This window comes from Variovorax atrisoli (assembly GCF_014195185.1).
GTDB lineage: Bacteria > Pseudomonadota > Gammaproteobacteria > Burkholderiales > Burkholderiaceae_C > Variovorax > Variovorax atrisoli.
In genome coordinates, this window is the sequence record NZ_JACIBG010000001.1 from 111563 (window position 1) to 552656 (window position 441094).

Below are 441094 nucleotides of genomic sequence, written 5' to 3' on the forward strand. Positions count from 1 at the left end.
TGATGCCGTATTCCTCGGCCAGCTTGAGTTCGTCGATCCAGCTGCCGGGCTCCAGCTCGCGGCGAAAGATCCGCTGGCGCAGCAGTTCAGCGACCTCTTCGTAGAGGGCGCGGGGGGTGAGGGTGACGGCGGACATGGGCCGGACTGTACTTCAAAAATGGCGTTTGAATTAATAATTATGGATCGGTTAGACTCGCGGCCGGCTTGCAGATCCCTGCAGGCGAATTTGCGAACACCCTGCAAGACACTGCGAACGGCCCCTTCATGAGCAGCAAACCCGAACCCTCCTACAAGCAAGCCGATCTCGAAGCCTGGGCCAAGGCCGCAGCCAAGTCCGCACCCGGCGGCGACCTGAGCGCACTGAACTGGATCACGCCAGACGGCATCACGGTCAAGCCGCTGTACACCGCCGCCGACCTGCAGGGCCTCAAGTACACCGACACGCTTCCCGGCTTCGAGCCCTACCTGCGCGGCCCGCAGGCCACCATGTACTCGGTGCGCCCCTGGACCATCCGCCAGTACGCCGGCTTCTCCACCGCAGAGGAGTCGAACGCCTTCTACCGCAAGGCGCTAGCCGCAGGCGGGCAGGGCGTGAGCGTGGCCTTCGACCTCGCCACCCACCGGGGCTACGACAGCGACCACCCGCGCGTGACCGGCGACGTCGGCAAGGCAGGCGTGGCGATCGACTCGGTCGAGGACATGAAGATCCTGTTCGACCAGATCCCGCTCGACAAGGTGAGCGTGTCCATGACGATGAACGGCGCCGTGCTGCCGGTGCTCGCGGGCTACGTGGTCGCGGCGGAGGAGCAGGGCGTGGCGCAGGACCAGCTCAGCGGAACCATCCAGAACGACATCCTCAAGGAGTTCATGGTCCGCAACACCTACATCTTCCCGCCCGCACCGAGCATGCGGATCATCGGCGACATCATCGAGTACACGGCGCAGAAGATGCCCAAGTTCAACTCGATCTCGATCAGCGGCTACCACATGCAGGAAGCCGGCGCCAACCAGGCGCTCGAACTCGCCTTCACTCTGGCCGACGGCAAGGAATACGTGAAGACCGCGCTGGCCAAGGGCCTCGACGTCGACGGCTTCGCCGGCCGCCTGAGCTTCTTCTGGGCCATCGGCATGAACTTCTATCTCGAAGTCGCCAAGATGCGCGCGGCGCGCCTCTTGTGGTGCCGCATCATGAAGGAGTTCGAGCCCAAGAACCCCAAGAGCCTGATGCTGCGCACCCACTGCCAGACCTCGGGCTGGAGCCTCACCGAGCAGGACCCGTACAACAACGTGGTGCGCACCACCATCGAGGCGATGGCCGCGGTGTTCGGCGGCACGCAGAGCCTGCACACCAATGCTCTCGACGAAGCCATCGCGCTGCCCACCGAGTTCAGCGCCCGCATCGCGCGCAACACGCAGCTCATCATCCAGGAAGAGACCCACATCACCAACGTGATCGACCCCTGGGCCGGCAGCTACATGATGGAGAAGCTCACGCAGGACATGGCCGACGCGGCCTGGGCCATCATCGAGGAAGTCGAGGCCATGGGCGGCATGACCAAGGCGGTCGACAGCGGCTGGGCCAAGCTCAAGATCGAAGCTGCCGCCGCGGAGAAGCAGGCGCGCATCGACTCGGGCAAGGACGTGATCGTCGGCGTCAACAAGTACAAGCTCAAGAATGAAGACCCGGTGGAGATCCTCTCCATCGACAACGTGAAGGTGCGCGAGCAGCAGGTCGCGCGCCTGCAGAAGATCCGTGCCTCGCGCGACGGCGCCAAGGTGCAGGCTGCGCTCGACGCGCTTACCGAGGCCGCCGAGAACAATACCGGCAACCTACTGGCGCTGAGCATCGATGCGGTGCGCCTGCGCGCCACGGTGGGCGAGATCTCCGATGCGCTCGAAAAATCGTTCGGCCGCCACCGTGCCGACACGCAGAAGGTCACCGGCGTCTATGCCGCGGCCTACGACTCCGCCGAGGGCTGGGAAACGCTCAAGACGGAGATCAACGCCTTCGCCGAGGAGCAGGGCCGCCGCCCGCGCGTCATGATCTCCAAGCTTGGCCAGGACGGCCACGACCGTGGCGCCAAGGTGGTGGCCACGGCCTTCGCCGACCTGGGCTTCGACGTGGACATGGGCCCGCTCTTCCAGACGCCGGAAGAATGCGCGCGCCAGGCCATCGAGAACGACGTGCACGCCGTCGGCGTGAGCACGCTCGCGGCCGGCCACAAGACGCTGGTGCCCGCCATCATCGACGAGCTGCGCAAGCAGGGCGCGGACGACATCATCGTGTTCGTCGGCGGCGTCATTCCGCGGCAGGACTACGAGTTCCTGTACGACGCCGGCGTCAAGGGCATCTACGGTCCGGGCACGCCCATTCCCGCCAGCGCCAAGGACGTGCTGGAGCAGATTCGCGCGGCGGTCACGGCCTGAGGCGCGCCGTCGTGAGCGATCTCTTGTCGCGGCTGTCGATGCAGCCGGTGGATTCCAGCGATTTCGAGGCCATGCTGGCCCTGCGCATCGACGCGATGCGCCCGAGCCTGGAGCGCGTCGGCCGCTTCGACATGGCGCGCTCGCGCGAGCGCCTGAGCGCGGGCTTCGTCGTTCCGTACATGCACCACATCGTGCTCGATGGCGACCAGCGCATCGGCTTCGTCACGCTGAAGCCCGAGGACAGCGACGCGCTGCGCCTCGACCATCTCTACCTGCGCACCGGCTTCCAGGGCCTGGGCATCGGCGAATGGGTGCTCGAATGGGCCAAGTCGCAGGCGCGCGAGCAGCGGCTGGACATCAAGCTCACCGCGCTCGTCAAGAGCGACGCCAACCGCTTCTACCTGCGCCACGGCTTCGTGCTCGAAGGCGGCGAGGGCGTCGACCTGCATTACCGCTGGCGCGTGGCGTCGGAGGCTGCGTGCTGAGCGACAAGGCAAAGTCCCTCGAGAACGCGATCGCCGGCACAGAAGGCATGCCGCAGCGGCGCGCCATCGCCAAGGCCATCACGCTGCTCGAATCGACGCGCGGCGACCACCGCGCGCAGGCCGACGAGCTGCTCACGGCGCTGCTGCCGCGCACCGGCAATTCGTTCCGCCTCGGTATCTCGGGCGTGCCGGGCGTCGGCAAGTCGACCTTCATCGAGACGCTGGGCCTGCTGCTGATCGGCGAGGGGCATCGCGTGGCGGTGCTCACCATCGATCCGTCATCGACCGTGTCGGGTGGCTCCATCCTCGGCGACAAGACGCGCATGGAGCGCCTGTCGGTGCACGAGCGCGCCTACATCCGGCCCAGCCCGTCGAGCGGCACACTGGGCGGCGTGGCCGAGAAGACGCGCGAGGCCATGCTGGTGTGCGAGGCCGCCGGCTACGACATCGTGATCGTCGAGACCGTCGGCGTGGGCCAGAGCGAAACCGCGGTGGCCGGCATGACCGACATGTTCGTGCTCATGCAGCTGCCCAACGCGGGCGACGACCTTCAGGCCATCAAGAAGGGCGTGATGGAGCTGGCCGACCTCGTCGTCATCAACAAGGCCGACATCGACAAGGACGCCGCCACCCGCGCGCAGGCGCAGATCACTTCGGCGTTGCGGCTCTTCGGCCACCAGGGCAACCCCGAGCACGCGCATGCCGTGCATGACGCGCACAGCGGCGCCGAAGTGCGCTTCTGGCTGCCCAGGGTGCTGCAGCTCAGCGCGCTGGCCAACACCGGCGTCGACGCCTTCTGGGACGCCGTCACGCAGTTCAGGCAACTGCAGACCGCCAACGGCCGCCTCGCGAAGCGCCGCGAGAAGCAGGCCACCGCGTGGATGTGGGAGCGCATCGACGCCGGCCTCAAGCAGGCATTCAGGCATCACCCCCAGGTGCGCGAGCTGCTGCCGCAGCTCACGCAGCAGGTGGCGCAGGGAACGTTGCCGGCCTCCACGGCCGCGCGCAACCTGCTTGCCGCGGCCGCCGTCGCGGCCGGACCATGAAGAAAAGACACGCAATCCAGGACCACAGCTTCGAAAGCACACCATGCAAGAACTGATCGAACAACTCGAAAAGCGCCGTGCCCAGGCGCGTCTCGGCGGCGGGCAGAAGCGCATCGACGCGCAGCATGCCAAGGGCAAGCTCACGGCGCGCGAGCGCATCGAGCTGCTGCTCGACGACAACACCTTCGAAGAGTGGGACATGTTCGTCGAGCACCGCTCGGTCGACTTCGGCATGGCCGAGCAGAAGGTGCCCGGCGACGGCGTGGTCACCGGCTACGGCATGATCAATGGCCGCCTGGTGTTCGTGTTCAGCCAGGACTTCACCGTCTTCGGCGGCGCGCTCAGCGAGGCGCATGCCGAGAAGATCTGCAAGGTGATGGACCAGGCCATGAAGGTCGGCGCACCGGTCATCGGCCTCAACGACTCGGGCGGCGCGCGCATCCAGGAAGGCGTGGCCTCGCTCGGCGGCTATGCCGACGTGTTCCAGCGCAACGTGATGGCCTCGGGCGTGGTGCCGCAGATCAGCATGATCATGGGCCCCTGCGCCGGCGGTGCCGTGTATTCGCCCGCCATGACTGACTTCATCTTCATGGTGAAGGACTCCAGCTACATGTTCGTCACAGGCCCCGAGGTGGTGAAGACCGTCACGCACGAAAGCGTGACCGCCGAGGAGCTCGGTGGCGCCATCACCCACACCACGCGCAGCGGCGTGGCCGACATGGCCTTCGAGAACGACGTGGAGGCGCTGATGATGCTGCGCCGCCTCTACAACTACCTGCCTTTGAACAACCGCGAGAAGCCGCCGGTACGCCTGGGCAACAACGGCCTGGGCGACCCGGCCGACCGGCTCGACTACTCGCTCGACACGCTCGTGCCCGACAACCCCAACAAGCCCTACGACATCAAGGAGCTGATCCTGAAGGTGGTGGACGACGGCGACTTCTTCGAGCTGCAGCCCGACTACGCGAAGAACATCGTGATCGGCTTCGCCCGCATGGAAGGCCAGACCATCGGCATCGTCGCCAACCAGCCGCTGGTGCTGGCGGGCTGCCTCGACATCAAGAGCAGCATCAAGGCCGCGCGCTTCGTGCGCTTCTGCGATGCCTTCAACATCCCTGTCGTCACCTTCGTCGACGTGCCCGGCTTCATGCCCGGCACCGGCCAGGAGTACGGCGGCATCATCAAGCACGGCGCCAAGCTGCTCTACGCGTACGCGGAATGCACGGTGCCGAAGATCACCGTCATCACCCGCAAGGCCTACGGCGGCGCCTACGACGTGATGGCCTCCAAGCACCTGCGCGGCGACGTCAACCTGGCCTGGCCGCGCGCCGAGATCGCGGTGATGGGCGCCAAGGGCGCGGTGGAGATCATCTTCCGCGAGGACAAGAACGACCCCGAGAAGCTCGCCGCCCGCGAGGCCGAGTACAAGGCCCGCTTCGCCAACCCCTACGTGGCGGGCGCGCGCGGCTACATCGACGACGTGATCCTCCCGCACGAGACGCGCAAGCGCATCTGCCGCTCGCTGGTGATGCTGCGCGAGAAGAAGCTCGAGAACCCGTGGCGCAAGCACGGGAACATTCCGCTCTAAATGGCTCGCCCCCAGTCTTCGCGCACTTCGTGTCGCTTCGCCAACCCCCTACCGGGGGCGACACCGGCGGCCCGGCAAAGCCGGTTCCGCGGTGTTCCCTTGAAAGACATTGGACGTAAATAGCATGTTCAAGAAAATCCTGATTGCCAACCGCGGTGAGATCGCCTGCCGTGTGATTCAGACGGCCAAGAAGATGGGCATCCTCACAGTCGCCGTCTATTCCGACGCCGACAAGGAGGCCCGCCACGTCGAGCTCGCCGACGAGGCCGTGCACATCGGCGCCGCGCCCAGCCGCGAGAGCTACCTGCAGGCCGATCGCATCATCGCGGCCTGCAAGAAGACCGGCGCCGAGGCCGTGCACCCGGGCTATGGCTTCCTGTCGGAGAACGAAGCCTTCGCGCGGCAGGTCGAGGAAGAGGGCATCGCCTTCATCGGGCCCAAGCACTACTCGATCGCGGCCATGGGCGACAAGATCGCCTCCAAGAAGCTCGCGAACGAGGCCAAGGTCAACACCATTCCGGGCTGGAACGACGCCATCGAGACGGCGGAGCGTGCGGTCGAGATCGCCAAGGACATCGGCTACCCGGTGATGATCAAGGCCTCGGCCGGCGGCGGCGGCAAGGGCCTGCGCGTGGCCTTCAACGACAAGGAGGCCTTCGAGGGCTTCACATCCTGCCGCAACGAGGCGCGCAACAGCTTCGGCGACGACCGCGTGTTCATCGAGAAGTTCGTCGAGGAGCCGCGCCACATCGAGATCCAGGTGCTGGGCGACTCGCATGGCAATGTCATCTACCTGAACGAGCGCGAGTGCTCCATCCAGCGCCGCCACCAGAAGGTGATCGAGGAGGCGCCGTCGCCCTTCATCAGCGACGCCACGCGCAAGGCGATGGGCGAGCAGGCCGTGGCGCTGGCCAAGGCGGTGAAGTACCAGAGCGCGGGCACGGTGGAGTTCGTGGTCGGCAAGGACCAGAGCTTCTACTTCCTCGAGATGAACACCCGCCTGCAGGTGGAGCACCCGGTGACGGAGTGCATCACCGGCCTCGACCTGGTCGAATTGATGATCCGCGTGGCCGCCGGCGAGAAGCTGCCGCTGACGCAGGAGCAGGTGAAGCGCGAGGGCTGGGCCATCGAGTGCCGCATCAATGCCGAGGACCCGTTCCGCAATTTCCTGCCTTCCACCGGCCGGCTGGTGAAGTTCCAGCCGCCGGGCGAGACCATGTTCGCGAGCGACACGCAGCACCTGAACGGCGTGCGCGTGGACACCGGCGTGTACGAGGGCGGCGAGATCCCGATGTACTACGACTCGATGATCGCCAAGCTCATCGTGCACGGAAAGGACCGCCAGCATGCGATCGCCCGCATGCGCGAGGCGCTCAACGGCTTCGTGATCCGCGGCATCAGCAGCAACATCCCGTTCCAGGCGGCACTGCTGGCGCATCCGAAGTTCGTCTCGGGCGACTTCAACACCGGCTTCATCGCCGAGCACTACGGCAAGGGCTTCCACGCCGAGGACGTGCCGCACGCTGATCCCTCGTTCCTGGTCGCGCTGGCGGCCTACGTGCATCGCCGCTACCGCGCGCGGGCGTCGGGCATCAGCGGGCAGCTCGAAGGGCACGGCGTGAAGGTGGGCGAGCAGTTCGTGGTGGTCGAGCTGGGGCCCGAAGGCAAGCACGTGCATCACCCGGTCTCGGTGACCGACTTCCACGGCAAGACCGGCGCGAGCTCGGTGACCGTGGCCGGCAAGACCTACAAGATCGACAGCAACTCCACCCTGGGTGCGATCCGCGTGCAGGGCATCGCCAACGACAAGCCCTTCACGGCGCAGGTGGAGCGCGGCGCGGGCAAGAGCCCGCTGGCGCTGCGCGTGTCGCACGACGGCACGCAGATCGAGGCGATGGTGCTGTCGCCGCTGGGCGCGCGGCTGCTCGAGCTCATGCCGTACAAGGCGCCGCCGGACCTCAGCAAGTTCCTGATGTCGCCGATGCCGGGGCTGCTGGTGGAGGTGTCGGTGCAGCCGGGGCAGCAGGTGCGCGCCGGCGAGAAGCTGGCCGTCATCGAAGCCATGAAGATGGAGAACGTGCTCTTCGCTGCGCAGGACGGCGTGGTGGGCAAGATTTCGGCGAACAAGGGCGAATCGCTCGCCGTCGATCAGATCATTCTGGAGTTCAACTGATGGGTGCCAACGACTTCCAACAAGCAGTCACGCTCCACCGGCCCGCGAAGATCGCGACGCCGCAAGGTCCGTGGTCCGTCGAGGCGATCCAGGCGCTGCTCGACAAGCCGCTGATGGAATTGCTGTTCGAGGCGCAGACCGTGCACCGCCAGCATTTCCCCGAAGGCGACATCGAGCTGGCCACGCTGCTGTCGGTGAAGACCGGCGGCTGCCCCGAGAACTGCGGCTACTGCCCGCAGTCGGCCGAGTTCGACACCGGCGTGAAGGCGCAGAAGCTCATGGAGGTCGAAGAGGTGGTCCGCGCCGCGCAGGCGGCCAAGGACGCCGGTGCCACGCGCTTCTGCATGGGCGCCGCATGGCGCGCACCGAAGGACCGCGACGTCGAGAAGGTCGCCGTGCTCGTCGAGGCCGTCAAAGGCCTCGGCATGCAGACCTGCGCCACGCTGGGCATGCTGGAGCCGCACCACGCGCACCAGCTCAAGGCCGCCGGCCTCGACTACTACAACCACAACCTCGACACCGCGCCCGAGTACTACACCGACGTGGTCGACACGCGTACCTACCAGGACCGTCTCGACACGCTGGCCAACGTGCGCAGCGCCGGCATCAGCGTGTGCTGCGGCGGCATCGTCGGCATGGGCGAGCAGCCGGTGCACCGCGCAGGGCTGATCGCGCAGCTGGCCAACCTGAATCCGTACCCGGAATCGGTCCCCATCAACAGCCTGGTGCGCGTGCCCGGCACGCCGCTGGCCGACTCGGAGCCGGTCGATCCCTTCGACTTCGTGCGCATGATCGCCGTCGCGCGCATCACGATGCCGACCGCGCGCGTGCGTCTGTCCGCCGGCCGCCAGCAGATGGGCGATGCGGTGCAGGCGCTGTGCTTCATGGCGGGTGCCAATTCGATCTTCTACGGCGACAAGCTGCTCGTCACCGGCAACCCCGACGTCGAGGCCGACACGGTGCTGCTGCGCAAGCTCGGCCTGAATGCGCGCCAGGTGCAGGAGCAGGCGGAAGGGTGCGCAGCATGACCGCCGTCACCAAGCGTCCCTTCAAGGTGCTGGGCATCCAGCAGATCGCTATCGGAGGGCCGGACAAGCTGCGGCTGCAGAAGCTGTGGGTCGACATGCTGGGGCTCGAGGTCACCGGCACCTTCAAGAGCGAGCGCGAGAACGTCGACGAGGACATCTGCGCGATGGGCGCGGGCCCGTTCAAGGTCGAGGTCGACCTGATGCAGCCGCTGGACCCCGAGAAGAAACCCGCCGTCCACACGACGCCGCTGAACCACGTGGGCCTGTGGATCGACGACCTGCCCAGGGCTGTCGAATGGCTCACTGCGCAGGGCGTGCGCTTCGCGCCGGGCGGCATCCGGAAGGGTGCGGCGGGCTTCGACATCTGCTTCCTGCACCCGAAGGCGAACGACGAGTTCCCGATCGCGGGCGAGGGCGTGCTCATCGAGATGGTGCAGGCGCCGCCCGAGGTGGTGGCGGCCTTCGGCGCGCTGGCCGCTACGCGTTGACGATCTTCCTGATGGGCGGCTTCACGTCCGAACTGCGCGGCGGCAGCATCGGCTGGTGCTCGCGCGCCGGGTTCAGGATGATCGAGGTCGCCGTCTCGGTCAGTATGCAGAACTTGGTGACCACCGCGTCGAGGTGGCTCACGTCGATCACCGCGATCTCGAGGATCCAGCTGTCCTCGCCGGTCACGTTGTAGGCATTGACGCATTCGGGCGTCTCCTGCACTAGCTTCACGACCAGGTCGTAGTCGGCACGGCCGACGCGGATGATGGCGCGGATGCCGTAGCCCAGCTTGCCGAGGTTGACGGTGGCGCGGTAGCCGCTGATGACGCCGGCGGCCTCCAGCTTCTTCACGCGCTCGGTCACGGCCGGCTGGCTCAGGTGCACGCGACGGCCCAGTTCGGCCATGGTCAGGCGCGCGTCGGCCTGCAGTTCGGCCAGGATGCGGGTGTCGTGGGCGTCCAGGGCGGGGTTCAAGGCGAAGTCCATGCAACTCCTTCAAATCGACGGTGGGAAGAGCGCAGAACCATGAAACATGCATGGCTGCGCCGGGTCGGCTTTCATACCATGACCGACGCCCCGAGACCAACCCGACATCGGGCGCCAGGACCCAAGACAAGAAGAGACACCTCGATGCCGACCCTCGCTTCTCCCGCACACGCCTCGCCCGGCGCCGCCCGGCCAGGGCTGCCGCCGCTGCTGTGGCTCTGCCTCGCCGCCACGTGGCTGGTGTGGGGCTCGACGTACCTCGCGATCAAGTACGCGCTGATCAGCTTCCCGCCTTTCCTGCAGATGGGCTCGCGCTTCCTGTTCGCGGGCGTGCTGCTCGCGGCCTGGATGCGCTGGCGCGGGGCGCCGTGGCCGTCGCTCGCGCAGTGGCGCAACGCCCTGATCGTCGGCGCGCTGATGCTGGGCGGCGGCATGGGCGGAACGGCCTACGCCGAGGTGTCGATCGGCTCGGGGCTGGTGGTGGCGTTCATCGCGGTGATTCCGCTGCTGATCGCGCTGCTCAACCTGATCTGGGGCGTGAAACCGTCGAAGCTGGAAGCAGCCGGCATCGCGCTCGGCCTCGTCGGCGTGCTGATGCTCACGCAGGGCAGCGGTTTCCGCGCGTCGCCCGAGGGGCTGGTGGCGATCTGCATCGCCACCGCCTGCTGGTCGCTGGGCAGCGTGCTGAGCCAGCGCAGCCGGCCGCTCGCGCCCGGCGCGATGGGCTTCGCGAGCGAGATGCTCTGCGGTGGCGTGGTGCTGATGGGGCTGGCGGCCGTCTCGGGTGAGACCATGAGCTGGCCGCCTCGGCCCGAGGCGCTCGCCGCCTGGGTCTACCTGGTGGTGTTCGGCTCGCTGATCGCCTTCAATGCCTACATGGTGCTGCTGGCGCGTGCGCCGGCCGGCCTGGCCGCGAGCTACACCTTCGTCAACCCGGTGATCGCGATGCTGCTGGGCGTGTGGATCGCCAACGAGGCCGTCACGCGCTTCGAGTGGTACGCCGTGGCCGTGGTGCTGGCCGGCGTGCTGCTGATGCTCTTCAAGCGCAGAGGTTGAACCGGGATTGCCAGGAACACCGCGGAACCGGCTTTGCCAGGCCGCAGGTGTTGCCCCCGGAAGGGGCTGGCGCAGCGGCACGAAGTGCGCGAAGCCTGGGGGAGAACTTGTTACGAGCCGGGGCGGCGCCACACGGCCAGCGTGGCGGCCAGCAGCCACATGCCGGCCGCGCAGCCGCGGTTCATCAGCCGGATGCCGCGCTGCGAGAGGAACCGCACGGCCTGCGTGCCGGCGCCCGCGTAGGCCAGCATCACGCAGGTGTCGAGCGAGACGAACACCGCGCCCAGCAGCAGGTACTGCGGGCCCTGCGGCTTCGTGATGTCGACGAACTGCGGCAGGAAGGCCGCGAAGAACAGCACCGTCTTCGGGTTCGACAGCGCCACCGCGAGGCTGCGCAGGAGGGCGATGCGCCCGTGCGGCCGCGCTTCGAGCGGCGACCTGGCCACCGCGGTGCGCAGGTCGGTCGCCTCGCTGCGCCAGAGCTTGATGCCCAGCCAAACCAGATAGGCCACGCCGGCCACGCGGATGGCATTGAAGAGCCATTCGGAGGCCGCCAGCAGCGACCCCAGCCCGAGCGCCACGACCGCGATCAGCGTGCTGCTGCCCAGCGACGCTCCCGCGATGCCCCAGCTCGCGCGGCGCATGCCGCCTTCGATGCCGTTGGACAGCGCCAGCAGCATCGTCGGCCCGGGAATCAGGGCCAGCGCCAGCGAGGCGACGACGTAGATCAGCAGGGTGTCGAGCGTCATGCTTTGCCAGCGGGAGGGCGTCGCTGCAGGGAGGTGGCGCGGGCGCGCGCCAGGGCGGCCTCGACGATGGAGCGCTTGCGGGCGTCGGCGTCCTGGGGGGCTTCGGCTTCGGGGGCTGTTTCGGCAAGGCGGGCGTCGGTGTTGCGGTGCCTGCCGTGCACCTCGTAGCGGGCGCGCGCGCTGTCGGCTTGCTCGGCCGACCAGGCCTGCCAGCCGCTGCGGCCCGGCGTTTCGACCTCGAGCGAGATGCAATCGACGGGGCAGACCGGAATGCACAGCTCGCAGCCCGTGCAATGGGCTTCGATCACCGTGTGCATGCGCTTGTTGATGCCCACGATGGCGTCGGTGGGGCATGCGTCGAGGCACAGCGTGCAGCCGATGCACCAGGCCTCGTCGATCACGGCCATGGCGCGCGGACCTTCGATGCCGAACTGGGGATCGAGGGGCAGGGCTGGGCGGCCGGTGATGCGGGAGAGCCGCTCTATGCCTTCGGCGCCGCCCGGCGGGCACTGGTTGATGCCGGCCTCGCCGTCGGCCACGGCCTGCGCGTAGCCTGCGCAATCCGGGTAGCCGCAACGTGTGCACTGCGTCTGAGGCAGTGCGTCGTTGATGCGTGCGGCGAGCCCGTTCACCTGGCTGTTGTCGTCGATGCGCGGCCGCCTCAGGAGGCGGCGCGCTTCTTCGCCGCCACGGTGGCGGTCTTCTTCGCCGGCGCCTTCTTGGCAGCGACCGAAGCGGGAATCCTGCGCCCGGGCTTGACGGTGTCTTCGGCGCCCAGGCCGCCGCGGCTGCTGGCGCGGCTTTGCGGCTGGTCATTGGCGGCGATGAACTTCAGCATCTTGGGGTAGACCAGTTCGCGCCAGCGGCGGCCGCTGAAGATGCCGTAGTGGCCGGCGCCCTTGACCTCGTAGTGCTCGCGTTTGTCGTTCGCGATGCCGGTGCACAGGCTGTGCGCGGCCTCGGTCTGGCCCGAGCCCGAGATGTCGTCGAGCTCCCCTTCGACGGTGAGCAGGGCGGTCGAGCGGATGTCCTGCGGGCGCACGCGCTCCAGCTGGCCCTTGGGGTTGCGCACATCCCACGTGCCGTTGACCAGGTCGAACTCCTGGAACACCGTGCGGATGGTCTCGAGGTAGTAATCGGCGTCCATGTCGAGCACGGCGTTGTACTCGTCGTAGAACTTGCGGTGGGCCTCGGCGCTGGCGTCGTCGCCCTTGATCAGGTTCTTGAAGTAGTCGTAGTGACTGCTGGCGTGGCGGTCGGGGTTCATCGCCACGAAGCCGGTGTGCTGCAGGAAGCCCGGATACACCCTGCGGCCCTCGCCAGGGAAGCCTTGCGGCACGCGGTAGATCACGTTGTTCTCGAACCACTCGAAGCTCTTGTTCATCGCGAGGTTGTTCACCGCGGTGGGCGACTTTCGAGCGTCGATGGGGCCGCCCATCATCGTCATGGTGAGCGGCAGGGCCTCGCCGCGGCTGGCCATGAGCGAGACGGCCGCGAGCACCGGCACGGTCGGCTGGCACACGCTCACCACGTGGCAGTTGCCGTATTCGGCCTGCAGGCGGCGGATGAATTCCTGCACGTAGTTGACGTAGTCGTCGAGGTGGAACTCGCCTTCGGCGAGCGGCACCATGCGTGCGTTCTTCCAGTCGGTGATGTAGACCTTGTGATCCTGCAGCATGGTGCGCACGGTGTCGCGCAGCAGCGTGGCGTAGTGGCCCGACAGGGGCGCCACGATCAGCACCACGGGCTGGCTCTTGAGCGTCTTGAGGGTGTGCGGATCGTCCGTGAAGCGCTTGAAGCGGCGCAGCTCGCAGAAGGGCTTGTCGAACTCGACGACCTCCTGGATCACCACTTCCGCGCCATCGACCTTGACCGACTTGATGTTGAACTCGGGCTTCTCATAGTCCTTGCCCAGGCGGTAGAGCAGGTCGTAGCTCGCGGCCATGCGCTGGGAGATTGGAAGCTGGCCCCACACGGCACCAGGGCTGTAGAGCTTGGAGGCCGCCTGTGCGAAGTCCGCAAACGGCTCCATCAGGGAACGCTGGGCTTCGTAGAGTTGATAGAGCATCGGAGGTCTTGGAGTGGAATGTTGCGGCGCAATATATCAGCGCATCCGCTGCGTTGCAGGAGGCCTAACCCCTACATTCACTCGCCGCCGGGGCTCTTCCGGGAAAGAGTGTGAAGGAATCGTCGCCCGTGGCGGATTCCCTCACACATTGCTGTCACCTAGATGACTTTGGCGATCGAAGCGCAGACGTGCTCGATGTTCTTGCTGTTGAGCGCGGCCACGCACATGCGGCCGGTGTCGGTGCCGTACACGCCGAACTCGCTGCGCAGGCGCACCATCTGGTCCTTGGTGAGGCCCGAGTAGCTGAACATGCCGATCTGGGTGGTGATGAAGCTCATGTCTTCCTTCACGCCGGCGGCCTTCAGGCCGTCGACCAGCGCCTGGCGCATGGCCTTGATGCGCACGCGCATCTCGCCCAGTTCCTTCTCCCAGAGGGCGCGCAGTTCGGGGTTGCCGAGCACCGCGGCCACCACGGCGCCGCCGTGCGTGGGCGGGTTGCTGTAGTTGGTGCGGATGGCGATCTTGAGCTGCGACAGCACGCGGGCGGCTTCTTCCTTGTTCTCGCACAGCACCGACAGGGCGCCGACGCGCTCGCCGTAGAGGCTGAAGCTCTTGGAGAACGAGGTCGAGACGAAGAAGGTCAGGCCGGCAGCCACGAACTTGGCGACGGCCGCGCCGTCTTCCTTCAGGCCGTAGCCGAAGCCCTGGTAGGCCATGTCGAGGAACGGCACCAGGCCCTTGGCCTTGACGGCGGCGACCACCTGGTCCCACTGGGCCGGGGTGATGTCGTAGCCGGTCGGGTTGTGGCAGCAGGCGTGCAGCACGACGATGGTGCCGGCGGGAGCTGCGTTGAGCGCGGCCAGCATGCCGTCGAAGTTGATGCCGCGCTTGGCGGCGTCGTAGTAGGGGTAGCTCTCGACTTCGAAGCCGGCGTTGGTGAAGAGCGCGCGGTGGTTTTCCCAGCTCGGGTCGCTGATCAGCACCTTGGCGTTGGGGTTGAGCTTCTTCAGGAAGTCGGCGCCGACCTTCAGGCCGCCCGTGCCGCCGATGGCCTGGATGGTGGCGACGCGGCCGGAGGTGACGGGTTCGCTGTCGGCACCGAAGACCAGAGCCTTGACGGCGTTGTCGTAGGCGGCGATGCCGTCGATGGGAAGGTAGCCGCGCGCGGTGGGCGCTTTCATCATGTTCTGCTCGGCCGCCTGCACGCACTGCAGCAGGGGCAGCTTGCCGTTGTCGTCGTAGTAGACGCCGACGCCGAGATTGACCTTGTTGGGGTTGGTGTCGGCTGCGAATTGTTCGTTGAGGCCGAGGATCGGGTCGCGCGGTGCCATTTCGACCGCGGTGAACATAGACATGGAAAGGTCCTTTGGGATGAAAGCTGCGCTGCAACCGGATGAGGCTTTATGCTTTCCGGTTGCCTTGAATTTTACCGGCGCGAGCGCCACCTGTCGGGAACAGCCATGCCAGAGAACAACGAAGCCATAGCAGACCTGAAGAAACTCGACCCGATCGGGCCGGCGAAACAGGGCGAATTCGTCAAATTTCCCGGCTCGCCCTTCGAGCTCTACCAGCCCTATCCGCCTGCCGGCGATCAGCCCGCGGCCATCGAGGGGCTGGTGGAGGGCGTGAAGGACGGCGAGTCGTTCCAGACCCTGCTGGGCGTGACCGGCTCGGGCAAGACCTTCACCATGGCCAACGTGATCGCCCGCATGGGCCGTCCCGCCATCGTGTTCGCGCCCAACAAGACACTGGCGGCGCAGCTGTACAGCGAGTTCCGCGAGTTCTTCCCCAAGAACGCCGTGGAGTACTTCGTCAGCTACTACGACTACTACCAGCCCGAGGCCTACGTGCCCCAGCGCGACCTGTTCATCGAGAAGGACTCGTCGATCAACGAGCACATCGAGCAGATGCGCCTGTCGGCCACCAAGAGCGTGCTGGAGCGGCGCGACACGGTCATCGTGGCCACGGTGAGCGCGATCTACGGCATCGGTACCCCCGAGGACTACATGGAGATGCGGCTGATTGCCCGCGTCGGCGACAAGGTCGGCCAGCGCGACCTCATCTCGCAGCTGATCCGCATGCAGTATACGCGCAACGAGCAGGACTTTGCGCGCGGCACGTTCCGGGTGCGCGGCGACACCATCGACGTGTTTCCGGCCGAGCACAGCGAGCTGGCGATCCGATTCGAGCTGTTCGACGACGAGATCGAGTCGCTGCAGCTCTTCGACCCGCTGACCGGGCGCATCCGGCAGAAGGTGCCGCGCTTCACCGTGTACCCGTCGAGCCACTACGTGACGCCGCGCGACAAGGTGCTGGCGGCGGTGGAGACCATCAAGATCGAACTGGCCGAGCGGCTCAAGGAACTGGTCGGCGCCGGCAAGCTGGTGGAGGCGCAGCGGCTGGAGCAGCGCACGCGCTTCGACCTGGAGATGCTGTCGGAAATCGGTCACTGCAAGGGCATCGAGAACTACACGCGGCACCTTTCGGGCGCCGCCCCGGGCGACCCGCCGCCCACGCTGACCGACTATCTGCCGAAGGACGCCCTGATGTTCCTCGACGAGAGCCACCAGATGGTCGGCCAGCTCGGCGGCATGTACAACGGCGACCGCGCGCGAAAGCTCACGCTGGTCGAGTACGGCTTCCGCCTGCCGAGCGCCCTGGACAACCGGCCGCTCAAGCTGGAGGAGTTCGAGGCCCGCGTACGGCAGTGCATCTTCGTGTCGGCCACGCCGGCGCAGTACGAGAAGGACCATGCCGGCAACGTGGTCGAGCAGCTGGTGCGGCCCACCGGCCTGATCGACCCCGAGGTGGAGGTGCGTCCCGCCACCCACCAGGTCGACGACGTGCTGGGCGAGATCCGCACGCGCGTCGAGAAGAACGAGCGGGTGCTGATCACCACGCTGACCAAGCGCATGGCCGAGCAGTTGACCGACTACCTGGGCGACAACGGCGTGAAGGTGCGCTACCTGCACAGCGACGTCGATACGGTGGAGCGGGTGGAGATCCTGCGCGACCTGCGGCTGGGCACATTCGACGTGCTGGTGGGCATCAACCTGCTGCGCGAGGGGCTGGACATTCCGGAGGTGTCGCTGGTGGCGATCCTCGATGCCGACAAGGAAGGCTTCCTGCGCGCGGAGCGCTCGCTGATCCAGACCATCGGCCGCGCCGCGCGGAACCTGAACGGCAAGGCGATCCTGTACGCCGACAGGATGACCGACTCGATGAAGAAGGCCATCGACGAAACCGAACGCCGCCGCGCCCGCCAGATTGCGTACAACGAGGCCAACGGCATCACGCCGCGCAGCATCGTCAAGCAGGTGCGCGACCTGATCGACGGCGTCTACAGCGAAAAGAGCGGCAAGGAGGCCGCCAAGCTCGACCTGGAACGCGCCAAGGTCGAGGACATGAGCGAGAAGGACATCTCCCGGGAGATCAAGCGGCTCGAAAAGCAGATGCTGGAGCACGCCCGCAATCTCGAGTTCGAGAAGGCGGCCCGCGTCCGTGACCAGCTGGCCCTGCTGCGGGAGCAGGCTTTCGGGGCTTCCGGCGGCGACAACATCGTCAGCATCGGGAAGTAGCGCGAACGTCTTCAAGCCCGGATCGGGCCGCGCTGGGGTTTACCCGAGCAGACCTCGGGGCCTTCTGTTATACTTGAGCGAAATACTCAACAACAACCAGAAGAACTTCGCGATGAAGGACCGACTCCTACCGACTGGTTCACCAGCGTCAGGGGCCGGGCAGGGCGGAGACGAAGTCACCGCGGTCCTGGACCAAGGTGTCGTTTCAACGGTAAGCACTTGAAGGAGCTTGCGATGCGTCTCACTACCAAAGGCCGTTTTGCGGTCACAGCCATGATCGATCTGGCGTTGCGTCAGAACACCGGTCCGGTCACGCTGGCCGCGATCAGCCAGCGGCAGCAGATCTCGTTGTCGTACCTCGAACAGCTGTTCGGCAAGCTGCGCCGCCACGAGCTGGTCGAGTCGACCCGTGGCCCCGGCGGCGGCTACAGTCTCGGCCGCAAGGCCGCGGACATCACCGTGGCCGACATCATCGTCTCCGTCGACGAACCTATCGACGCCACCCAGTGCGGCGGCAAGGAAAACTGCCTCGGCGAAGCCGGCCGTTGCATGACCCACGAGCTCTGGGCCTCGCTGAACCAGCGCATGGTCGAGTTCCTCGATTCCGTCACGCTGCAGAAGCTGGTCGACGACCAGATCGCCAAGGGCGTGCAGATCGAGAACAAGCCGGTCGTCAAGCGCGCGATCTCCGCGCAGCCGGTGGTCAAGCCGATTCGCGTGAACGCGCCGAATTCGGTGTTCGCGCTCGGGAACGCTTTCGCCAAGTCCTGATAGCGCCGAGTCAGAGTCCCGGCGGCGCCTTCGGGCGCCAGCCTGAGCAGCCCAGATCAAAGAACAACCCCCACGCCAGCACGAGCCAGCCATGGACGTAACTCCTCATTTCCCGATCTATCTCGATTACGGCGCGACCACGCCGGTCGACCCTCGTGTGGTCGACGCCATGATTCCCTGGTTGCGCGAGCACTTCGGCAACCCGGCGTCGCGCAGCCACGCATGGGGCTGGGAGGCTGAAGAGGCGGTCGAGAAGGCGCGCGGCCAGGTGGCGGAGCTCATCAACGCCGACCCGCGCGAGATCGTCTGGACCTCGGGCGCCACGGAGTCGATCAACCTCGCCCTCAAGGGCGCGGCCAATTTCTACAAGGGCAAGGGCAAGCACCTCATCACCCTGAAGACCGAGCACAAGGCAGTGCTCGACACCATGCGCGAACTGGAGCGCCAGGGCTTCGAGGTCACCTACCTCGACGTCGAGGAAAACGGGCTCGTCGACCTGGAGAAGTTCAAGGCGGCGATCCGTCCCGACACCATCCTGGTCAGCGTGCTCTTCGTGAACAACGAAATCGGCGTGATCCAGGATGTGGTCTCCATCGGCAACATCTGCCGCGAGAAGGGCATCGTCTTCCACGTCGACGCTGCCCAGGCCACCGGCAAGATCGACATCGACGTCACGAAGCTGCCCATCGACCTGATGAGCCTGGCTTCGCACAAGACTTACGGCCCCAAGGGCATCGGCGCGCTGTTCGTGCGACGCAAGCCGCGCGTGCGCCTGGAAGCGCAGATGCACGGTGGTGGCCATGAGCGCGGCATGCGCTCGGGCACGCTGCCCACGCACCAGATCGTCGGCATGGGCGAGGCCTACCGCATCGCCAAGCTGGAGATGCACAAGGACATCGAACACGCGCGCCGCCTGCAGAAGCGCCTGCTCGACGGCCTGAAGGACATCGAGCAGGTGTTCATCAACGGCGACCTCGAGCACCGCGTGCCGCACAACCTGAACATGAGCTTCAACTACGTCGAGGGCGAGTCGCTGATCATGGGCATCAAGGGCCTGGCGGTGTCGTCGGGTTCGGCCTGCACCTCGGCCAGCCTCGAGCCCAGCTACGTGCTGCGCGCCCTGGGCCGCAGCGACGAGCTGGCCCACAGCAGCCTGCGCATGACCATCGGCCGCTTCACGACCGAAGAAGAAATCGACTACGCCATTTCGACCATCAAGCACAACGTTGCCAAGCTGCGCGAGCTGAGCCCCCTGTGGGAGATGTTCCAGGACGGCGTCGACATCAGCACGATCCAGTGGTCGGCCCACTGACCCGGGAAACGACAGGTCAGGCCCGCACCTGGCACCACGATTGAACAAAGTTTGAGAGGTACACCATGGCATATTCTTCCAAGGTCATCGACCACTACGAGAACCCGCGCAACGTCGGCTCCTTCGAAAAGGGCGACGACTCCGTCGGCACCGGCATGGTCGGCGCACCGGCCTGCGGCGACGTGATGAAGCTGCAGATCAAGGTCAACCCCGAAACCGGCGTGATCGAAGACGCACGCTTCAAGACCTACGGCTGCGGCTCGGCCATCGCCTCGTCGTCGCTCGTGACCGAATGGGTCAAGGGCAAGACGCTCGACGAAGCGGCTGCGCTCAAGAACGCGCAGATCGCCGAGGAGCTGGCACTGCCGCCGGTGAAGATCCACTGCTCCATCCTGGCGGAAGACGCCATCAAGGCAGCGGTGAACGACTACAAGGCCAAGCACGGCGCGAAGACCGAAACCGGTGCCGCTGCCGAAGCTGTCCACTGACATGGCCGTCACGCTGACAGAAGCCGCTGCCCGACACGTCACCCGCTACCTCGGCAAGAGGGGCAAGGGGGTGGGTGTGCGGCTGGGCGTGAAAACCACGGGTTGCTCGGGCCTGGCCTACAAGCTCGAGTACGTGGACGAACTGGCGCCGGAAGACGTGGTCTTCGAAGACCACGGCGTGAAGGTGCTCGTCGATCCGAAGAGCCTTGCCTATATCGACGGTACGCAGCTCGACTTCGTGCGCGAGGGCCTGAACGAGGGCTTCAAGTTCAACAACCCCAACGAACGCGACCGCTGCGGCTGCGGGGAAAGCTTCCGCATCTGAGCTGATGCGCCGTCGCTGACTGCGACCACGGCCGCCAACACGTCATGTGCTGGCGGTTTTTTCTTGCCATGAACCTGAACGACACCGACTTTCAACTGTTCGCCGTCCCGGCGACCTTCGCGCAGGAACGCGAGGTGCTCGACGCGCGCTGGAAGGAACTGCAGCGCGAGGCCCACCCGGACCGCTTCGCCGCGCAGGGCGCTGCGGCGCAGCGCGTGGCCATGCAGTGGTCGGTGCGCATCAACGAGGCCTACCAGCGGCTGAAGGACCCGATCCGGCGCGCCAGCTACATCTGCGAGCTGAACGGCGCGCCGCTCGACGCCGAGAACAACACGGCGATGCCGCCCGAGTTCCTGATGCAGCAGATGGAGTGGCGCGAGTCGCTCGACGAGGTGGCTGACATCGCTTCGCTCGAACGGCTCCATGCGGAGGTGGAGGCCGGCCGCACGAAGGCGCTGTCGTCGCTCGACTGGCTCATCGACGAGAAGGGCGATTACCCTGCCGCAGCCAAGCAGGTGAGAGCCCTCATGTTCATTGAGCGCTTCGCACAGGACGTCGAAGCCAAGTTCGATCAGTTGGGACAATAGACGCATGGCTCTTCTCCAGATTTCAGAACCCGGCCAGGCGCCCGATCCGCATCAGCGCCGCATCGCGGTCGGCATCGACCTGGGCACCACGCACTCGCTGGTCGCCTCGGTGCGCAACGGCGTGGCCGAATGCCTGCCCGACGACCAGGGACGCCTGCTGCTGCCTTCGGCGGTGCGCTACCTCGAAGGCGATCGCCGCCAGATCGGGTACGAAGCGCTGGCTGCGCGCGCGCAGGACCCGGCCAACACCATCACCTCTGTGAAGCGCCTGATGGGCCGCGGCCTGGCCGACATCGCGAACCGTGAGTCGATGTCGTACCGCATCGGCAGCGGCGACGGCGGCATGGTCAAGGTGCAGACGCTCGCGGGCGAGAAGTCGCCGGTCGAGATCAGTGCCGAGATCCTTGCCACGCTGCGCTTCCGCGCGGAAGACACCTTCGACGACGAGCTCTACGGCGCCGTCATCACCGTGCCGGCGTACTTCGACGAAGGCCAGCGCCAGGCGACCAAGGACGCCGCGCAGCTCGCCGGCCTCAACGTGCTGCGCCTGATCAGCGAGCCGACGGCCGCGGCCATCGCCTACGGCCTGGACAACGCGAGCGAAGGCGTCTACGCGGTGTACGATCTGGGCGGCGGCACCTTCGACATCTCGATCCTGCGTCTCACGCAGGGCGTGTTCGAGGTGATCGCCACCGGCGGCGACTCGGCCCTCGGCGGCGACGACTACGACCATGCGCTGACGGATTTCGTGCTTGCGCAGACGGGCGTGCAAGCCGCCAGCGACGCCGACAAGGCCGCGCTGCTCGTGGCCGCCCGTGCCGCGAAAGAGGCGCTGACCGATTCGGAGACGGTCGTGTTCAAGGCCGAAGTCGCAGGCAAGACGGTTTCGCTCGACGTCACGCGCGAGCAGTTCTACTCGGTCACCCAATCGCTCACCGATCGCACCATTGCTGCCGTGCGAAAGGCGCTGCGCGACGCGAAGCTCAAGGCGGAAGAACTGAAGGGCATCGTTCTGGTCGGCGGCTCCACGCGCATGCCGCAGGTTCGCCGCGCGGTGGCCGATTTCTTCGGCCGCGAGCCGCTGGTGAACCTGAACCCTGATGAAGTCGTGGCGCTCGGCGCCGCCATCCAGGCCAACCAGCTCGCCGGCAACAACGGTGCGGGCGAACTGCTGCTGCTCGACGTGATCCCGCTGTCGCTCGGCATCGAGACCATGGGCGGGCTCGTCGAGCGCATCGTGCCGCGCAACCAGACCATCCCGACCGCGATGGCGCAGGACTTCACCACCTACCAGGACGGCCAGACCGCACTGTCGCTGCACGTGGTGCAGGGCGAGCGCGACCTCGTGGCCGACTGCCGAAGCCTCGCGCGCTTCACGCTGCGCGGCATTCCGCCGATGGCCGCCGGTGCGGCGCGCATCCGCGTGACCTTCACGGTCGACGCTGACGGCCTGCTGAGCGTGAGCGCGAAGGAGCAGACCAGCGGCGTCGAGGCCAGCGTGGCGGTCAAGCCCTCGTACGGCCTGTCGGACGACCAGATCGCGACCATGCTGCAGGAGAGCTTCTCCACTGCGCAGCAGGACATGCAGGCCCGCGCACTGGTCGAGGCGCGCGTCGATGCCGATCGCATGCTGCTGGCCACGCAGAGCGCGCTCGATGCCGATGGCGACCTGCTGAGCGACGAGGAGCGCGCGGCCATCGACGCATCGATGGCCCAGTTGCGCGAAGCCGCCAAGGGCGGCAGCGAGGCCGCCGCCATCGAGGCAGCGACCAAGAAGCTGGCCGACGACACGGAAGCCTTCGCCGCACAGCGCATGAACGCGGGCATCGCGCGCGCGCTTGCCGGGCGCAAGGTCGAATCTCTCTAGAACAACGACATGCCCACGATCAAGATCTACCCGCATCCCGAGTACTGCCCCGAAGGCGCAGAAATCACCGCGCCCGCCGGCACCTCGATCTGCGAGGCGCTGCTCGACAACCACATCGACATCGAGCACGCCTGCGAGATGAGCTGCGCCTGCACCACCTGCCACGTGATCGTGCGCGAGGGCTTCAACTCGCTGAACGAGGCGGAAGAGGGCGAGGAAGACCTGCTCGACCGCGCCTGGGGCCTGGAGCCGCAGTCGCGCCTGAGTTGCCAGGCGATCCTTGCGCAGGAGAATGTGACGATCGAGATCCCGAAGTACTCGATCAACCACGCCAAGGAAAACCACTGATGAGCAGGGAGAGCACATGAGTCGCCAGATCGTCCTCGACACCGAAACCACCGGCCTTTCCGCCGAGAACGGCGATCGCATCATCGAGCTCGGCTGCGTGGAGCTGTTCAACCGAAAGCTCACCGGCAACGACCTGCACATCTATTTCAACCCGGAGCGCGAGAGCCACGAGGACGCGCTCAAGGTCCACGGCCTGACGACCGACTTCCTGCGCGACAAGCCGAAGTTCGGCACGCTGGCCAACGACATCGTCGAGTACCTGCGCGACGCCGAGATCATCATCCACAACGCGGCGTTCGACGTCGGCTTCCTCAACAAAGAGTTCGAGCGCGTGGGCCTGCCGCCGCTGCGCACCTTCGTCAGCGAAGTGACCGACACGCTGGCGATGGCCAAGCAGGTGTACCCGGGCAAGCGCAATTCGCTCGACGCGCTGTGCGACCGCTTCGGCGTCGACCGCTCCAACCGCACCTTCCACGGCGCCAAGCTCGACGCCCAGCTGCTGGCGGACGTCTACATCAACCTCACGCGCGGACAGGATGCGCTGCTCATCGACGTGGCGGCCGCGGAGCCCGTGCAGGGGACGACCGTCGTTGCCGTCGACCTGAGCCAGTTCGAACTGCCGGTGATCATGGCGGCCGAGCACGAGCTGACCGCGCACGAGGCCGTGCTGGCCCAGCTCGACAAATCCAGCGGTGGCCGAACGCTGTTTCGCGAAAACATCGCAGTTTCTTGAAAGCAGCTGAAAAGCTATGGCATAATCTGAGGCTTCGCAGAACGCGATACGTTTTCTAGGCACTGAGGCAAAAAGCAGCGGTGCCAAGGGCGGTTAGCTCAGGGGTAGAGCACAGCATTCACACTGCTGGGGTCGGAGGTTCGAAGCCTCCACCGCCCACCAAATCAAAAAGCGACCTGGATTTCCAGGTCGCTTTTTTGTTTTGTGCGCCCAGCGCGTTGCGAGCTGTTCTCCGTGCCGCGTCTGGCTACTTCGTGTCGCCGAGCAGATCGCCGCAGTCGTCGCACGCGAAGTACATCTTCTGCTCGCCGCATTGCACCGAGCCCGTCGCGCCCGCTCGGATCTGCCAGTCGCACGACTTGCCGTGGCGCAGCAGCGTGCCTTCTGCATAGCAGGGCGCCAGTTCGTAGTTGTCATGCAGCGTCTTGTAGTCGACCTCACGGGCTTTCGAGAAGAACTCCCGCGCTTGCCCGTGGTTGCGCGGCACGTCCGAGCTGCGGCAGGTGGCCGGCGAGTCCGAGTGGAAGTCGGCGACGTAGATATTGCTGAACGCGGGGTCGCGCGTCGTCGCGCAGGATGCGAGGAGCATCGTGCCCACCGCGAGCCCCAGGGCACGGAGTCTCACTTCCATATCGCCGAGCTCGCTTCGCCAGGGTTCTTGTAGGACACCGTCGGGTGCCTGTAGACAGCCTCCGGCTTGAGGTTGAACTGCGCGTACAGCACGTCGATGAGCCATTGAAGCGAAGTGTTCTGCGCCGCGGTCACGGCCTCGTAGTTTCTGTCGTCGATGTGCATGCCGACCAGCTCGATGCCGATCGAATCGCCGTTCACCGGATAGCGGTCCGGGTAGGGCTTCGCGCGCTCGTGCGCGTCGATCGCGTTGATCTGGCTGACCCAAGACATCGCCAGCATCCTGGCCATGGCCCCGTGTCGCAGGTGCTCCTGTCGATGGTCAGGCACTTCGACTTGATGAGCTTGCCGACGTGGTAGCAGCGCGCGATGACGCTCGCCGTCTGGTAGATCTGGCCGTTCTTGTCGATGAGAAAGTGGGCGCCGTTGCCGCCCACCTGGAAGCCGTTGAGGCTGGATTCGGCAGTGGGCGAATCGGTCTGGTGGACCACGATGGCGGCCACGCCGGAGAGGGTGCCGTGTTCGATTCCTGGCGATCTTCGGAGGATCACCTTGGGGTCGATCAGCATCCCGTTTGCATCGATGGTGGACATTTTTCTCCCTGAAGAAAATGACGCGATGGCCGGTGCGATGACGCTTGTCTGCCGAAGGCGCCAGCAGCGCGAGGCAGTACAACACATCCGCAGTCGATGCCCAAGTCGCAGGAAGTAGTAACGCTGCCCTCGAGCGACGCTGCGGCAGCCCAGTCATGACCATGACATGAAGCCTCGATCTCCACTGTCGGCACGCGCCGACGGCAAGTGCAGCCGAGTGCTGTCGATCTTTTCTCCCGCGAGGCTTAGAACCTGAGTGAAAGGAGCACTGCCATGGCCACTCATCCCGACATTCCGCCGCCTGTCGCACCGGATCTGCCCGTAGAGCCCGACGAAGGGCCAGAGAAGCAGCCCGACGAGCCGACCGGTCCCGAGCCGCCGCCCTCGGTGCTGTGAGCCCGGGCGCGCCGCTGCCGGTGCGAGCCGCGCTAAGCTCGCGCGATGGACGAAATAGATTGCGCCGTCATCGGCGGTGGTGTGGTTGGGCTGGCTGTCGCGCGCGCGTTGGCTCTCGCGGGCCGGGAGGTGCTGGTGCTCGAGTCCGAAGGTGCCATCGGCACGGGAACGAGTTCGCGCAACAGCGAGGTCATTCATGCCGGCATCTACTATCCCCAGGGTTCGCTCAAGGCGAGACTCTGCGTGGAGGGCAAGCAGATGCTGTATGCCTATGCGGCCGAGCGCGGCGTGCCGCACCAGCGCTGCGGCAAGCTGATCGTGGCGACCTCTCCCGAGCAGGCGGCGCAGCTCGAAGCCATCCAGAAGAAGGCGGCTGCCAACGGCGTGGACGATTTGGTCCTGCTCACGGCGCAGCAGGCCATTGCCATGGAGCCGCAACTGCATTGCGTCGCGGCGCTCCATTCGCCGAGCACCGGCATCGTCGACAGCCACGCACTCATGCTGAGCCTGCTGGGCGACCTGGAGAACGCTGGCGGCATGCTGGCGCTGAAGTCGCCCATCACGCGCGCCGAATGCGGCGATGGCGCGATCGTGCTGACGGCGGAAGACGGCACCGTGCTGCGTTGCCGCAGTGTGGTCAATGCGGCGGGACTGGGCGCTCCTGCACTGGCGCGGCGCTTCGAGGGCCTGCCGGCATCGTCGGTACCGAAGGAGTACTTCGCCAAGGGCAACTACTTCACCCTGTCGGGCCGTGCGCCTTTCAGCCGCCTCGTCTACCCGGTGCCCGAGCCGGGCGGGCTGGGCGTTCATCTCACGATCGACCTGGGTGGGCAGGCCAAGTTCGGGCCCGACGTCCAGTGGGTGGCCTCGCCCGACGACCTGGTGGTGGATCCCTTGCGCGGCGAGGGTTTCTATGCCGAGGTCCGCAAGTACTGGCCCGCGCTGCCGGACGGGGCGCTCATACCGGGCTATGCGGGCATGCGTCCCAAGATTTCCGGACCTGGCGAGCCGGCAGCCGACTTCATGATCGACGGGCCTGCGTCGCACGGCGTGCAGGGGCTGGTGAACCTCTTTGGCATCGAGTCGCCGGGCCTCACGAGCAGCCTGGCCATCGGGCGACACGTCGCCAGCATGCTGGCCGGAGCGTGATCGAGGAGGCTTCGGATGTCAGACGATACCCATCGTGCGACAAAGTCTGCACATCTGTAGCGCCCGAGGGCCTTTCGAGCCTGTAACATGACACCACGCCACTTGCTGGCGCGAAGCCGCCGGCGCGGTGCCGGTGTCATCACGGAGGAAAGTTTCCAATGAGTGCATCCAAAAATCTTGAAGCAGCTGCCGAGGACATTGCAAGCGACGTGCGCGGCGTGCTGGCAAGCAAGGAGCTGGATTCGGTTCCCCACATCAAGGCGCTGCGCCAGCGCATCGACACCAAGCTGGCCATCGCACGCGAACTCGCGGCCGAGAAGAGCAAGCTCGCCGCCAAGAAGGCCCGCGAAGCGGCCAGCTCCGCCAACGCCTACGCCCACGACGAACCATGGCAGATCGCCGGTGCCGCACTGGCTGTCGGCGTGCTGGTGGGCCTGCTGCTTGGCCGCCGCTGACCTGGGAGCGTACGGCAGCAGCAGTACTTCCGTTCACCCGGGCATGACCGGAGCCAGCCGATGAGGCTGCTCTCCCTGTTCGGACTGAACGGCCGCATCCGCCGGCTGCGCATCGCCGCGGCCGAGGGCGCCCTGGCGGCCGAGGACCGGGTGCAACTGCTGCGCATGGCCTGGGAGGACGAGAAGCAGCGGCTCAAGCTGATGCTTCTTCTCGGGTTGGCCGTGCTGGGGCTGACCACTGTCACGGTGGCCTTGCTGTCCGTGGCGGTGGTGGTGAACTTCTGGGACACGCCTCACCGTGTCACCGCCGCCTGGTCGGTGGCCGGCGTGTGGATCGTGCTCTGGCTCGCCGCCATCGTCGGCCTGCTGTTGACGCTGCGCAACGCGTCCAACAGCTTCGTGCCCGCTCGCCAGGAATTCGAGCGTGACTGGGCCTGGGCCCGGGAGCGTTTCGGCCTCGGCAAGGATCCGGGGGAGGACGAGGAGGCACCGCGCCGCGTCCGCCGCCCGGCCACGCGCGAAGAACTGCTGGCCCGCATGGAGATCCAGCGCCAGCGCATCCAGACGATGCAGGGCGGACGCGAGACCCAGCCGGCGGACGAGGCGGAGGCCCCGCCGCCCAACGAGTCGGCTGCTGCCGCCGCACTGCGCATCGCCCGGGCGCATCCGGTGGCCACGGGCGTGGCCGCTGCGGCCGCCGTGGTGGTGATCCGGCCTAGGCGCCTGCTGCGTTGGGCCGCGGTCATTGCGCCGGTGCTCTGGCGCATGCGCTGAGAGACCGCGAAGAGAAGGCGCTCAGGCCTTGCTGCCACGATCGCGCAGCAGCGCCTGGGCCGCTTCGCGGACCAGCGCCGGGCCGCGGTAGATCAGGCCGGTGTAGATCTGCACCACGTCCGCACCTGCTGCGATCTTCGCCGTGGCGTCGGCTCCGCTGAGGATGCCGCCCACGCCGATGATCGGAAAGCCCGCGCCCAGTGCCGCGCGCAGCTGAGCGATCACGCGGTTGCTCGCCTCGCGCACCGGCGCGCCCGAGAGTCCGCCCGCTTCCTCCGCGTGGGGCAGTCCCTTGACCGCATCGCGCGCCAGCGTGGTGTTGGTGGCGATCACGCCGTCCATGCCATGGCGCTTGAGGGTGGCGGCGATCACCGCGACCTGCACTTCGTCGAGGTCGGGCGCGATCTTCACGAAGAGCGGCGAGCGCTTGCCGCCATCGCGCGTGGCCAGCGTTTCGCGCCGCTCGGCCACCGCGCCTAGCAGGGCATCGAGTGCTTCGTCGCTCTGCAGCGAGCGCAGGTTGGCGGTGTTGGGGCTGGAGATGTTGATCGTCACGTAGTCGGCGTGCGGGTACACGCCGTCGAGGCAGGCCAGGTAGTCGTCGACCGCTCGTTCGATCGGCGTGGCGGCGTTCTTGCCGATGTTCAGGCCCAGCAGCATCGGCGGCTTCGTTCCGCTGCCGTTCTTGCGGAAACGCGCCTTCTGCACATTCGCCAGGAAGGCGTCCAGCCCCTCGTTGTTGAAGCCGAGCCGGTTGATCAGCGCCTCGCTCTGCGGCAGGCGGAACATGCGCGGCTTGGGGTTGCCGGGCTGGGCCTTCGGCGTCACCGTGCCGACTTCGACGAAGCCGAAGCCCATGGCGGAGAAGGCGTCGATGCAGCGGGCGTTCTTGTCCAGGCCGGCCGCCAGGCCCACGCGGTTCGGGAAAGTCAGGCCGGCGACCTGGACCGGGTCGTCGACGCGCGGTGCCGAGTAGGCGCAGGCCAGAGGTGTGTTCTGGGTGCGCGCCAGCCCGTCCAGCGTGATTTCATGGGCATGTTCGGGATCGAAGCCGAACAGGAAGGGGCGGGCCAGGCCGTAGAGCGAGGAGGGCATCAGCAGGGGCATCGGATAATTCAGGGCTTCAATGAGCCAAGGATTGTCCGTGATGACCGCACCCGCCTCCCCAACCTCCTCCCAACCGCTTTCCCAGGATGAACTCAAGGCCCAGGTCGGCCGTGCCGCGCTGGCCTATGTCGCCAAAGGCGAAATCGTGGGCGTGGGCACCGGCTCGACGGTGAACAAGTTCATCGATGCGCTGGCCACCATCAAGGACGAGATCAAGGGCGCCGTCTCCAGCTCCGTCGCCTCGACCGAGCGCCTGCGCGCGCTGGGCATTCCGGTGTTCGACAGCAACGAGGTGGAGGAACTGTCGGTCTACATCGACGGCGCCGACGAGATCGATCACCGCGGCTTCATGGTCAAGGGCGGCGGCGCCGCGCTCACGCGCGAGAAGATCGTCGCGGCGCAGTCGCGCAAGTTCGTCTGCATCGCCGACGAGTCCAAGCTGGTGGAGGTGCTGGGCGCGTTCCCGCTGCCGGTGGAGGTGATCCCGATGGCCGCGCAGCGCGTGATGCGCCAGTTCGCAGCCATGGGCGGCATCGCCCAGGTGCGCGAGAAGGACGGTCTGCCGCTGGTCACCGACAACGGCCAGCACATCGTCGACGTGACGGGGCTGCGCATCACCGATCCGCTGGGCTTCGAATCGACCGTGAGCCAATGGCCGGGCGTGGTGACGGTCGGCGTCTTCGCGCATCAGAAGGCCGACGTGTGCCTGCTGGGCACCGCGGCCGGTGTGAAGACGATGGAATTCGGGGCCTGAGGCTCGGCCCAGGCCCATCGGCGGCCTAGAACTTGATGCCGGCCGGGTTGCTCGGCGTCGGCTCGCTCGATGCTGGCGGCGGCGCCACGGGCTGCGCGGCAGGTGCGGGCGCTTCGACTGCGCGAGGCGCCGGCGTCGCCTGCTGCGCCACCAGCGGCCTGACCGGGCCGTTGCGGTAGCCCGCGGGCAGGCTGTTGCTCTTGGGATAGCCGGCCGCGTCGAGGTACTGCGACCATTCCACGTCCGAGAAGCCCTTGAGCTGCTGCGAGCCGATCGTCAGCAGCGGCAACGCATTCTGGTTGCTCAGGCGCTGCAGGGCTTCGACGTCCGCGTTGCTCTTGACGGTGCGTTCCTCGAACGGGACGCCGCGCGTCGTGAGCAGCGTGCGCGCCGCCCCGCAGGGGCCGCATTCGTCCCCGCTGTAGAGGGTGACGGGATAGCGCTGCGAGACCAGGCGCAGTTCATACGGCAGGCCCGAGGTGTTGGCGGTGGAGGGCGGGGCGGAGCCCGGCTGGCCGGTCGGCGCCGGCTCGGTGCTTGCGCTCGGGGCGCGGTCGGAGAAAGTGACCTTGCCGTTCTTGTCCACCTGGCGGTAGATGGGTTGCGCCATCGCGCCCGCGGCAACGAGCACGAGGGCAAGGCCGGTCAGGCGATGCAATGGTGAGATTTTGTAAATCGTATGCATCGCCCGAGTATCGCAAGCTTCAGCGATGCATCAAGCCGGCTGGGGCTCGGCCATGCCCTGATGTCGCAGCAGCGCATCAAGCTGGGGCTCGCGGCCACGGAAGGCCTTGAACGAGTCCATGGCGCTGCGGCTGCCGCCGGCCTCGAGGATGGCCTGGCGGTACTTGCGGCCGGTCTCGATGTTCGGCTCGCCGTCGGCACCCACGGTTTCCTCGAAGGCGGCATAGGCGTCGGCGCTGAGCACCTCGGCCCACTTGTAGCTGTAGTAGCCGGCCGCATAGCCGCCCGCGAAGATGTGGCTGAACGTGTTCGGCGTGCGGCTGAAAGGCGGCGAGGGCATCACCGCGACTTCGGCACGCACGCGGCCCAGCAGCGCCATCACGTCGCCTGGCTTGGCGGTGGCGGCGTGGTATTCGGTGTGCAGCAGCATGTCGAACAGCGAGAACTCGATCTGGCGCAGCGTCTGCAGGCCGCTCTGGAAGTTCTTCGCGGCGGTCATCTTGTCGAAGAGGGCGCGCGGCAGCGGCTCGCCGGTGTCGACGTGGGCCGTCATGTGCTTTAGCACGTCCCACTCCCAGCAGAAGTTCTCCATGAACTGGCTCGGCAGCTCGACCGCATCCCACTCGACGCCGCTGATGCCCGAGACGTCGCGCTCGTTCACCTGCGTGAGCATGTGGTGCAGGCCGTGGCCGAACTCGTGGAAGAGGGTGGTCACATCGTCGTGCGTGAGCAGCGGCGGCTTGCCGTCGACACCGCTCGCGAAGTTGCACACCAGCTGCGCAACGGGCGTCTGCAGAACGCCGGTGTCGGGGCGCAGCCAGCGGGCGCGCACGTCGTCCATCCACGCGCCGCCGCGCTTGGCGGCGCGGGCCGACGGGTCGAGATAGAACTGGCCGACCTTCTGGCCGGCGCGTTCGATGCGATAGAACTCCACGCTCGGGTGCCAGGTGGGCGCCGAATCGCGGCGGATGGACACCTCGAACAGCGTCTCGACGATCTTGAACAGGCCGGCCATGACCTTCGGTGCCGGAAAGTACTGCTTCACCTCCTGCTCGCTGAAGGCGTAGCGCGCTTCCTTGAGCTTCTCGCCGATGTAGCTCCAGTCCCAGGGTTGCGGGTCGGTGATGCCCAATTGCTCTGCAGCGAAGACGCGCAGGTCGGCCAGGTCGCGTTCGCCGTAGGGCTTGGCCTTGGCCGCGAGGTCGCGCAGGAACTTCACGACCTGCTCGGGCGATTCGGCCATCTTCGGAACCACAGACAGCTCGCCGTAGTTCCGGTAGCCTAGCAGCCTGGCTTCTTCCTCGCGCAGCGCGAGGATCTCGGTGATGAGCGCGGTGTTGTCGAAGGCCGCGTCGCCGAACTCACTGGCGCGCGTGACGTAGGCACGGTAGAGCTTCTCGCGCAGCGCGCTGCTCTTTGCGAACTGCATCACCGGCAGGTAGCACGGCATCTTCAGCGTCAGCTTGTAGCCTTCCTTGCCGTCGGCCTCGGCGGCCGCGCGCGCGGCGCTCACCACGTCCTCGGGCACGCCTTCGAGCTCGCCGAGCGTGGCGTAGTAGGCGAAGGCATCGGTGGCATCGAGCGCGTTCTCGCTGAACTTCTGGCTCAGCTCAGCCAGGCGCTCCTGGATGTCGGCGAAGCGCTTCTTGGCCTCGCCCTGCAGCTCGGCGCCGCCCAGCACGAAGTTGCGCACCGCGTTGCTGTGTGCCTGGCGCTGCTCGGCATTGAGCGTCGTGACGTCGATGGCCTTGTACTTGGCGTACAGGCGCTCGTCGGAGCCCAGGCGGGTCCAGAAGGCGGTGACGCGCGGCATGGCCTCGTTGTAGGCGGCGCGCAGTTCGGGCGTGTCGGCCACGGCGTTGAGATGGCCGACTGCGCCCCAGGCGCGGCTGAAGCGCTCGGATGCCACGTCGAGCACCTTGGAGATCGCGTTCCAGTCAGCGGGGAAATCCGGTGCCGTCACGGTTTGCAGCGCAGCCTCGGCGTCGGCCAGCAGGGCGTCGACGGCTGGTGCGACGTGCTCGGGCTTGACTCGGTCGAACAGCGGGAGATCGGTGAAATCGAGGAGCGGGTTGGTCATTGGAAAAATCCTGTTCGAGCTGACGAGACCATTGCGGGAGCCACCACGGAGCCGGCTTCGCCGGGCCGCCGGTGGCGCCCCTTGAGGGGGAGGCGGCTACACGAATTGAGCAAGCAACAATGTGGTTCTTATCTTGCGGCGCGCTCTGCAGCTTCAAGGGTGTTGACCAGAAGCATCGCGCGCGTCATGGGGCCGACGCCGCCCGGCACGGGCGTGATCCAGCCGGCCACTTCCTTGACGCCATCGAAGTCGACGTCGCCGGCGAGCTTGCCGTCGGCCTTGCGGTTCATGCCCACGTCGATGACGACCGCGCCGGGCTTGACCATGTCGGCGGTCAGCAGGTCGAGCTTGCCCACGGCCGCGACGATCACGTCGGCCTGGCGCGTGATGGCGCCCAGGTCCTTGGTGGCGCTGTGGCAGATGGTCACGGTGGCGCTCTTGGCGAGCAGCATCATGGCCATCGGCTTGCCGACGATGTTGCTGCGGCCGATGACCACGGCATGCTTGCCGCGCAGGTCGTAGCCGATCGATTCGAGCATCTTCATGCAGCCGTGCGGCGTGCAGGGCCAGAAGCCGGGGGCGCCGGTCATGAGCGCGCCCGCGCTGGCGACGTGGAAGCCGTCGACGTCCTTGGCCGGCGAGATGGTCTCGATGACCTTCTGGCTGTCCATGTGCTTGGGCAGCGGCAGCTGCACCAGGATGCCGTGCACCTTCGGGTCGTCGTTGAGGGTACGGATGCGGGCCAGCAGGTCGGCCTCGCTCATGTCGGCGGGGTAGGTCTCGAGCGTGGCATCGAGGCCGGTCTGCGCGCTGTCGTTGACCTTGTGCTTGGTGTAGACCTGGCTGGCCGGGTCTTCGCCCACGAGGATGATGGAAAGGGCCGGGTTCACGCCACGGGCCTTGAGTGCGGCGGTGCGGCCGGACACCTCGGCGCGGATGGTTTTGGCGAGGGCGTTGCCGTCGATCAGTTGGGCGGTCATCGGTTTCGATTTTCCAAGTAAAAACGCCCGCTTTCGCAGGCGTGGGGGTCATTCGTCGCTATCGGGCGGATAGCTGCTTCTAGGCCTTGGCTGCTGGCGCCGCCTGACCCAGCGCGATCTTGAGCAGATCGGCCACGGTGTTGGCGTTGAGCTTTTCCATGATGTTGGCGCGGTGCGCCTCGACCGTCTTGATGCTGATGCCAAGGTCGTCGGCGATCTGCTTGTTCAGGCGGCCGGCGACGATGCGCTCGAGCACCTGCGCCTCGCGGCCCGTGAGCTTGGACAGGAGTGCGTCGCGGCTGGCCGACTGCTGGTGCTGCGTGAAGGCGCCGCGCGCATGCTCGAGCATGCGCTCGACCAGCGTGACGAGTTCCTCGTCGTTGAAGGGCTTCTGGATGAAGTCCATCGCGCCCTTCTTCATGCTGTCGACGGCCATCGGCACGTCGCCGTGGCCGGTAATGACCACGATGGGCAGCGGGGAGCGTCGTTCGATCAGCCGGTCCTGCAGCTCGAGGCCGGTCATGCCGGCCATGCGGATGTCGACGATCAGACAGGCGACTTCGCGCGGGTCGTATCGGGAGAGAAAGGATTCGGCGGAATCGAAGCAGCGGACTCTGTAGTCCTTGCCTTCGAGCAGCCATTGCAGCGAATCGCGTACGGCTTCGTCGTCGTCGACGACATAGACCGTGCCCTTCTTCGGAATCAAACTCATGCAGGTACCTTTGCCTCGTCGCTAGCTACGGAACTGATAGCGTCCAACACCGGAATCCAGAAGGAAAAACGGCATCCGATCACATCCGGGCCATTGTAGATGTTCTCCGCCTGCATCCGGCCGCGGTGCGACTCGACGATGGTGCGGCACAGGTTCAGGCCGATGCCCATGCCCTCGGGCTTGGTGGAGAAGAAGGCCTCGTAAAGACGGTCCATCACCTCGGGCGCCAGGCCCTTGCCGGTGTCCTGCACCGAGAACTCGATCGCGTTGTGGCCCTCGATCACCTTGGGCAGCACGCGCAGCTCCACGCTGCGGCGCGCCAGCGGCCGGTCGGCGAGGTCGATGGATTCGGCCGCGTTCTTCAGCAGGTTGACCATCACCTGCTCGATGAGGATCGGGTCGACCCGTACCACCGGCAGCCGCGCCGCCACGTAGTGGTTCAGGCGCACGTTGCGCCGGCGCAGTTCGATGCCCGCGAGCTCGACCGCCTCGCTCACCATGGTGGCCACGTCGGCCGGCGTGCGGTTGGGCTCGCTGCGCTTCACGAAGGAGCGGATGCGCTGGATGATCTGGCCCGCGCGCTGGGCCTGCTTGGACGTCTTCTCGAGCGCGGCCAGCAGGGCCTCGTTGTCGATCGACTGGCCCTTGATGCGCGACATCATCCCGTTGCAGTAGTTGGTGATGGCGGTCAGCGGCTGGTTGAGCTCGTGCGCCACGCTGGAGGCCATCTCGCCCATGGTGATGAGGCGGCTGGCGGCCTGGGCCTTGTCGGCCTGCGCGGCGGCCTGTTCCTCGGCATCGCGGCGCGGCGTGATGTCGGTGGCGATCACGAGCTGCGCGAGCCGGCCGTCCACCCAGGTCAGGTAGCGCGAGCGCACCTCGAGCCACTTGCCCAGGTGGGGCACGAAGATCTCGTTGTTGGCGGTCTGTGCGGCGGTGAGGGTGTCGATCGGCAGGCCGGCGTAGGGGTCCACGTCGTCCAGGCCCTCGTCGTGCGCGTTCGACGCAGGCACACCCGCCTGCGCCACCATGCCCAGGTGGCCCACGGTGTCGGAGCCGAACCAGAGGCGGTACAGCTTGTTGGCGAACAGCAGCTCCTCGCTGCCGATGGGGGCCACCGACACGGCCGCGTCGAGCGCCTCCAGCACCGTGGTGAAGCGCTCGTAGGAGGCCGAGAGCTGCTCGCGGATGCGCGTGGGCTCGGTGATGTCGGTCATCGACGTCATCCAGCCGGTCTGGTGGCCGCGGGCGTCGATCAGCGGAGAGACGTACAGGCGGGCATTGAACACGCTGCCGTTCTTGCGCTTCACCCGCACCTGGAAGCCGCCGGGCAGCGCGCGGCCGTGCAGTTCTTCCTCGAGCCTCTCGTTCATCACCTCGCGGTCGGATTCGAGCCAGTATGGGAAGGGCGGCGACTGGCCGACCAGTTCTTCCTCGCTCCAGCCGGTCATCGCGCAGAAGGCGGCGTTGACGTAGGTGATGCGGCCCTGCAGGTCGAGCACGCGCATGCCGGTGAGCATGGAGTTCTCCATCGCCCGGCGGAAGTTGGTCTCGGCCACCAGACGCTGCTGCGCCTGCAGCCGCCGGCGCGTGTGGCGCCAGGTGCCGATCAGCATCCAGCTCGTGAGCACGCTCAGCGCGCAGACCAGCCAGAAGAGCCCGTTGCCGACCACGCCCTGCGAGGTGCGGTAGGCCTGTGCCCGCAGCACCAGCGCATTGCCCACCGGCGACACCGGCACTTCATATTCGTTGGTGCGCTCGGACCAGGGCAGCAGGCGCGTGCCGCTTTCCTTCAGGTTGGCGGTGTTGCCGGCGATCACGTGGCCCTTGGCGTCGAGCAGCGACACCGCATAGCGCGCCTGCACCTCGGAAGGCATCCCGTAGCGCAGCAGCCCGTCGACCGAGAACTCGCCAAGCACGACGCCCGCGAACAGGCCCTGGTCGAAAAGGGGGATGTGCAGCTGAAGCATCGCCGGCGGGTCGCCGCCTGCCACGGGCTGCGAGAAGACCGGCTGGCGCAGTTCGCGCGCCAGGGCGTAGTTGCTCTCGATGTCGCCGGGGCGCAGCACGTCGCCGATCAGGTGCTGCTGCGCCGGATGGACGCTGGGCGCCGCATAGCCGGCCTTGAAGCGGCGACGGTCGTCGATCCAGGTGATGGTCTGCAGTTCGGGGAACTGGCTCACCAGCGACTCGGCGCGGCTGGTGAATTCGATCGGGTCGATCTCGCGGTTGGAGGCGTCGCGCGCGATGCGCATCAGCTGCTCCTGCCGCTCCAGCAGCCGCAGGCGCATGCGCTGCTGCGCGTATTCGACGTCGCGGCGCACCGATTCCTGCTCGCGCTCGACTTCCTCGGTGCGCAGGTACCAGAAGGCGGAAACGATGGCGGCAAGGAACAGCAGCACGGCCGCCATCGGAGCGAGCATGGCGACCGCGTCCTGCAGCACCGGGGTCTGGCGTCGCCACCACCTGCGCCACCAGGACAGCGGCGAGGCGTTCACGGCACTGCGGGCAACCGCCAGCGGGGAGGAGAGAGGCATGGGGCGGATTCTAGGCTTGCCCCCTCGGCTTGCCATGCCCCATGGGGACATCCGCTTCTGCTCCGATTTCCTTCAAATTTCACATTGAAAAATCAATGAGCACTATTTGAAATCACGATGTTTCTATGCGAAACTCCGCCGCGTTCGCTGCAGAGCGCACTTAAATTACTGCCACAGCCCTAAAGGAGACAAAGCATGTCGGCAAACCCCGAGAACCTGTTCGGCTCGGCCGCTAACGACGCGGACGCCCAGGAGACCCGTGAATGGATGGATGCCCTGTCTTCCGTCATCCAGAGCGAGGGGCCTGAGCGGGCTCACTTCCTCCTCGAGCAACTTCTCGAGCATGCCCGCCAGAACACGGTCGACATGCCGTTCTCGGCCAACACCGGCTACGTCAACACCATCGAACCTTCGCAGGAAGCCCGCAGCCCCGGCAACCTCGAGATCGAACAGCGCCTGCGCGCCTACATGCGCTGGAACGCGATGGCCATGGTGGTCAAGGCCAACCGCCATCATCCGGCCGAGGGCGGCGACCTCGGCGGCCACATCGGCTCCTTCGCCTCGCTGGCCAGCATGTTCGGCGCCGGCTTCAACCACTTCTGGCACGCCGAGAGCGAGAACCACGGCGGCGACCTGCTCTACATCCAGGGCCACGTCTCTCCCGGCATCTACGCCCGCGCCTACCTCGAAGGCCGCCTCTCCGAAGAGCAGCTGCTCAACTTCCGCCAGGAAGTCGACGGCAAGGGCCTTTCCAGCTACCCGCACCCCAAGCTGATGCCGGAGTTCTGGCAGTTCCCCACCGTCTCGATGGGCCTGGGCCCGCTGATGGCCATCTACCAGGCGCGCTTCCTCAAGTACCTGCATGCCCGCGGCATCGCCAACACCGAGAACCGCAAGGTCTGGGTCTTCTGCGGCGACGGCGAAATGGACGAGGTCGAATCGCTGGGCGCGATCGGCCTGGCAGCGCGCGAGAACCTCGACAACCTGATCTTCGTCATCAACTGCAACCTGCAGCGCCTGGACGGCCCGGTGCGCGGCAACGGCAAGATCATCCAGGAGCTCGAAGGCGAGTTCCGCGGCGCCAACTGGAACGTCGTCAAGCTGGTCTGGGGCAAGGGCTGGGACGCCCTGCTCGAGAAGGACCACGACGGCGCGCTGCGCAAGATCATGATGGAGTGCAACGACGGCGACTACCAGTCGTTCAAGGCCAACGACGGCGCCTACGTCCGCAAGAACTTCTTCGGCCGCGACCCGCGCACGTTGAAGATGGTCGAGCACATGACCGACGACGAGATCTGGAACCTGCAGCGCGGCGGCCACGACTCGCAGAAGGTGTACGCCGCCTTCCACGCTGCCCAGAACCACAAGGGCCAGCCCACCGTGCTGCTCGTGAAGACCGTCAAGGGCTTCGGCATGGGCAAAATCGGTGAAGGCAAGAACACGGTCCACCAGACCAAGAAGCTCGGCGACGAGGACATCAAGGCCTTCCGCGACCGCTTCAACATCCCGATCCCTGACAGCCAGATCGCCGAGCTGCCGTTCTACAAGCCGGCCGACGACACGCCGGAAATGAAGTACCTGCACGAGCGCCGCAAGGCCCTGGGCGGCTACCTGCCGCACCGCCGCGTGAAGAGCGACGAGAGCTTCACCGTGCCCGCGCTGGACACCTTCAAGGCAGTGCTCGAACCCACGGCAGAAGGCCGCGAGATCTCGACCACCCAGGCCTACGTGCGCTTCCTCACGCAGCTGCTGCGCGACAAGGCGCTGGGCCCGCGCGTCGTCCCCATCCTGGTCGACGAGGCCCGCACCTTCGGCATGGAAGGCCTGTTCCGCCAGGTCGGCATCTACAACCCGCACGGTCAGCAGTACACCCCGGTCGACAAGGACCAGGTCATGTACTACAAGGAAGACAAGGCCGGCCAGATCCTGCAGGAAGGCATCAACGAGGCCGGCGGCATGTCGAGCTGGATCGCTGCCGCCACCTCGTACAGCACCAACAACCGCATCATGGTGCCGTTCTACGTGTACTACTCGATGTTCGGCTTCCAGCGCATCGGCGACCTGGCATGGGCTGCCGGCGACATGCAGGCGCGCGGCTTCCTGCTGGGCGGCACCTCGGGACGCACCACGCTCAACGGCGAAGGCCTGCAGCATGAGGACGGCCACAGCCACATCCTGGCCAACACCATCCCCAACTGCGTGAGCTACGACCCGACCTTCGCGCATGAAGTCGGCGTGATCCTGCATCATGGCTTGAAGCGCATGGTCGAAAAGCAGGACAACGTCTACTACTACCTGACGCTGCTCAACGAGAACTACGCGATGCCCGGCCTGCAGCCCGGCACCGAGGAGCAGATCATCAAGGGCATGTACCTGTCGAAGCAGGGTCCCGCGATCAAGGCCGGCAAGGGCAAGGATGCGCCGAGCGTGCAACTGCTGGGCAGCGGCACGATCCTGCGCGAGAGCTTCGCGGCACAGGAACTGCTCGAGAAGGACTGGGGCGTTTCTGCTTCGGTGTGGAGCTGCCCGAGCTTCAACGAGCTCACCCGCGACGGCCAGGACGCCGACCGCTGGAACCTGCTGCACCCCGACCAGACCCCGCGCGTGCCCTTCGTGGCCGAGCAGCTCGGCGCCACGACCGGCCCGGTGGTCGCATCGACCGACTACATGAAGGCCTACGCCGAGCAGATCCGCCCCTTCATTCCGAAGGGCCGCAACTACAAGGTGCTTGGCACCGACGGCTTCGGCCGCAGCGACTTCCGCAGCAAGCTGCGCGAGCACTTCGAGGTCAACCGCCACTACATCGTGGTGGCGGCGCTCAAGGCGCTGAGCGAAGACGGCACCGTGCCGGTGGCCAAGGTGGTGGAAGCGATCAAGAAGTACGGCATCAATGTCGACAAGGTCAACCCGCTCTACGCCTGATCCCCAATCAACAACCAACCAACGAACGAACGGCGCCTGACGGCGGGAGACAACGATATGGCAGCAGTGGAAGTGAAGGTGCCTGACATCGGCGATTTCGATGAAGTCGCGGTGATCGAGGTGCTCGTGAAGGTGGGCGACACGGTGAAGGCCGAACAGTCGCTCATCACGGTCGAATCGGACAAGGCCTCGATGGAGATCCCGTCGTCGGCCGCCGGTGTGGTCAAGGAACTCAAGGTCGAGGTCGGCGGCAAGGTCAAGGAGGGCTCGGTGGTGCTCGTGCTCGAGGCTGAAGGCTCGGGTGCGGCTGCTCCGGCTCCGGCGCCTGCCGCGGCACCGGCTGCCGCCGCGCCTGCGCCGGCCGCGGCAGCGCCCGCGCCGGCTGCTCCTGCCGCTGCGCCGGCAGCTTCGGGCCCGGTCGAGGTCAAGGTGCCCGACATCGGCGACTTCAAGGACGTCGCCGTCATCGAAGTGCTGGTGAAGGTGGGCGACACGATCAAGGCCGAGCAGTCGCTGATCACGGTCGAGTCGGACAAGGCCTCGATGGAGATTCCGTCGTCGGCCGCCGGCGTGCTCAAGGAACTCAAGGTCAAGGTCGGCGATACGGTCAACATCGGCGACCTGATCGCCGTGCTCGAAGGCGCGGCAGGCTCCGCTGCAGCGGCACCCGCGCCGGCTGCAGCCGCCGCCGCTCCGGCGACCGCCACGGCCAGCGCTCCCGCTCCGGCGGCATCGGCTCCCGCGCCTGCAGCCGCTCCCGCAGCGGCGGCGCCGGCCCACAACCCGACGGTCGCGCCCACCGGCAAGCTGCCGCACGCCTCGCCCTCGGTGCGCAAGTTCGCCCGCGAACTCGGCGTGCCGCTCGAAGAGGTCAAGGGCTCCGGTCCCAAGGGCCGCATCACGCAGGAAGACATCCAAAGCTTCACCAAAGCGGTGATGAGCGGCCAGGTCAGCACCAAGGCCTCCGCGACCAAGGCGCCGGCCGGCGGTGGCGCCGATGGCGCTGCGCTGGGCCTCATTCCCTGGCCGAAGGTCGACTTCACCAAGTTCGGCACGGTCGAGCGCAAGGAGTTGTCGCGCATCAAGAAGCTCAGCGGCGCGAACCTGCACCGCAACTGGGTGATGATCCCGCACGTCACCAACAACGACGAAGCCGACATCACCGAGCTCGAGGCCTTCCGCGTCTCCACCAACAAGGAGAACGAGAAGTCGGGCGTCAAGGTGACGATGCTGGCCTTCGTCATCAAGGCGGTGGTCGCGGCGCTGAAGAAGTTCCCCGAGTTCAACACCAGCCTGGACGGCGACCAGCTCGTCTACAAGCAGTACTACCACATCGGCTTCGCGGCCGACACGCCCAACGGCCTCGTGGTGCCCGTGCTGAAGGACGCCGACAAGAAGGGCATCCTGCAGATCAGCGCCGAGATGGGCGAGCTCGCCAAGAAGGCGCGCGACGGCAAGCTCGGCTCGGCCGACATGCAGGGCGGCTGCTTCTCGATCAGCTCGCTCGGCGGCATCGGCGGCACGCACTTCACGCCCATCATCAACGCGCCCGAGGTGGCCATCCTCGGCCTCTCGAAGAGCGCGATGAAGCCGGTGTGGGACGGCAAGCAGTTCGTGCCCCGCCTCACGCTGCCGCTGTCGCTGTCGTACGACCACCGCGTGATCGACGGCGCCCTGGCTGCGCGTTTCAACGCCTACCTGGGCCAGGTGCTCGCGGACTACCGTCGAATCCTGTTATGACCACCGTAGTGGCCGTCCGCAAGGGCGGCCAGGTCACGATGGCAGCGGATTCTCTGGTGACCTTCGGCGACACGCGGCTCTCGCACCGTGCCGAGGCGAACCAGAAGATCTTCACCGTCGAGGACGCGGCGGGCTCCAGCCTGTTCGCCATGGCCGGCGCCGCCGCGCACTTCCTGGTGCTGCAGCACGCGCTGGCTGCCCAGCCGCGCGAGCAACTGCTGTTCGGCAGCAAGCACGAGATCTTCCGCACCTTCACGATGCTGCATCCGGTGCTGAAGGACTCGTTCTTCATGCAGACCAAGGAAGACGAGCACGAGCCCTACGAGTCGAGCCAGTTCACGATGCTGATGGCCAACCAGAGCGGCATCTACGGCATCTACAGCTACCGCGAGGTGTTCGAGTTCAAGGAGTTCTGGGCCATCGGCTCGGGACGCAGCTTTGCGCTCGGCGCCATGCACGCGGCCTATGACATCAAGTCGCGCACTTCGCGCGACGTGGCGGAGGCGGGCATCGCCGCCGCCTGCGAATTCGATCGCAATTCGGCCCCACCGGTCGACGTTCTCACACTCAAACTGAAAGTGTCCAAATGAGCGAACAACAAATCAAGGTGCCCGACATCGGCGACTTCGACGAAGTCGCGGTCATCGAGGTGCTGGTCAACGTCGGAGACACGGTCAAGGCCGAGCAGTCGCTGATCACGGTCGAATCGGACAAGGCCTCGATGGAGATCCCTTCGTCCGCCGCCGGCGTGGTGAAGTCGCTCGCGGTGAAGGTGGGCGACAAGGTCAGCGAAGGCTCGGTGGTGCTGACGCTGGAGGTCGATGGTGCTGCAGCGGCTCCCGCGCCCGCTGCGGCGGCGCCCGCCCCGGCGGCGGCAGCTCCTGCGCCGAAGGCGGCTGCCCCGGCTGCGGCCCCCGCTGCGCCGGCGGTCGCCATGTCCAGCTACGGCGGCAAGGTCGATGTCGAGTGCGACGTGATCGTGCTCGGCGCAGGCCCCGGCGGCTACTCGGCCGCCTTCCGCGCCGCCGACCTCGGCCTGAAGGTCGTGCTGATCGAGCGCTACGCCACCCTCGGCGGCGTGTGCCTGAACGTCGGCTGCATCCCGTCGAAGGCGCTGCTGCACGTGGCTTCGGTCATGGACGAGGTCAAGCACTTCGCCGACCTCGGCGTGAGCTTCGGGGTGCCCACGGTCGACCGCGCCAAGCTGCTCGGCCACAAGAACAAGGTGGTGGGCAAGCTCACCAGCGGCCTCACCGCCATGGCCAAGATGCGCAAGGTGACGGTGCTGCGCGGCGTCGGCAACTTCATCGACCCGCACCACATCGAGGTCGAGGAAACCTCCGGCACCAGCTGGGACACCACCGGCAGCAAGCAGACCGTGAAGTTCCGCAGCGCGATCATCGCGGCGGGTTCGCAGTCGGTGAGCCTGCCCTTCATGCCGAAGGACCCGCGCATCGTCGACTCGACCGGCGCGCTGGAAATGGGCGTGGATCCCAAGCGCATGCTGATCCTCGGCGGCGGCATCATCGGCCTGGAGATGGGCACGGTGTATTCCACGCTGGGCGCGCGCCTGGACGTGGTCGAGATGCTCGATGGCCTGATGCAGGGCGCGGACCGCGACCTGGTGAAGGTCTGGCAGAAGATGAACGCGCCGCGCTTCGACAACATCATGCTCAAGACCAAGACGGTCGGCGCCGAGGCCACGAAGGAAGGCATCAAGGTCACCTTCGAGGGCGAGAACGCGCCGAAGGAGCCGCAGGTGTACGACCTGGTGCTGCAGGCCGTGGGCCGCAGTCCCAACGGCAAGAAGATCGGTGCCGAGAAGGCCGGCGTCACGGTGAGCGACCGCGGCTTCATTTCGGTCGACATCCAGATGCGCACCAACGTGCCGCACATCTTCGCCATCGGCGACATCGTGGGTCAGCCCATGCTGGCGCACAAGGCGGTGCACGAGGCGCACGTGGCGGCCGAAGTCATTGCCGGCGAGCTCAAGGGTGACAAGGAACTGTCGAGCGCGGCCTTCAACGCCCGGGTGATCCCGAGCGTGGCCTACACCGACCCCGAAGTGGCGTGGGTCGGCCTGACCGAAGACCAGGCGAAGGCCGAAGGCATCAAGGTCAAGAAGGGCCATTTCCCGTGGACCGCCTCGGGCCGCGCCATCGCCAACGGCCGCGACGAGGGCTTCACCAAGCTGCTGTTCGACGCAGAGACGCATCGCATCCTGGGCGGCGGCATCGTCGGCACGCATGCCGGCGACATGCTGGGAGAGATCGCGCTGGCCATCGAGATGGGCGCCGACGAGATCGACATCGGCAAGACCATCCACCCGCACCCGACGCTGGGCGAAAGCATCGGCATGGCGGCGGAAGTGGCGCACGGCACCTGCACGGACCTGCCGCCGCAGAAGAAGGGCTGAGGAAGAAGCCGAGCGATCCGAGGGCGCCGTTTTTCAGGCGCCCATGAAAAATCCCGCCGAGGCGGGATTTTTTTCGTCCTGAAGACTAGGTGGTTGGATTTTGAGCGGGCTCAGTTGCCGGTGTTGGCGACTGCAGCTGCCTTCACTTCTTCCGCCGAGCCGCCGAGCACGCGGCGGGCACCGTCGAAGCGGCGCTGCCAGTAGCTGCCGTTCATGTCCTCGACGCGAACCTGGGCGCCGGAGCGGGGGGAGTGGATGAACTTGCCTTCGCCGACGTAGATGCCGACATGGCTGAAGGCGCGGCGCATGGTGTTGAAGAAAACGAGGTCGCCGGGCTTGAGCTGGCTGCGGTCGATCTTCTCGGTGGCTGCGGCCTGCTCTTCGGCGCGGCGGGGGAGCATGTGGCCGACCGTCTCGTTGTACATGGCGCGGACGAAGCCGCTGCAGTCGAAGCCGGATTCGGCGGTGTTGCCGCCACGGCGATAGGGGACGCCCAGGAATCCGATGGCGGTGACGACCAGGTCGGAAGTGCGTTCGGTGACGGTTTGGCGAACCTGCTTGAGCTGTCCGATCAGGCCTTTGTCGGCAAGCATTCGTGCCAGCTCGTCATCGGTTTTTTCCTGTTGGGGGGCTGCATGGACTGCAACGGCAAAGAGGAGGGATGCGGGTAGGACGAAAAAACGCATGGCGCGTAGGATATTGATGACGCGCGGTTATGTCAATTTAAACAGAATTAGCGGATCCCTCTGTAAGTCATTGATTTACATGAAAAATTTCGATCCGGTCAAAGAAAAAATGTAACGGCGAACGTTTATGGTCCATAAATGGTTGACGGCCGAAAGGCCTTCGGACCTCGGGTGGATCGACGCTCGTGCTGGATTCGGTCGCTATTTCTCGTCAAGATCGCTTCAACTTCACGGAAAAGCCATGAACTTGCCGCGCCTTCCTCTTTCGACATCCCTTTGCCGCTGGGCATTTGTCACGGTAATCGGGTTCTGCGGTCTCGCTGCCGCGCAGACCCGGCCCGAAACCGTGGCGACCGGGCTCGAAAACCCGTGGGGCGTCGCCTTCCTTCCAGGCGGCCGTTTCGTGGTGACCGAGCGGCCCGGCCGCATGCGGCTGGTCGGTGCCGACGGCAGGATCGGCGCACCCATCGCCGGCCTGCCTTCCATCGCGGCGGGCGGGCAGGGCGGCCTGCTCGACGTGCTGGCCGACTCCGGCTTCGAAAAGAACCGCACGCTGTATTTCTGCTTCTCCGAACCCGATGCGGGCGGCTCGGCCAACAGCACCGCGCTGGCGCGCGCCAACCTGTCGGCCGACGGCACGAAGCTCGAGGAGCTGAAGATCATCTTCAGCCAGCAGCCCAAGGTGGCCAGCCGCGCCCACTTCGGCTGCCGCATCGTCGAGGCGCGCGACGGCACGCTATTCCTCACGCTCGGCGACCGTTTCAGCCGCAAGGAAGACGCCCAGAAGCTCGACAACCACCTGGGCAAGATCGTGCGCATCGGCAAGGACGGCTCGGTGCCCAAGGACAACCCCTTCGTCGGGAAGGCGGGTGCGCTGCCCGAGATCTGGAGCTATGGCCACCGCAACGGACAGGGCGCCACGCTCGCGCCCGACGGCCGCCTCTGGATGACGGAGCACGGCCCGCAGGGCGGCGACGAGATAAACATCCCCCAGGCCGGCCGCAACTATGGCTGGCCCGTGATCACCTACGGCGAGAACTACGGTGGCGGAAAGATCGGCGACGGCATCACGGCCAAGGAGGGCATGGAGCAGCCACTGCACTACTGGGTGCCGTCGATCGCGCCATCGGGCATGGCCTTCCTGACTAGCGACCGCTACGGCGCCGCCTGGAAGGGCAACCTATTCGTGGGCTCGCTCAAGTTCGGCTACCTGGACCGCATCGAAATCAAGGGCGGCAAGGTGGCGGCCGAGCACAAGCTGCTGGCAGAAGGCCGGGCTCGAATCCGCGACGTGAAGCAGGGCCCGGACGGATTGCTCTACGTGCTGACCGACGAGGCCGATGGCAAGCTGCTGCGCCTGCGGCCGAACTGAGCCGAATTCAGCGCGATCGACGTTCAGCCGGGGCAGCCCGGCAGCGGCAATGTCGGAAGCATCCGGCGCCAGAGCCGGTTCCACTCGGGCCAGTCGTGGCCGCCCTCGGTCGTGAAGACACGCTCGGGCGGCAGCACGCCGGCCAGCAGACGGTGGCTGAAGGCGAAGCGGTCGTCGAGGCCGTAGCCCAGGTAGAGCGGGGGCCGGGCGCCCGCTGTGTTCGTGAAGCCCTCGTAGCCGCGCAGCCATTGCCACAGCTGCGTCTCGTCGGGTGTTCGCGGATTTGCCGCGGCCGGATCGACCAGCGGCCCCTTCCATCTGGCGAGGCCGCCGGCATTGGCGATGTCCGTGGCGAGCGTGCGTTCGCCGAGGTACGGGGCGAGCGCCACCAGGCCTGCGAGGTCGCCGGGATGCGTCTGCGCGTAGAGCATGCTGCCGAAGCCGCCCAGGGAAATGCCGACGAACCAGATGTGGCGGTAGCCCTGGCTGCGCGCCGGTGCCACCACGTCCGCGCCGAGGCGATCGAGGATGGTCTTGTCGTTGAAGTAGCCGAGATGGGAGTCCACCAGCATCACGTCCGCCGCGATGCGGTTCTCGCCGACCGCGCGCACGAAGCCCTCGCGCTCGAATTCGTCGATCGTCGAGTAGGCGCCGGGGAGCATCACCAGCAGCGTGTCGACGTTGCCGCGCGCGCAACTGCTCTTTTCGAGCGAGGTCGTCATCGGCACCGTGGTCTTGCGCACGCCGCCGCAGGCGGTGACGAGGAGGAGCGCGGCACCCAACCCCAGTGCCGCGAGGCAGAGCCTTTTCGATGAGAGCTTCATCCGCCGGAGTCTAGGCGCGTCGCGAGACGGGCAGCTCGACCATCACGGCCTGGCCAGGCGTGGTGCAGCCGGTGTCGCAGCACCTGCCGGGCTGGCGGTTGCGCGTGATGGCGCGGGCCGGGTCGTGCGGCGCGGCGGCGGGCGAACCATCGGCCGCGATGCCGCGTTCCAGGATGCGCTCCACCAGCTCGACCTTGGAGCCCACGGGGTAGTTGCGCCAGATCTCCTGCTTCATCGCCGCGGGCGAGCCGCCGCCGTGCAGGCTGATCACGCTGTACCAGCCGCCCTGGTAGCCGGCCGTCAGGTCCTCGATGAATCGGGCCGTCTCGATGCGCTGTTCGTAGGGAATGGCCGGGTTGGCCCGCAGCACGTCGGACAGGCGGGCGGCAGTCTCGGGGTTGTGGTCTTCGTCGGGGCCGGGCAGGGTGACGATCAGGCCGCCGCTCACGTAGTGCGCGATGCGGTGCATGTCGTAGATCTTCGTGGCCAGCAGCAGCTTGCCGATGTTGCTGAACACCGGATCGGGCATGAACACCTCGCAATGCTCGTCGGCCTTGCCGTAGACGCTGGCCGCCACGCCGCAGGCGAAGAAGCTCTCGGTGATGGTGATGAGCTCGACCATCTGCTCGCGCAGGTGGCTCTCCTTGCCCGGGTCGAAGCCATTGGCCTCGCACATCAGCGCGCCCGCGCCGATCAGCAGGTCGCCGAAGCCGGCGCGCGCGCCGATGCAGCTGTGGCGGTGGTGCGTGGCGTAGCTGTAGGTCAGGTGGCCGGAGTGCTCCCACTCGCCCGCGTAGAACACGCGCTCCCAGGGCACGAAGACTTTGTCGAAGATGCACACGCCGGTGCTCTGGCCGTACTTGCGGCTGAAGAGGGCCTCCCCATGCTCCAGCTTCTCGCCGGGCCTGCCCGCCGGGCGCGCGACGATGGCCAGGCCGGGTGCATCGAGCGGCACGGCGCAGCAGACGGCGAAGTCGGCGTCTTCCCTTCCCATGTTGCGGCAGGGCATGACGAGCAGTTCGTGCACATAGGGCGCGCCTGTCACGATCGCCTTGGTGCCAGAGATGACGATGCCGCGCGCGCTGCGCTCGACCACGTGCAGGTAGCTGTCGACGTTCGCCTGCTCGTGCGGGCGGCGGCTGCGGTCGCCCTTGGCGTCGGTCATGGCGACGCCGAGCGTCAGGTCCTGGTCCTGCACGCGGTGCAGGTACTCGTGGAAGCGGGCGGTGTGCTCGGTGCTGCCACGGGCGTCGTCGATGCGGGCCGACACCTGGGCGATGGCGTTGAGCGCGTCGTGCGTCAGGTAGCGCTGGGCGCAGCCCGTTTCCTGGCAGACCAGCCGCACCGCTTCGAGCTTGTTGAGCAGGTCGCCGGCGCTGGTGTTGATGTGGGAGAGCCTGTTGACCCGCTTGCCGCTGGTGTGCTGCACGGCGGTCATGAGCGGCTCGTACTCTTTCCTCAGCGCGTAGTCGTAGGTGAGGGCGATGGCATTGATGCCGGGCTGGAAGGCGGCTTCGTCGGCCACGCTGTCGACGCGGCGGCCGTCGACGAACACCGTGGGCTTGTAGCGGCGCAGCGATTCTCGGTAGTCGGCGCCGGACATGAGGGAGGCGCTGGAAAGCGGGGCGTTCATCGTGTCTGTCTCCTGGCTGTTGCCGGGATTTAAACACTGTTCAATTTTTCGATCAACGATCAGAAGACTGGATCGACGATCAATCGGAGGGCTATAGTCCCGCCCATGCATGCCAAGCTCCAACGCCGACAGGCGCTCACCGATGCCCGCCGGGCGCTCGTGCTCGACGCTGCACGGGCGGTCTTCCTCGAGGCGGGCATCGAGGGCGCGAGCGTTCGCGAAATCGCCAGGAGGGCGGGCTACACCCCGGGTGCGATCTATTCGTACTTCGAGAGCAAGGAAGCGATCTACGCCGCTCTGCTGAACGAGTCCATCCAGCGGCTGCAGTCCGCGGTGGCCGAGGCCTCTGCGTCGCAGGACGGCCCCGGACAGGCGCTCGCTGCGAGGGCCCGGGCCTGGTTCGACTTCTACGCAGCGAATCCGCGCGAGCTCGACCTCGGTTTCTATCTGGTGCAGGGCATGCGTCCGCGCGGCCTGACCAGCGAGCTCGACCACGAGCTGAACGACCATCTCTACCAGGCCCTGCGACCCTGCGAAGAAGCGCTGCAGGAACTGGGGCTCGACGCCGACGCGGCCCTGCGCGAGAACACCGCGCTCTTCGCGCACGGCGTCGGCCTGCTGCTGATGCAGCATACGGGGCGCATCCGCATGTTCAGGCAGTCGGCCGATGCGCTGTTCAAGTCCTACGTGGCGCAGCTCGTCGCGCGCGTGGCCGGCGGCTCGCGTCAGCCAGGTCTTTTCGGTGGTACGGTTCAGCCCGATTCAACCGATTCCTGAAGAAAGAACCTTTTCATGCTGCTCGACGCCTCGCAATCCCAACTCATCCTGGTCGACTACCAGGAGCGCCTGATGCCGGCGATCTTCGAGGGAGAAGCGGTTGCGCAGAACGCCGTGCGGCTCGGCAAGATGGCCAGGCTGTTCCAGGTGCCAGTGTTCGGCACCGAGCACAACCCCTCCAAGCTGGGCCAGAACCTGCCCGACATCCGCGCGCAGTGCCAGCGCACCCTGTCGAAGATGCACTTCAGTGGCGTGGAGGAGGGCCTCGGCGAGTGGCTGCGCGTGCCGGCCAAGGCGCCGCAGGGCAATGCGCGCAGCCTGCCCAAGCATCTGCAGAAGCCGCAGCAAGCCGCCGAGGAGCGCAACAGCATCGTCATTGCCGGCTGCGAAGCCCATGTCTGCCTGCTGCAGACGGCGCTCGACCTGCTGGAAGACGAGTTCGAGGTCTGGGTCGTGACAGACGCCTGCAGTTCGCGCACCGAGCGCAACCGTGATGCCGCCTTTGACCGCCTGGCTGGCGCTGGGGCCGAGCTGGTGACGACCGAGATGGTCGGTTTCGAATGGCTGCGCACGGCCGAGCATCCGGCGTTTCCCGAAGTGCTCTCGCTGATCCGCTGAGCCTGGGGGTGGAGTGAAGCCGGGTTGCCCCGGCTGTCAGCTTGCTGCAAGATCGGCCTCCATAATTATGAATTCAGTTTTGGCGCCGGCCAGGACGGAACGAATGACAGGAGACAAACCGAGATGAGCCGCTATGAAGAGTTCTATCGCCAGTCCGTCGACGCGCCCGAGGCCTTCTGGGCCGAGCAGGCGAAGCTGATCGACTGGCAGACGCCCGCGCAACAGATCCTCGACGCCAGCCAGCCGCCTTTCGCGCGCTGGTTCGTGGGCGGCACCACCAATCTCTGCCACAACGCAGTCGATCGGCACCTCGCGCAGCGGGGCGACCAGCCGGCGCTGATCTTCGTGTCCACCGAAACGGGTGTGGAGAAGAGCTACAGCTTCGCCGAGCTGCACGCCGAGGTGCAGCGCACCGCCGCCAGCCTCCTCGAGCTGGGGGTGGGCAAGGGCGATCGCGTGCTCATCTACATGCCGATGATCCCGGAGGCCGCCTTCGCGATGCTGGCCTGCGCGCGCATCGGCGCCATCCATTGCGTGGTGTTCGGCGGCTTCGCCAGCGGGTCGCTCGCCACGCGCATCGAGGACGCCGAGCCCAAGGTGATCGTGAGCGCCGACGCGGGCTCGCGCGGCAGCAAGGTCATCGCATACAAGCCGCTGCTCGACGAGGCGATCCGGCTGTCGAGGCACAAGCCCTCGGCCGTGCTGCTGACCGACCGCGGCCTCGCACCCATGGAGCTGACTGCCGGGCGCGACCATCTGGCCGCCGAGCTGCGCCGCAAGCACCTCGACGCCGAGGTGCCATGCACCTGGCTGGCTTCCACCGACATCAGCTACACCATCTACACGAGCGGCACCACGGGCAAGCCCAAGGGCGTGCAGCGCGACGTGGGCGGCTACGCGGTCGCGCTGGCTGCGAGCATGAAGCACATCTTCGACGGCCGGCCGGGCGAGACCTACTTCTCCACCAGCGACATCGGCTGGGTGGTGGGGCACAGCTACATCGTCTACGGCCCGCTGATCGCGGGCATGGCGACGATCATGTACGAGGGCCTGCCCACGCAGGGCATCGACCGGCAGCCCGACGGAGGCATCTGGTGGCGGCTGGTCGAGAAATACAAGGTGACGGTGATGTTCAGCGCGCCCACCGCCGTGCGCGTGTTGAAGAAGCAGGACCCGGCGCTGCTGAAGAAATACGATCTCTCGACCCTGCGCGCGCTGTTCCTGGCCGGCGAGCCGCTCGATGAGCCGACCGCCCGCTGGATCAGCGAGGGTCTTGGCGTGCCGATCATCGACAACTACTGGCAGACCGAATCGGGCTGGCCGATGATCACCATCGCCAACGGCGTCGAGCCCAAGCCCAGCAAGTTCGGAAGCCCCGGCGTGCCGATGTACGGCTACCGCATCAAGATACTGCACGAGTCCACCGGCGAGGAACTGACCGGCGCCAACGAGAAGGGCGTGGTCGTGGTCGAGGGGCCGACTCCGCCGGGTTTCATGCAGACCGTGTGGAAGGACGATGCGCGCTTCGTCAACACCTACTGGAACAGCGTGCCCGGCAAGATGGTCTATTCGACCTTCGACTGGGGCATCCGCGACGAGGACGGCTATTTCTACATCCTCGGGCGCACCGACGACGTGATCAACGTGGCAGGCCACCGGCTCGGCACGCGCGAGATCGAGGAGAGCATCTCGGGCCACTCCAACGTGGCCGAGGTGGCGGTCGTCGGCGTGGCCGATGCGCTGAAGGGGCAGGTCGCGATGGCCTTCGTCGTGCCCAAGGACGGCAAGGCCGTGGCCGATGCCGATGCCGCCCTGAAGCTCGAGGGCGAGATCATGAAGGTGGTGGCCGACCAGCTCGGCGCCCTGGCCCGGCCGGCGCGGGTGCGCTTCGTCTCGGGCCTGCCGAAGACCCGCAGCGGCAAGCTGCTGCGCCGCGCCATCCAGGCCGTCTGCGAGCACCGCGACCCCGGCGACCTGACCACCATCGACGACCCGGCCACCCTGCAGCAGATCAAACAGTTACTCACTTCGTCCGAATGAGCGGGGAATGAGCAACAGGAGGGCTTGCGAAGCCGGGTTGGACCGTCATATGGTTGACGTGGCACAATGCCAAGGTACTCAGGCCCTTCCCCAGCCACAGTCGCATCCGCCAATCGGTTCAGCCGTGTCGCGGAAGGTTTCTTAAACCAACTAGTGCTTCCCTCAGGGAAGCGAAGGTCAGCGGATCATGAGCGATTCTTCCACGCCCACGGCGTACACCGCCTATCAAGGCAACACGTACCTCTTCGGCGGCAACGCGCCGTATGTCGAGGAAATGTACGAAAACTACCTCGCCAACCCCGGCAGCGTGCCCGACAACTGGCGTTCGTACTTCGACGCGCTGCAGAACGTGCCTGCCGCCGACGGCTCCAACACCCGCGACGTCCCCCACCAGCCGGTCATCAATGCCTTCGCAGAACTCGCGAAGCAGGGCACGACCAAGGTCGTGCAGGCCAGCGGCGCCGACTCCGAACTCGGCCGCAAGCGCACGGCAGTCCAGCAGCTCATCGCCGCCTACCGCAACGTCGGCGCCCGCTGGGCCGACCTCGATCCGCTCAAGCGCGCCGAGCGCCCCTCCATCCCCGAACTCGAGCCCTCGTTCTACGGCTTCGCCGACGCCGACCTCGAGACGGTGTTCAACACCAGCAACACCTTCTTCGGCAAGGAAACGATGTCCCTGCGCGAGCTGCTCAACGCTCTGCGCGAAACGTACTGCGGCACCATCGGCGCCGAGTACATGTACACCACCGACCAGAACCACAAGCGCTGGTGGCAGCAGAAGCTCGAGAGCGCCCGCACCAATCCCAAGCTGAATACCGAGCAGAAGAAGCGCGTTCTCGACCGCCTGACCGCGGCCGAAGGCCTCGAGCGCTTCCTCCACACCAAGTACGTCGGCCAGAAGCGCTTCTCGCTCGAAGGCGGCGAGAGCTTCATCGTCGCGATGGACGAGCTCATCAACCGCGCCGGCGAGAAGGGCGTGCAGGAAATCGTGATCGGCATGGCCCACCGCGGCCGCCTGAACGTGCTGGTGAACTCGCTGGGCAAGATGCCCGCCGACCTGTTCGCCGAATTCGACCACACCGCCCCCGAAGAGCTGCCCAGCGGCGACGTGAAGTACCACCAGGGCTTCAGCTCCGACGTCAGCACCCCTGGCGGCCCGGTGCACCTGTCGCTGGCCTTCAACCCCTCCCACCTCGAAATCGTCAATCCGGTCGTCGAAGGCTCGGTGCGTGCGCGCATGGACCGCCGCGGCGACAAGGAAGGCGACTCGGTGCTGCCGGTGCTCGTGCACGGCGACGCCGCCTTCGCCGGCCAGGGCGTGGTCATGGAAACGCTGGCGCTGGCCGAGACCCGCGGCTACTACACCGGCGGCACGGTCCACATCGTCATCAACAACCAGATCGGCTTCACCACCAGCGACCCGCGCGACAGCCGCTCGACGCTGTACTGCTCGGACATCGTCAAGATGATCGAGGCGCCCGTGCTGCACGTGAACGGCGACGATCCCGAAGCCGTGGTGCTGTGCATGCAGCTCGCGCTCGAGTTCCGCCAGGAATTCAACAAGGACGTGGTGGTCGACATCGTCTGCTACCGCAAGCTGGGCCACAACGAGCAGGACACCCCCTCGCTCACCCAGCCCCTGATGTACAAGAAGATCGCCCAGCACCCCGGCACCCGCCGCCTGTACGCCGACAAGCTGGCCGCGCAGGGCCTGGGCGACACGCTCGGCGACGACATGGTCAAGGCCTACCGCGCCGCCATGGATGCCGGCAAGCACACCATCGACCCGGTGCTGACCAACTTCAAGAGCAAGTACGCGGTCGACTGGAGCCCCTTCCTCAACAAGAAGTGGACCGACGCCGGCGACACCGCCATCCCCACGACCGAGTGGAAGCGCCTGGCCGAGAAGATCACCACCGTGCCGCAAGGTTTCACCGTGCACCCGCTGGTGAAGAAGGTGCTGGACGACCGCGCCGCCATGGGCCGCGGCGACGTCAACGTCGACTGGGGCATGGGCGAGCACATGGCCTTCGCCTCGCTGGTGGCCAGCGGCTATCCGGTGCGCCTGTCGGGTGAAGACTCCGGCCGCGGCACCTTCACGCACCGCCACGCGGTGCTGCACGACCAGAACCGCGAGAAGTTCGACGAAGGCACCTACGTGCCGCTGCAGAACGTGGCCGACAACCAGGCTCCGTTCGTCGTCATCGACTCGATCCTCTCGGAAGAAGCGGTGCTGGCCTTCGAATACGGCTACGCCTCGAACGACCCGAACACCCTGGTGATCTGGGAAGCGCAGTTCGGCGACTTCGTCAACGGCGCGCAGGTCGTGATCGACCAGTTCATCGCCTCGGGTGAAGTGAAGTGGGGCCGCGTCAACGGCATCACCATGATGCTGCCGCACGGCTACGAAGGCCAGGGCCCCGAGCACAGCTCGGCCCGCCTGGAGCGCTTCATGCAGCTCGCCGCCGACGCCAACATGCAGATCGTGCAGCCCACCACGGCCAGCCAGATCTTCCACGTGCTGCGCCGCCAGATGGTGCGCAGCCTGCGCAAGCCGCTGATCATCATGACGCCGAAGTCGCTGCTGCGTAACAAGGACGCGACCTCGCCGCTGTCCGAGTTCGTCAAGGGCGGTTTCCAGACCGTGATCCCCGACAGCCGCGACCTGAAGGCCGAGAAGGTCAAGCGCCTGATCGCCTGCTCCGGCAAGGTCTACTACGACCTGGCCAAGAAGCGCGAGGAGAAGGAAGCCGACGACGTGGCGATCATCCGCGTCGAGCAGCTCTATCCGTTCCCGCACAAGGCATTCGCCGCCGAGATCAAGAAGTACCCGAATCTCGTCGACGTGGTCTGGTGCCAGGACGAGCCGCAGAACCAGGGCGCCTGGTTCTTCGTGCAGCACTACATCCACGAAAACATGCAGGAAGGCCAGAAGCTCGGCTACTCCGGCCGTGCCGCATCGGCCTCGCCGGCGGTGGGCTACTCGCACCTGCACCAGGAACAGCAGAAGGCGCTCGTCGACGGCGCATTCGCCAAGCTCAAGGGCTTCGTGCTGACCAAGTAAACCTGTCCTCTTTCACACGAACACCCTGAAGAACAAATCGGAGCCCACTCCAAATGTCTATCGTTGAAGTCAAAGTCCCCCAGCTTTCCGAATCCGTGGCCGAAGCCACCATGCTCACCTGGAAGAAGAAAGCCGGCGAAGCCGTCGCCGTCGATGAAATCCTGATCGAGATCGAGACCGACAAGGTCGTGCTCGAAGTGCCCGCTCCCTCGGCCGGCGTGCTGGCCGAAATCATCCAGCCCGACGGCGCCACCGTGGTCGCCGACCAGCTGATCGCCAAGATCGACACCGAAGGCAAGGCCAGTGCCGCAGCACCTGCTGCAGCCCCCGCCGCCGCGGCAGCCCCGGCGCCCGCAGCCGCTCCGGCAGCTGCAGCCGCCGCCACCGGCGGCTCGAAGGCCGACGTGGCCATGCCCGCCGCCGCCAAGCTGCTGGCCGACAACAACCTGAAGACCGGCGATGTCGCCGGCTCGGGCAAGGACGGCCGCGTGACCAAGGGCGACGTGCTCGCCGCGGTCGCTTCGGGCGCCAAGCCTGCCGCACCTGCAGCCACCATCGCCGTGCCGGCCGCAAAGCCCGCGCTGCCGCAGGTCGCCGCTCCCGCGAGCGCCCCCGACCTGGGCGAGCGCCCCGAGCAGCGCGTGCCGATGAGCCGCCTGCGCGCCCGCATCGCCGAGCGCCTGATCCAGTCGCAGTCGACCAACGCCATCCTGACGACCTTCAACGAGGTCAACATGGCGCCCGTCATGGAACTGCGCAAGCGCTTCCAGGACAGCTTCACCAAGGAACACGGCGTGAAGCTCGGCTTCATGTCCTTCTTCGTGAAGGCCGCCGTGCATGCCCTCAAGAAGTACCCGGTGCTCAACGCCTCGGTGGACGGCAACGACATCCTGTACCACGGCTACTTCGACATCGGCATCGCCGTCGGTTCGCCGCGCGGCCTGGTGGTGCCGATCCTGCGCAATGCCGACCAGATGAGCTTCGCCGACATCGAGAAGAAGATCGCCGAATACGGCAAGAAGGCCCAGGACGGCAAGCTGGGCATCGAAGAGATGACCGGCGGCACGTTCTCCATCTCGAATGGCGGCACCTTCGGCTCGATGCTCTCGACCCCGATCATCAACCCGCCCCAGTCGGCCATCCTCGGCGTGCACGCCACGAAGGACCGCGCCGTGGTCGAGAACGGCCAGATCGTGATCCGTCCGATGAACTACCTGGCGATGAGCTACGACCACCGCATCATCGACGGCCGCGAAGCCGTGCTGGGCCTGGTCGCCATGAAGGAGGCGCTGGAAGATCCGTCGCGCCTGCTGTTTGATATTTGATCCACCCCCGTTGCTTGCTCACTTCGTGTAGCCGCCTCCCCCCTCGAGGGGGCGCACCCGGCGGCCCGGCAGAGCCGGTTCCGCGGGTGCCTGCGAACTGGCCGGCGCTTCGCGCGGCCCTGTTTGAAAGCGGCACACCGAATTACGAAAGAACCTATGTCCAAACAATTTGACGTGATCGTCATCGGCGGCGGCCCTGGCGGCTACATCGCTGCCATCCGCGCCGCACAGCTCGGCTTCAACGTGGCCTGCATCGACGAGTGGAAGAACGGCAAGGGCGGCCCCGCACCGGGCGGCACCTGCACCAACGTCGGCTGCATTCCCTCGAAGGCGCTCCTGCAGTCGTCGGAGCACTTCGAGCAGGCCGGCCACCACTTCGCCGACCACGGCATCAAGGTCGAGGGCCTGGGCCTCGACATCGACAAGATGCTGGCCCGCAAGGACCAGGTCGTGAAGCAGAACAACGACGGCATCCTGTACCTGTTCAAGAAGAACAAGATCTCGTTCTTCCACGGTCGCGGCTCGTTCGTGAAGTCGGACGCAGGCGGCTACGAGATCAAGGTGGCTGGCGCCGCCGAAGAGTCGATCGTCGGCAAGCACATCATCGTGGCCACGGGCTCCAACGCCCGCGCGCTGCCGGGCACGCCCTTCGACGAGGAGAACATCCTCTCGAACGACGGCGCGCTGCGCATCGGCGCCGTGCCGAAGAAGCTGGGCCTGATCGGCTCGGGCGTCATCGGCCTGGAAATGGGCTCGATGTGGCGTCGCCTCGGTGCTGAAGTCACCGTGCTCGAAGCGCTGCCGACCTTCCTCGGCGCGGTGGACGAGCAGATCGCGAAGGAAGCCAAGAAGGCCTTCGACAAGCAGAAGCTCAAGATCGAACTCGGCGTGAAGGTCGGCGAGATCAAGTCGTCGAAGAAGGGCGTGAGCGTTGCCTGGACCGACGCCAAGGGCGAAGCCCAGACGCTGGAAGTCGACAAGCTGATCGTCTCGATCGGCCGCGTGCCCAACACCATCGGCCTGAACGCCGAAGCCGTGGGCCTGAAGCTCGACGAGCGCGGCGCCATCGCGGTGGACGACGAGTGCAAGACCAACCTGCCCAACGTGTGGGCCATCGGCGACGTGGTGCGCGGCCCGATGCTGGCGCACAAGGCCGAGGAAGAGGGCGTTGCCGTGGCCGAGCGCATTGCCGGCCAGCATGGTCACGTCAACTTCAACACGATCCCGTGGGTGATCTACACCAGCCCCGAGATCGCGTGGGTCGGCCAGACCGAGCAGCAGCTCAAGGCCTCGGGCCGCGCCTACAAGGCCGGCACCTTCCCGTTCCTCGCGAACGGCCGCGCACGCGCGCTGGGCGACACGACCGGCATGGTCAAGTTCCTGGCCGACGCCGCGACCGACGAGATCCTGGGCGTGCACATCGTGGGCCCGCAGGCCAGCGAGCTGATCTCCGAAGCCGTGGTGGCGATGGAGTTCAAGGCCAGCGCCGAGGACATCGCGCGCATCTGCCACGCGCACCCCTCGCTGTCGGAAGCCACGAAGGAAGCGGCGCTCGCCGTCGACAAGCGCACGCTGAACTTCTGATCCTGCCGATCTTTTGACCAGCGTCAAACAGGCCTACGAGGCGGAACTCGCTGCGCGCGGGTTCAAGAGCGATCCCGCGCAGCTGCGCGCCGTGGAGGCGCTGGATCGCTGCGCCAGCGAATGGGCCGAGTACAAGGCCCAGCGCTCGAATGCGCTGAAGAAGCTCATCAACAGGCCGGAGCTCCCGCGCGGCGTCTACATGTACGGCGGCGTCGGGCGGGGCAAGAGCTTCCTGATGGACCTGTTCTTCAACGCCGTGCCGCTGCGGCGCAAGACGCGCCTGCACTTCCACGAGTTCATGCGCGAGGTGCACCGCGAGCTGCGCGAGCTGCAGGGCACGGTCAACCCGCTCGACGAGCTGGGCCTGCGCATCTCCAAGCGCTACAAGCTGATCTGCTTCGACGAGTTCCACGTGGCCGACATCACCGACGCGATGATTCTTCATCGCCTGCTCGTGTCCCTGTTCGACAACGGCGTGGGCTTCGTCACCACCTCGAACTTCAAGCCTGACGACCTGTATCCGGGCGGCCTGCACCGCGACCGCATCCTGCCCGCTATCGAGCTGCTCAACGAGAAGCTAGAGGTGCTGAGCGTCGACAACGGCACCGACTACCGGCGCCGCACGCTCGAGCAGCTGCGCATGTACCTCACGCCCAACGACGGCGCGGCAGAGAAGGAGATGCGCAAGGCGTTCGACAGGCTGGCCGAAACGGCCGACGAGAACCCGGTGCTGCACATCGAGCAGCGCGAGATCCGTGCGCGGCGCAAGGCGGGCGGCGTGGTCTGGTTCGACTTCAAGACGCTGTGCGGCGGTCCGCGCTCGCAGAACGACTACCTGGAGATCGCGAGCCAGTTCCACACCATCCTGCTGTCCGACGTGCCGCACATGCCGGTGCGCATGGCTTCCGAAGCGCGCCGTTTCACCTGGCTGGTCGACGTCTTGTACGACCGGCGGTGCAAGCTCATCATGTCGGCTGAGGTTCCGCCCGAGGCGTTGTACACCGAGGGTCCGCTGTCGCACGAATTTCCGCGCACGGTCTCCCGGCTCACCGAAATGCAATCGAGCGAGTTCCTCGCCCTGGAACGCCGCGTCGTCGATACCCGACTCACATGAAAAAAATCGTTCTTGCCGTGTTCATGGCGCTGGCCAGCCTGCCGCTGTGGGCCCAGTCCAATGCCGCGGCGGGCAACGCCGACCTCGAGGCGGAGAAGCGCCGCCTGTCGGCCGAGCGCGAGGCGATAGAGAAGCGCTTCGTCGAGGAGCGCGCCGCCTGCTACAAGAAGTTCGCGGTGGAAGACTGCCTGCAGGAAAGCCGCAGCCGCCGCCGCAAGGAAACCGACAACATCAAGCGGCAGGAAACCGCCATCAACGACATCCAGCGCCAGCGCGCCGGCGCGGCCGAGCTGAGGAAGCTCGACGAGAAGGCGGGCACGCAGCGTCCGGCGGACACGCCCGAGAAGCAGCAGCAATCCATCCAGAACCAGAAGGACCGCGAGCAGCGCGCGGCCGATCACGCGGCCAGCCGTGCCGCCACCGCCGCTGAAGCCGCTGAGCGCGAGCGCCAGTTCCAGGCCAAGCAGCAGGCGCATGCCGACGAGCAGGCCAAGGCGGCCCAGCGTAGCGCCGAAATCCCTGAATCCGTGCGGCGCTTCCAGGAGAAGCAGCGACGCGCCGCCGAGCACAAGGCCGATCGCGAACGGCGCAACGCCGAGCGCGACAGGCCGCGCGGGGCGCCCCTGCCACCGCCGCCTGCCGAACCGGCAAAGCCCTGATAAAGAGAAAAAAGAGGCTTTTCGCGGCCCCGCGCTCAGGCGGCGGCTGCGGGAAGCGCGTCGAGCTTCAGGACGGCGATGGAAATGTTGTCGCCCGTTCCCCGTGCACGGCGGCGGGCTTCACCCACCAGGATCTCCACCGCATCGCGCGGCGGCTGTGCGAAGAGCACGCTGGCCAGCTCCTCGGGGCTGAAGTAGTGCCAGAGCCCGTCGCTGCATGCCATCAGCAGGTCGCCCGGGGCCATCTTCGGGATGTAGTAGGGATCGATGGGCGGCGGCGTGGTCGTCATGCCCAGGCAGCCCAGCAGGATGTTGCCCTGCGGATGGATGTTGGCCTCGGCCTCGGTGATCTGGCCGCGGTCGATCAGCACCTGCACGTAAGAGTGGTCGCGCGTGCGCTTGACGAGCTGCCCGTCGTGGAAGTGGTAGATGCGCGAGTCGCCAGCATGGATCCAGGCGCAGTCGCCCTTGGGATTCATGAGGAAGGCCGCGATCGTGCTGTGCGGCTCCTGCTCGGCGGAAACGGCGGTGAGCTTGATGACCGTGTGCGAGTCCTCGAGGATCCGCTTGAGCAGGGCTTCGGGGTCTTCCTTGCCGGGCTGGTAGCGCGTGAAGAGCTGCCGCGCCGTCATGAGGACCTGGTCGGAGGCCTTGCGCCCGCCGCTTCGGCCGCCCATGCCGTCCGCCACCACGCCCAATATGCAGCCTTGCACGCGCGGGTGGCTCATCAGCAGCACCTGGTCCTGCTGGTACGGTCGGTCTCCCTTGTGGAGTCCGGTGGCCGCTGCGAGTCGAAAGCCTTGGGTCATGAAGCAATGAGCGCCTGGGGCGCGGGTTCCTGTCTTCTCGGGGATTCGTGTCAGGACGTATTATCGAATGAACATGCGGCACGCAAACCACGCGTGCGCTTCCCACCGTTGGACTCCAATCTTCACTCCCTCTCCCGCCAGCTGATCGAACTGCGCATCGAGCATGCAGACCTCGACGCCACCATCGACAGGCTGGCCGAAGGCTCGGCCCAGGACGAGCTGCTGCTTCGGCGCCTCAAGAAGCGCCGCCTCGCGCTGCGCGACCAGATCGCCCGTCTCGAAAACATCCTCGATCCGAAAGAGCCGGCGTGACGGGTTCGCTCGAAGACAAGGTGCGCGACGCCTTCGCGCAGGACGGCGGCCTTTCCCGCGCCGCGGAGCAGTTCCGCGAACGCTCGGGGCAGACCGAGATGGCGATGGCCGTGGCCCGCACCATCGACAACGGCGGCATGCTGGTGGTCGAGGCCGGTACCGGCGTGGGCAAGACGTTCTCGTACCTCGTACCGGCACTCCTGAGCGGCGAGCGCGTGCTGCTCTCCACCGCCACCAAGACCCTGCAGGACCAGCTGTTCGGCCGCGACCTGCCGCGCCTCGTCGAAGCCTTCGGCCTGCCGGTGCGCACGGCGCTGCTCAAGGGGCGCGCGAGCTACCTGTGCCTGCACCGGCTCGACATGGCACGCCACGACGCTTCGCTGCCCGAGCGCGGCAGCCTGCGCACGCTCGCCAAGATCGAGCAATGGTCGAAGGCCACCCGCACAGGCGACCTGGCCGAACTGCCGGGGCTCGACGAGCGCTCGCCGCTCATCCCGCTGATCACGTCAACCCGCGAGAACTGCCTGGGCGCCCAATGCCCGCAGTTCAAACCCTGCCACGTCAACCTGGCGCGCCGCGAGGCGCTGGCGGCCGACATCGTCGTCATCAACCACCATCTCTTCTTCGCCGACCTCGCGGTACGCGAGACCGGCATGGCCGAGTTGCTGCCGACGGTGAGCGTGGTGGTGTTCGACGAAGCCCACCAGCTCAACGAGACAGGCGTGCAGTTCCTGGGCGCGCAGCTCGGAACGGGGCAGGCGCTCGACTTCGCCCGCGACATGCTCGCCGCAGGCCTGCAGCATGCACGCGGGCTCGTCGACTGGCAGAAGCTGGTGTCCGCGACAGAGCGCGCCGCGCGCGAGCTGCGGCTGGTGGTCGGCAAGCAATGGCCCGGCGCCAAGCTGCGCTGGCTGGGGGCGTCGCCCGACGGCATCGACCCAGACGCATGGCAGGGCGCGCTCGACGAACTGCTGCACGCATTCCAGGCGGCAGCGGAAGGGCTGGACACGGTCAGCGAGATCTCGCCCGATTTCGTGCGGCTTCACGAGCGGGCGCGCCAGCTGGCGAAACGTGCGTCGAAGTTCGCGTTGGCATGCGAGGTCGATTCGGTGCGCTGGGTGGACGTGGGTACGCAGCTGCGGCTCATCGAATCACCGCTGGACATCGCCGATGCGATGCGCAAGCGGGTCCTCAAGATCGCGGACGATGCCGATGAGGAAAGGTTCGACGGCGACGAGCAGGAGGATGGACTCGACGCCTACGGCGAGCAGCCGGCGCGATCCGGCAACGTGCGGGAAGAGGGCGGCCGCGCCTGGGTCTTCACCTCGGCCACTCTGGGCGACGAGCCTACGCTGCGCTGGTTCACCGAGCCCTGCGGCCTTCAGGACGCCGAGGTGCTGCGCGTGCAGAGCCCCTTCGACTACGCCTCGCAGGCCGCGATCTATGTGCCGCGAGCCTTTCCCAAGCCCAACGATCCCTCCCACAGCCAGCGGGTCGCCCAGCTGGCGGCGCGCGGAGCGGCGGAGCTCGGCGGCCGCACGCTGGTACTGACGACCACGCTGCGCGCGCTGCGCACCATCGGCGACGAAATGAGGCAGCGGTTCGAGCTGCTCGACGCGCAGCTGCGGCCCGAAGTGCTCGTGCAGGGCGAACTGCCCAAGCGCGTGCTGATGGATCGATTCCGCGAAGGTTCGAGCGCAGGGCGTGCCGGCTGCGTGCTGGTCGCCTCCGCCTCGTTCTGGGAGGGGTTCGATGCGCCGGGAGACGTGCTGCAACTGGTGGTGATCGACAAGCTGCCGTTCCCGCCGCCTAACGATCCGCTGGTCGAGGCGCGCTCGCAGCGCCTGGAGTCGCAGGGGCGGAGTTCGTTCGCCGACTATTCGCTGCCCGAGGCCGCGGTGGCGCTCAAGCAGGGCGCGGGCCGATTGATCAGGCGCGAGACCGACAGCGGCGTGCTGGCGATCTGCGATACGCGTCTGGTGGCGATGGGTTACGGGCGCCGCTTGCTGGCAGCCCTGCCTCCGATGCGGCGGCTCGAGACCGAAGCCGATTTCGATGCCGCGCTGGAGGCGCTCAAGAACTGAGCGGGAGGCTACGGCAGGGCGCTTGCGGCCCTGCCGGTTCAGGAAGGGTTCTGGCTTACCAGACCTTCCACCAGGGATCGTCCTTGCCCTTGAAGCCGTTGGCGAGGAAGGTGCTCTGCGGGTAGTTGGTGGTCAGCACTCGCTGGGCGTCGTCGCGCAGGTCCTTCATGCCGAGTGCGTCGTACGACTTGACCATGATGTACAGGGCCTCTTCGAGCGCCGGCACTTCGCGGTAGTCGGCCAGTGCGACCTGCGCGCGGTTGATGGCCGCCAGGTAGGCGCCGCGCGTGTAGTAGTAGCGGGCCACGTGAACTTCGTACTGAGCGAGCGAGTTCACGATGTAATTCATGCGCTGGCGAGCGTCGGGGGCATAGCGCGAATCGGGGAAGCGCGTGACCAGATCCTTGAACGCCTCGAACGATTCCTTCGCGGCCTTCTGGTCGCGCTCCGACAGGTCCTGGCGCGTCAGGAATGCGAACATGCCGAGGTCGTCGTTGAAGTTGATCACGCCCTTGAGGTAGAGCGCGTAGTCGAGGGCCGGGCTCGCCGGGTGCAGCTTCATGAAGCGGTCGACGGTGGCGATGGCTGCAGCTTTTTCGCCCGACTTGTACTGGGCGTACGCCTTTTCCAGCTGTGCCTGCTGCGCCAGGGGAGTGCCGGCCGCGCGGCCTTCGAGCTTCTCGTAGAGCGGGATTGCCTTGTCGTAGGCGCCGGAGCCTGCCTCGTCCTTGGCTTCCGAGTAGATCCGGTTGGGGCTCCAGGTGGCGGTCTTGTCGGCGGAGGGTGTCGACGAGCAGCCTGCTGCCAGCAGAGCCGCCGCGCTGAGCGCGATCCAGGCGGGGACCGATAATTTGGCGCGAATCATCACATACGGCTTTCGTGAAACAGTTGCCCTCAATTATATCGACCGACCCCCTGGGCAATATCCCCGACAGCCCGGAGGTGGCCGAGCACGAAGAGGGCGCGGACCCGGTCGAGGCCAGCGAGCAGCGGCCCTTCGTCATCGACCCGGCCCAGCACGGCCAGCGGCTCGATCGGGCGCTCGCCGCGCTGGTGCCCGAGTTCTCCCGCAGCTACCTGCAGCAGTTGATCGAGGCGGGCGTCGTCGAACTGCAGGGGCGTACGGTCACCAAGGCCTCGGCCCCCGTCAAGGCGGGCCAGTCCGGCCGCATCGAGTTGCGCCCGACGCCGCAGAGCCAGGCCTTCCGGCCGGAGGCGATGGACATCGTCACCGTGTACGAGGACGAGCATCTGCGCATTGTCGACAAGCCGGCCGGCCTCGTGGTGCATCCGGCGCCGGGGCACTGGAGCGGCACGCTGCTGAACGGCCTGCTGGCGCTCGACCCCAAGGCCGTGCTGCTGCCGCGCGCCGGCATCGTGCACCGGCTCGACCGCGATACCAGCGGCCTGATGGTGGTCGCGCGCACTCGCGCCGCGATGGATGCGATGGTGGCGCTGATCGCCGCGCGCGAGGTCAAGCGGCAGTACCTGGCCATCGGCCACAGGCAGTGGGAGGGCGCGGCGGCGCGGCATGTCGACGCACCCATCGGGCGGGACCCGCGCAACCGGCTGCGCATGGCGGTGGTCGATCTGGAACGCCACGCGGGCAAGACGGCCCGCACGCTGATCGAGCGGCTCGACAGCAACGCCGAGGGCTGCGCCGTGCGCTGCACGCTCGAAACCGGGCGCACCCACCAGATCCGCGTGCACATGGCCTCCATCGGCCATCCGCTGGTGGGCGATGCCCTCTACGGCGGCGCGCCGGCCGCCGGGTTGTCGCGCCAGGCGCTGCATGCATTCAGGCTGGCCTTCGTGCATCCCGTCACGCAGGCTGCGCTGGAGTTCCGCTCGCCGTTGCCGCAAGACCTCGTCCGGGCTTTGCATGCCTGGGGCCTGGATTACAATCGCGCCTGACGGCCCGAGGGCCGCGCCGGTCGCCCGAGACCGGCCTCGCGTTGCATCTGCCGCGTGCCTGCAGCGCCTACTCCTTCCATCCTTCTGAACAAGCGCCCCCAGGCGCCTTTTCCCGGATAACGCGAACCATGAATACGGCGGATGCCAAGCGCATTCTCGAAACCGCCTTGATCTGTTCGAGCCAGCCGTTGCCGGTGCGCGATATGCGCGTGCTGTTCGACGACGAACTGGGTGCGGACACCATCAAGTCGCTGCTGCTCGAACTGCAGGAAGACTGGGCGCAGCGCGGCCTGGAGCTGGTGAGCGTCGGCAGCGGCTGGCGCTTTCAGAGCCGGCCTGAAATGCGCGACCACCTCGATCGCCTGCACCCCGAGAAGCCGCCGCGCTACACGCGTGCTGCGCTCGAGACGCTGGCGATCATCGCCTACCGCCAGCCGGCCACGCGCGGCGATATGGAAGACATCCGCGGCGTGACGATCAATTCGATGATCCTCAAGCAGCTGGAAGACCGCGGCTGGGTCGAGGTCATCGGCCACCGCGAGACGGTCGGCCGCCCGGCGCTCTATGCGACCACGCGGCAGTTCCTCGACGATCTGGGGCTGGCCTCGCTCGATCAACTGCCGCTGATCGAGACGCCGGCACAGCAGGCGGCGCTGGTCGATGCGCTGGAGCAGGCCTCGGGCGAGCAGCAGGGGCTGCCGATCGATGCGGCTGCGGAACCCGAAGCCGCCACCGAGGGCGACGCCGATGCCTCGGGAATGGCGGAGCTGGGGCTTTCCTCCGCCGACGCGCCGGTGCCCGATGCCGAGATTGCGGCTTCGCAGCAAGGCGAAGAAGCCGAACCTGTGACGAACGCAGCCGAAGAGCCTGCCGCCGTCGACATCACGCCCGAAGTTTCCGAGGCGGCAGAAGCCGCCGAGGCGATCGAAGCCATCGAGGCTGCCCAGGCGCAGGTCGCCGAGAACGAGGCAGGCGCCGAATCCGCTGCCGCCGAGCAAGAACAAGAACCCGCGTCGGAATCCGATGCCCCGTCCGAGGACGAGGCCGATCCTCACGCTCCCTCTCCCGGAAAAACCTCATGAGCACAACCGACACCGAAGACGCAGCAATGCTGCCGGTCGAGCCCGAAGTCAAGAAGAAGAAAAGGGCGACCACGGCCAAAAAGGCTGCGGTTGAAGCTGTCGAGGCGGTTGCGCCCCCGGCGCCCGCATCCGAGGCCGTGGCCGAGGCGCCGAAGAAGCCGCGCGCGCCCCGCAAGAAGAAGGTTGTCGAGCAGCCTGCCGTCGAAGGCGAAGCGGTAGCCGCTCCGGCCGTCGAGGCCGCCGCCGAATCCGCTGAGCCGCAAGTTGCGGCGCCGGCCATCGAGCAGGCGCCAGTGGTTGCTGAAGCCGCCCCTGGTGATGTGCCGGCCGAGGCTGCCGTGGTGGCGGCCCAGCCTCCGGCGCCCGAGCGCGCCGGCGACCGCAACGACGAGGTGCGCGACGACGGCGAAGAGGACGAAGAAGACGAGGAAGAGCCCGACGAGGAGGAGGACGACCTCGACCGCGCGCGCCGCGCCGCCGAGCGTGAGCAGCGCAACGCGCCTCCGCCCGAGCCGATCCGGTTCGCGGACGTCATCTCCGGCCAGTTCGACGCCGACGAGGAAAGCCCCGAGGTCCCGCCGCTCAAGCGCGTGCTGCTGCCCGAGGCCGATTCGCCCAAGCTGCACAAGGTGCTGGCGCAGGCGGGCCTGGGTTCGCGGCTCGAAATGGAGCAACTGATCCTCCAGGGACGCATTTCCGTCAACAACGAGCCGGCCCACATCGGCCAGCGCATCCAGTACGGCGACCAGGTCAAGATCAACGGCAAGCCGATCCGCTACCGCATCGCACCGCCGCCGCCGCGCGTCATCGCGTACCACAAGCCCGTGGGCGAGGTGGTCACGCACGACGATCCCCAGAACCGCCCGACCGTGTTCCGCAAGCTCCCGCGCCTGCAGCAGGGCAAGTGGCAGTCGGTGGGGCGTCTCGACCTGAATACCGAAGGCCTGCTGCTGTTCAGCAGCTCCGGCGACCTGGCCAACCAGCTCATGCACCCGCGCTTCGGCCTGGAGCGCGAGTACGCGGTGCGCGTGCTGGGCGCGCTCACCGCCGAAGAGAAGCAGAAGCTGCTCGATGGCGTGCGTCTCGACGACGGCATGGCGCAGTTCGGGGCCATCGAGGACGGTGGGGGCGAAGGTTCCAACTGCTGGTACCGCGTGACCATCTCCGAAGGGCGCAACCGCGAGGTGCGGCGCCTGTTCGAGTCGGTGGGCCATGCGGTCAGCCGGCTGATCCGCATCCGCTACGGCGCCATGGTGCTGCCTCGCGGCCTGAAGCGCGGTGCCTGGATGGAGCTCGACGACCGCGACATCCGCGCGCTGTTCCAGGCTTCGGGTGGCGCGGTGGCGCGTCCGGGCCAGCAGCAGCGCGGTCCGGGGCAAGAGGGTGGCGGCAACGGCCGCGGCGGCCGCAACAAGAAGCGCCGCGGCAATCGCAACGGAGGCGGCGGCCAGGCCGCGCGCGACGGCGGCGGGCGCGAGGCGCCGATCCCGAATCCGCTGGGCGACGGCCGTCCGCCGCGCGGCGAGCGGGGCGGGCGTCCCAACCGCGGCAATGGCGGCAACGGTGGCCAGCCCCAGGGGCAGGGACGCCGCGGCAACGGCGGCCGCCAGGGTGGCGATCGCCAGCAGGGCGCCGCCAACCAGCCCGATCCGATGAAGACCTCGCTGGGCTACATCGGCGCAGACAGTTTTTCGCGCCAGCGCAAGGAGCAGCGCGGAGGCCAGCGCCGCGGCGGCGGCGGAGGCGGTGGTGGCGGCTTCGGAGGCCAGGGCGGCGGACGCCGCCGCGGGCGCTGAAAGGCTGCCGTCGCATCGCGGCCTTTCGCGGGGTTTTCACCAATCCGCAAGGCCGCGCCGGTTAAAATCAGAGGCTTTGTCGACAAGTGACGAAACAAACTCGTTGCAGTTGTGACAAAACAATTCAAAATCAAAGCTCCAGGAAGCATTTCAATGGCTATCGAACGTACCCTTTCCATCATCAAGCCCGACGCAGTTGCCAAGAACGTCATCGGCAAGATCGTTTCCCGTTTTGAAGCTGCCGGCCTCAAGATCGTTGCCGCCAAGCTGGTGCACCTGTCGCGCAACGAAGCCGAACAGTTCTACGCCGTGCACAAGGAGCGTCCCTTCTTCAAGGACCTCGTCGAGTTCATGATCTCCGGCCCCGTGTTCGTGCAAGTGCTCGAAGGCGAGAACGCCATCGCCAAGAACCGTGACCTGATGGGCGCCACGGACCCCAAGAAGGCAGCCGCCGGCACCATCCGCGCCGACTTCGCCGACAGCATCGACGCCAACGCCGTTCACGGTTCGGACGCTCCCGAAACCGCCGCGAACGAAGTCGCCTTCTTCTTCGCTGGCCTCAACGTCTACGCACGCTGAAGCCGGATCTCGCCTGATTCCATGACCACGGCCAACCTGCTCGATTTCGATCTCGAGGGGTTGGCTGCGTTCTGCGAAAAACTCGGCGAGAAGAAATTCCGCGCCACGCAGCTTTACCGCTGGATCCACCAGCGTGGCGCCAGCGACTTCACCCAGATGACCGATCTGGCGAAGTCGCTTCGCGAGAAGCTCGCGACCACCGCTCGCGTCGAGGCCCTGCCGGTCATCACGCAGCACGAATCCAAGGACGGCACGATCAAGTGGCTGTTCGACGTCGGTGACGGCAATGCCGTCGAAGCCGTATTCATTCCCGAGGACGACCGCGGCACTCTTTGCGTGTCGTCCCAGGCCGGCTGTGCGGTTGGTTGCCGCTTTTGCTCGACGGGGCATCAGGGCTTCAGCCGCAACCTGGGCACGGGCGAAATCGTCGCCCAGCTCTGGTTTGCCGAACACTTCCTGCGCAAGCACCTGAAGCGCGACGAACGCGTCATCTCCAACGTGGTGATGATGGGCATGGGCGAGCCGCTGCAGAACTACTCGGCGCTGGTGCCTGCATTGCGCACCATGCTCGACGACAACGCCTACGGGCTGTCGCGCCGCCGCGTGACGGTGTCGACCTCCGGCGTGGTGCCGATGATCGACCGCCTGGGCGCCGATTGCCCCGTGGCGCTCGCCGTTTCGCTGCACGCGCCCAACGATCCGCTGCGCGACGACCTGGTGCCGCTGAATCGCAAGTACCCGATCGACGAGCTCATCGAGGCCTGCAAGCGCTATCTGGCCCATGCGCCGCGCGACTTCATCACCTTCGAGTACTGCATGCTCGACGGAGTGAACGACCAGCCCGAACATGCGCGCCAACTGGTCGACCTGGTCCGCAAGCACGGCATCTCGTGCAAGTTCAACCTCATTCCGTTCAACCCGTTTCCGGCCTCGGGCCTGCTGCGCTCGCCGCAGCCGCGCGTGCTGGCGTTCGCCCGGACGCTCAGCGAGGCCGGCCTCGTGACCACCGTGCGCAAGACGCGCGGCGACGACATCGATGCCGCCTGCGGCCAGCTCGCCGGCGACGTGAAAGACCGCACCCGGGCGGCCGAGCGCATGGCGCAGCGCCGCGCGGCGGAGCAGCGCCCCGTCGTTTTGCACCCGGTCCGCAAGACCAAGACCGTCTCCCAGGAGCACTGAACCGATGAGCATGGCCATTTCGATGACGACCGCGAACGTGCAGCGGATGCTGACTGTGGGTTTCGCGGGCGTCGCCGTGTCGCTGCTGCTTGGGGGTTGCGTGAGCACGCGCACCACCACCACCAGCCTGGCCGACAGCAGCAATTCGCCCAAGGGCACCGAGATCGTCACCGAGTCCGACGAGTCCAACCGCCAGCGCCGCGCGCGCCTGCGCATGGAGCTGGCCGCCGGCTATTTCGAGCACGGCCAGACCACGGTGGCCCTCGACGAAATCAAGCAGGCGCTGGCCGCCGACCCCAACAACGCCGACGCGTACAACCTGCGCGGCCTCGTCTACATGCGGCTCGACGACGCCGGCCTGGCGGAGGACAGCTTCCGCCGCGCCATCGCGATCAATCCGCGCGACCCGAACACGCGCCACAACTACGGCTGGCTGCTGTGCCAGCAGAACCGCTATGGCGACGCCGCTGCCCAGTTCAACGAGGCCCTGGCGGTGCCGACCTACACCGAGCGCGCCAAGACCCTCATGACCCAGGGCGTGTGCGAGCTCAAGGCCGGCCAGCGGGAAAAGGCCGAGCGCACGCTCATGCAGGCCTACGAGATCGACGCCAGCAATCCGGTCGTCGCTTTCAACCTGGCGTCGGTGCTGGCGCAGCGCGAGGAGTGGTCGCGCGCGCAGTTCTACATCCGCCGCGTCAACAACAGCGCCGCGGCCAGTCCCGAGACGCTCTGGCTCGGCATCAAGATCGAACGCAAGCTGAACAACCGCGAAGCAGTCGCGCAGTTGGGAGGCCAACTGCAACGACGCTTCCCCCAGTCGCGGGAGGCAACAGCGTACGAGCGCGGGAATTTCAATGACTGATCGGGTTTCGGAGTTCGGCACTTCCGCCGCATTGCCACTGGAAACAGGCGATATCGCGAACAAGACGGCCGGCGAGCTGCTTCGCGAGGCGCGCGAGGCCCATGGCCTGCACATCGAGATGGTCGCGGCGGCCCTGAAGGTGCCGCCGCAGAAGCTCATGGCGCTGGAGGCGGACGACATCGCCTCGCTGCCCGATCCGGTCTTCGCCCGTGCGCTGGCCAGCAGCGTCTGCCGCGCCCTGCGCATCGATCCGGCCCCCGTGCTCGCGAAGCTGCCCACCACGCAGAAGGTGTCGCTGGCCGAGACCGACCGCACCCTTCGCTCGAACATCGGCTCGGGTACGCCGCGCTGGGGTGGCAGCAGCCGCTCCAGCGGGCTGCCTTCGCGGCCGCTGCTGATCGTCGTGTTGCTGCTGCTGATCGGCGCGGGTGCGCTGTTCTGGCTGCCGCAGTCGGCTTTCGACCAGCTCAGCGCTTCCGTGGCGCGGCTCACGGCGCGCAGCGAGTCCAGTGCCGAATCGGGTTCTGCCGGCGCGGCGGCTTCGAGCGGCGGTTCGGTGGCCGAGAGCGTGCCTACGCAGGCCGTGGCCCCCAGCGGTCCGGTGGCCGGCGATGCGCCTGCGGCAACCCCTGCTCCAGGTGCGCCTGCGGCTCCTGCTGTGCCCGCCGCTGCCGCGCCGGCTGCTGCGGCACCGGCAGCCACGCCCGTGGCCGCCGCTTCGAGCAGCCAGCCGCTCGTCTTCGTGGCTCGCGAGGAATGCTGGATCACCGTGACCGAAGCCGGCGGCAAGCAGTTGCTGCGCCGCAGCCTGCAGGCCGGCGAAACGGTGGGCCTGTCGGGTACGCTGCCGCTGTCGGTCGTGGTCGGCCGTGCGTCGAGCGTCGACGTGCAGGTCCGCGGCCAGCCCTTTGACCTGAAGCCCTTCACCAAGAGCGGTGGCGTGGCGCGTTTCGAGGTGAAGCCGTGACTTCCGCCAGCAGCAGAGATTGCCTTCCCGTCCCCATCGAGGCCGCGGCTCCCAAGCCGCGCCGTTCGCGCCAGGCCAGCGTGGTCTGGGGCCCGCGCGTGGTCACGGTGGGCGGCGACGCCCCGGTGCGCGTGCAGTCGATGACCAACACCGACACCGTCGATGCCATCGGCACGGCGATCCAGGTGAAGGAACTGGCCCAGGCCGGCTCCGAGATGGTCCGCATCACGGTCAACACGCCCGAGGCCGCCGCGCAGGTGCCCTACATCCGCGAGCAGCTCGACCGCATGGGCATCGACGTGCCGCTGGTGGGTGACTTCCACTACAACGGGCACCGCCTGCTGACCGACTATCCGGCCTGCGCCGAGGCGCTGAGCAAGTACCGCATCAACCCCGGCAACGTGGGCAAGGGCGACAAGAAGGACCGGCAGTTCGGCCAAATGATCGACGCCGCGATGCGCTGGAACAAGCCGGTGCGCATCGGCGTCAACTGGGGCAGCCTCGACCAGGAGCTGCTTGCCAGCCTGATGGACGCCAACAGCCGTCGCACCGAGCCCTGGGACGCCAAGCAGGTCATGTACGAGGCGCTCATCACCTCGGCCATCGAGTCCGCGAAGCTGGCCGAGTCGATGGGCATGGCCGGCAACCAGATCATCCTGTCGTGCAAGGTGAGCGGGGTGCAGGACCTGATTTCGGTCTATCGCGAGCTGGCCCGCCGCTGCGACTATCCGCTGCACCTGGGCCTCACCGAGGCCGGCATGGGCACCAAGGGCACCGTGGCGTCGGCCGCGGCGCTGTCGATCCTGCTGCAGGAAGGCATCGGCGACACGATCCGCGTGTCGCTCACGCCGCAGCCGGGCGAGTCGCGCACGCAGGAGGTGGTGATCGCCTCCGAGATCCTGCAGGCGCTGGGCCTGCGCGTGTTCGTGCCGAGCGTCACCGCCTGCCCGGGCTGCGGCCGCACCACCAGCACCACCTTCCAGGAGCTGGCCAAGCAGATCGACGACTACCTGCGGATGCAGATGCCGGTCTGGCGCAAGAAATATCCGGGCGTGGAGACGCTCAAGGTGGCCGTCATGGGCTGCATCGTCAACGGCCCCGGCGAGAGCAAGCACGCCGACATCGGCATCAGCCTGCCCGGCACCGGCGAGGCACCCGCAGCACCCGTCTTCATCGACGGCGAAAAGGCTCTCACGCTGCGCGGCGACAATATCGCCAACGAGTTCCATCAGCTCGTCGAAAACTACATTGAAAAGCGCTTCGGCCAGCCTCTCGCTGCCGACGTCGCCTGACCGCTTCCTCCTATGCCTGACAAGATAAATGCCGTCAAAGGCATGAACGATATATTGCCGGCGAGCGTGCCGCGCACCGACCGCCTGCCCGATTCGGCACTGTGGTCGTGGTTCGAACAGAAGGTGCGGCAGCTGCTAGCCCGCTATGGCTATCACTACATCGTCACGCCGGTCGTCGAGCCGACCGCGCTGTTCGTGCGCGGTCTGGGCGAAGTCACCGACATCGTCGAGAAGGAGATGTACTCCTTCACCGATTCGATGAACGGCGACAAGCTGACGCTGCGCCCGGAGGCCACGGCCGGCATCGTGCGCGCCATGGTCGAGCACAACGCGCTCTACAACGGCCCGCTGCGCCTGTGGACCATGGGGGCGATGTTCCGCCATGAGCGCCCGCAGAAGGGGCGCTATCGCCAGTTCCACCAGCTGGACGTGGAGGCGCTCGGCTTCCCTGGCCCGGACGTGGATGCCGAGCTCATCCTCATGGTGCGCGCTCTCTGGCGCGAACTCGGTCTCGTCGAGGGCGAGCACGTGCGCCTGGAGATCAATAGCCTGGGCCAGCCGGCAGAACGGCAGGCGCACCGCGAAGCGCTGATCCGCCATTTCGAGGCGCATGCCGACGCGCTGGACGCGGACGCGCAGCGCCGCCTGCACAGCAATCCGCTGCGCATCCTCGACACGAAGAACCCGGCGATGCAGGCCATCGTCGAGGCAGCGCCCCAGCTGATGGATTTCCTCGGTGAGGAGTCGCGCGCGCACTTCGACGCCGTTCGCGCCGTGCTCGACGCAGCGGGCCTGGCCTACCGCGTGAATCCGCGGCTGGTGCGCGGCATGGACTACTACAACCTGACAGTCTTCGAGTGGGTCACCGACCAGCTCGGCTCGCAGGGCACCGTCTGTGGAGGCGGGCGCTACGACGGGCTCATCGGGCAGATGGGCGGCAAGCCAGCACCGGCCGTGGGTTTCGGCCTCGGCATCGAGCGGCTGCTGCTGCTGATCCAGGAGCTGGGCCTGCCGGTGCCGTCCGCAGCGCCTGCGGCCTACGCCATCGTGCCCTCGGCCGCAGTGCTGCCGCAGGTCATGGTTGTGCTCGAGCAACTGCGCGCCGCAGGCGTCAGCGTGCTGCAGCACGCAGGCGGCGGCAACATGAAGGCGCAGTTCAAGAAAGCCGACGCGAGCGGTGCGCGCTACGCGCTGATCTTCGGCGAAGACGAACTCTCGCGCGGCGAGGTCACGGTCAAGCCGCTGCGTGATGCAGGCGGCGCACAGACCGCCCGGTCTCTTTCGGAAGTAGCCGCCTGGGCCGCCACCCTACAATCGCCGGCTCCCAATACCTGACACGCATGGCAACCCATCTCGACCTCGAAGAACAGGAACAGCTCGACCAGCTCAAGCATTTCTGGAATACCTACGGCACCCTGATCACCTCGGTCGTGCTGCTCGTTGCCGGCGCCTTCGTGGCCTGGAACGGCTGGCAATGGTATGGCCGCAACAAGGCGGCGCAGGCCTCGTCGCTCTACGACGAGATCGAGAAGACCGCGCAGGCGGGCGATCCGGCGCGCATCGCGCTCGTGCTCGACGACATGAAGAAGCGCTTCTCGGGCACCACCTACGCGCAGCAGGCGGGCCTGCTGGTCGCCAAGACCCTGTACGAGAAGGGCAACGCCGCTGGCTCGCGTGCCGAGCTCGAATGGGTGGCGCAGAACGCCATCGACCCCGGCTACAAGGCCGTCGCCCGGCTGCGGCTGGCGGCCGAGCTGCTCGACGGCAAGTCCTACGACGACGCGCTCAAGCAGCTCGACGGCAGCGTGCCCAAGGAATTCGAACCGCTGGTGGCCGACCGCAAGGGTGACATCTACCTGGCGCAGGGCAAGCGCGCCGAGGCGCAGGCCGAATACCGCAAGGCCTGGACCGGCCTGGGCCCCACGTCCGACTACCGCCGCCTGGTGGAGATCAAGCTCAATGCGGTCGGCGTCGATCCCAAGAGCCTTGCCCCCGTGATCACCGTCACTCCCGCAGCCCCCAAGACTCCCTGACCGCATCATGAATTTCAAGCGCCTCATGCCTGGATCCACCGCCCTGCGCGCGGGATCAGCTCTCGTTCTGGTAGCGCTCCTGGCGGCCTGCTCGGGCTCGTCCAAGCCCAAGCCGGATCCGCTGCCCGCCAATCCGGCCCTGATGGGTGTGCGCCAGGCGTGGACGGTGCGCATTCCGGAAGTGCAGTTCCCGCTGACCACCGACGTGAGCGGCGACACGATCACCGTGGCCGGCAGCGACGGCACCGTGGTCGCGATCGATGCGCGCGCTGGTCGCGAGATCTGGCGTGGCAAGGCCGGCGCTGGGCTGGCAGCCGGCGTCGGCAGCGACGGGCAGGTGGCGGCGGTCGTCACCACCGACAACGAACTGGTCGCCCTCGAGAACGGCAAGGTGCTGTGGAAGCAGAAGCTTTCGGCCCAGGCCTTCACTGCACCGCTGGTGGCGGGTCGCCGCGTGTTCGTGCAGACCGCCGACCGCAGCGTCAGCGCCTGGGACGGCCAGAGCGGCCGCCGCCTGTGGATCCAGCAGCGCGCTGGCGAGAACCTCGTGCTGCGCAAGTCGGGCGTGCTCCTCGCCGTGGGCGATACGCTGGTGGCCGGCATCGGCGGCCGTCTGGTGGGCATCAACCCCGCCAACGGTACCTCGCGCTGGGAATCGCCCATCGCGGCACCGCGCGGCACCAACGACGTCGAACGCCTGGTCGACCTGACCGGCAGCGTGAGCCGCTTCGGCGACACGATCTGCGCGCGTGCCTACTACGCCAGCGTCGGCTGCGTCGACACCCTGCGCGGTTCGCTTGTCTGGAGCAAGCCCGCCTCGGGCGCAGACGGCGTCAGCGGCAACGAGAGCTTCATCTACGGCACCGAGTCCGACGGCAGCGTCGTGGCCTGGCGCCGTGCTGATGGCGAGCGCGCCTGGCAGATGTCCCGCCTCAAGAACCGCGTCCTGACCTCGCCGCTGGCCGTGGGCCGTTCGCTCATCATGGGCGAGGACACCGGTACGCTGCACTTCGTGTCGCGCGAAGACGGTGCGCTGCTCAATCGCATCACGCCTGATGGCTCTGCCATCACCGTGGCACCGGTGCTCGCAGGCAACACGGTGGTCGTGGTGACCGCCAAGGGTGGCGTGTTTGGCTACCGCCCCGAGTAATTTCCTTTTCTCCGTTCTTTTCTCTTTCCAAGGCCCGACCATGAAAACCGCGCCCTCGAAAGGCCGGCCATGAAGCCGGTCGTGGCCCTGGTCGGGCGGCCGAATGTCGGCAAGTCGACCCTCTTCAACAGGCTGACGCAGACGCGCGACGCCATCGTGGCCGACTTCGCGGGCCTCACGCGCGACCGCCACTACGGCAACGGCCGCCTGGGCAAGCGCGAGTTCATCGTCATCGACACCGGCGGCTTCGAGCCCGATGCCGGCAGCGGCATCTACAAGGAAATGGCCAAGCAGACGCGGCAGGCCGTCGCCGAGGCCGACGTCGTGATCTTCGTGGTGGACGCACGCGAGGGGCTCTCTGCGCAGGACCACGACATCGCCAACGAACTGCGTCGCATCGGCAAGCCCTGCGTGCTGGTGGCCAACAAGGCCGAAGGCATGCACGATGGCACCAAGCTGGTGGACTTCTACGAGCTGGGGCTGGGCGAGGTGCACGGCGTGTCCGCCGCGCACGGGCAGGGCATCCGGGGCCTGGTCGAGCTGGCGCTGGAGCCGCTGAACCTTCCCGATCCCGACGACGAGGAGGAAGAGGACGAGGTCAACAAGCCGATCAAGCTCGCCGTGGCCGGCCGTCCGAACGTCGGCAAGTCGACCCTGATCAACACCTGGCTGGGCGAAGAGCGCCTCGTGGCCTTCGACATGCCAGGCACCACACGTGATGCCATCTCCGTGCCTTTCGAGCGCAATGGCCAGCGCTTCGAGCTGATCGATACCGCCGGCCTGCGCCGCAAGGGCAGGGTGTTCGAGGCGATCGAGAAGTTCTCGGTGGTCAAGACGCTGCAGGCCATCGAGTCGGCCAACGTGGTGCTGCTGCTGCTCGACGCCACGCAGGGCGTGACCGACCAGGATGCGCACATCGCGGGCTACATCCTCGAGAGCGGTCGCGCGGTGGTGATCGCGATCAACAAGTGGGACGCGGTCGACAGCTACCAGCGCGAGCAGATCCAGAGGCAGATCGAGACCCGGCTTGCGTTCCTGAAGTTCGCGGCGCTGCATTTCATCTCGGCCATCAAGCGCCAGGGGTTGGGCCCCGTGTGGCAGGCCATCGCGCAGGCCCACAAGTCGGCCACGCGCAAGATGTCCACGCCGGTGCTGACCCGGTTGCTGCTCGAGGCGGTGCAGTTCCAGGCGCCCAAGAGAAGCGGCATGTTCCGTCCCAAGCTGCGCTACGCGCACCAGGGCGGCATGAATCCGCCGGTGATCGTGATCCACGGGAATTCGCTCGAACATGTGACGGATGCTTACAAGCGCTTTCTCGAAGGGCGCTTCCGCAAGGAGTTCGATCTCGTGGGTACCCCCTTGCGCATCGAGTTCAAGAGCTCCCACAATCCCTTCGTCGACAAGGACGACTGACAGAATTTGGCGGCGGATGGCCGCCGTTGAGTCCCGGCCAGGGTTGAAGTTCCGGCTTTTGAGAGACGTTATTTTTCAAAGGCTTTTGAGCGCGATTGCTGCGGCGCGGAAACCCTGTGTTAAGGTCTTCTCCTCCAACAACTACTCTTGAACACGGAGAATATCGTGAGCAATAAAGGGCAACTTCTACAAGACCCGTTTCTGAACACCTTGCGTCGCGAGCATGTGCCGGTCTCCATTTACCTGGTGAACGGTATCAAGCTGCAAGGCCAGATCGAGTCTTTCGACCAGTACGTCGTGTTGCTTCGCAACACGGTGACGCAGATGGTCTACAAGCACGCCATTTCCACCATCGTGCCAGGCCGTGCCGTCAACTTCTCGGCTACCGAGAACGACGACAACGCCGCCTGATCGCGCGGAGCGCGGCGGCAACCCCGCCGCGCTTTTTCCCTATTTCTGATCCCGCTTGTCTGAACTGATTCCCCGCCAGGAAGGCGCCGCCGTTCTCGTCGGCGTCGATTTCGGGCTGCCCCATTTCGACAGCGAACTAGAGGAACTCGGCCTGCTCGCGCAGACCGCGGGCCTGACGCCCGTCGCCCGCCTCGCGTGCAAGCGCAAGGCGCCCGATGCGGCATTGTTCGTCGGAAGCGGCAAGGCCGAAGAAATCAAGGAGCTGGCTGCCCTTCATCGGGCGAGCGAGGTCATCTTCGACCAGGCCCTGAGCCCCGCGCAGCAGCGCAACCTCGAGCGCCAGCTCGACGTGGCGGTCTACGACCGCACCTTTCTCATCCTCGAAATCTTCGCCCAGCGCGCGCGTTCGCACGAAGGCAAGCTGCAGGTGGAGCTTGCCCGCCTGCAGTACCTCAGTACGCGGCTGGTGCGCCGGTGGTCGCACCTGGAGCGCCAGACCGGTGGCGCGGGCGTGCGCGGCGGCCCGGGCGAGAAGCAGATCGAGCTCGACCGCCGGATGATCAGCGAGTCGATCAAGCGCACGCGAGAGCGCCTCGCCAAGGTGCAGAAGCAGCGCGGCACGCAGCGGCGCCAGCGCGAGCGCCGCGACACCTTCAACATCTCGCTGGTGGGTTACACCAACGCGGGCAAGTCGTCGCTCTTCAACGCGCTGGTCAAGGCGCGCGCCTATGCGGCCGACCAACTGTTCGCCACCCTCGACACCACCACGCGCCACCTCTACCTGGGCGATGCGCGCAGGCAGGTGTCGATTTCCGACACGGTGGGCTTCATCCGCGACCTGCCGCACGGGCTGGTCGATGCCTTCAAGGCCACGCTGCAGGAGGCGGTCGATGCCGACTTGCTGCTGCACGTGATCGATGCCTCCAATCCGCACTACCCCGAGCAGATGGCCGAGGTGCAGTCGGTCCTGCAGGAGATCGGCGCGGACGCCGTGCCGCAGCTGCTGGTCTTCAACAAGCTCGACGCCCTTGAAAGCACGCAGCATCCGCTGCATCTGCAGGACGAGATGGAAATCGACGGCGTCCAGGTTCCGCGCATCTTCCTCAGCGCCAGGACGGGTGAGGGCGTGCCGCTGCTGCGTGCCGAGCTCGCCCGGCAATCGGGCTGCGCAACCGATACGATGACCCCTGCGGCGGACGCTGAATTGCACGACGCCACCGACGGATTGGGCACAATCCCGCCACTGACAAGAGAACGAAGCGAATGAATTCAAAGCCAGCGCGGAGAGGGTTTCTGGGCATGTTCAACCTGAACGACGGCCGATGGGGTCGCGGCGACGAGCCGTCCTCCTCCAGCGGCGACCGCCCGGCCGGAAACCGGCCCCCCGATGCCAATCCCCCCGGCGGCCCCACGCCCCCGCCACAAGGCAGCAATAGCGGCAGCAACAACGGCAACGACAACCGTCCCCGCGGCCAGGGACCCAACCAGGGCCCGCCCGACCTCGATGAACTCTGGCGCGACCTCAACCGCAAGCTCGGCGGCTTCTTCGGCGGCAAGGGCGGCGGCAACCGCCCCAACGGCGGCGGCGGTGGCAACGGCTACAAGCCCGACATGAAGAACGCCGGCTTCGGCATCGGCCTGGTCGCGGCGGTGGCGGTGCTGATCTGGCTCGGCACCGGCTTCTTCATCGTGAACGAAGGCCAGCAGGCCGTCATCACCCAGTTCGGCAAATACAAGAGCACCGTGGGCGCGGGCTTCAACTGGCGCCTGCCATATCCCATCCAGCGCCACGAAGTCGTGGTGACCACGCAGATCCGCTCCGCCGACGTCGGCCGCGACGCCATCGTGCGCTCCACCGGCCTGCGCGAGTCGGCCATGCTGACCGAGGACGAGAACATCGTCGAGATCAAGTTCGCCGTGCAGTACCGCCTGAGCGATCCGCGCGCCTGGCTCTACGAGAGCAAGTCGCCCGCCGACACCGTCGTGCAGGTGGCCGAGACCTCCGTGCGCGAGGTGGTCGGCAAGATGAAGATGGATGCGGCGCTCGCCGAGGAGCGCGACCAGATCGCGCCGCGCGTGCGTACGCTGATGCAGACCATCCTCGACCGCTACAAGATCGGCGTCGAGGTCGTGGGCATCAACCTGCAGCAGGGCGGCGTGCGCCCGCCCGAGCAGGTGCAGGCCGCGTTCGACGACGTGCTCAAGGCCGGCCAGGAGCGCGAGCGCACCAAGAACGATGCACAGGCCTACGCCAACAACGTGGTGCCGCTGGCCACCGGTACGGCCTCGCGCCTGAAGGAGGAGTCCGAGGCCTACAAGGCGCGGATCGTGGCGCAGGCTCAGGGTGATGCGGGCCGCTTCAGCGCGGTGCTGTCTGAATACCAAAAGGCCCCCCAGGTGACGCGCGACCGCATGTACACCGACGCCATGCAGCAGATCTACGCCAGCACGACCAAGGTGCTGGTCGACAGCAAGCAGGGTTCGAACCTGCTGTACCTGCCGCTCGACAAGCTCATGCAGATGAGCGGCGGCAACGCTGCCACGCCAGTCGATGCGGCCAGCCCCAGCGTTGCCGGCACGGCGCCGGCACAGTCCTCGGTCATCCCGGTGGCCCCCACCACCAGCGACGTGCGCGGCCGCGACGGCCGCTCGCGTGACCGTGACGTGCGTTGAGAAAGGCCCGCAATAACATGAACAGAATCGGATTCATCGCCACCTCGATCCTCGTGCTGCTCGTCCTGGCAAGCTCGATGCTCTTCGTGGTCGACCAGCGCCAGTTCGGCGTGGTCTACGCACTCGGCCAGATCAAGCAGGTCATCACCGAGCCCGGCCTCAACTTCAAGCTGCCGCCGCCGTTCCAGAACGTGTCGTACATCGACAAGCGCCTGCTGACGCTCTCCAGCGTGGACACCGAGCCCATGCTCACGGCTGAGAAGCAGCGCGTGGTGATCGACTGGTACGTGCGCTGGCGCATCAGCGACCCGCAGGCCTACATCCGCAATGTCGGCCTCGACGAGAACGCTGGCGCGATGCAGCTCAACCGCGTGGTTCGCAACGCGTTCCAGGAAAACATCAACAAGCGCACCGTGCGCGACCTGATCTCGGTGCGCCGCGAGGCCCTGATGGCGGACGTGCAGCGCGAGGTGCTGTCGGTGGTGAAGGGCAGCAAGCCCTGGGGCGTGGACGTTGTCGACGTGCGCATCACCCGAGTCGACTACGTGGAAGCCATCACCGAGTCGGTCTACCGCCGCATGGAAGCCGAACGCAAGCGCGTGGCCAACGAGCTGCGTTCCACCGGCACGGCCGAGGGCGAGAAGATCCGCGCCGATGCCGACCGCCAGCGCGAGGTGATCGTGGCGAATGCATACCGCGACGCCCAGAAGATCAAGGGCGAGGGCGATGCCCAGGCTGCTGCCGCCTACAGCGAGGCCTTCGGGCGCGACCCCCAGTTCGCGCAGTTCTATCGCAGCCTCGAGGCCTACAAGCAGAGCTTCAACAAGAAGAGCGATGTGATGGTGCTCGACCCGTCGTCGGACTTCTTCCGCGCCATGCAGGGCTCGGGCTCGAACACCGCCGCACCTCGCCGTTGACCACGCCAGGCCTCAGCCGTCCTCAGGAGCCGTGAGCGCCGATACTTTCTGGAGCGCGCTGGCGCTCGTCCTGGTGATCGAGGGCATCCTGCCTTTCGTGTCGCCGGGAGGGTGGCGGCGCGGCTTCGGCCAGCTCATGCAGCTGCGCGACGGCCAGCTGCGCTTCTTCGGGCTCTGCAGCATCCTTCTGGGGCTGGTCCTGCTCTGGATCCTGGCCTGATTCGGCCCGCCGATCGACGCCTGCGCCGGGCCGGTTGCCCGGTGCCGGTAGAATCCCGTTTTAATCACGCCCCCGATCCCCATGTCCGCCTGGGTCCTCCCGGATCACATTGCCGATGTGCTGCCCTCCGAGGCCCGCCACATCGAAGAACTTCGACGTCAGCTGCTCGACACCGCCCGTGGCTACGGCTACGAGCTGGTGATGCCGCCGCTGCTTGAGCATCTCGAGTCGCTGCTCTCCGGCACCGGCGAGGCGCTCGACCTCCAGACTTTCAAGCTAGTCGACCAGCTTTCCGGCCGCAGCATGGGCCTTCGCGCCGACACCACCCCCCAGGTGGCGCGCATCGATGCCCACCTGCTGAACCGCGACGGCGTGGCCCGCCTGTGCTACTGCGGCCCGGTGCTCCACACCCGCCCGGACCGCCCGCACGCGACCCGTGAGCCCCTGCAGTTCGGCGCCGAGATCTACGGCCACGCGGGCCTCGAGGCCGACACCGAAACCCTGCTGCTGGCGCTCGACTGCCTCGATGCCGCCGGCCTGCGCGAGGGCGTGATTGTCGACCTGGCCGATGCCCGCATCGTGCGTGCGCTGTTCGCCGGCGTGCCGGTCGACGGTGCCACCCTGGCGCAGGTGCATGCGGCGCTGGCGGCCAAGGACGCCAGCGAGCTCGAATCCCTCACCAGGAATTTCCCCGCCGCCTCGCGCGACGGCCTGCGCGCGCTCATCCAGCTCTATGGCGACGAGGCGGTGCTCGACGAGGCAGCCAAGGCCCTGAAGGGCACTCCCGCGGTCGGCACCGCGCTGGCCGACCTCAAGCAGCTCGCTGCGGGCCTGCAGGGCGTGCCCGGACGCCAGATCAGCTTCGACCTGGCCGACCTGCGCGGCTATGCGTACTACAGCGGCATGCGCTTCGGCATCTACGTGCCAGGCGCGGCCGATTCGCTGGTACGCGGCGGCCGCTATGACGAGGTGGGGGCCGTGTTCGGCCGCAACCGCCCGGCCGTCGGCTTCAGCCTCGACGTGCGCGAGCTGGTCGGCGTGCTGCCGGCCCGTCCGCTGCGCGCCGCCATCCGCGCGCCCTGGAGCGACGCGGCCGGCCTGCGTCAGGCCATTGCCCAATTGCGCAAGGCCGGCGAAACGGTAGTCTGCGTGCTGCCGGGCCATGGCAGCGAAATCGATGAATTCCACTGCGACCGCGAGCTCGTCGAGCAGGCCGGCCAGTGGAGTGTCCGAGCGATCTGATTTTTTGAAGTAATGGAACGAGCATGAGCGTAACCACCGGAAGAAACGTGGTCGTCGTCGGCACCCAGTGGGGCGACGAAGGCAAGGGCAAGCTGGTCGACTGGCTGACGGAGAGCGCCCAGGGCGTGGTCCGTTTCCAGGGCGGCCACAACGCGGGCCACACGCTGGTCATCAACGGGGTGAAGACCGCCTTGCACCTGATTCCGAGCGGCATCATGCGCCCCGGCGTCAAGTGCTACATCGGCAACGGCGTGGTGCTGTCGGCCGCCAAGCTGTTCGAGGAGATCGAAGGGCTGGAGAAGGCCGGCGTCGAAGTGCGTTCGCGCCTGCGCATCAGCGAGGCCTGCCCCCTGATCCTGCCGTTCCACGCCGCGCTGGACATCGCGCGCGAGGCCTACCGCGAGAAGGGCGGCATCGAGAAGATCGGCACCACCGGTCGCGGCATCGGCCCGGCCTATGAAGACAAGATCGCCCGCCGCGCGCTGCGCGTGCAGGACCTGAAGCATCCCGAGCGCTTCGCCGCCAAGCTGCGCGTGCTGCTCGAGCTGCACAACCATGTGCTGACCCAGGTGCTGGGCGCGCCTGCCATCGACTTCGACCAGGTCTTCGACGAGGCGATGAAGCACGCCGAGCTGCTCAAGCCCATGATGGCTGACGTCTCGCGCGAACTGAACGACGCCAACCGCAACGGCGCCAACCTGCTGTTCGAAGGCGCGCAGGGCACGCTGCTGGACGTGGACCACGGCACCTATCCGTACGTCACCTCCAGCAACTGCGTGGCCGGCAATGCCGCTGCCGGTTCGGGCGTGGGCCCTGGCATGCTGCACTACATCCTGGGCATCACCAAGGCCTACTGCACCCGCGTGGGCGGCGGTCCGTTTCCGACCGAGCTCGACTGGGCGACGCCCGGCACGCCCGGCTACCACATGAGCACCGTGGGCGCCGAGAAGGGCGTGACCACCGGCCGCAGCCGCCGCTGCGGCTGGTTCGACGCGGCCCTGCTCAAGCGCTCGGCGCAGGTCAACGGCCTGTCGGGCCTGTGCATCACCAAGCTCGACGTGCTGGACGGCCTCGAGAAGCTCGAGCTGTGCACCGGCTACGAACTCGATGGCGAGACTACCGACATCCTGCCCATGGGCGCCGACGAGATCGAGCGCTGCACGCCGATCTACGAAACGCTGGAAGGCTGGAGCGAAAGCACCGTCGGCGTCACGCAATACGACAAGCTGCCGATCAACGCGCGCCTCTACCTGCAGCGCATCGAACAGGTCACCGGCGTGCCGATCCACATGGTGTCGACCAGCCCCGACCGCGACCACACGATCATGATGCGCCACCCCTACCTGGCCGACTGATCGATCAGGCCAACCTCCCAGGCTTGCCCGCTTCGTGCGGCCGCCAAACCCCTTGCAGGGGGCAACACCAGCGGCCCGGCAAGGCCGGTTCCGCGGTGTTCCCAAAGAAGAGACATTGAAGGAAGACCCACGCTATGTTGACTGAAGACGGCAAGCATCTCTACGTCAGCTACGACGAGTACCACAACCTGATCGAGAAGCTCGCGATCAAGGTGCACCAGTCGGGCTGGCAGTTCGACACCATCCTGTGCCTGGCGCGCGGCGGAATGCGCCCCGGCGACGTGCTCTCGCGCATCTTCGACAAGCCGCTGGCGATCATGTCGACGAGCTCGTACCGCGCCGATGCCGGCACGGTACAGGGCCATCTCGACATCGCCCGCTACATCACCACGCCCAAGGGCGAGATCGCAGGCAAGGTGCTGCTGGTCGACGACCTGGCCGACTCCGGCCACACGCTGCACGCGGTGATGGACATGCTGCGCAACAACTACAAGCCGATCACAGAGCTGCGCAGCGCGGTGATCTGGACCAAGGCACTGTCGACCTTCACGCCCGACTACTCGGTCGAGTACCTGCCGACCAACCCCTGGATCCATCAGCCCTTCGAGGGCTACGACTCGCTCGGCGCCGAGAAGCTGATCGAGAAGTGGTCGGTCTGATCCGACCCTGCCGGCGCCCGGTCACCCGGCGTCGGTGAACATGGCGGTGTAGCGCCGCTGCATCTCCTGCGGCGTCAGCTTCTCGATGCTGTGCCCCACGTTCCAGCGATGGCCGAAGGGGTCGCGAAAGACGCCGGAGCGTTCCCCATAGAACTGGTCCTGCGGCGCCATGTCGAGCGTGGCGCCCGCCTCGATGGCCCGTGCCACGACGGCGTCTGCGTCGTCCACATGCAGGTGCAGCGTGACGGCCGTGCCGCCCAGCGTACGGGCGCTGTGGATGTTGCACTCGGCGAACTCGTCGGAAATCATCAGGATCGCGCCGTTGTGGAAGTCCAGTTCCGCGTGGCCGATGCGCCCGCTCGGCTCGGTGAGCCGGAAGATCTCCTTCACCTCGAAGACCTTGCAGTAGAAATCGATGGCTGCGCCTGCATCGTGGACGCAGAGGTACGGAAACAGTTCGTGGATTGCCATGGCCTGCGTGTTCCTGCGGTTGAGTGGAGTGGGCGCGATTCTGGTGTTCGTCGCGCGTGCCGTCTTGGACAAATTTGACCTGCCGCCACCCGGGGCTCAGTCTTTTGCCTCGATGCGCACGTGCCTCGGGGAAGCCGGCGCCGCACGCCGATAGGTCTGCGGCGACATGCCCGCGATGGCGCGGAAGTCGCGATTGAGATGCGCCTGGTCGGTGTAGCCGGCTTCCAGCGCCAGCTCGACCCAGGGTCGCTCGGAAGCGATCGCGAACTGCCAGAGCAGGCGATCGAAGCGCAGCATGCGCGCGTACTGCTTGGGCGCCAGCCCGGTCATGCCGCGAAAGAGCGCGATGAAGCGCCTGTGGCTGTAGCCGCTCTGTTTCACCAGCCGGCCGATGGCGATTGCCTGCCCGTCGTCGTCCGTGGCGCTCGCGCCGGACATCCGGGCCAGTGCCTGCGCCACCGCAGGATGCATTCCGTGCGCTGCGGAAGAGGCAAGGCGCGCTTCGAGCAGCGCGGCGACGATGTCGAGCTGACGCGGCAGCGAATCGGCCGCCTGCAGCCGCTCGAGCGCGAAGCCCGCGTCCGCGCCCCAGAGCGCCTCGAGCGGGGTGTGCCGCTCGGCCAGCGCGTCTTCCGGCGCTCCAAGCAGTGCCATGGCCGCGCCTGGCTGCAGCATGACGCCGACCGAGCGCGTCGCCACCGAGACGTCTCGCACGTAGAAGACCGAGCGGGTTCCGCCCACCATCGCGTGGCCCACCGTGAAGCCGAGCGAATCGGCATCGCCGCGAAAGAGGCGCAGGGAGGGCCCCGAGAGCCGGAAGACCAGGTGCATGCCGCCGGTGGGCAGCACGTGCTCCCGCGCGCCCGGTCGCTCCGCTGGCGCGCCGTCGGGCGATGAGGCCCACATCAGCCGCACGAAGGGCCGCAGGCGGGGAGGAGGAACGCGCGTCAGCTGCACTGTCTCGGGGCTTCCTTGATGAAGGGCGGAACGGGGCACCGGCCGATCCGCCCATTGTGCGACCGAAGCTTCGCGCAAGGGCCGCCGGAGGCCACCCAATAGGTCCCGGAAAGCCTCCAAGGCCGCTCGCGCTAGCATGCACCCATGAGCAAGCCTTCCACGAACCTGATCCATCACCCCTACGTCCCGCCCGCCACCTTCTCCGCGCCGCAGCCCGGCGTGTTCAAGGCATCGACCGTGTTCTTCGCCGACGTGGCCGCCATGCGCGCGCGCGACTGGCGCACCAAGGCCGGCTACACCTACGGCCTGCACGGCACGCCCACCACTTTCACCCTGGAAGAGCGACTGGCCACGCTCGAGGGCGGCACCGAATGCCTGCTCGTGCCCAGCGGGCTGGCCGCCATCTCCCTGGTCTCCTTCGCCTTTCTCAAGACCGGCGACGAGGTGCTGATCCCCGACAACGCCTACGGCCCGAACAAGGCGCTGGCCACCGGCGAGCTGGCCAACTTCGGCATCACACACCGCCTCTACGATGCGATGAACCCGGCCGACCTCGCCGCCAAGCTCTCCGATCGCACGCGGCTGGTGTGGCTGGAAGCGGCCGGCTCGGTCACCATGGAGTTCCCTGACCTGCCAGCGCTGGCGAGCATCTGCCGCTCGCGCGGCGTGCTGACCGCCCTCGACAACACCTGGGGCGCAGGCCTGGCTTTCGCACCCTTCGATTTCAACGGCAGCGGGCAGGGCGTCGACATCTCGGTGCACGCGCTCACCAAGTACCCCAGCGGCGGCGGCGACGTGCTCATGGGCAGCGTGACCACGCGCGACGAGCGCCTGCACCGCGCGCTCAAGCTCACGCACATGCGCATGGGCTTCGGCATCGGCGTGGGCGACGTAGAGACGCTGCTGCGCTCGCTGCCCAGCATCGCGCTGCGCTACGCGGCCCACGACCGCGCGGCGCGCGAGCTGGCCGGCTGGCTCAACGGCTGCGAGGAGATCGCGCAGGTGCTGCATCCTGCGTTCGAGGATTCGCCCGGCCATGCCCACTGGCGCGCGCTGTGCGGCGAAACCAACCTGGCTGCCGGCCTGTTCTCGGTGGTGTTCGACGAGCGCTTCAGCACCGAGCAGGTCGACCGCTTCTGCGACGGCCTGCAGCTCTTTCGCCTCGGCTATTCGTGGGGCGGGCCGATCAGCCTCGTCGTGCCCTACGACATCGGCCTGATGCGCGACGCGAGCGTGGCGCGCTGGCCCTACAAGGGTACGCTCGTGCGTTTTTCCATCGGCCTGGAGGACGTGGAAGACCTGCGCGCCGATCTTCGGCAGGCGCTGGCGCGGATGTAAGAAATCGCATCGCGCAGCCGGCGTCCTGTTGCCTCGATCGCGTCATGGGGTACCTCCTTGAGACTGCACCTTTATCGCTTACAGTAGGACACGGCAGTCAACCCGACCGCCTCGCCTCAAGGAGAAGCAGTGGCAACACCCAACTACGGCTACGAAAAGCGACAGAAGGAGCTGGCCAAGAAGAAGAAGAAGGAAGAAAAGCTTCGCGAGAAGGCGAACCGCAAGCTCAATCCCAGCAGCGAAGGGCTTGCGCCCGGAGATCCCGAAACCGACGTTGCCTCGCTCGAGCGCGATCCGCCCACGGTGCCGGACCTGCCCACCAAGAACGGCTGATCCACCCAGCTCGCCGATCCATCAAAAAAGCCGCCGCAGGCAATCGCCCGCGGCGGCTTTTTCATTGCTTGGGCAACATCTTGCGCAGCTCGGCCCAGACGTTGTCGAGCAGCTGGGGCTGCGCAGCCGCCGTCGGGTGGATGCGGTCGGCCTGGAACAGCGAGAGCGCATCGGGCGCGTCGGCCACGCCCTTGAGCAGGAAGGGCACGAGCGCCGACTTGGTCGCTGTGGCCACCTTGGAGAACACCGCCTCGAAGCGCCGCGTGTAGTCGGCCCCGTAGTTGGGCGGCACCTGGATGCCGACGATCAGCACCTTCGCGCCCGCGGCCTGGGCGGCCTTGGTGATCTGCATCAGGTTGCTCTCGGTGTCGGAAATCGGCAGCCCGCGCAGCGCGTCGTTGGCACCGAGTTCGAGCACCACCAGGCTGGGCTTGTGCTGCGCGAGCAGCGGCGCGAAGCGGGCGCGGCCGCCGGAGCTGGTGTCGCCGCTGATGCTGGCGTTGACCACGGTTGCAGAAATCTTCTGCTGCGCAAGCCTTTTCTCGAGCAAGGGTACCCAGCCTTCGCCGCGCTTGAGGCCGTACTCTGCGCTCAGCGAATCGCCGAGCACCAGGATCACCGGCTTGCCCGAGGCAGCCGTGGAAGACGAGGCCTGGGCCCGCGCCGCCGTCGTCCATATCCCCGCGCTGCCGAGCGCGGTGGTGGTCAAGATAAAGTCACGTCGATTCAAAACCAGAGCCTTTCCATGTCCCAACCCCCGTCTGATGCCATTGTCGCCGTCGAGCATGTGTTCAAGTCCGTCACCGATTCGGCAGGCACGCTGGACATTCTGCAGGACATCGATTTCACCCTCGGCGCGCGGGAAACCGCCGCCATCGTCGGCGCCTCCGGCTCGGGCAAGAGCACGCTGCTGTCGATCATCGCCGGGCTGGATACGCCCACGCGCGGCACCGTGAAGCTCGCGGGGCAGGACATCTTCGCCATCGACGAGGACGAGCGCGCCGCCGTCCGTGCGCAGCGCGTGGGCTTCGTGTTCCAGAGCTTCCAGCTGCTCGGCAACCTGAGTGCTCTCGAGAACGTGATGCTCCCGCTGGAGCTGGCCAACCGCAAGGACGCCCGCAAGGCCGCCACCGAGATGCTCGGCCGCGTCGGCCTCGGCCAGCGCCTGGGCCACTACCCGAAGGTGCTCTCCGGCGGCGAGCAGCAGCGCGTGGCGCTGGCCCGTGCCTTCGTCGTGCAGCCTGCGCTGCTGCTGGCCGACGAACCGACGGGCAGCCTGGACTTCGCCACCGGCGAGCAGGTCATGCAGCTGATGTTCGACCTCAACCGCGAACTGGGCACCACGCTCGTGCTCGTCACCCACGACCGCGGCATCGCGGCGCGTTGCGAACGGCGCATCACCATCGAGGCCGGACGCGTCGCACTTAATGAAAAAGTGGCTCTGGCGCCTGCCTGACAAGAGCAATAAGCTATTAAATAAATAGCAGGCCACATTCAAAGGAGATTGTTCATGGAGGAACTTCCGCCCGACGCCGTCCTGGCGCTGCAGCGGGGCAGGATGATCGAGGCCATCAAGATCGTGCGCGATCGCACGGGCATGGACTTGAAGTCGTGCAAGGAGGCCGTCGATCGTTTCGTCGATCGGCAGGAGGCGGGCGAAGGCGATCCCATGGTGGCAGGCGGTCACGGCGGCCCCACCGCGGCAAGGCAGGACCGCGGCTTCGCGTCGATGCCTTCCACTGCCCTCACGGCGCTGGCACAGGGCAACAAGATCGAGGCGATCCGCCTCACGCGTGAGGCCACCGGCCTGAGCCTCGCGGCGGCCAAGCGGCTGGTCGACAACCATGACGATCCGACCCTGGGCGCCTTCGGCCCCCTGACCCAGCACATGCCCCGGCGTCCCATGGACGAGCCGGGCCGCGTGCACGACAGCGGCTACAAGTGGCTGCCGGTGCTCATCGTCCTGCTGGCGGCGGTCATGGTGTGGCTGCTGTTCGGCCCGAAGGCCTGAATCGAGAAGACCCATAGATGATCGTTCCCCAGTTCTGGGCCGAAGGCCGCATCCAGGAGCGCGTGGCAGGCAAGCAGATCACCGTGCGCCGCTACGGTTGGTCCGACGAGAGCCCCGTGGCCGCGCAGGCGCATGCCGACCAGCGCACCCGCGACGCCTTCGACCGCATCGCCCACAAGGGCGAGGACCTCGAGCGTCGCGAGCGCAAGCTGGCATACAACGGCGCCGAGGGCGTCCCGATCCGCGAGGAGATCGTCGAGCGCCAGGGCGACGCCGTCGTCACGCGCAACGGCTACGGCGCGCGCTGCCTCAACACACCCGACGTGCTGTTCGTCGACATCGACTTCGAGGAGCCTCTGCGCGGCAGCGTTTTCGGCTTCGCATTGGTGCCGGCACTGATCGCAGGCGTGGTCGGCGGTTGGGCCGCCAGGACGTGGCTGGGCGGGCTGATCGCGGGCCTCATCGTCTTCGCCGTGGCCTGGTTCATCGGCCAGCGCAAGAAGCGCGGCGAGCCCAGCGGCAACCCGTCGCCCGAGAAGCGCGCCGCCGAGCGCATCGCGCGTTTCGTCCATCAGCATCCCGACTGGCACCTGCGCGTCTACCGCACACCCGCGGGTTTCCGGCTGCTGGCGATGCACGACGTGTTCAATCCTTCCGACACCGCGGTGGCCGACTGCTTCCACGCGCTGGGCGTCGACAAGGTCTACGCGCGCATGTGCCGCAACCAGAACTGCTTTCGCGCCCGCGTCAGCGCCAAGCCCTGGCGCATCGGCATCGGCGACCACATCCGGCCGCGGCCGGGCGTGTGGCCGGTGTCGCCGGACAAACTGCCCGTGCGCGACGCCTGGATCTCGCGCTACGAGAAGGCTGCCGAAGGTCACGCCGCCTGCCAGTACCTGGAGAGCGTGGGCAACGGCGCGAAGGTGCATCCGAAGGCGCAGGCGATCCAGGAGCTTCACGACGAGCGCACCCGCGCGCTCAGCGGCCTGCCGATCGCCTGAGCGGACAGGCGCACGGGGCCACCCCGAGGGGGCAGGGATAATCCACGGATGTCTTCCCCCAAAGTGATCTTCGGCTTCCATGCCGTGGGCGTGCGCCTCAAGACCGCGCCGAAGTCGGTGCTCGAAGTCCTGTTCGACGCCAGCCGCCGCGATGCGCGCATGAAACAGTTCCTGGCCCGCGCGCAGGAAACGGGCGTGCGCCTGATCGAGGCCGACGGTGCCCGGCTTTCCAAGCTCAGCGGCAGCCACGGCCACCAGGGCGTTGTGGCGCGGGTCGAGCCCGTCGCCCAGGTCCGCTCCCTGGACGAACTGCTCGAAGGCCTCGAAGAGGCCGGCACCGTGCCGCTGCTGCTGGTGCTCGACGGGGTGACCGATCCGCACAACCTCGGCGCCTGCCTGCGGGTGGCCGACGGCGCCGGTGCGCACGCGGTCATCGCCCCCAAGGACCATGCGGCAGGCATCAACGCCACCGTCGCCAAGGTGGCGAGCGGCGCGGCCGAGACGGTGCCGTACTTCATGGTCACCAACCTTGCGCGCACGCTGAACGAACTCAAGGAGCGCAACATCTGGTGCGTGGGCACCAGCGACGACGCGCCGGGCACCATCTACCAGAGCGACTTCAAGCGCCCGCTGGCGCTGGTGCTGGGCGCCGAGGGCGAGGGCATGCGTCAGCTCACGCGCAAGACCTGCGACGAGCTCGTCAGCATTCCGATGGCCGGGGCGGTCGAGAGCCTGAACGTCTCGGTGGCCAGCGGCGTGTGCCTGTACGAGGCGCTGCGCCAGCGAAGCGCCTAATCCATCGGCGATCCACCCTTGCGGTGGAAATAGATCAGTTCCGCCACCCGCCGCATCTGCGGCGTGCCCAGCAGGCGGTTGAACATCCAGTCGTTCTGGAAATGGTCGAAGGCCCAGCGCAGCGCGCGCTTGAGCCTGAAGCCAGGGTAGCCGCGCACGAACCACGTGGCCGGGTCGCCTACCTCGCCCCGGATGAACCGAGCCACCGCCTCGCCTGCACGCTGCCCATGAAGCAGGGCGGTGTGGATGCCGCCCGCAGTCACCGGCGACACCATGCCGGCCGCATCGCCCACCAGCAGCGCCCGATCGCGCGCCACCACGGGCAGCACCCCGCCGCAGGGGATCATGCCCGCGCGAACCGCGACGGGCGGCGCATCGCCGGGCGTGACGGCAGGGGCGATCTTTCGCAGCAGCGGATCGAGCTTCAGCGCACCCGCGTCGCTGTGCCCCACGCGACGTGCCAGCCCGATCTGGCTCACGCTCACGCCTTCGAGCGCCCAGCCGATATAGCCGGGTGCCAGCTTGCGGTCGATGAAGCAATGGAGCAGGTCGGGTGCCATCTTCGCGCCCTGGTACTCGTGTTCCACGCCGTAGAGAAAGCGCGTGTTGCGCGACAGGCCCAGCGCCTTGGCGACGCGCGAATGCGGACCGTCTGCGCCGACGAGGTATGTCGCCTTGATGCAGGGACCCTGCGTCAGCGGCACTTCCCAGTGGCCGTCGAGCCACAGCGCCTGTTCGAACAGCGTGCCCAGCCGCACCTCGACGCCGCAGTCCCGGGCCGAGTCCACCATCCAGTCGAGCAGCGCGGGTGCGTCGGTGGCCCAGAACCAGTAGCCCGGCGCATGCAGGTCGACGTGGTGCATGTCGGGGGCATAGAGCCGCACGCCTTCGATGCGGCGGACCAGCGCCGGAGGCACCTCGGCCAGCCATGGCACGCTGTCGACCGCGTCCTTGACGATGATGCCGGTGGTGTGGAGCTTGGCGCCCGCAGCGGTCTTCTTCTCCAGCACCATCACGCTGAGTCCGGCGAGCGCTGCGGCGCGGGCGCAGGCGAGGCCCGCGAAGCTCGCGCCCACGACGAGCAGGTCTACCTTGAGGGTTCCCGTGCCACTGCCGGCATAGGAAGCCGGTGCGGGTGCCGCGGAAGAGGCGGAGGGGAGAAGCGGGGAGAAGAGGCTGGTGGATGTGTGCATGGGGCCGCTGACTTGAAGCAACGCACACCGCTTGGTGCGATGCGCGCTGCGAAGTTAGCGGCCCGATGTGCGGGCGGCGTGAAGCCCGCGTGAACTCAGGACCAGGCTCAGGACGGGTCCTTGCCTCGCGTGCGGCCCACCGCGCTGAAGATGCCGATGCCCAGCAGGATCACCGCACCGATGCCGATGTAGAGCGTGGGCACGCCGGCCACCGAGGCACCCCAGGCGACGCCTGCCAGGAAGATCAGGAAACCGATCATGTAGAGCGCGAAAGACATCGTGTTCCTCCTAAAGTCTGGATGTCTCGCAGTATTCCCGGCGCCGCGGCGCGCAGCACCGGTGCGTGCCGGCTGTGCTTGTGGGAGGGTGCCTACCGAGTGGGTACGCGATTTCCGCGCGCTGCGGACCTACTCGGGGCTCGCCACCAGCAGGTAGCGGCAGGCGCTGCCGCCGAGCGCCTTGAAGACCAGCGGCCGGTTCACGCCGAAGTCCAGGCGGTCGCCCGGTGCGAGCTCGAAGCGCTCGTCGCCGTAGTCCACCTGCAATTCGCCTTCGAGCATCCAGAGGCATTGCCGGTACGGCTTGCCGCTCCAGCGTGGATAGTCGACCCGAGCCTCTCGCGGCAATTCGATCTCGACCATCTCGACTCCGCTGCCCGCCTGGCGCTCGGCGACCTGCCTCCGCAGGTAGCCTGCCTGCGGGTCGCGCCACACCTCCTGCTCGGCGCGCCTGCGCAGCCGCTGGGGCTGCGCCTTTTCCTCCGTCAGCAGTTGCGCCAGCGGCACGCCCAGCCCCGCGGCCAGCTTGCCAAGCAGCACCGCCGTGGGACTGCTCTGGGCGCGCTCCACCTTGGAGATCATGGCCTTGCTCACGCCCGAGCGCTCGGCCAGGTCCGAGAGGCTCAGGCCCTGCGACTGGCGCAGGGCCAGCAGCCGGGAGGCTATCAGCAGGTCGATGCTCTGGCCGGCAATGCCGACGGAAGCCGGATCAGGAGATGAATCGTTTCCCATATGAGATTATTATTCTCATATATTGAACGAAGTTTCAATGAAATCCGAACGAGGACCCGCACCATGCGTCTCATCACGTGCACCGAAGAAGCCCACGCCGCCGCGATCCTGGCCATCCTGAACGAGGCCATCGTCAACTCCACCGCCCTGTACGACTACAAGCCGCGCACGTCCGAGAACATGGTGACCTGGTTCGCCACCAAGCGCGCCAACGGCTTTCCGGTGATCGGGGTCGAGGACGAAAGCGGCAAGCTGCTGGGCTTCGCGAGCTACGGCACTTTCCGCGCCTTTCCCGCCTACAAGTACACGGTGGAGCACTCGGTCTACGTCGACAGCGCGCACCGCGGCAAGGGCCTGGGCCGCACGCTGATGGAGGCCATCGTCGAAGAGGCGGTCAAGCGTGACGTCCACGTGATGGTCGGCGCCATCGACGCGGCCAACGCCGGCAGCATTGCATTGCACCAGAGCCTGGGCTTCGAGCACTCGGGCACGGTGCGCCAGGCGGGCTTCAAGTTCGGGCGCTGGCTGGACGTGGCCTTCTACCAGCGCATCCTCGCCACGCCGCTGAACCCGGTGGACGGCTAGTTCAGGGCAAAGAAGCGCATCACCACCTCGGCCGGGTTGCGCACGCCGGCGCCGGTGAACATGCGCTCGTTGATCCACTTCAGCGACGCCGACGCGGTCTCGAAGCGCGGACTGCAGCGGAAGTACACCTGCGAGGGATCGACCGGCTCGCCGCGCAGCAGCCTGGCCATCACCTCGGGCGAGGCGCTGCGCATCGCGCTGTTGTGCACGTAGATCAGGTCGCCTGCGTCGGTCTCGAGGCCGTAGCGCGCGTCGAGCTCCGAGAGCGTGTCGCTCACGATCAGCTGGAAGTCGCTGCCGCCCGGCAGCACGCGCGCACGCCAGCCGTGGCCGATGGCCTCGCCGCCGAGGATCGGCACCACGCGGCGCAGCCCGCGCGGACTGCTGCCCAGCACCTGCGGCACGCCCACCTGGATGCTCAGGTCGGCGAAATGCTCCAGCGTGGGAGCGGCGATGGCGTCGAAGGTGCTCATCGGGTCAGGCCGCGGGCTTCGCCGTTTCGGCGCTGGCGCGGTCGAGCATCTCGATGGTGCCTGCGTCCAGCTTCAGCTGCGTCGCGACCACGAGCTCCTCGAGCTGCGCGATGGAGGTGGCGCTGGCGATCGGCGCCGTCACGCCCGGGCGCGCGATCTGCCACGCGATGGCCACCTGGCCCGGCTTGGCGTTGTACTGCTGGGCCACCTTGTCGAGCGCATCGAGGATGCGCAGGCCGCGCTCGTTGAGGTACTTCCTGGTGGTGTTGGCGCCGCGCGCGCTCTTGGACGCGTCGGCCTCGGTGCGGTACTTGCCCGTGAGGAAGCCTGCGGCCAGCGCGTAGAAGTTGATCACGCCCACTTCGCGCTTGATGCACAGGGGCTCCAGCTCGTCTTCGAACACCGCGCGATCGTAGAGGTTGTACAGCGGCTGCAGGCTCTCGTAGCGGGCGATGTCCAGGCGTTCCGACACGTCGAGCGCCTCGGCCAGGCGCGGTGCGGTGTAGTTCGATGCACCGATCGCGCGCACCTTGCCTTCCTTGATCAGCTCGTCGAAGGCGCCGAGCGTCTCCTCCAGCGGGGTGTTGGCGTCGTCGTCGTGCGACTGGTAGAGGTCGATGTAGTCCGTCTGCAGGCGCTTGAGCGAGGCCTCCACGGCTTCGCGGATGTACTTGGGCGCGAGGCCTACCTTGCCTTCGCCCATCGGCTTGCCGACCTTGGTGGCCAGCACCACGCGGTTGCGCTTGCCGCTCTGCTTGAGCCACTTGCCGATGATGGTCTCCGACTCGCCGCCGGTGTGGCCCGGCACCCATGCCGAATACACGTCCGCGGTGTCGACGAAGTTGAAGCCGGCGTCCAGCCAGGCATCGAGCAGCTTGAACGAGGCGGCCTCGTCGACGGTCCAGCCGAACACGTTGCCGCCGAAGGCGAGCGGGGAAACCTGGAGGCCGGAGCGGCCGAGCGGGCGAAGTTGCGACATGTCGATGTGTTCCTGATGAAGAGGATGGGAAAGTTCAGACGAAGCCCACGGCGCCCAGCACCGCGCCGGCGCCGAGCAGCCAGAGCAGGTGGATGCGCGTGCGCCAGACGAGCGCGGCAGCGCCGGTCAGCAGCCACAGGTGCCACGCGGGCGCATCGCCGGCATGGTTTCCTGCTGCCAGCACCCAGCCGGTGGCGATCAGCAGCCCGACCACCACGGGCGCCATGCCCTGCTTGAAGGCGCGGACCTCGCGCCGCGTGCGGTTGCGGTGGCCCCAGCGGGTGGCGAAGTAGGTGAGGGTGGTGCTCGGCAGCATGATGCCCAGCATCGTGACCAGCAGGCCGAAGAGGCCGAGCACCCAGGCATGCGGCCCGGCACCGATGCCGCCGCCGGCATTGAGCCCCACGTTCCAGCCCATCAGCGCCACGAACAGCACGTTGGGCCCGGGCGCCGCCTGCGCGATCGCGACCGAGGAGCTGAACTGCGCGTCGGTGAGCCAGCCGTGCTGCGTGACGAGGTAGCGGTGCATGTCGGGCACCGTGGTGATGGCGCCGCTGATCGACAGCAGCGACAGCAGCATGTACTGCCCGAGGAGGGCCAGCCAGTCGTGCCATTGCATGGCGATGGTCATGGGGCGATCCTCTTCCAGGTCCAGATGCAGGCCGCGCCGCCGAGCACCAGCAGCACCCAGCCCAGCGGAATCTTCAGCACCGCGATGGCCACGAACACCAGCGCCATGATGACCAGGCAGGTCGCGAAGCCCAGCGGGTGCTTGCGCAGCTGCGGCACCAGCTTGACGCCCGTGGCGGCGATCAGCCCGCCCGAGACGGCCCCCATGCCCCGCAGCGCCGCCGCCACCTGCGGGTTGCCCGCATAGTGCGCGTACAGCACGGCCAGAGCGAGGATCACCACCAGCGGAATGGTCAGCATGCCCGCGACCGCCGCCAGCGCGCCGCGCAGGCCGAAGTAGCGGTCGCCGATCATCAGCGCGAGGTTGATCACGTTGGGCCCCGGCATCACCTGCGCCACGGCCCAGTCTTCGAGGAACTGCTCGGGCGTGAGCCATTTCTTCTTCTCGACCATCTCGCGCTGGACGATGGCGAGGACTCCGCCGAAGCCCTGCAGCGCGAGCCAGGTGAACGAGACAAAAAGGTCGCGCGGCGACTGGGGATGGGCTGCAGGAGGAGACGGTTGCATGTCGAGCGATTATCGTAGGCAGGCATTCGACATGCCGGGCGCCGCCGCGACACGGCGGTGCCCGGCCGCTTCAAGGGTTTCAAGGAGGACATTCCAGCATGGTCACGCAACTGCGCGCGCTCTTCGATCTCTGCCGCCGGGCCTTCAATTCGTGGTCCAACGACTACGCCCCGAGCATGGGCGCCGCGCTCGCCTACTACACGGTGTTCTCGATCGCGCCGCTCCTGCTGATCGTGATCGCGGTGGCCGGGCTGGTCTTCGGGCAGGACGCCGCGCGCGGCGAGATCTTCGCCCAGCTCTCGGGCCTGATGGGCGAGCAGGGCGCGGCGGCGGTGCAGGGCATGCTGAAGGCCGTCAACAAGCCGGCCGAGGGCATCGTCGCCACGGTGATCGGCATCGGGCTGGTGGTGGTGGGGGCCACCACCGTCTTCGGCGAACTTCAGGACGCGCTCGACCGCATCTGGCGCGCGCCGGCCCGCGTCAAGAACAAGGGCCTGTTCAACATGCTGCGTGTGCGGCTGCTGTCGTTCAGCATGATCATGGGCATCGGCTTCCTGCTCATGGTGTCGCTGGTGGCGAGCGCGGCGCTCGCGGCGCTGGGCAAGTGGTGGTCGCCGATGTTCGGCGCCTGGGAGACGACGGCGCAGGTCGTCAACTTCGTCTTCAGCTTCGCGATGGTGACGGTGATCTTCGCGATGATCTACAAGATCATGCCGCGCGTGAAGGTGCAGTGGCGCGACGTGTGGGTGGGCGCGGCGGTGACGGCGCTGCTGTTCACCGTCGGCAAGCACCTGATCGGCCTGTACATCGGCAAGAGCAGCGTGGCCTCGGGCTATGGCGCGGCGGGCTCGCTGGTGGTGGTGCTGGTGTGGGTGTACTACTCGGCGCAGATCTTCCTGCTGGGCGCGGAGTTCACCTGGGTCTATGCGCGCACCTACGGCTCGATGAAGAACACCGAGGGCATCGCCGAGCTGAACCCTTCGCCCACGCGCGAGCTGCCGCTGCCGCACAACGACGACTGAGCGCCACCTCTACGCTTTGCGCGGGTCAGCCCGCGAAGCCGCCTTCGTCCAGGAACTTCTGCTCCTGCGCCGTGCTGGGGCGCCCGAGCATCCTGTTGCGGTGCGGAAAGCGGCCGAAGCGCGCGACGATGTCGCGGTGCAGCACGGCGAAGCGCTGGGTGTTGTCGTCGAGCGCGGCGTTGAGTTCCACCGAGCGCTCCTGCTCGGCCAGCACTTCCGAATGCATGAAGGGCAGGTAGAAGAAGCGTCTCAGTGCGGGGTCGCACTCCCGGTCGAAGCCTGCCTCGATCGCCTGCTTCGCCGCCGCCAGGGCCTTTCCGTCGGTGGCCAGCATGTGCGGATTGCCGCGCCAGGCGTTGCGCGGGAACTGGTCGAGCAGCACCATCAGCGCCAATGCGCCCTGGCCGTCGGCGGCCCAGTGGTCGAGTTCGCCGCGGGCTGCGGCCTGGTGGGCGTCGGCAAAACGGGTGATGAAGGCGGCGTCGAAGGCGTCGTTCTTGGCGAACCAGCGCTCGGGGCCCGCTTCGGTCCAGAAATCGACGACGTCGCGGGCCGTGGGAAGCGAGTTGGAGAGGGTCGTGGAAGCGGGGGAGGTCATCGACACATTCTCTTTCAGGTCGTGCGCGCAGCCCCAAGTCGGGGCGATGGCCGACAGGACAGATCCCGTGCAGCTGCCTATGCTGTCGTCGCATTCACAACCAGGAGATCACGCTCATGACCAAATATGGCTCTCTTTTGCGTGCGGCGCTCGTCGCCGGCGTTGCCGGTGCCGCGCTGGCCGGCTGCGGAATGATGTCGAAGTCGAACGTCGCGAGCTTCAGCGGTGCGATGAACGCGGCCAGCGAAGTACCGCCGAACATGACCCGCGGCAGCGGCATGGCGGAGGCCTGGCTCGACCGGGACACCAACGTGCTCAAGTACAAGATCACCTACACGGGCCTGAGCGGGCCGGCCACCATGGCGCACTTCCATGGCCCGGCCGCGGCGGGCGCGAATGCGGGCGTGGTGCTGCCCTTCGCCAACCCGGCGAGCCCGATCGAAGGCCAGGCCACGCTCACGCCGGCCCAGGCCGCGGACCTGTCGGCGGGCAAGTGGTACGCCAACGTCCACACGGCCGCCAACCCCGGCGGCGAGATCCGCGGGCAACTGCTGCCGAAGATGTGAGATCGTGCCGGGGGCGGCGACCCCTGGTCAGGTTTTTGTATCGGGAGTGGTGTCAAATGAACGCATGACGACGACACCCCCGAAGAAGAAAACCCGTGCCGCCTCCAAGCCCCTCGACCCCTTCGCCTCGCGCCGCGAGGACATGCGCACCGCCCGCAAGGCGCTGGTGCTGCAGGGCGGCGGCGCGCTCGGCGCCTACCAGGCCGGCGTGTACGCGGCGCTCAGCGAGACCGACCTGCAGCCGCACTGGATCGCCGGCGTCTCCATCGGCGCCATCAACGCCGCGCTGATCGCAGGCAACGCGCAGGAAAAACGGGTCGACCGGCTGCGCGAGTTCTGGCACCTCGTGTCCTCCGGGCCATCGCAGCGGCTGCCTTCATGGCTGGGCGACCGGGCCATGCAGAACCAGTACAGCGCGACCATGGCCTCCCTGGTGGGCATTCCGGGCTTCTTCGAGCCGCGCTATTCGCCGGCCTTCCTGCTCGGGGGCGCCGCGCCGCTGCTGAGCTACTACGACACCTCGCCGCTGAAGTCGACGCTGGAGCGCCTCGTCGACTTCGACCGCATCAACGCCTGCGAGGCCCGCTTCAGCGTGGGCGCGGTGAACGTGCGCACCGGCAACTCGGTGTACTTCGACAACACGCGCCAACGCATCGGGCCGGAGCACATCATGGCCAGCGGCGCGCTGCCGCCGGGCTTTGCGCCGGTGAGCATCGACGGCGACGACTACTGGGACGGCGGCATCGTCTCGAACACGCCGCTGCAGTACGTGCTCGACACGCACCCGCGCAACGAGCCGCTGGTGGTGCTGCAGGTCGACCTGTTCAACGCCCGCGGCGAGATGCCCCGCAACATGGCTGGCGTGATGGAGCGGCAGAAGGACATCACCTACTCCAGCCGCACCCGCATGAACACCGACGCGCTGGCCGCCAACATGAACCTGCAGCAGGCCATTGCAGACCTGATCTCCAAGCTGCCCGCCAACCTGCGCAACGATCCCAGCGTCCACGAGGTGCAGTCGCAGCTCACGCACGAGCCGATCGACATCTTCCACCTGATCTACCGCGACAAGCCCTACGAACTGGAATCGAAGGACTACGAGTTCTCGCGCGCCGCGGTCGAAGAGCACTGGGAGACCGGCGCGCGCGACATGCGCGTGACCCTGGCCCACCCCGAGACGCTGCGCGCCGATGCGACCGTGAACGGCGTGACCACCTTCGACCTCGGCGAGCACGGCTCGGGGCGCGTCAAGCGGCCGGGGCTGTCGCGATGAGCCGCCTGGGCGAGCGGCGATTCAGCCCCGGCTAAGAAACCAGCGCGAGACTGGGCCGTCAATTCAACGCTTCAGCTTCACCAGGAGGAAATGTTTGCATCATGAACATTGAAGACGTGCGACGAACGGCATTCGCGATGCCGCTGACCAGCCCCGCCTTTCCGCCGGGTCCCTACCGATTCATCAGGCGCGAATTCCTGATCATCACGTACCGCACCGACATCGAGGCTCTGCGCGCGGTGGTGCCCGAGCCGCTCGAAGTCGTCGAGCCGCTGGTCAAGTACGAGTTCATCCGCATGCCCGATTCCACCGGCTTCGGCGACTACACCGAGTCAGGCCAGGTCATTCCGGTGCAGCTGCGCACCGACAAGGGCGTGGAGAAGGGCGCCTACGTGCATGCGATGTACCTGAACGACCATCCGCCCATTGCAGGCGGGCGCGAGCTCTGGGGCTTCCCGAAGAAGCTCGCATCTCCGGTGCTCGACTACGAGACCGACGTGGTGGTCGGCACGCTCGACTACGGCAAGGTGCGCGTGGCGAAGGCCACGATGGGCTTCAAGCACCGCACGCTCGATCCGGCGCCCATCCTCGCGGGCATCGCGCAGCCGAACTTCCTGCTCAAGATCATTCCGCACGTCGACGGCACCGCGCGCATCTGCGAGCTGGTGCGCTATCACATGGTCGACGTGACGCTGCACGGCGCGTGGGGCGGGCCCGGCTCGCTCGAACTGCATCCGCACGCATTGGCGCCGGTGGCCGACCTGCCGGTGCGCAAGGTGGAGTCGGCGGTGCACTACATCGCGGACATGACGCTCGCGCTGGGCACCGTGGAACACGACTACATGAAATGAGCACGGCCACAGGCTGCGCGCACTTCGTGTCGCTTCGCCAATCCCCTCGCCGGGCGCGACACTTGCGGCCCGGCCAAGCCGGATCCGCAGTGTCTCCCGATTCGGAAACGGCGCAGGAATTCATCCTTCTCTCTCCTCAACCCTCAAGGACATCACCATGCAACTCAAGGACAAGGTCGCCTACATCACCGGCTCGGCCAGCGGCATCGGCAAGGAAATCGCCATCCTGTTCGCCCAGGAAGGCGCGAAGATCATCATCGCCGACCTGAACAAGGAAGCGGCCGACGCCACCGCGGCCGAACTCAAGGCCACGGGCGCGCAGGCCATCGGCGTGGGCGTGGACGTGACGAACGAAGACCAGGTCAACGCCTCGGTGGAAGAGGGCGCCGCGGCCTTCGGCGGCATCGACATCCTGATCAGCAACGCCGGCATCCAGATCGTGCATCCGGTAGAGGAGTTCAGCTTCGCCGACTGGAAGAAGATGCTCGCCATCCACCTCGACGGCGCCTTTCTCACCACCAAGGCCTGCCTGAAGCACATGTACGCGCAGGGCCGCGGCGGCAGCGTGATCTACATGGGCTCGGTGCACTCCAAGGAGGCCTCGCTGCTGAAGGCGCCCTACGTGACGGCCAAGCACGGCCTCATCGGCCTGGCCAAGACCGTCGCGAAGGAAGGAGCCAAGCACGGCGTGCGCGCCAACGTGATCTGCCCGGGCTTCGTTCGCACGCCGCTGGTGGAAAAGCAGATTCCCGAGCAGGCCAAGACGCTGGGCATCACCGAGCAGGAGGTCATCAAGAACGTGATGCTGAAGGAGACGGTCGACGGTGAGTTCACGACCACGGAGGACGTGGCGCGTGTGGCGCTGCTGTTCGCGGGGTTCCCGACCAATGCGCTCACAGGTCAATCGCTCGTGGTGAGCCACGGCTGGTTCATGCAGTGAGCCTTCTTCCTCCCCCTCTGGGGGAGGGCCGGGGTGGGGGCACGCGGCGTATCCATCGAAAGCTCTGCCTGCCCCCATCCCAACCTTCCCCCAGAGGGGGAAGGGGCCAGTCAGGCAGGGCCTGCTACAGCTTCAATTCCCAGGTCTCGCCCACCAGCGGCGTGCCGTAGCCCTCGTGTGGCTCGGAACCTGTGAGCTGGAAGCCGCGGCCGGCGTAGATGCCGCGCGCGGCCGTCAGGCAGCTGTTGGTCCACAGCACCATCTTGCGGTAGCCCTTCAGGCGCGCGAAGGCGATGCATTCGTCCACCAGCTTGCCGCCCAGGCCCAGCCCGCGCGCGCCGGGCGTGAGGATCAGGAGCCGCAGTTGCGCCACCGTGGCCGACTTGCGCACCACGAAGATCGAGCCGACCCGCTCGCCGTTGAGCTCGGCGATCCAGCAGCGCTCCCATTCGGGCTGGAACTTGAGCAGGAACTCGCCCGCGATGTTCGCGACGAGCGCCTCGAAGGTGCTGTTCCAGCCGTACTCTCGCGCGTAGATCTCGCCGTGCTGCTGCACCACCCATCCGATGTCGCCGGGGCCGGGCTCCCGCAGGATGGCGGCCTGCGGCCTCTCCGGCGGCGCCTGGGGATCGAGCAGCGACTGAACCGTTCCCATGGCGTGCACCAGCTGCTGGCGCTGCGCCGGGGCCAGCGAGGCGAGCAGGGCGGCTGCCTCCTCGCGCGACTTCTGCTGCAGCGGCGCGAAAGCGGCGTGGCCCGCCTCGGTCAGGCGCAGCACGCTCTGGCGCGCGTCGCGCGGATGCGGCTCGCGCACCAGCCAGCCTTCGTTCTCGAAGCGGCGAAGGATGCGGCTCAGGTAGCCCGCGTCCAGCCCGAGGTCACGTCCGATCTCGCTGGCGACGGGTACCTCGCGGTGCGCCAGCTCGTACAGGACACGCACGTCGGTCAGCGACATGGCGCTGCCCAGGTAGGGGTCGAGCGCGCCGATGCGGCGGGTGTAGAAGCGGTTGAACTGGCGGATCGCCTTGACGGCGGCGGTATCTATGGGAGGCGAATTCGTGGACATGGTTGCCATTGTCATTCGGTTGGTTGACTTTGGCAATCAAATTGTCGGCGCATGAGTCCTTCGGGAAAGTCCGGTCACAGGTAACGCAGGGCGACAGGCATGGTGGAAAACCCTAAAATCGAGGGTTGCCCACAACGGCGCTCCCGCGGCGCTGTCAACTCCCACCGATGAACGCTCCCGTCGACGTCTCCTTTTTCGCGCGTGCCGCCAAGCCGCTGACCAGCTACCGCAAGTACTGGGCGGCCCGTTTCGGCACGGCGAAATTCCTGCCGACCTCGCGCAAGGAGATGGAAGCGCTCGGCTGGGACAGCTGCGACGTCATCGTCGTCACCGGCGATGCCTACGTGGACCATCCCAGCTTCGGCATGTCGGTCATCGGCCGGATGCTGGAGGCGCAGGGCTTCCGCGTGGGCATCATCGCGCAGCCCGATTGGCAGAGCGCCGAGCCCTTCAAGGCGCTGGGCAAGCCGAACCTGTTCTTCGGCGTCACCGCTGGCAACATGGATTCGATGATCAACCGGTACACAGCCGACCGGAAGATCCGCAGCGACGATGCCTACACCCCCGGCGACGTCGGCGGCGCGCGCCCCGACCGCGCGGCCATCGTGTATTCGCAGCGCTGCAAGGAAGCCTGGAACGACGTGCCGATCATCCTCGGCGGCATCGAAGGCTCGCTGCGCCGCATCGCCCACTACGACTACTGGTCGGACAAGGTGCGCCGCTCCATCGTGGTCGACTCCAAGTGCGACCTGCTGCTGTACGGCAACGCCGAGCGCGCCATCGTCGAGATCGCGCACCGTCTGGCCGCCAAGGAGCCGGTCCAGCAGATCACCGACGTGCGCGGCACCGCCTTCGTGCGGCGCGAGACGCCGGAAGGCTGGTTCGAGATCGTCTCCACCAGCGTCGACGAGCCCGGCCGCGTCGAGGCGCACGTCAATCCGTACCTCATGGTGTCCGACCAGGCCAAGGCCAACGGCGCCACCTGCGCAAAGGAAGACGAGGCCGAGGCAGTCGCGAAGGCAGCCGAGGCGGCGGGCTCTGCGGCCGTCAACCCCGCCATCAAGCCGCTGAACTTCGTGCCCAACCCCGCGCTGCAGGGCAAGGGCAAGACCAAGGTGCCTCCGCGCGAGCGCTCGGTGATCCGCCTGCCGTCCTACGAGCAGGTGCGCAGCGACCCGGTGCTCTACGCGCACGCCAACCGCGTGCTGCACCTGGAGACCAACCCCGGCAACGCCCGCGCGCTGGTGCAGGCGCACGGCGAGGGCACCACGGCGCGCGACGTGTGGATCAACCCGCCGCCGATTCCGCTCACCACGGCCGAGATGGACCACGTGTTCGACCTGCCGTACGCGCGCAGCCCGCATCCGCGCTACGCCGACGAGAACGGCAGCCACGACGGCGCGACCAAGATTCCCGCGTGGGAGATGATCCGCTTCAGCGTGAACATCATGCGCGGCTGCTTCGGCGGCTGCACCTTCTGCTCCATCACCGAGCACGAGGGCCGCATCATCCAGAGCCGCTCCGAAGACTCGATCATCAAGGAGGTCGAGGCCATCCGCGATTCGGTGAAGGGCTTCACCGGCACCATCTCCGACCTCGGCGGACCCACCGCCAACATGTACCGCATCGGCTGCAAGTCGCCCGAGATCGAGGCCGCCTGCCGCAAGCCCAGCTGCGTGTACCCGGGCATCTGCCAGAACCTCAACACAAACCACGACCCGCTGATCAAGATCTACCGCCGGGCGCGTGCGTTGAAGGGCATCAAGAAGATCCTGATCGGCTCCGGCCTGCGCTACGACCTGGCGGTGCAGTCGCCCGAGTACGTGAAGGAGCTCGTGCAGCACCACGTGGGCGGCTATCTCAAGATCGCGCCCGAGCACACCGAGCAGGGCCCGCTCACGAAGATGATGAAGCCCGGCATCGGCAGCTACGACAAGTTCAAGCAGATGTTCGAGAAGTATTCGGCCGAGGCTGGCAAGAAGCAGTACCTCATTCCGTACTTCATCGCCGCGCATCCGGGCACCAGCGACGAGGACATGATGAACCTCGCGATCTGGCTCAAGAAGAACGGCTTCCGCGCCGACCAGGTGCAGACCTTCTACCCGAGCCCGATGGCCACCGCCACCGCGATGTACCACTCCAACCGCAACCCGCTGCGCAAGATCACGCGCGAAAGCGAGACGGTGGACATCGTGCGCGGCGACAAGCGCCGCCGCCTGCACAAGGCCTTCCTGCGCTACCACGACGCCAACAACTGGCCGCTGCTGCGCGAGGCCCTCAAGAGCATGGGCCGCGCCGACCTGATCGGCAACGGCAAGCACCACCTCATCCCGACCTGGCAGCCGATGACCGACGGCGGCTACACCAGCGCGCGCCGCAAGAACTCGACGGCGGCACCCGTTGCAGCCAAGGCCGCACCGGTCAAGCTGGCACCGGTGAAGCCCTCGAAGGGCCGCATCCTCACGCAGCACACCGGCCTGCCGCCGCGAGACAACGGCTCGGGTACGGGTACGGCCGGGCGCAAGCCTGCCGGCCCGGTGCGCGGCAACATCCGCAAGCCGCGCTGAGCCGGGTCAGAGTCCGTCAAAGGGCCGGCACGAGCCGGCCGACCCAGGCGCCGACGGCAGCCATGTGCGCCAGCACGGTGGCCCAGTAGACGGCCATGAAGCTTTTCTTGCTCACCTTGTGGCGGAACAGCCGTTGCGCGATCCACGCGCCCGGCCAGCCGCCGGCCAGCGAGAGCATGTGCAGGGTGCTTTCCGCAGTGCGCCACCGGCCCGCCTGAGCCGCGCTCTTGTCGAAACCATAGATGAACAGCGTCGACAGGCTCAGCAGCAGCAACACGCCAAGGGCGATCGGCGGGATCCGGCCGGTCCATACGCCATGGCCGAGCAGCACCGCGTAACCGACGAGCAGCAGCAGCGCCATCGGCAGTGATGACGATCCTGAAGACGAAGGGGCAGGGCCGCGGCGCGGGGGCTGCTGCTTCACGCGCCCTTGCGGACGCTGCTGCGGAGCGCCTGCCGCTCGGACCGCCACCGCGCGCGGACCCTTGCCGCCCACGTGGATCTCATCGAAGTCCAGCCGCATGCCGACCTGCGGTGTGGTGCCGCGGTCTGCGAAGTCGCGCAGGTGCACGAAGACATCGGCGGAGATTTCGGGGCAGCGGATGAAGCCGAAGCCCCGGTCTTTCTCCCATCGAACGAGCGTGCCCTGGCGTTTCATCGGCAGGATTTTCGCCGCTATGCGTACTGCATCTCCCCGTTGCCGAACGACCAGTTCTCCTTCGCCACCTCGACGAGGTTGATGAACACGTCCTCGCGCCGGATGCCCAGGCGGCCGTGGAGGTCGTCGGCCACCCGCTTGTAGAAGGCCTTCTTCATCTCGGTCGTGCGCCCCTGGTTCAGGGTGATCTGGATCAGCACGAAACCCGGCGAATACGACACGCCGAGGTAGCTTGCCGGATGCACCAGCTCTTGCGGAGCGTGGCGCGTGATGACCTGGAACTTGTCGTGCTCCGGCACGTTGATGGTTTCCCGCATGGCCTGGTAGACCAGGTCGCCGATGGCCGGGCCCAGGGTTTCGGGGGTGTCGCTGGAAAGGTCGATTCGCACGAGTGGCATGGGCCGTTCCTCGAAAAAGTCTTGGGCGCATAAGATACGCGACATGGCCCGCCATCTTTCTCCCCCGTCCGCCGTCCGCTGCTGAAGCGCGCTCGCGCTCGGACCCAAGCGGTTGCCGCCAGCCGTGCCCCAAGGGCCGGCCGGCGGCTCGGATGGTCACGCCCGCTGCCTGAACCCCGATCCTGAAGCGATCGGCCATAGGCCATGGCGGGCGTCATGGAGAAAGAACTTTCATCAATGAACGCAAGAACGTCTGCCGCCCTGGCCTGGGGCGGCGTGCTGCTGGCCGGCGCCCTCTGGGGCGGTGGTGCGCTGGTGGCGCAATTCCTGATCGATGGCGGCATCGCGCCGCAGAGCTTGTCGCTGGCGCGCTTCGCCCTCGGGCTGCCGCTGCTGTGGTGGCTGCACTGGCGGGCGCCTGCCATGCCGGGGACCGGCTGGGCTGACCTGGGCGGTCGCGAGCGGCTGCAGATGCTGGCCACGGGCGCCGCGATGGCGCTCAACGTGAGCTGCTGGTTCGCCGGCATCGTGCACCTGGGGGCGGCACTGCCGACGGTCATCTCGATCTGCTGCGCGCCGGTGATCGTCGCGCTGGTGTCGGTGCTGCGCGGCTATGAGCGCCTCGGCCCGAAGCTTGTCGCGGGGCTGATGCTCGCATTGGCGGGCGTGCTCCTGCTGGTGATGCCTGCGGGAGGATGGGGCCCGCTGGCGCCGGGGCATGCGGCCGGCGTGGCATGGTCGCTGGGCTCCGCCTTCTGCTACGCGATGGTGGTGCTGGGCAACGCGCGCATGCCCGCGCGGGTGCCGGCAGTCACGGCCTCGGCCTGGGGGATGACAGCGGCGGCGCTTTGCATGCTGGCCGTCGCCGTGCCCGCGGGCATCACCTGGCCGGCCGGCGGCGCGCAGTGGCTGGGCGTGGGCTACACGGGCGTGGTGACGACCTCGGTGGCTTATCTGGCCTTCGCCTGGGGCGCGCGGCGGCTGTCGCCGACGGCGGCGGTGGTCGGTACGCTGATCGAGCCGCTGGTGGCGGCCTTGCTGGCTGCGGCGCTGTTCTCGCAGGCGATGACGCCGCGCCAGTGGGCCGGGGCCTTGCTGCTGGCCGGCGCGATGCTGCTGCTGGTGCGGCGCAGCAAGCCGGCACAGTCCGACTGATGCCAAGGGTGGGGCGCTCCGTTGTATGGTGTGGCCCCATGAGCAGTTCGCCCCACTCGCCGGTTTCGTGGATGCGCATCCTGGCGGCAGCGTTGTCGCTGGTGCTTGCCTCGGCGCAGGCGTTCGCGGCCGCGCCCGGGGAGAGCTCCTCCGCCCAGGCGCTGCGCGACGTCCATCAGCGCATGAGCGACAAGCTCGCGCACAGCGGCTTCGGCCGGGCCATTCAGCTGGACTCGATGGAGACTGCCGACGGCCTGCAGGGAGACGTCCATGCAGTGGTCGAGCATCCGCTCTCCGAGATCGCGACCGCGCTCAAGGGCTCGGCCCACTGGTGCGACGTGCTGACCCTGCACGTCAACAACCGGCGCTGCCGCACCTCCAGCGGCCCGCAGGGGCGCGAGATGCTCACGCTCTACGTGGTGCGACGCTACGACAAGCCCGTGGACCAGGCCTTCGAGCTGCCCTTCGTCTACCGGGTCAGCAGCAGCTCGCCCGATCACCTGCTGGTGGAGCTCTCCGCCGAAAGCGGCCCCCTGGGCACCAGCAACTATCGCGTGACGCTCGAGGCCGTGGCGCTCGACGACCACAAGAGCTTCCTGCACTTCAGCTACAGCTACGACCACAACACCATGGTGCGCCTGGGCACCATGGCCTACCTGGCGACCTTCGGGAGCGACAAGGTGGGCTTCACCGTGGTCGGCAAGACGCCCGAGGGCCAGCCCGACTACATCCGCGGCCTGCGGGGGCTGGTGGAGCGCAACGCGATGCGCTACTTCCTGACGCTCGACGCCTACCTCTCGGCGCCTGGGCCGGATCAGGTCGAGCGCCGCCAGCGCCGATGGTTCGCGGGCGCCGAACAGTACCCGCGCCAGCTGCACGAGATCGATCTCGACACCTACCTCGCGCTCAAGCGCGAAGACCGGCAGCGCGACGGTCCCGCTCGCTGAGTCCTAGTCAGCCAGCGTGAGCAGCGGCACGTCGCGCTCGCGGCTCATCGCATCGAGTTCGGCGCGCGTGCGCGTCAGCAGCCAGGCCGCCAGTGCCTCGCGGGTGGCCGGCGCCAGCATGTCGTGCGAGGCGATCTGCGCGGCTTCGCAGAGCCGCTTCGCGAAATGCGGCTCCAGCGCCGCAACCGCCACGCGGCCATCGGCGCAGGGATAGACGCGGTACCCCGCATGCGCGCCTCCGACCGCGCCCGAAGGCTGGGTCAGGCCCCAGGTGCGGGGCAGGGCGAGCCAGTCGGCCGAGGCGTTCAGTGCCACCTCCAGGTAAACGCCGCCAGCCTTTCGGGAGCGCAGCAGCATGGCCTTGAGCACCGCCTCGCTCGCGAGCAGGGCGCCGCCCATGTCGGCGTAGAGCGTGGGCGGCAGTTCGGTGCCGGTGACGAGGCCGCTTTCGGCCAGGTAGGTCAGGTCGTGGCCCGGCTCCTCGGCACGCTCGCCGGGCGCGCCGACGATGGCCACCTGCGACAGCGAAGGGTGGCGCGCCTGCAGCGTGGCCCAGTCGAGCTTCAGCTTGGCGAGCGCCGAGGGCCGGAACGAGGTGAGCAGCACGTCGGTGGCCGCCAGCTCGGCGTGCAGCTGCTGCTGGCCGGCCTCGGTCTTGAGGTCGAGGGTACGGATCTCGATGCCCTCGTGCAGCGCGGCGTAGGCGGGCCGGTTGTAGAGCGCCATCGGGTCGCCGCCCGGCGGCTCCAGCTTCAGGCAGTTGGCGCCCATCCGGCGGCAGCGCAGCAGCGCGGCGGGCCCGGGCAGGTTCAGCGCGAGGCTGAGGACGCGAACGCCCTCCAGCGGTGCGAAGGCTTGGTCGTCGGCGGGGCTGGGCATCGGTCGTCGTCTCCGGAAATTTCGTTTCGCGCATTCTCGCCCCGGGGGCCGGAACCACCTCACGCAAGCCGCAAGGGCGCCGCGCGCGTAGCATGTGCCGGTGGCGGCGGGTGCCGCCTTTCCATCGACCAAGGAGACGATTCATGTTCGAGACTTCCCTCATGAGCGGCCAGCGCATCCTGGTGACCGGCGGCGGCACCGGCCTCGGCCGGGCGATGGCCGAGCGCTTCCTGAGCCTCGGCGCCGACGTGGCCATCTGCGGCCGGCGCCAGTCGGTGTGCGAAGAGACGGCGGCCGAATGGCGCAAGCAGTTTCCGCAGCGGCGCATCGACACCTTCGGCGTGGACATCCGCATCGCGCAGCAGGTCGACGAGATGGTCGAGAGCCTGTTCCAGAGCGGCGGCCTCACCGGGCTGGTGAACAACGCGGCAGGCAACTTCGTCTCGCCCACCGAGGCCCTCTCGCCGCGCGCTTTCGACGCCATCGCCAACATCGTGTTCCACGGCAGCTTCTACGTGACGCAGGCGGTGGGCAAGCGCTGGGTGGCGCAGGCGAAGTCGGGCGAATGGAAGCAGGGCGACGCCTTCCGCAGCGTGATGAGCATCATCGTCACCTGGGTCGACAACGGCAGCCCCTACGTGGTGCCCTCGGCCATGAGCAAGGCCGGCATCGAGGTCATGACCAAGTCGCTCGCGGTCGAATGGGCGCGCTACGGCATCCGCCTGAACGCCGTCGGCCCCGGCGAGATTCCGACGGAAGGCATGAGCAAGCGCCTGAACCCCGGCGAGGAGCCCGGCGCGCGCAGCAAGCAGAACAACCCGATGGCGCGCACCGGCCGCATGAGCGAGCTGCAGAACCTGGCTTCCTTCCTGATGGCGCCGGGCCAGTGCGACTGGCTCACCGGCCAGAGCATCATGATGGACGGCGGCAACGCACTGGCCACCGGCGGCAACTTCTACGAGCTGCGCCAGTGGAGCGACGCCGACTGGCTGGCCGCGCGCGAACGCATCGAGGCGCAGAACCAGAAGGACAAGGCGCAGCGCTGAAGGCTGCCGCCTATTTCTTCGGCGGCCTGGCCGCGTGCACGGTGACCCGCTTGTTCACGGGGCTCGATAGCACCAGCGACGTGGTCACCGAGCCATCGACCGCCAGCGCGTCCACCACCCGCTCCAGGTCGGCTGGCTCGGCGATCGCGCAGCGCACGAAGAAGCAGTCTTCCCCCGTCACGCGGTCGGCGCTCAGCACCTCGGGCATCGAGTCGAACAGCTTCAGGTACCTGGCAATGCCCGCATGCGTGGTGTCGATGCGAATGATCGCCTGCAGCCCCACGCCCAACGCGCGCAGGTTGACGCGCGCGCCGTAGCCCTCGATCACGCCCGCTTCCTCGAGCTTGCGCACCCGCTCGCTCATGGCCGGCTGCGACAGGCCGATGCGCTTGCCGATGGCGGCCAGGCTCTGGCGCGCGTCGGTCTGCAGCGCCTCGAGGATCAGGCGGTCTTTCTTGTCGATGTTCATGAGCGGAAGAGGGCAGGCGCGTGGCCGCCGATGGTTGATCGGTTTGCGGCCGCCATTTTCGATGTCTTGCCATTTGGCGCTGCCGCTGCGGCGGGTATCGTGGGCCGTCTTCCAGGAGAAAACATCCATGCAACTCGTCGGCATGCTCGACTCGCCCTACGTGCGGCGCACCGCCATCTCGCTGCGCCTGCTCGGTGTTCCCTTCGAACACCGCTCGATCTCGGTCTTCAGCACCTTCGAGCAGTTCCGCGCGATCAACCCGGTGGTGAAGGCGCCCACGCTGGTCTGCGACGACGGTTCGGTGCTGATGGATTCGACGCTCATCATCGACTACGCCCAGGCGCTCAGCGGGCGCAGCCTGCTGTCGCCGGACCCGGCGCGGCGGCTGCGCGAACTGCGGCTCACGGGGCTCGCGCTCGCGGCCTGCGAGAAGACGGTCCAGATCGTCTACGAGCGCCAGCTGCGCCCGGCCGAGAAGCTGCACCAGCCGTGGATGGACCGTGTGCGGGGCCAGCTCGCCGCGGCTTATTCGGCGCTCGAAGGCGAGCTCGCTGCCGAGCCGCTGTCGGCCAGTGAAGAGACGATGACGCAGGCCGGCGTCTCGACGGCCGTGGCCTGGGCGTTCACGCAGTTGCTGACGCCCGATGCGATTTCGCCGACCGACTTCCCGGTGCTGGCCGCGTACTCCGCGCAAGCCGAGCGGCTGCCGGTTTTCGTCGGCGCGCCGATGGTCTGAGCGGAATCAGTCGACGATCTTCGCGCCGCGCTCCGCAAGCAGGCTGCGCAGCACCGAGCGGTGGCAGCGCGATTCCTCCTCGCAGTAGCAGCCCACCGAGAGCGACGTGCCATGCGACAGCGCGGCCAGCAGGTCGAGGCTGCGGCTCGCATCGGGCTCGGCCATCTCGGCCTTGAACTTGCGCACGAAGGCATTCCACTGCGCGGGCGATTCCGCCTTCTGGGCTTCCTGCGCCTGCTTCATCGCCTCGACCGAGGGGGCGAGGTTGGGATACCACACGTCGTACCAGTCCTGCGAGGCGAACTCGGTCTTCGGAACGCCGCGCGGCGGACGGCGCACGGTGCCGACGCGAAGGCCCTCGTCGGGCGCGCGCGGTGTGCCGAGGCGGACGATGCGGATGCTCATGCTGGGGCCCTTCTGATTTTTTTGCGCCTGTTGGCTGTCTCAGGTGCCGACGATACCGCCATCGCGCCGGCGTATGGCCAGCGTCGCCGAGCGGGGCCGGGCGCTGCCCGGCGTCGTGCCGTCGGGCCAGGCGCTGTTGTGCTTCGTGTCGCCGTCGTCGCGCGCCTCGCCCGGGTGCTGGATGTTGACGAACAGCGTGCGCCGGTCGGGCGTGACCACGCAGCCGGTGATCTCGCAGCCGTTGGGCCCGGTGAGGAAGCGCTTGATGCGGCCGGAGGCCGGGTCGGCGCACAGCATCTGGTTGTTGCCCAGCGAGGTGTAGGGCGGCTTGCCGATGACCTGGCCGCTGAGGTCGGTCTGGATCCACAGCAGGCCGCCGCGGTCGAAGTGCAGCCCGTCGGGCGCACCGAATGCGTCGGCGCCGGCCGAGGGATAGCGCGCGCCGCTGCCGGGCTGCGCGGGGTCGCCGGCGAGCGCGAAGTGGTCCCACGAGAAGCCGTTGGAGGCCGCATCGCCCGCGTCCTCGCGCCAGCGCAGGATGCCGCCGAAGAGGTTGTTGGCGCGCGGGTTGGCCGCATCGGGAGCGGGCTTGCCGGCGTCGCCGCGCTGGCTGTTGTTGGTGAGCGTGACGTAGACCTCGCCGCTTTGCGGGTGGATGGCGATCCACTCGGGGCGGTCCATCTTCGTGGCGCCGACCTGGTCGCCCGCCAGCCGCGCGTGGATCAGCACCTCCGCCTGGTCGGCGAAGCCGTTCGCCGCGTCCAGGCCGTTGCGCCCGTGCGTGAGTTCGAGCCACTGGCCGCGTCCGCCGGCGTCGTAGCGCGCGGCATAGAGCGTGCCTTCGTCGAGCAGGTGCCGGTTGGCGGCGCGCGCTGCGGCGTCGGTGCCGGGGCGCACCTTGTCGCGGCTGACGAACTTGTAGATGTATTCGAAGCGCGAGTCGTCGCCCATGTAGACCACGAGGCGGCCGTCCTTCGCGACGGTGCAGGTGGCGCTTTCCTGGCGCTTGCGGCCCAGCGCGGTGCGCTTGACGGGCGTGGCCGTGGGGTCGAACGGATCGATCTCGACCACCCAGCCGAAGCGGTGTGGCTCGTTCGGATGGCGGCTGAGGTCGAAGCGCTCGTCGAAGCGCCAGTACTCGACCCACTGCGAGCCGGCCACCGTGCCGTAGCGGCGCTGGGCCGGCGTGGCGTTGCGGGCCGCGTCCTTCGGGCCGCCGAAATAGCCGTGGAAGTTCTCCTCGCAGGTGAGGTAGGTGCCCCACGGGGTGACGCCCATGGCGCAGTTCGCGAACGTGCCGAAGACCGCGTCGCCGGCCGGATTGGCGGTGGTGCGCATCAGCGGCGTGCCGGCGGCGGGGCCGGCGATGCGCATCGGCGTGTTGCCGTGCACGCGGCGTGCGAAGGGCGAGGGCAGCACCTGCTGCCAGCCCTGGCCGCTGCGCCGGATCTCGATCACCGAGACGCCCATGGCGTGCAGCGACTTGCGGACCTTGCCGGCAGTCCATTCCTTGCCGCCGTCGGTGTGCAGCAGTTGCTCGTCGGTGTACTCGTGGTTCATCACCAGCAGGCCGCGTTCGCCGGCCGCGTCGAGCGCGAAGAAATGCATGCCGTCGTGGTGCATGCCGGCCTGCACGGCCTGGTCGTCGGCGCTGTTGCCGGCGTCGGGCGCGAAGGTCGGCATGCGGCCGGCGACGCCGGTGGGGGAGCCCCAGGGGTAGAGCAACTGCCATTCGTATTCGGGCGGTATCACGATGCCGTCGCGCAGGGACGCCGGCACGCCGGTGAAGCCCAGCGTCTCGCCGGGTCCGGCGGATGGAGGCGCTGGCGTCGAGGCGCAGCCCTGACCGAACAGCGCGACCACGGCGGCGGCGGAACCCGATTGAATGAGGAAATGGCGGCGGTCCAGGGGCATGGCTTCGGTGTTGTGTTGGCGACAGCCGCCATCATCGCCTGAGCCCGTGCCCGGCGATACTGGCGCAGCAACCGCCCAGGAGACATCGAATGACCGACCGCATCGAACGCACCCGCCACGCCGACGGCGTGGTCGAACTGCATCTCTCGCGCGTCGACAAGATGAACGCGCTCGATCCGGCGATGTTCGATGCGCTCATCGAGGCCGGCGAGTCCCTGCGCGGCGACAAGACGGCGCGGGCGGTGGTGATCTCGGGCCGCGGCAAGGCCTTCTGCGCGGGGCTCGACATGGCCTCCTTCGAGCGCATGCAGCAGCAGGGCGCGGGCGCCGACGTGCTGGGCGAGGGCGCCGCCGGTGCCGACCTGGTCGTGCGCACGCACGGCATCGCGAATGCCGCCCAGCAGGTCGCGATGGTCTGGCGCGAGGTGTCGGTGCCCGTCATCGCCGCTGTGCACGGCGTGGCCTTCGGCGGCGGCCTGCAGGTGGCGCTGGGGGCGGACATCCGCATCGTCGCGCCCGACACGAAGCTGTCGGTGATGGAGATCAAGTGGGGCCTGGTGCCCGACATGGCCGGCATGGTGCTGATGCGTGAACTCGCCCGCAGCGACGTGGTGCGCGAACTCACCTTCACCGGGCGTATTTTCTCGGGCGAAGAGGCGCTTCGACTGGGCTTCGCCACCCGCGTCAGCGCGGACCCGCTGGCCGAGGCGCTGCAGATGGCGCACGAGATCGCCGGCAAGAGCCCCGACGCGATCCGCGCGGGCAAGCGCCTGCTGAACGCATCGCTCTCGCAGAGCGCGGCCGAGCTGCTGCTGGCCGAATCGGTGGAGCAGAAGGCGCTGATCGGCAGCCCCAACCAGGTCGAGGCCGTGAAGGCCAACATCGAGCGGCGCGCACCGCGCTTCGGCACGCCGGGCTGACAGCCGCCTGGGTGTGGCCGGGCCGCGCTGCGGCCGATCCTGCTGAAACCATCGCTGCGAGGTGAGCGAGGCGGGCGCCCGCCCGGGCGCCGCAGCCACTCTTCGCCCGCCTTCGCGTGCCGGGTTTGCCGGCGCGTGTTTACAAGAGCGCCCCTTCAGCGGCCTTCAATTCGGGGCTCGAGCAGCCGAAAACATCAAAGAATCCCGTTCGGTGTATCTTTATGTAAGAATAAAGTGGTTGTTTTGTAGCCCAAATGGACAAGGATGGAGGCAATTTGTGTGCAGAAGGTCACGTCTCCCCCCGTCACGGCTCCCTCAGAGGATGGCTCCGGACAGCTCACTCATTAACAATTGAATGCTTTGCCTAGCGACGGCGATCCTGCATGTCGACGACCACGTTTTTCTGTAACCTCAGCGTGCCCATCCTGGTGGGCGAGGATCGCTACAAGTACGTCCCCATCGTGGGAGTCTTTCGGAGCATTCCGTTCGATCAGGTCGATGAATGGGTGATGCACCCCGACGGCCGGCCCCGCAGCGACCGCGAGCTGGCGGCCGAAGTCCTCGTCGAGATCCGCAAGCCGCTCGGCTCGAGCGGACGCACCGCGCCGCACGCCTTCGACGTCGCTGACATCCTGCAGCTGGACCGCGCTGCCGCGATCGTCGTGTCCACCTTCCTTGCGGCGCTCCCGCGCGTCTGAAGAGGCGACGCCCCTGACTCCCCGAGTCTTCTTCAGTCGCACCTGAAGAGCACGCCGCTGGCCGCTGTAGCCGCTGTGGCCGCTGTGGCCGCTGTGGCCGGTGCGTCGGCCGGCTGCAGGAACCGGATCGGGTTCCCATCGATGCGGCAATAGGCCTGCGCCTCCTGCTCGCTCGCCGCCCTGAATACACCGTCGTTGAGGCGCAGCACGCCGGTTTGCGGCGCCGCGCAGCCGGCGAGGACGACGAGTGGGAGAAGGGCTGGCAGCAGTCGGCGCATGGAAGAAGCAGGTCCGTTGGAGAACCCGCGACTTTAAGCGCTCCCCACAGCCCAGTAGAAAGTCGGCCTTGTTCCGTTGAGAAGGTATTCGCCCACCACGCGTCCCTTGTAGATCGTCGGGTTGTGCGAGGCGAGCGTACGGGCATTGCGCCAGTGCCGGTCGAGCTGGCGGTCTCCCTGCAGCGCCGAGGCGCCGCCGATGTCGAAGAGCCGGGTGCCGGCCTGCAGCACCGCATCGACGATGCCGGCCTGCGCCTTGGCGGTGTTCAGCTCCACCTCGAACAGCAGGCTCTCGGGCACGGCCTCGCCGCGCTGGCGGAAGCGGTCGACCTCGCCCAGGCCGCGCGCCACGGCCTGCACGGTCGAGGTCGCGATGAATGCCGTGCTCGCGAGCTGTCCGACGACCTGCTGCACCAGCGGGTCTTCGCGCGGCGTGTCGCCGCTGCCATGGCTGTAGACGCGCTTGCGCGGCTGCACGAAGGCCACCGCGTCGCGCACGATGGCGCGCGCGATGCCGGCGAGCGTTGCAAGGTGCGTGAGCTGGAAATGCGCTGTCAGCGGGGTGGGCTGGTCGCGCACGTACAGCAGCACGTTCTCGGGCTTCACGCGCACGTTGCGAAAGCGCGTGGTGCCCGATGCGCTCAGCCGCTGGCCGAAGCCGCGCCAGTCGTCCACGCGCTCCACGCCCTGCGCCTCGGCCGGCACGAGCGCGATCACGCGGTCGCTGCTGCCGTCGTCGTTCAGGCGCTGGGCCGAGACAGAGATCCAGTCGGCATACAGCGTGCCTGTGCTGTAGAACTTGTCGCCGTCGAGCCGCCAGGCGTCGCCGTCGCGCTTCAAGGTGGTCTGCAGCGTCTTGAGCGAGCCGTCGCCGAGTTCGGTGGTGGCGTTGCCGAAGATCACGCCCTCGGCCGCAAGGCGCATCCACGGGCCGTGCAGGGCAGGGTCGATTTCCGCCAGCAGCCGCTCGATGAAGCCGAAGTGCGCGCGCAGGATCTGCGGCAGGTTGGAGTCGGCCTCGCCCAGTTCGATGAGCAGGTCGTAGAGCTGCTCCACCGAGCCGCCCAGGCCGCCGTGCTCGAGCGGCACGCGCAGCGCGCCGAAGCGCTCGGCGTTGAGCCAGGCCACGGGTTCGTAGGCGAGTTCGCGGTCGGTCTCGCGCTGGGCGGAGCGCTCGGCGATGCGCTGGAAGACGGGGCGGAAGCGGGCAGCGAGTTGCTGGAACGACGGCGCCTGAGCGAGCGGCGCTTGCGCCGCGGGGCGCGTCTTGGCTTGGATGGATTCCATGGGGGCGGGGCGGCCTGAAGGCACGCCCGGGAAAAGAGGGACAGCGCCCGACTGTCCCCCGCGGCACGGCGCTTGTGAAATACGCTTTTCGCGTTTTCTTATGCCGATGGCTTCTTCCGGCCGCGCTCGGCGGCTATCGCCTGCCGCGCGCGTCCACCGGCCAGATCGCGACGAGGGTGCCGCCCTCGACCACGTGGTAGGCGTCGTGCAGGTTCACGGTCGGATCGCAATGCGGCGTGACGAACTCCACCCGGGCACCCAGCGCGGGTCTTGGGGCCTGAGAGGCTTGAGAGCCCGCAGGCGGCATCAGCTTGCCGTGTTCGTCGCCGAAGAAGGCGTAGCGGCTCGCGGCATCCGCACCCTTGGCCACCACCGGCACGCCGCTGTCCGTGGAGAAGCACTTGGTGCCGCCGTCCACCGTCACCCAGTCGGTCGCATTGGTGCTGACCACGGCCGTCTGCACGAAGAGCGACGTCTCAAAGGGCGAGGGCCGGTCGCCGTCGGCCAGCACGCGGCTGTACTCGGCGTCCATGAAAACGTACGAGCCGGCCTGCAGTTCGGTGAAGGCGTTTTCCTGCGAATCGAGGTCGTGCGTGCCGGTGCCCGCGCCGGTGACGATGTCGAAGTTCAGGCCCTGGCGCCGCGCCGCCGCGACGATGCCCGCCACCGTCTCGCGCAGGCCCGCGGCGGCCGCGCTGCGCTCATCGCGCGCCACGATGTGCTGCAGGTTGCCCGCATAGGCCTGCAGCCCGCGCAACCGCAGGCGCGGCTCGGCGGCGGCCAGCGCGGCCAGCTCGAGCACCTTGGCCTGCGTGGCGGCGCCGGTGCGGTTGTAGCCTGCGCCGTAATCCACCAGCACGTCGAGCGGGTGCGTGAGCTCGCTGGCGGCGCGCGCAAGTTCGGCGAGGTTCTGCGGGTTGTCGACCACCACCATCACGTCGCCCGGGCGCGCCTGCTGCGCCAGCTTGATGAGCCGCGCGATCTTGCTCGGCGTGACCGCCGGCGAGGTGATGAGCACGCCCGGAATGCCGCCCTGGACCATCACCTCCGCCTCGCCCAGCGTGACGCAGCTCACGCCGATGGCGCCGGCCGCCACCTGGCGGCGCGCGATCTCGACCGACTTGTGCGTCTTCACGTGCGGGCGCAGGTTCACGCCGCGCGACTTGGCGAAGGCGGCCATGCGCTCGATGTTGCGCGTCATCGCGGGCAGGTCGATCAGCAGGGCGGGGGTGTCGAGCAGATGGCGGCCGCCAGGAACGCCGATCAGCGGCGCGTTGACTTGCTGCAGGGCTTGGGGCATCGGGGAAGGGCCTCGTGTCTCGGTTCTTGTTGTGGGGCGGGCGCCGGGCGCCCGGTGTTTCGGGGCGAGATGATCGCACCGAATCGCTCCGACGCGTCAAAGCTCCATCAGGCCGGATGCGAGGGACTGTGCGGCCCGGGCCGGCGCAGCGCCAGCCACCACAGCAGTGCGGCATTGACCGTCCAGCTCGCGGCGAGCATCAGCAGCGCCGTGTTGGCCACGCCCGGCGACAGGCCCAGCGTCAGCAGGCTCAGCGACCAGGGAAGCCCGCCCGCGATGGCGACGAGCAGGCTCACGTCGCTGTCGGGCGCGACGGCGCAGCCCAGGATGCAGGCGACGCCGGCGACCGTATAGATCAGCGCGGCGGCGCGCCATCCGCGGCGCACTGGTGAACGTGGATTTGCTGCGGGCATGCCCAGAGCATCGCCGATCCGCAGTGACGCCGTGAAGGCTTCTTGCGTGAAGGGATGTAGTGTTTTCGAGCACTCGCGCACGAAGCCGAATGTTCATCTGCGCTACTTGGGCCTGTCACCTGGGCGGGCCACCATGCGCGGCATGGCCGGTCAACTCATCTCCATCGCCCTGACCGTCGACCAGCACGACGAGGGCGACTATTTCTGGGTACTCCTGGAATCCTTCGACAACTCCATGGAGTTCGAACCGCTGATGGAAGCAGCCAAGGGCTTCCCAACCTACGCCGAGGCACTGCAGGCGGGCTACGTCGTGCTGAAAGGGCTTTCGGAAGACCTGAATGTCGGCCCCCGGGAGGAGGTCGACGAGGACATCGAGGCGGAAGAGGAAAACGCCCTCGGCAACCCCCGCTGAGCGGCTTGGCGCGCCCGCCGAATGACCCGTGGCTGTCACGGGGGAGCGATTCCGGCTGACAAGGATTCGACACGGCTGCGACGAAATTGCAACGAGCGGTTGTCGACATTGCGCGGCCCCCGGTGGGACCGCCGCAGCGTCGTCGACCGCATTCGCAATTCAGGGAGTTCGCATGGTCGAGTATTTCCGCGTGGGTCTTCCATACATCCGCGTGCGCTTCAAGGTTCCTGCACGACGCGGCGGCAGGGTCGAGCTTCGAGGAAGGTTCGGTGCGATCACGGGCGCTAGCGGCGAATACCTGCTGGTGCGCTTCGATGGCGAGCCGGCGGCTTCCATCGTGCATCCGGTCGAGTTGAACTACGTGGAGGCGGGGGAGGCTGCGGAGCCTGGATCTGCGCTGTCGCCGGAGGCGGCCAGGAGGCTGCCGCCGGAGTAGGGCACCGTCATGATCGTGGTGGTGAGCGGCCCCCACTGAACTGCGTATTGATCTGCGAACTCTTCGGCCTGTCGGTGGCGTCTCGAGTATCGATCGACATGATGGCCGACCTCGTGGCAGAACAGGTGCTCGATGTAGAAGCGCTTGAGGCCGGCAGCTGAAAACGCGGCGTACCACCGGCCATGTTCGTTGACGATCGACGCTCCGAAGCGCACGTACGGTGCAACGTGCTGCGGCTTGGGTTTTTTGCGACCGACGTAGAGGCGTCCGTCGACACGCCACGGATATAGGACAACGACGCGGACACCGCTGCCGTAGATGAATTCGGCCAGCGATGCATTCAACCCGGTCATGCGTTCGGGTCTGCGCCGCAGCCAGATGTGCGTGATGCCGTCCCCATGGCCTGCAGGAAGCGCATGGAGGGCGGCCGCGCACTCTTCAACGGACACGGGAAAGAAGAACTCGCGTGAAGGATTGTCCTGGAGCAGCACCGGCAGGGCCTGCCCTGGTGCGGGTCGTTGCAGCGAGTGCGCGCGAGCGACTATGTTGTCCGTGAACCGGCGACGAGTGCGACCGCCGTGGATGTCGCCATAGGTGCGGCTCTTCTTCCATGGCGTTGTTGAACGACGCTTCATGCTCTTTCTCCCTGGGTGGCGCGGGCCGGTTCTCGATCGGCCGGAATGATATGAATAAACCGTATCTGCCCAAAGCTTTCTTTGCCCGATATTCCTTGAGGGTAAATCCTCGCGATTTTTGTTTTCGGCAGGTCTATCTTGGATTGGTGACCAACTGCTGGAGACGATCATGTTGATGGTTACAAAAGTGGTGGCGGTCAGCGTGACTGCACTCGTCGTCGGCGGCACTCCGTCGCCGGGCAGCGATCCTGCCGATCTTTCCCTCTTTGCGTCGCCCGTCGCGCCAGTCGCGGCCATCCAGGCGAATCCGAGCCCGGCGAGAGCGGCGTGCCCGAACGGGTGCAATGTCTGGCGGATGATCTACGACGGCCGCTGAGCGCAAGCGGCGGCGCCGGCGCGCCGCGGGCTGGTTAAGAGTGGCCAAAGACTGTATATTCATCCAGTCTTTGGCTACGAGCCCGGATCGGTGCGCAACTGCGTGCCGGGGCGATGAACCATGAACCAGTTCGAGCTTTTCTTCCCCAGAGGTGCTGCTGCGGCAGCATCAGCCTTTCCCATGGCCCTGTCGCAGCAACATGAGGCGATGGTGCTGCCCGAGCCATCGTTTCCAGGCGCTGCGCCCGAGGAGCCGTTCCGTTTCGAGAACGTCGAAGTGGAAGACCGGGTCGCATACGCCGTCCGGCTCGCCGACTACTCCCACCCTGTGGCCGATGCGGTCAAGGTGGCCGAGCAGCGCTTCAGGCGCGAGATTGACAGGCAGCTCGGCGGCGACGTGGTCGAGGCCTTGCGAGCCTTCCAGAACGCGAGCGAATCGAGCGAGAGCGATCTGTCGAAGGCCGAGATCGCGCTGGCCAAGCGCTGGGCGAAGGCCTACGACGCGGCGCGCACCGCGGGCTTTCGCGACCTGGGCGACACCGACGAGGCGTTCTTCGACGTGCGTCCGGTCTGAAACGGGGCCTTGCTGCGTCGCTGGATCGCTGCCGATCCGGCCGCAGATGTGTCAAAGTCTGCGAGGCGCTTCAGACATCGACGCCTCGAAAGCAGATAGTGTTTCGTCGACCCTCCATCACCTTCCGGACCACGGTTTTCGTGACTGTCGTCTGCCTCGCGTTGGTTGCGCTCGACTGCTGGAACAGCTGGCAGTCGCGTGCGGTCCAGCTCAGGCAGATGAGCGTCGCCACGGCCAACCTGGCGCGCGCGATGGCGCAGCAGGCGGATGACACGATCAAGGAGACCGACACCGCGCTGATCGGCGTCGTCGAGCGCGTGGAGCACGACGGCACGGGGCCGGCGGCCGTCGAGCGGCTTCACAAGGTGCTCGCCATGCGGGTGGCCGCGCTCCCGCAGCTCGATGCGATCCACGTCTACGACAAGGACGGCGGCTGGATCGTGAACTCGCGTGAAGTGCGGCCGCAGAACCTGAACAACGCCGAGCGCGAATACTTCATCTTCCATCGCGAGCACGACGACCGCGGGCCGCACATCGGCATACCGGTCAAGAGCCGCACCAACGGCAAGCTGCTGGTTCCCGTGTCGCGGCGCATCGACAACCCCGACGGCAGCTTCGGCGGCGTCGCACTCGCCACCATCGAGGTCGACTTCTTCACCCGCTTCTACGACAGCCTCGACATCGGCCAGGCGGGAGCCGTCGCACTCATCCTCGACAGCGGCACGATGATGACCCGTCGCCCGTTCAGCACCGAGATGGTCGGGCGGAACATGCTGGAGACCGATCTCTACCGGGCCTACAAGACACTGGGGCCGGTCGGCACGGCGGAGATCAAGTCTTCGCAGGACGGCGTCACGCGCCTGAACAGCTTCAGGCGGCTTGCCAACTATCCGTTGTTCGTCGGGGCCGCGCTGTCGAAGGACGAGATCCTGGCTGCGTGGTGGGACGAGACGCTCAGGCATACGGGCGGCGTGATTCTTCTGGTGTCCATCGTCGGCTTCGTGGGCTGGCGCCTGGTGAGGCAGATGGAGCTGCAGAACAAGACCGAGGCCGAACTGCGGCGCGCGCGCGACGCGCTCGAGAAGCTCAACAAGACGCTGAACACCCTCGCCATGGAAGACGGCCTCACGGGCCTCGCGAACCGCCGGCAGTTCGACGTGACGCTCGACAGCGAATTCAGCCGCGCCATGCGCGACGCCAGCACGCTGGCGCTGATCCTGCTCGATGTGGACTGCTTCAAGCAGTACAACGACATCTACGGCCACACGGCCGGAGACGAATGCCTGCAGACCATCGGCCGCACGATCGCCGACGTTGCGGCCCGGCGCCCTGGCGACCTGGCCGCCCGCTACGGCGGAGAGGAACTCGCCGTTCTCCTGCCGAATACCGACGTGGCGGCCGCGGCCGCGCTCGCGGAGAAGATCCGCAGCGCGGTGCGCGACCTGAAGATCGTGCATGCAGGCGCGCCGGATGGTTTCGTCACCTTGAGCGCCGGTGTGGATGCCTTGAGTCCCGCCGAGACGCGGCAGCCGCCGAAGGAGCTGATCCAGGCCGCGGACCGGGCCTTGTACGCCGCCAAGATGGGAGGGCGCAACCGCGTCTGCACGGCCGCCGAGCGCATGGCGGACTGAGAGCCCGGTCGAACGGCCAATAAGCGCAAAGCGCATAAGCAAGCGCGATAACCGGATTTCCCTCGGGCCGCGTCCCGGGCAAGACTCGAAGGCCCGCCACAACACTGCCTTCTTTTCCGGATGCCCGGCATTTCCGACAAATCATCGCGCCCGCTTCGGCTCGGCTTCTTCAGCCGGCTGCTCGACGATGCGCCCGCCGCTGAGCGCTACCGCCTCGTCGCGGCACAGATCGCCCATGCCGAGGCTTTCGGCTTCGACTCGGCCTGGGTCGCGCAGCATCACTTCCATGAGCACGAGGGTGGCTTGCCCTCGCCATTCGTCTTTCTGTCGTACGTGGCCTCGCGCACGCGGCGCATTCGCCTGGGCACCGGCATCGTCACGCTGCCGCTGGAGAACGCGGTGCGCGTCGCCGAGGACGCGATCGTGCTGGACCTGCTCTCGGGCGGCCGGCTCGAGGTGGGCGTCGGGACGGGCGGCACGCCCGAATCCTTTGCAGCCTTCGGGCTGGACGGGAACGACCGCTCGGCCATCTTCGCCAGGCAGCTGGCCGCGGTGCGCTCGGCCTGGGCCGGCCGGGCGCTGGAGGGCGGCGACACGCTGTACCCCTCGGGCGAACAACTGCTCGGCCGCATCTGGCAGGCCACCTTCTCGGTCGGAGGCGGGACGCGGGCAGGGGAGGCCGGCGACGGGCTGATGCTCTCGCGCACCCAGCCGCGTCCGGAGCAGGCGCCGCATGCGTCGCTCGCCGAGATCCAGAACCCCATCGTCGATGCCTACCTGGCCGCGCTGCCTCCGGGGCGCACGCCGCGCATCGTGGGCTCGCGCAGCGTGTTCGTGGCGGACACCCGCAAGGAGGCGCTGCGCCTGGCCGACATCGGCCTGCGCCGCTCGGCCGCGCGCTTCGCTGCCGCGGGACAGTCCGGCCTCGCCGACCGCGCAGGGCCCGAGGCGCCGCTCGAACAGCTGATTGCCGCCTACGACGTGCACGTCGGCTCTCCCGACGACGTGATCGCCTCCCTGCGCGCCGACAGTACGCTCGCGCGCGTGACCGACCTGGTCTGCCAGGTGCACTCCGTCGATCCGCCGCACGAGGCGATCCTGCGCTCCATCGAACTGACTGCCACCGTGGTTGCGCCGGCCCTGGGCTGGACGAGCGGCGCCGAAGAAGCGAAGGACCTCCAATCCCTCGCACTCCTGTAGCTGCGCCTCCCCCTTTTGCCTTTTTCCTTTCTTCCTTCCTCCCCCTTCATGAACGCCATCGTCTCTTCTTCCGCTGTCCCGGCGGTGTTCGACGTCATCGATCGGCTGGTCGGCATCGAGCCCGGCAGCCATCTCGATCGCATTCGCGCGCATCGCGAGCAGGCACGCACCCACGCGCAGCAGAGCTATCTCGCACTGTTCGCGCCGACGCCGCCGGTGTTCGGGCACTTCGAAGTTGCGGACCGGTTCGCCGTCGCGGCCTTCGTTGCGGGGCTGCACGGGCAGGCCGAGGTGGCGCGTTTCTATGCCGATGCCTTGGTAGATAAGGGCGCCCGCGCCGGCGTGGCGGACGCGATCGCCAGCGAGACGCAGCGAGGCGCTGCGCAAGGCCCCTATGGCCGATATCCCGCCGGCCCGCTCAGCGCGGAGGACGCGGCCGGCCCTTCATACGCGGTGAGCGAAGCAGGGCATGCGGCGCTGGGCGAGAAGCTCTCCGTCGCGCTCGCGCATGCGCATCTGCTCGTCTTTCACCCGCGCGATGCGAGCGCCGCGGCGCTGAAATCGCTGCTGGATGCGGGATGGACCAGCACCGAGATCGTGACGCTGTCGCAGCTCGTCGCTTTCATCGCGTTCCAGATCCGCGTGGTGGCCGGCCTGAGGGCGCTGGCGCAGCGTCCCGTCACCGCCGTCGATTGAGCAAGCGAGACGAAGAGACATTGAGGCAGAGAGAGCGACCAACACCATGAGCGACGAAACCGTGCTGACCCATCCCGACAACGCCCATCCGAACGCCTTCACGCAGGCGCAGCTCGAATGGCTGCCCTGGCTGGAGCCGCTGCCCGAAGCCGAACTGACCGAGCGGCATTTCGAGGGGCTGGTCGACGCATCGCGCGCGAAGTCGCCGTACTTCCGCCTGCTGGCGCGCGATCCGGACATCCTCGGCGCACGCACGCGCACCGACAAGGACATTTTCTACAACCCCGAAGCCGGCCTGCCGCGCGCCGAGCGCGAGCTCTCGGCCGCCGCCGCCTCGCGCTACAACGGCTGCATCTATTGCGCATCGGTACACGCGCGCTTCGCCTCGCATTTCTCGCAGCGCACGCAAGACGTGCAGAAGCTGCTCGACGAAGGAGTGAAGGCCGACCTGGGCGAGCGCTGGAACGCGATCGTGGCGGCTTCGGTCGCGCTGTCCGCCACGCCGCCAGTGTTCGGGGTGGAGCACGTGGCGCAACTGCGCGCGCAGGGGCTCGATGATCTCGCGATCGCCGACGTCATTCACGGCGCGGCCTTCTTCAACTGGGCGAACCGGCTGATGCTTTCGCTCGGAGAGCCGCAGCAGGCCGCAAGCAGCTGATCGGCCTCACGAAAGCAGGTTCAGCAGCCAGGCCAGGAACCGGCCGATGGCGACCAGTGCGGCCCAGAGGGCGCGGAGTGCGTCGAGCAAGTTCGATCCTTCGGCGGGGTGGCTGCGGCGTCTCGGGGCAAGGTCGGCGATGGTGGTGGCTGCATCTTGCCGATGGATCGTCTGCAGGTCGGACCGCTCCCGGCAAGCATGAAATCCAGCTTATCCGGTTAGTTGGGCTGGAATTGGGAGACGGTTGTCGCGCTTGGCTGACGGGCCCGATGGCGTGCAGCGCAATGCATCCTGCCCGCCGAACCAAGACGCGGAACTCGGTAGAATCCGCGCTCGTCCGTGAGAGCATTCACGCTCAAGTCATTGATTTTGCTGGCTTCTCTCCAGCCTCAAATCTGCCCGTAGCTCAGTTGGATAGAGCACCTGCCTTCTAAGCAGGTTGTCGGGGGTTCGATCCCCTCCGGGCAGGCCAATTTAGTGCTTCACGAAGCCCCTCAAGGCACCATGAACACCCGTGTTTCCCTCTGCAGAGTGCTAGTTTCTGCCCCACGAACAACCACGTTGAGCCCCTGAGATTCCCCAAGTTTGGGGGAACATCCGGGGGAACAGGTACAGTTTCGACCTTCGCCGTCGAATTTGTTCCCCATGCTCACCGACACCGCCTGTAGGAAGACCGTATGCCCCACCGACAAGCTGCGGATACGCCTTGCTGATTCCGGGGGCCTCTATCTGCAGATCGAGCCCAGCGGCTCGCGACGTTGGTTCTGGAAGTACCGCTTCGAAGGCAAGGAAAAGCGCTTGGCGCTGGGCAGCTACCCCGACGTGACACTCAAGGCCGCCCGTGTCGGCCGAGATGATGCCCGCAAGATTCAGCAGCAGGGCATTGACCCCGCGCAGCGCCGGCAGTTGGAAAAGCTCGAGCGCAAGGTGGACACCGACGCTAGCTTTGAGGCGGTGGCGCGCGAGTACCACAAGACCAAGAGCTCGGCATGGAGTCCGCGATACGGCGCGCGCTGGCTGTCGATCATGGAGAAAGATGCCTTCCCGTGGCTCGGCAGCTTGCCGCTCTCCATCATCACGGCGCCGATGCTGCTCCAGGTTTTGCGCCGCGTTGAGGGCCGTGGCGCGCACGAGACCGCACACACACTGCGCCAATGGTCCGGCCAAGTCTTCCGGCACGGCATCGCAACAGGCAGGTGCACCAGTAACCCGGCGCCCGACCTGCAGGGCGCGCTCGTGCCCGTCCAGGTCAAGCACATGGCGGCGGTGCTGGAGCCCGTAAAGGCCGGAGAGCTGATGCGCGCGATCGCTGCCTACGCCGGCCAGCCGGCTACTCGCGCGGCGCTGAATCTGTCTGCGCTTCTCTTCCAGCGGCCTGGAAACATTAGGCAAATGCGATGGGCGAATGTCGATCTGGAGAAGGCGCTGTGGACGATCCCTGCTGCCGACATGAAGCGCACGAAGACAGCCAAATTGAATGGCCGACCGCACCTGGTGCCTCTACCCACTCAGGCCGTTGCAATCCTAGAAGACCTCAAGCCTCTCACGGGCCATGGCCAGTACGTTTTTCCGAGCCTGCTCACAGGTGAGCGTCCGATGAGCGACAACACCGTAAACACCGCGCTGCGTCGCATGGGCTTTGACAACACTGAGATGACGGCGCACGGCTTCCGCGCGATGGCGCGCACCATCATGGTCGAGCAGATGGACGTCGAGCCTGAGGTGATCGAGGCCCAACTCGCGCACGGCAAGAGTGGGCCGTTGGGCGCGGCATACGATCGGGCGGAGTTCGTGGTGAAGCGCCGCAAGATGATGCAGTTGTGGGCAAACCATCTCGACGAGTTGCGGCAGGGCGCGAAGATTCTTCCTTTCAAGGCGGCATGATGCTCAAGGAGCGCGAGGCTAGATTTCTTGGAGGCCGAGCACGCCGAACATGTTGGGTATGCTCAACCGCCCAGTGTTGTGTGATGACCTGGTGCCGCTCAGATTGCAGCCATCAATGCCATTCTGCAAAGTCCATATACGGCGAAAATCGCTCTCGCAGCTTACCCAACTCGTCTAGCCAATATTGGTGCAGAGCGGCGCAGTCCTGCTCCGCCTTCTTGCGCTCTGGGGCTTCGAATGGCGTCTCTCGCAAGGTTCGCACTGCGGTCAACAATTGGTATCGCTTCGTGATGTTGGCGGTCATGTAAGTGCCAATCTCTTCGCCGAAGATGAACGACGCTTTGTGGACCGCGTTGCCATAAGCCTCCTCGAGTGATTTCGACGGTTCGCCCTTCGCTGAGACATAGGTCCAGATCAGTTCGAAGAGTTGATATCGCTGCTCGAAAAGGTCGAGATTCAGTTTCGCCCTGGCGACACGGTACTGGCGCCAAGCGATGAGGCCGGCGACGCCTCCGATGACAAGGGCCACGAACGCGGCCGGTAGGCCCTTAATGAGATCAGGAGCAACAGTAGCCCACAGGCTCTGGCCGTTTACTGCCGGATTCATTTATCCTCGCCTCGTAAAGAGGCGGCTTGTTCTCGAAGGGGCGGCGAGCGATCTGCTTGGGCCTGCTGCAGGTTCACTTGAGTCTGCAGAAGCGCGTTCGTACGCTTCTGCTCTTGGATGAGTGTCCGTAGCAGATCCTTCGTCCCGAAGATCGCGAATGGCATCAGCACCCACAAGATTGCCACCAAGATGCCGAAGAGCATCAATGCCAGCATGATCGTCGCCCCGAAGGCTGTTCCGTTCATATTCCTCTCCTCGAAGTTGATCGCTATCGTAGCGTCTCGGATATTTTGCTGATCCGGTAGAGAGGTGACGATCCCCAATTTGGGTGAACGTCACAACTTCTCTTCGAGTCATGGCTATGGAACAGAATCTACCGGAATGGTGGCTGTTCTCTCACATGTGTAAAGCCGCCACCGGCGCTTGGTTTGGCGAAGTGAACTTACAGCAGGAGTGTTGCAGTGGCCTTATTGATCTGTGAATACTGCGGGGAGAGATTCGAAAGAACTCGAAAGACTGATCACGGGCGCATGGTCAGATTCTGCTCTCTATCCTGCATCAACTTCGCCCCGACTCCGTGTGGCCGCCCTTGGACAGTAAACCACACTGCTTTGTTGCTCGCGGTGGCCGCAAGCTCAACCGACTCGGAGGTTGCCGAACTGTTTGGTCGATCCGAATGGAGTGTCATGACCACGCGGCACAAATTTGGGCTATTCAAGCCTGACCCTACCGAATTCGCCGGGTACTCGGAATATGAAGATGCGATGCTGGTCGATCTCTATCCTCACGTGTCGAACTCGGAGGTCGCTCAGCTTTTAGGCAGGACCAGGTCTTCGGTCAGAGGGCGAGCATTAAAGATCGGGCTTACCAAAACAACGGAGAGACTGATTGAAGCTCACAGCGCGCACTTTCTCCTCCCACGGGAGGTGCGCGAGCTCATGGCACTTAACAACAAGTTGAAGAAAGGGCTTCGTGATGAAGAACATCGCCGATCTGCGTGCAGCGCTGTTCGCTGAGTTGGACACCTTGAATGGTGCGCCCTCGGACGCCGACATAGACCGCATACGCCTGAAATGCGCACTGACCGATCGCATCATTGACTCCCTGCGCGTCGAGGTGCAACTAGCCGCGGTTATGCGCGGGGCGCTCGATGTTCCGTTCATTGAAACCCAGTCCGGCGAGAGACGAAGCGACGGCAGTCCCTCGCAGCACGCGACAGACCTTGCGAGCATTCCAACGCTTTCGGCGATGGAGCGAGCGGCCCAGGTGCTTGGAGGTGGTCCGTCGCCAGGCCACCCCTGGCGGCGGCGTGTCCGTCATGATCAGGACTGATGGCATCAGGCACTTCAATGGCTGCATCGATCTAACGCGGGCCTAAGGGTGCCAGAGTAATGCGTTGTTAGGGTAAATCGTTACTTATTTCATTACAAAAAGTCTGCATTGCGCGGACTTTTTTCATTACAGTAAGTCCCATGACGAAAACCGAACGTGAAGCGCTGGCCAAGATGGGCCGCCCCCCGCTGCCAGAGGACGAACGCAAGGTGAATGGCTCGGTGCGCCTGACGCCTGAGCGGTGGGCCAAACTGCGCCGGCTCGGCAACGCTTGGTTATCGAAGGCGATTGACCGCGCAAAAGAGCCAACGCTGAAGGAATGACCGCCGCGGCTCAGGGCGGGGCCAACGGAGGTTCTCGTTGGCCGATCTGAGGCAAAAAAGCGAACGGCCAGGGTGGTGGAACACCCCGGCCGCTCTAACCGCAACGTGCAACCGTTTGAAGGAACAGCACATCATGGCTACGAAGATTATCGGGCAAGGCACCGCCGCGTCCACCAACCTAACGTCGCGCCCAGTCGCACAGGTTCACGAACATGCGCTCGAGGTCTTGAACGAGCTTCGAGTTGAGCAGGACAAGGCCTTTAGCATCGCGTTTGCAGGGACTCAATGCTGTGCAAAGGATGACGAAATCCTGCCGCGGAACATTTTCTCAGTGATCGAGGACATGCTCGCCGATGGAAGGCTGATCGGTTCGCTGCGCGGTCTCATCAACGAGCTCGCGGAGGCCGCTGGCAGCGACTACATGGGGAGCCGGAGCAATGCCTAAGCGGAGATCGACGAAGATCCCGGCTCCTTTCGCAATCGGAAGTGCTGTCACGAACCACGACGGATCGCCATGCCTTCTGGCCCGCAGTCTCCGAGAGCCATTCTGGGTCTGCGTTGACGGTGTGGTGGTTGCAGGCTACAGCGACGACGAACGAGCGGCTGAGGCGCACTACGCGCCATTGCGGCTTGCGTTCCGAAGACGCATGGGCTGGCCAACCGAGTCGGTTCAGATAGACCCGTGAGCTTGCCGCGCCGGTTGGCGCTGGTGTGACCCGTGCCGCGCCTTCGGGCGTGGCAGTAACTGATCAGCTAAGGCTTAGCACAAGGCACATATGACTGACGATGACTTCCTCGCTCCGGCGCCGGCCGCGAGTTCTCATGTCTACGTTTCCGAACCCGACTATGGTGGATGGGACTACCTGCGGCTACCCGACTGTGGTCGAGATCACTACAACATCGAGGATGCGGCGCTGTTGGGAGCGCTCGATTGGTGGTCGTCTGATCGGATCCCAGAGTTTCCTCTGGGCGACTTTGGCTTTCAGGATGCTGATGAACCCGCCGTTCGGAAAGGGGTCGCGCCCACGCAAGAGAGAATTCTTGCAATGTTGCTTCGATCAATCGAGGGGGGACACCTCCCTGCAGAGGTATTTGGGCGAGATATGGCCACTTCGCGCCCCCTGCCTGACCGTACCTTTGTCGATATCAAGGACCTGATCGAATGCCTGGAAAGCCACGGTCACCCTCCTGGCGACTACCTGAATAGAGCGTTGGAAGATTCTGCCGAGGCTCGCCAGATTGATTCCGACAACAGGGCCGAAAGAAGAGCCCAATTTCGCCACGCGACGTACTCGTCAAACGGAGCCTCTGCGCCCGATGACGTCACGGTGTTGCGAGCCGAGTTGCGCGCCAAGGACCTACACATTGCCCACCTGCAGAGTCAAATCTCCAGCGGTCGACCCGTGACCTCTAGTAGACCTCTTGGCAATAAGGAGAGAAACACCCTTCTCGCGATCATCGCTGTGCTGTGCAATGAAGCCAAGTTGGACTTCGCAAAGTCTTCGAAGACGGCAAACCTCATACAGGCTGCTGCTGCACAGATAGGGGTCAGTCTCGGAGAAACAACGATCGAGAACAAGCTGAAAGAGATTCCTGATGCGCTGGCAACCCGCATGAAATAAGGATTCTTCGGGCAACTGCCTATTTCGATAGGCAGTTGCCCCCGAAATCGCTCTGTACTTTCTATCGTTCGCTCCTGCCGCGCCTTGCGGCGATACGGAGTGAACAGATGCATCAGTCGACATCCCAGAAGCTGCGCCCAAGCGTCGCCAGCAGCTTGTGTGGCGTCAGCAAGGCGACATTGCTTCGCTGGGAAAAAGAGCGTCCCGGCTTTCCGAAGCCGAGTCGACCGACTCCGCGTGTGACGCTCTATGACCGCGACAGGTTGCTTGCCTTCGTGGACACACTCGGGGGCCCGACAGCGGCTGGCCAAGAGGTGCCGCGGTGACCGTTGCTACATCCAAGCCGCGTCGCTCGGCAGCGCAATCCATCGAGGCCGCGCAGATCCCGGATGCGCTCCTCCGCATCGAGGTCGTCAAGACCATCACCGGCCTAGGCGAGTCGACGATCCGAAGGAAGATGGCCTCGGCCAACTTCCCTCTACCGATCAAGGACGGCGCCCGCTGCACGCGCTGGCGCGCCGGGGACGTGACGACCTGGCTGCGCGAACGAGCAGGTGCGGCATGAGCGTGTCCTCCCAACGCACCAAGCTTCCGCTTCGGGTGTGCGGAAGCGAGTTCGACCGCACTCTGCTTAACCAGCAGCAGGCGGAGATGGTGGGCGCATTCGCGCAAGGACGCGGTCAAGCTCTGCTGCCGCCTCGGGAGTGCTGCTGCTCCGAATGCCGGACGCGATGTGTCTCAACGGTATCGCTCCTAAAGGATCGGGAAACACTTCTGCAGTGGCTTCGAAGGAACTTGCAAGCTCTTCTTTCGTGGCGATTCCTTTCGCGTCGAGCACGTTGCACAGATGCACGACAGCAGCTTGGGTGCCCGAGATGAGCGAGACGATCGTGCGGAGCTGTTCTTCGGTCATGTCCGCCCTTTCCGGCGATGGTGGTGTAGGAGCTCCCATCGTATTGCGGAAACGGGCGGGCATTCCTGATGAGCAGCGTCTTGCCTCTGGCTCGAGCCTCTGGGAGGGCGCTCGCTGATGCCGCGCACCACCATCGCTTCGGACGCCGCGGGCACCGAGCGCGCCTTCGAGCAGCTGCGCACGCGCGCGACGCGGGCCGGCCACACGCTCCACAAGCGCTTCGAGGATGGAGAGGAGTGCTACCTGGCCACCTGCTGGGGTCAGTGTCGTCGGTTCGAACGACTGGATCAGCTGAGGATCTTCGTGGACCTGGTCTGCGGCGTACTCGACGCAAAGGTGAGACGAACAGATGCCAGCTGACGTTCGAATCTCCACTGGCTTGCCCGGTCATCCCAAGACCAAGAAGTTGATCCGCAGGCTGGGCCCGCAAGCCGGCTGGAGCTTGGTGTGCCTGTTCGCGTGGGTCGCTGCCAATCGGTCGGATGGGGATCTTTCGCGCATGACGATCGAGGACATCGAGCTGGCAGCTGAGTGGGGCGGTGATCTTGACGTCTTTGGCGCTGCGCTGCGGGACGTGGGCTTCTTGGACGGTGAGCCAATGGCCTACCGAATCCACGACTGGGCCGATCACAACCCCTGGGCCAACGGTGCTGACATGCGCTCAGCAAAGGCCCGATGGAACGCAGCGAAGCGCCACCATGGCGAGCTTGAAGCTGACCGGCAGGTGCCCGAATGGGCTGCTGTCCGCAATGCTGCCAGCACGCAAAACGATGCTGCTAGCACTGCTGCTAGCAATGCACCCAGCAAGAACCCAGCATTGCTGAAAACTGACGGTAGCAATGCTCCGTCTCCGTCTCCGTCTCCGTCTCCGTCTCCGTCTCCGTCTCCGTCTCCGTCTCCGTCTCCGTCTCCGTCTCCGTCTCCGTCTGTAGAGGATTTTTGCCTGAGTGCTGACGCACCTCCGGCAGCAGGGCCTGCCAAGCCTCCAAAGCCGAAAGCTGCCGAGCAGGAAAAGCCCAAGACCGCGGACGTGTGGGAGGCCTACAGCTCGGCGTACGCCGCACGCTATGGCGTCGAGCCGCTGCGCAATGCCAAGGTCAACGGCGCCCTGGCGAACCTGCTGAAACGCATCCCGATGGATGAAGCCCCGGCGGTCGCGCGGTTCTTTGTCGGCAGCGAGGACAAGTTCTACGTCAACGCCGGCCATCCTGTCGACCTACTGCTGCGCGACTGCGAGAAGCTGCGCACGGCAACCGTCACAGGACAGCGCACAGGCGCTCCGCTCAGCCGGCACACCGGCTTCGAACAACGCAACTACGAAGGAGCGCCTGATGGCTCAATCCCAGCCTGATTCGATGCGGCCGGACGAGATGTGCCCGGAACACGGCGCCTATGACTATCGGGCCAACTGGTTGCGGCAGTGCGCGCAGTGCGAGGCTGCCGGCGATGCGCATCGAGCACGTGTGAAGCGCGAGGAGTACCGCGACGAATGCTTGCGAGAAAGCGGTCTGTTCGGCTGGCCGCTGCGCGCAACGTTCGACAACTTCACAGCGTCGTTGCCCGCCCAACGTGAAGCGGTCGCAGCCTGCCGCGCGCTGGTGGAGAAGAGCGAGGAGCGCGGCGACGTGCCTTGGCTGCTTGGGCCGCCTGGTACCGGCAAGACGCACTTGGCCAGCGCGATGGTGAACTACGTCATCCGCGAGCGCGGCCTCTCGGCGGCGATCTACAGCGCTCGCGAGATCGTGAAGATGCTGCGCGCCAGCTGGGGGAATAAGCACGCCGAGCAGACCGAGGAGGAGGTGCTCGACAGCCTCGCGTCCTTGGCTCTGCTGGTAATCGACGAGGTGGGCGTGGGCTTCGGCTCCGAGAGCGAGACAGTTCAGCTCTTCGACGTGATCGATTTGCGCTACCGGCTGGAGCGGCCGACAGCGCTCGTGTCGAATCTGACCTGGCTAGAGATCAAAGCGACGTTGGGCGAGCGGAGCTTCGATCGACTGCGCCAGGGGGCGCGCGTGGTGCCGATGACCTGGCCCAGCCACCGCGGGAGCCACTCGTGAACGCGTCTCTCAGATCAGCTGTAGGGGATCCCGATCTCGATCAGCTTGCCATCGACACCCGGGCAGCTCAGGGTGATGCGAACTGGCGGCGGTTCCCAGTCGTCGTGCAGCAGCGCGTGGACGAGCGCCTTGCCTCGCAGACCGTCGTGCACGAGCCGGTCGTGCTTGGCCAGGATGCTCAGCGGTTCATTCCACTCGTCGTAGCTGCCATCGACCAAGTCGACGGCGACCTTCACCAAACCGATTTTCTTGTTCATCGCGCGACTCTAGCGCCACGCACGACACCGCGCTCGGACATCGCCTCTTCTCGTCAAGCGCCAGCCGGCGCGCGCCATCCCGGCAAGCCGGCGCAACTTCAAGAAGTGAGCCCATGGAAGAACTGAAACTAATCGTCGGCGGCCGAGAGTTGTCCGGCTGGACCGAGGTGCGCGTAACGCGCGGCATCGAGCGTTGCCCCTCCGATTTCCAGATCGGCATGACGGAGCGATTCCCTGGGGAGCCCGATTCCTTCGTAGTGCAGCCTGGCGACCCGTGCACCGTGAGGCTGGCGGACGACCTCGTGCTGACCGGCTACGTCGATCGCGTGATCTACGGCATCGGCCCCGAACAGCATGCCATCACCGTCGTCGGACGTAGCAAGTGCGAAGACCTGGTGGACTGCTCGGCGGAATGGCCCGGCGGCCAGATCAGCGGCGCCGACGCGCTCGGCATCGCGCAGAAGCTGGCGGAGCCCTATGGGATCACGGTTTCGGCGCCCGGCAGCAAGGGTGTGCGAGTCGACCAGTTCAACTTGATGATCGGCGAGACGGCCTTCGAGATCATCGAGCGGGTGTGCCGCTACGGCGCCTTGCTGGCGTACGACCAGCCGGACGGCAACCTGCTGCTGGCCCAGGCGGGTAGCGTCACCGCGGCCAGTGGCTTCACCGAAGGCGAAAACGTCCAGAACGCGACCATGACGTTTGCGAACGACGAGCGCTTCTCCGACTACCAGTGCTTCATGCAGAGCATGGATGTGTTGGGTGACATCGGGGAGGGTGGCAACTTGCTCGCAAAGGCGAAGGACCCGCAGATTGCTCGGCGACGGACCCGAATGATCATTTCGGAAGCACCGACTGGAGGCCAGGACTTCGCCCAGAAGCGAGTCACCTGGGAAGCGAATCGCCGGATCGGGCGGGCCGCTCAGCTCAACGTGATCACCGACGGCTGGCGCGACAGCGCCGGCGCACTGTGGACCCCGAACACTCTGGTGCCGCTGTGCCTCCCGTCCCTGAAATGTGGAAGTCGGAGCGAGCCGGCGACATGGCTCATCACGGAAGTCTCCTACCGCCGCGACAACGCCGGTACCACGTGCGCGCTAACCATCATGCGGCCCGAGGCGTTCCTGCCGATCCCCATCGAACAAATGAATGTCCGCGCCGACATCCCGGCGAACCCAGGCATCGGCTGGGGCAACGAGGTTCGCCGCTAGCCCGCCCGCCGCATTCCAGTCATCCACTCAACAGGAACGTCCCATGAAACCCTCATCCTCGTATGTGATCACCCCCGAGCTGGACCGGGCAAGCGCCGCAGTTGCGGACGCCGTGGCTCTGTGCAAGCGGCTCAACGATCAACTGGGTGCCACTGCTTCCCAGATCAAAGCCCTTGAAGCCGAAGTGGAGCAGCTCACTGCGGAGCGCGCGACCGCGGAGGCAGCTTTGGCGCTCGCCGACGGCGACGAAGTGAAAGCGCTGGACAAGGCCGCTCTCCGCCTGGATACCGACCTCGGTGTCAAGGAGCGCGAACTCCGCCGCTTGCGCGCGCGCATCGCTGCTCTCGAGGTGGAAGGACCGAAGCTCCACGAGGCCGTGCGTCTCCGCGCGCAGGAGCTGGATGTCGAGTTGGGTCTCTGGAGCAACGCCGCGGCAGCAGCTCTGACGCCTGAAGTCGAAGCGGCCGCAAAGCAACTGGCTGTGGTTATCGAGAAGGCGCACGCCATCGGCGGACAGACGATGCGGGACTTCACCGATGCCGCCTACGTTCCCCGTCCGAGCGGATTCATACGCCAGCGGGTGAACGGCGGTTGGTACAACGCTGGCGCGAATCTACTCGAGCCGTCGCAAGGCCTGGGGCCCGACGCCGCGGAGATCCAGTCTCTGATTTCGCCCATTCGGCAAGCCGCGGTGAACGGGAAGGTCTACCCCGACTACGTGCCGTTGGCACGCCGGCCGGGCCCATACGTTCGCAAGGGCATCGAGGTACGCCAAGGCGGCACGCCCGCACCCGCGGCAGATCCTGCACAGCAATGAAAAGCATGGAACGTCAGTCGTTGAGAAAAGGCGGCGGCCGAGGTTCCGGCTCGGGTCCCAGCCGGCGGTGGACGCTATGCAACACCGGCAGTCAACGTCGACCGTTTTATTCCTTCTCACGTGTGGTCGGTCGGGCGTTGGCCGCGTGCTCCCCTGCGAGATGGGGAGACTTTCTTAAATCTGGCTTCAAACGCACAAGGAGTGCACATGGCTGAAATCGAAAACTCAACAGCAGGTGGCCCTCCCGTGGTCGCCGACGGCGCGGGAACCACAAGCCCACGAACAGTCACCCCAGCACGTGCCGGCACGCTGCGTGTGGGCGATCCGCTGGCATCCAGCGACGACGAACTCAACACAGACGTGTCCGCCGAGAACACGGCGCGGCAGTCCTGACCGCTACCAACTCAAAGGAATCCCATGTTTGCCATCGATGACGCCACCGCGGTCGCGGTAATGCCCACGCCCGAGGCGGCGGGCACTCCCGGCTTTTTCACCGAGGGAAATCCGGCGCTGGGCCAAGCCGCGACGTACCTGCGCGCCTCGTTCCTCAACGCGCTCATGCAGGAGCTGCTGAACGTGCTCTCTGGCGCCGGTGTGGCGCCGAGCAAGACCGCCTATGACCAGGTGCTCAAGTCGCTCCGGTCGAACGGGCTGATCACCGCGAGCGATACGGGGGCCGCGAATGCCTGCGTGCTGACGTACACGCCGGCCATCGCGGCGCTGACCGACGGCATGGTGCTTTGGTTCAAGGCGAACGCCACGAACACAGGCGCCGCGACACTCAACGTGAACGGCCTCGGCGCCAGCCCCATCGTGGGCCCCGCGCACGTCGCGCTGCAAGGCGGAGAAATCCTCGCCGGCGGCAAGTGTCAAGTCGTCTGGAGCGCCGCTCTCAGCTCATGGGTCCTGATTCAGTGCACCGGCGCTGCGCTGCAGGTGGCCGCCAGCACCCAGTCGGGACATGCCGTGCAGCGAAATCAGGCCACGATCGGCGCCACGGTGCGCAGCGTCGCCGGGTCCCGATCCTTGGGCGTGACCTACACGAACTCAACCAGTCGGTTCATGTGGGTCTACATCAGCGCCATCGCGTCCACAGCAGGCTCGAATGCGTTGAGTGCAACGGTTGGAGGAATCGGCTACATCGGTGCGTCCACCAATGGCGCGACGGCTTTGTCGGGATTCATCGCCTTCCCGGTCCCGCCGGGAGCAACCTACCAAGTCAACGCCGCGACGGGCGGATTTTCTGCATACAACAACTGGGTCGAGGTTTCCTGATCATGAAGTACTTCGTCAACACCACGGATCAGCAAGTCTTCGCCTTCGAAGACGATGTGGAGGTTATCGAGAGCGACGGCGTCTACAACTTCAATACGGCTGAAGGCGTGCCTCTGGATTCCCTCCCGGTGACGTTGGTCCCTTGTGATCCACCGCTGCCGTATGAGCCGCCACCGATGGACGCCGCAGGCGCCATCGCGGAGCGCAACGCACTGCTTGCCGCTGCTGCCCTGCGCATCGACCCGCTGAACGATGCCGTCGAGCTCGGCGACGCGACGCCAGCGGAGGTGGCCGCGTTGAAGGCCTGGAGGCAGTACCGGGTTGCGCTGAACCGCATCGAGCAACAGGCGGGTTTTCCCGCCGCTGTCGATTGGCCGAAGGCTCCCGGCTGAAGGCGCCTTTAAACGCGACAGACAACCCAATACTGGAGGTTTAGAAATGAAATTCATCGCACTCAACTCGGCGTTGACCGCTGGACCCGGAAGCATCGCCGCTCACGTGGATCCTGCAGTCAACAGCGAGGTCTTTGGCCGGCTGAAGACCCTGGCTGCACATCGCGGTGTCCCGGTGTGGCTGGGCACCGCGGTCAACGGCCTGGTGACGGTCGAGCACTCGGATCGTCACGAAGGTGTCGTGACCAACGACATCCTGCTGCAGCTGGAGAAGCTATACGAAGAGGCTGGCGAGCTCGTTGCCGCCGAAGCCAGGGCTCGAGAGGACAAGCACGCCGCCCTGGTGCAGCGCGCCTCCGAAGCGAGCGGTCTACCCGTCGACACGGTGGCGGCTTAACCGTGGCTGCGCCTAACAGAGGGCTGACCATGAAGAAACCGGCTTTCAGCTTCAAGGCCTCGCTCAGCGCCGCAGCGCGCCGGCGGGGATCGACTGCGGACAAGGTGCTGTCGAGCTTTCGCTTGGCGCACCTGTTCGGCTTCGGCAAAAAGAAGCCTGCGGCACCTCCGCCTGCGCTGGGACGCACTGCGGCGCCCGCTCAGCCGCCTGCAGCGACGAAGGCGACATCCATCCATCCCGTGTCTGCTGCGCGCAGGCCTGCCGATGAAGACGAGGAGATGCATGGATCGGGCACAATGGCGGCCGCCCGCGATCGAGAGCGTGCACGATGCGAGGCCATCGTCAATTGCGCCGCCGGGCTGAGAAACCCAGCGCTGGCCAAGAGCATTGCGTTCACCAGCAGGATGACACGCAAGGAAGGGATTGCGCTGCTGGAGAGCACGCCCGCTGCGGCAACCGTGGACAGGCGCAACCAGGCGCGCGCTGATCGCAACCCGCGCATCGGCGCGCATCCTGGCGAGTTCTCGGCGGGCCAGACAGGCGCAGCGCGGATGCATGGAGCCCTGGCAGCAGAGGCAGCGCGCACACAGACGCAGGTTCAGGTCCGCGCGAGCACCAGCACGAAGTGAGGCGCCATGCGGGCTGCTGGCCCACGCAGGGCCTGTTGAGCACCAGGTGACGCCCGCCATGTACGCGCAGCGCAGCAGCGAGGGGGTGTCACTTTGGTCACCCCCTTCACATCTCACCAAGATTGGAGGGATGTAGCAGAGGTGCATCAGATTGACGTATGGCTCAAAAGTGAGCCATCGATTCCATCGTGGGGATGGTCCAAAACTGGACCACCCCCAACCGGCTCAAAAGTGAGCCGGTAAAGGGGGCCTCACTTTGGGGGTGCCTTTGCAGGTGCCCGCAGTTTGCGGGTGCCTTGGGCGAACCTTGAGGGAGCCCCCGGGTTGGGGGCAGCTTCGGAGGGGATCGCAGCTCGCGACCTACTTCAGGATTTCGACGGGTCCTTCGGCCAGCTTGATGCATCGCGGGCATTGCGCGTCGCGTTTCTCGACCGGCTCTGAGGCCAAAAAGCAGGTAACAGGTAACAAGGTAACGCCGCAGTCGCAGCGGCAAGGTAACAAGACGAGGTAACACATGACGACGAAGGAACTGATCACCCAGGCCGAGCATGCGCGGCGCTGCAGCGTTTCGCGCAAGTCTGTGACGATCTGGAAGGAACGCGGGCAGCTGGTCCTGGTCGGCAACCTGATCGACTTCGAAGCGTCGTACAAGGGCGAGCGCTGGCACGCTTCCGCGAAGAAGGTTTTCGCGGACGATGCCGCGCAGGACGTCGCTCGTGCACCGGCCAAGCCGCCGGCCGCCGCCCGGAGCCGCCGCGCCGACCCGGGTGCTCCGGTCACGCTGTCGCGCGGCGAGGTGGTGCGCCGGCTGCGGGCGTTGGACTGGACCCAGGACTTCGATTGGTCGCAGGGTGCCCAGCGTGCGCGTGCACTGGCCGCGGCAGAGGCGGTCGGGCTACAGGCGGTCGAGTCACCCGCCGAAGACGATGGCCACTGGGGTGGTTTCCAACTGCGCAACGTCGCTCTCATGGAGCGGCGCGGCGGTCTCTGCTTCGATGCGATCGCGGCGGGCTACGGCTTCGAGCTGGAGGATGGCGACGTGCTGTTCGAGAGTCGCCAACGCCTCGACCATCCGGACGATGGCCTGGTCGACATGGACGAACCCGTCACGATCCGCCTTGATCAGCTGCCGCTGTTGGCCTATCCCTTCGGCCCGACCCACCAGAAGCCGGCCAGCTAGGTCGCGTAGTCCGCCGGGCCTGGCGTGCCGGCTACAGGGCCTGGATCTCTTGGCGCGCACGCGGTCGGGGAGGTGTCGAGGAGGTTCACAATGCGCTCCGAGGATGGAGAGTGAAATGAAAGAACGCTTGCTGAACTGGGGCACTTTGCTGAGCCTTGTTGTTTTGACATGCCTGCTGCTCGTGCACGCCCTCGCGATCTTTCCGGGCGTGACGGCGATTCGCTGGTTCTTTGTTACGTCCGCGGCCGTCTTCGGTCGCCTGGATGCGCCGACTTGGGTTCAAGCGGTCGGCTCGCTGGTTGCGATCGGGGTCGCTATCGCCGTGCCGGCAGGGCAGTTCAAGCGAGAGTCGCTGCGCCGGTCGCGCGAGAAGGCGGCCGACCGCGCTAGGTTGGTCGGCGTACATGTCGCCATCGCCGAGCGAGCGATGAGCGCGCTTGTGCGGGCGGAGGCGCACGTAGCCCGAACCGTGGGCTTCCAGGAGGACTGGAGTTCCACTACGCCTCTTGTAGATGAGGCTGACCTTGAGGTTGTTCGATTGAGTCAGCTCCCATTTCAGGATTTGCCGAGCTACGAGGAGGTCAGGACCGCCTACAACTTGCTCGATGCACTGCGTGAGGCTTCTGCAGAAATGCGTCAGCTGGCTAAGCGTCGCGACGCGGTGTTTAGTGTCTCCATGGTGGAGCGCCAGGCGTTCACCTTCGCCCTTGGGAAGGTCCAGATTTCCTACGGCGTGCTTGCAAATCAGTACGTCGCAGAGATTGCGCACGCGCAAGATCGGAAGGCTTCGGAGTGAGGTGAAACTATGGGACGACCAACCCGCACCGCCGAGCAGCTCCAGCAGATGCTGATGGAGCCGAGTAGGCCTCCTTCGTTCGCCAGCGGTAAGGCTCTTTCTTTCAAGACCTATTCGCGCGGAGGCTCGGACTTACCATACAGCGAGCCGCCCAGTCTGAGCAACCACGGTACTGCGATCACGCTAAGTACGAGTGCGATGGCGGCGAGCCAGTTGACGAAAACTAGGAACAGGACCAGTGCCACATAGTTGGCTAAAGTCAGAAGGGCAAACAAGCTTCCAGCTGCCACGAGCAAGCGGCCATTTTGGCCTGCCGTAATCGCCATCGCTCCAGTCGCCGCGCCAAGCACGAGGAACAGGGGAAATAAGAGCGCAAATGGCGCCACTGTCCAGCTCTTGCTGTATTCCTCGTTCATGAAGAAGGCGAATCCCACTGCTGCCTGCCCAAGCGACATGGTCCGTAGCGCCGTAAATGCCACGGCAGGATGCTTGGCGAGGTGACCGTTGGCAAAGGCGGTTATGAAACTGGTGAGCGTATGCGTCATCTGCTGGAGCGGTTAGATGGGTTGATCGAATCCTACGGCTATCGGACTGCAGACAGTAGGGAGGGTGAGTCGTGTTGAACGACTCTTCATGTGCGTCGTGAGCACCCTGTGCCGCGCAGCAGCAGTCGAGCGTTAGCGGCCAGGCTGCAGTAGTTTGATCAGCGCCGCACGTAGCTCTTCGCCCCGGTATCGCTCAAGCAGTACTGCCCGCCGCGTGGGCCCGTGCAGATGTTGTTCGAGCGGCATGAGCAGTCGCCTCCGACCGCAGCACGCGGAGGAGGCGCGACCAGGTTGAGCGCCGGCGCACCCAACTCGGCCGAGCAGTTCTTCTTCGAGCCGCTGATCGATCCATCATTGCAGATGAACAGCGCGCCGTTGCAACGGGCGACTCCGCCTTTGCTGCCGGAGCACGGATAGTTTGCTGCAGATGAATGCCATTGCACTGCCAACAAGCCGCAAAGGAACGAAGCCCGCAAGCAGCGGGCGCTCACGACGCTACGACTTACGGGCACTCGGGCAGGCTAAGCAGGTTGTCTACCTTCGTGTCATCGCGAACGGTGCGCAAGTACTTCTTGCCATTGCGAGTCGCGACTTCGACTTCGGCGCGGTTTAAGCCAACCTGGACAAAGAACTGATAGTCACCACGTTCAGCATGCATCACCGCACTTGCTAGGTCGAGCTTCCACCGGGTGCCGTCAGGATTTATGCCCCCCACATTGATGATGCTGTCGACCGGCGAGTCCCGGTACGGCTTGTTGATGCACTTGATTTGGATTTGACCCATGCGAAGCTCCTCGGATTTTGATTTCTTTGTCGCCGCCTTCATCGGCGGCGCCTATTACGCGCGTCTGTGGGCGATTTCAGGTGGGTAAAAACCCTTTGAATCCCATGAACTGGGGAGGAATCCGTGCTAAGGCTCTTCCGCGGCCCAGCCAGCCGAGCCCTGACTAGACGATGACATCTCCTGCAAACTGTGCGCAAGGTGCTTCTCAATTGGGCGCATGCCTCGTCAGGCGGGGGCGCGGAAGTTCATACTGAAGCCCTTACAAGCAGGAGTCGGAAATGAACCCCCAAATTGAGAAGGTTGTTCAGACGGAAACTGGCGTGCGCAATGTGCTGGAAGGGACCTTCAAAGGCATCAAGATCGAGGTGGTGACCGGTTACGACATCACTCACGACAGATGGCCCTTCCATGTTTTCTTGACGCCTGCTGGCGGTCAGAGGGCTCGGCTCTTTGATGCGCCGACGCAATACCGGGCCAACTCGATGCAGGGAGCGTTCGAACAGGGAATGCAACTGGCTGTGCATCACCTAGAGCCGCCTGAGGTAGGTTTTCAGCGTGAAGTGAAGAGGTAGCAGGCGAGGAGGCCTATGCCGACCTGCACCACTCTGCATGGATAAGGCACTGAGCGCTACCGACGTCGAGCGCGAAATTCTTCGTCGGCTGGCGCGCATCGAGACCATCCTCGTGCAGATCGTGCGCGTGCGTGGCCTGCGTCTCACACGCGCCGAGATGTGCGAGCGTCTGGGCGTCACGAGCCACACCATCACCTACCGCATGCGCCGCGGCGAGTTGCCCAAGCCAGGCGCCGACGGCAAATGGCTGCTGTCCGATGTGATCGAGTGGGAGGGGCGTGACGATTGAAGGACTGCAGGCACCCATGGCTCGGGCGTTGGATCTGAATGCTTGTGTATCGGCCCCTCGATTGCCACACGCGTCACGACGGGGTGCCCGGTCCCGCTCACGCGGAAGGGGATAGCTTCGCTGCGTAGCCAGGCGATTTGCCTCGACTTGACCTTGTAGCCGGTCAGGCGCACCAACTCCTGGTCAGTGAGAAACATGTTGGGTGTCATTGCTCCAGCACCGTGGTCATTTTTGGGGAGTTCCGGGCGGGTCGATTCTTTTGAAGCGCAGCTTGACCTGCTCATAGGCTCTGGGCGCGTTGCAGCGCGCCTGCTAGGTATTTGCGAGCGGCCTTGGAGGCCCGCCGCCTCATGGAAAATGGGTTCATGAAATCCATCCGATACATTCTCTCGACCCTGATGCTTGCGGCGAGTGGTCTAGCTCAGGCGGAGACAGCCATGGCCGGCATAGGCTCAGCGAGCTGCGATGTTTGGCTCGACGCAAGGAAAAAGCCGCAGCAGGATAGAGAGGCGATCATCGAAGGGCTGGTGCTTGCCTGGGTTCAAGGCTTTCTTTCGAGCAAGAACGCTACAGGGGCAAAAGGCAAGTCGGTCTTAGATGTACCGCCCCCCACCTCGATAGAGTTGGTCATGGACAAGATCTGCGGGGACAATCCAGATTGGAAGATCTACATAGCTGCCGATACCTTTGCGACCGTTCTCATCGACCAGTATCGAGGTAGCGGGCGCAAGTAGTCTGACGTTACTGCAGCGTCACCTCGGCGCCGTCGGCGGCCACCATGACGCCCGGCGAGGCCTCGTCGATCTCGATGGGCACGCCCATGTGCTTTTCGGGGATGGTGGTCACTCTCACGCGCGCGTCGGTCACCCAGCTGAGGCATTTCAGGTATTCGTCGCGCAGAGCTGGGCTCAGAACGAACTTCCGCGGGTAGGCGTTGTTGTGGGCTCTCCAGTGCGCGGAGAGCTTGTCTGTCATCTGCAGGTAGAGGGTCGTCATCGTGGTGCTCTCACGCGGGGCGGATCTCGACCGGCCCGATGCCGCTGTAGACCGTGGCGCCGTCCTTCAGGGACGTGACCGTCCAGCGCTCGGCGCCGTGGCCAGGCGTGACCTTGTAGTCGCCCGGCGCGAGCGGCAGGGGGCGCTCCTCGCGCGCGGTGCCGCTGTACCAGGCCGGCGTGTAAAGGATAGTGGACTCGGAGGGGAAGAATTCAGCTTGGCTCATGGCAGGATTGTCTCTTTCGCTACGGACCGCCTTGCTCGACAGGAATCACCAGCCAGACCTGTCGATACTCTGCAGTGCCATCGTTTCCGGTATCGCGCTCGATGCCGGAGAGCAAGAAGCCATTGCCTTTGTACGGCAGCAACGTTGGGTCGGTAATCCGGCCGGCTGAACGAGCTTGGGGCAGCCCCCAATTCTCGAACAACATCACTTCGGTGAGATTGCGCCCTGAATTGTTCTTGTCACGGTCGGACTCACGAATCTGCACGGACACACGCATCGGCGCTTCTCTCTGGCTGGATCTCAGTCGCAAGCCGTGGCGCATGAGGAATGTCACGTCCGCTAAGAACATCTAAGGCACCAGCGGCTCATCTTGGCTCTGTGGCTTCGGTAAAAGACCCGGCAGCTCATGCATCACCGCGCGAATGTGGTCACCGGCATTCCGATCCCAGTCGCCGTACAGGTCGCCGATGCGCGCGCAGCGCCCCGCGACCTCGTCAGCGAAATCACGCAGGGTGGGGCGCATCGGATCGTCTGGGCCGAGCTCACCGACCCTCCGCGCCATTTCCACCAGCTCAACCTCTATTTCCATCAGGTGCTCACTGGGGCAGGGCTAGAAGGGCAGGCGTCCATAGAGCGCCCTGATGCGGTCGCCTGCGTTGCCTTTTTTCGGGTGCCCGAACCCGTCGGCCGTCGCGGCGCACAACTCGACGACATTGAAAGCGAATTCCCGCAGGCCAGGATCCAGCTTGTCGCCATTCATGATGATCTCGGCGCGCGTCGCCAGCTTCTCGAACTCTCCCGAAGGGTCGCGAACGAGGTCTTCGTGATCGGCGCTGCAGCTCTTGAAGTGGACGGCGGCAATCTCTTGGGCAGGCTGGCCGCCGACGACCCGGTACAACGCGAGGCCTTGGGAGAACAGGTCTTCGTAGTCGCCATGGCCTTTGGCCAGGAGCAGCCACTCAGAGGCGAAGAGGGAGGCCCAGGCGACGTAGTCCGGCTGCGGGGTGATTTCAGGCATTTCAAGCTCCTAAAAGTACTGTATGGATTTACAGTATCTTCCCAGGGTTTATGACCGTCAACAGATTTCCCGACGCAGAATGTCAGTCATGTGTACTCGTTACATATCGCCTGAGGATCGCGAGATAGAGGCCGCCTGGTACATCGGCGCCCGCAACGCCGAGCGCTGGCTGCGCAGCATGCGGCCGATGTACACGGGGGCATTCATGCGCCGCGCCGTCGACAATACGGAGTACGAGCGCGAGATCGCGGTGGGGCAGTGGTCGCTGATTCCAGCGTGGTCGAGCAGCCACGTCCCGACGGCGCCGCCGCACAAGGGCGAGACGAAGGGCAAGGAGCTGGCCACGCACAACGCCCGCTTCGCTGGCATCGAGAAGAAGCCGGCCTTCAAGGACGCATGGAAGCTCAGCAGGCGCTGCATCATCCCGGCCTGGAGCTTCGATGAGCCGAACTGGGAGTCGGGCAAGAACCAATGGTGGCGGTTCCGCCGCGCGGACGGTCGCCCTTGGGGCCTGGCCGGCCTATGGAGTACCTGGAAGGATCTGGAGACGGAGAAGGTGTGGGAGAGCTACACCATGCTCACGATAAATGCCAACCTGCACCCGATCATGTCGCGCATGCACAGGCCCGAGATCGACAGGGCGACCAAGAAGCCGCTCGAAGTGCAGGACAAGCGCTCGGTGGTCGCGATCGAGGAGCACGACTTCGACCGATGGCTGACGTGCACGCCGGAAGAAGCGCGAGAGATGGTGCATCTGATCCCCGTCGACCTGATCGATGCGGGCCCTGCGGCGGCCCAGGAACCACGAGAGGAAACAGCGGCGGCGGTGTCGAGCGCCGATACCGAAGATCTGCCGTTCTGAGGGAGTGCTACCGGGGACGCCGACTGCCAGATCGCCTTCTGGCCCTTTAACTCTGTCGCGCAAACGACCTACTTCGAGTGCCCTAAAACAGGCAGAATTCGCGCAAACGTTGAGGAATTCGCGCGATGGAGGATGTGCTGCATGAACAATTTTGGTGGGCTATGTTCAACATCGTCTTTCCCTCGGCCCCGCTCTTTGCCTTGCTTCTCATAAAAAAGGTAAGTTCACTCGATGGGACGGAAGCCCGAAAATTGACTGAGGTTTGGGCTGAGGTGGTCGCGGATGGGCAACTTTGCTTTTATGCGGCTGCGATCACTGTAGCGTCTATGTCGGAAACCCTGCTACCTGCGATGAAGGTGTCGCCTTTTTTTGCGGTGCAGCTAATCTTGGCCTCTGTCGCTACCGTGGTGTTTGCGATTTTTAACACCGTTCACAACGTTGGCAAAGGATCGTCAAACACAAAAATCTTGTGCTTTTGGTCAAATTGGCTTGCTGGTTGTGCGGTTGTCAGTGCATTGGGAAATCACATCTATCATGAACTTCCACGGTTCTCTGCTGCCCTTGGCTAAGGCGCTCATCGTCGCATCCGTGGGGGCCTTGACCTCAACAATGGCGACGATCGCTCTTGGCCATGCTTCAGAAGCAAACTTGGTCGCAGCAGGTGTAGCGGCTCTTGCTGGAGTTGGATCTTTTCTTGTTTTCAAATTGAACGGGCATCTAGGCCTGACAGTGCTCGTCGCCGAACTTGCACGCAGGATCAGTGCGCTCTCGTCTCGTCACCAGAACGACTTCGAACACTCGACTCCACCAAGGTGACTCTCAGACTGTCAGCAATCTGACAAGCCATGTGGGTAGCGGAGGCTGGTCAGTCAGTGCAGTTGCGTAGCAGCGGCGGTATCAGGCAATTCGGACTCTTTCGCCAGATCACCTTAACCTTGGTGCTCGTATTTGGAGCGCTCACGCCCTCGCAAACCCATCCTGATCAAGTACGGTCAAAGCGGGGGAACGGACGGGGGAACGTCTGGTATGCCAATTTGAGGAATCGAACGCTGGTGCGCCCTGCAGCTCGTCCTTCAATCCCCTCCGGGGCCAACTTTCATCCCGCGCAGTTCCAGCTCCTGGCTTCCGGCCTGTGCGGGTGAGTCATCGGCCTTCCGCATCCCCTCAGGGGCACCTTCGCGCGCATCCCGCGGCGCAGATACAAACGAAAAATGCACACAGCCCGCAATGTGACTGTGTGCATTTCGATTTTTTGGTCGGGGCGAAAGGATTCGAACCTTCGACCCTCTGGTCCCAAACCAGATGCGCTACCAGGCTGCGCTACACCCCGACAAGCCTTCTATTCTAGCCCGGATAAAGGGGCTCTCAGCGTTTCTCGTAATGAGTCTTGCCGAAAAGAATCTCCCGTTCCTTGTCGCCGGTGATCGGCTTGCGCAGGTCTGCGAGCACCTTCACCCCGCGCTGCACCGCCGGGCGCGCGGCGATGCCGTCGAACCAATCCTTCAGATGGGGGAAGTCGGTGAGGGTGATGCCCTGGTTTTCCCAGCTGCGCAGCCACGGGAAGATGGCGATGTCGGCGATCGAGTAGCTCTTGCCGGCGATGAACTTGCTCCGCGACAGCTGCTTGTCGATCACGCCGTACAGGCGCCTGGCTTCGTTGCTGTAGCGGTCGATCGCGTAGGCGATCTTCTCGGGGGCGTACATGCGAAAGTGATGCGCCTGTCCGAGCATGGGACCGACGCCGCCCATCTGGAACATCAGCCACTGAAGCACTTCGTAGCGCTCGCGGTCACCGCTCGGCAGGAACTTGCCGGTCTTGCCCGCGAGGTAGACGAGGATGGCGCCGGACTCGAAGAGAGAGATCGGCTTGCCGTCCGGACCATCGGGGTCGGTGATGGCGGGGATCTTGTTGTTGGGGCTGATCTGCAGGAAGTCTGGCGCGAACTGGTCGCCCTTGCCAATGTTCACGGGGTGCGCGCGATACGGCAGGCCGCACTCCTCGAGCATGATGTGGATCTTGTGGCCGTTGGGTGTGGGCCAGGAATAGACGTCGATGGGCGATGCGGGCATGTTGTCTGGCTCTCCGGTGCGGGATGTGTTGGATGCGAGGCCGGCAGCATATACGTGCGAATCCAGGCGCGTGCAGGCGCGGGAATTCGCGGTGTGGCTGGCGAATTGCGGGAGCTCTCAGCCGACCTGCCGCTGGTGCGCGTTGCACCACATCCAGCTCTCGCCGGGTTCGAGCGACTGGATGACCGGGTGGCCTTCGGCATGCGAATGCCGCGTCGCGTGACGGTTCTTCGACGAGTCGCAGCAGCCGATGTGTCCGCAGTGCACGCAAAGACGCAGGTGCACCCAGGTGTCGCCCGTCTTCAAGCAGTCTTCGCAGCCGCGATGCTGCTGCGCATGAGGCTGCGCGATCTCGGCAGGCACGTGGTCGCAGGGTTTGATGGACAACTTTGAACTCCTTCTTCTCTATTTGTGTGCAGCCGACGCCCGTCAGGCGACTGCCGAGGCCTGCGAAAGGTGCTGGTGGATCTGGGCGACCGCGGCGGCGCCTTCGCCGATGGCGCCGCCCACGCGCTTGACCGAGCCGGAGCGCACATCCCCCACGGCGAAGACGCCGGGCACGCTCGACTCGAGCACCGCGGATGGCTGCGCCGGAAAGCCGCGGCTGGCGGCGTTGCCGGTCAGCACGAAGCCATGCTTGTCGACCGCCACGCCGCAGCCTTCGAGCCACGAGGTTTCCGGTTCCGCGCCGACGAAAAGGAAGATGTTGCGCGCCGCGCAGTCATGTTCCTTGCCGGAGGTGTGACAGCGCCATGTCGCGCCGGTCAGGCCTTCGTCGGAGCCGCCATGAAGGCGCACGAGTTCCGTGTGCGGCTGCAAAGAGATGTTGGGCGTGGCCTCGATCCGGTCGATCAGGTAGCGCGACATGCTGGCAGCGAGCGACGGCCCGCGCACCAGCACGTTGACCTTAGCCGCATGGCGCGACAGGAACACCGCGGCCTGTCCGGCCGAATTGCCGCCTCCGACCAGCGCGACCTCCTGCTGCGCGCAGATCTTCGCCTCGATGGCGGAGGCCCAGTACCAGACGCCGCGGCCTTCGAATTCGGCAAGGCGCGGGACGTCGGGGCGGCGGTAGCGAGCGCCGCTGGCGATGACCACCGTGCGCGCGCGGATCATTCGGCCGTCGGCAAGCTCGACGGCAAGGCTCTTGAGCGGGTTGTCGCGCGAGCAGTCGAGCGATGCGACCTTGGCCGGGATCAGCATCTCGACGCCGAACTTCTGCGCCTGCACGAAGGCGCGGCCCGCGAGCGCCTGCCCGGAGATGCCGGTAGGAAAGCCCAGGTAGTTCTCGATGCGCGCGCTGGCGCCGGCCTGGCCGCCGAATGCCCGGCAGTCGAGCACGATCACGCGAAGCCCCTCGGACGCCGCATACACCGCGGTCGCCAGCCCGGCAGGCCCGGCGCCGACGACGGCCACGTCGTAGAGCTCGTTGCGCTCGGCGGTGTCGACCATGCCCAGGCAGCGCGCCAGCGCATCGTCGCTCGGGTTGACCAGCACAGAGCCGTCCGGGCAGACGGCGAGCAGCTTGCAGGCGCCGTATTGCTCGAGCAGCGCGGCGGCGTCGGGGTCGTGCGCTGCGTCGACGAGGTGATAGGGATAGCCGTTGCGGCGCAGGAAGTTCTCGAGCCGGGCCATGTCGGGCGACTGCGGCTGCCCGATCAGCACCGGCCCGCTGGCGCCCGACTCGATCAACGCCACGCGCCGCAGGATCAGCGCGCGGGTGATGCGCTCGCCAAGGTCCGCTTCGGCCACCAGCAGCGCGCGCAGCTGCGCGGGCGAAACCAGCAGCGCCTCCACGTCTTCGTCGGCGTGGCCGTCGACGAGGGCAGGGCGGCCGCTCAGCTGGCCGACCTCGGCGAGGAATTCGCCCGGCCCCTGCCGTGCGATCGGCACCACATGCCCGAGGCCGTCACGTTGCGTGACAGCCACGACGCCCTTGAGCAGCACGAACATGCCAGGGCCCGTTTCACCTGCGGTGAACAGCCTCGTGCCGCGTGGGAACTGCTGGACGGTGCCGAAGCGTGCGATGCGCGCAATCTCGGTGTCACTGAGCACCGGGAAAGTCTGGTGAAGGCGGCTGCTGTCTGTGCCGGCGGGGGCAGGTGTGGCCATGAGGTCGAACTCCATTTCGCGGATCCATCGCATTAGACGACGAAGGCGGCCCGAGCGGTTGCAGGCGTCTCGCGGCAGGGGTGGTGCTGTAACAGCGTCACGTGCCTGCAATTTTCCTGACATGCCCGCTTCATCGCAGGTGCGGAGACTCGCTCGCAGAAAGGGTTTCCACATGAAAGAACTGCCCAACCCGACGTTTCCGCTTTCTCAGATCGGGCTCCGCGCGGCCTTGTGGCCTGCTCCTGCAGCCGGTGGCTCCACCGCTGCCGCCCGCCCGTCGGTGCCGCAGGCCCCTGCAGTCATCCTGCCGCAGGCCGTCGAATCAAGGCAAGGCATCACCGTCGGCTGGGCACGCCACGTCGATGACGTTCGCGCCGCACAGCGCCTTCGCTACGACGTGTTCGTCGGCGAGATGGGCGCCCGGGTCTCCTCGCCGCTGGCCGGCCACGACATCGACCTGTTCGACGACTTCTGCGAACACTTGCTGGTGCGCGACGAGCAGACCCAGCAAGTCATCGGCACCTACCGCGTGCTGACGCCGGCCCAGGCACGCCGGGTCGGCAGCACCTACAGCGATACTGAATTCGACCTCACCCGCCTGCGCGACCTGCGCGAGCGCATGGTGGAGCTTGGCCGCAGCTGCGTGCACCCGGACCACCGCCAGGGCGGCGTGATCCTCGCGCTCTGGGGTGCCCTGGCCGGCTTCATGCACCGCAACAAGCTGGACACGATGATCGGCTGCGCCAGCATCCCGATGTCACACAACGGTGTCACGAACGGCGATGCTGCAGCCAGTATCTGGCGCCAGGTTTCGGCCAAGCACATGGCGCCCATCCAGTACCAGGTGCAGCCCCGCCTGCCGCTGCCGGTCGAGCGCCTGGACACGCTCGACGTGGAACCGCCGGCACTCATCAAGGGCTACCTGCGCCTGGGCGCGAAGGTGCTCGGTGCCCCGGCCTGGGACCCGGATTTCAACGCTGCGGACCTGCCGATGCTGATGCGCATCGACGACCTGCCGGCGCGTTACCGCAAGCACTTCCTGGGTTCATGAAGCCGGCGGCTGACCGGCCCGAGACAGGGCCGCTCGCTTCCTCGCCTGGTGCCCTCGGCCGCCAGACCGCTGGCGCCGAGGCGTCACCGAACAGTCATGGAACTGTCACAAGAGGGGCTGACACTGTCATATTTCAGCCTGTGTTCCCTCCTGTGTCGCCTGCTTCAGAATCAGTGTCCATGTCACCCGCTCCCGCCAACCCGTCTCCCGAGGTTGCGGCACCTGCTTTCACGTTGCTGGACCGCGACCACAGCATTCTTTCGTTCAACGAGCGCGTGCTCGACTGGGCGCATCGCAAGGAAGTGCCGCTGATCGAGCGCCTGCGCTACCTGTGCATCGTTTCGTCGAACCTCGACGAGTTCTTCGAAGTCCGCGCCGCACCTCACCTGATCGCCGGCAGTGCGGGCGACCACAAGGGCACCTACACGGTCGAATCGTTCGAGCGGCTCGCGGAGGCGGCCCACAAGCTGGTGGCCCGGCAGTACGCGCTGTACAACGACGAGCTGATGCCCACCTTCGCGACGCACGGCATCCGCATCATTTCGCACGGCGAGCGCAATCCTGCCCAGCGCAAGTGGGTCAGCGAGTATTTCGAGCGCGAGGTGCGCCCGCTGCTGATCCCGGTCGGGCTCGATCCGGCGCATCCGTTCCCGCAGGTGGCGAACAAGTCGCTGAACTTCATCGTGCGGCTGGGCGGCAAGGACGCCTTCGGGCGCGAGAACCCGATCCAGATCGTCAAGCTGCCACGCGTGCTGCCGCGGCTGATCAGGATGCCGGCCAAGGTGTCGGAGGGCAAGACGCTCTTCGTGGCGCTTTCGAGCGTGGTGCGCGCGCATCTGAGCAGCATGTTCCCGGGACGCGAGGTGGGCGACTTCTCTCAGTTCCGCGTGACGCGGCATTCCGACCTGGCCGTGGACGAGGAAGACGTCAAGAACCTTCGTACCGCGCTGCGCCAGGGCCTGCAGCACCGCCACTACGGGCAGGCCGTGCGCCTCGAGGTCTCGGCGAGCTGTGCCGAATCGCTCGCGAGCTTCCTGCTGGCGCAGTTCAACCTGCCGCCCCAGGCGCTGTACCGAGTGCACGGCCCTGTGAACCTGGCCCGCCTCACGCAGCTGGCGGACCTGCTCGACGAACCTCAGCTGCGCTTTCCGCCGTATCGCGCCTCGTACCCCGTCACCCTGTCGCCTGGCCAGTCGTTCTTCGAGCAGTTGCAGCGCGGTGACGTGCTGATCCACCAGCCCTTCGAGAGCTTCGAGGGGGTGCTGGCATTCCTGCGCGAGGCGGTGCAGGACCCCCAGGTGCTGGCGATCAAGCAGACCATCTACCGCACGGGCGCCGATTCGGAAATGATGGACCTGCTGCGCGAAGCCGTTCGCCGCGGCAAGGAAGTCACGGTGGTCGTTGAGTTGAAGGCCCGCTTCGACGAGGAAGCCAACATCAACTGGGCCGAGATGCTCGAGTCGATCGGCGCCCAGGTGGTCTATGGCGTGGTCGGCCTCAAGACGCACGCCAAGATGCTGCTGGTGACGCGGCGCGAGGGCAAGCAGATGCGCCGCTATGGCCATCTTTCCACGGGCAACTACAACCCGCGCACCGCCAGGCTCTACACCGACATCAGCCACCTCACGGCCGATCCGCTGCTGACGGCCGACATGGAGGCCGTGTTCGTGCACCTGGCGAGCCAGAGCCGCCTGCCGAAACTCAACCGCATGTGGCTGGCGCCGTTCGACCTGCACAAGAACATCGTCGCGCAGATCGATGCCCTCGGCGTGGCCGCCGCGGCCGGCCAGCCGACCCGCATCGTCGCCAAGATGAATGCGTTGACCGACGACGAGATCATCTCCTCGCTGGTCCGTGCCGGCCAGAAGGGCGTGAAGATCGACCTGATCGTGCGCGGTGCCTGCACCTTGCCTGCGCAGGTGCCGGGCGTCACGGACAACATCCGGGTGCGCTCGGTCATCGGCCGTTTCCTGGAGCATTCGCGGGTCTTCTACTTCCGCAATGGCGAAGACGAATCGCTCTATCTGTCGAGCGCCGACTGGATGAACCGCAACATGATGCGGCGCGTTGAGCTCGCGTGGCCCGTGACCGACCCCGGACTGCGCCAGCGATTGATCGACGAATGCCTGGTGGCCTACCTGCACGACGGCCGCGACGCCTGGGACCTGGGCGCCGACGGCACCTACACGCGCGTCGCCCACGATACGCACGCGGCCGAGGCCGGTTCCTCGCCCGCCGTCGAGGCCCACGGCGCTCAGGCGGCGCTCATGAACCGCTACGCATCACGAGGGCATCTCAGAGATGCATCCGGCAACTGACGATCGAAAGACGATGACCATGGACTTGATCTTCTGGCGCCACGCCGAAGCCGAGGACTGGACCGAGGGTTGCGACGACATGCAGCGCTCGCTCACCGCGCGCGGCGAAAAGCAGGCCAAGCGGATGGCGGCATGGCTCGACAGGCAGCTGCCGGACGGCACGCGCATCATCTGCAGCCCGGCGCGGCGCTGCGAGCAGACCGCGCTGGCGCTGGGCCGCAAGTACAAGCTGCGTTCGGAGCTTGCTCCTGACACCACCGCCGAGGCGATGCTCGGTGCGGCCGGCTGGCCCAATGGCAAGTCGGTGGTGCTGATGATCGGTCACCAGCCGTCGGTGGGGCAGGCGATCTCGCTGCTGCTCGGCCTGAAGCAGGACAGCTGCCCGGTGCGCAAGGGCGCGCTGTGGTGGATCCGCACGCGCGAGCGCGACGGCGATGTGCAGACCGTTGTGGTGACGGTGCAGTCGCCTGAACTGCTCTGACCAGCCGTATCGGAAGGCGGGAAGGGCTCAGCAGCCGCTGAGCTCGACCCGCCAGCTGCTGGTCTTCTGCCAGGCCAGCACTTCCTCGCGCAGCAGGTGCGCCGATTGCGGATACGCCTCCGCCCAATCCGGGGCGCAGGCGATGGTGAAGGCGCGTGCACCGAGCGCCGCAAGATGAAGCGCCTGCGGATCGGGGTCGCGGCGCGCATGGCACAGGATCACCGCGAGCCGCAGCGCCAGCAGCTGCATCACGAAGGTCTCGTCGTCCAGCGAGGCCTCGAGCTTGCGTAGCTTGCCGCGCTGGCCCAGCACCAGCTGGGCCAGGGCATGGAGTTCGTTGACCGCGAAACCCGGTGCATCGGTGTTGTCGAGGATGTAGGCGCCGTGCTTGTGATAGTCGCTGTGCGACACGAGCGTGCCGATCTCGTGCAGTTGCGCGGCCCATCCGAGCTTGCGCAGCGCGCGGCCGGCCCGGTTGGTGGTGCTGCCGCCGCGCGCGGCCGGTGCCAGCTGCACGAAAAGGGCTGCGGCCGTTTCGCCCACGCGCCGGGCCTGCGCCGGATCCACCGCGAACCGGGTGGCCAGCCGCGCCACGGTGGTGGTGCGCATGTCGGCGACGCTTTCGTCGCGCTCCAGCAGTTCGTAGAGCACGCCATGGCGCAGCGCGCCCTGCGCGACCTTCATTTCGTCGATGGACAGGAGATCGAACACCGCCCGCAGCACGCTCAGGCCGCCGCCGATGACTGCCTTGCGGTCTTCGCGCATGCCGTCGATGCGCAGCTTGTCGGCGCTTCCGGCCTTGAGCAGGCGGTCGAGAAGCCAGTCGAGGCCCGCTCGGGTGACCAAGCCGGGGTCGCCGCCGGCAGCCGCCAGCACGTCGCCGACCGCACCGATCGTGCCCGAGGCGCCGTAGGCCACATCCCACTGGTCGCGCGCGTAGCTGCCGAGCGCGTCGTCGAGCACGGCCTTTGCGGCGACTTCGGCCGCGCGGAAGGCGCCCTGCGTGAAGAGGCCTTCGCCGAAGTGCTTCATGGACCACGCGACGCTGCCCACGCGGTAGGACTCCATCCGGTCGGCGACCAGGGCGCGGCCGATGATCATTTCGGTGGAGCGCCCGCCGATGTCGATCACCAGCCGGCGTTCGCGGTCGGAGGCGTCGTTGTGCGGCAGCATGTGCGCCACGCCCTGATAGATGAGGCGGGCTTCCTCCCGCCCCGGGATCACGTCGATGCCGAATCCCAGAATGGTGCGCGCGCGCAGCAGGAATTCTTCCCGGTTGCGAGCCTCGCGCAAGGTCTGCGTGGCCACGGCCCGGACCTGCGAGCGCTTGAAGCCCGCCAGGCGCTCGCCGAAGCGGGCGAGGGCGTCCCACCCGCGCTGCATGGCTTCCGTGGTCAGGTTGCGTGCGCTGTCCAGGCCGTTGCCCTGGCGCACCGTTTCCTTGAGGTATTCGGTCCGGTGGATCTGGCCGTGGTCGACCTGTCCGATTTCGAGCCGGAAACTGTTCGACCCCAGGTCGACTGCCGCGAGGCGGGTGCCGTTTTGCATGTGTTCTGAAAGGGAGGGCAGGGATTGTTCGCGTTCGATCGTAGCGCCGTGACGGGGCGCGCCGCCCCCGGAACCTGCAGCGGCGAGTTTCGAGAGGCTAGGCACAACAAATGACTGTTATGTGACAGCGTCACACGAAACACCGGCGCCGGAAAGGCATTTTCCCTCGATGGAGGGGTGTCACATTGATGTCATAGAAGCTTTCTAGAGTCCGTCCCAAGCCCGAAAGGGACTACTTCTTACTTCTAAAAGGAAGCTTCATGAAAACGACGTTCAAATTTGCAACAGCCGGTCTCGTGGCCGCGATGTTCTCCATTTCCGCCTTCGCACAAGACGTGACCGGCGCAGGCGCCAGCTTCCCGGCACCGCTGTACGCCAAGTGGGCTTCCGACTTCAACAAGGCCACCGGCGTCAAGATCAACTACCAGTCGGTCGGCTCGGGTGCCGGCATCAAGCAGATCGAAGCCAAGACCGTCGACTTCGGCGCTTCGGACGCTCCCCTGAAGGACGACGAGCTCCAGGCCAAGGGCCTGCTGCAGTTCCCCACCGTCATCGGCGGCGTGATTCCCGTGGTCAACATCCAGGGCGTGAAGCCCGGCGAGCTGAAGCTCAACGGCCAGGTCCTGGGCGACATCTACCTGGGCAAGATCACCAAGTGGAACGACCCCGCCATCAAGGCGCTGAACGGTTCGCTGAACCTGCCCGACGCCGCCATCGCCCCGGTTCGCCGCGCCGACGGTTCGGGCACCAGCTTCCTGTTCACCAACTACCTGAGCAAGGTCAACGCCGAGTGGAAGTCCAAGGTCGGCGAAGGCACGGCCGTGAACTGGCCCACCGGCGCGGGCGGCAAGGGCAATGAGGGCGTCGCGGCCTTCGTGAACCGCCTGCCGAACTCGATCGGCTACGTCGAGTACGCCTACGTCAAGCAGAACAAGATGACGTACGCCCAGATGCAGAACGCCGCCGGCACCTTCGTGTCGCCCGACGACTCGGCATTCAAGGCCGCCGCCGCAGGCGCCGAATGGAACAAGAGCTTCTACCAGGTGCTGACCAACCAGGCCGGCAAGGATGCATGGCCCATCACCGGCGCCACCTTCATCCTGATGCACAAGGTGCAGGACAAGCCCGCCAACGCGGCCACCGTGCTCAAGTTCTTCGACTGGGCCTACAAGAGCGGCGACAAGACGGCCGACGAGCTCGACTACGTGCCGATGCCCGACGCCGTGAAGGCCACCATCGCCAAGGCATGGGGTGAGGTGAAGGACTCGTCGGGCAAGGCCGTCGCGTTCAAGTAAACCTACCCACCAGTCCAGAACGGCGCGCCCATGAGCAACTCTTCGCTCGAGGACGCGCCGCTTTCGTCTTTGCCGGAGCGACCTGTGTCATCCACCTTTCCCGCCGCCACCACCTCCCTCGACCTCGCGGCCGAGCGCGGTCGTGCCACCGCACCTCCGCCGCCTGTGAAGGCACCGCGTTCCGGCCCGATGGCCGACCGGCTGTTCGGCTGGGCCGCCAAGGGCGCCGCCTTGCTGACGCTGGCGATGCTCATCGGCATCCTGCTGTCGCTGGTTGCCGGCGCCTGGCCTGCCATCTCGAAGTACGGCCTCGGCTTCCTCACGAGCAGCGTGTGGGATCCGGTCAAGGACGAGTACGGCGGCCTGGTCATGATCTACGGCACGCTGGCCACCTCGATCATCGCGCTGGTGATCGCGGTGCCGGTGAGCTTCGGCATCGCGCTCTTCCTCACCGAACTCTCGCCCAGCTGGCTCAAGCGTCCGCTGGGCACGGCCATCGAACTCCTGGCTGCGGTGCCCTCCATCGTCTATGGCATGTGGGGCCTGCTGGTGTTCGGGCCGATCCTGTCGACCTGGGTGCAGCAGCCGCTGCAGAAGCTTCTTTCCGGCGTGCCCTATCTCGGCGCGCTGGTGTCCGGCCCGCCGGTGGGCATCGGCATTCTTTCGGCCGGCATCATCCTCGCGATCATGATCATCCCGTTCATCGCTTCGGTGATGCGCGACGTGTTCGAGGTGACCCCGCCGCTGCTGAAGGAGTCGGCCTACGGCCTCGGCTCCACCACCTGGGAGGTTGTTTCCAAGGTGGTGCTGCCCTATACCAAGGCCGGCGTCATTGGCGGCATCATGCTCGGCCTCGGCCGAGCGCTTGGTGAAACGATGGCGGTCACGTTCGTGATCGGCAACATGAACCAGCTCAACTCCCTTTCCGTGTTCGAGGCTGCGAACAGCATCACCTCGGCACTCGCCAACGAATTCGCCGAAGCCGGCGCCGGCCTGCACCAGGCCGCGCTGATGTACCTCGGCCTCGTGCTGTTCTTCATCACCTTCGTCGTGCTGTCGCTCTCCAAGATGCTGCTGGCCCGTATGAAGAAGAGCGAAGGAACCAAGTCGTGAGCACCGCCCAGAACCTTCTCGTGGCCAAGGCACTGGCCGAAACGCGCCAGGCCAAGTTCGCCGCGCGCAATCGCGTCAACAAGATCGCGCTCACGCTGTCGCTCGCCGCGATGGCCTTCGGCGTGTTCTGGCTGATCTGGATCCTCTGGGAAACGCTGCGCCAGGGCGTGGGCGGCCTGGCCATCGCCACGTTCACGCAGATGACGCCGCCGCCGAACGAGGCGGGCGGCATCGCGAATGCGATCTTCGGCTCGTTCGTGATGGTGATGCTGGCCACCTTCGTGGGCACGCCCATCGGCATCATGGCCGGCATCTACCTGGCCGAGTACAACCCCAAGGGCCTGCTCTCTTCGGTCACGCGCTTCGTCAACGACATCCTGCTGTCGGCGCCGTCGATCGTGATCGGCCTGTTCGTCTATGCCGTGGTGGTGGCCTACTTCAAGACCTTCTCGGGTCTGGCCGGTGCCATCGCGCTCGCGCTGATCGTGATTCCGGTGGTCATCCGCACCACCGAGAACATGCTGCAGCTGGTGCCGCCGGGCCTGCGCGAAGCGGCCTACGCGCTGGGCACGCCGAAGTGGCGCGTCATCACCAACATCACGCTGCGCGCCGCCCGCGCCGGTGTGGTCACTGGTGTGCTGCTGGCCGTGGCGCGCATTGCCGGCGAAACCGCGCCGCTGCTCTTCACCGCGCTGAACAACCAGTTCTGGACCGCCGACGTGAGCCAGCCGATGGCCAGCCTGCCGGTCACGATCTTCAAGTTCGCGATGAGCCCCTACGAGAACTGGCAGCAGCTGGCATGGGCCGGCGTGTTCCTGATCACGATCGCCGTGCTTGCCCTCAACATCCTGGCGCGGGTCCTGACGCGCAACAAACATTGAATCCGGAAGAAGACAACAAATGCCAAACACTGTCGCACAACCGACGCGCTCGAAGATCTCGGTCAAGGACCTGAACTTCTACTACGGCAAGTTCCACGCGCTCAAGGGCATCAACCTCGAGATTCCCGAGAACAAGGTCACCGCCTTCATCGGCCCGTCGGGCTGCGGCAAGTCGACCCTGCTGCGCACCTTCAACCGCATGTTCGAGCTCTATCCGGAGCAGCGTGCCGAAGGCACCATCGCGCTGGACGGGGAGAACCTCCTCACGTCGAAGCAGGACGTGGCGCTGATCCGCGCCAAGGTCGGCATGGTGTTCCAGAAGCCGACGCCGTTCCCGATGTCGATCTACGACAACATCGCCTTCGGCGTGAAGCTGTTCGAGAACCTCTCGGCCAGCGAAATGGACGATCGCGTCGAATGGGCTCTGAAGAAGGCGGCCCTGTGGACCGAGGTGCGCGACAAGCTGCAGCAAAGCGGCTCCGGCCTGTCCGGCGGCCAGCAGCAGCGCCTGTGCATCGCGCGCGGCATCGCGATCAAGCCCGAAGTGCTGCTGCTCGACGAGCCCTGCTCGGCGCTCGACCCGATCTCGACCGCGAAGATCGAGGAGCTGATCGCCGAACTCAAGAACGAATACACGGTGGTCATCGTGACGCACAACATGCAGCAGGCCGCGCGCTGCAGCGACTACACCGCTTACATGTACCTCGGCGACCTGATCGAGTTCGGCGCGACCGAACAGATGTTCTTCAAGCCGCAGCGCAAGGAGACCGAGGACTACATCACCGGCCGTTTCGGTTGAAGTCAAAGGAGACAACATGACCGAGAAACATCTCTCCAGCCAGTTCGACAGCGAGCTCAACGGCGTTTCGTCGCGCGTGATGGAGCTCGGCGGCATGGTCGAGTCGCAGATCAACCAGGCCGTCTATGCACTGCTGCAGTTCGACCCCGAGGCGGCCAACCGCGTGATGGAAACCGAGCACCGCGTCAATGCGATGGAGATCGACATCGACCGCGAGCTGTCGTCCATCATCGCGCGCCGCCAGCCGACCGCACGCGACCTGCGCCTGCTGATCGCCATCAGCAAGACGACCGCCAACCTCGAGCGCGTGGGCGACGAGGCCAACAAGATCGCGCGCATGGTCAAGTCGATCATCGAGAGCGGCGCCGCCCGCCAGCTGCCGACCACCGAACTGCGCATCGCCGCCGACCTCGCCGCGGGCCTGCTGCGCAAGGCGCTCGACGCCTTTGCACGGCTCGATACGGCAGCGGCCGTGTCGATCTTGAAGGACGACGACCTGATCGACAAGGAGTTTGACGGCTTCGTGCGCAAGCTGGTCACCTACATGATGGAAGACCCGCGCACCATCTCGGCCAGCCTGGACCTGCTGTTCCTGGCCAAGGCAATCGAACGCATCGGCGACCACGCGAAGAACATCGCCGAATTCATCATCTACATCGTCAAGGGTGCCGATGTGCGGCACACTTCGATGCAGGAAATCGAGTCCGCGCTGCAGTAACGGCTGCGGCAAGACTCCCAAGAAAAGCATGAAGAAACCCCGAGTCCTGATCGTCGAAGACGAGTCCTCGATCGCCGAGCTGATCGCCGTCAACCTGCGCCACAACGGCTTCGAGCCGATCTGGTCGGAAGATGGCGTCGCGGCCCAGCGCGAGATCGACGCCTTCCTGCCGGATCTGATCCTGCTCGACTGGATGCTGCCGGGCCAGAGCGGCCTGCAGCTCGCGCGCCAGTGGCGCAAGGACCCGCGCACCAAGGCCATCCCGATCCTGATGCTGACCGCGCGCGGCGACGAACCCGACAAGGTCGCCGGTCTCGACGCCGGCGCCGACGACTACATCACCAAGCCGTTCTCCACCCAGGAAATGCTCGCCCGGATCCGCGCCGTGCTGCGCCGCCGGGCGCCGGAAGTGGTCACGGAGCGGGTGGAGATCGGCGAACTGGCCCTCGACACCTCCACGCACCGCGTGACCTGGCAGGGCAATGCGCTGAAGGTCGGCCCGACCGAATTCAAGCTGCTGGCCTACCTGATGCAGCATGCCGAGCGCGTGCACAGCCGTGCGCAGCTGCTCGACAAAGTGTGGGGCGACCACGTCTACATCGAGGAGCGCACGGTCGACGTGCACGTCAAGCGCCTGCGCGAATCGCTGGGTGCCGCCGCGCCGATGGTCGAGACCGTCCGCGGAGCGGGCTACCGGCTGACCGCCCAAGTCACGGTTTGAGCGCCGTGGCTTCCCTTGGCCGCGGGCGCGGATAATCGCCCGCCATGCCTTTCCGCATCGCTACTTTTTTAATAGCGTCCCTGGCAGCAGGCGCGGGCGCCGCCGGCATCTTCGGCTGGAAGTTCGGCTGGCTGGGTGCCTGGCTCGGCGCGGTTATCTGGCTGGCGCTGGATGCGTGGCGCGCCGATCGGCTGCTGCGCATCCTGCGCAACGACGCCGCCGGCCTGCCGTCTCGCTGGCCGGGTGTCTGGGGCGAACTCTCCGAGCGCATCCGCAAGCTGCTGCGCGACCGCGAGCAACAGACCCGGCAGGCCGAAGACCGCCTGCAGGAGTTCCTTGCGGCGATCCAGGCGTCGCCCAACGGCGTGGTGCTGCTCGACGAGCAGGGGCGCATCGAATGGTGCAACCAGACGGCGGCCAGCCAGTTCGGCATCGATGCCGAGCGCGACCTGGCGCAGCATCTGGCGAATCTCGTGCGCGATCCCGCCTTCGTCGCGTACCTCGCGTCCTGGAACTACAGCCGCGACGTCGTCATCGACGGCCCGGGGCTGGGCCATGGCCACCAGCGCAGTCATCCGGTACGGCTCTCGGTGCAGGTGCACCCCTATGCCGGCAACCGCCGCATGCTGCTCACCCGCGACATCACGGCGCTCGAGCAGGCCGAGGCGATGCGCCGCGATTTCGTGGCGAACGTGTCGCACGAGATCCGCACGCCGCTGACGGTGCTGGCGGGCTTCGTCGAGACGCTGCAGAACCTGCCGCTCGATGCCGACGAGCGCACGCGCTATCTGTCGCTGATGGGGCAGCAGTCCCACCGCATGGAGACGCTGGTGAACGACCTGCTGACGCTGTCGCGGCTCGAAGGCAGCGCGCCGCCCTCGAGCAGCCAGTGGATTCGCATTCGCGCGCTTTTCGCGCAGTGCGAGGACGAGGGGCGCGGCCTCTCGGGACGGCTGACGCCGCAGGGGCACCGGCTTTCGTTCGCCGTGGAAGCCGAGTCGGAAGTGTCCGGCGCGCCGACCGAGCTGCAGAGCGCGATGTCGAACCTGCTGAGCAATGCCATCCGCTACACGCCGGGTGGCGGCGAAGTCGCCGTCAGCTGGCGGGTGCTGCCGGACGGGCGCGGCGAGTACGCCGTGAAGGACACGGGCCCCGGCATCGCTGCGGAGCACATTCCTCGCCTCACCGAGCGCTTCTATCGCATCGACCGCAGCCGCTCGCGCGAAACCGGCGGCACGGGGCTGGGACTGGCGATCGTCAAGCACATCGCCCAGCGGCACGGCGCGGAGTTGCGCATCGAGAGCACCGTCGGCAAGGGGTCCCGCTTCGCGCTGGTCTTTCCGGCGGCGCGCGTGCGGGAAGCGCGCGTGATGGCCAGGTAGGCCCTCGGGCCTTATTCGCCTTCCTGCTACTTGCGTTTCGCGCGCCGGCGCATCGTCCAGCGCAGCAGCGCGCCGAACAGCAGGGCGGTCAGCGCGAGCGCCGCGGCGCTCATGATCCAGAACGCCAACGGCGACTGCATCGCCTCCCACGGGCCGAGGCCACGATAGGCGAGCAGGTAGCTGCCGCCCAGGCCCACGCCCCACAGCATCGTGCAGTAGATCACCAGCGGCGCGAGCGTGACCCGGTAGCAGCGCAGCACGAATACGCAGAAGGTCTGCACGGCATCGGCCACGTGATAAGCCGCGACGGCGAGCAGCAGCGATGCCGCCATCGCGATGACGGCCGGGTTGTCGGAATACACGTTGGCGAGTTCGTCGCGCAGCACGACCATGGCCGCGGCATAGACGAGCGCGCACAGCGCGGTCAGACCGAAGCCCTTGCGGCAGGCGAGCCGCGCCTTCGCTTCATCGCCGGCACCCAGCCAGAAGCTCACGCGGGCACTGGTGGCGATGCCCAGCGACAGCGGTGTCATGTAGGCCACCGCCAGCAGGTTCGACGCGATCTGGTGCGCCGCCGCTGCGGCGGTGCCGAGCCGGGCGATGAACAGCGCCATCAGCGTGAACGAAGTGACTTCGACCAGCACCGCCAGGCCGCCGGGCACGCCGAGTCGCGCGAACTTCCGGATCTGCTGCCAGTCGGGCGCCTCGATGCGCTTCCAGAGACCGTAGTTGCCATAGAACGGCCGGTTGCGCAGCAGCCAGACGGCGCAGCCGAGCATGGTCCAGTTCACGCACAGCGTGGCCCAGCCGCAGCCCACCAGTCCCATGGCCGGCAGGCCCGCGCCACCGAAGGTGAACCAGATCGACAAGGGCAGCTTCACGCCCAGCGAGCCCAGCTGCAGCCAGGTCACGAGCTGAGGCCTGCCCAGGCTCTGGTTGAGCGTGCTGAACAGGCGAAAGAGAAGGGCGGGCGCCAGCGCGAAGGCCAGCACCGCGAGGTAGGCCTCGACTTCGCCGCGCATCTCCGCGGGCACCTGGGTCCATCGCAGGACCGACCCTGGCAGCAGCAGGATCGCCATTCCGATGACGATGGCGATGGCCGCCAGGTACAGCGATTGCCGCACCGACCGGCCCACCTCGCCGCCGCGCCCGCCGCCGTGCAGTTCGGCCCAGACCGGCAGCAGCGCCTGCAGCACGCCCATCAGGGACACGTAGACGCTGACGAAGACCGCGGCGCCGACGGACAGCGCGGCCAGCGCATGCTCCGAGTAGCGGCCCGCGATGATGGTGTCGGTCACGCCGAAGGCCATCACCGCCAGCTGCCCGACGAGCACCGTGCCCGCGTGCCGCGCGATCAGGGCACGTTCGCTCCTCACTGCGGCGTGATCTTCTGGTAGAGCAGGAGGTCGTCGGCCGCGCTGCTCGGGCGGCGCAGCGTGCCGGCGAAGCGCCACTGGTCGAACGGGATGATGGTGTGCAGGCGCTCGATCGTCTCGGGGCTGGCCAGCAGCCATGGGCAGTCGGTGCCCAGCAGCAGCGGTTGCACGTTGAAGTTGCCGTGATGGCGCAGCGCCGCGATGTGCGGTCGGCTCAGCGCCAGTTCCGCAATGCAGCGCGGCTGGCCCACGCGCTCGGCCACGGCGCGGATCTGCGGCACGTAGCTGCGCGCATAGTCGATCGGCGGCAGCCACAGCGTCATCAGCAGCATCCAGCAAAGCGCGGTGCCGCCGGCCGGCAGCACCAGCGTCTTCCAGAGCGCGGCGCGGTGCCGTCCGGTGCGCCAGCGCACCAGCCAGCACCAGGCGATGGTAGCGGCCACCGCGAGCACCACCGCGATCGGCGAGAACTCGGGCACGAAGCCGGGCACCAGCCGCGCGACGCTGGCCGCGGGTTTGGGCGGCACGCCCGTCTGCATCGCGATCCAGTAGATCCAGCCCAGCACTGCGAGTCCGCTGAAGAAGAGGACGTTGAACCAGTCGATCAGCGCGGAGGCGCTGCGCCTAAAGGTGGGCAATGCGAACGCCGCGAGCGTGGCGAAGGCCGGCAGGGCCAGCAGCAGCGAGCGGTCGGAGTAATCGGTGGTCCAGGTGGCGGCCAGCGGTACCAGCGCGAACCAGAAGGGCAGCGCGACGTGGCGCGCAGTGAGCTGCCGCCGCCAGCGCCACAGCGTCCAGATGGCGAGCGGCCAGACCGGCCATGTGAACCAGACCAGCAGCTTGGCCTGGCCGCGCAAGTCACTCACCAGGGTGTTGCCCATCACGGTGATCTTCCACGTCGGCAGCTTCAGGCTGAAGACCAGTACCGCGGCGAGCGCGGTGATGCCGATCATCGTGAGAAGGGCCCCCCGCGTGTAGCCGGGGCCGACGCTTTCATCGTCGATGCCGAAGTCTTCGCCGGCGGACCTCGCCGCCAGCCTGCGCTCGTACGCGACGTAGATCACGCTGCCGATGGCCAGCGCGAGCCCGACGGTGGGCGCGCCGCTCAGGGTGATGCCCAGGGTGCCCACGGTGAGCGCGATCACCGGGCCGGCCCGGCGATAGGGCAGGGCGGCCACGCCATAGAAGAGGCTCGAAGAGAAGAAGAGCTGGGCCAGCGCGGGCGTGGTCTCGTGGCCGAGCTGCGCGAGGCCGAGGCAGGCGATCAGCGCGAGCAGGCCGCCGTCGGCGATCGCACGCGCATAGTCGGTCGGCCGGGCCTCGCCGCCGAAGGCGAAGGCCACGGGCTGGGCCCGCGCGGTGCGGGCCAGGTAGTACACCGCATACCAGGTGGCGGTGAAGGTGCCCCAGAGCAGGAAGGCGAACGCGACTCGGACGGCCAGGTCCGGGTTGACCCACGAGGGCGCGATCTTGATGGCCAGTGCGCCGATCCAGTACGGGACCAGCGCCGGCGTTTCCGGACGCAGGCCCAGCAGCATCGGATCGAACCAGCGCGCGATGCCTTCGGTGCTGTGGGCCAGTTCGGCCATGTAGCCGAAGGCGGTGATGTCGGCGCTCTTCCAGGGGCCCCGGCCGACCAGCCCCGGCAGCAGATAGGCCGCACAGAGCAGCAGCAATGCGATGCGCGGAAGCCGGCGCACGGCGCTCTGGGCAACGATCGCGGGGGTGGGCTGGTTCAAGTGGACGGAAGAGGCAGGAGCGGGAAAGAAAAAGGGCAGCGCGGTAAACCGGGCTGCCCTCGACGCAAAAGCGCGTACCTTACTTCGAGGCGGCGCCGGTGGTCTTGCCGAAGCGGTTGCGGAACTTCTCGACGCGGCCGCCCATGTTGTCGACCGACTTCTGCGTGCCGGTGTAGAACGGGTGCGATTCGCTCGTGGTATCGAGCTTGAACAGCGGCAGCTCACGACCGTCGTCGGTCTTGCCCATTTCCTTGGTGTTCGCGCACGAACGGGTCACGAACTTGAAGCCGTTCGACATGTCGACGAACAGGACTTCGCGGTAATTGGGGTGGATGCCTTCTTTTGCCATGGTGTTTCCTTTTGCGCTTTTGGAATCAATGCGCGGTCGATGCGAGAGCCACCAGCGTGCCATCAGTGGCGCGCTGCCCCGGGGGAGACCCGAGGAGCCAGGCGAAGCTGCCTGACCGCACTTTTCGCGGAGCCAGCGATTATCGCATACTGCCCCATTTTCGAGCAAACCGAAGGCGCCCAATGACTTCCAGCCCCCTGCGCGCGGGCCTCGTCGGCTATGGATTTGCCGGCCAGACCTTTCACGCCCCCGTTCTCTCGGCCGTTCCGGGACTGGAGCTGGCGGCCGTGGCCAGTTCGCAGCCGCACAAGGTGCATGCCGACTGGCCCGGCGTGGCGGTCGTGCCGGATGTGTCCGCGCTTGTGGCCCGCCCCGACATCGACCTGATCGTGGTTGCCACGCCCAACGCCCAGCACCATCCGGTCGCCAAGGCGGCGTTGGAGGCCGGCAAGCACGTCGTGGTCGACAAGCCTTTCACGCTCGACGTGGCCGAGGCGAGGGAGCTCGAATTGTTGTCAAGGCGCAACAATCGGCTCCTGGCGGTCTACCAGAACCGCCGCTTCGATTCCGATTTCCTGACCCTCAAGGAACTCCTCGCTTCCGGCGAGCTGGGCCGCCCTGTGTACCTGGAGTCCCATTTCGACCGTTTCCGCCCCGAAGTGAAGGAGCGTTGGCGCGAACAGGCGGTGCCTGGCGCGGGCCTCTGGGTCGATCTGGGTTCCCATCTGCTCGATCAGGCGGTGCAGCTTTTCGGCCGTCCCGACACGATCCAGCTCGACACGGCGGTCCTGCGCGACGGCGCCGTGGTCGAGGACTATTTCCATGCCGTGTTGCGCTATGAGACAGGCTCGCACTCACCGCTGCGCGTGGTGCTGCATTCGACGACGCTGGCGGCTCACGCGGCGCCGCGCTACATCGTCCACGGCACGCTTGGAAGCTACGTCAAGGACGGCGTCGATACGCAGGAGGACGCTCTGCGTGCCGGGCAGCGGCCGCCCGCCGAAGGGTGGGGCGCCGATCCGCTGGACGGCGAGCTATCGCTGGCAGGGCCCGGCGGGACCTTCACCAGGCGAAGCATTCCCACGCGGGCCGGCAACTACGTCGACTATTACGCCGCGGTTCGCGATGCCATCCTCGGGCAAGGCTCCAATCCGGTGCCGCCCGAGCAGGCTGTCGCCCTCATGGAGTTGCTCGACCTCGGCCGCCAAAGCGCTCGAGAGGGCCGAGCGATCCGCACATGAAAAATGCCCGCACAAGGCGGGCATTCATTCGTGGGGTGCCACTGATCCGGCTCTGCCGGTCAGTCGGCACCGCCCCCGGTAGGGGGCAGGCGTAGCGACACGAAGTACGCGCAGCCTGGAGGCGGGCAACAGTTACCCGCCGCGACGCATCATGTCGAAGAACTCGACATTGGTCTTCGTCGCCTTCATGTTCTTGAGCATCAGCTCCATCGACTCGATCTCGTCCATGTTGTACATGAGCTGGCGCAGGATGCGGGTCTTCTGCAGGATCTCGGGCGCCAGCAGCAGTTCTTCGCGGCGCGTGCCGCTGCGGTTGAGCTGGATCGAGGGGAACACGCGCTTCTCGTAGAGGCGGCGGTCGAGGTGGATTTCGGAGTTGCCGGTGCCCTTGAACTCTTCGAAGATCACTTCGTCCATGCGGCTGCCGGTGTCGATCAGCGCGGTGCCGATGATGGTCAGCGAGCCGCCTTCCTCCACGTTGCGCGCCGCGCCCAGGAAGCGCTTGGGACGCTGCAGCGCATTGGCGTCGACGCCGCCGGTCAGCACCTTGCCCGACGAGGGCACGACGTTGTTGTAGGCGCGGGCCAGGCGGGTGATGGAGTCGAGCAGGATCACCACGTCCTTCTTGAGCTCGACGAGGCGCTTGGCGCGCTCGATGACCATCTCGGCCACGTGCACGTGGCGCGCGGCGGGCTCGTCGAAGGTCGAGGCAATGACCTCGCCCTTCACCGTGCGCTGCATTTCGGTCACTTCCTCGGGGCGCTCGTCGACCAGCAGCACCATCATGTGCACGTCGGGATAGTTGGCGCTGATGGCGTGGGCGATGTGCTGCATCATCACCGTCTTGCCGCTCTTGGGCGGCGCCACGAGCAGGGCGCGCTGGCCTTTGCCGATGGGGGCGATGATGTCGATGATCCGGCCGGTGATGTTCTCGTCGCCCTTGATGCCGTCGCGCTCGAGCCGCATCTGCTCCTTGGGGAACAGCGGCGTCAGGTTCTCGAACATCACCTTGTGCTTGTTCTGCTCCGGCGGCCCGTTGTTGACCTTGTCGAGCTTGGTCAGCGCGAAGTAGCGCTCGCCGTCCTTGGGCGTGCGCACCTCGCCTTCGATCATGTCGCCGGTGTGCAGGTTGAAGCGGCGCACCTGGCTGGGCGAGATGTAGATGTCGTCCGTGCTGGCCGTGAAGCTGGTGTCGGGGCTGCGCAGGAAGCCGAAGCCGTCTGGCAGTATTTCGAGCACGCCGTCGGCGAAGACCTGCTCGCCGGCCTTGGCGCGCTTCTTGATGATCGCGAACATCAGCTCCTGCTTGCGCATGCGGCCAACGTTTTCGATCTCAAGCGCTTCAGCCTGCTTGAGGACTTCAGACACGTGGAGTGCCTTGAGTTCGTTTAAGTGCATGGAATGACCCCTCGTGGGGCAATCGAACGGAAAACGGGGGGAGGTTGGGCGTGAAGCGAGAACTGCTTCACCAACCGGGGAACTCGAACCGGTTGCCTCTATGCAGAAGGACCGGTGAACTGGAAGAGATTATGACAGGAAAAACGCGCCGGCCAACGCATTGCGCGCTGGCCGGTTCAAATGTCGCTCAGGCGAGCTGCTGGTCGATGAAGGCCGTGAGCTGAGCCTTGCTCATTGCGCCGACCTTGGTGGCGGCCAGCTGGCCGTCCTTGAACAGCATCAGGGTGGGGATGCCGCGGATGCCGAACTTGGCGGGAATGTCGCGGTTCTCGTCCACGTTGAGCTTGGCGATCTTCAGCTTGCCTTCGTAGGCGGTCGACACCTCGTCCAGGATGGGGGCGATCATCTTGCAGGGGCCGCACCATTCGGCCCAGTAGTCGACCAGGACGGGCTGGCTGGACTTGAGCACGTCGGCCTCGAAGGAGGAATCGGAGATGTGTTTGATGAGTTCGCTGGCCATGTGTGAATCCTTGTGCGCAGAGAGTTTCGGTGCAGCTAAAGTGCTGGTCATTGTGACAGAAACCAAGGGGTGGCGTTCCGAATGGAGACGCTATGGCAGCGATAGCCAAAGCCCTTGCGCGAAGCGCTCCATACCCCTCGACAGAATGACATGAACGATGGCCACCCCGTGCAGGCCCTTTGGTGCGACCCCGCCGACGGCATCGTCGCGCGGATCGTCCGCGCGCTCGCGGAGCGCGAACTGCATGCCGCCCGCACCGTGGTGCTGGTACCCTATGCCCAGCTGATGGGCGTGGCGCGGGCCATGTGGGCGCGCTGCGGCAGCCCCGGCTTCGTGCCGCGATTCGAAACCACCCACAACTGGGCCCGCAGCGCGGGTGGCTTCGTGCCCATGGGCTACGACATCGCCCACGACATGGCGCGCGACCTCGTCACGGCCCAGGCGCTGCTGTCGCAGGCGGGCTTCCATGCGGAGCGCTTCGCCCTGGCCGGCCGGGTCGTCGAGCTTGCCTATCAGCTCGGCCCCCTGGCTGCCGCGGTAACGCCGGAAGAGCGGGGCGGTGAATGGGCTCTTCGCGCCGCCAGCGTGGCCGATGCCGGCAGCGAGTCGGAGTGGTTCCGCATCGAGAGCGCGCTGATCCGCATCGCCGTCGCATGGACCTCGACCTCGGGCTACGCCACCGACGTGCTGCAGCGCGAATCCACGCGGGCCCAGGTCGATGGGCTGATCGTGCTGGAGGGCTTCCAGGCCGATGCGCTCACGCAGTCGCTGTGCAAGCTCTGGGGCGACCGCGCGCTTCATCTTTCGCTCGTGCCTTCGGGGACACCCATTCAGACATGTGTCTCGCACGTCGCCCTGGACCCCGAGGACGAGGCCGAGCTTGCCGCCGCCTGCGTGCTGCGCCATCTCGCCGAAGACCGTGCTCCCGTCGCGCTGGTGGCGACCGATCGCGCGCTCACGCGCCGCATCAGCGCCCAGCTCGCCGCGCAGGGTGTCGTCACGCACGACGAAACGGGCTGGAAGCTCTCGACCACGCGCGCCGCCGCCACGCTGATGAGTGCGCTGCGCGCCTGCGCCCATGACGCTTCCAGCGACCAGGTGCTCGAATGGCTCAAGAGCGGCGCCGAGGGCGATTCGCCCATCGTCCATTCGCTCGAGGCCCGCCTGCGTCAGGAGGCGATGCGCGACTGGTCGACCTGGTGCAGCCTGATGGCCCGCAGCGAGAAGTCGAAGGACACCGCGCTGCTTGTGTTCACCGAGGCCGTCGAGGCCCGCCGTGCACCCATGGCCCGCGCGCGCCCCCTGGCCGAGTGGTTGCGCGCACTGCGCGAGTTGCTGGAGGCCAGCGGCCAGTGGGGCCTGCTCGAAGAAGACCTGGCCGGCGGCAAGGTGATCGGTGCGCTGTGGCTCGACGCCGGCGCGCATGGCGACGACGAAGACGAGTTCCCCGGCGGCCGCCACACGCTGGCCGAGTTCACCGCCTGGGTCCGCGACGTGCTCGAGGACGCCAGCTTCGTGCCCCCGGCAGGCGACCAGGCTCCCCGGGTCGTGGTGCTGCCGCTTTATCAGCTGCTGGGCCGGTCCTTCGGCGCCGTGGTCATCCCGGGCTGCGACGATCGCCGCCTGCCTGCATCGCCCGAACCACCCGGCAACTGGAGCGCTGCCCAGCGCCTCGAACTCGGACTGCCATCGCGCGAGGCGCTCGAAGCCGCCCAGCGCGCGGCCTGGGCCGCGGCGCTGCACAACCCCTCGTGCGAGCTGATCTGGCGCCATTCCGACGCCAGCGGCGAGCCCGTGCGGCCCAGCCCGCTGGTGCAGGCGCTGCAGCTCGACCACGCGCTGCAGCCCTCGGCCGACCCGCGCGCGCCGCGCGAGGTGGCCCTCAGACCGACCGGATACCCGACGCCCTCCGGCGCACTCCTGCCGCTGCAGAACATCTCCACCAGCGTGTACGAGGACCTGCGCCGCTGTCCCTATCGCTTCTTCGCATTGCGCCAGCTGGGCCTGCGCAGTGCCGACGAGCTCGATGCCGAGGTCGACAAGCGCGACTTCGGCAACTGGCTGCATGCCGTGCTCGGCCACTTCCACGAGGCGCTGGCCGAGGCGCCGACGCAGGATGCGCAGGAGCGCATCGCCCTCATCGAGGAGGCTGCCCGCCGCTCGACGCAGGAACTCGGGCTTTCCGACGCGGAGTTCCTGCCTTTCGCCGCAGCATGGCCCGCCGTGCGCGACGGCTACCTGAACTGGCTCACGGGGCACGAGGCGAGCGGCGCGGTATTCGCCGAGTCCGAGCCCTGGAAGGAGCAGCCGCTGGGCGACCTGCGCCTGATCGGCCGGCTGGACCGCATCGACCGCATGCCGGACGGCCAGGCCTTCGTGATCGACTACAAGACCGAGTCCGCCACGGTCAGCAAGGAGCGCGTGAAGGACCCCACCGAAGACACCCAGCTGGCCTTCTACGCCGCGCTGGTGGCCGACGACACCCTGCGCGCGGCCTACGTGAACGTGGGCGAGAAGGCCGCCGGCACGCAGACCGTCGAGCAGCCGGCCGTGGTCGAGGCGCGCGATGCGCTGGTGGCCGGCATCATCGAGGACTTCAGGCGCATCGGTCAGGGCGTGTCGCTGCCGCCGCTGGGCGAAGGCGCGGTCTGCGAGTACTGCGCCGCACGCGGCCTGTGCCGCAAGGACTTCTGGGACGAGGCGGCGCCGCCGCCGGGCGTCGAAGCTGCCGGAGGCGACACGCAATGAACGGCGCAGCCTACGAACACAACGGCCGCCACGTCACGCGCGAGGCCTTCTACACCGTCGCCTGCGATCCGCGCCGCTCGGTGGCAGTGGAAGCCTGCGCCGGCGCGGGCAAGACCTGGATGCTGGTCTCGCGCATCCTGCGTGCGCTGCTCGAGGAAGGCGAGGCTGCCTGCGAGCCGCACGAGATCCTGGCCATCACCTTCACGAAGAAGGCCGCGGGCGAGATGCGCGAGCGCCTCGACCAGTGGCTGGAGGACTTCGCCGAACGCCCGCAGGAAGACCTGGTCGCCCAGTTGGTGATGCGCGGCATGGAGCCGGCGGCGGCATCGGCCGCGGTGCCGCGTCTCAAGGGCCTCTACCGGCGCCTGCTCGAAGGCGGGCGGCCGGTGCAGTTCCGCACCTTCCACGCCTGGTTCGCGGGCCTGCTGCGCAATGCGCCGCTCGCCGTGCTGCGCGAGCTGGGCCTGCCCTCGAACTACGAACTGCTCGAGGACGACGCGGAGGCGCGCAGCCGCACGTGGCGGCCTTTCTTCGAGGCCGTGACCGCCGACAGGGAGGCGCTGGCCGACTACTACGCCGTCGTCGCCACGCACGGCCGCTCGCAGACGGCCAAGGCGCTGGGCGAGGCGCTGTCCAAGCGCGTGGAGTTCTCGCTGTCCGATGCGGAGCACGCGGTGCAGCATTTCAGCGCGATGTACCCGGCGCTCGAAGGACTGGCCGAGCCGACCGAGGCGCTGCGCGGCGAACAGGTCCGTCGACGCTGGCTCGACCGCGCCTCCGCCCTGGGCCGCGAGAGCAACAAGACGCCGCAGAAGGCCGCCGAGGCCATCATCGACGTGTTCGGCACGGGCGAGCCGGCCGGCGATGCGCTGGTCGCCGCGCTCGCCCATCTGCGCAAGAACTTCTTCGTGGCGACGGAGGACCGCCTCAACAAGAACCTGCAGAAGTTCTCCGCTGCGCAGGAGGCCGAGGCCGAACTTCAAGTGCTGTGCGCCGCGCAGTCGCAGCACGCCGCCTGGCTTTACCAGCAGCGCATGACGCGCCTCACGCGCCTGCTGATCGCCGCCTTCGCCGACGTGAAGCGCGCGCAGGGCTGGGTCGACATGAACGACGTCGAACAGGCGGCGCAGCTGCTGCTGGGCCAGTCGGCGCTCTCGGGCTGGGTGCAGGAGCGGCTCGACGCGCGCATCGCGCACCTCTTGATCGACGAGTTCCAGGACACCAATCCGCTGCAGTGGCAGGCGCTCTACGGCTGGCTCAGCGCCTACACCGGTGCGCAGGGCCGTGCGCCGCGCGTGTTCATCGTGGGCGACCCGAAGCAGAGCATCTACCGCTTCCGCCGCGCCGAGCCTCAGGTGTTCATCGCCGCGAAGAGGTTCGTGCGCGAAGGGCTCGACGGCGAGCTGCTGAACTGCGACCACACGCACCGCAACGCGCAGTCGGTGGTCGGGCTGGTCAACGCGGCGATGCTGGCGGCGCAGGAAGCCGGCGAGTTCGACGGCTACCGCGCCCACACCACCGAGCGCCGCGACGACGGCGAGCTGCTGCACCTGCCGGCCATCGACCGCGACGCGGTCGGCGGCGATACGGCCGAAGCAGCGCCCGCCGACGACGGCATGCTGCACTGGCGCGACAGCCTCGTCACTCCGCGCGTGCTGCCCGAGGAGCAGCTGCTGCAGAAGGAGTGCGAGCAGGCCGCGCGATGGGTCGCGCAGCGCATCGCCGACGGCACGCAGCCCAGCCGCATCATGGTGCTGGCGCGCCGGCGAAGCCGGCTGTCGGCCATGCAGGAGGCGCTGCGCCAGCGCCACATTCCGGTGCAGCAGCCGGAGAAGAACGACTTGTACGACGCCCCCGAGGTGCAGGACGTGGTCGCGCTGATCGACGCACTGGTGTCGCCCGCGCACGATCTGTCTTTGGCGAGGGCGCTGAAGTCGCCGGTGTTCGGCATTGGCGACGAGGCCCTGGTGCAGCTTGCGCTGCGTCAGCGCGAGCGCGGCCCGGTGAGCTGGTTCTCGCTGATCCAGAAGGACGCGAGCCTGCCGCCCGTGCTCGTCGAGGCGGGCGTGAGGCTCAAGCGTTGGCAGCGCTGGCTGATGACGCTGCCTCCCCACGACGCGCTCGACGCGATCTTCCACGACGGCGACCTGCTCGCGAAGTTCGGCGCTGCCGTGCCCGCCGCCATGCGGCAGGGCGCGCTGGCCAACCTGCGCGGCGTGCTGTCGGCCTCGCTGGACATCGACGGCGCGCGCTTCGTCACGCCCTATGCGCTGGTGCGCGCGCTGCGCGCCGGCGGCGTGCGGGCCCCGACCGTGACCGCACCCGAGGCGGTGCAACTGCTGACCGTGCACGGCGCCAAGGGGCTGGAGGCCGACACCGTGCTCATGCTCGACTGCGATGCCCCGCCGCCGCGCGCCCAGACCATGGGCGTGCTGGTCGAGTGGAAGGGCAGCGACAGCGCGCCGACGCGCTTCATCTTTCTGGCGAGCGAGAAGACGCCGCCGGCCTGCGCCGCTTCGCTGCTCGAGGAAGAACAGCGCGCGCGCCATCGCGAGGAGCTCAATGGCCTCTACGTCGCCGTCACGCGGGCACGCGAGCGGCTGGTGCTCTCGTCGGTGAAGCCTGCGCGCGCCAACGAAGGCAGCTGGTGGTCGCGCCTGCAGCCGCTGTGCGAGCCGACCGAGGCCGACGAGCCGCTGGTCGCGCTGCCGACCGAAGCCGTCGCGGCGAGCTTTTCGATGAAGCGCATGCCCGAGGCGCCCGAGCCCGCGGAAGAGCCGCCCGCGAAGAAGGCCTCGGGTGCCACGACCACCACCGTCGACGCCCGCGCCGCCGCCTTCGGGCAGGCCATGCACCGCCTGCTCGAATGGGCGGTACCGGGCGAGCCGCTGCCGGCGGCGCACGTTCGTGCCGCCGCCCGCGAATTCCTGCTCGATGCACAGCAGGCGCGTGGTGCCGCCGCACTGGCCCAGCGCATCCGCGCGGGCGAGGGGGCCTGGGTGTGGGACGATCGCAGGGTCGACTGGCATGGCAATGAAGTCACGCTGGTGCACGAGGGCGAGACCCTGCGCATCGACCGGCTGGTGCGCGAGCGCGACAGCGGCGTCTGGTGGGTGCTCGACTACAAATCCGCGGCGCGCCCCGAACGGGACGCCGCGCTGATCGCACAGATGCAGCGCTATCGCGCGGCAGTGCAACATGCCTATCCCGGTGCCAGCGTGCGTGTCGCGTTTCTCACCGGGCAGGGCGAACTGGTGAATCTCGAATGAATCTTTCCCCGACCGTCGCCGTCATCGGCGGCGGACCCGCCGGCCTGATGGCGGCTGAAGTATTGAGCGCCTCGGGCGCGCAGGTGCACGTCTACGACGCGATGCCCTCGGTGGGCCGCAAGTTCCTGCTCGCCGGTCGCGGCGGGCTGAATCTCACGCACTCCGAGCCCCTCGATGCGTTCATGAGCCGCTTCGGCGGGCGCCGTGCGCAGCTGGAGCCGATGCTCGCGCAGTTCGGGCCGCAGCAGGTGCGCGAATGGGCGGCCGGCCTTGGCATCGAGACCTTCGTGGGCACCTCGGGGCGCGTGTTTCCGACCGACATGAAAGCCGCGCCGCTGCTGCGCGCCTGGCTGCATCGGCTGCGCGCGGCGGGCGTGCAGTTCCACATGCGGCACCGCTGGGTGGGCGACGAGGCTTTCGATCCGGCTTCGCTGCGATTCGTGACACCCTCAGGCGAGGTGACGGCCAGCGCCGATGCCGTCGTGCTGGCACTCGGCGGAGCGAGCTGGGCACGGCTGGGTTCCGATGGCGCGTGGGCACCATGGCTTCAGGCGAAGGGCGTGGATGTCGCGCCGCTGCAGCCCGCCAACTGCGGCTTCGATGGGGCAGGCTGGAGCGAGCATTTCTCCAGCCGCTTCGCCGGCCAGCCCTTCAAGTCGGTCGCGATCTCGTTCACCGACAGCCATGGACGCCACTTCGCGCGCAAGGGCGAGTTCGTCGCGACCGCGACCGGCATCGAGGGCAGCCTGATCTACGCGGCGTCGGCCCTGCTTCGCGACGAGATCGCCGAAAAGGGAAGCGCGACGCTGCTGCTCGACCTTCTGCCCGATCGCAGCGCCGAGCAGGTGCTGGCGGCCGTGAAGCATCCGCGCGGCGCGCGTTCGCTCAGCAGCCATCTCAAGAGCAGGCTGGGCCTGGAAGGCATCAAGGCCGGCGTGCTGTACGAGGCGCTGAGCCGCGAGGCGATGCACGACTCGCAGCAGCTTGCTTCAACCATCAAGGCAGTGCCGCTGAAGCTCGTCGCAGCTCGGCCGATCGACGAGGCCATCAGCACCGCGGGCGGCGTGCGCTTCGATGCGCTGGATGCGCAGCTCATGTCGAAGGCGCTGCCAGGCGTGTTCGTGGCGGGAGAGATGCTCGACTGGGAAGCGCCGACCGGCGGCTACCTGCTGACCGCTTCGATGGCCAGCGGCGCTGCGGCTGCGCGAGGCGCCATCCAGCGGCTGAGCCTTTGAAGGCCTCGCGCCGGATTCGTTGCTGGAAATTTGTTTTGCGGGCCCCGTTTCATTTCGCATGGAATGAAACGAAACCGCTGAAGAAGTTGACGAGCCTTACCCCTGGCACTGACTACGCAGTTAGGGCTGCTTGGTTCCCCACCTGACCCGGTTGGCCACTTCACCATGCAGGGAGGCCCGTCAGCGCGTATTGTAACCCCCCCGGGCCGGGCGCACTTCGTGTCGCTTCGGCAATTCCCCTGCCGGGGCGACACCGGAGGACCGGCGCAGCCCGGATCCTCGATGTCCTGCGAAAAGGCCCTGCCGAGCTATCGGGAGGGGTCTCTCGTGCCTTTTAGAATGCCCGCAATGTCTTATCTCGTGCTCGCCCGCAAGTTCCGTCCGAAAACCTTCGGTGAGATGGTCGGCCAGGGGCATGTGGTTCAGGCGCTAGAAAACGCGCTGACGACTCAGCGCCTGCATCACGCCTATCTCTTCACCGGCACCCGGGGTGTCGGCAAGACCACGGTTTCGCGGATCCTGGCGAAGTCGCTCAACTGCCAGGGGCCGGACGGGCAGGGCGGCATCACGGCCACGCCGTGCGGCGTCTGCCAGGCCTGCCGCGACATCGATGCGGGCCGCTTCGTGGACTACACCGAACTCGACGCGGCCTCCAACCGCGGCGTGGACGAGGTTCAGTCGCTGCTCGAACAGGCGGTCTACAAGCCGGTGCAGGGGCGCTTCAAGGTCTTCATGATCGACGAAGTGCACATGCTCACGAACACCGCGTTCAACGCGATGCTCAAGACGCTCGAGGAGCCCCCCGAGTACCTGAAGTTCGTGCTGGCCACGACCGACCCGCAGAAGGTGCCGGTGACGGTGCTGTCGCGCTGCCTGCAGTTCAACCTGCGGCCGATGGCGCCGGAGACGGTGCTCGAGCACCTCACAGCGGTCCTGCAGACCGAGAACGTTCCGGCCGAACCGCAGGCGCTGCGCCTGCTGGCGCGTGCGGCGCGCGGTTCGATGCGCGATGCGCTCTCGCTCACCGACCAGGCGATCGCTTTCGGCAACGGCGAACTCGTCGAAGCCGGCGTGCGCCAGATGCTCGGCAGCGTTGATCGGGGCCACGTGTTCCGGCTGATCGAGGCGCTTGCGCAGGGCGACGGCAAGACGGTGGTCGAGACTTCCGAGGCACTGCGCGTCGACGGCATGTCCGCTGCCTCCACGCTGGAGGAAATGACGGCCGTGCTGCAGGCCATGGCGGTACTGCAGGCCGTGCCGTCCCGCGCGGAAGCGGCGGCAGATGCCGCCACCGACCCCGACGCGGCCGACACCGCGCGCCTCGCGGCGCTGATGCCGGCCGACGAGACCCAGCTGCTCTACAGCCTGTGCCTGCACGGCCGTGGGGAGTTGGGCCTGGCCCCGGACGAGTACGCCGCGCTGACCATGGTGCTGCTGCGGCTGTTGGCATTCAAGCCTTCCAGTGCGGCCGCTTCGACGGCCACCCCGGAAAAAAAAACTCTGAATGAAGCCGCGGCCGCGGCGCCGCAGGCTCCCGCGGCGCGCGTTTCGCCACCGGCTCCGGCGCCCGTCGCTTCTGCACCCGTTGCTGCCAGGCCTTCGGCGGAGCCCGCCGTCACGCCGGCCCCGGCGCAGTCGGCACCGCTTCCCGCAGGCCATCGCCTCGCGGTGGTGGACGAACCCAGGCAGGCCGATCCTCGTGCCGACAGCCATGGCGATGCGCCTGCCAAGGTCGTCGGCGTGCCGATCCGCGTGCAGCCGCCGCCTAGCGCCCGTGACACTCCGCGCCCCGACGAGCCGCGCGGCACCTTCACCCCCATTCCGACCAGTGAGGACGGCGATTTCTGGTACGCCACGGTCACGCAGCTGGTCGCGGCGGAGGCCATCACCGCGCTGGCGCGCGAGCTCGCGCTGCAGTCGCAGCTGGTGGGCCGCGACACCGACCAGTGGCTGCTGCGCATCGAGCGCGAGACGCTCAACCAGCCGTCCGCCCGCGAGAAGCTCACCACGGCGCTCAACGCTGCTGGCCACAGCGTCAAGCTCGCCATCGAGGTCGGCAGCGTGGTCGACAGCCCCGCGCGCCGCAACAGGCAGGCGGCCGACGAGCGCCAGCGACTGGCCGAGGAAGCAATCATGAGCGACCCCGAGGTGCAGGCGCTGATGCGCGATTTCGACGCGAAGATCGTCCCCGGCACGCTCAAGCCGGCCTGAGTTCGCGTCTCCCGTATCCTTCACCCACTTTCCAACCGACAGATCAGGACCAACGATGTTCAACAAAGGACAACTGGCCGGCCTCATGAAGCAGGCTCAGGCAATGCAGGAAAACCTCAAGAAGGCCCAGGAAGAACTGGCCACCATCGAGGTCGAAGGCGAATCCGGCGCCGGCCTCGTCAAGGTCGTCATGACCTGCAAGCACGACGTCAAGCGCATCACCATCGACCCCAGCCTGCTGGCGGACGACAAGGACATGCTCGAGGATCTCGTGGCCGCTGCCTTCAACGCCGCCGTGCGCAAGGCCGAGGAAACCAGCGAGCAGAAGATGGGCAAGCTCACGGCCGGCATGCCGGGTCTTCCCCCTGGCATGAAGCTGCCGTTCTGAACAGGCTGCAGGCATAGATGGCAGACGCCAGTTCGCTCGACGCCCTGGTCGATGCGCTGCGCCGCCTGCCCGGCGTCGGCGTCAAGTCGGCCTCGCGCATGGCGTTCCATCTGCTCCAGCACGACCGCGAGGGTGCGCAGCTTCTCGCGCGCGCCTTGCAGCAGGCGGCTGGGCAGGTGCGGCATTGCGAGCGCTGCAACACCTTCACCGAGGCGCCGATCTGCAGTGTCTGCCTCGACACGCGGCGCGACCCGACCAAGCTCTGCGTCGTCGAGACGCCGGCCGACCAGGCGGCGCTCGAGCGCACCGGCGCCTTCCGCGGCTATTACTTCGTGTTGATGGGCAAGCTCAGTCCGCTCGACGGCGTGGGCCCGAATGACATCGGGCTGCAGAAGCTCTTCGACCGCGCGCGCGACGGCACGGTGAGCGAGGTCATCCTCGCGACCAACTTCACCGCCGAAGGCGAGGCCACGGCGCATGTGATCGGCGAGGGGCTGAAGCAGCGCGGCCTCAGGGTGACGCGCCTCGCGCGCGGCGTGCCGGCCGGCAGCGAGCTCGAGTACGTCGATCTCGGCACCATCGCGCATGCGCTGGTGGATCGCAGGTAGAAGATCGGCAGATGACCCTCTCGCTGCTCACCGTCGCCTACTGGTGCGTGCTCGTCGCCTGCGTGCTGCCCTACGTCGCGGCATGGATCGCCAAGGCGGGCAGCTTCGGTCCGCGCGACAACACGCATCCGCGTGAATGGGCCGCGAAGCAGAGTGGCTGGCGTGCACGCGCCAACAGTGCGCAGGCCAACAGCTTCGAGGGCCTGCCGTTCTTCATCGGCGCGGTGGTCATCGCGCACCAGCTCGGCGCCGCGCAGGCGCGCCTCGACATGCTCGCGGTGGCCTACGTGGTGCTTCGCGTGATCTACATCGCGCTCTACATCAGGGGCGTCGGCAGCGCGCGCAGCGCCGTCTGGGCACTCGCGTTCCTGGTCAATATCGCGATACTTTTTCTGGCTCGCTGAAGCCTTGCCGAAGGCTTCTCTGCGAGGCCTTCATGCTTACGTGGAAACCCGCACGGGATCACCCCGATGCAGTTGCCAGTTGCGGCCCCTAAGCTCGATTCAGTTCCTTACGAATCACAGAGCCCACAAGCAACAGTCCAGGCAACAGTTCCGGGCAAGTTCCAGGCAAGTCTTCATGCTTCATCGCCGCACTCTCATCACTGCTTCCGCCATCGCTGCCGCGACCATCGCGCTGCCGCGTGTCTTCGCGCAGCAGGCCAAGCTTGAGAAGACCAAGGTCTCCATCGCGGTGGGCGGCAAGGCGGCGTTCTACTACCTGCCGCTCACCATCTCCGAACAGCTCGGCTACTTCAAGGCCGAAGGGCTCGACGTGGAGATCTCCGATTTCGCCGGCGGCGCGCGCGCGCTGCAGGCGGTGGTGGGCGGCTCGGCCGACGTGTGCTCGGGCGCCTACGAGCACACCATCAACCTGCAGGCCAAGAACCAGTTCTTCCAGGCTTTCGTGCTTCAGGGGCGCGCACCGCAGATCGCGGTGGGCGTGTCGACGAAGAACATGGCCGGCTACACCGGCATCCAGGATCTCAAGGGGAAGAAGATCGGCGTCTCGGCTCCGGGCTCGTCGACCAACATGGTGGCCAACCTCGTGCTGTCGCGCGGCGGGCTCAAGGCCAGCGACGTGAGCTACATCGGCGTGGGCGTGGCCGCGGGCGCGCTCACCGCGCTGCGATCGGGCCAGATCGACGCCATCAGCAACACCGACCCGGTGATGACGATGCTGGAGCAGAAGGGCGACGTGAAGATCATCAGCGACACGCGCACGCTCAAGGGCACGCAGCAGGTGTTCGGTGGCACGATGCCGGCGGCCTGCCTCTATGCGTCGTCAGACTTCGTCCAGAAGAATCCCAACACCTGCCAGGCGCTGGCGAACGCCATCGTGCACGGCCTCAAGTGGCTGCAGACGGCCGGACCGGGCGACATCATCAAGACGGTGCCCGAGACCTACCTGCTGGGCGACCGCGCGCTGTACCTCGCCTCGTTCGACAAGGTGCGCGAGTCGATAGCCACCGACGGCCTCGTGCCCGCCGACGGCCCCAAGACCGCGCTGAGCGCCATCGCGAGCTTCGACACCACGGTGAAGGCCGACAAGATCGACCTCGCCAGGACCTACACCAACGATTTTGCAAGGCGCGCCAAGGACAGGTTCAAAGCCTGACTACGCATGTCCCGCGACCCGGCTCAGGCCGGGTTTTTTCTGCCATGTCCGAACACGCACTCGAACTCCTTTCCATCAGCTGCACCTTTCTCTCGAAGGACGACCCCGGCCAGCGCTACACGGCTGTGGCCGACACCACGCTGCGGGTGAAGGCGGGCGAGTTCGTCTCGGTGGTCGGACCCACCGGCTGCGGCAAGTCGACGCTGCTGAACGTGGGCGCGGGCCTGCTGCAGCCTTCCTCGGGAACGGTGAAAGTCTTCGGCCAGACGCTCTCGGGCGTCAACTCGCGCGCGGGCTACATGTTCCAGTCGGAGGCGCTGATGCCCTGGCGCAGCGCCATCGACAACGTGATGGTCGGCCTTCAGTACCGCGGCGTGCCCGAGGCGCAGGCGCGCGACCAGGCCGAGGCGTGGCTCTCGCGCGTGGGGCTCTCGGGCTTCGGCGACCGTTACCCGCACCAGCTCTCCGGCGGCATGCGCAAGCGCGTGGCGCTGGCACAGACGCTGGTACTCGACCCCGACATCATCCTCATGGACGAACCCTTCAGCGCGCTCGACATCCAGACGCGGCAGCTCATGGAGAACGAGGTGCTAGAGCTCTGGAGCGCGAAGAAAAAGGCGGTGCTCTTCATCACGCACGACCTCGACGAGGCCATTGCGATGAGCGACCGCGTGGTGGTGCTGTCGGCCGGGCCGGCCACGCACCCCATCGGCGAGTTTGCCATCGACCTGCCGCGCCCGCGCGACGTGGCCGAGGTGCGCACGCAGCCGCGCTTCGTCGAGCTGCACACCCAGATCTGGGAGGTGCTGCGCGACGAGGTGCTCAAGGGCTACGCGCAGCAACTCAGGAAGGCCGCGTGATGGCACGGCCGGGCTTGAACGAGCGCAACGCGCGCTTCTGGCAGCTGGCGCTGCTGGCGCTGATCCTCGTGGCGTGGCATGTGGCCTCGCGCAACCAGCAGATCGCCTTCTTCCTCGGCGAGCCCATCCAGGTGGCGGGGCGCATCTGGAGCTGGTTCCTGCCCTTCGAGGTGCCGGCCAACGCGCTCTTTCCGGAAGGCCTGAAGGGCAACGCCGACATCTACCAGCACCTTGGCACCACGCTGCTCGAGACGGTGCTGGCCTTCGGCATCGGCACGGTGCTCGGGCTGGCCTGCGGACTGTGGCTGGCGCTCGCGCCCACGGCGAGCCTGATCCTCGATCCGTACATCAAGGCGGCCAACTCGATGCCGCGCGTGATCCTCGCGCCCATCTTCGCGCTGTGGTTCGGCCTCGGCATCTGGAGCAAGGTGGCGCTGGCGGTCACGCTGGTGTTCTTCATCGTGTTCTTCAACGTCTACCAGGGCGTGCGCGAGGTGAGTCCGGTGGTGCTGGCCAACGCGAAGATGCTGGGCGCCAACCAGCGGCAGCTGCTGCGCACCGTATACCTGCCGAGCGCGACCAGCTGGGTGTTCTCCAGCCTGCACACCTCGGTGGGGCTGGCCTTCGTGGGCGCGGTGGTGGGCGAGTACCTGGGCTCGGCGCGGGGCGTGGGCTACCTGATCCTGCAGGCCGAGGGCACCTTCGACGTCAACACCGTGTTCGCCGGCATCGTGGTGCTCACGGCCTTCGCACTGGCGCTGGACGGGATCGTCGGGGTCATCGAAAGACGGCTGATGAAGTGGCAGCCGAAGACCGGCGAGACCGAGAAGCTCTAGGAGGGCACCAGTTCGCCTCCGTGCGATGATCGCGCGCGGCGCCGCAGGGCGTCGCAACGATTCATGGGAGTGAACGAACAATGAGCCACGACGACAACCACAAGCGGGCCACGACCCTGCGCTCGCGCAGCGAGGCGGCAAGGGTCTCCAACGAAGAGCTGTTCTTCGACCTGGTCTACGCGTTCTCCGTCACGCAGCTTTCCCACTACCTGCTGGACCATCTCACGCTCCTGGGGGCGCTGCAGACGCTGGTCATGTGGTTCGCGGTGTGGCTGGGCTGGCAGTACACCGCCTGGACGACCAACTGGTTCAACCCCGGCACGCTGCGCATCCGCGGGGTGCTGTTCGCGATCATGCTGCTGGCGATGGTGATGGCCTCGGCGCTGCCCGGCGCCTTCGCCGAGCGCGGGCTGGTGTTCGCGCTGTGCTTCGTCGGCATCCAGGCGGGGCGCACCTTCTGCATGCTGATAGCCATCGGTCCGAACGATCCGCTCACGCCCAATTTCCGCCGCCTGCTGGCGTGGAACTGCGTGGCCGGCGTGTTCTGGATCGCCGGCGGCCTGGCCGAAGGGCAGGCGCGCCTCGCGCTGTGGTTCGGCGGCGTGCTGTGCGAATACATCGCGCCGATGATCGGCCTGCGCTTCCCGGGCCTGGGCCGCTCGCTGACCAGCGACTGGACCATCGACGGCGGCCACCTGGCCGAGCGCTGCCAGCTCTTCGTGATCGTCGCGCTCGGGGAGTCGGTGCTGGCCACCGGCATCGCCTTCGGGCACCACGTCGAATGGCACGGCGTCGACCTGTTCGCGCTGCTCGTGGGCTTCGCGGGCAGCCTGGCGATGTGGTGGATGTACTTCGACACCAGCGCCAGGGAAGCCACGCACGTCATCGAGCATGCGAAGGACCCGGGCGCCATCGGCGCGAAGTTCCACTACACGCACGTGATCCTGGTGGCCGGCATCATCGTCTGCGCCGTGGCCGACGAGCTGACGATCGGCGAGGGCTCGCACCATGCGGAGCTCAAGTACCTGGGCGCGCTCATCGGCGGCCCCGCGATCTATCTCTTCGGCAACGCGCTCTTCAAGCGCGTGGTGCGCGGCTTTCTGCCTCAGTCGCATCTCTTCGGACTGGGCTTCCTGGCGCTGCTCGCGGTGTTCGCCTCGCACATGACGGTGCTGGTGGTGGGTACGCTCACCACCGTCATCATGATCGGCGTTGCCGCGATGGAGGCCGTGGTGCGCAGAAGGGCGCAGCAGGCGCCGAAGGCTCACTGAGCCTTCGGTTCGCGGCTTTCAGCGCTTCTTCTTGGACGGCGTGCCGCCGCGCTTCTCGCGCACGACCTGCTGCTTGCTGCTGGCAGGCACCTTCACGACGCTGCCGGCGCCGCGCGGAGCGGCAGCCTTCGAAGGCGCGCCGCCACGGCGATTGGGAACCGGCGCCGCGGCATGCGAAACGGCCCGGATGCCGGTGCCCGCGCGGGCAGCCGGGGTTGCGCGCACCGGCAGGTAGACCACCACGCTGTAGCCGCGCTTGAAAGCGTGGTTCGGCTTCACGTCGTTCCACTCGGCCACGGCCGAAGGCTTGAGGTTGTAGCGGCGCGCGATGCTCGCGACGTTGTCGGCGCGGCCGGCCTTCACGGTCGTGCGGCGCGTGACGATCTCGGGCTGGAAGCTCAGGTGGCCGCTGTCGGCCACCACGGCCGCCACGTCTTCCTTCACGCGGGAGCCGCGCGGCACGATCAACGTCGAGCCGGCCTTGATGAGCATGCGCGGCGGGATGTTGTTGATGGAGCGCAGGTCGTTCTCGCTCATGCCCGAGCGCTGGGCGGCGTCGGCCACCGTCATGGTGTTGGGCACGACCCACGCGGTCCAGCTCGCGTACTGTCCCTGCGAATAGGCGTCGAAGTTGCGCTGGAACACGGCCGCGTTGTCCCAGGGCAGCAGGATCTGCGGCGTGCCGGCGGCGATCAGCACCGGCTTGTGCGCGGCGGGGTTCAGCGCGCGGAAGTCCTCGATGCGCACGTCGGCCAGCTTGGCGGCGAGCTCCACGTCGAGGTCGCGCGTGAGCGTGACGGTCTGGAAGTAGGGATGGTTGGGGATCAGCGGCAGCTCGGCGTTGAATGCCTGCGGATTCGCCACGATGTTCTTCACCGCCTGCAGCTTGGGCACGTACATGCGCGTTTCGGCGGGCATGGTGAGGTCGCTGTAGGTGGTGGGCAGGCCCAGGCGCTGGTTCTTGGCGATGGCGCGGCTCACGCTGCCTTCGCCCCAGTTGTAGGCGGCCAGCGCGAGCTGCCAGTCGCCGAACATGCCGTAGAGCTTCTGCAGGTAGTCGAGTGCTGCGCGGGTGGAAGCCACCACGTCGCGGCGGTCGTCGCGGAAGATGTTCTGTTTCAGGTCGAAGTCGTTGCCGGTGGCCGGCATGAACTGCCACATGCCCGCCGCGCGGGCGCTGGAGATGGCCTGCGGGTTGAACGCGCTCTCGATGTACGGAAGCAGCGCCAGCTCGGTCGGCATGTTGCGCCGCTCGAGCTCCTCGACGATGTGGAAGATGTACTTGTTCGAGCGCTCGGTCATGCGCTGGATGTAGTCGGGCCTGCTCGCGTACCACTGCTCGCGGTCGCGCACGAGGTCGTTGTCGAGGTCCGGCATCTTGAAGCCGCGGCGGATGCGGTCCCACATGTCGGCCGGCGGCGCGAGCGTGACGACGCTCTGCGAATGGGCCTGGCCGCTTGCAAGGGGAGTGAGGGCGTCGCGCGGATAGACGGGGGTGGCGCTGCCGGCCACCTTGGAGCCGGTGCCGCCGGCCGATGACGACGAGGAGGGGGAGGAAGAGGAGGTGCTGGAGCTGTTGTTCGTGCCCGCGCAGCCCGCGAGCACCAGTGAACCTGCAAGGCAGGTGGCAGCGATCAGTTTCATCGGAAGTCGTTTTTCCATTGGCGCAGTGCGGCGAACACGTCGGCCTCGGCTGCATCGGCAGCCAGCTCGGCATGGGCACGCACAGCTCTAAGGACAGAGGCTTCGCGGCTGCGAAGGAAGGGGTTGACCTGGCGTTCGATCGCCAGTTGGGACGGCAGCGTGGGCTGCCCCTTGGCGCGCAGGTTCTCGCAGCGCGCGTTGTACTGAGTCAGCTCGGCGTTGGTCGGTTCCACGGCTTGAGCGAAACGCAGGTTAGAAAGTGTGTATTCGTGGGCGCAGCATACGCGGGTGTCGCCGGGCAATGCGGCGAGCGCGTCGAGCGAGGCCAGCATCTGCGCGGGCGTGCCTTCGAAGAGGCGTCCGCATCCGCCGGAGAAGAGCGTGTCGCCGCAGAAGAGCAGCGGCGCGTCTTCGCGCGAGGTTTGCGCGGCCGGAAGGAAGTAGGCGATGTGCCCGGCCGTATGGCCCGGCACGTCGATGACCTCGAAGCGCAATCCGAGCGCCTCGGCGATGTCGCCCTGCGCCAGCGGCGTGAAGGGCTCGGGGATGCGCTCGCGCGCGGGGCCCCATACCTGCGCGCCGGTGGCGGCATGCAGCGCGGCCACGCCGCCGGTGTGATCGGGGTGGTGGTGCGTGACTAGAATCGCGGCCAGCTGAAGCTTGTCGCGCGCCAGCGCGTCGAACACCGGCTGGGCATCGCCCGGATCCACCACGATGGCGTGGAGCCCGTCGTGCAGCATCCAGATGTAGTTGTCAGCGAAAGCGGGCAGCGGAACAAGGGTCATGAGCGGTCAAATTATAGGTTTGCAGGATTGGTTCGCGACCCCCCCGGGGCGCTACCTGCTGGCTTGGGAGCAGGCCCAGTTCGACCAGGCGGTGGCCGACATCTTCGGCTATCACGCGCTCCAGCTGGGGGCCGCCGAGGTCGATGGCCTGCGCACCAACCGCATGCCGCACCGCTGGCTGGCGCTGGACGACCCGGCCCGCGGCGGCAGGGCCACGCTGCTCACCGACTTCGCTGCCCTGCCTTTCGCGGCCAACAGCCTCGACCTGGTGGTGCTGCCTCATGCGCTCGAGCTGAGCCCCGACCCGCACGCCACGCTGCGCGAGGTCGAGCGGGTGCTGGTGCCCGAAGGGCGCGTGGTGATCTGCGGGCTCAATCCGACCAGCCTCTGGGGCATGCGGCAGCGCCGCGCGCACATCTATCGGCGGCTGGGCATCGGCGATCTCTACCTGCCCGAAGGCGGGGAGTTCATCGGCTACTGGCGCATGCGAGACTGGCTGCGCCTGCTGAGCTTCGAGGTGGAATCGGGCCGTTTCGGCATCTACCGGCCGGCGGTGCGCAGCGAGGCCTGGCTGGAGCGGATGCGCTGGATGGACACTGTCGGCGAGCGCTGGTGGCCCATCTTCGGCGCAGCCTATTTCCTGGTGGCGGTGAAGCGAGTGCGCGGCATGCGCCTGCTGAGCGCCGAGTGGCGCCGCGCCGGCGCCCGCGCGACGGCGCCCGTGCCCATCGCCGGCAAGGTGCATCGCGACGGAAACGGCAAGAATTGAAAGACATGAAGATCGATCGGAATCGAATGAAGAAGAAGGAAACGTCAGCTTGAACGAAGTCGTGATCTACACCGATGGCGCATGCAAGGGCAACCCCGGCCCGGGCGGCTGGGGCGCGTGGCTCAAGTCGGGCGCCAGCGAGAAGGACCTGTTCGGCGGCGAACTCAACACCACCAACAACCGCATGGAGCTCACCGCCGTCATCGAGGGCCTGTCCGCGCTCAAGCGGCCCTGCAAGGTGCTGCTTTACCTCGACAGCCAGTACGTGCGCAAGGGCATCACCGAATGGATCCGCGGCTGGAAGGCCAAGGGCTGGGTCACCGCGAGCAAGGAGCCCGTTAAGAACGCCGAACTCTGGAAGCGGCTCGACAAGCTCGTGACCGAAGGCGGCCACGAGATCGAATGGCGCTGGGTCAAGGGCCACTCCGGCGACCCGGGCAACGAACGCGCCGACATGCTGGCCAACAAGGGCGTGGAAAAGGCGCTGGGCCGAATCTGAGCAACCCCGAGGGGGCTTGTGCGGTGCAGGCACCTTTCAAGGGACACCCAGGAACCGGCTCGGCCGGTCCTCAGGTGTCGCCCCCGGCGAGGGGGCTGGCGAAGCGACACGAAGTGCGCGAAGCCTGGGAGGAGAGCTAAATACTTCCGTCGAACATCATCACGTCGACTTCCTCTCCCGCCGCGACGCTGCCCTGGTCATGGCGCAGCACCACCAGGCCGTTCGCTTCCACCATCGAGCTGAGCACGCCCGAGCCCTGGTTGGAAGCAACGCACACCTCGGGCAGCGCGCCGGGCACGGTCTTCACGAAACCGCGTTGATATTCGGTTCGGCCCGGCTTCTTGCGGATCGGACCCGTGCTGCGTGCGCGCAGCAGAGGCGGCGGTGCGGCCGCCGCCTCGTGGCAGCCCATCATGCGAAGCAGCGCGGGCCGGACGAAGGCCAGAAAAGTCACCATCACCGCCACCGGATTGCCCGGCAGGCCGAACAGCACGGCCGGCGGCTTCGATGCGCTTTCCTCCGCGGGAATCAGCCCCACCGCCAGCGGCCGGCCCGGGCGCATCGCGACGCGCCAGAAGGCCATGTCGCCCAGCTGCTGCATCACCGCGCGCGTGTGGTCCGCCGCACCCGCGCTCACACCGCCGCTGGTGACGATGGCGTCGGCCTCGCGCGCCGCGCGCCGCAGCGTGGCGGCGAGCGTCTCCGGATCGTCGCGTACCAGGCCGAGGTCGAGCACCTCGCAGCCCAGCCGCGTGAGCAGCCCGATCACCGTGTAGCGGTTGCTGTCGTACACGGCGCCTTCGCGCGGCGCGTCGCCCAGGCTCAGTATCTCGTCGCCGGTGGAGAAGCAGGCCACCCGCAGGCGCCGCAGCGCTGGCACGCCGGGCAGGCCCAGGCTCGCGACCATGCCGAGCGCGGCGGGCGAAAGGCGTTCGCCCTTGTGCAGCGCGGGCTGGCCCTTCATGAGGTCTTCTCCGGCGAAGCGGCGGTTGTCGCCGCGGCGCAGCACCCTGGCGGGGAAGCAGACGAGCTCGCCGTCGACCTTGCAGAACTCCTGCGGGATCACGGTGTCCAGGCCCGCCGGCATCATCGCGCCGGTCATGATGCGCACCGCATCGCCCGGCCCGAGCGCGCCGCGCCATGCCGAACCCGCCAGCGCCGTACCCACCACGCGCAGCGTGACGGAGGCGTCGCTGGGCGCGTCGACGGGCAGCACGGCGCCGTCGAAGGCATAGCCGTCCATGGCGGAGTTGTCGTGCGGCGGCACGCTGATGGGCGAGACGATGTCCTCGGCCAGCACGCGGCCGAGCGCTTCGGCCAGCGGGACGTTCTCGCGCCCGGTGACGACGGCCGTGGCCGTCAGCTGGGAAAGGAAGGCGTGGACGGCTTCGACGCTCAGGTCGGCGCCGTCTTGGCCCGTGAGGGCGGAAGCGAGTTCTGCGATGCGGCTCATCTCATCGGTTTTCGAGGGCGTGCAGTTCGGCCAGGGTGTTGGCGTTGAAGAACGCGTCGGGCGCGTCGCCGGGGCGGTCGAAGGGCACTTGCACGGCGCGGTGCTGCGCGATCCAGGCGTGGACCTTGCGCCCGCCGGCGGCGGTGTAGCGAAGGAGGCTGTCGCGCAGGGTGGCGCGCAGCAGGCAGAAGACGGGCTGGGGGCGCAGCACCGGCGGGCCGCCGTCCTCGGCGGGCTCGGGCGCAGTGGCCATGGCGATGTCTGCATCGTCGGCGACTGCCGCTTCGGCGAGGCGGGCGGCGAGGTCCAGCGGGAAGAGGGGCGTGTCGCAGGGCACGGTCAGCAGCCAGGGCGTTGCGCAGTGCTCAAGCCCGGTAAGGAAGCCCGCCAGCGGGCCAGCGTGGTCGGCGAGGCTGTCGGGCCAGACCGGCGCGCCCAGGGCTTCGTATTCGGCGAGGTTGCGGTTGGCATTGACCAGGAACGGGCCTACCTGCGGCGCCAGCCGCCGCATCGCGTGCAGCGCCAGCGGTTCTCCATTGAAAGGCTGCAGCCCCTTGTCGACGCCGCCCATGCGCGAGCCGCGGCCGCCGGCCAGCAGCAGTCCTGTGATGTCGGCGGACGCGATGCTGGCGTGCGCGGGCATGGCTGGCGCCTGCCTCATCCGCCGATGTAGCTCATCTCGACGCGGCGCGGGCCCTTCGAGCCGGCGTCGCCGTTGCCGCTGTCGCCGTCGGGGCCGCGCAGGGCGCGCAGCTCGGAATAGCGGTCGGCGCGCCCCTGCCAGATGTGGCCGATGGCCGAGGCGATGTCTTCGTCGCTGGCGTCGCCGCGCAGCAGCGGGCGCAGGTCGTGGCCGGCGCTTGCGAAGAGGCACAGGTACAGCTTGCCTTCGGTGGACAGCCGGGCGCGGCTGCAGTCGTGGCAGAAGGCCTGCGTGACGCTGCTGATGACGCCGATCTCGCCGCCGCCATCGGCATAGGCCCAGCGCCGGGCGGTCTCGCCGGGCGTCGCGGCCCCGAGCGGCACCAGCGGGAATTCGGAATGGATGCGCGTGACGACGTCGGCCGAGGGCAGCACCTCGTCCATGCGCCAGCCGTTGGTGGCGCCCACGTCCATGTACTCGATGAAGCGCAGCACCACCTTGCCGCCGTGGTGCTTGCGGAAGTAGCGCGCCATCGGCAGGATTTCCTGCTCGTTGGTGCCGCGCTTGACCACCATGTTGACCTTGACGGGCCCGAGGCCCGCGGCCAGCGCCGCGTCGATGCCCGCGAGCACGTCGGCCACCGGGAAGTCGACGTCGTTCATCTGGCGGAACACGGCGTCGTCGAGGCTGTCCAGACTCACAGTCACGCGCTGCAGGCCTGCGGCGTGCAGGCCGGCGGCCTTGCGCGCGAGCAGCGAGCCGTTGGTGGTGAGCGTGAGTGCCAGCGGCTCTCCCGCGGTCGTGCGGATCTGGGCGAGCTGCTCGACCAGGCCTTCGATGTTCTTCCGCAGCAGCGGCTCGCCGCCGGTCAGCCGGATCTTGCGCGTGCCGTGCGCGGCAAAGATGCGGGCCAGCCGGGTGATTTCCTCGAAGCTCAGCAGGGCGCTGTGCGGCAGGTACTTGTAGTCCTTGTCGAACACGTCCTTGGGCATGCAGTAGCTGCAGCGGAAGTTGCAGCGGTCGGTCACGCTGATGCGCAGGTCGGTCAGGGGCCGGCCCAGCCGGTCGAGCAGCATGCCGGTGGCAGGCACGGCGACCTCCGGCACGGCCACCGCGGGGCGTGCTCGGCCGATGCTGGAGATCGGGATGACGGTGCTGTCGCTGCTGCTTTTCATGGCTTCTGGGGGCGTGGCCCGATTTTGCGCCAGGCCCCAAGGGCCTGTGGAACACAGGCTACTTGATCACGGCCGCATAAATCATGTCCCGGGTCAATGTTCTGTAATGTGTCCTGTATTTCGGCGACTGCAGCATCAGCACCACGAACATCTCGTTCTTGGGGTCGACCCACATGTAGGTGCCGCCCGCGCCGCCCCAGTTGTATTCGCCGCCCGCCGAGGGGTAGGGCGCCTCGCCGTCGTTGCGGCGCACCGCGAAGCCCAGGCCGAAGCCGTAGCCAGGGCCCGGCAGGTACAGCGGGCCGGGCACGATGCCGGCGCCCGCGTTGGAGTGGTCGGCGGTCATCAGCGCGATGGTGCGGGGGCCGAGATAGCGCCTGCCGTCGAGCGAGCCGCCATTGATCAGCATCTGCAGGAAGCGCGCGTAGTCGTTCGCGGTCGACACCAGCCCGCCGCCGCCGGACTCGTACCTGCGCACGATGCGCGGGTTGTTGAAGTCGGCGCCGACGCCGAAGCTGCGGTCGCTGGGCAGCGGCTCGGCGATGCGCGCCTGGCGCGCGGGCTCGGGCACGTAGTAGGTGGTGTCCTTCATGCCCAGCGGGTCGAAGAGCCGGGTCTTCTCGAACTGGTAGAGCGACTGGCCCGAGACCACCTCGATCACCCTCCCGAGGATGTCGGTCGACTGGCTGTAGTCCCAGGTCGTGCCGGGCTGGTAGGCCAGCGGCAGCTTGGCCAGGCGCTGGGAGAACTCGGCCAGCGTGGGGTCGCCCGCGCCCAGGTTGGCGGCGTTGTAGGCCTGCTTCACGAGGCCCGGGCCGAAGAAGCCGTAGGTCAGGCCCGAGGTGTGGCGCATCAGGTCGTGCACGGTGATCGGGCGGCGCGCGGGTACGGTCTCGAGCACCGGCTTGCCGTCGGCGCCGGGCTTCTCGACGCCCACGGTCATGTTCGCGAATTCGGGCAGGTAGGCCGAGACCGGGTCGTCGAGCTTCAGCCGGCCGTCTTCCACCAGCATCATCGCGGCCACCGTGGTGATGGGCTTGCTCATCGAGTAGATGCGGAAGATGCCGTCGCGCGGCATCGGCGTGCCGGCGGCGCTGTCGAGCTTGCCGACCGGCTCGAACCACGCCACCTTGCCCTGGCGGGCCACCAGCAGCACCGCGCCCGGGATCTTGCCGGCCGCCACGTCGGCCTTCAGCACGTCGCCGAGCATCTGCAGGCGCTGGCTCGACAGCCCGACCTCCTCGGGCGTGGCCGTGGGCAATTGCTGCGCCGCCGCGAGCAGGGGCAGGGCCAGTGCCAGGCCGAGCGTTGCGGCGCGCAGCTTGCGCTTCAGGAATCTCATGGTGTCGTCTCCGTCTCGTTGTGGTGGATGAAAAAACGAAAACCGTGCAGGGCAGCCGTGGCGCCGCCTGTGCCGAACCGCCCGCTGGCCGGCGCTATCCGCGGCAGAGCTTCAGGTTCGTGCGCGTGGCCCGGACCACGGGCAGATAGATGTCGGCATCGGCCGGCGGATAGTTTTCCTTGATGCCGTCGTCGGTGCGGGCCGCGTCCTCGGCCAGCGGCTGCAGCGTCTTGAGGCAGGCTGCGCGGTCGTTCAGCTTGTATTGCGTGAGGGCGAGGTCGTTGCGCAGCCAGGCCTTGGTGATCCAGTCGAGCGTCCTGTCGCAGTCGGAGAGCACCGGCGCGAGGGTGGTCTGGGCGGCAGCGTAGTCCTTGGCGTCGTACTGGCGCTTGAAGGTCTTGCGCGAGCCGGCCACGGCCTTGTCGGTGCAGGAGGGAGTCGGGCGGATGTAGGTGCCCTCGAAGGCGGCGCGCATGCCGCAGTAGCCGCGGCACTGATCGGAGCCGTTGGTCGTGACCTGCAGCTTGTCGGCTTCGGCCGAGAAGCTCACCACGCAACCGGTGTCGTCCAGCTTGGCCTTGCCGCGCACGATGGTGCCGTCGAGCGCACAGGTGTGGGCGTTGGTGCCGATGGTGGTGATGTCGAAGCGGCCGCCGGGCTTGATGTGCAGTGAGCCGCTGCCGCCTTCGTAGATGTAGTCGCCTGCCGGCGGATTGCCGCTGGCCTGGGCTGCCGCGACTCCGGTACCCAGGAGCAGCGCGAGGGGAAGAAGAACGGATCGAGCGAGCTTCATCGTTGGTGATCTCCCGTAAACATGCCGTGGGACAGTGTATCGATCGTTGCCGGAAGCTTCCGGTTTGGCCGGTCTGCGTTATTCAACGCTCGATGTCTTGACGTAGACAATGAGAATTCCTATCATTTGGACGCCTGAGTACGCACACGTCGTCAACGCAAAGGGCTCTTCCAACCAAAGGAGCGCCCCGACCGTGCCGTACACCCTGCCAGCCTTGCCCTATGCCTTCGATGCGCTCGAGCCCCACCTCGACGCGCTGACGATGCAAATCCACCATGGCAAGCACCACCAGACCTACGTCAACAACCTCAATGCGGCGCTGAAAGACACGCCGCACGAGCAGACACCGCTCGACGAACTGATCGCCGGGGTCGAGCAGCTGCCCGAGCCGCTGCGCGCGCCGGTGCGCAACAACGGCGGCGGGCACGCCAACCACACCCTGTTCTGGACCGTCATGGCACCGGTCGGCCAAGGCGGCGGCGGATTGCCCACCGGAGCGCTCGCCAAGGCCATCGATGCCGACCTGGGCGGCTTCGACGCCTTCAAGGATGCATTCACCAAGGCCGCCCTCACGCGCTTCGGCAGCGGCTGGGCGTGGCTCTCCGCGGGCCCCGGCGGGAAGCTCGCGGTGGAAAGCAGCGGCAACCAGGACAGCCCGCTGATGCGCGGCATCGGCTCGGGCAACACGCCGATCCTCGGGCTCGACGTGTGGGAGCACGCCTACTACCTCAAGTACCAGAACCGCCGCCCCGAGTACATCGCGGCCTTCTACAACGTCGTGAACTGGGCCGAGGTGGCCCGGCGCCACGCTGCCGCCATCGGCGGCTGAGGAGAAGCCCATGAACGAGCCGCGACAGGGCGCCGTGGCGCAAGGCGGGCAGCCGAGACCCGCCAGGCCGTTGCGCGAACGGATCGGCTTCGCCATCGTCGCGGCCGGCGTGGTGGTGGGGGTCGTGCAGTTCTGGCAGTTCGTGCGATCCGAACCGCTGGCGTGGAATGCCTTGCTCGGCGGCTCGGTCGCTGCGCTGGCGACGGCGCTCGGAACGCTGCCGGTGCTGTTCTCGCAGAAGCTGCCGGAGCGCCTGCAGGACACGCTCTTCGGCTTCGGCGCCGGCGTGATGCTGGCGGCCAGCGCCTTCTCGCTGATCATCCCGGGCCTGGAGGCCGCGAAGAACGCGGGCACCTTCGGCGGGGGCAGCTGGGCGGCCGGCGGGGTGATCGGCTCCGCCATCCTGCTCGGCGGCATGGCGCTGATGCTGATGGACCGCGTGCTGCCGCACGAGCATTTCATCAAGGGCCGCGAAGGCAATGCCGCCAGGCAGCTGCGCCGCACCTGGCTCTTCGTCTTCGCGATCGCGCTGCACAACGTGCCCGAGGGCCTTGCCATCGGCGTGGGCTACGCGGCCAACAACGGATTGCGCGCCGATGCGCTGGCCACCGGCATCGCGATCCAGGACGTGCCCGAGGGGCTGGTGGTCGCGGTGGCACTGCTGGCCGCAGGCTACGGCCGTGGCTTCGCAGTGCTGATTGGCATGTTGTCGGGGCTGGTCGAGCCCCTGGGCGCCGTGCTGGGCGCGGCCGTGGTCGGGCACTCGGCGATGCTGCTGCCCTGGGGGCTGGGCTTCGCGGCAGGCGCGATGCTCTTCGTGATCAGCCACGAGATCATTCCCGAGTCGCATCGAAAGGGGCACGAAGCCTTCGCCACCAGCGGGCTGATGATCGGCTTCGTGCTGATGATGCTGCTCGACACCGCCCTGGGCTGACGCGCCTGCCCGCGCGGCGCGCCAAGGCGCTCAGCCGTGCTTGACGGCGACGGTCTTCAGCGTCGTGAAGCCGTACAGCGCCTCGAAGCCCTTCTCGCGGCCGTAGCCCGACGACTTCACACCGCCGAAAGGCAGCTCCACGCCGCCGCCGGCACCGTAGTTGTTGATGAACACCTGCCCGCTCTTCACGCGCTTGGCCATGCGGAACTGGCGCGCGCCGTCGGCCGTCCACACGCCGGCAACCAGGCCGAAGTGGGTGGCGTTGGCGAGCGCGACGGCTTCGTCTTCATCGGCGAATTGCATCGCGGCCAGCACCGGGCCGAAGACTTCCTCCTGGGCGAGGCGGTGGTCCACCGGCACATCGCGCAGCAGGGTGGGGGCCTGGTAGAAGCCGGTCTCGGGCGCTTCCTCGACCACGATGCCCTGCGCCACCATCGGGATGCCGGCGTGCTGCGCGTCGCTCAGGAAGTCCCACACGCGCTGCTGCTGCGTCTGGCGGATCAGCGGCCCCACGTCGAGGTCCATGGCTGCCGGGCCGACGCGCAGCGCCTCGAAGGCGTGGCCCAGGCGTTCCAGCAGCGGCTCGTAGATGTCGCGCTGGATCAGCACCCGCGAGCCCGCCGAGCAGGTCTGGCCGGCGTTCTGCACGATGGCGTTGATGACCACCGGAATGGCCGCGTCCAGGTCTGCGTCCGCGAAGATGATCTGCGGGCTCTTGCCGCCCAGCTCCAGCGTGACCGGGCAATGCCGTTCGGCCGCCACCTGCTGGATCAGCGTGCCGATCTTCGGGCTGCCGGTGAAGCTGATGTGGTCGATGCCCGGGTGGCGTGCGAGCGCGTCGCCCACCTCGTGGCCGTAGCCCGTCACGATGTTCAGCGCACCGGCCGGAAAGCCGACCTCGGCCGCCAGCTGCGCCACGCGGATCAGCGACAGGCAGGCGTCTTCCGCCGGCTTGACCACGCACACGTTGCCCGCCGCCAGGGCGCCGCCCACGCTGCGCCCGAAGATCTGCATCGGGTAGTTCCAGGGAATGATGTGGCCGGTCACGCCGTGCGGCTCGCGCCAGGTGAAGACGCTGTAGCCGTCCTGGTAGGGGATGGTCTCGCCGTGCAGCTTGTCGCAGGCGCCGGCATAGAACTCGAAATAGCGCACCAGCGCCACCGCGTCGGCGCGCGCCTGCTTGACGGGCTTGCCGCAGTCGCGCTGCTCGATCAGCGCGAGCTCGTCGACGTGCTCGGCGATCTTCTGAGAGAGCTTGAAGAGCAGGCGGCCGCGGTCGGCGGCGCTGACCTTGTGCCAGACGCCATCAAAGCAGTCGCGCGCGGCGCGCACGGCGGAGTCGATGTCGGCGGCATTGCTGCGCTGGATTTCGTCGAAGGGCTGGCCGTCGGAGGGGTCGATGACCGGCAGGGTGCGGCCGGAGGAGGACGGGACGTCCGCGTTGGCGATGTAGTTGAGCTGCATGGGGCGGGATTTTGCGCGAAGCCTGGGAAACCCGTGGCCGCTGCGCCGCCCCGACCCTGGCCTCGAGGCCGATTACTTGCTGGCGGCGGTCGTCTTCGGCAGCGCCTTCACCGCATTCAGCATGCGCTCCACGTGCTTGTCCGGGTTCAGGTTCTGGTAGTAGTAGGCGACCTTGCCGTCAGGCGCGATCACGTACGACAGGCGGTTGGCGAAGTCCGGGCGGGTCTGCATCAGGGCGTCGAAGCCCTGGATCACGGCCTTGCTCTCGTCCGAGGCGACCGGGAAGCGGCTCTGGCAGGACTTGACCGAGAACTTCGACAGGGTACCTATGTCGTCGGCCGAGACGCCGATCACGCTGGCGCCCAGCGCGGCGAACTGGTCGATGGCCTCGGCGAAGGCGTGGGCCTCGATGGAGCAGTCGCTGGAGTCGGCTGCCGGGAAGAAATACACCACCACCGGGCCCTTGGCGAGCGCCTCGGCCAGCGAGTAGCGGAAGGTCTTGCCGCCGAGCGCGGCGTTGGCGGTGAACTTGGGCACCGGGTCGCCGATGTCGAGGGCGGCCGAGGCGGTATTCGTAAGAGCCGCAAAAAAGGCGAGGCAGGCGATGCGGTGGGGAAGCGAACGGGCCATGATGTAACTCCGCAGCGGTGTGGATCGAATTCTAGGCCGGAGCCTTCCCGAGAAGGAGCTCGAAGCGCCTTGAAACCGGGGCCGACCGGCTGGCGTACTGCAGGACAACAAGGACGAAGAACCACAAGAAGACGACCTCATGGAAGCATCATCATCATGACTGCCTGGCTCCCATCACTTCTGCGCGTCGCGCTCGCCGGCGCGCTGGTTGCGGCGCTCGGCGCCTGCGGCTCGCTGCCGCCCGCGCGCGAGCGGCCCGCCGAATTCGCGGCCTCGGCCGATCCGTCGACCACGCTTGCGAAGATCGCCGCTGCCTCCACGCCGCCCGAAGAGCATTCGGGCTTCCGGCTGATGCCGCTGGGGGTGTATTCGCTCGACGCGCGCATCCAGCTCGCCCAGCGGGCGCAGCGCTCGCTGGTGGTGCAGTATTACCAGCTCGAGAACGATCCGGTCGGCCGGCTGCTGCTGCGCACGCTGCGCGAGGCGGCGATGCGCGGCGTGAAGGTGCGGGTGCTGGTGGACGACCTCTATACGGTCAAGAGCCAGCAGCTGCTGCTGGCGCTGTCGGAGACGCCCAATGTCGACGTGCGCCTGTTCAATCCGTTCTGCTGCGGACGCAACGGCTTCCTGTCGCGCTTCGCCGCGTCGCCGTGGGAGGTCTCACGGCTCAACCACCGGATGCACAACAAGCTCTTCATCGCCGACGGCGTGATGGCGGTAGTGGGGGGGCGCAACATCGCCGAGGAGTATTTCGTGCTCAGCGAGGCGCAGAACTTCATCGACATGGACGCGCTGGTGGTCGGCAAGGTGGTGCCGCAGTTCGAATCGATCTTCGACGCCTACTGGAACAGCGAGCAGGTCTGGCCCATCGCCGACATCGTGACGGGCGAGCGCGGGCGCAAGCCGACCGGCGCCGACTTCGACGACTGGGTAGGCATGGCCGCGCCGCCGCCGAAGATCGTGCTGCCGCCGTCGGACATCCTGGGCTACGGCCCCATCGGCGAGGAGCTCGACGCCGGCCGCATGGGGCTGCTGTGGGGCGAGGCCCGAGCGATCGCCGATCCGCCCACCAAGCCGAAGACGATGACGGCCGAGGAGGCCATCGCCACCAGCGTGACGATGAAGGTCTGGGGGCTGCTGATGGATGCCCGGACGGAAGTCGACCTGACCTCGCCCTACCTCGTGCCGGGCGAGCGCGGCATGGAGGCCTTCCAGGACCTGACCCGGCGCAAGGTCAAGCTCACGCTGCTGACGAACTCGCTGGCGGCCAACGACGAGCCCCTGGTGCACACCGGCTATGCACGCTACCGCGAGCGGCTGCTGCAAAGCGGCGCCGATCTCTACGAGCTGAGCCCGCAGCGCACCAGCGCGGGCGAGCGCTTCGGCATGTTCGGCAAGTCGCTCGGGCGGCTGCACGCGAAGACGGCGGCCATCGACAAGACGCGCATCTTCATCGGCTCGATGAACCTCGATCCGCGCTCGGCCAGCCAGAACACCGAGATGGGCGTGGTGGTCGACAGCCCGCAGCTGGCGCGCGAGATGCTGCGGGTGATCAACATCAGCAAGCTGCAGAACTCCTATCGGCTGCGGCTGGCCAAGGACACCGGCACGCTGCAATGGCTGACGAACGACGGCGAGAAGGAAATGATCCTGACCTCGGAGCCGGAGTCGGGCTTCTTCCAGCGCTTCTACAACATGCTGATCGCGCCGCTCGTCCCCGAGATGCTGTTGTAGCCTCGGGGGATGGCGCAGACCTTCACCTCGTTGTCCGCCCCGCAGGTCATGCTGTGGGGCCTGCTTTTCTTCGGCGGCATCTATCTCTGTTTCGGCGCCGCCACCTGGCTGCTCACCAGGCGCGTGCTCCCGGCGCTGGGCATCGGACGGGTGCTCGATCCGCGGCCGCTGCAGCCGGGGCAGCTGCGGCGCGAGCTGACGCAGTCGGGCGTGTCGGTGCTGCTCTTCGGGCTGGGCATGGTGTTTCCGTGGGGGCTGCTGCAGCTGGGCTGGGCCCGGCTCGATCCCGATGCGGGCTGGCGGCAGATCGCGGTGGAGATCGTCGCGCTGGCGATCTGGAACGACGTGCACTTCTGGATCAACCACCGGCTGCTGCACACGCGCTGGCTGCGGCGCTTCCACGGGCCGCACCACCGCTCCTTCGTGACAACGCCGTGGTCGACCTACAGCTTCCACCCCGTCGAGGCGCTGATGCTGGGCAACGTGATCCTGCTGCCGATGGTGGTGCACGACTTCAGCTTCTGGTCGCTGGCGGCGGTGCCGGTGTTCAGCCTGTTCTTCAACTGCGTCGGGCATTCGAACTACGACTTCTTCACGGGCGTCTCGTACAGCCACTGGTTCGCGGCGAGCCGCCGGCACCACCTGCACCACGCGGTGCACAACGGCAACTACGGCTTCCAGTTCACCTTCATGGACCGGCTGTTCGGCACGCGCGTGGCGGCCGATGCGGCCGAACCGGTTCTGCAGGCGTTCCGCAAGAAGCATGGCGCGACCACGGCCTGACGCAGGGTCCGGGGCGAACCTCCGCCTGCCGGTGCTGCGCAACTGGCGCGACTGGCAGAGCATCGCCTACCTCTTGGCGCTCCCCGGGCTGGCGGCCTGGCAGTGGTTCCACGGCTTCGATGCCGTGCTGTACGGGCTGATGCTGTTCCTGACGCTGGGCGTCGGCGTGATCCACCACAACCACGTGCACCTGCGCATGTGGCGCAGCCGGCGCCTGAACAGGTTCACCGATTTCTGGATCACGCTGCTGCAGGGCCACCCGACCTTCGTGTTCTGGCCCGCGCACGTCGCCAACCATCACCGCCATCGCCATGGCCCGAAGGATGTGGCACGCACCTACCGCTTCGGTGGCGATACCAACCACCTCCGGGGCTACCTGCTGCACCCGTTCCAGGCCGTGTGGGTGCTCATGCCGCTCTTCTTCGCATGGCTCGCCCGGCTGCGGCGGCACCGTCGCGGCGCCTGGCGCTACTGCATGGCGCAGTACGCGGTATGGCTGGCGAGCTGGGCGGTACTGCTGGCGATCGACTGGCGCAAGGCGCTGCTCTTCGTCGTCGTGCCACAGCTGCACGGCCTGCACTGGCTGCTGGCGACCAACTACCTGCAGCACGCGCACGCCGACGGCCGCAAACCCACGCAGGAGGTCGCGCCGGGGGCACCGCGCGATACCGCGGGTAGCCGCTTGAACTACGCGCGCAATTTCGAAGGGCTGGTGAACCCCTTGCTGTTCAACATCGGCCTGCACACCGCACACCACGAGAACCCGCATGCCCACTGGTCCGAGCTCACCCGCCTGCATCGCACGCACTACCGCGCGCAGGTGGACCCGGTGCTCAACGAGGGCGGGCTGGTGCCGTACATGGTGCGCGTCTTCGTGCTGGGGACCGTGTGGCCGCGATTCCGCAGCCGCCCGCTGATGCCCCGCGATCCATCAACTCTCTGAACCATGCCTGTTCCATTCCAACGCGTGTACCTAGAAAGCGCCGGCTACTTCATGCCGGGCGAGCCCATCCCCAACGAGCGCATGGACGCGTACATCGCGCCGCTCAACCGCATGTCGGAGCGCATCAAGCGGCGCATCCTTGCGGAGAACGGCATCCTCACGCGGCACTACGCGATCGACGCCGAAGGCGTGACGCGGCACACCAATGCGCAGCTGGCAGCCGGCGCGATCCGCGACTGCCTCCAGCGCGGCGGGGCCGAGCTCTCCCGGGTATCGCTGCTGGCCAGCGGCTCCTCGGGCGGCGACGCGCTGATGCCGGGCTTCGCCAACATGATCCAGGGCGAGCTGGCTGCGCAGCCCATGGAGACGCACTCGGTGCACGGCATCTGCGCCGCGGGCGTGTCGGCGATCCAGACGGCCGCGCACGGCATCGAACTCGGCGCGCACCGCTCGGCGATGGCCGTGGCCAGCGAGATGCCGTCGCGCCTTTTCAAGCGTTCGCGCTTCGCGGCGCGCGGCTACGAGACCGACTTCGACTCGCACTTCCTGCGCTGGATGCTGTCCGACGGGGCAGGGGCCCTGCTGCTGTCCGACGGGGCATCGGCCCTGGCCGGCTCGCCGGGCCTGCGGCTGAAGCTGAAATGGGTGCACCAGCGCGCCTTCTCGGGCGACTATCCGGTCTGCATGCAGCTGGGGCTGACCGAGGACCGCGCGCGCGGCCATCTCGATTTCGGCTCGTGGGCCGAGGCGGAGGCGGCGGGTGCGCTGTCGCTGCGCCAGGACATCCGGCTGCTGCCGCACCTCTTCGACATCGGCATCCACGAATACGCGGGGCTGGTGCGCGACGGCTGGGTCGATCCGAAGCGGGTCGATCACTTCCTGTGCCATTACTCGTCGGAGAAATTCATCCCGGTGGTCGAGGACCTGATGGCCAAGGCCGACCTGTCGATCCCGCGCGAGCGCTGGTGGAGCAACCTCGCATGGCGGGGCAACACGGGCGCGGCGTCGATCCTGGTGATGCTGGCCGAGTTCCTGCACACCAAGGCGCTCAAGCCGGGCGAGCAGATCTTCTGCTACGTGCCGGAGTCGGGGCGCTTCATGGCGGCTTACATGCTGTGGGAGGTGGAGGCCGGCGATGCGGCACCCGTCGCGGTGGCGCCGCGCGCCACGGCCGTGCCGGACGACGACCTCGTGATCGCGCCCCCGCACGACCCTGCCGCCGCGCCCGAAGGGCTGGGTGCGCTGCTGACCGAGCTGGCCGCCATCTGGCACGACTACCGTTCGCGCGTGTGGCGCACGCCGCTCGTCCGCCAGATCCGCGAGCGCCGCTTCGCCGTGCCCGACTACCTGAACTGGATGGAGCAATGGGTGCCCCAGGTGCGCGAGGGCAGCAAGTGGATGCGCGAAGGCGCCGCCTCGCTGAGCGAGCCCTACCAGATGCTGGCATCGCTGATCGGCGTGCACGCGGGCGAAGAGCAGAACGACTTCAACATCCTCTTCAGCGACTACCGCAAGGCCGGCGGCACCGTGGAGAACATCGAGGAGCTGCGGCGCAACCCGGGCGGCGAGGCGCTCAATGCCTACCTGCACGGACTGGCCGCCACGCGCGACCCGATCGGCCTGCTGGGCGCGATCTACATCATCGAGGGCACGGGCCAGCGCATCGTGCCTGCGCTGCTGCCGCTGCTCAAGGCGAGCCTGAAGCTGCCGCCGGATGCCTTCCGCTTCCTGGAGTACCACGGCCACAACGACGAGAACCACCTCAGCCGCTGGCTCACGGCGGTGGAGATGGCGATGGCGGTGGAAGGGCAGTCGCGCGCCGCCAGCCAGATCGTCGAGACGGCGCGCCACACGGCCGCGCTGTACCTGATGCAGTTCCAACACATCACGCAGCGGATGCCCCATGGATCGAACGCCTGAATTCCTGAAGCAAGCCCACGACGAGCGCGATCCCAGCCCCTGGCTGGCGCTGTATCTCGACCAGAGCACGCCGCTGCCGGACGACGTCAAGTCCGCCTGGCTGGCCGATTCGAGTTCGGGCTCGCGCCAGTACCTGCTGCCGTTCCTGCGGCCGATCGCGCGGCTGACGATCATCCTGATCCAGATCGCGAAGGTGTTCGTGCCGCGCAACTGGTCGCATTCGATCCTGCTGCACCGCCTGCTCGCCTGGGGGCTGAAGCGCTTCGTGTCGCCGGAGGCCAACTGGCTGATCCTGCGGCACTTCCACCTGGGCTCGCAGATCCTGGCCTTCATCGGGCGCAATTCGCCGGCGCCCGTGGCCACCAGCCCGCTGGAGCCGGCGGACATCGACGCGCTCAAGGACGAGATGTTCCTGAAGCACGACCTGAACCTCTTCAACTTCGTGATCAGGCTGAACACCGCGCTGCGCGACAAGGGGCTGGCGCTGTGCAAGGCGGAAAAAGTCGACTTCTCGATGATCAAGGAGCCGGGGCTGCGCCTGGAGGACATGCCCCGGGGCAGGCTGAACTTCCTGGACCTGCAAAGCGCCATCGAGCTGTTCACGCCGCTCTACCAGCTGATGCTCACGGACAACGATTTCTGGCGGGCGGCGAACTCCCTGCAGCTGGACGAGACCATCGGCATCTACGCGGCGACGATCCTGAACGCCCCGGAGCACCTGATCCTGGTCAACAACAAGCACCCGCTGGTGCCGCTGTCGACCCTGCGGGCGGGGCACCGGCTGGTGATCCACGGGCTGTCGACCGAAATGCTTCACAGCCTGCTGCAGCGGATGCAGGCTGCCCAGCGCAATACCGGCCAGCCGGAGACCACCCTGTACGAGCAGCCACTTGCATAGGCGTATGCTGCCCCCAGATGCGGACCATGAACACGACCGATAATCCGTCTTCCAAGGCCGATCTGGCGGTGACCCATGTTTTGGCGCAGCTGCTGGAAAAGCTCGAGCACAGCCCTGTACCCGTGGGTGCAGAACAGTACCGCTCCGTGGTCGAACATCTTGTGCACGAGTTCGAGGACATCGGGCAGGGCGCCGAACTGGGTCGCCTGCTCGATGCCTATCCGGCCGCGGCCGAGGTGTACGAAAACCTCAACTACAAGCACGCCGGGCTTTGCCGCTCGGCGTTGGACGCTTCCCTGGCGGCCGAAATCAGCGCCCGGGAAGCCATTGCACGCGCGATGCGTCGTGCCGAACCGAACAGCAAGGACAAGATGCATGGCGAAGGGTGAAGTGAAGACGGCAGTGGTGGCGGACGGCCTGCGCTACAAATCGAAGGCGCCGGGTTCCCCGTTCCGGGCCTCGGCCTCGTTCAGCGGGGCAACCATGTCGTGCTTCATGTGCGGCAAGCACCGGGTGCGCTCGCAGCTGCGCACCCGCCAGGTGCTGGGCAAGTCGCAGACGGTCTGCGCGCCTTCGTGCAAGGCCCTCGACGAAGCCCTGGAGTAGGCGCGTCGAGCCCCCGGGGCGGGGTAGCAGTTACCACAGAGGGGTGGCATTTGGGCGACATTTCCTCGTGCATAAGTCACGGAATGGCCTTCCACATTCCCGGGATTCGCTATACAGTTGGACACAAATGATGCATGTAATTGCATGTAATCAAGAGTCCTACTAAGTAGCTGATTTCCAATGAATTGCTGCCACGCCGTTTACACCCCCCGCGGGCTACGGAATTCAACCTTTGCCAAGGGGTTCTGCCATGGGTAAGTCGCGCCACGTGGTCATGCAGGTGGTCAGGCGTTCCTCGGGCAGCGCGACGCACCATGTCGAATTCCTGATGGACGACAACTTCGCCGAGCGTCTTCGGCAGCTGCGTTCGCTGGTGCCTCCGCTGGGCAGCCTCAACAAGCAGCGCGATCTGGTCATCGACAAGGTTCGCGTTCGCCTGCCCAACGCGATCTGGCGTTCCGGCAACGAGATCGACATGGATGGCGGAGTCGACGGCTCCTGCATCGTCATCGCGGCCGAGGGCTCGTTCAATTGCGGCGGCAAGGACCGCAAGACGCGCGAGAAGCTGGTGACCTACAACTTCTCGATCTCGCGCCTCATCGAACTGCACGCCGAGCGCCCCGAGGGCGAAACCCTGTACATCCGCGACGGCGTGTTCGCCAACGATGAGCCGGCCGAATCGCCGGCAGGCCGCTGGGTGGCCTCGATGCACGAACTGGAAGTGGTGATGCGGGTGCCGGACGCCCCTTCCGACTTCGACACCCTGCACGATCTGCAGATGCGCCCCGAGCACCAGCAGGCGGGTGCCGCGACGACCAACCGCGCCAACTTCTACTGAGCGCGGCTCCGCCGTCGGGCCTGCCGGGCCTCAGCCGGCGGCAGCCGCCTCTGGCGCCGCGCCCACCGGCGTGAACTGCGCGCGGTTGTCCGCAAGCCAGCGCGCCGAGAGGCTGCTGTCCTGCTGCATCGGATGGAAGTCGGCGCGCAGGTAGCTGCGCCAGCCGGCGAGGTTGCCGCGCAGCAGGCCGTCGCGGCTCAGCAGGATGCGCGCGGCGCTCTTCCAAGTCGACCACTTCCACAGTTGTTTCTCGTGGCGCAGGTTGTCGACGGTCTGGCGCATCAGGTCGCCGAGGAACATCACGGTGACGCGGCGGAACCAGCGCGTGCGCCACTCGTCGGAGCCGCCCGCGGCCTTGTAGATGTCGAAGGCCACGCTCTTGTGCTCCAGCTCCTCCGCGCTGTGCCACAGCCACATGGTGCGCAGTCGCGGCTCGGCGCCGTCGAGCACGCCCGGGTGGGCCAGCAGCCATTCGGCGAACATGGCGGTGAAGTGTTCCGTGGCCGCCGTCACTGCCAGCGCGTGGCGCGGGTCGGCGCCTTCCATCAGTTCCATTCGCTTGCTGGCGCGAGCCGTCCAGCGGTCGACCAGCCCCTGCTTCTCGAGATGGTTGTTGAAGAGCGAGTGGATGCGCCGGTGCGTGGCCTCCTGCCCGATGAAGCCGCGCACGTCGGCCTTGTGCTGCTCCTGAAGCTCTGGCGGCAGCGTTGCGACGGCGTCGCGCACCGCGTCGATGAAGAACTGCTCGCCGAAGGGAAAGCTCATCGACAGCGCGTTGAAGAAAGCGGTAGAGAATGCGTCGCCGCCACACCAGTCACGGGCGAACGGCGGTTGCAGGTCGATCAGAAGGCGGCGTACGACAAGATCGGTCATGAGAACAAGCCTCGAATAAGCACTGATTGCGTGGAGCGGAATTGCTGGTACATCTTCGTACCGCGTGCCGCCATGTTGCAATTGTGATTTGGTACTGTCAAGTACCTGGGCGTAGGAAAATGTGTCGTCCATGAGCGAAACCATCGAAAAAACTGCTCCGTCCAAGTCCGCGGAGGGCCCCGGGAGCGAGCACTACGCGCGCCTGCTCCAAGGCATGGCGCATGCCGTGGCTGCCAAGGGCTATGCCGAGACCACCATTGCAGACATCGTGCGAGAGGCGGCCGTGTCGCGCCGCACCTTCTACGAGCACTTCAGCACCAAGACCGAGTGCCTGATCGCGCTCTACGAAACCGCCAGCCGCCTCGCGCTGCAGACGGTGAGCGAGGCCTTCGATCCGGCCCAACCCTGGCATGCGCAGGTCGAGCAGGCCATGACGGCGTACTTCGATTACCTTGCGCAAGACCCGGCGCTGCTGCGCACGCTCTTCGTCGAGATCCTGGGGCTCGGCCTGCCGGGCCTCGCAGTACGCCGCCGCGTGAACGACGAGATCGCCAACTTCATCCAGACCGCCATCAACACCAGTTCGGACGGCAATGCCGACGGCCCCGCGGTGCACCTGACGAGCGAGATGGCGATGACGGTGGTGGGCGGCATCAACGAACTGGTGCTGCAGGCCATCGAGCAGAACAGGGCAGGCGATCTGCGCGAGCTGGTGGAACCCGCCACGCGGCTCGTGCGCGCCGTGGCTGCAGAAAGCCGACGCTAGGCCCGCCGATGCTTCGGCGCCGTGGCAGCGAGCCACAGCGTGAAGAGCCCAGCCAGCGTCAGCGCCAGCAGCACGCCCAGATGGGGCAGCACGTCGTGCAGTGGCGCGCCCATCTGGTTGAGCCGCAGCGAGGCCTGGATTCCCGCGGTGCTCGGAAAGAGCCAGCGCAGCGCCTGCAGCGGCTCCGGCAGGGCCTCCACGGGCCACGAGAAGCCTGAGAGGAAAGCCATCGGCAGAGCCGTGAACAACAGCACCTGCAAGGCCCGTTCGCGCTCGCGGAACCAGCAGCCCAGCAGCAGTCCGAGCGTGCAGATCGCCGGCACGTAGAACGCGAGCAGCACCAGCGCTCCCCACGGATTGCCACCGCGAGGGTAGTCCTGCAGGAAGAACACCCAGCCGAAGTAGAAGACGCCGCTGAGGAAGCCGAATGCCGACAGCGCGCTCAGCCGGCCCAGCCAGGCGCCCATCGATGCCCGCAGCCGTCCGGCCTCGGCCCAGGTGCCGGCCAGCATCGCCACGCCCATGAGCAGCGTCTGCTGGAGGATCAGCAGGGCCACCGCGGGCACCACGTAGCTGCCGTAGCCTTCGGTCGGGTTGAAGAGCGCGACTAGCTGCGTATTGAGCGGGCTGCGGCTGCGAGCTGCCTGGATCGCGCTCTGGCCGCCGGCCTGCAGCTTGCGGATCTCGACGCCGGCCGAGACGGTGCCCACGGCCTCCGAGAAACCGTACAGCACCGCCTTGTTGAGCAGCGCATAGGCGCCGTTGCCCTCGATGGTGACCACCGCAGAGGTGCCGCGCAGCACGCTGCGCTTCAGGTCGGCCGGCAGCAGCGCGTAGCCCTCGATCTCGCCGCGCCACAGCGCCTGCTGCGCCTCGCCGACGTCACCAGTGACCATGCGCACGTCCAGCCGCGGGTTGGCCATTGCGAAGCGTGCGATCTGCCGCGACAGGCCGGTGTGGTCCTGGTCGACCACTGCCACCGGCACGCGCGTCACGGCCTGTGTGCCGTAGGGCCAGGGGTAGAAGAAGCCGTAGATGATGGGCGCGAGCAGCATGATCAGCAGCACGCCCTTGTCGCGCAGTACCGCCAATGCGGTCTCGCGCCATGCCGGGCCGAAGCGAAGCCGTTCGTCGGTCATCAGCGTCCACCCCAGCTCTCGGGCGCCTTGGCGGCCTTCACCAGTGCCGCAGCGCACGCGGCAAGCAGCAGGCCCGTGGCCAGCACCATCCACAGCGGCGTCGCCGCCGAGTACGCCACCGGCGCGCCCATCTGCAGCTGCTCCATCTGCACGCGGATGTAGTGCGTGTAGGGGAGCAGGTTGGCCCAGACCTGCGCCAGCACGGGCATCGCGACCAGCGGAAAGCCCACGCCGCCGAACGCGAAGGCGGGCGCCGTGATGAACCCCGTGGCCGACAGGGCCGTGCGCAGCGATCGCGTGAGCGCCGCCACGAAGGCCCCCAGCGCGATCGAAAGCGCCATGAAGACGACCAGCGCGAAGAGCGTCCATCCGAGCGAACCGACCGGATGCCAGCCGCGGCCCGTGGTGATCCACAGCATCGCGGCCAGCGCCACCGCCGACAGGCTCGCGAACGGCAGCGCCAGCTTGCCCGCAAGTGCGGCCAGCACCTCGTGCCACCGCGGCGAGGCGCCCAGCCATCCGCCGATGCTGCGGTCGCGCAGCTCGCGGCCCACGGCCCATGCGCCAGCGGTCATCGCGAGGATGTGCAGCAGCGCTGGAATGAGCGCCGCGCCCAGGAATTGCTCGTAGTCGGTCGACGTGTTGAACAGCGCCACCATGCTCGCCTTGATCGGCTCCATGCTCACGCGCGCGGCCGTCATCGACTCGCCGCGCTTGTTGCGCACCGTGAGCTCGACCCCGCCCGAGACGGTGGCTACGGCGGTGCGAACGTCGCGCTGGATCAGGCTCGAATGCGTGCCGAGCTGCGCGTTGTGCAGAAGCACGACCTGGCCGACTCGGCCCTGCTTGACGTCGCGGCTCAGTTCGCGCGGCAGCTGCACCGCCGCGTCGACCGCGCCGCTGGTGAGAGCGCGCGCCATCTCGCCTTCGTCGCTGTAGCGCTGCGCCACGCGCAGGCCGGGCGTGGCGTCGAGGAAGCGCACCACCTGCCGCGAGAGCGAGGAGTGGTCCTGGTCGAGCACGCCGATCGGCAGCCGCTCGGGCAGGCCGGCCGAGAAGATCCACCAGATCAGGAACACCGCGAGCAGCGGTACCCAGGAGATCATCGCCAGGTCCCACGGACGCGCGCGCAGCAGCGCGAGCTCGCGCCGTGCGCTGGCGGTGGAGAAGCCACGGAGGCTCATCGAGGGAATCCGTGCCGCCGGTCAGTCCACCAGCACGCTCATGCCGGGCCGCGCACCTTCGATGGGCTTGAGCGGACGTGCGCGGACCTCGAAGGTGCGCACGTCGAAGCCGGTGCCGCCGCGCGTGGCGCGCCAGGTCGCGAAGTCGGGCAGCACGGCGCTGTAGTAGACCTTGAAGCGTGCGGTGCGCTTGCCCTCGGGCAGCGCGGGCAGGTGGGCGTCGAATTCGTCGCCCAGCGCGAAGCGGGCGAGCCGGTCTTCGCGCACGTTGAGCACCACCCACTGGTCGTTCAGGTCGACCACCGTGACCACCGCCACACCCTGCGGCGAAAGTTCGCCGACCTTCGCCAGCACCTTGGCTACTTCGCCGGCCACGGGGCTGCGCAGCTCGGTCTCGGCCTTGGCGGCTTCCGCCTCGGCCACCACGCCGGCGACCTGGCGGGCCTGTGCGCTGGCTGCGGCCTTGTCCTCGGGGCGGGCACCGGTGCGGGCCATGTCGTACTGCGCCTTCGCCGCGATGGCGGCGTCGCGCGAGGCCTTCCAGTTGGCCTCTGCTTCGTCGCGCTTCTGGTCGGCCACCAGGCCCTCGCGCGCGAGTCCGTCGACTCGGCGGAAAGAGGTTTGCGCGAGTTGCGCGGCGGTCTCGGCACGCTGCCACTGCATGCGCGCCATTTCCACTTCCTGCGGACGGGCGCCGTTCTGCGCCTTCTCGGCGACTGCCTGTGCGGCCTGCTCGGCGGCGGTTGCCTGCGCGAGCTTGGCGCGCACCTCGGGGCTGTCCATGCGGACCAGCACTGTGCCGGCCTGGATGCGATCGCCTTCCTTCACCGGCACTTCGGCGACGCGCGCGGTCACCTTGCCCGCGACGTCGGTCTCGCGCGCTTCCATCTGGCCCTGGAACACCTCGGGCGCCGGACGCGAGGCGCGCCAGAAGCCCCAGACGAGCAGCGCCAGCACGAGCAGGGCGGCCAGTATCGCGATCAGTTTTCGGGTCTTGGCACTCATCATCAATTCACCTTCACGTCGGCACGTGCGATGTAGTCGGAAAACCTGTCGGAAAGTCCGGCGCTTTCGAGCAACTGCGCGAGCGCCTGCACGTAGTCGTTGGCGGCCTGCGCGCGTTCGGTCAGCACCTTGGCCTGGTTGGTCTCGGCGTCGATCAGGTCGAGCGTGGTGCTCGTGCCTTCGCGCAGGCCGGCGGTGCGCAGTTTCACGACCTCCTGCGCGAGCTCGACCGAGGCCTTCATCTCCAGATACTGGCGGCGAGCGTTCTCCAGCGCGCGCCAGTTGCGCTCGACCAGCAGCGAAATGTCGCTGCGCGCCTGTGCATCGGTGCGTTCGGCCTGCTCGACCTGCTTGAGCGAGGCGGCCGAGAGCTTGTCGCGGTCCACCGAGTCGTAAAGCGTCCAGCGCACGCCAACCCCAGCCACCCAGTCGGCGTTGCCGCTCTTGAGCTCGCGCGTGCCGAAGGCGATCACCTGCGGCCTGCGCAGCGCCTCTTCGCCTTCGTGCAGCTGCTCGGCCTGCGACTTCTTGGCCGCGACCTTGTCCAGGCCCGGGTGCCGCGTGAGCGCCGAATCGATGAAGTAGTTCAGCGGCTCGATCGGCGTGCTGATGAGAAAGAGCGGCGTCTGCGGCGCCACGCTGCCGTCGGCGCGTACGGTGCGGGCCAGCGCCACGGAGGCCAGCGCCGCGTCGTTCTCGGCCTTGCGTGCGTTGCGGCGGGCTTCTTCATACGCGGCGCTGGCCTGCAGCCGCTCGACGCGCGAGATCACGCCGGCGGCCAGCATCTTCTGCGCCGCCGAGTCGTGCTGCGCGATGGTGCGCTCGGCCTGCAGGCGCAGGGCGGCAGCGCGGCGGGCGAGCTGCGCCCCGAAGTAGCGCTGCACGAGCAGGGTGTCGACTTCGTGGCCGGCCTGCTCTGCGTCGGCCTGCGCCTCGCGCGTCTGGGCCGAGACGAAGCCGCGCACCGCGTCGGTCGCGCCGCCCACGTAGATCGGCCACACGGCGGAGATCGAGGCGTTGGTGCCGGTGTCGTGGCGGTTGAGGGTGTAGCTGTTGGGCAGTTGCGGGATCGGCACGCGCGCGATCACGCTCTGGATGGACGACGGCAGCGCCGAGCCCAGCTGCCCGAGCCGCTGGTTGAGCGGATCGAGATCGAGGTTCAGGTTCGCGTTGTAGGCATAGGCCAGCGCGGAGATGCTGACCGAGGGGCCGCCCAGGCGCTTGAGGCCCTGGCTTTGCAGCTCCTTCGCGTCGACGGCGGCGCGGGCGGCGGCCAGCTTGTCGGAGCGGTCGATCATGCGGGCGCGGGCCGCGTCGAAGCTCAGGGAGAGGGTGTCGTCGCCGGCTTGCGGCTGGGCTGGCGTCAGGGCCTGTGGCTGTGCCTGCGCGAAAGCGGTGCCGCACAGCACCAGCAATGCCGGCAACAGGCTCGGCGTGAAGGGGCTTGCGGCGTGGCGTGTTCGTTTCGTCATCGGTTCAGGTGGTCTTGCGCAGCAGGGCGTCGAGCTCCTGCTGCAGGATCACGGGGAACGCGGCCTGCACCGCGCCGGTGGCGAGGCCCCGGGCCTGTTCGAGCAGCTGGGTTGCGCGCCCGGCGTCAATGGCGTCGCTGCTCAGCAGGTTGTCGGCCAGGGTGCGCAGCCAGTGGCGCGCCACGGTGCGCAGCGTGCGGGCCATGGTCTCCTGCATGCGGATGGCCTCTTCCAGCGGCAGGCCCAGGGCGGCAAGCTGCTCGGCGATCTGGCCGAGCGCGGGGCTGAGCATCTGCACCTGGCCGTCGGGCAGTTCGCGCATGAGGCCGGCCTTGGTGGCGCGGGCGAGCAGGGCGGGCGTCATCTGGCCCTTCCACTTGGCGGCCAGAGCGTCGGCCGAGACCACCACCGGCTTTTCCTCGGCGAAGAGGCTGCCCGAGACGGACCGGGCAACGGCCACGAGGTCGCGCCAGGCCGAGGCCGGCGCGCGGTCGAAGATGCGGCGGATGGCTTCTATGCCGAAGCCCTGGTCGCGCAGTTCGCGGATCAGCGCCAGGCGCTGCGCATGCTCGTCGCCGTACAGGCCGAGCCGTCCGCGCAGCCTGGGCGGCGGCAGCAGGCCGGCGGTGGTGTAGGCGCGGATGTTGCGCACGGTCACGCCGGTGCGCGCGGCCAGCTCCTCGACGGAGAGTTCCTGGGCGGCATCGGCGGCGGCTGGCGTGTTCATGTGACAGATTGAATGTTACATCATTGATGTCACACGTTGAGCCCTAGACCTGGATCGTCGGCTTGTAGTCCGCCGGCAGCACTTCGTTCCACTTGCCGAAGATCGCCATCAGCCCGACGGCCACCGCGCCCGACAGCAGCACGGCCCCGCAGGCATGCGCCCAGCCGTTGTCGAAGGCGCCGAACATCACGGCGCGGAAGGCCTGCACCACCCAGCTGAAGGGCAGCCAGCCATGCACGTCGCGGAAGAAGCCGGCCGAAAGCTCCACCGGCAGCACGCCGCCGCCGGCCGACAGCTGCAGCGTCAGCAGCAGCACGGTGAGGATGCGGCCGAAGTCGCCGAACACGTGCAGGATCGCGAACAGCACCACCAGGAACACCAGCGAGGCCAGCGCCATCGTCAAGGCCAGGGCCGGCACGTCCGGGGCCTGCACCTGGAGCACGCCCACCAGCGTGGCCAGCACCAGCGCAACCTGCAGCAGCACGATCAGCGCCGGCATGGTGATCTTGCCCAGCGTCTTCGCGAGCTTGGGGTAGTGGCTGTGGTCCGACAGCACGATGCGGATGTTGAACAGGTAGCCCGCCATCACCGCGCCGATCCACAGCGCCACCGACACCATGTTGGGCACGAAGGCGCTGCCGTTGTTGGCCACCGGCGCCACCACCTCCACCTTGGGCTCGACCGAGTCCGCCAGCCCCGAGGCGCTGCCCTGGATGCGGGTGATCGAGGCGGGCAGGGCGGCCTCGATGGTGCGCACGCCGGTCGAAAGCCGCTCCGCGCCCTGGGCGAGCTGCACGCCGCCCTGCACGAACTCGTCGAGCTTGCGGTCGGGCGGCAGCCTGCCCGACATCGTGTGGATGCCGGCCGCCAGCGCCGCCATGCCGTCGGTGAGCTTGCCCACGCCGCCGTCGAGCGCGGTCGCGCCGGTCGCGAGCTTGCGGCTGCCGTCCTGCGCCTTGGTCATGGCGGCCTGCGCCTGCTCGATGCCTCCGCGCAGCTTGTCGGCGCCCGCCGCGAGCTCGCCAGCACCCTTGGCGATGCGCTCGCCCACGAAGGGGATGTCGGCCGTGTCCTTCTGCATCCGGCGCGCGCCGTCGCCGAGCTGCCCGGCACCGCCTTCGAGCTGCTCGAGCCCGTCGCCGATCTGCGCGAGTCCGCTGCCGAGTTCGCGCTGGCCCGCCGCCAGCTGCTGCGAGCCGGCCTTGAGCGCGCGCAGGTCGGCATCCGCCGGCAGCTTCGATTCGATGGTGCGGATGCCGCCGTTGACCTGCTTGAACCCGCTGCCCACCTGCTGTGCGGCTGCGCCGTACTGGGCGGCGCCGCTGGCCAGCGCCTGGCTGCCGTCGCGCAGCTCCATCAGGGCCTGCTTGAGCTTGTCGAGCCGCGCCTGCGAGCCCGAGGCCGCATTCAGCACCAGGCCCCAGCGCTGCTCGTTGAGCATCTCGTTGACCTGGTGCCCCAGTTCGCCCGCGAAGCGCCGCGCCAGGCCGGCCGAGCTGTAGTTGTTGCCTTCGGAGGTGTAGACCACGATCTGTCCCGCGCCGCGCTGCGCGCCGGGCACCGCGTTGGCGCTGAAGTCGGGCGGGATCAGCAGCGCGAAGGCCAGCGTGCCCCGCCGCACCTCGGCGCGTGCCGCCTCGGTGTCGGTCATCGTGCGGAAGCCGAAGGCGCGCTTGTCGAGCAGGGTGCGCGTGAGCTCGTCGCCCACGTTGACCGTGCGCGACATGTAGGTCACGCCCCGGTCCTGGTTGACGATGGCGGCGGGCAGGTCGGATGTGTGGCCGGCCGGGTCCCACACGCTCGAGAGATAGATCAGCGCATAGATCGCGGGCACCACGCCCACCGCCGCCACTGCCAGCAGGATGCGCGGAAAGCGCCGCACGATCGCCAACTCGGCCCGGGCGATGGCCCAGGTGCCGGCGAACAGGGCATGTAGGTATCGCATGGGGCTAGGAGACTGGCAGCAGCGCCATGGCGGTGGATGGAGCGGTCGGGGAAGGTCCCGGTCAGCCCGGCTTTCGCTGGGCGGGGTCGTAGAAGAACTGCTCCTCGGCGATGCGCTCGCCCTCCCAGCGCTGCCAGGCGATCTCCTCCATGCGCATCCTGCCGCCGCCCTTAAACGTGAACTCGAAGATCCAGTGGATCGCGACGTGGTCGCCGTTCACCAGCACCGGCCGAACGCAGGTGGAGACCACCGACTCGGCGCGCTCCAGCACGGCGGTTTCCTGGGCCACCAGCGTGCTGCGGCCGCGCCGCGGTTCGGCCTGGTTCTCGCGCATGGTGGCGTCTTCGGTGTAGTAGTCCTCGATGGCCTTGGCATGCGCGCCGCCTTCGACGGCGGCGATGAATGATTCGAGTCGTTCGGTCGTGGGCATCTTTCAGTGGTCCATGGCGCAACGCGCCTTCAGTGGCATGCAAGGCTCGAGCAGGCCGTGCGCGAGACACCGCGGAACCGGCACTGCCGGGCCGCAGGTGTGGGGCCCGGCGAGGGGGCCGGCGTAGCGACGCGAACCGCGCGAAGCCCGGGGGAGCGTCATCTCATGACTTTACTTTGACTTCGACGCGGCGAGCCTCGGCAGGCGGCCCGTCGGCCTGCGACTGCTCCGGCTTGGCCAGCTCGATCTTGTCCTCGGGCGCACCGGCGGCCTTGAGCGCATCGCTCACGGCCATTGCGCGCTGCTTGGCGAGCTCGGCGTTCTTGGCCGGGTCGCCGCTGGCGTCGTGGTAGCCGCTCACGAGCACGGTGCTGCCGCTCTGCACGGCCTTGATGACGTCGGCCAGCGCCTCCTTGGCGTTGGGCGCCACCTCGGCGCTGGCAGTCGTGAAGTAGAACTTCACGACGCCGTTCTCCACCTTCACCGCGGCGGCTTCGGCTGCCGATACGGCACCCGATGCGACCGTGGCCGCGGGTGTCGATGGGGCCATGGCCGCCGGTGCAGTGGCGGCGGGCGGCGTCTCCACCTTCGCAGGTGCCGCCGCAGCCGCATCGCCCGCATGGAACTTCACCACCAGCGGCACGATGAGCAGTGCCACGATGTTGATGATCTTGATCAGCGGGTTCACCGCCGGTCCGGCCGTGTCCTTGTAGGGGTCGCCCACGGTGTCGCCGGTGACGGCGGCCTTGTGCGTCTCGCTGCCCTTGCCGCCGAAGTGGCCGTCCTCGATGTACTTCTTGGCGTTGTCCCAGGCGCCGCCGCCGGTGCACATGCTGATGGCGACGAACAGGCCCGTGACGATGGTGCCCATCAGCAGCCCGCCCAGCGCCTTCGGCCCGAGCACCAGGCCGACGATGATCGGCACCAGAACCGGCAGCAGCGAGGGGATCATCATTTCCTTGATGGCCGCGCCGGTCAGCATGCCCACGGCCTTGCCGTACTCGGGCTTGCCGGTGCCTTCCATGATGCCGGGGATGTCGCGGAACTGGCGGCGCACTTCCTCCACCACCGCGCCGGCTGCGCGGCCCACGGCCTCCATGGCCATCGCACCGAAGAGGTAGGGGATCAGGCCGCCGATGAACAGGCCCACGATCACCATCGGGTCGCTCAGGTTGAAGCTGATCGCCTGACCGAAGCTCTCCAGCTTGTGCGTGTAGTCGGCGAAGAGCACCAGCGAGGCCAGGCCTGCCGAGCCGATGGCGTAGCCCTTGGTCACGGCCTTGGTGGTGTTGCCGACCGCGTCGAGCGGGTCGGTCACGGCGCGCACGCTGTCGGGCAGTTCGCTCATCTCGGCGATGCCGCCGGCGTTGTCGGTGATGGGGCCGTAGGCGTCGAGCGCGACCACGATGCCGGCCATGCTCAGCATCGACGTGGCGGCCACCGCGATGCCGTAGAGGCCAGCCAGCGAGTAGGCCGCCAGGATCGCGATGCAAACGAAGATCACCGGCCAGGCTGTCGAGCGCATCGAAACGCCCAGGCCCGCGATGATGTTGGTGCCGTGGCCCGTGGTCGATGCCTGCGCGATGTGCCGAACGGGCTTGTACTGCGTGCCGGTGTAGTACTCGGTGATCCACACCAGCGCGGCCGTCAGCGCCAGACCGACGAAGCAGGCGCCGAACAGCTTGAGCTGGCTGCCGCTCGCGGCGATCGCGTTGTCGGGGATCAGCCAGCTGGTGACGAACCAGAAGGCGATCAGCGACAGGATGCCCGAAACCGCCAGCCCCTTGTAAAGCGCCGGCATCACGTTGACCATGCCCGGCGACGCCTTCACGAAGAAGCAGCCGATGATCGACGCGATGATCGAGACGCCGCCCAGCGCCAGCGGGTAGAGCACTGCGTTGGTGGGCGCCGCCGCGACCATCAGCGCGCCCAGCACCATGGTGGCGATCAGCGTCACGGCATAGGTTTCGAACAGGTCGGCGGCCATGCCGGCGCAGTCGCCGACGTTGTCGCCCACGTTGTCGGCGATCACGGCGGGGTTGCGCGGATCGTCCTCGGGGATGCCGGCCTCCACCTTGCCCACCAGGTCGGCGCCCACGTCGGCGCCCTTGGTGAAGATGCCGCCGCCCAGTCGCGCGAAGATCGAGATCAGCGAGGAGCCGAAGGCGAAGCCGATCAGCGGATTGAGCACCGCCGACAGGCTGTGCCCCGCGGCCGGAGTGCCGCTGCCGATCAGCACCCAGTAGAAGGCCGACACGCCCAGCAGGCCCAGCCCAACCACCAGCATGCCAGTGATGGCGCCGCCGCGGAACGCGACGTCGAGCGCCGGACCGATGCCGTGGGTAGCGGCCTGCGCGGTGCGCACGTTGGCGCGCACCGACACGTTCATGCCGATGAAGCCGCAGGCTCCGGAAAGCACCGCGCCCACGATGAAGCCTGCGGCGGTGGTGAGGTCGAGGAAGACGGCGATCAGGATGGCGAGCACGATGCCGACGACGGCGATGGTGCTGTACTGCTTGGCGAGGTAGGCCGAGGCGCCGGCCTGGATGGCCGCCGCGATCTCCTGCATGCGGGCGTTGCCCGCGTCCTTCGCCAGAATCCAACTTCGGGCCCAGAAACCGTAGGCCACGGCGACGAGACCGCAGACGATGGCCAGTATCAGGGGGGTGTTGCCGATCATGCTTTGCTTCTCCATTCGTTCGTTGTGACTAGTGGAGACGGACAGCACGGGCCCTTGCGTGCAACGCGTACGGGACCGTGATTTCCGCCGCGTTGCTTCCTCGAAGCTCGCTGCACCGGGGTGCGGAGCCGATTGGCCAACGGTTGCAATTTACAGGCAAAAACAGATGCGTGTGCGACCGGCCGGTGACACGGAAAGTAAACTCAGGGTTTGTCCCCGTCCCTCTCATACTTTTCAACTACTCGAAAAACGTCATGTCCTTCGACAAAGTTTCCCCCGGCAAGAACCTGCCCGACGCCTTCAACGTCGTGATCGAAATCCCGATGAACGCCGACCCGATCAAGTACGAGGTGGACAAGGAATCGGGCGCGATCTTCGTCGACCGCTTCATGACGACGGCCATGTACTACCCCGCCAACTACGGCTACGTGCCGCAGACCCTGTCGGGCGACGGCGACCCGGTCGACGTGCTGGTGATCGCGCCGTACCCGCTGCTGCCGGGCGTGGTGGTGCCGTGCCGCCCCCTGGGCATCCTGATGATGGAAGACGAAGCCGGCGTCGACGGCAAGGTGCTCGCCGTGCCCACCGACAAGGTGCTGCCGATCTACAGCCACTGGAAGTCGGTGGACGACGTGAACCCGATGCGCCTGAAGGCCATCAGCCACTTCTTCGAGCACTACAAGGACCTGGAAGCGGGCAAGTGGGTCAAGGTGCTGGGCTGGGAAGGCATCGACTCGGCCAGGAAGGAAATCATGGACGGCGTGGCCAACTACAAGAAGTAAGAAGCTGAAAGTAAAAAGCTCGCCTATTCGTTCTCGAAGGGCGAGCGCCGCGGGTCGCGAGCGAAGATGCCGGCCAGCGCAGGTGCGCAGCCCGGCCCGTCGGAGACGGTGACGCGGTCGGTATCGAACTGGAGGGTGCGGGTGCAACGCCCGGACTCCTGCACCACGAGGCGCCGCTGCCCGTCGAGCACGTTCTTGCCCTGCAGCAGCATGTTCCCGCGCGAATCGGGGCAGATGTAGAGATCGATGCTCAGCGTGCCGCCCACCTCGGGCGTCACGTCGAGGAAGCGGCCGTCCCGCGGGCAGCGGCCCTCCACATAGCGGCCCATCCACTGGAGAAGAGGGTGGCTGAGATAGCCGATGCGCCGCTCGTAGTCCTGCTTCAGGCACTCCGTGTTCGCCTTGCATTCGCGATTGCGCACCGCGATCCAGTCGCGCTGGTCCCGTTTCAGGATGGCAGGCCACTGGCCCGTGCCGGGCATCTCGGCCTGCCGCTTGTAGAGCGCGGCCATCGCTTCGTCCTGCCGCGAGAGTCCGGCGTCGGCGCAGATCGCCTTCTCGGTGGCGTTGCCGGCCTTGGAGCAATCGAAGCTGGCGGCCGACGCCCAAGGCCCGGCTGCGATGAAGCAGAGTGCCGCGACGGCCCGGCGTGTGGATGTCTGCATGCTGGGGTTCTCTCCTCGAAGCCGATGCTAGGAGAGGGCGGACACGCCGTCGATGTGCCAAACGGACAAGGGCGCTATGCCCTTGGACAGAGAACGCTCAGCCCCGGACGGCGTCGCCGGCCAACTGCATCCATTCGCGATTGACCGAACGTGCGTGCGAGTTCCAGTGGCGCGCGGCCTGCTGGAGCTCGTCCCACTGGCGTTGCGCGCCGGCGGCGTCGCCTTGCTGGGCGAGCCATGCGATGTAGCGGGCGCGGGCCTCGACGGTGTTGTAGCGGCTCAGCGCTTCCTCGAAGGCCTGGCGCGCCTCCGCCTGCTGGCCGTCGGCGGCGAGGGCGCGGGCGATGAGCACTGCCACTTCGTCCCTGCGGTAGTCGTCGCGCGTGGAGCGCAGCGTCTGCAGGGCGTCGCGCCCGGCGGTGGCGCCGCCTGCGGCGAGCAGGGCGCTGGCGAGACCGAACTGCAGTTCCGGGTCGGAAGCCAGCGGGCCCTTCAGTGCGTCGCGGTAGTGGCCGACCGCGTCGGCGGCCTGGCCCCTGTCGAGCGCGGCCTTGGCGAGGCGCAGCTTGTTCTGTGCCGTGGGCGCGAGGTCGTAGGCCTCGGCGGCGGCGCGGTACTCACGCTCGGGGTCGATGAAGCCGATGGCCGCGTTCGCCACCTTGCCCGCGGTGCGCTGCATGCGCGAGGCCGGCAGGTACTCGACCACGAAATACACGATGCTGCCGAGAAGCGGAAAGCTGAACAGGATCAGCAGCCAGTACATCTGCTTGCCGTGGCGCATCGCATGCACGGCAAAGAACAGCGCGATGAGGACGTGCAGGCCTAGTCCGATGAATGGCATCGAGTTCTTCCTCTCTGGATTGTTGTGGATGTCGGCGCTTTTATAGCAGCGCCGAATTGCAGCTCAACCTGACTTGAAGGGGCTGCGTTCTCCCAGATGGTCCATGTAGTTCTCGATGCCCGCCCCCTCGCGTTCGAGGAAGCGCTCCACTGCGTCGGCGAAGGACGGATGCGCCAGCCAGTGCGCGCTGGTGGTCTTCACCGGCATCAGCGCCCGCGCCATCTTGTGCTCGCCCTGGGCACCGCCTTCGAAGCGCTGCGCGCCGTGCTCGATGCACCAGGCCAGCGGCTGGTAGTAGCAGGCCTCGAAATGCAGGCAGTCGACGCGATCCAGCGCGCCCCAGTAGCGGCCGTAGGCGACCAGGGGGCTGTCGGGTTCCGTGGAGAGCGCGATCAGGCTGCTCGCCATGGGCTTGCCGTCGCGCTCGGCGACGAAGAGCAGCCAGGCCTCGGGCATCGTGTCGGCCATGCGCCGGAAGAAGTCGCGCGTGAGGTAGGGCGGGTTGCCGTGCTCGCGGTAGGTGCGTTCGTAGCAGCGGTAGAAGAAATCCCAGTCTGCCTTGCCGATGTCGGCGCCGCGCGACCAGCGAAAGCGCACCCCGGCGTCGGCCACCTTGCGGCGCTCCTGGCGGATCTTCTTGCGCTTGTCGTGGGAGAGGCTGGCGAGGAAGGCGTCGAAATCGGCGTATTGCGCGTTCGTCCAATGGAACTGCACCGTGTTGCGCAGCATGAGGCCCGCCTCGGTGCAGGCGGCGATGTCCGCGTCGGCGCCGAAAAGCAGGTGCAGCGACGACAGTTCGAGCTGCTTGCACAGCGCGATCAGCCCCTGCACCAGCAAAGTGCGGCTCTCGGCATCGCGCGCCAGCAGCCGTGCACCGGGCACCGGCGTGAAAGGCACCGCCACCACCGCCTTCGGGTAGTAGGTCAGCCCATGCTGCTCGTAGGCATTGGCCCAGGCCCAGTCGAAGACGTATTCGCCGTAGGAATGGTCCTTGACGTAGAGCGGGCACGCGGCCTGCAACTGCTCGCCCTGCCACAGCGTGACGAACTGCGGCAGCCAGCCGCTGTCGGGCGTGGCGCTGCGGCTGTCGGTCAGGGCCGAGAGGTATTCGTGGCGCATGAAGGGCGACGGCTCGGCCTGGGCGGCGAGCAGCGCGTTCCACGCTTCCGGGCTCACGTCCGACGGAGACGGCAGAACCCGAATGACATAATCGTTCAAGCCTTTTTCTTCCTTCTGTATGACGCTCAAGCTCGCCATCGCGCAACTCAATTTTGTGGTGGGCGACCTCGCCGGCAACGCGAAGAAGATCGTCGATGCCGCGCGCGAAGCCCATGGCCAGGGTGCGCGCCTCCTGCTGACGCCCGAACTCTCGATTGCCGGCTACGCTGCGGAGGACCTGTTCCTGCGCCCCGCCTTCACCGAAGCCTGTGATGATGCCGTGAAAGGCATCGCCGCCGCTCTGGCCGACCTCAAAGACATGGTCGTGGTGGTGGGGCATCCGACGGGCGGCAGCCTGCGCAGCCGCTCGGTGGCCGTGCAGATGCGCCACAACGCGGCCAGCGTCATCAAGAAAGGCCGCATCCTCGAGACCTACGCCAAGCGCGAGCTGCCCAACTACCAGGTGTTCGACGAGCGCCGCTACTTCACGCCGGGGCAGGGCACCTGCGTGTTCGAGGTGGAGGGCGTCTCGGTCGGCCTGCTGATCTGCGAGGACGCCTGGTTCGACCAGCCGGCGGAACTGGCGCGCGATGGCGGCGCCGAGGTGCTGGCGGTGATCAACGCCTCGCCTTACCACGTTGGCAAGGAGGGCGAGCGCGTTGCGCGCATGGCCGACCGGGCGCGCGCGGTAGGGCTGCCGCTGGTCTACGCGCACCTGGTGGGCGGGCAGGACGAGGTGGTTTTCGACGGTGCTTCCTTCGCGCTGCAGGCCGACGGCGCCACCGCCATGCAGGCCGAAAGCTTCCGGGAGAAGCTGGTTTTCGTGCAGCTGGAGCGCAAGCCGCAGGGCGGCGTCGGCTTCGTCGCGGAGCCGGGCGCCGTCGCCCCCCCGCGCGACACCGAGGCTCAGCTCTGGGATGCCCTGGTGCTCGGCGTGCGCGACTACATCGGCAAGAACGGGTTTCCGGGCGCCATCCTGGGGCTTTCGGGTGGCATCGACTCCGCCCTGGTGCTCGCGATCGCGGTCGATGCACTGGGCAAGGACAAGGTCCGAGCGGTGATGATGCCTTCGCCCTACACCGCCGACATCAGCTGGATCGACGCACGCGACATGGCCGGCCGCCTGGGCGTGCGTTACGACGAGATTTCCATCAGGCACACCTTCGAGTCCTTCAAGGGCGCGCTGGCGGAGGAGTTCAAGGGCCGGCCCGAGGACACGGCCGAGGAGAACATCCAGGCCCGCATCCGCGGCACGCTGCTGATGGGGCTGTCGAACAAGTTCGGCTCCATCGTGCTGACCACGGGCAACAAGAGCGAGATGGCCACCGGCTACTGCACGCTGTACGGCGACATGGCAGGGGGCTTCGCGGTCATCAAGGACCTGCTCAAGACCACTGTTTTCGCCCTGGCGCGCTGGCGCAATGCCCACGACCCGTACGGCACGGGTAGCGAGCCGATCCCCGAGCGGATCATCACGCGCCCCCCGAGCGCCGAGCTCCGGCCCGACCAGACCGACCAGGACAGCCTCCCGCCCTACGACATCCTCGACGGGATCCTGGCACGCTACATGCAGGACGACGAGGGCATCGACGAGATCATTTCGGCCGGCTACGAGCGCGCGGTGGTCGAGCGGGTCGCGCGGCTGATCAAGATCAACGAGTACAAGCGGCGCCAGGCGCCGGTAGGCATCCGGGTCACCCACCGAAGCTTCGGCAAGGATTGGCGTTACCCTATCACCAGCAAATTCAACGAAACCGCCGGAGCGCAAAAACCATGAAGCAGATCACCGCCATCGTCAAACCCTTCAAGCTCGAGGACGTGCGCGAGGCCTTGGCCGAAGTGGGCGTCACCGGCCTGACAGTGACCGAAGTCAAGGGCTTCGGCCGCCAGAAGGGGCACACCGAGCTCTACCGCGGCGCCGAATACGTCGTCGACTTCCTTCCCAAGATGAAGGTCGAAGTGGTCGTCAACGAGGCCGACGTGGAGCGTTGCATCGAAGCCATCGTCAATTCCGCGCGCACCGGAAAGATCGGCGACGGCAAGATCTTCGTGACCGCCGTGGAGCGCATCGTGCGCATCCGTACCGGCGAAGAGAACGAGAACGCTGTTTGATTGGTTCGCCCCCAGGCTGCGCGCACTTCGTGTCGCTGCGCCAACCCCCTTCCGGGGGCAACACCTGAGGCCCGGCGGAGCCGGTTCCTCGGTGTTTCTGGATTGACTTCCCCCGGGGCTGTCCGAGGTCAGAGATTTTCGGAGAGGCGGTCTTCGCGTGCGTGCAGCGGTACCTCGGCGCGCAGCGCCGTGAGCAGTTCGGTCACGTCGGTGCCGGTGCGGATCAGCTCCATCTGCCATTCGCCCATGAAGCCCTCGCGCACGCTGTGCGCCAGGAAGGCGAGCAGGCCGTCGTAGTAGCCGGCGGTGTTGAGGATGCCGGTGGGCTTGTCGTGGTAGCCGAGCTGGCGCCAGGTCCAGATCTCGAACAGTTCCTCGAAGGTGCCGATGCCGCCCGGCAGGGCGACGAAGGCGTCGGCGCGCTCGCCCATCATGGCCTTGCGCTCGTGCATGGTGTCGACCACGTGGAGTTCGTCGCAAAGGGGGTTGGCCAGTTCCTTGTCGACCAGCGCCTTGGGGATGATGCCAACGACGCGGCCGCCGGCCTGGCGGGTGGCCTCGGCTACCGTGCCCATCAGGCCGGTTCGGCCACCGCCGTAGACAAGCTGGCCGCGATGCCGGCCGATCCATTGGCCGACGGCCTGGGCGGCTTGGGTGAATTCAGGGCGCTCGCCGGGGCGCGAGCCGCAGTACACACAGATCGAAAATTCGGGAGTCATCCCGCCATCATGCCGCAGCCGACGGGCCGCCTCATGACATGAAGCGTTGCCACAGCGCCGCCGCCCAGATCCCTGCGCAAAGCGTCAGCGAAAGCAGCACGGCGGCGCTGCCCATGTCCTTGGCGCGCTTGGAGAGGTCGTGCCACTCGGGCCCGATGCGGTCGATCGCGGCCTCCACGGCGGTGTTGAGAAGCTCCACGATCATCACGAGCACGGCGCTGCCGGCGAGCAGCGCGACCTCGACCCAGCTGCGCCCCAGCCAGAAGGCTGCCGGGATCATCACGATCGACAGGATGGCTTCCTGGCGGAAGGCGGGCTCGCTCCAGCCGGCGCGCAGGCCGTGCAGGGAGATCAGCGTGGCATGCCAGACGCGATCGAGGCCCTTGCGGGCCTTCTGCGGGTTGACGGCGGGATCGGGAAGCTTCGGCACGGCACTCATCGGCGGCTCATCGGTTTGGAGGTGATGAGCCGTGTACCGGCCCAGGCGTCATGCCAGAACTGGCGGTCGGGGTGAAAGCGTGCCAGAACGGCCCAGACGGCCACCCAGCCGAAGATCAGCACGGTCGACTCGCCGCCCGAGAGCTTGAAGGGCGCGATGGCGGCCAGCGGCGGCAGGAACCAGACCCAGCTCAGCAGGTAGCGCGCGAGCGCGCGGCGCTGGCTCACGGGCTGGCCGTGAATGTCGACGATGCGGATGTTCCAGGTCTTCATGGCGAGGGTCTGGCCCTTGGTCCAGAACCAGACGAAGTACACGCCGAATACCACGAAAAGAAAAGCCTGCAGGAGATGGCGCCGCGAATCCATCGCGTCGCGCATCTGGCCCAGCGTGCTGAAGAGCCAGCCTGACACGAACACCACGGCAAAGAGCAGCATGCCTTCGTAGAGCCAGCAAGCCATGCGGCGCCAGAGGCCGGGCACTATCGAAACAGGAGCGCTGGGAGCAAGAGGGTTGGGCGAGGCGGGCTGATCAGAGCTCGAAGCTTCGGAGGGGCTGGAAACCATCGAGGCCTGCGCTCAGGGGGTGGAAGACGACGGTTGATCAGCTGCCGTCGATGGTGCCGGCACCTGGGCTTCGGCGGGAACAGGCTGCGCCGTGGCGCCGGAGGAGGCCGGAGCGGCTGGCGTGACGGACACAGCCGGTGTCGCCGCGGCAGCCGCTGCGGGAGCGCGTTCCGGAGGCGAGGCGACCAGAACCGTCTCGGCCGGCGCAGGGGGAGGGGCGAGCAGGATCCGCGGCGAGTGTCCGGCGGGCGCAATGGGAGGCACCGGCACCAGCTTCTGGGAAGACACCGGTCGCACGGGAATTGCGGCGCCGCGCGGTTTGGCGGCGGCGCGCTCGGCCAGCTTGCGCTTTTCTTCCTCGCTCAGAGCCTGGTATTGCTCCCACTTGAGCTTGCGCTCATCGGCCGGAATGCGCTTCACCTCGGCGAAGTTCAGGCGGGCCTGGATGCGCTGCTGGTTGCTCAGGGCGGCCCATTCGATCATCCGGCTGTGGAGGGTGGACTGGTCCTCCGCCGACATGCTGCTGAAGTTGCGCGACAGCGCCAGCCATTTCTTCTTCTGACCGATGTTCAGCGTGTTCCAGTGCGAATTCAGCGGCTTCAGCGCCTGCTGCTGCTCGGCCGTGAGTTCGTTCCACAGCGGCTTCGTCGGGGCTACGGCCTTGGGGCTGCTTGCCGACGCCGAAGTGCTCGAAGGCGGGTTCCCAGTCGCCTTCGACGCGGTCTCGGAAGGAGGCTGGGCGCAGGCGAGCGTCAGGCCGAAGGCCGCGACAGCGAACGCGCCCGCCCAAATGAATGCGCCCGCCGGAAGCGGGCGCAACGGGCGGGGGCTGTTCAAGCTGGAAGAGGTGCGGCGTCGCATTCGATCGATGAAGGTTCAGTCGGAGGCGTTTTCGGCCTTGAGGAATTGGGCAAAACCGGGGTCGGTGTAGGCGGCGGGGGGCAGATCGCCTGTCAGCAGAGCGGAATCCACTTCGGCCAGTTCGCTGGCGCGGTCCTCGTCCTGCATCACGCTGATGGTGATCAGGCCCGCAACGAGCGCTATCAGGGGCACCACCGATGCGATGCGAGTCCACCAACTGCCGCCCATCGTGAGCGTGTTGCCCGAGCGCACCACCGCAGGCGCGGTCCTCAGTTGTGGGGCCTGCTTGCGCGCCGCCACAGCCTGCGCACGCGCCACGCGCAGCCGCTCGCTGATGTCGTGCGGCAGTTCCTGGTTGCCAGCCGAGAGGCGGGCTGCCAGACGCTGGCCGAACTGGTCTTCGGCAACGGTGTTGATCGAGGTTGGAACCTTAGTGTTCATAGCGATATTCCCTTGGCCTTGAGCGCCTTGCTCAGAGCGTGGACGGCTCGCGAGCAATGGGTTTTGACGCTGCCCTCGGAGCAGCCCATCGCAGCGGCCGTCTCTGCGACGTCCATTTCCTCCCAGTAACGCATCAGGAAAGCCTCGCGTTGACGGCCCGGCAAAGCTGCGATCTGCTCCTCGATCTCCTTGAAGATCTGGGCGCGGCGGGTGGTGTCTTCGGCGCTCTCCGCCTCCCTAGAGTCGGCGGGCGAGACGAAGTTCTCCAGCAGATCGAAATCTCCGTCTTCGTCGACCGAATCGAAATCGCTGAGGTTGGAGAACAGGGCGCGCCGGGTTTTCTGGCGACGGAACCAGTCGAGCGTGCAATTCGACAGGATGCGCTGGAACAGCATCGGCAGCTCGGCCGCGGGCTTGTCCCCGTAGTGCTGGGCCAGCTTCATCATGCTGTCCTGCACGATATCGAGGGCCGCTTCTTCATCCCGCACGTGGTAGACCGAGCGCTTGAAAGCGCGCCGTTCGACGCTTTTCAGGAAGTCGGAGAGTTCTTGTTCAGTGGCCAAGCGAGAGGGGGCGCGCAGGGCGCGCCGCGTGGGAATGGGGTCTAGCGATCGCTACGTTTATCGCCGCGGATTATGCCTTTGTAGCTTTACAAGGCAGCTGAAGCGAATATGAACGCCCGGAAATGTCATAATCCGCCTTGCAAGTCAAAAGGCAAACGGGTCACGGTCCGGCGGAACATCAGTCCGTCCATGGCTTTGGCCTCAAGTCCTGGCGCGACCTCACAAGGGTTGGCAAGGGGCACCCAAGGTATTTCGTTCCCGAAATAAACAAAGGTTGATCATGGAAATCTCCAAGGCGGAAATCGTCTCCGCAGCCGCTGCGTCCGCTGGCGCAGGCAATTCGACTCAAGAACTCATGGGCGCCGAAGTGCTGGTGAAGGCACTGCAGGCCGAAGGCGTCCAATACGTCTGGGGCTACCCGGGCGGCGCGGTTCTCTATATCTACGACGCTTTCTACAAGCAGGACACCATCCAGCACGTGCTGGTGCGCCATGAACAGGCCGCCGTCCACGCTGCCGACGGCTACGCCCGTGCCACCGGTGAGGTCGGCGTGGCGCTTGTCACTTCCGGTCCCGGCCTGACCAATGCGGTCACCGGCATCGCGACGGCGTACATGGACTCGATCCCGATGGTGATCATCTCGGGCCAGGTGCCAACGGCAGCCATCGGCCTCGACGCCTTCCAGGAATGCGACACGGTCGGCATCACCCGCCCCATCGTCAAGCACAACTTCCTCGTCAAGGATCCCAAGGATCTGGCCATGACGATGAAGAAGGCCTTCCACATCGCGCGCAGCGGCCGTCCGGGCCCCGTGGTGGTGGACGTGCCCAAGGACGTCTCGTTCAAGAAGATTCCGTACGCGGGCTATCCCGACAAGGTCGAGATGCGCTCGTACAACCCGGTGCGCAAGGGCCATGGCGGGCAGATCCGCAAGGCGCTGCAACTGCTGCTGGCCGCCAAGCGCCCCTACATCTACACCGGCGGTGGCGTGCTGCTGGGCAACGCCTGCAACGAACTGCGCACGCTGGTCGACATGCTGGGCTATCCGGTCACCAACACGCTGATGGGCCTGGGCGCCTATCCGGCGAGCGACCGCAAGTTCCTGGGCATGCTGGGCATGCACGGCACCATCGAAGCCAACAACGCGATGCAGAACTGCGACGTGCTGCTGGCCGTGGGCGCGCGCTTCGACGACCGCGTGATCGGCAACCCCAAGCACTTCGCGCAGAACGAACGCAAGATCATCCACGTCGACATCGACCCTTCGAGCATCTCGAAGCGCGTGAAGGTCGACATCCCGATCGTCGGCGACGTGAAGGACGTGCTCACCGAGCTGATCTCGATGATCCGCGAGAGCACCACCAAGCCCGACGCTGGCGCATTGGCCGACTGGTGGAAGACGATCGAGGCATGGCGTTCGCGCGACTGCCTGAAGTACGACCGCGGCAACAAGGACGTGATCAAGCCGCAGTACGTGGTCGAGACCCTCTGGAACATGACCAAGGACACCGACACGTACATCACGTCGGACGTCGGCCAGCACCAGATGTGGGCCGCCCAGTACTACCGCTTCGACGAGCCGCGCCGCTGGATCAACTCCGGTGGCCTTGGCACCATGGGCGTGGGCATTCCCTATGCCATGGGCATCAAGCTCGCCAAGCCCGATTCGGAAGTGTTCACCATCACCGGCGAAGGCTCGGTGCAGATGTGCATCCAGGAACTCTCCACCTGCCTGCAGTACAACACGCCGATCAAGATCTGCTCGCTCAACAACCGCTACCTGGGCATGGTTCGCCAGTGGCAGGAGATCGAATACTCCGGCCGTTACAGCCACAGCTACATGGATGCGCTGCCCAACTTCGTGAAGCTCGCCGAGGCCTATGGCCACGTCGGCATGCTGATCGAGCGTCCACAAGACGTGGAGCCGGCGCTGCGCGAGGCGCGCAAGCTCAAGGACCGCACGGTGTTCATGGACTTCCGTACCGATCCGACCGAGAACGTGTTCCCGATGGTGAAGGCCGGCATGGGCATCACCGAGATGCTGCTGGGTTCCGAAGATCTCTGACCGGATCGACGGAACGGACATTCGCTCAACTCTTTACTACTGACGAATCTATTGCCCGCCAAGCCCGCGCATTACCGTGCACGGGGGAGGGCGGCGAAAAGAGGAGTCACGCAAACATGAAACACATCATCGCAGTGCTGCTGGAAAACGAGCCGGGTGCTCTTTCCCGCGTGGTGGGCCTGTTCTCGGCCCGCGGCTATAACATCGAATCGCTCACGGTGGCGCCCACGGAGGACGCAAGCCTCTCGCGCATGACCATCGTCACCACCGGTTCGGACGACGTGATCGAGCAGATCACCAAGCACCTGAACCGGCTGATCGAGGTGGTGAAGGTCGTCGACCTCACCGAAGGCGCCTACACCGAGCGCGAGCTCATGATGGTGAAGGTGCGCGCGGTCGGCAAGGAACGCGAGGAGATGATGCGCATGGCGGAAATCTTCCGCGGCCGCATCATCGACGTGACCGACAAGAGCTACACCATCGAACTCACCGGCGACCACGGCAAGAACGACGCTTTCCTGGAAGCGATCGAGCGTAGCGCTATCCTCGAGACTGTCCGTACCGGTGCCAGCGGCATCGGGCGCGGCGAGCGCATCCTGCGCGTGTAGGAGGGTGAAGGCGCCCTCAGTTCATACGTTCATCCACACATGAGGCGAGAGTGATGCGAGGACTGCTTGGTTTCGACAGGATGGTGACCCCGGCGATCGTCCGGGTGCTCTATTTCCTCGGCCTGCTGGGCGTGGTCGTGCTGGCGGTGGCAGCGCTGTTGCAGCGCCAGTACCTGCCGGCCTTCACGGTCCTGATCTTCGGCACCATCGGCGTACGCATCTACAGCGAACTGCTCATCGTGCTGTTCCGCATCCACGACAGCCTCGTGTCCATCAACCGGCAGATGAAGGACCGGAATTCCTCCGGCCTTTGAGTGAAATGCATCCCGCACGGGTGCGAGAGATTTTTTAGGAGAGATTCAAATGAAGGTTTACTACGACAAGGACGCTGACCTGAGCCTCATCAAGGGCAAGACGGTTGCAATCATCGGCTACGGCTCGCAGGGCCATGCGCACGCGCAGAACCTGAACGACAGCGGTGTGAAGGTCGTGGTCGGCCTGCGCAAGGGTGGCGCTTCCTGGCCCAAGGTCGAGAAGGCCGGCCTGAAGGTCGCCGAAGTGGCCGAGGCCGTGAAGGCCGCCGACGTGGTCATGATCCTGCTGCCCGACGAGCAGATCGCCAACGTCTACAAGAACGACGTCGCCCCGAACATCAAGGAAGGCGCTTCGCTGGTCTTCGCGCACGGCTTCAACGTGCACTACGGCTTCGTGCAGCCGCGCGCCGACCTCGACGTGTGGATGGTCGCTCCCAAGGCCCCGGGCCACACCGTGCGCAGCACGTACACCCAGGGTGGCGGCGTGCCCCACCTCGTGGCCGTGCACCAGGACAAGACCGGCAAGGCGCGCGACCTCGCGCTGAGCTACGCCACTGCCAACGGCGGCGGCAAGGCCGGCATCATCGAGACCAACTTCCGTGAAGAAACCGAGACCGACCTGTTCGGCGAACAAGCGGTTCTGTGCGGCGGCACGGTCGAGCTGATCAAGGCTGGTTTCGAAACGCTGGTGGAAGCCGGCTACGCGCCCGAAATGGCGTACTTCGAATGCCTGCACGAGCTGAAGCTGATCGTCGACCTGATCTATGAAGGCGGCATCGCCAACATGAACTACTCGATCTCGAACAACGCCGAGTACGGCGAGTACGTCACCGGCCCGCGTGTCGTGACCGAAGAGACCAAGAAGGTCATGAAGCAGGTCCTGAAGGACATCCAGACCGGCGAATACGCCAAGAGCTTCGTGCTGGAAAACGCCGCTGGCGCTCCCACGCTGATCAGCCGCCGCCGCCTGAATGCAGAGCACCAGATCGAAGTCGTCGGCGAGAAGCTGCGCGCGATGATGCCCTGGATCAAGAAGAACAAGCTGGTCGACCAGACCCGCAACTGATCTGCCAGCCAGGAGGGCGCTTCGGCGCCCGTTTCCCGAGGGCCACCCGTTGCGGTGGCCCTTTTGTTTGAAAGGGGACGACGCGGGCCCCTGAACTACACTGCGAACCATGCGATTCACAGATCAAGATGCTATCGAATGGATAGCTACCCACGCAGCACGCACGAGGGATGGAGGCAAATTCGATGCATGACGACACGCTTCCCGACGATGTGCCGCCGCGCAAGCGCCGCAAAGGCATCTACATCCTGCCGAACCTGTTCACGCTGGCGGCGCTGTTCGGCGGCTTCTATTCGGTCGTGATGGCCATGAACGCGCGCTTCGACCTCGCGGCGCTCGGCGTGTTCGCGGCGATGATCCTCGACAGCCTCGACGGCCGCGTTGCGCGCATGACCAATACGCAGAGCGCGTTCGGCGAGCAGATGGATTCGCTGTCCGACATGGTGTCGTTCGGCGCAGCGCCGGCGCTCATCGCCTACGAGTGGTCGCTCAAGGGGCTGGGCCGCTGGGGCTGGATCGCTGCCTTCGTCTATTGCGCATGCGCGGCGCTGCGCCTCGCGCGCTTCAACGTCAACACCGGCGTGGTCGACAAGCGCTGGTTCCAGGGGCTGCCTTCACCTGCAGCTGCTGCGCTCGTGGCGGGCTTCATCTGGCTGGTGAACGAGTGGGGCAAGCGCGGCGGCGAGGTGCTGTATCTCTCGTGGACGCAGATCACGTGGGTCACCTTCGCGTTCACTCTGTACGCGGGCCTCACGATGGTCACCAATGCGCCGTTCTACAGCTTCAAGGACATCCAGATGAAGAAGAGCGTGCCTTTCGCGGTGATCGTGCTGATCGCGCTGGGCATCGCCGTCATCAACATCCACCCGCCGACGGTGCTGTTCGGCCTGTTCGTCGTCTACGGCCTGAGCGGCTACGTGGTCTATGCCTGGCGCAAGGCCAAGGGCCAGCAGGCCAGCGTGATCAGCACCTCGACGGAGGAGCCCGACGAACGGGGCTTGCATAACTGAGCGTGGCTTGTGCTACATTCGACACCCTCATGAACAAGATTTCGCTTCTGGCCCTACTAGCCCTCCCTCACGGGCGGAGACGGTAGCGCACGCGCAAATCCCTCATCACGGCCCGTTCGCACCAGCAACGGGCCGTTTGTTTTTTGGGGTTGCTGGTCGATTACCAACCATCACAGAGAAATCGACATGCTCAAGCAACCTCAAAGCAAGTACCGCGCATTCGCCCCGATCGGCCTCAAGGACCGTACCTGGCCCGATGCCGTGCTGACCAAGGCGCCGATCTGGCTGTCGACAGACCTGCGCGATGGCAATCAGGCCCTGGTCGAACCCATGGACATCGCGCGCAAGATGCGCATGTTCGAAACCCTCGTGGCCATCGGCTTCAAGGAGATCGAGGTCGGCTTCCCCTCGGCTTCGCAGATCGAATTCGACTTCGTGCGCAAGCTCATCGAGGAAGACCGCATTCCCGACGACGTGACGATCCAGGTGCTGACGCAGGCGCGCGACCACCTCATCGCCCGCACCTTCGAAGCGCTGCAGGGCGCCCCGCGCGCGATCGTGCATCTCTACAACGCGGTTGCGCCCGTCATGCGCCGCGTGGTGCTCGGCATGGACGAGGACCAGATCGTCGAACTCGCCAGCAGCCACGCCCGCATGTTCAACGAGTTCGCTGCCAAGCAGCCTAACACGAAGTGGACCTTCCAATACTCGCCCGAGATGTTCTCGGGCACCGACGTCCACTTCTCCAAGCGCGTGGTCGATGCGGTGACCGAAGTCTGGGCGCCGACGCCCGAGCGCAAGTGCATCATCAACCTGCCCACCACGGTCGAGCACTCCACGCCGAACATCTTTGCCGACATGATCGAGTGGATGCACCGCAACCTCGCGCGCCGCGACTCCATCGTGCTGTGCGTGCATCCGCACAATGACCGTGGCACCGGCACGGCGGCGGGTGAACTGGCCTTGATGGCCGGCGCCGAGCGCATCGAAGGCTGCCTCTTCGGCAACGGCGAGCGCACCGGCAATCTCGACCTGGTGAACGTCGCGCTCAACCTCTATACCCAGGGCGTATCGCCGGAGCTCGACTTCTCGAACATCGACGAGATCCGCGCCACCGTCGAGCACTGCAACCAGATCCCGGTGCACCCGCGCCATCCGTACGTGGGCGACCTGGTCTACACCTCGTTCTCGGGCTCGCACCAGGACGCGATCAAGAAGGCCTTCGCGGCGCGCAAGGACGGCGACGTCTGGGAGATTCCGTACCTCCCGATCGACCCGAAGGACGTCGGCCGCAGCTACGAGGCGGTGATCCGCGTGAACAGCCAGTCGGGCAAGGGCGGCATGGCCTACCTCCTCGAGAGCGAGTACGGCATCGAGATGCCGCGCCGCCTGCAGATGGAGTTCATGCAGTCGGTGCAGCGTGTGATGGACGTGGCCGGCAAGGAGCTCACCGCGGCCGACCTCTGGCAGCTGTTCGTGCGCGAATACGGCATCGAGACCGCGCAGTCGCTGCCGCATCGCCTGATCGAGGAAAAGGGCGAGGGCGCAGAGGCTGCCGTGGCGATTCAGGCCGACGTGCAATGGGACGGCGAAGTCCGCGCCATCGAGGGCCGCGGCAACGGTCCCATCGACGCCTTCACGCAGGCGCTGAGCCAGGCCACGGGCCATTCCGTGCGCGTGATGGACTACCACCAGCATGCCATCGGCGCGGGTGCCGACGCGAAGTCGGTGGCCTACCTGGAGCTGCGCGTGGACGGCACGCACACGCTCTTCGGCGTGGGCGTGGACGCGAACGTGGTCACCGCTTCGCTGAAGGCGATCGTCTCGGGCGTGCAACGTGCGCGTACCCGGGGCGCGCACAGCGCACAATCGGTGGTTGAAGTCGCCTGACGCTGAAGCGCTGGTCCGGTCCGGACGCGCAGGAAAGGCGCGTACGAAGGAGAACCACGATGACCGACCAGCTGATCATTTTCGACACCACCCTGCGCGACGGCGAGCAATCGCCGGGCGCCTCGATGACGCGCGACGAGAAGATGCGCATCGCCAAGCTGCTGGAGCGGCTCAAGGTCGACGTCATCGAGGCGGGCTTTCCGGCCAGCTCGAACGGTGACTTCGAGGCGGTGAAGGCGATCGCCAACACGATCAAGGATTCAACGGTGTGCGGCCTCTCGCGCGCCAACGACCGCGACATCGGCCGAGCAGCCGAGGCCCTCAAGGGCGCGGCCCGCGGGCGGATCCACACCTTCATCGCCACCTCGCCGCTTCACATGGAAAAGAAGCTGCGCATGTCGCCCGAGGAGGTGCATGAACAGGCGAGACTGGCGGTGCGCTTCGCGCGCAACCAGATCGGCGACGTGGAATTCAGCCCCGAGGACGGCTATCGCAGCGACCCCGACTTCCTGTGCCGCGTGCTCGAAACCGTGATCGCCGAAGGCGCCACCACCATCAACGTGCCCGACACCGTCGGCTACGCCATCCCCGAGCTCTACGGCAACTTCATCAAGATGCTGCGTGAGCGCATTCCCAACAGCGACAAGGCGATCTGGTCGGTGCACTGCCACAACGACCTGGGCATGGCCGTGGCCAACTCGCTGGCCGGCGTGAAGATCGGCGGCGCGCGCCAGGTGGAGTGCACCATCAATGGCCTGGGCGAGCGCGCGGGCAACTGCTCGCTCGAGGAGGTCGTCATGGCGGTGAAGACCCGCAAGGACTACTTCGGGCTCGACCTGCGCATCGACACCCAGCACATCGTGGCCGCCAGCCGCATGGTCAGCCAGACCACCGGCTTCGTGGTGCAGCCCAACAAGGCGGTGGTGGGCGCCAACGCCTTCGCGCATGCCTCGGGCATCCACCAGGACGGCGTGCTGAAGGCGCGCGACACCTACGAGATCATGCGCGCGGAAGACGTGGGCTGGACCGCCAACAAGATCGTGCTGGGCAAGCTCAGCGGCCGCAACGCCTTCAAGCAGCGCCTGCAGGAGCTGGGTGTGGCCATGGACAGCGAAGGCGAGATCAACGCTGCCTTCCTGCGCTTCAAGGAACTGGCCGATCGGAAGTCCGAGATTTTCGACGAGGACATCCTCGCGCTCGTCAGCGCGGAGGAGGTGTCGAACGTTGGTGAGCAGTTTGCTTTCGTCTCTCTCTCCCAGCACAGCGAAACCGGCGAGCGCCCCCAGGCGAAAATCGTGTTCACCGTCCAGGGCAAGGAAGTCACCGGCGAATCCGACGGGAATGGCCCGGTTGATGCTTCCCTGAAGGCCATCGAGTCGCATGTCAAGAGTGGTGCCGAGATGGTTCTTTACTCTGTAAACGCCATCAGCGGCTCGACGGAAAGCCAGGGAGAAGTTACAGTCCGGTTACAAAACGCAGGGCGGGTAGTCAACGGTGTGGGTGCAGATCCGGACATCGTTGTCGCTTCGGCTAAGGCTTATTTGAGTGCGCTCAACAAGTTACAGAGCCAAGCTGAGAGAGTTGCGGCACAAGGTTAGGTTGTCGGGCGATCCTTGTTATTCGAATGAAGAAGAGGATGCAAGTAACTGATATTGCGTGTCTTTTTTGATTTCGATACACTGCGGTCCTCGTTTGTCGCCGCTGGAGATTTATTAATGCCTGAAGCCCGCCTAAGCCGAGTTTCCAGCCAGCGGTTCCTGCCCGCTTTCAAAGTCATCGCCGTCGCGCTCTGCGCCACGGCGTTTTTGCTGCCTGGCGCCCAGGCAGCAAAGAAGGAAAAGCCCGCCGCCAAGACCGCCGTCGCCGCCAAGAAGGCGAAGGGGCCTGTGCCCGTCGAAGTCAAGCGCAGCGCCGCTTCTTCGAAGACCGCCGTCGTCGCCAAGCGCGGCGGCCGTGCCGAAAAGGCCGAACGCGCCGAGAAGGTGGTTCGCGGCGGCCGCAACGTCGTCGCCACCATCCACAAGAAGAACGGCAAGACCGTGGTGGCCGTGCAGCGCCGCTCGGTGGTTCGCGTCGTGGAGGCTCCGCGCCAATCCTTCGGCCAGATGGCCGGCCTGCATGGAACCGAAGATGCGCTCGACCTGAAGTCGAGCGTTGCGCTGGTCATCGACCAGGACACCCACGAAGTTCTGCTCAGCAAGAACGACCACGCCGTGCTGCCGATCGCGTCGCTCACCAAGCTCATGACCGGCCTGCTCATCAGCGAGGCCCATCTGCCGAACGACGAACTCATCACCATCACCCAGGACGACGTCGACACCGAGAAGCGCAGCAGCTCGCGTCTGACCGTCGGTACCACGCTCTCGCGCGGCGAACTGCTGCACCTGGCGCTGATGTCGAGCGAGAACCGTGCAGCGCACGCGCTCGGCCGCACCTATCCGGGTGGCCTGGCGACCTTCGTGAGCATCATGAACGCCAAGGCCAAGATGCTCGGCATGAAGGACACGCGCTACGTGGAGCCCACCGGCCTGTCGAGCCGCAACCAGTCGAGTGCGCAGGACCTGGCTCTGCTGGTCAACGCCGCCTACGCCGATGCCACCGTGCGTTCGCTGTCGACCTCGCCTGAGTACCAGGTCGAAGTCGGCAACCGCGTGCTGCAGTTCAACACCACCAACCGTCTCGTGAAGAGCCCCGATTGGGAAATCGGCGTGCAGAAGACCGGCTACATCTCCGAGGCCGGCCAATGCCTCGTGATGCAGGCCCGGGTTGCCGGCCGCAAACTGATCATGGTGTTCCTGGATTCGGCCGGCAAGTTCAGCCGCATCGCCGATGCGGAGCGCGTGCGCCGCTGGGTGGAAGCCACGCATGCGGTCGGTTCGCCGGCAGCATCGTCGCGCAACGCTGCGTATCAGGTGGCTGGCTGATCAGGCAGATCCTGCCCCCAACGAAAAACAGGCCCTGCGAGGGCCTGTTTTGTTTTTGGCGGGCGGCGCGGCTGCTGCCGGTGCCAGGTCAAGCACCAGCGGAAGGTGAGGAGCTGGCGGAAGGAGAGGGCGTCGCCGACATGCCTTCCTTGAACCCCAGCGCGCCCGAGATCTCGTTGGCCGTGGCCTGCAGCTTGGGCAGCCAGCCTTCGTCCAACCTGTCGGCTGGCGCCGAGATCGACAAGCCGGCCACCAGCTTGCCCTGGTCGTCATAGATGCCTGCAGCCATGCATCGCACCCCCAGTTCCAGCTCTTCGTTGTCGCGGGCAATGCCGTACTGGCGTGCCTTCGACAGTTCGCGCTCCAGCGCGGGCAGCTGGGTGATGCTGTTGCGGGTGTGGCCGGCCAGCCCGGTGCGCGTGGCGTAGCTGCGCACCCGCTGCGGGTCGTCGGCTGCCAGGAACAGCTTGCCGGTCGAGGTCAGGTGCAGGGCGGCGCGGCCGCCAATGGCGCGCACCACCTGCATGCCGGAGCGCTCACTGTAGGAGCGCTCGATGTAGACGATCTCGTCGCCCTGGCGCATGCTGAGGTTGACGGGCTGCTGCGTCAGCTTGTGCAGCTCGCGCATCGGGCCCAGGGCTGCGTCGCGTACGTTGAGCCGGCCCTTGACCAGGTTGCCGAGCTCCAGCAGGCGCATGCCGAGCCGGTAGCTGCCTGCTTCGGGGCGGTCGACGAAGCGGCCGACGGCCAGGTCGTTGAGGATGCGGTGCGTGGTCGACGGGTGGAGCCCTGTCTTTTCGCTGATCTCCTTCAGCGAAATCGCGTCCTCGCGGGAGGCCAGGACGTCGATCAGCGCGAACATGCGCTCGATCACCTGGATCACGGGAACGGCGGGAATGTCGGATTGGTTTTTTCTCATGGCGCTCTGCGGTGATGACCGAGCGCCATTTTATCTTGTGAAATCGCCTGGTGCCTGCCAGCGGCCGTCCAACAACACTTCATGAGGGGAAAAGCGCGCCTTGTAGTTCATCTTGGGGCTGTGTTCGATCCAGTAGCCCAGATAGACGTGCGGCAACCCCAGCTTGCGGGCCTGCTCGATCTGCCAGAGCACGCTGTAGGTGCCGTAGCCGGCGCTCGAGTCGGGCTCGTAGAAGGTGTAGACGGCCGAGATGCCGTCGTTGAGCACGTCGAGGATCGACACCATCCTGAGCGCGCCAGCGCTGCCGTCGGGCAGGGTCTCGCGGAATTCCACCAGCCGCGAATTGACCCGGCTCTGCAGCAGGAACTGGGTGTACTGGTCGATGCTGTCGTGGTCCATGCCGCCGCCGGCGTGGCGGCCGTTCTGGTAGCGCAGGTAGAGCTGGTAGTGCTCCGGCATGAAGCACAGCTTGAGCACGCGGGCCTGCAGGTTGGCATGCTGCTTCACCGCCCGGCGCTGGCTGCGGTTGGGACGGAAGGAGTTGGCCAGCACGCGCAGCGGGATGCAGGCGCGGCAGCCATCGCAGTAGGGCCGGTAGGTGAACATGCCGCTGCGCCGGAAGCCGCTGAGCACCAGGTCGGAGTAGGCGTCGTTGTGGATCAGGTGGCTGGGCGTGGCCACTTGCGAGCGGGCTTGCCGGTCCGGCAGGTAGCTGCAGGGGTAGGGTGCAGTCGCATAGAACTGCAGTGTGTGGAGCGGGAGATCCTTGAGGTGCGTCACGTCAGGGAGGGAGGTCGCGCTGAAAGGAGTTCGGACCAGTATACGGGCTCGAATCGCCACCGTGGGCCCTGTTCCTGCCGTGCCCCTGCCACGTGCGCGACGAAGCGCTTGCGCGGCATTTCGCGGGCGCCGAGGCTCGCGAGGTGGGCGGTGTTCTGCTGGCAGTCGATCATCCGCACGCCGAAGTGGCGACAGAGCGACACCAGCGCCGCCAGCGCGATCTTCGATGCGTCCGGACGGCGGGTGAACATCGACTCGCCGAAGACCGCGCGACCCAGCGAAACGCAGTACAGGCCGCCCGCGAGCTCGCCGTCGATCCAGGTCTCGACGCTGTGGGCGTGGCCCGCGCGGTGCAAATCCGTATAGGCCGCCACCATGTCCGGCACGATCCAGGTGCCCGACTGGCCCACCCGCGGCGAGGCCGAGCAGGCCCTGATGACGGCCTCGAAACCGTGGTCGATGCGCACCTCGCAGCCGGGTGTTTCCACGAAGCGCGCCAGGGTCTTGCGCAGCGATCGGTGCAGCCTGAACTCGTTCACCTGCAGCACCATGCGCGGGTCGGGGCTCCACCACAGGATCGGCTGATCCTCGCTGAACCAGGGGAAGACGCAGTTGCCGTAGGCCTGCATCAAAGTATCGACGTCGAGCGCGCCGCCGGCGGCCAGCAGACCGGGTACCGGGTCGGCTGCTCCCCAGGCCGAAGCGGGGTCGGGCAGGGCATCTCCGGGTTCGAGCCAGGGCAGTTGTCGCATGTCCATAGGTATACACGGCTTCGCAAACATGGGGCCAGTCGGTGAAAATCGCGTCCGGTCGACATCGCCACCAGCAGTCGGCTCCTACGACCCGGCGCCACAAGACCCGCCGGAAACCCTATAGTGCACAGCTTGCATTTGCAGCATCAACGACCAGATCAGGCAGGCCCGAGCGAACGCCGGGGATAAGTACAAGAGGACAACGTTGACCACTGAACCCAATCCCACCCGCTTCGGCAGCGGCCAGGCAGTTCGCCGCCTCGAAGACGAAAGCCTTCTCTCGGGCGCCGGACGCTACACCGACGACGTCACGCTGCCTGAACAGGCGCACCTCGTCTTCCTCCGATCCTCGTATCCGCATGCGCGGATCGTTTCCGTCGACACCAGCGCCGCCGCCGCCATGCCCGGCGTGCTGCGCGTGATCACCGGCGCCGAGATGGCCGATGCCGGCGTCAAGCCCCTGCCGGGCGCCGCGGGGTTCAAGCGCGCGGACGGCAGCGACAGCGCCAGCCCGCCGCGCCGGGCCATCGCCCATGAGCGCACCCGTTTCGTCGGCGAGGTGGTGGCCGCGGTGGTGGCCGAGACCGTGCAGCAGGCGCGCGACGCGGCCGAAGCCATCATGGTCGACTATGAAGAGCTGCCCATGGTGGTCGACCTCGCCAGCGCCACCGCCGAGGGCGCGCCGCTTCTGTGCGAGGAGGCCACCGGCAACATCAGCGCAGAAATGCGCCACGGCAGCAGCGAGGCCGCCACGGCTGCCTTCGCCCGGGCCAGCCACGTGATCGCCCTCGACGTGATCAACCAGCGGGTGGTCGCCCTCACGATCGAGCCGCGTTCGGTGCTCGCTGCGCGCGACCCCAAGACCGGCCGCCTCACGATCCGCATGAGCACCCAGATGCCGTCCGGCGTGCGCGACGCCATCTGCGCCGCCATCGGCCTGCCGAAGGAGAAGGTGCGCGTCGTGGTGGGCGACGTCGGTGGCGGGTTCGGCATGAAGACCGGTGCCTATCCGGAGGACATCGCGGTCGCCTATGCGGCGCTGCAGGTGGACCGGCCGGTGAAATGGGTGGCCGACCGCAGCGAGGAGTTCCTCTCGAGCGCGCACGGCCGCGACATCGAGGCGCGTGCCGAGATGGCGCTCGACGCCGACGGCAGGATCCTCGCGCTGCGCATCAAGACGCTCGCCAACGTCGGCGCCTACGCCACCGGCACGGGCGTCGCGATCCAACTGCTCATCGGCCCCTGGGTACAGACCAGCGTCTACGACATCCAGACCATCGACTTCCATTTCAAGGCGGTGCTCACCAACACCGCGCCCACCGGCGCCTACCGCGGCGCGGGGCGCCCCGAAGCCATCTTCACCATCGAGCGGCTCATGGACGAGGCCGCGCGGCAGACCGGCATCGACCGCGTCGCGCTGCGCCGGCGCAACTTCATCCGCCCGGAGCAGATGCCGTACAAGAACCCGATGGCGCAGACCTATGACACCGGCAACTTCGAGTCGGTGATGGACCAGGCGCTCACGCTCGCGGACTGGCAGGGCTTCGAGGCCCGCGCCGCCGAGTCGGCCGGCCGGGGCAAGCACCGCGGCCTGGGCATCGCTACCTTCCTGGAGTGGACGGGCGGCAACGTCTTCGAGGAGCGCGTCACCGTCTCGGTGCAGGCCGATGGCGTGATCGAGGTTTTCTCGGCCGTCAACGCCATGGGGCAGGGCATCGCCACCTCGCTGGCCCAACTCGCTGTGGACGCCTTCGGCGTGCCTATCGAGAAGGTCCGCGTAGTGCTCGGCGACACCGACCGCGGCGACGGCTTCGGCAGCGCCGGCTCGCGCTCTCTCTTCACCGGCGGCTCGGCCGTGCGCATCGGCGCCGAGCGCACCATCGACAAGGCGCGCGAACTCGCAGCGCAGGAGTTCGAGGCCTCGCTCGACGACATCGTCTACAGCCGCGGCGTGTTCAACGTGGCCGGCACCGACCTCGAGCTCGACCTGTTCACGCTGGCGGCGAAGCAGCCCGGGCGCGAGATCTTCGTCGACTCCACCAGCACCGTGGCGGGCCCCACTTGGCCCAACGGCTGCCACATCTGCGAGATCGAGATCGATCCGCCCACCGGCGAGATCAGCGTGGTGGCCTACAGCTCGGTCAACGACGTGGGCCGCGTGATCAATCCGATGATCGTGCGCGGCCAGCTCGAGGGCGGCGCTGTGCAGGGCATCGGCCAGGCGCTGTACGAGCAGGTGGTGTACGACCACGAGACCGGCCAGCCTGTCACCGGCAGCCTGATGGACTACGCGGCGCCGCGCGCGGACATCGTCGACACCATGTTCAACATGGAGATGGACGAGTCCACGCCCTGCAAGAACAACCCGCTGGGCGTGAAGGGCGTGGGCGAGCTGGGCACCATCGGCGCCACGCCGGCCATCGTGAACGCGGTGGCCGATGCCTTCGCGCGCAACGGCCTCGCCACGCGCGCGCCGCGCCTGCACATGCCGTTGAGCCCCGCACGCGTCTGGCAGGCGATGCAAACGGTCGATTGAGCAATCGTTTTCGTGGGGCACGAGGGCGTCGGCCATGCTTGTCACCAACGAAGTACAGACCGACGCAATCCGCATCGCCAGCTACCGCTGCGATGCGGGTCCCGACGCGCAGCCTTTCACCGAAATGCACGAAGGCTATTCGGTCTCGTACGTGCGCAAGGGCAGCTTCGGCTATCGCACGCGCGGCAATGCCTATGAACTGGTCGCCGGCTCGGTGCTGGTCGGCTGCCCGGGCGACGAGTACGTCTGCACGCACGACCACCACGTCTGCGGCGACGAGTGCCTGGCCTTTCACCTCTCGCCGGGCTTCGTCGACCTGATCGGCGGCCACGGCAAGACCTGGCGCGCCGGCGGTGTGCCGCCGCTGGCGGAACTGGTGGTCATCGGCGAACTGGCCCAGGCCGCGGCCGACGGGCAAAGCGACGTGGGGCTGGACGAGCTGGGCATGTGGTTCGCGAGCCGCTTCGTCGAGGTCGTCTCGGGCCGGGCGAAGCCGAAGCTGCCTTCGTCGGCCATCTCCCGCGACCGCCGCCGCGCGGTCGACGCCGCGATGTGGATCGACGCCAACCTGCAGCACGACATCGGCCTCGACGGCGCCGCTGCCGAAGCCGGCCTGAGCTCCTTCCACTTCCTGCGGCTGTTCTCGCAGGTGCTGGGCGTCACGCCGCACCAGTACCTCGTGCGCTCGCGCCTGCGGCGCGCCGCGCGGCTGCTGGCCGAAAACGATCACCGGCCGGTGACCGAGGTCGCGCTGGACGTGGGCTTTGCCGATCTGAGCAACTTCGTGCGCACCTTCCATCGGGCTGCAGGGGTGTCGCCCGGCGGCTTCCGCAGGGCGGCAAAGGGCGATCGCAAGATTCTCCAAGAGCGGATCGCGGCGCTCTTCGATGATGGACTCCTGATCAACACATCGAGCAGGAAACCATCATGTACGACCACATCGGACTGAAAGTCGCGGACCTCGCCGCGAGCCGCCGCTTCTACGAGGCCGCGCTCGCGCCGCTGGGCCACGTGCCGGGCCCGCACGACGACAGCTACGCCGGCATCGGCCCTGCGGACGAGCCGGCACTGTGGCTCTATGCCGCCAAGGGCGCGGCAAAAGGGCCGGGCACCCATATCGCCTTCCGCGCACCCAGCCACGAGGCCGTGGCCGCCTTCCACAAGGCAGGCCTGCAAGCCGGAGGCACCGACAACGGCGGTGCAGGCCCGAGGCCGGACTACAGCCCGACCTATTACGCGGCCTTCCTGATCGATCCCGACGGCAACAACGTCGAGGCGGTCTGCCCCTGAACGAGAGGAGCGGCACCATGGCAACGGTCTACAAGGAATTCGTCGTCGAGGCAGGCGCAGCGCAGGTCTGGGATGCGCTTCGGGATTTCAACGCCGTGCACACGCGGCTCGCGCCGGGTTTTCTCACGGCCTGCACGATCGACGCGGAGGGCGCCCGCATCCTGACCTTCGCCAACGGCCTCGTTGCGCGAGAGGTGCTGGTGGGCATCGACGAAGCGCATCGCCGGCTGGCCTACACCGTCTCAGGCGGCAAGGCGACGCATCACCATGCGACGGCGCAGGTGTTCGAGGAAGGCGAGGGCCGCTCTCGCTTCGTCTGGATCACCGACGTATTGCCCGACGCCATGGCTGCCTACATCGCACCGATGATGGAGCAGGGCGGGGCGGCCATGAAGGCCGCGCTGGAAGGCCGGCCTGTTGCGGCCAAGGCTACGGCTGCGGCCTAGAAGTCTTCGAGCGGCAGCCCGACGTAGTTCTCCGCCAGCGCGGTGGAGGCTGCGGTCGAGTGCACGAGGTAGTCGAGCTCCGCCTCCTGGATCTTCTGCCCGAAGGCGCCCGTCTCGGGAAAGCGGTGCATCAGCGAAGTGAACCACCACGAGAAGCGCTCGGCCTTCCAGACGCGGCGCAGGCACAGGTCGGAGTAGCGGTCGAGCGCCGAGGCCGACTTCTCGCCGTAGAAGATTTCGAAGGCGCGCGAGAGATACCCCACGTCGGCGGTGGCGAGGTTCAGGCCCTTGGCGCCGGTCGGCGGCACGATGTGCGCCGCGTCGCCCGCCAGGAAGAGGGAGCCAAAGCGCATCGGCTCCGCGACGAAGCTGCGCAGCGGCGCGATGCTCTTTTCCAGCGAAGGGCCAGTCACCAGGCGCTCGCGCGCCTCGGGGTCGAGCCGCTCGCGCAGCTCGTTCCAGAAGGCCTCGTCGCTCCAGTTCTCCACCCGCTCCTCGGTCGGCACCTGCACGTAGTAGCGGCTGCGCGTGGCGCTGCGCATGCTGCACAGCGCGAAGCCGCGCGCGGTGTTGGCATAGATGAGTTCGTGCGAAACCGGCGGCACGTCGGCCAGCACGCCGAGCCAGCCGAAGGGGTAGATCTTCTCGTAGGTCTGGATCGCGTCGGCCGGCACGCTGGCGCGGCTCACGCCGTGGTAGCCGTCGCAGCCGGCGATGAAGTCGCATTCGATCTCGTGCGTCTGGCCGTCCTTCTCGTAGCGCACGCGCGGCTTGCCCGACTGGAAGTCGTGCAGGCTCACGTTGGCCGCGCTGTAGATGGTGGTCAGGCCCTCGGCCGCGCGCGCTTCCATCAGGTCGCGCGTCACTTCGGTCTGGCCGTACACCGTCACCTGCTTGCCGCCGGTGAGGCCGTGCATGTCGATGCGGTGGCGCGCGCCCTTGAAGAGCAGCTCGATGCCCTCGTGCGGCAGGCCCTCGGCCTTGGCGCGGGCGTCGACGCCGGCACGCGCCAGCAGGTCCATGGTGACCTGTTCCAGCACGCCGGCGCGGATGCGGCCGAGCACGTAGTCGCCGCTCTGGCGTTCGACGATGACGTTGTCGATGCCTGCCTTGTACAGAAGCTGACCGAGCAGCAGGCCGGCGGGACCGGCTCCGATGATGGCGACCTGGGTGCGCATGTGGGTGTCTCCGAAAGGGTTTCGCGGAGCGTAGGGCGCGCGGGGCGTTCCGTGGAGGCCGCTTGCGCGGCTGTGTGCGATCATGCGAATGCGTGCGCGATCATCGCGCAACACTTCCACAGACGACGAACCATCCCGCCGAATGAGCATCGCCAAGGCCGACTTCATCGAGGGCATCGCCAAGGGCATGGCCGTGCTCGAAAGCTTCGACACCGAGCGCCAGCGCCTGAACGCCACGCTGGCCGCCGAGCGCGCCGGCCTCACGCGCGCCGCTGCCCGCCGCCACCTGCTGACGCTGGCCCACCTGGGCTACCTGGAGACCGACGGCAGCTATTTCTGGATGGCGCCGAAGGTGCTTCGCTTCTCGGGCAGCTATCTCGCCTCGTCGCGCCTGCCGCGCGCGCTGCAGCCGACGCTGAACCGGCTCGCGGCGCAGACCGGCGAGTCTTTCTCGGCCGTGGTGCTCGATGGCGAGGAGGTCGTCATCGTTGCGCGCAGCGGCACCTACGGCACGCCGACCCGGGTGCTCGCCTACGGCCTGCACCTGGGCGCGCGGCTGCCCGCGCATGCCACCTCCACCGGGCGCGTGCTGCTGGCGGCGATGGCGCCGACCCAGTTCACGCAATGGCTCAAGGGCCGGCACCTGGCGCGGCTCACGCCCCGCACGGTGACGCAGGCACGGGGCCTGCGGCAGCTGATCGCCCGCACGCGCAAGGACGACTACTGCTTCGCCAGCGAGGAACACGAGCTGGGTGTGCAGGCGCTGGCCGTGCCGCTGCGCGACATGCAGGGCCGCACGGTGGCGGCGCTCAACGTGGTGCTCTCGGGCACGCGCTACCAGGAGGAGACACTGCAGCGCGAGATGCTGCCGCTGCTCTTCGAAGCCGCGCGCGAAGTCCGGTCTCTGCTCTGAGCGCCGGCCCGATCTGAACTTTGGCCGAAGCCCGCGCCTCGAACCCCCGAAACGGACACAACCATGCGACTGCTCCTCCTCGAAGACGACGTGATGATCGGCGAAGCGGTGCTCGACCTGCTGCGCGCCGAACAGTACGCGGTGGACTGGGTGAAAGACGGCGAGGCCGCCGAAACGGCGCTGCGGACCCAGCAATACGACCTCGTGATGCTCGACCTGGGTGTGCCCAGGCGCGACGGCCTCGAGGTCTTGCGCAACCTGCGCGCGCGCAAGCAGCGCATGCCGGTGCTGATCGCCACCGCGCGCGACTCGGTGCAGCAGCGCATCGAAGGCCTCGATGCCGGCGCCGACGACTATGTGCTCAAGCCCTACGACCTCGACGAGCTCCTCGCCCGCATACGCGCCTTGCTGCGCCGGGCGGCGGGGCGCGCAGAGCCGGTGTACGAGCACATGGGCGTGAGCATCAACCCGGCCACGCGCGAGGTCACGGTGGCCGGCCAGCCGGTGGTGCTGTCGGCGCGCGAATGGGCCGTGCTGGAGCCCCTGCTGGCGCGGCCGGGCATGGTGCTGTCGCGCGCGCAGCTCGAGGAGAAGCTCTACAGCTGGAAGGACGAGATCAGCAGCAACGCGGTCGAGGTCTATGTGCACGGGCTGCGCAAGAAGCTCGGCGCGGAGTTCATCCGCAATGTGAGGGGTGTCGGCTACATGGTGCCGAAGCTATGACTCGCCCCCAGGCTTGGCGCACTTCGTGTCGCTTCGCCAACCCCCTTCCGGGGGCGACGTCTATTGACCAGCGAAGCCGGTTCCGTGACGTCCCGCGAAGGGAGGGGGCATGAGGCGGCTGTTTGGGTCGCTGACCGGTTCGCTGCGCGCGCGCCTGTTGTGGTTCCTTCTTGCAGCCATCGTTCTGGCTGCGGGTGCACAGGCGCTGGTGGCCTATCGCACGGTGCTCGCGGAGGCCGACGACATCTTCGACTATCACATGCAGCAGATGGCGCTGTCCCTGCGCGCGGGCCTGCCGCCGAGCGCCGCGGTGGGAGGGCTGGGCGCCGCCGAACAGAACTTCGACTTCGTCGTGCAGGTGTGGACAGCCGACGGCGTGCGCATCTTCGAATCGGCCGAGCAGGCCGCGCTGCCGCAGTTGGCGGTGCTGGGCTTCGCCGACGTGAACGCGCGCGGCACCACGTATCGCGTGTTCTCGATGCAGACACGCGGGCTGGTGATCCAGGTGGCGCAGGACATGGCGGCGCGCCGCCACATGGCCGGTACGCTGGCGCTGCGCACCATCGCGCCGGTGGCGCTGATGGCGCCGCTTCTGATGCTGGTCGTGTGGTGGGTGGTGAGCAGGTCGCTTGCGCCAGTGGCGCGCGTGCGAAGGCAGGTCGCCTCGCGGCAGGCGGACGATCTCTCCCCGGTGAGCGACGAGAACCTGCCCGACGAGGTGCGCCCGCTGGTGCAGGAGCTGAACCTGCTCTTCGACCGCGTGCGCCATGCCTTCGATGCGCAGAAGCACTTCGTCGCCGACGCTGCGCACGAACTGCGCTCGCCCCTGGCCGCGCTCAAGCTGCAGGTGCAGGGCCTGCAGCGCGCACCCGACGATGCCTCGCGCGAACTCGCCGTGAGCCGGCTGGTGGCGGGCATCGACCGCGCGACGCGGCTGGTCGAGCAGATGCTCGCGCTGGCCCGGCACGAGGCCAGCATCGCGGCCGGCGCCAGGCCCGAGCCGGTCGACCTGGCCGAGGTCGCGCGGCTCGCGGTGTCCGACGCGGTGGCGGCTGCGCAGGCGAGAGGCATCGACATCGGCATCGCGCATGCCGACGAGGCTGCGGTGGTGCTTGGACAGTCGGAGGCCCTGCGAATGCTGCTTCGCAACCTGCTGGAAAACGCCATCAAGTACACGCCGGTCGAGGGCCGGGTCGACATCGGCATCGCTCGCGTGGGCGACGCCGTCGAGCTCACCGTGGACGACAGCGGACCGGGCCTGCCGCCCGAGGAGCGCGAGCGGGTGCTCGACCGGTTCTACCGCTCCGGCGAGTCGCAGGCGCCGGGCAGCGGGCTGGGGCTGGCCATCGTCAAGTCGATCGCCGACCTGCACGGGGCGACGGTGGCGCTCGACCAGTCGTCCAGCCTCGGCGGCCTGCGCGTGCTGGTGCGCTTTCCGGCGCGCGCCTGAGCCTCTTGCGGCGGCGCCGCGCCGTTTAAGCGGCGCTTAAGTCAGACCCGCGACATTCCTTTCATCGTTTTGCGTCCATACGCCTTGAAAGGAACCGACGAATGAACTCACGTCTGACTTCTCCCCGTGCCCTGGCCATCGCCCTGGCAAGCGCCGGCGTGATCGGTGCCGTCGGCGCCGGCGCCTACACCAGCGCCCGCGCCGTAGGTGCGCCGACCACCAACGCCGTCGCGACCGCGCCGGCCGCCATGGTCACGCTGCCCGACTTCTCGACGATCACTTCGCGCGACGGCCCGGCCGTGGTCAACATCAGCGTGACCGGCACCATGAAGGCGTCCGACGACGAGGCGGCCGCCGAAATCCAGGGCGTCGATCCGGACGATCCGATGTTCCAGTTCTTCCGCCGCTTCCAGGGCCAGATGAATCCGCGCGGCCAGCAACAGCAGCGCGAGGTGCCGGTGCGTGCGCAGGGCTCGGGCTTCATCGTCGACCCCAGCGGCGTCATCATCACCAACGCCCACGTCGTGAAGGACGCGAAGGAAGTCACCGTCAAGCTCACCGACCGCCGCGAATATCGCGCGAAGGTGCTGGGCGCCGACGCCAAGACCGACATCGCGGTGCTCAAGATCGACGCGAAGAACCTGCCGGTGCTCGCGCTGGGCAACACGAAGGACCTGAAGGTCGGCGAATGGGTGCTGGCCATCGGCTCGCCCTTCGGCTTCGAGAACACCGTGACGGCCGGCGTGGTGAGCGCCAAGGGCCGCTCGCTGCCCGACGACAGCTACGTGCCCTTCATCCAGACCGACGTGGCTGTGAACCCCGGCAATTCCGGCGGCCCGCTGCTCAACACGCGTGGCGAGGTGGTCGGCATCAACTCGCAGATCTACAGCCGCAGCGGCGGCTACCAGGGCGTGTCGTTCGCGATCCCGATCGACGTGGCGATCCAGGTGAAGGACCAGATCGTCGCCACCGGCAAGGCGCAGCACGCACGCCTCGGCATTGCGGTGCAGGAGGTGAACCAGGCCTTCGCCGATTCGTTCAAGCTCGACAAGCCCGAAGGCGCGCTGGTATCGAACATCGAGAAGGGCGGCCCCGGCGACAAGGCCGGCCTGAAGGCGGGCGACGTGATCCGCAAGGTCGACGGCCAGCCCATCGTGTCCTCGGGCGACCTGCCTGCGGTGATCGGCCAGCAGGCTCCGGGCAAGAAGGTCACGCTGGAAGTGTGGCGCCAGGGCGAACGCCAGGAGCTGCAGGCCAAGCTCGGCGATGCGAGCGACAAGCCCGCCAAGGTCGCGAAGGCGGATGCCGACGTGGGCCAGGGCAAGCTGGGCCTGGCGCTGCGGCCGCTGCAGCCGCAGGAAAAGCGCGAAGCGTCCGTCGACAACGGCCTGCTGATCGAGGACGCGGCCGGCCCCTCCGCCCAGGCCGGGGTGCAGGCGGGCGACGTGCTGCTCGCCATCAACGGTACGCCGGCGCAGAGCGTGGAGCAGGTGCGCGAGGTGGTGGCGAAGGCCAGCAACAAGTCGGTGGCGCTGCTGATCCAGCGCGGCGAAGACAAGATCTTCGTGCCCGTGAGGATTGGCTGACCCCCCGGGCTGCGCGCACTTCGTGTCGCGCCGCCAACCCCTGCGGGGAACACCCGAGGCCCGGCGAGGCCGGTTCCTCGGTGTTCCACGAAGGAACCGAGACTTCAGAACCGCCGCTCGAATGACGTCACCTGCACAGAGCCTCTCGGCGCACATCCTGCCCACGTCGGCCACCATGATCGGCGTGTGCATGACGGTGATGTCCATCGGGCACCTCGGGCCGCGCGACGACATGCGGCTGCTGATCGACCGCCTGCTCGCAGTGGACGCGCTGGTCTTCCTGGCCAGCGCGTTGCTGTCTTTCATTTCGATGCGCTCACGCATTTCCGGCGCGAAGCTGGAGGCGTGGGGCGAGATGGTGTTCATCGCCGGCCTCGGGCTGCTGGCGCTGGGCGCGGTGACGCTGGCGTTCGCCCTGCGCTGACCGGGCAGCGCCTCAGGCCGGCGAGCAGGGCCAGTCGAGCTGCATGCGCGTGCCTCCGGCGGCCGGATCCACCGTCTCGATCTGCAGCCGCGCGCCGATGGACTGGGCGCGCGCCCGCATGTTGGCGATGCCGTGGCCCGTTCGCCCGCCGCTGGCCGGCGCCGAAGGCAGGCCGCGTCCGTTGTCGGTGAGCATGATGCGCACCAGCGAGGGCGTCTCTTCCCCGTGCCAGCTCGCATGCATCACGATGCGCGTGGCACCCGCGTGCTTGAGCACGTTGGTGAAGGCCTCCAGCAGAATGCGCTGCAGCTGCAGGGCCGCCTGCGCGGCGAAGGGCTCCAGCTGCGGAATCACTTCCACGTCCCACACCAGCTCGATGCCGGCGGCATCGAGCCGCGGCTGCAGGCGGTAGCGCAGCGTGGCCAGTACGGTGGCCAGGTCGTCGTGCGTGGGCTGCAGCGAATCGACGGCCATGCGCATCTCGTCGAGCGCGAGCTTGACGTGTTCCTCGATCACCGAGCGGTCGGGCCGGGCCTGCGTCACCACGTTGAGCAGCCCGACCAGCTGCGAGCCCACGCCGTCGTGGATCTCCCGCATGATGCGCTGGCGCTCCAGCAGCACGGCCTGTTCCTGCTGCTGCTGGCGCATGGTGTCGAAGGCGCTGCGCAACTGGTCTTCGCGTTCGGCCACGCGGGCCGCGAGGTTGGCGTTGAGTGCGCGGTAGTCGGCCACGGTGCGGCTGTAGCGCTCGACCACCAGGCCGGCCAGGATCATCACGAAGAAGAACATCGCGTGCGCCGTGAGCGTGTAGTAGGCACCGCCGAAGAGGCCCATGCGCACCAGCAGCAGGTCGTGCGCGCCGGCCAGGATGGCCAGCGTGCCCGCGGCCATCAGCACGCCGGCAATGCGTCGCCGGTCCACCAGCGCACCGTACACCACGTAGGGCAGGCAGATGATGCTGGTGAGCTGCAGGATGACCAGCCCGCCGGTCCACAGCAGCGGCTGCGCGAACGCGAAAGAAGCGCAGGCCAGCGTGACCGACAGCGCCAGCGCGGTATAGATGGAGCGCACCAGCCACGGCGGATTGCGCTCCAGCACCAGCAGCACGAAGCGCGCGATCAGCCCGATGTGGCAGGCGTAGCAGACCGCCACGATGGCGCCCCACAGCGGCCAGGGGATGGCCACGTCGGGCCACACACGATCGAGGTTGCGCGCCACGCCCGAGAGCGCGGCCAGCGCGAAGCAGCCGTAGAGTGCGTCGCGCTGGCGCAGCCAGAGCCCTCCGGCGATGCCGCCCATCAGCAGCAGGCTGACGGCATAGACGATGGCCGATGTGTTGCGCCAGTTCTGCCTGGCCCGGTAGACCGCCGCGAGGGACGTCTCCGGGCCGTAGTGGACGCTGGCCAGCCCCGCGCCGCGCTGGCGCTGGATGGTGGTGCGCACCACCAGCAACTGCGGCTGGCCTTGCTGGTGCAGCACGGTGGGCACCGGCACCAGCAGGTTGCTCTTGGATGCGTCGTAGTTCGGCGCGCCCAGGGTTCCGTAGCTGGCCACGAGCGCGTCGTTGAAGGAGATCGCCACCTGGTTGCCAGCACCCGAGAGCAGCAGGGCCGCGGACTGGCCCACCGGTACCGCGGAGGCGGGCAACTCGATGCGGTAGGTGGCCTTGCCGCCGCGCCCCGGAAACTCGTGGTCCCAGCGGAAGGGCAGCTGTACCCGGCGTTGCAGCGCGGGCTGGCCATCGGGTTCGAGTTCCGCTTCGGCCCAGATCACGTCGAAGGCATCGGGCGCTTCCGCCGCGTCGGCGTGGGGCCCTGCCGACGCCAGCACGAGCCACAGGCACAGGGCGGCGAGCAGCAGGCGGCACAGGCTGCCGCCCGTCACGCTAGGGAAGCCAGCCGAGGTTGCGGGCCTCGAAAACAGCTTCCGATTTGTTGTGCACATCCAGCTTGCCGTAGATATTGCGGATATGGGTTTGGACGGTCGAGGCCGAGACTCCCATCTGCATCCCGACTTCGACATAGGTGAAACCACGAGAGACCAGGTCGAGCACCTCGAACTCGCGCGGTGAAAGTCGTTCTGGCGCGACCGTCGGGGCACCGGCGGCCTTGGCAGCAGCCTGTTCCCTGGATGCACCGCCTGAGTGGGCCTGCCAGCGGCGCAGCAGCTTGCGCGCGATCACCGGCGACATCGGCGAGCCGCCGGCGCGCAGGTGGCGGATGTGGGTGGCGAGATCGGCCTCGGTGCCGTCCTTCAGCAGGTAGCCGCTGGCGCCGGCCTCGAAGGCCTGGACCATGTTGGCCTCGTCGCCGAAGATCGAAAGCACCATCACCGCGCAGGCCGGCTGCATGTTGCGGCACTGGCTGATCACCTGCAGCCCGGGCCGGTCGGGCAGGCCGAGGTCCACCAGCAGCACGTCGACCGGGTTGTCGATCAGCCAGCGCAGGATGTCGCTCGCATTGGAGGCGCTGTAGGCCAGGCTCAGGGAGGGGTCTGCATCGACCACGCGCGAGATGCGCTCGCGCATGCCGGTGTCGTCTTCGACGAGGGCGACCTGTGTTTCCGCGATCATGCGTGGACCGGGCCTGTGGAGGAGAAGCTGCATGCGCTCATGCATGGCGTGGTGACGAGGCGCATGGGAAGAAAAGGCCTGGGTTGCTGATGTCGCAGAGGGTAGGGGGCGGCTGGTTCGCTGCCCATCCTATATACGGGGGAGGCGGCCTACCGCTTTCGGTGGCCTATGGGATGGGCGGGATGCACGGGACGCCGCCTTGCCCAGCCGCCCCGCCACGAGCGAAAGGTGCGCGATCAGCTCCGGCGGTGACTCGACCTCGAAATCGTGCGGCATGCAGCCGAGCCAGACGGCCAGCGCGTCGAGCGAATTGGCCGCGGTGGCGATGCGCGTGGAACCCTCGCCGACGGCATGCGGCGTTCCGCCGACCCAGGCGAGATAGGGCTCCAGCGCCTTGATGGGCGCGTGGACCACGATCTGCGCATGGTGCAGGTAGGGCGACACCTTCAGCGCATGCTCCATGTAGGCAGCCACGTCGCCATGGGGCAGCCGGCGCGGGGTGAAGCGCTCGCCCGTCGGCACGGGCTCGACGATGCGGTCGAGCCGGAAGGTGCGCCAGTCCTCGCGCGCCACGTCCCAGGCCAGCAGATACCAGCGCGTGCCGGTCTGCACCACGCGATGAGGCTGCACGGTGCGCTCGGTCGGGGCGTCGTGGTGGTCGCGGTAGCCGAAGCGCAACTCCAGCCGCTCCGTGCAGGCCTCGGCAAGCAATGACACGGCCTTCAGGCGCACGGGCGACTTGTCCTGCATCACCGGCACCACCGATGCGCGGACGCTGTCGAGCCGGCGGCGCAGGCGCGGCGGCATCAGCTGTTCGAGCTTGGCCAGCGCGCGCATCGAGGCGTTCCCGATGTCTGCCGACGCGCCTGCGGGGTTGCCCAGGCCGAGGGCGACCGCGATGGCTTCCTCGTCTTCCAGCAGCAGCGGCGGCATCGCTGTGCCCGCACCCAGCCGATAGCCGCCGGCCACGCCCGAGGTCGAGTCGACCGTGTAGCCCAGGCTGCGCAGGCGGTCTACGTCGCGGCGCAGCGTGCGCTCGGTGATCTCGAGCCGGGCGGCAAGGTCGGCGCCCGTCCAGGAGCGTTGCGCCTGGAACAGGGAAAGAAGCCGGATCAGGCGTGCGGTGGCAGACAGCATGCGCACATCATGCCTGCAATCGAGGACAGGAACTGTCCGCAATGGGGCGTAGCCTCGGGTCTTCGCTCAACAGCCTCCGCAGCGAGGAAAACAGGAACACAGACCATGAAGAAAACGTACAACGGCAGCTGCCATTGCGGCAAGGTCCGCTTCCAGGCCCTGATCGATCTGGCCGAAGGCACGGGCAAGTGCAACTGCTCGATCTGCACCAAGACCCGCGCATGGGGCGCGATCGTGAAGCCGGACGCCTTCACGCTGCTGTCGGGGCAGGAGGAGCTGTCGCTGTACCAGTTCAACTCGCACAGCACCGAGTGGCTGTTCTGCCGGAACTGCGGCGTGCGCTCGTTCGGGCGCGGCAATGTGCCCCAGATCGGCGGCGCCTACGTGAGCGTGGCGGTGAACTGCCTGGACGACGTGACGCTGGACGAACTGTCGACGGCACCCGTCCGGTACATGGACGGGCGCAACAACAACTGGTTCGAGGCGCCGGCCGAGACGCGCTACCTCTGAGCGAGGTGGGCCGGCCGGCGGGGCATTGCCTCTTACTTGCGGCGGCGTGCCGGGGCCTTCTCCGACGGCACGTAGGTCTGCGACGGTGCCGCGCCGCCATCCACGCCCAGCCGGCCGCCGCCGCCTAGGCCCTGGCCGCGCACCGTCTGCGCCTTGTAGTTGCGCAGCGAGCGGACCATCTGGTTGAAGGCATCCATGAAGGCCGCGGCGATCACCTTGCCCTGCGGCGTGCGGGTGTAGCCGCCGATGCCGCCGGCAGCGGAGAGACCGCCCAAGCCTGCGAAGCCCGCGAAGTCGGTCTTCGACGCGCTGCCTTCGGAGGCCGCGACCTGCACGCCCGAGCGGTTGTCGATCAGCGTCAGCAGCGCGCTGGCTTCGCGGGTCTGGAGGCTTGCGCCCAGGTTGGCGATGGCGCGGCCGCGGCCGCCACCCACCAGCCCGCCGAGCGCGCCGCCGATGCCGCCGGCATCGCTGTTGCTGAACACGATCTCGGGCGACAGGCCATAGTCGGAGGCGACCATCTGGCCGCGGCCGAAATTGCTGCCGCCGCGCATTTCGCCCGACTGCTGCAGTGCGCGTTCGCGCGTCATGGCGTTCATGCCGGCGGCGCTGCGCTCGACCACCACGAAGCAGTTCGATTGCTGCACCAGCAGGCGCAGCAGGTTGGCCGTGGGAGGCAGCTTGTATTCGCCGGTGAGGATGGTGTACCAGCCCGCGTTCACGTTCTCGATCAGCGAGATCGTGCCCAGCGGCGAATCGCAGCGCTCGAGCTGGCTGCTTTCACCGGAGGTCGCGCTGCCGGCTGCGCTGCCGGTGGCCACGGTCTTGGCCGACTGGCTGCCCATTTGCATGTCCATGGTCTGGCAGCCCGAAAGGGCCAGCAGGCCGGCGAGTGCGCTTGCGAGAGAGAGTTTAGAAAAAGCCATGTCCCGATCTGTCAAGTGAAAAGAATGCGGCGCCCGGTGCGGACGTCACTTGTCAAGATCGAAGATGGATCTGCCTTGGCCTGTATGACCTCCCGATTCGACGCGCCGCCGGCGACCGCGCGACGATACGACCCGTGAATCCGGCACGCCAGTGCCGAAAGTCATGTGCATGCACGCGGTGCGGCCGAGTGGTTTCCACCGCGCGGGTGGTGCATCGGCCGGAGCCCGAAGTGGGGAGGTACGGGCTGCGGCAGCCCATGTCCTCGATCGCCCTGGGCCGCGGCGTCGGCCGGCGCACTGCACCGGGGGACGGGCGGGTAGGGCGCGGCGATTCTATTACTTTGGATACTTCCTGGAACACGCTGCAACCAGGCACGAGTCCGTACCCGCAGCCTGCGAGCGACCGGACAGCGAACGCGCTGTCTCGAAAGTTACAGTCGCTCCTTTACTCCCAGGAGTTTCAGATGGCGACCAAGAAGAACATCGTTGGAGAAGCGGCTGCGGAACTGACCCGCCAGCAGGTACAGCAGGCGCTGGCCATCGCGGGCGCTTCGAACTTCAACAGTCCCGCCGATCCTGCTTTCGTCGGCGCCGTCCTGGTCGCTTTGGCGATCAACACGAGCTCCGTGAGTGCGACCATCGACAGCGCCAAGGACCGCACCAGCGCAGTCATCAAGCACTGAGCGAAAGCCCCGCTTCAGCGCGTGAAGTCCCCGCTGGCTTCCGGCTGGAAGAGCACCGCCGACACGCGCGCGGAGCGCTCCACCCCGTTGGGCATGCGCCAGCAGGCGAGCGTGCCGGCCTTCACGCCCAGCAGGCCGATGCCGACCGGCGACAGCACCGAAACGAAGCCTGCACCGGGCTGCGAGTCGCCCGGATAGCACAGCGTGATCTGCTGGCGTTGGCCCGTGGCCGGGTCTTCGATCTCGACCTGCGAATTCATCGTCACAAGATCGGCCGGGACTTCGCGCGAGGGCAGCACGTCCGCCGCGTCAAGCAGTTCGGCGAGCGCTGGTGGAAGTTGTTGATCGGCGAGTTTGCCCAGCCGGACGAAGTCGAGTTCGGTGAGCGTGCGCTCTCCGTGAATGGTTGCAAGCATGAAGCACTCCAATCGAGTGCGGCGCCGTCAATGAGGAATGAAATGAACGGCGTCGCGGCCGCGCGGCGGGTGCCCGGCGGTCAATGGTTTGCGCATCAGAAGGAAGGGTAGCGGACCGCCGGGCTCAGGAAAGTGCGCAGGTGCGTCGGTAGACGGCCATGGTCGCCGTGGTCGCGACATCGCCGACGCGCGCTGCATCGAGTGCAGCGTGCTTGCGGGAGTCGAACGAAAGACGGGCCATTCGCGCGAGTGTAGGGATGCCTCCCGGGCCCATCAAGCAATGGCCCCGCGTTCGTTGCCGGTAAGCGCGCTGCGAGCCGCGCCTCACAATCCACGCATGCGGACCTTTCTTCTCTACGTCGCGACGGCGCTCGCGGAAATCGTCGGCTGCTATCTGCCTTATCTCTGGCTCAAGCAGGACCGCTCCGTATGGCTGCTGGTGCCCGCTGCGATCAGCCTCGCCCTGTTCGCATGGCTGCTCACGCTGCACGCGACGGCCGCCGGGCGTGTCTATGCCGCGTATGGGGGCGTATACATCGGCGTGGCGATCGCCTGGCTCTGGGCGGTGGATGGCGTGAGGCCGACGACGTGGGACGTGGCCGGCGTGGCGGTGTGCCTCGCGGGCATGGGGCTCATCGCTTTCCAGCCGCGCTAGCTGTGCTGTTTCAAGCCGCAATCGCGCGGCGGATCGGGATCAGCAGGTCGGTGCGCAGTTCGGACGGCGAAACCTGCCGCGGCGAATTCAGGTAGTGCTCCAGCGTGGGCCTGTCGTCGGGCTCGTAGCCGCTGGAGGGCAGCCAGCGGATGTAGAGGGCGCGCACGGCGGCGTTGATCTGCGAGTACGGCCCGGCCAGGCGATGCGCCGCGTAGCAGCCGCCGGGAATGTCGAGCATCTCCACGTCGGCGGCGTCGGGCCAGGGATCGGGGGAATCCACTGCGGCGTAGTAGCTGTAGCCGATGCCGCTCTCGGGATCGCCGAAGGAAGCGCCCCAGCGGTCCGAAATGCGTGCGGAGCCTGCATGCAGGCGCAGCCGCCGATGCGTATGGGGAATGGTGGAGAACGGCCCCTGGTGCCGCAGTGCATGAAGTCGTCTCGTGTGGTGCTCGACGATCCGCACGGCCGGCGCGGCGATGCCTTCATCCGGCTGCGGCAATGCATCGACATCGAGGATCGCCCGCACCACCTTCTGCTGGAACGAACGCGGCGACTGTCCCGTGAACTGCCCGAAGGCCCGCGTGAAGGCCTGTGGGCTCTCGTAGCCCACTGCCAGCGCGACCTGGGTGATGCTCTGGTCGCCGGCTTCCAGCAGCCGTGTCGCGAGCGCGAGCCGCACGCGCCGCACGGTGGCGGCAACCGTTTCGCCGGCCACGCTCGCGTAGACGCGATGGAAGTGGAAGGGCGAGAAATGCGCGAGCCGCGCGAGATCTTCGAGCCGGTGCTCGGCCATTGGATCGGCCACGATGGCTGCGACGGCGCGCGCGACGCGGGCGCGGTAGTCCTGCTCGATGCGGCGGCTGCTTTCCATGCGCGCGAGTGTGCGCCCTGCGCGTGAAGGGCGCTTGGCCGGCTTTGCGCAGATCGCAGTGAAGCAGGCTGGCCCAAAGAAAAAGCCCGCTGTCCGGAAAGACAGCGGGCTCTTCAGAGGCCTTGCGGCTTGATGGTGGCTCCTCGACCTGGGCTCGAACCAGGGACCTACGGATTAACAGTCCGGCGCTCTGCCGACTGAGCTATCGAGGAACAAGCCTTAAATTATATGCAATGGATTTGCCGATCTTGGCTCTTCGACTGCATTTTTTGCATCGATGCGACGATTGCCTGCGACAAACACCGCGCACCACTTCAAATGAAATGCCCCGCTACCTTGTGAGTAGCGGGGCATCCAGAGGCCTTGCGGCTTGATGGTGGCTCCTCGACCTGGGCTCGAACCAGGGACCTACGGATTAACAGTCCGGCGCTCTACCGACTGAGCTATCGAGGAACAAGCCTTAGATTATAGCGTCATTTTTCACGACTTTTAGGCCGCGCGCTCAAAGCGCAATGCTCAGCCCCAGGCGCAGCGTGCGCGGCGCGCCTGGGAACAGGTAGACATGCCCGAACTGGTAGGGCGATTCCTTCCAGTAGCGGCGATCGAACAGGTTGTCGACCGACAGCGTCCAGCTCGCGTTCGCGCCGCGCAGCTTGGTGTCGTAGCGCAACACGGCATCGACGCGCGTCCACGAGGGCAGGGTGACCGAGCCGTCGGGCAGCACGTTGCGGCGGCCTTCGTACGAAAGCTGTCCGGCCACTTCGAGGCCCGGCACCGACGCGAAGCGATACGCGGTCTGCGCGCGCAGCACCTGCTTGGGCACGTTGGTGGGTGACTGCCCGTTGAGCGCCGGATCGGCAGTGCTCCCGCGCCGCTTGGCGTCGATCAACGTCACGCTGCCGCCGACGCGCCACGGCCCCTGGTTCCACTGCGCGCCGGCTTCGAGGCCGCGATGCACCGCCTTGCCGTCGTTGCGCACTTCGCACAGGCCTGTGCACAGGTCGATGTCGGTCAGCGGCCGCGAGATGTCGAACCAGGCGAGCTGCCAATTGAAGGCATCGTTGCCGCCCTTGAGGCCCAGCTCCCACTGCCGTGAGCGCAGCGCCGGCAAGGCCTGCCCCGCGTTGCTGTATTGCGAGATCCTGTTCGGCACCACCTGCGATTCGACACCGCGCCCCCAGCTCGCGTAGGCCAGGAGCCCCGGCTGGATGAGGTAACTCGCCGCGATCCACGGCGTGGTCACGTCCTGCTTGTAGCCGGTCGGGTTCGATCCGTCGTTGCCGATGCTGCTGCGGTCGAGCCGCGTGTGGCGCGCACCGAGCCAGGTGGTGAAGCGGTCGTTCCAGCGGATCGCGTCCTGCACCGAGAACTCGGTCGATCGTTCGTCGCGATTGGTCTGCGGCGTGGTGGCATCCGGCGCCGGCGGCACGATGGCCGTGCCCCAGATGTTGCCGGTGCCCGCGTAGTTGTAGGCCTGGTTGTCGAAGCGGTTGCGCACGCGGCTTTGCAGCAGGCCGAAGCCGAGTTCGTGCCGCACGCTGCCCGTCGTCACGTTGCCCTTGAGGTTGATGCTGCCGGCCGTCAGCGTGCGGCGCTCGTTGTCGCTGCGGAAATCGTAGAAGTCGAAGGTGCCGTCGGAGCAGTAGCGGTCGTAGTTGCCTTCGGCGCCGCAGCCGAAGGCGTAGGCGAGTCGGTCGTCGCTCTTCAGGCGCTGCTGGCCGATCTGCGCGCTCCAGCGCCAGTCGGCATTCAGCGCCTGGCTGAAGCGCACCGTGCCCGTCAGCGCCTTGAACACCGAGGGCTGCGACCACGGCTGGTTGTTGAGGTTGATGCGCGGATCCACCGGCGCGGGCAGCACGCTGCCCAGCAGGCTGTAGCCGTTCTGGCTGGGCTGCGTCTTGCGGCTTTGCTCGATCTCGAATTCCAGCACCGAGTCGCGCGTGATGCGCCAGTCGGCCGCGAGCGAGAACAGGTTGCGGTTGCCGTCGAGGTTGTGCGTCAGCGGCTTGAGGTTCTCGCTCGCCACGTTGATGCGGTAGCCGAACTGCCGGTTTTCGCCGAAGCGCCCGCCGAGGTCGATGGCGCCAAGCAGGCTGCCACGGCTCGTGGTCTCGATGCGCACCGTGCGCAGGTCCTGGTCGGTGGGGCGCTTCACGACGTAGTTGACCAGTCCGCCCGGCGCGCTGGTGCCCGCCTGTATGCCGCTGGTGCCGCGCAGGATCTCGATGCGCTCCTTGTTGTCGAGCGGGATCGATGTCTCGGCGCTGATCGGCAGGCCCTCGCGCCGATAGTTGAAGCGGTTGTCGAGCACGAAGCCACGCACCGTGAGGTAGTCCCAGTAGCCCGCGGAGTTGTAGGCGTCGGTGACCGAGGCGTCGAACTGCGTGAGATCTGCGAGCCGGCGCGCGCCGCTGGCCTGCAGCTGCTGGCTGTCGATCACCGTGGCCGAGATCGGCAGTTCGCGCAGCGGCACGTCGCCGAAGCCGCTCACGTCGGCTTGCGGCGCCGCCGTGCCTTCGCTGACGGTGATCTCGGGCAGCGCCGATTGCTGCTGCGCATGCGCTGAACATGCCGCCGCGAAGAGCAGGGCTGCCAGCGCACGAGAAACGGGAGAAAGCCGATGCCGGCCGGAAGAATCGAAGGGAAGCACGGTCTTTTTCATTCTGTTCATTCGCCTGCGGCGGCATCGATGGCCGCGATCCACTGCGCGGCCGTGGCTTCCGGGTCGTCGGCCGCGACAAGCGCGCGCACCACGGCGACGGAGCCCACGCCGGTGGCCAGCACCTCCGGCAGCCGCACCGCATCGATGCCGCCGATGCCGACCTGCGGATAGCCGCGCAGCAGTCGCGCATAGGCGTCCAGCCGCGCCACGCCCTGCGGAGCAGTCGCCATCTTCTTGAGCGTGGTCGGGTAAACCGCGCCCATCGCGATGTAGCTCGGACTCACCTTGTCGGCGCGCACCATCTCCGCATAGCCGTGCGTGCTGACGCCCAGCCGCAGGCCCGATGCGCGCAGCCGGCCGAGGTCTTCGTCCGAGAGCGCGTCGAGATCCTCCTGGCCCAGGTGGATGCCATAGGCGCCTGCTGCGATGGCCACCCGCCAGTGGTCGTTGATGAAGAGCAGGGCGCCCGTGCCTTGCACCGCCTCGACGGCCGCCTGCACCTCGCGTTCGATGGCGTCGCCGTCGTCCGACTTGAAGCGCAGCTGCACGGTGGGCACGCCCGCGCGCGCCATGCGGCCGACCCATCGGGCATCGGGCAGCACGGCATAGAGGCCGAGCCGCGAGGGGCACGGCGGAAACGCGTCGTCGCGAGCGGTGGGCGGAAAGGGGCGCATGCCGAAGTCTTCCGGCGCATCGGGCCACAGCGCCGCGTCGAAGCTGCTCAGGCGCTGCGTCTGCGCGCGCCAGGCGTGGGCCAGGCATTCGGCGTCGATCTCGATGAAGCCGAGCGCGGAGCACGCGCGCTTGGCGCCGCGGTAGACAGGATCGTCTGAAGAAAAGTTGGGCGCGCTCACCGGCGCCGACGTGATCGCGCCGAAGCGCAACCCGTGCGCCGCGACGATGGCCTGCGCGATGGCGCCGGAGTCGAATGGGGTGCTCATGATTCGTGATGCCAGAAAGGCGTGCCGAGCACGGGCGTGCTGGGTTGCGCCGCCTCCTGAGCGGCCATGGCGCCGGCGCGATGTGCGCTGCGGCCGGCCTGCACCGCGTCGGCGAAGGCGCCGGCCATTGCGACCGGGTCCTGCGCCAGCGCGACGGCGGTGTTCAGCAGCACGCCGTCGTATCCCCACTCCATCACCTGGCAGGCGTGCGAAGGCAGGCCCAGGCCCGCGTCCACCAGCATCGGCACCTTCAGGCGGTCGCGCAGCACCTGCAGCGCGTAGGGGTTGACCGGCCCGCGGCCGGTGCCGATGGGCGCGGCCCACGGCATCACCGCCTGGCAGCCGACGTCGACCAGCCGCTGGCACAGCACCAGGTCCTCGGTGCAGTAGGGCAGCACCTTGAAGCCCTCGCGAATCAGCTGCGAGGCCGCGTCGACCAGGTTCAGCGTGTCGGGCTGCAGCGTGTAGTCGTCGCCGATCAGCTCCAGCTTGATCCACGGCGTGTCGAACAGCTCGCGCGCCATCTGCGCGGTGGCGATCACCTCCTGCACGCTGTGGCAGCCGGCGGTGTTGGGCAGCACCGGCACCGCGAGCTTGCGCAGCAGCTCCCAGAAGCCGTTGCCCAGTTCGCTGTTGCCCGAGCCCTGGCTGGCGGTCTGCCGCCGCAGCGAGGCGGTCAGCATCGCGGGCTTCGCGCGCTTCACGGCAGCCTCGAGCAGATCGGGCGAGGGGTAGCGTGCGGTGCCCAGCAGCAGGCGGCTGTGGAAGGTCTCTCCGTAGAGCACCAGGGGATCGTTCGTGGTCGTCATTTGCGTTGTCTCCATCAAATCAGCCGCCCGTCACGGGGCGGATCACCTCGACGCGGTCTTCGGGGTTCAGCGCGCGTGTGGCGTAGGCCGAACGGGGCACGAATTCGCGGTTCACGGCCACGGCGAAGGGCGGCGTGGCCTCCAGCGCGGCCAGCGCGTCGGCCAGCTTCGCTTCCTCGGGCAGCGTGAAGGGCTTGTCGTTGATCAGGATGTTCATCGTCATGTGTCCTGGGTCTGCATGCCGAAGCTCTTGGCCAGTGGCGAGTGGCCCTGCGTCAGCACCTCCAATGCGGCATCGAGCATCGCGGGCGCGATCATGAAACCGTGGCGGTACAGGCCGTTGATCTGCAGCACGCGCGGCTGCGGCAGGCGCAGGGCAGGGAGGTTGTCGGGCAGTGTCGGCCGGCATTGCGTCGCGATCTCTACGATGCGCGCCTCGGCGAAGCCGCTGTGCACCGCATACGCGGCGCTGAGCAGTTCGAGCGTGGAGCGCACGCTGGCGGGCGACATGTCGTCCGACTCGATCTCCGTCGCGCCGATCACGAACAGCTTGCCCGGCTTGGGCGCGATGTAGAGCGGGTAGCGCGGATGCACGAGGCGTGTGGGCCGCTGCAGGCTCACTTCGGGGGCATGCACGCGGATCACCTCGCCGCGCACGCCGCGCAGGGCATTCCACTGCGGACGGGCACCGAGGCCGCGGCAGTCGATCACCCAGTCGGGCTGGCCGGCGGCACCGGTGAAGTCCGAGGGCGCACGCGGAGATTGCCAATGCAGCGTGACGCGAGGGCTGGCCTCCAGCGTGGCGAGCAGCGAAGCGAGCAGCGCGCGGTTGTCGAGCTGCCCTTCGCCCGGAAGGAACAGGCCCTGCGCGAAGCGCTGGCCCAGCGAAGGCTCCAGCGTGGCGATCGCGCGGGCATCGACGGATTTCATCGGCGCCAGCTCGGGTACCTGCGCGCCGGTGTTCGCGAGCACGCGCGCGAGACGGGTGGCCTCCGCGGCATCCTGCCGGTGCCAGAGCACCAGCGTGCCTTCGCGCTGGAAGAACACGGGCTGCACGAGCGGCGCGAGCAACTCCGGCCAGCGCGACAGCGCGTGCTGCCCCATGCGCACCACCGAGACCGGCGCGACCGCCGACTCCGCCAGCGGCGCGAGCATCGCAGCGGCCACGCGCGCGGCCGCGCCTTCGGCGTCGGCGCTGCCAGCCTCGAACACGTCGACCTTGCAGCCGGACCGCGCGAGCGTCACCGCCATCAGCCGGCCCATGAGGCCTGCACCGAGGATGGCGACGGAGTCGAAAGGAAGACTCATGCCGGGGCTCCTTCGCGTCGCGGATAATTTTCGGCATGACCCAAGGCACCAACCAAGAGCCCGCACAGCGCTACGCACGCGTGCTTTCCATCGCCGGTTCCGACAGCGGCGGCGGCGCCGGCATCCAGGCCGATCTCAAGACCTTCGCTGCGCTGGGCTGCTACGGCATGACGGCCATCACCGCGCTCACCGCGCAGAACACGCTGGGCGTCTCGGGCATCCACGGCGTGCCGCCCGACTTCCTCAAGGCGCAGATCCAGGCCGTGGTCGAAGACATCGGCGTCGACGCCGTCAAGCTCGGCATGCTGCATGCGCCAGAGGTGGTCGAAGTGGTGGCGTGGGCCATCGACCGCTACCAGCTGAAGAACGTGGTGCTCGACCCGGTGATGGTCGCCACCAGCGGCGACCGCCTGATCGCGGCGGAAACGGTGCAGGTGCTGGTGCGCGAGTTGTTCCCGCGCGCGATCGTCGTCACGCCCAATCTCGACGAGGCCGCCTTGCTGATCGGCCGTGCCATCGACGGCGTGGATGCGCTCGACGGCGCGGCGGACGAACTCCTGGCGCTCGGGGCGAAGGCCGTGCTGCTCAAGGGCGGCCATCTGCCGGGCAACGAAGTGGTCGACGTGCTGCTGCAGGGCGGTGGCGAACGCCGGCGGCTGGCCTCCGGCCGCATCGAAAGCCGCAACCTGCACGGCACCGGATGCACGCTGTCGTCCGCCATCGCGGCGCACCTGGCACTGGGCGCCACGCTGCCCGATGCGGTGGAACGCGCGCGCGCCTACATCCTCGGCGCGATGGCCGCGGGTGCGGGCGTGAAGATCGGCGCGGGCCATGGCCCCCTCAACCACGGCTTTGCGCCAGTGCCGACGCACCGGCTGCCGTTGACGGCCGGCTGAGCCAGGCCAGCACGAAGGTCGCGGCCAGCGTCGGCAGCGCGGAGCCTAGCTGCGGCGCCCACTTGGCGAGCGCGTGATAGGCGGCGATGCCCGCGATCCAGATCAGCGCCGCGACCAGGTCGACCTTACGCTGCGCGCCTTGCGGCGAGACCGTCTCGCCGCTGCCGAGCCGGCCGATGATCACGCCGTACAGCGGCACGAACACCGAACTCAGCATCAGCAGGAAGGGCTCCAGGGTGTGCATCGGCAGCGCCAGCGCCAGCGCGATGCACAGGGCGGCCAGCAGCAGGCCCCAGCGCTTCACGCTCCAGCGCGGCAGCAGGCTGTGCGTGGAGACCGAGCCCGAGTAGACGTCGCCGTACGCGTTGTCGAGTTCGTCGATCAGGATCAGCCCCAGCGCCACCAGCCCGCCCTGCGCCAGCAGCAGCGCGGTGACGAGGCCCGTGCCCGGTTCTGCCACGCTCACCACCATCACACCCAGCGCGTAGCACCAGATGTTCGCGACCGCATAGCCGATCCACGTGCCGCCGAACGCACCGCCCAGGCCGCCCGTGCTGCGCTTGCCGTGCCGCGCATAGTCGGCCACCAGCGGCAGCCATGACACCGGCATCGCGATCACCAGGTCGAGCGCGCCGAACATGCCCATTGTTCCGTCACCCGGGCGAGCCCAGAATGCATCCAGGCCCTTGGCCTGCAGCTGCGTCGCGAACTGCCAGCTGAGCCACAACAGCGACAGCACCACCAGCGGCAGCCCGAAGCGGCTCACGAAGCGCCGCACCAGCTTCACCATCGAGCCCGCGAGCAGCGCCAGCAGCACCGCGCCCCACAGCAGCGTCGTCAGCACGCCGCCCCAGAAGGAGCCGATCGCAGGGCCGACCACCGTCTGGATGGCCTGCGTGCCCTCGCGCATCACGACGAGTTCGAAGGTTGTCCAGCCCACCAGCTGCACGATGTTCAGCAGCACCGGCAGCCGCGCGAAGGCGCTGCCGTAGGTCGCGTGCATCAGGCCGGCGCTTGCAAGGCCGCTCTGGCAGCCCAGCCGGGCGGTCCAGGCCAGCAGGCCCGCACCGATGCAGGAGCCGAGCACGATCGCGATCGCCGCGTCGCGCGTGCCCACGGCCGGCACGAGGTACGCGCCGATCTGCATCACCAGCAGCCCGACGCCGAGGCTGAACCACAGCGATGCATGGTCGTGCCAGCCGAACACGCGCTGCGAGACGGGCAGGGGAGTCAGCGCTTCGTTGGAGACGGCGGCGCCGCCGGCGCTGTCGTTGTTGTTGTCTTGTGCCATCCATTTGCTCCAGTGCAAAAGGTTTGGCAGGTGGGCGAGGCCCCGGCGGCGCGGCTGTCACGCGAGAAGGCGTGAGAGGCCACCGGACCAGCTTCCCTGCGCGAGGATTACCTCAATCAGGTTCAAAGGGACTTTCTCAGCCGGTCGGCAAGCCGCCCAGCACCCCTAGCAAGTGCGCCCCGGGCAACCCGCGACGCGAGCCGGATTTTATCCGCTGCCAGGAAGCCGCGACGGCGGGCGTGCCTTTGCGGCGGGAAAACCCTCGGGCTGCGGGCCGGCGGCGCGAGAATCGCCGCCGGCAGGAAAAGCAGCCGCAGAACAAAAGAAACCGGAACACGCGCCGATAAGCGTGAAGCAAGAGAAAAAGGAGAGGAACTTGCATGGCAGATGACGACTTCAAGGGCACCCGCCTGCGTCGCTTCAGGGTCGACGTGGGCACCATCATTTGCGCGGTGGCGCTGGTGCAGTCGCTGCTGCTGGTGGCCTTCGGCTATTGGGCGGCAGAGAAGCTGGTGTCCAGGGTGGGCACCGCGGCACACAAGATCAACCACGACCGGGTCGAGGACAACGTGCTGGCCTTCCTCGCGAAGACCGAGGCGGCGATCCGCGCGATCGCCGATTCGCCGAGCGTCCATGTCTGCGGCGAGGACGGCGAGCAGACCGCCGAGATGCTCTGGACCCTGCTCGAGCAGACGCCGGAGATCGACAGCATCAACGTGGCCACCGATCACGGCCACGTGCTGATGGCGGTGCGCTACCCGGTGCCGGCCATCCGCCAGGTGCTGCGCGGCGACGGATTCAGCACAGAGACCTGGCACTACAAGAGCTCGCCCGATCTGGAAGGCGGCGATGCGAAGCAGCGCTTCGCGACGACTTCGATCTCGGCCTACCGCAGCGACTTCGATCCCGAGAAACGCACCTGGTATCTGGAGGCCATGAAGGCGAAGGGCCCAGTATGGACCCAGCCTTTTCTGATGAGCGATGCAAAGGAACTCGCCATCGGCCATGCGCGGCCAGCGGGGCGCGTCGACGACGAAGGCCACAAGCGCGGGCTCGTGGTCGATGCCAACGTGTCGCTGGGCCATCTGTCGAGGCTGATGCGCGTATCCGGCGCGCTGGGCAGCGGCGAGAGCGCGCTGCTGAGTGCCGATCACCACGTGATCGCGCGCAGCAACGACCCCGAGCCGGTACGCAAGCTGGAGTCGCCCGACAGCGGCGTGCTTGGAACCATCCACGCGCACATGCTCGCGGCCAGCACTGCGGGCGGCGCTGACGACATGGCTTTCTCCATCGAGCACGAGGGGCGCCGCTACCTCGTGCAGACCTCGCACCTGCCGCACACCCGCTGGCAACTGGTGAGCTGGGAACCCGAGGACCTGCTGCTCGGGAGCCTGCATCGCTCGGTGCTCTGGTCGCTGCTTCTGACGGTCGGCTTCCTGGCGCTCTCGCTCTTCATCTCGCTGCGGCTGTCGAAGCTGGTGACCGGGCCGATCGAGAACCTCTCGCGTGTCGCACGCCGGATCGGGCGGCTGGAGCTGGACAACCTGCCGATCGAACCCAGCCGGGTGCTGGAGATCCAGCATCTCAACCAGGCGCTGGACGAGTCGGCGCGCAGCCTCAAGGCCTTCAGCAAGTTCGTGCCGGTGGACATCATCCGGCAGCTGGTCGCCGAAGGGCACGCACTAGGGCCGAGCGGGTCGCCACGCCGCATCACCGCGATGTTCACCGACGTCGAGGGCTTCACCAGCATCTCCGAGTCGATGCCGGCCGATCTGCTCGTGCGGCAGCTCACCGAGTACTTCAACCTTGCCGCGGGCATCTTCGCGCGGCACGGCGGCGTGATCGACAAGTTCATGGGCGACGGCATCATGGTGCTGTGGGGAGCTCCCAACGAACTCGAGGACGCGGAGTACCGCGCCTGCGTGGCGGCCATCGAGCTTTGTGCCGCGATGGATGCGCTCAACGAGAAGTGGCGTGCCGAAGGGCTGCAGGAGTTCCGCACGCGCGTGGGCATCCATACGGGCCACGTGATCGCGGGCGTGCTCGGCTCGAGCGACCGCCTGTCATACACCGCCATCGGCGACGCGATCAACGCAGCGAGCCGGATCGAGGGCGCCAACAAGGAGCTCGGCACCTGCATGCTGATCTCCGAGGCCACCTTCCAGGGACTGCGAGGCCGCCTCGCCACCCGCCGCATCGAGGAACTCGCGCAGCTGCGGGGCCGCCAGACGCGGATGGTGCTCTACGAACTGCTGGGGCCTACGCCGACCTGAGCCTTCGCGCGAAGGCATCCAGCCCGTCGATGGTGATCTGGATGTGCCGCTCGAAGCTGCTGTCCAGCGGCACTGTCGTGCCGTTGTCCCAGCGCAGGATGAAGGCCTTGTTGGCCAGTTGCGCGAGGTTGCGCGTGAGCACCGGGTGGTCGAGCGGGCGGATCGTGTGCACGCGCTCGCGCAGCTCCTCGGCCCAGGCCTGGGTGTTGTCGGCGGGCAGGGGCGAGAACTCCATCGTCAGGAAGCCCAGCATCGCGGCGACCACGCAGTTGTAGGCCTCCAGCAGCGCTTCGTCCTCGAAGCCGGCATCGGCCAGCGTGGCCAGGATGCCTTCGACCAGCTCCATTGGCAGGCTGCCGTTGGACACCAGCTGCGCGCCCAGCAGCTGCGCCACGTTCGGATGGCGCCGCACTGCGGCACGGCAGCGGCGGAAGAGTTCGGCGATCCAGTCCTTCCAGCCGAGCCTGCCCGGCGGCGGCGCGACCTCGGCCATGACCAGCGCCGCCACCTCGGCCAGCAGCGCCTCGCGCGTGCTCACATGCCAGTGCACCGTGGCCGGGTAGACGTCGAGCCGGGCCGCCACTTCACGCATGCTGAAGGCGCCAAGGCCGAATTCGTCGATCTGCGCCAGTGCTTCCTCGGCGATGCGCTGCTTCGTCAGGCCGCCGCCACCGGCGGGGCGACCGGCCGTACGGGGTTTCCGGGCCTTGGGGGGCGAATTCTTCATCATGGTTGCGGCCATTGTGCGGCAGCCGGGTTGACTGTATAAACAAATTAAATTGAGCATTGATCAATAAATCGCGCTGCATGCGACGGGCGCAACACTCCTGAAGGACATCGCCATGGCCCACGCCGACATCGACCAGGCCCTTGCGGCCGCGCACCGCCGCTTCACCGAGACCAACCCCGCCAGCCTGCGCCAGTTCGAGGAGCAGGCGCGCTACATGCCCGGCGCCAACAGCCGCTCGGTGCTGTTCTATGCGCCCTTCCCGCTGACCATCGCCAGGGGCGAGGGCGCGACGCTCTGGGACGCCGATGGCCATCGCTATGCCGACTTCATCGCCGAGTACACGGCCGGCGTCTACGGGCACTCGGCGCCAGAGATCCGCGAGGCCGTCGCCGAAGCCATGAAGGGCGGCATCAACCTCACCGGCCACAACCTGCTCGAAGGCCGGCTTGCCAGGCTCATCTGCGAGCGCTTTCCGCAGATCGAGCAGCTGCGCTTCACCAATTCCGGCACCGAGGCGAACCTGATGGCGGTGACGGCGGCGCTGCACTTCACGGGGCGGCGCAAGATCGTCGTGTTCTCGGGCGGCTACCACGGCGGGGTGCTGGGCTTCGGCGCCAAGCCGCTGCCGACCACCGTGCCCTTCGACTTCCTGGTGCTGCCCTACAACGACGAGAAGACCGCACGCGAGCAGATCGACAAGCACGGCCCCGAGATCGCCGCTGTTCTGCTGGAGCCGATGCAGGGCGCGAGCGGCTGCATCCCGGGCCGGCTGGAGTTCCTGCAGGCGCTGCGCGAATCGGCTACCCGAGTTGGGGCGCTGCTGATCTTCGACGAGGTGATGACTTCTCGCCTCGCGCCGCACGGCCTGGCGAACAAGCTGGGCATCCGCTGCGACCTGACCACGCTGGGCAAGTACATCGGCGGCGGCATGTCCTTCGGCGCCTTCGGCGGGCGTGCCGACGTGATGGCGTTGTTCGATCCACGCACCGGGTCGCTGGCCCACTCGGGCACCTTCAACAACAACGTGCTGACGATGGCGGCTGGCCACGCGGGGCTCACGAAGCTGTTCACGCCCGAGGCGGCAGGCGCGTTGGCAGACAGGGGCGATGCGATGCGCAAGCGGCTCAATGCGCTGTGTGCCGGCGAGGGCGTGGCGATGCAGTTCACCGGCATCGGCTCGCTGATGAACGCGCATTTCGTGGGGGGCGAGGTACGCAGCACCGACGACCTTGCGCCCGTCGACGCGCGTCTGCGCCAGCTGCTTTTCTTCCATCTGCTGAGCGAGGGCATCTACACCTCGCCGCGCGGCTTCGTGGTGCTGTCGCTGCCGCTGAGCGACGCGGACATCGACCGCTACGTGGCCGCCATCGGCAGCTTCGTCGGCGAATACCGGGCGCTGCTGCCCGGTGCTGCGAACTAGCTAGCGGGAACCGGCCACGCCCAGCAGCTCATGCAGGCGGGTGCTGGTGGTCGTGTACTGCAGCGGCACGGCCTTGCCTGGGAACACGATGGCGGTTGCGCCCCAGGCGGCCAGCGTTGCCTCGTGGAAGCCGCAGACGATGAGCTTCTTCTTGCCCGGGTAGGTGTTGATGTCGCCCACCGCGAACACGCCGCGCTCGCGGGTTTCGTACTTCTCGGTGTCGACCGGCACCTGCTTGCGCTCCAGCTCCAGGCCCCACTCGGCGATGGGGCCGAGGCGCGGCGAGATGCCGAGGCAGGCGACCAGCGCGTCCAGCGGCAGGTCCAGCGTGGTCGCGTCAGGCGTGGTGATCCGGAGCTGCCTGCCGTCGAAGGCGGCGGGCTGGCCGACCTTGAAGGCCAGCTTGCCCGCGGCCACGAGAGCGCGCATGGTCGCGACGGTCGCTTCCTCGGCCTGGAAACCATCGCGCCGGTGCACCAGCGTGACCTGCTTCGCGATGGTCGTGAGCGCGATGGCGGTTTCGAGCGCGACGTCGTCTCCGCCGTTGACCACGACCGTCTGCCCGGCGAAGCGATCCAGCGAATCGGGGTGATAGAAGAGCGAGGAACCCTCGAACTGCGCAATGCCCTCGACCGCGATGCGCTTGGGCACGAAGGCGCCGACACCGGCCGCGATGAACACGGTTTTGGCAAGGAATGCCTTGCCCGCCGAGGTGGTCAGCAGCAGCCGCCCATCGGCCTCGCGCGCCAGGGTGGAGACCTGCTCGCCGAAGTGGAATTGCGGCTTGAAAGGCGCCACCTGCTGCAGCAGCGACTGCGCCAAATCGCGCCCGCTGGTCACGGGCGTGCCGGGAATGTCGTAGATGGGCTTGTCGCCATACAGCGCCACGCACTGGCCGCCGGCGGCGGGCAGTGCATCGACGATATGGCAGGAGATTTCGAGCAGGCCCAGCTGGAAGGCCTGGAACAGCCCCACGGGGCCGGCGCCGACGATCAGCGCGTCGGTCTCGATGGGAGCGGCGATGGCGGCCGGCTGGTTCAGCGGATCAGCTCCCCGAGCTTGTCCGTCTTGTCCTTCCACTCCTCGGCCTCGGGCAGGGCGGGCTTGCGCTTGGTGATGCTCTTCCAGCCGTCGGCCTGGGCCAGCTCGGCGTTGATCTTGATGAAGGCGATCTGGTTGGCCGGCAGGTCTTCCTCGGCGTAGATCGCGTTGACCGGGCATTCAGGGATGCAGACCGCGCAGTCGATGCATTCGTCCGGGTCGATCACCAGCATGTTGGGACCTTCGCGGAAACAGTCGACGGGGCAAACGTCCACGCAGTCGGTGTATTTGCAACGGATGCAGGCTTCGGAGACGACGTGGGTCATTTGTTCTCTGGCGTCAGTGGTGAGGTCGGGGAAAACCCGTGATTTTAGGCCTTTGCGGCGGAGGGCTGCACGAGAACGGCAGCGGCGGTCTTGTGGGAGGCCGTATCGACCAGCACGAGGGAGCCCAGCGCACGCGATTGCGTGAAGGGCAGCACGGCCAGCGGCTGCTGCAGCGAGAGCACCACGTCGCCGATGGCGTTGGCTTCAAGCTGCGTCGCGGCTTCCGATTCGAGCGTGGTGATGTTCACGCGGTCGACGATGCGCGCCACCTTGGCCTTCACCCAGCGGTGGCCCTGCAGCGCCCAGTAGACGCGGCCCGCGACCAGCGGCTCGTCGTCGAGCCAGGCCACGGTGGCGGTGATCTCGCGCACCGGCTCGAAGGCGCCGGGCGCCAGCAGCCAGTCGCCGCGCGACACGTCGACCTCGCGGTCGAGCACGATGCCGGCGCTGTGGCCCGCATGCACCGTCTTCGGCTGGCGCGTGTGGCTCAGCACCTGGGCGACGGTGGCGGTCTGGTTGCTCGGCAGCACGGTCACGCGCTGGCCCGGCTCCACGTGGCCCGAGGCGACGCGGCCCCAGAACACGCGGCGGCCCTGCGAGGTGTCGGCCGACGACGAGAACTTCTCGACCCACTGCACCGGGAACGCGAAGGGCACGGCCTCGTCCTGCGCGGTCACCGGCAGGTCTTCCAGCAGTTCAAGCAGGCTGGGGCCTTCGTAGCCGACCCAGTCGGGATGGCGCGTGGCCACGTTCCAGCCCTTGAGCGCGGAGATCGGCACGATGGCCGTCACCTGCACGCCCGCCGCTTCGGCGAAGGCGTTCAGCGCGGTCGAGATGCGTTCGAAGGCCAGGCCGGCGTCGGCGATGGCGTCGAGCTTGTTGACTGCGAACACGATCGACTGCACGCGCAGCAGGTGGCACAGCAGCGTGTGGCGGCGCGTCTGCGGCAGCAGCTCGCGCTTGACCACGGTGCCGTCCTCCACCTCGGCGGCCCAGGCCAGCTTGGTCGCATCGACCAGCACCACGGCGGCGTCGGCGGCGGAGGCGGCCGTGACCATGTTGCGCGTGTACTGCTCATGGCCCGGCGCGTCGCCGATGATGAACTTGCGCTTCGCGGTCGAGAAGTAGCGGTATGCCACGTCGATGGTGATGCCCTGTTCACGCTCGGCCGAGAGGCCGTCGGTCAGCAGGGCCAGGTCGGTCTCGCCGCCGCGCTGCACGCCGGCGAGCTGGTCCTGCAGCACGGTCTTGCTGTCGACCAGCAGGCGGCCGATGAGCGTGCTCTTGCCGTCGTCTACCGAGCCGCAGGTGATGAAGCGCAGGGCGGTGCCGGTGTCGCCGTGAATTTCGGCGGGCGAGGCGTTTGAAATGACAGCAGCGTTCATTGAGTGATTCTCCAATTCGTGGAACACCGCGGAACCGGCTCTGCCGGGCCGCTGGTGTTGCCCCCTGCGAGGGGGTGGGCGTAGCGACACGAAGTGCGCGAAGCCTGGGGGTGGGTCAGAAGTACCCGTCTTTCTTGCGTTTTTCCATCGAAGCTTCGGACGTCATGTCGTCCATCCGCGTGGCACCGCGTTCGCTCACGTCGACCGACAGCGTCTCGAGCACCACGTCGCTCGCATCGGCTGCCAGGCTTTCCACCGGGCAGGTGGTGGTGATGTCGCCCACGGTACGGAAGCGCACGTCGCGCACCTGCACCGTCTCGCCGTCGCGCGCCGGGGTCAGCTCGGTCACGGGCACCAGCAGGCCGCGGCGCTCCACCACTTCGCGCTTGTGCGTGTAGTAGATCGAGGGCAGGCCGACTTCCTCGCGGGCGATGTACTGCCACACGTCGAGCTCGGTCCAGTTCGAGATCGGGAACACGCGGAAATGCTCGCCCGGCGCCAGGCGGGTGTTGAACAGCGTCCACAGCTCCGGGCGCTGGTCCTTGGGCTGCCACTGGCCGAAGCTGTCGCGGTGCGAAAAGATGCGCTCCTTGGCGCGCGCCTTCTCCTCGTCGCGGCGGGCGCCGCCGATCAGCGCGTCGAAGCGGAATTCCTCGATCGCCTCCAGCAGCGTCACCGACTGGTGCGCGTTGCGCGACTCGCCCGGATGCGCCAGCCGCACGGTGCCGCGCTTCATCGAGTCCTCCACGCTGCGCACGATCAGCTCCGCGCCAAGTTCCTTCGCACGGCGGTCGCGGTACTCCGTCACCTCGGGGAAGTTGTGGCCGGTGTCGATCATCAAGAGCGGATAGGGAATGCGGCCGACGCCGAAAGCCTTCTCCGCGCACTTCAGCAGCACCAGCGAATCCTTGCCGCCCGAGAACAGCAGGGTGGGGCGCTCGAAGGCGGCCGCCACTTCGCGCAGGATGAAGATGGTTTCTTCCTCCAGCGCATCGAGGTGCGTGTTGGACAGGTGTGCCGCCGGCAGCAGCAGTTCGGTTTCGGTTCGGGCGTTCATCGGAGGATGGGGTGCTGGATGCGGTAGGTCGATGCGGGGCGGGCGCTCAGTGCGCGAGGTGCAGCCCGCACTCGCGGTTGTCTTCGCCCTTGGTCGGGTCGACGTAGTCGAAGTTGTTGGGCAGGCCGTGCTTTACGCAGTACTCGTGCAGATCCTTGGACGACCAGTGCAGCAGCGGCGCGACCTTGATCAGGCCGTCGGGGTTGATGCTGACCGGGTCCATCTGCGCACGCACGGCCGTGTCGGTGGCGCGCAGCGCGGTGAACCAGACCTTCGGCGCCGTCTCGCGCAGCGCGCGCGCGAAGGGCTCCAGCTTCACCTCTTCGGTGAAGGCGGCGTGGCGCGGGTCGTCCAGCGCGGGCGTGGGGCCTTCCACTGCCTCGCGATGGGCGCGCGAGCGGCGCGGCAGGTAGATGCGCAGGTCCAGGCCCAGTTGCTTCGTGACCTCGTCGGCAAAGCGGTAGGTGGCCTCGGTGTTGTAGCCGTTGTCCATCCACACCACCGGCACGTCGCGCTTCACCTGCGTGACCAGATGCAGGATCACCGCCTCGAAGGGGCGGAAGTTGGTGGTGACGATGGCCGGCTGGCCCAGGCCGAGCGCCCAGTCCACCAGACCCTGGGCGTTGCGGCCCAGCTCGGCGTTGATGCGGTCGATGTCGATGCTCATGTCGATGCCTTTACGCGCTCTCGGTAGCCGCCGCGAAGTGCGGAACGGTCTGCACCGCGTCGCCCTGGTAGAAGGCGGCGAAGCGGTCGAACTGGCGCTGCGCGTCGGAGGCGTCCACGCCTTCCTTGAGCACCGCGCTCGAGAAACCGGTGCGCTCCATCTGCACGAGCTGGTCGATCAGCACGTCGCCCGTGGCGCGGATGTCGCCGGTGAAGCCCAGGCGGCGGCGCAGCAGGAAGGCCTGGCTGTAGGCGCGGCCGTCGGTGAACTTCGGGAAGTGCAGGTCGATGCGCTCGATGTCGGCCAGGCACACCTCGATGGCGAGCGGGTCGGCGTCGTTGGGCAACTGCAGCACCTTCGGGTCGCCGTCGTCGACGTGTTCTTCCGCAGAGAGGATGTTCAGGGTCTTTTTCATGCTGCTTCCTCCACCTTGAAACGCGCACCGTTGGCGGCGGCCTTGAACGGGTCGTGGCCGACGCGGCGCAGCGTGTCGATGAAGTTCTCGCCGTTCTCACGGGTGTCGCGGTAGGTGTTGAGCACGGCCTCGATCACGCCGGGCACTTCTGCCGCCGAGAACGAGGGGCCCACCACCTTGCCGGCCTGCGGCGTGCCGCTGAGCGCGGAGCCGTCGGAGCCGCCGAGGGTGACCTGGTACCACTCCTTGCCGTCCTTGTCGACGCCGAGGATGCCGATGTGGCCGCTGTGGTGGTGGCCGCACGAATTGATGCAGCCGCTGATGTGCAGGTCGATCTCGCCCAGATCGTCGAGTTCGTCGAGGTCCTGGTAGCGCTCGGTGATGGCTTCGGCGACCGGAATGGAGCGTGCGTTGGCCAGTGCGCAGAAGTCGCCGCCGGGGCAGGCGATCATGTCGGTCAGCAGGTGCACGTTGGCGCTGGCGAAGCCGGCCGCGCGGGCGGCCAGCCACAGCGCGTGCAGGTCTTCCGCATGCACCCAGGGCAGCAGCACGTTCTGGTCGTGCGTCACGCGGGCTTCGCCGGCCGAGAAGCGGTCTGCCAGTTCGGCGATGGTGTCGAGCTGGTCGGCCGATGCGTCGCCAGGGGCCTGCTTCAGGCGCTTGAACGACAGCGTCACGGCGCGCAGGGCCGGGTTCTTGTGCGGCGCCACGTTGCGCGCCAGCCAGCGGGCGAACTGCACGTCGTCGGCGGCGTGGTGGCGCAGCTCGGCGTCGGTCTTCTCGGCGCTCTGCAGCACGCGGGTGGCGAGCGCGGGCGGCACGAACGATGCGGCCACGCGGTCGTACTCTTCCTGCGTGATGGTGTGCGGCGCGCCGTCGTGCTCGAGGATCTGCTTGTACTCGGCCTCGACGTCGTCGATGTAGCGCTGGCCCTCGGCCTTCACCAGGATCTTGATGCGCGCCTTGTAGATGTTGTCGCGGCGGCCGTAGCGGTTGTAGACGCGGATCACGGCCTCGAGGTAGTTCATGATCTGCTGCCACGGCAGGAACTCGCGCAGCACCGTGCCCACGATGGGCGTGCGGCCCATGCCGCCGCCCACCTGCACACGGAAGCCCACAGCGCCAGGAGCGATGTTTTGTGATGCGTCGCCGGCTTCGTGTTTCACCACGTGCAGGCCCACGTCGTGCCAGCCGGTGGCGGCGCGGTCCTCGGTGGCGCCGGTGATGGCGATCTTGAACTTGCGCGGCAGGAACGCGAACTCGGGGTGCAGCGTGCTCCACTGGCGCATGATTTCCGCGAACGGGCGCGGATCTGCGACCTCGTCGACGGCGATGCCGGCGCGCTCGTCGCTGGTGATGTTGCGGATGCAGTTGCCGCTGGTCTGGATGCCGTGCATGTCGACCGAGGCCAGCAGGTCCATCACGTCGGCCGACTTGGCCAGCGGAATCCAGTTGTACTGGACGTTCTGGCGGGTCGTGAAGTGGGCGTAGTGGGTGGGGAGCTTCTGGCTGCCGAGCAGGCCTTGCGTCTCGATGGCCTTCTTGTAGACCTCCGCCTCGGGCTCGTCGTACTCGCGGGCGATGCGGGCCAGCACGCGCAGCTGGCGGCTCGACAGTTCGCCGTAGGGCACGGCCACGCGCAGCATCGGCGCGTAGCGCTGCACATACCAGCCGTTTTGCAGGCGCAGGGGGCGGAACTCGTCTTCGGCGAGCTTGCCTTTCTGCCAGCGCTCGAGCTGGTCGCGGAATTGGGCAGCCCGCTGGTGGACGAACTGGCGGTCGAATTCTGTGTATTGGTACATCGTGCGTGTGTCTTGAGGAAGTGCGGTGCCGCGCATGGAACGGGGCACCCCAGCAAGAAGGCGCGATTGTCCGAGCGCTCCTTATGGAACCAAACTATTTTTTGGTTCGCGCTTTATGCGGATAAGCTTATTCGCCAGTATTCATGCGGGTTTCCGGGCGGTTTGATGCTTATTCCGGATAAGGCCGCAATGCCGGCTTAGTCTCTCCGACGCAATGAAAGCAGTCCGGGTAAGTCCCGACGCGCCTGCCGGCCGGCCGCAGTGAAATGGTTATCTTCAATAACCAGATTGGCTGGAAACGCAATGACTGCTTCGACCTCGCGCCGCAGCGCGCTCCTTGCCGGGTTCGCAACCGTGGCCGCTTTCTCCAATGCCAATGCGGCCGATGCGCCGCCGGCTGCCATCGCCACGCCGACCAGCGAACGCTTCCCGGTCGTGCTGCCCCGAACCGAATTCGTCTATGAAGCCATCGTCGACATCGCGCCGCCGATGACGCTGGGCGCCTCGCCCTTCGGGGAGCGCTTCATGGTGCCGATCACGGGCGGTTCATTCGAGGGGCCGGGCCTGCGCGGCACGGTGCTGGCCGGCGGGGCCGACCGCCAGTTGCTGCGCCGCGACGGCGCGAAGAACCTCGACGCCGTCTACGAGCTCAAGACCGACGACGGCGTGGTGATCTCTGTGCGCAACACCGTGCTGTCGCGCAATCCAAGGAGCGGGCCGCGCTACGCGTTCTCGACGCTGCAGATCATTGCGCCCGAGGGCAAGTACGGCTGGCTCAACGACTTCGTCTACGTGGGCACGCTCGATCCGCTGCGGCCGCAGCGCGAGGCTGTGGTCATCCGTGTCTACAAGGTGGTCTAGCGCAGCATCGACGACATCGCCGAGCAGCAGTTCAGCATGCGCACGGCCGCTTCCACCGTCGGGGCGGTGAAGCGGAGGGTGACGCCGTCCACGCGCTCGAAGCTCGGCCACTGGCAGAAGAGATCGGCCAGTGCGGAGGTCTGGGCGCGCAGCGTCACCGACTGCGGTCCTTCGAAGACGAGCGGCTTGGCCTTCGCGCGGGCCGCCAATGCTTCTTCCACGCCCGCACGGATCGCCCGGCGCGACTGCTCGGGCGAGAGCGACACGCCACTGGTGCAGCCCGTGGCCTTCTTCGTCTCCACGAAGGTCGCGTGCGGGAAGAGCGGGCGGTTCTCGGCGATGAAGACGTCGTCGCCGCTGGCCATCACCACCGGCACGCCGTATTCGCCGGCCAGCGCGCCGTAGAGGCCGGCCTCGCCCAGTTCCTCGCCGCCGAGCGAGATGCCCGCGAAGGCAAAGCTGTTGATTGTGTGCGCGAGGATGCCGCGCCCCTGGGCGCGCGAGTGGTAGCCGACCATGCAGACGGCGTCCACGCCTTCTTCCACGCCCGCCACCATGCTCAGGTAGCGCGGCTTGCCCTGGATCACGCGGGCGCGCGAATCGAGCAGGTCGGGCGGCATGTTGCGAAAGCCCCCGTGCGAATCGTTCACCAGCACCTCGGTGGCGCCCGCGTCGAAGGCGCCGGCGATCGCCGCGTTGGCCTCTTGCGTCATCAGCAGCCGGGCACGCTCGTACTCCGGGTTGCCCGCGCGAACCTGCTCGGAGTGATAGACGCCGGCGACGCCTTCGATGTCGGTGGAGATCAGGACTTTCATTGGGCGGCTCGTGTTCAGGCGTGGGTTGAGAAGAGGGCGGAGGCGGGCAGCACGTCGGACAGCGCCGCGCGGTGGTTGCCGTCGCGCCCGGTCACGGGCGTGGCGCGGCACAGCGCATGGATGATCGCCTGTTCCGTGCTGTCGGCCGCGGCCTGGAAGAGGCCGTCGAGCAGCCCGTCGTGCAGCATCGCCACGGCCGGCATCGGCCGCTCGACGCTGCCGGGCACGGTGTAGGCGGTTGAAAAGGCCAGCACGATGTCGCCGCTGCCGTGCCCGAAGACAGAGCCCGTGCGCGCCAGCCCGGCACCGGCGCGCAGCGCGAGGCGGCGCAGCTGGCGCGCGTCGAGCGGGGCATCGGTGGCCACCACGATGATGATCGAGCCCTTCTCGGCCTCGTTCACCGCCGGCAGGCTGCGCTCGGCCTGCAGCGCGGCGAGCCGTTCGCCCACCGCATGTCCTGCCAGCAGCAGCTGCGGCTGGCGCCCGTAGTTGGCCAGCACCAGCGCGCCCACCGTGTGCAGGCCGCCGGTGCCGGCGTTCTTCTCGCCGCCCAGGCCGCCGCTGGTGCCGTCGTTGCGCGCCGACACCCGCCGGGACGCGCTGCCGATGCCGCCCTTGAGCTGGAAGCTCGACATGCCGCGCCCCGCGCCGACCGAGCCCTGTTCGAAGTCGACCCCGGTGTCGGTCAGCGCATGCAGGTAGTCGGCCTCGCTGACCGCCATGCGCTGGATGTCGTTGAGAAAGCCGTCGTTGCACTCGAACACCAGCGGATTGACCGTGGGCAGGGTGCGTCCGCACTCGGGGTTGTCGGCCACGCAGCGGCGGATCTGCGCCGCGGCCACCGTGCCAACCGAGAAGGTGTTGGTCAGCGCGATGGGCGTCTCCAGCACGCCGAGCTCTTCCACCTGCAGCAGCCCGACGCTCTTGCCGAAGCCGTTGAGCACCGCCGCGGCGGCGGGCACCTTGTCGCGGAAGAGGTCGCCCGCGTGCGGACGGATGACGGTCACGCCCGTCTGCACGGGCCCGTCGGCCAGCGTGCGGTGGCCGACGGTGACGCCTGCGACGTCGGTGATGGCGTTGCGTTCGCCCTGGAGCAGGCTGCCGATGAAGGGGAGGGAGACCTGCTGCTTGCTGGAAGACATTGCGAAGAAAGAGAGACTTACTGGCGGTCGATCTTCGGATCGAGCGCGTCGCGCAGCGCATCGCCCAGCAGGTTGAAGGCGAGCACGGTGAAGAAGATGGCCAGGCTGGGGAAGAGCGCCACGTGCGGCGAGGTCACCATGTCGGCGCGGGCCTCGCTGAGCATCGCGCCCCATTCGGGTGTCGGCGGCTGCGCGCCCATGCCCAGGAACGAGAGGCTGGCGGCCGTGATGATCGACGTGCCCACGCGCATCGAGAAATACACCACGATCGACGAGATGGTGCCCGGCAGGATGTGCCGCACGATGATTGTCCAGTCGGATGCGCCGATGCTGCGCTCGGCCTCGATGTAGGTCTGCTGCTTGAGCACCAGTGTGTTGCCGCGCACCAGGCGCGCGAAGGCCGGCACGCTGAACACCGACACCGCCACCACCACGTTGGTCATGCTGCTGCCCAGGATGGCGACCACGCCCAGCGCCAGCAGGATGCCGGGGAAGGCGAAGAGCACGTCCGAGACGCGCATCACGATGCGGTCCCACCAGCCTTCGTAGTAGCCCGCCAGCAGGCCGAATGCGGTGCCGATGATGCCGCCCAGCACCACCGACAGGAAGCCCGCCATCAGCGAGATGCGCGCACCCATCAGGATGCGGCTGAAGATGTCTCGGCCCAGCGGATCGACACCGAACCAGTGCGCGGCCGAGGGGCCGGTGTTCAGCATGTCGTAGTCGAAGAAGTTCTCCGGATCGAAAGGCACGATCCAAGGCGCGAACACCGCGACGAACACCAGCAGCAGCACGAAGAGCGCTGCGACGATGCCCACCGGCTGCTTCTTGAAGCGGCGCCAGCATTCGCCCCAGGGCGTGCGGACCTTGCCGGCGGTTTGAACGGCCACGACCGGTGGCGCGATGGTTTCGGCAGGCGCGCCGGTAGCTTGAGTCATATCAGTCATGTGTTGCAGTTCCTTCGGGGAACACCGCGGAACCGGCTTTGCCGGGCCGCTGGTGTTGCCCCCTGCAAGGGGGTGGGCGAAGCGACACGAAGTGCGCGAAGCCTGGGGGTGGTCATTTGTACCGGATGGTCGGGTTGATGTAGCCGTAGAGCACGTCGACCACCAGGTTGATCAGGATGAATTCGAGCGAGAACAGCAGCACCAGCGTCTGGATGACGGGGTAGTCGCGCATCTGCACGGCATCGACCAGCAGGCGGCCGAGGCCGGGCCAGTTGAACACCGCCTCCACCAGGATCGAGCCGCCCAGCAGGAAGCCGAACTGCAGGCCCATCATCGTCACCACCGGAATGAGCGCGTTGCGCAGGCAGTGCTTGATGATCACGGCGCGCTCGCGCACGCCCTTGGCGCGCGCGGTGCGCACGAAGTCTTCCTGGATCACCTCGACGAAGGAGGCCCGCGTGAAACGCGCCATCACGGCCGCCACGGCCGCGCCCAGCGTGATCGAGGGCAGGATGTAGTGCTTCCAGCTGCTGGCGCCCACCGTGGGCAGCCATCCGAGCTGGACCGAGAAGATCTGCATCAGCAGCATGCCGAGCGCGAAGGCCGGAAACGAGATGCCGGACACGGCGAGCGTCATGCCCAGCCGATCGGGCCACTTGTTGCGGTACACGGCCGAGACGATGCCGATGGCCATGCCGAAGATCACCGCCCACACCATGCTGGTGATGGTCAGCATCACCGTCGGGAAGAAGCGCTCGCCGATCTCGGTCGCCACCGGCCGCCGCGTGCGGATGGAGGTGCCGAAGTCGCCCTGCAGCATGTGGTAGAAGAAGCTCACGAACTGCTGCGGCAGCGGCTTGTCCAGCCCGAGCTCCGCGCGGACCATGGCCACGGTCTGCTCGTCGGCGTCCTGGCCGGCGGCAAGACGCGCCGGATCGCCGGGCAGCATGTGGACGAACAGGAACACCAGCACCGCCACGATGAGCAGCGTGGGGATCAGGCCCAGCAGTCGTTTGAGAAAGTAATTCAGCATGGCATCAGAAAACAGTCACCCTCATCAGGGAAACACCGCGGAACCGGCTCTGCCGGGCCGCGCGTGTTGCCCCAGGCGAGGGGGTTGGCGTAGCGACATGAAGTGCGCGCAGCCTGGGGGAGTACTCAGTTCGACACTGCGATCGTGTCGATGTTGATGTTGCCGTCAGGCATCACGAACACGCCCGACAGACGCTTGGCATGCGCCGACAGGTTCTGCTCGGTGACCATCGGCACGCGCGGCAGGTCCTTGCGGATCTCTTCCTGCGCGGTCTTGTACAGCGCGGCGCGTTCCTTCTCGTCCGTGGTCACCAGCGCCTTGGCCAGCGCGTTGTCGACGGTCTCGCTCTTGTAGAACGACATGTTGTTCAGCTTGGGAGCCCAGGCTTCCGAGGCGAACAGCGGGCGCAGGCCCCAGTCGGCTTCGCCGGTCGACGACGACCAGCCGGTGTAGTACATGCGGACCTTGGCCGTCTTCGGATCGGGCCATGCATCCACCTGCTCGGTACGCTGGCCCACTTCGAGCGCCTGCACCTGCAGCTTGATGCCGATCTGCGCGAGCTGCTGCTGCACGAACTGGATCGTCTTCTGCGCGGTCGTGTTGTTGTAGGCGCTCCACAGCACCGACTCGAAGCCGTCGGGGTAGCCGGCTTCCTTCATCAGTTCCTTGGCCTTCTTCAGGTCGTAGGGAATGGGGGCCATCTTCTCGGCGTACTTCACGCCCTGGGGCAGCACGCCCTGCGCGGGGAAGGCATAGCCGCCGAAGGCGACCTTGGCCAGCGCCTCCTTGTTGATGGCGTAGCCGATGGCCTCGCGCACCTTCGGGTTGTCGTAGGGCTTCTGCAGCATGTTGAATGCCAGGAAGCGCGTGATGATCGAGGGCGATGCCACCACTTCGAGCTTCTCGCTCTTCTTCAGCAGCTCGGCCTGCTCATAGGGAATCGGGTAGGCGAAGTCGGCCTCGCCGGTCTGCAGCATCGCGGCGCGCGTGTTGTTCTCGAGCACCGGCTTCCACGAGATGTTGTCGACCTTCGGATAGCCCTTCTTCCAGTAGCCGTCGAACTTCTTGGCCTTGACGGCTTCGGTCTGCTTCCATTCGACGAACTCGAAGGGGCCCGTGCCCACGGGGTGGAAGGCGATGTCCTTGTTGCCCCACTTCTTCAACGCGGTGGGCGAGATCATGGCGGCCGATGCGTGGGCCAGCGAGTTGATGAAGGGGCCGAAGGGCTCCTTCAGCGTGATGCGCACGGTGCTGGGGTTCACCACCTCGACCTTGCTCACGCGGTTGAACTGGTTGTAGCGCAGCAGCTTGTTGTCCTGGTTCAGCACGCGGTCGAGCGTGAACTTCACGGCGTCGGCGTTGAAGTCGGTGCCGTCGTGGAACTTCACGCCGGTGCGCAGCTTGATGGTGTAGACCAGGCCGTCCTTCGACACTTCGTAGCCCTCGGCCAGCACGTTCTGCACCTTCAGGTCCTTGTCGAACTGGAACAGGCCTTCATAGAAGGTCTTGGTCACGGCCGTGGTGATGGTGGTGTTGGTGTTGTACGGGTCCAGCGTTTCCGGCTGGTAGCCGATGGACAGCACCACGTCTTTCGCGGCCAGTGCGGTGCCCGAGGCGGCCAGCGCGGCCAGGCCCAGCAATGCGGATGCCCATCGCAGGGAGGAAGATGCTTGTTGCGTCATGGAAGAACTCCAGTCGGTTCGAGGAAAAAGCAGGAGGGCCTGCGGGTTGAGAAAAATGAAGGAGGAAAGAAAAGGGGCGCGGGTCAGAACGCGCCGCCGATGGCGTGCCGCGCAACGAAGTGACCCGGCGCGACCTGCACCAGCGGCGGCACCTCGGGCTCGTCGCCCACCGCGCGGATCGGGCTGGGAATCTCGCCTTCGAGCAGGGCGCGCGGCTTGTGGCGGCGCGACGGATCGGCCACCGGCACTGCCGACATCAGCTTGCGGGTGTAGGGGTGCTGCGGCGCCTCGAACACTGCGCGGCGCGGGCCGATCTCGACGATCTGGCCCAGGTACATCACCGCCACGCGGTGGCTGATGCGCTCCACCACCGCCATGTCGTGCGAGATGAAGAGGAAAGCCACGCCCAGCTCGCGTTGCAGGTCGAGCATCAGGTTGACGATCTGCGCCTGGATGGACACGTCCAGCGCCGACACCGATTCGTCGGCCACCACCACCTTGGGGTTGAGCGCGAGCGCCCGCGCGATGGCGATGCGCTGGCGCTGGCCGCCTGAGAACTCGTGCGGATAGCGCTGTGCCGCCTCGGGCGGCAGGCCCACCTTCTGCAGCAGCCAGTCGACGCGCTGCTGCGCCTCGGCGCCGCTGGCGATCTTGTGGATCAGCAGCGGCTCCATGATCGAGAAGCCCACCGTCACGCGCGGATCGAGCGAGGCGAACGGATCCTGGAAGATGAACTGGATGTTGCGGCGCAGCGCCTGCAGCTCGCGCGTGGGCAGCTCGCGGATGTTCTTGCCGCCGAACTCGATGGCGCCGCTCTGGCTCTCGACCAGGCGCAGCAACGAGCGGCCGGTGGTCGACTTGCCGCAGCCCGACTCGCCGACCAGCGCCAGCGTCTCGCCGGGGTACAGGTCGAAGCTGATCTTCTCCACCGCATGCACGCGCCGCTTCACGCGGCCGAAGAGGCCGCTGCGCACGTCGAAGCGGGTGACGAGGTCCCGCACGCGCAGGATCGGGCCGGCGTCGGCGCGCACCGTGTCCTGCGGGGTGGCCTGGTGGGGGGCTGCCGTGTCGGCGTTGGCCTCGGTGCGCAGCAATTCGAACTTGGCCGGCAGGTCGGTGCCCTGCATCGCGCCCAGCTTGGGCACGGCCGAAAGCAGAGCGCGGGTGTAGGGGTGCTGCGGCGCGGCGAACACGTTGTCGGAGACGCCTTCTTCCACCTTGTCACCGCGGAACATCACCAGCACGCGGTCGGCGATCTCGGCCACCACGCCCATGTCGTGCGTGATGAACAGCACGCCCATGTGCATCTCCTTCTGCAGCTCGCGGATGAGCTGGAGGATCTGTGCCTGGATGGTCACGTCCAGTGCGGTGGTGGGCTCGTCGGCGATCAGCAGCTGCGGCTTGCACGACAGCGCCATCGCGATCATCACGCGCTGGCGCATGCCGCCCGAGAGCTGATGCGGGTAGCGGTCGAGCACGTTGCGCGCCTCGGGAATGCGCACCAGCTCCAGCATGCGCAGGGCTTCGGCGCGCGCGGCCGAGTCGCTCTTGCCCTGGTGGATGCGGATGGCCTCGGCGATCTGGTCGCCGGCCGTGAACACCGGGTTCAGCGACGTCATCGGCTCCTGGAAGATCATCGCGATGTCCGCGCCGCGGATGTTGCGCATGGCACCGTCGCGCGCCTGCGCGAGGTCGAGCACCTCGCCGTTGCGGCGGCGGAACATCATGCTGCCGTTCAGGATGCGGCCGCCGCCGTGCTCCACCAGGCGCATCAGCGCCAGCGAGGTCACCGACTTGCCCGAACCCGATTCGCCCACCACCGCGAGCGTTTCGCCGTGGTCGACGTGGAATGACAGCTTCTTCACGGCATCGACCGTGCGCTCGGAAGTCGAGAAGCGAACGGTGAGGTCGTCGACGGCGAGAACGCGGCCGTCCGGCAGGGCGAGGGCAGGGGTGGACATGGGAATGCGAGAAAAAAGGGGCTGCTGCGTCAGGCGAAGATGGCAGTCTTCGGCGCTTCGTTGCCGCGCGCGTGGCCGCGGTACATGCCTTCGCTGTTGAAGGCCAGGCTCAGGTTGCCGTGGCGGTCCACGGCGATCAGCCCGCCGGAGCCGCCGATGGCCGGCAGCGACTGCTGCACCACGGCGTGCGTGGCAGCTTCGAGCGTCGCGCCGCCGTAGGCCATGCGCGCGCAGACGTCGTAGGCCGCGGCGACGCGGATGAACATCTCGCCGCTGCCGGTACACGACACGGCGGCCGTGCGGTCGTCGGCGTAGGTGCCGGCGCCGATGAGCGGCGAGTCGCCGATGCGGCCCACGCGCTTGTTGGTCATGCCCCCGGTGGAGGTGGCCGCGGCCAGATGGCCGTGCATGTCGAGCGCGACCGCGCCGACGGTGCCGAACTTCTTGTCCTCGTCGAGCGGCGAGGCTGCGGTCATCGAGGCGCCTTCATGGTCCGTCACCACGCGGCCCGTGCCGCGCACGCGGTAGAGCTGCTGGCGACGCGCCTCGGTGGAGAAGAACGAGGGCTCGACCATCTCCAGCCCGCGTTCGCGAGCGAAGGCCTCGGCACCCGCGCCGGCCAGCAGTACATGGGCGCCGTCTTCGAGCACGGCGCGCGCGGCCCGCACCGGGCGGCGGATGTGGCACACGCCCGCGATGGCGCCGGCGGCGAGAGTGGCGCCATCCATCACGGCGGCATCGAGCTCATGCGTCTCGTCGTGCGTGAACACTGCACCGTGGCCGGCGTTGAAGAGCGGGCACTCCTCGAGCATCTCCACCGCGAGGCAGGTGGCGTCCAGCGCGGATGCGCCCTTGAGCAGCATCGCCTGCGCGGCGGCCACGATGCTCTTCAATGCATCGTGATAGGCCTGCGCCTGTTCCGCGCTCGTCGTCGCGGCGCTGATGGTGCCGGCGCCGCCATGGATGGCGATCACGGGCACGTGAGTCTGGATCATCGGGAAGCTTTCTTCTTTCTCTTGCCGGCGCCGGTCGCGGCGGAGGCATCTGTCGTTGTCTTGTCCTGCCCGGCGGCGCCCGCGTCGAGGCCGTTGATGCGGGGCAGCCCGTTGGCCCCATGCAGCCACGGTCGCACCGCGTGCAGGATGCGGCCGGCCGAGTGCACCGGGTCGGGCGCGCGCAGCGCCACCGCGCTGGTCAGCGCCTCGATCAGCGCGAGCACGCTGGTCTCGCAGTTCGGGCGGTAGCTGGTCTCGGTCTGGCAGAAGAGCGCCACGTCGGCCAGCGGCGCCAGCGGCGAGCTGGGGCGGTCGGTGAGGGCGATCACGGCGCAGCCCTGGCTGCGCGCGATCTGCGCGAGCGAAATGGTGTCCGTCAGGTAGCGCGGAAAGGTCAGGCCGATGAACACGTCCTGCGGCCCCGCGTGCATCAGCGTGCGCGCCGCATGCGTGACGCCGCTCACGCTGGAGAGCATGCGCACGTCGCTGCAGCTGCCGTCCAGCCCGTGCTGCAGCAGCCCCGCGAGCCACGCGCTCGCGCCGAAGCCGCCGATGTACACCGAGCGCGCCTTGCCGATGCGCTCCACCGCGGCTTCGCATGCGGCGTAGTCCAGCGTCTGGCGGGTCGCGTCGATGTTGCGGCGGCTCTCGTCGAGCGCGGTGGCGAACACCTCGGCCACCGTGGTCGGCCGCTCCAGATTGCCGCGCAGACGCTCGACTGGCGCCACCAGCGGCTCGAAGCCGCGCACTAGCTCGGCGCGGAAGGCGGCGTAGCCATCGAAATCCAGCGCCCGCGCAAAGCGGTTGGCCGTGGCCACCGAGACGCCCACCACCGCTGCCAGCTCATCGATGGGCAGCGTGGCGACCTGCAGCGGATGCTCCAGCACGTAGTCGGCCACCTGCCGGTGCGAGCGAGACAGCCGTGGCAAAGCCTGCGCGATGCGCTGAGCCACGGTGGTGCCTGGGGAGTCGAAAGTGGTGCTCATGGAGGGTGCGATGCGCCCGAAAGTGTGCGTTTTTTGAAAACCGGTTTACAAATATAAGTCAGAGAAGAAAATTTTCTGTCATTTTTGATCGTTGTCGCAAGTAGCGGGCCAGGGGTGAAGGGAATTCGGGGAGGTGTAGAGGCGCGCCGTTTCCCTCGTGGACGGAACGCCCGGGCCGGTGACGGCCTAGTTTCTAGGTATTTCCCCTGATGTCGCTGATTTGCGCCGGCCGGGCGGCCGACTCGTCAAAATCCTCGGCAAATGAGGGATCCGCAATGAATGAGGGGAAGCAACTGGACCGGGGTTCGACGCTGGGCGGACGGATCCTCAAGGTCGACCATGCGGGCGAGCAAGGTGCGGTCAACATCTACAGGGCGCAGATCTTCGTGGCGCAATGGAGTGCACCCTCGCTCGTACCGGAGTTGCGTGAGTTCAAGTCCCACGAGGAAAGACACCGGGCGCTGTTTTGGGCGGAGCTGCAGCGACGGGGAGTGCGCCGTTGCCGCAGCTATTGGTTGTGTGGCATCGGCGGATGGGTACTGGGTCTGCTCACCGGGCTGCTGGGTCGCCATGCCATCGCTGCGACCACAGTGGCTGTCGAGCGCGTGGTGCTGATACATCTGAAGACGCAATTGCGCGAACTGACGGGCAAGGACGAAACGGCCGTCCATGTCATCTCGCAAATCGTCGAGGAGGAGCAGTTGCATCACGACCAGTCGGCGTCGCATGTGCGTGCGGGCCATGTGTGGACGAAGTTGCTGAGCCCGGTTGTTGCGGCCTCGACCGAGACGGTGATCTGGCTCGGAATGCGGCTTTGAGTTCGCTTCGATAGGTTCTTCATCCGGGCGATAAACTGCGCCCGCACGTCGAAAGCTCGGCGTGCTCGGGATTGGCGTCTCGAAGCATCTCTGCGTTATCACCGGAGGCCATTCATGGCTGCTTCTACTCGCTCGCGTACGCCATCCGCATCAAACCGCTTCGCCGCTGCCGAAGCCCTCGCTCTTCAAGCCTGCGACGACACCGACAGTCTTCGCGAAGTGCTCTGCGCCTATACATGCCTTGAAAAGCTCATCGCGCCGCTAGAGGTGGGCGATACAGAACAACTTGGTCCCACGCGCACCGAGCTCGGCTCTTTGGTGCGTCTGGTCAATGAGGAAATGAGCCGTCGCATCGAAGCTGCCGACAGCGCGACCCACGCGATGCGTGCGGCGTTGGCGAGGCCGGAGGCAGGCTGAGCGCAGCGCGGCCTTGTGCAGATCAGGCGCTGACCGGATTCATCGGCGACGGAGACGGCAGCCTCTCAGCTTGCGATTTCCTTTTGCATGAACACGCTCAGCGGGTCATCCGGGTAGCTCCCGAACGGCCCGCGCCGCGCGTAGCCCGAGCGCGCATAGAACGACAGCGCCTCCGGCTGGCTCACGCCCGTTTCCAGCCTGAACATCGCGCAGCCACGCGCCATCGCTTCGCCTTCAAGGAAGCCCAGCACTTTCGCCGCGACACCTTGCCCCCGGTTCTCGGGGCGCACATACATGCGCTTGAGCTCGCCGAACTCCGGCTCCATGACGATGGCGCCGCAGCCGATGGCCGTGCCCTCGCCATCGCGGGCGACGGCGAACAGCACGTTCGGCGCCGACAACGCCGCGATGTCGATGCCGTAGTGGCACTCGGGCGGGTAGAGCGGCTTCTGGTAGGCATCGAGGTCGTCGATGAGCTGGATGACGTCGGGTTGGGCGGGGCTTTCGAGGGAGATTCGCATCGGGCGATGGTATCCAGCCGACGGGCGGTTGATTGGGAGTGTGGGGCGAAAGAAAACCCGCCGAAGCGGGTTGGGTGGAGAACAAGGGTCAGCGGCTCGCCCTCAATGTCTTCAGGCGACGTTCTGCTTCACCCGGCGGAATTTTTCCTTCCGCCTCCAGCTTCTTGAGCCTTCGCTCATCGGCTCGATCCAGCGCATCTTTCAGAAGCGCCATCTTGCGGTCCTTGCAGGGAACGCATTCGTAGAAGCTTTCCGGGGCCTTGGTGGGCTCAAGCTTCGCGTCCGCCTCGAAGATGTTGATTCGTCCCGTGGGTTCGACGCCGATGACGATGATCTTTCCATTCTTGAATGTGACCGATGCACCGCCAGAGCAGCCCGTTCTTTCGGTGTACTCGCTGAAGTAGGACTTCCGGGAGACTCTGCGGATGTGCTGCAGCGCGTAGCGCACGTCCTCCTCGGTCAGGATGAACTCCGAGCAATCCAGGAAGTCCTTGTCTTCCCAGGCGGTTGCGCTGGAGGGTTCGACGATCTCGATCCTGATTACCGAACTGACCGGATATCGTGTGTCGGCGGCTTGAAGCGGGATAGCGACCGCTGCTGCGGCCACTGCAGTTAAAAGGGTGCTGATTCTGATCATGGTGTAGGTGCCGCCAGATTCCATTTGGCGCCTAGAGCCTCGGTAGGGTTCTTTCTGCTGACCTCAGGATGAGGAAAAACCTCGCTTGATTCAACCTGTATCGAATCCCGGAGCACGCCGACAAGCCATGACAGAGACTGGTTCTGGGCGGCAGTCGGTGTTGGAAAGATTCCGGATTCCCCACGTATCTCTTCGGGAGTCAAGTTCCTCTTCTTTTGCTGGAGGGTAGGTTTGAACCCTTCCGGCAGCTTGGCCCTGCCAACCATCTCGATCCCGATGGCCTCCATATTGCCCGGATAGCGATCACCGGGTGCTTTTTGCATTTCGATGCGATGCATCGCCGCTACTCCTCCGTTCTTCGGGAAGTCCTGCGGCTTGCAGGTCTTCATCACCAGACACCTCGCCTTCAACGGCCCCACGTGATTCGTCCTCTGATAAATCGCAGCCGTCTGATAGATCGTCCCATCCTTGTCGATGAGAAAGTGCGCTCCATTGGCCTTGGGGTTCCTGTAGCTGTTCAGCGATGACTCCAGCGTTTCGGCATCGGTCTGGTGCACGACGATGCCGGTGATGGCGGCGGCGCGTTTCCCTCGTTCGATCTGCGGACTGCGCGCATGCCGCACACGCGCGTGACTGATCATTCCGTGTTTGTCGATTTCGACAAGCATGGGTTTTCCTCCCTGAAGATTCGTTGTTTATCTGCTCTGCAGAAGCCGCGTCTCGCGCAACGGATGAGCGCGGGGCCACGGCCTCGCGGCGCATGCTAAAGGCTTAAAAAGTGAACTGGGTGATGACTTCGTCAACCATTTGTGGCCCGTTGCGCAAACCCCATCCGGGCGCAAGGTTGAGCGCGCCATCAAACAATGGCCGCGCGGCAGACTGACCGGTCTGCCGGACCTTCTTCATCCCGAATTCCTCAAGCACCAAGGAGCAGCACTTTGGAATACCGTCATCTGGGCAAATCCGGCCTCAAGGTCCCCGTGTTGAGTTTTGGCACCGGCACCTTCGGGGGCAAGGGCGAGTTCTTCAGCGCGTGGGGCAGCACCGACGTGGCCGAGGCGCGCAAGCTCATCGACATCTGCCTCGAAGCGGGCGTGAACATGTTCGACAGCGCCGACATCTACTCGGCCGGCGCGGCCGAGTCGGTGCTCGGCGAGGCGATCAAGGGCAGGCCGCGCGACGGGCTGCTGATCTCCACCAAGGCCACCTTCCGCAGCGGTGAGGGGCCGAACGACGTGGGTTCGTCGCGCCATCACCTCGTGCAGGCCGTCGATGCCTCGCTCAAGCGACTGGGCACCGACTACATCGACCTGTTCCAGCTCCACGGTTTCGATGCGAGTACGCCGGTGGAGGAGACGCTGGGCACGCTCGATGACCTGGTGCGCGCAGGCAAGCTGCGCTACATCGGCGTGTCGAACTTCTCCGGCTGGCACCTGATGAAGTCGCTGGCCGTGTCGGACCGGTACGGCCTCGCGCGCTACGTCGCGAACCAGGCCTACTACTCGCTCGTCGGCCGTGACTACGAGTGGGAGCTGATGCCGCTGGGCATCGACCAGGGCGTGGGCGCGGTGGTGTGGAGCCCGCTGGGCTGGGGCCGGCTCACGGGCAAGATCCGCCGCGGACAGCCGCTGCCCGCCAACAGCCGGCTGCACGTGACGGCCGACATGGGCCCTCCCGTGCCCGACGAGCTGCTGTACCGCGTGGTCGATGCGCTGGAGAAGGTCGGCGCCGAAGTCGGCAAGACGGTGCCGCAGGTGGCGCTCAACTGGCTGCTGCAGCGCCCAACCGTGTCCAGCGTGGTGATCGGCGCTCGCGACGAGGCGCAGCTGCGGCAGAACCTCGGCGCGGTGGGCTGGAACCTCACGCCCGCGCAGGTTGCCGAGCTCGACGCGGCCAGCGCGACGACGCGGGCCTATCCCTACTGGCACCAGCAGGGCTTCCTGGAGCGCAACCCAAACCCGGTCTAGGCTTTCTTGCCGGGTGAGGCGGGCGTCAGCCCGAGCACCCAGCGCTTGAAGTCTTCCAGTGCCCCGGAGGCGGGCCGGCCTTCGGGGTACGCGAAGTAGTAGCCCTGGCGCACGTCCAGGTGCCGGTCGACCGGAATCACGAGTTCGCCCGTGCGCAGCTCATGCTCGATCAGGATGCGCGGCGCCAGGCCTACGCCCATGCCGGCCGCGGTGGCAGCCACCACCATGGTGAAGAGCTCGTAGCGCGGACCGCGCGAGGCGTGCACCGTGTACTCCCAGCCTTGCTGCGCATACCAGTCGCGCCATGCGTGGGCGCGCGTGCTCAGGTGCACGTGGCGGCAGCGCTCGAGACCGGCTTCGTCCCACGGCCCGTGCGCATCGCGGAAGGCGGAGCTGCAGATGGGCACCATTTCGCCTTCGGAAAAGATCAGCCCGCCGCGCGTGTTCGGCCAGAACTGGTCGCCGAAGTAGATGGCCGCGTCGTAGGCGTTCTCCTGGAAGGAAAAAGGCTGCGAGCGTGCCGACAGGTTCACCGTGATGTTCGGATGCAGCCGGCTGAACTCCGGCAGCCGCGGTATGAGCCACTGCGTGGCGAAGGTGGGCACCACGGCCAGTTCCAGCACGAAGCCCATCTCGTGGCCGGCGCTAATCTCCAGCGTGTCGCGGCGGATCTGGTCGAGGTGGCGGCGGATGCGCGCCGCGTACTCCCGGCCCGTGTCGGTGAGCGTGAGGCGGCGCCGCACGCGCGAGAACAGCGGCACGCCCAGGCGCTGCTCCAGCATGGCCACCTGCCGGCCGACGGCGCTCTGCGTGAGCGCCAGTTCGCTCGCCGCGCGCGTGAAGCTGCCCAGCCGTGCCGACGCCTCGAAGGCCTGCAGCGCGCCGAGGTTGGGGATGTCTTTTCTCATCGGCGCTATTCTGCGTGCGTGCGGTCGAGCAACAAAGATGACAAGGAAAGGCAAGTCATGCGCCGTGTGGTGATCGTCGGAGGCGGGGCCATCGGATCGGCCATCGCCTACTTCCTGACCCGCGACTCCGACGGGGAGCGCTTCGAGGTCGTGGTGGTCGAGCGCGACTTCTCGTACAGGCAGGCATCGTCGGCGCTGTCGGCGAGCTCGATCCGACAGCAGTTCTCCACCGCCATCAACATCCGGATGTCGCTCTACGGCATCGACTTCCTGCGCCATCTCGGCCAGACCCTGCGCGTGGGCGACGAGGTGCCCGAGATCGGCCTCGTCGAACCCGGCTACCTCTACCTGGCCTCGCAGGCCGGTGCCGACGTGCTGCGCGAGAACCACGCGATGCAGAAGGCGCACGCGGTGGACGTGGCGCTGCTCACGCCCGATGAGCTGAAGGCGCGCTTTCCCTGGATATCGACCGAAGGCATCGCGCTCGCCTCGCTCGGCCTGTCGGGCGAGGGCTGGTACGACGGCTACAGCCTGCTGCAGGCCTTCCGCAGGAAGGCGGTCTCGCAGGGCGTGCGCTACGTGCAGGCGCAGGCGACGGGGCTGCGCCGCGACGGGCGCAGCCTGACCGGCGTGCAGCTCGACGGCGGCGAGACGCTGGACGCCGACGTCGTCGTCAACGCCGCGGGCGCCTGGGCTGCCAAGGTCGCGCAATGGGCCGGCATCGACCTGCCGGTGCGCGGCCGCCGCCGCAGCGTGTTCAGCTTCTCATGTCCGCAGGCACTGCCCGGATGCCCGCTGTTGATCGACACATCCGGCATCTGGCTGCGGCCCGAGGGCCGCCAGTTCATCTGCGGCTTCGCGCCTCCCGAAGACCGGGACCATGATGACGCGCCGCTCGAAGTCGAATACGAAGCCTTCGACGGTTTCATCTGGCCCGCGCTGGCCGAGCGCATACCTGCCTTCGAGGCCATCCGCATGACAGGCGCCTGGGCCGGCTACTACGAGATGAACCTGTTCGACCACAACGCCATCCTGGGCCTGCACCCCGGCTGCGACAACCTCTACTTCGCCAACGGCTTCTCGGGCCACGGGCTGCAGCAGTGCCCGGCGGCGGGGCGTGGCATCGCGGAGCTGATCCGCTTCGGCGAGTACCGCAGCCTCGATCTGTCCCCGGTGTCCTTCGCGCGGATCCTCGAGAACACGCCGCTGCTCGAGAAGAACGTGATCTAGGCCGGGATTTTCTTCAGGGCGTTGCCAGCGCGGTGAACGGCCCCTGCTGGCCGAGCGCCGATTGCCCCTCGTTGAGGACGGCCACCAGCCTGCCGTAGAAGAAGGGAAGGCCGAAGTCGATCGCGCTCGTTCCGGAGCTTGCGGCGGCGATGTTGTCGACCGCCACGACGCCCGGGCTGCTCGTGAAGAGCGACTGCGCGCTCGCGATCGCGAAGCTCTGGCTCAGGGCCGGGCCTGTCGCCGCAGTGAAGCTGGCGTTGAGCGCCAGTGTGCTTGGAGGGCAGTAGAAGCCCTTGAACGAGCCGTTGCTCGCGCACTGGGCGATCGTGGAATCGTTGAGGAAGAAGAAGTTCGATCCGCTGTCCAGGAAGCTGTCGGGAAAGCTGGCGTTCTTGTAGCTGACCGAAACGCTGAGCGTGCGCGAGTCGGTCTTCAGCACCGTGGCGCCGGTCATGGCGTTGTTGCCTTGCGTCGCGACGCCGAAGTAGAGCGTGCCGACGGTCACGCCCTGTCCGGCCGACGAGATCGCCGGAAGGCCGAGCACGACGCCGTTGTTGTCCTGCGCGAAACTGGCGACCACGTTCTGGGCCTGCATCGCGAGGGGGACCGTCGTGCCCTGGCACGATGCGCCGGCGGCGCAGGTGTAGTAGGTGGCGGGGATGACCCTCTGTGCGCATGCCGGGCCGCAGTCTTGAAGCGCTGCGGCGACGCCGATGATGCCGTTCGTGCCGAGTTTGTCGGGCGTGTTCTCGGGCTGCAGCGTGTTGTTGTCCGAGCATGCGGCGGGCACGGTGCCGGAGTTCGGGTCTCCCACGATCTGCAGCGGCTGCGCGCTGGCGGACTTCGGCCCGAGCGTGACGTCGGCGACGCGCATCGTTCCCCATGTGTAGCCATCGAGGAACTGGGCGCAGGCGTTCAGTGGCGCTCCGTTCACGGCTTCCTGGGGCAGGGCCGACTTCATCGCCGAGTTCAGCGCATCGGCGGCAATGCGGATGCCGGTGGAGCCGGTGTCGACAAGCACGTTGTCGATGGTCTGGCAGGTGCCGGTTCCCGGGGCGCAGAGCTTGATGCTCACCTGCGGCAGGTTGACGCCGCTCGAATCGGTGCCGTTGGACACGGTGAGCGGCATCGAATTCTGCGAACTCGACGCGGCGGCGGAAGGGGCCGTGCCGGGCGTCGGAGCAGGGGGCGTGGCTGCCGCCGGCGTGGTGCCGCCAGCGGCCGGGGTCGAAGTGGGCAAGAGCCCGATCGGCAGTGCGCCGCCGCCACCTCCGCCGCCACCCCCACCGCAGGCGGCGAGGCCCAGCAGGCTCGCGGCACAAGCCACGGCGCGAAGGAGGTTCATGGCACCGGCTGTGCGCCGGCTGCCTGCTTGTCGTGAGTCCATGGGCACGAAGGGCGAAGATGAGTTGAAACGATCAGGAGCCTTGCGCGATGGCCAGCGAGTCGGGGTCGACACCCGCGGGCAGCATCCGTGGCAGCCAGGCGACGCCGGCCGACAACCGCTGGTGCGACGAGGCATGGACCGCGAAGGTCTGGTCCGCCTGCGAGGTCGTGGCGTGGGAGCCTCTGCCCAGCTGGCGTTGCGCGCGGGCGCTGTCGGCCATCTGCCTGGCGTAGCGCGTGCCCAACAGCACCGAGAGTTCCGGCCGGCGCGGCCCGCGCCATGCGACGGCGAACACCGTGCCGTCGGCCGTCAGGTACTCGCGCTGGACCATGCCATCGTCGGACGTTGTTTCCCGTGTGCTCCAGCCCGCGGCGGATTCCGTCCTGGCCGCAGCACCGGTCGCCTCGGCAGCGGCCGCCTTGCGCGACACGGCGTTGATGCGCTGGCTCGGCGCCAGCGTGGGGGCGCCGCCCAGTTCCGCGAACGCGATGGGCGTTGTGAACACGGACGCGGCCAGCGCCAGGGCCGCCGCCATCGATGGCATCTTGGCGTCGCGCGCATGGCGCTCTCGTGATCCGCGTTCCATTCAGTTTCCTTTCCGTCCCGACCGCGAAGAGGTTACTGCCCGCATGCTGCGCCTCCATAAAGACCGAGCCGGCCGCACAGGCTGTGGCGCCAAGTCGGCCAGCGATCAGGTTCGCGGTGTTAACGAGTGAGCGGCGCGGGCGTACCATGCCCGCCAGAGAGGTGCCCAGCATGACCGAACGAACCCTGATCGACACCGCCCGCGCGCTCGTCGCGCACGACAAGGGCCTGCTCGCGATGGACGAGAGCAACGCCACCTGCAACAAGCGCTTCGCCGCGCTCGGCATACCGCAGACCGAAGCTGCGAGGCGCGACTGGCGCGAGCTGATCGTCACCGCGCCGGGCCTGGCCGACAGCATCTCGGGAGCGATCCTGTTCGACGAGACGATCCGGCAGAAGACCAACGCGGGCCAGCCCTTCGCTAAGGCGCTGGCCGACGCCGGCATCATTCCCGGCATCAAGGTCGACATGGGCGCCAAGCCGCTGGCGGGACACCCTGGCGAGACCGTCACGGAAGGACTCGACGGCCTGCGCGAGCGCCTTGCCGAATACGCCACGATGGGCGCGCGCTTCGCCAAGTGGCGCGGCGTGATCGCCATCGGCGACGGCCTGCCGAGCCGAGCCTGCATTCGCGTCAACGCACATGCACTGGCGCGCTACGCCGCCCTGTGCCAGGAGGCCGGGCTGGTGCCCATCGTCGAACCCGAGGTGCTGATGGACGGCGGCCACTCGCTCGCGCGCTGCGCCGAGGTCACCGAGGAGGTGCTGCACCGAACCTTCGTCGAACTGCGCGCGCAGGGCGTGCTGCTCGAAGGCATGCTGCTGAAGCCCAACATGGTGCTGCCGGGCCTGAAGGCCGGCGTGCAGGATTCCGTCGAGGCCGTGGCCGAGGCGACTGTGCAGTGCCTGCTGCGGACCGTGCCGGCCGTGGTGCCCGGCGTGGCGTTTCTCTCGGGCGGCCAGCCGGCGCAGCTGGCGTCCGCGCGGCTCAACGAGATGAACCGCCGCTACAGGTCGCGCCTGCCATGGGCGCTGACCTTCTCTTTCTCTCGCGCGGTGCAGCAGCCGGCGCTCGACGCGTGGAAGGGCGACGCGGCCAACTTGGCGGCCGCCCAGCAGGCGCTGGTGGAGCGCACCAGCGCCAACCGGGCCGCGCGCCGTGGCGAATACAAGGAATAGCCAGGCGTCCGCTCAGCCGGCCTTGGCCGCCTTCACCAGCGAAGGCGTGGCCTTGTAGCTTTCGGGGAAGAGCTTCTTCAGGTCGTCGATCTTCGGCATGTCGTTGATCGCGATGTAGGGCTGGCTCGGGTGCAGCGTCAGGTAGTCCTGGTGGTAGTCCTCGGCCGCGTAGAAGGGCTTCGACAGTTCGACGGTGGTGGCCAGCGGCTTGCCGAAGGTCTTCGCCTGGTTGAGCTGCGCGATGTAGGCGCTGGCGACGCGGGCCTGTTCGGCGTTCTCGGCGAACACCGTGGAGCGGTACTGGGTGCCGGTGTCCGGGCCCTGGCGGTTGAGCTCGGTGGGGTCGTGCGCCACGGAGAAGTAGATCTGCAGCAGCTTGCCGTAGCTGATCTGCTGCGGGTCGTAGGTGATGCGCACCGACTCGGCATGGCCCGTGCGGCCCGAGCCGACTTCGTCGTAGCGCGCCGTCTTCGCCTCGCCGCCGGCATAGCCCGAGACGGCGTTGCTCACGCCCTTGACGCGCTGGAACACGCCCTGCACGCCCCAGAAGCAGCCACCGGCGAACACGGCGGTTTCGGTCTTCGCGCCTGGCGCCGCGACCAGGTCGGCGGTGGGGGCGGGCACGCGGCGGGCGGTTTCGGCGAACGACGGCACCGCATGCCAGACCAGGGCGGCGGCGGCCAGCGTGCCGGCGGTGAGTGCGAGGGATTTCATGGGAATTCCTTGGGGAGCGGGATTGGCTTCGGCCGGTGGAGCGGCCCACGCGACATTGACGCCGAATCCGTCGGACGTCAATGGCGCTTGCGAGGTGCCTTGCGGGCTTACTTCTTCATCTCGTCCTTGCCCATGGCGTCCTTCTTCATGGCGTCCTTGGACATGGAGTCCTTTGCCATCGAATCCTTCTTCATGCCGTCCTTCGACATGGAATCCTTGGCCATCGAGTCCTTCTTCATTGCGTCCTTGGACATCGAGTCCTTGGCCATGCCGTCCTTGGCCATTTCATCGGCGGCAAAGGCCGAGGCGCCGGCGAAGGCCATGCAGGTGGCGAGCAGGGTTGCGGTGAGCTTGTTCATTTGGCGTCTTCCTGAGTGAGTTGAGGTTGGGTTTTCAATGTCGGCTCGGTCCCTGTGGAACTCCGCCTTTCGCTTTCTTCGGCAGTCGAGCGGCTGGCGGCCCCTCAGCTCCCTCCGAACCAGTTGTAGCCCTGGTCTTCCCAGTAGCCACCGGAATAGGTGTTGGTGACGAACATCGCCTTGATGTGCTTCGGGTTCTTGTAGCCAAGCTTGGTCGGCATGCGCAGCTTCATCGGAAAGCCGTACTTCGGCGGCAGCGGCTGGCCGTCGTAGCTCAGCGCGAGCAGCGTCTGCGGATGCAGCGCGGTGGGCATGTCGATGCTGGTGTAGTAGTCGTCCGCGCACTTGAAGCCGACGTACTTCGCCGTCAGGTCGGCGCCGATGTGGCGCAGGAAGTCGGCAAAGCGCACGCCGCCCCACCTGCCGATGGCGCTCCAGCCCTCCACGCAGATGTGCCGCGTGATCTGCTCCTGCTGCGGCATGGCGCGCAGCTCGGCCAGCGTCCAGGCGTGCCGGTCGGCAACCATGCCGGTCACCTCCAGCTTGTAGCTGGCCTCGTCGACCTCGCGGACCTCGTCCTCGCCGTAGTAGGCGTTGAACGGGAAGGGGCGCGTGATCTCGGCCTCGGTGTACGTGGGTGCGAGCTGCGTCGGGCTGAAGATCAGGCCCTGCACCTTGTCGTTGAGGCGCGAGATCTTCGTGAGCGCGGCTTCCACCTGCGCGTTGTCGCTGATGCTGCAGCCGGTGAGAAGCGACAGGCCGCCGAGGGTGAGCGAGCGACGCAGGAACACGCGGCGCGAGGGCTCGTCGAGCTTCTTCGAAATCAGCGTGCGGGCTTCGCGCAGCACGGCGTCGCCGTCGATGCCGCTCAGGGTGGGGGCTTTGAAGATTTTCATCAGGCTTTGGCCGCGCGGCCGCGGATCATGGTGAGGAGCGTGCGGGGCACCAGGGCCACCATCACGAGGTGCACGACGACGAAGCCGACGATCGCTGCCATGCCGAAGAAGTGCACGCGGCGGGCCGACTCGTAGCCGCCCATCAGCTCGCGCAGCACCGGGAACTGCACCGACTTCCACAGCACCAGGCCTGAGAGCACGATCACGGTCAGGTCGAGCATCACGAACAGGTAGGCCAGCTTCTGCACGTTGTTGTATTGGCGCGGGTCGGCGTGCGAGAGCTTGCCCTTCAGGGCGGCCAGGGCGTCGCGCCAGACCCCGGCCGGCGTCAGCGGAAAGAACTTCGCGGCCAGCCGCCCGGTGGCGATGTTCATGAACAGGTAGAACAGGCCGTTGGCCACCAGCAGCCACATCGCGGCGAAATGCCACTGCAGGGCGCCGCCGAGCCAGCCGCCGAGCGTCACCACGGTCGGGATGTTGAAGGGGAAGAAGGGCGCCGCGTCGTAGATGCGCCAGCCGCTGGTCACCAGGATCACCACGGCCAGGGCGTTGAGCCAGTGCGAGATGCGCATCCACAGCGGGTGGACCGGCCCGGCTTCGGCCGTTGCGGAGATGGGGGCGGTGGCTGTCGTGCTGTTCATGGAGCGGATTCTTGGGCGCACCCCATGGCCGATTCATTACGCAAAGTTCAATTAATCGTGATAACTCCGCCGGCCGGTTGGCGGGACAATGGCGCCACCATGGACACTCCCAAGCGCGTGCTGATCGTCGAGGACGACGCCCACATTGCCGAGCTGCTGCGCATGCACCTGCGCGACGAGGGCTACGCCATCGAGCATGCCGCCGACGGCCATGCCGGCCTTCGCGAGCTGGAGCGCGGCAACTGGGACGCGCTGGTGCTCGACCTGATGCTGCCCGGCATCGACGGCCTGGAGATCTGCCGCCGAGCCCGCGCGATGAAGCGATACACGCCGATCATCATCATCAGCGCCCGGTCCAGCGAGGTGCACCGCATCCTCGGGCTGGAGCTGGGGGCCGACGACTACCTGGCCAAGCCCTTCTCGGTGCTGGAGCTGGTGGCGCGGGTGAAGGCGCTGCTGCGGCGTACCGACGCGATGGCGCGCAACGCGCGCATGGACTCGGGCAGCCTCACGCTGGGCAACCTCGACATCGAGCCGCTGTCGCGGGAGGTTCGGGTGGACGGCAAGCCGGTCGAACTCACGCCGCGCGAGTTCGACCTGCTGTACTTCTTCGCGCGCAACCCCGGCAAGGTGTTCTCTCGGCTCGATCTGCTCAACCAGGTCTGGGGCTACCAGCACGACGGCTACGAGCACACCGTCAACACCCACATCAACCGGCTGCGCACCAAGGTGGAGGCCGATCCGGCGCAGCCGAAGCGCATCCTCACCGTGTGGGGGCGCGGCTACAAGCTCTCGGGCACCGGCAGCGCGGAGGAGGCCGCATGACGATGGCCTGGGCCACGCTCTCGCGGCGGCTGTCGGCCGTGTTCGCGGTGCTGCTGCTGGTGTGCTGCGGTGCATCGGTGTGGCTGCAGGTGCGCTCCAACGGCATGCACGAGCAGGAAGTCGTCCAGCGCCTGTCGCTCGGGCTGGCGGCGCACATCGCCGAGAACTCCGAACTCATGAAGCCCGGCGGGCTCGACCAGGCGGCGGTGAAGGACCTGTTCGACAAGCTGATGGCCGTCAACCCCAGCGTGGAGGTCTACCTGCTCGGACTGGACGGCCGCATCGAGGCGCAGGCCGCGCCGCCCGGGCACCTGAAGCGCGACAGGGTCGACCTGGGGCCCATCCGCAAGCTGCTGTCGGGCGCGCCGCTGCCGATCGCGGGGGACGATCCTCGCAGCCCGAACGGCGCGAAGGTGTTCAGCGCCGCGCCGCTGCAGATGGGCGGTCGCGACGCCGGCTACGTCTACGTGGTGCTGCAGGGCGAGGACCACGACGCGCTGGTCGCCAACGTGGCGGCCGACAACGTGCTGCGCACCACGCTGTGGACGATGGGTCTGGTGTCTCTGCTCGGTCTGCTGGCGGGGCTGGCGGCGTTCCGCCTCATCACGCGGCCGCTGCGCGAGCTCACCGCGGCGGTGAAGCGCTTCGAGAGCGAGGGCATCGCATCGCTCGAAGGCGAGGCGCCCACGCTGGAGCGGCTTTCGCATGGCAGCGACGAGATCGCCCAGCTCGGCCAGGCCTTCGCGCAGATGACCCGCCGCATCGCCGAGCAATGGCGCGAGCTGACCTTGCAGGACCAGCAGCGCCGCGAACTCTTCGCCAACATCTCGCACGACCTGCGCACCCCGCTGACCTCGCTGCACGGTTACCTCGAGACGCTGCTGCTCAAGGCCGGCACGCTCGACGAGGCGGAGCGGCGGCGCTACCTCGAGATCGCGCTCGGTCAGAGCCGCAAGGTGGGCCGGCTGGCGCAGGAGGCCTTCGAGCTGGCGCGGCTCGAATACGGCGTGGTCAAGCCCGGGAAGGAAAGCTTCGCGCTCGCAGACCTGGTGCAGGACGTGTTCCAGAAGTTCGAGCTGGCGGCGGAGGCCAGGCACCAGCGCCTGAAGCCCGACATCGCGCCGGGCCTGCCGGTGGTGTCGGCCGATCTCGGCATGATCGAGCGCGTACTGACCAACCTGCTGGACAACGCCATCCGCCACACCCCCGAGGGCGGCGAGATCGTGGTGCAGCTGCGCGCCGAGAACGGCGGTGTGACCGTGCAGGTGAGCGACACCGGCCCCGGCATTCCTGGCGAGCTTCAGAAGGCGATCTTCACGCGCCCGGTGTTCATGAGCGGCTCGCGATCCGACGGCACGGCCAGCAGCGGCGGGCTGGGCCTCGTGATCGTCAAGCGCATCCTGCAGCTGCACGGCAGCGACATACGGCTGGTGGAGCAGCCCGACAAGGGCGCGGTGTTCCGCTTCCAGCTCGGTGGCGCGGCAGGGGGCTGAAGGCTCTTCCCGGGTCTGGGCGCGCGAGGAGGTCGATGCTAGAAGAGCGGTGCGACCGACCCTCGATACAAGGAGACAGCCCACCATGCCAGCCTTCGACACCGTCCTGATCGACAAGGACCCGCAGCACCCGCGCATCGCGCGCCTCGTGCTGAACCGGCCCGAGAAGCTCAATGCCATCGGCGAGACCACGCCCGCCGAGATACGCCGTGCGGTCGAGTGGGCCGAGGCCGACGACGAGGTGCACGTGATCGTGGTCGAGGGTGCGGGCCGCGCCTTCTGCGCCGGCTACGACCTCGGCGACTACGCCGAGGGCCACGGCCGCGAAGGCGGCGCAGGGCACGGCGACCACCCCTGCCGACAGGAGAAGACGCCCTGGGACCCGATGCTCGACTACGCCGCCATGAAGCGCAACACCGACGACTTCATGGCGCTATGGCGCAGCCGAAAGCCCACCATCGCCAAGGTGCACGGCTACGCGGTGGCCGGCGGCAGCGACATCGCGCTGTGCTGCGACCTGCTGACCATGGCCGACGACGCGCGGATCGGCTACATGCCCACGCGCGTGTGGGGCTGCCCGACCACCGCGATGTGGACCTACCGCCTCGGCGCCATGCGTGCCAAGCAGCTCATGTTCACCGGCGACACCATCACCGGCGTCCAGGCGGCCGAATGGGGGCTGGCCAATTTCTCGGTGCCCGCTCAGCAGCTCGAGGAGGCCACGATGCAGCTCGCACAGCGCATCGCCGGCGTGCCGGGCTCGCACCTCATGATGCACAAGCTGGTCGTCAACCAGGTCTGGCATTCGATGGGGCTGGAGCAAAGCCAGATGTTCGCCACCGTGTTCGACGGCATCACCCGCCACAACCCCGAGGGCATGTGGTTCAGGCGGCAGGCGGAGGCCGAGGGCTTCAAGAGCGCTGTGCAGTGGCGCGACAGCGGCCTGCCGATTCCGGAAGGCGACGAGGCGAGGGCGCGCATCGCCGAGCTCGAAGCGAAGCTCGCTGCCGCGCGGGCGGCGGTGCCGCCCGCGGGCTGACGGCAGGCCGACGAGCCCGCCGGTCCTCGCCTCGAAGCCTCAAGGGGCGCAGGGGGCGCCTACCGCCAACTGCGAGCGCACGGCCATCAGGTCCGTGCTGTCGTCCGGGCTCTGTGCATTGCGGGTGAACTTGCAGCCGTACAGCGAGCTTGCAACCGTGGAGGGCGTGACCACGTCGTCGCCCGCGGGCTTGGCGGTGTTGTCCTGCTCCCAGGCGAGCATGGCCGCGAAGGCTTCTTCCTGTTCCTTGATCGTGAAGTCGCAGTGCGTGATGCCGCGGATGGCGCGCTGCACCAGCCACTGGCTGTTGCCCTTGGCCGCCACGCGCTGGTTGTAGATCTGCTCCATGCTGAAGGGCACGTACAGGTCGCCGAGCGTGTGCAGCGTGACCACAGGGATCTTGAACTCGCCGTTGACCTTGGGAATCCAGCGCAGCCCGTCGGTGCGCAGGCGATTGGCGTCCGGCGCGGCGGTGAGCTTCTGCGCGCTCGCATTGAGCTGGTCGGTGGCGGCGGTGTCGCCGTCGATCTTGTAGGTGAAGCGGTTGGTGTCCAGCGTGCTCTTGTTGAGGATGCCGTTGACCGTGCCGTCGCTGCCGAACACGCCCCAGACCGCCTGGAAGGAGCGGCCTTTGCCAAGTGCGAACTGGAAGAGCGGACGCGGGCCACCGGTCAGGTTCTGCAGCACCGAGGCGTAGGCCAGGCCGGTGGCGCCGTTGGGCACGATGTCCGAGCTCGTGAAGGTCGAGAAGAGCGTGGCGGTGACCTGCGCGCCGATGTCGGCCCACTTCGGCGTCGGATAGCTGGCGTTGCCGGCCAGTGCCTGCGCAGTCACTTGCGCGGCGGCGAAATAGTCGAACAGCTCGGTGTCGCCCACCACGCCGCACATCGGCACCGCGCCGTTGTACTTCACCTTGTGGTTGGCCGTGGCGTAGGCCTCGTCCTCGATGGCGGCCGCCGTGATGTGGCCACCCATCGAGTGGCCGGTGATGAAGATCTTCGAAGGCGCTGCGAGCTCGCGGCCGTTGGCCTTGGCGATGGCGTTGAACTGCAGGGCGAGGGCGTTGGTGTCCTCCACGCCGGCGCGCACGTCGTAGTAGTTCTTGCTGTAGCTGGAGGCCGCCCAGGCGTAGCCGTTCTGGATCAGGTAGCGGCGGATCGTCGGCGTGCCGGCCTTCAGCAGGTTGCCTTCGCCGGCATAGCCGTGCGCGTACATCACGAGCTTGCCGTTCCAGTTGGCGGGCACCTCGACGTTGTACTGGGCGCCACCCAGCATGCCGGCCCAGCGGCTGGTGGTGCTGTTGTCGACGGTGTCGCTCGGGGCGGCCGCGAGCGCGGCGAATGTGGTGGCCGAGGGGTCTGCCGGCGCGAAGGAGTTGCGGCTGTCCTGCAGGCGGGTCTCTTCCGGCGCGGGGGCCGGTGCGGGGGGCGGGGGCGCCGGCGGGTTGGGGGCCGGAGCGGGAGCTGGGGCGGGGGCCGAGGGCAGGAAGGTGAATCCGTTCGAGCCGCCGCCTCCGCCGCCGCACGAGGCGACGGCGAGGCTGGCTGCCAGGGCGATGAGTGTCAGGCGCGCTGAATGCATGGGGTGTCTCTCTCCGTTTTTTTCAGGTTCTTGGAATAGGACCGGCGCGGCGCTGCACCCGCGATCGCGTAGAACGACCGTGCTATTTCGCTGGCCGGCGGCGCAGCGTAGAGGCGATGCCGAAGCCGCCCGTGGGGGATTTCCCGCAGCGGCTATCACTTGCGCGACAGCCGTGCAGGTCGTGTCGCCGTCAGCCCTCGCGGCGCGTGACGAGCACCGTGGCTTCCAGGCCCTCGTAGGCCTCCGGGTCGCCGAACCAGCTGCCCGAGATGGGCGCCGCCAGCGAAGGGTCTCGCGCCACGCCCACGCGGATCAGCTGGCCGCTGCCCATGAGGTTGTTGGTGGGGTCGAAGGCAAGCCAGCCCACGCCCGGCAGGTAGGCCTGCAGCCAGGCGTGCGTGGTGCCGGCGCCGGTCATCGAGTCGGGCTCTCCCTGCGTGCGCGCGGCGGTGTCGAGTGCCGCGTCGTAGAGATAGCCGGAGACGAAGCGCGTCGCAATGCCCAGGCGGCGCGTGGCTTCCATCATCAGCAGCGCGTAGTCGCGGCAGCTGCCGCTGCCCAGCGCCAGCGTCTCCAGCGGCGTCTGGGTGCCTTCCTCGTCGCGCGCCTTGTACTCGAAGCTCTGGCCGATGTGCGCGTTCATGCGCGTGAGCACCTCGCGCGTGCTGTTGGGCTTGTCGCTGCGCAGGAACTGGTGGGCCCAGCGGATCAGGGTGCCTTGCCCGTCGTCGTCGTGGTGCGGGCGCAGGTAGTGCTCGAGGTCGAGGCGCTCCTGAACCGAGTAGGCAAAAGGCAGGAACTCGGCCGACGGGTCGAGCGTCAACAGGTCGCGCTGCGAGGGCGGCACGTGCTCGATCGTGAAGGAGCACACGATGCGCAGTTCGGTGGCTTCGCCCAGCGGCTGCACCAGCGCGACGGAGTTGGAGTTGGGGTCCTGGATGAGCCGCGTGTTCGCCTCGGGGCTCACCTGCAGGTCGGTGGCCAGCACGCGCAGGTCGTGGCTGTCGCGCGGACGGAACATCACGCGGTGCAGCCCGAAGCTGACCGGCTTGCTGTAGCGGTAGACGGTGGTGTGCCTGATGTCGTACTGGATGGCCATGCGCCGCATTCTCGTGCCTTCGCCCTGCAAAAGCGCGGCGCCGTACGCACCATGCCGCAGAATCGGCGCCCTCCGGTCCGCCCATTCCGTTCCATCGAGACATCGAGGAAATACCGCGCCGCCATGTACTCCGCCACCTTCATCTTCGCCAGCAAGCAATTCGACGACGAGTTCCACCGCCTCGACCAGACCATCGCCGCCGCCGCGAAGTCGCTGCCTGGCTACCTGGGCGAGGAAACCTGGGAAAACCCAGGAAACGGCCTGGTGTCGAACGTCTACTACTGGGACTCGCTCGAAAGCCTGCAGGCGCTGAGCCGGCATCCCGCGCACCAGCAGGCCAAGGCCGCGCAGGCGAACTGGCTCGACGGCTACAAGGTCGTGATCTCCGAAGTGCTGCGCACTTATGGCGACAGCCGCATCGACCACATGCTGGCGCCGGCGGTGAAGGGCGCCAGCTAGGACGCGATTCAGAGCCTTTGGGTGCCGAGCGCCTTGGCCAGCGTGGCAGACAGGGGCAGCGGCTCGGCATGCCACTGCGCGGCGAGCAGCTCGGCGCACAGGGCCGCGAAGCTCAGGCCGCGCGAGCCCAGCGCCGTGCACGCCCAGAGGCCGGCGTCGACCGGGCCTGCGAGCGGGCGCCGGTCGCCCGAGGCGCATCGGACGCCGACCCATGCGTGACTCTCGGCGTCGGCCAACGCCTGGGCGGCGGACGGGTGCAGGCGTGCGAGGCGCTCTCGGTTCGCGGCGCTGTCTGCCGCGCTGGGTTCGAGGCTGGTGCTATCACGGTCGAAGGTCGCACCGGCCAGCCACATCGGGGCTTCGCCGCGCTCGCCGGGGACGTGGGCGACCAGATGGCCGTCGCCGTTGATCGGCGTGTGGGGCAGCGGGGTGCTGTCGTCGGGCATCGGGCCGAAGGCGACCTGTCCGCGCACCGGCTGCAATGGCAGGGCGGGTGCGAAGCGGCCCGATTCGAAGCCGGCGCAGATGACGACGCGGTCCGCTTCGGCCAGCAACCCGCCCGAAGCATCGAACAGCCGCCAGCCGTCCGGATGCCGCTCCAGCCGTTCCACCCGGCAGCCGCCGCGGAACTCGACGCCGGGCTGGCGCAGCCAGGCTGCGATCAGCCGCCAAGGCTTCACCCAGGCCGCGCGCGCGTGCCAGATCGCGGGCGTGTCGGTGGTCAGGCCGGCTGCGGCCAGCCGATCGGCATCGGCGGGCCAGGATTCGTTCGGCCCACGGCTGCTCCAGCCGGCGGGCACGCGCACATCGCCATCGGGCCGGCGTTCCAGCACGCCGGTGGCGCACCAGTCGCGGCCTTCTTCGAGCAGGCGCTCGAGTTCGATCCACGTCGCGCGGATGCCTGCCCGCGTGAGCCGCGAGAGCAGCGCGTCGTCGGGCGACACATGCGGTGCCAGCATGCCGACAGGCAACGACGACGCACCGGACGCAGGCCAGTCGGCCGCATCGAGCACCGTCACGTGCCAGCCGCGACGGGCTAGGCTGGCAGCCACGGCGGCGCCTGCCAGGCCCGCGCCGACGATGGCGCAGCGGCCCGGCGCATCGACGCGCTCGGGCACGGGCTCGCGGCGGCGCACGGTCCAGGCGGGGGCGAAGGTACCGCACAGGCAGTCGCGCTTGGGCGGCAGGCCGGGACGCTTCTCGATGACGAAGCCCTGCTGCGCCAGCGCGTCGCGAATCGCCCGCGCGATGGTCCAGGTGGCGATGCGCGTGCCCTGGCGGGCGAAGCGCGACACCGCCTTGAGCGTGTCCGGCGACCACATTTCAGGGTTCTGCCGGGGACTGAAGCCGTCTAGAAAGATGCTGTCGGCCTCGAAGCGCTGGGCACGCAGCATCGGCTGCACGTCGCCTACGCACAGCGTGAGCAGCACGCGGCCATCGTCGAAGGCCAGCCGATGGAAGCCCGGCAGCAGGCCGTTCCACTGCGCAGCCAGTTCGGCGGCCAGCGGAGCCAGCTCAGGATAGGCGCCCGCCGCGCGCAGCAGATCGGCGGCCGAGACCGGATGGGCCTCCACCGAGACGAAGTGCAGCAAGCGCGGGCGTGCCAGGTCGGCGCGCCACGCCTGCCAGGTCGTCAGGAAATTGAGGCCCAGGCCGAGGCCGGTTTCGAGAATCCGCCACTGGGGCTGTCCGCCCCAGGCCTGCGGCAGGCCGCAGCCGCCGAGGAAGACGTGGCGCGACTGAGCCAGTGCGCCGGTTTCTGTGTGATAGATGTCGTCGAAGCGCTCGCTGCGGGGAACGCCGTCTGCGCGCCAGGTAACAGGCTCACCCCCAGGCTTCGCGCACTTCGTGTCGCTTCGCCCACCCCCTTCGAGGGGGCAACACCTCCAGCCCGGCGAAGCCGGTTCTGCGGTGTTTCCCGAGGAAGAGGTGGGCGGCAATCGCGGGGTGACTGTCAGGGGGCCGTGGGGGGGACGTAGCCTTGCGCCACGTCGGCGCCTTCGCCGAAGAAGTGCTTTTCCATCTGCCGAGCCAGGTACTGGCGGGCGCGCAGATCGGCCAGGTTCAGCCGGTTCTCGTTGACCAGCATGGTCTGCTGCTTGAGCCAGGCGGCCCAGGCTTCCTTGCTGACGCTTTCCCAGATCCGCTTGCCCAGTTCGCCGGGGTAGGGCGGGAAGTCGAGACCTTCGGCCTCTTTGCCGAGCTTGATGCACTGAACCATGCGTGCCATTTCTGTTGCCTTCTGAACGGGAAAAAGTGGGGATACGGGAAAAACCGGGGAGAGCCGGCGGCGGGCTGCTTAGTTGATTTGGCTATTTAGAACTGAAAACTTGGTCGTTCCAGTTTCTATATGTCGTATTGAGAATACGCAGCTTCATCGATATGCCTTTTAAGAGCAAGACACCATGAGCCTTCGCCGCGACTTTATCAAGCTTTCCCTGGGTGCCGGCGTGGCCGGTGCCATGGCCCTGTCGGCATTGCCGGCGCTCGCCCAAGGCGCGGCGGCTGCCAAGGGCCCCGTGACGCTGCTGAACGTGTCGTACGACCCGACCCGCGAGCTCTACGTGGACTACAACCAGGCCTTCGCCAAGTACTGGAAGGCCAAGACCGGCCAGGACGTGACGGTCAAGCAGTCGCACGGCGGCTCGGGCAAGCAGGCCCGCTCGATCATCGACGGCATCGACGCCGACGTGGCCACGCTGGCGCTGGGCGGCGACATCGACGCGCTGGTCTCCCACGGCGGCCTGGTCAAGGCCGACTGGCAGAAGCGCCTGCCGCACAACTCTGCTCCCTACACCTCGACCATCGTGTTCCTGGTGAAGAAGGGCAATCCCAAGGGCCTGAAGGACTGGGACGACCTGGTCAAGCCCGGCGTGCAGGTGATCACCCCCAACCCCAAGACCTCGGGCGGCGCCCGCTGGAACTACCTGGCCGCCTGGGAATTCGCCAAGCGCAAGTACGGCGGCGACGCGAAGGCCAAGGAATACATCGGCAACCTGTTCAAGAACGTGCCCGTGCTCGACACCGGCGCGCGCGGCGCGACCATCACCTTCGTGCAGCGCGGCGTGGGCGACGTGCTGCTGGCCTGGGAGAACGAAGCCTTCCTGGCGCTGAAGGAATTCGGCCCCGAGAAGTTCGAGATCGTGGTGCCGTCGATCTCCATCCTGGCCGAGCCCAGCGTGTCGGTGGTCGACAAGGTCGTCGACAAGAAGGGCACGCGCGAGGTGGCCGAGGAGTACCTGAAGTACCTGTACTCCGACGAAGGCCAGGACATCGCCGGGCGCAACTTCTACCGCCCGACCTCCGAGAAGGCCAAGGCCAAGTACGACAAGCAGTTCCCCAAGCTCACGCTGGTGACCATCGACCAGGCCTTCGGCGGCTGGGCGAAGGCCGACAAGGAGCACTTCGCCGACGGCGGCTCCTTCGACCAGATCTACAACACAAAACAGAAGTAACTGGCTCGCCCGCAGGCTGCGCGCACCGCGCGTCGCTTCGCCAACCCCTACCGGGGGTGGGCAGGCCGCTTCGGGCGGTCGTGCGCGGCGGCCCCGACGAATTCGCGCTTGTTTTCATCGAACTAAGGTTTTCCGTGTCCGTTCTCCTGATTGCCGGCAGCCCCACGGCCCCATCCCGCTCAACCGCCTTGCTCGACGCGGTGGGTGAGCGGCTGGCCCAGCGTCACGCGCGGATCGAGCGGCTCGCCGTTCGCGAACTGCCGGCGCAGGCGCTGCTCCTGGCCGAGTGGAACCACCCGGCCATCGAACGGGCCATCGCCCAGGTGGCGGCCGCCCGCGTGATCGTGGTGGCCACGCCGGTCTACAAGGCGGCCTACAGCGGCCTGCTCAAGGTCTTCCTCGATCTGCTCTCGCAGAACGCACTGAAGGGCAAGACGGTGCTGCCGCTGGCCACCGGCGGCAGCCCGCACCACATGCTTGCGCTCGACTACGCGCTGCGGCCCGTGCTGCAGTCGCTGTCGGCGCGCCACATCCTGCCGGGCGTGTACGCCAGCGAATCGCAGATCGCGCTGACGCCCGAGAACGCCTACCAGGTGCACAACGACCTGGCCGAGCGACTCAACGAGGCCGTCGAGGTGCTTGCCACCGAAGGTCTCAAGCTGCCTGCCACGCACGGCTTCGAGCCGGTGCCGTTTTCCCGCGTGCGATGTAGCGTTTAGCGGGGCTCGCCCCCAGGCTGCGCGGCACTTCGTGCCGCTTCGCCAACCCCCTACCGGGGGCAACACCTGCGGCCCGGCAAAGCCGGTTCCGCGGCGTTCCACGAAAAGGCTTCCGGCACATCGCGTGCCGTGGGCCAGCCTTTGCCCGACGTTTTGCACCAAGGAATCCACGCATGAACCCCGTCGCAACCGAAGACCCCGTGCTCGAAGTGCCGCCGCGCTCCTTCTGGCGCGGCCTGCGCGATCTGCTGATCAGCGCCATCGTGGTCAGCGCCATCGCGCTGATCGTGAGTTTCATCTCCGCCGCCTCGGCGCATGCCCAAGGCAAGGGCGAGCTGCGCATCGGCTACCAGAAGTCGGCCAGCCTGTTCGTGCTGCAGAAGGCGCAGGGCACGCTCGAGAAGAAGCTCGCGCCGCTGGGCTTCGGCGTGAAGTGGGTCGAGTTCCCGGCCGGCCCGCAGCTGCTCGAAGGCCTGAATGTGGGCGCGGTCGACGTGGGCTACGTCGGCGAGGCGCCGCCCATCTTCGCGCAGGCCGCGGGCGCCAAGTTCGTCTACTTCGGCTACGACCCGGCCGCGCCGCGGGCTGAGGCCATCCTGGTCACGAAGGATTCGCCCATCAAGTCGGTCGCCGACCTGAAGGGCAGGAAGGTCGCGCTCAACAAGGGCAGCAACGTGCACTACCTGCTCGTGAAGCAGCTCGAGAAGAACGGCCTGAAGCTCTCCGACATCCAGCCCGTCTACCTCGCGCCCGCCGACGGCCGCGCCGCCTTCGAGAGCAGGAACGTCGATGCCTGGGTGATCTGGGACCCGTTCCAGGCCGCCGCCGAGAAAGCCACCGGCGCGCGCGTGCTGGCCGACGGCACCCCCGAGGTGGTCAACAACTACCAGTACTACCTGGGCGAGCGCGGCTTCGTGAAGAACAACCCGAAGGTCATCGACGCGCTGTTCGCCGACTCGGTGGAGCAGGGCATCTGGCTTAAGAAGAACCTGCGCCAGGCGGCCGAGCTGATCGCTCCGCTGCAGGGCCTGCCGGTCGACGTGGTCGAGCTCGCGCTGCGCCGCTACGAGTTCAACGTGAAGCCGATCACGCCGGCCGTCGCGGCCGACCAGCAAAGGATCGCCGACACCTTCTTCGCGCTGAAGCTCATTCCCAAGCCCATCAAGGTCAGCGAAGCCGTGGTCACGGCGCAGCCCTGAGGCCTTCGACGCATCGATCGTTCCCGCACAACCATGACACGCACCTCCATTCCCCGCCGACGCCTGATCCAGGGCGCGGCCGCGGCCATCGCGCTGCCTTCCTCCTTCGCCGCGCTGGCGCAGCAGTCGCCCGCGCGCCAGTTCCGCATCGGAAACCAGAAGGGCTATCTCACGCTGCTCAAGGGCCGCGGCACGCTCGAAAAACGCCTCGCGCCCCTGGGTGTGAGCGTGAAGTGGACCGAGTTCACCGCCGGCCCCGTGCAGCTCGAGGCGCTGAACGTCGGCTCCATCGACTTCGGCGACGTGGGCGAGGCTCCGCCCATCTTCGCGCAGGCTGCCGGCGCACCGCTGGCCTACGTGGGTGCGACCGTGCCGCGTCCGCAGTCGGAGGCGGTGCTGGTGCCCAAGGGCTCCACGATCAAGACCGTGGCCGATCTCAAGGGCAGGAAGATCGCGCTCAACAAGGGCTCGAACGTCCACTACTTCATCGTCAAGCTGTTCGAGAAGCACGGCCTCGCGTTCGCCGACCTGAACCTGGTCTACCTGCCGCCCGCCGATGCGCGCGCCGCCTTCGAGAAGGGCTCGGTCGACGCGTGGGTGATCTGGGACCCGTTCCTGGCCGCGGCCGAGAAGTCGCTCGACGCGCGCGTGCTGGCCGACGCCACCGGCGTGGTCGGCAACCGCGCCTACTACTTCTCCTCGCTGGACTACGTGGCGAAGAACGCCGACGTGCTGGCCATCGCGATCGAGGAGCTCAACAAGGTCGACGTCTGGGGTGCCGCCAACAAGGGCGAACTGGCCGGCGAGCTGGCCACGCTCTGGGGCCTTCCGAAGCCGGTGGCCGAACTGTCGGTGAACCGCTCGGCCTACGGCACCGCGCCGATCACCAAGGCCATCCTGGGCGAGCAGCAGAAGATCGCCGACACCTTCTTCGAACTGAAGCTGATCCCGAAAAAGATCAACGTGCTCGAAGCGGCGGGCGCGGGAGTCGCATGATGCAGATCTTCTGGTTCCTCCCCACGCACGGCGACAGCCGCTATCTCGGCACCAGCGAGGGCGCCCGCCCCATCGACCTGGCCTACCTGCAGCAGATCGCCGGCGCGGCCGACAACCTCGGCTACGAGGGCGTGCTGATCCCGACGGGCCGCTCCTGCGAAGACCCGTGGGTCATCGCCTCCAGCCTGATCGGCGCGACCAGGAAGCTCAAGTTCCTGGTGGCGGTGCGCCCCGGGCTGCACCAGCCCAGCCTCGCGGCGCGCATGGCCGCGACCTTCGACCGGCTCTCGGGCGGGCGGCTGCTGGTGAACCTGGTGACGGGCGGCGACCAGGCGGAGCTCGAAGGCGACGGCGTGTATCTGGACCACGCATCGCGCTACGAGCAGTCGGCCGAGTTCATCCGCATCTGGCGCGAGATCATCGCGCGCAGCCACGACGGGCAGTCTTTCGACTACGACGGCAAGCACCTGAGCGTGAAGGGCGCGAAGCTGCTCTACCCACCGGTGCAGAAGCCGTATCCGCCGGTGTGGTTCGGCGGTTCTTCGGCGCCTGCGCATGAGCTGGCGGCGGAGCAGGTCGACGCCTACCTCACCTGGGGCGAGCCGCCCGCCGAGGTGGCGAAGAAGATCGCCGACGTCCGGGCGCGCGCCGAGCGCAACGGGCGGAAGGTCGAGTTCGGCATCCGGCTGCACGTGATCGTGCGCGAGACGGAAGATGCCGCCTGGAAGGCCGCCGAGGAACTCATCAGCCGCGTGGACGACGAGACCGTGATCCGCGCCCAGGCCGCCTTCGCGCGCATGGATTCCGAAGGGCAGCGCCGCATGGCCGCGCTGCATGCGGGCGGTGCCAAGCGCACCCGCGCCGATCTGGAAATCGCGCCGAACCTGTGGGCCGGCGTGGGCCTGGTGCGTGGCGGTGCCGGCACTGCGCTGGTGGGCGACCCGAAGACGGTCGCTGCGCGCATCGAGGAATACGCGGCCCTGGGCCTCGACAAGTTCATCCTGTCGGGCTACCCGCATCTCGAAGAGGCCTACCGCTTCGCCGAGCTGGTGTTCCCGCTGCTGTCGCGCAAGGCGAAGACGCAGCTGGCCGGCGGCTCGCTGAGCGGGCCCTTCGGCGAGGTCGTCGCCAATCTGGACGCGCCGTCGCGCCTTGTCTCGCAAAGTTGAAGGATCGCCATGACTGAACAGGTTCAGGAACTGCCGGCGGTCGTGCCGGCCGAGGAGGTGGGCGGCAGCGCGTTCAAGGCCTTCGCGGTCAACGTCGCGAAGCGGCTGGTGCCATGGCTGGTGCCGGTGGGGCTCATCGTCTTCTGGCAGATCGCCTCGTCGCTGGGCTGGCTCAGCACGCGCGTGCTGCCGGCGCCCATCGACGTGGTGAAGGCTGCATGGAACCTCACGGTGTCCGGCGAGCTGTGGACGCACGTGAAGGTCAGCGCGGGCCGCGCTCTGCTGGGGTTGGCCATCGGCGGCGGTGCAGGGCTGGCTCTGGGCCTGCTCACCGGGTCGGTGAAGTTCTTCGAGACGCTGCTCGACTCCACCATCCAGATGGTGCGCAACATCCCGGCGCTGGCGCTGATCCCGTTGGTGATCCTGTGGTTCGGCATCGACGAGTCGGCCAAGCTGTTCCTGATCTCGGTGTCGGTGTTCTTCCCGATCTACCTGAACACTTTCCACGGCATCCGCAACGTCGATCCGCAGCTCATCGAGATGGGCCGCACCTACGGGCTCTCGCGCTGGCAGCTCTACCGCGAGGTGATCCTGCCGGGCGCGCTGTCGTCGATCCTGGTGGGCCTGCGTTTCTCGCTGGGGCTGATGTGGGTGATCCTGATCGTGGCCGAGACCATCTCGGCGCAGGCCGGCATCGGCTACCTCACGATGAACGCCCGCGAGTTCCTGCAGACCGACATCGTGCTGGTGGGCATCCTGCTGTACGCACTGCTGGGCAAGCTGGCCGACCTGTTCGCGCGCGGCCTGGAGCAATGGTGGCTGCGCTGGCACCCCGGCTACCAGAAGAAGGCGAAGTGAGGGCAGGGACATGACACGGCATCCATCGATCTCCCGTCGCACGGCCATCGCCACGCTCGCCGCACTCGGCTCGGGCGCAGTGTTCGCCCAGGGTGTGGCCAGCCGGCCCGCCACGGTGCGCCTGGGCTACCAGAAGTCGTCGACGCTCATCGCCGTGCTGAAGGCGCAGGGCGTGCTCGAGAAGCAGCTCGCACCGCTGAACGTCACGCTCAGCTGGCACGAGTTCACCAGCGGCCTGCCGCTGCTGGAGGCGCTGAACCTCGACAACCTCGACATCAGCGCCGACGTGGCCGACACCGTGCCCGTGTTCGCCCAGGCGGCCGGCGCCGACCTGACCTTCCTCGCGCAGGAGGCGCCGTCGCCCTCGGCGCAGGCCATCGTCGTGCGCGAGGATTCGCCAATCAGGACCGTGGCCGACCTCAAGGGAAAGAAGGTCGGCTTCGCGAAGGCGGCCGGCGCGCACTACCTGCTGATCGCCGCGCTCGACAAGGCCGGCCTCTCGTTCAGGGACATCGAGCCCGCCTACCTCACGCCCGCCGACGGCCGTGCAGCCTTCGAGAAGGGCGCGATCGACGCCTGGGTGGTGTGGGACCCGTTCCTCGCCGCTGCCCAGCGTCAGTCGAAGGTGCGCGTGCTTGCCGACGGCGCGGGCATCGCCTCGTACCAGCGCTACTACCTCGCGAGCAGCAAGTTCGCGAAGGCGCGGCCGGACGTGCTGCGCGTGGTCTACGCCGAGCTCGAGAAGACCGGCAAGTGGGTCAAGCAGAACCCGAAGGAGGCGGCCGCGCTGCTGTCTCCCGTGTGGGGCCTGGACGCCGCGACCATCGAGCAGGCCAACGCCCGTCGCAGCTACGCGGTGCGGCCGGTGGTGCCCGAGGGGCTGGGCGAGCAGCAGCGCATCGCCGATGCCTTCCTTGCCGAGAAGCTGCTTCCCAGAAAGATCGATGCGCTCAACGTGGCGCTGTTCAAGCCAGGAGCCTGAAGACATCATGAGTGCCGTCCTGAAAGACATCCAGACCCGGCCCCAGCCGCAAGCCATCGCCGGCGGCGTGCGCCTGGAGGCGCGCAACCTGCACAAGCGCTACGGCGCGCGCGAGGTGCTGCGCAACACCCGCCTGACCATCGAGCCGGGCCAGTTCATCGCCATCGTCGGGCGCAGCGGCTGCGGCAAGAGCACGCTGCTGCGGCTCATCGCGGGCCTGGAGGAGCCGAGCTCCGGCGGGCTCTACACCGACGGCAAGGCCGTGAACGGCCTGCACGACGACACGCGCATCATGTTCCAGGAGGCGCGCCTCCTGCCGTGGCGGCGCGTGCTCGACAACGTGACGCTGGGCCTGCCCAACGACGCCAAGGCGCGCGGCAAGGAAGTGCTGGCGCAGGTCGGACTGGCCGATCGCGAGAACGAATGGCCGGCTCGCCTGTCGGGCGGACAGCGCCAGCGCGTGGCCCTGGCGCGCGCGCTGGTGCACCACCCGCGCCTGCTGCTGCTCGACGAGCCGCTGGGCGCGCTCGATGCGCTCACGCGCATCGAGATGCATCGCCTGATCGAGAACCTCTGGCAGCGCCACCGCTTCACCGCACTGCTGGTGACGCACGACGTGCAGGAAGCCGTCGCGCTGGCCGACCGCGTGATCCTGATCGAGGACGGCCGCATCGCGCTCGACGAGAACATCGCGCTGGCCCGTCCGCGCTCGCAGGGCGACCCGGCATTCGCCGCGATCGAAAAACGAATCCTCGACAGGGTGCTGCAGAAGTCCGAAGAGACTGAAGCCGAGAGCACCGACGCCAGCTGGCTCGCAACTCCCGCGCACGCGTTGCGCTGGGCGATCTGACGAGCCTCTTCATCCATCAGCCCATTTGAAAGGCAGTCGCATGTCGCAGAACTGGAAATTCGAAACCCTGTCGGTGCACGCCGGCTATTCGCCCGACCCGACCACCCGCGCCGTGGCACCGCCCATCTACCAGACGGTGGCCTACGCCTTCGACAGCGCCCAGCACGGTGCCGACCTGTTCGACCTGAAGGTGCCGGGCAACATCTACACCCGCATCAACAACCCGACGCAGGACGTGCTGGAGCAGCGCGTGGCGGCGCTCGAAGGCGGCATCGCCGCGCTCGCGCTGGCCTCGGGGCAGGCGGCGGTGACCTACGCGATCCAGACCATTGCCGAGGCCGGCGACAACATCATCAGCAGCACGGCGCTCTACGGCGGCACCTACAACCTGTTCGCCCACACGCTGCCGCAGTTCGGCATCACCACGCGCTTCGCGGACCATCGCGACCCGTCCAGCTTCGAAAAGCTGTTCGACGAGCGGACCAAGGCGGTGTTCGTCGAGTCGCTGGGCAACCCCGCGGGCAACGTGACCGACATCGCGGCCATCGCCGAGATCGCGCACCGCAACGGCGTGCCGCTGATCGTCGACAACACGGTGCCTTCGCCGTACCTGAGCCGGCCCATCGAGCACGGCGCCGACATCGTGGTGCACTCGCTCACCAAGTACCTGGGCGGCCACGGCACCAGCATCGGCGGCGCGATCGTCGACTCGGGCAAGTTCCCGTGGGCCGAGCACAAGCAGCGCTTCAAGCGCCTGAACGAGGCCGACGTGAGCTACCACGGCGTGGTCTACACCGAGGCGCTGGGCCCGGCCGCCTACATCGGCCGCGCACGCGTGGTGCCGCTGCGCAACACGGGTGCGGCCATCTCGCCGTTCAACGCCTTCCAGATCCTGCAGGGCATCGAGACGCTCGCGCTGCGCGTCGACCGCATCAGCGACAACGCACTGCGCGTTGCGCAGCACCTGAAGACGCACAAGGCGGTGAAGTGGGTCAACTACGCAGCACTCGAAGACCACCCCGACCACGCGCTCGCGAAGAAATACCTGGGCGGCAAGGCCAGCGGCGTGCTGACCTTCGGCATCGGCAGCGGCCGCGAGGGCGGGGCGAAGTTCCTCGATGCGCTGAAGCTCTTCACGCGCCTCGTGAACATCGGCGACGTGCGCTCGCTGGCAACGCATCCGGCATCGACGACGCACAGGCAGCTTTCGCCCGAGGAACTGGCCCGCGCCGGCGTGACCGAGGACACGGTGCGCCTGTCGGTCGGCATCGAGCACATCGACGACCTGCTGGCCGACCTCGACCAGGCGCTGGCGGCGGCATCGAACTGAATCAAAGCCTTCTCTTGAAGCCATGACCACACTGCAATCAATCCCCGAAGCCGCGCTGGACCAGCTGTTCCGCAAGGCCCGCACCGTGCACGCGTTCAAGCCCGTGCCGGTGACCGACGAAATCATCCACAAGCTCTACGACCTGCTCAAGTGGGGCCCGACCGCCTTCAACGCCCAGCCGGCGCGCTACGTGTTCGTGCGCAGCGAGGAGGCCAAGGCGAAACTGAAGCCGGCCGTGTCGGCGGGCAACACCGCGCAGACGCTGGCCGCAGGCGTCACTGTGATCGTGGCGCAGGACACGCGCTTCTACGAGCACCTGCCCAGCCAGTTTCCGGCCTATGACGCCAAGCCGCTCTTCGAGAAGAGCGCCGAGGCTGCGCAGGCCACGGCGTTCCGCAACAGCAGCCTGCAGGGCGCCTACCTGATCCTGGCCGCACGTGCGCTCGGGCTCGATGCGGGCCCCCAGTCGGGCTTCAACGCCGACCTGGTCGACAAGGCCTTCTTCCCGGACGGCCGCTACCGCGCGAACTTCCTCGTCAACCTGGGCGTGGCCGACCACGCAGGCACCTTCGAGCGCGGCCCCCGGCTTGCGTTCGACGACGTGGCCGAGATCGTCTGAGCGCCGTTCGCCGTGCTTTTCCTCAACGAATTCCCCAATCAACCTGAAAGAGAACCCATCATGTCCATCCAAGCCATCAACGTCCGCAACCAGTTCAAGGGCAAGGTCCGCGAGATCATCCGCGGCGACGTCGTCTCCGAAGTCGACGTCGAAACCGCCTGGGGCATCGTCACCTCGGTCATCACCACGCGCTCGGTCGACGAGCTGCAGCTGAAGGTGGGCTCCGACGTGGTCGCCCTCGTGAAGTCGACCGAGGTCTCGATCGCGAAGCTCTGACGGACCCTCGGGCATCCGCGACGACCCGGCGCCGTGACGGCGCCGGGTTTTTTCTTTTCTGGCACCCGTGTTTTCAGCGGTTTACAGGGTGCGAATTCATCGATTGTGCTGAATTTTGGAAATCAATAAATTCTTTTAAAGACCTGAATCTCCTTTGAAGTCGTCGCCATAGCATGCGCCGCGAAGTCGTGTTCCGCAAATCGATGCGGGTCACGAATTCGTGAATACATTGAATCAAAAACTTCAGGGAGGAACCGCATGCTCGTTGAAATTGACGAACATGGAATGATCAGCCACGCGCGGGTGAGACATGCCCGCAGTCTGCAGATCGAGCGAGGGAAGAGGGCTGGAGCGATTACCGGCATCGTGGTGCACCAGACGGACGCCGATACTTCGGCGTCTTCACTGAACAGCTACAAGCGGCCGAAGGCAAACGGGGCGCACTTTCTCATCGACAAGGATGGGACGATTTATCAGACGGCGGCGATTTATCAGAGGACGAATCATGTGGGGCCGTTGCAGGCACCATGTCTGGTCATACCGACGTGCACGCTAAGTGACTTTCCAGAAAAAGTTGGGGCAACGGCAATGCATAGGATCGAGATGCGCAAGGCGCCAGCAGACCGCTATCCGAGCAACATGGAAGCCATAGGGATCGAAATGGTGGGGCGGGCAAGATTGCCGGAGGGATTCAAGCCCGATTCCAGGCAGAAGAGAATGTCGCTGGAGAGGCTGCGGGGCGACGCTGGGGTCTTTCCGACTCCGACAGCTGCTCAGAACCAAGCGCTTTCATGGCTTGTTCACGTACTCCAAGAGTCGATGCACCTCGCAGCGAGCGAAGTGTTTCGTCACCCGGATGTCAGCAGAAAAAACATTACCGAGGCGCAAGGCGCGAACTGGACACTCCCCATACCCACACCATGACAAGAATCGGCATGCTTCTGGCGGCGTTGGTTGCGACTGCAGCAGGCGCCTTGGCTCACGCGGCTGACAAGCGATACCCGCTTGATTCAGTAAAGAAGATCGAGGTCGTAGAACCCTCCAATGGGTCTGTGTGGGAGAACAAGGATCTCCTGGATTGCTCCGATGTTGTCCTGACTGAAGATGATGTGCGATATGCGCTGCGGCACATACGCAGGGTCACGGAGAAGGCTTTTTTCAGCGAGAAGACGGAGCGGACAGGGTGCTCGGGAGGTGCTTCCGTCACTTTCAGCAATGGAAAGATCATCGTCATCGGGGTCGAGCCCACGGGGAGGATCAACATCTTCGAAGCGGACGCGAAACTCGAACCTACCGGTGCTCCTGAAAGCTACTACGAGTGCGGTCCGTGCAGGACGCGCAAGATGATCCTTCTGCAGGATGCGTTCGATCGCGCCGATGAGCGCAGGCTGAAGAAACTGGTGGCGCAGGGACGAGTCTCTTCTGCCGAAGCGGAACTCCTGCTGCAGAAGGCGCGCTCAGCGCGCAAGGGGCCTTGATGCGCAGGATCAACAATCTCGTGGCCAGTGCTCTGGTTGGGGCGGCAGGACTATCTTCAGCCCATGCCGCTGATCCGCGATACCCCATCGCCTACGTGCAAACGGTGAAGATCACACTTCCTTCGCACCGAAGTGCATGGGAGAACAAAGATTTTCTGGACTGCGACGACGTCGTGCTGACAGAGGAGGATGTCCGCTATGCCTTGCGCCGTATGCGGAGAGTCTTGTGGAGGGGGTACGACCCCGAGAAAGTGGATACCACCGGGTGTGAAGGGGAGGCGTTCGTTACGTTCAAGAACGGGCGGATACTTGCCATGGGTATCGAGCCCACGGGACGAATCGCCACGGCGGAGTACGACGCCAAGATGAAGGTCGTTGCGGGTTCCTCTAGCTTCTACGAATGCCACCCTTGCCGAGACCGCAAGATGACCCTTCTGAAAGACGCGCTGAACCGCGCGGATGAGCGAAGGCTAAAGAAGCTGGTCGCAGAAGGGCGACTCTCCGCCAGCGAAGCGGAGTTTCGGCTGAAGAGGGTGCGAGACGAGCGCGACAAGCCCTGACAGGCCAACCTGACCCGATAACCCGCTACGGCGGGTTTTCTTTTGTCAGTTCTCCATGGGAGGCCCGCTTAGTCGGCCCACGCATTAGAAACTGCAAACACCTTCCTTCCTCCCCCACCAGGCGCCTCGCAGAATCTTCCGGATCCCTCCGAAAAAGGACCTCCGATGAGCGCCATTCTTTCTTCCGCAGCCCCCGTGCAGCACGCGCAGGGCCACGAACTCGACATAGTCCGCCAGGCCGGCCACATCGGCGCCGAGGTGCGCGGCGTGCGCCTCTCGGGTGCGCTGCAGCCCGAGGTATTCGGTGCCATCAAGGCTGCACTGCTCAAACACAAGGTGCTCTTCTTCCGTGGCCAGCAGCATCTCGACGATGCCCAGCAGGAGGCCTTCGGTCGTCTGTGGGGCGAGCTGGTGCCGCACCCGACCGTGCCTTCCAAGGACGGCACGCAGTTGCTGGAGCTCGATTCCCGCCACGGCGGCCGCGCCAATTCGTGGCATACCGACGTGACCTTCGAGGTCGCGTACCCGCAGGTGTCGATCCTGCGGGCGGTGGTGATCCCGGCCTATGGCGGCGATACGGTCTGGGCCAACACGGTGGCGGCCTACGAGAGCCTGCCCGACGACCTGAAGGCGCTGGCAGACCGGCTGCGCGCCATCCACGGCAACGACTACGACTACGCCGCCGCGCGCTCGCCGGCCGATCTGGACGAGGAGGGCACGAAGCGATATCGCGATGTGTTCACCCGCCGCCTGCTCGAAGCCGAGCATCCCGTGGTGCGCGTGCACCCCGAGACCGGCGAACGCAGCCTCGTGCTTGGCCATTTCGTGAAGCGGCTGGCCGGGCACTCCACGCATGATTCCGCCCACCTGCTGAGCGTGCTCCAGAGCCACGTGCACCGCCTGGAGAACACGGTGCGCTGGCGCTGGGCCCAGGGCGACGTCGCCATCTGGGACAACCGGGCGACGCAGCACTACGCGATCAACGACTACGGTGACCAGCACCGCGTGGTGCGTCGCGTGACGATCGCGGGCGACGTGCCGTATGGCGTGGACGGCAGGAAGAGCGTGGACCTGACGGCGCCGGCCGTGCGTGCGGCCGAAGCTGCACGGGCTGCAGCCTGATCGCTCCTGAGCCGATCCTGACTTGACCCTGAATCGATCCTTTACAACGGCTGGTTGTTAGAAATCGACTTTTCAGTTGTTTGAGCTTCGGCGCCCCGCTCCTAAAGTGGTGGTTATCGCCACCAAGGCGTATCCAACGCACAACAGGAGCCTCACAGCATGTCAGTGGAAGTTGAAGAAGAAGTCATCGCCTTGCCCGAAGCACTCGAACAGGCGCGCGCCTCGGCCGCCGAGAGCAATCTGCCCTATGCCGGTGGCGTCAGGCCGCCGGTGGCCTGGGACCTGGTGCAGAAGGGCCAGGCCGTGCTGGTTGACGTGCGTTCCGGCGAAGAGCGCAAGTTCGTCGGCCACGTGCCCGGCAGCCAGCACGTGGCCTGGGCGACCGGCACGGCGCTCACGCGCAATCCGCGCTTCGTGCGCGAACTCGAGGCCAAGGTGGCGAAGGACGGCGGCAAGGACGCCGTCGTGCTGCTGCTGTGCCGCAGCGGCAAGCGTTCCGCGCTGGCGGCAGAGGCAGCAGCGAAGGCCGGCTTCACGAACGTCTTCAACGTGCTCGAGGGCTTCGAGGGCGAGATCGATGCGCAGCAGCATCGCGGCGGCTCCGACGGCTGGCGCTTCCACAGGCTGCCCTGGGTGCAGGACTGATCCTGCGGCCCGCAAGACACTTTTCCGGGAGGAACCACAGATGGCCCATTTCGAGGTGAGCGACATCGTTCGCGCACTGCATGGCGTGCGCAACGAATGGCGCGATTCGCAGCGGCGCTCGCGCGAGCCGGGGGCGCGCGAGTTTCCCTCGCGCGACGCGCTCGCGCAGATCGTCGAGTCGCTCAAGGGCGCGCTCTTTCCGATGCGGCTCGGACCGCCGGACCTGCGCCACGAGAGCGAAGACTTCTATGTCGGCCACACGCTCGATTCGGCCCTGCAGGCGCTGCTGGTGCAGGCGCGGCTGGAGCTGAACTTCAACGCGCGCCACGAGCCGCGTCCTGCCAACGAGATCGACGATATCGCCACCGAGGCCGTGCGCCGCTTCGCGAATGCGCTGCCGGGCCTGCGCAGCCTGCTCGACAGCGACGTGCTCGCCGCCTACCAGGGCGACCCGGCCGCGCGGAGCGTCGACGAGGTGCTGCTGTGCTATCCGGGCGTGCTCGCGATGATCCACCACCGCCTCGCGCACGAGCTCTACGGGCTCGGGCTGCCGCTGCTGGCGCGCATCGTGGCCGAGCAGGCGCATGCGCAGACCGGCATCGACATCCACCCGGGCGCGAAGATCGACGCGGGCTTCTTCATCGACCACGGCACGGGCGTCGTGATCGGCGAGACGGCCGTCATCGGCAAGCGGGTGCGGCTCTACCAGGCCGTCACGCTGGGCGCCAAGCGCTTCCCGACCGACACCGACGGCAACCTGCAGAAGGGCCTTCCGCGGCACCCCGTGGTGGAGGACGACGTGGTCATCTACGCCGGCGCGACCATCCTCGGGCGCGTCACGCTCGGCAAGGGCGCCGTCATCGGCGGCAACGTGTGGATCACCGACGACGTGCCGCCGGGCGCGAGCGTCACGCAGGCCAGCCTGCAGAACGCGCCGAAGGCAGGTGGCGTATGAAGGCGTTCGTCGAAGACTTCGGCGTGACCATCCGCCAGCTGCGCGAGGACAAAGGCTGGTCGCAGGAGCAGCTGGCCGAGCGCTCCGATCTCAACCGCTCCTACGTGGGCGAGGTCGAGCGCGGCCGCGTCATCCCGTCGATCGTCACCGCGCAGAAGCTGGCCACGGCGCTGGGCATCAACATGGTCGGCCTGCTCATGCGCTGCGAGCAGCTCGAACAATCGCGCCTCGCGCGAAGGATCAACTTGGCGGCTATAGCCTGTTGAGGGAAAACCCGCGGCCGCCGGACACTGGCGGCCACTTTCTTCTCAACTCACGGAGCCCTGATTCATGAGCGCAACAGTTGGTGGTACCACCGCCCTTGGCGACATCGCCGCAAGACAGCTGGCCAATGCCACCAAGACAGTCCCCCAACTCGAGACCATCAGCCCGCGCTGGCTGACGCACCTGCTGCAGTGGGTGCCGGTGGAAGCGGGCATCTACCGCGTCAACAAGGTCAAGAACCCGGAAGCGATCAAGGTCACCTGCACCTCGCGCGAAGAAGAGAACCAGCTGCCGCGCACCTTCGTCGACTACGAGGAGAACCCGCGCGAGCACTACCTCAATGCCGTGAGCACGGTGCTCGACGTGCACACCCGCATCTCCGACCTCTACAGCAGCCCGCACGACCAGATCAAGGAGCAGCTGCGCCTGACGATCGAGACGATCAAGGAGAACCAGGAGAGCGAGCTCATCAACAACCCCGACTACGGCCTGCTGGCGCAGGTGAGCGAGGAGCAGCGCATCTTCCCGCTGACCGGCGCGCCCACGCCCGACGACCTCGACGAGCTGCTGACCAAGGTCTGGAAGGAGCCGGCCTTCTTCCTCACGCATCCGCTGGCCATCGCCGCATTCGGCCGCGAGGCCACGCGCCGCGGCACGCCGCCGCCGACGGTGAGCCTCTTCGGCTCGCAGTTCATCACATGGCGCGGCATCCCGCTGATCCCGTCGAACAAGGTGCCGGTGGCCGACGGCAAGAGCAAGATCCTGCTGCTGCGCGTGGGCGACAAGCGCCAGGGCGTGGTGGGGCTGTTCCAGCCGGGGCTTTCGGGCGAGCAGGGCCCGGGCCTGTCGGTGCGCTTCATGGGCATCAACAACCATGCGATCGCGTCGTACCTGATCTCGCTTTACTGCTCGCTCGCGGTGCTGACCACCGACGCGCTGGCGGTGCTCGACGACGTCGAGATCGGCAAGTACCACGACTACGCCGACACCTACAAGTAAGCCGCTGTGAGCAGCACTCCATCGATCCCGGGCGAGGCGCCGTTCGACCCGGCGATCCTCGCGCGCATGGCCAGCGCCATGTTCTCCGCACTGCCGGGCACGCCGCCCGAATCGGTGCCCGGCGTGGCGAGCGGGCTGGTGCCGGGCGCGCAGTTCCCGGCCAACGTCGCGCCCGCAGGTTCGCCGCTGGCAAGCCCGGCGGGTTTCGGGCCCAGCGTGCCGGGCACGCCCTTCCCGCAAGGGCAGGTTCCGGGCGCGAACCTCGTGCCGGCATCGCCCACGCAGGTGCCTTCGCTCGCGAACCGTGCACCGGCCCTGGTGCCGCACGCCGTGTCCGGCAACGGTGTGCCCGACAGCGTGCTCTCTGTGGCGCCGGCCTTCGAGCCGCGCTCGGGTGGCACGGTGCAGGGTGTGCCGCAGCTGAACGGGGCGGCGGCACCGCAAGCCGCGGCCTCGTCGTTCTACTTCCTGGAAAACGGCTACGGGCATCCGTCGGCCGGCGCGACCCCCGTGGTCTCGCCCCCCCTCCCGCTTGCGGGAGATGGCTGGGGGGAGGGCCAGCGGACGACGCAAGGTGCGGGGCTGCCCCTCACCCCAACCCTCTCCCCAGAAGGGAGAGGGAGTGAGCCCCGGTTCTACTTCGTCGACGCGGTGCGCCTGCCCAGCGGCTTCGTCACCCCGGCGAAGCCCGACCCTCGAGGCCCCAACGCCGTGCCGCTGGCCGGCAGCGGGCAGCATCCGCCTTTCGACATCCACGCCGTGCGGCGCGACTTCCCGATCCTGCAGGAGCGCGTGAACGGCAAGCAGCTCGTCTGGTTCGACAACGCGGCCACCACGCACAAGCCGCAGTCGGTCATCGACCGCATCTCGTACTTCTACGAGCACGAGAACTCCAACATCCACCGCGCGGCGCATGAACTGGCCGCGCGCGCAACCGACGCCTACGAAGGCGCTCGCGAGCGCGTGCGCAGGTTCATCAATGCGCCCGAGGTGGAGGAGGTGATCTTCGTGCGCGGCACCACCGAGGCCATCAACCTTGTCGCCGAGAGCTGGGGCGGCCAGCACTTGGGCGAGGGCGACGAGATCGTCGTGTCGAACCTCGAGCACCACGCCAACATCGTGCCGTGGCAGCAGCTCGCGGCCGCCAAGGGGGCGAAGCTGCGCGTGATTCCGGTGGACGACTCGGGTCAGGTGCTGCTCGACGAATACCGCAAGCTGCTGAACGACCGCACGAAGATCGTCGCCGTCACGCAGGTCTCGAACGCACTGGGCACGGTGGTGCCGGTGAAGGAGATCGTCGAGCTGGCGCATCGTGCGGGCGCGAAGGCGCTGGTGGACGGCGCGCAGTCGGTCTCGCACATGCGCGTCGACGTGCAGGACATCGGCGCCGACTTCTTCGTCTTCTCCGGCCACAAGGTGTTCGGCCCGACCGGCATCGGCGTGGTGTGGGGCAAGCGCGAGGTGCTCGAAGACATGCCCCCGTGGCAGGGCGGCGGCAACATGATCGCCGACGTGACTTTCGAGAAGACGGTGTTCCAGCCGATCCCGAACAAGTTCGAGGCCGGCACCGGCAACATCGCCGACGCGGTGGGCCTGGGCGCCGCCATCGACTACGTCAACAAGATCGGCATCGAGAACATCGCGCGCTACGAGCACGACCTTCTGGTGTACGGCATGGCGCAGCTCGGCGCGATTCCGGGTGTGCGCCTGATCGGCACGGCGGCCGACAAGGCGAGCGTGATGTCCTTCGTGCTCGACGGCTACACCACCGAGGAGGTGGGGCAGGCGCTGAACGAGGAGGGCATCGCGGTCCGCACGGGCCACCATTGCGCGCAGCCGATCCTGCGCCGCTTCGGCGTGGAGACGACGGTGCGGCCTTCGCTGGCCTTCTACAACACCTTCGACGAGATCGACCGGCTTGTGGCGGTGGTGCGGCGGCTGGCATCGCAGCGGCGCGCGGGCTGAACCCGGGTCAGTGCTGCGTAGCGAGGTGGCGGTCGAAGAAGGCCGTCACCTCGGCGTTGAATGCCTCGTGGAAGGCGGTGCGGTCGAAGCCGGACGCATCGCGGCAGATTTCCGATTTCGCCTGGATTTGCTCGGATGAGCACGGTGCGAGAAAGCCGAAATGCCCGGCTTTCCCGGCCACATGCCATTCGGGGGCCACGGGCAGGTTGCGGCGGACGGCATCCACGCTCTCGGGCGTGACCCCGTCGCCGCCGTAGGCCGATGCCCAGAGCGCGATCGGAATCCTCACGTTCCTCAGGCCCTCGGCGTCGAACAGCGTGCTGAGCGGGTCGGCGATCACTGCGGCCTTGATGCGGGCGTCGTGGGCCAGCGGCGTGGCCAGCAGTTGCCGGAACCTCTGCTTCATCGATCCGCATTCCTCGCTTTCCGGCGCCTTTGCACAGGGGGACGAGGGCAGGGGCGGCAGCCTTTCGAAGTCCGGCTTCGCGCCCGCGAGCACCAGCCCGGTGTAGCCGCCGCGCGAGAAGCCGTAGAAGCCGATCCTGTCGGCCGCGATCCTGTCATGGGAAGGCCAGCGCTGCAGCATGTGGTCGATCAGGCGCTTGATGTCCGTGGTGCGCGTCGCGAGTGCCGATATCTTGTCGTCCGGACCGCCGCGGATCCGGAAGTTGTCGTCGGAATGGCTGATGGCCGCGACGATGAAGCCGGCGTCGGCCAGGGCCTGCGCCGTGTCGTGGTGGCCCAGGAAGGAGCCGCCGTAGCCGTGCGAGATCACGATGAGCGGCAGCGGCGCGTTGCCCGGCGGGAACGGGCAGTCCCGTACGGCCTGGATCGTGGAGGGGCCCAGCCTGATCTCGCCCGCGGGGGCGGCGCAGGGCGTCCATACGCCGCCGCGGATCGCCGGGCCTTCCTGGTCGGCCGGGATCTCGATCGTCGCGAAGCCGCCGGCCTGGGCGAGTGCCGCAGACAGGCATGCGGCGGCGAGGCAGAGGGGGCGGAGAAGCTGTAGGAGGCACATGCCGGCAGTGTGCGGCGCCCCGGCGCGGGCTGCTTAGCAGACTTTGCGGTCCTTGCGGGCCGCCGCGCTATGCTTGCGATTGTTAACATTGTTGCTTGCCATCGCATGTCCTTGCCTCAAGCTAGTTCTTCCGTGTCCCAGGCGGCCGACGAATCCTGCGACGTGCTGGTCGTCGGCGGCGGTCCCGCAGGGTCGACCATCGCCACGCTGCTGGCCCGCCAGGGCCGCAAGGTGGTGCTGCTGGAGAAGGCGCACCATCCGCGCTTTCACATCGGCGAATCGCTGCTGCCGGCGAACGTGGAGCTGTTCGACAAGCTGGGCGTGCGTGACCAGGTCGAGAAGATCGGCATGCCCAAGTTCGGCATCGAATTCGTCTCGCCCGAGCATGAGCACCGCAGCTACGTCGAGTTCGGCGAAGGCCTGGACAAGTCGCTCGACTCCGCCTGGCAGGTGCGCCGCTCCGAGCTCGACGAGCTCCTGTTCCGCAACGCGGCCGCCTGCGGGGCGCAGGCCATCGAAGGCTGCAAGGTGCGCGACGTGGCCTTCGATGCCGATGGCGCCACGGTCCAGGCCGAGATGGACGACGGTGCGCGCCGCAGCTGGCGCGCCCGCTTCGTGGTCGATGCCACCGGCCGCGACACGCTGCTGGCCAACAAATTCCGTTGCAAGCAGAAGAACCCCGACCACAACAGCACCGCGCTGTTCGGCCACTTCACCAACGCAGAGCGGCTGGAGGGCAAGAAGGAAGGCAACATCAGCATCTGCTGGTTTCCGCACGGCTGGTTCTGGTTCATTCCGCTGGCCGACGGCACCACCAGCGTGGGCGCGGTCTGCTGGCCGTACTACCTGAAGTCGCGCGACAAGCCGCTCAAGGAGTTCTTCTACGACACCATCGCCACCTGCCCGGTGCTGGTCGATCGCCTGAAGAACGCCACGCTGGTCGACGACGCGGTGCACGCCACCGGCAACTTCTCGTACTCCAGCACGCACGCCACGGGCGACCGCTACCTGATGCTGGGCGACGCCTTCACCTTCATCGATCCGATGTTCTCCTCGGGCGTGTACCTCGCGATGCACAGCGCCTTCGACGGTGCGGAGCTGGTGGCGACCGCGCTCGACCAGCCGCAGCGCCTGGCCGCGGCGCGCAAGGGCTTCGAGGCGATGATGCGCAAGGGCCCGCGCGAATACTCGTGGTTCATCTACCGCGTGACCAACCCGACCATCCGCGACATGTTCATGCACCCGGGCAACCCCTTCAGGGTGAAGGAAGGCCTGATGACGCTGCTGGCCGGCGACATCTACCGCGGCACGCCGATGCGCGGTCCCGTCGGCATGTTCAAGGTGCTGTACTACCTCATCTCCATCGGCAACATGCGGCGCACCTGGGAAGGCTGGAAGCGCCACCGCTTCAACGTCCGCGACATGGGGATGCTGAAGGGCGAGACGATCCTCAAGGCGGACTGAGCGCCAGGGCCGCCGCGGCCAGCGCCACCGCGTGCGCAGTGCCCGGTGCGGGGCTGCTGAGCACGTCGATGCCCAGGTCGGCGAGCGCGTCGGCCACCGGCGCCATCGAGGCCTGGGCGAGCACAACGACGTCGGCCTCCGCCGATGCCGCGCGGATGGCGCTGGCAAGCGTCTCGATGTAGCGCGCGCTGTCTCCGGCCTCGAAATGCGGCCATGCGCCCTTGACGAACAGCAGGGCCGGCTGGACGGCGATCCCGGCGTCTTGCGCCGCCGAAAGAACAAGCGCCTTGGTCGGCGCCAGCGTGCTTTCGAGTGCCGCGGCGATCAGCACACGCGGCCCGGTGCGAACGGCTTGGTCGGCCATGGCACGGTCGATGCGAAGGGCCCTGAAGGCATCGCCGGTGGGCGTGCGTTCGGCGATGGCGCCGATGGTCGAGCAGGTGCACACCACGACCTTCGCGCCTTTCGATGCGGCTTCGTGCATGGCCTCGTGAACGCGGGAGACGAGCCCGGCGTCGTCGACGCCCACGACGCGCGCATCGGCCAGCAACTCTTCGCGGACCACGTGGCGCACGCGCAAGCCAGGCTCGATCCGTCGCACCAGCCGCTCGAAGGTCGGCACATGGACCTGTGCCGTGTGCAGGAAGGCCAGTGCGTCCTTCATTGGCTCCTCAGGCTGCAGCCGCGGCAGCCTCGCGGGCGCGTCGAGCCTCGTAGGCCTTGAGGTGCACGTAGGCGGTGCGCAGCACGGTGGGCACGGTGGCATTGCCGGGCGCCGCGCGGCTCAGGAGGTCGCCGACGATGTGATCGGCTTCCACGGCAGCGCCGCGAGCCATGTCCTTGTACATCGATGCCGTCATCGGCGAGCCGGCGGCCGTGATGATGGCGCGCCCGCGCTGTACGGCGGGAGCGCGCGGCGCGAAGCCGTTGTGGGCGGCGATGGCGCAGCACTCGTCGAAGATCGACAGCGCCACGTCCTGGCCGCCGGCGGCCACGATGTCGCCGATGGAGGCGTGCATGAGGCTCGTGAGGCCGGCTGCCGAGGCGATGAAGACCCACTTCTCCCACATGTCCTGCGCGATGCTCTCGCTGGCCGTGGCGTCGAACTTCGCCCCGGCGAACCGCGCGGCGATGGCATCGACCCGCGCCGACCGGCCGCCCGCGCGCTCGCCGAAGCTCAGGCCGTGCATGTCGTTGAGATGCAGCACGCGGCCCTCGTCGTCGAGGGTGGCGGAGATCATGCACAGGCCGCCCAGCACGCGCTCGCTGCCGAAGCGCTCGGCGAGCCGGTCGATGTGGCTCATGCCGTTGAGCAGGGGGAGGATCACGGTGTCGGGGCCGACGGCCGGTGCGAACGAGTCCATCGTCGAGTCGAGGTCGTAGGCCTTGCTGCCGACCACGATCACGTCGTAGGGCCCGTCGATGCCGTCGGCCAGCACGTGCTTCGGCGAGGGCAGCTGCAGGTTGCCGAAGGGGCTCTGTATCACCAGCCCGGTCTTCGCGAGCTGCGCCGCGCGGCGCGGGCGCAGCAGGAAGGTGACGTCGCGTCCCGCCTCCAGCAGACGGCCGCCGAAATAACCACCGAGTGCGCCGGCACCCACCACGAGAAATCTCATCGCGCTTCGCTCCTGTATCCGACAGTGAAAAAGATCGGTCGCGATGATGCCCGGGATCGCCCGTGCGTGCTTCAGGCCGCAGCCTTCTCCAGCAGACGGCCGCGGGCAAAGGGCGAGAGGTCGAGCGCGCTGGCGCGGCCCAGCACATGATCCGCGATGGCGTCGCCCAGCCCGGCCGAGTGCTTGAAGCCGTGGCCCGAGCAGGCCGAGACCACGAGCAGGCTGGGCATGCCGTCGAGTGCGTCGATCACGAAGCGGCGGTCTGGCGTCACGGTGTACATGCAGGCGCGTGCCTTCACGGCCCGGCCTCCGATCTGCGGAAAGCGGCCGGCCACGCGCTCGCGGTACATGGCGGCGCTTTCTTCCGCGCTCACGCTGCGGTCGATGGTCGCGGGCGTGGTGGCGTCGACATACTGCTCGGTCGCGACCTTGAGCGCGGGCTGCGCCGGGTCGGAGGCCGGAAAGCCGTACATGTAGTCTTCCGGCCCGTCGCCGAACATCCAGATGAAGATGGGGAAGCGCCCCGGCGCGAAGTCGGCGGCGGCGCTGCCGGTGTCGAACCAGTGCATCACCTGCCGGTGCACGGAGAAGTCGGCCTGCCAGTCGGTGCGCGCCTGTGCGCCGAGGAAGGCGGGCAGCCAGGCACCGGCCGCGACCACGACGCGGTCGGCGGTGAAGCTCGCGGTGGCGGTGCGCACACGCAGCACGTCGCCGCTGCCTGTCGGCTCGACGGCTTCGACTCGCTCGCCGGTGATCGTCCGTGCGCCCGATGCGCGCGCAACGTCGAGCTGTGCGCCGATCGCCTCCTCTGGCCGCACGAAGCCGGCCTCGTACTCGAAGTAGCCGATCTCGTCGCCCTGCAGCCTGAACTGCGGAAAGCGCGCACGGATGCCGGCGGCGTCGAGCACCTCGTGCGCGATGCCGAATCGCTCGGCGCAGGCGATGGTGCGGCGCACGAAGTCGGACTTGCCGTGGTGCTCGGCCACGCGGTCGCGCGGCGCGAGGATCAGGCCGCCGGTCGTGGTCATGAGCGACTTGCCGGTGCGCGCCTCGAGCTCGCGCCAGATGGCATGCGAGCGCTGCACGAAGGGCACGTATTCGTCGCCTTCGCCCACGGCCAGCCGCGTGATGCGCGAGTCGCCGTGCGAGGAGCCCTGGTCGTGCGGCGGGGAGAACTGGTCGATGCCCAGCACGCGCGCGCCGCGTTGGGCGAGCTGGCAGAGGGTGGCGGCGCCGAGCGCGCCGAGGCCGACGACGATGACGTCGTGGTGGGAAGATGAATGGGTCACTGATGCGTCCTGCGCCTGGAGGGAAGCCCGGATGGAAACGGAACGTGTCATCTTGACGTCGATCGGCCGCAAGCGGATGAACTTTTCCAGAAAAGGTCATGGGCGCTTCGCATAATCGGGCTCGTCATTCCGACCCTCTCAACCAAGGAGCACATTCATGGCCCAGACCCGCATCGCCGTCATCGTCGGCAGCCTGCGCAAGGATTCCTACAACCACAAGCTGGCCCTCGCCCTGGCGCACCTCGCGCCCTCGGACTTCACCTTCGAGAGCCTGCGCATCGACGACCTGCCCCTGTACAACCAGGACGACGACGGCAACCAGGCTGCGTCGGTGAAGCGCCTGAAGACCGAGATCGCGGCCGCCGACGGCCTGCTGTTCGTCACGCCCGAATACAACCGCTCCATTCCCGGCGTGCTGAAGAACGCCATCGACCATGCCTCGCGCCCCTACGGCCAGAGCGCCTGGGCGGGCAAGCCGGCCGGCGTGGTCGGCATCTCGGTCGGCGCCATCGGCACCGCGCTCGCGCAGCAGCACCTGCGCAACATCCTCGCCTACCTCGACGTTCCCACGCTGGGCGCGCCCGAAGTGTTCCTGCAGGCCAAGGACGACCTGTTCGACGACAAGGGCCACATCGGCAACGAAGGCTCGAAGAAGTTCCTGCAGGGCTGGATGGACAAGTACGTGGCCTGGATCAAGAGCCACTCGGCCTGATCGGCGCCTGTACCCTGCGAAAGCGAAAAAGCCGCCCGGCAAGGGCGGCTTTTTTCGTTGCGGGCGGCGATGCCGGTCAGGCGGCGATCGCTGCGCTGCGCTGGTTGGCCGCTTCGGCCGTGGTCGCCAGGATGTCGGCGCGGGCGGCGGCCAGGGCCTTGTTGCGGGCCTCGTCGCCCATCGCCAGGCCTTCGGCGCGCACGAAGCGCACGTCGGTGATGCCGAAGAAGCCGAAGATCACCTTCAGGTAGCTCTCCTGGTGCTCCATCGCCTGGCCGCCTTCGCTGGCCGAGTACACGCCGCCGCGGCTCAGGGCCACGATGACGGTCTTGCCGCCGGCCAGGCCCACGGGACCCTTCTCGGTGTACTTGAAGGTGCGGCCGGCCTGCGCGAGGCGGTCGATCCAGGCCTTGAGCTGGGTCGGGATCGAGAAGTTGTAGAAGGGCGCGCCGATCACGACCACGTCCGCCGCGAGGAACTGGCTCACCAGCTTTTCGGACAGGTCGTTCTCGCGCTGCTGGGCCGGGGTGGGCTGGGCCTGCACGCCCGTCTTGATGCCCAGCGCGTCGGCGCCGAAGTGCGAGGGGGTGTCCACGGCCAGGTCGAGGTACTCGACGGCGGTGTCGGGATGGGAGGCACGCCATGCGGTCACGATTTCGGCCGAGAGCAGGCGCGAGGTCGAGTTGGTGCCGAGGATGCTGGAGTCGATGTGGAGCAGCTTCATTTCAATCGATCACTTTCTGTATGGCTGTCGGCGCTCAAGGTGGCCGGCGGATGGAAGAATTCTATTTTTCGACCGAGTAATCGATAAGTAGCCAAAATCTGGCTACATCGTTCCATCTGCAGGACAATGGCGGCCATGCAAGACCTCAACGACATGGTTTTCTTCGCCGAAGTGGCCGAGCGCGGCGGCTTTGCGGCCGCCAGCCGGGCGCTGGGCATCCCCAAGTCGCGCCTCTCGCGCCGGGTGGCGGAGCTGGAGGAGCGCCTTGGCGTGCAGCTGATGCAGCGCAGCACCCGGCGGCTGTCGCTCACGCCGGCAGGCGAGATCTACCTGCGGCATGCTTCCGCCATGCGCGACGCGGCCCAGGCGGCGGCCGAGGCGGTGGCCCAGGTGCAGACCGAACCCAGCGGGCTGGTGCGGCTGAGCTGCCCGGTCACGATCGCCCACAGCGGCCTGGCGCAGCTCATGCCTGTGTTCATGGAGCGCTACCCGGCCGTACGCATCGACATGAAGGTGATCAACCGGCCGGTCGACCTGATCGAGGAGGGCATCGACATCGCCTTGCGCGTGCGCCCCGTCATCGAAGACAGCACCGTGCTGGTCGCCAAGACCTTCGGCTACAGCCGCGGCGTGCTGGTGGCGAGCCCGGGGCTGCTGAAGCGATATGGGCCGGTGCAGACGGTGGCCGACCTGGCCAAGCTGCCCACGGCGGCCATGTCGGTCAACGGGGAAGGGCGCGCCGACTGGCGGCTGGAGGGCCCGAACGGCGAGAACGTCGTCCATTCGCACATGCCGCTGTACGTGGCGGACGACCTGGCCACGCTGCAGTACGGCGCGCTGGGCGGTGTCGGCGCGACCATGCTTCCTGACTACATGTGCCGCGCCGACGTGGAGGCCGGCCGGCTGGTGAGGCTTCTGCCGGGTTGGGGCCCGCCGCCGGTGATCGCGCACATGGTGTTTCCGGCGCGGCGGGCGCTGGTGCCGGCGGTGCGGAAGCTGATCGATTTCCTGATGGAGCACCTGCAGAGCGCTGACATGCGGATGTTCTAGCGCGGGGCGGGATCAGCGCGTTATGCGGAAAACGTCATATCCAAACAAGCAGATATTCGTTTGGCATTGAAGCAAGGGTTCGCACAATCCGGGACTCCCATCCAATCCAGGAGCGACCATGGCTACTCTGCGTCTAGGCGACACCGCACCCAATTTCACCCAGGATTCGAGCGAAGGCCCCATCGACTTCTACCAGTGGGCCGGTGATTCGTGGGTCGTGTTCTTCTCGCACCCCGCCGACTTCACCCCCGTGTGCACCACCGAGCTCGGCAAGACCGCGGCGCTGTCGGGCGAATTCGCCAAGCGCGGCGTGAAGCCCATCGCGCTGAGCGTGGACCCGGCCACCAAGCACAAGGAGTGGATCGGCGACATCAACGACACGCAGAACACCACGGTCAACTTCCCCATCATCGCGGACGCCGACCGCAAGGTGGCCGACCTGTACGACCTGATCCACCCGAACGCCTCGGCCACGGCCACCGTGCGCAGCGTGTTCATCATCGACCCGAAGAAGGTGATCCGCACCACCATCACCTACCCGGCGTCCACCGGCCGCAACTTCGACGAGATCCTGCGCGTCATCGACTCGCTGCAGCTCACCGACAGCCACAAGGTCGCCACGCCCGTGAACTGGAAGGACGGCGACGACGTGGTCATCATCCCGGCCATCCAGGACCCGGCCGAGCTGGCCGAGCGCTTCCCCAAGGGCTTCAAGGCCGTGCGCCCGTACCTGCGCATCACGCCGCAGCCGAACAAGTAAAGCGGGCGAGAAAGGCAACGCCGTCATGCAGACCCGCGTCGTGATCGTGCCTGGTTGGCGGGACTCCGGGCCCGGCCACTGGCAGAGCCTGTGGGAGGAGCGCATCCCGGGCGCTGCGCGCGTGGTGCAGGACGACTGGGCTTCGCCCAAGCGCGAGGCGTGGGTTGGCACGCTGGCCAAGCTGGTGCTGGAGAGCGATGGCCCGGTGGTGATCGCCGCGCACAGCCTCGGCTGCATCGCCACGGCCCACCTGCCGGCAGAGGCCGCGGCCCGCATCCAGGGGGCGCTGCTGGTGGCACCCGCCGACCCCGAGCGCCGCGCCGTGCTCTCCGATTTCGCGCCCGTGCCGTATGCCGCGCTGCCGTACCGCAGCATCGTGGTGGCCAGCAGCAACGATCCGTACTGCCCGATCCGCCTGGCGGGCGCATATTCGCGCGCCTGGGGCAGCGAGTTCGTCCGGATGCAGAATGCGGGCCACATCAACATCGATTCGGGGCACGGGGAGTGGCCGCTGGGCCTTGCCTTGCTCCAGTCGCTGACCGACGAGCCCGCCGCATGGTCGGCGGGGCGTGAATTTTCAGAAAACCTGGCAACTACATGACTTCCAGAATCAAGACCTTCGTCGCCGTGCTCGCGCTGGCGTCCTCCGCACTCGCCGGCAGCACCGCCTTCGCCCAGGGCACGGGGCTGCTGAATGCTTCCTACGACGTGGCGCGCGAGTTCTACAAGGACTACAACGCGGCCTTCGTGGCGCACTACAAGAAGGCGACCGGCAAGGACGTGAAGATCGACCAGTCGCACGGCGGCTCCAGCGCGCAGGCCCGCGCGGTGGCAGACGGCCTGGATGCCGACGTGGTGACGATGAACACGTCCACCGACATCGACTTCCTGGCCAATGCCGGCGTGGTCGCGAAGGACTGGAACAAGAAATTCCCCGAGAACGCAGCGCCGACCACGTCGACCATGCTGTTCCTCGTGCGCAACGGCAACCCCAAGGGCATCAAGGACTGGGACGACCTGGTCAAGCCTGGCGTGCAGGTCGTGATCGTCAATCCCAAGACCGGCGGCAACGGCCGCTACGCCTACCTGGCCGCCTGGGGCTACGTCAAGAAGAAGGGCGGCACCGACGCCCAGGCCGCCGAGTTCGTCGGCAAGCTGTTCAAGAACGTGCCGGTGCTGGCACGCGGCGGCCGCGACGCCACCACCGCCTTCCTGCAGCGCAACATCGGCGACGCGCTGATCACCTTCGAATCGGAAGTGGTCTCCATCGACCGCGAATTCGGCACCGGCAAGGTCGATTCGGTCTACCCCTCGATCAGCATCGTGGCCGAGAACCCGGTGGCCGTGGTCGAGCGCACTGTCGCCAAGAAGGGCACCGGCGAGCTCGCCAAGGCGTACCTCGACTGGCTGTATTCCGAGGAAGCGCAGGAAATCGCCGCCAAGCACGCGCTGCGTCCGCGCTCGCAGGCGGTGCTCAAGAAGTACGCATCGACCTTCAAGCCGCTGCAGCTCTTCACGGTGCAGGAACTGTTCGGCAGCCTCGGCGAAGCGCAGAAGGTGCACTTCAACGACGGCGGCCAGTTCGACAAGCTGTACACGCCCGGCGGAAAGTGAAGCACACCCCCAGTCTTCGCGCACTACGTGTCGCTTCGCCAACCCCCTTGCAGGGGGCAGCACCAGCGGCCCGGCAAAGCCGGTTCCGCGGTGTTCCACGAAGTGACCAGCGCTTCAACAACGGACCGTTCTCATCATGAGTGGTGTGACTTCTTCGGCGCTCCCGACCGCGGGAGCGCCTTTTTCGCGTGCCAACCGGGCAAGGGGCGCCAAGCGCGTGCTGCCCGGTTTCCACATCACGCTGGGCTTCTCGATCCTCTACCTGAGCCTGATCGTGCTGATCCCGCTGTCGGCGCTGGTCTTCAAGACCTTCACGCTGAGCTGGGAGCAGTTCTGGACGGCAGTGACCGCGCCGCGCGTGATGGCCTCGTACCGGCTGACCTTCGGCGCCTCGCTGCTCGCCGCCATCGTGAACGCGGTGTTCGGCCTGCTGGTGGCCTGGGTGCTGGTGCGCTACAAGTTTCCGGGCAAGCGCATCGTCGATGCGCTGGTCGACCTGCCGTTTGCGCTGCCCACGGCCGTGGCCGGCATCTCGCTGACGGCGCTGCTGGCCGGCAACGGCTGGATCGGCCAGCTGCTCGAGCCGCACGGCATCAAGCTGGCCTTCACGCCGGCGGGCGTGGTGATCGCGCTGATCTTCATCGGGCTGCCCTTCGTGGTGCGCACGGTGCAGCCGGTGCTGGAAGACGCCGAGAAGGAGCTGGAGGAAGCTGCCACCTCGCTGGGCGCGACGCGGCTGCAGACCTTCACCAAGGTGATCTTCCCGTCCATCGCGCCGGCGCTGCTGACGGGCTTTGCCATGGCCTTCGCGCGGGCCATCGGGGAGTACGGCTCGGTGATCTTCATCGCCGGCAACATGCCGATGATCTCGGAGATCACGCCGCTCATCATCATCGGCAAGCTGGAGCAGTACGACTACGCGGGTGCCACCGCCGTCGCGCTGGTGATGCTGGTCATTTCCTTCCTGCTGCTGCTGGTCATCAACGGCCTGCAGGCCTGGCAGCGTCGCCGTTCGGGGAGCTGACATGAGTGCCCCTTCCAAAGTCGTTCGCCGCGCGCAGGCCGGCACCACCGAAGCCGCCTGGGTGCGCTGGCTGCTGATCGGCCTCGCGCTCGGCTTCATGTTCCTGTTCCTGGTGCTGCCGCTGGCCGCCGTGGCGACCGAGGCCCTGCGCAAGGGCGTCACCGCGTACATCGATGCGCTGAAGGAACCCGACGCCTGGAGCGCCATCCGCCTGACGCTGATCACGGCCGCCATCGCGGTGCCGATGAACCTGGTGTTCGGCGTGGCCGGCGCCTGGGCCATCGCCAAGTTCGAGTTCCGCGGCAAGGCGCTGCTGACCACGCTGGTCGACCTGCCGTTCGCGGTGTCGCCGGTGGTGGCGGGCCTGATCTACGTGCTGGTGTTCGGTGCGCAGGGCTGGCTGGGCCCTTGGCTTGCCGAGCACGACATCAAGATCATCTTCGCCGTGCCCGGCATCGTGCTGGCGACCGTGTTCGTGACCTTCCCGTTCATCGCGCGCGAACTCGTGCCGCTGATGCAGGCGCAGGGCACCGACGAGGAGCAGGCCGCCATCGTGCTGGGCGCGACCGGCTGGCAGACCTTCTGGCGCGTGACGCTGCCCAACATCAAGTGGGGCCTGCTGTACGGCGTGATCCTGTGCAACGCGCGCGCCATGGGCGAGTTCGGCGCGGTGTCGGTGGTGTCGGGGCACATCCGCGGCCAGACCAACACCATGCCGCTGCACGTGGAGGTGCTCTACAACGAATACCAGTCGGTGGCCGCCTTCGCTGTGGCTTCGCTGCTGGCGATCCTGGCGCTGGTCACGCTGGTGATCAAGTCGGTGATCGAATGGCGCCACGAGCGCGAGATGAAGGCCATTGCCGAGCTGCCCCCGGAACGGCCCCCTGAAGCCACGGCGGCCTGAGCCCTGAGAGAGAAGAAATCATGAGCATCGAAATCCGCAACATCAGCAAGCAGTTCGGCGACTTCCGCGCGCTGCGCGACGTGAGCCTCGACGTCGATTCGGGCGAGCTGGTCGCTCTGCTCGGCCCTTCGGGCTGCGGCAAGACCACGCTGCTGCGCATCATCGCGGGGCTGGAGACGGCCGACACGGGCAGCATCCTGTTCTCGGGCGAGGACACCACCGACGTGCACGTGCGCGAGCGGCAGGTGGGCTTCGTGTTCCAGCACTACGCGCTGTTCCGCCACATGACCGTGTTCGAGAACGTGGCCTTCGGCCTGCGCGTGAAGCCGCGCAAGGAGCGCCCGAGCGACGCGCAGATCAAGGCCAAGGTGACCGACCTGCTCAAGCTGGTGCAGCTCGACTGGCTGGCCGACCGCTATCCCTCGCAGCTCTCCGGCGGCCAGCGCCAGCGCATCGCGCTCGCCCGTGCGCTGGCGGTGGAGCCGAAGGTGCTGCTGCTGGACGAACCCTTCGGCGCGCTCGACGCCAAGGTGCGCAAGGAACTGCGACGCTGGCTGCGCCGGCTGCACGACGAGCTGCACGTCACCTCCATCTTCGTCACGCACGACCAGGAAGAGGCGCTCGAGGTGGCCGACCGCGTGGTGGTCATCAACAAGGGGCAGATCGAACAGGTGGGCTCGCCGCAGGAAGTGTGGGACCAGCCCGCGAGCCCGTTCGTCTACGGCTTCCTGGGCGACGTGAACCTGTTCCACGGCCGCGCCGACAACGGCGCGGTGCAGCTCCAGGGCATGCGCCTCGAATCCCCGGAACACAGCGGCGCGCGCGACGCCAAGGCGCGTGCATACGTGCGTCCGCATGACATCGACGTGACACCCTACGCGAGCGGCGCCTCGGGCATCGTCGCCACGCTGTCGCGCGCGATCGTTGTCGGACCCATCGCGCGGCTGGAACTTGAGCCCACGGAATCGAATCCAGATAATCCGGGCTCCGGAACCATCATCGAAGCGCAACTCCCTGCGCAACAGTTCCGCGATCTGGGCTTGAAGGAGGGCGACACCGTCGTCGCCAATCCGCGCAAGGCCAGAGTGTTCGTAGAAGAAGATTGGGTATCTCCTTGATCGATTGGTACTTCGGCGCGCCGCGCCGCGCGTTCGGCTTGATCTGCCTTGCCTGTGTCCTGATGCTGGCCTTCGGGCTCTACCTGCAGCACGTGGTCGGGCTCGAACCTTGTCCGATGTGCATCGTGCAGCGTTACGCGCTGGTGCTGGTGGCGCTGTTCACCGGGCTGGCCGGGGTGTTCCGCAACGTGGGGCTGCGGGTCGTGGGCGGTGTGCTGGCGCTGCTGGCCGCGCTGGGCGGTGCCTATACGGCGGCCTCGCAGAGCTGGCTGCAGTGGTATCCGCCCGAGGTCGTGAGCTGCGGCCGCGACCTCTACGGGATGATCGAGACCTTTCCGCTGAAGCGCGCGCTGCCGATGATCTTCCGCGGCGGTGGCGACTGTTCGAAGGTCGACTGGTCGCTTTTCGGACTGACGCTGGCGAACTGGTCGTTCATCGCGTTCGTGGTTCTGTCGCTGCTGCTGATCACGCTGCTGGTGCGTTCGCGTCGCGCACGCTGAGCGTCTTCTTCAGGCCTCCGGAAGCCGCCCCTTCGAGGGCGGCTTTTTCACGTCGCGAGGCTCAGTTGAACCAGCCTTGGCCTGAGAAGCCGCAGGCCATTTCTTCCAGCAGGCTGCGCCAGTACCAGCGGCTCGCGCAGCTCTCGACCAAAGCGGTATTCACGGGCTGAGCCCTTTCGGGCTTGGCGGCGGGGGCGACAAGGCTCAGCAGGTCTTGCCGGGCCGACACTTCTTCCGCCTTGAGCTTCGAAGCAGGCGCTCCGACGCTGGCGATGACGCCCGCCGACTGCAGCGCGTCGCTGTCCTGCAGCATGTGGGCCGCGCTCGCTGCGCCGCTGAAAGCCAGCAGCGTTGCAATTGCACTACCCAGGGCTGCATTGCGCAGCAGCGTTTTCGACTGTTTGAATTTCATGGTCGCTTCCCCTTAATTGAATGCGTCGGAAAAAAGATGCCCCGGCCGCGAAAAAAGGATATTCGCGGACCATGGCATCTGCTGTGTCGGGCGGCGTGCAATGCACCACCCGATTGCGAATGTAGGAGTCCAATTCGCGGGCACACAGTGCATAAAGTCACGAGCGCGCTGGAGGCCCGCACCACTGTGCGCTCGCTTGTAAGAGGATGGTGTCAATGCACCGCGCGGGGCTTTAAAAGTTCTTCAGCAAAGGCGGCTAGGATCGTGCGAAAACCGCGGAGCTTTCCTGGAACTTCTTTATCGGTGCTGAATTCTTCCAGTAAAACAATCGGCTCCCGGCGCCTTCCCATTCCTTTTCTTTTGCATGCCCAATAATCCGCCCCGGCGATCGCGCAAATACCTCATCGGCATTGCCGTTTTGATCGTGCTGCTCGTCATTGCCTCTTCATGGCTTCGACCGGCGAAGAAGAACGAATACCTCACCGCGACGGTGCAGCGCTCCGACCTCGAGAACGCGGTGCTCGCCACGGGCGTGCTGCAGGCGCTCAAGCAGGTCGAGGTGGGTGCGCAGGTGAGCGGCCAACTCAAGTCGCTCAAGGTGGTGCTCGGGCAAACGGTGAAGAAGGGCGACTGGCTCGCCGAGATCGACCCCGTCATCTCGCAGAACACCCTGGCGCAGGAGCAGGCCAGGCTCGACAACCTGCTGGCGCAGAAGCTGGCCAAGGAGGTGCGCGTCAAGCAGGCCCAGCTCACCTGGACGCGCCAGCAGGAAATGCTCGCGCAGGACGCGGCCGCGAAGCAGGACATGGAAAGCGCCGACGCCGAATTGCGCGCATTGCGTGCCGACGCGGTGTCGCTCGAGGCGCAGATCCGCCAGCAGAAGCTGGCCGTGGCCTCCGCGCAGCAGAACCTCTCGTACACGCGCATCGTCGCGCCCATCGACGGCGACGTCGTCTCCATCAACACGCTCGAAGGCCAGACCGTGGTCGCCGCCTTCCAGGTGCCCACGCTGATGAAGCTGGCCGACCTCTCGACCATGACCGTGAAGGCGCAGGTGTCCGAGGCCGACGTGGTGCGCGTGAAGCCTGGCCAGCCGGTGTACTTCACCATCCTCGGCGACCCCGACAAGCGCTACCACGGCACGCTGCGCGCGGTGCAGCCTTCGCCCGAGAAGATCAACAACGCCGTCTTCTTCAACGCGCTGTTCGACGTGCCCAACCCCGACCGCACGCTGCGCGTGGACATGACGGCGCAGGTGGCCATCCTTCTGGGCGAGGCCAAGCAGGCGCTGACGGTGCCGCTCACGGCGCTGGGTGCGCGCGACAAGGACGGCCGCCAGGAGGTGCGCGTGCTCAAGGCCGACCAGACCGTGGAAACGCGCAAGGTGCGCGTCGGCATCTCCAACAACTTCCAGGCGCAGGTGCTCGAAGGGCTGAAGGAGGGCGACAACGTCATCACCGGCGACGCCTCTGCCGTGCTGGAGCGCGGCGAGGGCGGCGGGGGCGGGGGCGGTGACGGCGGCGGCCGGGGCAAGCCTCAATGACGCAGCCGCTGCTCAGCCTGCGCGGCATCGGCCGCAGCTTTCCCTCGGGCGAGCAGGAGGTGCAGGTGCTGAAGGACGTGAACCTCGACATCGGAAGCGGCGAGATGCTGGCCATCGTCGGCGCCTCGGGCTCCGGCAAGTCGACGCTGATGAACATCCTCGGCTGCCTCGACCGGCCGAGCACCGGCACCTACACCGTCTCGAGCCAGGACGTGGGCACGCTCGACAGCGACGCGCTGGCCGAACTGCGCCGAGAGCACTTCGGCTTCATCTTCCAGCGCTACCACCTGATGCAGCACCTGACGGCCACCGGCAACGTCGAGGTGCCCGCCGTCTACGCCGGCACCGACGGCCAGGCGCGCGACTCGCGCGCGCGCCAGTTGCTCGCGCGGCTGGGCCTGGGCGACCGCACCGAACACCGGCCAAGCCAGCTCTCGGGCGGCCAGCAGCAGCGCGTGAGCATCGCGCGCGCGCTCATGAACGGCGGGCAGGTGATCCTGGCGGACGAGCCGACCGGTGCGCTCGACAGCCGCAGCGGACAGGAGGTGATCGGCATCCTGCGCGAGCTGCATGCGCAGGGCCACACGATCATCATCGTGACGCACGACATGCAGGTGGCGAGCTGCACCGAGCGCATCATCGAGATCGCCGACGGCGTGATCGTGGGCGATCGGCCCAATGTGCCGACGGTGGCGGCGCCAGCTCAAGCGGCTGCGCAAGCAGACGTCGCGGCCCCCGCGGCGATGGCGAAGCCCCGGTTGGACATCGCCCGCTTCAGCACCGGCTGGGCCCGCTTCGCCGAAGCCTTCCGCATGGCCTGGCGCTCGATGATGGCGCACCGCATGCGCACGGCGCTCACCATGCTGGGCATCGTCATCGGCATCACCTCGGTGGTGTCGATCGTGGCCATCGGGGAGGGCGCCAAGCGCTACGTGCTGTCGGACATCCGCGCCATCGGCACCAACACGCTCGACGTGTACCCGGGCCGCGACTTCGGCGACGACAAGGCCACGAGCATCCGCACGCTCATACCTTCCGACCTCGACGCCATCGCGGCCCAGCCCTACGTGCACAGCGTCACGCCCGTGACTTCGCGCAGCCTGCGGCTGCGCTACCGCAGCGTCGACATCAACGGCACGGTGAACGGCGTGAGCGACAGCTTCTTCCGCGTGCGCGACATGCAGATGGCCAGCGGCGCGGCCTTTACAGCCTCCGACGTGCGGCACCAGTCGCAGGTGGTGGTGATCGACCAGAACACCCGGCGCAAGCTGTTTGCCGACGGCACCGAGCCGGTGGGCAAGATCATCCTGGTGGGCAGCCTGCCCTGCACGGTGATCGGCGTGGCGCAGGAGAAGAAGACGGTGTTCGGCGACGGCAACAAGTCGCTCAACATCTGGCTGCCCTACAGCACGGGCGCGAGCCGGCTCTTCGGGCAGCAGCACTTCGACAACATCACGGTGCGCATCCGCGACGACCAGCCGACCAAGGCGGCGGAAGACAGCATCGTCAAGCTGCTCACGATGCGCCACGGCACCAAGGACTTCTTCACCTTCAACATGGACAGCATCGTCAAGACAGCGGAGCGCACCAGCCAGTCGCTCACGCTGCTGCTGTCGCTCATCGCGGTGATCTCGCTGGTGGTGGGCGGCATCGGCGTGATGAACATCATGCTGGTGTCGGTGACCGAGCGAACGCGCGAGATCGGCATCCGCATGGCGGTGGGCGCGCGCCAGAGCGACGTGCTGCAGCAGTTCCTGACCGAGGCGGTGCTCGTGTGCCTGGTGGGCGGCCTGGTCGGCGTGACGCTCTCTTACGGCATCAGCTTCCTGTTCTCGCTCTTCGTCAAGCAGTGGCAAATGATCTTTTCAATGGGCGCCGTGGTCTCGGCATTCTTGTGCGCGTCGCTGATCGGCGTGCTGTTCGGCTACCTGCCGGCGCGCAACGCGGCGCGGCTGGACCCCATCGAGGCGCTGGCTCGTGAGTAGGGCTCGTCTTTCCTCTGCCTTGGTGGGTGTCGCGGTGCTCGCCCTGGGCGGCTGCACGCTGTTCCAGCCCGAGCCGCGCGTGCAGCGGCCGCTCGAGGTTCCGCAGCGTTGGCAGCAGCCGATTCCGCCAGCGGCCACCGGTGCCATGGTTGCGCAGTCGGCCAACTGGTGGATGGCTTTCGGCGATCGTCAGCTCGACCGGCTCATCGACGACGCGCTTCGCACCAACAACAACCTGGCGGCGGCCGGCATCCGAGTCCGGCGCGCGCAGCTTCAGGCGGGCTTGGCGAACACGAACCTCACGCCCGACGTGCTGGGCCAGGCCAGCACCAGCCGAAGCTACGACCTGAAGCGCGGCGGCGTGGCCGGCTCGGCCTCGAGTTCAGCGGTTACGCTGAGCTACGAGCTCGACCTGTGGGGCCGCCTCTCGGCACTGCGCAGCGCTGCCGACTGGGAACTCAAGGCGACCGAGTCCGAACGCGAGGCCGCGGCGCTGTCGCTGGTCGGCACCACGGCGGGCCTCTACTGGCAGATCGGTTACCTGAACCAGCGCATCGAACTGAGCGAGGCGGGCATGGAAGACGGCCGCCGCATCCTCGCGCTGGCACGCGTGAAGTACGCGGCCGGCGCGGTGTCGGGACTGGACGTTGCGCAGGCCGGCCAGAACCTCGCGACCCAGGAAGCGGCCCACACCCAGCTGCTGCAGCAGCGGGTGGAGGCGCGCAACGCGCTGGCGATCCTGTTCGACCCGCCGCCCGAGCCGATGGCCCCGGAGCCTGCGCGGCTGCCCGACATCGCGTTGCCCGCCATCGATGCCGGCGTGCCCGCGAGCCTGCTGGGCCGTCGCCCCGACCTTCGCGCCGCCGAGCAGCGCCTGCGCGGCGCGCTCGCGAACGTCGATGCCACGCGCACCGGTTTCTATCCCGTGCTGAGCCTGACGGGCGTACTGGGCACCTCGAGCACCGCGCTCGGCGAACTGCTGAAGAACCCGGTGGCCACGCTGGGTGCAGGGCTGACGCTGCCTTTCCTGCAATGGAACACGGCTCGGCTGACGGTAGCGGTGTCGCAGACGCAGTACGAAGAAGCAGTGGCGGGCTTCAGGCAGTCGCTCTACACGGCGCTTTCCGAGGTCGAGAACGCGCTGTCGTCACGCACCCAACTTCGCGCAGAAAGCGAAAGCCTGGCGCTGGCGCTGCAGGAGGCGCAACGCGCCGAGCGACTGTCGGAGGTGCGCTATCGCGCCGGCGCGACCGCGCTGCAGCCGGTGCTCGATGCCAAGGACAGGCGCCGTGCCGCGGAGGTGTCGCTGGCGCAGAACCGGCTGAACCAGCTCAACGCGACGATGACGCTCTACAAGGCGCTGGGCGGGGCAGCGACGGCGTCGTGACGAGACCGGACTCCCCCTCCCTGAGGGCGAGGGAACAGGACATCCATCAGTCCTGGAACGGCGGCTTCTTCGCCAGCTTGCGGAACAGAAGCAAAGGCAGGCGCAGCACGAACTCGACCATCAGCCGCGCGTGCATCCAGGTCAGCAGCACGTTGTCGCGGCCGTAGCGGAAATGCGAGACGCCGCCTTCCTCGGCCGTCAGGTACTTCACCGGCGCGTCGATGTTGACGGGCTTCACGCCGCGCCATGCCAGCCGCACGACGGCCTCGGTATCGAAGTCGAAGCGGCGCATCCAGGGCTGGCGCTCCATCACCGCGATCAGGTCGGCCACCGGATACACGCGAAAGCCGTAGAGCGAATCGCCGACGCCCGCGAACAGGGTCTCGAGCTGCGTCCAGCCGTTCGACACGCGCCGCCCGCGCACACGCAGCAGCGGTGCGCTGGCGTCGAACACCGGGCGGCCGAGCACCATGGTCTCGGGGCGCAGCAGCGAGGCCTGCATGAAGGCGGGAATCAGGTCGGCCGGGTGCTGGCCGTCGGAGTCCATCGTCAGCGCGTGGGTGAAGCCGGCTTCCTGCGCGGCGCGCAGGCCGTGCAGCACGGCGGAGCCCTTGCCCTGGTTCTGAGGCAGAACCCACACGCGCAGGCCCGGGTCGCTCTCGGCCATCTGCTGCAGGCGCTCACCGGTGCCGTCGTCGCTGCCGTCGATCACCACCCACACCGGGTTCCACTGCGCGCGCGCGGCGGCGACCGTGGAGAACAGCCGCTCGCCGGTGTTGTAGCTGGGGATCAGGACAAGGTGTGTGCGCGAGGCGTCTGGCATTCGGGGGACGCGTCGGTGGCGCGCTGCTCCATGTTTTGTCGGAAGTATTGTTCGAGTTCGGCCTGCAGCACGTCGCTGTCCTGCGTGGGCGCGAAGCGCTTGCCCAGGCGCAGCGTGAAGACGATGGGCAGCGGCGGCACGCGCCACAGCGGCCAGCCCTTGGCGAGGTAGGGCGAGTCGGTGTCGATGAACACCGTTTGAATGGGCGCCTGCGCCAGCTTGGCGATCAGCGTGGTGCCGGGGCGGAAGGGGTTGAGCGGCGGCGTCACCGTGCGCGTGCCCTCGGGGAAGATCACCAGCTGCCCGCCGTTGCGCAGGTCGTTCACAGCCAGGCGCACCATCGTGCGCGCCGACTTGTTGCTGATGTAGCGCGCCAGCCGGGCGCCGGCGCCCAGGAAGATGTTGCCCATCAGGTCGGCCTTCATGATGCAGGCGCTGCGCGGCAGGCGCGCCACCAGCAGCAGGGCGTCGAGCATGGTCGGGTGGTTGGCCACGAAGATCACGCCGGGCTCCTTGCTCATCGGGTCGAGGCAGGTGGCGTCGATGCGCATCATGCCGGTCACCGAGGCCAGCCACCAGAACATGCGGTAGGCGAAGGCGATGGTCATGCGGCCCAGGGCGCGCGCCGGCGCCGCCGGCATCACCGGATGGATGAGCATCGCGAAGATGTTCCAGACCAGCGAGATCACGCCGAGGAACAGCAGCAGCGCATAGAGCATCAGCGCGAGCGGGATCGATGCGAGAAATCTCAGCACGCGGGTCATTGATCGGTCAATCGAGCGGAACGGCCGGGCGAAAGCCGGTCAGGCCCGCAACTGCCCCGCGGCGACGGCATGGGCCTCGATCTCGACCAGCAGGTCGCTGCGGCAGATGTCCGCCTCGAGGTACACGGCGTGGCGGGCCATCGGCGCGTCGGAACCCAGCGTTTCCTCGATGATGGCGCGCACCGTGGCGGTGTCCGACGGATGCCGCACGTAGACCACCGAATCGAGCGCGGAGAGAGAGAACTTCGCGCTGCAGCGCGCGTTGGCCGCCTCGACCACCGCCTGCAGGTTGCGCAGCGTTTCTCGCGTCTGCTCCTGCACGTCGCCGTGGTGCACGGTCTCGTGTCCCACGATGCTGGCGGTGCCCGAAATGAAGAGGGCGATGCTGCCGCCGCCGATGTCGGCCAACGCGGCGCGCGAGAAGGTCGGCGAGCGCGGACCGTAGGTTTCGGGATAGCGGTAGGCCGAGACCTGCCGCGGATTCTCGACCGGCAGCGGCGCGCGCTGCCCGGCCAGGAAGCGGATCGAGAGCGCGCCCTGGTGGATACCCAGCGCGCAGGCGGCCGGTGCGCCCTCGAAGGCGGCGCGTCCGGCTTCGAGGAAGGCTTCCTGCCGGCCCAGGTTGAACTGGCGGTAGCGCTCCAGGCCCCCGCCGTCGGCGTTGATCTGCGGCAGGTAGTTCCAGATGCGCTGCAGGTGCGGCGTGCCAGCCTGGTCGAGCGTCTTGAACAGGTCGCGGTAGGCGCGGTGCGCGAGTTCGGCCAGGCCCTGCTTCTCGGCGGATTCGTCGAGATCGATGGCGCCGAGCAGCCAGTGCCCGTCGGTGCGCCAGCGAGCGATGCCGGTGGTGCCCGACTCGATCCGCGCGCCGCTGGCGTGCCACACGTCGGCCATCGCGCCGCCGTCCGAGAGCACGCGCGCATTGACCGTGGGCATCCAGGCCACGCCGTGGGGCGTGCCGTAGCCGAGGGCTGCGAAAGGGGCCTCGCCGTCGTCCGCGAGCGCCAGACTGGCTGCCAGCGACATGCGCTCGACGCGCAGATGAGGCTCGTGGCGCTGCGGCAAGGGGGCGTGCTGCGACGGGTTGTCGGGATTCCCGGGCCCGACGGAAGGCGATGGCGTCATTAAACAATTATCACCAAAAGCCCCGGCCCGAATTCCAGCGGGCGGAGCCGGCGTTGTGTGCGCCGGACAGTAAACTCGGGGCTGCTCGGATTGACACAGAAACACAGGACAGCGAGATAGAAAGCCATGGCCGGACACAGCAAATGGGCGAACATTCAGCACCGCAAGGGCCGCCAGGACGAGAAGCGGGGCAAGCTCTGGACCCGCGCCATCAGAGAAATTACGGTGGCCGCCCGCGCCGGCGGCGCCGACCTGAGCGGCAATCCCCGGCTGCGGCTGGCGGTTGAAAAGGCCAAGGCGGTCAACCTGCCCATCGACACCATCAAGCGCAACATCGACAAGGCCACCGGTAACCTCGAAGGCGTCAATTACGAAGAGATTCGTTACGAAGGGTACGGCATCGGCGGCGCGGCGATCATCGTCGACACCATGACTGACAACCGGGTGCGCACCGTGGCCGAAGTTCGCCACGCGTTCTCCAAGCACGGCGGCAACATGGGCACCGAAGGCTCGGTGGCCTTCCAGTTCAAGCACTGCGGCCAGATCATCTTCGCCCCGGGCACGAGCGAGGACAAGGTGATGGAAGTGGCGCTCGAGGCAGGCGCGGAAGACGTCGTCACCGACGACGACGGCGCCATCGAGGTGATCACCTCCGTGGCCGACTTCGAGGCCGTGAAGAACGCGCTCGAAGCCGCCGGCCTGAAGCCCGACGCCGCCGAAGTCACCATGCGCGCCGAGAACACGGTCGAGGTCACCGGCGAAGACGCCGCAAGAATGCAGAAGCTGCTCGACGTGCTCGAAGACCTGGACGACGTGCAGGACGTCTATCACAACGCCTCGCTGTCCGAGTGAACACGAGCGCCCGATGCATGTTTGTTGAATCACAGCGAGAAATGAAGGCCCGCGAATGAAGGTACTGGTAATTGGGGGAGGGGGCCGCGAACACGCTCTCGCATGGCGCCTGGCGCAGGCCTCCCGGGTGAGCCGCGTGTACGTGGCGCCGGGCAACGGCGGCACCGCGAGCGACGAGCGCTACGACTGCATCGACATCACCGAGCCCGCCGCGCTGCGCGAGTGGGCCCTGAAGGAAAAGATCGCGCTGACCGTGGTCGGCCCCGAGGCCCCGCTGGCAGCAGGCGTCGTCGACGAGTTTCGCGCGCACGGGCTTCGCATCTTCGGCCCCACGCAGGCTGCCGCGCAGCTCGAAAGCTCGAAGGCCTTCTCGAAGGCCTTCATGAAGCGCCACAAGATCCCCACGGCGGAGTACGAGGCCTTCACCGACGCCGCAGCCGCGCATGCCTACATCGACGCCAAGGGCGCTCCCATCGTCGTCAAGGCCGACGGCCTGGCAGCCGGCAAGGGCGTGGTGGTCGCCATGACGGCGCAGGAAGCGCACGAGGCGGTCGACTTCATGCTGGTCGACAACAAGTTCGGCGTCTCGCACAACGAAGGCGGCGCGCGCGTCGTCATCGAGGAGTTCCTGCAGGGCGAGGAAGCCAGCTTCATCGTGCTGTGCGACGGCAAGAACGTGACCGCGCTGGCCACCAGCCAGGACCACAAGCGCCTGCTCGACAACGACGAAGGCCCCAACACCGGCGGCATGGGCGCGTATTCGCCCGCGCCGGTGGTCACGGCCGAGGTGCATGCGCGCGCCATGCGCGAGATCATCCTGCCGACCATCCGCGGCATGGAGAAGGACGGCATCCCGTACACCGGCTTCCTGTACGCCGGCCTCATGATCGACGCTGCCGGCCACCCGAAGACGCTCGAGTTCAACTGCCGCATGGGCGACCCCGAGACGCAGCCGATCATGATGCGGCTCAAGTCCGACCTGTTCGAGGTCTTCTGGCACGCTACCGACGGCACGCTCGACCAGGTCGAGCTGCAGTGGGACCGCCGCGTGGCGCTGGGCGTGGTCATGGCTGCGCACGGCTACCCGCTTTCGCCGCGCAAGGGAGACCGCATCACCGGCATTCCGGCCGAAGCGCCCGACGCCGTGGTGTTCCACGCCGGCACCACGCTCGACAACGGCGAGCTCAAGACCAGCGGCGGCCGCGTGCTGTGCGTGACGGTCCTCGCCGACAGCGTGAAGCAGGCGCAGCAGCGGGCCTACGAGGTCGCCGCGCGCGTCAAGTTCGATGGGGCGCAATACCGCAAGGACATCGGGTTCCGCGCGGTTCATGCGCGCAACCCCCACGGCTCCTGATGCAGCAAACCAACCCGGCGGCAGTCGGCGAGTACCTGCGCGGGCTGCAGCAGTCGATCGTCGCTGCGGTCGAAAGGGCCGACGGCGGCACCTGCGTGCGCGATGCCTGGCAGAAGGCGCCCGACGAGCCGTTGCAGGGCAGCGGCCTGACCTGCATCCTCGAAGGCGGCGAGCTCTTCGAGCGTGCGGGTTGCGGCTTCTCGCAGGTGCGCGGCCCGAAACTGCCGCCTTCGGCCACGCAGAACCGTCCTGAGCTGGCGGGTGCGCCTTTCGAGGCGATGGGCGTGTCGCTGGTGTTCCATCCGCGCAATCCGTACGTGCCGATCGTCCACATGAACGTGCGCATGCTCGCCGCTCTTCCCGAAGGCCGGGAGCCGGTCTGCTGGTTCGGCGGCGGCATGGACCTCACGCCCTGCTACGGCTTCGAGGAAGACGCGGTGCAATTCCACACCGTGTGCCGCGATTCGCTCGCCGCATTCGGCGACGACAAGTACCCACGCTTCAAGACCTGGTGCGACGAGTATTTCTTCCTCAAGCACCGCGGCGAGCAGCGCGGCGTCGGCGGCATCTTCTTCGACGATTTCTCCGAAGGCGGCTTCGAGAACGGCTTCGCGATGATCCGCTCGGTGGGCGACGGCTTCCTGCAGGCCTACCTGCCGATCGTCGAGCGCCGCCGCGGCACGCCGTACACCGAGCGCGAGCGCAACTTCCAGCTCTACCGGCGCGGGCGGTATGTGGAATTCAACCTCGTTTGGGACCGCGGCACGCACTTCGGCCTGCAGTCGGGCGGGCGCACGGAATCGATCCTTCTGTCGATGCCGCCGCTGGCGAGCTGGTCCTACCAGCAGCAGCCCGAGCCGGGCAGTCCCGAAGCCGCGCTCTACAGCGACTTCATCGTCCGACGAGACTGGATATGACCCCAAGGCCCGCCTTGCAGCGCGCGATGCCGGTGCCCCGGGGCTCGCGAAGCTGCTGCCGATTTCTCGCGTGCGAGCAATGAAGGCACGGCGTATCGGCGTCTTCGGCGGCGCATTCGATCCGCCGCACAACGCCCACGTGGCGCTGGCAGAGGCCGCGCTGGCGCAGCTCCATCTCGATGAACTGCACGTGATTCCCACCGGCCAGGCTTGGCACAAGAGCCGCGAGCTGACGCCCAAGGAAGACCGGCTCGCCATGACCCGGCTGGCCTTCGGCGAACTGCGGGGCACGGTCGTGGTCGACAGCCGCGAGGTGCTGCGCGACGGCCCCACCTACACGCTCGACACCCTGCATGAACTGCAGAGCGAGCAGCCTGGTGCGCAGCTGGTGCTCATCATGGGCGCGGACCAGGCGGCCGCGCTTCCGACCTGGCACGGCTGGCAGGATATACTCGGCATTGCTACTGTTTCTGTAGCGTATCGCGCACTATCGACGGGTAACCCTGCCCGTTTTGATCCGAAAACATTGCCCGGCCTTCCGGCTGGCGCGCGTTTCGAAGCGCTCGAATTGCCTCCCATGGACATCAGCGCCACCGAGATCCGGCGGCGCTCGGCGCTCGGCGTGGACATTTCCTCGCTGGTTCCGCCCACGGTTGCACGCTATATTGACCAACACCACCTCTACCGCTCTGCCTGATGACCACTGAAGCCGCCGCAAAGAAAAATATCCAGAAACTCCAGCGAGCCATCATCGATGGCCTCGAAGACGTCAAGGCGCAGGACATCCAGGTATTCGACACCGAGCATCTCTCGCCGCTGTTCGAGCGCGTGATCGTCGCATCGGGCACTTCCAACCGCCAGACCAAGGCGCTGGCCGCGAGCGTGCGCGATGCGGTGCGCGAAGCCGGTTTCGCCAAGCCGCGCGTGGAGGGTGAGGACAACGGCGAGTGGATCATCGTGGACTGCGGTTCGGCCGTCGCGCACATCATGCAGCCCGCCATCCGCCAGTACTACCACCTCGAAGAGATCTGGGGCGACAAGCCTGTGCGTGCCAAGCTCGGCGGCACCAAGCCGGCGGCAGCCACGGGCGCCAAGGCCGGTGCCGAGGAGAAGAAGCCCGCCAAGGAGCCGACGCTGCGCCGCTCCAGTGCCGCCAAGACCGCGATCCGCGCGGCCGAGCAGGAAGCCAAGGCTGCGAAGGCGCCGGCCAAGAAGACCGCTGCCAAGAAGGCACCCGCCAGGAAGACCACCACCGCGCGCGTGCCGGTCCAGGTCGTGGGCAAGCCCGCTGCCAAGAAGCCCGCTGCCAAGAAGCCTGCGGCCAAGAAGACGACGGCTGCCAGGAAGGCGCCAGCCCGCCGCGCATGAAGCTGCTGGTGGTCGCCGTCGGGCAGCGCATGCCCGATTGGGCTCAGACTGCCTGGGACGACTACGCCAAGCGCTTTCCGCCCGAACTCAAGCTCGAGCTGCGCGCGGTCAAGACCGAGCCGCGCGGCTCCAAGACGCTCGAAACCCTCTATGCCGCCGAACGCGAGCGCATCGAGGGCGCCATTGCTCGCGGCATGCGCATCGTGGTGCTCGACGAGCGCGGCACGGCGCTGACCACAAAGGCGCTTGCGGCGCGGCTGCAGGCCTGGCAGGGCGAGGGTGACGACGTCGCCCTGGTCATCGGCGGGCCCGACGGACTGGACCCGGCCTTCAAGGCTGCGGCCCACGAGCGCATCCGGCTGTCCGACCTGACACTGCCGCACGCGATGGCGCGCGTGTTGCTGGTCGAGCAGCTGTATCGGGCGTGGTCGGTCAACGCGGGCCATCCTTACCACCGCGAATGACGAACGCCGAAGGGCAGGTCGCATTGCTCGAGGGACGAGGCCACCTGCTGGTGCCGGCGCCGTTGCCGCCCGCGATGCTCGATGCTGCGGCGAAGTCGCTCGATCAATGGCTGGGGCAGGCGGCGGGCAGTCGCAATCTGCTGGCTCATCCGCCGTGCCGCGAAATGGCCATCCAGCTGAAGGCGCGGCTGTGCCTCAAGGGCCTGCTCGATGCGTCGTCGGTGGCCGTCCAATGCACGCTCTTCGACAAGACGCCCGAAAGGAACTGGCTGGTCGCGCTGCATCAGGACACGTCCATCCCGGCTTCGGCCGACGGCATGCCCGCCGTCATCAAGGAAGGCGAGCCCTATGTGCAGCCGCCGATCGACCTGCTGCAGTCGCTTCTCGCCGTACGCGTGCACCTGGACGACTGCGGTGCCGACGCCGGCCCGCTGCGCGTCGTGCCGGGCAGCCACCGTGCGGGCCGGCTCGACCCCGATGAAGCGCAGGCCCTGTGCGCCGCCCATGGCGATACCGTCTGCACGGCGGCGCGGGGCGACGCGCTGCTGATGCGTCCCTTGCTGCTGCATGCCTCGTCGCGGGCGAAGTCGCCGGCACGCCGCCGCGTCCTTCACTTTCTTTTCGGACCTCCGGGCCTGCCGCATGGGCTGGCCTGGAACCACATGGTGGCCGGCGATCCGCCGAGTCCACGGGAGACCTGAACCTTGCCGGATTTCATCTACCTCGCCTCGCAGAGCCCGCGTCGGGCCCAGTTGCTCGGCCAGCTCGGCGTTCGCCATGAATTGCTGCTGGCCGATGCCGACGAGGATGCCGAATCGCTCGAAGCCGTGCTGCCCAACGAAGCTCCGGCCACCTATGTGCAGCGCGTGACCGGCCTGAAGCTCGACGCCGCCGTCGCCCGCATGCGCAGGCGCGGCCTGCCCCAGGCGCCGGTGCTCTGCGCCGACACCACGGTCGCCCTCGGCCGGACCATCCTCGGCAAGCCGGAAGACGAAAAGGACGCCGCGCGCATGCTGCGGATGCTTTCGGGCACCACCCACCGCGTGCTGACCGCGGTGGCGCTGCACCACGGCAAGAAGAGCCATGCCGCGCTCAGCGTGTCGCGGGTGCGCTTCGCCGAGATCACGAAGCAGCAGATCGCCCGCTATGCGGAAAGCGGCGAGCCGCTGGGCAAGGCCGGCGCGTACGCCATCCAGGGTGCGGCGGCGGCGTTCGTCGAGCACATCAGCGGCTCCTATTCGGGCATCATGGGCCTCCCCATGTTCGAGACCGCACAACTCCTGCGGCAGGCGGGGATGCTCAAGTGAACACGCCATGACACTCAAGACCGCATTCTTTTTCAGGGCCGCCGCTGAACCGGCTTGGCCGGGCCGCCGGCGGCGCGCCCCGGCAGTGGGGTGGGCGAGGCGACACGAAGTGCGCGCAGCCTGGGGGGCGAGCCTATGAGCCAGGACATCCTCATCAACTGGTCTCCGCAGGAGACCCGCGTGGCGCTGATCGAGCACGGCGCGGTGCAGGAGCTGCACGTCGAACGCACGCTGGAACGCGGGCTGGTCGGCAACATCTACCTGGGCAAGGTGTCGCGCGTGCTGCCGGGCATGCAGTCGGCCTTCATCGACATCGGGCTGGAGCGCACCGCCTTCCTGCATGTGGCCGACATCGTGGCGCCGTTCACGCCGGGTTCGCGCCCCAGCGCGCCGGCACCCGAGCGCGACCACCGCAACGGCGGGCCGATGGTGCCCATCGAGAAGCAGGTATTCGAGGGCCAGTCGCTGCTGGTGCAGGTCATCAAGGACCCGATCGGCACCAAGGGTGCGCGGCTTTCCACGCAGATCAGCATCGCCGGTCGGCTGCTGGTGTTCCTGCCGCAGGACAACCACATCGGCGTGTCGCAGAAGATCCCCTCTGACCAGCGCGAATCGCTGCGCAACCGGATGCTCGCGCTCATCGAGGCCGCCGCGGCGGCCGACAGCGGCGGCGTGGTGCCGGCCAACACGGGCGGCTTCATCCTGCGCACCAACGGCGAAGACTCCAGCGACGCGGAGCTCGCGGAGGACATCGCCTACCTGCGCAAGACCTGGTCGCGCATCCGCGACGCCTCGATGCGCATGCCGCCGATGTCGCTGCTGCACCAGGACCTGAGCCTGCTGCAGCGCGTGCTGCGCGACATGACCGGCGAGGAAACGCAGACCATCCGCATCGACTCGCGCGAGCAGTTCGAGCTGCTGCTGAAGTTCGGCCTCGAATACATGCCCAAGGCCGCGGGCAAGCTCCAGCACTACAAGGGCGAGCGGCCGATCTTCGACCTGTATTCGGTCGACGAGGAAATCGCGAAGGCACTGGGCCGGCGGGTCGACCTGAAGTCGGGCGGCTACCTCGTCGTCGACCAGACCGAGGCGCTGACCACGGTGGACGTGAACACCGGCGGCTTCGTCGGCGCGCGCAACTTCGACGACACCATCTTCAAGACCAACCTCGAAGCAGCGCAGGCCATCGCGCGGCAGCTGCGGCTGCGCAACCTGGGCGGGATCATCATCGTCGACTTCATCGACATGGGCCGCGACGACCACCGCGAGCAGGTGCTGGCCGAGTTTCGCAAGCAGCTTGCGCGCGACCGCGTGAAGACCACCGCCGGCGGCTTCTCGCAGCTCGGACTGGTGGAGATGACGCGCAAGCGCACGCGCGAATCGCTGGCGCACATGCTGTGCGAGCCCTGCATCGCCTGCGGCGGGCAGGGCATCGTGAAGACCGCACGCAGCGTGGCCTACGACGTGATGCGCGAGATCCTGCGTGAGGCGCGCCAGTTCACGCCGCGCGAGTTCCGCATCGTCTCGTCGCCGCAGGTGATCGAACTCTTCCTCGATGAGGAGAGCCAGCACCTTGCGGGCCTGAGCGACTTCATCGGCAAGCCGATATCGCTGCAGTCGGAGCCGGCGATCGGGCAGGGGCAGTACGACATCGTGCTGCTCTGAGGCAGCACCGGTCGGTCAAAGCGTCGGGTCCTGTCCCGGCGGGGCGGTGCGTACGGCCAGCGTCTGCAGCCGCGCGTAGAGGCCATCGAGTGCCATGAGATGCTCGTGGCTGCCTTGCTCGGCGATGCGGCCCTGTTCCATCACGATGATCCGGTCGGCGTGCTGGATGGTCGAGAGGCGGTGCGCCACGATCAGCGTGGTGCGGTTCTGCATCAGGCGCTGGAGGGCGTCCTGCACCAGCCGTTCGGATTCGGTGTCGAGCGCGGAGGTGGCCTCGTCCAGCAGCAGGATCGGCGCGTTCTTGTAGAGCGCGCGGGCAATGGCGAGGCGCTGCCGCTGGCCGCCCGAGAGCTGCGTCGCGTTGTGGCCCAGCACGGTGTCGATGCCCTGGGGCAGGTTCTCGACGTGCGAGCTCAGGTTGGCCGCGTCCACGCATTGCTGCACGCGCTCGCGATCGATCTCGGAACCCAGCGCCACGTTGGCGGCCAGCGAGTCGTTGAGCATCACCACGTCCTGGCTCACCATCGCGAACTGGGCGCGCAGGCTCTTGAGCTGCCACTCGCTCGTGTCGTGGCCGTCGAGCAGCACCTGGCCGCTACTGGGCTGAACGAAGCGCGGCAGCAGGTTGACCAGCGTGGTCTTGCCCGAGCCCGAGGGCCCAACGAATGCGACCACCTGGCCGGGCTCGATGGTCAGGCTCACACCGTCGAGTGCGCGAAGCTCGTCGTCGCCCCGATAGCTGACCTTCACGTTGCGCAGCTCGATGCGGCCCTGCGCATGTTCGAGGGTGAAGCTGCCCTGCGATTCGGGAGCCACTTCGTCGATGAGGATCAGCCCGCGCTCCAGCGCGGCGAGGCCGCGCGTGATGGGGCCCGCCACTTCGGCCAGGCGACGGATCGGCGCGATCAGCATCAGCATGGCCGTGATGTACGCCACGAAGCCGCCCACCGTGAAGCCCTGCTTGCCGCTTTGCCAGAGCGCGATCATGACCACCACCGAGAGCGCCAGCGAGGCCATCATCTGCGTGAGCGGCGTGGTGGCGGCCTGCGCGATGGTCGATTTCACGGCCAGGCGGTTCAGGCGCTGGCTCAGCTGCTCGAAGCGGCGGCCTTGGGCGTCTTCGGCACCGTGCAGGCGCACCACGCGGTGGGCCAGCACGTTCTCTTCGACCACGTAGGCCAACTCGTCGGTGGCCTGCTGGCCCTGCTGGGTCAGGCGGTAGAGCCGCTTGGAGAACACCTTCATGATCCACGAGATGCTCGGCACCAGGAAAGCAACGATGAGCGTGAGCTTCCAGTTCAGGTAGATCAGGTAGCCCAGCAGCGCGACCAGCGTGAAGCCGTCGCGCGTGAGGCCGAGCAGCGCCTGCACCAGCAGCATCGCGCCGGTCTGCACTTCATAGACGACCGTGTTCGAAAGGGCGCTGGCCGACTGGCGGGCGAACAGCGCGAGCTCGGCGCCGAGCAGCCGCTCGAACAGCACCCGCCGCAGCTTCTGCATGCCTTCGTTGGCGATGCGCGAGAGCGCGTACTGCGAGATGAACTGGGCGATGCCCCGCACCGCAAAGAGCAGCAGCACCGCGGCGGGCACGAACCACAGAGGCATCTGGCCGCGCGTGAAGCCGCGGTCGAGCAGCGGCTTCAGCAGGGCCGCCATCAGCGGCTCGGTGACTGCAGCCAGCAGAGCCCCGATCAGTCCGAGTGCCCACCATTGACGGGAGCCGCCAAACCATGTCATGAGTCGCGCCAGGCGGCGCATCAGGGGAGGGCGCGCGATCTCGGCGCCGGGGGATGCTTGCATGGCGGCGGATTCTACGGGTCGGGCCTTTGCAGGCGCGCAGCCGCCCCCTGTGTAGGACCGGATCGACGGATAAACGTTTTGTGACGGCAGCCTCTGGGCAGTGTGTAACATCTCGCCTGTTGAAGCCGGGGAGAACTTTTTCACCCGGAAACCTCTCCGAACCGCATGAACAAGCCGTTGTCAGCCCAAATTCCAACTCCTTCTTCATCGCTATTTGCACGCCGCACCCTCATTGCGGCTCTCGCGGCCTCCCCCATGATTCCTGCACTCGCCCAGTTCCGGGTCGAGGTTTCGGGCGTGGGGCTCACGCAGCTGCCGATCGCGCTCGTTCCATTCAAGGGGCAAGAGGCCTCCCCACAGAAGATCTCCGACATCATCCAGGCCGACCTGGAACGAAGCGGCCAGTTCCGGGGCGTCGATGCCTCGGGCCAGGCCCTCGACGAAGCCTCGCGTCCCGACCTTTCCCTTTGGCGCCAGCGCACTGCCGATTCGCTGGTCGCCGGCAGCGTCACTCGGCTGGCCGATGGCCGCTTCGACGTGCGTTTCCGCCTCTGGGACGTGGTCAAGGGACAGGACCTGGGCGGGCAGAGCTACACCGTTCCCCAGGGCGACCTGCGCCTCGCATCGCACCGCATTGCCGACTACGTCTACGAGAAGCTGACCGGCGAAAAGGGCATCTTCTCGACGCGCATCGCCTACGTCACCAAGGCAGGCAGCCGCTATTCGCTGTGGGTGGCCGATGCCGACGGCGAGAACGCGCAGGCTGCGCTCGCCAGCCCCGAGCCGATCATCTCGCCCTGCTGGTCTTCCAATGGTCAGCAACTCGCGTACGTTTCCTTCGAGTCGCGCAAGCCGGTCGTGTACGTGCACAACGTGGCATCCGGCCAGCGCCGCTTGCTCGCCAACTTCAAGGGCTCGAACAGCGCCCCGGCCTGGGCGCCCGACGGCAACTCGCTGGCGGTCACGCTCAGCCGCGACGGCGGCTCGCAGCTCTTCTCCATTCCGGCCAACGGCGGCGAGCCGCGCCGGCTCACTCAAAGCTCCAGCATCGACACCGAGCCGGTGTACTCGGCCGACGGCAGCACGATCTATTTCGTGAGCGACCGCGGCGGCGCCCCGCAGATCTACAAGATGAGCGCCGGCGGCGGCGGCCCGACGCGCGTGACCTTCAGCGGCACCTACAACATCTCTCCGTCCGTCAGCGGCGACGGCCGGTGGTTGGCCTACATCTCGCGAGTGGGCGGCGCCTTCAAACTCCATGTGATGGAGTTGGCAACCGGCAACGTCAGCGCGATCACCGACACCTCCGCGGACGAAAGTCCGAGTTTTGCTCCGAACAGCAAGCTGATCGTCTATGCAACCCAGTTGCAGGGCCGCGAGGCCCTCATGACGACCACGCTCGATGGAAAAATAAAGGCACGACTGGCGGGGCAGGCGGGAGACATCCGTGAACCGGACTGGGGTCCGTTCCAAAAGCAATGACCAAGGTTTCTTTGAGGAGTTTGAAAAAATGTTGAAACGTTCGCTCTATTCGCTGGCCATCGTGGCTCTCATCGCCGGTTGCTCGTCGGGCACCAAGCTCAACGAAACGCCGGTGACCGACCGGTCCGGCACGGCTGGCGGCCAGCAAGGCGCCAGCACCGTGGCACCTGTCACCATCGACCCGACCGCGGGCACCGCTCAAGGTCCGGTGGGCGTCGAGCGCATCGTCTACTTCGACTACGACAGCTACACGGTCAAGCCCGAGTTCCAGTCGCTGATCGACGGCCATGCCCGCTTCCTGAAGGCCAACCCGCAGCGCCGCATCTCCATCGAAGGCCACACCGACGAGCGCGGCGGCCGCGAGTACAACCTGGCGCTGGGCCAGAAGCGTTCCGAAGCCGTGCGTCGCGCGCTGACCCTGCTGGGCGTGAACGACAACCAGATCGAAGCCGTGAGCTTCGGCAAGGAAAAGCCTGCGGTCACCGGCTCGGGTGAGGAAGTCTGGGCGCAGAACCGCCGCGCCGAAATCCGCTACACCCGGTGATGCCACGCGCCCTCCTGCGAGGCTCGGCACTGGCCGCGGCCTTGCTTTGCGTCTCGGCGGCCTCGCAGGCTGCGCTGTTCGAGGATGACGAGGCACGCCGCGCCATCCTCGACCTGCGCCAGCGCGTCGAGGCCATGCGCCAGCAGACCGACCAGCGGCTGACCGACGAGAACGGCCAGTTGCGTCGCAGCCTGCTCGACCTGCAGAACCAGATCGAGCAGATGCGCGGCGACCTGGCCCGCATGACGGGGCAGAACGAGCAGCTCACGCGCACGCTGAGCGAAATGCAGTCGCGCCAGACCACCATCGACGACAAGCTCCGCCAGAGCGAGCCTTCGAAGGTGTCGGTGGACGGCCGCGAGTTCACCGCCGACCCCAAGGAAAAGGCCGACTTCGAGGCTGCCCTCGGCGTGTTCCGCTCGGGCCAGTTCGCGCAGGCGCAGACCGCGTTCGCCGAATTCGTCAAGCGCTACCCGCAAAGCGGCTACAACGCCTCGGCGCTGTTCTGGCTGGGCAATGCGCAGTACGCCACGCGCAACTACAACGAGGCCATCGCGAACTTCCGCTCCATGCTCTCGCTCGCGCCCGACCACGCCAAGGCCCCCGAGGCCGTGCTGTCGATCGCGAACTGCCAGATCGAGCTGAAGGACACGCGTGCTGCGCGCCGCACGCTGGAAGACCTGACCAAGGCCTACCCGCAGTCCGAAGCCGCGCAGGCCGGTCGCGAACGTCTCTCGCGCCTGCGCTGATGAGGGCGGAGCACTCCGCTTGAGCGCCATCATCGCCACTGCGTCTCTCACTCCTCCCACAGCCGCCGCGGATGTCGTCACCGACACCTCGGCGCCTGACTTTGCGCGCCGCTTCGGCGGCCTCGAGCGGCTGTACGGCGTGGCCGGTGCCGCACAAATCCGCGATGCCCACGTGCTGGTAGTCGGCATCGGCGGTGTCGGCTCCTGGGCCGTCGAGGCGCTGGCGCGCAGCGGGGTGGGGCGGCTGACCATGATCGACCTCGACCACGTGTCGGAGTCCAACATCAACCGCCAGATCCATGCGCTCGATGCAACCGTCGGGCAGGCCAAGGTCGAGGCCATGCGCGAGCGCATCGCGCAGATCAACTCCGAGTGCAAGGTGCAGGCCATCGACGATTTCGTCGAGCCCGGCAACTGGCTCTCGCTGCTCGACGCGACCCAGGCTGCGAACGGGCCGGCGACGGCCGTCATCGATGCCTGCGACCAGGTGAAGGCCAAGGTGGCGATGGCCGCATGGGCCCGAGCGTCGCGCGCCACGTTCGTCACGCTGGGCGCCGCTGGCGGCAAGCGGCAGGCGCACAAGGTCGACATCGAAGACCTGTCGCTCGTCACGCACGACCCGCTGCTGGCCCAACTGCGCCAGCGCCTGCGCAAGGAGCATGGCGCTCCGCGCGAAGGCCGCAAGATCGGTGTCGCCTGCGTGTTCAGCCGCGAGAGCGTGGCGCCTCCCGATGCCTCGTGCGCCATCGAGAGCGGTGACGGCACGCTCAACTGCCATGGCTACGGATCGGTGGTCAGCGTGACCGCGACTTTCGGCCAGTGCGCAGCAGGTTGGGTTCTGGACAAAATAGCGTCAAAGCACACGCTATAATCTTTGGCTTTGCCGGATATCACTTCGGCGAAGAACAGAAAAATGGTTCGGGACGTTAGCTCAGTTGGTAGAGCAGCGGACTTTTAATCCGTTGGTCACTGGTTCGAATCCAGTACGTCCTACCAACACCCTGGAGCGCTCACCATACTGGTCGAGCGCTCTTTTTTTGCCGAGTGCGCCGGCCATTGTGATCGCTGATGCTGCCGCCTGCGCGACACCAACGGCCCTGCGCTCAGATCGCAACCTTCTTGTGCTCGCCAAGGTCCTTCGGCGGCTCGCCCGTGATGGCGGCCTTCGCCATCTTGTAGAGCTGCACCATCTTGCTGTCGTCCACGTCCCAGTACTCGGCATCGACCACCGCCACTGCGAGCAGGCCGAGGTTGGGATCGGTCGGGCCATTGGGGAACCAGGCCTGCGCCATCTTGTTGAAGAGTGCTTCCTTCTTTGCCTGGTCCTCAAGCAGCGTGGCGTGGCCCGACACCGACACGTAGCTGTCGTCGTCGGTGTTGGCATAGGCGATGTTCACCACCGGGTCGCTGGCGACGTGACGCGCGATGTCTCCGTTCTTCGGCACGAAGAAGTAAAGCGTGCGCACGTCGTCGCCGTCCCTGTTCTGCGTGGTCAGCGGATGGCTGTGCAGTTGGCCGTCGCCATGGCGGTGGGTCAGCATGCCGAAGCGGGTCTCCTTGATGAGGTCCCAGAGCTTGCCCAGGTCGGTCGTCGTCGTCATGTCGTTGAACTCCAGATCGGTGAAAAGAAGTCCTTAAGGTAAGCGCGGGCGTGTAGCGCGCCATGAGGACACACGGCGCACAGCCGTGTGGTCCCGCACCGACAAGGCTTGTCGAAGGGCAACGCGTTGGTGACGCAACGAGCAGGCTGTTCCGGCCGTCCTCTGGCGGGGGAGCGTTCTCGAAGCGGCTACAGTCGCCCGTCTTTCCTCACCCCGGCGGCTCTGGCTGGCGCCTCCGACCTTTTCCGATGCGTACCTTCATTTCTTTCTCCGCCATCGTTCTTTCTGCGGCATTGGTAGCCGGCTGTGTCACCCGCGAGGCTCCGCGCTACACGCCGCTGGGCAACGGCGTCTTCAAGTCGCCGACCGCGCAGGATGCCGAGAAGTACTGTCGCAATTTCGGCGCACCGATGCGCTTCCTCGCCAACCCGGGCGCGGAAGACGCGGTCAAGCGGGTTTCCGGAGGCGAGGTCTTCTACCGCTGCGATTGACGTAGAAAAGCCCACGGTCCTCAGTACCGTGGGCTCTTACTGCCGATCGGATCGGCGCTGCGCTCAGGCTTCCGGTGCCACGCTGCCCGGCAGCGTCGGCGCGTTCGTGCCGGCGGCGCTTTCCTTTTCGTCTTCCGCGTCTTTCTCATGCCGCGCCGCGATGAACAGGTACATCGCCGGCACCACGAAGAGCGTGAACAGCGTGCCGATGGACAGCCCGCTGAAGATCACGATGCCCATCGCCTTGCGGCCCGCGGCGCCGGCGCCGGAGGCGATCACCAGCGGCAGCACGCCGAAGACCATGGCGGCGGTCGTCATCAGGATGGGGCGCAGGCGGGTGCCGGCGGCTTCCACGATGGCGTCGAGCTTGCTCAGGCCCTGCTTCTGCAGGCGGTTGGCCACTTCGACGATCAGGATGCCGTGCTTGCTGATGAGGCCCATCAGCGTCACCAGGCCCACCTGGGTGTAGATGTTCATCGAGGCGAAGCCCCAGAAGATGAAGATCATCGCGCCGAAGAGGGCGAGCGGCACCGAAACCAGGATCACCACCGGATCGCGGAAGCTCTCGAACTGCGCCGCCAGCGCCAGGAACACGATGATCAGCGCGAAGACGAAGGTGATGGCGAAGTTGCCCGACTCCTGCACGAACTGGCGCGACTGGCCCGAGTAGTCCACCGTGTAGCCGCTGGGCGCCATCTGCTGGACCAGGCCGCGCAGGTACTCCAGCGTCTCGCCCTGCGTGCCGCTGGGTACGCCCTGGATGGTCACGGAGTTGAGCTGCTGGAAGTGGTTCACCGTCTCGGGCTGCACGCTGTACTTCAGGCTCGCCACCGTGCTGGCCGGCACCACGCCGTTGGGCGTCTTGATGTAGAAGTTCAGCACGTCCGAGGGATTCAGCCGGTCGACCTGCTGCACCTGCGGGATCACCTTGTACGAGCGGCCCGAGATCGAGAAGTAGTTGACGTACGCGCCGCCCAGCGCAGCGCCCATGGCGTTGCCGACGTCCTGTTGCGTGATGCCCAGCGAGGCGATCTTGTCGCGGTCGACCACCACGGAGGCCTGCGGCAGGTCGATCTTCAGGTCGGCGTCGATGTAGTAGAACTTTCCGTCGGCGCGCGCCTTGTCCATGATCTGCTGGGCGAGGGCGTTCAGGTTCTCGAAGGGCTCGGTGGTCTTGATGACGAACTGCACCGGCAGGCCCGATGCACCCGGCAGCGCCGGGAACTGGAAGGCCACCACCTTCGCGCCGGCAATGCCGTTCCAGCGCTTCTGCAGGTCGGTCTGGATGTCGTGCGCACTGCGCGTGCGCTCGTCCCAGGGCTTGAGCAGCACGCCCGCGATGCCCGCGTTGGTGCTGGGCACGCCGGTCAGCTGGAAGAGCTGCGCGTACTCGGGCGTGTCGTGCGCGACCTTGAAGATCTGGTCGGCGTACGTCTGCATCTGGTTGATGGTGGCCGTGGGCGCGCCCACCACCTGCGACAGCACGATGCCCTGGTCTTCCTCGGGCGCGAGCTCCGACTTCGACATCTTGAACATCACGAACAGCAGCGCCACCAGGATCGCGCCCATGACGATCATCACCGGCCAGGTCTTGAGCACGCCGCGCAATATCAGCTGGTAGCGGTGATGCACGCGCTCGAAGACGTGCTCGATCTTCATTGCGAACTTGCCGGTGTCCTGCTCGGGCTTGAAGAAGCGCGAACACATCATGGGCGACAGCGTCAGCGCCACGATGCCCGACACCACCACCGAGCCCGCGAGCGTGAAGGCGAACTCGGTGAAGAGCGAGCCGGTCAGCCCGCCCTGGAAGCCGATGGGCACGTACACCGCCACCAGCACCACCGTCATCGCCAGGATGGGGCCGCCCAGTTCGCGCGCCGCGAGCAGCGAGGCCTGCATGGGCGACTTGCCCTCGCGCATGTGCCGGTCGACGTTCTCCACCACGATGATCGCGTCGTCCACCACCAGGCCGATGGCGAGCACCAGCGCCAGCAGCGTGAGCAGGTTGATCGAGTAGCCCAGCGCCAGCATGATGAAGAAGGTGCCGATCAGCGACAGCGGCATCGCGATCAGCGGCACCACCACCGCGCGCAGGCTTCCCAGGAAGAGATAGATCACCACCGTCACGATGACCAGCGCCTCCACCAGCGTCTTGATCACTTCGCTGATCGAGGTGTTGATGAAGTCGGTCGAGTCGTAGACGATCTTGCCGGTCAGCCCCGTGGGCAGCTGCGCCTGGATGTCGGGGAACACCGTGCGCACCTGCTTGGCCACCTCGAGGATGTTGGCTTCGGGCGCGACCTTGATGCCGATGAAGACCGAGCGCACGCCGTTGAAGGCCACGTTGAAGTCGTAGTTCTCGGAGCCCAGCGTCACGTTGGCCACGTCCTGCAGCCGCACGATGGCGCCGTTGGCGCTCTTCACCGAAAGCTGCTTGAACTCGTCCACGCTGTGCAGCGAGGTGCCGGCCGTGAGCGGCACGCTGACCATCTGGCCCTTGCTCTGGCCGACGGCCGCGAGGTAGTTGTTGGCGGCCAGCGCCGCGCTCACGTCGGTGGCGGTCACGCCGTAGGCGGCCATCTTCTGCGCATCGAGCCATGCCCGCAGCGCGAAGGTGCGCGCGCCGAGGATCTCGGCGGTCTGCACGCCCGGAATGGCGTTGAGCTTGGGCTGCACCACGCGCACCAGGAAGTCGGTGACGTTGTTGTTGGGCAGCGTGTCGCTGTAGAAGCCGATGTACATCGCGTCGGTGGTCTGGCCGGTAGCCACCGTCAGCACCGGCTGCTGTGCCTGCGGCGGCAGCTGGTTGCGCACCGAGTTCACCTGCGTGTTGATCTCGGTCAGCGCGCGGTTGGAGTCGTAGTTCAGCCGCAGCGTGGCGGTGATGGTCGACACGCCCAGGCTGCTCGACGACGACAGGTAGTCGATGCCCTGCGCCTGCGACACCGCGGCCTCCAGAGGCTGCGTGATGAAGCCCGCGACCGTGGCCGCGTCCGCGCCGTAGTAGGCGGTGGTGATGGTGACCACGCCGTTCTCGGTCTTCGGGTACTGGTTGACCGGCAGGCCGGCCAGCGCGCGAAGCCCCAGGACCACGATCAGCAGGCTCACCACCATCGCCAGCACCGGCCGGCGGATGAAGATGTCTGTGAAGTTCATTCGGGCGACCTCACTTTTCCTGCGGCGTCGGCGCCGGGTTGTTGGTGGGCTGGACGCTGTTGTCCACCACCACCGGCGTGCCGTTCTTCAGCTTGTTCTGGCCGCTGCTCACCACCACCTGGCCAGCCGTGAGGCCCTTGACGATGGCGATCTGGTCGCCGCGCGTCGGGCCGGTCTCGATGAAGACCTGCTGCGCGACGAGCTGCTTGGCGCCCGATGGATTGGCCGGCTGCGCGGGCGCACCCGCGGTGCCTGCCGCGCCAGGTTTGGGCGGCTCGGCCTCCTTCACCACGTACACGGTCGAGCCGTACGGGTTGTAGGTGACGGCGGTGGCCGGCAGCGTGAGCTGCTCCTGCTCGCCGCCGACATCGATCTTCACGTTGGCGAACATGCCGGGCAGCAGCAGCTGCTTCGGGTTGGAGATGGTGGCCTCGACCTGCACGTTGCGCGTGGCGGCGTCCACCTTCGGGCTGATCGCATTGATCTTGCCGCTGAAGCTCTGGCCCGGGAAGGTGTCGACCGACAGGTTCACCACCTGGCCCACCGCCAGGCCCGCGAGCTGCTGCTGGGGCAGGGCGAAGTCGACGTAGATCGGGTCCAGCGTCTGCAGCGTGACCAGCTTGTCGCCCGCATTCACGTACTGGCCGGGGTTCAGCGTGGTGATGCCCAGGCGGCCGGAGAAGGGCGCGCGGATCGACTTCTTCGCAACCAGCGCGGCCTGCTGCTCGACCTGCGCGCGCTTGGCCTTCAGGTCGTTGGTGTCGGCATCGATCTGCGCCTGGCTCACCGCCTGCACCGCGAGCTGCGCCTGGTCGCGCTTGAGCACGATGGCGGCCTGCGCGGCGGCTGCCTCGGCCGCGTGCAGCTGGGCGATGTCGGAATCGGCATTGAGCTCGACCAGCAGCGTGCCGGCCTTCACGTCCTGCCCCGACTTGAAGTGCACCGTGCGCACCAGCCCGGCCACCTCGGTGCCCAGGTCGGCGCCGCGCACCGGGTTCAGCGTGCCGACCGCGGTGAGCTGCGACTGCCACCGCAGCTTCTGCACCTCGGCCGTCGACACCGTCTGCGGGCCGGGCTTGGGCACTGCGGCGATCAGCGCGCGGATCTGAAGGAACTTGCCCACGGCGAGCACGGCGACCAGCAGCAGCACGCAGCCGATCATGATGATCATTCTCCGGGTCATAAATTGGCTTTTCTTGGAGTTATGGAGTGTTCGGGTCTGCTCAGTTCAGCGGGGCCGAGGCCTGAGGCGAGGGCGCAGCGGGCTGCCCCGGCGCGATCGCCGCGTCGGCCAGCGCACCGCGGTTCCACCAGCCGCCGCCCAGCGCCTGGAAGAGGGCGGCCGTGTCCGCATAGCGCGCGGCCTGCGCCTGCGCCAGGGCGGTGTGCGTCTGCAGCCAGGCCTGCTGCGCGGTCAGCAGCGTCACGTAGCTCACCGCGCCGGCGCGGAACTGCGCGGTCGACAGGTCGAGCGACTGCCTGGCGAGCGACTCGGCGGTGGCCTGGGTCTGCAGCGCTGCCGCGTCGAGTTCGAGCGCGCGCAGTGCATCGGCCACGTTCTGGAAGGCGCCGAGCACGGTGTTGCGGTACTGCGCGGCTGCCGAGTCGTAGGCCGCGACGGCCGCGCGCTGCTGCGCGCGCAGCGCACCGCCATTGAAGATCGGCTGCGTGAGCCCGGCGCCGATGTTCCACAGCGTGGTCGGCCCGGTGAACAGGTCGCGGGCGCGCAGCGAGGTGTTGCCGTAGCTCGCGCTGAGCTGTATCTGTGGATAGAGGTTCGCCGTGGCCACGCCGACCGCCGCGCTGGCCTGGTGCAGCTGCGCCTCGCTGGCGCGCACGTCGGGCCGCTGGCGCGCGAGCTCGGAGGGCAGCGACAGCGGCAGCTCCTGCGGCAGCGAGAGGCTGGCGAGGTCGAACTCCGGCAGGCCTTGCTCCGAAGGCAGACGGCCCGCGAACACGGCGAGCTGGTGGCGCGTCTGCGCGAGCGATTTCTCCAGCGGCGGTAACGCCGCCTGCGTCTGCGCGACCTGCGTGCGCTGCTGCAGCACGATCGACTTCGGAATCGCGCCGGTGTCGAACTGCTTTTCGATCACGCCCAGCTGCTCGCGCTGCGCCTGCAGCACCTCTTGCGTGGCCTGCAGTTGGCCGCGCAGCGCGGCCTCGCGGATCGCGGTGGTGACGAGGTTCGAGGTCAGCGTGAGGTACGTCGCCTCCACCTGGTAGCGCTGCGCTTCCACGGCGGCCTGCGCGCCCTCGATCTGCCGGCGCGAGGCACCGAACACGTCGAGGTTGTAGCTGACGTTGACCGAGGCGTTGTACAGCGTGAGCAACTGGCCGCCCGCCACCCGCGTGCTGACCTCCGAGGCTCGCTCGCGTTGCACCCCCAGCTGCGCGTTGACCTGCGGCCACAACAGGTTGCCCGACTTAGCGTCGTAGGTGGCCTCGGCCTGCCGCAGCGCGGCCTGCGCGGAAGCCAGCGTGGGGCTCTGGGCGAGCGAGGCGCGGATCAGCCGATCGAGCGGCTCCGAGCGGAACACCTCCCACCACTGGGCGGGAATGTCGCGGCCGGGAAGCAGCTCCTGCGCCTGGCCGGCCCGTACGTCGGACTTCGCGGTGCGCGCCGGCATCGGCGCGGGTGTGTAGTCCGCGCCGCCGGCGGCGGCCGGCAGGTCGGGCGTCCTGAAATCCGGCCCGACCGCACAGCCGCTCATCAGCAGCAGGACGGCGCCGAGCACGGCGCCCTGAACGGGCCACCCCGCGCGTCGACGCGCAAACGCAGCGCGCAACGACGAACCAGGGTGATCCTCCAATGCATTGTTGTCTTGATTTGGCATGGGGCAGCGGTTGTACACCCGGAACGCCCGGGCTGCCTGACTTCCTGAAGTCTCACCGCCGCGCCCTTGCCCCGCGAGGCCGTTGCGACGAAACGGGACCTGCACGGCGCGAAATGTACGGGCAAGGCGCCAAATGCACCACCCCAAGGGCACTGCAAAAAATTACCCACGGCCCAATTCCAGGAACACCAAGGAACCGGCTCTGCCGGGCCTCGGGTGTTGCCCCCGGTAGGGGGTTGGTGAAGCGGCACGTAGTGCCGCGCAGCCTGGGGGCGAGCAAATCCACAAAAAAAAGCCCGCACGAGGCGGGCTTGAAGGTGACCTGCTGGAGGAGGGAGGATCAGAGGATGCAGGCCACAGGGAGAGCCATGAATATCGCTTCCGAACCTGCACGCAACCTGACCTCGACGAAATCGTGTTCCAGCTAATGCCTGGCTAATTTTTTGCCGAGGCGCCGCCCGCGTCGGGCTCAGTCCTCGTCTTCCCACTTGCCCACCACCGTGCCCAGCACGGTGAAGGTGGAGCGCACCGGCTCGTGCTTGGGATTGAGCGGCAGCAGCCAGCGGCGGCCGTCCTCCTGCTTGAACACCTTGAAGGTGACCTCGTCGCTGTCCTCGAGCTTGGCGATGATGCGCTCGCCGTCGTCGGGCGTCCTCAGCGAGGTGTCGACGAAGACGATGGAGCCTGATGGGTAGCTCTTGAGCTGGCCACTGGGCGAGGTCATGCTGTCGCCGCGAACGCGCAGCGCATAGCTCTGGAGGCTGTGGTGGGCGATGCAGGGAATCCAGCGCTCGGCGCGCGGCTGCTGCGAGATCTCGTGGCTGTCCCAGTTGGCTGCGTCCGTCCACGAGATGAGCGGCACGGTGCCGGGCGTGCGCGGATTGAAGCTCGGAATCGTCGGGGGGATGTGGGTCACCCGGTACGGCCCGAGCGGTTCGTTGGCCCGGTCGCGGGCCTGGCGCATCTGGTCTTCGTCCCATGGGGCGGGGCCGTCGCCGGTGTCGAGCCAGTTGGGGTCGGCCCGGTAAGCGCGCGCCAGCGCCAGCACGCTCATGGAGCGAGTGACGTCCCCGCGCTCGATCTTGGAAATGCTCGACTGCTTGACGCCCGAGGCCGCTTCGGCCTGCTTCTGCGTCATCTTGGCGAATTTGCGCGCGGCCAGGGCGCGTTTGGCAATGCTGTCCATCGGTTGGGGATTTAAGCCCAAACGAATATTCTTCCTGAACTCTAGAATAGTAAAAAAAGGGAGGAAAGAATGAAACCAAGGGAGTTGGTTCTGGCCCTGAGGGCCATGGGCCTCACGCAGAAGCAGATCGAACAGAGAACAGGCATTCCGCAGCCGACGATCAGCAAGATCGGCCTGGGCCGGGTGGCCGACGTGATGTCGCGCCACTACGTCGCGCTGCTGGCTGCCTACGAGCAGCGTGCGAAGGAGGAGGCCCTGAAGCCGGGGCCCGAGGCCTTCCGCCCCCCGGCAAAGAAGCGATGAGCAGGCGGTGCATCGACGATGGACGTCGGGCCTGTGGCTCGACCGCGCGCTGTGCGTGCTGCTGGCGCTGCTTTCCCTGGCGGGACTGGCCTTCGGCCTGATCGCGGCGCATCCGGCCATCGCGGGCGGCAGCTGCTTCGGGCTGGCGTGCGCCGCGTGGGCGGCACAGGTGCTCTTCGACGGCGAGGCGCTCAGGCGCTCGCGTGCGGTTCGGGAGGCGCGAGAGCGAGGGTGGTGCTGACGCGCACGCAGTCCTTGATGTGCTGCTCGCCAAGCGCGCGCAGCGCCGCATAGCCGAGCGCGGCCGACACCATCTGCCCGGCGATGGGCACGTACTTGGTCGCCTGCTTGGCCGTGAGGCGCACGCCCGCGTGCTTTGCGAGGCGCAGCAGCAGGTCGCGCGTGACGAGCCGCCCGACCAGCAGCGCGCCCACGGTGGTCGCGGCCTTCTGGATGCGCTCGCGCTGGTGCGGCGCGAGCTTTTCGACCTGCGTGACCGAAAGGCCAAATTCCGCGCTGATCTGCGGCACCAGCCGCGAGAGCAGCGCGGCATCGGCCATCCAGTCGAGGCCGGGCAGGGGAACCGCGCTGGCTGCTGCCGCCATCAGCGCCTTGCGGCTGATGAGGCGGCGGCTGCGGTGGACGGCGGCGATGAGCTTTTCATCGCCCCGGGCCAGTTCGATGGCTGACGGCATCCGGCGACTCCCTTTCTTCCTGCCTGAGCGGCTTTGCGGTTCAGGCCGCCAGGGCTTCCAGCTGGTCCGACAGGGCCAGCCAGCGCTCCTCGAGGCGGCCGATTTCGTCGTTGAGCGCCTTCAGCCGCTTGCCGGCCTCGGCGATCTCGGCCGACAGCAGCGGCTGGGCCAGCCGCGCCTCGAGCTCGGCGCGCTCGGAGCCGGCCTTGGCCAGGCGTTCGTCGATCTGGGCGATCTCGCGCTTGATCGGCTTGGCCTGGTCGCTGCGCTGCTGGCGCTCCTGGGCGTCCTGCTTGCGCTGCTGGGGCGCGGCCGGGGCGGCCGCCGCTGGGGCCGCGGCGGCCTCGGCCTCGCGCACCGCCACCTTGGCCTCCTCGCGCAGGCGCTTCGATTCGTCGAGCAGGTAGCGCTGGTAGTCGTCGAGGTCGCCGTCGAAGTCGCCGACAACCCCGCGGCCCACCAGCCAGAACTCGTCGCACACCGAGCGCAGCAGCGCGCGGTCGTGGCTCACCAGCATCAGCGTGCCTTCGAACTCGTTGAGCGCCACGGCCAGCGCCTCGCGGGTGGCCAGGTCGAGGTGGTTGGTCGGCTCGTCGAGCAGCAGCAGGTTGGGGCGCTGCCACACCATCATGGCTAGCACGAGGCGGGCCTTCTCGCCGCCGCTCATGGTGCCCACGGGCTGCTTCACCATGTCGCCGCTGAAGTTGAAGCTGCCCAGGTAGCCGCGCAGCGCCTGCTCGCCGGAAGGCTCTTTGGCATTGCCGCCGAGCTCGCGCGCCAGGCGCACCATGTGCTCCAGCGGGTTGCTCTCGGGGTGCAGCACGTCGAGTTCCTGCTGCGCGAAGTAGCCGATGTTCAGGCCCTTGCCTTCGGTGACCTGGCCCGCCAAGGCGCCCATCTCGCGCGCGATGGTCTTCACCAGTGTCGACTTGCCCTGGCCGTTGGCGCCCAGGATGCCGATGCGCTGGCCCGCCAGCACCGAGCGGTTCACGCCGCGAAGGATGGTCTTGGGCTCGGCGTCTTCGACAACGTAGCCGAAGCTCGCGTTGCTGATCGACAGCATCGGGTTGGGGATGTTGCCCGGCTCCTTGAACTCGAAGCTGAATTCGGCTTCGGCCAGCAGCGGCGCCACGCGTTCCATGCGCTCCAGCGCCTTGACGCGGCTCTGGGCCTGCTTGGCCTTGCTGGCCTTGGCCTTGAAGCGGTCGATGAACTTCTGCAGGTGGGCGATCTTTTCCTGCTGCTTGGCGAAGGCCTGCTGCTGCTGCTCCATCTGCAGCGCGCGCATGTCCTCGAACTTGCTGTAGTTGCCTCCGTAGCGCGTGAGCTGGGCGTTGGCGATGTGCAGGGTGACGTCGGTCACGGCGTCGAGGAACTCGCGGTCGTGGCTGATGACGATCATGGTGCCCTGGTACTTCTGCAGCCAGGCTTCGAGCCACACCAGCGCGTCCAGGTCCAGGTGGTTGGTGGGCTCGTCGAGCAGCAGAAGGTCGCTCGGGCACATCAGCGCGCGGGCCAGCTGCAGGCGCATGCGCCAGCCGCCCGAGAAGCTGTTGACCGGCGCGTCGAGCTCGTGCGTCTTGAAGCCCAGGCCCAGGATCAGCGCCTGCGCGCGCGGCACGGCGTCGTGCTCGCCGGCGTCGGCCAGGTCGGTGTAGGCGTGGGCCAGCTGCATGCCGATGTCGGCGTCGTCGGGGTTCTCGGTGTAGGCGGCCTCGATGGTGGCCAGCTGCTCGCGCAGCTCGGTCAGGCGGGTGTCGCCGCCCACCACGAAGTCGGTGGCCGACTCCTCGGTCTCGGGCATGTTCTGCGCCACCTGGGCCATGCGCCACTGCTTCGGAATGGAGAAATCGCCGCCGTCTTCGTGCAGCGTGCCGTTGAGCAGGGCGAACAGGGTCGACTTGCCGGCGCCGTTGCGGCCCACCAGCCCGACCTTCTCGCCGGGGTTGAGGGTGACCGTGGCGCCGTCGAGCAGGACCTTGGCGCTGCGGCGAAGAATGACGTTCTTGAGAGTGATCATGAAAGAGGAGCCGTAGGGGCGATTATCCCGCCCGGCCTCGGACGCCCCGGAAAAAGGGGCAAAGGCGCGGGGAAATCGGCATCGATCGCCCGGTGAATGGGGTTGCGCAGCCAGTGGCTGCGGGAAAGCGGCAGAAAGGGGAGGGCTCGGGCGGGCGCAGCTAACGCACGCCGGCGCCGGCCACGAGGGCGTCGCGCGTGACCAGCAGCACCTGGTCTTCGCCGGCCGAGGTTTCGAGCCAGAAGACTTCGAGCTGCGGAAAGGCGGCCTCGAAGTACTCGCGCTCGTTGCCGATCTCCAGCACCAGCACCGCGCGCTCGCTCATGCGAGACGGCGCGTCGGCGAACAGCTGGCGCACGAAATCCATGCCGTCGGCACCGCCGGCCAGTGCCAGCTCGGGCTCCGCGCGGTATTCGGCGGGCAGGGCGGCCATGCTGGCGCTGTTCACGTAGGGCGGGTTGCACAGGACCAGGTCGTAGGGGCCGGGCAGGTTCTTCAGTCCGTCCGACTCGACCAGCCTCACCCGCGCGTCCAGCTCGTGGCGGGTGATGTTGATGGCCGCCACCTCCAGCGCCTGCAGCGAGATGTCCGCAGCGTCGACCGTCACTTCCGGGTACGTGAGCGCCGCCAGCACCGCGAGGCTGCCGTTGCCGGTGCACAGGTCGAGCACGCGCTGCGTGTGTTCGCCCAGCCAGTAGTCGATGGTTCCCTCGGCGATCAGCTCGGCGATGAAGCTGCGCGGCACGATGGCGCGCTCGTCCACGTAGAAGGGCACGCCCTGCAGCCAGGCTTCCTTGGTGAGATAGGCGGCGGGCTTGCGCGTCGAGATGCGTTCGTCGATGAGCGCCGCCACCTTGCCTGCGTCGGCGGGCGACACGGGCCTGTCGGCCACGCCGTCGAGGTCGTCCAGCGGCAGCTTCAGGCGCCACAGCACCAGCCAGGCGGCTTCGTCGAAGGCGTTGGCCGTGCCATGGCCGAAGGCCACGCCGGCTTCTTCCAGCCGCTTCGCGCCCGCCTCGATGAGTTCAATGACGGTGCTCATCCGGCGAGCGCGGCGTCCAGCCGCTTCAAGACGCGCAGGTAGATGTTCTTCAGCGTCTCGATCTCGGCCACTTCGATGTGCTCGTCGATCTTGTGGATGCTGGCGTTCACCGGGCCGAGCTCGACCACCTGCCTGCAGATCTTTGCGATGAAGCGCGCGTCGCTCGTACCGCCGCTGGTCGACAGCTCGGTCTCGATGCCGGTTTCATCTCGGATGGCGCCCTGCACGGCCTCCACCAGCTCGCCCGGCGTGGTCAGGAAGGGCAGGCCTCCGATGGTCCAGGCCAGCGTGTAGTCGACCTGGTGCGCGTCGAGCACGGCGTGCACGCGCTGCTGCAGCGACTCGGGCGTCGATTCGGTCGAGAAGCGGAAGTTGAAGTCGATCACCGCGCTGCCCGGGATCACGTTGCTCGCGCCGGTACCCGCGTGGAAATTGCTGATCTGCCAGCTGGTCGGCTGGAAGTACGGGTTGCTCGCCGCGTCCCAGCCGCCGGCAGCGTTGATGGCCACCAGCTCGGCCAGCGCGGGTGCGACCGCGTGGACCGGGTTCTTCGCCAGGTGCGGATAGGCGATGTGACCCTGCACGCCCTTGACCGTGAGCTTGCCGCTCATGGTGCCGCGACGGCCGTTCTTGATCATGTCGCCGCAGCGCTCCACGGCCGTGGGTTCGCCGACGATGCAGTAGTCGATGGTCTCGCCGCGCGCGGCCAGTGCGTTGCAGACGACGACCGTGCCGTCCACGCCCGGGCCTTCCTCGTCGCTCGTGAGCAGCAGGGCGAGCGTGAGCTGTGTCTCTGGCACTGCCTGCAGGAAGTCTTCGATGGAGGTCACGAAGGCCGCGACCGACGTCTTCATGTCGCAGGCGCCTCGGCCGTAGAGCTTGCCGTCGCGGTGCGTGGGCGTGAAGGGATGGCTGGTCCATTGCTCGATGGGGCCGGTGGGCACCACGTCGGTGTGGCCGGCGAACACCAGCGTCCTGGTGGCGGCCTTCGCGTCCTTGGGGCGGCGCACCGCCCAGAGGTTGGTCACCCGGAAGTCGGCGGGGCCGCTCTCGATCGTCTCCAGCGTGAAGCCCAGCCGCGCCAGCCGCTCGCCGAGGATCTGCTGGCAGCCCGCGTCGTCGGGAGTGACGGAAGGGCGCGAGATGAGTTGTTCGGCTAGCTGGAGAGTTCGGGACATGGCACAGGAAAGGAGGGTGACTCTTCCAGGAACCCCGCGGAACCGGCGCTGCCGGGCCGCGGGCGTTGCCCCGGCGAGGGGGCGGCTAAGCGACACGAAGTGCGCGAAGCCTTGGGGGAGAGTCAGAATTTGACGTCTAGCGTGATGTCGGTGAAGGTGGGTTCGTCGACCTGATCCGTCAGGTGGCGGTCGTCGACATGCTGCTTGGGCGCTGCGCGGTTCTGCAGGCGCCACATGAGGTTGGTGGGGGAGTCGGCCTGCGACAGGCCCTCTTCGCGGGTGACGCGCTCTTCGATGACGAGGCGGGCGATGTCTTCCTCGAAGGTCTGCGAGCCTTCGGCCATCGACTTCTCCATGGCCTCCTTCACGCCGGAGAAGTCGCCCTTCTCGATCAGCTCGGCCACCAGCGCGGTGTTGAGCATGACCTCCATCGCAGGCACGCGCCCGCCGGTCGGCGTGCGCAGCAGGCGTTGCGACACGATGGCGCGCAGCGCGCCGCCCAGGTCGCCCAGCAGCGTGGGGCGCACCTCGACGGGATAGAAGCTCAGGATGCGGTTCAGCGCGCGATAGCTGTTGTTGGCGTGCAGCGTGGCCACGCACAGGTGGCCCGACTGCGCGTAGGCGATCGCGGCCGACATGGTGTCGCGGTCGCGGATTTCGCCGATCTGGATCACGTCGGGCGCCTGGCGCAGCGCGTTCTTCAGCGCCGTCTGCAGCGAGGTGGTGTCGCTGCCCACGTCGCGCTGGTTCACCACGGACTTCTTGTTGGTGTAGGTGAACTCGATCGGTTCCTCGACCGTGAGGATGTGGCCGCTGGCGTGCTCGTTGCGGTAGTCGAGCATCGAGGCCAGCGTGGTGGTCTTGCCGGCACCGGTGGCGCCGACCATGAGGATCAGCCCGCGTCGCTCCATGACGAGCGTCTTCAGGATGTCGGGCAGGTTCAGCTCTTCGAAGCTCGGAATCCGTGGGGCGATGTGCCGCACCACCACCGCGTAGGTGCCGCGCTGGCGCATGGCGCTGATGCGGTAGTTGCCGGCGTCCTCGAGGTGGACGGCCATGTTGAGTTCGCCCGTGCTCTCCAGCTCCTGGATGCGCGCGGCGGGCACCACTTCCGACAGCAGCGCCAGCGGCGCCGTGGGCGGCAGCACCTGCGCATTGACGGGCAGGCAGTTGCCGTTGATGCGGATCAGCACCGGGGAGTGGGCCGAGAGATAGATGTCGGATGCCTTGCGTTCGGCCATCAGACGAAGAAGTCGTTCCATCATGTTCATCGGTCTCTCTCCTCGGGTGCTCTTGGAATCATTCGTGAGCTGCGTGCAGAACGTGCTCTTCGCGGGGAACGCCGCGAAACCGGCTTTGCCGGGCCGCTGGCGTCGCCCCCTGCAAGGGGGCGTTCGAAGCGACACGAAGTGCGCGCATCATGGGGTGTGCCAGGTTCAGTCGCGCAGCAGGTCGTTGAGGCTGGTCTTGGAGCGCGTCTGCGCGTCGACCGTCTTCACGATGATTGCGGCGTAGGTGCTGTAGTCTTGGCCCGACTTGGTCTTCTTGGGCAGGTTGCCGCTGATGACCACGCTGCCGGCCGGCACGCGGCCGTAGGAGATCTCGCCGGTGTCGCGGTTGAAGATCGGGGTGCTCTGGCCGATGTACACGCCCATGCCAAGCACCGAGTTCTCTTCGACGATCACGCCTTCGACGACTTCGGAGCGCGCGCCGATGAAGCAGTTGTCCTCGATGATGGTCGGGTTGGCCTGCAGCGGCTCCAGCACGCCGCCCAGGCCCACGCCGCCGGAGAGGTGCACATTGGCGCCGACCTGCGCGCACGAGCCCACGGTGGCCCAGGTGTCGACCATGGAGCCTTCGCCCACGTAGGCGCCGATGTTCACGTACGAGGGCATCAGGATCGCGCCCTTGGCGATGTAGCTGCCGCGGCGGGCGACGGCCGGCGGCACGATGCGCACGCCCGATTCCTTCAGCTCGTTGGCCGACAGGTGCGAGAACTTGGTGGGCACCTTGTCGTAGAAGCCGAGCGAGCCGGCCTGGATCTGCTCGTTGTCCTTCAGGCGGAACGACAGCAGCACGGCCTTCTTGATCCACTGGTGCACGGTCCACTTGCCCACGCCTTCGCGGCTGGCCACGCGCAGCTTGCCGTTGTTGAGTTCGGTGATCACGTGCTCGACGGCGTCGCGCACTTCGGCCGTCGAGGAGGCGACCGAGATGTTGGCGCGGTCTTCCCACGCGGCGTCGATGATTTGTTGCAGTTGCTGGGTCATGGAGAGTCTCGGGTGAAAAATGGGGGCAGGGGTCAAGCGAAGCGGATCAGGGGCGGGCGTCCTTGCAGAAGCGCACGATGCGCTGTGCGGCCTCCACGCATTCGGCCGTTTCGGCCACAAGCGCCATGCGGATGCGGCCCCGGCCGGGGTTGACGCTGTGCGCGCCGTACGTCGTCTGGCGCGCCAGATAGCTCCCCGGCAGAACCGTCACATTGTATTGAGCGTACAGGGCGCGGGCGAAGGCTTCGTCGTCGCCAGCCCACACTTCGGGCACGCCGGCCCAGAGGTAGAAGCTGGCATCGGGCAGGCGCACATCGAGCACCGGTTCCAGCAGCGGCGTGACCGCCGCGAACTTGGCGCGGTACTGGGCGCGGTTGTCGACCACGTGCGACTCGTCGCCCCAGGCGGCGATGCTGGCCGCGGCCACGGCGCCGCTCATGGCGCTGCCGTGGTAGGTGCGGTAGAGCAGGAATTTCCTGATGATGGCCGCGTCACCCGCCACGAAGCCGCTGCGCAGGCCGGGCACGTTGCTGCGCTTGGACAGGGATGTGAGCGCAATCAGGTTGCGGAAGTCGGGCCGCCCGAGCTTCACCGAGGCCTCCAGGCCGCTGAGCGGGGGCTCGTCGCGGAAGTAGATCTCGCTGTAGCACTCGTCGGCGGCGATCACGAAGCCGTGGCGGTCGGAAAGCGCGAAGAGCTTCTTCCATTCGTCCAGCGCCATGACCGCGCCGGTGGGATTGCCCGGCGAGCAGACGAACACCAGCTGCGTGCGGGCCCAGATGTCTTCGGGCACGCTGTCCCAGTCGACCGCGAAGTTGCGCGCGGGCACGCTGGGCACGTAGTACGGCTCCGCGCCGGCGAGCAGGGCCGCGCCTTCGTAGATCTGATAGAACGGGTTGGGCGACAGCACCACGGGCTTGGGCGAGGCGGTCGGGTCGACCACGGTCTGGGCCAGCGAGAAGAGCGCCTCGCGCGAGCCGTTGACGGGCAGCACCTGCGTCGCCGGGTCCAGCGAGAGGCTGTATCGGGTCTTGAGCCAGTCGGTGAAGGCGGTGCGCAGCTTCAGGTCGCCGGCGGTGGCGGGGTAGGCGGCCAACGCGCCGAGGCTGGCGCTCAGTGCATCCTTGATGAAGCCCGGCGTGGCGTGCTTGGGTTCGCCGATGCCCAGGCTGATGGCCGTGAACTCGGGGTTGGGCGTGACGCCCGCGAACAGCTGCTTCAGCCGCTCGAAGGGGTAGGGTTGCAACCGGGAAAGCAGGGGATTCATGGCCGGGATTATCGGTGACAGGTGTTACCGCTCCCGGCGAAACGGCTACTCGCGCGGGCCGGTGGCAGGAGCGGACGCGGCCGCTCTCAGGCGGCGCTGCGCCGGTAGAAGGCCAGCGAGCCGGCCAGTGCCAGCAGCATGCCGCCGCAGGCGCGGTCGATCCAGCGGGTGGCCGACACGGTCAGCAGCCGGATCGCCCGGGCGCCGACGAAGGCGTAGGCCAGCATCACCGTCATGTCCAGCGCCGCGAAGATCAGGGCGATGACGATGTACTGCGGCGCCTGGGCCACCGAAGGGTCGATGAACTGCGGCAGGAGCGCCGAGCAGAAGATGTAGCCCTTGGGGTTGGTCACCGCCACCAGGAATGACTTGAGGAAGATCCGCCGGCTCTCGCCCGCCGCGGCCGAGGGTGCCGCATCCGCTGCCGGCAGGTGGAGGCCGCCCCTGGAGCGCAGCATGCGCAGGCCCAGCCAGGCCAGATAGATCGCGCCTACCCATTTCAGCATCGAGAACCAGAATTCCGACGCAGCCAGCAGGGCGCCCAGTCCGAGCGCCACGGCGCCGACCAGCACGAAATCGGACAGCACCGCCCCGAGCATCCCCGGCAGCGCGCGCCGCACGCCGTGGCGCGAGCCGTTGCTGAGCGCCAGCAGCACCGTCGGCCCGGGCGTGGCGATGGCGGCGAAGGCCACGATGGCGAAGAGCAGGGCGGTGGCGAGCGTCATCGTGGATTTCTCCTTGGTATCCGCGCGAGGTGCGGCTAGATCTTCTTGACCAGCACCAGGCTCTTGCGGTCCCAGTTGTACTTGCGCTTGCGGGCCTCGGGCAGCCAGTCGGGGTTGACCTGCTGGAAGCCGCGCTTGAGGAACCAGTGCATGGTGCGGGTGGTGAGCACGAAGATGCTCTCCAGACCCATGGCCTTGGCGCGGTGCTCGATGTGCTTGAGGATGCGCTCGCCGTCGCCCTGCGACTGCGATTGCGGCGACACCGTGAGCGCGGCCATCTCGGCGGTGCGCGCCTCGGGGTAGGGGTAGAGCGCCGCGCAGCCGAAGATCACGCCGTCGTGCTCGACCACCGTGTACTGGTGGATGTCGCGCTCGATCTCGGTGCGGTCGCGCTTGACCAGCGTTCCGTCGCGCTCGAAGGGTTCGATCAGCTGCAGGATGCCGCCGATGTCGTCCACCGAGGCCTCGCGCAGGCTCTCGAGCTTCTCGTCGATCACCATCGTGCCGACGCCGTCGTGCACGTACACCTCCAGCAGCAGCGAGCCGTCGAGGGCGAAGGGCAGGATGTGGTTGCGCTCCACGCCCGCCTTGCAGGCCTTCACGCAGTGCTGCAGGTAGAAGGCGGTGTCGGTGGGCTTCTGCGGCGGGGGCAGCGAGGCCAGCAGCTTCTCGGCGGCGTCCAGCGGCAGCTCGGTGTCGATGGGGTTGTCCTCGCTCTCGGGCAGTTCGCTGTCGATGCGGATGCCGGGAATCTCGGTCAGGAAGATCAGCTTGTCGGCCTGCAGCGAGATGGCCACGCTGGTGGCGACCTCTTCCATCGTCAGGTTGAAGGCCTCGCCGGTCGGCGAGAAGCCGAAGGGCGACATCAGCACCATGGCGCCGAAATCCAGCGTGCGGCGGATGCCGGCCGCGTCCACCTTGCGCACCAGGCCCGAATGCTTGAAGTCCACCCCGTCGACCACGCCCACCGGCCGCGCGGTGATGAAGTTGCCCGAGATCACCCGCACGGTCGAGCCGGCCATCGGCGTGTTGGGCAGGCCCTGGCTGAAGGCCGCCTCGATCTCATAGCGCAGCTGGCCGGCGGCTTCCTGGGCGGAGTCGAGCGCCACTTCGTCGGTGATGCGGATGCCGTGCGAATACTTCGCCTCGTGCCCCTTGGCCGCGAGCTGTTCGTTGACCTGCGGCCTGAAGCCGTGCACCAGCACGATCTTGACGCCCATGCTCTGGATCAGCGCCAGGTCTTGCGCGATGTTCTGCAGTTTGCCCGCAGCGATCGCTTCGCCCGCGAGCCCGACCACGAAAGTCTTACCGCGGTGCGTGTGAATGTAGGGCGCGACCGAGCGGAACCAGGGCACGAAGGTGAAATTGAAGACGGTGGACATGGGGCGTGATTGTGCATTCATGAAAGGCGGTCTGCCTGACTCGATCCGACCCCTGCGGATCGGTCGAGCCAGGCGGGCCGGACGGACGGATCAGGCGATCGCGCGCAGTACGCGGGCCGCGGCGGCGGGCGCCGACGGTGGCGGCGGCCCTTCGTGTCGGGCACGGAAGCCCGCCAGCAGCGCCGCGTAGGCGTCGGTCGCCCCGTGGGCCTCGTCCGAGCCCGGAGTGGGCAGCCCCAGCATCGCAGCCAGTTCGGCCGGCGCGATGGAGCCGTCGCGCAGCAGCGCATCGACCACCGCCATCAGCGCCGGCACGTGCGCCTCCAGCAGCGCCAGCGCGCGCTCGTGCTCCTGCGCCAGCAGGGCCTCGATCTCGGGGTTGGTGGCTTCCACGTCGGTGTTGACGTTGTCGTTCGGGTCGTTGGCGACGTCGGTGCGGCTCATGCGCGTGCCGAAGGCGAAGTGGCGCACGTACTGCGCGGCATAGGCGGTCGCCTGCATGAAGTCCTGCGTGGCGCCCGAGGTGCAGGCCTGCTCGCCGAACACCAGCCGCTCCGCGGCGCGTCCGGCCAGGCCCACGCAGATGCGGTCGCGCAGGTTCTCCTTCGACCAGGCCTTGCGCTGCTCGTAGCTGTTGTAGCCGCCCTCGAACGAGGCCACGTTGATCTTGATCTCCTGCGGCGCGCGGCCGAAGAGCAGGCCGTACGCCACGCCGTGGCCGGCCTCGTGCACCGCGAGCAGGGCGCGGAAGTCCTCGCTCGAACGCTGCTTGAGGCGGTTCAGCTCCAGCGCCACCGGAAACTGGCGGCGCGCCTTGCGGTACTTCGCCGCGATGGCCGACACACCCGCGTCCAGCGAGAGCCACACCGGCTCGCTGCCGTTGGCGCCTTGCTCCAGCGCCCACAGCGCGGCGTTGACCAGCGTGGCGCTCAGGATCGCGTGGATCGACGAGAACAGCGGACGCGTTCCCTGCGCCGGGAACACGGCGTTGGCATAGATCTGCTCGTACACGCTCGCGTCGAGCACGAAGCGCACGCCGGAACTCTCCTGGATCTCGGCCACGTAGCGGTCGCAGATCGACAGGATCAGGCGCACGTAGGTCGCGCGGTCGAACGAGGGGTAGATCACGTGGTTGTTGCCCAGGCGTGCGATCTGCTCGGGGCGGAAGCGCTCGGCCAGGGCCTTCTTCACGTCGATGACGGAGAGCTTCTTCGTCAGCTCGTGGAAGATGTCGGCGTCGGTGTCGCAGTCCTCGACGCGCTGCGCCGTCTCGGCGTACATCTCGTCGAGGTTGCCCGACACGAACACCAGCAGCTTGCTGTAGTCGGTCTCCCAGCCCTGCTGCGTGTCGCGGAAGGCGCGCAGGCGCGCGTGCACCTCGGCGGGCTTCCAGGCCATGATCTGAAGCAGCGTCTCCGACAGCTTCAGGCAGCGCTTCACCTCGCGCGCCTCCCAGGGCGACAGGTGCAGCTTGCGCTTCTTGTCGTACTTCTTCTTGTCGGAGCCGTCGCGGTCCTGCGTGTACTCGGCATAGGCCAGCGACGACTCGATCTCGCCGAGCATCGAGAGCGCGGGCGGCAGGCGGCCGTCGGACAGCAGCGCCCACACGTCCTGGTAGCGCTCGACCTTGGCGTCATGGCCGCCGTTGTCGACCGTGCGGAAGCGCTGGAACTCGTCCAGCACCAGGATGCCGGGCGTGCCCTCGGCGATGCCCGACTCGGCCAACATGGCGGAGATCGAGCCGCGGCTGTGATAGCCCGAGCCGTGGCTGAAGCCGTCCATCTGCACTTCGATGAAGCGGTCGTAGAAGCCCAGGTGCTGTGCGAGCCTGCGCACCAGCTGCGTCTTGCCGGTGCCGGTGAGGCCCCAGAGGCAGACGATGACCGGGCGGCTGATGAGCTGCGGCAGCACGTACCAGGCGCGGATCGAGTCGATCACGCGATCGATGATGTCGTCGATGCCGAAGAGCTCGGTCTTCAGCGCTTCGGCGACGGTCTGCAGGTGGCGAGTGCGCTCGGCGAGCTCGGCATGCAGTGGGGTTCGGATGTCTTTGGACATGTTTTTCTTCTTGGGTATCTGACAGGAACGGAGGAATGCAGCCGCCGCTTCGCCACGAAAGGCGGGCAGGAGGCGACAGGCTCGACGCTGTGGGAGTCGGTCGCGGCGCTTCGGTCTGCGAAGCGCGCCGACGATGTCGAGGGCGCGGGCTTCAGGCCGGGCGGGGCAACTTGACCCTTCCGAGCGCACGGGGCGCGCGGCTTGCGCAGCGACGGCGCAAGGTGGTGGGGGCAAGGCGGTAGGACATGGACGCGATCGTAGTGGCGGTTTGCAATCGAGTAAAGACTATTTACGGATCGTGTCGCGATCTCGCCGCAATCAGGCCGAACGTTGTGGATGCCGTGCAACAACCGTGGTGGGCGCCGATAATCGACGGTTTGCCTGCCTGCCGGCTCCTTCGCTCCTGCGCGCAACCGGCGAGTGCCGCCGCCGACGACTGCTTCCTGCCTTGACGACCACCACACCCCTTCGCATCGAGTTCCCCGAATCGCTTCCTGTATCGAGCAGGCGCGAGGAGATCATGGACGCCATCTCGGCGCACCAGGTCGTGATCGTCTGCGGCGAGACGGGCTCGGGCAAGACCACGCAGCTGCCGAAGATCGCCCTCGCGCTGGGCCGCGGCAAGCTCAACGCCGAGCCCGGCAAGGGCCGGCTCATCGGCCACACGCAGCCGCGCCGCATCGCCGCGAGCTCGGTGGCCAAGCGCATCGCAGAGGAGCTGAAGACGCCACTGGGCGACGTGGTCGGCTTCAAGGTGCGCTTCCAGGACCGCCTCTCGCGCGACGCCTCCGTCAAGCTGATGACAGACGGCATCCTGCTGGCCGAGACGCAGACCGATCCGCTGCTGAAGGCCTACGACACGCTCATCATCGACGAGGCCCACGAGCGCTCGCTGAACATCGACTTCCTGCTGGGCTACCTGCGAGAGATCCTGCCGCGCCGGCCCGACCTGAAGGTGATCGTCACCTCGGCCACCATCGACGCCGACCGCTTCGCGCAGCACTTCGCCTCGGCGAAGGGGCCGGCGCCCACGATCTTCGTCTCGGGCCGCACCTATCCGGTGGAGCAGCGCTACCGGCCCTTCGAGGAATCGCGAGAGCACGACCTGAACGACGCCATCGCAGACGCGGTCGACGAGCTCTGGCGCGATCCGCACAACGCGGGCGACATCCTCGTCTTCCTGCCCGGCGAGCGCGAGATCCGCGAGGCGGCCGACCATCTGCGCCGCCACCTGAGCCACCAGCCGCTGCTGCGCAGCGCCGAAGTGCTGCCGCTCTTCGCACGGCTCTCTGGCCCCGAGCAGGACCGCATCTTCGACGGCCACACGGGCCGGCGCATCGTGCTGGCCACCAACGTTGCGGAGACCTCGCTCACCGTGCCGGGCATCCGCTACGTGATCGACACCGGCACCGCCCGCGTCAAGCGCTACAGCTTCCGCAGCAAGGTCGAGCAGCTGCTGGTCGAGCCGATCAGCCAGGCGGCCGCCAACCAGCGCGCGGGCCGCTGCGGCCGGGTGGCGAACGGCATCTGCATCCGCCTCTACGACGAGAAGGACTTCGAAAGCCGCCCGCGCTTCACCGACCCCGAGATCCTGCGCTCCTCGCTCGCAGGCGTGATCCTGCGCATGAAGTCGCTGCGCCTGGGCGACGTGGCGCGCTTCCCGTTCCTGGAGGCTCCGTCGCCGCGCGCCATCGCCGACGGCTACCAGCTGCTCAACGAACTGGGCGCGGTCGACGACGCCAACGAGCTCACGCCCACCGGCGCCGAGCTGTCGAAGTTGCCGCTCGACCCGCGCGTGGGCCGCATGATCCTGGAGGCCCGTTCGCGGGGGGCACTCGAGGAAGTGCTCGTCATCGCGTCGGCCCTCAGCGTGCAGGACGTGCGCGACCGGCCGATGGACGCGCAGCAGCAGGCCGACCAGGCGCATGCGAAGTTCGACGACGAGAAGAGCGAGTTCAGCGGCTACCTTCGGCTGTGGAAGTGGATCGCGGACGCGCGCGGCGGGCATGGAGACACCCACAAGCTGAGCAACCGCCAGTACGAGCAGCTGCTGCGCCAGAACTTCATCAACATCCGCCGCGTGCGCGAGTGGCGCGACATCCATTCGCAGCTGCTCACGGTGGTCACCGAGCACAAGTGGCGCATCAATGCCCAGCCCGCCGGCTACGAGGCGCTGCACATGTCGATGCTGTCGGGCCTGCTGGGCAACATCGGCTGGAAGCTGGAGGACGACGAGGCCTATCTTGGCGCGCGGGGCATCAAGTTCTACAAGCACCCCGGCGCGCACCTGAAGAAGAAGCCCGGGCGCTGGATCGTCGCGGCCGAACTGGTCGAGACCACGCGCCTCTTCGGACGCGGCATCGCCAACATCGAGCCGCAGTGGCTCGAAGAGGTGGCTGGGCACCTGCTGAAGAAGCAGCTGCTCGATCCGCACTGGGAGAAGAAGGGCGCGCAGGTGTCGGCACTGGAGCGCGCAACGCTCTATGGCCTGGTGGTGTACAGCGGCCGGCGCGTGGACTTCACGCGGGTCGACCCCGTTGCCGCGCGCGAAATCTTCATCCGCGAGGCGCTGGTGGGCGGGCAGTGGGAAAGCAGGTTCCCGTTCCTGCAGGCCAACCGCAAGCTCGTGCGCGAGGTGGAAGGGCTGGAGCACAAGTCGCGCCGGCAGGACGTGTTGGTCGACGACGAGCTGATCTTCGCCTTCTATGACGCCCAGCTTCCGCCCGATGTCGCCAGCGGCATCACGTTCGAGAACTGGTACCGCCAGGCCTCGAAAGATCAGCCGCGCCTGCTGTACCTGACGCGCGACGAACTCATGCGCCACCAGGCGGCGGGCATCACGACGCAGTCCTTCCCGCCGACGCTGCGGCTGGGCGGCGTCGACTGCGCCGCGAGCTACCTGCATGAACCCGGCGATGCGAAGGACGGCCTCACCGTCAGCGTGCCGCTCTTCGTGCTCAACCAGGTCAGCGAAGAGCGCTGCGAATGGCTGGTGACGGGCATGCTCAAGGACAAGATCCAAGCCCTGCTCAAGAGCCTGCCGCAGCGTCCGCGTTCGCGGCTGGTGCCGCTGCCCGAGTCGGCCTCGAAGCTGGCGGAAGAACTGTCGGCCCCCGAGGTGTTCGGCACCGGTTCGCTGACCGACGTGCTGCTCAAGCGTGTGCGCGAGATGACCAGCATCGATGTCAAGCGCGCCGACTTCAAGCTCGACATGCTGCCGCCGCACCTGTTCATGAACCTGCGCGTGGTCGACGAGCACGGCCGGCAGCTGGGCATGGGGCGCAACCTCGGCGCGCTGAAGGCCGAACTGGGTGCGCAGGCGCGAGGAGCCTTCCAGGCGCTGGCTGGGCTGAACATCAAGGCGGCACCGGAGAAGAAGGCTGCCGCGACGGCGCCGGACCCGCGTTCGAAGCCCGCCGCCAAGGCCGCGGACGCGCCCGCCGCGCTGCCGGCCGGACAGCGCTACACCGCCTGGACCTTCGGCGAACTTCCCGAACTGATGGAAGTGCGCCGCGGTTCGCAGTCGCTGATCGGCTTTCCGGCACTGCGCGACGAAGGCGACGCCGTGACCATCGAGGTGTTCGACGAGCCCGCCGTGGCGGCAGCCAAGCACCGCACCGGCCTGCGCCGCCTGTTCGCGCTGCAGCTCAAGGACGCGCTCAAGTACCTCGAGAAGAACATCCCCGACCTGCAGAAGATGTCGGTCGCATACATGCCGCTGGGCACTTCGGAGGAACTGCGCACGCAGATCATCGACGTGGCGATCGACCGTGCGTTCCTGCAGGACCCGCTGCCCACCGACGAACAGGCGTTCAAGCGCCGGCTGGAGGAAGGGCGCGGCCGCCTCACGCTGATCGCCAACGAGGTGGCGCGGCTGGCCGGCACGGTCCTCGTCGAGTACGCCGCGGCCGCGCGCAAGATCAAGGACACCAAGATCCAGCCCGAAGCCGTGCAGGATGCCGCCCAGCAGCTGCAGCGCCTGGTCGGCAAGCGCTTCATCGCCGACGCGCCGTGGACGCAGCTGCAGCATTTCGCGCGCTATCTCAAGGCCATCGTGCTGAGGCTCGACAAGCTGCGTGCCGACCCCGCGCGCGACGCGAGCAAGCTCGCCGAGCTGAAGCCGCAGGACCAGCGCTACTGGCGCCTCGTGGCGGAGCGCAAGGGCGTGGTGGACGAGCGCATGCTCGAATTCCGGTGGCTTTTGGAGGAACTGCGCGTGAGCTTCTTCGCGCAGGAGTTGCGCACGCCGCAGCCCGTGAGCGTGAAGAGGCTGGACAAGGCCTGGGCCCAGCTGCAGGCCTGAGACCACTGAGACGACTGGGACGACTGAGACAAGAAAAAGCCCGCTTGCGCGGGCTTTTTCTTGGCTTCCTATGGCCGGGACGCGGTGGCTGCAAGGCCTATATGCGTCCCATCAGCACCAGGATCACCACGATCACCACCACCAGGCCGAGGCCGCCGCTGGGTCCGTAGCCCCAGGAGCGGCTGTAGCCCCAGCTCGGCAGTGCGCCGATCAGCAGCAGGATGAGGATGATCAGCAGAATGAACGAGAGCGACATAAGGGTCTCCAGGGCGTTGTTGCAATGAGCTGTCATGCTCGCCCTGCCATGTCGCGCATGTCGCCGGAAGGCAGCGCCTCCGGTGGTCAGGCGGCGTCCTACCGTGGGCGTCGGCGCCTTGCCGGCGCGGTTGCAGGCACGAACAGCAGCACCGCCGTCACCAGCAGGAAAACCAGGCCCAGCCCGCCCGTGATGAGCGCGCCGCCCCACAGCGAGAAGAAGCCGTCGAGCATGGCGTCCTGCGGGTCGTTCGGGTCGAAGAACACATCGACCTTCTCGCCGACCCTGTAGGCCGGCGGGCTGCTGCTGCTCGACGGCGCGAACTCGATGATCTCGCCCGAGGGCGCCTTGAAGCGCACCAGCGGTTTCCAGGTGCCTCCCGATTCGTGGCGCTCGGAGCTCTCGACGTAGAGCAGCCGCATCACCTCGCCCTGCGTGCGGCTGGCCGAGGCGATGAAGGACGCCGTGTTGTGGTGCAGCAGCCACGCGACCGCGCACAGCACCAAGGCGACCGCACCGAAAACGAGCCTCAGGATGGCAACGGGGTTGTTCTTCATGTGGGCAGGGGCCTTCCGAGGAGGGCTGCGCTCGCGATGGCGCAGAGGCCCGACAGCACGGTGCAGGCGACGAGGAAGGCGGCGGCCGCCAGCGTCGCCACGAGCGCCTTGGCGAAGGAACGGGTGCGGAAGAAATAGATCGGCACGCCGAGGATGGGGAACAGGCCCGCCAGCAAGGCCGAGCGCCCTGGCGGTGCGACGCCGCGCTCCAGCCCCTCGGCGCGGCACCACGTGTAGCTGAGCGCCCCGATGAGCAGGGCGTGGGCAACGTCGATGGCCGAGTAGGGCTTGCCGGCCACTTGCGGCACGACGGGCGAAAGAACGCCCGCTGCGACGAACGAGAGCGCCAGCGCCAGAAGCACCCGGCGCGGCCTGTTCATCGCGATGGGCATCGGGCGGTGGCTGCGGTCATCGAGCCGCAGCCGTCAGAGGCGTGCGAGGCGGTCCAGCGCCGCGAGCAGCGTCTCGTCCTTCTTGGCGAAGCAGAAGCGCACCACGCGCTGGTCGAAGCCGTTGCCGTAGAAGGCCGACAGCGGGATGGCGGCCACGCCGATCTCGCGCGTGAGCCACAGGCAGAACTCGGCTTCGGACAGGTCGCTCACCGCCGAGATGTCCACGCACTGGAAGTAGCTGCCTTCGCTGCGCAGCAGCCTGAAGCGGGTCTTCTCGGCCAGGCCGGCGGCGAACAGGTCCCGCTTGCCCTGGTAGAAGGCCGGCAGCTCGAGATAGGGCTTCGGCTCGGCCATGTACTGAGCCAGCGCATGCTGCATCGGCGTGTTCACGGTGAACACGTTGAACTGGTGCACCTTGCGGAACTCCGCCATCAGCGGGGCGGGCGCGACCACGTAGCCGACCTTCCAGCCGGTGACGTGGTAGGTCTTGCCGAAGCTGCTGACGATGAAGCTGCGCGCGGCCAGCCCCGGAAAGCGCGCCACGCTCTCGTGGCGGGCACCGTCGAACACCATGTGCTCGTAGACCTCGTCGCTGATCACGAACACCTCGGTGGGCGCGAGCAGTTCCTCGAGTTGGCGCATCTCGGCCTCGGTCCATACCGTGGCGCTCGGGTTGTGCGGCGTGTTGATGATGATGGCGCGCGTGCGCGGCGTGAGCGCGGCGGCGATCTTGTCGAAATCGGGCCGGAAGGTGCCAGGCACCAGCGGCACGCGCACCACGCTGCCGCCGGCCAGCTCGATGTTGGGCACGTAGCTGTCGTAGCAGGGCTCCAGCACGATCACCTCGTCGCCCGGGCGCACCACGGCGAGGATGGCCGTGATGATCGCCTGCGTGGCGCCGGCGGTGACGGTGATCTCTGTCGCCGCGCTGTACGTATGGCCGTACTGCGCCGCGATCTTGGCCGAGATGGCATCGCGCAGCGCCGGAATGCCGGGCATCGGCGGGTACTGGTTGTGGCCCGCGGCCATCGCGGCCGTCACGTCTTCCAGCAGCTTCGGATCGCAGTGGAAGTCCGGGAAGCCCTGGCCCAGGTTGACCGCGTTTTTCTCCGCGGCCAGCGCCGACATCACGGTGAAGATGGTGGTGCCGACGGCCGGCAGCTTGGTGACGATGTCGGGCGTGCGTGGTGACGTGCTCATGATGTCGTGGTTTCAGTTGTTCTTGCGCCAGCCTATCGTCCGTCCTCGCTCCCTTCCAGGGACACCGCGGAACCGGCTTTGCCGGGCCGCTGGTGTCGCCCCCGGAGGGGGTTGGCGAAGCGACACGAAGTGCGCGAAGACTGGGGGAGGTCCTATTACAGCTCGTAGTCTTGTTGGTGGCCGCTGAGAGCCTTCGCGATCAGGTTGCGGTCGAGGCGGTCGGAGAGCAGCTCGGCGAACTTGAACACGAAGTTGCGCAGGTAGGCGCTGCGCTTGAACGCGACCCGCGCGATATTCTGGCCGAACACATGGCCCATCGGGCGCACCACGAGGTCGGCGTTCGACTCGTCGCGCACCGCCATCTCGGCCACGATGCCCACGCCCAGGCCGAGGCGCACGTAGGTCTTGATCACGTCGGAGTCGATGGCTTCGAGCGCGATGCGCGGCGTGAGCTTCTTCTGGGCGAAGGCGTGGTCGATGCGCGTGCGGCCGGTGAACGAGGGGTGGTACGTGATGATCGGCTCGCTCGCCAGGTCCTCCAGCGTGATGCGCTCCTTGGAGGCCAGCGGATGGTCCTTGGGCAGCACCAGCACGTGCTGCCATTCGTAGCAGGGCAGGGTCACCAGTTCGGCGTAGCCGTCGAGCGACTCGGTGGCGATGCCGATCTCGGCGATCTCGTCGATCACCATGCGCGCCACCTGGTCGGGCGAGCCCTGGTGGAGGCTCACGTTGACCTTGGGATAGGCCTCGCGCAGGTTGGCCACGGGCACCGGCAGCACGTAGCGCGCCTGGGTGTGGGTGGTGGCGATGGAGAGGGTGCCGCTGTCCTGCGCGCTGAACTGCTCGCCGATGCGCTTGAGGTTGCCCACCTCGCGCATGATCAGCTCGATGCTGGCGATGACGTGCTGGCCCGGCTCGGTGACGCGCTTCAGCCGCTTGCCGTGGCGCGCGAAGATCTCGACGCCCAGTTCCTCCTCGAGCTCGATGATGGCCTTGGATACCCCGGGCTGCGAGGTGTGCAGTGCCTTGGCCGCCTCGGTGAGATTCAGGTTGCGCCGCACGGCTTCCTGAACAAACTTGAACTGATGCAGATTCATATCAAATTCCGTCTTATTGCGGAATTCATTATGCCTTCGGAATCTATCGAAATTTCCGGATGTTCACGATTTGACCGCAATCCTGGCCAGGAGATCGACCAGTTCGGGCTCTTCGCCCACGATCCGGGTCAGCGAGAAACCTACGGCGGGCCAGCGCTGGCGCAGCGCCTCGACCTGCTGCGGCAGGTCTTCGCGGGCGTGCTTGCCCATGCCGAGGAAGAGCGGAACCACCCGGACGGCCGTTGCGCCACCGCCAATCAGCGTTTCGGCGGCCGTGGGCAGGTCGGGCGTCGCCAGTTCCATGTACGCGCAGGCCACGCGGGCGCCGGGATCGTCGGCGAGCACCTGCCGGGCGACCGCCTCGATGGGCTCGCGCCAGCGCTCGTCGCGCGAGCCGTGCGCCAGCAGGATGATTCCCTGGGTGGTCGTCATCGCCGCAGCACCAGCCAGCTGAAGGCCGTGAGCGACATCACCGAGTAGATCAGCCCCGGCGCCGCCGCCGTGAGCCATGGCGACCAGTTGCTGAGATTGCCCAGGTAGCCGAACACGTTGTTAAGCAGGAAGAAACTGATGCCGATCATCACGCCGCCGAACACGTAGGTCGTGATGCCGGACTGGCGGAAGTGCAGGTAGGCGAAGGGCAGGGCGAGCACCACCATCACGAGGCACGACAGCGGATAGAAGACCTTCCGCCAGAACTCGATCTCGTAGCGCTGCGCCGTCTGGCCGTTGGCGTCGAGGTGGCGGATGTAGTCGAACAGGTCGATCGTGCTCATCCGGTCGGGGCGCAGCAGCGCCACCGACACCATCTCGCCGGTCAGCGAGGTCGGCCAGTTCAGTTGAGGCAGCTTGGTGGTGACGATGTGCGCCTGTTCGGCCGAGCTGCGCGTGTCGTATTTCTGTTCTTCCACGCCGGTGAGCATCCAGTGGCCGTCGTCACCGATGGTGGCAGAGGCCGCGGTGATCTGGGTCTTGATGTAGCCGCTCTCGTCGAACTCGAAGATGCGCGGGCTCTTCAGCGCGCCCTTGCGATCGATGGCCAGCACGTTCACCGCGTAGGAGACGTTGTCGCGCTTCTCCTTCAGCCACGCGCCCGTATTGCCGGCCAGCGAGTAGGTGCCCTGGTACCTGGCCTTGAGCAGCTGGCCCGTACGCTCGGAGATGGGCGCGATGTAGTCGCCTACGGCGAAGGTCAGCACCACGAAGCCGATGCCCATGATCAGCAGGGTGCGCAGCGCGCGCCAGGGCCCCAGGCCGCTGGTGCGCAGGATGGTGTATTCGGAGCTCTGCGCCAGCCGTGCCATGACGAAGATCGAGCCGATCAGTACGGTGATCGGCAGCAGTTCGTACAGGTGGCTCGGGATCAGCAGGGCCACGTACAGCAACGCTTGCGCGGGCCCGTAGTTCAGGCTGTCGGGCTTGCCGATGGACTGCAGTTCGTCGACGAAGTCGAAGAAGAAGAAGAGGCTCAGGAAGCCGAGCGTCACGAACGCGACGGCCTTCAGCACCTCGACGTAGATCAGGCGTCTTATCGTTTTCACGTGGGTTCGATCCTGGGAGCGGATGGCGGCGCGGCGACGGTGGCGGACGGGCTCTTCCGGATGCGGCGTCCCCAGTTGTTCTGGCGGGCGCCCAGCCATGCCAGGTTGATCAGCAGCACGCCGCCGTGCAGCAGCAGCATGAAGCCGCCCATGCCGAACTTGCCCGAGCTGATCCAGCTCTGGCCGAGGTTGAGCATGTTGTAGTAGACGACGAAGGCGAACAGTGCGAGCAGCAGGTTGCCGCTGCGGCCCACGCGCGGGTTGCCGCTGGACACGTTCAGCGCCAGCAGCACGAAGTTGATGGCGGCCAGCAGCATGCCGATGCGCCAGGCCAGCTCGCCCCGGCTCATGTCGCTCGCGTCGGTCAGCAGCGACAGCGTGGTGCGTGCACGCGCCGGGGTGGCGTCGTCGCCGAAGCCGGAGCTGCCGCCGGCGCGCGTGCCGTAGGTCTTGAATTCGCTGATCTTCAGGCCGGTGTTCGCCATCGGCTGCTCTAGGCGCTGGCCGTTGTTGAGCAGGAGGTAGCGCGAGTCGCCGATGTTCTCGATGCTGCCGCTGCGCGCCGAGGTCGTGATCTGCATGTTGCGCTCGATCGACCAGATGAAGACGTTGGTGGCCTTGGAGTTGTCCGGCGTCTCCTTGTCGATGAAGAACACCCGCACGCGGCCGGCCGATTCTCGGAATTCACCCGGCGCCACGCGCTCGATGTCGCTGCGCTGCTCGTACTGCTTGCGCATGCCGATGGTCTGCGAGTTGGCCCAGGGCCAGCCCACCAGCGCCATCACGGCGATGAGGATCAGCACCGGCCAGGCGAAACGGAACAGCGGCTTGACGAAATCGGCCATGCCGCGCCCGCTGGAGAACCAGATGACCATCTCGCTGTCGCGGTACATGCGCGACAGGGTGCCGACGATGGCGATGAACAGGCTCAGGCTCAGGATGGTCGGCATGTAGCCGAGCACCGTGTAGGCCATCACCAGGAACACCTCCTGCGGGTTCACACTGCCCTTGGACGCCAGCCCGAGGGTGCGGATGAGCATCATGGTCATCACGATGGTGACCAGTACCACGAGGGTCGCTCCGAAGCTGCGCGACAGCTCCTTGCGTAGGGAAGAATGGAATAACATCGTTCGAGGAAAAAAAGGATTATGGACTTTCAACTCAAGACCCTCACCGTCGCCCAGGCTGCAGCCGAGAAATCCGATGTCCTGATCGTGCTCGCCGGCAGCGCCCCCATCGTCTCCAAGGACCCGCTTTCCGTGCTCGCCGCCAGCGCCCGCAAGGCCGGCGACCTGCCCGACAAGGCCGGCAAGCTGCTGAGCCTCTACCGTCCCGAAGGCGTCGTCGCCGGCCGCGTGGTGCTCGCCGTCATCGGCGACGGCAAGCCGGCTTCCGTGCGCAGCGGGGTGGCGGCGGCCGTCAATGCGGCCAAGGCACAGCCTGCCAGGCGCGTGACCCTGGTGTTCGCCCAGCCGGCCGACGGCCCGGCGGTGGCTGCAGCCGTCATTGCGGCGGCTGAAGCGAGCTATGTCTACACCACCACCAAGCCCAAGGCCGAGCCGCGCAGCATCCGCCAGCTGACCATCGGCGTTGCAGACGCCGGCGCGGTTTCCCAGCCCTTCAACGAAGCCCGCGCCACCGTCCGCGGCATCGAGCTGGCCAAGGAGTGGGGCAACCGCCCCGCCAACCACGCCACGCCCACGCTGCTGGGCGAGGCCGCCAAGGAGCTCGGCAAGCTGCCGAACATCAAGTGCGAGGTGCTGGGCCCGAAGGAGGTCGAGAAGCTCGGCATGGGCTCCTTCGCCGCCGTGGCGCAGGGCTCGGCGCAGCCGCTGCGCTTCATCGTGCTGCGCTACCACGGCGCGCCCAAGAGCCAGGCGCCGGTCGTGCTGGTCGGCAAGGGCATCACCTTCGACACCGGCGGCGTCTCGCTCAAGCCGGCCGCCGAGATGGACGAGATGAAGTTCGACATGTGCGGCGCGGCCAGCGTGCTGGGCACATTCCGCGCCCTGGGCGACATCCAGCCTGCCATCAACGTCGTCGGCCTCATCCCCTCTTGCGAGAACATGAACGACGGCCGTGCCGTGAAGCCCGGCGACGTGGTGACCAGCATGAGCGGCCAGACCATCGAGGTGCTCAACACCGACGCCGAGGGCCGGCTCATCCTCTGCGACGCGCTGACCTACGCCAAGCGCTTCGAGCCCGCCGCCGTGATCGACATCGCTACGCTGACGGGTGCCTGCGTGATCGCCCTCGGCGGCGTGCGCAGCGGCCTGTTTTCCAGCGACGACACGCTCGCAGCGGCGCTCGAGGCCGCAGGCGAGGCCTCGCAGGACCGCTGCTGGCGCATGCCGCTGGACGACGACTACGCCGAGGGCCTGAAGAGCAACTTCGCCGACGTGGCCAACATCGCCGGCCGCGCGGGCGGCGCCATCACCGCGGCCAAGTTCCTGCAGCGCTTCGCCAGCGACTTCGCATGGGCGCACCTGGACATCGCCGGCACCGCATGGAAGAGCGGAGCGGCCAAGGGCTCGACCGGCCGGCCGGTGGGCCTGCTGGTGTCCTATCTGATGGGCCGCGTGGGCAGCACCGGTGCTGAGGATGGCACCCAAGGCGCCAAGGCCGGCGCCAAGACCAAGGTCGGCAAGAAGGCCGGCAAGTCCGCCGCGGCTCCCGCAGGAAAGACCCGGACCGAGAAGTGACCGAGATCGGCTTTCACTACAACGCGCGCGACAAGCTGAACTACGCCTGCCGGCTGGTTCGCAAGGCCGTGAACACGCGCGGCCTGCGCGTGGTGGTGGTGGGCGATGCACGCTCGCTCGAAGCGGTGGATGGAGCTCTCTGGCAGCTGTCGCCCGTGGACTTCGTCGCGCACTGCCGCGACGACGCCCCTGCGCATGTGGTCGCGCGCTCATCCGTGGTGCTGTCGTCGCAAGGTGCCGACGCGGCGTTGCTGCCGCACCGCGAGATGCTGGTGAACCTTGGCGTCGAGGTGCCCGCGGGCTTCGAGCGCTACGAACGCATGATCGACATCGTGAGCGACGAGGCGAACGACCGGCAGCTCGGCCGAGCCCGCTGGCGCCACTATGCCGATCGTGGCTACACCATCCAGCCGCACGACTTCGCAAAGAGTTCCTGAAATGGCCAGCACGCTGCGCACACCGCCCCGGTTCGTCCCCACGCTGACCACGGTGCTCGACATGCCCGCGGAGCCTGCGAGCCCCGAGCCGCAGGCCGCGCCGGCATCGCAGCCAGACCCGACGAACTCGATGGCGCTGCCGCCGGCGGCGCAGTTCTCGCAGGCGGAAATCGTCAGCCTCGAAGAGCAATTGCTGCACCGCGTTCTGCAGCGCGTCGACCTGTCGCTGGAGGAGCGTTTGAGCGACACCGTGTCAGCTGCCGTTCAGCATCAGCTCGACGCAATGGTGCCGCGTTTGCGCAATGAAATAGAGGCTGTTCTGCGTGCGCTCGTCATCGAGGCGATGGCCGCTGAACTCAGCGAAAACACCGGGTCTACGCCACCTTCCGGACCCTGAATACTGGGCTAAACTGCGCCGCAGGTCGGAAGGGCGTGAGGGTGCCGCTGGTCCGCGGCGCGAAACTTGCGAGGTCTGCGCGCCCGGATCACACGACCGGTTTGTTTATTCTCTTTTCATCCAAGTTCTGGAGGTTCCCATGCAATTGAAATGGACTGCGGTCGCACTGGCTGCAATCACGCTCGTGGCTTGCGGCAAGAAGGAAGAAGCTGCTGCTCCCGCTGCAGCGCCCGCGCCAACGGCCGCGGCCCCGGCGGCTGCACCTGCACCCGCACCTGCCGGAGACACCCTGGTCGTCAAGATCGGCCACGTGGCACCTACCAGCGGCCCCATCGCCCACCTCGGCAAGGACAACGAGTTCGGCGCGAAGATGGCCATCGAAGACCTGAATGCAAAGGGCATCAAGATCGGCGACAAGGTCGCCAAGTTCGAACTGGTTCCCGAAGACGACGCTGGCGACCCGAAGCAGGGCACCGCAGTCGCCCAGAAGCTGGTGGACGAAAAGGTCAACGGCGTGGTCGGCCACCTGAACTCGGGCACCACCATCCCTGCCTCCAAGCTGTACAGCGACGCCGGCATTCCGCAGATCTCGCCTTCGGCCACCAACCCGAAGTACACCCGCCAGGGCTTCAAGACGACCTTCCGCGTCGTGGCTGACGACACGCAGCTCGGCGGCACGCTGGGCAAGTACGCCGTCGAAACGCTCAAGGGCAAGAACATCGCCGTGATCGACGACCGCACGGCCTACGGCCAGGGCGTCGCCGAAGAGTTCGAGAAGGCGGCCAAGGCTGCTGGCGCCACCATCGTGGGCCACGAATTCACCACCGACAAGTCGACCGACTTCAACGCCATCCTGACCAAGCTGAAGGCTGCCAAGCCCGACGTGCTGTTCTTCGGCGGCATGGACGCCGTTGGCGGCCCGATGCTCAAGCAGGTCAAGCAGCTGGGCCTGAACGTCAAGTTCATGGGCGGCGACGGCCTGTGCACCGGCGAACTGCCGAAGCTGGCTGGCGATGCCATCGGCGAAGACATGGTGGTGTGCGCGGAAGCCGGCGGCGTTGACGGCGACTTCAAGCAGCCGCTGGAAGACTTCAAGGCCAAGTTCAAGACCAAGAACGGCGTCGAAGTGCAGATCTATGCACCTTACGTGTACGACGCGGTCAACGTGCTGGCCGAAGCCATGGTGAAGGCCGGTTCGTCCGACCCCGCCAAGTACCTGCCCGAAGTCGGCAAGGTGCAATACAAGGGCGTGACCGGCCCGATCGCCTTCGACGAGAAGGGCGACATCAAGAACGGCGCCCTGACGCTGTACACCTACAAGGGTGGCGCGCGTACCCAGATCGCCGTGGTGCGCTGAGCTGCTTCAGCCAGGAACGAAAAAAGGGCCTTCGGGCCCTTTTTTCATGCCCGCCGTATTTGCGTGCGGGGGCGGGGAGAGCGTCAGAGCGGCGCGAGGCCGGACGGGCGGTTGGCGTTGCAGTACTCGATGAAGGCGTCGAGGTCGCGCGACTTGTCGAACACAGCATCCGCCCCGAGGGCCGTGCAACGCGCCCGGATGTCCGCCGTCACGTAGTTGCTGAGCACCACCACCCGCTGGCCGGGACGGCGTTCCTTGCAGCCGCCAAGAACGCCGAGACCGGAGCCTTCCTTGAGGAAGAGGTCGACGATCAGGAGCTGCCATTCATCGGGATGGGCGGCGAGCCAGGCGAGGGCGTCGCTTTCGGTCTCGGCGAAGCCGACCACACGGCCATTGACCAAATCCTCGAGTGCCGGGACCAGGTTGTCCCTGATGGTCTTGTTGTCCTCGACGAGGAACGTGATTAGGGCCATGCCGTGGTTTCGCCTTGAGAACCAATAGCGTAGCGTGCCCGGCGCCGACTCCGCGTAGGAGAAGGGATACGGACGAGGTCCGCAGCTCCGGTCAGTCGGCGCCCTCGGCGCGGATCTTGGCCTTGAGCTTCTCGGCCATTGCCTGGCTCTCGTCGCGTTCGGCCGTCACCTCGAGCCGCTTCTCGATCTCTTCGCTCAGGGCTGCGTTCACCTCGGCAAGCTTCTCTGCGGATTTGGCCAGCTTTTCCTCGAGCTGGCTGGTGTGCTCGATCGCCTGCGCCACCTCGCCGACCTGTACCTCCTCGGGCAGTTCCTGTTCGAGCACCGTGTTGACCACGGCGAGGTTGTCCGATGCCCGTTGCACGTCGGCAGCCACCTGCTCGCTTTTTTCGAGGGTGCGATCCAGCGTCGTCGTGCCGCGCGACGGGTTTTTCTGTTTTCCGGCCATCGAGATTCCTTTGGGCTTTGGAGGAAGTAGAACCTTTGGATCGTAGCGCCAGACGCGAGCGCCTGCGAGGCCATCGGGGGTTGTTGGAAAGCAACGCATCGGCTTCCCGATCCTGGATGACGAGAGGGCGCAACGGAAAAGCCCTGCTGCCAAACAGAAAAGCCCAGGTGCTTTTGGCAACCTGGGCTTCTTGTTTCTCTGGCGGAGCAGGCGGGATTCGAACCCGCGGAGGGCTATTAACCCTCACACGCTTTCCAGGCGTGCGACTTAAACCGCTCATCCACCGCTCCGAAGCCCTCGATTGTAGCAGTCAGATCAGCCCTGATTCGACGGACCTTGCGACGACGGCTTGCCGGCCTGCACCATCCGCATCGCGGAGGCGATGAGCGAGGCGGTTTCGGTCATGTTGCTGGGCACGATCAGCGTGGTCTTGGAGTCGGCAGCGACCTTGCCGTAGGCGTCGACCGCGCGCTCGGCCACCTTGAGCTGCACGGCCTGCTCGCCGCCGGGCTGGCGGATGGCCGCTGCCACGCGCTCGATGGCATCCGCCGTCGCCGTGGCCACCGCGGTGATGGCTGCCGCCTCGCCCTGGGCGTTGTTGATCTGCGCCTGCTTCTCGCCTTCGGAGCGGGCGATGAAGGCCTCGCGCTCGCCGGTGGCGATGTTGATCTGCTCCTGGCGGCGGCCTTCGGATGCTGCGATCAGCGCGCGCTTCTCGCGCTCGGCCGTGATCTGGCGCTGCATCGCCTGCAGGATCTCCTTGGGCGGCGTCAGGTCCTTGATCTCGTAGCGCAGCACCTTCACGCCCCAGTTCAGCGCCGCCTCGTCGATCGCCGCCACCACCTGGGCGTTGATGACGTCGCGCTCCTCGAAGGTCTTGTCGAGCTCCAGCTTGCCGATCACGCTGCGCAGGGAGGTCTGGGCGAGCTGGGTCACGGCCACGATGTAGTTCGACGAGCCATAGCTGGCGCGCATCGGATCGGTCACCTGGAAGTACAGGATGCCGTCGACCTGCAGCTGCGTGTTGTCGCGGGTGATGCAGATCTGGCTCGGCACGTCGAGCGGGATTTCCTTCAGGCTGTGCTTGTAGGCCACCCGGTCGATGAACGGGATCAGGAAGTTGGGGCCGGGCGTCATCGTGCCGTGGTACTTGCCCAGCCGCTCGCGGATCCAGGCGTTCTGCTGGGGCACGAACTTGACCGACTGGCTGATGAAGATGATCGCGATGACCAGGATGATGAGGGGTACCGAGAATTCCATGGTGCGCTTCCTTTTCTGAGTTCTGTCTACGACGGACTGACTGACTAAACCTTGTCGACCACCAGCCGGCTGCCGACCACCTCGACCACGCGGTGCTCGCCGGTGGAGGGGGTGCGGCCGGCACGCTGGATCACCGTCCACTGCGCGCCGCGATAGCGCACGGTCGCCGTGCCGTCCGGGTTCCAGGCGTCGACCTGCACGGTCTCGCCGATGTCGAGGTTCACGTCGCGGTTGGCTTCGGTGGGCGGGGCGGGAGGGCGCTTGCGCTGGATCGCGTACCAGACCAGCACGGCCCCCACGCCGATGACGGCCGCCACGATCAGTTGCGTGACGGTGCCGAAGCCCAGGTGCGCCGAGATGGCTGCTGCCGCAAAGCCGGCCGCCAGCAGCAGGAGATAGACGGTGCCAGAGAGCAGCTCGACCACGATGGCCGCCCCCGCGATCAGCCACCAGACAGTGGAATTTGCCATGTCGACTCCTCTTGTTGCTTGTTCGATCCGCGTGATTCTGCGGCATCCGCTCCAAGCGCTTTCCCCGCGTAGGGATACTGCGGCGCGAAGAGCAGGGCCGGCCTTGTCCGACACCACCCGATGGCTTGCGCGAAGCTGACCGGAGCCGTCATCCGAATTCCGTACACTTCGCGCCTCGCCACATTGCCCTGTGTGTACCTCTCAGCCAGACCGTCCGGAGCCCTGCTCATGAAATTTCGCTTTCCCATCGTCATCATCGACGAGGACTTCCGCTCCGAAAACACTTCGGGCCTCGGCATCCGCGCGCTCGCGCAGGCCATCGAGACGGAGGGCTTCGAAGTGCTGGGCGTCACCAGCTACGGCGACCTGAGCCAGTTCGCCCAGCAGCAAAGCCGCGCCAGCGCCTTCATCCTGTCGATCGACGACGAGGAGTTCACCATCGGCCCCGACCTCGACCCGGCCGTGCTTAACCTGCGCACCTTCATCGGCGAAGTGCGGCGCAAGAACGCCGACGTGCCGATCTACATCTACGGCGAGACCAAGACCTCGCGCCACCTGCCCAACGACATCCTGCGCGAGCTGCACGGCTTCATCCACATGTTCGAGGACACCCCCGAATTCGTGGCGCGCCACATCATCCGCGAGGCCAAGAGCTACCTCGAGAGCGTGCAGCCGCCGTTCTTCAAGGCGCTGATCGACTACGCGGAAGACGGCTCCTACTCCTGGCACTGCCCCGGCCATTCGGGCGGCGTGGCGTTCCTGAAGAGCCCTGTGGGCCAGATGTTCCACCAGTTCTTCGGCGAGAACATGCTGCGCGCCGATGTCTGCAACGCGGTGGAAGAGCTGGGCCAGCTGCTCGACCACACCGGCCCGGTCGCGGCCAGCGAGCGCAATGCGGCGCGCATCTTCAACGCCGACCACTGCTTCTTCGTGACCAACGGCACCAGCACCAGCAACAAGATGGTGTGGCACCACACGGTGGCGCCGGGCGACGTGGTGGTGGTCGACCGCAACTGCCACAAGTCCATCCTGCACGCCATCATCATGACCGGCGCGATTCCGGTGTTCATGAAGCCCACGCGCAACCACTTCGGCATCATCGGCCCCATTCCCAAGAGCGAGTTCGAGCAGAGCGCCATCAAGGCCAAGATCAAGGCCAACCCCCTCCTGGCCGACGTGGACGCCGACAAGGTCAAGCCGCGTGTGATGACGCTCACGCAGTCGACCTACGACGGCGTGATCTACAACACCGAGACCATCAAGAACATGCTCGACGGCTACGTCGACACGCTGCACTTCGACGAGGCATGGCTGCCGCACGCGGCCTTCCACCCGTTCTACGGTGCCTACCACGCGATGGGCAAGCGCCGGGTCCGGCCGAAGGAATCGCTGGTGTTCGCCACGCAGTCCACCCACAAGCTGCTGGCCGGCATCAGCCAGGCCAGCCACGTGCTGGTGCAGGACTCGCAGAACCGCCAGCTCGACCGCGACCTCTTCAACGAGGCCTACCTGATGCACTCGTCGACCAGCCCCCAGTACGCGATCATCGCGAGCTGCGACGTGGCTGCCGCCATGATGGAGCCGCCCGGCGGCACCGCGTTGGTGGAGGAGAGCATCCTCGAGGCGCTGGACTTCCGCCGCGCCATGCGCAAGGTCGAGGAGGAGTTCGGCAAGGACGAGTGGTGGTTCAAGGTCTGGGGCCCCGAGAAGCTCGTCGAAGAGGGCATCGGCCGCGCCGAGGACTGGATCATGCACGGCGAGAAGAACGGCCAGCCTAAGACCGGCAAGGGCAAGAACTCGCAGCGCAACTGGCACGGCTTCGGCGAGCTGGCCGACGGCTTCAACATGCTCGACCCGATCAAGTCGACCATCGTCACGCCCGGCCTGGACCTCGAAGGCAACTTCGCCGAGACCGGCATCCCGGCCAGCGTGGTGACCAAGTTCCTCGCCGAGCACGGCGTGATCGTGGAGAAGACCGGCCTCTACAGCTTCTTCATCATGTTCACCATCGGCATCACCAAGGGCCGCTGGAACACGCTGCTGACGGCGCTGCAGCAGTTCAAGGACGACTACGCGCGCAACCAGCCGATGTGGCGCATCATGCCGGAGTTCTGCCAGCAGCACCCCGGCTACGAGCGCCTGGGTCTGCGCGACCTGTGCCAGCACATCCACCAGCTGTACGCGCGCTACGACGTGGCCCGCCTCACGACCGAGATGTACCTGAGCGATCTCACGCCGGCCATGAAACCCAGCGACGCCTTCGCCCACATCGCGCACCGCAAGACCGAGCGGGTGGAAATCGACGAACTCGAAGGCCGCATCACCACCAGCCTGATCACGCCGTACCCGCCGGGCATTCCGCTTCTGATCCCGGGCGAAGTGTTCAACAAGAAGATCGTCGATTACCTCAAGTTCTCGCGCGAGTTCAACACGCAGTGCCCGGGTTTCGAGACCGACATCCACGGTCTGGTGGCGCGCGTCGACGAGACGGGCAAGAAGCGCTACTACGCCGACTGCGTCAAGGAATCGAAGTAAGGGGCAAGGAACTCCGAGGGGCTGATCGATCGGCCGGTCAGCCCTCGCGCACCCGCATGAAGCGCGCGAACCGGGGCAGGCCCTTGGCCGTGGTCCCGTTGTAGCGGTAGGTCACCCAGCTGCCGACGGGCGGCGGGTTCTCGCGCTGCGCGTCGGTGAAGCCTCCGCCCAGCCTGAAGCGCTTGCCCTCGGGCGTCTCGACCACCAGGGCGCCGAGCCTGGTGCTGTGCCTGCCCTTGCCCAGGACATGCTCGACCACCCGGGCTTCGGCATCTTCGTAGGGCTTGACCTTCAGCAGATCGTTGCTGCGCTCGCCGCGGTAGCCGGAGGCGCCGCGGTGCAGCATCAGGCCTTCGCCGCCCATCTTCACCGTCTTGTCGAGCAGCGCCTGCAGGGCTTCGTGTGTGGTGGCGCGCTCCTGCGGCACGGGCACGACCCAGGGGGCGTCTGTGATCGGCAGCAGCTTGCGCAGGGCCGCGAGCCGCGTCGTGAAGTCGCCGGGCTGTGCGGGCAGGTCGAAGACCATGTAGCGCATCTCGTGCCACGCGATGTCGTTGGGCGTCTGGTTGCGAGCGGTCGATACGGCGTGCTCGAACCGGCCCCGGCCGGCCCAGAGCTCGCCGTCCAGTGGCTGCTTCGGCAGTGGGGCAGTGAACCATGCCGGGGCGACGATGCGCTCGCCCCCGCGCGTCCAGAGCTGCTTGCCGTCCCAGAAGGCGCGCACGCCGTCGTACTTCTCGCTGACCCAGTAGTCCGCCAGCGACATGCCGGGCCGATAGGTTTCGGCAAGGAGCAACGATGGTGCAGGCTCGCGCGCGAGCGCCACGGCCGGCGAAGCGGCCAGCCCGAAGGCGGCGAGCAGCAGAAGTCGGCGGTTCAGCACGTTGCTATGGAATGAATAGCTAAAAAGCGAGGGCCGCTCGCGCGGCCCGTTTCGGTGGGCGTCGGGACGCTTACTCGGCCATGCCGCCGACCACGTTGCTGAAGCCGCCGTCCACGTAGGTGATCTCGGCGGTCACGCCGCTGGCCAGGTCGCTCAGCAGGAAGGCCGCGACGTTGCCGACTTCCTCGATGGTCACGTTGCGCCGGATCGGCGATGCGTCGGCCACGGCCGCCAGCATCTTGCCAAAGCCCTTGATGCCGCTGGCCGCCAGCGTCTTGATCGGGCCCGCGCTGATGCCGTTGACGCGCATACCCTTCGGGCCCAGCGAGGCCGCGGTGTAGCGCACCGAGGCTTCCAGCGAGGCCTTGGCCAGGCCCATGGTGTTGTAGTTGGGCAGCGCGCGTTCGGCGCCAAGGTAGGTCAGCGTGAGCAGGGCCGACTTGTCGTTCAGATAGGGCAGGGCCGCCTTGGCCATTGCCGGGAAGCTGTATGCACTGATGTCGTGCGCGACCTTGAAGCCCTCGCGCGACAGCCCGTCGAGGAAGTCGCCCGCGATGGCCTCGCGCGGCGCGAAGCCGATGCTGTGCACGAAGCCGTCGAACTTGGGCCAGGCCTGGGCAAGGTCGGCGAAGAGCTTGTCGATCTGGGCATCGTCGCTCACGTCGCAGTCGAAAATCAGCTTCGAACCGAAGTCTGCGGCATATTCGGTGATACGGTCCTTGAATCGCTCGCCGACGTAGCTGAAGGCGAGCTCCGCGCCCTGGTCGTGACAGGCCTTGGCAATGCCATAAGCAATGGAGCGATTGCTCAATACACCGGTGATCAGCAGTTTCTTGCCCGAAAGAAAGCCCATGAGGTTGCCTTGTGAAAATCTTGGGCAGAATTCTCGCATGCGAGGTTGGCTGCTTCTGATGTTGGCTCTCTTGGCGCTTCCCTCGTGGGGAGCGCATGGCCTGGGTATGGGCTACGAGCCCAAGTATCCGGCGTCCTTCAAGAATTTTGACTATGTCAACCCCGACGCCCCCAAAGGCGGCGACCTGGTCCTGTCTTCCAGCGGGAGCTTCGACAAGCTCAATCCGTTCACGCTCAGGGGCGTGCCGCCGGTGGGCATGGGCTACAGCTCCAACGGTTTCGTGTTTTCCGAGTACGGCCTGATATTCGACTCGCTGATGACGCCCAGCGAGGATGAGCCCTTCTCCAACTACGGCCTGCTCGCTGAGGACGTGCAACTGGCGCCGGACCGCCTGAGCGTCACCTTCCGTCTGAACCCGAAGGCGACGTTCTCCGACGGGGCACCTGTGCTCGCGAAGGACGTGAAGTACTCCTTCGACACCCTGATGAGCAAGCAGGCCGGACCGACCTTCCGCTCCTACTGGGTGGACATCAAGGACGCCGTGGTGGTCGGCGAGCGCACCATCCGCTTCGACTTCAAGCGCCAGAATTCCGAGCTGCACATGATCATTGGCCAGCTGCCGGTGTTCTCCAGCGAGTGGGGCAAGGGCAAGCCATTCGACCAGATCGTGAGCGAGCCACCGATCGCCAGCGGCCCGTATGTCGTGGACAAGGTCGACTTCGGCAAGTACATCTCCTATCGTCGGCGTCCGGACTATTGGGCCGCGGACCTGCCGGTTCGCAAGGGGATGTTCAACTTCGGCTCGGTTTCCTACCAGTACTTCAAGGACAAGCTCGGCGAGGAGGAGTCGCTGAAGGCCGGCTCGCTCGATGCGATGGAGGAGGGCTCGATCATCGCCTGGGTGCGCCGCTACAAGGGACGGCGCTTCGATTCCGGCGAGCTGATCAAGGAAGAGATCTCGCACCGCCGCTTCACCGGCATGCAGGGTCTGGTGCCCAACCTGCGGCAGCCTCGCTTCCAGGACATGCGCGTGCGTCAGGCGCTCGCTCTGGCCTTCGATTTCGACTGGCTCAACCAGCACCTGTTCTACGGGCGGCGGGCGCGCACAACGAGCTACTTCCAGAACAGCGACGACCTGATGGCCCAGCCTGAGGTGAGCCCGGAAGAGCAGTCGCTCATCGAGCATCTGAAGAACAGGCAGCGGTACCTCGACAACACCAAGGGCGAGTTGCCGCGCCCGGCCGCCAGCGGAGACACTGCCGAAGGTCTGCGCCGCAATCTCGTGCGCGCGCAGGAGCTGCTGCGTGAGGCGGGCTGGACCTACAGAAACGGCGCCCTGCGCGACAAGGATGGCACGCCCTTCGTCATCAATTTCGACATCGCGGACCGCAGCTCAGGCGTGGTGCTGGCGCCCTATGCGCGCAATCTCGCCAAGCTCGGGATCACGCTCGACTACCGGCTTCGCGACCCGAGCCTGCTGAAGAAGAAGCAGGACGACCTCGAGTTCGACATGGCCATCAACATCGCGGGCGGCTCGTCAAGCCCGGGTAACGAGCTGTTTGACGATTTCGGTTCCAAGTCGGCCAACGAGAAGGGCAGCCAGAACCTCGGCGGCATCAGTGATCCGGTGATCGACGAAATTCTGGAGGTGATCGTCAACGCCCCTGACCGCAAGTCGCTCGCAGCGGGTGCGCGCCTGCTGGACCGTTACTTGCTCCATCAGAACTACGTGATTCCGATGTACTACGGCAAGCAGTATTTCATCGCGCACAAGCGCAAGCTGCACCGGCCCGAGGCGCCGCTGCCTCAGCGGCTTCTCGCCGGTTCGGCAATGCTGACGATGTGGTGGATCGACCCCGCCGCGAAGTAGCTGAACCAGACACGCAAAACAGAGACACGGACAGACCAGACCGCATGGCCGCCTACCTGCTCAGACGCCTTCTGCTGATCATTCCCACGCTGTTCGGGGTGCTGCTGATCAATTTCATCATCGTCCAGTTCGTTCCGGGCGGGCCGGCCGAGCAGTTGCTGTCGCAGCTGACGAACAAGGAGAACCGCATCTCCGGCGGCCCCGCCGGGCGCGCCCTCGATGCCAAGCAGGTGGCGGAGATCAAGGCGCTCTACGGCTTCGACAAGCCCGCGCCGGAGCGCTTCTGGCAGATGCTCAAGCAGTTCGCCCGCTTCGACTTGGGCAAGAGCTTTTTTCAGAGCAAGGATGTGTGGCAGCTCATCAAGGAGAAGCTGCCTGTCTCCATCAGCCTCGGGCTCTGGACCTTCTTCATCAGCTACCTCATAGCGGTCCCGCTTGGCGTGGCGAAGGCGGTGCGCGCCGGGTCGCGTTTCGACTTCCTCACCACGCTGTTCGTGCTGGTCGGCTATGCCATTCCGGGCTTCGTGCTCGGGGTGGCGCTGCTGGTGATTTTCGGAGGCCAGCTCCAGTGGTTCCCGCTGCGCGGGCTGACCTCGCCGAATTGGGAGTCGCTGAGCTGGGGCGCGCGCATCGTCGACTACCTGTGGCATATCACCTTGCCGGTGACGGCGATGGTGCTCGGCAGCTTCGCGATCACCGCGATGCTCACCAAGAATTCCTTCCTGGAGGAGATCCGCAAACAATATGTGCTGACGGCGCGTGCCAAGGGCTTGGCCGAGCGTCAGGTGCTGTGGAAGCACGTGCTGCGCAACGCGTTGATTCCGATCATCACGGGCTTTCCGGCAGCGTTCATCGGCGCCTTCTTTGCGGGCGCGCTGCTGATCGAGACGCTGTTCTCGCTCGACGGCATGGGCCTCCTGAGCTACGAGAGCGTGTTGCGGCGGGATTACCCGGTGTTTCTGGGCACGCTCTATCTATTCACGCTGATCGGACTGGTGACCAAGCTCATCTCCGATCTCTGCTATGTCTGGGTCGATCCGAGGGTGAAGTTTGACTGACAGGAAGAAAGAAATGCCCGTCGTGGTGTCGGTGAGCCCGGGGCGCCGCGCCTGGCGACGCTTTCGCCGCAACCCGCTCGGGTTCTGGAGCCTGGTGATCTTTTCGGCACTGGTAGTGCTGAGCCTTTTCGCCGAGGTGCTGTCCACCGACAAGCCGCTCATCGTGCGCTACGAGGGCCAGACCTATTTCCCTGTGCTGCGTGACTATTCCGAGAAAACCTTCGGTGGCGACTTCGAGACGCCCACCGACTACCTGGACCCGTTCATCGAGCAGCGCATCACGCAAGGCGGCAACTGGGCGATCTACGCGCCCAATCGCTACGGCCCCGGCACGCTCAACTATTTCTCGAAACCCCCGAACCCCGCGACGCCGTCGCGCGAAAACCTGCTCGGCACGGACGAGCGGGGGCGCGATTTGCTGGCGCAACTGATCTATGGCTTCCGCGTGAGCGTGCTGTTCGCGCTAGCGCTCACGGTGATCGGTGTGGTGCTGGGGGTTGCGACCGGTGCGGCACAGGGCTTCTTCGGGGGCAAGACAGATTTGACCTTCCAGCGCCTTATCGAGATCTGGAGTGCGATGCCGGAGCTCTACCTGCTGATCATCTTCAGCGCAATCTTCACGCCCAGTGTGGCGCTGCTGCTGATATTGCTGAGCCTGTTCGGCTGGATGGGGCTGTCCGACTATGTCCGTGCAGAGTTCCTGCGCAACCGGCAGATGGACTACGTACGCGCGGCGAGGGCCCTCGGCGTGGGCAACCTGCAGATCATGTGGCGCCACATCCTTCCCAACAGCATGGTGCCGGTCGTCACCTTCCTGCCGTTTCGAATGAGCGCGGCGATCCTTGCGCTGACTTCGCTCGACTTTCTCGGGCTCGGCGTGCCGCCGGGTACTCCGTCGCTTGGTGAGCTGCTGAGCCAAGGCAAGGGCAACATCGATGCCTGGTGGATCTCGCTGTCCACCTTCGTGGTGCTCGTCGTCACGCTCATGCTGCTGACCTTCATGGGCGACGCCCTGCGCGACGCGCTCGATCCCCGGAAGGCCGACAAGTGATGAGCAGCGACGCACAACAAACCACCGGCCATCAGCAGCCGCTGCTCGAAGTGGAGGACCTGCGCGTCGCCTTCGGCGGCAAGGAGGTCGTGCACGGCATCGACTTCCGGATGGCTGCGGGCGAGAAGCTCGCCCTGGTTGGCGAATCGGGCTCGGGCAAGACCGTCACCGCGCTGTCGCTGCTGCGGCTGGTTCAGAACGCGGAGCTTTCGGGCAGCGCCCGGCTCTTCGGCAACGGACAGAAGGAACAGAAACAGCATGGGCCACGCGACCTGCTGACCATTCCCGAGCGCCAGTTGCGCGGCATCCGCGGCAAGGAGATCGCGATGATCTTCCAGGAGCCGATGACCGCGCTGAACGCGCTCTACACCGTGGGCGACCAGATCGCCGAGGTGCTCGAGCTTCATGAGGGCCTCTCGAAGCGAGAGGCGCAGGCGGCAGCGGTCCAGCTGCTGGCCGATACGGGCATCCCCGAGCCGGCGCGGCGGGCGAGGGCGTTTCCGCACCAGCTTTCGGGCGGTCAGCGGCAGCGCGCGATGATCGCCATGGCGCTTGCCTGCAAGCCGCGCCTGCTGCTGGCCGACGAGCCGACCACCGCGCTCGACGTGACGGTGCGCGCGCAGATCCTCGACCTGCTGGCCGACCTGCAGCGCAAGCATGGCATGGCGGTGCTGCTCATCACGCACGACCTGAACCTGGTTCGCCGCTTCGCCGATCGCGTGGTGGTCATGGAGAGTGGCCATATCGTCGAGCACGGCCCGGTGGTATCGGTGTTCGAGGCGCCGCAGCATCCCTACACGCGCAAGCTGATCGACAGCCATCCCGAGCGCGACGTGGCGGCCGTGGCCGTGAATACGGGTGCGGCGCCGCTGATCGAGGCCAGCGCGCTGCGGGTGACCTATCCGGTGCCGAAGCCGGGATTCGCCGGGTGGTTCGGCAAGGGCGAGTTCGTGGCGGTGCAGGGCGCCGACTTCCGCATTGCGCCGGGCGAGACGCTGGGCGTGGTCGGCGAGTCGGGCTCGGGCAAGTCGACGCTCGCGCTCGCGGCGCTGGGGTTGCTCAAGCACAAGGGCGCGCTGACTGTCGCGGGCAAGGGCTGGGCGGTCGATCGCGCCTCCGACCTGGGGCTGCGGCGGGTGATGCAGGTGGTTTTCCAGGATCCGTTCTCCTCGCTCTCGCCGCGCATGACGGTCGAGCAGATCGTGGGGGAGGGCCTGCGCGTGCATGCGCCGGAGCTGGGCGTCGAGGCGAGGCGCACGCGGGCGCTGGCGGCGCTGGCCGACGTCGGGCTGACGGAGGCGCAGTTTCCGTCGCTTCTCGAGCGCTATCCGCACGAATTTTCGGGCGGTCAGCGCCAGCGGCTGGCGATCGCGCGGGCGCTGATCGTCGATCCGCGGCTGCTAGTGCTCGACGAGCCCACCAGCGCGCTCGACGTCACCATCCAGAAGCAGGTGCTCGGCCTGCTGCAGCGGCTGCAGCGCGAGCGAGGCCTGAGCTACCTGCTGATCACGCACGACGTGGAGGTGATCCGCGCGATGGCGCACAACGTCATCGTGATGAAGGACGGCGCCATCCTCGAAACCGGGCCGGTCGAACGGGTGCTGGACGCGCCCGAACACCCCTATACGAAGAAGCTGGTGGCCGCCGCGCTGCTGGAATAAGACGGAGACTGAAACAAGAATGTCGGAAATCGGACGCGACCGGCGCGGAGCCTGGCGCGCGGCCCTGGCCTGCATGGTCACCCTTGCGGTGGCGATGGGCCTGGGGCGCTTCGCCTTCACGCCCATGTTGCCCATCATGCTGCACGAGGGAAAGCTGGAGCTGGCCGCAGGCGGTGTGCTGGCGTCGCTCAACTACCTGGGCTACTTCCTCGGCGCCGTGAGCTGCGCGGCGATCGGCATCAAGGCATCGAGCATGGTGCGGGGCGGCCTGCTGGCCACGGCCGCTCTGCTGGTGGGCATGGGGCTGCTGCACAGCTTCACGAGCTGGGGCGTGCTGCGCACCGCAGCTGGCGTGATGAGCGCGTGGGTCTTCGTCTTCGCTTCGGGCTGGGGCCTGCGCAGGCTTGCCGAGACGAACGCGCCGACGCTGGCCGGGGTGATCTACACCGGCCCGGGGATCGGGATCGCCATGACGGGCCTGCTCGGCGGCGCGCTGGGGCAGTGGGGTTCCGATGCGGGCTGGATCGGACTCGGCATCCTTGCGCTGGTACTGATCGCGCTGATCTGGCGGGTGTTCGACGACGGCGAAAAGGCTCCGGCCGGCGGTTCGGCGGCTGCGGCGCCGGCAGCCTCGGCCCGTGTGGCCGGGCCCGACGATCGCAGCGACGCGATCTGGCTCGTCGCGCTGTACGGGCTGGCGGGCTTCGGCTACATCATCACCGCCACCTTCCTGCCGGTGATCGCCCGTCAGGCACTGCCGGGGTCGTCGTGGCCGGACTTCTTCTGGCCGCTGTTCGGGGTGGCGATCATCCCGGGCGCGCTGATCGGGGCCCGCGCCCCGACGCATTGGGACAATCGCCTGCTGCTGGCAGTGGCTTATGCGCTGCAGGCGCTGGGGGTGGTGCTGTCGGTCGCCTGGCCCAGCATTCCCGGTTTCGCACTCGGCAGCCTGCTGCTGGGCATGCCGTTCACCGCAATCACTCTTTTTGCGATGCGGGATGCGCGCCGGCTGCGTGGCAACGCGGTGGCAGGGCTGATCGGCTATGCGACGGCTTCGTACGGCGTGGGGCAGATCGTCGGGCCACTCTTTGCCGCGCCGCTGGCGCAGCGCACCGGCTCGTTCCAGCTGCCCTTGCTGGTCGCGGCAGCGGCACTGGCGTTCGGGGCAGTGCTCTTCGCATATGTCTGGTTGAAATCGCGCGGCGCGCCCGAAACGGCGTCGCAATAGCACGTTCGGCCCCGCAGCCCTTCATTAATTGCGCAAATAGCATATAATTCGAGGCTCACGACCAAACGGGCGGGTACCAACCGCCCGTTTTTTTTGGTCCATCCATTCCAGGCATTCATTTCATGGCTTTCTGGCATCCGTGGCGGGCGGATGGCAGGGCCGGGCATTTAAAGGCGCTTTCGAACACGTGGCATTGCAGCAAATAGTGGAACAAACCGTAGCCGGCCTCGGCTACGACCTGGTCGAGGTCGAGCGTTCGGCCGGGGGACTGCTGCGCGTAACGATTGATTTGCCCTGGAAAGGCCCCAACTCTGAAGCTGCTGCCGCTGGCCTGCCGGAGCCTTTCGTCACCGTCGAGGATTGCGAGAAGGTGACCCGCCAGCTGCAGTTCGCGCTCGAGGTCGACGGGGTCGATTACAAGCGGCTCGAGGTTTCCTCGCCGGGTATTGACCGCCCGCTGCGCAATGAGCAGGATTTCGAGCGTTTCGTGGGCGAGGTGATCGACATCACGCTCAAGGCGCCGATGGGTGCTGCAGCGGCTGGTCAGGTGGCGGCCAATCGCAAGAAATTTCGCGGCACGCTGGAGCGGGCCGCACAGGTAGAGGGCGCCGGCGCCCCGGGCTGGCAGATCGTCTGGAGCGATGCGCCCGAGCCCAAGCCGGGTCAAAAGGTGAGCAAGAAGCGCGCGCCCGCAACGTTGCAGGCGCTCGGCTTTGCGCTGGACGAGCTGCGCGAGGCGCGGCTCGCTCCGATTGTGGATTTCAAGGGCCGCAAGGCCAAAACCCAACCGGGTTTTTCGGATATTGACGACGGAACGCAGGTTCCGGACTGAACAGAGGAGTGGTGGCATGAATCGCGAAATGTTGATGTTGGTGGATGCGATCTCGCGCGAGAAGAACGTCGAGCGTGACGTCGTCTTCGGCGCGGTCGAGTCCGCGCTGGCGCAAGCCACCAAGAAGCTCCATCAGGGCGATGTGGACATCCGCGTCTCGGTCGATCGCGACAGCGGCGACTACGAAACCTTCCGCCGCTGGCATGTCGTGCCCGACGAGGCCGGCCTGCAGCTGCCGGATCAGGAAATCCTGCTGTTCGAAGCCAAGGAAGAGATGCCCGACATCGAGGTCGGCGAGTACATCGAAGAGGCCGTCGACTCGGTGCCCATCGGCCGGATCGGCGCCATGGCCGCCAAGCAGGTGATCCTGCAGAAGATCCGCGACGCTGAGCGCGAGATGCTGCTGAACGACTTCATGTCGCGCGGCGACAAGATCTTCGTCGGCACCGTCAAGCGCCTGGACAAGGGCGACATCATCGTCGAGGCCGGCCGCGTCGAAGGCCGCCTGCGTCGCAGCGAGATGATCGCCAAGGAAAACCTGCGCAACGGCGACCGCGTGCGCGCCATGATCATGGAGGTCGACCTGACGCTGCGCGGCGCGCCGATCATCCTGTCGCGCTCGGCCCCGGAATTCATGATCGAGTTGTTCCGCCAGGAAGTGCCCGAGATCGAGCAGGGCCTGCTCGAGATCAAGAGCTGCGCCCGCGACCCCGGCTCGCGCGCCAAGATTGCCGTGCTCTCGCACGACAAGCGTGTCGACCCGATCGGCACCTGCGTCGGCGTGCGCGGCACGCGCGTCAACGCCGTGACCAACGAGCTGGCCGGCGAGCGCGTGGACATCGTCCTATGGAGCGAAGACCCCGCCCAGTTCGTGATCGGCGCGCTGGCTCCGGCCAATGTGTCGTCGATCGTGGTCGACGAAGAGAAGCACGCCATGGACGTGGTGGTGGACGAGGAGAACCTCGCCATCGCCATCGGCCGCGGCGGCCAGAACGTGCGCCTGGCTTCCGACCTGACCGGCTGGAAGATCAACATCATGGACGCCAACGAGTCGGCCCAGAAGCAGGCGAGCGAGACGGACGCCAGCCGCAAGCTGTTCATGGAGAAGCTCGACGTCGACGAGGAAATCGCCGACATCCTCATTTCGGAAGGCTTCAACAGCCTCGAGGAAGTGGCCTACGTGCCCATCTCCGAAATGCTGGAGATCGAAGCCTTCGACGAAGACACCATCAACGAGCTGCGTGCGCGCGCCAAGGATGCGCTGCTGACCATGGAGATCGCCAAGGAAGAGGGCGTCGAGACGCAGTCCGCGGTGTCGCAGGACCTGCGCGACCTCGAGGGCCTCGACCCTGAGCTGATTCCGAAGCTGCACGAAGCGGGCGTGAATACCCGCGACGACCTTGCCGACCTCGCGGTCGATGAACTCACCGAGATCACCGGCCAGAGCGCCGATGACGCCAAAGCCCTCATCTTGAAGGCCCGCGAACATTGGTTCGCCGGCCAAGAGTGACGGTCATGGAGGCACGAAACCAATATGTCCAGTACCACTGTCGCCGAGTTCGCGAACGAGCTCAAGAAGACTCCCGAAACCTTGCTTGACCAGCTCAAGAGCGCGGGTGTACCCAAGGCGTCCGCCGCCGACGCCCTCACCGAGGCGGACAAGCAGCGCCTGCTCGGCCACCTGAAGGCCAGCCACGGCACTGTCGAGCCCGAGCGCAAGAAGATCACGCTGACCAAGAAGTCGACCAGCGAGATCAAGCAGGCCGACTCCACCGGCCGCGCCCGCACCATCCAGGTCGAGGTGCGCAAGAAGCGCACCTTCATCCAGCGCGACGACGGCCATCTGGCCGCAGCCCCGGAGGCCGCGCCGGCCGCCGCGGAGGCGCCCGCCGCTGCGCCTGCCGCACCTCGCGTCGACGAGGCCGAACTGGCCCGTCGCGAGGAAGAGGCACGCCGTCAGGCCGAGCTGATTCGTCGCCAGGAAGAAGAACTGGCCGAGAAGCGCCGCCAGCGCGAAGAGGCCGAGGCACGCGAACGCGAGCAGGCCGAGAAGGCTGAAAAGGCCGAGCAGGAAGCTGCGCGCGCCGCCGCCGAAGCAGCCGAGAAGAAGGCTGCCGCTGCGGCCGCGGCTGCTGCCGCCGCCGCCAAGCCGGCTGCTGCTCCTGCGCCTGCGCCCGCTGCGGTCACTGCAGCAGCCACTGCTGCTGCCGAAGAGAAGGCTGCCGCCGAGCAGAAGGCTGCCCAGGCCAAGGAAGACGCGAAGGCCAAGGCCGCTGCCGAATCGAAGGCCCGTGCCGAAGAGGAAGCTGCGCGTGCCCGCGATCTGGACGAGCGCCGCCGCAAGGCATTGGCCGAGGCCGAGGCCATCCGCGCCATGATGAACGCACCGGCCCGCGTGCTGGTTCCGCACAAGGCGCCCGAGAAGCCCCAGGCCGAGAAGGCCGGCGTCAAGGGAACGCTGCACAAGCCGACCGCGCCCGCAGCGCGAGCAGGTGCGCCTGCCGCGCCCGGTGCGGCTGCTGCGCCGAGCGGCGCTGGCGGCGGTGCGGGCAAGGAAGTCAAGTCCGCGAAGCTCTCTTCGAGCTGGGCTGGCGATCCTGCCAAGAAGAAGGAAATCAAGACCCGCGGCGATGCCAGCGGCGGCGTCGGACGCAGCAACTGGCGTGGAGGCCCGCGCGGCCGCCGCGGCAACGACCGCGGCCATGAAGAGCAGCACGTGCCGGCCGCACCGGTCGAGGCACGCGTACTCGAAGTCCATGTGCCCGAGACCATCACCGTGGCCGAACTGGCGCACAAGATGTCCGTGAAGGCGCAGGAAGTCATCAAGCAGCTGATGAAGCTGGGCCAGATGGCGACCATCAACCAGTCGCTCGACCAGGACACCGCGATGATCCTGGTGGAGGAAATGGGCCACAACGCGGTGGTTGCCGCGCTGGACGACCCCGAAGCCTTCACCGACGAGGACGTGTCGGCGCAGATCGCCGAGGCGCTGCCGCGTGCTCCGGTCGTAACCGTCATGGGTCACGTCGACCACGGCAAGACCTCGCTGCTGGACTACATCCGCCGCGCCAAGGTCGCCGCGGGCGAAGCCGGCGGCATCACGCAGCACATCGGCGCCTACCACGTGGAAACCGAACGCGGCATGGTGTCGTTCCTCGACACCCCGGGTCACGAGGCCTTCACGGCCATGCGTGCCCGCGGTGCGCAGGCCACCGACATCGTGATCCTGGTGGTGGCGGCCGACGACGGCGTCATGCCCCAGACCAAGGAAGCCATCAAGCACGCGAAGGCGGCTGGTGTGCCGATCGTGGTCGCGATCAACAAGATCGACAAGCCCGATGCCAACCTGGACCGCGTGAAGCAGGAACTGGTGGCCGAGGAAGTCGTGCCCGAAGAGTACGGCGGCGACGTCCCGTTCGTCGGCGTGTCGGCCAAGACGGGCCAGGGCATCGACGAACTGCTCGAGCAGGTGCTGCTGCAGGCCGAAGTGCTGGAACTCAAGGCGCCGGTTGATGCCGCTGCCAAGGGCCTGGTCATCGAAGCGCAGCTCGACAAGGGCCGCGGTCCGGTCGCCACCGTGCTGGTGCAGTCCGGCACGCTCAAGACCGGCGACGTGGTGCTGGCGGGCTCGACCTACGGCCGCGTGCGCGCCATGCTGGACGAGGACGGCAAGCCGACCAAGTCCGCGGGTCCGTCGATCCCGGTCGAGATCCAGGGCCTGACCGAAGTGCCGCAGGCCGGCGACGAGTTCATGGTGATGGGCGACGAGCGCCGTGCGCGCGAAATCGCCACCTACCGTGCCGGCAAGTTCCGCAACACCAAGCTGGCGAAGGCCCAGGCCGCGAACCTGCAGAACATGTTCACCGACCTGTCGGCGGGCGAAGTGCAGACGCTGCGCATCATCATCAAGGCCGACGTGCAGGGTTCGCAGGAAGCGCTGTCGCAGTCGCTGCTCAAGCTGGCGACGGACGAGGTCAAGGTGCAGATTGTCTACGCCGGCGTGGGTGGCATCAGCGAAAGCGACATCAACCTCGCCATCGCCTCGAAGGCGGTCGTGATCGGCTTCAACGTGCGCGCCGACGCCGGTGCGCGCAAGCTGGCCGAGAGCAACGGCGTGCAGCTGAACTACTACAGCATCATTTACGACGCCGTCGACGAGATCAAGGTCGCGATGTCGGGCATGCTGGCGCCGGAGCGCCGCGAGGAAGTCATCGGCTCGGCCGAGATCCGCACGGTGTTCGTCGCATCGAAGATCGGTACGGTCGCTGGTTCCTACATCACCTCGGGTTCCGTCAACCGCAGCGCGCATTTCCGCCTGCTGCGCGACAACGTGGTGATCTACACCGGCGAGATCGACTCGCTCAAGCGCATGAAGGACGACGTGCGCGAAGTCCGCGAAGGCTTCGAGTGCGGTATCAAGCTCAAGAACTTCAACGACATCAAAGAGGGCGACCAGCTCGAATTCTTCGAGATCAAGGAGATCGCGCGGACACTTTGATCACCCCCAGGCTTCGCGCACTTCGTGTCGCTTCGCCAACCCCCTTCCGGGGGCAACATCGGCGGCCCGGCAAAGCCGGTTCCGCGGTGTTTTGCGAAGGGGTCCCGTTGATGAAGCCTGAGACCATGACGAGTTCCAGTTCCCTACATGCCTAAGAAAAAAGCAGCCGCTCCCAACCGCGCCTTCAAGGTCGCCGATCAGATCCAGCGCGATCTGACGGAGCTGATCGCGCGCGAGTTGAAGGACCCGCGCGTGGGCATGGTCACGCTCCAGGCCGTCGAGGTCACGCCCGACTACGCGCATGCGAAGGTGTTCTTCAGCCTGCTCACGGGCGACGTGGCCGAGACGACCGAAGCGCTGAACCAGGCCGCGGGCTTCCTGCGCAACGGCCTGTTCAAGCGCCTTCACATCCACACCGTGCCGACGCTGCACTTCGTGTTCGACCGCACCACCGAGCGTGCAGCCGACATGAACGCGCTCATCGCACAAGCCGTCGCTTCGCGCTCGAAAGACGACTAGCCATGAACGCGCCACGCACAAGGGTGCAGCGGCGCCCTGTGCATGGGGTGTTGCTGCTCGACAAGCCGCTGGGTTTCTCCAGCAACCAGGCCTTGCAGAAGGCCAAGTGGCTGCTGCGCGCCGAGAAGGCGGGCCACACCGGCACGCTCGACCCGCTGGCCACCGGCGTACTGCCGCTGTGCTTTGGCGCCGCCACCAAGTTCAGCCAGCTTCACCTGGATGCCGACAAGACCTACGTGGCCACCGCCCGCCTTGGCGTGAAGACATCCACCGGCGATGCCGAGGGTGAAGTGATTTCCGAGCGCCCGGTCGAGGTCATGCCCGAAGACCTGGCGCGCGTCGAGGCGCAGTTCACCGGCCCGATCCGGCAGGTGCCGCCGATGCACAGCGCGCTCAAGAAAGACGGCAAGGCGCTCTACGAGTACGCCCGCGAGGGCGTAGAGGTCGAGCGGGCACCGCGCGACGTGGTGATCCACAAGCTCGAGATCCGGGCGGTCGACGGTGACACCATCCGCATCCTCGCCTCCGTCAGCAAGGGCACCTACATCCGCACCCTCGGCGAGGACATCGGCGAGGCGCTCGGCTGCGGCGCGCACCTGACCTCGCTGCGGCGGGTCGCCACCGGCAGCTTCACCGAGGCCCAGTGCGTCACCATCGAGGCGCTGGAGGCCATGGACGAAGAGGAGCGCCTGGCGCAGCTGCTGCCGGCCGAATCGCTCGTGGGCGGCCACAGCCGCGTCACGCTGGGCACGGAAGATGCGGCACGTTTTCTGTCGGGCCTTCGCCGCCGCGGGGGCTGGGCCGATGCGGACGAGGTTGCCGTCTTCGGCACCCAGCCGCCTGCCTTCCTTGGCACGGCCCACGTCAAGGCCGGCGAACTGATTCCGGGGCGCTTGCTGAACCCCATCGAAATCCAGCAAATTCTTTTGAACGCACAACAGACCGAAGCGACACCATGAGTACCAAGCAAATCCGCAATATCGCCATCATTGCCCACGTTGACCATGGCAAGACCACGATGGTCGACCAGTTGCTGCGCCAGTCGGGCACCTTCGCCGAGCACGAGAAGGTGGTCGACACCGTGATGGACAACAACGCGATCGAAAAGGAACGCGGCATCACCATCCTGGCGAAGAACTGCGCCGTGAGCTGGAAGGGCACGCACATCAACATCGTCGACACCCCCGGCCACGCGGACTTCGGCGGCGAGGTGGAGCGGGCTCTCTCGATGGTCGACGGCGTGCTGCTGCTCATCGACGCCCAGGAAGGCCCGATGCCGCAGACCCGCTTCGTGACCAAGAAGGCGCTGGCGCTCGGCCTGAAGCCCATCGTGGTGGTGAACAAGGTCGACAAGCCGGGCGCGAACCCCGACAAGGTGGTCAACGCCGCCTTCGACCTGTTCGACAAGCTCGGCGCGACCGACGAGCAACTCGACTTCCCGGTGGTGTACGCCTCGGGCATCAACGGCTGGTCCTCGCTCGAAGAGGGCCCGCAGGGCGAGCAGTGGGGCCCCGACATGTCGGCCCTGTTCGACACCATCCTGAAGCACGTGCCCTCGCAGAAGGGCGACCCCACCGCACCGCTGCAGCTGCAGATTTCGGCGCTCGACTTCTCGACCTTCGTCGGCCGCATCGGCGTGGGCCGCATCAGCCAGGGCACGCTCAAGCCCATGATGGACGTGCTGGTCATGGAAGGCCCCGACGGCAAGACCATCAAGGGCCGCGTGAACCAGGTGCTGACCTTCCAGGGCCTGGACCGCGTGCAGGCCACCGAAGCCGGCCCGGGCGAGATCGTGCTTATCAACGGCATTGCCGACATCGGCATCGGCGTGACCGTCACCGACCCGGCCAACCCCGCACCGCTGCCGATGCTCAAGGTCGACGAGCCCACGCTGACGATGAACTTCTGCGTCAACACCAGCCCGCTGGCCGGCCGCGAAGGCAAGTACGTCACCAGCCGCCAGATCTGGGACCGCCTGCAGAAGGAACTGCAGCACAACGTCGCGCTGCGCGTGAACGAGACCAGCGAGGAGGGCGTGTTCGAAGTGATGGGCCGCGGTGAACTGCACCTGACCATCCTGCTGGAGAACATGCGCCGCGAAGGCTACGAAATGGCCGTGTCGAAGCCGCGCGTGGTGTTCCGCGAAATCGACGGCGAACGCCACGAGCCGATCGAGCTGGTGACGGCCGACATCGAGGAAGGCCATCAGGGCGGCGTGATGCAGGCACTGGGCGAGCGCAAGGGCGAACTGGTCAACATGGAACCGGACGGCCGCGGCCGCGTGCGCCTCGAATACCGCATTCCGGCGCGCGGCCTGATCGGCTTCACGAACGAATTCCTGAACCTGACGCGCGGCTCCGGCCTCATCAGCAACATCTTCGACAGCTACGAGCCGCACAAGGGCGACATCGGCGGCCGCAAGAACGGCGTGCTGATCTCGATGGACGACGGTGAAATCTTCACCTACGCGCTGGGCAAGCTCGACGATCGCGGCCGCATGTTCGTGAAGGCGAACGACCCGGTGTACGAAGGCATGATCGTCGGCATCCACAGCCGCGACAACGACCTCGTGGTGAATGCCACGCGCACCAAGCAGCTGACGAACTTCCGCGTCTCGGGCAAGGAAGACGCGATCAAGATCACGCCTCCGATCGAACTCACGCTCGAATACGGCGTGGAATTCATCGAGGACGACGAGCTGGTCGAGATCACGCCCAAGAGCGTGCGCCTGCGCAAGCGCTTCCTGAAGGAGCACGAGCGCAAGCGCGCGAGCCGCGACCTGATGCAGGGCTGATCGAGCGGCCGCCTCCCGGGCACCGTTCTTTCCTGCTCCCTCCATGCGCCTGACGCACGGCGGCGCCGTCTGGCTGATGGTCGTCGTGACCCTGATGTGGGGCACGGCGGGCGTCGTCACGCGGCATCTGGCGCAGGCGCACAGCTTCGAGATCACCTTCTGGCGCAGTCTCTTCACGACGCTGGCGCTGCTTGTGATCCTGCCGCTTTGGCGCGGACGCGCCGTGTTCTCCCAGTTGCGCCGCGGCGGGCGTGAGATCTGGATTTCCGGCGTGTGCTGGGCCGTGATGTTCACGGCCTTCATGGTCGCGCTCACGCTGGCTTCGACGGCCAGCGTGCTGGTCACCATGTCGCTCGGGCCGCTGTTCACCGCGCTGGCGGCGCGCTTCTTCATCGGACACCGGCTGCCGGCGCGCACCTGGCTGGCCATCGTGGTCGCGGGGGCGGGCATCGGCTGGATGTATGGCACGCAATTGATGGAAGGCGGCGGCGGATCGCTGGCCGGCACGCTGCTCGCGCTGTGCGTGCCGCTGGCCGGTGCGGCGAACTGGACCGTCGTGCAGCACGCGCAGGCGAAGGGCCACCGGATCGACCTGGTGCCCGCGGTGCTCATCGGCGCGGTGCTCACCGTGCTCTTCACGCTGCCTTTGGCATGGCCGTTCCAGGCCGGCGCGCACGACCTGGGGCTGCTGGCATTCCTGGGCGTGTTCCAGCTTGCGATTCCCTGCGTTCTTTCGGTGCTGTGCGCCCAGGTGCTGAAGGCGCCCGAAGTGGCGCTGCTGGCCCTGCTTGAGGTGATCTTCGGCATCGCGCTGGCGTGGATCGGCGCTGGCGAACAGCCCGCGCCGAGCGTGCTGGCCGGCGGGATGCTGGTCATCGGAGCGCTCGTCTTCAACGAGCTGCTTGCGCTGCGCGGACGGCGCACCACGGTCGCCGACACCGCGGTGCCGGGCGCGCACTGATCCCTGCGCCGGCTATTGCTCCACGCTGACGGCCGGCACGCCGATGCTGCCCATGCGTGCTTCGAGCACCTTGCGCATGAAGGTCTGGGCGAAGTCGTCGCCCACGCGCCATTCCCCGTCGTCGCCCTCGACGAAAGTGAATTCACCTCTCACCGGCAGCGAGCTGTCGCTGCCCGACAGAGCGCCCATCAGGCTGTCGTTGTATTCGACGACCAGCGGGCAGGCGTGGCCGGAGCCGTCCTCGAGCTTGCGGCAGGGACCGGTGGGCTCGATCTCGGCGATCGCGCGCGCGCGGTTCGGGTCTTTGCGCACCAGGCCCGGGTCGGTGCGCGGGCGCATGCGCGCAGCCGAGGCGCTGCGGGCGGCGCCCAGCGGCGCGGCGCCTTCGCGAAAGGCCTTCTCCATCGCCTCGCGGCCGATGGGCTCGGCGTTGTAGAGCGACCTGCCGTCGGCATCGAGATTGCCGAAGCGGGCCTCGACGATGGCGACGTCGGCGCCGCGCACGACCATGTCGTCGCCCTTGGGCTCGGCAGGGCCGATGGTGTAGGCCATCTGTTCCTTGCTGTCGCCCTGCGTCATGACGGCCATGCAGCCGCGGATGCGTTCCGGCCTGAGGTAGCCGATCTCGCGCATGCTGCCGACGGTGGGCGTCTCGATCACGCGGCCGCCGTTGGGATCGAGTTGGCGCATGCGCATGTCCATGCTCACGCGGCGCATGAGGCTGTCGAGCGTCGTGCGGGTGGAGGCGGCGTCGCAGGCGGGCACGCTGGCCGGCGCGAAGGCATACCAGCCGATTCCACCGCCGATCACGGCCACCGCGACGGCGAACTTCAGCGCGCCGATGCGGCTGCTGCGCTTCGCACGCGCCTGCCAGGCCTTGACGGCCCGCTCGTCGGCTTCGATGAGGGCCTGCGCCCCGTCCACGATGCGCGCGCGCTCGACGGCGGTGGCAAAGGGCGGTTCTGCCGCGACCTGGGCGCGCAGGGCATCGAAGCGTTCCCGTTCGAGCGGTCCCTCCGTAGCCAGCCAAGCGAGCGTGGCGATGGGAGAGGCGGGCACGGTGCCGACGATGGGCGTCTCCGCGAGTGCCATGTCGCGCGTCTCGGTGTCGATCAGCGCGTCCTTGTGGAGCGATTCGATGGCTTCGTGCGTGATGCCCTGTTCCGCGAGTTCGACGAGGTCGTCGGTCTCGATGTCGGCGTCCGCGGCGTCGTCCCAGTGAGGGGCGTTCTCGTCGATTCGCTCGATCGCGGCGATCTGCTCCTCCTCGGTGACGAGGCCCCGCACGCGCATCCAGGCCAGCGCATGGGCCGGGCTCGGCAGGGGCGGGAGGGTGGCAGTCTCGGGGTGGGCGAGCGCGGCGTCGTGCTGCGCATCGTCGATCAGGCCCATGTTCAGCAGGGCCCGGAATGCGTCCGGATTGGCGTCTGGCGTCATGGGAGGATTCTGCCGTGGCGGCGCCGGCCCCGGGAGTGGGGGAAAAACCGGCAGCAAACCGACAAGAAGACGACAAGAGATCGACAAGAAAAAACGCCGGCAGGAGCCGGCGTTTTCGTTTCAGGCCCGAAGGCGATCAGGGGCGCGCGACCTTCCAGGCGCCGTTGGCGAAGCCGTCGCCGGTCTTGTCGCCGGGCTTGGCGTCCTTGGCCCAGTAGTACAGCGGCCAGCCCTTGTAGGCCCATTGGCGCTTGCCGTCTTCGCGAATGATGATGGTGTAGCCGCCGAGGGGCTTTGCGGTGTCTGCCACGGCCAGGGGGGGCCAGTTGGCGGCGCATTGGCCGTTGCAGGCGGAGGTGCCGGCGCCCGCGGTGTCCTTGGTGAAGGTGTACAGCGTCATTCCGTTCGGTCCGACCAGCACGCCGTCGGCGGTGCGGGTGGGCGTGTCGGGTGCGCTTGCGGTCTTGTTGGACATGCTGCCGCAGCCGGCAAGCAGGGCCGCCGCGAGGATCGAGGCGCTGAGCAATTTCATGCAGTTTCTCCTTCGGTTGAAAAATCGCGAAAACCGGGCCGGTGACTAAGCACCGGACGAGGTGGATGCGCGAGCCGGCAGTTTATGCGGTCATCAAGACAGATCGCGGTAGGCCAGCGTCGCGAGTTTGAGCAAAAGGTCGCGCGGCAGCTTGCCGGCGATGGCGTAGCCGAAGCCCTGGTCCACCCAGTAGAAGCTCGGCACGGGGCCTTCTGAGGCGAAGCGGAAGGCGGTCTCGGCGGCTGCGGGGCTGCCGGCTGCACGCGCGTCGAGGGTGCCGACGTAGAGCGTCACGCGCTCGCCGGCGGCGTCCTCGAACATGAACTGGGCGCGTGCGCCGGTCTCGCCGGGCAGCAGGCGGCCGCCGACCAGCGTGTAGCCCTGGCTGGAGAGGTCGGGCACCTTCAGCGGCCTGTCGAGGCGCCTGGAAAGCCACTGCACCAGGTGCTGCTGCTCGGATGCAGCCACTTCGACCGGGTGGCGCTTCTCGGGAGCGTAGACCGCATGTGCCACCGAGGCGTCGTGCACGAATTCGCGCAGGGCAGGGGCGCGGGCCAGTTGCGAGCCCGCACGCGGGGCATGCCACTGGGCCCACTGGGCATTGCCGATCCAGCCCGCGGCGAAAGCCACCAGCAGCCCCGCTGCCAGGCCGCCCCAGCGCGTCCAGGAACTGCCTTGCCGCGTCCGCCCGAGCGCGCCCATCAGCGGCGCGGGAACAGGCGCGTCCAGCAGCTCGCCGTGCAGCCTGCGGAGTGCATCGCGCTGCGAGTGCCATGCCGCGACCTTGGCGGCCAGGGCCGGATCGCGCGCGATCGCCGCTTCGACCGCGTCATGGCGGTCGGCGGCCAGCTGGCCGTCGACCCAGGCGTGCAGCTCTTCTTCGGTGGGGGGCGGGGCGGGGCGGTTCATGGTCTTGCGTCGACGGGTTCGTTCACTTGAGGCGGCGCAGTCCGGGGCGCGCCGGCGCCGAGGCGCCGTCCATCAGCTCCTGCAGCCGGACGCGGGCGCGAGACAGGCGCGACATCACCGTGCCGACCGGCACGCCGAGCACCTTGGCGACTTCGGCGTAGGACAGGTCCTCGAGCGTCACCAGCAGCAGAACGGCGCGCTGCTCCTCGGGCAGCTGCATCAGGCAGCGCTGCAGATCCAGGCCCGTGCCGTGGTCGCGGCCGGTGTCGGCAAGCCCCTGGATCTCCTGGGCCGCGTCTTCCAGCGGCACCACCGCATGGGGCGGCGGCGTGCGCCGCACCTGGCTCGCGAAGATGTTGTGCATCACGGTGAAGAGCCAGGCGCGCAGGTCGCTGCCCACGACCCACAGTCGCCACTTGCCGCAGGCGCGCTCCAGCGTGTCCTGCACCAGGTCGTCGGCCGCCCAGGCGTTGCCCGTGAGGGCCCGCGCGTAGCGGCGCAGGCTCGGGATGTGCTCGACGAGCAGGCGGGCGTCCATGGGGTGGGCAGGATGTCCGGTCGATCAGGGCTTGGCGGTCTTCCAGGCCCCGTTGACGCCGTCGCCGGTCTTGTCGCCGGGCTTGGTGTCCTTCACCCAGTAGTACAGCGGCCAGCCCTTGGCGGCCCACTGCTTCTTGCCGTCGTCGCGCGTGACGATGGTGAAGTCGCCGGCAGGCTTGTCGCCCTCGGCGGCCATGAAGGGCGGCCAGTTGGTGGCGCAGGTGCCGTTGCAGACCGACTTGCCGCTGCCGGCCGTGTCCTTGTCGAAGGTGTAGAGCGTCATGCCTTTCGGCCCGACGAGCACGCCGTCGGCGGGCTTGGGCTGGGCGAAGGCGGGGAGCGCGAGAACGACGCTCAGCAGGACGGCGGAAGAGGCGCGGAAAGGCAGCATGGAAAAACTCCTTGTTGGTGGCGACACCGGGCTTCCGGTGACAAGCGCACAAACGCCCGCAGCGCGGCTTTTATTCCATCGCCTGCAAAAAAATCTTCAGCGGTTGCGGCTCTTCATCGCGCGCTCGACCTCGCGCTTGCCTTCGCGGTCCTTGATGGTGTCGCGCTTGTCGTGCTCGGCCTTGCCCTTGGCGAGCGCGATCTCGCACTTCACCTTGCCGGACTTCCAGTGCAGGTTGAGCGGAACCAGCGTGTAACCCTTTTGCTCGACCTTGCCGATCAGCCGGCGGATCTCGTCCTTCTTGAGCAGCAGCTTCTTGGTGCGCACCGAGTCGGGGTTGATGTGGGTGGAGGCGCTCTTGAGCGGGTTGATCTGGCAGCCCAGCACGAAGAGTTCGCCGTTGCGGATCACGACGTAGCCGTCGGTGAGCTGCACCTTGCCTTCGCGCAGCGCCTTGACTTCCCAGCCTTCGAGGACCATGCCGGCCTCGAAGCGTTCTTCGAAGAAATAGTTGTACGCGGCCTTCTTGTTGTCGGCGATGCGGGAGGAGGTATCTTGTTTCTTGGTGGCCATGGCTCGGGAATATGGGGGCTGCATGGCTTCAATACAATCCGTCGCGCACGCTGTGCCGATTCTATGAAAACAGTCAACAAGTCCGTCCTCATCTGGTACAGCGCCGAAGAGATGTATGCGCTCGTCACCGACGTCGCCAAATATCCGCAGTTTCTTCCGTGGTGCGACAAGTCCCGCGTCATAGAGGAGGACGAGGCCGGCATGACGGCCGAAGTGGGCCTCGCGTTCGCCGGGCTGCACCAGAGCTTCACCACCCGCAATACCCACGTTCCGGGGCGCGAAGTGCAGCTGAAACTGGTCGACGGCCCGTTCTCCAACCTCGACGGCAAGTGGAAATTCACGCCCGTGGGAGAAGAGGGCGAGCGCGCCTGCCGCGTCGAACTGCACCTGAGCTACGGCTTCAGCAACTTCGCCCTGCAGGCGCTCGTGGGCCCCGTGTTCGACACCATCGCATCGAGCCTGGTCGAGGCCTTCGTCAAGCGCGCCGAGCAGATCTACGGCTCGCCCTGACCCCCGCGATGGGCATCGAGGTCACGCTGAGCTGCTCGCCCGCGCCGCGGGAGGTCTTCGAGCAGGTGCTGCGCGTGCCACAAGGAGCGACGCTGGCCGATGCGGTGCGGGCCAGCGAGCTGCCCACCCGCTTTCCGAACCTCGATTGGCGCCATGCGATGACGCCCGGCATCTGGGGCAAGGCGGTCGAATGGGATCAGGTGCTGAAGGACGGCGACCGTGCCGAGCTGTGCCGCCCGCTCATGGTCGATCCGAAAGTGGCGCGCCGGGAGCGCTTCCAGCGCCAGGGCGCGCGGGGCACCGGACTGTTCGCGAACCGCCGCAAGGGCGGGAAGGCCGGCTACTGAGAGGCTGCCGGTGACTGCGGCTACTTGCAGTCGCTGTTGATCACGTCCTGGATGCGCTTCTGCTCGGCGGCGCGGGCGGCGTCGTCCATGATCTCGCGCTCGCCCTTGGCGTTGACCCGCGCGAGGCGGATGCCGCTGTCGACCGTGGCCTTGCTCTGGCGGGCGAGGGCGCAGTTGTCGGCCTTGGCCTTCGCGACCTTGGCTTGCTCCTCGGCCTGCTTGTTCTTCTGCTCGGCTTCGGCCTTCTTGGTCTTTTCCTCGAGTTCCTTGTCGACACCGGTCGGCTTCGGCGCTGCGGCTGCCGTCGGCGCGGCAGCGGGGGCGTCGGCGGCGCCTTCCGCAGCAGGCGGGGCGTCGACGTTCGGGTTGGCGGTGGAACGCGCCGCCGGCGGCGGGCCGACGCGGCGCAGGATGTTCTTCTCGGGCACGTCGGGCGGCGGGGCCTGGTCGCTGTAGACCTTCTTGCCGTTCTTGTCGAGCCATTGCCATTGGGCGCTCGCCGACAGCGGCAGCGAAACGACACATCCCAGTACCAGCCAGTGCACGAATTTCATCCCCGAAGTTTAGCCCGGCCTTACTTTTTGCAACATCCGGGGCGGGTGGTTTTGCAACGTTCATCAATTGCCTGTGTCGGCAAACCCATTGGCGGCCTCGTTACAATCCGTCTTTTGGAGCCTCACCCATGCGCCTTCTCGGCAAAGCGCTGACCTTCGACGACGTGTTGTTGGTGCCAGCCTTCTCCCAGGTCCTGCCCAAGGACACCTCCCTCGCCACCAAGCTCTCCCGCAACATCACGCTGAACCTGCCGCTCGTCTCGGCGGCCATGGACACCGTGACCGAAGCCCGCCTCGCGATCGCCATCGCGCAGGAAGGCGGCATCGGGATCGTGCACAAGAACCTCACAGCGCAGCAGCAGGCCGCAGAAGTGGCCCGGGTGAAGCGCTACGAGTCGGGCGTGCTGCGCGATCCGGTCGTGATCACGCCGACTCACTCTGTGCGCCAGGTGATGGCCCTGTCCGACCAGCTCGGCATCTCGGGCTTCCCGGTGGTCGACGCCGGCAAGGTGGTCGGCATCGTCACCGGCCGCGACCTGCGATTCGAGAGCCGCTACGACGTGCCCGTCAGCGAGATCATGACGCGCCGCGAGAAGCTCATCACCGTGCCCGACGGCACCACGCTCGCCGAAGCCAAGGCGCTGCTGAACAAGCACAAGCTCGAGCGCCTGCTCGTCATCAACGGCGACTGGGAGCTCAAGGGCCTCATCACCGTCAAGGACATCACCAAGCAGACCAGCTTCCCCAACGCCGCGCGCGACGCCAACGGCCGCCTGCGCGTGGGCGCGGCGGTCGGCGTGGGTGACGGCACCGAGGAGCGCGTCGAGGCGCTGGTGAAGGCCGGTGTCGACGCCATCGTGGTCGACACGGCCCACGGCCACAGCGCCGGCGTGATCGAGCGCGTGCGCTGGGTCAAGAAGAACTATCCGCAGGTCGACGTGATCGGCGGCAACATCGCCACCGGTGACGCCGCCCGCGCGCTGGCCGATGCAGGAGCCGACGCAGTCAAGGTCGGCATCGGCCCCGGTTCCATCTGCACCACCCGGATCGTGGCAGGCGTGGGCGTGCCGCAGATCATGGCGGTCGACAGTGTCGCCACAGCGCTGCAGGGCACGGGCATTCCGCTGATCTCCGACGGCGGCGTGCGCTATTCGGGCGACATCGCCAAGGCCATCGCGGCCGGCGCGAGCACCGTCATGATGGGCAGCATGTTCGCCGGCACCGAAGAGGCGCCTGGCGAGATCGTGCTGTACCAGGGCCGCAGCTACAAGAGCTACCGCGGCATGGGCTCGATCGGTGCGATGCAGCAGGGCAGTGCCGACCGGTACTTCCAGGAGTCGACCACCGGCAATCCCAACACCGACAAGCTCGTGCCCGAAGGCATCGAAGGCCGCGTGCCCTACAAGGGCTCGATCGTCTCGATCGTCTACCAGATGGCCGGCGGCGTGCGCGCCAGCATGGGCTACTGCGGCTGCGCGACCATCGCCGACATGCAGAACAAGGCCGAGTTCGTCGAGATCACCACGGCCGGCATCCGTGAGAGCCACGTCCACGACGTGCAGATCACCAAGGAAGCGCCGAACTACCGCGCTGATTGAGTGGGTTCTGGCCAGACCTTGAAAGTCAGGCCAGATTGGATTTAGAATTTGGGCCAGATTTATATTTTCTGGCCCAAATGCAATCCATCGGCATCGCCGAAGCCAAGAACAACTTCTCCGCGCTGATCGACTCCGTCGAGAAGGGCGAGGAGGTTCGCATCACCCGCCACGGCAAGGAAGTCGTGCGCATGCTGCCGGTGCGCCGCAAGCCGGTCATCACCGACGAGCAGATCGAGCGTGAGCTGGGCCAGATCGACGCGCTCCACGCCACCATCCAGCCCGGCCCGCGACCGCGCGCACTGCTCGACGAGGGGCGCCAGCAATGACCGCCTTCGTCATGGACGCCTCGGTCACCGCCGCCTGGCTGCTGCCCGACATGGCCAGCGAGCACACCCGCAGGCTCTACGCCGCCATCCGCCGCGACGAAGTCGAGCCGCAGGCGCCCAACGCCTGGCAATGGGAGTGCGCCAACATCCTCGCCAACGGCGTGCGCAGCGGCCGCATTCCCTCGTCCGCCGTCGAAGGACTGTGGAGCGTGCTCGACGCGATCCGCCATCGCGTCGAACTGCACGAACTCGCTCCGGCCCAGCACAAGGCCGTGCTCGCGGTGGCCATCGACGCCGGCATCTCGCTCTACGACGCGGGCTATCTCTGGCTCGCCAAGTCGCTCAACCTCCCGCTCGCCACCTTCGACGAGCAACTCATCCAGGCTGCACCTCGCGCGGGTGTCAGGCTGCTCGACATTTCAACGCTCTGAGTCCCAACGTCCATGCAACACGACAAGATCCTCATCCTCGATTTCGGCTCGCAGGTCACGCAGCTCATCGCACGCCGCGTGCGCGAAGCCCACGTGCTGAGCGAAGTGCATCCCTGCGACGTCACCGACGAGTGGGTGCGCGAATATGCGGCCGATGGTCACCTCAAGGGCGTGATCCTCTCGGGCAGCCACGCCAGCGTGTATGAGGAAACCACCGACAAGGCCCCGCAGGCCGTGTTCGACCTGGGCGTGCCCGTGCTTGGCATCTGCTACGGCATGCAGACGATGGCGCACCAGCTCGGCGGCAAGGTCGAGGGCGGCCACAAGCGCGAGTTCGGCTTCGCGGCCGTGCGTGCCCATGGCCACACGGCACTGCTGAAGGACATCGCCGACTTCACCACGCCCGAAGGCCACGGCATGCTCAACGTGTGGATGAGCCACGGCGACAAGGTCACCGAACTGCCGCCAGGCTTCAAGCTCATGGCCAGCACCGAGAGCTGCCCCATCGCCGGCATGGCTGACGAGGCCCGACGCTACTACGCAGTGCAGTTCCATCCCGAAGTCACGCACACGGTGCAGGGCAAGGCGATCCTCGAGCGCTTCGTGCTCGGCATCTGCGGCGCCAAGCCCGACTGGGTCATGCGCGACCACATCGCCGAAGCCGTCGAGAAGATCCGCGAGCAGGTCGGCGATGAAGAAGTCATCCTGGGCCTGTCGGGCGGTGTCGATTCGAGCGTGGCTGCCGCGCTGATCCACCGCGCCATCGGCGACCAGCTGACCTGCGTGTTCGTCGACCACGGCCTGCTGCGCCTGAACGAGGGTGACATGGTCATGGAGATGTTCGAGGGCAAGCTGCACGCGAAGGTGATCCGCGTCGACGCCAGCGACCTGTTCCTCGGCAAGCTCGCGGGCGTGAGCGACCCGGAAGCCAAGCGCAAGATCATCGGCGGCGAGTTCGTCACCGTGTTCAAGCAGGAGGCTGCGAAGCTCAAGGCGGGCGGCGGCGGTCACAAGGGCGCGACCTTCCTGGCGCAGGGCACGATCTACCCCGACGTCATCGAGTCGGGCGGCGCCAAGAGCAAGAAGGCCGTCACCATCAAGAGCCACCACAACGTGGGCGGCCTGCCCGAACAACTCGGCCTCAAGCTGCTGGAGCCGCTGCGCGACCTGTTCAAGGACGAAGTGCGCGAACTCGGCGTGGCCCTGGGCCTGCCGCCGGAGATGGTCTATCGCCACCCGTTCCCCGGCCCGGGCCTGGGCGTGCGCATCCTTGGCGAAGTGAAGAAGGAATACGCCGACCTGCTGCGCCGCGCCGACGCGATCTTCATCGAGGAACTGCGCAACTTCACCGACGAAGCCACCGGCAAGACCTGGTACGACCTGACGAGCCAGGCCTTCACCGTGTTCCTGCCGGTCAAGAGCGTGGGCGTGATGGGCGACGGCCGCACCTACGACTACGTGGTGGCACTGCGCGCCGTGCAGACCAGCGACTTCATGACCGCCGACTGGGCCGAGCTGCCGTACGCGCTGCTCAAGAAGGTGTCGGGCCGCATCATCAACGAGGTGCGCGGCATCAACCGCGTGACCTACGACGTGTCGAGCAAGCCGCCAGCGACGATCGAGTGGGAGTGAAGGGCTCCGCGGGGTCAGGCGGAGCCGGCGCGCGCCGAGCACGCCGCCGACCAGGCCTCAGTTCAGCGTGATGTTGGCCTTCTTCGCCACCGCGTCGAATTTCGCGAGGCTCTTCACGACGAACTTCTGGGTCTCCGCGGGAGAAAGCTTGCCGGCCACCTGACCGCCTGCGGCCAGCGCAGCCACCACCTCGGGTGTGCGGCTGGTCTCCTCGATGGCGGCGTTGAGTCGCGAGACGATGCGCGCATCGACACCTGAAGGGACTGCCGCGACGAAGTACTGCGTCGCTTCGTAGCCCTTGAGGCCGGCCTCTTCCATCGTTGGCACATCGGGCAGGCTGGGGATGCGGAAGGTCGTCGTCACCGCATAGGCCTTGAGCTGGCCCGACTTGATGTGCGCGAGCACGGGCGTCACGCCCAGCATGCCCAGGCTGGTCTGGCCGCCGATGATGTCCGTCACCGCCTGGCCGCCGCCCTTGTAGGGGATGTGGACCATCTCGGTGCCTGCCATGCTGTTGAACAGTTCGCCTGCCAGGTGCTGGCCGGTGCCGGTCCCCGAACTCGCGAAGTTCCATTGCGCAGGCGTCTTCTTCATGGCTTGGATCAGTTCGGAGAGGTTTCGCGGCGCTCCCTCCTTCTTGCCGACAAGCACGATCGGGCCCTGCGACATCAACGCGACAGCCGACAGCTCCTTGCCGATTTCCGGCTGGCGCTGGCCGTAGAGCACCGGACCGGGAACGGTCACGAGCATGTAGCCGTCCTTGGGTGCACGAGCCACAGCCTGCAGCGCCAACGCACCCGACGCACCGGGCCGGTTCTCGATGACGATGGACTGCCCGATCTTCTCGGACACGGCTTTGGCGATCACGCGCGTGATCACGTCGACCGAGCCTCCGGGCACGAAGCCCACCATCCACGTGATGGGCTTCGCCGTCGGCCAGGGCTTTTCCTGTGCCAGGGCCGGTTGCAGGAACAGGCCGCCGGCGAGGCCAGCGACGACGAGAAGACGGCGAGAAACGTGCGAGGGCATGAGCGACTCTCCAGTTGGATCGGTGTGGTGAAAAAAGAAGGACGTGGCGCGCTCAGTCGGCGGCACCTGGCGGTGTGTTCGGAAACTGCAGGCAGCTGTCGTTGAAGGCCTTCAGCATCCGCAGCATCGGCCCCATCACCCAGGTGTTGAAGACCAGCACATCGGTTTCTTCCTTGGGGTCTCGGATGATGTTGAACAGGTAGGGCGACTCGAGCTTGCCCTTGCCCTCGTTGACTTCGGGCTCCCAATAGAAATGCAGCTTCCAGTCGCGCCATTTCAGTGCGCGCAGCTCGTTCTTGATGAAGAAGGGGAAGCCCTCGCGCGCCGATTTGGTCTGTTCTCCGCGCAGGAAGGGCACTTGATCCACGCCGTCGATCGGGCGATCCGAAGGAATCTCGGCGCCCGCGACCTTTGCCAGCGTCGCGAATACATCCGTCACATGCACGATCTCGTTGCTGACGCGACCGGGCTCGATCCGCCCGGGCCAGCGCGCAATGAAGGGCACGCGCAGGCTGCCTTCCATGGCCGTGTGGTACGTGCCGCGCCACGGGCCGGCCGTGCCGCGATAGGGCGCGCGGAACTCGGGGCCGTTGTCGCTGCAGAAGATGAACAGCGTGTCGTCCGCCAGCCCCAGGCGTTCGACCTCGTCGATGACCTGGCCGACACGGTGATCCATCTCGGCCATGGAATCGGCGAAGTCCCCGTTGCCCGTGCGGCCGGCAAAGTCGCGGTGCGGCAGCGTGGGGAAGTGCAGGTGCACCATCGGCAGGTACAGGAAGAACGGCCGGCCGGCCTCGCTGTGCCGACGCATGAAATCGCATGAGCGCGCGACGAGTTCTTCGTCGATGGCGCGGCGCGATTCGAGGTCGTAGACCTTGACCTGGCGCGAGGGCTCGCCGCAGCGGCCTTCCATGATGTAGGGCAGGTCGACCACGCTCGGATCGAAGCCGGTGGTGGACGTGAACTGGCTCTCGTCCGTGGTGCGCGGAATGCCGTACCACTCGTCGAAGCCGCGGTCCGAGGGGTAGCGGCCTTCGACGTCGCCGAGATGCCATTTGCCGTAGTGCGCGGTGGCATAGCCGCGCGACGAGAGCAACTGCGCGAGCGTGATCTCTCGCCGCGTGAGCCCCTGCGGCATGCCCGGCGGCACGGATTGCAGGCACCCGGTGCGGATCGGATGGCGCCCGGTCATCAGCGCCGACCGCGTGGGCACGCAGTCGCTCTCGACGTTGAAGTTCTGCAGCAGCAGGCCCTCACGGGCCAGCTGGTCGATGCGTGGCGTGGGTGCGCCGCGCAAAGCGCCGCCGCCGTAGCAGCCGAGCTCGCCCCAACCCAGGTTGTCGGCGACGATCAGTACGATGTTTGGCAATGACATGGATGGCTTCTTTGCAATTGGAAGGCTCCCATTGCACTGCCAGATCCACGCCAGAATCAGTCCATCAGGCGCACAGTTTCATTCGTCTGGGGAATGCCCCTTCGGGCGGTACGACGACACCAGCTCGCGAAAGTCCGTCATCAGCGGCGACCACCTTGCGCCCGGGCGCGACAGAAGCACCAGCGTCCGGTTCACCACGAGTTCGGGAATGTTCAGCGGCACTGCCTTGCCAAGCCAGCTGCGCAGCACCGAGTCGGGCACGATGCTCAGGAGGTCGGTCGAGCTGAGGATCCCCATTGCCGCTTCGGAGGTGTATTCGGTCTCGACGGCCACGCTCGGCAGGGGCACGCCGTTGCGTTCGAAGATGGCGAAGAAGTGCCTGCGCGCCGCACTTTGCGGGGGCGCCATCACCCACGCATAGGGCGTGAGGTCGTTCAGGTCGACGACTGGCTTCTTCGTCAGCGGATGCCCCTGTCGCACCACCACGCGAATGTGGTCCTCCCCGAGCTGGAGCTGCGTGCTCAGCAACGACTGCCCCGTGTAGGAGGGCACGACCGCCAGGTCGATCTCGCCGTCTTCGACGGCCGCATCGAGCGCGTCGGACTTGCCGATGCGAAGACGCAGCCTCATGCCGGGGCGTTTGCGCACCATCTCGGCGGCGGCCATCACCGCGACGCTGTCGGCTGCCGGGCTGGTGATACCGAGCCGCAGCAGACCGGCATGCCGTGCGCGCAGTTCGGAGGCGGCGCGCGTGAGATCGAAGCGCTGCAACTCGAAACGTCGAGCCGCTTCCAGGAACATCTCGCCTTCGGCCGTCAACCTTGCACCATGCAGCCCCCGTTCGAGCAACTGCACGCCCACCTCGTCTTCGAGCCGGCGTATCGCCTTGGACACCGAGGGCTGGGTGACGCCCAGATGCTGCGCAGCACGGCTGATGCTTCCACTGCGCACGATTTCTATGAACGCCGTGAGGTCTGCGACAGAGAGATTCATGCTGTGAAGGAGTGCGCTGGAAGTAGTGCCGGCATTATCGAGTTGCGCTTCGCATGGCCGTGAGCCGTGTCCCTTCTGCCAGTGCCGTGTCCGCTGCGCCATGACCTCGGGGCACGAACCGGTTTGTGTCGTCCGGTTCGCCCGCGGGGCATCTCGACCTCTCGCGTCCTTCCCGCCTCAGATGCCCAGCCAGGCCCGCAGCGCGGCTCGGCTGCTCACGCCCGCGCGGCTGTAGGCGTTGCGCAGGTGCACCCGCACCGTGGCCGGCGAAAGGCCGAGCCGGAGCCCGACGTCCTTGCTGGAGTGCCCCATGCAGTACAGCCGCGCGATCTCGGCCTGTCGCGCGGTGAGTGCGGCGATGCCGTCGCGTGCAGGGCGGCGTTGCAGCGCGACGCGCAGGCCGTTTTCGTCCGGGCCCACCTCGATCGACCATCCGGCGGCGTCCAGCTGACGCAATGCCGCCCGCTGGCCTGACAGCCACGCCTGCGGCAGGCGCGGCGAGGTCGCGCCCGAAAGCGCGGCGAGCGCCGGCCACGCGGCGCAGAAGGCGCGGTTGGCGAACAGCACCCAGCCCTGTGCATCGGTAAGTGCCAGCGGCCGCGACTCCTCGTCCAGGCCCTGGCGCGCATGGGCATACAGCCGGTTGACCAGCAGCGACTCGCGGATCTGCGGCGTGAGGGCGGTCAGCGCGCGCGCGTCGCGCTCGGTGTGCGGCGGCGAGCCGGGGCCTCGGTTGAGGTAAAGGTGCACGAAGGTTTCGCTGCCTTCGAAAGGAATCGCCACGCCCATCTGGTGGACGATGCCGTGGCTCGACAGGAATTCGCGCCAGGCCGGCGGCGTCTTATTCCAGCGCGGGTCGTCGTCATTGGCGAACGCGGCTTGCTCGGGCTGCGCGCGCATGGCGAAGGTGATGAAGTCCAGCTCGGCGCCGTTGATCCGGTTCCACTGCTCGCTCATCGCGGCCAAATCGTAGCCGATGCCCACCGACGAGACGAAGCTGCGCGGATGCCAGGTGTTGATGGCGCCGTGGTCCGCGCGGAATTCGTCGAGCAGGCGGCGCAGCAGCTCGTGCTGGAAGCGTTCGCTGCCGGTGGTGCGGGCCAGGCGCAGCAGCGAAAGCGGCTCAGCCCCGCCGGCGGAGCGGGTGGGGAGGGCGTCGGGATCGGAGGGTGTTGTCCGGGAGGGCATGGCACGCGGGTCGCGATCAGAGGGCGGGCCGGGCGGGGCCGTCGGCCGGGGCGCCGCAGGCTACCACAAAGCATGGTACGGGCCGGGCGCGTTGCACCGGCAGCATCGCCCGGGCGGCCTCCAGGGCCGCGAGAGCGAGGAGAACAGACCATGAAACCCCATCCATCACAGCGCCTGATGCCGGCAGTGCGGTTGCTCTGCGCCCTGGGCATCTGTGCGGTGCCCGCCGTTCAGGCGCAGGTGCTCAATCCCAACGTGTGTCCGGGCGGCACGCTCTACAGCAGCCGCGACGAGGGCGCCTATTCCGGCTTCAGCACGGCGCGCGACGTGGTGCAGGCCGACTGCCAGAGCAATATCGCCGGCGGTGCCGAGTCGCAGGCCGGGATCGACCTCACTTCAGGCAATACGGCCATCGGGCGCTCGGCGACGGCCTACGGAAGCAATGCGTCGGCCTACGGCATCCGGGCGCAGGCCGCGGGCAATGGCGCGACCGCGATCGGCCTGCGCAGCAACGCGAGCGCGAATTCGGCCACCGCGATCGGCTCATTCACGGAAGCGAGCGCAGGCTCGGCCCTCGCCGTGGGCAATGTCGCCAAGGCGAGCGGGGAATCGTCGGTCGCGCTGGGCTACCGCAGCGCGGCCTCGGCCGTGGAGGCGGTCTCGATCGGTGCGGACAGCGCCGCCAGCGAGGAGCGCGCGGTCGCGGTAGGCAACGACAGCCAGGCGAGCGGCGTGCGCTCCAGTGCCTTCGGCGTCAACAGCAAGGCGCGCGACGAGCGCAGCACCGCCGTCGGGGCCGACAGCGACGCGGGCGGCTACGGCAGCGTGGCACTGGGTTCGGCCTCGCGCGCGTCCGGCGACGGTGCGACGGCGCTGGGCTATGCCAGCCTGGCCAGCGCCGACGGAGCCCTTGCGCTGGGCCGCAGTGCGTGGGCCAGTGGCGTGCGTTCCCTGGCTCTGGGCATGCTGAGCACCGCCAGCGGGCAGAACTCGGTGGCCATTGGCGCCCAGAGCAACGACGGGGGGCGCAGCAACGTGGTGTCCTTCGGTTCCCCGGGCAACCAGCGCACGCTGACCAATGTCGCGGGCATCGAAGCCAGCGGCCAGGTCAGTGCCGGCACCTTGTCCGTCGGTGGAAACGCGGCGGTGGGCGGCCAACTTGTCACGCAGGGCGGCATCGACAACCGCGGGGCAGGCATCGTCAATGCCGGGCGCATCAGCGGCGTCGTTGCCGGAGACGTCAGCGCCACCTCGACCGATGCCGTCAACGGAGCGCAGCTGTACGGCGTGCGCACCACTGCCGAGCAGGCCCTGACCCTCGCGACGAACCAGAGCACGCAGGTGATCGACATGACCCAGCAGCTGCAGACGCACACGACGCAGATCCAGGAGCAGTCGGTGCAACTGCAGGCGGTGGTGAACGGCCAGCTCGGCGTGTGCACCGTGAGCGGCGGGGCCTTGCGCTGCTCGATTCCCGGGCAGGCGGCGGCCAGCGCCAGCGGCATGGGTGCCGTCGCAGTGGGCATCGGCGCCTCGGCGCAGGGCGACGGCGCACAGGCCATCGGCCGCGACGCGCAGGCGCTCCACGCGGGCTCGCTCGCCATCGGCGATGGCGCGCGGGCGCTGGCCGATCCGACCACGGCCATCGGTGCGGCCTCGCTGGCCAGCGGTGTCAATGCGGTGGCGTTGGGCGCGAACGCCCGGGCCCTGGCGCCCGATTCGGTGGCGCTGGGGCAGGGCTCGGTGGCCGATCGTCCTTCCACGGTGAGCGTGGGCAGTGCGGCGGCGCCGCGCCAGATCGTCAACGTGGCACCCGGCACCCTGCCCACCGATGCGGTCAACCTCTCGCAGCTGGAGCGTGCGAACGCGCAGCTCGGCGCGCAGGTGCAGGGGGTGCGCGACTTCGCGGCGCGCGGCGTCGCCCAGGCAATGGCGATGCCTTCGGTGCCGATGCTGCAGGCCGGCCGCCGCTGGGTCGGCGCCGCGGCAGCCCACTATGCGGGCCAGAGCGCGCTCGGCGTGGGCTTTGCCTACCAGCTCGACGACCACTGGCAGGTGGGCGGAGGGCTTTCCGTTGCAACCGGCTCCGGCGCGCAGGTCGGCGCAAGGATGCAGGCCGGCTACCAGTGGTAGCCGGTGCGCCGATGCAGCAGGCCCATGCTCAGAAGTTCGCCTTCAGGCCCACCGTCACCATGCCGCCCTTCGCCTGCTTCGACAGCTTGCCGAAGTAGTCGTAGTCGGCGGTGATCGACAGGTTCTGCGTCATGCGGTATTCGGCGCCGAAGCCGGCCATCAGGCCGGTCGAGCTGCCCGAGATGCGCTGGCTGGGCAGCGCCCAGTTGTTGTCGCCGGAGATGCGGCCGCGCGCGACGCCGAGTCGGCCGTTGAGCGCGAACGATTCGCCCAGCGGCAGCCGGGCGGTGGCTGCCGCGTAGAAGACCTGGCCCGTGCCCGACTGCAGGCGCGAATAGGCGCCGTTCGAGCTCCACTGGCTCACGCGGCCAAGGCGCGCGTAGCCCGCCTCGACGCCGAAGGTCTCGGTGAAGCGATAGCCGCCGTACAGCTTGTAGGCCGTGCCGCTCCGGCTGCTTTTTTCGCCGCCCCACGGCACGGGCACACGGTTGGAAGACGAGAGGCTGTAGCTCGAGCGGCCGACGGCGCCGCCCACGTAGATGCCGGAATCCTGGCCCGGTCCCGCGGCGCTGGCGGCCATGGAGGCGGTGCCGAGGAGAAGGGCTGCCGCGAGGACGGTGCAGGCTTGCGTTCTGGTCTTCAAGATGAGTTTCCTGTTCGGATGGTTGGTTGATCGAGATCGGTCGGCAGGTGGCTCCGGCGCATCGACAGATGCGGTGCCACCGGCTCGCGACGATTCTCGAAACGCAACCTGAAGGAGTGCTTGGCGCTTGCTGAAGCGCTGATGAAGGGCGCGTGCCATGGGCGATGATCAAGGCATGTCAGATCAGCTTCTTCTTCCCGGTATCGAGCCTCCGCCCAAACCCCTGCCACGCCCCCGCAGCAAGGTGCGTCGCAGCAAGGCGGCGGCACCCGGGCACTCTCTCTTTTTCGCAATTCTTCCGGCCCCGCAGGAGGCCGCCTCGATCGCCGAGCTCGGCGAACGCATGAACTCGCAGCACGCACTCAAGGGAACACTGGTGGCGGCGCACCGCCTGCACGTCACGCTCTTCGACCTGGGCGACTACGAGGAGGTGCCGGCCGAGAAGGTCGTGCTGGCCTCGAAGGCCGCCGCATCCGTGCCGCCGCCTGCCTTCGACATCGTCTTCGAGAAGGCGATTAGCTTCGCCAAGGGTGCGCTCGCGCTGTGCGCCGACGACGAAGACGGCGTCCGCTCGCTCAAGGCTTTCCGGCAGCGCCTGGGCGAGGCGCTGGCCGACGCGGGCCTGAAGCCTGCGCGCTCCTTCACGCCGCACATGACGCTGGCCTATGCGCGGCGCAAGCTCGAAAGGCATGCGATCGAAGCGCCGGTGCGATGGTCGGCTGGCTCGCTGGTGCTGATCGACAGCCACGTGGGCGAGGGCGTGCACGAGGTGCTGGGCCGATGGCCCGAGGTGGCCTGAAATGGGCCCCCGCATTCTGTTCTGCCTCGCATCGGCTCCTTCTGTATCTGTTTCGCCGTGCAGGCGCTGAGGACAATGGCACTCCCTTTCACGGAACAGACATGACAGCAGAAATGACCCGCGACCAGATCGCCGACCAGATCGCCGCCGAGATCGGCCACAGCTTCGACGGCGAGATCATTGCCGGCGGCCACTACGTGCCGCTGGTGCGCGACGGCCGCACCATCCATCTCAGCGGCCAGGTGCCGCGCGTGGGCACCACGGTGGTGGTCACGGGCCGCGTCGGCGATGCGGTGTCGCTGGACAAGGCCCGCGAGGGCGCGCAGATCTGCGCACTGCGCAGCCTCGCGCTGCTGCGGCGCGCGCTCGGCTCGCTCGACGCGGTGGAAAAGGTGCTGCGCGTCGGCGTGTTCGTGCAGTGCACCGCCGACTTCACGCAGCAGAGCGAAGTGGCCGATGCCGCCTCCGACCTGCTGCACCGCGTGTTCGGTGAGGCCGGCGTGCACGTGCGCACGGCGGTCGGTGTCTACGCGCTGCCGAAGAACGCGACGGTCGAGGTGGAGATGACCGTCGCTGCCAAGCAGAACATCGGCTAGCTGGCGGGAAGGCTATCGCGATGCGAGGGCCAGGACATCGCGCGCCAGCTGCGCGATCGTCAGCGGCGCGCAGCCCTCGGCGTTGTTACTCACGGTGACGAACGCGTTCTGGCCCGCACGGGTGGTGCCAGCTATCACCTTGGCAAGCGCAGCGCGGGTTTCCGGATCGGGGTCGACGATCTTGTCGAAGGGGCCGTAGAGCTTTTCCGCGTCTTCATACCCGAAGCGGCCGTGCCGGCGGTGCAGGTTCCAGCGGCACACCAGCGGGCCGGGCCACATGGCGCGCAGCATCGGCAGCTGGTCTTCGATGGGCGGCATCTTGGCGTGCAGGCCCATGCAGAAGGTGGCGCGCACGCTGCGCAGCATGTCGGCGAAGGCGGGGTTCAGCAGCTGAGGGTCGCGCACCTCGACGGCGATCACCGCGTCGGGCGCGGCCGATGTGATGTCGGGCAGCGATTCGAGCATCGCCGCGATGCGCGCCAGCAGCGCGGGCTGGTCGGCCAGGAGGTGCCCGGGGATCGGGCTCAGCTGGAATACCAGCACGCCGATGCGATGGCCCAGGCCTTCGAGCGCGGGCAGGACGAATTCCTGCCGTGCGATCTCGCTGCTGAGGAACAGCGGGTTGGCCTGCATGCCGCGCCCGCTTTCGTCGCGCACCGTGGCATCGGTGACCAGGCTGGGCGCCTTCACCATGAAGCGGAAGTCGTCCGGCACCATGGCGGCGTAGCGCGCGTATTGGCTGGCGGTGAGGGCGCGGTAGAAGTTGCGGTCGACGCTCACGGTGCGAAACAGCGGGTGCTTCGCCAGCGCGCAGAGGCCGTTCTTGGAAAGCACGGTCTCGGCGTATTCGCCGTCCCACACCAGGTTGGCCCAGCCGGGGTAGCTCCACGACGAGGTGCCCAGGCGCAGGTTGGGAGGCAGCGCGGCGGCCAGCTCGACCAGTTCCGGATCGGCCGGCGCGGGCTCGACCGTCGCGGTGCGCGGCGGCTTCTTCTTCGCGGCGGATGCTTCGGCGGGCGGCGGTGGCGCGGCCGAAGGCGCTTCTTCGGGGCGCGGGAGGTCTGGAAAGAGGGAGTCCTGTACGTCGGCCATGGCTGGTGCCGCATTTTCGGCCAAGAGGAAAGCCGCCTGGCCGCGCCGGGCACAATCCGCGCCATGAAACAGTGGTTGCGTACGCAAGGCGGATGGTGGCTGGCCTGGCTGGCACTCACCGCCGTGGGCGCCGTGTGGATCGCGCGTGCCGAACTTGCGCAGATGCAGCAGGACTTCGAGACCGACGTGCGCATCGCGCACCGCCTCATGAGCCAGCAGATGGTGCAGTACGATGCCGTGCTGGCCACGCTAGCGCTGCTGGAGCCCAGCACGGGCGCGGACCATCCCGAGCAGCGCCTGCCTTCCGTCTACTCCTCGATCCTGCGCGTGCAGCGGCGCGACCGCGACCAGCCCTGGCCCGACAGCGCGCGCGCCGGCGCACTGGAAGCCGCCGAGGCGCGCTCACGCAGCCTCCAGCGCGCCGAGCTGGCCACGCTCGACCTGGCCCATGGCCGCTACACGCTGGTCATCGGCGCCACGCCTTTCAGCTACGCGCTCGACATCGACCTGGCCGGCTCCGTGCCCTGGCGCGACTGGCCGATGAATCCGCAGCGCAGCCCCGTCCGGCTGAGCCTGCAGCGCGACGGCCAGCAACTGGTGCTGCAGCCCGGCGCGATCTCGCCGAGCACGAACGGATGGCGCTTCGGCCTGACCAAGGCGCTCGCGTCTCCGAGCCAGCCTTTCGATCTGGTCGCCGAGAGGCAGGTGGGTTGGGGCGAGCTGCCCTGGCGCGGCATCGCCGGCTGGGCCGCCGCGATGGCGCTGCTGCTCGCAGGCCTGTGGACCGCCCAGCGCCAGCGCGTGGCGCGCCGCCGGGCCGAGGAACTGCTGCGGCTCGGGCAGGTCGCGCGGCTCAATGCGCTCGGCGAGCTTTCCGCAGGCCTTGCGCACGAACTCAACCAGCCACTCACGGCAGTGCTGGCCAACACCCAGGCCGCCCGCCGGCTGCTCGACGACGATCCGCCCGATCTGGACACGGCACGCGACGCGATGGGGCGCGCGGCAGAGCAGGCGCGCAGCGCGGCAGGCGTGGTGGGCCGGCTGCGCCGAGTGATCGAACGTCCGGGCGCCGGCAGCGAGACGAAGCCGCTGGTGCTGCAGGACGTGGTGCGCAGCGCCATGCACCTGCTGGCGCCCGAGTTCGCGAAGCGCGGCGTCGCCGCACAGTTCGATGCATCGGCACAGGCCCCGGTGCGCGTGCAGGCCGAGGACGTGGCGCTCGAGCAGATCGTGCACAACCTGCTGATGAACGCGCTGCAGGCACTCGACCTGGTGCCGGCGGCCGAGCGGCGGCTG

At 67.2% G+C, this 441094-nt stretch carries 444 protein-coding genes, 7 tRNA genes, 1 other RNA gene and 1 riboswitch (2 of these 453 cut by a window edge); of the genes, 257 read left to right on the forward strand and 195 right to left on the reverse strand.

The features are described 5' to 3' along the window. A protein-coding gene (locus tag FHY06_RS00525) for a GntR family transcriptional regulator (protein WP_184602815.1) crosses the window boundary here: on the reverse strand, positions 1-136 show its start. It extends 506 nt beyond the left edge of the window; 136 of the gene's 642 nt are visible here — the first part of the coding sequence; its start codon is at positions 134-136; its stop codon lies off the left edge, out of view. Positions 137-264: 128 nt separating this feature from the next. Here FHY06_RS00525 and scpA point away from each other — a divergent pair, with 128 nt between their 5' ends. The 7 genes from scpA (at position 265) to FHY06_RS00560 (ending at position 9235) form a co-directional block, all read left to right on the forward strand. After that, entirely contained in the window at positions 265-2427 is a 2163-nt protein-coding gene (gene scpA, locus FHY06_RS00530; protein ID WP_132799647.1) for a methylmalonyl-CoA mutase, read from the forward strand. A gap of 11 nt (positions 2428-2438) precedes the next feature. Then, positions 2439-2912 carry a GNAT family N-acetyltransferase gene (locus FHY06_RS00535; protein ID WP_184602817.1) on the forward strand — a complete coding sequence of 158 codons (474 nt, stop codon included), beginning with the start codon at positions 2439-2441 and terminating at the stop codon, positions 2910-2912. A gap of 47 nt (positions 2913-2959) precedes the next feature. Further along, positions 2960-3958 carry a methylmalonyl Co-A mutase-associated GTPase MeaB gene (gene meaB, locus FHY06_RS00540; protein ID WP_184604060.1) on the forward strand — a complete coding sequence of 333 codons (999 nt, stop codon included), beginning with the start codon at positions 2960-2962 and terminating at the stop codon, positions 3956-3958. 43 nt (positions 3959-4001) lie between these two features. Next, the gene (locus FHY06_RS00545) at positions 4002-5546 is read left to right on the forward strand and encodes an acyl-CoA carboxylase subunit beta (RefSeq protein WP_019653176.1); all 1545 of its coding nucleotides are present in this window, start codon (positions 4002-4004) and stop codon (positions 5544-5546) included. A 124-nt stretch (positions 5547-5670) separates the two neighbouring features. Next, the gene (gene accC, locus FHY06_RS00550) at positions 5671-7719 is read left to right on the forward strand and encodes an acetyl-CoA carboxylase biotin carboxylase subunit (protein ID WP_184602819.1); all 2049 of its coding nucleotides are present in this window, start codon (positions 5671-5673) and stop codon (positions 7717-7719) included. Then, positions 7719-8747 carry a biotin synthase BioB gene (bioB, locus tag FHY06_RS00555; RefSeq protein WP_132750751.1) on the forward strand — a complete coding sequence of 343 codons (1029 nt, stop codon included), beginning with the start codon at positions 7719-7721 and terminating at the stop codon, positions 8745-8747. Before accC ends, bioB begins: the two co-directional genes overlap by 1 nt. Further along, on the forward strand, positions 8744-9235 hold the full coding sequence (locus FHY06_RS00560) for a VOC family protein (RefSeq protein WP_184602820.1): 492 nt from the start codon (positions 8744-8746) through the stop codon (positions 9233-9235). The genes bioB and FHY06_RS00560 overlap by 4 nt, the downstream gene beginning before the upstream one ends. Here the strand turns inward: FHY06_RS00560 and FHY06_RS00565 are convergent. Further along, on the reverse strand, positions 9225-9722 hold the full coding sequence (locus FHY06_RS00565) for an Lrp/AsnC family transcriptional regulator (protein WP_126184362.1): 498 nt from the start codon (positions 9720-9722) through the stop codon (positions 9225-9227). The genes FHY06_RS00560 and FHY06_RS00565 overlap by 11 nt on opposite strands. Before the next feature lie 144 nt (positions 9723-9866). Between FHY06_RS00565 and yedA the strand changes: the two genes are divergently transcribed. Then, positions 9867-10778 carry a drug/metabolite exporter YedA gene (gene yedA / locus FHY06_RS00570; protein WP_184602822.1) on the forward strand — a complete coding sequence of 304 codons (912 nt, stop codon included), beginning with the start codon at positions 9867-9869 and terminating at the stop codon, positions 10776-10778. A 110-nt stretch (positions 10779-10888) separates the two neighbouring features. Here yedA and FHY06_RS00575 read toward each other — a convergent pair whose 3' ends face one another. The 4 genes from FHY06_RS00575 to FHY06_RS00590 form a co-directional block, all read right to left on the reverse strand. Beyond that, positions 10889-11527: a LysE family translocator gene (locus FHY06_RS00575; RefSeq protein ID WP_184602824.1), complete on the reverse strand. Its 639-nt coding sequence runs from the start codon at positions 11525-11527 to the stop codon at positions 10889-10891. After that, positions 11524-12159, reverse strand: coding sequence for an RnfABCDGE type electron transport complex subunit B (locus tag FHY06_RS00580; RefSeq protein ID WP_132750754.1), 636 nt, complete (start codon positions 12157-12159; stop codon positions 11524-11526). Before FHY06_RS00580 ends, FHY06_RS00575 begins: the two co-directional genes overlap by 4 nt. Before the next feature lie 29 nt (positions 12160-12188). Next, complete coding sequence (locus tag FHY06_RS00585; RefSeq protein WP_126184359.1) at positions 12189-13595, reverse strand: polyhydroxyalkanoate depolymerase; 1407 nt, start codon at positions 13593-13595, stop codon at positions 12189-12191. 158 nt (positions 13596-13753) lie between these two features. Further along, the gene (locus tag FHY06_RS00590) at positions 13754-14950 is read right to left on the reverse strand and encodes an amino acid aminotransferase (protein WP_126184358.1); all 1197 of its coding nucleotides are present in this window, start codon (positions 14948-14950) and stop codon (positions 13754-13756) included. Between the two features lie 105 nt (positions 14951-15055). Here FHY06_RS00590 and uvrB point away from each other — a divergent pair, with 105 nt between their 5' ends. From uvrB to FHY06_RS00640, 10 genes are all read left to right on the forward strand, one after another. Then, a complete protein-coding gene (gene uvrB, locus FHY06_RS00595; protein ID WP_126184357.1) occupies positions 15056-17173 on the forward strand; it encodes an excinuclease ABC subunit UvrB in 2118 nt (705 codons plus the stop codon). A 234-nt stretch (positions 17174-17407) separates the two neighbouring features. Further along, positions 17408-17944, forward strand: coding sequence for a Fe-S cluster assembly transcriptional regulator IscR (gene iscR, locus FHY06_RS00600; protein ID WP_007828186.1), 537 nt, complete (start codon positions 17408-17410; stop codon positions 17942-17944). 91 nt (positions 17945-18035) lie between these two features. After that, positions 18036-19256: an IscS subfamily cysteine desulfurase gene (locus FHY06_RS00605; RefSeq protein ID WP_126184356.1), complete on the forward strand. Its 1221-nt coding sequence runs from the start codon at positions 18036-18038 to the stop codon at positions 19254-19256. Between the two features lie 65 nt (positions 19257-19321). Next, positions 19322-19744, forward strand: coding sequence for a Fe-S cluster assembly scaffold IscU (gene iscU, locus FHY06_RS00610; protein WP_019653163.1), 423 nt, complete (start codon positions 19322-19324; stop codon positions 19742-19744). Between the two features lies 1 nt (position 19745). After that, entirely contained in the window at positions 19746-20069 is a 324-nt protein-coding gene (gene iscA / locus FHY06_RS00615) for an iron-sulfur cluster assembly protein IscA (protein WP_026346233.1), read from the forward strand. A gap of 68 nt (positions 20070-20137) precedes the next feature. Further along, complete coding sequence (gene hscB / locus FHY06_RS00620) at positions 20138-20656, forward strand: Fe-S protein assembly co-chaperone HscB (protein ID WP_184602826.1); 519 nt, start codon at positions 20138-20140, stop codon at positions 20654-20656. A 4-nt stretch (positions 20657-20660) separates the two neighbouring features. Next, the gene (gene hscA / locus FHY06_RS00625) at positions 20661-22523 is read left to right on the forward strand and encodes a Fe-S protein assembly chaperone HscA (RefSeq protein WP_184602828.1); all 1863 of its coding nucleotides are present in this window, start codon (positions 20661-20663) and stop codon (positions 22521-22523) included. A gap of 9 nt (positions 22524-22532) precedes the next feature. Beyond that, positions 22533-22871, forward strand: coding sequence for an ISC system 2Fe-2S type ferredoxin (gene fdx / locus FHY06_RS00630; protein ID WP_019653159.1), 339 nt, complete (start codon positions 22533-22535; stop codon positions 22869-22871). 16 nt (positions 22872-22887) lie between these two features. Further along, the gene (gene dnaQ, locus FHY06_RS00635; protein ID WP_019653158.1) at positions 22888-23604 is read left to right on the forward strand and encodes a DNA polymerase III subunit epsilon; all 717 of its coding nucleotides are present in this window, start codon (positions 22888-22890) and stop codon (positions 23602-23604) included. Positions 23605-23691: 87 nt separating this feature from the next. Next, positions 23692-23766: transfer RNA gene (locus FHY06_RS00640), tRNA-Val, on the forward strand. Positions 23767-23851: 85 nt separating this feature from the next. Here FHY06_RS00640 and FHY06_RS00645 read toward each other — a convergent pair. Genes FHY06_RS00645 through FHY06_RS34790 form a run of 3 tightly spaced genes read right to left on the reverse strand, consistent with a single transcriptional unit; the run spans position 23852 to position 24914 of the window. Continuing rightward, on the reverse strand, positions 23852-24235 hold the full coding sequence (locus tag FHY06_RS00645; protein ID WP_184602830.1) for a hypothetical protein: 384 nt from the start codon (positions 24233-24235) through the stop codon (positions 23852-23854). After that, a complete protein-coding gene (locus tag FHY06_RS34785) occupies positions 24226-24507 on the reverse strand; it encodes a peptidoglycan recognition protein family protein (RefSeq protein ID WP_260309376.1) in 282 nt (93 codons plus the stop codon). Before FHY06_RS34785 ends, FHY06_RS00645 begins: the two co-directional genes overlap by 10 nt. Then, on the reverse strand, positions 24432-24914 hold the full coding sequence (locus tag FHY06_RS34790) for an N-acetylmuramoyl-L-alanine amidase (RefSeq protein ID WP_311733660.1): 483 nt from the start codon (positions 24912-24914) through the stop codon (positions 24432-24434). The genes FHY06_RS34785 and FHY06_RS34790 overlap by 76 nt, the downstream gene beginning before the upstream one ends. Before the next feature lie 186 nt (positions 24915-25100). Between FHY06_RS34790 and FHY06_RS00655 the strand changes: the two genes are divergently transcribed. The 4 genes from FHY06_RS00655 (at position 25101) to FHY06_RS00670 (ending at position 27601) form a co-directional block, all read left to right on the forward strand. Then, entirely contained in the window at positions 25101-25223 is a 123-nt protein-coding gene (locus tag FHY06_RS00655) for a stereocilin (RefSeq protein ID WP_184602833.1), read from the forward strand. Between the two features lie 45 nt (positions 25224-25268). Continuing rightward, positions 25269-26372: an NAD(P)/FAD-dependent oxidoreductase gene (locus FHY06_RS00660; protein ID WP_126184352.1), complete on the forward strand. Its 1104-nt coding sequence runs from the start codon at positions 25269-25271 to the stop codon at positions 26370-26372. A gap of 158 nt (positions 26373-26530) precedes the next feature. Beyond that, positions 26531-26827 carry a glycine zipper domain-containing protein gene (locus FHY06_RS00665; RefSeq protein WP_019653153.1) on the forward strand — a complete coding sequence of 99 codons (297 nt, stop codon included), beginning with the start codon at positions 26531-26533 and terminating at the stop codon, positions 26825-26827. Positions 26828-26887: 60 nt separating this feature from the next. Continuing rightward, complete coding sequence (locus FHY06_RS00670) at positions 26888-27601, forward strand: phage holin family protein (protein WP_132799667.1); 714 nt, start codon at positions 26888-26890, stop codon at positions 27599-27601. 21 nt (positions 27602-27622) lie between these two features. Here the strand turns inward: FHY06_RS00670 and FHY06_RS00675 are convergent, their stop codons facing one another. Then, entirely contained in the window at positions 27623-28708 is a 1086-nt protein-coding gene (locus FHY06_RS00675; protein WP_184602835.1) for a quinone-dependent dihydroorotate dehydrogenase, read from the reverse strand. A gap of 40 nt (positions 28709-28748) precedes the next feature. Here FHY06_RS00675 and rpiA point away from each other — a divergent pair, with 40 nt between their 5' ends. Next, positions 28749-29462 carry a ribose-5-phosphate isomerase RpiA gene (gene rpiA / locus FHY06_RS00680; protein ID WP_145759120.1) on the forward strand — a complete coding sequence of 238 codons (714 nt, stop codon included), beginning with the start codon at positions 28749-28751 and terminating at the stop codon, positions 29460-29462. Between the two features lie 25 nt (positions 29463-29487). On the opposite strand, the gene FHY06_RS00685 is transcribed toward rpiA, so the two are convergent. The 5 genes from FHY06_RS00685 to FHY06_RS00705 form a co-directional block, all read right to left on the reverse strand. Further along, positions 29488-30147: a glutaredoxin family protein gene (locus tag FHY06_RS00685; protein ID WP_184602837.1), complete on the reverse strand. Its 660-nt coding sequence runs from the start codon at positions 30145-30147 to the stop codon at positions 29488-29490. A 30-nt stretch (positions 30148-30177) separates the two neighbouring features. Further along, positions 30178-32226: a M3 family metallopeptidase gene (locus tag FHY06_RS00690; RefSeq protein WP_132750762.1), complete on the reverse strand. Its 2049-nt coding sequence runs from the start codon at positions 32224-32226 to the stop codon at positions 30178-30180. A 128-nt stretch (positions 32227-32354) separates the two neighbouring features. Next, positions 32355-33206 (reverse strand): bifunctional methylenetetrahydrofolate dehydrogenase/methenyltetrahydrofolate cyclohydrolase FolD, encoded by an 852-nt coding sequence (gene folD, locus FHY06_RS00695; RefSeq protein WP_093201637.1) that lies wholly within the window; start codon positions 33204-33206, stop codon positions 32355-32357. Positions 33207-33285: 79 nt separating this feature from the next. After that, positions 33286-33918: a response regulator transcription factor gene (locus FHY06_RS00700; RefSeq protein ID WP_012747279.1), complete on the reverse strand. Its 633-nt coding sequence runs from the start codon at positions 33916-33918 to the stop codon at positions 33286-33288. Beyond that, complete coding sequence (locus FHY06_RS00705; protein ID WP_019653146.1) at positions 33915-36455, reverse strand: PAS domain-containing sensor histidine kinase; 2541 nt, start codon at positions 36453-36455, stop codon at positions 33915-33917. Before FHY06_RS00705 ends, FHY06_RS00700 begins: the two co-directional genes overlap by 4 nt. Positions 36456-36650: 195 nt before the next feature. Between FHY06_RS00705 and aceE the strand changes: the two genes are divergently transcribed. The 4 genes from aceE to lpdA (FHY06_RS00725) are packed head-to-tail and all read left to right on the forward strand — an operon-like array spanning position 36651 to position 43533. Further along, on the forward strand, positions 36651-39377 hold the full coding sequence (aceE, locus tag FHY06_RS00710; protein WP_126184348.1) for a pyruvate dehydrogenase (acetyl-transferring), homodimeric type: 2727 nt from the start codon (positions 36651-36653) through the stop codon (positions 39375-39377). A gap of 57 nt (positions 39378-39434) precedes the next feature. Continuing rightward, positions 39435-41117: a dihydrolipoyllysine-residue acetyltransferase gene (gene aceF, locus FHY06_RS00715; protein WP_184602839.1), complete on the forward strand. Its 1683-nt coding sequence runs from the start codon at positions 39435-39437 to the stop codon at positions 41115-41117. Continuing rightward, positions 41114-41707, forward strand: a complete 594-nt coding sequence (locus FHY06_RS00720) for an Ntn hydrolase family protein (protein ID WP_019653143.1) — start codon at positions 41114-41116, stop codon at positions 41705-41707. Before aceF ends, FHY06_RS00720 begins: the two co-directional genes overlap by 4 nt. Beyond that, positions 41704-43533, forward strand: a complete 1830-nt coding sequence (gene lpdA / locus FHY06_RS00725) for a dihydrolipoyl dehydrogenase (RefSeq protein WP_184602841.1) — start codon at positions 41704-41706, stop codon at positions 43531-43533. Before FHY06_RS00720 ends, lpdA (FHY06_RS00725) begins: the two co-directional genes overlap by 4 nt. A gap of 110 nt (positions 43534-43643) precedes the next feature. Here the strand turns inward: lpdA (FHY06_RS00725) and FHY06_RS00730 are convergent, their stop codons facing one another. Continuing rightward, entirely contained in the window at positions 43644-44219 is a 576-nt protein-coding gene (locus FHY06_RS00730) for a C40 family peptidase (protein ID WP_019653141.1), read from the reverse strand. Positions 44220-44460: 241 nt separating this feature from the next. Here FHY06_RS00730 and FHY06_RS00735 point away from each other — a divergent pair, with 241 nt between their 5' ends. Further along, positions 44461-45591 (forward strand): PQQ-dependent sugar dehydrogenase, encoded by a 1131-nt coding sequence (locus FHY06_RS00735; protein WP_184602843.1) that lies wholly within the window; start codon positions 44461-44463, stop codon positions 45589-45591. A gap of 23 nt (positions 45592-45614) precedes the next feature. Here the strand turns inward: FHY06_RS00735 and FHY06_RS00740 are convergent, their stop codons facing one another. Both FHY06_RS00740 and FHY06_RS00745 read right to left on the reverse strand, forming a co-directional pair. Beyond that, complete coding sequence (locus FHY06_RS00740) at positions 45615-46415, reverse strand: alpha/beta fold hydrolase (protein ID WP_184602845.1); 801 nt, start codon at positions 46413-46415, stop codon at positions 45615-45617. Between the two features lie 10 nt (positions 46416-46425). Further along, positions 46426-48048 (reverse strand): 4-hydroxyphenylacetate 3-hydroxylase family protein, encoded by a 1623-nt coding sequence (locus FHY06_RS00745; RefSeq protein ID WP_184602847.1) that lies wholly within the window; start codon positions 48046-48048, stop codon positions 46426-46428. Between the two features lie 105 nt (positions 48049-48153). On the opposite strand from FHY06_RS00745, the gene FHY06_RS00750 reads away from it, so the two are divergent. The 8 genes from FHY06_RS00750 to FHY06_RS00785 all read left to right on the forward strand — a co-directional run bounded on the left by FHY06_RS00750 (position 48154) and on the right by FHY06_RS00785 (position 59229). Continuing rightward, a complete protein-coding gene (locus tag FHY06_RS00750) occupies positions 48154-48825 on the forward strand; it encodes a TetR/AcrR family transcriptional regulator (RefSeq protein ID WP_184602849.1) in 672 nt (223 codons plus the stop codon). A 15-nt stretch (positions 48826-48840) separates the two neighbouring features. After that, positions 48841-49443 carry an isochorismatase family protein gene (locus FHY06_RS00755; RefSeq protein ID WP_126184342.1) on the forward strand — a complete coding sequence of 201 codons (603 nt, stop codon included), beginning with the start codon at positions 48841-48843 and terminating at the stop codon, positions 49441-49443. Between the two features lie 24 nt (positions 49444-49467). Further along, entirely contained in the window at positions 49468-51483 is a 2016-nt protein-coding gene (locus FHY06_RS00760) for a propionate--CoA ligase (RefSeq protein ID WP_260309379.1), read from the forward strand. Between the two features lie 187 nt (positions 51484-51670). Next, positions 51671-54547, forward strand: a complete 2877-nt coding sequence (locus FHY06_RS00765; protein WP_019653134.1) for a 2-oxoglutarate dehydrogenase E1 component — start codon at positions 51671-51673, stop codon at positions 54545-54547. A gap of 53 nt (positions 54548-54600) precedes the next feature. Next, the gene (gene odhB / locus FHY06_RS00770) at positions 54601-55872 is read left to right on the forward strand and encodes a 2-oxoglutarate dehydrogenase complex dihydrolipoyllysine-residue succinyltransferase (RefSeq protein WP_019653133.1); all 1272 of its coding nucleotides are present in this window, start codon (positions 54601-54603) and stop codon (positions 55870-55872) included. A 156-nt stretch (positions 55873-56028) separates the two neighbouring features. Then, on the forward strand, positions 56029-57456 hold the full coding sequence (lpdA, locus tag FHY06_RS00775; RefSeq protein ID WP_184602853.1) for a dihydrolipoyl dehydrogenase: 1428 nt from the start codon (positions 56029-56031) through the stop codon (positions 57454-57456). Positions 57457-57469: 13 nt separating this feature from the next. Then, complete coding sequence (gene zapE / locus FHY06_RS00780) at positions 57470-58570, forward strand: cell division protein ZapE (protein ID WP_019653131.1); 1101 nt, start codon at positions 57470-57472, stop codon at positions 58568-58570. Beyond that, positions 58567-59229, forward strand: coding sequence for a hypothetical protein (locus FHY06_RS00785; RefSeq protein ID WP_019653130.1), 663 nt, complete (start codon positions 58567-58569; stop codon positions 59227-59229). The genes zapE and FHY06_RS00785 overlap by 4 nt, the downstream gene beginning before the upstream one ends. 35 nt (positions 59230-59264) lie before the next feature. Here FHY06_RS00785 and FHY06_RS00790 read toward each other — a convergent pair whose 3' ends face one another. Next, a complete protein-coding gene (locus tag FHY06_RS00790; RefSeq protein ID WP_019653129.1) occupies positions 59265-60038 on the reverse strand; it encodes a PP2C family protein-serine/threonine phosphatase in 774 nt (257 codons plus the stop codon). Positions 60039-60146: 108 nt separating this feature from the next. On the opposite strand from FHY06_RS00790, the gene FHY06_RS00795 reads away from it, so the two are divergent. Beyond that, the gene (locus FHY06_RS00795) at positions 60147-60350 is read left to right on the forward strand and encodes a YdcH family protein (RefSeq protein WP_019653128.1); all 204 of its coding nucleotides are present in this window, start codon (positions 60147-60149) and stop codon (positions 60348-60350) included. Further along, positions 60347-62434: an ATP-dependent DNA helicase gene (locus FHY06_RS00800; protein WP_184602855.1), complete on the forward strand. Its 2088-nt coding sequence runs from the start codon at positions 60347-60349 to the stop codon at positions 62432-62434. The genes FHY06_RS00795 and FHY06_RS00800 overlap by 4 nt, the downstream gene beginning before the upstream one ends. A gap of 55 nt (positions 62435-62489) precedes the next feature. Here the strand turns inward: FHY06_RS00800 and FHY06_RS00805 are convergent, their stop codons facing one another. Continuing rightward, positions 62490-63299 (reverse strand): outer membrane protein assembly factor BamD, encoded by an 810-nt coding sequence (locus FHY06_RS00805; RefSeq protein ID WP_019653126.1) that lies wholly within the window; start codon positions 63297-63299, stop codon positions 62490-62492. A gap of 23 nt (positions 63300-63322) precedes the next feature. Here FHY06_RS00805 and FHY06_RS00810 point away from each other — a divergent pair, with 23 nt between their 5' ends. The 20 genes from FHY06_RS00810 (at position 63323) to FHY06_RS00905 (ending at position 84178) form a co-directional block, all read left to right on the forward strand. Beyond that, positions 63323-64348 carry an RluA family pseudouridine synthase gene (locus tag FHY06_RS00810; RefSeq protein ID WP_409327438.1) on the forward strand — a complete coding sequence of 342 codons (1026 nt, stop codon included), beginning with the start codon at positions 63323-63325 and terminating at the stop codon, positions 64346-64348. A 128-nt stretch (positions 64349-64476) separates the two neighbouring features. After that, on the forward strand, positions 64477-65430 hold the full coding sequence (scpB, locus tag FHY06_RS00815; RefSeq protein WP_184604065.1) for an SMC-Scp complex subunit ScpB: 954 nt from the start codon (positions 64477-64479) through the stop codon (positions 65428-65430). Next, positions 65427-67226, forward strand: coding sequence for a pseudouridine synthase (locus FHY06_RS00820; RefSeq protein ID WP_184602857.1), 1800 nt, complete (start codon positions 65427-65429; stop codon positions 67224-67226). Before scpB ends, FHY06_RS00820 begins: the two co-directional genes overlap by 4 nt. Positions 67227-67379: 153 nt before the next feature. Then, positions 67380-67805 (forward strand): nucleoside-diphosphate kinase, encoded by a 426-nt coding sequence (ndk, locus tag FHY06_RS00825; RefSeq protein WP_019653122.1) that lies wholly within the window; start codon positions 67380-67382, stop codon positions 67803-67805. 21 nt (positions 67806-67826) lie between these two features. Continuing rightward, the gene (gene rlmN / locus FHY06_RS00830) at positions 67827-68984 is read left to right on the forward strand and encodes a dual-specificity RNA methyltransferase RlmN (protein ID WP_019653121.1); all 1158 of its coding nucleotides are present in this window, start codon (positions 67827-67829) and stop codon (positions 68982-68984) included. 4 nt (positions 68985-68988) lie between these two features. Continuing rightward, positions 68989-69846 carry a type IV pilus biogenesis/stability protein PilW gene (pilW, locus tag FHY06_RS00835; protein ID WP_019653120.1) on the forward strand — a complete coding sequence of 286 codons (858 nt, stop codon included), beginning with the start codon at positions 68989-68991 and terminating at the stop codon, positions 69844-69846. Next, positions 69839-70813, forward strand: a complete 975-nt coding sequence (locus FHY06_RS00840; RefSeq protein WP_132799697.1) for a helix-turn-helix domain-containing protein — start codon at positions 69839-69841, stop codon at positions 70811-70813. The genes pilW and FHY06_RS00840 overlap by 8 nt, the downstream gene beginning before the upstream one ends. Beyond that, on the forward strand, positions 70810-72105 hold the full coding sequence (gene ispG, locus FHY06_RS00845) for a flavodoxin-dependent (E)-4-hydroxy-3-methylbut-2-enyl-diphosphate synthase (protein WP_132799699.1): 1296 nt from the start codon (positions 70810-70812) through the stop codon (positions 72103-72105). The genes FHY06_RS00840 and ispG overlap by 4 nt, the downstream gene beginning before the upstream one ends. Positions 72106-72117: 12 nt before the next feature. After that, positions 72118-73440 (forward strand): histidine--tRNA ligase, encoded by a 1323-nt coding sequence (hisS, locus tag FHY06_RS00850; RefSeq protein ID WP_019653117.1) that lies wholly within the window; start codon positions 72118-72120, stop codon positions 73438-73440. 5 nt (positions 73441-73445) lie between these two features. Then, positions 73446-74138, forward strand: coding sequence for a YfgM family protein (locus tag FHY06_RS00855; protein WP_126184333.1), 693 nt, complete (start codon positions 73446-73448; stop codon positions 74136-74138). A gap of 7 nt (positions 74139-74145) precedes the next feature. Then, positions 74146-75288, forward strand: coding sequence for an outer membrane protein assembly factor BamB (gene bamB, locus FHY06_RS00860; protein ID WP_126184332.1), 1143 nt, complete (start codon positions 74146-74148; stop codon positions 75286-75288). Between the two features lie 69 nt (positions 75289-75357). Then, positions 75358-76701, forward strand: a complete 1344-nt coding sequence (gene der / locus FHY06_RS00865; RefSeq protein ID WP_019653114.1) for a ribosome biogenesis GTPase Der — start codon at positions 75358-75360, stop codon at positions 76699-76701. A gap of 165 nt (positions 76702-76866) precedes the next feature. Next, on the forward strand, positions 76867-77112 hold the full coding sequence (hfq, locus tag FHY06_RS00870; protein WP_026346229.1) for an RNA chaperone Hfq: 246 nt from the start codon (positions 76867-76869) through the stop codon (positions 77110-77112). Positions 77113-77167: 55 nt separating this feature from the next. Beyond that, positions 77168-78379, forward strand: coding sequence for a GTPase HflX (hflX, locus tag FHY06_RS00875; protein WP_019653112.1), 1212 nt, complete (start codon positions 77168-77170; stop codon positions 78377-78379). Positions 78380-78411: 32 nt separating this feature from the next. Next, a complete protein-coding gene (gene hflK, locus FHY06_RS00880) occupies positions 78412-79785 on the forward strand; it encodes an FtsH protease activity modulator HflK (protein WP_019653111.1) in 1374 nt (457 codons plus the stop codon). 17 nt (positions 79786-79802) lie between these two features. Further along, positions 79803-80702, forward strand: a complete 900-nt coding sequence (hflC, locus tag FHY06_RS00885; protein WP_019653110.1) for a protease modulator HflC — start codon at positions 79803-79805, stop codon at positions 80700-80702. A gap of 31 nt (positions 80703-80733) precedes the next feature. Then, positions 80734-80922, forward strand: coding sequence for a DUF2065 domain-containing protein (locus tag FHY06_RS00890; RefSeq protein WP_019653109.1), 189 nt, complete (start codon positions 80734-80736; stop codon positions 80920-80922). Between the two features lie 81 nt (positions 80923-81003). Next, a complete protein-coding gene (locus FHY06_RS00895) occupies positions 81004-82164 on the forward strand; it encodes an ATP phosphoribosyltransferase regulatory subunit (protein WP_184602859.1) in 1161 nt (386 codons plus the stop codon). A 23-nt stretch (positions 82165-82187) separates the two neighbouring features. After that, on the forward strand, positions 82188-83519 hold the full coding sequence (locus FHY06_RS00900; RefSeq protein ID WP_019653107.1) for an adenylosuccinate synthase: 1332 nt from the start codon (positions 82188-82190) through the stop codon (positions 83517-83519). A gap of 134 nt (positions 83520-83653) precedes the next feature. Continuing rightward, positions 83654-84178, forward strand: coding sequence for a phosphoribosyltransferase (locus tag FHY06_RS00905; protein ID WP_019653106.1), 525 nt, complete (start codon positions 83654-83656; stop codon positions 84176-84178). Positions 84179-84199: 21 nt separating this feature from the next. Here FHY06_RS00905 and FHY06_RS00910 read toward each other — a convergent pair whose 3' ends face one another. Continuing rightward, on the reverse strand, positions 84200-84649 hold the full coding sequence (locus FHY06_RS00910) for a VOC family protein (RefSeq protein ID WP_184602862.1): 450 nt from the start codon (positions 84647-84649) through the stop codon (positions 84200-84202). A gap of 96 nt (positions 84650-84745) precedes the next feature. Next, a complete protein-coding gene (locus FHY06_RS00915; RefSeq protein WP_184602864.1) occupies positions 84746-85606 on the reverse strand; it encodes an AraC family transcriptional regulator in 861 nt (286 codons plus the stop codon). 144 nt (positions 85607-85750) lie between these two features. Here FHY06_RS00915 and FHY06_RS00920 point away from each other — a divergent pair, with 144 nt between their 5' ends. Then, positions 85751-86944: a PLP-dependent transferase gene (locus tag FHY06_RS00920; RefSeq protein WP_184602866.1), complete on the forward strand. Its 1194-nt coding sequence runs from the start codon at positions 85751-85753 to the stop codon at positions 86942-86944. 129 nt (positions 86945-87073) lie between these two features. Then, positions 87074-87277: a hypothetical protein gene (locus FHY06_RS00925; protein WP_019653102.1), complete on the forward strand. Its 204-nt coding sequence runs from the start codon at positions 87074-87076 to the stop codon at positions 87275-87277. A gap of 61 nt (positions 87278-87338) precedes the next feature. Here the strand turns inward: FHY06_RS00925 and FHY06_RS00930 are convergent, their stop codons facing one another. Then, on the reverse strand, positions 87339-87986 hold the full coding sequence (locus tag FHY06_RS00930; protein WP_221404086.1) for an arylesterase: 648 nt from the start codon (positions 87984-87986) through the stop codon (positions 87339-87341). Between the two features lie 36 nt (positions 87987-88022). On the opposite strand from FHY06_RS00930, the gene FHY06_RS00935 reads away from it, so the two are divergent. Genes FHY06_RS00935 through rlmB form a run of 4 tightly spaced genes read left to right on the forward strand, consistent with a single transcriptional unit; the run spans position 88023 to position 91084 of the window. Further along, a complete protein-coding gene (locus FHY06_RS00935) occupies positions 88023-88733 on the forward strand; it encodes an ABC transporter ATP-binding protein (RefSeq protein WP_026346226.1) in 711 nt (236 codons plus the stop codon). A gap of 54 nt (positions 88734-88787) precedes the next feature. After that, complete coding sequence (locus FHY06_RS00940) at positions 88788-89288, forward strand: hypothetical protein (RefSeq protein WP_051127551.1); 501 nt, start codon at positions 88788-88790, stop codon at positions 89286-89288. A gap of 17 nt (positions 89289-89305) precedes the next feature. Further along, positions 89306-90289, forward strand: coding sequence for a hypothetical protein (locus FHY06_RS00945; protein WP_132799705.1), 984 nt, complete (start codon positions 89306-89308; stop codon positions 90287-90289). Between the two features lie 48 nt (positions 90290-90337). Next, positions 90338-91084: a 23S rRNA (guanosine(2251)-2'-O)-methyltransferase RlmB gene (rlmB, locus tag FHY06_RS00950; RefSeq protein WP_093201517.1), complete on the forward strand. Its 747-nt coding sequence runs from the start codon at positions 90338-90340 to the stop codon at positions 91082-91084. Here the strand turns inward: rlmB and FHY06_RS00955 are convergent. From FHY06_RS00955 to FHY06_RS00965, 3 genes are all read right to left on the reverse strand, one after another. Then, complete coding sequence (locus FHY06_RS00955; protein ID WP_184602868.1) at positions 91081-92277, reverse strand: NAD(P)/FAD-dependent oxidoreductase; 1197 nt, start codon at positions 92275-92277, stop codon at positions 91081-91083. The two genes, rlmB and FHY06_RS00955, sit on opposite strands and share 4 nt — an antisense overlap. Positions 92278-92384: 107 nt before the next feature. After that, positions 92385-92555 (reverse strand): hypothetical protein, encoded by a 171-nt coding sequence (locus FHY06_RS00960; RefSeq protein ID WP_019653095.1) that lies wholly within the window; start codon positions 92553-92555, stop codon positions 92385-92387. A gap of 129 nt (positions 92556-92684) precedes the next feature. Next, entirely contained in the window at positions 92685-93287 is a 603-nt protein-coding gene (locus FHY06_RS00965; protein ID WP_184602870.1) for a helix-turn-helix domain-containing protein, read from the reverse strand. 63 nt (positions 93288-93350) lie between these two features. Between FHY06_RS00965 and FHY06_RS00970 the strand changes: the two genes are divergently transcribed. Then, positions 93351-93872 (forward strand): GNAT family N-acetyltransferase, encoded by a 522-nt coding sequence (locus tag FHY06_RS00970; protein ID WP_132750779.1) that lies wholly within the window; start codon positions 93351-93353, stop codon positions 93870-93872. Here the strand turns inward: FHY06_RS00970 and FHY06_RS00975 are convergent. Genes FHY06_RS00975 through FHY06_RS00990 form a run of 4 tightly spaced genes read right to left on the reverse strand, consistent with a single transcriptional unit; the run spans position 93869 to position 96521 of the window. Then, positions 93869-94345 (reverse strand): DUF3237 domain-containing protein, encoded by a 477-nt coding sequence (locus tag FHY06_RS00975; protein WP_019653092.1) that lies wholly within the window; start codon positions 94343-94345, stop codon positions 93869-93871. The genes FHY06_RS00970 and FHY06_RS00975 overlap by 4 nt on opposite strands. Before the next feature lie 4 nt (positions 94346-94349). Beyond that, positions 94350-95324: an aldo/keto reductase gene (locus FHY06_RS00980; RefSeq protein ID WP_184602872.1), complete on the reverse strand. Its 975-nt coding sequence runs from the start codon at positions 95322-95324 to the stop codon at positions 94350-94352. Positions 95325-95358: 34 nt separating this feature from the next. Continuing rightward, a complete protein-coding gene (locus FHY06_RS00985) occupies positions 95359-95955 on the reverse strand; it encodes a chromate transporter (RefSeq protein ID WP_184602874.1) in 597 nt (198 codons plus the stop codon). Then, on the reverse strand, positions 95952-96521 hold the full coding sequence (locus tag FHY06_RS00990; protein WP_019653089.1) for a chromate transporter: 570 nt from the start codon (positions 96519-96521) through the stop codon (positions 95952-95954). The genes FHY06_RS00985 and FHY06_RS00990 overlap by 4 nt, the downstream gene beginning before the upstream one ends. A 98-nt stretch (positions 96522-96619) precedes the next feature. On the opposite strand from FHY06_RS00990, the gene FHY06_RS00995 reads away from it, so the two are divergent. Further along, on the forward strand, positions 96620-97543 hold the full coding sequence (locus FHY06_RS00995; protein WP_145759143.1) for a YihY/virulence factor BrkB family protein: 924 nt from the start codon (positions 96620-96622) through the stop codon (positions 97541-97543). Between the two features lie 25 nt (positions 97544-97568). Here FHY06_RS00995 and FHY06_RS01000 read toward each other — a convergent pair whose 3' ends face one another. Continuing rightward, positions 97569-98141 carry a DUF924 family protein gene (locus FHY06_RS01000; RefSeq protein WP_184602876.1) on the reverse strand — a complete coding sequence of 191 codons (573 nt, stop codon included), beginning with the start codon at positions 98139-98141 and terminating at the stop codon, positions 97569-97571. Between the two features lie 116 nt (positions 98142-98257). Between FHY06_RS01000 and FHY06_RS01005 the strand changes: the two genes are divergently transcribed. The 4 genes from FHY06_RS01005 to FHY06_RS01020 all read left to right on the forward strand — a co-directional run bounded on the left by FHY06_RS01005 (position 98258) and on the right by FHY06_RS01020 (position 101771). Beyond that, on the forward strand, positions 98258-98707 hold the full coding sequence (locus tag FHY06_RS01005) for a CHRD domain-containing protein (protein WP_019653086.1): 450 nt from the start codon (positions 98258-98260) through the stop codon (positions 98705-98707). 142 nt (positions 98708-98849) lie between these two features. Further along, entirely contained in the window at positions 98850-99980 is a 1131-nt protein-coding gene (locus FHY06_RS01010; protein WP_051127550.1) for a patatin-like phospholipase family protein, read from the forward strand. A 101-nt stretch (positions 99981-100081) separates the two neighbouring features. Further along, positions 100082-100831, forward strand: coding sequence for an acetoacetate decarboxylase (locus FHY06_RS01015; protein ID WP_019653084.1), 750 nt, complete (start codon positions 100082-100084; stop codon positions 100829-100831). A gap of 157 nt (positions 100832-100988) precedes the next feature. Then, complete coding sequence (locus FHY06_RS01020) at positions 100989-101771, forward strand: 3-hydroxybutyrate dehydrogenase (RefSeq protein ID WP_019653083.1); 783 nt, start codon at positions 100989-100991, stop codon at positions 101769-101771. A 124-nt stretch (positions 101772-101895) separates the two neighbouring features. Here the strand turns inward: FHY06_RS01020 and FHY06_RS01025 are convergent, their stop codons facing one another. Next, a complete protein-coding gene (locus FHY06_RS01025) occupies positions 101896-102846 on the reverse strand; it encodes a bifunctional helix-turn-helix transcriptional regulator/GNAT family N-acetyltransferase (RefSeq protein ID WP_260309410.1) in 951 nt (316 codons plus the stop codon). A 158-nt stretch (positions 102847-103004) separates the two neighbouring features. Here FHY06_RS01025 and FHY06_RS01030 point away from each other — a divergent pair, with 158 nt between their 5' ends. Beyond that, complete coding sequence (locus FHY06_RS01030) at positions 103005-105404, forward strand: YgiQ family radical SAM protein (RefSeq protein ID WP_184602881.1); 2400 nt, start codon at positions 103005-103007, stop codon at positions 105402-105404. A 16-nt stretch (positions 105405-105420) separates the two neighbouring features. Here FHY06_RS01030 and FHY06_RS01035 read toward each other — a convergent pair whose 3' ends face one another. Together FHY06_RS01035 and FHY06_RS01040 are read right to left on the reverse strand one after the other, a co-directional pair. Beyond that, positions 105421-106062: a DUF1294 domain-containing protein gene (locus FHY06_RS01035; RefSeq protein WP_132799728.1), complete on the reverse strand. Its 642-nt coding sequence runs from the start codon at positions 106060-106062 to the stop codon at positions 105421-105423. Positions 106063-106079: 17 nt separating this feature from the next. After that, the gene (locus FHY06_RS01040) at positions 106080-106460 is read right to left on the reverse strand and encodes a tautomerase family protein (protein ID WP_184602883.1); all 381 of its coding nucleotides are present in this window, start codon (positions 106458-106460) and stop codon (positions 106080-106082) included. A 237-nt stretch (positions 106461-106697) separates the two neighbouring features. On the opposite strand from FHY06_RS01040, the gene FHY06_RS01045 reads away from it, so the two are divergent. Together FHY06_RS01045 and FHY06_RS01050 are read left to right on the forward strand one after the other, a co-directional pair. Beyond that, positions 106698-107615, forward strand: a complete 918-nt coding sequence (locus FHY06_RS01045; RefSeq protein ID WP_126184318.1) for a DMT family transporter — start codon at positions 106698-106700, stop codon at positions 107613-107615. A gap of 38 nt (positions 107616-107653) precedes the next feature. Next, positions 107654-108562 carry a hypothetical protein gene (locus tag FHY06_RS01050; protein WP_184602885.1) on the forward strand — a complete coding sequence of 303 codons (909 nt, stop codon included), beginning with the start codon at positions 107654-107656 and terminating at the stop codon, positions 108560-108562. Between the two features lie 3 nt (positions 108563-108565). Here FHY06_RS01050 and FHY06_RS01055 read toward each other — a convergent pair whose 3' ends face one another. Beyond that, the gene (locus FHY06_RS01055; RefSeq protein ID WP_132799731.1) at positions 108566-109441 is read right to left on the reverse strand and encodes a CoA transferase; all 876 of its coding nucleotides are present in this window, start codon (positions 109439-109441) and stop codon (positions 108566-108568) included. A 143-nt stretch (positions 109442-109584) separates the two neighbouring features. Here FHY06_RS01055 and FHY06_RS01060 point away from each other — a divergent pair, with 143 nt between their 5' ends. Further along, complete coding sequence (locus FHY06_RS01060) at positions 109585-110487, forward strand: SDR family oxidoreductase (protein ID WP_019653076.1); 903 nt, start codon at positions 109585-109587, stop codon at positions 110485-110487. 10 nt (positions 110488-110497) lie between these two features. On the opposite strand, the gene FHY06_RS01065 is transcribed toward FHY06_RS01060, so the two are convergent. Continuing rightward, a complete protein-coding gene (locus FHY06_RS01065) occupies positions 110498-110956 on the reverse strand; it encodes an Lrp/AsnC family transcriptional regulator (protein ID WP_126184315.1) in 459 nt (152 codons plus the stop codon). 127 nt (positions 110957-111083) lie between these two features. Between FHY06_RS01065 and FHY06_RS01070 the strand changes: the two genes are divergently transcribed. Continuing rightward, positions 111084-111692, forward strand: coding sequence for a glutathione S-transferase (locus tag FHY06_RS01070; RefSeq protein ID WP_145759151.1), 609 nt, complete (start codon positions 111084-111086; stop codon positions 111690-111692). A 6-nt stretch (positions 111693-111698) separates the two neighbouring features. Here FHY06_RS01070 and FHY06_RS01075 read toward each other — a convergent pair whose 3' ends face one another. Together FHY06_RS01075 and FHY06_RS01080 are read right to left on the reverse strand one after the other, a co-directional pair. Then, positions 111699-112097 carry a DUF488 domain-containing protein gene (locus tag FHY06_RS01075; protein WP_019653073.1) on the reverse strand — a complete coding sequence of 133 codons (399 nt, stop codon included), beginning with the start codon at positions 112095-112097 and terminating at the stop codon, positions 111699-111701. 39 nt (positions 112098-112136) lie between these two features. Continuing rightward, entirely contained in the window at positions 112137-114011 is a 1875-nt protein-coding gene (locus FHY06_RS01080; RefSeq protein ID WP_184602888.1) for a PhoX family protein, read from the reverse strand. Between the two features lie 89 nt (positions 114012-114100). Between FHY06_RS01080 and FHY06_RS01085 the strand changes: the two genes are divergently transcribed. Continuing rightward, entirely contained in the window at positions 114101-114931 is an 831-nt protein-coding gene (locus FHY06_RS01085; RefSeq protein WP_184602890.1) for a crotonase/enoyl-CoA hydratase family protein, read from the forward strand. 383 nt (positions 114932-115314) lie between these two features. Next, positions 115315-115629, forward strand: a complete 315-nt coding sequence (locus FHY06_RS01090) for a hypothetical protein (RefSeq protein ID WP_019653070.1) — start codon at positions 115315-115317, stop codon at positions 115627-115629. A 32-nt stretch (positions 115630-115661) separates the two neighbouring features. On the opposite strand, the gene FHY06_RS01095 is transcribed toward FHY06_RS01090, so the two are convergent. The 4 genes from FHY06_RS01095 to FHY06_RS01110 form a co-directional block, all read right to left on the reverse strand. Next, on the reverse strand, positions 115662-115907 hold the full coding sequence (locus tag FHY06_RS01095) for a hypothetical protein (RefSeq protein WP_184602892.1): 246 nt from the start codon (positions 115905-115907) through the stop codon (positions 115662-115664). A gap of 33 nt (positions 115908-115940) precedes the next feature. Continuing rightward, positions 115941-117194, reverse strand: a complete 1254-nt coding sequence (locus tag FHY06_RS01100) for an acyl-CoA dehydrogenase family protein (protein WP_184602894.1) — start codon at positions 117192-117194, stop codon at positions 115941-115943. 133 nt (positions 117195-117327) lie between these two features. After that, on the reverse strand, positions 117328-118494 hold the full coding sequence (locus FHY06_RS01105; RefSeq protein ID WP_019653067.1) for a DSD1 family PLP-dependent enzyme: 1167 nt from the start codon (positions 118492-118494) through the stop codon (positions 117328-117330). 107 nt (positions 118495-118601) lie between these two features. Then, positions 118602-118880: a hypothetical protein gene (locus FHY06_RS01110; protein WP_019653066.1), complete on the reverse strand. Its 279-nt coding sequence runs from the start codon at positions 118878-118880 to the stop codon at positions 118602-118604. Positions 118881-118905: 25 nt separating this feature from the next. On the opposite strand from FHY06_RS01110, the gene FHY06_RS01115 reads away from it, so the two are divergent. Beyond that, positions 118906-119319 carry a hypothetical protein gene (locus FHY06_RS01115; protein WP_260309417.1) on the forward strand — a complete coding sequence of 138 codons (414 nt, stop codon included), beginning with the start codon at positions 118906-118908 and terminating at the stop codon, positions 119317-119319. Positions 119320-119676: 357 nt separating this feature from the next. On the opposite strand, the gene FHY06_RS01120 is transcribed toward FHY06_RS01115, so the two are convergent. Further along, positions 119677-120390, reverse strand: coding sequence for a hypothetical protein (locus FHY06_RS01120; RefSeq protein WP_184602896.1), 714 nt, complete (start codon positions 120388-120390; stop codon positions 119677-119679). Positions 120391-120559: 169 nt separating this feature from the next. Here FHY06_RS01120 and FHY06_RS01125 point away from each other — a divergent pair, with 169 nt between their 5' ends. The 8 genes from FHY06_RS01125 to FHY06_RS01160 all read left to right on the forward strand — a co-directional run bounded on the left by FHY06_RS01125 (position 120560) and on the right by FHY06_RS01160 (position 127408). Then, positions 120560-120766, forward strand: coding sequence for a hypothetical protein (locus tag FHY06_RS01125; protein ID WP_184602898.1), 207 nt, complete (start codon positions 120560-120562; stop codon positions 120764-120766). Between the two features lie 120 nt (positions 120767-120886). After that, entirely contained in the window at positions 120887-121339 is a 453-nt protein-coding gene (locus FHY06_RS01130; protein ID WP_184602900.1) for a hypothetical protein, read from the forward strand. 98 nt (positions 121340-121437) lie between these two features. Then, the gene (locus FHY06_RS01135) at positions 121438-122970 is read left to right on the forward strand and encodes a GGDEF domain-containing protein (RefSeq protein WP_126184307.1); all 1533 of its coding nucleotides are present in this window, start codon (positions 121438-121440) and stop codon (positions 122968-122970) included. Positions 122971-123090: 120 nt separating this feature from the next. Then, on the forward strand, positions 123091-124170 hold the full coding sequence (locus FHY06_RS01140; RefSeq protein ID WP_184602902.1) for a putative FMN-dependent luciferase-like monooxygenase: 1080 nt from the start codon (positions 123091-123093) through the stop codon (positions 124168-124170). 48 nt (positions 124171-124218) lie between these two features. Further along, a complete protein-coding gene (locus FHY06_RS01145) occupies positions 124219-124866 on the forward strand; it encodes a CMD domain protein (protein WP_184602904.1) in 648 nt (215 codons plus the stop codon). Positions 124867-124912: 46 nt separating this feature from the next. Then, positions 124913-125524: an alkylhydroperoxidase domain protein gene (locus FHY06_RS01150; RefSeq protein ID WP_019653059.1), complete on the forward strand. Its 612-nt coding sequence runs from the start codon at positions 124913-124915 to the stop codon at positions 125522-125524. 395 nt (positions 125525-125919) lie between these two features. Next, positions 125920-125996 (forward strand) — tRNA-Arg (locus FHY06_RS01155). A gap of 173 nt (positions 125997-126169) precedes the next feature. Further along, complete coding sequence (locus FHY06_RS01160; RefSeq protein WP_184602906.1) at positions 126170-127408, forward strand: tyrosine-type recombinase/integrase; 1239 nt, start codon at positions 126170-126172, stop codon at positions 127406-127408. Between the two features lie 112 nt (positions 127409-127520). Here FHY06_RS01160 and FHY06_RS01165 read toward each other — a convergent pair whose 3' ends face one another. Together FHY06_RS01165 and FHY06_RS01170 are read right to left on the reverse strand one after the other, a co-directional pair. Beyond that, positions 127521-128015: a hypothetical protein gene (locus tag FHY06_RS01165; protein ID WP_184602908.1), complete on the reverse strand. Its 495-nt coding sequence runs from the start codon at positions 128013-128015 to the stop codon at positions 127521-127523. After that, positions 128012-128260 carry a hypothetical protein gene (locus FHY06_RS01170; RefSeq protein WP_184602910.1) on the reverse strand — a complete coding sequence of 83 codons (249 nt, stop codon included), beginning with the start codon at positions 128258-128260 and terminating at the stop codon, positions 128012-128014. The genes FHY06_RS01165 and FHY06_RS01170 overlap by 4 nt, the downstream gene beginning before the upstream one ends. Positions 128261-128990: 730 nt before the next feature. Here FHY06_RS01170 and FHY06_RS01175 point away from each other — a divergent pair. The 5 genes from FHY06_RS01175 (at position 128991) to FHY06_RS01195 (ending at position 131857) form a co-directional block, all read left to right on the forward strand. After that, complete coding sequence (locus FHY06_RS01175; protein ID WP_184602912.1) at positions 128991-129347, forward strand: hypothetical protein; 357 nt, start codon at positions 128991-128993, stop codon at positions 129345-129347. Between the two features lie 140 nt (positions 129348-129487). Next, on the forward strand, positions 129488-129670 hold the full coding sequence (locus FHY06_RS01180; protein WP_184602914.1) for a hypothetical protein: 183 nt from the start codon (positions 129488-129490) through the stop codon (positions 129668-129670). A 133-nt stretch (positions 129671-129803) separates the two neighbouring features. Continuing rightward, complete coding sequence (locus FHY06_RS01185; RefSeq protein ID WP_184602916.1) at positions 129804-130115, forward strand: hypothetical protein; 312 nt, start codon at positions 129804-129806, stop codon at positions 130113-130115. A gap of 331 nt (positions 130116-130446) precedes the next feature. Next, the gene (locus tag FHY06_RS01190) at positions 130447-131292 is read left to right on the forward strand and encodes a hypothetical protein (RefSeq protein ID WP_184602918.1); all 846 of its coding nucleotides are present in this window, start codon (positions 130447-130449) and stop codon (positions 131290-131292) included. A 322-nt stretch (positions 131293-131614) separates the two neighbouring features. Further along, entirely contained in the window at positions 131615-131857 is a 243-nt protein-coding gene (locus tag FHY06_RS01195) for a helix-turn-helix transcriptional regulator (protein WP_184602920.1), read from the forward strand. A 66-nt stretch (positions 131858-131923) separates the two neighbouring features. Here the strand turns inward: FHY06_RS01195 and FHY06_RS01200 are convergent, their stop codons facing one another. Next, a complete protein-coding gene (locus tag FHY06_RS01200; RefSeq protein ID WP_184602922.1) occupies positions 131924-132205 on the reverse strand; it encodes a hypothetical protein in 282 nt (93 codons plus the stop codon). Positions 132206-132322: 117 nt separating this feature from the next. On the opposite strand from FHY06_RS01200, the gene FHY06_RS01205 reads away from it, so the two are divergent. From FHY06_RS01205 to FHY06_RS01215, 3 genes are all read left to right on the forward strand, one after another. After that, positions 132323-132565 (forward strand): hypothetical protein, encoded by a 243-nt coding sequence (locus FHY06_RS01205; protein ID WP_184602924.1) that lies wholly within the window; start codon positions 132323-132325, stop codon positions 132563-132565. Positions 132566-132704: 139 nt separating this feature from the next. Next, positions 132705-133556, forward strand: coding sequence for a hypothetical protein (locus FHY06_RS01210; RefSeq protein WP_184602926.1), 852 nt, complete (start codon positions 132705-132707; stop codon positions 133554-133556). Then, positions 133537-134262: an ATP-binding protein gene (locus tag FHY06_RS01215; RefSeq protein ID WP_184602929.1), complete on the forward strand. Its 726-nt coding sequence runs from the start codon at positions 133537-133539 to the stop codon at positions 134260-134262. Before FHY06_RS01210 ends, FHY06_RS01215 begins: the two co-directional genes overlap by 20 nt. 14 nt (positions 134263-134276) lie before the next feature. Here the strand turns inward: FHY06_RS01215 and FHY06_RS01220 are convergent, their stop codons facing one another. Beyond that, positions 134277-134519, reverse strand: a complete 243-nt coding sequence (locus tag FHY06_RS01220) for a hypothetical protein (protein WP_184602930.1) — start codon at positions 134517-134519, stop codon at positions 134277-134279. A 113-nt stretch (positions 134520-134632) separates the two neighbouring features. Between FHY06_RS01220 and FHY06_RS01225 the strand changes: the two genes are divergently transcribed. The 9 genes from FHY06_RS01225 (at position 134633) to FHY06_RS01265 (ending at position 141216) form a co-directional block, all read left to right on the forward strand. After that, positions 134633-135730, forward strand: coding sequence for a phage baseplate assembly protein (locus FHY06_RS01225; protein WP_184602932.1), 1098 nt, complete (start codon positions 134633-134635; stop codon positions 135728-135730). Between the two features lie 43 nt (positions 135731-135773). Further along, positions 135774-136547 (forward strand): hypothetical protein, encoded by a 774-nt coding sequence (locus FHY06_RS01230; RefSeq protein ID WP_184602935.1) that lies wholly within the window; start codon positions 135774-135776, stop codon positions 136545-136547. A gap of 207 nt (positions 136548-136754) precedes the next feature. Beyond that, positions 136755-136940 (forward strand): hypothetical protein, encoded by a 186-nt coding sequence (locus FHY06_RS01235; RefSeq protein WP_184602937.1) that lies wholly within the window; start codon positions 136755-136757, stop codon positions 136938-136940. A 24-nt stretch (positions 136941-136964) separates the two neighbouring features. Next, a complete protein-coding gene (locus FHY06_RS01240) occupies positions 136965-137822 on the forward strand; it encodes a hypothetical protein (protein WP_184602939.1) in 858 nt (285 codons plus the stop codon). A 2-nt stretch (positions 137823-137824) separates the two neighbouring features. Beyond that, on the forward strand, positions 137825-138214 hold the full coding sequence (locus FHY06_RS34715; RefSeq protein WP_221404087.1) for a tail fiber assembly protein: 390 nt from the start codon (positions 137825-137827) through the stop codon (positions 138212-138214). A 46-nt stretch (positions 138215-138260) separates the two neighbouring features. Then, a complete protein-coding gene (locus FHY06_RS01250) occupies positions 138261-138611 on the forward strand; it encodes a hypothetical protein (protein WP_184602941.1) in 351 nt (116 codons plus the stop codon). 29 nt (positions 138612-138640) lie between these two features. After that, the gene (locus FHY06_RS01255; protein WP_184602943.1) at positions 138641-139240 is read left to right on the forward strand and encodes a hypothetical protein; all 600 of its coding nucleotides are present in this window, start codon (positions 138641-138643) and stop codon (positions 139238-139240) included. 514 nt (positions 139241-139754) lie between these two features. After that, positions 139755-140420 carry a hypothetical protein gene (locus FHY06_RS01260; RefSeq protein ID WP_184602945.1) on the forward strand — a complete coding sequence of 222 codons (666 nt, stop codon included), beginning with the start codon at positions 139755-139757 and terminating at the stop codon, positions 140418-140420. Between the two features lie 115 nt (positions 140421-140535). Beyond that, a complete protein-coding gene (locus FHY06_RS01265; protein ID WP_184602947.1) occupies positions 140536-141216 on the forward strand; it encodes a hypothetical protein in 681 nt (226 codons plus the stop codon). A 110-nt stretch (positions 141217-141326) separates the two neighbouring features. Here the strand turns inward: FHY06_RS01265 and FHY06_RS01270 are convergent, their stop codons facing one another. Continuing rightward, positions 141327-141761, reverse strand: a complete 435-nt coding sequence (locus FHY06_RS01270) for a hypothetical protein (protein WP_184602949.1) — start codon at positions 141759-141761, stop codon at positions 141327-141329. Between the two features lie 502 nt (positions 141762-142263). Beyond that, the gene (locus FHY06_RS01275) at positions 142264-142587 is read right to left on the reverse strand and encodes a DUF3892 domain-containing protein (RefSeq protein WP_221404088.1); all 324 of its coding nucleotides are present in this window, start codon (positions 142585-142587) and stop codon (positions 142264-142266) included. A gap of 236 nt (positions 142588-142823) precedes the next feature. On the opposite strand from FHY06_RS01275, the gene FHY06_RS01280 reads away from it, so the two are divergent. Both FHY06_RS01280 and FHY06_RS01285 read left to right on the forward strand, forming a co-directional pair. Further along, positions 142824-143117 (forward strand): hypothetical protein, encoded by a 294-nt coding sequence (locus tag FHY06_RS01280; protein WP_184602951.1) that lies wholly within the window; start codon positions 142824-142826, stop codon positions 143115-143117. 37 nt (positions 143118-143154) lie between these two features. Further along, on the forward strand, positions 143155-143406 hold the full coding sequence (locus FHY06_RS01285) for a helix-turn-helix transcriptional regulator (protein WP_184604156.1): 252 nt from the start codon (positions 143155-143157) through the stop codon (positions 143404-143406). Here FHY06_RS01285 and FHY06_RS35130 read toward each other — a convergent pair. Then, positions 143313-143690, reverse strand: coding sequence for a DUF4224 domain-containing protein (locus tag FHY06_RS35130; RefSeq protein ID WP_409327432.1), 378 nt, complete (start codon positions 143688-143690; stop codon positions 143313-143315). The two genes, FHY06_RS01285 and FHY06_RS35130, sit on opposite strands and share 94 nt — an antisense overlap. 81 nt (positions 143691-143771) lie before the next feature. On the opposite strand from FHY06_RS35130, the gene FHY06_RS01295 reads away from it, so the two are divergent. Next, positions 143772-144140, forward strand: coding sequence for a hypothetical protein (locus FHY06_RS01295; RefSeq protein WP_184602955.1), 369 nt, complete (start codon positions 143772-143774; stop codon positions 144138-144140). Positions 144141-144147: 7 nt separating this feature from the next. Here FHY06_RS01295 and FHY06_RS01300 read toward each other — a convergent pair whose 3' ends face one another. Genes FHY06_RS01300 through FHY06_RS01320 form a run of 5 tightly spaced genes read right to left on the reverse strand, consistent with a single transcriptional unit; the run spans position 144148 to position 145646 of the window. Further along, on the reverse strand, positions 144148-144402 hold the full coding sequence (locus FHY06_RS01300) for a hypothetical protein (protein ID WP_184602957.1): 255 nt from the start codon (positions 144400-144402) through the stop codon (positions 144148-144150). 10 nt (positions 144403-144412) lie between these two features. Beyond that, entirely contained in the window at positions 144413-144628 is a 216-nt protein-coding gene (locus FHY06_RS01305) for a hypothetical protein (protein ID WP_184602959.1), read from the reverse strand. 19 nt (positions 144629-144647) lie between these two features. Continuing rightward, on the reverse strand, positions 144648-144977 hold the full coding sequence (locus FHY06_RS01310; RefSeq protein ID WP_184602962.1) for a hypothetical protein: 330 nt from the start codon (positions 144975-144977) through the stop codon (positions 144648-144650). Next, positions 144978-145217 carry a hypothetical protein gene (locus FHY06_RS01315; protein ID WP_132751615.1) on the reverse strand — a complete coding sequence of 80 codons (240 nt, stop codon included), beginning with the start codon at positions 145215-145217 and terminating at the stop codon, positions 144978-144980. Positions 145218-145238: 21 nt separating this feature from the next. After that, a complete protein-coding gene (locus FHY06_RS01320; RefSeq protein ID WP_184602964.1) occupies positions 145239-145646 on the reverse strand; it encodes a hypothetical protein in 408 nt (135 codons plus the stop codon). Positions 145647-145734: 88 nt separating this feature from the next. Here FHY06_RS01320 and FHY06_RS01325 point away from each other — a divergent pair, with 88 nt between their 5' ends. Both FHY06_RS01325 and FHY06_RS01330 read left to right on the forward strand, forming a co-directional pair. After that, positions 145735-146508 carry an SOS response-associated peptidase gene (locus tag FHY06_RS01325; protein ID WP_184604075.1) on the forward strand — a complete coding sequence of 258 codons (774 nt, stop codon included), beginning with the start codon at positions 145735-145737 and terminating at the stop codon, positions 146506-146508. A gap of 125 nt (positions 146509-146633) precedes the next feature. Beyond that, positions 146634-147077 carry a hypothetical protein gene (locus FHY06_RS01330; RefSeq protein WP_184602966.1) on the forward strand — a complete coding sequence of 148 codons (444 nt, stop codon included), beginning with the start codon at positions 146634-146636 and terminating at the stop codon, positions 147075-147077. Between the two features lie 684 nt (positions 147078-147761). Here the strand turns inward: FHY06_RS01330 and FHY06_RS01335 are convergent. From FHY06_RS01335 to FHY06_RS01350, 4 genes are all read right to left on the reverse strand, one after another. Continuing rightward, positions 147762-147838: transfer RNA gene (locus FHY06_RS01335), tRNA-Pro, on the reverse strand. Positions 147839-147873: 35 nt separating this feature from the next. After that, positions 147874-148578, reverse strand: coding sequence for a glutathione binding-like protein (locus tag FHY06_RS01340; RefSeq protein ID WP_184602968.1), 705 nt, complete (start codon positions 148576-148578; stop codon positions 147874-147876). A 117-nt stretch (positions 148579-148695) separates the two neighbouring features. Beyond that, a complete protein-coding gene (locus tag FHY06_RS01345) occupies positions 148696-148965 on the reverse strand; it encodes a UBP-type zinc finger domain-containing protein (protein WP_126184303.1) in 270 nt (89 codons plus the stop codon). Positions 148966-149007: 42 nt separating this feature from the next. Continuing rightward, a complete protein-coding gene (locus tag FHY06_RS01350) occupies positions 149008-150690 on the reverse strand; it encodes an FAD-dependent oxidoreductase (RefSeq protein ID WP_260309432.1) in 1683 nt (560 codons plus the stop codon). A gap of 172 nt (positions 150691-150862) precedes the next feature. On the opposite strand from FHY06_RS01350, the gene FHY06_RS01355 reads away from it, so the two are divergent. Genes FHY06_RS01355 through FHY06_RS01365 form a run of 3 tightly spaced genes read left to right on the forward strand, consistent with a single transcriptional unit; the run spans position 150863 to position 154540 of the window. Continuing rightward, entirely contained in the window at positions 150863-151741 is an 879-nt protein-coding gene (locus FHY06_RS01355) for a GNAT family N-acetyltransferase (protein WP_184602972.1), read from the forward strand. Next, a complete protein-coding gene (gene ppk1, locus FHY06_RS01360) occupies positions 151738-154059 on the forward strand; it encodes a polyphosphate kinase 1 (protein ID WP_184602975.1) in 2322 nt (773 codons plus the stop codon). The genes FHY06_RS01355 and ppk1 overlap by 4 nt, the downstream gene beginning before the upstream one ends. A 19-nt stretch (positions 154060-154078) precedes the next feature. Continuing rightward, positions 154079-154540 carry a SixA phosphatase family protein gene (locus FHY06_RS01365; protein ID WP_026346220.1) on the forward strand — a complete coding sequence of 154 codons (462 nt, stop codon included), beginning with the start codon at positions 154079-154081 and terminating at the stop codon, positions 154538-154540. A 27-nt stretch (positions 154541-154567) separates the two neighbouring features. Here FHY06_RS01365 and FHY06_RS01370 read toward each other — a convergent pair whose 3' ends face one another. Next, positions 154568-156088, reverse strand: coding sequence for a Ppx/GppA phosphatase family protein (locus FHY06_RS01370; protein ID WP_019653052.1), 1521 nt, complete (start codon positions 156086-156088; stop codon positions 154568-154570). 260 nt (positions 156089-156348) lie between these two features. Here FHY06_RS01370 and pstS point away from each other — a divergent pair, with 260 nt between their 5' ends. The 7 genes from pstS to phoR are packed head-to-tail and all read left to right on the forward strand — an operon-like array spanning position 156349 to position 162997. After that, positions 156349-157383: a phosphate ABC transporter substrate-binding protein PstS gene (gene pstS, locus FHY06_RS01375; RefSeq protein WP_019653051.1), complete on the forward strand. Its 1035-nt coding sequence runs from the start codon at positions 156349-156351 to the stop codon at positions 157381-157383. A 30-nt stretch (positions 157384-157413) separates the two neighbouring features. After that, the gene (gene pstC, locus FHY06_RS01380) at positions 157414-158496 is read left to right on the forward strand and encodes a phosphate ABC transporter permease subunit PstC (RefSeq protein ID WP_019653050.1); all 1083 of its coding nucleotides are present in this window, start codon (positions 157414-157416) and stop codon (positions 158494-158496) included. Continuing rightward, on the forward strand, positions 158493-159377 hold the full coding sequence (gene pstA / locus FHY06_RS01385; RefSeq protein ID WP_019653049.1) for a phosphate ABC transporter permease PstA: 885 nt from the start codon (positions 158493-158495) through the stop codon (positions 159375-159377). The genes pstC and pstA overlap by 4 nt, the downstream gene beginning before the upstream one ends. A 19-nt stretch (positions 159378-159396) precedes the next feature. Continuing rightward, positions 159397-160176 (forward strand): phosphate ABC transporter ATP-binding protein PstB, encoded by a 780-nt coding sequence (gene pstB / locus FHY06_RS01390; protein ID WP_019653048.1) that lies wholly within the window; start codon positions 159397-159399, stop codon positions 160174-160176. A 16-nt stretch (positions 160177-160192) separates the two neighbouring features. Further along, positions 160193-160894: a phosphate signaling complex protein PhoU gene (phoU, locus tag FHY06_RS01395; protein ID WP_019653047.1), complete on the forward strand. Its 702-nt coding sequence runs from the start codon at positions 160193-160195 to the stop codon at positions 160892-160894. A 28-nt stretch (positions 160895-160922) separates the two neighbouring features. Next, positions 160923-161615 (forward strand): phosphate regulon transcriptional regulator PhoB, encoded by a 693-nt coding sequence (phoB, locus tag FHY06_RS01400; protein WP_019653046.1) that lies wholly within the window; start codon positions 160923-160925, stop codon positions 161613-161615. Between the two features lie 44 nt (positions 161616-161659). Beyond that, complete coding sequence (gene phoR, locus FHY06_RS01405; protein ID WP_184602977.1) at positions 161660-162997, forward strand: phosphate regulon sensor histidine kinase PhoR; 1338 nt, start codon at positions 161660-161662, stop codon at positions 162995-162997. A 26-nt stretch (positions 162998-163023) separates the two neighbouring features. Here the strand turns inward: phoR and FHY06_RS01410 are convergent, their stop codons facing one another. The 3 genes from FHY06_RS01410 to FHY06_RS01420 form a co-directional block, all read right to left on the reverse strand. Next, entirely contained in the window at positions 163024-164373 is a 1350-nt protein-coding gene (locus FHY06_RS01410) for an MATE family efflux transporter (protein WP_126184298.1), read from the reverse strand. Next, positions 164370-166112 (reverse strand): hypothetical protein, encoded by a 1743-nt coding sequence (locus FHY06_RS01415; protein ID WP_126184297.1) that lies wholly within the window; start codon positions 166110-166112, stop codon positions 164370-164372. The genes FHY06_RS01410 and FHY06_RS01415 overlap by 4 nt, the downstream gene beginning before the upstream one ends. Before the next feature lie 79 nt (positions 166113-166191). Next, on the reverse strand, positions 166192-166461 hold the full coding sequence (locus FHY06_RS01420; protein ID WP_019653042.1) for a type B 50S ribosomal protein L31: 270 nt from the start codon (positions 166459-166461) through the stop codon (positions 166192-166194). 182 nt (positions 166462-166643) lie between these two features. Between FHY06_RS01420 and FHY06_RS01425 the strand changes: the two genes are divergently transcribed. Further along, positions 166644-167702, forward strand: a complete 1059-nt coding sequence (locus FHY06_RS01425; protein WP_184602979.1) for an oxidoreductase — start codon at positions 166644-166646, stop codon at positions 167700-167702. A gap of 132 nt (positions 167703-167834) precedes the next feature. Here FHY06_RS01425 and rho read toward each other — a convergent pair whose 3' ends face one another. Continuing rightward, complete coding sequence (rho, locus tag FHY06_RS01430) at positions 167835-169100, reverse strand: transcription termination factor Rho (RefSeq protein ID WP_019653040.1); 1266 nt, start codon at positions 169098-169100, stop codon at positions 167835-167837. Between the two features lie 187 nt (positions 169101-169287). After that, complete coding sequence (gene trxA / locus FHY06_RS01435) at positions 169288-169620, reverse strand: thioredoxin TrxA (RefSeq protein WP_019653039.1); 333 nt, start codon at positions 169618-169620, stop codon at positions 169288-169290. A gap of 150 nt (positions 169621-169770) precedes the next feature. Here trxA and FHY06_RS01440 point away from each other — a divergent pair, with 150 nt between their 5' ends. The 3 genes from FHY06_RS01440 to FHY06_RS01450 are packed head-to-tail and all read left to right on the forward strand — an operon-like array spanning position 169771 to position 176872. Continuing rightward, complete coding sequence (locus tag FHY06_RS01440; protein ID WP_184602981.1) at positions 169771-172368, forward strand: PD-(D/E)XK nuclease family protein; 2598 nt, start codon at positions 169771-169773, stop codon at positions 172366-172368. Next, a complete protein-coding gene (locus FHY06_RS01445; RefSeq protein WP_184602983.1) occupies positions 172365-175637 on the forward strand; it encodes a UvrD-helicase domain-containing protein in 3273 nt (1090 codons plus the stop codon). Before FHY06_RS01440 ends, FHY06_RS01445 begins: the two co-directional genes overlap by 4 nt. After that, entirely contained in the window at positions 175634-176872 is a 1239-nt protein-coding gene (locus tag FHY06_RS01450) for a TIGR03862 family flavoprotein (RefSeq protein ID WP_184602985.1), read from the forward strand. The genes FHY06_RS01445 and FHY06_RS01450 overlap by 4 nt, the downstream gene beginning before the upstream one ends. An 85-nt stretch (positions 176873-176957) precedes the next feature. On the opposite strand, the gene ffs is transcribed toward FHY06_RS01450, so the two are convergent. After that, an RNA gene (gene ffs / locus FHY06_RS01455) (signal recognition particle sRNA small type) lies at positions 176958-177054 on the reverse strand. Between the two features lie 166 nt (positions 177055-177220). Here ffs and dnaX point away from each other — a divergent pair. From dnaX to FHY06_RS01495, 8 genes are all read left to right on the forward strand, one after another. Further along, positions 177221-179083: a DNA polymerase III subunit gamma/tau gene (dnaX, locus tag FHY06_RS01460; protein WP_184602987.1), complete on the forward strand. Its 1863-nt coding sequence runs from the start codon at positions 177221-177223 to the stop codon at positions 179081-179083. Between the two features lie 55 nt (positions 179084-179138). Continuing rightward, positions 179139-179471 (forward strand): YbaB/EbfC family nucleoid-associated protein, encoded by a 333-nt coding sequence (locus tag FHY06_RS01465; RefSeq protein ID WP_019653034.1) that lies wholly within the window; start codon positions 179139-179141, stop codon positions 179469-179471. Between the two features lie 17 nt (positions 179472-179488). Continuing rightward, a complete protein-coding gene (recR, locus tag FHY06_RS01470) occupies positions 179489-180079 on the forward strand; it encodes a recombination mediator RecR (RefSeq protein ID WP_019653033.1) in 591 nt (196 codons plus the stop codon). Positions 180080-180090: 11 nt separating this feature from the next. Further along, the gene (locus FHY06_RS01475) at positions 180091-180483 is read left to right on the forward strand and encodes an MAPEG family protein (protein WP_019653032.1); all 393 of its coding nucleotides are present in this window, start codon (positions 180091-180093) and stop codon (positions 180481-180483) included. A gap of 175 nt (positions 180484-180658) precedes the next feature. Beyond that, the gene (locus tag FHY06_RS01480; protein WP_145759170.1) at positions 180659-181696 is read left to right on the forward strand and encodes an ABC transporter substrate-binding protein; all 1038 of its coding nucleotides are present in this window, start codon (positions 180659-180661) and stop codon (positions 181694-181696) included. Between the two features lie 44 nt (positions 181697-181740). Further along, a complete protein-coding gene (locus tag FHY06_RS01485; RefSeq protein WP_126184291.1) occupies positions 181741-182556 on the forward strand; it encodes an ABC transporter ATP-binding protein in 816 nt (271 codons plus the stop codon). Then, the gene (locus FHY06_RS01490; protein ID WP_019653029.1) at positions 182556-183392 is read left to right on the forward strand and encodes an ABC transporter permease; all 837 of its coding nucleotides are present in this window, start codon (positions 182556-182558) and stop codon (positions 183390-183392) included. Before FHY06_RS01485 ends, FHY06_RS01490 begins: the two co-directional genes overlap by 1 nt. Before the next feature lie 80 nt (positions 183393-183472). Beyond that, positions 183473-184663 carry a low temperature requirement protein A gene (locus FHY06_RS01495; protein ID WP_132750809.1) on the forward strand — a complete coding sequence of 397 codons (1191 nt, stop codon included), beginning with the start codon at positions 183473-183475 and terminating at the stop codon, positions 184661-184663. Positions 184664-184681: 18 nt separating this feature from the next. On the opposite strand, the gene FHY06_RS01500 is transcribed toward FHY06_RS01495, so the two are convergent. Together FHY06_RS01500 and gloB are read right to left on the reverse strand one after the other, a co-directional pair. After that, on the reverse strand, positions 184682-186307 hold the full coding sequence (locus FHY06_RS01500) for a transglycosylase SLT domain-containing protein (protein WP_019653027.1): 1626 nt from the start codon (positions 186305-186307) through the stop codon (positions 184682-184684). Beyond that, positions 186304-187092: a hydroxyacylglutathione hydrolase gene (gloB, locus tag FHY06_RS01505; RefSeq protein ID WP_184602989.1), complete on the reverse strand. Its 789-nt coding sequence runs from the start codon at positions 187090-187092 to the stop codon at positions 186304-186306. Before gloB ends, FHY06_RS01500 begins: the two co-directional genes overlap by 4 nt. Here gloB and FHY06_RS01510 point away from each other — a divergent pair. Continuing rightward, a complete protein-coding gene (locus FHY06_RS01510) occupies positions 187091-187861 on the forward strand; it encodes a class I SAM-dependent methyltransferase (protein ID WP_240650026.1) in 771 nt (256 codons plus the stop codon). The genes gloB and FHY06_RS01510 overlap by 2 nt on opposite strands. A gap of 49 nt (positions 187862-187910) precedes the next feature. After that, positions 187911-188360, forward strand: coding sequence for a ribonuclease HI (rnhA, locus tag FHY06_RS01515; RefSeq protein WP_019653024.1), 450 nt, complete (start codon positions 187911-187913; stop codon positions 188358-188360). A gap of 136 nt (positions 188361-188496) precedes the next feature. On the opposite strand, the gene moeA is transcribed toward rnhA, so the two are convergent. From moeA to FHY06_RS01540, 5 genes are all read right to left on the reverse strand, one after another. Next, entirely contained in the window at positions 188497-189813 is a 1317-nt protein-coding gene (gene moeA, locus FHY06_RS01520; protein WP_184602991.1) for a molybdopterin molybdotransferase MoeA, read from the reverse strand. Between the two features lies 1 nt (position 189814). Beyond that, on the reverse strand, positions 189815-190456 hold the full coding sequence (mobA, locus tag FHY06_RS01525; protein ID WP_126184286.1) for a molybdenum cofactor guanylyltransferase MobA: 642 nt from the start codon (positions 190454-190456) through the stop codon (positions 189815-189817). Positions 190457-190470: 14 nt separating this feature from the next. Beyond that, positions 190471-191631: a GTP 3',8-cyclase MoaA gene (gene moaA / locus FHY06_RS01530; RefSeq protein WP_184602994.1), complete on the reverse strand. Its 1161-nt coding sequence runs from the start codon at positions 191629-191631 to the stop codon at positions 190471-190473. A gap of 58 nt (positions 191632-191689) precedes the next feature. Then, positions 191690-192973, reverse strand: a complete 1284-nt coding sequence (locus FHY06_RS01535; RefSeq protein ID WP_184602996.1) for a serine hydrolase domain-containing protein — start codon at positions 192971-192973, stop codon at positions 191690-191692. A 94-nt stretch (positions 192974-193067) separates the two neighbouring features. Continuing rightward, positions 193068-193766: a hypothetical protein gene (locus FHY06_RS01540; RefSeq protein WP_184602999.1), complete on the reverse strand. Its 699-nt coding sequence runs from the start codon at positions 193764-193766 to the stop codon at positions 193068-193070. 193 nt (positions 193767-193959) lie between these two features. Between FHY06_RS01540 and FHY06_RS01545 the strand changes: the two genes are divergently transcribed. Together FHY06_RS01545 and FHY06_RS01550 are read left to right on the forward strand one after the other, a co-directional pair. Continuing rightward, entirely contained in the window at positions 193960-194595 is a 636-nt protein-coding gene (locus FHY06_RS01545) for a superoxide dismutase (RefSeq protein WP_184603002.1), read from the forward strand. 10 nt (positions 194596-194605) lie between these two features. Beyond that, positions 194606-195529 (forward strand): ZIP family metal transporter, encoded by a 924-nt coding sequence (locus FHY06_RS01550; RefSeq protein WP_184603004.1) that lies wholly within the window; start codon positions 194606-194608, stop codon positions 195527-195529. A gap of 30 nt (positions 195530-195559) precedes the next feature. Here the strand turns inward: FHY06_RS01550 and FHY06_RS01555 are convergent, their stop codons facing one another. Together FHY06_RS01555 and FHY06_RS01560 are read right to left on the reverse strand one after the other, a co-directional pair. After that, positions 195560-196993 (reverse strand): aldehyde dehydrogenase family protein, encoded by a 1434-nt coding sequence (locus FHY06_RS01555; protein WP_184603006.1) that lies wholly within the window; start codon positions 196991-196993, stop codon positions 195560-195562. Between the two features lie 72 nt (positions 196994-197065). Beyond that, a complete protein-coding gene (locus FHY06_RS01560; protein ID WP_145759178.1) occupies positions 197066-197623 on the reverse strand; it encodes a peroxiredoxin in 558 nt (185 codons plus the stop codon). Positions 197624-197779: 156 nt separating this feature from the next. Here FHY06_RS01560 and FHY06_RS01565 point away from each other — a divergent pair, with 156 nt between their 5' ends. The 8 genes from FHY06_RS01565 (at position 197780) to FHY06_RS01600 (ending at position 205345) form a co-directional block, all read left to right on the forward strand. Beyond that, entirely contained in the window at positions 197780-199357 is a 1578-nt protein-coding gene (locus tag FHY06_RS01565; protein ID WP_184603009.1) for a phospholipase D family protein, read from the forward strand. Between the two features lie 9 nt (positions 199358-199366). Then, positions 199367-200140 carry a sterol desaturase family protein gene (locus FHY06_RS01570; RefSeq protein ID WP_019653013.1) on the forward strand — a complete coding sequence of 258 codons (774 nt, stop codon included), beginning with the start codon at positions 199367-199369 and terminating at the stop codon, positions 200138-200140. After that, on the forward strand, positions 200121-201083 hold the full coding sequence (locus FHY06_RS01575) for a fatty acid desaturase family protein (RefSeq protein ID WP_184603011.1): 963 nt from the start codon (positions 200121-200123) through the stop codon (positions 201081-201083). The genes FHY06_RS01570 and FHY06_RS01575 overlap by 20 nt, the downstream gene beginning before the upstream one ends. Positions 201084-201086: 3 nt before the next feature. Beyond that, the gene (locus tag FHY06_RS01580) at positions 201087-203003 is read left to right on the forward strand and encodes an iron-containing redox enzyme family protein (protein ID WP_184603014.1); all 1917 of its coding nucleotides are present in this window, start codon (positions 201087-201089) and stop codon (positions 203001-203003) included. Further along, the gene (locus FHY06_RS01585; RefSeq protein WP_184603016.1) at positions 202987-203901 is read left to right on the forward strand and encodes a DUF6999 family protein; all 915 of its coding nucleotides are present in this window, start codon (positions 202987-202989) and stop codon (positions 203899-203901) included. Before FHY06_RS01580 ends, FHY06_RS01585 begins: the two co-directional genes overlap by 17 nt. Positions 203902-203918: 17 nt before the next feature. Further along, positions 203919-204290: a hypothetical protein gene (locus FHY06_RS01590; protein ID WP_026346217.1), complete on the forward strand. Its 372-nt coding sequence runs from the start codon at positions 203919-203921 to the stop codon at positions 204288-204290. Then, positions 204277-204507 (forward strand): hypothetical protein, encoded by a 231-nt coding sequence (locus FHY06_RS01595; RefSeq protein ID WP_019653008.1) that lies wholly within the window; start codon positions 204277-204279, stop codon positions 204505-204507. The genes FHY06_RS01590 and FHY06_RS01595 overlap by 14 nt, the downstream gene beginning before the upstream one ends. 250 nt (positions 204508-204757) lie before the next feature. Beyond that, complete coding sequence (locus FHY06_RS01600; RefSeq protein ID WP_019653007.1) at positions 204758-205345, forward strand: hypothetical protein; 588 nt, start codon at positions 204758-204760, stop codon at positions 205343-205345. 30 nt (positions 205346-205375) lie between these two features. Here FHY06_RS01600 and FHY06_RS01605 read toward each other — a convergent pair whose 3' ends face one another. Continuing rightward, the gene (locus FHY06_RS01605) at positions 205376-206218 is read right to left on the reverse strand and encodes a metal-dependent hydrolase (RefSeq protein ID WP_184603018.1); all 843 of its coding nucleotides are present in this window, start codon (positions 206216-206218) and stop codon (positions 205376-205378) included. Between the two features lie 130 nt (positions 206219-206348). On the opposite strand from FHY06_RS01605, the gene FHY06_RS01610 reads away from it, so the two are divergent. After that, entirely contained in the window at positions 206349-206984 is a 636-nt protein-coding gene (locus tag FHY06_RS01610; protein WP_126184276.1) for a TetR/AcrR family transcriptional regulator, read from the forward strand. Here FHY06_RS01610 and FHY06_RS01615 read toward each other — a convergent pair. The 8 genes from FHY06_RS01615 to FHY06_RS01650 form a co-directional block, all read right to left on the reverse strand. Next, entirely contained in the window at positions 206981-208123 is a 1143-nt protein-coding gene (locus tag FHY06_RS01615; RefSeq protein ID WP_184603020.1) for an ABC transporter permease, read from the reverse strand. The genes FHY06_RS01610 and FHY06_RS01615 overlap by 4 nt on opposite strands. Further along, positions 208123-209307 (reverse strand): ABC transporter permease, encoded by a 1185-nt coding sequence (locus tag FHY06_RS01620; RefSeq protein WP_145759185.1) that lies wholly within the window; start codon positions 209305-209307, stop codon positions 208123-208125. Before FHY06_RS01620 ends, FHY06_RS01615 begins: the two co-directional genes overlap by 1 nt. A 21-nt stretch (positions 209308-209328) precedes the next feature. Further along, complete coding sequence (locus FHY06_RS01625) at positions 209329-210315, reverse strand: HlyD family secretion protein (RefSeq protein ID WP_132750821.1); 987 nt, start codon at positions 210313-210315, stop codon at positions 209329-209331. Then, complete coding sequence (locus tag FHY06_RS01630; RefSeq protein ID WP_260309530.1) at positions 210315-211784, reverse strand: TolC family protein; 1470 nt, start codon at positions 211782-211784, stop codon at positions 210315-210317. Before FHY06_RS01630 ends, FHY06_RS01625 begins: the two co-directional genes overlap by 1 nt. Positions 211785-211788: 4 nt before the next feature. Further along, positions 211789-212511, reverse strand: coding sequence for a MerR family transcriptional regulator (locus FHY06_RS01635; RefSeq protein ID WP_184603024.1), 723 nt, complete (start codon positions 212509-212511; stop codon positions 211789-211791). Between the two features lie 43 nt (positions 212512-212554). After that, positions 212555-214456, reverse strand: coding sequence for a YhgE/Pip domain-containing protein (locus FHY06_RS01640; protein WP_184603026.1), 1902 nt, complete (start codon positions 214454-214456; stop codon positions 212555-212557). Positions 214457-214517: 61 nt separating this feature from the next. After that, complete coding sequence (locus FHY06_RS01645) at positions 214518-214886, reverse strand: nuclear transport factor 2 family protein (protein WP_019652998.1); 369 nt, start codon at positions 214884-214886, stop codon at positions 214518-214520. A gap of 163 nt (positions 214887-215049) precedes the next feature. Beyond that, positions 215050-217566, reverse strand: a complete 2517-nt coding sequence (locus tag FHY06_RS01650; RefSeq protein ID WP_099047473.1) for a sodium-translocating pyrophosphatase — start codon at positions 217564-217566, stop codon at positions 215050-215052. 254 nt (positions 217567-217820) lie between these two features. On the opposite strand from FHY06_RS01650, the gene ppa reads away from it, so the two are divergent. After that, a complete protein-coding gene (ppa, locus tag FHY06_RS01655; RefSeq protein WP_019652996.1) occupies positions 217821-218348 on the forward strand; it encodes an inorganic diphosphatase in 528 nt (175 codons plus the stop codon). 23 nt (positions 218349-218371) lie between these two features. Here the strand turns inward: ppa and FHY06_RS01660 are convergent, their stop codons facing one another. The 3 genes from FHY06_RS01660 to FHY06_RS01670 form a co-directional block, all read right to left on the reverse strand. Further along, entirely contained in the window at positions 218372-219013 is a 642-nt protein-coding gene (locus FHY06_RS01660; protein ID WP_145759189.1) for a lysozyme inhibitor LprI family protein, read from the reverse strand. 97 nt (positions 219014-219110) lie between these two features. After that, complete coding sequence (locus FHY06_RS01665; RefSeq protein WP_184603028.1) at positions 219111-219854, reverse strand: hypothetical protein; 744 nt, start codon at positions 219852-219854, stop codon at positions 219111-219113. 63 nt (positions 219855-219917) lie between these two features. After that, positions 219918-221072 (reverse strand): GNAT family N-acetyltransferase, encoded by a 1155-nt coding sequence (locus FHY06_RS01670; protein WP_184603031.1) that lies wholly within the window; start codon positions 221070-221072, stop codon positions 219918-219920. A 19-nt stretch (positions 221073-221091) separates the two neighbouring features. Here FHY06_RS01670 and FHY06_RS01675 point away from each other — a divergent pair, with 19 nt between their 5' ends. After that, positions 221092-222789 carry an NAD+ synthase gene (locus FHY06_RS01675; RefSeq protein WP_184603033.1) on the forward strand — a complete coding sequence of 566 codons (1698 nt, stop codon included), beginning with the start codon at positions 221092-221094 and terminating at the stop codon, positions 222787-222789. Continuing rightward, positions 222786-223124 carry a P-II family nitrogen regulator gene (locus tag FHY06_RS01680; RefSeq protein ID WP_019652991.1) on the forward strand — a complete coding sequence of 113 codons (339 nt, stop codon included), beginning with the start codon at positions 222786-222788 and terminating at the stop codon, positions 223122-223124. The genes FHY06_RS01675 and FHY06_RS01680 overlap by 4 nt, the downstream gene beginning before the upstream one ends. A 128-nt stretch (positions 223125-223252) precedes the next feature. On the opposite strand, the gene FHY06_RS01685 is transcribed toward FHY06_RS01680, so the two are convergent. From FHY06_RS01685 to FHY06_RS01710, 6 genes are read right to left on the reverse strand one after another with little or no spacing between them, the layout of a single operon-like run. After that, positions 223253-223843, reverse strand: coding sequence for an LOG family protein (locus tag FHY06_RS01685; RefSeq protein WP_126184265.1), 591 nt, complete (start codon positions 223841-223843; stop codon positions 223253-223255). Between the two features lie 31 nt (positions 223844-223874). After that, positions 223875-224282, reverse strand: a complete 408-nt coding sequence (locus tag FHY06_RS01690; protein WP_019652989.1) for a diacylglycerol kinase — start codon at positions 224280-224282, stop codon at positions 223875-223877. Then, positions 224279-224845, reverse strand: a complete 567-nt coding sequence (locus FHY06_RS01695; RefSeq protein WP_019652988.1) for an RDD family protein — start codon at positions 224843-224845, stop codon at positions 224279-224281. The genes FHY06_RS01690 and FHY06_RS01695 overlap by 4 nt, the downstream gene beginning before the upstream one ends. Positions 224846-224857: 12 nt before the next feature. Further along, positions 224858-225706, reverse strand: coding sequence for a DUF3106 domain-containing protein (locus tag FHY06_RS01700; RefSeq protein ID WP_126184263.1), 849 nt, complete (start codon positions 225704-225706; stop codon positions 224858-224860). A 15-nt stretch (positions 225707-225721) separates the two neighbouring features. Next, positions 225722-226147: a DUF3619 family protein gene (locus FHY06_RS01705; RefSeq protein ID WP_126184262.1), complete on the reverse strand. Its 426-nt coding sequence runs from the start codon at positions 226145-226147 to the stop codon at positions 225722-225724. Beyond that, positions 226144-226710, reverse strand: coding sequence for an RNA polymerase sigma factor (locus FHY06_RS01710; protein WP_019652985.1), 567 nt, complete (start codon positions 226708-226710; stop codon positions 226144-226146). Before FHY06_RS01710 ends, FHY06_RS01705 begins: the two co-directional genes overlap by 4 nt. Before the next feature lie 280 nt (positions 226711-226990). On the opposite strand from FHY06_RS01710, the gene FHY06_RS01715 reads away from it, so the two are divergent. The 8 genes from FHY06_RS01715 to FHY06_RS01750 all read left to right on the forward strand — a co-directional run bounded on the left by FHY06_RS01715 (position 226991) and on the right by FHY06_RS01750 (position 236587). Then, positions 226991-228775, forward strand: coding sequence for an acetolactate synthase 3 catalytic subunit (locus FHY06_RS01715; protein WP_019652984.1), 1785 nt, complete (start codon positions 226991-226993; stop codon positions 228773-228775). 116 nt (positions 228776-228891) lie between these two features. Continuing rightward, positions 228892-229383, forward strand: a complete 492-nt coding sequence (ilvN, locus tag FHY06_RS01720) for an acetolactate synthase small subunit (RefSeq protein ID WP_007834236.1) — start codon at positions 228892-228894, stop codon at positions 229381-229383. Positions 229384-229436: 53 nt separating this feature from the next. Beyond that, on the forward strand, positions 229437-229697 hold the full coding sequence (locus tag FHY06_RS01725) for a DUF4282 domain-containing protein (RefSeq protein WP_184603036.1): 261 nt from the start codon (positions 229437-229439) through the stop codon (positions 229695-229697). A gap of 49 nt (positions 229698-229746) precedes the next feature. Further along, complete coding sequence (ilvC, locus tag FHY06_RS01730; protein ID WP_019652982.1) at positions 229747-230763, forward strand: ketol-acid reductoisomerase; 1017 nt, start codon at positions 229747-229749, stop codon at positions 230761-230763. Positions 230764-230948: 185 nt separating this feature from the next. Then, on the forward strand, positions 230949-231773 hold the full coding sequence (gene pssA, locus FHY06_RS01735) for a CDP-diacylglycerol--serine O-phosphatidyltransferase (protein WP_019652981.1): 825 nt from the start codon (positions 230949-230951) through the stop codon (positions 231771-231773). A gap of 186 nt (positions 231774-231959) precedes the next feature. Beyond that, positions 231960-233663, forward strand: a complete 1704-nt coding sequence (gene leuA, locus FHY06_RS01740) for a 2-isopropylmalate synthase (protein WP_132799858.1) — start codon at positions 231960-231962, stop codon at positions 233661-233663. Between the two features lie 59 nt (positions 233664-233722). Further along, positions 233723-235261 (forward strand): 2-isopropylmalate synthase, encoded by a 1539-nt coding sequence (locus FHY06_RS01745; RefSeq protein WP_019652979.1) that lies wholly within the window; start codon positions 233723-233725, stop codon positions 235259-235261. Positions 235262-235378: 117 nt separating this feature from the next. Continuing rightward, a complete protein-coding gene (locus FHY06_RS01750; RefSeq protein ID WP_184603038.1) occupies positions 235379-236587 on the forward strand; it encodes a serine hydrolase in 1209 nt (402 codons plus the stop codon). Between the two features lie 88 nt (positions 236588-236675). On the opposite strand, the gene FHY06_RS01755 is transcribed toward FHY06_RS01750, so the two are convergent. Genes FHY06_RS01755 through aat form a run of 3 tightly spaced genes read right to left on the reverse strand, consistent with a single transcriptional unit; the run spans position 236676 to position 239038 of the window. Then, complete coding sequence (locus FHY06_RS01755; RefSeq protein ID WP_019652977.1) at positions 236676-237506, reverse strand: IclR family transcriptional regulator; 831 nt, start codon at positions 237504-237506, stop codon at positions 236676-236678. 30 nt (positions 237507-237536) lie between these two features. After that, positions 237537-238286 carry an arginyltransferase gene (locus FHY06_RS01760; RefSeq protein WP_019652976.1) on the reverse strand — a complete coding sequence of 250 codons (750 nt, stop codon included), beginning with the start codon at positions 238284-238286 and terminating at the stop codon, positions 237537-237539. Beyond that, positions 238283-239038 (reverse strand): leucyl/phenylalanyl-tRNA--protein transferase, encoded by a 756-nt coding sequence (aat, locus tag FHY06_RS01765; RefSeq protein ID WP_184603041.1) that lies wholly within the window; start codon positions 239036-239038, stop codon positions 238283-238285. Before aat ends, FHY06_RS01760 begins: the two co-directional genes overlap by 4 nt. A 205-nt stretch (positions 239039-239243) precedes the next feature. Here aat and FHY06_RS01770 point away from each other — a divergent pair, with 205 nt between their 5' ends. Genes FHY06_RS01770 through FHY06_RS01785 form a run of 4 tightly spaced genes read left to right on the forward strand, consistent with a single transcriptional unit; the run spans position 239244 to position 243310 of the window. Further along, positions 239244-241574, forward strand: coding sequence for a xanthine dehydrogenase family protein molybdopterin-binding subunit (locus FHY06_RS01770; protein ID WP_126184261.1), 2331 nt, complete (start codon positions 239244-239246; stop codon positions 241572-241574). A 34-nt stretch (positions 241575-241608) separates the two neighbouring features. Beyond that, on the forward strand, positions 241609-242523 hold the full coding sequence (locus FHY06_RS01775; protein ID WP_184603043.1) for a helix-turn-helix domain-containing protein: 915 nt from the start codon (positions 241609-241611) through the stop codon (positions 242521-242523). Beyond that, on the forward strand, positions 242502-242864 hold the full coding sequence (locus FHY06_RS01780) for a VOC family protein (RefSeq protein ID WP_019652972.1): 363 nt from the start codon (positions 242502-242504) through the stop codon (positions 242862-242864). The genes FHY06_RS01775 and FHY06_RS01780 overlap by 22 nt, the downstream gene beginning before the upstream one ends. Positions 242865-242881: 17 nt before the next feature. Then, positions 242882-243310: an SRPBCC family protein gene (locus FHY06_RS01785; protein ID WP_132750837.1), complete on the forward strand. Its 429-nt coding sequence runs from the start codon at positions 242882-242884 to the stop codon at positions 243308-243310. On the opposite strand, the gene pobA is transcribed toward FHY06_RS01785, so the two are convergent. Beyond that, entirely contained in the window at positions 243307-244488 is a 1182-nt protein-coding gene (pobA, locus tag FHY06_RS01790; RefSeq protein WP_184603045.1) for a 4-hydroxybenzoate 3-monooxygenase, read from the reverse strand. The two genes, FHY06_RS01785 and pobA, sit on opposite strands and share 4 nt — an antisense overlap. Positions 244489-244630: 142 nt before the next feature. On the opposite strand from pobA, the gene FHY06_RS01795 reads away from it, so the two are divergent. The 5 genes from FHY06_RS01795 to FHY06_RS01815 all read left to right on the forward strand — a co-directional run bounded on the left by FHY06_RS01795 (position 244631) and on the right by FHY06_RS01815 (position 249584). Then, positions 244631-245401: an IclR family transcriptional regulator domain-containing protein gene (locus FHY06_RS01795; RefSeq protein ID WP_132750839.1), complete on the forward strand. Its 771-nt coding sequence runs from the start codon at positions 244631-244633 to the stop codon at positions 245399-245401. Positions 245402-245464: 63 nt separating this feature from the next. Then, the gene (locus FHY06_RS01800) at positions 245465-246124 is read left to right on the forward strand and encodes a response regulator (RefSeq protein WP_019652968.1); all 660 of its coding nucleotides are present in this window, start codon (positions 245465-245467) and stop codon (positions 246122-246124) included. Between the two features lie 109 nt (positions 246125-246233). Beyond that, complete coding sequence (locus FHY06_RS01805; protein WP_184603047.1) at positions 246234-247574, forward strand: ATP-binding protein; 1341 nt, start codon at positions 246234-246236, stop codon at positions 247572-247574. A gap of 101 nt (positions 247575-247675) precedes the next feature. After that, positions 247676-249160: a DegQ family serine endoprotease gene (locus FHY06_RS01810; protein WP_132799870.1), complete on the forward strand. Its 1485-nt coding sequence runs from the start codon at positions 247676-247678 to the stop codon at positions 249158-249160. Positions 249161-249281: 121 nt separating this feature from the next. Beyond that, a complete protein-coding gene (locus FHY06_RS01815; protein ID WP_019652965.1) occupies positions 249282-249584 on the forward strand; it encodes a hypothetical protein in 303 nt (100 codons plus the stop codon). Between the two features lie 12 nt (positions 249585-249596). Here FHY06_RS01815 and FHY06_RS01820 read toward each other — a convergent pair whose 3' ends face one another. The 3 genes from FHY06_RS01820 to FHY06_RS01830 all read right to left on the reverse strand — a co-directional run bounded on the left by FHY06_RS01820 (position 249597) and on the right by FHY06_RS01830 (position 253293). After that, positions 249597-251468, reverse strand: a complete 1872-nt coding sequence (locus FHY06_RS01820) for a sensor histidine kinase (protein ID WP_311733661.1) — start codon at positions 251466-251468, stop codon at positions 249597-249599. Position 251469: 1 nt separating this feature from the next. Then, positions 251470-252156, reverse strand: coding sequence for a response regulator transcription factor (locus FHY06_RS01825; RefSeq protein ID WP_019652963.1), 687 nt, complete (start codon positions 252154-252156; stop codon positions 251470-251472). Between the two features lie 129 nt (positions 252157-252285). Further along, positions 252286-253293 (reverse strand): helix-turn-helix transcriptional regulator, encoded by a 1008-nt coding sequence (locus FHY06_RS01830; protein ID WP_184603052.1) that lies wholly within the window; start codon positions 253291-253293, stop codon positions 252286-252288. A gap of 105 nt (positions 253294-253398) precedes the next feature. Here FHY06_RS01830 and FHY06_RS01835 point away from each other — a divergent pair, with 105 nt between their 5' ends. Beyond that, positions 253399-253803, forward strand: coding sequence for a GFA family protein (locus tag FHY06_RS01835; protein WP_184603053.1), 405 nt, complete (start codon positions 253399-253401; stop codon positions 253801-253803). A 32-nt stretch (positions 253804-253835) separates the two neighbouring features. Here FHY06_RS01835 and FHY06_RS01840 read toward each other — a convergent pair whose 3' ends face one another. Beyond that, entirely contained in the window at positions 253836-254729 is an 894-nt protein-coding gene (locus tag FHY06_RS01840) for a CsgG/HfaB family protein (protein WP_019652960.1), read from the reverse strand. A 464-nt stretch (positions 254730-255193) separates the two neighbouring features. On the opposite strand from FHY06_RS01840, the gene FHY06_RS01845 reads away from it, so the two are divergent. After that, positions 255194-255412: a hypothetical protein gene (locus FHY06_RS01845; protein WP_019652959.1), complete on the forward strand. Its 219-nt coding sequence runs from the start codon at positions 255194-255196 to the stop codon at positions 255410-255412. A gap of 14 nt (positions 255413-255426) precedes the next feature. Here the strand turns inward: FHY06_RS01845 and FHY06_RS01850 are convergent, their stop codons facing one another. Further along, entirely contained in the window at positions 255427-255828 is a 402-nt protein-coding gene (locus FHY06_RS01850; protein ID WP_132750844.1) for a GreA/GreB family elongation factor, read from the reverse strand. A gap of 337 nt (positions 255829-256165) precedes the next feature. Here FHY06_RS01850 and FHY06_RS01855 point away from each other — a divergent pair, with 337 nt between their 5' ends. Continuing rightward, positions 256166-256483, forward strand: coding sequence for a YnfA family protein (locus FHY06_RS01855; RefSeq protein WP_184603056.1), 318 nt, complete (start codon positions 256166-256168; stop codon positions 256481-256483). Positions 256484-256493: 10 nt separating this feature from the next. Here FHY06_RS01855 and FHY06_RS01860 read toward each other — a convergent pair whose 3' ends face one another. The 8 genes from FHY06_RS01860 to FHY06_RS01895 all read right to left on the reverse strand — a co-directional run bounded on the left by FHY06_RS01860 (position 256494) and on the right by FHY06_RS01895 (position 263074). Beyond that, complete coding sequence (locus FHY06_RS01860) at positions 256494-257354, reverse strand: AraC family transcriptional regulator (RefSeq protein WP_184603058.1); 861 nt, start codon at positions 257352-257354, stop codon at positions 256494-256496. Between the two features lie 136 nt (positions 257355-257490). Beyond that, positions 257491-257566: transfer RNA gene (locus FHY06_RS01865), tRNA-Asn, on the reverse strand. Between the two features lie 165 nt (positions 257567-257731). Next, positions 257732-257807: transfer RNA gene (locus FHY06_RS01870), tRNA-Asn, on the reverse strand. A 49-nt stretch (positions 257808-257856) separates the two neighbouring features. Further along, positions 257857-260016, reverse strand: coding sequence for a TonB-dependent siderophore receptor (locus FHY06_RS01875; RefSeq protein WP_184603061.1), 2160 nt, complete (start codon positions 260014-260016; stop codon positions 257857-257859). A 5-nt stretch (positions 260017-260021) separates the two neighbouring features. Continuing rightward, positions 260022-260957, reverse strand: a complete 936-nt coding sequence (locus FHY06_RS01880; RefSeq protein WP_184603063.1) for a thiamine phosphate synthase — start codon at positions 260955-260957, stop codon at positions 260022-260024. Continuing rightward, positions 260954-261766 carry a thiazole synthase gene (locus tag FHY06_RS01885; protein WP_019652953.1) on the reverse strand — a complete coding sequence of 271 codons (813 nt, stop codon included), beginning with the start codon at positions 261764-261766 and terminating at the stop codon, positions 260954-260956. The genes FHY06_RS01880 and FHY06_RS01885 overlap by 4 nt, the downstream gene beginning before the upstream one ends. Positions 261767-261785: 19 nt before the next feature. After that, the gene (gene thiS, locus FHY06_RS01890) at positions 261786-261989 is read right to left on the reverse strand and encodes a sulfur carrier protein ThiS (RefSeq protein WP_132799888.1); all 204 of its coding nucleotides are present in this window, start codon (positions 261987-261989) and stop codon (positions 261786-261788) included. Next, the gene (locus FHY06_RS01895) at positions 261986-263074 is read right to left on the reverse strand and encodes an FAD-dependent oxidoreductase (RefSeq protein WP_184603065.1); all 1089 of its coding nucleotides are present in this window, start codon (positions 263072-263074) and stop codon (positions 261986-261988) included. Before FHY06_RS01895 ends, thiS begins: the two co-directional genes overlap by 4 nt. A 35-nt stretch (positions 263075-263109) precedes the next feature. On the opposite strand from FHY06_RS01895, the gene thiD reads away from it, so the two are divergent. Continuing rightward, entirely contained in the window at positions 263110-263970 is an 861-nt protein-coding gene (thiD, locus tag FHY06_RS01900; RefSeq protein WP_184603067.1) for a bifunctional hydroxymethylpyrimidine kinase/phosphomethylpyrimidine kinase, read from the forward strand. Here the strand turns inward: thiD and FHY06_RS01905 are convergent. After that, on the reverse strand, positions 263915-265261 hold the full coding sequence (locus tag FHY06_RS01905; protein ID WP_184603069.1) for a purine-cytosine permease family protein: 1347 nt from the start codon (positions 265259-265261) through the stop codon (positions 263915-263917). The two genes, thiD and FHY06_RS01905, sit on opposite strands and share 56 nt — an antisense overlap. A gap of 76 nt (positions 265262-265337) precedes the next feature. Further along, positions 265338-265438, reverse strand: a riboswitch (TPP riboswitch). 203 nt (positions 265439-265641) lie between these two features. On the opposite strand from FHY06_RS01905, the gene FHY06_RS01910 reads away from it, so the two are divergent. After that, a complete protein-coding gene (locus FHY06_RS01910; RefSeq protein ID WP_132799900.1) occupies positions 265642-267534 on the forward strand; it encodes an adenylate/guanylate cyclase domain-containing protein in 1893 nt (630 codons plus the stop codon). Here FHY06_RS01910 and FHY06_RS01915 read toward each other — a convergent pair. Beyond that, positions 267521-268276, reverse strand: a complete 756-nt coding sequence (locus FHY06_RS01915) for a TetR/AcrR family transcriptional regulator (RefSeq protein WP_184603071.1) — start codon at positions 268274-268276, stop codon at positions 267521-267523. The two genes, FHY06_RS01910 and FHY06_RS01915, sit on opposite strands and share 14 nt — an antisense overlap. Positions 268277-268376: 100 nt before the next feature. Between FHY06_RS01915 and FHY06_RS01920 the strand changes: the two genes are divergently transcribed. After that, positions 268377-269684 carry an aspartate aminotransferase family protein gene (locus tag FHY06_RS01920; RefSeq protein ID WP_184603073.1) on the forward strand — a complete coding sequence of 436 codons (1308 nt, stop codon included), beginning with the start codon at positions 268377-268379 and terminating at the stop codon, positions 269682-269684. Here FHY06_RS01920 and FHY06_RS01925 read toward each other — a convergent pair whose 3' ends face one another. The 7 genes from FHY06_RS01925 to FHY06_RS01955 all read right to left on the reverse strand — a co-directional run bounded on the left by FHY06_RS01925 (position 269685) and on the right by FHY06_RS01955 (position 276377). Then, positions 269685-270764, reverse strand: a complete 1080-nt coding sequence (locus FHY06_RS01925) for an NAD(P)/FAD-dependent oxidoreductase (protein WP_311733662.1) — start codon at positions 270762-270764, stop codon at positions 269685-269687. Then, positions 270722-271051 (reverse strand): ferredoxin FdxA, encoded by a 330-nt coding sequence (gene fdxA / locus FHY06_RS01930; protein WP_019652944.1) that lies wholly within the window; start codon positions 271049-271051, stop codon positions 270722-270724. Before fdxA ends, FHY06_RS01925 begins: the two co-directional genes overlap by 43 nt. A gap of 44 nt (positions 271052-271095) precedes the next feature. Continuing rightward, complete coding sequence (locus FHY06_RS01935) at positions 271096-272436, reverse strand: sulfate adenylyltransferase subunit 1 (protein WP_184603076.1); 1341 nt, start codon at positions 272434-272436, stop codon at positions 271096-271098. A 115-nt stretch (positions 272437-272551) separates the two neighbouring features. Continuing rightward, complete coding sequence (gene cysD, locus FHY06_RS01940) at positions 272552-273493, reverse strand: sulfate adenylyltransferase subunit CysD (RefSeq protein WP_176663823.1); 942 nt, start codon at positions 273491-273493, stop codon at positions 272552-272554. 46 nt (positions 273494-273539) lie between these two features. After that, complete coding sequence (locus tag FHY06_RS01945; RefSeq protein WP_184603078.1) at positions 273540-274160, reverse strand: phosphoadenosine phosphosulfate reductase domain-containing protein; 621 nt, start codon at positions 274158-274160, stop codon at positions 273540-273542. 10 nt (positions 274161-274170) lie between these two features. Next, positions 274171-274575, reverse strand: coding sequence for a DUF934 domain-containing protein (locus FHY06_RS01950; protein WP_019652940.1), 405 nt, complete (start codon positions 274573-274575; stop codon positions 274171-274173). Next, positions 274572-276377, reverse strand: coding sequence for a nitrite/sulfite reductase (locus FHY06_RS01955; RefSeq protein ID WP_019652939.1), 1806 nt, complete (start codon positions 276375-276377; stop codon positions 274572-274574). The genes FHY06_RS01950 and FHY06_RS01955 overlap by 4 nt, the downstream gene beginning before the upstream one ends. 303 nt (positions 276378-276680) lie before the next feature. Here FHY06_RS01955 and FHY06_RS01960 point away from each other — a divergent pair, with 303 nt between their 5' ends. Beyond that, complete coding sequence (locus FHY06_RS01960; protein ID WP_184603080.1) at positions 276681-277238, forward strand: DUF3237 domain-containing protein; 558 nt, start codon at positions 276681-276683, stop codon at positions 277236-277238. Here the strand turns inward: FHY06_RS01960 and FHY06_RS01965 are convergent. From FHY06_RS01965 to FHY06_RS02000, 8 genes are all read right to left on the reverse strand, one after another. Continuing rightward, positions 277235-278053 carry a M55 family metallopeptidase gene (locus FHY06_RS01965; RefSeq protein WP_019652937.1) on the reverse strand — a complete coding sequence of 273 codons (819 nt, stop codon included), beginning with the start codon at positions 278051-278053 and terminating at the stop codon, positions 277235-277237. The genes FHY06_RS01960 and FHY06_RS01965 overlap by 4 nt on opposite strands. A gap of 14 nt (positions 278054-278067) precedes the next feature. Then, complete coding sequence (locus tag FHY06_RS01970; protein WP_126181637.1) at positions 278068-279195, reverse strand: DmpA family aminopeptidase; 1128 nt, start codon at positions 279193-279195, stop codon at positions 278068-278070. Between the two features lie 17 nt (positions 279196-279212). Then, on the reverse strand, positions 279213-280133 hold the full coding sequence (gene gsiD / locus FHY06_RS01975; protein ID WP_019652935.1) for a glutathione ABC transporter permease GsiD: 921 nt from the start codon (positions 280131-280133) through the stop codon (positions 279213-279215). A gap of 121 nt (positions 280134-280254) precedes the next feature. Further along, positions 280255-281175 (reverse strand): glutathione ABC transporter permease GsiC, encoded by a 921-nt coding sequence (gsiC, locus tag FHY06_RS01980; protein ID WP_184603082.1) that lies wholly within the window; start codon positions 281173-281175, stop codon positions 280255-280257. Positions 281176-281300: 125 nt separating this feature from the next. Continuing rightward, a complete protein-coding gene (gene gsiB / locus FHY06_RS01985; protein ID WP_019652933.1) occupies positions 281301-282857 on the reverse strand; it encodes a glutathione ABC transporter substrate-binding protein GsiB in 1557 nt (518 codons plus the stop codon). Positions 282858-282940: 83 nt separating this feature from the next. Beyond that, complete coding sequence (locus tag FHY06_RS01990) at positions 282941-284818, reverse strand: dipeptide ABC transporter ATP-binding protein (RefSeq protein ID WP_184603084.1); 1878 nt, start codon at positions 284816-284818, stop codon at positions 282941-282943. A 29-nt stretch (positions 284819-284847) separates the two neighbouring features. Next, positions 284848-285813, reverse strand: coding sequence for an isoaspartyl peptidase/L-asparaginase family protein (locus FHY06_RS01995; RefSeq protein ID WP_126181640.1), 966 nt, complete (start codon positions 285811-285813; stop codon positions 284848-284850). Then, entirely contained in the window at positions 285810-286799 is a 990-nt protein-coding gene (locus FHY06_RS02000; RefSeq protein WP_132750860.1) for a MurR/RpiR family transcriptional regulator, read from the reverse strand. The genes FHY06_RS01995 and FHY06_RS02000 overlap by 4 nt, the downstream gene beginning before the upstream one ends. Positions 286800-287074: 275 nt before the next feature. Here FHY06_RS02000 and FHY06_RS02005 point away from each other — a divergent pair, with 275 nt between their 5' ends. Both FHY06_RS02005 and FHY06_RS02010 read left to right on the forward strand, forming a co-directional pair. After that, positions 287075-287617, forward strand: coding sequence for a demethoxyubiquinone hydroxylase family protein (locus FHY06_RS02005; protein WP_184603086.1), 543 nt, complete (start codon positions 287075-287077; stop codon positions 287615-287617). 114 nt (positions 287618-287731) lie between these two features. Then, positions 287732-288034 (forward strand): hypothetical protein, encoded by a 303-nt coding sequence (locus tag FHY06_RS02010; protein ID WP_184603089.1) that lies wholly within the window; start codon positions 287732-287734, stop codon positions 288032-288034. A 65-nt stretch (positions 288035-288099) separates the two neighbouring features. Here the strand turns inward: FHY06_RS02010 and FHY06_RS02015 are convergent, their stop codons facing one another. From FHY06_RS02015 to FHY06_RS34795, 4 genes are all read right to left on the reverse strand, one after another. Then, positions 288100-288555 carry a GNAT family N-acetyltransferase gene (locus FHY06_RS02015; protein ID WP_184603090.1) on the reverse strand — a complete coding sequence of 152 codons (456 nt, stop codon included), beginning with the start codon at positions 288553-288555 and terminating at the stop codon, positions 288100-288102. 88 nt (positions 288556-288643) lie between these two features. Next, the gene (locus FHY06_RS02020; RefSeq protein ID WP_184603093.1) at positions 288644-289192 is read right to left on the reverse strand and encodes a hypothetical protein; all 549 of its coding nucleotides are present in this window, start codon (positions 289190-289192) and stop codon (positions 288644-288646) included. Further along, positions 289189-289860, reverse strand: coding sequence for a peptidoglycan recognition protein family protein (locus FHY06_RS02025; protein ID WP_184603095.1), 672 nt, complete (start codon positions 289858-289860; stop codon positions 289189-289191). Before FHY06_RS02025 ends, FHY06_RS02020 begins: the two co-directional genes overlap by 4 nt. A gap of 103 nt (positions 289861-289963) precedes the next feature. Beyond that, entirely contained in the window at positions 289964-290098 is a 135-nt protein-coding gene (locus FHY06_RS34795; protein ID WP_260309758.1) for a hypothetical protein, read from the reverse strand. A 32-nt stretch (positions 290099-290130) separates the two neighbouring features. Between FHY06_RS34795 and FHY06_RS02030 the strand changes: the two genes are divergently transcribed. Beyond that, positions 290131-291159: an aldo/keto reductase gene (locus FHY06_RS02030; RefSeq protein ID WP_132750865.1), complete on the forward strand. Its 1029-nt coding sequence runs from the start codon at positions 290131-290133 to the stop codon at positions 291157-291159. Here the strand turns inward: FHY06_RS02030 and FHY06_RS02035 are convergent. Beyond that, positions 291156-292067 (reverse strand): LysR substrate-binding domain-containing protein, encoded by a 912-nt coding sequence (locus FHY06_RS02035; protein ID WP_184603097.1) that lies wholly within the window; start codon positions 292065-292067, stop codon positions 291156-291158. The genes FHY06_RS02030 and FHY06_RS02035 overlap by 4 nt on opposite strands. A gap of 57 nt (positions 292068-292124) precedes the next feature. On the opposite strand from FHY06_RS02035, the gene FHY06_RS02040 reads away from it, so the two are divergent. Further along, positions 292125-293297, forward strand: coding sequence for an NAD(P)/FAD-dependent oxidoreductase (locus tag FHY06_RS02040; RefSeq protein WP_184603099.1), 1173 nt, complete (start codon positions 292125-292127; stop codon positions 293295-293297). Positions 293298-293310: 13 nt separating this feature from the next. Here the strand turns inward: FHY06_RS02040 and FHY06_RS02045 are convergent, their stop codons facing one another. Together FHY06_RS02045 and FHY06_RS02050 are read right to left on the reverse strand one after the other, a co-directional pair. Then, a complete protein-coding gene (locus tag FHY06_RS02045) occupies positions 293311-294642 on the reverse strand; it encodes a DUF3443 family protein (RefSeq protein ID WP_184603101.1) in 1332 nt (443 codons plus the stop codon). Positions 294643-294715: 73 nt separating this feature from the next. After that, complete coding sequence (locus tag FHY06_RS02050) at positions 294716-295270, reverse strand: DUF2844 domain-containing protein (protein ID WP_184603104.1); 555 nt, start codon at positions 295268-295270, stop codon at positions 294716-294718. A 170-nt stretch (positions 295271-295440) separates the two neighbouring features. On the opposite strand from FHY06_RS02050, the gene FHY06_RS02055 reads away from it, so the two are divergent. Next, positions 295441-296448 carry a class I fructose-bisphosphate aldolase gene (locus FHY06_RS02055; protein ID WP_184603107.1) on the forward strand — a complete coding sequence of 336 codons (1008 nt, stop codon included), beginning with the start codon at positions 295441-295443 and terminating at the stop codon, positions 296446-296448. Positions 296449-296460: 12 nt separating this feature from the next. Here the strand turns inward: FHY06_RS02055 and msrA are convergent, their stop codons facing one another. The 4 genes from msrA to FHY06_RS02075 all read right to left on the reverse strand — a co-directional run bounded on the left by msrA (position 296461) and on the right by FHY06_RS02075 (position 299058). Beyond that, positions 296461-297162, reverse strand: a complete 702-nt coding sequence (msrA, locus tag FHY06_RS02060; RefSeq protein WP_019652919.1) for a peptide-methionine (S)-S-oxide reductase MsrA — start codon at positions 297160-297162, stop codon at positions 296461-296463. A 107-nt stretch (positions 297163-297269) separates the two neighbouring features. Then, a complete protein-coding gene (locus FHY06_RS02065) occupies positions 297270-297521 on the reverse strand; it encodes a pentapeptide MXKDX repeat protein (RefSeq protein ID WP_019652918.1) in 252 nt (83 codons plus the stop codon). 104 nt (positions 297522-297625) lie between these two features. Further along, on the reverse strand, positions 297626-298417 hold the full coding sequence (locus FHY06_RS02070; RefSeq protein ID WP_019652917.1) for a molybdopterin-dependent oxidoreductase: 792 nt from the start codon (positions 298415-298417) through the stop codon (positions 297626-297628). Beyond that, on the reverse strand, positions 298417-299058 hold the full coding sequence (locus FHY06_RS02075) for a cytochrome b/b6 domain-containing protein (protein WP_126181651.1): 642 nt from the start codon (positions 299056-299058) through the stop codon (positions 298417-298419). Before FHY06_RS02075 ends, FHY06_RS02070 begins: the two co-directional genes overlap by 1 nt. A 99-nt stretch (positions 299059-299157) precedes the next feature. On the opposite strand from FHY06_RS02075, the gene FHY06_RS02080 reads away from it, so the two are divergent. The 3 genes from FHY06_RS02080 to FHY06_RS02090 all read left to right on the forward strand — a co-directional run bounded on the left by FHY06_RS02080 (position 299158) and on the right by FHY06_RS02090 (position 302415). Next, a complete protein-coding gene (locus FHY06_RS02080; protein WP_184603110.1) occupies positions 299158-299883 on the forward strand; it encodes a response regulator transcription factor in 726 nt (241 codons plus the stop codon). Further along, positions 299880-301376: a sensor histidine kinase gene (locus tag FHY06_RS02085; protein ID WP_409327433.1), complete on the forward strand. Its 1497-nt coding sequence runs from the start codon at positions 299880-299882 to the stop codon at positions 301374-301376. Before FHY06_RS02080 ends, FHY06_RS02085 begins: the two co-directional genes overlap by 4 nt. Positions 301377-301461: 85 nt before the next feature. After that, positions 301462-302415 (forward strand): crotonase/enoyl-CoA hydratase family protein, encoded by a 954-nt coding sequence (locus FHY06_RS02090; protein ID WP_184603113.1) that lies wholly within the window; start codon positions 301462-301464, stop codon positions 302413-302415. Between the two features lie 39 nt (positions 302416-302454). Here the strand turns inward: FHY06_RS02090 and FHY06_RS02095 are convergent, their stop codons facing one another. Both FHY06_RS02095 and FHY06_RS02100 read right to left on the reverse strand, forming a co-directional pair. Then, positions 302455-303996 (reverse strand): alpha/beta hydrolase family protein, encoded by a 1542-nt coding sequence (locus FHY06_RS02095; RefSeq protein ID WP_184603115.1) that lies wholly within the window; start codon positions 303994-303996, stop codon positions 302455-302457. 190 nt (positions 303997-304186) lie between these two features. Continuing rightward, complete coding sequence (locus tag FHY06_RS02100; protein ID WP_260309761.1) at positions 304187-305095, reverse strand: transglutaminase family protein; 909 nt, start codon at positions 305093-305095, stop codon at positions 304187-304189. A 123-nt stretch (positions 305096-305218) separates the two neighbouring features. On the opposite strand from FHY06_RS02100, the gene FHY06_RS02105 reads away from it, so the two are divergent. Further along, on the forward strand, positions 305219-305554 hold the full coding sequence (locus FHY06_RS02105) for an antibiotic biosynthesis monooxygenase family protein (protein ID WP_184603117.1): 336 nt from the start codon (positions 305219-305221) through the stop codon (positions 305552-305554). 8 nt (positions 305555-305562) lie between these two features. Here the strand turns inward: FHY06_RS02105 and mnmC are convergent, their stop codons facing one another. Then, positions 305563-307494, reverse strand: a complete 1932-nt coding sequence (gene mnmC, locus FHY06_RS02110; RefSeq protein ID WP_184603120.1) for a bifunctional tRNA (5-methylaminomethyl-2-thiouridine)(34)-methyltransferase MnmC2/FAD-dependent 5-carboxymethylaminomethyl-2-thiouridine(34) oxidoreductase MnmC1 — start codon at positions 307492-307494, stop codon at positions 305563-305565. Positions 307495-307508: 14 nt separating this feature from the next. Continuing rightward, complete coding sequence (locus tag FHY06_RS02115) at positions 307509-307784, reverse strand: oxidative damage protection protein (protein WP_019652908.1); 276 nt, start codon at positions 307782-307784, stop codon at positions 307509-307511. A gap of 175 nt (positions 307785-307959) precedes the next feature. On the opposite strand from FHY06_RS02115, the gene FHY06_RS02120 reads away from it, so the two are divergent. The 20 genes from FHY06_RS02120 (at position 307960) to FHY06_RS02215 (ending at position 325995) form a co-directional block, all read left to right on the forward strand. Continuing rightward, positions 307960-309009 carry a sulfate ABC transporter substrate-binding protein gene (locus FHY06_RS02120; RefSeq protein WP_311733663.1) on the forward strand — a complete coding sequence of 350 codons (1050 nt, stop codon included), beginning with the start codon at positions 307960-307962 and terminating at the stop codon, positions 309007-309009. 134 nt (positions 309010-309143) lie between these two features. Further along, positions 309144-309728 (forward strand): NADPH-dependent FMN reductase, encoded by a 585-nt coding sequence (ssuE, locus tag FHY06_RS02125; RefSeq protein ID WP_019652906.1) that lies wholly within the window; start codon positions 309144-309146, stop codon positions 309726-309728. 173 nt (positions 309729-309901) lie between these two features. Beyond that, the gene (locus FHY06_RS02130) at positions 309902-310927 is read left to right on the forward strand and encodes a sulfonate ABC transporter substrate-binding protein (protein WP_132799062.1); all 1026 of its coding nucleotides are present in this window, start codon (positions 309902-309904) and stop codon (positions 310925-310927) included. Positions 310928-310960: 33 nt separating this feature from the next. Beyond that, on the forward strand, positions 310961-311923 hold the full coding sequence (locus tag FHY06_RS02135) for a sulfonate ABC transporter substrate-binding protein (RefSeq protein WP_184603122.1): 963 nt from the start codon (positions 310961-310963) through the stop codon (positions 311921-311923). Next, the gene (gene ssuD, locus FHY06_RS02140; RefSeq protein WP_026346207.1) at positions 311923-313092 is read left to right on the forward strand and encodes an FMNH2-dependent alkanesulfonate monooxygenase; all 1170 of its coding nucleotides are present in this window, start codon (positions 311923-311925) and stop codon (positions 313090-313092) included. Before FHY06_RS02135 ends, ssuD begins: the two co-directional genes overlap by 1 nt. A 9-nt stretch (positions 313093-313101) precedes the next feature. Beyond that, the gene (gene ssuC, locus FHY06_RS02145) at positions 313102-313950 is read left to right on the forward strand and encodes an aliphatic sulfonate ABC transporter permease SsuC (RefSeq protein ID WP_126181659.1); all 849 of its coding nucleotides are present in this window, start codon (positions 313102-313104) and stop codon (positions 313948-313950) included. Between the two features lie 10 nt (positions 313951-313960). Beyond that, complete coding sequence (locus FHY06_RS02150) at positions 313961-314932, forward strand: aliphatic sulfonate ABC transporter substrate-binding protein (RefSeq protein ID WP_126181660.1); 972 nt, start codon at positions 313961-313963, stop codon at positions 314930-314932. 7 nt (positions 314933-314939) lie between these two features. Next, positions 314940-315782: an ATP-binding cassette domain-containing protein gene (locus tag FHY06_RS02155; RefSeq protein WP_019652901.1), complete on the forward strand. Its 843-nt coding sequence runs from the start codon at positions 314940-314942 to the stop codon at positions 315780-315782. A gap of 40 nt (positions 315783-315822) precedes the next feature. Beyond that, entirely contained in the window at positions 315823-317112 is a 1290-nt protein-coding gene (locus tag FHY06_RS02160; protein WP_184603124.1) for an O-acetylhomoserine aminocarboxypropyltransferase/cysteine synthase family protein, read from the forward strand. A 22-nt stretch (positions 317113-317134) separates the two neighbouring features. Further along, entirely contained in the window at positions 317135-317731 is a 597-nt protein-coding gene (locus FHY06_RS02165) for a malonic semialdehyde reductase (RefSeq protein ID WP_019652899.1), read from the forward strand. 60 nt (positions 317732-317791) lie between these two features. After that, positions 317792-318007 carry a TOBE domain-containing protein gene (locus tag FHY06_RS02170; protein ID WP_007829250.1) on the forward strand — a complete coding sequence of 72 codons (216 nt, stop codon included), beginning with the start codon at positions 317792-317794 and terminating at the stop codon, positions 318005-318007. 258 nt (positions 318008-318265) lie between these two features. After that, complete coding sequence (locus FHY06_RS02175) at positions 318266-318931, forward strand: peptidoglycan recognition protein family protein (RefSeq protein WP_184603126.1); 666 nt, start codon at positions 318266-318268, stop codon at positions 318929-318931. Then, positions 318928-319485, forward strand: a complete 558-nt coding sequence (locus FHY06_RS02180; RefSeq protein ID WP_093302762.1) for a hypothetical protein — start codon at positions 318928-318930, stop codon at positions 319483-319485. Before FHY06_RS02175 ends, FHY06_RS02180 begins: the two co-directional genes overlap by 4 nt. After that, entirely contained in the window at positions 319485-320045 is a 561-nt protein-coding gene (locus FHY06_RS02185; RefSeq protein WP_132799052.1) for a hypothetical protein, read from the forward strand. The genes FHY06_RS02180 and FHY06_RS02185 overlap by 1 nt, the downstream gene beginning before the upstream one ends. A gap of 165 nt (positions 320046-320210) precedes the next feature. After that, entirely contained in the window at positions 320211-321167 is a 957-nt protein-coding gene (locus FHY06_RS02190; protein WP_184603128.1) for a TauD/TfdA dioxygenase family protein, read from the forward strand. A gap of 159 nt (positions 321168-321326) precedes the next feature. Then, entirely contained in the window at positions 321327-321812 is a 486-nt protein-coding gene (locus tag FHY06_RS02195; protein WP_019652895.1) for a rhodanese-like domain-containing protein, read from the forward strand. 40 nt (positions 321813-321852) lie between these two features. Then, a complete protein-coding gene (epsC, locus tag FHY06_RS02200) occupies positions 321853-322767 on the forward strand; it encodes a serine O-acetyltransferase EpsC (RefSeq protein WP_019652894.1) in 915 nt (304 codons plus the stop codon). Then, the gene (locus FHY06_RS02205) at positions 322764-323033 is read left to right on the forward strand and encodes a helix-turn-helix domain-containing protein (protein ID WP_019652893.1); all 270 of its coding nucleotides are present in this window, start codon (positions 322764-322766) and stop codon (positions 323031-323033) included. Before epsC ends, FHY06_RS02205 begins: the two co-directional genes overlap by 4 nt. A gap of 64 nt (positions 323034-323097) precedes the next feature. Beyond that, positions 323098-324030, forward strand: coding sequence for a family 2A encapsulin nanocompartment shell protein (locus FHY06_RS02210; protein ID WP_019652892.1), 933 nt, complete (start codon positions 323098-323100; stop codon positions 324028-324030). A 66-nt stretch (positions 324031-324096) separates the two neighbouring features. Next, entirely contained in the window at positions 324097-325995 is a 1899-nt protein-coding gene (locus FHY06_RS02215) for a family 2A encapsulin nanocompartment cargo protein cysteine desulfurase (RefSeq protein ID WP_260310101.1), read from the forward strand. A gap of 7 nt (positions 325996-326002) precedes the next feature. Here FHY06_RS02215 and FHY06_RS02220 read toward each other — a convergent pair whose 3' ends face one another. Further along, entirely contained in the window at positions 326003-327013 is a 1011-nt protein-coding gene (locus FHY06_RS02220; protein WP_184603133.1) for an alpha/beta hydrolase family protein, read from the reverse strand. A 105-nt stretch (positions 327014-327118) separates the two neighbouring features. On the opposite strand from FHY06_RS02220, the gene FHY06_RS02225 reads away from it, so the two are divergent. Next, positions 327119-328477, forward strand: coding sequence for an NAD(P)/FAD-dependent oxidoreductase (locus FHY06_RS02225; RefSeq protein WP_019652889.1), 1359 nt, complete (start codon positions 327119-327121; stop codon positions 328475-328477). Here FHY06_RS02225 and FHY06_RS02230 read toward each other — a convergent pair. From FHY06_RS02230 to solA, 3 genes are all read right to left on the reverse strand, one after another. Further along, entirely contained in the window at positions 328464-329141 is a 678-nt protein-coding gene (locus FHY06_RS02230; protein WP_184603136.1) for an Asp/Glu/hydantoin racemase, read from the reverse strand. The two genes, FHY06_RS02225 and FHY06_RS02230, sit on opposite strands and share 14 nt — an antisense overlap. Before the next feature lie 7 nt (positions 329142-329148). Then, complete coding sequence (panE, locus tag FHY06_RS02235) at positions 329149-330093, reverse strand: 2-dehydropantoate 2-reductase (protein WP_126181667.1); 945 nt, start codon at positions 330091-330093, stop codon at positions 329149-329151. Positions 330094-330164: 71 nt separating this feature from the next. Beyond that, the gene (gene solA / locus FHY06_RS02240; protein ID WP_184603138.1) at positions 330165-331382 is read right to left on the reverse strand and encodes an N-methyl-L-tryptophan oxidase; all 1218 of its coding nucleotides are present in this window, start codon (positions 331380-331382) and stop codon (positions 330165-330167) included. Between the two features lie 157 nt (positions 331383-331539). Between solA and FHY06_RS02245 the strand changes: the two genes are divergently transcribed. Next, on the forward strand, positions 331540-332094 hold the full coding sequence (locus FHY06_RS02245; protein WP_019652885.1) for an NADPH-dependent FMN reductase: 555 nt from the start codon (positions 331540-331542) through the stop codon (positions 332092-332094). Positions 332095-332170: 76 nt separating this feature from the next. Here FHY06_RS02245 and FHY06_RS02250 read toward each other — a convergent pair whose 3' ends face one another. Next, positions 332171-332818: an FMN-dependent NADH-azoreductase gene (locus FHY06_RS02250; RefSeq protein WP_019652884.1), complete on the reverse strand. Its 648-nt coding sequence runs from the start codon at positions 332816-332818 to the stop codon at positions 332171-332173. Positions 332819-332953: 135 nt separating this feature from the next. On the opposite strand from FHY06_RS02250, the gene FHY06_RS02255 reads away from it, so the two are divergent. The 8 genes from FHY06_RS02255 to FHY06_RS02290 all read left to right on the forward strand — a co-directional run bounded on the left by FHY06_RS02255 (position 332954) and on the right by FHY06_RS02290 (position 339788). Beyond that, a complete protein-coding gene (locus tag FHY06_RS02255; RefSeq protein WP_184603140.1) occupies positions 332954-333868 on the forward strand; it encodes a LysR family transcriptional regulator in 915 nt (304 codons plus the stop codon). Between the two features lie 118 nt (positions 333869-333986). After that, the gene (locus FHY06_RS02260; RefSeq protein ID WP_019652882.1) at positions 333987-334628 is read left to right on the forward strand and encodes a peroxiredoxin; all 642 of its coding nucleotides are present in this window, start codon (positions 333987-333989) and stop codon (positions 334626-334628) included. A gap of 25 nt (positions 334629-334653) precedes the next feature. Next, the gene (locus FHY06_RS02265) at positions 334654-335229 is read left to right on the forward strand and encodes an RBBP9/YdeN family alpha/beta hydrolase (RefSeq protein ID WP_184603143.1); all 576 of its coding nucleotides are present in this window, start codon (positions 334654-334656) and stop codon (positions 335227-335229) included. Further along, the gene (locus tag FHY06_RS02270) at positions 335226-336242 is read left to right on the forward strand and encodes a sulfate ABC transporter substrate-binding protein (RefSeq protein WP_126181671.1); all 1017 of its coding nucleotides are present in this window, start codon (positions 335226-335228) and stop codon (positions 336240-336242) included. The genes FHY06_RS02265 and FHY06_RS02270 overlap by 4 nt, the downstream gene beginning before the upstream one ends. Positions 336243-336378: 136 nt before the next feature. Next, complete coding sequence (gene cysT, locus FHY06_RS02275; RefSeq protein ID WP_184603146.1) at positions 336379-337266, forward strand: sulfate ABC transporter permease subunit CysT; 888 nt, start codon at positions 336379-336381, stop codon at positions 337264-337266. A gap of 1 nt (position 337267) precedes the next feature. Beyond that, positions 337268-338170 (forward strand): sulfate ABC transporter permease subunit CysW, encoded by a 903-nt coding sequence (cysW, locus tag FHY06_RS02280; RefSeq protein WP_126181673.1) that lies wholly within the window; start codon positions 337268-337270, stop codon positions 338168-338170. Between the two features lie 20 nt (positions 338171-338190). Continuing rightward, positions 338191-339288, forward strand: coding sequence for a sulfate/molybdate ABC transporter ATP-binding protein (locus FHY06_RS02285; RefSeq protein WP_126181674.1), 1098 nt, complete (start codon positions 338191-338193; stop codon positions 339286-339288). Further along, entirely contained in the window at positions 339285-339788 is a 504-nt protein-coding gene (locus FHY06_RS02290; protein ID WP_019652876.1) for a disulfide bond formation protein B, read from the forward strand. The genes FHY06_RS02285 and FHY06_RS02290 overlap by 4 nt, the downstream gene beginning before the upstream one ends. 61 nt (positions 339789-339849) lie before the next feature. Here the strand turns inward: FHY06_RS02290 and FHY06_RS02295 are convergent, their stop codons facing one another. Then, positions 339850-340200 (reverse strand): hypothetical protein, encoded by a 351-nt coding sequence (locus FHY06_RS02295; protein ID WP_184603148.1) that lies wholly within the window; start codon positions 340198-340200, stop codon positions 339850-339852. A gap of 364 nt (positions 340201-340564) precedes the next feature. On the opposite strand from FHY06_RS02295, the gene macA reads away from it, so the two are divergent. From macA to FHY06_RS02310, 3 genes are read left to right on the forward strand one after another with little or no spacing between them, the layout of a single operon-like run. Continuing rightward, positions 340565-341743 (forward strand): macrolide transporter subunit MacA, encoded by a 1179-nt coding sequence (macA, locus tag FHY06_RS02300; RefSeq protein WP_184603150.1) that lies wholly within the window; start codon positions 340565-340567, stop codon positions 341741-341743. Further along, complete coding sequence (macB, locus tag FHY06_RS02305) at positions 341740-343728, forward strand: macrolide ABC transporter ATP-binding protein/permease MacB (protein WP_184603153.1); 1989 nt, start codon at positions 341740-341742, stop codon at positions 343726-343728. Before macA ends, macB begins: the two co-directional genes overlap by 4 nt. After that, complete coding sequence (locus FHY06_RS02310; protein WP_184603155.1) at positions 343721-345115, forward strand: efflux transporter outer membrane subunit; 1395 nt, start codon at positions 343721-343723, stop codon at positions 345113-345115. Before macB ends, FHY06_RS02310 begins: the two co-directional genes overlap by 8 nt. A 46-nt stretch (positions 345116-345161) precedes the next feature. Here FHY06_RS02310 and FHY06_RS02315 read toward each other — a convergent pair whose 3' ends face one another. The 3 genes from FHY06_RS02315 to FHY06_RS02325 are packed head-to-tail and all read right to left on the reverse strand — an operon-like array spanning position 345162 to position 347827. Continuing rightward, positions 345162-345938, reverse strand: a complete 777-nt coding sequence (locus tag FHY06_RS02315; protein WP_145759242.1) for a glycosyltransferase family 2 protein — start codon at positions 345936-345938, stop codon at positions 345162-345164. Beyond that, positions 345905-346702 carry a lysophospholipid acyltransferase family protein gene (locus tag FHY06_RS02320; RefSeq protein ID WP_019652870.1) on the reverse strand — a complete coding sequence of 266 codons (798 nt, stop codon included), beginning with the start codon at positions 346700-346702 and terminating at the stop codon, positions 345905-345907. The genes FHY06_RS02315 and FHY06_RS02320 overlap by 34 nt, the downstream gene beginning before the upstream one ends. Before the next feature lie 39 nt (positions 346703-346741). After that, positions 346742-347827, reverse strand: a complete 1086-nt coding sequence (locus FHY06_RS02325; RefSeq protein WP_260309763.1) for a chorismate transformation FkbO/Hyg5 family protein — start codon at positions 347825-347827, stop codon at positions 346742-346744. Between the two features lie 126 nt (positions 347828-347953). Between FHY06_RS02325 and FHY06_RS02330 the strand changes: the two genes are divergently transcribed. The 9 genes from FHY06_RS02330 (at position 347954) to rng (ending at position 355754) form a co-directional block, all read left to right on the forward strand. Beyond that, positions 347954-348679 (forward strand): YebC/PmpR family DNA-binding transcriptional regulator, encoded by a 726-nt coding sequence (locus FHY06_RS02330; protein WP_126181681.1) that lies wholly within the window; start codon positions 347954-347956, stop codon positions 348677-348679. Positions 348680-348734: 55 nt separating this feature from the next. Then, positions 348735-350033, forward strand: a complete 1299-nt coding sequence (purD, locus tag FHY06_RS02335; protein ID WP_019652867.1) for a phosphoribosylamine--glycine ligase — start codon at positions 348735-348737, stop codon at positions 350031-350033. Continuing rightward, positions 350033-350950, forward strand: a complete 918-nt coding sequence (hemF, locus tag FHY06_RS02340; protein ID WP_184603157.1) for an oxygen-dependent coproporphyrinogen oxidase — start codon at positions 350033-350035, stop codon at positions 350948-350950. Before purD ends, hemF begins: the two co-directional genes overlap by 1 nt. Positions 350951-351029: 79 nt before the next feature. Further along, positions 351030-351647 carry a nicotinate (nicotinamide) nucleotide adenylyltransferase gene (gene nadD, locus FHY06_RS02345; protein ID WP_019652865.1) on the forward strand — a complete coding sequence of 206 codons (618 nt, stop codon included), beginning with the start codon at positions 351030-351032 and terminating at the stop codon, positions 351645-351647. Next, the gene (gene rsfS, locus FHY06_RS02350; RefSeq protein WP_184603159.1) at positions 351647-352318 is read left to right on the forward strand and encodes a ribosome silencing factor; all 672 of its coding nucleotides are present in this window, start codon (positions 351647-351649) and stop codon (positions 352316-352318) included. The genes nadD and rsfS overlap by 1 nt, the downstream gene beginning before the upstream one ends. Next, on the forward strand, positions 352315-352782 hold the full coding sequence (rlmH, locus tag FHY06_RS02355) for a 23S rRNA (pseudouridine(1915)-N(3))-methyltransferase RlmH (RefSeq protein WP_126181685.1): 468 nt from the start codon (positions 352315-352317) through the stop codon (positions 352780-352782). Before rsfS ends, rlmH begins: the two co-directional genes overlap by 4 nt. Continuing rightward, complete coding sequence (locus FHY06_RS02360) at positions 352779-353483, forward strand: phytanoyl-CoA dioxygenase family protein (protein WP_184603162.1); 705 nt, start codon at positions 352779-352781, stop codon at positions 353481-353483. The genes rlmH and FHY06_RS02360 overlap by 4 nt, the downstream gene beginning before the upstream one ends. Before the next feature lie 3 nt (positions 353484-353486). Beyond that, on the forward strand, positions 353487-354089 hold the full coding sequence (locus tag FHY06_RS02365; protein WP_184603164.1) for a Maf family protein: 603 nt from the start codon (positions 353487-353489) through the stop codon (positions 354087-354089). Positions 354090-354224: 135 nt separating this feature from the next. Beyond that, positions 354225-355754, forward strand: a complete 1530-nt coding sequence (gene rng / locus FHY06_RS02370; protein WP_019652860.1) for a ribonuclease G — start codon at positions 354225-354227, stop codon at positions 355752-355754. 15 nt (positions 355755-355769) lie between these two features. Here the strand turns inward: rng and msbA are convergent, their stop codons facing one another. Further along, positions 355770-357554: a lipid A export permease/ATP-binding protein MsbA gene (gene msbA / locus FHY06_RS02375; RefSeq protein ID WP_184603166.1), complete on the reverse strand. Its 1785-nt coding sequence runs from the start codon at positions 357552-357554 to the stop codon at positions 355770-355772. Positions 357555-357809: 255 nt separating this feature from the next. On the opposite strand from msbA, the gene tolB reads away from it, so the two are divergent. The 5 genes from tolB (at position 357810) to FHY06_RS02400 (ending at position 361325) form a co-directional block, all read left to right on the forward strand. Further along, entirely contained in the window at positions 357810-359036 is a 1227-nt protein-coding gene (tolB, locus tag FHY06_RS02380; protein ID WP_221404091.1) for a Tol-Pal system beta propeller repeat protein TolB, read from the forward strand. Between the two features lie 28 nt (positions 359037-359064). Continuing rightward, the gene (pal, locus tag FHY06_RS02385; protein ID WP_019652857.1) at positions 359065-359580 is read left to right on the forward strand and encodes a peptidoglycan-associated lipoprotein Pal; all 516 of its coding nucleotides are present in this window, start codon (positions 359065-359067) and stop codon (positions 359578-359580) included. Beyond that, positions 359580-360329, forward strand: coding sequence for a tol-pal system protein YbgF (gene ybgF, locus FHY06_RS02390; RefSeq protein ID WP_019652856.1), 750 nt, complete (start codon positions 359580-359582; stop codon positions 360327-360329). Before pal ends, ybgF begins: the two co-directional genes overlap by 1 nt. 19 nt (positions 360330-360348) lie before the next feature. After that, entirely contained in the window at positions 360349-361200 is an 852-nt protein-coding gene (locus FHY06_RS02395; protein ID WP_184603170.1) for a tRNA threonylcarbamoyladenosine dehydratase, read from the forward strand. A gap of 49 nt (positions 361201-361249) precedes the next feature. Continuing rightward, positions 361250-361325 (forward strand) — tRNA-Lys (locus tag FHY06_RS02400). Between the two features lie 107 nt (positions 361326-361432). Here the strand turns inward: FHY06_RS02400 and FHY06_RS02405 are convergent. After that, the gene (locus FHY06_RS02405; RefSeq protein WP_184603172.1) at positions 361433-361930 is read right to left on the reverse strand and encodes a pyridoxamine 5'-phosphate oxidase family protein; all 498 of its coding nucleotides are present in this window, start codon (positions 361928-361930) and stop codon (positions 361433-361435) included. A gap of 248 nt (positions 361931-362178) precedes the next feature. Between FHY06_RS02405 and FHY06_RS02410 the strand changes: the two genes are divergently transcribed. Next, positions 362179-362421 (forward strand): hypothetical protein, encoded by a 243-nt coding sequence (locus FHY06_RS02410; protein WP_184603174.1) that lies wholly within the window; start codon positions 362179-362181, stop codon positions 362419-362421. Positions 362422-362484: 63 nt separating this feature from the next. On the opposite strand, the gene FHY06_RS02415 is transcribed toward FHY06_RS02410, so the two are convergent. From FHY06_RS02415 to FHY06_RS02430, 4 genes are all read right to left on the reverse strand, one after another. Further along, the gene (locus FHY06_RS02415; RefSeq protein WP_184603177.1) at positions 362485-365577 is read right to left on the reverse strand and encodes an efflux RND transporter permease subunit; all 3093 of its coding nucleotides are present in this window, start codon (positions 365575-365577) and stop codon (positions 362485-362487) included. Between the two features lie 10 nt (positions 365578-365587). Continuing rightward, positions 365588-366760: an efflux RND transporter periplasmic adaptor subunit gene (locus FHY06_RS02420; protein WP_038113798.1), complete on the reverse strand. Its 1173-nt coding sequence runs from the start codon at positions 366758-366760 to the stop codon at positions 365588-365590. A 40-nt stretch (positions 366761-366800) separates the two neighbouring features. Continuing rightward, the gene (locus FHY06_RS02425; RefSeq protein ID WP_311733664.1) at positions 366801-368312 is read right to left on the reverse strand and encodes an efflux transporter outer membrane subunit; all 1512 of its coding nucleotides are present in this window, start codon (positions 368310-368312) and stop codon (positions 366801-366803) included. 568 nt (positions 368313-368880) lie between these two features. Then, positions 368881-369597, reverse strand: a complete 717-nt coding sequence (locus FHY06_RS02430; protein WP_019652849.1) for a helix-turn-helix domain-containing protein — start codon at positions 369595-369597, stop codon at positions 368881-368883. Between the two features lie 69 nt (positions 369598-369666). Here FHY06_RS02430 and FHY06_RS02435 point away from each other — a divergent pair, with 69 nt between their 5' ends. Together FHY06_RS02435 and FHY06_RS02440 are read left to right on the forward strand one after the other, a co-directional pair. Further along, the gene (locus tag FHY06_RS02435) at positions 369667-369900 is read left to right on the forward strand and encodes a helix-turn-helix domain-containing protein (protein WP_019652848.1); all 234 of its coding nucleotides are present in this window, start codon (positions 369667-369669) and stop codon (positions 369898-369900) included. Positions 369901-369907: 7 nt separating this feature from the next. Further along, complete coding sequence (locus FHY06_RS02440) at positions 369908-370141, forward strand: hypothetical protein (protein ID WP_019652847.1); 234 nt, start codon at positions 369908-369910, stop codon at positions 370139-370141. Here FHY06_RS02440 and FHY06_RS02445 read toward each other — a convergent pair. The 10 genes from FHY06_RS02445 to FHY06_RS02490 all read right to left on the reverse strand — a co-directional run bounded on the left by FHY06_RS02445 (position 370092) and on the right by FHY06_RS02490 (position 382537). Next, complete coding sequence (locus FHY06_RS02445; protein WP_019652846.1) at positions 370092-370595, reverse strand: hypothetical protein; 504 nt, start codon at positions 370593-370595, stop codon at positions 370092-370094. The genes FHY06_RS02440 and FHY06_RS02445 overlap by 50 nt on opposite strands. 40 nt (positions 370596-370635) lie before the next feature. Beyond that, on the reverse strand, positions 370636-372615 hold the full coding sequence (locus FHY06_RS02450; protein WP_184603182.1) for an ABC-F family ATP-binding cassette domain-containing protein: 1980 nt from the start codon (positions 372613-372615) through the stop codon (positions 370636-370638). Positions 372616-372775: 160 nt separating this feature from the next. Beyond that, the gene (gene prmB, locus FHY06_RS02455) at positions 372776-373657 is read right to left on the reverse strand and encodes a 50S ribosomal protein L3 N(5)-glutamine methyltransferase (protein WP_184603185.1); all 882 of its coding nucleotides are present in this window, start codon (positions 373655-373657) and stop codon (positions 372776-372778) included. Next, complete coding sequence (gene dapE, locus FHY06_RS02460; RefSeq protein WP_184603187.1) at positions 373654-374835, reverse strand: succinyl-diaminopimelate desuccinylase; 1182 nt, start codon at positions 374833-374835, stop codon at positions 373654-373656. Before dapE ends, prmB begins: the two co-directional genes overlap by 4 nt. Positions 374836-374957: 122 nt before the next feature. Further along, positions 374958-376106 carry a PilT/PilU family type 4a pilus ATPase gene (locus FHY06_RS02465; RefSeq protein ID WP_019652842.1) on the reverse strand — a complete coding sequence of 383 codons (1149 nt, stop codon included), beginning with the start codon at positions 376104-376106 and terminating at the stop codon, positions 374958-374960. A 165-nt stretch (positions 376107-376271) separates the two neighbouring features. After that, positions 376272-377105, reverse strand: coding sequence for a 2,3,4,5-tetrahydropyridine-2,6-dicarboxylate N-succinyltransferase (gene dapD, locus FHY06_RS02470; protein ID WP_184603190.1), 834 nt, complete (start codon positions 377103-377105; stop codon positions 376272-376274). A gap of 46 nt (positions 377106-377151) precedes the next feature. Beyond that, the gene (dapC, locus tag FHY06_RS02475; RefSeq protein WP_019652840.1) at positions 377152-378372 is read right to left on the reverse strand and encodes a succinyldiaminopimelate transaminase; all 1221 of its coding nucleotides are present in this window, start codon (positions 378370-378372) and stop codon (positions 377152-377154) included. Positions 378373-378458: 86 nt separating this feature from the next. After that, the gene (locus FHY06_RS02480; protein ID WP_184603192.1) at positions 378459-379097 is read right to left on the reverse strand and encodes a LysE family translocator; all 639 of its coding nucleotides are present in this window, start codon (positions 379095-379097) and stop codon (positions 378459-378461) included. Between the two features lie 35 nt (positions 379098-379132). Then, a complete protein-coding gene (gene argA / locus FHY06_RS02485; protein WP_019652838.1) occupies positions 379133-380479 on the reverse strand; it encodes an amino-acid N-acetyltransferase in 1347 nt (448 codons plus the stop codon). A gap of 90 nt (positions 380480-380569) precedes the next feature. Then, the gene (locus FHY06_RS02490) at positions 380570-382537 is read right to left on the reverse strand and encodes an AAA family ATPase (protein ID WP_184603195.1); all 1968 of its coding nucleotides are present in this window, start codon (positions 382535-382537) and stop codon (positions 380570-380572) included. Positions 382538-383057: 520 nt separating this feature from the next. Here FHY06_RS02490 and hrpA point away from each other — a divergent pair. Next, on the forward strand, positions 383058-386840 hold the full coding sequence (gene hrpA, locus FHY06_RS02495) for an ATP-dependent RNA helicase HrpA (protein WP_409327439.1): 3783 nt from the start codon (positions 383058-383060) through the stop codon (positions 386838-386840). Between the two features lie 97 nt (positions 386841-386937). Here the strand turns inward: hrpA and FHY06_RS02500 are convergent, their stop codons facing one another. The 8 genes from FHY06_RS02500 to lptF form a co-directional block, all read right to left on the reverse strand. Beyond that, positions 386938-387096, reverse strand: a complete 159-nt coding sequence (locus tag FHY06_RS02500) for a DUF3309 family protein (protein ID WP_019652835.1) — start codon at positions 387094-387096, stop codon at positions 386938-386940. Positions 387097-387194: 98 nt separating this feature from the next. Beyond that, positions 387195-387653 (reverse strand): DUF3592 domain-containing protein, encoded by a 459-nt coding sequence (locus FHY06_RS02505; RefSeq protein ID WP_019652834.1) that lies wholly within the window; start codon positions 387651-387653, stop codon positions 387195-387197. After that, on the reverse strand, positions 387650-388045 hold the full coding sequence (locus FHY06_RS02510; RefSeq protein ID WP_132750914.1) for a rard protein: 396 nt from the start codon (positions 388043-388045) through the stop codon (positions 387650-387652). The genes FHY06_RS02505 and FHY06_RS02510 overlap by 4 nt, the downstream gene beginning before the upstream one ends. A gap of 33 nt (positions 388046-388078) precedes the next feature. After that, on the reverse strand, positions 388079-389245 hold the full coding sequence (locus FHY06_RS02515; protein WP_184603199.1) for a pyridoxal phosphate-dependent aminotransferase: 1167 nt from the start codon (positions 389243-389245) through the stop codon (positions 388079-388081). A gap of 155 nt (positions 389246-389400) precedes the next feature. Further along, entirely contained in the window at positions 389401-390342 is a 942-nt protein-coding gene (locus FHY06_RS02520; protein ID WP_019652831.1) for a CysB family HTH-type transcriptional regulator, read from the reverse strand. Positions 390343-390405: 63 nt separating this feature from the next. Further along, on the reverse strand, positions 390406-390774 hold the full coding sequence (locus FHY06_RS02525) for a sirohydrochlorin chelatase (protein WP_184603201.1): 369 nt from the start codon (positions 390772-390774) through the stop codon (positions 390406-390408). Continuing rightward, positions 390771-391883: an LPS export ABC transporter permease LptG gene (gene lptG, locus FHY06_RS02530; RefSeq protein WP_019652829.1), complete on the reverse strand. Its 1113-nt coding sequence runs from the start codon at positions 391881-391883 to the stop codon at positions 390771-390773. Before lptG ends, FHY06_RS02525 begins: the two co-directional genes overlap by 4 nt. Further along, positions 391880-393010, reverse strand: a complete 1131-nt coding sequence (gene lptF, locus FHY06_RS02535) for an LPS export ABC transporter permease LptF (protein ID WP_184603204.1) — start codon at positions 393008-393010, stop codon at positions 391880-391882. The genes lptG and lptF overlap by 4 nt, the downstream gene beginning before the upstream one ends. Positions 393011-393031: 21 nt before the next feature. Between lptF and FHY06_RS02540 the strand changes: the two genes are divergently transcribed. The 4 genes from FHY06_RS02540 (at position 393032) to FHY06_RS02555 (ending at position 396776) form a co-directional block, all read left to right on the forward strand. After that, positions 393032-394585 (forward strand): leucyl aminopeptidase, encoded by a 1554-nt coding sequence (locus FHY06_RS02540; protein WP_184603206.1) that lies wholly within the window; start codon positions 393032-393034, stop codon positions 394583-394585. Further along, entirely contained in the window at positions 394582-395022 is a 441-nt protein-coding gene (locus FHY06_RS02545) for a DNA polymerase III subunit chi (RefSeq protein WP_126181708.1), read from the forward strand. Before FHY06_RS02540 ends, FHY06_RS02545 begins: the two co-directional genes overlap by 4 nt. 1 nt (position 395023) lies before the next feature. Beyond that, entirely contained in the window at positions 395024-395419 is a 396-nt protein-coding gene (locus FHY06_RS02550) for a hypothetical protein (protein WP_019652825.1), read from the forward strand. Between the two features lie 139 nt (positions 395420-395558). Next, the gene (locus FHY06_RS02555) at positions 395559-396776 is read left to right on the forward strand and encodes a branched-chain amino acid ABC transporter substrate-binding protein (protein ID WP_019652824.1); all 1218 of its coding nucleotides are present in this window, start codon (positions 395559-395561) and stop codon (positions 396774-396776) included. Positions 396777-396859: 83 nt separating this feature from the next. Here FHY06_RS02555 and FHY06_RS02560 read toward each other — a convergent pair whose 3' ends face one another. The 5 genes from FHY06_RS02560 to FHY06_RS02580 form a co-directional block, all read right to left on the reverse strand. After that, positions 396860-397249: a response regulator gene (locus tag FHY06_RS02560; RefSeq protein WP_019652823.1), complete on the reverse strand. Its 390-nt coding sequence runs from the start codon at positions 397247-397249 to the stop codon at positions 396860-396862. Between the two features lie 91 nt (positions 397250-397340). After that, on the reverse strand, positions 397341-397697 hold the full coding sequence (locus tag FHY06_RS02565; protein ID WP_184603209.1) for a hypothetical protein: 357 nt from the start codon (positions 397695-397697) through the stop codon (positions 397341-397343). Positions 397698-397896: 199 nt separating this feature from the next. Further along, positions 397897-397987, reverse strand: a tRNA-Ser gene (locus FHY06_RS02570). 25 nt (positions 397988-398012) lie between these two features. After that, positions 398013-398957 (reverse strand): SPFH domain-containing protein, encoded by a 945-nt coding sequence (locus FHY06_RS02575; RefSeq protein ID WP_132750919.1) that lies wholly within the window; start codon positions 398955-398957, stop codon positions 398013-398015. 44 nt (positions 398958-399001) lie between these two features. Beyond that, positions 399002-399427: an NfeD family protein gene (locus tag FHY06_RS02580; RefSeq protein ID WP_019652820.1), complete on the reverse strand. Its 426-nt coding sequence runs from the start codon at positions 399425-399427 to the stop codon at positions 399002-399004. A gap of 228 nt (positions 399428-399655) precedes the next feature. On the opposite strand from FHY06_RS02580, the gene FHY06_RS02585 reads away from it, so the two are divergent. Then, positions 399656-401962: an arginine/lysine/ornithine decarboxylase gene (locus tag FHY06_RS02585; RefSeq protein WP_019652819.1), complete on the forward strand. Its 2307-nt coding sequence runs from the start codon at positions 399656-399658 to the stop codon at positions 401960-401962. A gap of 37 nt (positions 401963-401999) precedes the next feature. On the opposite strand, the gene FHY06_RS02590 is transcribed toward FHY06_RS02585, so the two are convergent. Then, on the reverse strand, positions 402000-402845 hold the full coding sequence (locus tag FHY06_RS02590) for a DNA ligase (protein WP_184603211.1): 846 nt from the start codon (positions 402843-402845) through the stop codon (positions 402000-402002). A gap of 70 nt (positions 402846-402915) precedes the next feature. Next, positions 402916-403698, reverse strand: a complete 783-nt coding sequence (gene fabI, locus FHY06_RS02595) for an enoyl-ACP reductase FabI (RefSeq protein ID WP_019652817.1) — start codon at positions 403696-403698, stop codon at positions 402916-402918. On the opposite strand from fabI, the gene FHY06_RS02600 reads away from it, so the two are divergent. The 12 genes from FHY06_RS02600 (at position 403664) to FHY06_RS02655 (ending at position 420170) form a co-directional block, all read left to right on the forward strand. Continuing rightward, the gene (locus tag FHY06_RS02600; protein WP_311733665.1) at positions 403664-405568 is read left to right on the forward strand and encodes an extracellular solute-binding protein; all 1905 of its coding nucleotides are present in this window, start codon (positions 403664-403666) and stop codon (positions 405566-405568) included. The genes fabI and FHY06_RS02600 overlap by 35 nt on opposite strands. A 44-nt stretch (positions 405569-405612) precedes the next feature. Next, positions 405613-406626, forward strand: a complete 1014-nt coding sequence (locus tag FHY06_RS02605; protein ID WP_184603213.1) for a microcin C ABC transporter permease YejB — start codon at positions 405613-405615, stop codon at positions 406624-406626. A gap of 13 nt (positions 406627-406639) precedes the next feature. Further along, entirely contained in the window at positions 406640-407677 is a 1038-nt protein-coding gene (locus FHY06_RS02610) for an ABC transporter permease (RefSeq protein ID WP_184603216.1), read from the forward strand. Further along, on the forward strand, positions 407677-409338 hold the full coding sequence (locus tag FHY06_RS02615) for an ABC transporter ATP-binding protein (RefSeq protein WP_184603218.1): 1662 nt from the start codon (positions 407677-407679) through the stop codon (positions 409336-409338). The genes FHY06_RS02610 and FHY06_RS02615 overlap by 1 nt, the downstream gene beginning before the upstream one ends. Before the next feature lie 19 nt (positions 409339-409357). After that, positions 409358-410566: a YbfB/YjiJ family MFS transporter gene (locus FHY06_RS02620; RefSeq protein WP_184603220.1), complete on the forward strand. Its 1209-nt coding sequence runs from the start codon at positions 409358-409360 to the stop codon at positions 410564-410566. A 187-nt stretch (positions 410567-410753) separates the two neighbouring features. Next, positions 410754-411398 carry a ribosome maturation factor RimP gene (gene rimP / locus FHY06_RS02625; RefSeq protein WP_019652811.1) on the forward strand — a complete coding sequence of 215 codons (645 nt, stop codon included), beginning with the start codon at positions 410754-410756 and terminating at the stop codon, positions 411396-411398. Between the two features lie 16 nt (positions 411399-411414). Beyond that, complete coding sequence (gene nusA, locus FHY06_RS02630) at positions 411415-412908, forward strand: transcription termination factor NusA (RefSeq protein WP_126181716.1); 1494 nt, start codon at positions 411415-411417, stop codon at positions 412906-412908. A gap of 24 nt (positions 412909-412932) precedes the next feature. Further along, positions 412933-415896, forward strand: a complete 2964-nt coding sequence (gene infB / locus FHY06_RS02635) for a translation initiation factor IF-2 (protein WP_126181717.1) — start codon at positions 412933-412935, stop codon at positions 415894-415896. 147 nt (positions 415897-416043) lie between these two features. Then, on the forward strand, positions 416044-416415 hold the full coding sequence (rbfA, locus tag FHY06_RS02640) for a 30S ribosome-binding factor RbfA (RefSeq protein WP_019652808.1): 372 nt from the start codon (positions 416044-416046) through the stop codon (positions 416413-416415). Positions 416416-416417: 2 nt separating this feature from the next. Further along, positions 416418-417374 carry a tRNA pseudouridine(55) synthase TruB gene (truB, locus tag FHY06_RS02645; protein WP_184603222.1) on the forward strand — a complete coding sequence of 319 codons (957 nt, stop codon included), beginning with the start codon at positions 416418-416420 and terminating at the stop codon, positions 417372-417374. Next, positions 417371-419209, forward strand: coding sequence for a translational GTPase TypA (gene typA, locus FHY06_RS02650; protein ID WP_019652806.1), 1839 nt, complete (start codon positions 417371-417373; stop codon positions 419207-419209). Before truB ends, typA begins: the two co-directional genes overlap by 4 nt. Before the next feature lie 43 nt (positions 419210-419252). Then, complete coding sequence (locus tag FHY06_RS02655) at positions 419253-420170, forward strand: DMT family transporter (protein WP_126181719.1); 918 nt, start codon at positions 419253-419255, stop codon at positions 420168-420170. A gap of 12 nt (positions 420171-420182) precedes the next feature. Here FHY06_RS02655 and FHY06_RS02660 read toward each other — a convergent pair whose 3' ends face one another. The 6 genes from FHY06_RS02660 to smpB all read right to left on the reverse strand — a co-directional run bounded on the left by FHY06_RS02660 (position 420183) and on the right by smpB (position 424552). Beyond that, positions 420183-421607, reverse strand: coding sequence for a hypothetical protein (locus FHY06_RS02660; protein ID WP_184603224.1), 1425 nt, complete (start codon positions 421605-421607; stop codon positions 420183-420185). Positions 421608-421743: 136 nt separating this feature from the next. Continuing rightward, the gene (locus FHY06_RS02665; RefSeq protein ID WP_132750928.1) at positions 421744-422139 is read right to left on the reverse strand and encodes a COG4315 family predicted lipoprotein; all 396 of its coding nucleotides are present in this window, start codon (positions 422137-422139) and stop codon (positions 421744-421746) included. 93 nt (positions 422140-422232) lie between these two features. Then, positions 422233-423048, reverse strand: coding sequence for an anti-sigma factor family protein (locus tag FHY06_RS02670; protein ID WP_132750929.1), 816 nt, complete (start codon positions 423046-423048; stop codon positions 422233-422235). A gap of 22 nt (positions 423049-423070) precedes the next feature. After that, positions 423071-423586 (reverse strand): RNA polymerase sigma factor, encoded by a 516-nt coding sequence (locus FHY06_RS02675; RefSeq protein WP_184603226.1) that lies wholly within the window; start codon positions 423584-423586, stop codon positions 423071-423073. Positions 423587-423610: 24 nt separating this feature from the next. Next, entirely contained in the window at positions 423611-423979 is a 369-nt protein-coding gene (locus tag FHY06_RS02680) for a COG4315 family predicted lipoprotein (protein ID WP_184603228.1), read from the reverse strand. Positions 423980-424075: 96 nt separating this feature from the next. Further along, positions 424076-424552: an SsrA-binding protein SmpB gene (gene smpB / locus FHY06_RS02685; RefSeq protein WP_184603230.1), complete on the reverse strand. Its 477-nt coding sequence runs from the start codon at positions 424550-424552 to the stop codon at positions 424076-424078. 63 nt (positions 424553-424615) lie between these two features. Here smpB and FHY06_RS02690 point away from each other — a divergent pair, with 63 nt between their 5' ends. Together FHY06_RS02690 and FHY06_RS02695 are read left to right on the forward strand one after the other, a co-directional pair. Further along, positions 424616-425062: a type II toxin-antitoxin system RatA family toxin gene (locus FHY06_RS02690; RefSeq protein WP_019652798.1), complete on the forward strand. Its 447-nt coding sequence runs from the start codon at positions 424616-424618 to the stop codon at positions 425060-425062. 8 nt (positions 425063-425070) lie between these two features. Next, on the forward strand, positions 425071-425409 hold the full coding sequence (locus FHY06_RS02695; protein WP_184603233.1) for an RnfH family protein: 339 nt from the start codon (positions 425071-425073) through the stop codon (positions 425407-425409). Positions 425410-425429: 20 nt separating this feature from the next. Here the strand turns inward: FHY06_RS02695 and FHY06_RS02700 are convergent, their stop codons facing one another. Then, positions 425430-425963, reverse strand: a complete 534-nt coding sequence (locus FHY06_RS02700) for a DUF4124 domain-containing protein (protein ID WP_184603235.1) — start codon at positions 425961-425963, stop codon at positions 425430-425432. Between the two features lie 128 nt (positions 425964-426091). Here FHY06_RS02700 and guaB point away from each other — a divergent pair, with 128 nt between their 5' ends. The 4 genes from guaB to guaA all read left to right on the forward strand — a co-directional run bounded on the left by guaB (position 426092) and on the right by guaA (position 429950). Then, positions 426092-427561: an IMP dehydrogenase gene (guaB, locus tag FHY06_RS02705; RefSeq protein ID WP_019652795.1), complete on the forward strand. Its 1470-nt coding sequence runs from the start codon at positions 426092-426094 to the stop codon at positions 427559-427561. A 77-nt stretch (positions 427562-427638) separates the two neighbouring features. Beyond that, positions 427639-427887: a type II toxin-antitoxin system Phd/YefM family antitoxin gene (locus FHY06_RS02710; RefSeq protein ID WP_126181725.1), complete on the forward strand. Its 249-nt coding sequence runs from the start codon at positions 427639-427641 to the stop codon at positions 427885-427887. Continuing rightward, positions 427884-428318, forward strand: coding sequence for a type II toxin-antitoxin system VapC family toxin (locus FHY06_RS02715; protein WP_184603237.1), 435 nt, complete (start codon positions 427884-427886; stop codon positions 428316-428318). Before FHY06_RS02710 ends, FHY06_RS02715 begins: the two co-directional genes overlap by 4 nt. A 12-nt stretch (positions 428319-428330) precedes the next feature. Further along, a complete protein-coding gene (gene guaA / locus FHY06_RS02720) occupies positions 428331-429950 on the forward strand; it encodes a glutamine-hydrolyzing GMP synthase (RefSeq protein ID WP_019652792.1) in 1620 nt (539 codons plus the stop codon). A gap of 57 nt (positions 429951-430007) precedes the next feature. Here the strand turns inward: guaA and FHY06_RS02725 are convergent, their stop codons facing one another. From FHY06_RS02725 to FHY06_RS02740, 4 genes are all read right to left on the reverse strand, one after another. After that, a complete protein-coding gene (locus FHY06_RS02725; RefSeq protein WP_019652791.1) occupies positions 430008-430979 on the reverse strand; it encodes a Bug family tripartite tricarboxylate transporter substrate binding protein in 972 nt (323 codons plus the stop codon). A 52-nt stretch (positions 430980-431031) separates the two neighbouring features. Continuing rightward, positions 431032-432354, reverse strand: a complete 1323-nt coding sequence (locus tag FHY06_RS02730) for an arylsulfatase (RefSeq protein WP_184603240.1) — start codon at positions 432352-432354, stop codon at positions 431032-431034. A 78-nt stretch (positions 432355-432432) separates the two neighbouring features. Further along, the gene (locus FHY06_RS02735; RefSeq protein ID WP_184603242.1) at positions 432433-433347 is read right to left on the reverse strand and encodes a LysR family transcriptional regulator; all 915 of its coding nucleotides are present in this window, start codon (positions 433345-433347) and stop codon (positions 432433-432435) included. Positions 433348-433524: 177 nt separating this feature from the next. Beyond that, positions 433525-434535 (reverse strand): helix-turn-helix transcriptional regulator, encoded by a 1011-nt coding sequence (locus FHY06_RS02740; protein ID WP_184603243.1) that lies wholly within the window; start codon positions 434533-434535, stop codon positions 433525-433527. 150 nt (positions 434536-434685) lie between these two features. Here FHY06_RS02740 and FHY06_RS02745 point away from each other — a divergent pair, with 150 nt between their 5' ends. Then, a complete protein-coding gene (locus FHY06_RS02745) occupies positions 434686-436668 on the forward strand; it encodes a YadA family autotransporter adhesin (RefSeq protein WP_184603244.1) in 1983 nt (660 codons plus the stop codon). 28 nt (positions 436669-436696) lie between these two features. On the opposite strand, the gene FHY06_RS02750 is transcribed toward FHY06_RS02745, so the two are convergent. Beyond that, complete coding sequence (locus FHY06_RS02750) at positions 436697-437311, reverse strand: porin family protein (RefSeq protein WP_165924447.1); 615 nt, start codon at positions 437309-437311, stop codon at positions 436697-436699. A gap of 175 nt (positions 437312-437486) precedes the next feature. Between FHY06_RS02750 and FHY06_RS02755 the strand changes: the two genes are divergently transcribed. After that, a complete protein-coding gene (locus FHY06_RS02755) occupies positions 437487-438110 on the forward strand; it encodes a 2'-5' RNA ligase family protein (protein ID WP_260309813.1) in 624 nt (207 codons plus the stop codon). A gap of 101 nt (positions 438111-438211) precedes the next feature. Beyond that, complete coding sequence (locus FHY06_RS02760; RefSeq protein WP_019652783.1) at positions 438212-438706, forward strand: RidA family protein; 495 nt, start codon at positions 438212-438214, stop codon at positions 438704-438706. 12 nt (positions 438707-438718) lie between these two features. Here the strand turns inward: FHY06_RS02760 and FHY06_RS02765 are convergent, their stop codons facing one another. Then, positions 438719-439798: a DUF72 domain-containing protein gene (locus FHY06_RS02765; protein ID WP_184603247.1), complete on the reverse strand. Its 1080-nt coding sequence runs from the start codon at positions 439796-439798 to the stop codon at positions 438719-438721. Between the two features lie 63 nt (positions 439799-439861). On the opposite strand from FHY06_RS02765, the gene FHY06_RS02770 reads away from it, so the two are divergent. Further along, positions 439862-441094: the 5' portion of a sensor histidine kinase gene (locus tag FHY06_RS02770; RefSeq protein WP_184603249.1), read on the forward strand. Its footprint extends 249 nt past the window's final position; only the first 1233 of its 1482 coding nucleotides appear in the window; the start codon lies at positions 439862-439864; its stop codon lies beyond the right edge, outside the window.

What these genes read in the sequence shown, in the direction of transcription:
- FHY06_RS00790 (WP_019653129.1), bottom strand. Translation starts at nt 60,038, where the DNA reads ATGACCCAAGGCTTTCGACTCGCAGCGGCCACCGGACTCCACAAGGGA.
- argA (WP_019652838.1), bottom strand. Translation starts at nt 380,479, where the DNA reads ATGTCCACCGTCTTCAATTTCACCTTCGTGCCCTGGTTCCGCTCGGTC.
- FHY06_RS00735 (WP_184602843.1), top strand. Translation starts at nt 44,461, where the DNA reads ATGAACTTGCCGCGCCTTCCTCTTTCGACATCCCTTTGCCGCTGGGCA.
- dapD (WP_184603190.1), bottom strand. Translation starts at nt 377,105, where the DNA reads ATGACCCAGCAACTGCAACAAATCATCGACGCCGCGTGGGAAGACCGC.
- FHY06_RS01445 (WP_184602983.1), top strand. Translation starts at nt 172,365, where the DNA reads ATGAACGGCGCAGCCTACGAACACAACGGCCGCCACGTCACGCGCGAG.
- FHY06_RS01805 (WP_184603047.1), top strand. Translation starts at nt 246,234, where the DNA reads ATGAGGCGGCTGTTTGGGTCGCTGACCGGTTCGCTGCGCGCGCGCCTG.
- FHY06_RS00785 (WP_019653130.1), top strand. Translation starts at nt 58,567, where the DNA reads ATGAAAAAAATCGTTCTTGCCGTGTTCATGGCGCTGGCCAGCCTGCCG.
- epsC (WP_019652894.1), top strand. Translation starts at nt 321,853, where the DNA reads ATGGCCCATTTCGAGGTGAGCGACATCGTTCGCGCACTGCATGGCGTG.
- FHY06_RS02150 (WP_126181660.1), top strand. Translation starts at nt 313,961, where the DNA reads ATGACACGGCATCCATCGATCTCCCGTCGCACGGCCATCGCCACGCTC.
- FHY06_RS02020 (WP_184603093.1), bottom strand. Translation starts at nt 289,192, where the DNA reads ATGATCAGAATCAGCACCCTTTTAACTGCAGTGGCCGCAGCAGCGGTC.
- FHY06_RS02005 (WP_184603086.1), top strand. Translation starts at nt 287,075, where the DNA reads ATGAATGAGGGGAAGCAACTGGACCGGGGTTCGACGCTGGGCGGACGG.
- FHY06_RS01205 (WP_184602924.1), top strand. Translation starts at nt 132,323, where the DNA reads ATGCCGCGCACCACCATCGCTTCGGACGCCGCGGGCACCGAGCGCGCC.
- FHY06_RS01785 (WP_132750837.1), top strand. Translation starts at nt 242,882, where the DNA reads ATGGCAACGGTCTACAAGGAATTCGTCGTCGAGGCAGGCGCAGCGCAG.
- FHY06_RS01745 (WP_019652979.1), top strand. Translation starts at nt 233,723, where the DNA reads ATGACCGACCAGCTGATCATTTTCGACACCACCCTGCGCGACGGCGAG.
- FHY06_RS01285 (WP_184604156.1), top strand. Translation starts at nt 143,155, where the DNA reads ATGGATAAGGCACTGAGCGCTACCGACGTCGAGCGCGAAATTCTTCGT.
- rng (WP_019652860.1), top strand. Translation starts at nt 354,225, where the DNA reads ATGAGCCAGGACATCCTCATCAACTGGTCTCCGCAGGAGACCCGCGTG.
- FHY06_RS02465 (WP_019652842.1), bottom strand. Translation starts at nt 376,106, where the DNA reads ATGAACATGATGGAACGACTTCTTCGTCTGATGGCCGAACGCAAGGCA.
- fdxA (WP_019652944.1), bottom strand. Translation starts at nt 271,051, where the DNA reads ATGACCCACGTCGTCTCCGAAGCCTGCATCCGTTGCAAATACACCGAC.
- FHY06_RS02435 (WP_019652848.1), top strand. Translation starts at nt 369,667, where the DNA reads ATGAAACCAAGGGAGTTGGTTCTGGCCCTGAGGGCCATGGGCCTCACG.
- rlmN (WP_019653121.1), top strand. Translation starts at nt 67,827, where the DNA reads ATGACCACGGCCAACCTGCTCGATTTCGATCTCGAGGGGTTGGCTGCG.
- FHY06_RS01660 (WP_145759189.1), bottom strand. Translation starts at nt 219,013, where the DNA reads ATGCAGACATCCACACGCCGGGCCGTCGCGGCACTCTGCTTCATCGCA.
- phoR (WP_184602977.1), top strand. Translation starts at nt 161,660, where the DNA reads ATGCCTTTCCGCATCGCTACTTTTTTAATAGCGTCCCTGGCAGCAGGC.
- typA (WP_019652806.1), top strand. Translation starts at nt 417,371, where the DNA reads ATGAGTACCAAGCAAATCCGCAATATCGCCATCATTGCCCACGTTGAC.
- FHY06_RS01330 (WP_184602966.1), top strand. Translation starts at nt 146,634, where the DNA reads ATGGAGGATGTGCTGCATGAACAATTTTGGTGGGCTATGTTCAACATC.
- FHY06_RS01630 (WP_260309530.1), bottom strand. Translation starts at nt 211,784, where the DNA reads ATGACGAAACGAACACGCCACGCCGCAAGCCCCTTCACGCCGAGCCTG.
- FHY06_RS01120 (WP_184602896.1), bottom strand. Translation starts at nt 120,390, where the DNA reads ATGAAGCGTCGTTCAACAACGCCATGGAAGAAGAGCCGCACCTATGGC.
- macA (WP_184603150.1), top strand. Translation starts at nt 340,565, where the DNA reads ATGCCCAATAATCCGCCCCGGCGATCGCGCAAATACCTCATCGGCATT.
- FHY06_RS02075 (WP_126181651.1), bottom strand. Translation starts at nt 299,058, where the DNA reads ATGAACAGCACGACAGCCACCGCCCCCATCTCCGCAACGGCCGAAGCC.
- FHY06_RS02220 (WP_184603133.1), bottom strand. Translation starts at nt 327,013, where the DNA reads ATGTGCCTCCTACAGCTTCTCCGCCCCCTCTGCCTCGCCGCCGCATGC.
- rlmB (WP_093201517.1), top strand. Translation starts at nt 90,338, where the DNA reads ATGTCTTCCCCCAAAGTGATCTTCGGCTTCCATGCCGTGGGCGTGCGC.
- accC (WP_184602819.1), top strand. Translation starts at nt 5,671, where the DNA reads ATGTTCAAGAAAATCCTGATTGCCAACCGCGGTGAGATCGCCTGCCGT.
- ppk1 (WP_184602975.1), top strand. Translation starts at nt 151,738, where the DNA reads ATGAAGCCGGCGGCTGACCGGCCCGAGACAGGGCCGCTCGCTTCCTCG.
- hflK (WP_019653111.1), top strand. Translation starts at nt 78,412, where the DNA reads ATGTTCAACCTGAACGACGGCCGATGGGGTCGCGGCGACGAGCCGTCC.
- FHY06_RS01015 (WP_019653084.1), top strand. Translation starts at nt 100,082, where the DNA reads ATGAACATTGAAGACGTGCGACGAACGGCATTCGCGATGCCGCTGACC.
- FHY06_RS01800 (WP_019652968.1), top strand. Translation starts at nt 245,465, where the DNA reads ATGCGACTGCTCCTCCTCGAAGACGACGTGATGATCGGCGAAGCGGTG.
- guaB (WP_019652795.1), top strand. Translation starts at nt 426,092, where the DNA reads ATGCGCCTTCTCGGCAAAGCGCTGACCTTCGACGACGTGTTGTTGGTG.
- FHY06_RS02580 (WP_019652820.1), bottom strand. Translation starts at nt 399,427, where the DNA reads ATGGCAAATTCCACTGTCTGGTGGCTGATCGCGGGGGCGGCCATCGTG.
- hisS (WP_019653117.1), top strand. Translation starts at nt 72,118, where the DNA reads ATGCCTGACAAGATAAATGCCGTCAAAGGCATGAACGATATATTGCCG.
- FHY06_RS02755 (WP_260309813.1), top strand. Translation starts at nt 437,487, where the DNA reads ATGTCAGATCAGCTTCTTCTTCCCGGTATCGAGCCTCCGCCCAAACCC.
- FHY06_RS02680 (WP_184603228.1), bottom strand. Translation starts at nt 423,979, where the DNA reads ATGCTGCCTTTCCGCGCCTCTTCCGCCGTCCTGCTGAGCGTCGTTCTC.
- FHY06_RS02360 (WP_184603162.1), top strand. Translation starts at nt 352,779, where the DNA reads ATGACGAACGCCGAAGGGCAGGTCGCATTGCTCGAGGGACGAGGCCAC.
- FHY06_RS02445 (WP_019652846.1), bottom strand. Translation starts at nt 370,595, where the DNA reads ATGCCGTCAGCCATCGAACTGGCCCGGGGCGATGAAAAGCTCATCGCC.
- thiS (WP_132799888.1), bottom strand. Translation starts at nt 261,989, where the DNA reads ATGACGATGAACATCCTGATCAACGACAAGCCCTTCACGCTGCCCGAG.
- FHY06_RS01665 (WP_184603028.1), bottom strand. Translation starts at nt 219,854, where the DNA reads ATGCCATTCATCGGACTAGGCCTGCACGTCCTCATCGCGCTGTTCTTT.
- FHY06_RS02695 (WP_184603233.1), top strand. Translation starts at nt 425,071, where the DNA reads ATGGGCATCGAGGTCACGCTGAGCTGCTCGCCCGCGCCGCGGGAGGTC.
- FHY06_RS02015 (WP_184603090.1), bottom strand. Translation starts at nt 288,555, where the DNA reads ATGCGAATCTCCCTCGAAAGCCCCGCCCAACCCGACGTCATCCAGCTC.
- FHY06_RS01605 (WP_184603018.1), bottom strand. Translation starts at nt 206,218, where the DNA reads ATGACCGATCTTGTCGTACGCCGCCTTCTGATCGACCTGCAACCGCCG.
- FHY06_RS01485 (WP_126184291.1), top strand. Translation starts at nt 181,741, where the DNA reads ATGTCCGAACACGCACTCGAACTCCTTTCCATCAGCTGCACCTTTCTC.
- iscU (WP_019653163.1), top strand. Translation starts at nt 19,322, where the DNA reads ATGGCATATTCTTCCAAGGTCATCGACCACTACGAGAACCCGCGCAAC.
- FHY06_RS01895 (WP_184603065.1), bottom strand. Translation starts at nt 263,074, where the DNA reads ATGAGTCTTCCTTTCGACTCCGTCGCCATCCTCGGTGCAGGCCTCATG.
- FHY06_RS02510 (WP_132750914.1), bottom strand. Translation starts at nt 388,045, where the DNA reads ATGCCCATCGCGATGAACAGGCCGCGCCGGGTGCTTCTGGCGCTGGCG.
- FHY06_RS01855 (WP_184603056.1), top strand. Translation starts at nt 256,166, where the DNA reads ATGCGGACCTTTCTTCTCTACGTCGCGACGGCGCTCGCGGAAATCGTC.
- FHY06_RS01910 (WP_132799900.1), top strand. Translation starts at nt 265,642, where the DNA reads ATGGCAGATGACGACTTCAAGGGCACCCGCCTGCGTCGCTTCAGGGTC.
- der (WP_019653114.1), top strand. Translation starts at nt 75,358, where the DNA reads ATGAAGCCGGTCGTGGCCCTGGTCGGGCGGCCGAATGTCGGCAAGTCG.
- FHY06_RS00665 (WP_019653153.1), top strand. Translation starts at nt 26,531, where the DNA reads ATGAGTGCATCCAAAAATCTTGAAGCAGCTGCCGAGGACATTGCAAGC.
- FHY06_RS02565 (WP_184603209.1), bottom strand. Translation starts at nt 397,697, where the DNA reads ATGGCCGGAAAACAGAAAAACCCGTCGCGCGGCACGACGACGCTGGAT.
- pstS (WP_019653051.1), top strand. Translation starts at nt 156,349, where the DNA reads ATGAAAACGACGTTCAAATTTGCAACAGCCGGTCTCGTGGCCGCGATG.
- ilvN (WP_007834236.1), top strand. Translation starts at nt 228,892, where the DNA reads ATGAAACACATCATCGCAGTGCTGCTGGAAAACGAGCCGGGTGCTCTT.
- smpB (WP_184603230.1), bottom strand. Translation starts at nt 424,552, where the DNA reads ATGGCCACCAAGAAACAAGATACCTCCTCCCGCATCGCCGACAACAAG.
- FHY06_RS01880 (WP_184603063.1), bottom strand. Translation starts at nt 260,957, where the DNA reads ATGAGCACCCCATTCGACTCCGGCGCCATCGCGCAGGCCATCGTCGCG.
- FHY06_RS02250 (WP_019652884.1), bottom strand. Translation starts at nt 332,818, where the DNA reads ATGAAGCTGCTCCACATCGACTCCAGCATCCTCGGCACCAACTCGACC.
- FHY06_RS01265 (WP_184602947.1), top strand. Translation starts at nt 140,536, where the DNA reads ATGAAAGAACGCTTGCTGAACTGGGGCACTTTGCTGAGCCTTGTTGTT.
- FHY06_RS00605 (WP_126184356.1), top strand. Translation starts at nt 18,036, where the DNA reads ATGGACGTAACTCCTCATTTCCCGATCTATCTCGATTACGGCGCGACC.
- FHY06_RS02165 (WP_019652899.1), top strand. Translation starts at nt 317,135, where the DNA reads ATGACCACACTGCAATCAATCCCCGAAGCCGCGCTGGACCAGCTGTTC.
- FHY06_RS02615 (WP_184603218.1), top strand. Translation starts at nt 407,677, where the DNA reads ATGAGCAGCGACGCACAACAAACCACCGGCCATCAGCAGCCGCTGCTC.
- FHY06_RS00940 (WP_051127551.1), top strand. Translation starts at nt 88,788, where the DNA reads ATGGAGGAACTTCCGCCCGACGCCGTCCTGGCGCTGCAGCGGGGCAGG.
- FHY06_RS01840 (WP_019652960.1), bottom strand. Translation starts at nt 254,729, where the DNA reads ATGGCTTTTTCTAAACTCTCTCTCGCAAGCGCACTCGCCGGCCTGCTG.
- FHY06_RS01700 (WP_126184263.1), bottom strand. Translation starts at nt 225,706, where the DNA reads ATGCGACGCCGCACCTCTTCCAGCTTGAACAGCCCCCGCCCGTTGCGC.
- rlmH (WP_126181685.1), top strand. Translation starts at nt 352,315, where the DNA reads ATGAAGCTGCTGGTGGTCGCCGTCGGGCAGCGCATGCCCGATTGGGCT.
- FHY06_RS02055 (WP_184603107.1), top strand. Translation starts at nt 295,441, where the DNA reads ATGACCGAACGAACCCTGATCGACACCGCCCGCGCGCTCGTCGCGCAC.
- FHY06_RS01540 (WP_184602999.1), bottom strand. Translation starts at nt 193,766, where the DNA reads ATGAAGCTCGCTCGATCCGTTCTTCTTCCCCTCGCGCTGCTCCTGGGT.
- gsiB (WP_019652933.1), bottom strand. Translation starts at nt 282,857, where the DNA reads ATGACGCAACAAGCATCTTCCTCCCTGCGATGGGCATCCGCATTGCTG.
- prmB (WP_184603185.1), bottom strand. Translation starts at nt 373,657, where the DNA reads ATGAGCACCGTCATTGAACTCATCGAGGCGGGCGCGAAGCGGCTGGAA.
- FHY06_RS02000 (WP_132750860.1), bottom strand. Translation starts at nt 286,799, where the DNA reads ATGAGCACCACTTTCGACTCCCCAGGCACCACCGTGGCTCAGCGCATC.
- FHY06_RS02410 (WP_184603174.1), top strand. Translation starts at nt 362,179, where the DNA reads ATGCGTACCTTCATTTCTTTCTCCGCCATCGTTCTTTCTGCGGCATTG.
- FHY06_RS01465 (WP_019653034.1), top strand. Translation starts at nt 179,139, where the DNA reads ATGTTCAACAAAGGACAACTGGCCGGCCTCATGAAGCAGGCTCAGGCA.
- FHY06_RS02540 (WP_184603206.1), top strand. Translation starts at nt 393,032, where the DNA reads ATGGACTTTCAACTCAAGACCCTCACCGTCGCCCAGGCTGCAGCCGAG.
- FHY06_RS01885 (WP_019652953.1), bottom strand. Translation starts at nt 261,766, where the DNA reads ATGACGACCACGAACGATCCCCTGGTGCTCTACGGAGAGACCTTCCAC.
- FHY06_RS00645 (WP_184602830.1), bottom strand. Translation starts at nt 24,235, where the DNA reads ATGGAAGTGAGACTCCGTGCCCTGGGGCTCGCGGTGGGCACGATGCTC.
- aat (WP_184603041.1), bottom strand. Translation starts at nt 239,038, where the DNA reads ATGCGACAACTGCCCTGGCTCGAACCCGGAGATGCCCTGCCCGACCCC.
- FHY06_RS02525 (WP_184603201.1), bottom strand. Translation starts at nt 390,774, where the DNA reads ATGACGACCACCCAGGGAATCATCCTGCTGGCGCACGGCTCGCGCGAC.
- FHY06_RS00765 (WP_019653134.1), top strand. Translation starts at nt 51,671, where the DNA reads ATGAGCGATTCTTCCACGCCCACGGCGTACACCGCCTATCAAGGCAAC.
- FHY06_RS01315 (WP_132751615.1), bottom strand. Translation starts at nt 145,217, where the DNA reads ATGGAAATAGAGGTTGAGCTGGTGGAAATGGCGCGGAGGGTCGGTGAG.
- FHY06_RS02185 (WP_132799052.1), top strand. Translation starts at nt 319,485, where the DNA reads ATGCGCAGGATCAACAATCTCGTGGCCAGTGCTCTGGTTGGGGCGGCA.
- FHY06_RS02585 (WP_019652819.1), top strand. Translation starts at nt 399,656, where the DNA reads ATGAAATTTCGCTTTCCCATCGTCATCATCGACGAGGACTTCCGCTCC.
- FHY06_RS02230 (WP_184603136.1), bottom strand. Translation starts at nt 329,141, where the DNA reads ATGAAGGACGCACTGGCCTTCCTGCACACGGCACAGGTCCATGTGCCG.
- FHY06_RS01585 (WP_184603016.1), top strand. Translation starts at nt 202,987, where the DNA reads ATGGATCGAACGCCTGAATTCCTGAAGCAAGCCCACGACGAGCGCGAT.
- FHY06_RS02050 (WP_184603104.1), bottom strand. Translation starts at nt 295,270, where the DNA reads ATGGAACGCGGATCACGAGAGCGCCATGCGCGCGACGCCAAGATGCCA.
- FHY06_RS01705 (WP_126184262.1), bottom strand. Translation starts at nt 226,147, where the DNA reads ATGAACACTAAGGTTCCAACCTCGATCAACACCGTTGCCGAAGACCAG.
- FHY06_RS02675 (WP_184603226.1), bottom strand. Translation starts at nt 423,586, where the DNA reads ATGGACGCCCGCCTGCTCGTCGAGCACATCCCGAGCCTGCGCCGCTAC.
- scpA (WP_132799647.1), top strand. Translation starts at nt 265, where the DNA reads ATGAGCAGCAAACCCGAACCCTCCTACAAGCAAGCCGATCTCGAAGCC.
- FHY06_RS01250 (WP_184602941.1), top strand. Translation starts at nt 138,261, where the DNA reads ATGAAATTCATCGCACTCAACTCGGCGTTGACCGCTGGACCCGGAAGC.
- FHY06_RS02415 (WP_184603177.1), bottom strand. Translation starts at nt 365,577, where the DNA reads ATGAACTTCACAGACATCTTCATCCGCCGGCCGGTGCTGGCGATGGTG.
- FHY06_RS02255 (WP_184603140.1), top strand. Translation starts at nt 332,954, where the DNA reads ATGCAAGACCTCAACGACATGGTTTTCTTCGCCGAAGTGGCCGAGCGC.
- FHY06_RS01845 (WP_019652959.1), top strand. Translation starts at nt 255,194, where the DNA reads ATGGCGACCAAGAAGAACATCGTTGGAGAAGCGGCTGCGGAACTGACC.
- FHY06_RS00700 (WP_012747279.1), bottom strand. Translation starts at nt 33,918, where the DNA reads ATGAGTTTGATTCCGAAGAAGGGCACGGTCTATGTCGTCGACGACGAC.
- FHY06_RS00755 (WP_126184342.1), top strand. Translation starts at nt 48,841, where the DNA reads ATGCTGCTCGACGCCTCGCAATCCCAACTCATCCTGGTCGACTACCAG.
- FHY06_RS01920 (WP_184603073.1), top strand. Translation starts at nt 268,377, where the DNA reads ATGGCCCACGCCGACATCGACCAGGCCCTTGCGGCCGCGCACCGCCGC.
- FHY06_RS01955 (WP_019652939.1), bottom strand. Translation starts at nt 276,377, where the DNA reads ATGTACCAATACACAGAATTCGACCGCCAGTTCGTCCACCAGCGGGCT.
- FHY06_RS02320 (WP_019652870.1), bottom strand. Translation starts at nt 346,702, where the DNA reads ATGACCCGCGTGCTGAGATTTCTCGCATCGATCCCGCTCGCGCTGATG.
- FHY06_RS01230 (WP_184602935.1), top strand. Translation starts at nt 135,774, where the DNA reads ATGAAACCCTCATCCTCGTATGTGATCACCCCCGAGCTGGACCGGGCA.
- fabI (WP_019652817.1), bottom strand. Translation starts at nt 403,698, where the DNA reads ATGGGCTTTCTTTCGGGCAAGAAACTGCTGATCACCGGTGTATTGAGC.
- moeA (WP_184602991.1), bottom strand. Translation starts at nt 189,813, where the DNA reads ATGAGCCGCATCGCAGAACTCGCTTCCGCCCTCACGGGCCAAGACGGC.
- FHY06_RS01490 (WP_019653029.1), top strand. Translation starts at nt 182,556, where the DNA reads ATGGCACGGCCGGGCTTGAACGAGCGCAACGCGCGCTTCTGGCAGCTG.
- FHY06_RS02040 (WP_184603099.1), top strand. Translation starts at nt 292,125, where the DNA reads ATGCGCCGTGTGGTGATCGTCGGAGGCGGGGCCATCGGATCGGCCATC.
- hemF (WP_184603157.1), top strand. Translation starts at nt 350,033, where the DNA reads ATGCAGCAAACCAACCCGGCGGCAGTCGGCGAGTACCTGCGCGGGCTG.
- FHY06_RS01215 (WP_184602929.1), top strand. Translation starts at nt 133,537, where the DNA reads ATGGCTCAATCCCAGCCTGATTCGATGCGGCCGGACGAGATGTGCCCG.
- FHY06_RS01860 (WP_184603058.1), bottom strand. Translation starts at nt 257,354, where the DNA reads ATGGAAAGCAGCCGCCGCATCGAGCAGGACTACCGCGCCCGCGTCGCG.
- FHY06_RS01095 (WP_184602892.1), bottom strand. Translation starts at nt 115,907, where the DNA reads ATGCGCCGACTGCTGCCAGCCCTTCTCCCACTCGTCGTCCTCGCCGGC.
- FHY06_RS01100 (WP_184602894.1), bottom strand. Translation starts at nt 117,194, where the DNA reads ATGGAATCCATCCAAGCCAAGACGCGCCCCGCGGCGCAAGCGCCGCTC.
- FHY06_RS02730 (WP_184603240.1), bottom strand. Translation starts at nt 432,354, where the DNA reads ATGTCATTGCCAAACATCGTACTGATCGTCGCCGACAACCTGGGTTGG.
- FHY06_RS01575 (WP_184603011.1), top strand. Translation starts at nt 200,121, where the DNA reads ATGGCGCGACCACGGCCTGACGCAGGGTCCGGGGCGAACCTCCGCCTG.
- FHY06_RS01645 (WP_019652998.1), bottom strand. Translation starts at nt 214,886, where the DNA reads ATGCCCACGACCGAACGACTCGAATCATTCATCGCCGCCGTCGAAGGC.
- FHY06_RS00910 (WP_184602862.1), bottom strand. Translation starts at nt 84,649, where the DNA reads ATGGCAATCCACGAACTGTTTCCGTACCTCTGCGTCCACGATGCAGGC.
- FHY06_RS01150 (WP_019653059.1), top strand. Translation starts at nt 124,913, where the DNA reads ATGAGCGACGAAACCGTGCTGACCCATCCCGACAACGCCCATCCGAAC.
- FHY06_RS01085 (WP_184602890.1), top strand. Translation starts at nt 114,101, where the DNA reads ATGACCGACCGCATCGAACGCACCCGCCACGCCGACGGCGTGGTCGAA.
- FHY06_RS02480 (WP_184603192.1), bottom strand. Translation starts at nt 379,097, where the DNA reads ATGACGCTCGCCACCGCCCTGCTCTTCGCCATCGTGGCCTTCGCCGCC.
- FHY06_RS01550 (WP_184603004.1), top strand. Translation starts at nt 194,606, where the DNA reads ATGAACGAGCCGCGACAGGGCGCCGTGGCGCAAGGCGGGCAGCCGAGA.
- FHY06_RS00690 (WP_132750762.1), bottom strand. Translation starts at nt 32,226, where the DNA reads ATGACCAACCCGCTCCTCGATTTCACCGATCTCCCGCTGTTCGACCGA.
- fdx (WP_019653159.1), top strand. Translation starts at nt 22,533, where the DNA reads ATGCCCACGATCAAGATCTACCCGCATCCCGAGTACTGCCCCGAAGGC.
- FHY06_RS01340 (WP_184602968.1), bottom strand. Translation starts at nt 148,578, where the DNA reads ATGCCCGCATCGCCCATCGACGTCTATTCCTGGCCCACACCCAACGGC.
- FHY06_RS01675 (WP_184603033.1), top strand. Translation starts at nt 221,092, where the DNA reads ATGACGCTCAAGCTCGCCATCGCGCAACTCAATTTTGTGGTGGGCGAC.
- FHY06_RS01810 (WP_132799870.1), top strand. Translation starts at nt 247,676, where the DNA reads ATGAACTCACGTCTGACTTCTCCCCGTGCCCTGGCCATCGCCCTGGCA.
- iscA (WP_026346233.1), top strand. Translation starts at nt 19,746, where the DNA reads ATGGCCGTCACGCTGACAGAAGCCGCTGCCCGACACGTCACCCGCTAC.
- gsiC (WP_184603082.1), bottom strand. Translation starts at nt 281,175, where the DNA reads ATGCTGAATTACTTTCTCAAACGACTGCTGGGCCTGATCCCCACGCTG.
- FHY06_RS01165 (WP_184602908.1), bottom strand. Translation starts at nt 128,015, where the DNA reads ATGAATCCGGCAGTAAACGGCCAGAGCCTGTGGGCTACTGTTGCTCCT.
- FHY06_RS01565 (WP_184603009.1), top strand. Translation starts at nt 197,780, where the DNA reads ATGACTGCCTGGCTCCCATCACTTCTGCGCGTCGCGCTCGCCGGCGCG.
- FHY06_RS02725 (WP_019652791.1), bottom strand. Translation starts at nt 430,979, where the DNA reads ATGCCCTCGCACGTTTCTCGCCGTCTTCTCGTCGTCGCTGGCCTCGCC.
- FHY06_RS01130 (WP_184602900.1), top strand. Translation starts at nt 120,887, where the DNA reads ATGAACCAGTTCGAGCTTTTCTTCCCCAGAGGTGCTGCTGCGGCAGCA.
- FHY06_RS00975 (WP_019653092.1), bottom strand. Translation starts at nt 94,345, where the DNA reads ATGAGCACCTTCGACGCCATCGCCGCTCCCACGCTGGAGCATTTCGCC.
- FHY06_RS01200 (WP_184602922.1), bottom strand. Translation starts at nt 132,205, where the DNA reads ATGACCGAAGAACAGCTCCGCACGATCGTCTCGCTCATCTCGGGCACC.
- FHY06_RS01160 (WP_184602906.1), top strand. Translation starts at nt 126,170, where the DNA reads ATGCTCACCGACACCGCCTGTAGGAAGACCGTATGCCCCACCGACAAG.
- aceF (WP_184602839.1), top strand. Translation starts at nt 39,435, where the DNA reads ATGGCAGCAGTGGAAGTGAAGGTGCCTGACATCGGCGATTTCGATGAA.
- FHY06_RS01560 (WP_145759178.1), bottom strand. Translation starts at nt 197,623, where the DNA reads ATGGCCCGTTCGCTTCCCCACCGCATCGCCTGCCTCGCCTTTTTTGCG.
- FHY06_RS01140 (WP_184602902.1), top strand. Translation starts at nt 123,091, where the DNA reads ATGCCCGGCATTTCCGACAAATCATCGCGCCCGCTTCGGCTCGGCTTC.
- FHY06_RS01240 (WP_184602939.1), top strand. Translation starts at nt 136,965, where the DNA reads ATGTTTGCCATCGATGACGCCACCGCGGTCGCGGTAATGCCCACGCCC.
- FHY06_RS02330 (WP_126181681.1), top strand. Translation starts at nt 347,954, where the DNA reads ATGGCCGGACACAGCAAATGGGCGAACATTCAGCACCGCAAGGGCCGC.
- FHY06_RS01065 (WP_126184315.1), bottom strand. Translation starts at nt 110,956, where the DNA reads ATGAACATCGACAAGAAAGACCGCCTGATCCTCGAGGCGCTGCAGACC.
- FHY06_RS00670 (WP_132799667.1), top strand. Translation starts at nt 26,888, where the DNA reads ATGAGGCTGCTCTCCCTGTTCGGACTGAACGGCCGCATCCGCCGGCTG.
- FHY06_RS02095 (WP_184603115.1), bottom strand. Translation starts at nt 303,996, where the DNA reads ATGCATTCAGCGCGCCTGACACTCATCGCCCTGGCAGCCAGCCTCGCC.
- FHY06_RS02130 (WP_132799062.1), top strand. Translation starts at nt 309,902, where the DNA reads ATGAACCCCGTCGCAACCGAAGACCCCGTGCTCGAAGTGCCGCCGCGC.
- FHY06_RS01355 (WP_184602972.1), top strand. Translation starts at nt 150,863, where the DNA reads ATGAAAGAACTGCCCAACCCGACGTTTCCGCTTTCTCAGATCGGGCTC.
- rsfS (WP_184603159.1), top strand. Translation starts at nt 351,647, where the DNA reads ATGACCACTGAAGCCGCCGCAAAGAAAAATATCCAGAAACTCCAGCGA.
- FHY06_RS00955 (WP_184602868.1), bottom strand. Translation starts at nt 92,277, where the DNA reads ATGCACACATCCACCAGCCTCTTCTCCCCGCTTCTCCCCTCCGCCTCT.
- FHY06_RS00805 (WP_019653126.1), bottom strand. Translation starts at nt 63,299, where the DNA reads ATGATTCGCGCCAAATTATCGGTCCCCGCCTGGATCGCGCTCAGCGCG.
- FHY06_RS00720 (WP_019653143.1), top strand. Translation starts at nt 41,114, where the DNA reads ATGACCACCGTAGTGGCCGTCCGCAAGGGCGGCCAGGTCACGATGGCA.
- FHY06_RS01010 (WP_051127550.1), top strand. Translation starts at nt 98,850, where the DNA reads ATGCGCACCGCCCGCAAGGCGCTGGTGCTGCAGGGCGGCGGCGCGCTC.
- FHY06_RS00945 (WP_132799705.1), top strand. Translation starts at nt 89,306, where the DNA reads ATGATCGTTCCCCAGTTCTGGGCCGAAGGCCGCATCCAGGAGCGCGTG.
- FHY06_RS02065 (WP_019652918.1), bottom strand. Translation starts at nt 297,521, where the DNA reads ATGAACAAGCTCACCGCAACCCTGCTCGCCACCTGCATGGCCTTCGCC.
- FHY06_RS00575 (WP_184602824.1), bottom strand. Translation starts at nt 11,527, where the DNA reads ATGACGCTCGACACCCTGCTGATCTACGTCGTCGCCTCGCTGGCGCTG.
- FHY06_RS02035 (WP_184603097.1), bottom strand. Translation starts at nt 292,067, where the DNA reads ATGAGAAAAGACATCCCCAACCTCGGCGCGCTGCAGGCCTTCGAGGCG.
- FHY06_RS02100 (WP_260309761.1), bottom strand. Translation starts at nt 305,095, where the DNA reads ATGGCCATCCAGTACGACATCAGGCACACCACCGTCTACCGCTACAGC.
- FHY06_RS01045 (WP_126184318.1), top strand. Translation starts at nt 106,698, where the DNA reads ATGAACGCAAGAACGTCTGCCGCCCTGGCCTGGGGCGGCGTGCTGCTG.
- FHY06_RS00965 (WP_184602870.1), bottom strand. Translation starts at nt 93,287, where the DNA reads ATGGGAAACGATTCATCTCCTGATCCGGCTTCCGTCGGCATTGCCGGC.
- FHY06_RS02085 (WP_409327433.1), top strand. Translation starts at nt 299,880, where the DNA reads ATGACGATGGCCTGGGCCACGCTCTCGCGGCGGCTGTCGGCCGTGTTC.
- FHY06_RS01650 (WP_099047473.1), bottom strand. Translation starts at nt 217,566, where the DNA reads ATGATCGGCAACACCCCCCTGATACTGGCCATCGTCTGCGGTCTCGTC.
- lpdA (WP_184602853.1), top strand. Translation starts at nt 56,029, where the DNA reads ATGTCCAAACAATTTGACGTGATCGTCATCGGCGGCGGCCCTGGCGGC.
- FHY06_RS00660 (WP_126184352.1), top strand. Translation starts at nt 25,269, where the DNA reads ATGGACGAAATAGATTGCGCCGTCATCGGCGGTGGTGTGGTTGGGCTG.
- FHY06_RS02135 (WP_184603122.1), top strand. Translation starts at nt 310,961, where the DNA reads ATGACACGCACCTCCATTCCCCGCCGACGCCTGATCCAGGGCGCGGCC.
- leuA (WP_132799858.1), top strand. Translation starts at nt 231,960, where the DNA reads ATGCTCAAGCAACCTCAAAGCAAGTACCGCGCATTCGCCCCGATCGGC.
- aceE (WP_126184348.1), top strand. Translation starts at nt 36,651, where the DNA reads ATGTCGGCAAACCCCGAGAACCTGTTCGGCTCGGCCGCTAACGACGCG.
- FHY06_RS01795 (WP_132750839.1), top strand. Translation starts at nt 244,631, where the DNA reads ATGAGCATCGCCAAGGCCGACTTCATCGAGGGCATCGCCAAGGGCATG.
- yedA (WP_184602822.1), top strand. Translation starts at nt 9,867, where the DNA reads ATGCCGACCCTCGCTTCTCCCGCACACGCCTCGCCCGGCGCCGCCCGG.
- FHY06_RS02450 (WP_184603182.1), bottom strand. Translation starts at nt 372,615, where the DNA reads ATGATCACTCTCAAGAACGTCATTCTTCGCCGCAGCGCCAAGGTCCTG.
- FHY06_RS01695 (WP_019652988.1), bottom strand. Translation starts at nt 224,845, where the DNA reads ATGGTTTCCAGCCCCTCCGAAGCTTCGAGCTCTGATCAGCCCGCCTCG.
- FHY06_RS01090 (WP_019653070.1), top strand. Translation starts at nt 115,315, where the DNA reads ATGTCGACGACCACGTTTTTCTGTAACCTCAGCGTGCCCATCCTGGTG.
- FHY06_RS01450 (WP_184602985.1), top strand. Translation starts at nt 175,634, where the DNA reads ATGAATCTTTCCCCGACCGTCGCCGTCATCGGCGGCGGACCCGCCGGC.
- FHY06_RS01075 (WP_019653073.1), bottom strand. Translation starts at nt 112,097, where the DNA reads ATGAGCATCCGCATCGTCCGCCTCGGCACACCGCGCGCGCCCGACGAG.
- FHY06_RS00960 (WP_019653095.1), bottom strand. Translation starts at nt 92,555, where the DNA reads ATGTCTTTCGCGCTCTACATGATCGGTTTCCTGATCTTCCTGGCAGGC.
- FHY06_RS00655 (WP_184602833.1), top strand. Translation starts at nt 25,101, where the DNA reads ATGGCCACTCATCCCGACATTCCGCCGCCTGTCGCACCGGATCTGCCC.
- FHY06_RS02160 (WP_184603124.1), top strand. Translation starts at nt 315,823, where the DNA reads ATGTCGCAGAACTGGAAATTCGAAACCCTGTCGGTGCACGCCGGCTAT.
- FHY06_RS01050 (WP_184602885.1), top strand. Translation starts at nt 107,654, where the DNA reads ATGAGCAGTTCGCCCCACTCGCCGGTTTCGTGGATGCGCATCCTGGCG.
- FHY06_RS01625 (WP_132750821.1), bottom strand. Translation starts at nt 210,315, where the DNA reads ATGATGAGTGCCAAGACCCGAAAACTGATCGCGATACTGGCCGCCCTG.
- FHY06_RS01350 (WP_260309432.1), bottom strand. Translation starts at nt 150,690, where the DNA reads ATGGCCACACCTGCCCCCGCCGGCACAGACAGCAGCCGCCTTCACCAG.
- FHY06_RS02120 (WP_311733663.1), top strand. Translation starts at nt 307,960, where the DNA reads ATGAGCCTTCGCCGCGACTTTATCAAGCTTTCCCTGGGTGCCGGCGTG.
- FHY06_RS02090 (WP_184603113.1), top strand. Translation starts at nt 301,462, where the DNA reads ATGCCAGCCTTCGACACCGTCCTGATCGACAAGGACCCGCAGCACCCG.
- bamB (WP_126184332.1), top strand. Translation starts at nt 74,146, where the DNA reads ATGAATTTCAAGCGCCTCATGCCTGGATCCACCGCCCTGCGCGCGGGA.
- FHY06_RS01510 (WP_240650026.1), top strand. Translation starts at nt 187,091, where the DNA reads ATGAGCGGTCAAATTATAGGTTTGCAGGATTGGTTCGCGACCCCCCCG.
- FHY06_RS01555 (WP_184603006.1), bottom strand. Translation starts at nt 196,993, where the DNA reads ATGCAGCTCAACTACATCGCCAACGCGGACGTCCCGTCCTCCTCCGGC.
- FHY06_RS00740 (WP_184602845.1), bottom strand. Translation starts at nt 46,415, where the DNA reads ATGAAGCTCTCATCGAAAAGGCTCTGCCTCGCGGCACTGGGGTTGGGT.
- FHY06_RS00970 (WP_132750779.1), top strand. Translation starts at nt 93,351, where the DNA reads ATGCGTCTCATCACGTGCACCGAAGAAGCCCACGCCGCCGCGATCCTG.
- msrA (WP_019652919.1), bottom strand. Translation starts at nt 297,162, where the DNA reads ATGAAATCCCTCGCACTCACCGCCGGCACGCTGGCCGCCGCCGCCCTG.
- FHY06_RS01780 (WP_019652972.1), top strand. Translation starts at nt 242,502, where the DNA reads ATGTACGACCACATCGGACTGAAAGTCGCGGACCTCGCCGCGAGCCGC.
- ndk (WP_019653122.1), top strand. Translation starts at nt 67,380, where the DNA reads ATGGCTATCGAACGTACCCTTTCCATCATCAAGCCCGACGCAGTTGCC.
- FHY06_RS02550 (WP_019652825.1), top strand. Translation starts at nt 395,024, where the DNA reads ATGGCCAGCACGCTGCGCACACCGCCCCGGTTCGTCCCCACGCTGACC.
- FHY06_RS02505 (WP_019652834.1), bottom strand. Translation starts at nt 387,653, where the DNA reads ATGAAGAACAACCCCGTTGCCATCCTGAGGCTCGTTTTCGGTGCGGTC.
- FHY06_RS02605 (WP_184603213.1), top strand. Translation starts at nt 405,613, where the DNA reads ATGGCCGCCTACCTGCTCAGACGCCTTCTGCTGATCATTCCCACGCTG.
- FHY06_RS02115 (WP_019652908.1), bottom strand. Translation starts at nt 307,784, where the DNA reads ATGGCACGCATGGTTCAGTGCATCAAGCTCGGCAAAGAGGCCGAAGGT.
- FHY06_RS01590 (WP_026346217.1), top strand. Translation starts at nt 203,919, where the DNA reads ATGCGGACCATGAACACGACCGATAATCCGTCTTCCAAGGCCGATCTG.
- FHY06_RS02245 (WP_019652885.1), top strand. Translation starts at nt 331,540, where the DNA reads ATGGCCCAGACCCGCATCGCCGTCATCGTCGGCAGCCTGCGCAAGGAT.
- FHY06_RS01750 (WP_184603038.1), top strand. Translation starts at nt 235,379, where the DNA reads ATGCCTGAAGCCCGCCTAAGCCGAGTTTCCAGCCAGCGGTTCCTGCCC.
- FHY06_RS00750 (WP_184602849.1), top strand. Translation starts at nt 48,154, where the DNA reads ATGCATGCCAAGCTCCAACGCCGACAGGCGCTCACCGATGCCCGCCGG.
- FHY06_RS02670 (WP_132750929.1), bottom strand. Translation starts at nt 423,048, where the DNA reads ATGAACCGCCCCGCCCCGCCCCCCACCGAAGAAGAGCTGCACGCCTGG.
- hscB (WP_184602826.1), top strand. Translation starts at nt 20,138, where the DNA reads ATGAACCTGAACGACACCGACTTTCAACTGTTCGCCGTCCCGGCGACC.
- FHY06_RS01875 (WP_184603061.1), bottom strand. Translation starts at nt 260,016, where the DNA reads ATGAAAAAGACCGTGCTTCCCTTCGATTCTTCCGGCCGGCATCGGCTT.
- hrpA (WP_409327439.1), top strand. Translation starts at nt 383,058, where the DNA reads ATGGACGCCATCTCGGCGCACCAGGTCGTGATCGTCTGCGGCGAGACG.
- macB (WP_184603153.1), top strand. Translation starts at nt 341,740, where the DNA reads ATGACGCAGCCGCTGCTCAGCCTGCGCGGCATCGGCCGCAGCTTTCCC.
- FHY06_RS02180 (WP_093302762.1), top strand. Translation starts at nt 318,928, where the DNA reads ATGACAAGAATCGGCATGCTTCTGGCGGCGTTGGTTGCGACTGCAGCA.
- FHY06_RS02760 (WP_019652783.1), top strand. Translation starts at nt 438,212, where the DNA reads ATGACAGCAGAAATGACCCGCGACCAGATCGCCGACCAGATCGCCGCC.
- FHY06_RS02745 (WP_184603244.1), top strand. Translation starts at nt 434,686, where the DNA reads ATGAAACCCCATCCATCACAGCGCCTGATGCCGGCAGTGCGGTTGCTC.
- FHY06_RS01030 (WP_184602881.1), top strand. Translation starts at nt 103,005, where the DNA reads ATGAACGCTCCCGTCGACGTCTCCTTTTTCGCGCGTGCCGCCAAGCCG.
- FHY06_RS00545 (WP_019653176.1), top strand. Translation starts at nt 4,002, where the DNA reads ATGCAAGAACTGATCGAACAACTCGAAAAGCGCCGTGCCCAGGCGCGT.
- FHY06_RS01055 (WP_132799731.1), bottom strand. Translation starts at nt 109,441, where the DNA reads ATGCCCAGCCCCGCCGACGACCAAGCCTTCGCACCGCTGGAGGGCGTT.
- FHY06_RS02315 (WP_145759242.1), bottom strand. Translation starts at nt 345,938, where the DNA reads ATGCCAGACGCCTCGCGCACACACCTTGTCCTGATCCCCAGCTACAAC.
- FHY06_RS01235 (WP_184602937.1), top strand. Translation starts at nt 136,755, where the DNA reads ATGGCTGAAATCGAAAACTCAACAGCAGGTGGCCCTCCCGTGGTCGCC.
- FHY06_RS01145 (WP_184602904.1), top strand. Translation starts at nt 124,219, where the DNA reads ATGAACGCCATCGTCTCTTCTTCCGCTGTCCCGGCGGTGTTCGACGTC.
- tolB (WP_221404091.1), top strand. Translation starts at nt 357,810, where the DNA reads ATGATTCCTGCACTCGCCCAGTTCCGGGTCGAGGTTTCGGGCGTGGGG.
- FHY06_RS00995 (WP_145759143.1), top strand. Translation starts at nt 96,620, where the DNA reads ATGGTCACGCAACTGCGCGCGCTCTTCGATCTCTGCCGCCGGGCCTTC.
- FHY06_RS01835 (WP_184603053.1), top strand. Translation starts at nt 253,399, where the DNA reads ATGAAGAAAACGTACAACGGCAGCTGCCATTGCGGCAAGGTCCGCTTC.
- FHY06_RS01690 (WP_019652989.1), bottom strand. Translation starts at nt 224,282, where the DNA reads ATGAGTGCCGTGCCGAAGCTTCCCGATCCCGCCGTCAACCCGCAGAAG.
- guaA (WP_019652792.1), top strand. Translation starts at nt 428,331, where the DNA reads ATGCAACACGACAAGATCCTCATCCTCGATTTCGGCTCGCAGGTCACG.
- dnaX (WP_184602987.1), top strand. Translation starts at nt 177,221, where the DNA reads ATGTCTTATCTCGTGCTCGCCCGCAAGTTCCGTCCGAAAACCTTCGGT.
- FHY06_RS01685 (WP_126184265.1), bottom strand. Translation starts at nt 223,843, where the DNA reads ATGACTCCCGAATTTTCGATCTGTGTGTACTGCGGCTCGCGCCCCGGC.
- FHY06_RS02660 (WP_184603224.1), bottom strand. Translation starts at nt 421,607, where the DNA reads ATGACGCCAGACGCCAATCCGGACGCATTCCGGGCCCTGCTGAACATG.
- FHY06_RS01595 (WP_019653008.1), top strand. Translation starts at nt 204,277, where the DNA reads ATGGCGAAGGGTGAAGTGAAGACGGCAGTGGTGGCGGACGGCCTGCGC.
- FHY06_RS01325 (WP_184604075.1), top strand. Translation starts at nt 145,735, where the DNA reads ATGTGTACTCGTTACATATCGCCTGAGGATCGCGAGATAGAGGCCGCC.
- FHY06_RS02700 (WP_184603235.1), bottom strand. Translation starts at nt 425,963, where the DNA reads ATGAAATTCGTGCACTGGCTGGTACTGGGATGTGTCGTTTCGCTGCCG.
- lpdA (WP_184602841.1), top strand. Translation starts at nt 41,704, where the DNA reads ATGAGCGAACAACAAATCAAGGTGCCCGACATCGGCGACTTCGACGAA.
- FHY06_RS01225 (WP_184602932.1), top strand. Translation starts at nt 134,633, where the DNA reads ATGGAAGAACTGAAACTAATCGTCGGCGGCCGAGAGTTGTCCGGCTGG.
- FHY06_RS02215 (WP_260310101.1), top strand. Translation starts at nt 324,097, where the DNA reads ATGGCCAGCGCCATGTTCTCCGCACTGCCGGGCACGCCGCCCGAATCG.
- purD (WP_019652867.1), top strand. Translation starts at nt 348,735, where the DNA reads ATGAAGGTACTGGTAATTGGGGGAGGGGGCCGCGAACACGCTCTCGCA.
- FHY06_RS01725 (WP_184603036.1), top strand. Translation starts at nt 229,437, where the DNA reads ATGCGAGGACTGCTTGGTTTCGACAGGATGGTGACCCCGGCGATCGTC.
- FHY06_RS00730 (WP_019653141.1), bottom strand. Translation starts at nt 44,219, where the DNA reads ATGCGTTTTTTCGTCCTACCCGCATCCCTCCTCTTTGCCGTTGCAGTC.
- uvrB (WP_126184357.1), top strand. Translation starts at nt 15,056, where the DNA reads ATGCCAGAGAACAACGAAGCCATAGCAGACCTGAAGAAACTCGACCCG.
- phoB (WP_019653046.1), top strand. Translation starts at nt 160,923, where the DNA reads ATGAAGAAACCCCGAGTCCTGATCGTCGAAGACGAGTCCTCGATCGCC.
- FHY06_RS01365 (WP_026346220.1), top strand. Translation starts at nt 154,079, where the DNA reads ATGGACTTGATCTTCTGGCGCCACGCCGAAGCCGAGGACTGGACCGAG.
- FHY06_RS01535 (WP_184602996.1), bottom strand. Translation starts at nt 192,973, where the DNA reads ATGAGATTCCTGAAGCGCAAGCTGCGCGCCGCAACGCTCGGCCTGGCA.
- gloB (WP_184602989.1), bottom strand. Translation starts at nt 187,092, where the DNA reads ATGACCCTTGTTCCGCTGCCCGCTTTCGCTGACAACTACATCTGGATG.
- FHY06_RS01305 (WP_184602959.1), bottom strand. Translation starts at nt 144,628, where the DNA reads ATGAGCCAAGCTGAATTCTTCCCCTCCGAGTCCACTATCCTTTACACG.
- pssA (WP_019652981.1), top strand. Translation starts at nt 230,949, where the DNA reads ATGCATGACGACACGCTTCCCGACGATGTGCCGCCGCGCAAGCGCCGC.
- FHY06_RS02575 (WP_132750919.1), bottom strand. Translation starts at nt 398,957, where the DNA reads ATGGAATTCTCGGTACCCCTCATCATCCTGGTCATCGCGATCATCTTC.
- FHY06_RS00565 (WP_126184362.1), bottom strand. Translation starts at nt 9,722, where the DNA reads ATGGACTTCGCCTTGAACCCCGCCCTGGACGCCCACGACACCCGCATC.
- FHY06_RS02155 (WP_019652901.1), top strand. Translation starts at nt 314,940, where the DNA reads ATGAGTGCCGTCCTGAAAGACATCCAGACCCGGCCCCAGCCGCAAGCC.
- FHY06_RS01170 (WP_184602910.1), bottom strand. Translation starts at nt 128,260, where the DNA reads ATGAACGGAACAGCCTTCGGGGCGACGATCATGCTGGCATTGATGCTC.
- FHY06_RS02105 (WP_184603117.1), top strand. Translation starts at nt 305,219, where the DNA reads ATGTACTCCGCCACCTTCATCTTCGCCAGCAAGCAATTCGACGACGAG.
- FHY06_RS00980 (WP_184602872.1), bottom strand. Translation starts at nt 95,324, where the DNA reads ATGTCGCAACTTCGCCCGCTCGGCCGCTCCGGCCTCCAGGTTTCCCCG.
- FHY06_RS01905 (WP_184603069.1), bottom strand. Translation starts at nt 265,261, where the DNA reads ATGGCACAAGACAACAACAACGACAGCGCCGGCGGCGCCGCCGTCTCC.
- FHY06_RS01960 (WP_184603080.1), top strand. Translation starts at nt 276,681, where the DNA reads ATGACTGCTTCGACCTCGCGCCGCAGCGCGCTCCTTGCCGGGTTCGCA.
- FHY06_RS02195 (WP_019652895.1), top strand. Translation starts at nt 321,327, where the DNA reads ATGTCAGTGGAAGTTGAAGAAGAAGTCATCGCCTTGCCCGAAGCACTC.
- rho (WP_019653040.1), bottom strand. Translation starts at nt 169,100, where the DNA reads ATGCACTTAAACGAACTCAAGGCACTCCACGTGTCTGAAGTCCTCAAG.
- FHY06_RS02405 (WP_184603172.1), bottom strand. Translation starts at nt 361,930, where the DNA reads ATGACGACGACGACCGACCTGGGCAAGCTCTGGGACCTCATCAAGGAG.
- FHY06_RS02500 (WP_019652835.1), bottom strand. Translation starts at nt 387,096, where the DNA reads ATGTCGCTCTCGTTCATTCTGCTGATCATCCTCATCCTGCTGCTGATC.
- FHY06_RS02520 (WP_019652831.1), bottom strand. Translation starts at nt 390,342, where the DNA reads ATGAATCTGCATCAGTTCAAGTTTGTTCAGGAAGCCGTGCGGCGCAAC.
- FHY06_RS01715 (WP_019652984.1), top strand. Translation starts at nt 226,991, where the DNA reads ATGGAAATCTCCAAGGCGGAAATCGTCTCCGCAGCCGCTGCGTCCGCT.
- pal (WP_019652857.1), top strand. Translation starts at nt 359,065, where the DNA reads ATGTTGAAACGTTCGCTCTATTCGCTGGCCATCGTGGCTCTCATCGCC.
- thiD (WP_184603067.1), top strand. Translation starts at nt 263,110, where the DNA reads ATGACCCAAGGCACCAACCAAGAGCCCGCACAGCGCTACGCACGCGTG.
- FHY06_RS01600 (WP_019653007.1), top strand. Translation starts at nt 204,758, where the DNA reads ATGGGTAAGTCGCGCCACGTGGTCATGCAGGTGGTCAGGCGTTCCTCG.
- nusA (WP_126181716.1), top strand. Translation starts at nt 411,415, where the DNA reads ATGAATCGCGAAATGTTGATGTTGGTGGATGCGATCTCGCGCGAGAAG.
- bioB (WP_132750751.1), top strand. Translation starts at nt 7,719, where the DNA reads ATGGGTGCCAACGACTTCCAACAAGCAGTCACGCTCCACCGGCCCGCG.
- FHY06_RS01425 (WP_184602979.1), top strand. Translation starts at nt 166,644, where the DNA reads ATGACTTCCAGCCCCCTGCGCGCGGGCCTCGTCGGCTATGGATTTGCC.
- FHY06_RS01480 (WP_145759170.1), top strand. Translation starts at nt 180,659, where the DNA reads ATGCTTCATCGCCGCACTCTCATCACTGCTTCCGCCATCGCTGCCGCG.
- FHY06_RS01270 (WP_184602949.1), bottom strand. Translation starts at nt 141,761, where the DNA reads ATGACGCATACGCTCACCAGTTTCATAACCGCCTTTGCCAACGGTCAC.
- FHY06_RS01965 (WP_019652937.1), bottom strand. Translation starts at nt 278,053, where the DNA reads ATGAAAGTCCTGATCTCCACCGACATCGAAGGCGTCGCCGGCGTCTAT.
- FHY06_RS01260 (WP_184602945.1), top strand. Translation starts at nt 139,755, where the DNA reads ATGACGACGAAGGAACTGATCACCCAGGCCGAGCATGCGCGGCGCTGC.
- FHY06_RS01005 (WP_019653086.1), top strand. Translation starts at nt 98,258, where the DNA reads ATGACCAAATATGGCTCTCTTTTGCGTGCGGCGCTCGTCGCCGGCGTT.
- FHY06_RS02515 (WP_184603199.1), bottom strand. Translation starts at nt 389,245, where the DNA reads ATGAGCACGTCACCACGCACGCCCGACATCGTCACCAAGCTGCCGGCC.
- FHY06_RS02190 (WP_184603128.1), top strand. Translation starts at nt 320,211, where the DNA reads ATGAGCGCCATTCTTTCTTCCGCAGCCCCCGTGCAGCACGCGCAGGGC.
- FHY06_RS01610 (WP_126184276.1), top strand. Translation starts at nt 206,349, where the DNA reads ATGAGCGAAACCATCGAAAAAACTGCTCCGTCCAAGTCCGCGGAGGGC.
- FHY06_RS02285 (WP_126181674.1), top strand. Translation starts at nt 338,191, where the DNA reads ATGAGCATCGAAATCCGCAACATCAGCAAGCAGTTCGGCGACTTCCGC.
- FHY06_RS01275 (WP_221404088.1), bottom strand. Translation starts at nt 142,587, where the DNA reads ATGAAGGCGGCGACAAAGAAATCAAAATCCGAGGAGCTTCGCATGGGT.
- FHY06_RS01990 (WP_184603084.1), bottom strand. Translation starts at nt 284,818, where the DNA reads ATGTCCACCCCTGCCCTCGCCCTGCCGGACGGCCGCGTTCTCGCCGTC.
- FHY06_RS02430 (WP_019652849.1), bottom strand. Translation starts at nt 369,597, where the DNA reads ATGGACAGCATTGCCAAACGCGCCCTGGCCGCGCGCAAATTCGCCAAG.
- cysD (WP_176663823.1), bottom strand. Translation starts at nt 273,493, where the DNA reads ATGAACGCCCGAACCGAAACCGAACTGCTGCTGCCGGCGGCACACCTG.
- FHY06_RS01035 (WP_132799728.1), bottom strand. Translation starts at nt 106,062, where the DNA reads ATGAAACGCCAGGGCACGCTCGTTCGATGGGAGAAAGACCGGGGCTTC.
- FHY06_RS01190 (WP_184602918.1), top strand. Translation starts at nt 130,447, where the DNA reads ATGACTGACGATGACTTCCTCGCTCCGGCGCCGGCCGCGAGTTCTCAT.
- FHY06_RS02765 (WP_184603247.1), bottom strand. Translation starts at nt 439,798, where the DNA reads ATGGCCGACGTACAGGACTCCCTCTTTCCAGACCTCCCGCGCCCCGAA.
- FHY06_RS02710 (WP_126181725.1), top strand. Translation starts at nt 427,639, where the DNA reads ATGCAATCCATCGGCATCGCCGAAGCCAAGAACAACTTCTCCGCGCTG.
- dapE (WP_184603187.1), bottom strand. Translation starts at nt 374,835, where the DNA reads ATGTCCCGAACTCTCCAGCTAGCCGAACAACTCATCTCGCGCCCTTCC.
- FHY06_RS01040 (WP_184602883.1), bottom strand. Translation starts at nt 106,460, where the DNA reads ATGCCACTCGTGCGAATCGACCTTTCCAGCGACACCCCCGAAACCCTG.
- FHY06_RS00705 (WP_019653146.1), bottom strand. Translation starts at nt 36,455, where the DNA reads ATGCCTCTCTCCTCCCCGCTGGCGGTTGCCCGCAGTGCCGTGAACGCC.
- FHY06_RS01635 (WP_184603024.1), bottom strand. Translation starts at nt 212,511, where the DNA reads ATGAACACGCCAGCCGCCGCCGATGCCGCCCAGGAACTCTCCGTCGAG.
- hscA (WP_184602828.1), top strand. Translation starts at nt 20,661, where the DNA reads ATGGCTCTTCTCCAGATTTCAGAACCCGGCCAGGCGCCCGATCCGCAT.
- FHY06_RS01500 (WP_019653027.1), bottom strand. Translation starts at nt 186,307, where the DNA reads ATGAAACTGATCGCTGCCACCTGCCTTGCAGGTTCACTGGTGCTCGCG.
- FHY06_RS01680 (WP_019652991.1), top strand. Translation starts at nt 222,786, where the DNA reads ATGAAGCAGATCACCGCCATCGTCAAACCCTTCAAGCTCGAGGACGTG.
- FHY06_RS02070 (WP_019652917.1), bottom strand. Translation starts at nt 298,417, where the DNA reads ATGAAAATCTTCAAAGCCCCCACCCTGAGCGGCATCGACGGCGACGCC.
- ssuC (WP_126181659.1), top strand. Translation starts at nt 313,102, where the DNA reads ATGACTGAACAGGTTCAGGAACTGCCGGCGGTCGTGCCGGCCGAGGAG.
- dapC (WP_019652840.1), bottom strand. Translation starts at nt 378,372, where the DNA reads ATGAATCCCCTGCTTTCCCGGTTGCAACCCTACCCCTTCGAGCGGCTG.
- cysT (WP_184603146.1), top strand. Translation starts at nt 336,379, where the DNA reads ATGAGTGGTGTGACTTCTTCGGCGCTCCCGACCGCGGGAGCGCCTTTT.
- FHY06_RS02170 (WP_007829250.1), top strand. Translation starts at nt 317,792, where the DNA reads ATGTCCATCCAAGCCATCAACGTCCGCAACCAGTTCAAGGGCAAGGTC.
- FHY06_RS01175 (WP_184602912.1), top strand. Translation starts at nt 128,991, where the DNA reads ATGAAGAACATCGCCGATCTGCGTGCAGCGCTGTTCGCTGAGTTGGAC.
- gsiD (WP_019652935.1), bottom strand. Translation starts at nt 280,133, where the DNA reads ATGACTCAAGCTACCGGCGCGCCTGCCGAAACCATCGCGCCACCGGTC.
- dnaQ (WP_019653158.1), top strand. Translation starts at nt 22,888, where the DNA reads ATGAGTCGCCAGATCGTCCTCGACACCGAAACCACCGGCCTTTCCGCC.
- FHY06_RS34790 (WP_311733660.1), bottom strand. Translation starts at nt 24,914, where the DNA reads ATGTGTTGTACTGCCTCGCGCTGCTGGCGCCTTCGGCAGACAAGCGTC.
- FHY06_RS02735 (WP_184603242.1), bottom strand. Translation starts at nt 433,347, where the DNA reads ATGAATCTCTCTGTCGCAGACCTCACGGCGTTCATAGAAATCGTGCGC.
- odhB (WP_019653133.1), top strand. Translation starts at nt 54,601, where the DNA reads ATGTCTATCGTTGAAGTCAAAGTCCCCCAGCTTTCCGAATCCGTGGCC.
- FHY06_RS01115 (WP_260309417.1), top strand. Translation starts at nt 118,906, where the DNA reads ATGCCCAGAGCATCGCCGATCCGCAGTGACGCCGTGAAGGCTTCTTGC.
- FHY06_RS02260 (WP_019652882.1), top strand. Translation starts at nt 333,987, where the DNA reads ATGGCTACTCTGCGTCTAGGCGACACCGCACCCAATTTCACCCAGGAT.
- FHY06_RS02225 (WP_019652889.1), top strand. Translation starts at nt 327,119, where the DNA reads ATGTCCTTGCCTCAAGCTAGTTCTTCCGTGTCCCAGGCGGCCGACGAA.
- FHY06_RS01580 (WP_184603014.1), top strand. Translation starts at nt 201,087, where the DNA reads ATGCCTGTTCCATTCCAACGCGTGTACCTAGAAAGCGCCGGCTACTTC.
- FHY06_RS00985 (WP_184602874.1), bottom strand. Translation starts at nt 95,955, where the DNA reads ATGACCATCGCCATGCAATGGCACGACTGGCTGGCCCTCCTCGGGCAG.
- cysW (WP_126181673.1), top strand. Translation starts at nt 337,268, where the DNA reads ATGAGTGCCCCTTCCAAAGTCGTTCGCCGCGCGCAGGCCGGCACCACC.
- FHY06_RS01105 (WP_019653067.1), bottom strand. Translation starts at nt 118,494, where the DNA reads ATGCCCCAAGCCCTGCAGCAAGTCAACGCGCCGCTGATCGGCGTTCCT.
- rbfA (WP_019652808.1), top strand. Translation starts at nt 416,044, where the DNA reads ATGCCTAAGAAAAAAGCAGCCGCTCCCAACCGCGCCTTCAAGGTCGCC.
- FHY06_RS01060 (WP_019653076.1), top strand. Translation starts at nt 109,585, where the DNA reads ATGTTCGAGACTTCCCTCATGAGCGGCCAGCGCATCCTGGTGACCGGC.
- FHY06_RS02045 (WP_184603101.1), bottom strand. Translation starts at nt 294,642, where the DNA reads ATGAACCTCCTTCGCGCCGTGGCTTGTGCCGCGAGCCTGCTGGGCCTC.
- FHY06_RS01815 (WP_019652965.1), top strand. Translation starts at nt 249,282, where the DNA reads ATGACGTCACCTGCACAGAGCCTCTCGGCGCACATCCTGCCCACGTCG.
- FHY06_RS02175 (WP_184603126.1), top strand. Translation starts at nt 318,266, where the DNA reads ATGCTCGTTGAAATTGACGAACATGGAATGATCAGCCACGCGCGGGTG.
- scpB (WP_184604065.1), top strand. Translation starts at nt 64,477, where the DNA reads ATGAATACGGCGGATGCCAAGCGCATTCTCGAAACCGCCTTGATCTGT.
- meaB (WP_184604060.1), top strand. Translation starts at nt 2,960, where the DNA reads ATGCCGCAGCGGCGCGCCATCGCCAAGGCCATCACGCTGCTCGAATCG.
- FHY06_RS00675 (WP_184602835.1), bottom strand. Translation starts at nt 28,708, where the DNA reads ATGCCCCTGCTGATGCCCTCCTCGCTCTACGGCCTGGCCCGCCCCTTC.
- FHY06_RS01370 (WP_019653052.1), bottom strand. Translation starts at nt 156,088, where the DNA reads ATGCAAAACGGCACCCGCCTCGCGGCAGTCGACCTGGGGTCGAACAGT.
- FHY06_RS01300 (WP_184602957.1), bottom strand. Translation starts at nt 144,402, where the DNA reads ATGACGACCCTCTACCTGCAGATGACAGACAAGCTCTCCGCGCACTGG.
- moaA (WP_184602994.1), bottom strand. Translation starts at nt 191,631, where the DNA reads ATGAAAAGCAGCAGCGACAGCACCGTCATCCCGATCTCCAGCATCGGC.
- FHY06_RS02270 (WP_126181671.1), top strand. Translation starts at nt 335,226, where the DNA reads ATGACTTCCAGAATCAAGACCTTCGTCGCCGTGCTCGCGCTGGCGTCC.
- FHY06_RS01420 (WP_019653042.1), bottom strand. Translation starts at nt 166,461, where the DNA reads ATGGCAAAAGAAGGCATCCACCCCAATTACCGCGAAGTCCTGTTCGTC.
- FHY06_RS02560 (WP_019652823.1), bottom strand. Translation starts at nt 397,249, where the DNA reads ATGGCCCTAATCACGTTCCTCGTCGAGGACAACAAGACCATCAGGGAC.
- FHY06_RS01495 (WP_132750809.1), top strand. Translation starts at nt 183,473, where the DNA reads ATGAGCCACGACGACAACCACAAGCGGGCCACGACCCTGCGCTCGCGC.
- FHY06_RS02620 (WP_184603220.1), top strand. Translation starts at nt 409,358, where the DNA reads ATGTCGGAAATCGGACGCGACCGGCGCGGAGCCTGGCGCGCGGCCCTG.
- ssuD (WP_026346207.1), top strand. Translation starts at nt 311,923, where the DNA reads ATGCAGATCTTCTGGTTCCTCCCCACGCACGGCGACAGCCGCTATCTC.
- FHY06_RS01080 (WP_184602888.1), bottom strand. Translation starts at nt 114,011, where the DNA reads ATGCCCCTGGACCGCCGCCATTTCCTCATTCAATCGGGTTCCGCCGCC.
- FHY06_RS01255 (WP_184602943.1), top strand. Translation starts at nt 138,641, where the DNA reads ATGAAGAAACCGGCTTTCAGCTTCAAGGCCTCGCTCAGCGCCGCAGCG.
- FHY06_RS01310 (WP_184602962.1), bottom strand. Translation starts at nt 144,977, where the DNA reads ATGTTCTTAGCGGACGTGACATTCCTCATGCGCCACGGCTTGCGACTG.
- FHY06_RS34785 (WP_260309376.1), bottom strand. Translation starts at nt 24,507, where the DNA reads ATGTCTTGGGTCAGCCAGATCAACGCGATCGACGCGCACGAGCGCGCG.
- FHY06_RS02665 (WP_132750928.1), bottom strand. Translation starts at nt 422,139, where the DNA reads ATGAAATTGCTCAGCGCCTCGATCCTCGCGGCGGCCCTGCTTGCCGGC.
- FHY06_RS01775 (WP_184603043.1), top strand. Translation starts at nt 241,609, where the DNA reads ATGCTTGTCACCAACGAAGTACAGACCGACGCAATCCGCATCGCCAGC.
- FHY06_RS01025 (WP_260309410.1), bottom strand. Translation starts at nt 102,846, where the DNA reads ATGGCAACCATGTCCACGAATTCGCCTCCCATAGATACCGCCGCCGTC.
- msbA (WP_184603166.1), bottom strand. Translation starts at nt 357,554, where the DNA reads ATGCAAGCATCCCCCGGCGCCGAGATCGCGCGCCCTCCCCTGATGCGC.
- FHY06_RS02010 (WP_184603089.1), top strand. Translation starts at nt 287,732, where the DNA reads ATGGCTGCTTCTACTCGCTCGCGTACGCCATCCGCATCAAACCGCTTC.
- recR (WP_019653033.1), top strand. Translation starts at nt 179,489, where the DNA reads ATGGCAGACGCCAGTTCGCTCGACGCCCTGGTCGATGCGCTGCGCCGC.
- infB (WP_126181717.1), top strand. Translation starts at nt 412,933, where the DNA reads ATGTCCAGTACCACTGTCGCCGAGTTCGCGAACGAGCTCAAGAAGACT.
- FHY06_RS02555 (WP_019652824.1), top strand. Translation starts at nt 395,559, where the DNA reads ATGCAATTGAAATGGACTGCGGTCGCACTGGCTGCAATCACGCTCGTG.
- FHY06_RS01970 (WP_126181637.1), bottom strand. Translation starts at nt 279,195, where the DNA reads ATGTCTTCCAGCAAGCAGCAGGTCTCCCTCCCCTTCATCGGCAGCCTG.
- ybgF (WP_019652856.1), top strand. Translation starts at nt 359,580, where the DNA reads ATGCCACGCGCCCTCCTGCGAGGCTCGGCACTGGCCGCGGCCTTGCTT.
- FHY06_RS02295 (WP_184603148.1), bottom strand. Translation starts at nt 340,200, where the DNA reads ATGAAATTCAAACAGTCGAAAACGCTGCTGCGCAATGCAGCCCTGGGT.
- FHY06_RS01950 (WP_019652940.1), bottom strand. Translation starts at nt 274,575, where the DNA reads ATGAAAAAGACCCTGAACATCCTCTCTGCGGAAGAACACGTCGACGAC.
- ppa (WP_019652996.1), top strand. Translation starts at nt 217,821, where the DNA reads ATGTCCTTCGACAAAGTTTCCCCCGGCAAGAACCTGCCCGACGCCTTC.
- FHY06_RS00585 (WP_126184359.1), bottom strand. Translation starts at nt 13,595, where the DNA reads ATGCTCTATCAACTCTACGAAGCCCAGCGTTCCCTGATGGAGCCGTTT.
- FHY06_RS02655 (WP_126181719.1), top strand. Translation starts at nt 419,253, where the DNA reads ATGCGCCTGACGCACGGCGGCGCCGTCTGGCTGATGGTCGTCGTGACC.
- FHY06_RS00820 (WP_184602857.1), top strand. Translation starts at nt 65,427, where the DNA reads ATGAGCACAACCGACACCGAAGACGCAGCAATGCTGCCGGTCGAGCCC.
- FHY06_RS00745 (WP_184602847.1), bottom strand. Translation starts at nt 48,048, where the DNA reads ATGAACGCCCCGCTTTCCAGCGCCTCCCTCATGTCCGGCGCCGACTAC.
- FHY06_RS01185 (WP_184602916.1), top strand. Translation starts at nt 129,804, where the DNA reads ATGGCTACGAAGATTATCGGGCAAGGCACCGCCGCGTCCACCAACCTA.
- FHY06_RS02740 (WP_184603243.1), bottom strand. Translation starts at nt 434,535, where the DNA reads ATGCCCTCCCGGACAACACCCTCCGATCCCGACGCCCTCCCCACCCGC.
- FHY06_RS01915 (WP_184603071.1), bottom strand. Translation starts at nt 268,276, where the DNA reads ATGGCCGCAACCATGATGAAGAATTCGCCCCCCAAGGCCCGGAAACCC.
- FHY06_RS01830 (WP_184603052.1), bottom strand. Translation starts at nt 253,293, where the DNA reads ATGCTGTCTGCCACCGCACGCCTGATCCGGCTTCTTTCCCTGTTCCAG.
- FHY06_RS01825 (WP_019652963.1), bottom strand. Translation starts at nt 252,156, where the DNA reads ATGATCGCGGAAACACAGGTCGCCCTCGTCGAAGACGACACCGGCATG.
- iscR (WP_007828186.1), top strand. Translation starts at nt 17,408, where the DNA reads ATGCGTCTCACTACCAAAGGCCGTTTTGCGGTCACAGCCATGATCGAT.
- rpiA (WP_145759120.1), top strand. Translation starts at nt 28,749, where the DNA reads ATGACCGCACCCGCCTCCCCAACCTCCTCCCAACCGCTTTCCCAGGAT.
- FHY06_RS02490 (WP_184603195.1), bottom strand. Translation starts at nt 382,537, where the DNA reads ATGTCCAAAGACATCCGAACCCCACTGCATGCCGAGCTCGCCGAGCGC.
- mobA (WP_126184286.1), bottom strand. Translation starts at nt 190,456, where the DNA reads ATGCCCGCGCACGCCAGCATCGCGTCCGCCGACATCACAGGACTGCTG.
- pstC (WP_019653050.1), top strand. Translation starts at nt 157,414, where the DNA reads ATGAGCAACTCTTCGCTCGAGGACGCGCCGCTTTCGTCTTTGCCGGAG.
- FHY06_RS00590 (WP_126184358.1), bottom strand. Translation starts at nt 14,950, where the DNA reads ATGTCTATGTTCACCGCGGTCGAAATGGCACCGCGCGACCCGATCCTC.
- FHY06_RS01615 (WP_184603020.1), bottom strand. Translation starts at nt 208,123, where the DNA reads ATGACCGACGAACGGCTTCGCTTCGGCCCGGCATGGCGCGAGACCGCA.
- FHY06_RS02205 (WP_019652893.1), top strand. Translation starts at nt 322,764, where the DNA reads ATGAAGGCGTTCGTCGAAGACTTCGGCGTGACCATCCGCCAGCTGCGC.
- FHY06_RS01440 (WP_184602981.1), top strand. Translation starts at nt 169,771, where the DNA reads ATGAACGATGGCCACCCCGTGCAGGCCCTTTGGTGCGACCCCGCCGAC.
- FHY06_RS34715 (WP_221404087.1), top strand. Translation starts at nt 137,825, where the DNA reads ATGAAGTACTTCGTCAACACCACGGATCAGCAAGTCTTCGCCTTCGAA.
- pstB (WP_019653048.1), top strand. Translation starts at nt 159,397, where the DNA reads ATGCCAAACACTGTCGCACAACCGACGCGCTCGAAGATCTCGGTCAAG.
- FHY06_RS00855 (WP_126184333.1), top strand. Translation starts at nt 73,446, where the DNA reads ATGGCAACCCATCTCGACCTCGAAGAACAGGAACAGCTCGACCAGCTC.
- FHY06_RS00685 (WP_184602837.1), bottom strand. Translation starts at nt 30,147, where the DNA reads ATGCATACGATTTACAAAATCTCACCATTGCATCGCCTGACCGGCCTT.
- FHY06_RS02610 (WP_184603216.1), top strand. Translation starts at nt 406,640, where the DNA reads ATGCCCGTCGTGGTGTCGGTGAGCCCGGGGCGCCGCGCCTGGCGACGC.
- FHY06_RS02080 (WP_184603110.1), top strand. Translation starts at nt 299,158, where the DNA reads ATGGACACTCCCAAGCGCGTGCTGATCGTCGAGGACGACGCCCACATT.
- FHY06_RS00895 (WP_184602859.1), top strand. Translation starts at nt 81,004, where the DNA reads ATGTCCGCCTGGGTCCTCCCGGATCACATTGCCGATGTGCTGCCCTCC.
- FHY06_RS01755 (WP_019652977.1), bottom strand. Translation starts at nt 237,506, where the DNA reads ATGAGAAAAAACCAATCCGACATTCCCGCCGTTCCCGTGATCCAGGTG.
- FHY06_RS00900 (WP_019653107.1), top strand. Translation starts at nt 82,188, where the DNA reads ATGAGCGTAACCACCGGAAGAAACGTGGTCGTCGTCGGCACCCAGTGG.
- truB (WP_184603222.1), top strand. Translation starts at nt 416,418, where the DNA reads ATGAACGCGCCACGCACAAGGGTGCAGCGGCGCCCTGTGCATGGGGTG.
- FHY06_RS01640 (WP_184603026.1), bottom strand. Translation starts at nt 214,456, where the DNA reads ATGCGATACCTACATGCCCTGTTCGCCGGCACCTGGGCCATCGCCCGG.
- folD (WP_093201637.1), bottom strand. Translation starts at nt 33,206, where the DNA reads ATGACCGCCCAACTGATCGACGGCAACGCCCTCGCCAAAACCATCCGC.
- FHY06_RS01220 (WP_184602930.1), bottom strand. Translation starts at nt 134,519, where the DNA reads ATGAACAAGAAAATCGGTTTGGTGAAGGTCGCCGTCGACTTGGTCGAT.
- FHY06_RS01475 (WP_019653032.1), top strand. Translation starts at nt 180,091, where the DNA reads ATGACCCTCTCGCTGCTCACCGTCGCCTACTGGTGCGTGCTCGTCGCC.
- FHY06_RS01945 (WP_184603078.1), bottom strand. Translation starts at nt 274,160, where the DNA reads ATGAGCATCGACATCGACCGCATCAACGCCGAGCTGGGCCGCAACGCC.
- FHY06_RS00990 (WP_019653089.1), bottom strand. Translation starts at nt 96,521, where the DNA reads ATGCAACCGTCTCCTCCTGCAGCCCATCCCCAGTCGCCGCGCGACCTT.
- FHY06_RS01570 (WP_019653013.1), top strand. Translation starts at nt 199,367, where the DNA reads ATGGCGCAGACCTTCACCTCGTTGTCCGCCCCGCAGGTCATGCTGTGG.
- FHY06_RS01620 (WP_145759185.1), bottom strand. Translation starts at nt 209,307, where the DNA reads ATGAGCCTCCGTGGCTTCTCCACCGCCAGCGCACGGCGCGAGCTCGCG.
- FHY06_RS01280 (WP_184602951.1), top strand. Translation starts at nt 142,824, where the DNA reads ATGAACCCCCAAATTGAGAAGGTTGTTCAGACGGAAACTGGCGTGCGC.
- FHY06_RS02265 (WP_184603143.1), top strand. Translation starts at nt 334,654, where the DNA reads ATGCAGACCCGCGTCGTGATCGTGCCTGGTTGGCGGGACTCCGGGCCC.
- FHY06_RS01180 (WP_184602914.1), top strand. Translation starts at nt 129,488, where the DNA reads ATGACGAAAACCGAACGTGAAGCGCTGGCCAAGATGGGCCGCCCCCCG.
- FHY06_RS01320 (WP_184602964.1), bottom strand. Translation starts at nt 145,646, where the DNA reads ATGCCTGAAATCACCCCGCAGCCGGACTACGTCGCCTGGGCCTCCCTC.
- FHY06_RS01070 (WP_145759151.1), top strand. Translation starts at nt 111,084, where the DNA reads ATGCAACTCGTCGGCATGCTCGACTCGCCCTACGTGCGGCGCACCGCC.
- FHY06_RS01995 (WP_126181640.1), bottom strand. Translation starts at nt 285,813, where the DNA reads ATGATCCAGACTCACGTGCCCGTGATCGCCATCCATGGCGGCGCCGGC.
- lptF (WP_184603204.1), bottom strand. Translation starts at nt 393,010, where the DNA reads ATGTTATTCCATTCTTCCCTACGCAAGGAGCTGTCGCGCAGCTTCGGA.
- FHY06_RS02210 (WP_019652892.1), top strand. Translation starts at nt 323,098, where the DNA reads ATGAGCGCAACAGTTGGTGGTACCACCGCCCTTGGCGACATCGCCGCA.
- FHY06_RS02420 (WP_038113798.1), bottom strand. Translation starts at nt 366,760, where the DNA reads ATGACCCGGAGAATGATCATCATGATCGGCTGCGTGCTGCTGCTGGTC.
- trxA (WP_019653039.1), bottom strand. Translation starts at nt 169,620, where the DNA reads ATGGCCAGCGAACTCATCAAACACATCTCCGATTCCTCCTTCGAGGCC.
- FHY06_RS01000 (WP_184602876.1), bottom strand. Translation starts at nt 98,141, where the DNA reads ATGACCTCCCCCGCTTCCACGACCCTCTCCAACTCGCTTCCCACGGCC.
- FHY06_RS01850 (WP_132750844.1), bottom strand. Translation starts at nt 255,828, where the DNA reads ATGCTTGCAACCATTCACGGAGAGCGCACGCTCACCGAACTCGACTTC.
- FHY06_RS34795 (WP_260309758.1), bottom strand. Translation starts at nt 290,098, where the DNA reads ATGAAGAAGGTCCGGCAGACCGGTCAGTCTGCCGCGCGGCCATTGTTT.
- FHY06_RS02325 (WP_260309763.1), bottom strand. Translation starts at nt 347,827, where the DNA reads ATGACGCCATCGCCTTCCGTCGGGCCCGGGAATCCCGACAACCCGTCG.
- FHY06_RS02715 (WP_184603237.1), top strand. Translation starts at nt 427,884, where the DNA reads ATGACCGCCTTCGTCATGGACGCCTCGGTCACCGCCGCCTGGCTGCTG.
- FHY06_RS01935 (WP_184603076.1), bottom strand. Translation starts at nt 272,436, where the DNA reads ATGAACGCTGCTGTCATTTCAAACGCCTCGCCCGCCGAAATTCACGGC.
- FHY06_RS00935 (WP_026346226.1), top strand. Translation starts at nt 88,023, where the DNA reads ATGTCCCAACCCCCGTCTGATGCCATTGTCGCCGTCGAGCATGTGTTC.
- FHY06_RS00905 (WP_019653106.1), top strand. Translation starts at nt 83,654, where the DNA reads ATGTTGACTGAAGACGGCAAGCATCTCTACGTCAGCTACGACGAGTAC.
- panE (WP_126181667.1), bottom strand. Translation starts at nt 330,093, where the DNA reads ATGAGATTTCTCGTGGTGGGTGCCGGCGCACTCGGTGGTTATTTCGGC.
- FHY06_RS02690 (WP_019652798.1), top strand. Translation starts at nt 424,616, where the DNA reads ATGAAAACAGTCAACAAGTCCGTCCTCATCTGGTACAGCGCCGAAGAG.
- FHY06_RS35130 (WP_409327432.1), bottom strand. Translation starts at nt 143,690, where the DNA reads ATGAGCAGGTCAAGCTGCGCTTCAAAAGAATCGACCCGCCCGGAACTC.
- phoU (WP_019653047.1), top strand. Translation starts at nt 160,193, where the DNA reads ATGACCGAGAAACATCTCTCCAGCCAGTTCGACAGCGAGCTCAACGGC.
- FHY06_RS01295 (WP_184602955.1), top strand. Translation starts at nt 143,772, where the DNA reads ATGAAATCCATCCGATACATTCTCTCGACCCTGATGCTTGCGGCGAGT.
- FHY06_RS01020 (WP_019653083.1), top strand. Translation starts at nt 100,989, where the DNA reads ATGCAACTCAAGGACAAGGTCGCCTACATCACCGGCTCGGCCAGCGGC.
- ilvC (WP_019652982.1), top strand. Translation starts at nt 229,747, where the DNA reads ATGAAGGTTTACTACGACAAGGACGCTGACCTGAGCCTCATCAAGGGC.
- FHY06_RS00840 (WP_132799697.1), top strand. Translation starts at nt 69,839, where the DNA reads ATGACTGATCGGGTTTCGGAGTTCGGCACTTCCGCCGCATTGCCACTG.
- FHY06_RS00920 (WP_184602866.1), top strand. Translation starts at nt 85,751, where the DNA reads ATGAGCAAGCCTTCCACGAACCTGATCCATCACCCCTACGTCCCGCCC.
- FHY06_RS01125 (WP_184602898.1), top strand. Translation starts at nt 120,560, where the DNA reads ATGTTGATGGTTACAAAAGTGGTGGCGGTCAGCGTGACTGCACTCGTC.
- pilW (WP_019653120.1), top strand. Translation starts at nt 68,989, where the DNA reads ATGAGCATGGCCATTTCGATGACGACCGCGAACGTGCAGCGGATGCTG.
- FHY06_RS01210 (WP_184602926.1), top strand. Translation starts at nt 132,705, where the DNA reads ATGACGATCGAGGACATCGAGCTGGCAGCTGAGTGGGGCGGTGATCTT.
- nadD (WP_019652865.1), top strand. Translation starts at nt 351,030, where the DNA reads ATGAAGGCACGGCGTATCGGCGTCTTCGGCGGCGCATTCGATCCGCCG.
- FHY06_RS02025 (WP_184603095.1), bottom strand. Translation starts at nt 289,860, where the DNA reads ATGCTTGTCGAAATCGACAAACACGGAATGATCAGTCACGCGCGTGTG.
- pobA (WP_184603045.1), bottom strand. Translation starts at nt 244,488, where the DNA reads ATGCGCACCCAGGTCGCCATCATCGGAGCCGGTCCCGCCGGCCTGCTG.
- hflC (WP_019653110.1), top strand. Translation starts at nt 79,803, where the DNA reads ATGAACAGAATCGGATTCATCGCCACCTCGATCCTCGTGCTGCTCGTC.
- FHY06_RS00560 (WP_184602820.1), top strand. Translation starts at nt 8,744, where the DNA reads ATGACCGCCGTCACCAAGCGTCCCTTCAAGGTGCTGGGCATCCAGCAG.